Below are 367,658 nucleotides of genomic sequence, written 5' to 3' on the forward strand. Positions count from 1 at the left end.
TGCGTGGCGAACATGCCGGGGGCGGTGCCGAACACCTCGACGTATGCGTTGACCAACGCGACGTTGCCCTACGTGGTGGCGCTGGCCGACAAGGGCTGGGCGCGGGCGTGCCGGGAGGACGCCTCGCTCGCGCTGGGCCTGAACACCCGTGCGGGGCGGCTGACCAACGCCCCGGTCGGGCAGGCCGTCGGGATCGACGCGGTCGCGCTCGACGAGGTGCTGGCCGGCTGAGCGCCCGCGGGGGCGGGGTCGCGGTCGACCGGCGAGCCGAAGGTCACATACCGACGGTCTGTCGCCGCCGAGACTGTTGAACTACGTTCAACAGCATGCGTCAGCGTGCCGTCTCCGTCCTCGTGGGTCTCGTCGGACTCGCTCTCGGCAGCGCCGCCCTCGCCGTCCCGTCGTACGCCGAGCCGGCCGTCCGCCCGGCGCCGGCCCGGGTGACCGAGGTGGCGGGGCCGGGCGCCCCGGCCGTCAGGCCCGCGCGGGTGGTGAGCCGGCCGGTGGAGTTCGACGTCAGCAACGCGAACGAGACGTCGGCACTGTGCCTCTCGGACAACCAGGCGCACGTGCTGCGCGGCCGCCTGGTGGGTCCGCGACGAGCGGTGGCCGGGGCCGGCGCGAAGGTCAGCGTGAACGTGCTCGTGCACGACGCCGGCACCGGCGCGTGGTTCTGGAACCTCCGGCGGGTGCCGGGCGTGGACTACGCGACGAGGCTCGCGCGCCGCGGGGAGACCTCGCTGGTGCTGGACCGGCTGGGCTACGACCGCAGCCCACTGGCCGACGGCAACGCGACCTGCCTGGGAGCGCAGGCGACGATGCTGCACCAGGTCGTCCAGCACCTCTACTCGGGTGTCTACCGCTTCGCCGACCGGTCCCACGAGGACGACCAGCCCCCGCACGCCACCCACGTCGTGCTGCACGGGCACGGGACCGGCGCGACCCTCGCCCAGCTCGAGGCCGCGGAGTTCGACGACGTCGCCGGGCTGGTGCTGATGTCGGCCCCGACCGCGACCCCGACCGCGCTCGCCGTCCGCGAGGCCGCCGACCAGCTGGCGCGGTGCCTCGGCGGCGGCGGCTACTCCGAGCACGGCGCGAGCGCGGCGGACTTCCGTCGGCTGCTGTTCGCCTCGGCGACGGCGCGGGTGCGCTCGCTGGCGACCGCGAAGCGGAACCCGACCCCGTTCGGCGACGTCTCCAGCCTGCTGGCCGCGGTCGGCTCCGCGACGGTGACCGCCGGCCGCGTCGAGGTGCCCGTCCTGCTTCTCACCGGCGACCGCGACACCCGGGTCCGACCCCTGTCGCAGCGGGCCGCGGAGCGGCTGTTCGCGACGAGCGAGCGGGTCACCGCGCGCACGGTCGCGGGTGCGGGCAGCGCGCTGCCCCTCGAACGACGGGCTGGCCGGGTGCGCTCGACCGTGCTGCGCTGGCTGGGCGACGTGCGCCCGACGCTCTGAGACGGGCCCGAGCTGCCCGGCCGGCTGTGGTCAGCGGCGCGCGGCGTGCCACTCCTCGGCGAGGACGGCGTACCCGTAGCTGTCCAGCCACCGCCCGGAGCGGTGCAGGGCGTCGGCGACGGCATGGGTCTCCCGGCGCATGCCGAGGCGCTCCATGATCCGCCAGGACGCGGTGTTGTCCGCGAAGCACTCGGCGGTCACCCGCCGCAGCCCCAGGTCCTCGAAGCAGATCCGCAGCAGCTCGGCCGCCGCCTCGGTCGCGAGGCCGCGGCCGGCGTGGTCGGGGTGCAGCACCCAGCCCAGCTCCGCCTGGACGGCGAGCGCCTGCTCGCCGACCTCGGCCTGCGCCCAGGCGTCGGTGATCCGCAGCATCAGGTCGCCGACGACGACGCCGTCGAGCTCGAGGACCAGCAGGTGCTCGAGCCGTTCGTGACGCGCGAGCTCCGCGGCGTACGACGCCCGGTCGGGCACCCCGGCGGTGAGCCACTCGTGCGCCGACGGGTGGCGCCGTACCTCCCAGAGCGCCGCGGCGTCCCCGGGCACGGCGCGGCGCAGCACCAGGCGCTCGGTGCGACGCGGCCAGGCGACGGCCGCGAGGTCGACCGGCCGGCGGGCCGCGGCGGGCCGGTCAGCCACGGGAGCGGCGGCCCAGCAGCCCGCCGCCGAACAGCGCCCACAGCACCAGGAGGGGCTGGAAGAAGAGGCGCACGAGCCGCTTGGTGTCGGTGTCGAGCCCGAAGGCGTCGGTGCCCTCGACGTACTGGGCGACGTTGCCGGGGAAGATCACGACGTAGAACGCCGCGAGCAGGGCGCCGACCAGCCGGCGGTGCCGCGGCAGCGCCACGAACGCCGCGCCGAGACCGATCTCGACCACGCCGGAGCCGAGGACGGTGAGGTCCTCGTCGACCGGGAACCACCCGGGCACCTGCGCCTGGAACTCCTCGCGCTGGCTGGTCAGGTGCAGCACCCCCGCGCCCACCATGATCGAGCCGAGCGCGACACGGGCGACGGTGGAGGCGAGCGGCATGGGCCGAGACTAGCCAGGCCCTGGAACACTGAGCGGCGTGAGCGACACGGGACAGACGACGTTGCACGAGGTCGGCCGGATGGCGGAGCGCGCGGTGGAGGCCGCGACCAGCGTCGGGCGCGAGGTCCAGGCGCGGATCTACCGCGAGGGCGTCTTCGGCCGCCGGCCGGTCGTCCCGGTCGAGCCCGCTGCGCTCGAGGCCGCGGCGCAGCGGCGGATGAGCGCCGAGGCGTGGTCGTACGTCGCCGGCGGCGCCGGCCAGCAGCGGACCGTGCGGGCGAACACCGACGCGTTCGACCGCCACCGGATCGTGCCCCGGATGCTGGTCGACGTCGAGGAGCGCGACCAGTCCGTCGAGCTGTTCGGCCGCCGGCTGCCCTCGCCGTACCTCCTTGCCCCCATCGGCGTCCTCGAGATGGCCCACCGCGAGGCCGAGCACGCCGTCGCGCGGGCCGCGCGGTCCCTCGGCGTCCCGATGGTCCTCTCCACCCAGGCGTCGGTGCCGATGGAGGAGGTCGCCGCCGACCTCGGGGCGTCGCCGCGCTGGTACCAGCTCTACTGGTCCAAGGACGACGGCGTCGTCGACTCCTTCGTCCGGCGGGCCGAGGAGATCGGCAGCGACGCGCTCGTCGTCACCCTCGACACCCACGTGCTGGGCTGGCGCACGCGCGACCTGGACCTGGCCTACCTGCCGTTCGCGCGGGCCGAGGGCATCGCGCAGTACACCAGCGACCCGCACTTCCGCTCCCTCGCCGAGGCCCGCGCGGCGAACCCGCCCGCCGTCGAGGGCACGCAGCCGCGCCCCACGCCGGCGGCGGTGCGTGCGCTGCTGTCGATGACGCGGCACTACCCGGGCCGGTTCCTCGACAACCTGCGCTCGCCGGTGCCCCGGGCCGCGGTCGAGACCTTCCTCGACGTCTTCTCCCGCTCCTCGCTGACCTGGGAGGACATCTCCTACCTGCGCGAGCGGACCTCGCTGCCGATCGTCCTCAAGGGCATCCAGGACCCCCGCGACGCCCAGCTCGCCCTCGAGCACGGCGTCGACGGCATCGTGGTGTCCAACCACGGGGGCCGGCAGGTCGACGGCGCGATCGCCTCGCTCGACGCCCTCCCGCAGGTCGTCGACACCGTCGGCGGCCGGGTGCCGGTGCTCTTCGACAGCGGCGTGCGCAGCGGGGCCGACGCGTTCAAGGCGCTGGCGCTCGGCGCGCAGGCGGTGCTCGTGGGCCGGCCGTGGGTCTACGGGCTCGCGCTGGGCGGCGAGGCCGGGGTCCGGGCGGTGATGGAGCACCTGATGGCCGAGCTCGACCTCACGATGGCGCTCAGCGGCGTCACCGACGTCGCGGGCATCACCCGCGACCTGCTCGCCTGAGGGCGGGCCGGGGATGGGTGGTCGGCACACGGCCGGGCCGGCGCAGGGGCACGGGCACGGGCACGGAGGGCACGGGCCGCACGCGGAGGTCGACGTACGTCGCGGTGCGCGGGCCGTCCTGCTCGGTGCGCTGGCGGTGGCCGGCGTCCTCGCGCTGATCGGGCTCGCGATGCTGTGGCCGGACCGCGCGGAGGCCGACCGGCTGCGTGAGGAGGTGTCGTTCCAGGGGCCGGGGGTGTCCTTCGTCGACGCCACGCTCCGCTCGGTCGAGGACACGACCGCGTCGGTCACCCTCGAGAGCGGACCCGAGGAGGGCAGCCGGCGCAGCGTCGGCCTGCCGCCGGAGGTCGCCGGGCTCGACCTCGAGCCGGGCGACAGCCTGCGGCTGCAGGCGGCCGAGACGGCCGACGGCGGCTACGAGTACACCTACTTCGGCACCGACCGCGAGACGCCGCTGTGGCTGCTCGCCGGGCTGTTCGTGCTCGTCGTGCTGCTCGTCGCACGCTGGCGCGGCCTGCTGGCGCTGCTCGGCCTGGGGTTCGCCGGCCTGGTGCTGCTGGGCTTCGTGCTGCCGGCGCTGCTCACCGGGGAGCCCGGGCTCGCCGTCGGCCTGGTCGCCTCCACGCTGATCATGGTGGTGGTGCTGTACACGACCCACGGCTTCTCGCTGCGCACCAGCGCCGCGCTGGCCGGCACGCTGGTCGGGCTCGCGCTGACCGCCGGCCTGGGCCTGGTCGCCACCCGTGCCACCCGGCTGACCGGCTTCGGCAGCGAGGAGGCCGGGTTCCTCACGACGTACATCGGTGGCCTGGACCTGCAGGACGTCTTCACCTGCGCGCTGGTCGTCGCGGGCCTCGGCGTGCTCAACGACGTCACGATCACCCAGTCCTCCGCGGTCTGGGAGCTGCGCGGCGCGGCACCCGAGCTGGGCCGGCGGCGGCTGTTCCTCAGCGGCATGCGCATCGGGCGCGACCACATCGCCTCGACGATCTACACGATCGTCTTCGCCTACGCCGGCACCGCGCTCGTGCTGATGATGGTGCTCTCGCTCTACGGGCTGTCGATCGGCGAGCTGCTCGCCACCGAGGAGATCGCCCAGGAGGTGGTCCGGACGCTGGTCAGCAGCACCGGCCTGGTGCTCGCGGTCCCGGTCACCACCGCGATCGCCGTCTGGACCGTGCCGGGTCCGGTCCGGATGTCGTCGCGGTAGGGCAGGCTGACCGCGTGCACCACATCGGGATCGACCTCGCCTGGGGCGAGCGGCAGCCGACCGGTCTCGCCGTCCTCGACGAGGACGGTGCGCTGGTGCACGTCTCGGCGGTGCGCACCGACGACGAGATCGCCGAGCGGCTCGCGCCGTACGTCGACGGGCCGTGCCTGGTCGCGATCGACGCCCCGCTGGTGGTGCGCAACGAGACCGGCTCCCGCCCGGCCGAGAAGGCGCTGACCCGCGACTTCCGGCGCTTCGAGGCCGGCTGCCACCCCTCGAACCTCTCCAAGCCCGAGTTCCGCGACGGCCCCCGCGGCGCGCGGATCTGCAAGCGGCTGGGCCTGGACATGGACCCGCGCTCGGGTCGCGCGCGGCGCGCGATCGAGGTCTACCCGCACCCGGCGACCATCGTGCTCTTCGGGCTCGGCCGCACGCTGAAGTACAAGGACAAGCGCGGCCGCGACGTCGAGCTGCTCCGCGGCGAGCTGCTCACGCTGATGAAGCACGTCGAGTCGGTCGTGCGCACCGAGGAGACCTGGGCCGCGCTGCGCCACGCGGTCGAGACCGCGACCCGCAAGAGCGAGCTGCGCGTGGTGGAGGACCAGGTCGACGCGGTCGTGTGCGCCTACGTCGGGCTGTTCGCCGACCGCTTCCCCGACCGGACGACCGTCTACGGCGACCTCGCCGAGGGCTACATCGTCACCCCCGCCCTCCCCGACGGCAGCGCGTCGATCCGCGCGGCGATCCAGACCTACGCCGCGGAGCACGCCGACCTCTCGCTCGCCGGGGAGCAGGCCGTCGCACTGGTGACCTCGATCCTCGACGAGGCCGGCATCAACTACCTCTCGGTCACCGGTCGCACCAAGTCGGTCGCGTCCTTCGCCGAGAAGGCCGGCCGGGTCCGCGACGGGGAGCCGATGTACCCCGAGCCGCTCACCGACATCACCGACCAGCTCGGCGTCCGGGTGATCACCTATGTCCAGGACGACGTCGAGACGGTGGCCGGCCTGCTGGCCGACCAGGTCGTCGTCCACGACGACCGCGACATGGGCCAGCAGACGGCCGACGAGGGCCGGTGGGGGTACGCCTCGCGCCACCTGCTGGTCGCCCTCGACGCCGCGCGCGAGTCGCAGGCGGCGTACGCCGGGCTCCGCGGGCGGGTCGCGCAGGTCCAGGTGCGGACGGTGGTGCAGCACGCGTGGGCGGAGTTCGAGCACGACATCCGCTACAAGGGGTCGGTGCCGGCCGAGCACGCCTCGGAGTTCGACCGCCGCTTCACCCTCGCCGCGGGCCTGCTCGAGCTGGCCGACCGGGAGTTCTCCTCCATCCGCGAGCGGCTCCGCGCCGAGCCCGCCGCACCCACCCCCACCGTCGACGACGACCCGCGGCTGGACCCCCGCGAGCTCGCCGCGTTCCTCGCCGGTCAGTACGCCGACGCCGGCTGGTCGCGCACCGACCACTACGCCTGGATCTCCGGCCTCCTCCTCGAGCTCGGCATCACCTCGCTCGACGAGCTCGCCGACGTCCTCCGCCCGACCACGGCGCTCGGGCTCAACGAGCGGATGGACTACCGCTACCCGCCCGGCGCCGTCCGCCGGCTCGACGACGCGCTGCTCGCCGTCTTCGGCGAGCGGTACGTCGACCTGCACGGCAACGCCCACCGGGCGCCGCTGCTGCGGCAGCGGCTGGAGAAGCTGCGCGGCTGAGAGTCGCCGCCGGTCGCGGCCGGTCGGAGGCCGTGCGCCGGCCTCGGGGGCGACCTTGCCGGGGCAGTCCGGCGCTTAGCGGGGCAGATCTGCCCCGGTGAGCGAGGGAGTCACCGGTTCACCGGGGACCCCTGCAGGGCCGCCCCGCACCCCGGCCTACGACGACGGCGCCGCAGCCCGCAGCTTCTCGAGCAGCGGCAGCGCGGCGTCGGTGAGGAACTGCTCCTGCAGGGCGTCGCCGACCTGGACGAGGGCGATGTCGGTGAAGCCGGCCTCCCAGAACGCCGAGACCGACTCGACGATCTTGTCGAGGTCGGGGCCGCAGGGGATGGACTCCGCGACGTCCTCGGGGCGGACGAACTGCGTGGCGCCGGCGAAGCCGGCGGGGGTGGGGAGGTCGGAGTTGACCTTCCAGCCACCGGCGAACCAGCGGAACTGCTCGTGGGCCAGCGCCACCGCGGCGTCCTCGTCGGGGCCCCAGCAGATCGGGATCTGCCCGACCGCGCGGGCGCCGCCGGACCCGATCTTCGGCGCACCGTCGACGCTGTTCCAGCCCTCGATGAGGTCCTTGCGCGGCTCGGTGGCGACGAGGTGGTCGGCCAGCGGCGCCATCTGCTCGAGGCCGCGCTCGCCGGCGACGGCCACGCCGATCTGGACGGGCTCCTCGGGCAGGTCCCAGACCCGGGCGGACTCGACGTCGAAGTGCTGCCCGCGGTAGTCGACGAGCTCGCCGGTGTGCAGCGCGCGGATGATCTCGATGGCCTCGCGCAGCATTTCCTGCCGGGGGCCGATCGCCGGCCAGCCGGCGCCGACGACGTGCTCGTTGAGGTTCTCGCCGCTGCCCAGGCCGAGGGTGAAGCGGCCCTCGGCGAGGATCTGCAGCGTCGCGGCCTTCTGCGCGACGACGGCCGGGTGGTAGCGAAGCGTCGGGCAGGTCACGTACGTCATCAGGCCGACCCGCTCGGTGGCCTGGGCGACCGCACCGAGCGTGGTCCAGGCGTACGGCGCGTGGCCCTGCTCGGTCAGCCACGGGGAGTAGTGGTCGCTGGAGACCTCGAAGTCGAAGCCGGCGGTCTCGGCCGCCACGGCGTACTTCACCAGCTCCCGCGGTCCGCTCTGCTCGGTCATCAGGGTGTAGCCGAAGCGCGTCATGCCCCAGCGGTACCCAGCCGCGCCGACGAGCGACGCGGCGCGAGGGGATCAGTCGGGGGCGTCGTCGTCCTGCTGCTCCTCGACCTTCTTCTTGATCCGGCCCATCCCGGGCAGGTTGAGGACGAGCTCGCTGAGCTCCTGGGTCACCTCGAGCATCGAGTGCATGTCGGGTGCGACGCTGTCGAGGCGGTGCAGCAGCGGCATGACGTCCTCGTGCAGCGCCTTCTCCAGCGCCGGCAGCTTGTTCACCATGCCGACGACGGCGTCTACCTCCGCCGGCGTGGTCGTCTCGGCCAGGCGGGTCAGCACCGGCTCCAGCGCCTCGAGCGAGGGCTCGAGGCGCTCGGCGAGGTCGAGCATCCGCCCGACCGCGCCCTCCTCGACGCGGCGGAGCAGCACGTCGGCCCGTTCCCGCACGTCGTCGAGGCCGCCCATCGCGCGCTCGCCCTTGTCGGCGATCCGCTGCGCCTGGTCCACGACGTCCACCGCGCGCCCGCGCACCTCGTCGACGCCGCCGATCACCGTGTCGGCCCGGCCCCGGATCTCGTCGACCCCGTCGATGGACGCGCTCGCGCGGACCCGGATCTCGTCGACGCCCGCGACCAGCTCGTCGGCCCGCGCCCGGATGCCGTCGACGTCCTCGACGATCGACTCGACGCGCGCGACCAGCGCCTGCACGCGAGCGAGCAGCCCCCCGGCCTGCGCGAGCAGGTCCTCGGCCCCGCCGAGCAGGTTCGCCGCCCGCGGGGCGACGGCCATCGCCTGCTCGACGAGCCAGCGGACGTCGCGGGGACCGGGGACCGACGGGAGCCTCATGTGACGGCCGGTACCCCCAGCGGCGACGTACCGTCGGTAGGCATGACTCCCGCAGACCTGTTGAAGGACGCCTTCGGGCGCATCGTCGAGAGCGGTACGGCGGTCGTGGACGGCCTGACCGACGACCAGCTGACCCGCCGGCCGGCGCCGGACGCCAACCCGATCGCGTGGCTGGTCTGGCACCTGGCCCGCGTCCAGGACGACCACGTGGCCGACGTGGCCGGACAGGAGCAGGTGTGGACCGCCCAGGGGTTCGCGGAGCGGTTCGACCTGCCCTTCGACGACGGCGCCACCGGCTACGGGCAGGACGCCGAGGCCGTGGGCCGGGTCCGCGCGCCGGCGGACCTGCTGGCGGCGTACCTCCGCGCGGTGCACGAGCAGACGGTGGCGTTCCTCGACACGGTCGGCCCCGACGACCTCGACCGGGTCGTCGACGACAGCTGGGACCCGCCGGTCACCCTCGGCGCGCGCCTGGTCAGCGTGGTCGACGACGACACCAAGCACCTCGGCCAGGCGGCGTACGTCAGAGGGTTGCTGGGCGCGTGATCCGGTAGCGGACGAACGACGGCACCGCCAGGGCCGCGACGACGGTGCCGACGACGACCAGCACGCCACCGCCGGCGGCGGCCGCCGCGGTCCCGACGGCGGTCGCAGCGGCACCGTGCGCCACGTCGGCGACGCGCGGCCCGCCGGCCACCACGACGATGAAGACGCCCTGCAGCCGGCCGCGCACCGAGTCGTTCGCGGCGGCCTGCAGCATCGAGGTGCGGAACGCCGCGGAGGCCATGTCGGCGGCACCGCCCAGGACGAGCATCAGCAGCGCCACCACGAGCATCGGCTCCCGCCAGCGGTCGGCGAGCCCCACGGCCAGGCCGAACCCGGTCATCGCGCCGCCCCACACGACGATGCACCAGACGACCGCCCGGCCCTGCCGCTCGACCCGCGACACCCAGCCGCTCAGCACGCCGCCGACCACCGCGCCGGCGGGGATCGCGGCGAACAGCGCCGCGAAGACCAGCCCGCCCTCGTCGGGGCCGCCGAAGTCGAGGTGCGCGATCTCGGGGAACAGCGCCCGCGGCATGCCGAAGACCATCGCGACGATGTCGACGACGAAGGACATCAGCAGCACGGGGTGCCCGCGCAGGTAGGCCAGCCCCTCGACGACCGACCGCAGCCCGGGCGCGCCGGCGACGGCGTCGAGCACCGGCAGCGCCGGGAGCCGCACCACCGCTCCCAGCGTCGCCAGGAGCGTGAAGGTGTCGATCAGGTAGAGCCACTCGAAGCCGAGGACCGGGATGAGCGCGCCGGCGACCAGGGGCCCGGCGATCGCGCCGGCCTGGAAGACGGTCATGTTCAGCGAGTTCGCCGCCGGCAGCAGCTCGGCGGGCAGGAGCCGGGGCAGCAGCGCGCTGCGGGTGGGCTGGTTGACCGCGAAGAACGCCTGCTGCACCGAGAACAGCGACAGCAGCACCCACACGCCGACCCCGCCGGCCGCGGCCTGCAGCCAGAACAGGCCGCTGGTCACGATCAGTCCCACCGTGGTGACCACCAGGATCGTGCGGCGGTCGAAGACGTCGGCCAGCGCGCCGCCGTACAGGCCGAAGACGACGAGCGGCACCAGCCCGAAGAGCCCGGTCAGCCCGACGTACGCCGAGGAGCCGGTCTCCTGGTAGATCTGCGCCGGCACCGCCACGACGGTGAGCTGCGCGCCGATCACCGTGATGATGTTGGCGACCCACAGCCGACGGAAGTGCTCGTCGCGCAGGGGGCGGGTGTCGGCGAGGAGCCCCCGCAACCGTGCTGCCGTTGCCACGGGGCGGAAACCTACGCCCGGCCGCGGCGGCGCCCGGCGACGGGTGGGCCGCCGGGCTACCGTCGAGCACGTGCGACGACCCGTGCCGGAGAAGCCAGGGCCGGGCCAGGAGTCGGTGTGGGACTACCCGCGTCCGCCCCGGCTCGAGGCCACCACCGCCCGCCTCGAGGTGGTGCTCGGCGGGGTGACCGTCGCCTCGACCACCCGGGGGTGGCGGGTGCTGGAGACCAGCCACCCGCCGACGTACTACCTGCCGCGCGCGGACTTCGTGGCCGGGTCGCTGCGGGCGGCGGAGGGGTCGAGCACCTGCGAGTGGAAGGGCCGGGCGGCCTACCTCGACCTGCTCGGCGGTGGCCGCACCGCCCCCGGGGCGGCGTGGACCTACCCCGACCCGACCCCGGCGTTCCGCGACCTCGCCGACGCGCTGGCGGTGATGCCGTCCGCGGTCGACTCCTGCTGGGTCGACGGCGAGCGGGTGCTCCCCCAGCCGGGCGGGTTCTACGGCGGCTGGATCACCTCGGCCGTGGTCGGGCCGTTCAAGGGGGACCCGGGCACCTGGGGCTGGTGAGCCGCTGCCCCGGCGGGGCCGGGCGCGGGCTCAGCAGGTGGGGGACTCGCCGAGGCCGAGCAGCCGGTCGGCGAGCAGGTCGCACCACTGGCCCGACCCGGGGCCACCGTTGACCGGACCGTCGGACTCGCCGGGGTGCTTGACCCACAGCCGCCCGTCGAGGGCGCCGTCGAAGACCAGCTTCGGGGCCCGGCCCACCCGCGCCCAGGTCGGGTTGATGACGTCGCCGGCCACGGGGTCCGCGGCACCGTTGCGCGAGGTGTCGACGACCTGCTTGACCCCGGTGACGCCCAGCCCGGCCAGGTCGGCGCGGAGCTGGGCGCCGTACGCCAGCTCGTCGCGGAGGCTGCGGAAGTTCGACACGTTCGTGGCGATGCCGCGCGCCAGGGCCACCCCCGCCTGCTTGAGCAGCAGCGCGCGGCCGTCGTAGGGCCGCCAGTCGCTGTGCCCGGCGTCGAGGTAGACCCAGGCGCCGGCCGTGCTCAGCTTCTTGACCGCGAAGCGCAGCAGCGAGACGCGGTCCGCGACGTCCTCGCAGCCGGGGTCGCCGATGAACGGGATCGCGTCGGGCTCGAGCACCAGCAGCGGCTTGCTGCCCTTGACGCCGGCGGCGACCTGCTTGACCCAGACGCGGTACGCCGCCCCGTCGGCCGCGCCGCCGGCGGAGTGCTGGTCGCAGTCGCGGTCGGGGATGGAGTAGACGACGAGCACGGGGGTCTTGCGGGCCTCGGCGGCCATGCCGACGTACTCCTCGACGACCGCGCGGACGCGGTCGGTGGGGTAGTACTCGATGCCGAGCCACAGCGCCTGGGACTTCCCCGCGATCTTCGTGTAGCGCGAGCCCTGCCCGAAGACCGGCATCCGCCGGTCGACGAAGAGACCGCGCGTCTTGCGGGGGTCCTTCCTCGCGACCGCAGGGGCCGCCGCCGGCGCCTTGTCCGGTGCCTTGTCCGGTGCCTGGTGGACCGCGTCGCGGTCGGCGGGCTGCGAGCTCGCCGGGCTCGCCAGCCCGGTGAGGCCGACGAGCGGGGTCGCGCCGAGCGCGAGAGCGGCGAGGAGGGCAGCCGTTCGGGCGCGCAGGGACGGGCGGAGCATTGCCCCAGGGTAGGTGCGCAGGCCACCTCGCCGGGGCGGAACGGCCCAGCCGGTGGCGTCGGCCGCCGGGCCTACCATCGGCGCGTGACCTCACCGCTGCCCTCCTCGCCGACGCCGCTCGAGCTGCCCGACGCCGACTCCGCCGAGGCCTGGCTGGCCGCCCGCACCGAGGACGGGCTGGCCCGGGCACGCGCCCTGGTCGAGGAGCTGCGCGCCGACCCGCCCACCGACCCGGTGGCCGCGCTCGAGCAGTGGGACGCGGTGACCCGCCTCCTCTCGGGAGTCGCGGCCGCAGGCTCGCTGTTCGGCAACGTCCACCCGCTCGAGGCGGTCCGCGACACCGGCGACCGGGCCGAGCAGGAGGTCGCGAAGCTCGCCACGGAGCTCTCCCAGGACCGCGCGCTCCACGACGCCTTCGCCGCGCTGGACCCCTCCGGTCTCGACGAGCAGGCCGCCCGGCTGCTCACCAGGACGCTCGAGGACTTCCGTCGCGCCGGGGTCGACCGGGACGACGCGACCCGGGCCCGGATCGCCGAGCTCGACGACCGGCTGACCGAGCTCGACCAGGCCTTCTCGCGCGGCATCCGCGACGACGTCCGGTCGATCCGTGTCGCTCCGGAGCGCCTCGCCGGCCTGCCGCAGGACTGGCTGGACTCCCACGCCCCCGACGAGGACGGGCTGGTCACCGTCACCACCGACTACCCCGACGTGGTCCCGGTCCGGACGTTCTGCCACGACGCCGACGTGCGCCGCGACATCGCCGTCGAGTTCCTCCAGCGCGGCTGGCCGCAGAACGACGAGGTGCTGCGCGAGCTGTTCGCCCTGCGCCACGAGCGCGCGACGCTGGTGGGCTACGACTCCTGGCCGTCCTACGACGCGGCCGTGAAGATGATCGGCTCCGGCGCCGCGATCCCGGAGTTCATCGACCGGATCGCCGAGGCCGCGCGCGAGCCGGGGGAGCGCGACCTGGCCCTGGTGCTCGACCGGCTGCGCCGGGACCGGCCCGAGGCCGACGCGCTCACCGCCGTCGACTCCGCCTACTACGAGGAGCTGGTCCGCAAGGAGCAGCTCGAGGTCGACGCCCAGCTGGTGCGGACCTACTTCGAGTTCGCCAAGGTCCGCCAGGGCCTGCTCGACGTGACCGGCCGGCTCTTCGGCCTGCACTACGAGCCGGTCCCCGACGCGCCCGTCTGGGCGCCCGACGTCACGGCGTACGACGTCACCTCGGCCGTGGACGGCTCCGCCGTCGGGAGGATCTACCTCGACCTCCACCCGCGCGAGGGCAAGTACGGCCACGCCGCGCAGTTCACCCTCGTCGACGGCGTCGCCGGTGAGCAGCTGCCCGAGGGCGTCCTGGTCTGCAACTTCTCCCGCGGCCTGATGGAGCACGACCACGTCGTGACGCTGTTCCACGAGTTCGGCCACCTGGTGCACCACGTGCTCGGCGGCCACGGCCGGTGGGCGCGGTTCGCGGGCGTCGCCACCGAGTGGGACTTCGTCGAGGCGCCGAGCCAGATGCTCGAGGAGTGGGCGTGGGACGCCGAGGTCCTGCGCTCCTTCGCCACCGACGCGGCCGGCGAGCCGATCCCCGCCGACCTCGTCGAGCGGATGCGGAGGGCCGACGACTTCGGCAAGGGCACCTTCGCGCGGGTGCAGATGTTCTACGCCGCGATGTCCTACTGGTTCCACGCCGAGCGGCCCGACGACCTCACCGCCCGGATGGTGGAGCTGCAGGAGCAGTACTCGCCGCTGCGGTGGATCGAGGGGACCCACATGTTCGCCAGCTTCGGCCACCTCGGCGGCTACTCCTCGGCGTACTACACCTACATGTGGTCGCTCGTGATCGCCAAGGACCTCTTCAGCGCCTTCGACCCCGCGGACCTGTTCGACCCCGAGGTGGCCGGGCGCTACCGGGACCGCGTGCTGGCGCCGGGCGGCGCCAAGGACGCCGCGGACCTGGTCGAGGACTTCCTGGGGCGGCCCTACACCTTCGACGCGTACGCCGCCTGGCTGGCCCGGTAGCCGCCCGGTCTCAGATCCACCCCATCCGGCGGGCGATGGCGCAGGCGTCGTGCCGGTTGGCGGCGCCGAGCTTGATGACGGCGCTGGACAGGTAGTTGCGCACGGTCCCGGGGGAGAGCGAGGCGCGGGCGGCGATCTCGTCGACGGGCGCCCCGTCCGCGGCCAGCTCCAGCACGTCGGCCTCCCGCGGGGTCAGTGGGCTGTCCCCGGCGGCGATCGCCTCGGTGGCCAGGTCGGGGTCGACGTACCGGCCGCCCGCGTGGACGGTCCGCACCACCCGCGCCAGGGTCGCGGCGGAGGTGGTCTTGGGCAGGAACCCCCGCACGCCCGCCGCCAGCGCCCGCTTGAGGTGGCCGGGCCGGCCGTGGCTGGTGACGATCACGGTGGCGCACCCGGGGAGGTCTGCGGCGAGCCGCTCGGCCACGGCGATGCCGTCGAGGCCGGGCATCTGCAGGTCGAGCACCGCCACGTCGACGCCGGCCCGGACCGCGGCGGCGACGGCCTCGGGGCCCGAGGCGGCCTGCGCGACCACGTCGAGGTCGTCCTCGAGGTCGAGCATCTGGGCGAGCGCCTCGCGGATGAGGTTCTCGTCGTCGGCCAGCAGCACGCGGACCACCGGGCCCCCGCTCACGGCAGCACCATCCGCACCGTGAAGGAGTCGGCGTCCCGGACCGTCTCGAGCCCGGCGCCGAGGGTGGCCAGGCGCGACCGCACGCCGGCCAGGCCCGTGCCGGCGGCGCCGTCCCCGCCGCTCTCGGGCAGGGCGCCGTCGTTGCGCACGGTCAGGGCGCCCGCGGCGTACTGCACCTCGACGCAGGTGGCCCGGGAGTGCCGCAGCACGTTGGTGACGGCCTCGCGCACCACCCACGCCGCCGGCTCGTGCCACTCCTCGGGCAGCCCGTCGACGTCGGCGGTGGCGTCGATGCCGGCCGAGCGCAGCAGCGCGACGGCGCCGTCCAGCTCCTGGGCCAGGTCGACCGCCCGGTAGCCGCGCGCCAGCTCGCGGGCCTCCTTCAGACCCTCGTGGGCCAGCGAGCGGACCTCGAGCATCCGGTCGGCCGCGCGCTCGTCGCCGCGGCCCGCGAGCGTGGCGGCGAGCTCGGCCTGGACCGCGATCGTCGCCAGCCGTCGGCCCAGCACGTCGTGGACGTCGCGGGAGAACCGGAGCCGCTCCTCGGCGACCGCCAGCGCCGCCTCGGCGTCGCGCCCGCGGTCGAGCTCCAGGACGATGTCGAGCAGCCACAGCGAGAGCCGGGCGGTGGTCATGAAGAACGCCCCGACCAGCACGCCGTACGTCGCCGTCGCGGGGTCGCTCGACGGCAGCCAGGCGGCCACACCGATGCCGACGAGACCGGCGACCGCGACCCGGCGGTCGCGGTAGCCGCCCAGGCCCCAGGCCAGGGAGAACGCCGCGAGCAGCCCGAGGGCGTCCGGCAGGTCGGTCGGCAGCGCCCGCGCCCCGGCGGTCGCGAGGACGGCGAGGCCGACCAGGACGCCGGTGCTCCGGACGGGCAGCGGGCCGGTGTGCGGGTAGATCCGGATGGCGTCGCGCAGCGACCAGGCGGAGGCCACGGAGAGCGCGGCGCCGGCCGCGACGGTCGTGGCGTACGCCGCGGGGTGCTGGCGCGCCGCAGGCACGGCGCCGAGGAGGATCAGGAGGTTCATCCCGCCGGCGATGACGTAGAGCGACTGGCGGGTGTACAGGTCCACGCGCTGGACCTGGTCGCGGTCGGACCAGGCGCGACGCCACCACCGCTGCAGCACGGCCCCGACCCTAGTCGCGCCGTCAGGCGCGGGGCTCCCACCGCATCGAGCGGCGGGCGAGGTACCCGGCCAGCGCCGCCCACGCGACCAGCACCAGCAGCGGCTGCCCGGCGGCCGCCCAGCTGCCGGCGAAGTCGAGTGTCCGCTCGGTGCTGCCGGTCTCCATGCCGAACCAGCTCACCCGCACCAGGTCGGTCATCGCGGCGCCCGGCGTCAGGTCGGTGAACCGACGGACCTCGTCGGGGAAGCCGATCGCGACCTGGCCCAGCACGGCGAGCAGGATCACCGGCATGCTCGTGATCTGGGCGGCCTCGGCGTTGCTGGTCCAGGCGGCCGTCCACAGCGCGAACGCCGCGAACATCAGCAGCGTGACGACCACGGTCACGGCGTACAGCAGCGGGTTGAGCGGCGCGTTCTGGCCGAAGGCGATCGCGAGCGGCACCGCGACCACGGCGGTCGCCAGCGCTACCGCGAAGCCGGGCAGCGCCAGCGAGGTGATGATCTCCGCGTCGGTGCTCTCGCCGGTGCGCAGCCGCTTGAGCACCAGCTCGTCGCGGCGGGTGACCAGCTGGGAAAGCAGGTTGTAGAAGACCGGGAAGAGCGCCGCCATCATCAGCGCGGTCATGATCGCGGCCGCGCCGGCGCCGCCGGAGTCCTCCGACCCGCTGTCGCCGACCAGCAGCAGGCCGAGCGGGAGCAGCGGGAGGACGACGCCGTAGATGAGCGTGAGCCGGTTGCGCAGGACCAGGGTGGCGTTCGCGCGGGCCAGGCCCGCGGTGCGGGACAGCGAGAGCGTGGTCATCGGGCGGCTCCTCCGGTCGGGCGGGCGGGTTCGGGTGTGGGTGCGGGTGCGGGGGCCGGCTCCTCGCCGGAGGCGATGGCGAGGAAGACCGACTCGAGCGAGGCGCTGCGGGCCTCGAGGCCGGGCAGGCGCACGTCGCGGTCGGCCGCGGCGGTGAGCAGCGCGGTCAGCGTCGCCTGCAGGTCGCGGGACCCGATGGTCGTGGTGCCGTGGTCGGTGCCGACCCGGGCGACCGCGGGCAGACCGTGCAGGTCGGGGAGCCCGGCCGCGGTGCCCTCGAACCGGATCGTCGAGGGGTGGTCGGCGCCGAGCTGGGCGGGCGTGCCCTCGCGGACGATGCGCCCGGCGTGCATGATCGCCACCCGGTCGGCCAGCTCCTCGGCCTCCTCCAGGTGGTGGGTGGTCAGCAGCACCGAGCAGCCGCGGTCGCGCAGGCCCGCGACCAGCTCCCACACGCGGCGGCGGCTCTCCGGGTCCAGCCCGGTGGTGGGCTCGTCGAGCAGCACGACCTCCGGCTCGCCGAGCAGCGTGCACGCCAGGTCCAGGCGGCGCAGCTCGCCGCCGGAGAGGGCGCGGACCCGTACGTCGGCGCGGCCGGCCAGGTCGAGGTCGGCCAGCGCGTCGGCGACCGGCCGCGGGGCGGTCATCGTCGCCGCCCACATGCGCAGCGTCTCGGCCACGGTGAGGTCCGCCGGGAACCCACTGCTCTGCAGCAGCACGCCGGTCCGGCGCCGTACCTCCGCCCGGTCGGCCACCGGGTCCAGCCCGAGCACCCGGACCTCCCCGGCGCTCGGCGGCGCCAGCCCCTCGACCACCTCGAGCGCGGACGTCTTGCCGGCGCCGTTCGTGCCCAGGAGGGCGACGACGGTCCCGGCCTCGACCACCAGGTCGACGCCGCGGACGGCCTCGAACGCCGCGGGGCCCGTGCCGTAGGTCCGGTGGAGCCCCCGCACCTCGATGTGCGGACCGCTGGGGACGGCAGGAGCAGTGCTGGTCGTCATGCGTCCCACGCTCCCAGCGGATCAGGCCCTGCCCCAGTGCGCCGGCTCACCGGTCGGCCATGACATCTGTCAGGTCAGGCCCCGCGGGCGGTCCCGGCCCTCGGGCGGAACTCCTCAGGTGAAACCTGCGCTTCCCAGGGGAGGTTTCCCCCAAGAAGCGCAGGAATCCCCGGGGGGCCGGGGAATCCGACACCGCAGTCCTTGTCTGGACGGTCCTATCGACGTACTGTCGCGATAGATCGCGAACAGTTCGCGACACGTACTCGAAGGAGAGCGCCATGAAGCACCACCACCACCCCCAGCGCGGCGGCCCCGGACCCTGGGGCGCCTGGTCCGACCTGGGCGGCGGGCACCGCGGCGGCGGCCGTCGCGGCGGACCGCCGCCGTGGCTCGCCGGCCTCTTCGGCGGCCCGGGCGCCGGCGACGGCCGTCGCGGACCCCGCGCCCGCCGCGGCGACGTCCGTGCGGCCATCCTGGACGTGCTGGCCACGGCCGGCGAGACCGAGCAGCTCAACGGCTACCAGGTCATCCAGGCGATCACCGACCGCACGGAGGGCGCCTGGCGGCCCAGCCCCGGCTCGGTGTACCCGACCGTGCAGCAGCTCGAGGACGAGGGCCTGGTCGAGACCGACGCCGACCGCGGTCGCCGCGCGCTGCGCCTCACCGAGGCCGGCCGGGCGTACGTCGCCGAGCACCCCGAGGAGCTCGCCGCGGTCTGGTCGCCCTTCGAGGCGTCGACCCGCGAGGACGCCCGCGGCGGCGTCGACGTCCGTCCCGAGATCGGGCAGGTCATGAGCGCGGTCTGGCAGATCGTCACCACCGGCAGCGAGGGCCAGCGCCGCGCGGCCGTCGACGTCCTCGTCGACACCCGTCGCCGGCTGTACGGCATCCTCGCCGACGGCGACCCGGCCGAGGACCCGGCCGACGACCAGGCCGGGGACCGGCCGGACGACCGGCCCGCCACGGACGCATGAACGAGCACCTGCGCATCGGCGACGCCGAGCGCGACCGGGCGGCGGCCGACCTCGCAGAGCACTACGCCGAGGGCCGGCTGACCGCCGAGGAGCACGCGGAGCGCCTCGACCGGGTCTGGGCCGCCCGCACGCGGGCGGACCTGGGTCCCGTGTTCCGCGACCTGCCGGCCGCCCCTCCGGCCGCACCCCTCCGGTCCACCCGGTCCGTCCGGTCCGTGCCGGGCCGGGGGGCGGCCCGTCGGTCGGGGCCCTCGCCGGCGGTGCTCGCGGTCGCCGGGGGGCTGGTCGCGCTGACCGTGCTCACCCACCTGCCCCTGGTGCTGCTGGCGCTCGTGCTCTTCGTCGTGGTGCGCAGACACCGGCGAGGCGCGTGGTTACCCTCCGGTACGTGACGACACCCTCGTTCGACCTCGGCCCCGACCACCTCGAGCTGCGCGACTGGGTCCACTCCTTCGCCGCCGACGTCATCCGCCCGGCCGCGCCGGAGTGGGACGAGCGCGAGGAGTTCCCGTGGCCGGTGCTGGAGGAGGCCGCGAAGATCGGGCTCTACTCCCTCGACTTCTTCGCCACCCAGAGCTTCGACGAGAGCGGTCTCGGCATCCCGGTGACCATGGAGGAGCTCTTCTGGGGCGACGCCGGCATCGGCCTCGCCATCGTCGGCACCGCCCTCGCGGCCGCCGGCGTCAGCGCGAACGGCACGCCCGAGCAGGTCGGCGAGTGGGTCCCGGAGATGTTCGGCCAGCCCGGGGACCTGCGCCTCGGCGCGTTCTGCTCCTCCGAGCCCGACGCCGGCAGCGACGTGGGCGCGATGCGCACGCGTGCGACGTACGACGAGGCGACCGACGAGTGGGTCGTCAACGGGACCAAGACGTGGGCGACGAACGGCGGCCTGGCCGACGTGCACGTCGTCACCGCGGTCGTCGACCCCGACCTGCGCTCGCGCGGCCAGGCGTCGTTCGTCGTCCCGCCCGGCACCAAGGGCCTCAGCCAGGGGCAGAAGTTCCACAAGCACGGCATCCGCGCCTCCCACACCGCCGAGGTCGTGCTCGACCAGGTGCGCGTGCCGGGCCGCTGCCTGCTGGGCGGCAAGGAGAAGCTCGACGCCCGCCTGGCCCGCGCCCGGGAGGGCACCCGCGCCGGCGGCAACGCCAGCATGGCGACGTTCGAGCGGACCCGCCCCGCGGTCGGGGCCCAGGCCGTCGGCATCGCCCGGGCTGCCTACGAGGTGGCGCTGGACTACGCCGGGACCCGCGAGCAGTTCGGCCGGCCGATCATCGAGAACCAGGCCATCGCCTTCGCGCTGGCCGACATGAAGACCTCCATCGACGCCGCCCGGCTGCTGGTGTGGCGTGCCGCGTGGATGGCCAGCCAGGGCAAGACCTTCGAGGCGGCCGAGGGGTCGATGTCCAAGCTGGTCGCCGGCGAGACGGCCGTCAAGGTCACCGGCCAGGCCATGCAGATCCTCGGCGGCAACGGGTTCACCCGCGAGTACCCCGTGGAGCGGATGGCCCGCGACGCCAAGATCTACACGATCTTCGAGGGCACCTCGGAGATCCAGCGCCTCGTCATCGCCCGCGCGATCTCCGGGGCCCAGATCCGCTGACCCGGACCGGGCGGACGGGGCGTCAGCCCGCCTCGTCGAAGCGCAGGCCGAGCGCGTCGCGGACCTCGTCCAGGGTCAGCCCGGCCGCCTCGAGGAAGCGCCGGACCACCGTCTCCTCCACCGCGTCGTCCACCGGCACCCCGGGCTCGGTCGAGCGCTGCAGGAGGTCGCCGGCGACCGCGGTGAGGGCTTCGCGCTCGGTGCAGCCGATCCGCCGGTACGACGCCAGCAGCCGCTGCTCCGCCGGGCCGATCCATCCGAGCCCCTCCCGCCGCTCGTCGGCGGGGGCGGGGTCCTGCGGGTCGGTCATGCGGTCCTCCTGGATCAGCGGGGTGCGTGCGCGGGCGGACCCGCGCGCCGTCCCCCCGGAGGCACGCGGATCCGCGAGCGCCCAGTCTCGGCGCGGGTCGGGCCCGGCGAGGCGCCGTTTCCCGCGTGTGAGGTGTTCCCGGACGATCCCGAACAGCCTCCGGCCGGCCCGGACGCGACCTAGGGTGGCGCCGGACGCGCACTCGGCTCGGGAGGGGGCACGCGGACGTGGAGGTCGACGACGACAGGGCGACCCGGCCCGGTGAGCCCGGCGGGGGTGCCCGCTGGGACGGGCTGGCCGAGCAGCTGCAGGCGCTCCGGCGCGCGGCGGGCGAGCCCTCGTTCGCCGAGATCGCCCGACGTGTCGCCGAGCAGCGGCTCGCCGCGGGTGCCGACGAGCACGCCGCGCGGGTGGCCCGCACGACGGTGTACGACGCGTTCCGCACCGGCCGGGCCCGGGTGAACGTCCCGCTCGTCCGCGAGATCGTCCACGCGCTCGACGGCGACGCGGCGCTGGTCGACGGCTGGCTGCGGGCCCCCGCCCCCGCCCCGGTCCCCGCGCCCGTCCCCGCGCCCGCGCCGGCCGAGGCGACCGAGGCGACCGAGCCGGCCGACCCGGCCGCCCAGGCCACCGAGCCGGCCGAGCGGGTCCGCCCCGCCGGGGTGCTGCTGCTCATGACCGCCTGCGTGCTGGTCAACCTGCTGGGCCGGTCGTTCGTCGACCTGCTCGCGCTGCCGGTCTACCTCGACATGGTCGGCACCGCGGTCGCCGCGATCGCGCTCGGCCCCTGGCGCGGTGCGGCGGTCGGCCTCGCCTCGAACCTCGCGGGCACGCTCAGCAGCGGCGAGGAGTCGATCCCGTTCGCCCTCGTGAACATCGCCGGCGCGCTCGTCTGGGGGTACGGCGCCCGCCGGCTCGGACTCGGCCGCACCCTGCCGCGCTTCCTCGGCCTGAACGCCGCGGCCGCGCTGGTCTGCACCCTCGTCGCCGTCCCGATCCTCGTGCTGCTCTACGACGGCAGCACCGGCCACGGCGAGGACGCGGTGAGCGCCACGTTCCTCGCCGCGACCGACCGCCTCGTGGTCGCCGTCGGTGCCGGCAACGTCCTGGTGTCGCTGGGGGACAAGGTGATCAGCGGCTTCGTCGCGCTGGTGGCGATCTCCGCCCTGCCGCCGGCGGTCCGGGCCGGGGTCGACCTGCCGCTGGGCCCCACAGGAGCTCCTGGGGGGCCCCCGGCCCGGCGGGCCGCGTGAGGTCGCGATTCCACGGGCGCATCGCCGGCGTGGGCACCACCAGCGGGGTGCGGGTGGTGGTGGGCCACTGGCACGCGACCCCGCTGCGCGCGTTCTCCGACGCGATGGTGGAGACCGCCGCCGGGCACCGGCTGCTGCTGGCCCCGCACGCCGAGGCTGCCGAGTTCATCGCCGCGACGTACACCTTCGACGAGGTCCGCATCGAGCCGTTCGCCGTGACCGAGCACGCGGCGGAGGGCGGCAGCCGCTGGGAGGTGCGGTCCCCCTCGCTCGCCCTCGACCTCACCGTCGGCGGCCGCACCGCGCTCGGCCGGCTGCTGCGCCTGGTCCCGCCCCGGCTGGCGACCGCGCCGGCGTTCGGCGCGCTCACCGACCCCCTCGCCCGGGTCCTGCTGGACGGCGTGCGCACCCGCGGGTCGGCGGCCGGCACCCGGCGCGAGTGGTACGGCGCGACCGACCACCACGCCGTCACCGCGGCCACCGGCAGCCTGGAGGGCGCCGACCTGGGCTCGCTGGCGCCGGTGGAGCCGCCTCCGCGGTTCGGGTTCTCCTCGACCCCGCGTCGACCCTCGGTCACGAGTGTCGTGACCACCGTCCAGGAGTAGCCGGGACGGGCCGGGTCAGGCCCGCACCGCCGGCATGACCGTCTCGCAGACCAGCCGCAGCGACGCCCAGGACGGCTCCGCCGGGAGACCGCCGCAGGCGGGGTGGCAGGTGACCAGCCGGACCTCGCGGGAGCGGACCCGCTCGACCAGGTCCTCGGGCGTGACCACGAGGTACACCCCGGCCTCCTGCATCTCCTCGACGGAGCGCGAGGGGTCGAGCACGTGGGAGGCGGCGTCGCCGTGCCAGGACTGGTACGCCGCGGCGTCGGCCAGCAGGTGGTGGCCCCAGCGCTCCCAGAACTCCTCGGGCCGCTCGGCGCAGAACACGTTCGCCGGTCCGGGTGGCGCGGTCAGCACGACCCCCGGCTCGCGGCCCAGCTCGCGGCACGCCGCGACGTACTCCTCCCGGAGGGCGGGGTCGGAGTGCTGGGGCTGGAAGGAGAGCCCGAGCCGGGCCGCACGGCGGGCGGCGGCCGGGGTGCCGCCGCCGTACAGGAGGAAGGGGTGGGGGTCGCTGAAGGGCCGCGGCGTGACCCGTCCGGTGGCCCACGCGTCGAGCACCGCGGTGATCCGCTCCTCGACGTCGCGCCCGCGGGTGCGCCAGGAGCGGTCGAACAGGTCGTACTCGACCTCGCGGTAGCCCAGCCCGAAGGTGAGGCTGACCCGTCCCGCGGCCAGGTGGTCCAGGACCGCGATGTCCTCGGCCAGCCGCAGCGGGTCGTGCAGGTTGACCAGCAGCGCCGCCACGGTGATCGGCACCCGCGAGGTCACCGCCGCCATCGCCGAGGCGACCAGCAGCGGGGAGGGCAGGTAGCCGTCGTCGGAGGCGTGGTGCTCGGAGAGCATGATCGCGTCCTGCCCGTGGGCGTCGACGTACGCCGCCTGCTGCAGCGACCGGGCGTAGACCTCCTGCCGGGTGGCGGCGTCGCCGCCGGGGACGCGGAAGTCGTAGCGGGTGACGAACGAGACCATGGGCGACAGCGTGGCCTGCCGCCCCGGCCGCGTCGAGGGCCCGGCCGTCCCGGTCCGGACGTGCGACCGGGGCCGCCCACCTCGGTGGACGGCCCCGGTCGGGAGTCGGGTCAGGCGTTCTTGATCGCCGAGACGTCGAACTCGAGCTTGATCTTCTCGGAGACGAGGACGCCGCCGGTCTCGAGCGCGGCGTTCCAGGTCAGGCCCCAGTCCTTGCGGTTGATGGCGGTGCCGCCCTCGAAGCCCACGCGGAGGTTGCCGAACGGGTCCTGCGCGGAACCGGTCTCGTCGAAGGCGATGGTGACGGGCTTGGTGGTGCCCGCGATCGTCAGGTCGCCGGTGATGGCCCAGGTGTCGTCGTCGACCTTCTCGACCTTGGTCGAGCGGAAGGTGATCTCCGGGTTGGTGCCGGCGTCGAAGAAGTCGGCGGAGGTGAGGTGGCCGTCGCGGTCGGCGGAGCCGGTGTCGATGCTGGCGGTCTTGATGGTCAGCGAGACGTGGGAGGCCGACGGGTTCGCGGTGTCGATGTGCGCGGTGCCCTCGAACTCCTTGAAGGCGCCGCGGACGGTGGTGACCATCGCGTGGCGGGCGCTGAAGCCGATCCGGCTGTGCGAGGCGTCGATGGTGTAGTCGCCGGTGATGTCGGCGACGGCCGTGGTGGCGGCGTCGAAGACGGGCTCGGCGGCGGCGGGGGTCTCGGACTTGCGGCTGAAGATGCTCATGGGGTGCTCCAGGTGCGGGGTGGTGGTGGGGTGCTCGTGGAAGCATCCACGAGTTTCGTTCAAAGTTCAACCACTAGAACGGACCAGGGTCCGGTTTCATTCCCGTCGTCGGGAGGATGGTCTGGACCGACCCTCCGGAACGCACCACGGCCGCGCCCCTCGTGGGGCGCGGCCGTGGTGGCTGGCTGCTGCGGACCGGCTGCGGTCAGGCGGCGTGGTACGTCGCCGTGGTGCGGCCGAGGGCCACGCCCTCGTCGAGCCAGCGGGCCTCCATGTGCGTGCGGCCGCGGCTGTCGACGACGGGCACCCAGCACATCGTGGGTCGCGTGCGCGACCCCGTGGTCACCGTGGATTCCTGCATGGGACACCTCCTGTTCACCTTCTGTTCACCCAGCGTAGCCGATCCCCACCAGCGTGACCAGGAACCGCCCGGAACGGGCGCGACGCTCCACCTCGGGGTCGCTGCGGCGGCGTACGTGCCGAGCACGCTCCCGAGGGGATGCGGCGAGGCCTCCGCAGCCGTCCCCGGCCGCCGCCGCGGTGGTCTCCGGCGGGCGCGGTGACCCAGCGCACCGCGACGCGGAAGAGCGGCCCGGCGCGCCGAACCTCTACGGTGGGGAGGGTGAGCACCACCGAAGACGCCCCTGCCCCCACGACCACCTTCGCGGACCTGGGCCTCGACGACTCCGTGCTGCGCGCCCTCAAGGACGTCGGCTACGAGACGCCGTCGCCCATCCAGGCCGCCACCATCCCCCCGCTGCTCGAGGGCCGCGACGTCGTCGGCCTGGCGCAGACCGGCACCGGCAAGACCGCCGCCTTCGCGCTGCCGATCCTCAGCAAGCTGGACCTGAAGCAGAAGACGCCGCAGGCGCTGGTGCTCGCCCCCACCCGTGAGCTCGCGCTCCAGGTGTGCGAGGCCTTCGAGCGGTACGCCGCGCACCGCAAGGGCGTGCACGTGCTCCCCGTCTACGGCGGCCAGGCGTACGGCGTCCAGCTCTCCGCGCTCCGCCGCGGCGTCCACGTGGTCGTGGGCACCCCCGGCCGGATCATGGACCACCTCGACAAGGGCACCCTCGACCTGTCCGAGCTGCGCTTCCTGGTGCTCGACGAGGCCGACGAGATGCTCAACATGGGCTTCGCCGAGGACGTCGAGACGATCCTCGCGAGCACGCCCGAGGACAAGAACGTCGCGCTGTTCTCCGCGACGATGCCCGCGCAGATCCGCCGGCTCTCCAAGAGCTACCTGCGCGACCCGCAGGAGATCACCGTCAAGGCGAGCTCCACGACGGCCGCGAACATCACCCAGCGCTACCTGCTGGTCAGCTACCCGCAGAAGGTCGACGCCCTCACGCGCATCCTCGAGGTCGAGAACTTCGAGGGGATGATCGTCTTCGTCCGCACCAAGCACGAGACCGAGACGCTCGCCGAGAAGCTGCGCGCCCGGGGCTTCTCCGCCGCCGCGATCAACGGCGACGTCGCGCAGGCGGTCCGCGAGCGGACCGTCAACCAGCTGAAGTCGGGCAAGCTCGACATCCTCGTCGCCACCGACGTCGCGGCCCGCGGCCTCGACGTCGAGCGGATCAGCCACGTCGTCAACTACGACATCCCCACCGACACCGAGTCCTACGTCCACCGCATCGGCCGCACCGGCCGCGCGGGCCGGACCGGCGACGCGATCTCGTTCGTGACCCCGCGCGAGCGCTACCTGCTCAAGCACATCGAGAAGGCGACCCGGCAGCCGCTGACCCAGATGCCGCTGCCGAACGTCGACGACGTCAACGCCACCCGGCTCTCCCGCTTCGACGACGCGATCACCGAGGCGCTGGGCCAGACCGACCGGATCGAGAAGTTCCGCGACATCATCGGGCACTACGTCAAGGAGTACGACGTGCCCGAGGTCGACGTGGCCGCCGCGCTCGCCGTCGTGGCGCAGGGCGACACCCCGCTGCTGCTCGACCCCAAGGCCGAGGTGCGCCCGCCGCGCGTCGACGACCGTCCCGAGCGCAAGGACCGGGGCGACCGTCCCGACCGCGGCGAGCGCAAGCCGCGCGGGCGCACCGACGTCCCGATGGCGACGTACCGGATCAACGTCGGCAAGCGGCACAAGGTCGAGCCGCGCCAGATCGTCGGCGCGATCGCCAACGAGGGCGGCCTCCAGCGCGGGGACTTCGGGCACATCCAGATCCGCCCGGACTTCTCCCTCGTCGAGCTGCCGGCGGACCTGTCGCCGACCGTCTTCCAGAAGCTCGAGGAGACCAGGATCTCCGGCAAGCTCATCGAGCTCCAGCCCGACAACGGCCCGGCCCGCCCGGCCCGCAAGCCGCGCCACAAGGGCTGACCCCGGCCGGCTCGGGCCGGCTCCGGTCGCTAGAGGAGCGCCGCCACCATCGCGGCCCCGGCGACCATGCCGGACGCCGCGGCGACGAGCACGGAGGCCATCGGCATCGGCAGCGCGGCGACGTGCGCCATGTCGCCGGCGGCGTGCACGCGCGGCAGGCTGGTGCGGCCCATGACGTCGACCTCCACGCCGCCCGACGGCAGCGTGGCCAGCCCGAGCTGCTCGGCGAACGGCGCGGCCTGGGTGCTCACCGGCACCACGAAGACGCCGGCGTGCTCCTCGGTGGAGCCGTCGGCGAACGTGACGGTCGCACCGCCGGCGCTGCGGCAGAAGCCGACGACCGGCTCGCTCCGCACCTCGACGCCGTCGGGCAGGTCGGCCTCGAGGGGCGCGCCGTCGGCGAGCACGGTGAGGCGGGACGCCACCGGCGCCATGATCCGGGTCAGGTGACCGGCGGCCGGCCCGGCGCCGAGGACGGCGACCGACCGGCCGGCGTACTCGTGGCCGTGGCAGAACGGGCAGTGCGCCGCCTCCCGGCCCCAGAGGCCCGCGAGGCCCGGCTTGTCGGGGAGGGTGTCGCGCAGCCCGGTCGCCAGGACCAGGCCCCGGGCGCGCACGGTGCTGCCGTCGGCGAGGTCGACGGCGTACCCGCCCTCGTCCGGCGCGACGCGCTCGGCGCCGACGGCGCGCACGTCCACGGTGTCGTACGCCGCGAGCTCGGCGCGGGCCGCCGCGCGCAGCTCCGCCGGCGGGGTGCCGTCGTGGGTGAGGAAGTTGTGCATCGCGTCGGCCGTCTCGTTGCGGTAGCGGCCGCTGTCGAGCAGCAGCACCGAGCGGTGCACGCGGCCGAGGGTGAGCGCCGCCTGGAGGCCGGCGGGGCCGCCGCCGACGACGACCGCGTCGTACCGCGCTCCGGTGCTGCCGGCGGGGGATTCGGTTCGGGAGGGGGCTGCTGGGGTGGCTGCTGAGTTGTCCATGGTCAGCAGTCTGTGAGTTCATGTTGACATGAAGTCAAGCGAGCGCATCCAGCGGTGGTCGGTGGGCGACCTGGCGAGCCGGTTCGGGCTGGCGACGCACGTGCTGCGGCACTGGGAGGACGTCGGGCTGCTGTCGCCGGCCCGGGACGCCTCCGGGCGGCGCCGCTACGGCCAGGACGAGGTGGTGCGGGTGGCGGTGATCATCCGCAGCAAGGCAGCGGGGATGACCCTCGAGCAGATCGCGGTGATGCTCGACGCGGAGGCCGCGGACCGGCACGCGGTGCTCCAGGCGCACCTCGACGACCTCGACCGGCGGATGAAGGAGATGGAGCGGTCCCGGGAGATGACCGAGCACGCGCTGCGCTGCGGGGCGCACGACATCGCCACGTGCCCCCGCTTCAAGGCCGCCGTCACCGACCTGGTGGAGGGCAAGATCGACGCCTTCCCCACCGGTCAGCAGATCCACGCCTCGCTGGGCTGACCCCGCCCGGGCCGGGCGGGCTGTCGCCGACGGCTGGTAGAAGGGTCTGCATGCGTGCTCCCGCCCGTCTCGCGCCCGCCGCCGTCCTGCTGCTGACCGCGGCCCTGGCCGGCTGCTCGGGCGAGGACTCCGCGCCCGGCCCCGAGGAGGCGGCCGCCGAGCTCGCCCGGGGCCTCGCCGCCGGTGACCTCGACGGCGTCGCGCTCGCCGGCGCCACGGCCGCCGAGGCGCAGGAGTCCTACGACGCGGTGGTCGCCGGCGTCAGGTCCGAGGACCAGGCGCCCTCGGTCGAGGTCGGTGACGTGCGCGAGGCGGCCGAGGGGTCGGAGGAGGAGGCGGCGAGCGCCGCCACCGCGACCCTCACCTGGTCCTGGCCGGTCATGGACGGCGAGGAGTGGACCTACGAGTCCCAGGCGGAGCTGCGCCGTGCGGGCGAGGAGTGGCAGGTCGCCTGGGACCCCTCGGTGGTCGAGCCCGGCCTCACCGAGGGCGAGGTGCTCGACCGGACCACGCTCGCGCCCGACCGCGGGGAGATCACCGGCGCCGGCGGCACGGCCCTGGTGACCGACCGGCCCGTGGTGACCTTCGGGATCGACAAGCCGCGCGCCCCGCTGCGGCAGGCCGTCGCGGACGCCCGCGGGCTGGCGGCGCTGGTCGGCACCGACCCGGCGGCGTACGCCGCGCAGGTGCGCGAGGCCGGCGACGAGGCGTTCGTCGAGGCGATCACCTACCGCGACGACGAGGTCCCGCCGGCGGTCAGCCAGGGCATCGGTGCCCTCGACAGCGTCATCGCGATCCCGGGCCGGCGACCGCTCGCGCCGACCAAGGAGTTCGCCGCGCCCCTGCTCGGCACCGTCGGCGACGTCACCGCGGAGATGATCGAGGAGGACCCCTCCCTGCAGGCGGGTGACGAGGCCGGCCTCTCGGGCCTCCAGGCGCGCTACGACGACCAGCTTCAGGGCACCCCGGGCGTCCTGGTCGAGGCGGTGGGCGCCGACGGCGCGGAGCGCGAGCTGTTCCGGGTCGAGCCGACCCCGGGGGAGGAGCTGCCCACCACGCTGGACGTCGACCTGCAGCTCGCGGCCGAGCGGGTGCTGGCGCAGGTCGGCCCGGCGAGCGCGCTGGTGGCGGTGCGTCCGAGCGACGGCGCGGTGCTGGCGGCCGCGAACGGGCCGGGCAACGCGGGTCTCAACATCGCGACGTACGGCCAGCTGGCCCCGGGGTCGACGTTCAAGACGGTCTCCAGCCTGGCCCTGCTGCGCGCCGGGCTGCGTCCGGGGACGAGCGTGCCCTGCACGGCGACGCTCACCGTCGACGGGCGGCGGTTCACGAACTACTCCGACTACCCCGCCTCGGGGCTCGGCGACGTGCCGCTGCGCACCGCGGTGGCCAACAGCTGCAACACCGCCTTCATCTCCCAGCGCGACGAGCTCGAGCGGGGGTCCGGCACCGACGCGCTCGCCGAGGCGGCCGGCTCCCTCGGCCTCGGCGTCGACCACGACCTGGGGTTCCCGGCGTTCTTCGGCAGCCTCGAGCCCCCCGCCTCGGAGACCGCGGCCGCCGCCGACCTCATCGGCCAGGGCAAGGTGCTGGCCTCACCGATGGTCATGGCGACGGTGATGGCGAGCGTGCAGGAGGGCACGACCGTGGTGCCGCGGCTGCTCGAGCAGGTCGAGGTCTCGGTCCCCGAGGGCGTCGAGCCGCTGCGGCCGGCGGAGGCGCGGGCCCTGCGCTCGCTGCTCCGCTCGGTGGTCACCGACGGGAGCGGTGCCCAGCTCGCCGACGTCCCGGGGCCGCCGGTGCTGGCCAAGACCGGCACCGCGGAGTTCGAGCACGGCGGGCGGATCGACACCCACGCGTGGATGGTCGCGGCCCAGGGCGACCTGGCGGTCGCGGTCTTCGTGGAGCGCGGCGAGTCCGGCTCGAGCACGGCCGGCCCGCTGCTCGAGTCGTTCCTCAGGGCGGCCCGCCGGGCCGGGGGTTGAGACCGGGCCGACGGGCCGACGGCCCGACCCTGGCGTGGGGACGCCGGTGGGCCGGGCAAGGGAGAACCCCTCGCCGCATGGGGTCGGCAAGGGGTTCGTGCCGTCTTCTCGGTGCTCCCTCCGAAGTCGACATGCAAAGCATTCCACGCACGTCAAGGCCGTGTCAGCCATTTGGTCGAAGAGGTCGAGGTGACAGTCTCGGAGCCATGACCGGACCGAACCGTCTCCCCCTGATCACCGACCAGCAGCGCAACCTCCTCGTCGGCGGGCAGTGGCGCCCGGCCGAGGACGGCGCACGCTTCGAGGTCGTCGACCCGGCCGACGGCTCGGTCCTGACCGACGTCGCCGACGCCTCGGTCGCCGACGCCGCCGACGCCCTCGACGCCGCCGCGGAGGCCCAGGTGACCTGGGGCCGGACGCCGCCGCGCGAGCGCGGCGAGATCCTGCGCACGGCGTTCCAGCTCGTCGACGACCGCGCCGACGACTTCGCGCGGCTGATGAGCCTGGAGATGGGCAAGACGGTCGCCGAGGCGCGGGGCGAGGTCGGCTACGGCAACGAGTTCTTCCGCTGGTTCTCCGAGGAGGCGGTGCGCATCCACGGGCGCTACATGGCCAACCCCGCGGGCGGGAGCCGGTTGCTGACCCTGAAGAAGCCGGTCGGCCCCTGCCTGTTCGTCACGCCGTGGAACTTCCCGCTCGCCATGGGCACCCGCAAGATCGGGCCCGCCATCGCCGCGGGCTGCACGATGGTCGTCAAGCCCGCCGCCCAGACGCCGCTGACCATGCTGGCGCTGGCCGGGGTGCTCGCCGAGGCCGGGCTGCCCGACGGCGTGCTCAACGTTGTCACCTCCACCCGCGCCGCCGAGATCAGCGAGGCGCTGCAGGCCGACGACCGGCTGCGCAAGGTGTCCTTCACCGGGTCGACCGCGGTCGGGCGGATCATGGTGCGCCAGTCGGCCGATCGGCTCCAGCGGGTCAGCATGGAGCTCGGCGGCAACGCGCCGTTCCTCGTCTTCGCCGACGCCGACCTCGACGCCGCCGTCGACGGCGCGATGATCGCCAAGATGCGGAACATGGGCGAGGCCTGCACCGCCGCGAACCGGTTCCTCGTGCAGGCCGAGGTCGCCGAGGAGTTCGGTCGCCGGCTCGCCGAGCGGATGGGCGGGCTGACCCTCGGCCGCGGGCAGGACGAGGGCACCGACGTCGGGCCGCTGATCGACGAGAAGGCAGTGGAGTCGGTCAGCCAGCTGGTCACCGACGCCGTGCACGACGGCGCCCGGGTGGTCGTCGGCGGCGAGCGGCACGACGGGCCCGGCTACTTCTACCCGCCGACCGTGCTGCTCGACGTGCCCCAGGACTCCGCGATCAACGCCGAGGAGATCTTCGGCCCGGTCGCGCCGATCACGACCTTCGAGACCGAGGAGGAGGCGGTCGCGAAGGCGAACGACACCGAGTACGGCCTCGCCTCCTACGTCTACACCCGCGACCTGGCCCGCACGATCCGGCTGGCGGAGTCCCTGGAGTTCGGCATGGTCGGCGTCAACACCGGCCTCATCTCCAACCCCGCGGCGCCGTTCGGCGGGGTCAAGGCCAGCGGCTTCGGCCGCGAGGGCGGGTTCGAGGGCATCGAGGAGTACCTCGAGACGACGTACGTCGCGCTGCCGGCCGGCTGAGGGTCCCCCTCACGAGGCGGTCAGGTGGTGCAGCCAGCGGTCCCAGCCGCGGCCGAGCGGGTCGCGGCCGGGCACCGGCGGGCGGTCGCTGCGCCACCAGGCGAACACGTCGGCGCCCTCGCGCAGCCGCAGCCAGAGGGGTACGGCGAGCCGCGGGCGGCCGCCGCGGACCGCGTCGAGGGCCGTCCCGGCGAGCCGGCCCACCGCGTCGGCGTACCGCTCGGGGACCAGGTCGGCGCCGGCCACGGGTGCGCCCGGGAGCGCGACCTCGAGGTCCAGCAGCACGTGGTCGTCGCGGGCCTCGAGCCACCAGTGGTCGGCCGGGACCGGCAGCGCCGGGGAGGCGACCGAGCGCTGCACGCGCTCGACGAGCTCCTGCTCGGCCGGGCCGACCCGGCCGTCGACGAGCACCGTGCCGGCCCCGGCGACGAAGCGCCAGGTCGTGGTCCGGTCGCCGTACGCCGTCCGTGCGGCCTCCTGCACGTCGTGGGCGAGCCCGCCGCCGGCGTCGACCGCCACGGTGGTGCTGCCCGGGGCGACGGTCCAGGTGAGCGGCCCGAGCAGGGCGTCGCTCGTCCGGCGGAACGCCTCGACCGCGGAGCGGGCCCCGCCGGTCGCGAACGCCTCGTCGCCGACGAGCAGGTCCTCGGGGTGGTCGGCCTCGCGCAGCTCGAGCCGATAGGTGGACCAGCCCCCGTCGCCGCCCGCCTCGGCGACGCCCCGCGCGACCCGGACCACCTCGCCGACGCCGGCACCGGGCCGGACGGTCACCGCCACCTGCGCCCCGCGGTCGGCGGACGGGCCGGCCACCGACACCTCCGCCACCGCGGGGAGACGGCCGACGTCGGCCCGGACGCCCATCGCCCGGTCGACCTGCGTCCCGGCGCAGCCGGCGAGCGTGGCGAGAGCCGCGAGGACCAGGGGTGCCGGCAGCAGGGCAGCGGTCGCCACCAGCCGTCCCCCCCAGGTCGCCATGGCTCCCATGGTGGGCGGCGGCGCGGCGGGCGTCCGGCGATCGGCCGAACTCGTGCCGCCGGCAGCGGCCACGGCGACCGGGTGGGTTGAGCACGACCCCGGCGGGGAAGGAACGTGCGGCCGGCCCCCGCACGTTGGAGAACGATGGACACCCCCCGCAGCACCGACGCCCCCACCACCCCCACCGGTGCCGCGAGCGCGGCTCGGGCCGCGCGCCTCGCCCGTCCCGCACGGAGGCTGGTCAACCACCCGTGGCTGCTCGTCGTCGGGATCCTCGGGACCTGGGTGGGCTGCTCGTTGCTCTACGCCGCCCTGGAGGACAAGGGGCCGGTCGAGTCGCTGTGGTGGGGCGTCGTGACCGGGTCCACGGTCGGGTACGGCGACTCCTACCCCGCCAGCACCGCGGGCCGGGTCGTGGCCGTGGTGCTGATCGTGACCATGCTCGTCCTCGTGCCGATCGCGATCGGCCACGTGATCGCCGGCCTGGTGCACGACCGCAACCAGTTCACCCACCTCGAGCAGGTCGCCCTCGCCGAGACGATCGAGTCGCTCCACGACCGGGTCGAGCTGCTCCAGCACCTGGTGGTGGACAGCCTGGTCGACGTCCACGGCGAGGACTGGGTGCGCGAGCGGCTGGCCAGCCACCGCCACGACGACGCGAGCCCGGACGACGTGGACGACCGGATGCTGGCGGCGTTCCGGGACCAGGAGTCCTGAGCCGTACCCCCGACCGGGCACTCTTGACCCACAGGCCCGAGACGCAGCACGAGACGCAGCACGCGACACAGCCCCCCAGCACGCACGCACCGCACCCCTCGGAGGACCCAGCCCATGACCACCACCACCCGGCGGCGGATGCGCTCGACGAGCGTCGCCCTCGGCGTCACCGCGCTGATGGCGGCCGGCCTCACCGGCTGCTCGTCCTCGGCCGACTACGCCGCGGTCTGCGTCAACCCCGAGACCGAGGAGCGCGTCGACGACGACCAGTGCGACGACGACAGCGACTACAACGGCGTCGGCACCGGCTTCTTCTGGTACTACCTCGGCGCCAGCTCGCGCGTGCCGTCCGTCGGGGCGCCCGTCTCCGGCGGCACCTGGAACGGCTCCTCGCTCTCCGGCAAGGTCCAGCGCGGCGGCCTGCCCTCGACCGGCGGCTCGACGGTGAAGTCGACGACCAAGACCGGCGGCTTCGGCGGCAGCAGCCGCGGCTTCTCGGGCTGACCCCCCGCCCGACCGCCCGACCGCCCGACCGCAGCCACCCGCCCGACCGCAGCCACCCGCCCGACCCGCGCCGCGCCGTACCCCTCCCTGACCTGCGAAGGAACCCGATGTCCGACCTGCTCAACGCCCTCGGCCACGCCATCGTCTACGCGGTGCTCGCCGGCATCCTGCTGGTGGTCGCCTACTACGTGCTCGACCTGGTGACCCCCGGCCACCTCGGCAGCCACCTGCGCGGCATCGACGAGCGTGGCGAGGAGTCGGTGCACGCGGCGAGCCGCTCGGCCGGCGTCGTGACCGGCGCGTGGCTCGTCTCGAACGCGGCCGTGCTGTTCACCGCGATCTGGACCAACGGCGAGACCGACCTGGGGTGGGCACTGGCCTGGACGGTGTCCTTCGGGGCTCTGGGCATCGTGCTGAACGCGGTGATGTTTTTCGTCATCGAGGCGATCACCCCCGGCGACCTGCGGCGGATCGTGACCTCCGCGGGTCCGGTGCGGCCGCTGGCGTACGTCGCTGCGGCCGTCGCCCTCAGCACCGGCGCGATCGTCTGCGCGAGCATCGCCTGATGTGGCGCCACCGCGCTCGACCGCGGCCTGACTGGGAGCGGATCGTCACCGAGCAGGGGCTGATCTTCCCGACGACCGACAAGCCGGACGGCACGAAGGTGCCGTACTGGAACGAGGCCGCCTGGTACGAGCTGACGATGGACGAGGTCGAGCTGCTGGAGTCCTCGACCGAGGAGCTGTGGGCGATGTGCGTCGACGCGGCCGGGCACATGGCCGCGACGATGACCGACCAGCGGCTCGGACTCCCGCCCGGCACGCTCGCCCTGGTCCGGGAGTCCATCGCCCGGGAGGACCCGGCGGTCTACGCCCGCTTCGACCTCGCCTACGGCGCGGACGGCTCGGTCAAGATGCTCGAGGTCAACGGCGACACCCCCACCGGGCTCGTGGAGACCGGCGTCGCGCAGTGGCGCTGGATCGAGGACGTCATGACCGACATCGACCAGTGGAACAGCGTCCACGACCGGCTGGTCAACTGTTGGCGGCGGTTGCTGAACTTCGGCGCCCTCGGCGACGGCCGCGTGCACTTCCTCTACGACCTGGGGGAGGAGGGCTCCTACGACGGCGGCGAGATGGAGATGACGGTCACCTACCTGATGGACTGCGCCATCCAGGCCGGCGTCACCGCGCTCGCGCAGCCGATCGCCGAGGTGGGCTGGAACCCCGACGCGCGCGAGTTCCGCGACGTGCACGACCAGCCGATCCGCACCGCCTTCAAGCTCTACCCCTGGGAGGAGATGCTCGGCGAGGACTTCGGCCGGCTCGTCGTCGACCGGGCCGAGCGGCAGCCCGTGCGGTGGTTCGAGCCGCCGTGGAAGGTGCTGCTCTCGACCAAGGCGATCCTGCCGGTCCTGTGGGAGCGCAACCCGGGCCACCGGCTGCTGCTGCCGGCGTACTTCGACGAGCCCCGCGACCTCGAGGAGTGGGTCGCCAAGCCGCTGCACGGGCGCGAGGGCGACAACATCCGCATCCACCTCGCCGACGGGTACGAGACGCGGATGCCCGGCGTGTACGGCGAGGAGGGATTCGTCTACCAGGGCTACACCCAGCTGCCGGTCTACGAGGGCAACCACGTGGTGCTCGGCTCCTGGATCGTCGACGGCCAGGCGGCCGGGATGATCGTCCGCGAGTCCGACGGCCCCGTCACCGACTACTTCAGCCGGGTCGTCCCGCACGCCATCAGCGACGCGCTCTCCCCCGACGACGCCCAGGTCCAGGCCTGGATCCTCGACCGGGTGTCGGCCGACGCGCCGCGGCTGCCGCCGGCCTGAGGGCTGCCGGTTTCCCCGGTCCCCCGGGGATTCCGGCACTTCTCAGGGGATGCATCGGCCGAGGAGTGCTGGTTTCCCCGGTTCCCCGGGGATTCCGGCACGGCTCAGGCCGGCGCCCCCAGCGTGCCCGCGAGGCGGGTGCGCGAGCTGATGCCGAGCTTGCGGTAGACGTGGGAGAGGTGCCACTCCACCGCCTTGACGGTGACGACCAGCTGCTCGGCGATCTGGCGGTTGGTGAGGCCGTCGGCGGCCAGCCGGGCGACGCGTCGCTCGGAGGCGGTCAGCGCCGCGAGCGCCTCGGACTGCACCTGGCGGGGTGCCTCGCCCAGGCGGTCGAGCAGGCGGCGTACCCGCCCCTGGAGCGGCCACAGCTCCTGGCGGCCGGCGTACTCCTCGGCGCCGCGGAGCAGGGCCAGCGCCTCGACGGCGACGCCCGGGTCGTGGCTGAGCAGGAGCAGGCCGGCGAGGTCGGTGTCGACCTGGGCGGCGAGGCGGTCGGCGACGGTGCCGTCCAGCGCGGCGCGGGCGCGGCGCAGCAGCTCGGTGCGGTGCGCGCCGGAGTCGGCGGTCGCCACGGTGCGCAGCGCGACCGCGACGGCGTACGGCGACCCGGACGCCTCGGCCAGCGCCAGGTGCTCGCGCGCCAGGTCGGCACCCTCGCGGAACCGGCCGATCCGCACCAGGGCGAGGGCCGCACCGCTGCGCCAGGGGAGCTCCAGGACGTGCTCGGGGCGGGGCGTGGTGCCGGCGAGCACCGCGCCGGCTTCGGTGAACCGGTCCAGCGCCAGCTCGGCGTCGGCCAACGCGGAGGCCACCTCGCCGCGGGCGTGGAGGGCGTACGCCGCCACGTCGCCGAGGTCGCCGAGGTCGCCGAGGTCGGCCTCGAGCGGCTCGGCCGTGCGCTCGACGTACGCCCCGAGCCGGTCGCCGATCGTCATCGCGTCCGCGAGGTCGCCTCGTGCCAGGCGGCACTCCACGGCCGCCGCGGCCGCTCGGACGCCCTCGCGCACGGGCAGCCCGCCGCGGAGCCGGGTCAGCGCCGAGAGCGCCTCGACGACCCGGCCGGCCCGGACCGCCTCGGTGACCCGGTCGACGGCATCGGCGGGGTCGGCGGGCTCGGGCACGGCCGCAACCCTAGGAAGCCAGCCCGTCGGGCGTACCCGCTTCGCCGGAGATCGGGGGCGGTGGTCCAGCCAGGTGCCCGGTCCTGGCCGGCCCGGGATCCCGGCCGAGGAACGCCAGCAGCTGCGCGCCGTACGTCGCGTCGTCGGGCACCGCGCGGACGGGCCCGAACCGCACCCCCCGGTCGGCCGGGTCGACCACGACGCCCGCGACCGCCAGCAGCCCGCGGGCGAGGTCGTCGGGGAGGGCCCGGCCGCGACCGGTGGCGCGACCGACGTCCCAGGCGTGCACGGTGATCTCCAGCGCGGCGGCCGCGACCAGCACCGGTCCGGCGAGACCGGCGTCGCCCACGGCGACCGGACCGCGACCGTCCCCGGTGGCGCGGCCGTCGTCGCGGGCGGCGCGCGTCCAGGCGGCGAGCAGGGCGCACGCCTTCTCCCGCAGCGCGTCGACCCGGGTCAGCGCCGGGGGCGGCGGCTCTACCTCGACCACCCCGCTGGCCGCCTCGGTGAAGGCGTCGAGCGCGTCCTCCATGTGCCCCAGCAGGGCCCGCAGGGTCCAGGCGGTGCACGGCGTACGGCGGTCGAGGTCCGCCTCGGTGACGTCGGCCAGGGTGCCGCGGGCGTAGGCCAGGGACCGGTCGAGCAGCTCGACGGCGCCGTCGAGCGCGCGGCTCACGGGACCGGCTGGGTCTGGGGCCCGTCCTGGGGCCGGTGGTCGGCGGGCAGGCGGTCGGGCAGGCCGAAGGTGGTGAACAGGCGGGCGTCGAAGAACGCCGTCACGTGCCGCACCCGGTCCCCGTCCAGCTCGATGACCTGCAGCTGGAAGGGGGTGAAGTCGCCCTCGGGGGTGCGCATGTAGAGCCCGTACGCCGGCTGCCCGTTGGCCCAGGTCGCCAGCATCGGCATGTCGTGCTCGCCGCCGGGGCACTCGTTGCCGATCAGCCAGCCGATCGCGGTGGCGCCCTTGAACCAGCTGGTGAACGGCGGCATGTCCCAGGTCGCCTCGGCGGTCAGCATCGACACGATGGCGCCGACGTCCTTGCGCCAGAAGGCGTCGACGTACCGCTCGAGCAGCTGCTGCTGCGCGTCGCTGAGGTCCGGCTCGACGGTGTCCTCGGTCAGCCCGCGGTCCTTCATCTGCGCGTGCGCGCGCTGGAGGGCGGAGTTGACCGCGGCGACGGTGGTGTCGAGCGCCTCGGCGACCTCCGCGGCCGACCAGCGCAGCACGTCGCGCAGGATCAGCACCGCGCGCTGCTTGGCGGGCAGGTGCTGGAGCGCCGCGACGAACGCCAGCCGGATCGAGTCGCGCTCGGCGACGACGACCGCCGCGTCGGGCACGGGCTCGAGCCAGGCGATCTCGTGGTCGGTCTCCAGCGCCTCGCCGGCCATCTGGTCCGGCGTGCCCAGCCCGGCGGGCAGCGGGCGGCGGGGCCGGCCCTCGAGGTTGGTCAGGCACACGTTGGTGGCGATCCGGTAGAGCCAGGTGCGCACCGAGCTGCGGCCCTGGAAGTCCGCCGACGCCTTCCACGCGCGCAGGAAGGTCTCCTGGACGAGGTCCTCGGCCTCGTGCACCGAGCCGCTCATCCGGTAGCAGTGTGCCAGCAGCTCGCGCTGGTAGCGCTCGGTGAGCGTCGGGAAGTCGCTCAGCTCGGGGTCGGTCGTCGTCGCGGTCATGCCGTCTGCCTCCACCTCGGTCAGTCTGCTCTGCACCACCGACCCGCGTCGAGGGAGAAAGTCATCGGTTCCCGGGCGCGGCGCCGGCGACCAGCGCCAGCGCCCGGCGCGCGGCCGGCTCGGCGAGCGCCCGGTCGGCGGGGACCAGGCCGACGCGGGTACGCCGGTCCAGCAGGTCGGCGACGTCGTGCGCGCCCTCGTGGGTCACCCCGAAGACCAGCTCGGCCAGCGTCACCGCGACGCCCTCGGCCACCGGGGCCAGCAGCTCGTCCTCGGCCAGGCCGGTCACCTCGACGGCGTCCGCCAGGACCAGGGCGGCGTCGGTGCCGTAGCGCCGCACCAGCCGCTCTGGCTGCTCGAGCGCGGCCAGCCGGTCGCGCGGAGCGGCCCCGAGCAGTGGCAGGGCGCGGGTGCGGCACGGGCCGGCCGCGAGACCGGCGGCGGGTGGCGTGGCCAGGGCGGCGTCGACCGCGTCCTGCGCCATCCGGCGGTACGTCGTGAGCTTGCCGCCGACCACGGTCACCACCCCGGAGCGACCGACCAGGACGGCGTGCTTGCGCGAGAGGTCCGCGGTGGAGCCGCCGGCACCCGACTCCAGCAACGGGCGCAGCCCGGCGAAGGCGCCGACCACGTCGGAGCGGTGCAGCTGGCGGGCGAAGCAGGCGGAGACCACGTCGAGCAGGAAGCCGATCTCCGGCTCGGTCGCCTCGGGCACGTCCGGCACGGGCCCGTCGACCGGCTCGTCGGTGAGCCCGACGTACACCGTGCCGTCGGGCTGGGGCAGGACCAGCACGAACCGGTTGGTTCCCCCGGGCACCGGCGCGAAGACCGACACCTGCAGGCCGGGCAGCGCGTCGGCGCGGAGCACCAGGTGCGTGCCGCGGCTCGGGCGCAGGACGACGTCGTCGTCGAGCTCGCCGGCCCACACGCCCGCGGCGTTCACGACCGCCCGGGCGGTGACCGTGGTGGTGGCACCGGTCAGCTCGTCGCGCAGCCGCACCTCGGTGCCCGTGGCGCCCAGCACCCGGGCGCGGGTGCGCACGACCGCGCCGTGCGCCGCGGCGGTGCGGGCCACGGTCGTCACGAGCCGGGCGTCGTCGACCAGCTGCCCGTCCCAGCTCAGCATCCCCCCGCGCAGCCCCGCCGGGCGCAGCGGCGGCGCCAGCGCGAGCGTCTCGGTGGCCGAGAGCCGGCGCGGGCGGGGGAGGGTCTCGACGGCGGTGCGGGCGCCGCGGCGCAGGGCGTCGCCGGCGCGGAGGCCGACGGAGGTGAGCGCGGCCTGGGCCCGGGTGACGCTGCTGGTCAGCGGCACCACCACCGGCATCGGCCGGGTCAGGTGGGGCGCGGTCACCTCCATCAGGACGCCGCGCTCGACGGCGCTCTCGTGGGCGACGCCGACCTGGCCCTTCGCGAGGTAGCGCAGGCCGCCGTGGACCAGCTTCGAGCTCCACCGCGAGGTGCCGTACGCCAGGTCGTGGGCGTCGACGGCCAGCACGCTCAGGCCACGGGTGACCGCGTCGAGCGCGACGCCGGCGCCGGTGATGCCCAGCCCGACGACGACCAGGTCGACGTCGGTCGGCGCCCCGGCGAGGCCCGGCGTGATCCGCTCGGGGGACCTCACGGCTGCAGCGTCCGGGTGAGCACGGTGCGCATCTCCTGCTCGAGCGCCTCCTCGGAGACGGCGTCGTCGACCATGGTGTGCGCGGACATCACGAAGCCGTGGGCGGAGAGCACCAGCCCGCGGGCCATCGCGGCCGGGTCGCCGGCCCGCACGTCGCCGGAGGCCTGCGCCTCCCGGAGCGCCTGCTCGACGAGGTCGAGGATCAGCTGCTGGGAGCGCCCGCGGCGGTCGAGGAGGTAGGGCAGGACCAGCTCGGGGTCGAGCTCCACGATCCGCACGAACAGCTCGTTGCCGCGCAGGACCTTCACCGTGCGCACCAGCTTGTCCACGAGCCGCTCGACCACCGGCCGGCCCGGGGCGTCCTCGGCCTCGGCCGCGACGACCACCTCGGTCCACTCGCGGGTCATCAGGTCGGCGAGCAGCTGCCGCATGTCCGACCAGGTCCGGTAGATCGTCATCCGCGAGACGCCGGCCCGGCGCGCGACCTCGGTGAGCGTCGTACGCCGCCAGCCGAGGTCGAGGATGCAGGCCCGCGCCGCGTCGAGGTAGCCGTCTCGCGGGTCGTTGTGACGAAGTGACGTCATGTGTCACAGTGTAACGCATGACGCCTCCCCCGCTCCCGGTCGCGCTGACCGCCGCCGTCGGCGAGATGCACCCCAGCCGCTGGGGCGACCCGGCCCGCGCCGCCGCCCTGCCGGACTCGGCCCGCGGCCTGGTCGAGGCGGTCTTCGGCCTCGACGAGCGTCCGGCGGCCGCCGACGTGGTCGTGCCGCCGTCCGGGCTGGCCGCCGAGGTGCTCGACGCGCTGCGGGGTGCCGTCGGCGCCGACCACGTGCTGCTCGACGACGCGACCCGGCGGCTCCGCACGCGGGGGAAGTCGACCCCCGACCTGCTCCGGCAGCGGGCCGGCGACCTCGGCGACGCGCCCGACGTCGTCGTCCGGCCGGGCGACCACGAGCAGGTCGCGGCGGTCCTCGCGGTGGCCGTGGCGCACCACCTGGCGGTCGTGCCGTTCGGTGGCGGGACGTCGGTGACCGGCGGCCTGGCCGCGCGGCGGGAGGGGTACGCCGGGGTCGTGTCCCTCGACCTGGTCCGGATGAAGCGGCTGCTCGCCGTCGACCACACCTCGATGACCGCGACCCTCGAGCCCGGGCTGCGCGGCCCGGAGGCCGAGGCGCTCCTCGCGGCCGAGGGCCTGGTGCTCGGCCACTACCCGCAGTCCTTCGAGCACGCGACGATCGGCGGCTTCGCCGCGACCCGGTCCAGCGGGCAGTCCAGTGCCGGGTACGGCCGGTTCGACGCGCTCGTGGTGGGCCTCCGCGTCGCCACGCCCCGGGGCGAGCTGCGGCTCGGCAGTGCCCCCGCGAGCGCCGCAGGCCCGGACCTGCGCCAGCTGCTGCTGGGCTCGGAGGGCGCCTTCGGCGTCATCACCGAGGTGACCGTCCGGGTGCGCCGACTGCCGGCGGAGAAGGTGTACGAGGGCTGGCGGTGGACCTCCTTCGAGGAGGGCGCGACCGCGATGCGCACGCTGGCCCAGGCAGGGCTCCTGCCGACGGTGCTGCGGCTCTCCGACGAGCACGAGACCGCGATCAACCTCGCGCGTCCCGACCACATCGGCGGCCCCGACGCGGGCGGCTGCCTGATGGTCGTGGGCCACGAGGGGGAGCCGGCGCAGGTCGCGGCGCGCCGCGGCGCGGTCGCCGCCGTGCTGGCCGGCCTCGGCGGCACCCCGCTGGGCGAGGAGCCGGGCCGGGCCTGGGCGCACGGCCGCTTCGACGCGCCGTACCTGCGCGACTCGATGCTCGACGTCGGCGTCCTCGTCGAGACGCTGGAGACCGCGACGTTCTGGTCGAGGGTGCCCGAGCTGTACGACGCGGTCCGCGCCGCCCTGACCGGGGTGCTCGCCGGCGAGGACGGTGCGAGCCCGGTGCTCGTGCTGTGCCACATCAGCCACGTCTACGAGACCGGCTGCTCGCTCTACTTCACCGTCGCCGCCGCGGGCGGGGACCGGCCGCTGGAGCGGTGGCTGGCGGCCAAGGCCGCCGCCGGCCAGGCGATCACGGCCGTCGGGGCGACGATCACCCACCACCACGCGGTCGGCACCGACCACCGGGACCGGCTCCCCGCGGAGATCGGCGAGCTCGGCGTCTCGGTCCTCCGTGCGGTCAAGGCCGACCTCGACCCGACCGGGATCCTCAACCCCGGGGTGCTGGTCCCGTGACCCGCTCCTTCACGTTCCTGGTCAACCCCGCCTCGGGCGGCGGCGCCGCGCCGGAGGCGGTCGTGCCGGTCGCCCGGCTGCTGCGGGACGCGGGCGCGACGGTCGACGTGACGTACTCACCCGGCCCTCGCGCCGTCCCCGCCCTCGTCGCCGCGGCGGTGGCCCGCGGCGACGTGGTCGTCTCGGTCGGCGGCGACGGGATGCTCTCCTCGCTGGCCGGCGAGGTCTCGGCGGTGGGCGGGACCCTGGCGGTGCTGCCGGCCGGCCGCGGCAACGACTTCGCCCGGATGCTCGGCCTGCCCTCCTCGCCCGAGGAGCTGGCGTCGCTGCTGCTCACCGGCGAGCCGCGCCGCGTCGACCTGCTGTGCGCGTCGTCCCGCGGCGCGGCGCCGCGCGAGGTCGCCGGCTCGGTCTACTGCGGGGTCGACGCCCGCGCCGCCGAGCTCGTCGACGGTGCGCACCGGCTGCCGCGGAGGCTGCAGTACCCCTACGCCGCGGTCCGTGCCCTGCTCACCTACGCGCCCGCGCGCTACCGGCTGCGCGTCGACGAGGAGGAGCGCGAGGTCGAGGCCGCGACCGTCGTCGTCGCGAACTCCGCCTACTACGGCAAGGGCATGAAGATCGCCCCCGCCGCCACGGTCGCCGACGGCCTGGTCGACGTCGTGGTCATCGAGGCCGCCTCCAAGGCCGCGCTGGTCCGCGCGCTGCCGAAGGTGTACGACGGCGGGCACGTCGACCTCGACGAGGTCACCGTGCTGTCCGGGCGGCGGGTCGAGCTGCGGGCCGACCCCTCGCGGGCCGGCGGCCGGCCGGTCCCCGTCGGCGGCGACGGCGAGCCGCTCGGCGTGCTGCCCGGCCTCGCCGACGCCCCGCTCGTCGTCGAGGTGCGCCCCGGCGCGCTCGCCGTCCTCCGCTGACGTCCTCGGGCGGGCCTGCTTCTCAGGGAGAACCGGCGCTTCTCAGGGGATGTTTCCCCTGGGATGCGCCGGATTCCCCGGGGGGCCGGGGATTCCGACACCCGCCCGCGCCCCGACTCACCCCGCGAACGTCCACACGAGCAGCTCGGTGGGGACGGCGGCGGTGACGGGGTGCTCGGGCTCGTCGGTGAAGAGGAAGGCGTCGCCGGCGGCAAGCGGCTCGGCGAGCGAGCTGCGGACCAGGGCGCCGCTGACGACGTAGGTGTGCACCTGGGCCGCGGCGGGGAGGGTGAGCGTCTCGAGGGCGTCGAGGCGCGCGAGGTGGAGGGTGGCGCCGGCCTGCGGCGCGAGGACCTCGACCAGACCGCCGCCGGGCACGGCGGTGGCCGGCACCGGCAGGACGTCGTACGTCGGCTCGTCGTCGGCGCGGTCGGGGTCGGCGGCGAGCCAGACCTGGACGAAGTGGGCCCGGCCGTCCTCGGTCGCGTGCTCGGCGTGCTCGACGCCCGAGCCGGACCTCAGCACCGCCACCTCGCCGGGCGCCAGCACCGCGTCGTGGCCGTGGGAGTCGGTGTGGTGCAGCCGCCCGTCGACGACCCAGGTGACGATGTCGAGGCCGCTGTGGCGGTGGGTGTCGAAGCCCTTGCCCGCGCCGAGGTGGTGTTCGTCGTGGCACACCATCGGGCCGAAGCGCAGCCGCTGGGCGTCGTAGTGCTCGCCGAACGAGAACGCGTGGTGGGTCACCATCCCCGGCGCCCGGCTCAGGAAACGTGCGGAACTGCGGCGGATCTCGGTCGTCACGTCCATGATTGTGCCCGTGGCCGCCCACCCCTCCGACCCCGCCGCCCGCGGCCTGCCCCAGCTGCCGCCGGGGTTCCGCTTCGGGACCAGCACCGCGGCGTACCAGGTCGAGGGCGCGGCCGCCGAGGACGGCCGCGGGCCGTCGGTGTGGGACACCTTCAGCCACACGCCCGGCCGGACCAAGGACGGCCACACCGGCGACGTCGCCTGCGACCACTACCACCGGTTCCACGAGGACGTCGCGCTGATGAAGGACCTCGGGGTGGGCGGCTACCGGCTCTCGCTGTCGTGGTCGCGGATCCAGCCGACCGGCCGCGGCACGCCGAACGCCCGGGGCCTCGACTTCTACGACCGGCTGCTCGACACCCTGCTCGCGGCGGACGTGCAGCCGATGGTCACGCTGTTCCACTGGGACCTGCCGCAGGCGCTCGAGGACGACGGCGGCTGGCTCAACCGGGCGACGATCGACCGGTTCGCGGAGTACGCCGCGATCGCCGGCGAGCGGTTCGGCGACCGGGTGGAGCACTGGGTGCCCGTCAACGAGCCGAACGTCGTGATGATGATGGGCTACGGCATCGGCATGCACGCCCCGGGCCGGACCCTGATGTTCGACTCGCTGCCCGTCGCCCACCACCTGCTCCTCGCCCACGGCCGGGCCGCGATCGCGCTGCGCGACTCCGTGCCGGCCGGGGTCACCGCCAGCGTGGGCTGCGCCAACAACCACGCCCCCATGTGGCCGGCCTCCGACGACGCCGCCGACGTGGGCGCCACCAAGCTCTTCGACGCGATGTGGAACGGGCTGTTCATCGAGCCGATGCTGCTCGGGCGCTACCCCGTCGACATCGCGCCGCTGCTCGAGGACGTGGTCGAGGACGGCGACCTGGCCACGATCCGCCAGCCGCTCGACTTCTACGGGGTCAACTACTACAACCCGATGAAGATCGGCGCCGCGGCCGAGGACGCCGAGCTGCCCTTCGCGTTCCGCGAGCTGCTGGGGCACCCGACGACCGACTTCGGCTGGCCGGTCGTCCCGGACGCCCTGCGCGAGTGGCTGATCATGTTCCGCGCCCGCTTCCGCAACGCGCTGCCGCCGCTCTACATCACCGAGAACGGCGCGGCGTACAACATGGGCCCGGACGCCGACGGCGTCGTCGACGACCAGCCGCGGATCGACTACATCGACGCCCACCTGCGCGCGGTGGCCACGGCCGTCCAGCGCGGGGTCGACGTCCGCGGGTACTACTGCTGGTCGCTGCTGGACAACTTCGAGTGGTCCGAGGGCTACTCCCAGCGCTTCGGCCTGGTCCACGTCGACTACGAGACGCAGGCGCGCACGCCCAAGCGCTCCTACCAGTGGTACGCCGACGTCATCGCCGCCCAGACCCGCTCGATCGGCTGAGACCGCACCTGCCGGTCGAGCGGCACCGGGCGACCGGCGGGTGGAAGGCGTGGCCTGGTGCATCTTCTAGGCTGAGCGCCATGTCGACGACCGCTGCCCCGCCGGCCCCTCCGGTCAAGCGGCGGGTGGTGTTCGTGGTCGGATCCGGCCGCAGCGGGACGAGCACGATGTCCGGCACGCTGCAGACCCTCGGCATGCACGTGCCGCAGCCGGAGGTGCAGGCCGACGAGACCAACCCCAAGGGCTTCGGCGAGCCGCAGTGGGTGGTCGACTTCCACCACGAGCTGCTGCAGCGCTGCAACGTCGCGGTCTCCGACGCCCGGCCCGCCGCCTGGTTCGAGGCCGGCAAGCTCGCGACGTTCGAGCCGCTGCGCGGGCGGCTGCACGACTGGCTGGAGCAGCAGTTCGTCGAGGGCGGCCCGGAGGTCGTCGTCAAGGACCCGCGACTGGCGTGGTTCATGGGCCTGTGGCGCAGCGCCGCCCTGCGCTGCGACGCGACACCGGCCTACGTCACGATGCTCCGCCCGCCGACGGAGGTGGTCGGCAGCAAGCAGAAGTACTACGCCGGCGGCCGCACCTCGACCACCTCGGGCGAGGTCAGCCGGACGGCCGCGTGGGTGAACATGATGCTGCACACCGAGCGCTCGACGCGGGGGAGCGCCCGGGCCTTCGTGCGCTACCACGACATGCTCACCGACTGGACGATCCCGGTCTTCGGCCTCGGCCAGCTCTTCGACCTCGACGCGGTGAAGTCGGCCTCGGCCAACGACATCCGCAAGGTCCACCAGTTCATCGACCCGAACCTGCGCCGCGTGCAGCTGACCTGGGACGACGTGCGCGTCCCGGCCCGGCTGCGGGAGGTCGCCGAGGAGTCCTGGCAGCAGCTGGACCGCCTGGCCGACCCCGACGGCGACACCCCCGAGGTCCACGACCGGCTCGACGAGCTGCGCACGGCGTACGCCGAGCTCTACGAGGAGGCGGAGGCGTTCAGCGAGTCCACCGCCCTGGCCGCCAAGCGCGAGGGCCAGCGCCAGCAGCCGGCGCCCGACCAGCTCGCACCCGGCCGCCGCGGTGCCGAGCGGATCCCCCACGGCGTCCGCGCGATGGTGCCCGCCGGTGCCCGCCGCGGCCTGCGCAAGGCGCTCGGCAAGCAGCGATGAGCGCGCCGGACATCGCCTGCCTCGAGGGCGACGCGACGTACGACGTGCGCTGGGCGTGGCAGGACGGGCCGCTCGACCCCGGGCTGACCTGCGTGTTCCGCGTGAAGAACGAGGCCCGCAACCTGCCCTGGGTCCTCCCCCCGATGCTGCGGGCGGTCCAGCGGGTGGTCCTGGTCGACAACCAGTCCGACGACGGCACCCCGGAGGTCGCCCGGCGGGTGGCCGAGGAGTGCGGCGCCGGCGACCGGATCACCGTCACGACCTACCCCTTCCGAGTCAGCCGCGCCGGCACCGAGCACCTCGCGACGCCGCCGCACTCGGTGCACTCGCTGACGCACTTCTACAACTGGTCCTTCTCCCACGTCCGCACCGGCTACTCGATGAAGTGGGACGGCGACATGGTGCTGACCGGCGAGGGCGAGGCGCTGCTGGCCGACCTGTCCTGGCAGCTGCACGGCTCGGGCGCGGTGGTCGCCGTGCCGCGCCACCCGCTGAGCATCGAGAGCAAGTCGGTGGCCTGGATCGACCTGGGGTTCCGCTTCCTGGAGCCGTGGGTCTACCCGATGGGGGAGCAGTTCACCTTCGTCAAGGCCTTCGAGTGGGAGGTGCGGGAGTTCCCGGAGACCTCCGAGCGGATCGTGCTGCCCGAGGGCCTGTGCGTGGAGCTGAAGTGGCTGGACCAGGACGAGTTCGCGCACTGGAGCAGCGCCGAGGACTTCGACTCCTCCCGTGCGCCGCGCAAGCGCCGCGAGTGGGAGGTCTACTCCGCGCTGCGCGAGGGCCGCGGGCACGAGGTGCCGGGGCTGCACCGGATCGAGGCGCCGCCGGGCGTCCACGTCGTCGACCACGTGACCCGCACCTGGCTGCCGCAGGCGGAGCGGCCGCTGGTCCGTCGCCGCGGCCGGCTCGACGTCTGACCCGCGACCGTCACGTCCGCGGGCTCAGCCCACCAGCGCCCGCGCCAGCCGCAGCACGGCCTCGCGGAGCCGCTCGGGCGACGTCGCGACGTTCAGCCGGACGTGGCCGGGCAGGCCGGGGTGGTAGTCCTGACCCGGCGCCACCCGCACCCGCCCCCGCTCGAGCGCGACCGCCGCGGGGTCGTCGTGGCCGTAGGCGCGCAGGTCCAGCCACGCCAGGTACGTCGCCTCCAGGGGCCGCATCCGTGCCTCGGGCAGGTGCTCGGCCAGCAGCTCGGCGAGCAGGGTGCGCTGGCCGTCCAGCCGGTCGAGGAGGGCGTCGAGCCACGCGTCGCCCTGCTCGTACGCCGCCACGGCGGCCACCTCGCCGAGCGGTGACCAGGAGTCGTTCTGGGCGATCGGCACGCCGGCCAGCCGCGCGGCCGTCGCCGGGTCGTCGGCCACGACCTGGGCGCACCGCAGCCCCGCCGTGTTGAACGCCTTGGACGCCGCCACGACCGCGACCGCGTGCTCGCCGGTGCCCTCGAGGGCGAGGTAGGGCACGTGCTCGGCTCCGGGGAGCACCAGCGGGGCGTGGATCTCGTCGCTGACCACCCGGCCGCCGTGCCGCGCCACCACGTCGCGGATCCCCTCGAGCTCGGCGCGCGTGTAGACCTGCCCGCACGGGTTGTGCGGCTGGGTCAGCAGTAGGGTCGAGGCCCCGTCGGCGAACATCCGGTCCAGCCGGTCGAGGTCGATGGTCACCCGCTCCGCGTCCGGCTCGACCGGCAGGTCCCACCGCTCGCGGCCGCACACCGCCGGCAGGTCCAGCTGCGGCGCGTACGCCGGCAGCGGCAGCACCACCGGTCCCGGCCCGCTCAGCACGTCGACCGCCAGCCGCACGCCCGCCGTCACGTCGACCGTCGGCAGCACCTGCGCCGGGTCCACCCGCCAGCCGAACCGCCGCTCGGCGAACCCGGCGTACGCCCGGCCCAGCGCGCCGCCGCCCGGCTCGAACGACGGGTAGCCGGTCACCCCGAGCGAGACCGCCTCGGCCAGGGCGTCGGCCACCGCCGGCGCGAGCGCGTAGTCCATCTCCGCCACCCACGCGGGGAGCACGTCCTCGGGCACCTGGCCCCACTTGTGGACGAGCGCGCGGCGGGCCTCGGTGTCGCTCAGGTCACGTATCACCCGGTCATTGAACACGGGACGAGTCGAGTCCCTACGATTCCACCCATGCGCTCGCGTCGTGCCGCCCTGGCCGCCCCCGTCCTGCTGACCGCGTTCGCCACCGGGCTGGTCTCCGCGTGCGCCCCGGTCGAGGACGACGAGCCGGACGCCTCGAGCGACTCGAGCAGCGCCTCCGCCGACACCAGCGCCAGCGCCGACGCCGACCCGGCCGCCTGCGTCGAGGGCGCCCCGCTGGTCGAGGACGGCCGGCTCACCATCGGCACCGACTCCCCGGCGTACGAGCCGTGGTTCGTCGACGACGACCCCACCAACGGCAAGGGGTTCGAGTCCGCGGTCGCCTACGCGGTCGCCGAGGAGCTCGGCTTCTCCGAGGACGAGGTCTCCTGGGTGACCGTGCCCTTCAACTCCTCCTACGCGCCGGGCAAGAAGACCTTCGACCTCGACATCAACCAGGTCTCGATCACCCCCCAGCGGGCCGAGGTCGTCGACTTCTCCGAGGGCTACTACCAGGCCGCGCAGGCCGTGATCACCCTCGAGGACTCCCCGCTCGCCGGCCTCGAGAGCGTCGAGGAGCTCGCCGACCACAAGCTCGGCGCCCAGACCGGCACCACCTCGCTGACCGCGATCCGCGACGTCATCCAGCCGGCCAGCGACCCGCTGGTCTTCGAGGACACCAACGCCGCCAAGCAGGCGCTCAAGAACGGCCAGGTCGAGGCGATCCTCGCCGACCTGCCGACCGCGTTCTACATCTCCGCCGTCGAGATCGAGGGCAGCACGATCGTCGGGCAGTTCCAGCCCGAGACCGGTGAGCAGGAGGAGTTCGGGATGCTCTTCGAGAAGGGCAACCCGCTGCGCGACTGCGTCGACGCCGCGCTCGCGAGCCTCCGCGAGGACGGCACGCTGGCCGAGATCGAGCAGGAGTGGCTCTCCGACGTGGTGAGCGTGCCGACGCTTGACTGACACCCCCACGGCCACGTCCACCCCCACCGGCGGGGGCTGGACGCCCAGCGACCGCGAGCTCGAGCGGCGAGCCGTGCGCCGCCGCCTCCGGCTGCGCTCGCTGAGCGTCGCCACGGGACTCGTGGTCCTGGTGCTCGTCGCGCTCGGCGTCGCCCTCACCAGCTCCCCGGGGTGGCCGAACGTCCGGGAGCTGTTCTTCTCCTGGGAGCACGCCAAGGCCGTCTTCCCCGACGTGCTGGACGGGTTCTGGCTCAACGTCCGGCTGTTCCTGGTCTGCGAGGTCGTGATCCTCGCCCTCGGCCTGCTGGTGGCGCTCGCACGGGTCGCCCGCTCGCCGTACCTCGCCCCGCTCCGCGTCCTGGCCGTCGTCTACACCGACCTGCTCCGCGGCGTGCCCACGCTGCTGCTCGTGCTGATGCTCGGCTTCGGCATTCCGGCGCTCGGGCTCCAGGGCGTGCCGATCAGCGGCACCTTCTGGGCCGGCGTCGCGCTGGTCCTCTCCTACAGCGCCTACGTCGCCGAGGTCTTCCGCGCCGGCATCGACTCCATCCACCCCTCGCAGGTCGCCTCCGCCGAGGCGCTCGGGCTGAGCCGCCCGCAGGCGCTGCGGTACGTCGTCGTGCCCCAGGCCGTCCGCCGGGTCGTCCCGCCGCTGCTCAACGACTTCGTCTCGCTGCAGAAGGACACCGCGCTGGTCTCGGCCGTCGCGGTCTTCGACGCGGTCTTCGCCGCGCGCGACTACGCGGCGTACAACTTCAACTACACGCCGTACGTCGTCGTCGCGGCGTTCTTCGTCGTGCTGACCGTCCCGCTGGCTCGGCTCACCGACTGGCTGCAGCGGCGCTGGCTGGCGCGGGAGCGGGCGGGGCAGCTGTGAGCGCTCCCTCCTCCCCGGCGCTGCTCGAGGTCCGTGGCCTGCGCAAGACCTACGGCGAGCGGCTGGTCCTCGACTCGGTCGACCTCGACGTCCGCGCCCACGACGTGGTCTGCCTGATCGGCTCCTCGGGGTCGGGCAAGTCGACGCTGCTGCGCTGCCTGGACCTGCTCGAGGACGTCGACGACGGCACCATCACCCTGTCCGGGCAGGAGATCAGCGACCCGCTGGTCGACCCGCGCGAGGTCCGCAAGCGGGTCGGGATGGTCTTCCAGGCCTACAACCTCTTCCCGCACCTCTCGGTCCTCGACAACTGCACGCTCTCCCCGCGGCGGGTCCACGGCGTCTCGAAGGCCGACGCGGAGAGCCGGGCGCTGGCGCTGCTGGACCAGTTCGGCCTCGCCGAGCACGCACGCAAGCACCCCGACCGGCTCTCCGGCGGCCAGCAGCAGCGGGTCGCCCTGGTGCGGGCGCTGTGCACCGGCCCCGAGCTGCTCCTCCTCGACGAGATCACCGCCGCCCTGGACCCCGAGCTGGTCGGCGAGGTGCTGACCATCGTCCGCGACCTCGCCGTCGCCGGCACCACGATGGTGCTGGCCACCCACGAGATGGCCTTCGCCCGCGAGGTCGCCACCAAGGTGTGCTTCCTGCACCAGGGCCGGATCCTCGAGCAGGGACCGCCCGACCAGCTCTTCACCGCCCCGCGCGAGGAGCGGACCCGCCAGTTCCTCGCCCGCGTCCTCCCGGCCTGACCGCCTTCACCCCCGTCGACCGCCCGTCGACCGACTACCCGAAGTCCCGGCCCGGTGCCGTCCGACCAGCTCGGCGTGGCGCACCACCCACTTGTGGTCGTCCGTCGTCGTGGGCGCGCGCCGGCGAGACGACCCTCGCGACCGTGACAGTGGTTCTGTCATGATCCGGCCCATGAGTGAGACGAGCACGGGCATCGAGCTGGGCCGGGGGACCGGGCCGCTCCGGGGCGTCAAGGTCGTGGAGATCGCCGGGATCGGGCCCGGCCCGCACGCGTGCATGCTGCTGGCCGACCTCGGGGCCGACGTCATCCGCGTGGAGCGGCCGGGCGGCCAGGCGCTCGCCGGCGGCGCGCACAACCTGCTCAACCGCGGCCGCCCCAGCGTCGCGCTCGACCTGAAGAACCCCGAGGCCGTGCAGACCGTGCTCGAGCTGGTCCGCGGTGCCGACGTGCTCGTCGAGGGCATGCGCCCCGGCGTGATGGAGCGGCTCGGGCTGGGCCCGGAGGACTGTGCCGCGGTCAACGAGCGGCTGGTCTACGGCCGGATGACCGGCTGGGGCCAGGACGGGCCGCTGGCCCAGGCCGCCGGGCACGACATGAACTACATCGCGATCACCGGCACCCTCTTCGGCCTCGGCCAGGACAAGTCCAAGCCGCACTTCCCGAGCAACCTCGTCGGCGACTTCGGCGGTGGGTCGACGTACCTCGTGATCGGGATCCTCGCCGCGCTGCTCGAGGCGAAGGTCAGCGGGAAGGGCCAGACCGTCGACGCCGCCATCGTCGACGGCACCGCCAGCCTCAACGCGATGACCGCCGCGTTCATCGCCGGCGGCCAGTTCCGCGAGGAGCGGGCGGTCAACCTGCTCGACGGCGGCGCGCCGTTCTACGACGTCTACGAGACCTCCGACGGCCGGCACATGTCGGTGGGGTCCCTGGAGCCGCAGTTCTTCGCGCGGCTCGTCCAGTTGCTCGGCGTCGAGGACACCTGCCCCGGCCAGTTCGAGATGGACCGGTGGGAGGAGATGCGCGCGCTCTTCACCGAGACCTTCCGGGGTCGGACGCAGGCGGAGTGGGTCGAGGTGTTCGAGGGCACTGATGCCTGCGTGGCCGGCATCATCCCCATCAGCGAGGCGGCGGAGCACCCGCACATGAAGGCGCGCGGCGTCTTCGTGACCCGCGACGACCTGCTCCAGCCCGTCCCGGCCCCCCGCTTCAGCCGGACCGGGGCGACGCTGGGCACCCCGCCGTCGCGCGAGGCCGGCGAGCACACGCGCGCCGCGCTGACCGCGTGGGGCGTGCCGGACGTCGACGGGCTGATCGAGCGCGGAGTGGCGGTGCAGGTCTGACCAGGCCGTTCCTCTTCCTCGGGACCCGTGCGGAGGACGCCGCCGCGGACGGGGAGTACGACGCCGTCCTCCTCGCCACCGGCCTCGACGAGCGCGACGTACGCCGCGTGCGGCTCGAGCAGCAGCCGCTGGAGGAGGCCCTCGGCGGACCGGTCGACCTCGACGACTGGTCCGGCGTCGTGCTGGGCGGCGGACCGTTCAACGTCAGCGACCCGCCGGACCAGAAGTTGCCCGTCCAGCACCGCGTCGAAGCCGAGCTGCAGGACCTGTCCACGCGGGCGGTCGCGGCGGACCACCCGTTCCTGGGCTGCTGCTACGGCATCGGCACGCTGGGCGTGCTGCGCGGCGGCGTGGTCGACCGGACCTACGGCGAGCCGATCGGCGCCGTCGAGGTCACGCTGACCGATGCGGGCCGCACGGACCCGCTGACCGGCGGGCTGCCCGAGCGGTTCGCGGCGTACCTCGGCCACAAGGAGGCCGTCTCCCGCCTGCCCGACGGCGCCGTGCTGCTGGCCTCCTCGGCCACCTGCCCGGTGCAGGCGTTCCGGATCGGGCGCAACGTCTACGCCACGCAGTTCCACCCCGAGCTGGACGTCGAGGGGCTGTGCCTGCGCATCGACGTCTACGAGCACCACGGCTACTTCGAGCCCGGCGGGGCCGAGGCGCTCAAGGCGCTGGCCCGCGCGGCGAGCGTCACCGAGCCGTCCCGGCTGCTCGCCCGCTTCGTCGAGCGGTACGCACGGTGAGCGGCGTCACGCTCGACTCCTTGTTGAACATCCGTCAATAATGGGCGGGTGAGCACCCCCCAGCACGCACCCGAGCCCACCACCGAGCACGCTCCCGCGCCCGAGCACGTGGACGTCCTCGTGATCGGCGCCGGCCTCTCCGGCATCGGCGCGGCCTGCCGGCTGCGCGAGGAGCACCCCGGACGCAGCCTCGCGGTGCTCGAGATGCGCGAGGTGAGCGGCGGGACGTGGGACCTCTTCCGCTACCCCGGCATCCGGTCGGACTCCGACATGTTCACCTTCGGCTACCGGTGGCGGCCCTGGCCGAGCGACACCGCGCTCGCCGACGGCCAGCTGATCCTCGACTACCTGCGCACGGTCGCCGAGGAGCACGGCGTGGACCGGCTGATCCGCTACCGGCACAAGGTGCTGGGCGCCTCGTGGGACTCCGACACCTCGCGGTGGACCGTGCGCGTCTCCACGCCCGAGGGCGAGAAGGCGCTCACCACCGACCTGCTGTGGAGCTGCGCGGGCTACTACGACTACGAGTCCGGCCACTCCCCGGTCTTCCCCGGCCAGGACGACTTCGCCGGCCGCCTCGTCCACCCCCAGCAGTGGCCCGAGGACCTCGACACCACCGGCAAGAAGGTCGTCGTCATCGGCAGCGGCGCCACCGCGGTCACGCTGGTCCCCGCGCTCGCGGGCACCGCCGAGCACGTCACGATGCTGCAGCGCTCGCCCACCTACATCCTGTCCCGGCCCGGCCGCGACCCGTGGGCCAAGGCGCTGGCCAAGCTCCCGGCCAAGGTCAGCTACCCGATCGTGCGGTGGAAGAACATCCTGCTCGCCATCGGCACCTACAAGCTCGCCAAGAGCCGGCCGCGGGTGGTCAAGGGCGTCGTGCGCGCCGGCGTACGTCGCCAGCTGCCCGAGCACGTCGACGTCGACACCCACTTCAAGCCGTCGTACGACCCGTGGGACCAGCGGCTGTGCTTCGTGCCCGACGGCGACCTGTTCAAGGTGCTGCGCAGCGGCGACGCCTCGATCGTGACCGCGGCGATCGACACCTTCACCGAGAAGGGGATCCGGCTGACCGACGGCAGCGAGCTCGAGGCCGACGTGGTCGTCAGCGCCACCGGCCTGAGGCTGCTGCCCTTCGGCGGCATCCCGCTCGAGGTGGACGGCAAGCCGGTCGAGCTGTCGGAGACCATGTCGTACAAGGCGCTCATGCTCAGCGGCATCCCGAACTTCATCTACACGATCGGCTACACCAACGCCTCGTGGACGCTGAAGGCCGACCTGGTCGCCGACTACGTCTGCCGGATGCTGCGCCACCTCGACGCGACCGGCAAGCGGTCCTTCGTGGCCGACCGGGACCCCTCGGTCGACGAGCGGCCGTTCCTGGACTTCTCCTCCGGCTACGTCCAGCGGGCGCTCGACGGGCTGCCTCGCCAGGGCGACCGGGCGCCGTGGAAGCTCGACCAGAACTACCTGACCGACGTCCGCACCATCCACCGCGACGCCATCGACGACGGGGTGCTGACCTTCCGCTGAGCCGCCCGGGGGTTTCCGGGTCCGGCGCGGCGGTCACCGGTACGGCGTACCCGACCGCACGACCACAGGAGGTCAGACATGGGACTGGGCGACAAGCTGAGCAACAAGGCCGAGGAGCTCGGCGGCAAGGGCAAGGAGTCCGCCGGCGAGGCGACCGGGGACGACCAGCTCAAGGCGGAGGGCAAGGCCGACCAGTCGTCGGCCAACCTCAAGAACGCCGGCGAGAAGGTCAAGGACGCCGCGGGCGACGTCAAGGACGGCCTCACCAAGTAGCAGCATTCCCGCTCCGGCGGGAGAGACATGTCACCCCTCGACGATGGGGTGTTGTGCGGGTCGCATCCCTACAGTGGGGGTGCGGCCCGTTCCAGTTTCGCCCCGGAGCCGTTCTTGATGCGTCGAGCACCTCCCTGGTCACCAGGGCAGCAGCTCCGCGCCGTCCCATGGCGAGACACCCGCCATCGGACGGATCTGTCACACCTTCATGCCTTCGAACACCAGCACCACCCCCACCACCGGCTTCACCTCCCTCGGCGTCCCTGCCGACCTCGCCGCGGTCCTCGCGCAGCGCGGCATCCTCGAGCCCACGCCGATCCAGGCCAAGACGCTCCCGGACTCCCTCGCGGGCCGCGACGTCCTGGGCCGTGGCCGCACCGGCTCCGGCAAGACCTACGCCTTCCTCCTCCCGCTCGTCGCCCGCCTGGCCGCCTCCGGCCGCCCGGCCGCCGCACGCAAGCCCCGCGCGCTCGTCCTGGCCCCGACCCGTGAGCTGGTCGGGCAGATCGAGGAGGCGCTCAAGCCGCTCGCCGACGCCTTCGGCCTCACCACGCTGACGGTCTTCGGCGGCGTGGGCCAGAACCCGCAGGTCCGTGGCCTGCGCGCGGGCGTCGACATCCTGCTGGCCTGCCCCGGCCGCCTCGAGGACCTCATCGGCCAGGGCCACTGCGACCTCGGCTCGGTCGAGGTGACGGTGCTCGACGAGGCCGACCACATGGCCGACCTCGGCTTCCTGCCCTCGGTGCGCCGCCTGCTCGACGCGACCCCGGCACGCGGCCAGCGCCTGCTGTTCTCGGCCACGCTCGACAAGGCCATCGACGTCCTGGTCAAGCGCTTCCTGCACGAGCCGGTCGTCCACCAGGCCGACTCGGCCCAGTCACCGGTCAGCGCGATGGACCACCACGTCCTGCACCTCTCCCGCGAGCACCGCGTCCCGGTGCTGGTCGACCTGGCGAGCGCGCCCGGTCGCACGGTGGTCTTCACCCGCACCAAGCACGGCGCCAAGGCGCTGACCCGCCAGCTCAACAAGTCCGGCGTGCCGACCGTCGAGCTGCACGGCAACCTCAGCCAGAACGCCCGCACCCGCAACATGGAGGCCTTCCACTCCGGCAAGGCCAGCACGCTGGTCGCCACCGACATCGCGGCCCGCGGCATCCACGTCGACGACGTCGCGCTGGTCGTGCACGCCGACCCGCCGGCCGAGCACAAGGCCTACCTGCACCGCTCGGGCCGCACCGCCCGGGCCGGCGCCGCCGGCACCGTCGTCACCCTGATGACCGACGAGCAGGTGCGCGACGTCCGCGACCTGACCCGTGCGGCCGGCATCAAGCCGACCATCACCCGCCTCGCGGGCACCGACCACCCGGTCCTCACCCAGCTCGCCCCCGGCGAGCGGCAGGTCGTCCCCGGCGGCCTCGTCGTCGAGGCGCCCGTCGAGCAGGGCCGCGCCGGCGGCCAGGCCGGCGGCACCGGCGGCGGGCGCTCCGGCTCCGGCCGGCGCTCCTCGCGCGGTGGCCGCGGTCGCTCCGGCGGCCAGGGCGGCTCCGCCTCGGGCGGCTCGCGCGGCGGGTCCGGTGCGGGCAGCTCAGCCAAGGCCGGCGCGCCCTCCTCGGCCGGCGCCAAGGGCGGCTCCGGCGGCCGGGGGCGGCGTACCGGCGGTGCGGCGTCCGGCGGCTCGACCGGTGGCAGCCGGCACAGCGCGGCGTCGTTCAGCACCGGGCGCCGCTGACCTCGTGGCACGAGCCGGGCGGGGCAACGGGGCGTCCGTAAGGTCGTTGACGTGAGCCCCGTCCGAGCCTGGTTCCAGCGAGCGCTGTGGGACGTCGTCCCGCGCGACCACCGCCAGACCGCCGCCGCCCTGCGGCGGCGGCAGGTGGTGACGATGGCGGTCGTGGTGGTGGGCGCGGTCGTGCTCGGCCTCTCGCTGCGGATCGATCCCGGCAGCGGCTGGTTCTACGTCTCGACCGCGGCCCTCGCCGGCGTCTGGACGGTCGGCGCCTTCGCCTCCGGGCCGCTCCACCTCGGCCGCATCGCCTGGCGCGACGGGCTGACCCGGCCGGTCGTCACGCCGGTCCTGCTCGGCGCCGCGATCGTCGGGGTCTTCGTGCTCGGCGGCCTGGTGATCCGGGAGATCCCCTACCTCCAGGGACAGGTCAGCTCGGTCCTCGACTACGCCGACCAGGGCTCGCTACCGCTGCTCGTCCTGATCACCGCGGTCAACGGGATCGCCGAGGAGCTGTTCTTCCGCGGGGCGGCGTACGCCGCGATCCCGCGCCGGCCGGTGCTGTGGACGACCGTCGCGTACGTCGTCGCCACCGCCGCGACCGGCAACCCGATGCTCGCCTTCGCCGCCATCCTGCTCGGCGTGATCGTCGGGCTCGAGCGGCGTGCCTCCGGCGGCATCCTCGCCCCGATCCTCACCCACTGCACCTGGTCGCTCTCGATGCTGCTCGTCCTTCCGCCGGTCATCGGCTGAGGGCGGGGCGGCCGGCGGGCGACAGGTTCAGCGGCCAGCCGCTGAAGCTTCCAGCGGCGCGGCAGGGGCCTCAGCCCGCCGCGGACTCCCGGTCCTCGGCGAGCGCCGCCTCGACGGCCTCGGCGTAGGTGAGCGGCTCGCCGGGGACGAGGTCGCGGATCGAGTCGTCGGTGACGATGACCTCGTTGCCCATCGACTCGATCAGGTTCGCCGCGGTGGTGGCGTCCACGCCGGTGACCAGCTTGATCCAGTACTGCGACAGGATCGGGGTGCCCAGCGGCACGTGGATGATCGGCAGCCGCCGCCCGTGCATCACCGCGCCGGCCTGGGCCAGCATGTCGGCGTACGTCAGCTGGTCGGCGCCGCCGATCTCGAAGACCCGGTCGTGCGCCTCCGGCACGTCGACGACGCCGGCGAGGTAACGGACCACGTCCGCGATCGCGATCGGCTGGGTCCGGGTGCCGGCCCAGCGGGGGACGATCATCGCCGGCAGGTTCTTGACCAGCCGGCGCGTCATCTCCCACGAGATGCCGCCGGAGCCGACGACGATCGCGGCACGCAGCACGGTGACCGGCACGCCGGACTCGCCGAGCAGCCGCTCGACCTCGCGTCGCGAGCGCAGGTGGGCGGAGAGGTCCTCCTCGTCCGAGCCGAGCCCGCCGAGGTAGACGATCTGGTGCACGCCGCTCGCGGCGGCCGCCAGGCCGAAGCCCTTCGCCGCCGCGGCGTCCTTGCGCTCGAAGTCGTCGTCGTCGAGGGAGTGCACGAGGTAGACCGCGACGTCGACGTCCTCGAGCGCCTCGGCCAGCGAGCCGGGGTCGTGGACGTCGCCGAAGACCGCCTTGCCCGGGCCGTCGTAGGTGTCGGGATGGCGGGTCATCGCCTTGACCGTGTGCCCGCGCTCGACGAGCTCGGGGACGAGCCGGGCGCCGACGAAGCCGGTCGCGCCCGTGACCAGGACGGTGCTCATGGGACCACCCTAGGGACGCGGTCCTAGGACCCCCGGCCGGCGCGCGCCTCGATGCGGGCCCGGCGGTCGGAGTCCATCGCGGCCTCGTACGCCGCGACCAGGCTCGCGATCGACAGCGGCTTGAGCCGCTCCACGACCTGCTGGATCCGCTCGGGCGGTGCCCCGGCCTCCTTGTACGCCGGCCACACCATCGTCCGGAACAGCTCGTTGAGCTCCTGGGCGATCTGGCGCCCGTGCGCGGCGTACACCTGGGCCGCCGCGACGGCCGCCTCCGTCGGGAACCCGAGGTCGACCAGGCCCAGCCCCACCTGCAGCTGGGAGGCGGCCACCTCGAACCGGCCGCGCCGCGGCCGGCGGACGATGCCCAGCGCCTCGAGCGTGGCCAGCGCGTCGTCGTCCAGCGCCCGCCCGGCCCGCTTCTCCAGCTCCGCGCGCGACATCTCCACGGGGACGTCCGCCTGCCACGGCGCGAGCATCGCCCGGTGCAGGGCGATGTCCTCGGGGGCGGCGTCCTCGGGGATCCCGGCGAGGTACTTCTCGATCGCGGCCAGGGTGAACCCGTGGCCCTGCAGTTCGCGCACGAGCTCCAGCCGCGCCACGTGGTCGGGGGTGTAGTAGCCGCTGCGGCCGCGCCGGATCGGCGGCGGGACGAGCCCCTTGGTCGTGTAGAAGCGCACGTTGCGCACGCTCATCCCGACCCTGCTGGTGAGCTCGTCGAGCGTCAGCAGCTCCCGAGCGGCCTCCAGCCGCTCCTCCGTCTGCATCACGTGCGCTCCTCTCGTGAGCCAGACCACAACCAGCCCGCCCTTGACCGTGACACCGATGGTGTCACAATCGGGGGACCACCATCACAGACGCACCCAGACGCTAGGACGGTCATGGCAGAAGCATTCGTGTACGACCACATTCGTACGCCGCGCGGCAAGGGCAAGGCGGCCGGCTCGCTGCACGAGGTCAAGCCCGTCGACCTCGTGGTCGGCCTGCTGGACGAGATCAAGTCGCGCAACCCCTCCCTGGACCCCGAGCGCGTCGACGACGTCGTCCTCGGCGTGGTCTCGCCGGTCGGCGACCAGGGCGGCGACATCGCCAAGACGGCCGCGCTGGCCGCCGGCTACCCGGACACCGTCGCGGGTGTGCAGCTCAACCGCTTCTGCGCCTCGGGCCTCGAGGCCGTCAACCAGGCCGCGTCCCGCGTCCGCGGCGGGTTCGAGGACCTCATCCTCGCCGGCGGCGTGGAGTCGATGAGCCGCGTGCCGATGGGCTCCGACGGTGGCGCCTGGGCCTCCGACCCCGCCACCGCGCTGAAGACCGGCTTCGTGCCGCAGGGCATCGGCGCCGACCTGATCGCGACGATCGAGGGCTTCAGCCGCAACGACGTCGACGCGTACGCCGCGGAGTCCAACCACCGCGCCGCCAAGGCGTGGGCCAACGGCTACTTCTCCGACTCCGTCGTCCCCGTCCGCGACATCAACGGGATCACCGTCCTGGACCGCGACGAGCTGATCCGCCCCGACACGAGCGTCGAGAGCCTCTCGGGCCTCAAGCCGTCCTTCGCCCAGATCGGCGCCGACGCCGGCTTCGACGACGTGGCGCTGGAGAAGTACCACTGGGTGGAGAAGATCGACCACGTCCACCACGCCGGCAACTCCTCGGGCATCGTCGACGGTGCCGCGATCATGGCGATCGGCAGCGAGGAGGTCGGCCAGCAGCTCGGCCTGACCCCGCGCGCCCGCATCCTCGCGACCGCGGTCTCCGGCGCCGACCCGACGATCATGCTGACCGGCCCGGCCCCGGCCGCCCGCAAGGCGCTGGCCAAGGCCGGCCTCGAGGTCGGCGACATCGACCTGTTCGAGATCAACGAGGCGTTCGCCGCGGTGGCCATGCGCTTCATGCGCGACATGGGCATCACCGACGAGATCACCAACGTCAACGGTGGCGCGATCGCGATGGGCCACCCGCTGGGTGCGACCGGCGCGATGATCCTCGGCACGCTCGTCGACGAGCTCAAGCGCCGCGACCTGCGCCGCGGCCTCGCCACGCTCTGCGTCGGCGGCGGGATGGGCATCGCCACCATCGTCGAGGTCGTCTGACCGCGCGCTGCTCCTCCCGACACCGATCTCACCTGAACGAACAGGACTCCGAATGACCACCAGCACCACCGAGCAGACCGCTGTCCGCTACGAGCGCGACGCGGACGGGATCGTCACCCTGACCCTCGACGACCCGAACCAGTCGGCGAACACCATGAACGACCTCTACATCTCCTCGATGAAGGCCGCCGTCGAGCGCCTGCACGCCGAGGTGGCCGAGGACGAGCAGAGCGTCACCGGCGTCGTCGTGGCGAGCGCGAAGAAGACCTTCTTCGCCGGCGGCGACCTCAAGAGCATGGTCACCGCGACCCGCGAGCAAGCCGGCGACGTGTTCGCGATGGCCGAGGACGTCAAGTCCGCGCTGCGCCGCCTCGAGACCTTCCCCCGCCCGGTCGTGGCCGCCATCAACGGCGCCGCGCTCGGTGGTGGCCTCGAGATCTGCCTGGCCACCAACCACCGGATCGCCGTCGACGACTCCTCGGTCGTCGTGGGCCTCCCCGAGGTCAGCCTCGGCCTGCTCCCCGGCGGTGGCGGCGTGACCCGCATCGTGCGGATGTTCGGCCTCCAGGAGGGCCTGATGGGCTTCCTGCTCGAGGGCAAGCAGTTCAAGGCCGCCCAGGCCAAGGAGAAGGGCCTGGTCGATGAGCTGGTCGCGACCCGCGAGGAGCTCGTGCCGGCCGCGAAGGCGTGGATCAAGGCCAACCCCGAGGCGAGCAAGAACCCCTGGGACGCCCCCGGCTACAAGATGCCCGGCGGCAGCCCGAAGTCGCCGGCGCTGGCCGGCTTCCTCCCGGCGTTCCCGGCCCTGCTGCGCAAGCAGACCAAGGGCGCGGTGTACCCCGCCGCCCGCGCGATCCTCTCGGCCGCCGTCGAGGGCGCGCAGGTCGACTTCGACACCGCCTCGCGCATCGAGTCGCGCTACCTGACCCACCTGGTCACCAACCAGGGCTCGAAGAACATGATCCAGGCGTTCTTCTTCGACCTGCAGGCGATCAAGTCCGGCTCGCTGCGCCCGCAGGGCATCGAGCCGTGGAAGGCCACCAAGGTCGGCGTGCTCGGCGCCGGCATGATGGGCGCGGGCATCGCCTACGTGTGTGCCCGGGCCGGCATGGAGGTCGTGCTCAAGGACGTCTCCGACGAGAACGCCGCCAAGGGCAAGGCGTACTCGGAGAAGATCAACGCCAAGGCCGTCTCCCGCGGCAGGCTCAGCGAGGAGAAGTCCGCCGAGATGCTCGGCCGGATCACCGCCACCGGCGACCCCGCCGACCTGGCCGGCTGCGACCTGGTCATCGAGGCCGTCTTCGAGGACCCCTCGCTCAAGGCGAAGGTCTTCGCCGAGGTCGCGCCGTACGTCAACCCCGACGCGCTGCTGTGCTCGAACACCTCCACCCTGCCGATCACCGAGCTCGCCGAGGGCGTCGACCGCCCCGCCGACTTCATCGGCCTGCACTTCTTCTCGCCCGTCGACAAGATGCCGCTGGTCGAGATCATCAAGGGCAAGGAGACCTCCGACGTCGCCCTGGCCAAGGCCTACGACGTCGTGCAGCAGATCAAGAAGACCCCGATCGTCGTCAACGACAGCCGCGGCTTCTACACCTCGCGCGTCATCGGCTTCATGGTCAACGAGGGCATGGCGATGCTGTCCGAGGGCGTGCAGCCCTGGACCATCGAGCGCGCGACCACCCAGGCCGGCTACCCCGCGCCGGTGCTGCAGCTCTCCGACGAGCTCAACCTCGAGCTGATGGACAAGATCGCCAAGGCCACCCGAGCGGCCGCCGAGCGCGACGGCCAGGACCTGGCCGAGCACCCCGGCACCGCCGTCGTGACCCGCATGCTCGAGGCGGGCCGGGCCGGCCGCCTCCGCGGCAAGGGCTTCTACGAGTACGACGAGGCCGGCAAGCGCCAGTCGCTGTGGTCGGGCCTGGGCGAGCTGTTCCCGGTCGCCTCCGAGCAGCCGTCGATCCAGGACTGCAAGGACCGGATGCTCTTCGCCGAGGCGCTGGAGACCGCGAAGTGCTTCGAGGAGGGCGTCATCACCTCGGCGGCCGCCGCGAACATCGGGTCGATCATGGGCATCGGCTTCCCGCCGATGACCGGTGGCGCCGCGCAGTTCATGACCGGCTACGAGGCTCCGGCCGGGTCCGCGGCAGCCGGCGAGATCGGCCTCGCGGCGTTCGTCAAGCGCGCCGACGAGCTGGCCGAGACCTACGGCGACCGGTTCCGCCCCACGCAGTACCTGCGTGACCTCGCGGCCTCGGGCGGTTCGTTCCCCGCCTGATCGGCTGCTGCTCGGCCCGCTCGGCCCGTGGTGGTGCAGGGGTCCCCGGTGAACCGGGGACCCCTGCGCTTACCGGGGTAGATCTGCCCCGGCAAGCAAGGGACTGCCCCGGGAAGCACGCGCCCGACCGCCGCCGACCGCCCCCGAGCGGCCCGACCCGCCGCATCCCGCCGCGCGAACGGCCGGCGCGGGCGACAATGGGTCGGTGACCCTTCCCCCCGGCGGCCACCCGGTGCAGGTGCGCGACCTGCACGTGCGCTTCGGCGAGGTCGAGGCCGTGGCCGGGGTCGACCTAGTCGCGGAGGCGGGGCAGGCGACCGCCCTGCTGGGGCGCAACGGCGCCGGGAAGTCCACGACGATGCGCGTCCTGGCCGGCGTCGTGCCGCCGACCTCGGGGACGGTCACCGTCGCGGGGCACGACGTACGCCGGGACCCGCTGGCGGTCAAGCGCGCCGTCGGCTACTGCCCCGACGTGGGCGGGCTCGTCCCGCGGGCCACCCCCTGGGAGCACCTGCAGCTCGCGGCGCGCCTGCGGCGGCTGCCCCGGACCGACCCCGGCTGGGAGGACCAGGCCCGCGACCTGCTCGAGCGCTTCGAGCTCGGCGACGTGGCGCACCGGGTGACCGCGGGCTTCTCCCACGGGATGGGCCGGCGGCTGTCGGTGGTGCTCGCCGTCCTGCACCGGCCCGCGGTGCTGCTGCTCGACGAGCCGTTCGACGGGGTGGACCCGATCGGCGTCGAGGCCACGATGGACGCCATCGACGACGCCCGCGCCCGCGGTGCGTGCGTCCTGGTCTCCACCCACCTGCGCGAGCTCGCCGTGGAGGCCTGCAGCACGGTCACGGTGCTGCGCGGCGGCGCCCGGGTCGCCACGGCCGACGCCGCCGACATGACCGGCGAGGAGGGTGCCCGTGCCTACCGCGGCCTCCTGGACTGACACCACCCGCGCGCTCGCCGATGTCGGGCACCTGGTCCGCTTCCGCGCCGCGACGGTACGCCGCCGGGGCGCGGCCGCCTGGGTGACCACGGCGTTCGTCGGGCTGACGGCCGCGGCGGCCGTCGTGCCGGCGTACGCACCCGGCGCCGGCGGCCCCGGTCGCGCCTTCGAGGTGCTCCTGCTGCTGCCGACCGCGCTGGCGGGCTTCCTCGGCCTCGTGGTCGTCTCGGCGGTGGCGTCGGGTGGCGGGCGGGAGCTCCTCGACCGCGACCCGGCCGCCGTGCTGCCGGTGAGCCCGACCACCGACCACCTGGGCGCGCTGCTGCTGGCGCCGCTCAACATCGCCTGGCTGCTGCAGGGCTGGACCCTGCTCGGCACCACCGCCTACGCCCTCGGCCCGGCGGGCCTGGCCCCTGCCCAGGCGGTGGTCCTGGTGTGGCTGGCCGTGGCCACCGCGCTCGCCCAGGTCGTGGCCTGGACCTTCGAGGGGGTGCGCCGGACGCGGCACGGCATCGCGGTCGTGCGCGTGGTGACCGTCGTCCTGCTCGGCGCCGCGCTCGGGCTGCAGGCCGCCGGCGCGCTGGTGCCGCTGCTGGACCGGCTGCCGACGCGCCAGGTCGTCGTCGGGATGGTCGGCGGGGTGTCCTGGTCGTGGGCGGCGACCATCGCCGCGCTGCTCGTGGCCTTCGTCGTCGCGGTCGCCCTGGGCGCGGTGCCGGCCCACCTGGCGGCGCGGCGCACGCCCCGCGACGAGGTGGGCGTGGAGTCCGGTCGGTACGCCGCCCGCCGGCTGCCCCGCTCGGACCTGGCCGCCCTGGTCCGCACCGACCGCGGGTCGGTGTGGCGCGCGCTGCCGATGCGCCGGGGCATCGCGGTGCTGGCCGTCGGACCGGGCGCGGTGGCGCTGCTCGGCGACCTGCCCTGGTCGACGATGACCGTCCTGCCGGGGCTCGTCGCCTCCGGCGGCGCCCTGCTGTTCGGCGTCAACGCCTGGTGCCTGGAGGGCCGCGGGGGGCTGTGGCGCGAGAGCCTGCCGGTGGCCCCGGGGACGGTGTTCGCCGCCCGGGCGTGGGTGCTGGCGGAGTTCCTGCTCGTCGCGTCCGGGGTCACCGTGCTGCTCGCGGCCGTCCGGGCCGGCGTGCCGTCCCCGGCGGAGCTGACCGCGCTGGTGTGCACCGTCCTCGTGGTCACCGTGCAGGTGGTCGCGGCCGCGATGCGCTGGTCGGCCCGCCGCCCCTACGCCGTCGACCTGCGCTCCGCCCGCGCCACGCCGGCCCCGCCGCTGGCGATGGTCGGCTACTCCACGCGGCTCGCGGTCTCCACCACCCTCACCGGCCTCGTCTTCTCCGGCCTGGCCCGGGTGCCCGCCTGGGAGGTCTCCGCGCTGGTCGCGGTGCCGTTCGTGTGCTGGTCGCTGGTCCGGCTGCTGCGCGCGCGTGCCCTCTGGCTCGACGCCCCCGCCCGGGCCCGCGTCGTGATGACCGTCGCGGGGTGACCGGGAGGGGTGTCCAGCGACCACACGGTCGCTGAGGAGGGCAGCGACCGCGCCCTCACCCCGTGGTGGGGGTCGCGGAGGCCGAGCAGTCGGCCTGGGCGTCGGTGAGGGCGGCGACGGCGGGAGAGCCCCAGTCGCCGGTGAGGGTGCCGACCACGGCGTCGCGGACGGCGTCCTCGTCGAGGGCGTCGCGCAGGCACGCGGCGTACTCCCGCCAGTCGACCTTGCCCTTGGTGAAGGCGACCTGGGCGCGGGCGGACTCCTCGACGAAGTCCATGCACCCGAACATCGCGTCCACCCACTGCTCGGCCAGCGCCGGCTCGAGCGCGGGGGAGGTGGGGGCGACCGACCCGTCGACGAGGACGCCGGCGGCCTCGAGCTCCTCGACCGGTACCTCCGCGAGCAGCGCGTCGGCGAAGCACTCGCCGTCCGCGGTGTCGGTGGCGCTCGCGTGGTCGCCGGCGTACAGCGCGGCGAGGCCGTCGCGGACCTCCGCCGCGGCACCGGCCGGACCCGGCGCGGGCGCGCCGTCGGGGTCCTCGCTCCCGCCGGTGCACCCGGTGAGCGGGACGAGCAGGAGGGAGGCGGCGAGAGCTGTGCGCAGCACCCGGTGAGTCTCCCACTACTCGCTGGTTAGGGTGCGCGACATGGACTTCTCCCCGTCCCCTCGTGCCGCCGACCTGACCGAGCGCGTGCGCGCGTTCCTCGCCGAGGAGGTCGAGCCGGTCGAGCCGCGGTTCCACGCGGACCTGGCCGAGGCCCGCCGCACGGGCGACCCGTGGTCGCAGCCGCTCGCGCTGCTCGAGGAGCTCAAGGGGAAGGCCCGCGAGCGCGGCCTGTGGAACCTCTTCCTCCCGCACGAGCACGCCGGTGAGTACGCCGCGCGGTTCGGCACCGACGGCGGCGAGGGCCTGACGAACGTCGACTACGCCCCGATCGCCGAGCTGACCGGTCGCTCCGCGATCGCGCCGCTGGTCCTGAACTGCAACGCGCCGGACACCGGCAACATGGAGGTGCTGCTCCGCTACGGCAGCGAGGAGCAGAAGCGGGAGTGGCTCGAGCCGCTGCTCGACGGGCGGATCCGCTCGGCGTTCACGATGACCGAGCCGGGCGTCGCCTCCTCCGACGCCACCACCATGGAGGCCACCGCGGTCGTCGACGGCGACGAGGTCGTCATCAACGGCCGCAAGTGGTGGTCGACCGGCGTCGGCCACCCCGACTGCAGGATCTTCATCTTCATGGGGCTCACCGACCCCGACGCCGACCGGCACCGCCGGCACTCGATGGTGCTCGTGCCCCGCGACACCCCGGGCGTGAGGATCGAGCGGCTGCTCGACACCATGGGCATCCACGACGAGCCGCTCGGCCACGGCGAGGTGTCCTTCACCGACGTCCGCGTCCCGGTCTCGAACATCATCAGCGGCCCCGGCGAGGCGTTCGCGATCGCCCAGGGGCGGCTCGGCCCGGGCCGGGTGCACCACTGCATGCGGCTCATCGGCCTGGCCGAGATGGCGCTGGAGCTGGCGTGCCGGCGCGGCCTGGAGCGCACGGCGTTCGGCAAGCCGATCATCAACCTCGGCGGCAACCGCGAGCGGATCGCCGACGCCCGCATCGCCATCGACTCCGCCCGGCTGCTCGTCCTCAACGCCGCCTGGAAGCTCGACGTCGGCGGCCCGCTCAACGCGCTGTCCGAGGTCTCCCAGATCAAGGTCGCCGTGCCGAACATGGCCCAGCAGGTCATCGACATGGCCATGCAGCTCCACGGCGGCGGCGGCCTGTCCAGCGACTTCCCGCTGGCCGCGGCGTGGACCGCCGCCCGCGCGCTGCGCCTGGCCGACGGTCCCGACGAGGTGCACCGCGGGGTCGTCGCGCGCCTCGAGCTCGGCAAGTACGGCGCCAAGCGATGACCGGGTCGATGACCGGCCAGGGGCGGCGCGTCCTCGTCACCGGCGCGGCGTCCGGTCTCGGCAAGGCGCTCACCGAGGCGTTCCGCGCGCGCGGCGACGAGGTGCTGGCCACCGACCTCGCCGAGGGGGCGGACCTGCGCCTCGACGTCACCTCCGGCGACGACTGGGCGGCCGCGGTCGACCACGTCGGGCGCACCTGGGGCGGCCTGGACGTCCTGGTCAACAACGCCGGGGTCGCGGGCGGCGGTCGGCTCGACGTCGCCACGCTCGACGAGTGGCAGTGGATCACCGAGATCAACCTGTTCGGTGCGGTGCGCGGCACCCGGGCGTTCGTCCCGCTGCTCAAGCGGCAGGGCTCGGGGCGGATCGTGAACGTCGCCTCGCTGGCCGGCCTGGTGCACCCGGGCGGGATGGCGTCGTACAACGCGGTCAAGGCGGCCGTCGTCGCCCTCACCGAGACCACCGGCCACGAGCTCGCGTCGTACGGCGTGACCGCGCACGTGGTGTGCCCGTCGTACTTCCGCACCAACCTGATGACCTCGCTGCGCGGCCACGACACCGCGCTGGCGGCCGTGATGAGCAAGCTGGTCGAGGAGTCGCCGACCACCGCCGAGGAGGTCGCCGCGGCGGTCCTCGAGGGGATCGACCGGGGCGACGAGGTGATCCTCCCGGACCAGGCGGCCCGGGACGCCTACGCGCTCAAGGTCGGCGACCGCGCGACGTACGACGCCGTCATGCGCGCGCAGGCCGCCAAGCTCGACCGGATGGGCAACGAAGGAGCACCTGCATGAGCACCGAGGGCACGCGCGACGGCAACCCGGCCAAGCCGGTCCGCGAGGAGGACGCCTTCGACGCGGCCGCCGTGGCCGCCTGGCTCGACGAGCAGGGCGCGGGCGTGGGGACGATCGACGAGGTCCGCCAGTTCAGCGGCGGCGCGTCGAACCTGACCTACCTGCTCGTGGCCGGCGACCGCGAGCTGATCCTGCGCCGCCCGCCGTCGGGCCGGAAGGCCGCCGGGGCGCACGACATGGGCCGGGAGTACCGCATCCAGTCTGCGCTCGCGCCGGTCTTCCCCTACGTCGCCGGCATGGTCGGCCACTGCACCGACGAGGCGGTGATCGGCTCGGAGTTCTACGTGATGGAGAAGGTCCCGGGCCTGATCCTGCGCTCGGAGTTCCCGCGCGAGGTGAGCGCCGAGGAGGCCGACGCCCTGTGCGAGCGCGCCCTGGACGTGCTGGTCTCGCTGCACTCCGTCGACGTGGCCGCGGTGCCGGAGCTCGCCGCGCTCGGCCGCGGCGAGGGGTACGTCGGCCGGCAGGTGCGCGGCTGGGTCGGCCGGATGGCCGACGCCCGCACCGAGGACACCGGCGACTGGTCCGACGTGGTCACCTGGATCGAGCAGCACCAGCCCGCGGACGTCGCGCAGGTGCTGATCCACAACGACTTCCGCTTCGACAACCTGGTGCTCGACGACGACCGCGGTCGGCTGGAGGTCCGCGCGGTGCTCGACTGGGAGATGGCGACCGTCGGGGACCCGCTGATGGACCTCTCCTCGACGCTGGCCTACTGGGTGGAGGCGGCCGACGACGACCTGTTCCAGCTGTTCCGCCGGCAGCCCACGAACGCGCCGGGGATGTGGACCCGCGACCAGCTGGTCGAGCGCTACTGCGCACGCATGGGCTTCGAGATCAGCGCGGACCAGCGGCTGTTCTACGAGGTCTTCGGGCTGTTCCGGCTCGCGGTCATCGCCCAGCAGATCTGGTACCGCTACGTGCACCGGCAGACCACCAACGAGTCGCACGCGGTGCTCGGCCAGGTGGTGGCCTACCTCGAGGCGCGCTGCCGCCGGCTGCTCGCGGAGCACGGCTCCGGCGCTCCGGCCTGATGGGCCTCCTGCTGCTGGTCCGCCACGGCCAGGCGTCCTTCGGGGCCGACGACTACGACGTGCTCTCCGCGACCGGGCACGAGCAGGCGCGCCTGCTCGGCGCCCAGCTCGCCCGCCAGGGCGTCACGGCGGACGTCGTCGTCCGCGGCGACATGCGCCGGCACCGCGAGACCGCCGAGGGCGTGCTCGAGGGCGCCGGCTGGTCGACGCCGGTCGAGGTCGACCCCGGCTGGGACGAGTTCGACCACCTCGGCGTTGTCGCGGCCCACCCCGACCTGGCCTCGCCGAGCCTGGACCGGCGCGAGTTCCAGCGGGTCTTCGAGGAGGCGACCGCCCGGTGGACCTCCGGCGCCGACGACGCGGCGTACCCCGAGCCGTGGGCGGGCTTCCTCGGCCGCGTGCGCGGCTCGCTCGAGCGGGCCTGCGCCCAGGCCGGCCCCGGCGGCACGGTCGTCGTGGTCACCTCCGGCGGCCCGATCGCCGTGGCCGCCGCGTCGCTGACCGACCCCGACGGCGACGCCGTGACGACGGCCCGGCTGTGGGGCCGGTTCAACACGGTGGTGGTGAACTCCTCGTGCTCGCGCGTCGTGGTCGGCTCCACCGGCGCCCGGCTGCTGACCTTCAACGAGCACACCCACCTCGCGGGGGAGACCCTCACCTACCGGTAGCCGGGTCCGCTCCGCCGGTGGGTGGCAAGGAAGGCCGCGGAGCGTCAACATCCCAAGTCAACTTGGGATGTTGAAGGTTCCCTGCCATCGCAATGGCCGCGGAGCGGCTGGATCGGCCGCGGAGCACCCCGGTACGGCGCCCCACCCGTCACATGAGCTTCTTGAACACCCCGAGCGGCGCGTGCTTCATGACCACCGAGAGCGGGGCCCAGGGCAGGCGCGGCACGCAGGCGGAGTCGACCTCCTTCTCCACGGCCTCGACCATCGCGCGCACGCCGACGTCGGTGGGGACCATCATCTTGGTCCGCTGGGCGACCTTCTCGTTCATCTCCGAGGCGATGTAGCCGGGGTAGAGCACGGTGACCTTGACGGTCCGCCCGAGCGGCTTGCCGTGCAGCTCGTTGCGGATGCCCTCGGCGAGGTAGGCCGCGCCGATCTTGGTGGCGGCGTACGTCGTCATGGTCTTCGGCATGCCGCGCATCGCGGACATCGACGACACCATCACCAGGTGGCCGGCCTGCTGGTCGCGGAAGGCCTCCATGGCGGCCTCGGTCTGGGTGAGCGCGCCGACGAAGTTCGTCATCGCCGTCTCCTTGTTGGCCGCCTGCCCGCCCGTGCCGAGGGGCGCGCCCTTGCCGAGCCCGGCGTTGACGACGACGCGGTCCAGGGAGCCGAGGTCGCCTCGGAAGGCGCGGAAGGTCTCGAAGACCGCCTCGTCGTCGAGCACGTCGAGGGTGCGCGTCTCCACGCGCCGGTCGGGGTGGGCCGCGAGGATCTCGGCCCGCAGCTCGGTGAGCCGCTCCTCCCGGCGGGCGCAGAGGGCGAGGTCGTTGCCGCGCGCGGCGAACTGGCGGGCCATCTCCGCGCCCAGCCCGCTGGACGCGCCGGTGATGAGGATCGTCGTCATGGCGCGGAGTCTGCCCTGCGCGCGGAGGAGCGACGCAGGCGCCCGGGCCAGGTGCATACGTGGTATACATACCGAGTATTTAGGCCCGTTCGGCAGCGCGCCGACGCGGGTCGCCCACGACGCGGAGGTCGACGATGTCGGTGAAGCAGGCGCTGCTGGCGCTGCTCGAGCAGGGGCCGATGTACGGCTACCAGCTGCGCAGCGAGTTCGAGCAGCGGACCGGGGCGACCTGGCCGCTCAACGTTGGGCAGGTGTACACGACGCTCACCCGGCTCGAGCGCGACGGCCTGGTCGAGGGGGCCGGCGAGGACGGCGAGGGCCACGTGGTCTACCGGATCACCGGCGCGGGCCGCGAGGAGGTCGCCACCTGGTTCACCACGCCCGTGGCCCGGACCCAGCCCCCGCGCGACGAGCTCGCGATCAAGCTCGCGCTGGCCGTCACGGTCCCGGGCGTCGACGTCGGGACCGTGATCCAGCAGCAGCGCAGCGCCACGATGACCGCCCTGCAGGACTACACCCGGCTCAAGCGCAGCGGCCGCGCCGCCAACCCGGTCGAGCCGGCGGACCTCGCCTGGAGCCTGGTCCTCGACTCGCTGGTCTTCGACGCCGAGGCCGAGGTGCGCTGGCTCGACCACTGCGAGGCCCGGCTGCGACGAGCGGCCGTGGAACGACGCGACGCCGCGCCCGGCGCGCCGGCGGGCGACCGCGGTGCCGCCGCCGAGCAGGAGCGCACCCGGTGAGCGCCCTGACCGAGGTCGACCACGGCCGGTTCCGGCGCGCCGAGCAGCGCTGGCTGCGGCAGTCCGCCGAGCGGCTCCGCGCCGCCGCCACCCTGCGGCGCCGGGCCGCGCTGCGCTCCCGCGAGGCCGGGGAGTCCCGATGACCGCCGTCCTCCACCTCGAGCAGGTCACCCGGGTGCACGGCGAGGGCGACACCGCCGTGCACGCCCTGCGCAGCGTCTCCTTCTCCGCCCACGCCGGCGAGCTCGTCGCCGTGATGGGCCCCTCGGGGTCGGGGAAGTCCACGCTGCTCACGCTCGCCGGCGGCCTCGACCGCCCGACCTCCGGCACGGTGGCCGTCGAGGGCGTCGACCTCGGGTCGCTTCCCGCCCCCGAGCTGGCCCGGATGCGGCGTACGTCGCTCGGCTACGTCTTCCAGGACTTCAACCTCATCCCCGCCCTCACCGCCGCGGAGAACGTCGCCCTGCCCCGTGAGCTCGACGGCGAGCGGGCGCGCGCCGCCCGCCGGCACGCCCTGGCGGCGCTGGAGGAGGTCGGCATCCCCGACCTGGCCGACCGCTTTCCCGACGAGATGTCGGGCGGGCAGCAGCAGCGGGTCGCGATCGCCCGCGCGATCGTGGGCGACAGGCGGCTGGTCCTGGCCGACGAGCCCACCGGCGCCCTGGACACCGAGACCGGCGAGGAGATCCTGCGGCTGCTCCGTGCCCGGTGCGACGCGGGCGCCGCCGGGGTGCTGGTCACCCACGAGGCGCGGCACGCGGCGTGGGCGGACCGGGTCGTGTTCCTGCGCGACGGCGTGGTCATCGACGAGACCGGCTCCGCGCCGGTCGACGCGCTGCTGGACCAGGACGCAGCCCAGTGAGCCGGGCCTCCGGATGGCGGCCGGCGCTGCGGATCGCCTGGCGCGACGTGCGCCGCGCCCGGACGCGCACGGCTCTGGTGCTGGTGATGATCGCGCTGCCGGTGCTGGCCGTGACCGCCGCGGCCGTGGTCGTCGCGACCGAGGACGTCAGCGGGGCCGAGGCGCTGGAGCGCCGGATCGGGGCCGCCGACGCCCGGGTCGACATCGAGCGCGGTGCGCTGTCGGCCGCCCAGACCCCTGATCCCGACGACGCGATGAGCTGGTCCACCGGCGGCCCTGGTACGCCGACCCCGGGCATCACCGACCTCGAGCGGGCCCTGGGCCGCGACCTGACCGCGCTGGCTTGGCGCCGGGCGGCCGCGCTCATCACCACCGAGCGCGGTGTCCTCGACGCCGATGCCTCCCAGGTCGACCTCACCGACCCGCTCGCGGCCGGCCTGTTCCGGTTGGAGGACGGACGGCTCCCGCAGGCCGACGACGAGGTCGTCGCCAACCGGGCGCTGGCCCGGCGCGGCTTCGGCGTGGGTGCCGAGGTCGAGCTGCTCGACGGGGCACGGTTCGAGGTGGTCGGCGTCGGTGAGTCCACCTCGGAGCGCAGCAGGCCGCTGGTCGTCGGGAGTGGGGCTGCCCTGGTCGGCCGACGGGCCACCGGCACGTCCTGGCTCGTCGGCGGCGGCCCGGTCACCTGGTCCGACGTGCGAGCCCTCAACGACCTCGGCGCGCTCGTCGTCAGCCGCGCGGTCCTCGAGGACCCGCCGCCGGACTCCGAGGTCCCGGCTGACGTACGCCCCTCCGGCGGCACGGACGACGCCTGGCCGGCGATCGTGGCCCTGGTCGCCGTCATGGTCCTCATCGAGGTCGTCCTCCTGGCCGGACCTGCGTTCGCCGTCGGGGCGCGCCGCCAGTCGCGCACCCTGGCCCTGCTCGCCGCCAGCGGCGGCACCCCGCGGCAGGCGCGTCGGGTCGTGCTCGCCTCGGGCGTCGTGCTGGGCGGCCTCGGCGCGACCATCGGGGTGCTGCTCGGCCTGGGGGCGGGTGCTCTCGCGGCGCACGTCCTCGAGGACCACTCCACCACCTGGTTCGGTCCCTACGACGTGCCGTGGCTGCAGGTCGGCGGGGTCGCGGCGTTCGGGCTGCTCAGCGCCCTCCTCGCCGCCGTGGTGCCGGCCTGGCTGGCGTCGCGCCAGGACGTCGTCGCGGTGCTCGCCGGCCGGCGGGGCGACCGGGCGCCCACGTTCCGGTCGCCGCTCCTCGGCCTGGCCCTCCTCGGGGTCGGCGGCGCGGGGTCGGCGTACGGCGCGCTCCAGGGCTCGGGCGGGGAGCTGGCCATCGCGGCCTCGGCCATCCCCACCGTCCTGGGCATGGTCCTGCTCGTGCCGGTCGTGCTCGTCGCGCTCGCACGGGTCTCCCGCCGCCTGCCGCTCGCCCTGCGGTACGCCGTCCGCGACGCCGCCCGGCACCGCACCCGCACCGTCCCCGCCGTCGCGGCGGTCGCGGCGACGGTCGCGGGCGTGGTCGCCCTCGGGATCGCCAACGCCAGTGACCGCGCCCAGGACGAGGCGCTCTACAGCCCCCAGCTGGTGGACGGCGACGCGATCGTCCGCGGGCCGCTCACCACCGACGCCGACTGGCAGCGGGTCCAGGACCTGGTCGCGCCCGAGGTCGACGGCGAGGTGACGCCGGTCCGGGGGCTCCGCGAGGTGACGGAGCCGGACGTCTACCGCGAGGTACGCGTCCGGGTGCCGGGGAGGCGGGGCCTGCTGAGCTCCACCCGCAGCGCCGCCGGCAGCACGGTCCTGGTGGACGACCGCGTCCCCCGGGTGCTCGCCGAGCGCCTCGCGCCCGGCGAGAGCGACCGCGCGGACGCGGCCCTCTCCTCGGGACGGGTGGTGGTCCTCACCGACCGGCGGGTGGTGCCGGTCGACTCGGTCCGGCTGGCCGTCGTCGATCGTCCGACGTCGGGTGGGCGCTCCCGCGTCGTCGAGCGCGCCGAGCTGCCGGCGACGCTTGTCCGGGTGGGCGGCTTCGACACGCCGGCCCAGGCCGTCCTCCCCGAGGCGCTGGCCGCGGGGGCCGGCCTGCGCGTCGGCACGGTGTCGCTGGAGGTGCGGGGACCGGTCAGCGAGGAGGAGCAGCGCGACGTCGACGAGGTGGTCAGCGGCATCGACCCGGACCTCGACGTCTACGTCGAGCGGGGCTTCGCGACGGAGGACGACACGTGGATCCTCATGGTCGTGCTCGGGACCCTCGGTGGCGTCCTGATGCTCGGCGGCACGCTGACGGCCACCGCCCTCGCGCTCTCCGACGCCCGCCCCGACCTCGCCACCCTGGCCGCCGTGGGCGCGTCGCCCCGCACCCGCCGGTCGGTGGCGGCGGCGTACGCGCTCGTCGTCGGCCTCGTGGGCGCGGTGCTCGGCGCGCTGGTGGGCGCCGTGCCCGGGGTGGCGGCGTCCTTCCCGCTGACGAGCAGCACCTGGAGCGACGTCGACGCCACCGGCGCGGCGCTGCCCGACCACTTCCTCGCGGTCCCGTGGCCGCTCGTGGCCCTCGTCGTCGTGGGGCTGCCCCTGGTGACGGCCGGGCTGGTCGGGCTGACCAGCCGCGGCCGGCTCCCGCTGACGGTGCGGCTCGACTGACGGAAACAAACAGTCAGGCTTGACTGTTTGTGCGGACGAGGGCCATGCTGGCCGGGTGAGCACCCCGTCCGGCAGCACCCGCGTGCGCCAGGAGGAGCGGACCCGCGCGATGCGGGCCCGGCTGCTCGAGGCGACGGTGGAGTGCCTGGTCGAGCGCGGCTTCAGCGGTACGTCGACCACGCTGGTCAGCGAGCGGGCCGGGGTCAGCCGGGGCGCCCAGCTGCACCACTTCCCGACCAAGAACGCGCTCGTCGTGGCCGCGGTCGCCCACCTCTCGGAGGTGCGCCGCGACGAGCTGGCCGCGGCGGCCGAGGGGCTGCCGACCGGCCGGCGACGTACCCGCGCCGTGCTGCAAGTGCTGGGCGACCACTTCGCCTCGCCGCTGTTCGTCGCCGCCCTCGAGCTGTGGGTCGCGGCCCGCACCGACCCGGCGCTCCTGGAGGCCGTCGCCCCGCTCGAGCAGCGGATCGGCCGCGAGACCCACCGGATGACCGTCGAGCTGCTCGGTGCCGACGAGTCGCGACCGGGCGTGCGCGAGCTCATCCAGGCGACGCTCGACCTGGTGCGCGGCCTGGGCCTGGCCGACACGATCACCGACGACGCCCGCCGGCGCCGCCGGATCCTCGACCAGTGGGCCGACACGCTGGACGCCGCCCTGGCCCGAGGCACGACCACCCCCGGAGGGGACGCATGAGCCTGCTCGACGACCTGCTGGTGGACCTGCGCGCAGAGGGCGACCAGCTGCACGCCGTGGTCTCCGGGCTCGACGCCGAGGGTTGGGCCACGCCCACCCCGGCACCGGGCTGGACCGTGGCGACCCAGGTCGCGCACCTGGTGTGGACCGACGAGGTCGCGGTGCTCTCGGCACGGGCCGCGACCGGCGCCGCCCCCGCGTGGGACGAGCTCGTGCAGCGCGCCGGCGCGGACCCGGAGGGCTTCGTCGACGCGGGCGCCCACGAGATCGCGCGGCTCGCGCCGGCCGCGCTGCTCGCCCGCTGGGGCGGGGCCCGCGAGGCGCTGACCGCCGCCCTGCGCGACCTGCCCGCCGGGGCGAGGATGCCGTGGTTCGGCCCGCCGATGTCGGCGACCTCCATGGCCACCGCCCGGTTCATGGAGACCTGGGCGCACTCCCTCGACGTCCACGAGGCGCTCGGCCGCGACCTCGAGGTCACCGACCGGGTCCGCCACGTCGCCCACCTCGGGGTCCGCACCCGGGACTTCTCCTTCGCCACCCGCGGGCTCACGCCGCCGAGCGACGACGTCCGGGTGCAGCTGGTCGCCCCGAGCGGCGCCACCTGGACGTGGGGTGCCGAGGACGCGGCTCAGTCGGTCACCGGCTCCGCCGCCGACCTCGCCCGCCTGGTGACCCAGCGCGTCCACCGCGCCGACACCGACCTGGTCGCCGTCGGCCCCGACGCCGACCGCTGGCTGGACGTGGCCCAGTGCTTCGCCGGGCCCCCGGGAGAGGGGAGGCGGCCCCGTGGCTGACCCGACGACGGCACCGTTGCGGATCGGGAACTGCTCGGGCTTCTACGGCGACCGCCTCGCCGCGATGCGCGAGATGCTCGAGGGTGGCCGGGACCGGCACCGCCTCGACGTGCTCACCGGCGACTACCTCGCCGAGCTCACCATGCTCATCCTGGGCAAGGACACGATGAGGGACCCCTCGCTGGGCTACGCGCGGACCTTCGTCCGCCAGCTCGAGGACTGCCTCGGCCTGGCGCTCGAGAGCGGCGTCAAGGTGGTCAGCAACGCCGGCGGGCTCAACCCCGCCGGGCTGGCCGACCGGGTCCGCGAGATCGCCCGCGGGCTCGGCATCGACGTCGCGGTCGCCCACGTCGAGGGCGACGACCTCCGTCCGCGTGCCGCCGAGCTCGGCCTCGAGGGCGCGCTGACCGCCAACGCCTACCTCGGCGGCTTCGGCATCGCGGCCGCCCTCGCCGGCGGCGCCGACGTCGTGGTCACCGGCCGGGTCACCGACGCCAGCCTGGTCGTCGGCCCGGCCGCCGCGCACCACGGCTGGACCCCCGAGTCGTACGACGAGCTGGCCGGCGCCGTCGTCGCGGGCCACGTCCTGGAGTGCGGGACCCAGGCCACCGGCGGCAACTTCTCCGGCTTCCGCCAGCTCATCGGCAGCGGCCGGATGGACCCGACCAAGCCGCTGGGCTTCCCGCTCGCCGAGGTCGCGGCCGACGGGTCGAGCGTCATCACCAAGCACGCCGGCACCGGTGGCGCGGTCACCGTCGACACCGTCACGGCGCAGCTGGTCTACGAGATCCAGTCCACCCGCTACCTCGGCCCCGACGTCACCACCCTGCTCGACACCGTCCGCCTCGAGCAGGTCGGCGACGACCGGGTCGCGGTCACGGGGGTCCGCGGCGAGGCTCCGCCGGAGCAGCTCAAGGTCTGCGTCAACGAGCTCGGCGGCTACCGGAACGCCGCCGAGTTCGTGCTCACCGGGCTCGACATCGACGCCAAGGCCGACTGGCTGCGCGAGCAGCTGGCCCCCGCGCTCACCGCCGAGTCGGTGACCTGGACCCGCTCCGCGCTGCCGCCGGCCGACGCCGACACCGAGGAGGGCGCCTCCGCCCTGCTCCGCGTCACGGTGATGGACCCCGAGGCCGGTCCCGTCGCCAAGGCCTTCACCGGCCCCGCGGTCGAGCTCGCGCTCGCGTCGTACCCCGGCTTCACCATGACCGGCCCGCCCGCGCAGCCCACGCCGTACGGCGTCTACCGCGCGGCGTACGTCGACCGCTCGGCCGTGACCCACACGGTCGTCCACCCCGACGGCCGGCGCGAGGTGGTGCCCGACCCGCCGACGGCCCCCGCGGCCGCGCACGAGGAGGCGGCCGACGCCGGCCGCCGGCCCTCGCCGTACCCGGCGCCGACGGACTCGCTGACCCGCCGGGCACCGCTCGGCACCTTCGTCCACGCCCGCTCCGGCGACAAGGGGGGCGACGCCAACCTCGGGCTGTGGGTGGCCCGCACCGGTGACGCCGGGCTCGACGAGGCGCGCACCACGTGGCTCGCCAAGCTGATCACGCCGCGCAAGGTGCGCGAGCTGGTCCCCGAGGCCGCCGACCTCCCCGTGGAGGTCTACCTGCTGCCGAACCTCGGCGCCGTCAACGTCGTCATCACCGGCCTGCTCGGGCGGGGCGTCGCCGCGTCGACCCGGTTCGACCCGCAGGCCAAGGGGCTCGGCGAGTGGGTCCGCTCACGCGTCGTGCACGTCCAGGAGGGACTGCTGTGACCAACCGACCGAACGACCCGGGCGACGGGGACCACCGTCGCGCGCTCACCGAGCTCGGGGCGGAGTTCACCCGCCGCGAGATCGCCCCGCACCTCGCCGACTGGGAGGCCGCTCGCGAGATCCCCCGCGAGCTGCACCGCAGCGCCGCGCAGCAGGGGCTGCTCGGGATCAGCTTCCCCGAGGAGCAGGGCGGCGAGGGCGGCGACCTGCTCGACACCGTCGCCCTGCAGGAGGGGATGCTCTCGGCCGGCGCCTCCAGCGGCCTGCTCTCGGCGCTGTTCACCCACGGCATCGCGCTGCCGCACACCTCCGCGCACGGCTCGGCCGACCTCGTCGACCGCTACGTGCGCCCCACCCTGGCCGGCGAGAAGATCGGCTCGCTCGCGATCACCGAGCCCGGTGGCGGCTCGGACGTGGGCAACCTGCGCACCACGGCCGTGCGCGACGGCGAGCACTACGTCGTCAACGGGTCGAAGACGTTCATCACCAGCGGCACCCGCGCGGACTTCGTGACCACCGCGGTCCGCACCGGCGGCCCCGGCGCCGGGGGCGTCAGCCTGCTGGTCGTCGACACCGACACGCCCGGCTTCACCGTCGACCGCAAGCTGGAGAAGATGGGCTGGCACTGCTCCGACACCGCGGAGCTGTCCTACGTCGACGTCCGGGTGCCGGTGGGCAACCTCGTCGGCGAGGAGGACGCCGGCTTCTGGTACATCGCCGAGCAGTTCGTCGTCGAGCGGATGGCCCTCGCCGTGCACGCCTACGGGATCGCCGGCCGGTCGCTCGCGCTCGCCGCCGAGCACTGCCGGCAGCGCGAGACCTTCGGGGAGCCGCTGGTCAAGCGTCAGGTCGTGCGCCACAAGCTGGTCGAGATGCACCGCCGGGTCGAGGTGGCCCGGGCTTACACCCACGAGGTCGCCCGCCGCCACGTCGCCGGCGAGACGGTCATCGCCGAGGCCTGCCTGGCCAAGCAGACCGCGTGCGACGCCGCGACGTACGTCTGCCACGAGGCGGTGCAGCTTTTCGGCGGCACGGGCTACATGAACGGCACCGAGGTCGAGATGCACTACCGCGACGCCCGCCTGCTGCCGATCGGCGGCGGAGCCACCGAGGTGCTCACCGACCTCGCCGCCAAGCTGCTGGGCTACACCTCGTGACGGCCGGGACGGGCCCGAACCGGGAGGCGATGCTCGCCAAGGTCGCCGAGCTCGACGCCGAGCACGCCACGGCGGTCGCCGGCGGAGGGGAGCGGTACGTCGAGCGCCACCACGCCCGGGGGAAGCTGATGCCGCGCGAGCGGATCGAGCTGCTCGTCGACGAGGGCTCGGCGTTCCTCGAGCTCTCCCCGCTCGCCGGCTGGGGCTCGGACTTCACCGTCGGGGCGAGCGTGGTGACCGGGATCGGCGTCGTCGAGGGCGTCGAGTGCCTGATCACCGCCAACGACCCCTCGGTCAAGGGCGGAGCCTCGAACCCGTGGACGCTGAGGAAGATCTTCCGCGCCAACCAGGTCGCCGAGGAGAACGGTCTCCCGACGATCTCCCTGGTCGAGTCCGGGGGCGCGGACCTGCCCACGCAGAAGGAGATCTTCATCCCCGGCGGTCGCCTGTTCCGCGACCTGACCCGGGCGAGCGCCCGCAAGGAGCCGACGATCGCGCTGGTCTTCGGCAACTCGACCGCCGGCGGCGCCTACGTGCCCGGCATGTCCGACTACACGGTCATGGTCAAGGAGCAGGCCAAGGTCTTCCTCGGCGGCCCGCCGCTGGTGAAGATGGCCACCGGCGAGGAGGCCGACGACGAGTCGCTCGGCGGCGCCGAGATGCACGCCCGCACTTCCGGCCTCGCCGACTACCTCGCCGAGGACGAGCGCGACGCCATCCGCATCGGCCGGCGGATCGTCGCCCGGCTCAACTGGCGCAAGCCCGCTGCGCCGGTCGAGCAGCGAGCGCGGGCGTACGCCGAGCCGGACGCCGACCCCGACGGCCTGCTCGACCTGGTCCCGACCGACCTCAAGGAGCCGTTCGACCCCCGCGAGGTGGTCGCACGCGTCGTGGACGGCGCGAGCGCGGCCAACGGGGTCGCCTTCGACGAGTTCAAGCCGCTGTACGGCACGTCGCTGGTGACCGGCTGGGCGCGCATCCACGGCCGGCCGGTCGGCATCCTCGCGAACGCCCAGGGGGTGCTGTTCTCCGAGGAGGCGCAGAAGGCGACCCAGTTCGTCCAGCTCGCCAACCAGACCGACACCCCGCTGCTGTTCCTGCACAACACCACCGGCTACATGGTCGGCCAGGAGTACGAGCAGGGCGGGATCATCAAGCACGGCGCGATGATGATCAACGCGATCTCCAACTCCACCGTGCCACACCTGACCGTGGTGATGGGCGCGTCGTACGGCGCCGGCAACTACGGCATGAACGGCCGCGCCTTCGACCCGCGCTTCCTCTTCACCTGGCCCTCGGCGAAGTCCGCCGTCATGGGTCCCGCGCAGCTCGCCGGCGTGATGAGCATCGTGGCGCGGGCCGCGGCGGAGGCCAAGGGCCGCGACTTCGACGAGGCCGGCGACGCCGCGATGCGGCAGTTCGTCGAGGCCTCGATCGAGGAGCAGAGCCTGCCGTTCTTCCTCTCCGGGATGGTCTACGACGACGGGGTCATCGACCCCCGCGACACCCGCACCGTGCTCGGCATCTGCCTGTCCGTCATCGAGAACAAGCCGATCGTCGGCACCGACCGCTTCGGCGTCTTCAGGATGTGAGCCGGATGATCACCAGACTGCTCGTCGCCAACCGCGCCGAGATCGCCAGCCGCGTCTTCCGGACCTGCCGCGACCTGGGCATCGAGACCGTCGCGGTCCACTCCGACGCCGACGCGGACCTGCCCTACGTGCGCGAGGCCGACCTCGCCGTGCGCCTGCCCGGCAGCACCCCGGCGGAGACCTACCTGCGCGTCGACCTGGTCCTCGACGCGGCCCGCCGGGCCGGTGCCAACGCGGTCCACCCCGGCTACGGCTTCCTGTCCGAGAACGCCGCGTTCGCGCGCGCCGTGGTCGACGCCGGGCTGACCTGGGTCGGACCCGCTCCTGCGTCGATCGAGGCGATGGGCTCGAAGATCCGCGCCAAGGAGATCATGCGCGAGGCCGGCGTACCGGTCCTCGAGGCGCCCGAGCACCCGACCGAGGCCGACCTGCCGCTGCTGGTCAAGGCCTCGGCCGGCGGCGGTGGCCGCGGCATGCGCGTCGTGCGCACGCTGGACGACCTCGACGCGGAGGTGGCGCGGGCCCGGGCAGAGGCCGAGTCGGCGTTCGGCGACGGCACCGTCTTCGTCGAGCCGTACGTCGAGCGCGGCCGCCACGTCGAGGTCCAGCTGGTCGGGTCGGTCGTCTTCGGCGACCGCGACTGCTCGGTCCAGCGCCGGCACCAGAAGGTCGTCGAGGAGGCCCCCGCGCCCGGGCTGCGCGACGAGGTCCGCTCGGCCGTGCACGACGCGGCTCGGAAGGCGGCCGAGGCGATCGACTACCGCGGCGCCGGCACCGTCGAGTTCCTCTACGACCCGGCCACCGAGCGCTTCTGGTTCCTGGAGATGAACACCCGGCTCCAGGTCGAGCACCCCGTCACCGAGCTCGTCCACGGCGTCGACCTGGTCGCCCTGCAGCTGGCGTCCGCCGAGGGGGGCGGGGCGGCCGACCGACCGGGACCGCCGCAGGGGCACGCGATCGAGGTGCGCCTCTACGCCGAGGACCCGGCCGCGGACTACCAGCCGCAGAGCGGCGTGCTGACGACGTTTGAGGTCCCCCGGGTGCCGGGGATCCGCGTGGACGCCGGCTTCGGGTCGGGCTCGGAGGTCACCACGCACTACGACGCCATGCTCGCCAAGGTCGTCGCCCACGCGCCGAGCCGGGAGGAGGCCGCCCGCAAGCTGGCCGGCGTGCTCTCCCGGGCGCGCATCCACGGCGTGGTCACCAACCGGGACCTGCTCGTGGACGTCCTGCGCTCGCCGGAGTTCCTGGCCGGCGACCTCAGCACCGCGTTCCTCGGTGACCGGACGCCCGACCGGGGCGCCGCCGAGGACCCCGGCGCGGCCGTCGCCGCGGCCCTGGCCCTGGCCGAGCGGGCCGGTGCCGCGCGCACCGTCCAGCGCGGGATCCCGGTGGCCTGGCGCAACGTCGTCTCCCAGCCCCAGCGCACCGGGCTCGAGCACCGCGACGGCACCGTGACCACGGTCGAGTGGCTCGGCACCCGCGACGGGTACGTCGTCGACGGGCACGGCGTGGTCGCGGCCGGCTGCGAGCGGGTCACGCTCGAGCGGGACGGCGTGCGCACGACGTACGACGTCCTCGTCGGCGGGCCGCACGGCCGGGAGGTCGTCGACGTCGACTCCCCCCGCGGCCACGCCCGGCTCGCCCGGGTGCCGCGGTTCGTCGACCCGGCCGAGCAGGTGGCGAGCGGGAGCCTGCTCGCGCCCATGCCCGGCACGGTCGTGCGGGTCGCGGTCGAGCAGGGCCAGCAGGTCGAGGCCGGCCAGCCGGTGCTCGTCCTGGAGGCCATGAAGATGCAGCACACCGTGGCGGCGCCGACCGCCGGCACGGTCACCGAGCTCCCGGTCACCACCGGGCAGCAGGTCGCAGCCGGCGAGGTGCTCGCCGTCGTCGAGGAGGAGCAGTCATGAGCCATGCGTTCACCGAGTCCGAGGAGCGCCAGGAGCTGCGCAAGGCGGTCTTCGCGCTCGCCTCGAAGTACGGCCACGAGTACGTCGCCGAGAAGGCCCGCACCGGCGGCAAGGTCACCGAGCTGTGGCACGACATGGGCGCCCACGGCTTCCTCGGCGTCAACATCGCCGAGGAGCACGGTGGCGGCGGTGGCGGCATGGGCGACCTCTCGGCGGTGCTCGAGGAGGCTGCGGCGGCCGGCGCGCCGATGCTGATGATGGTCGTCTCCCAGGCGATCTGCGGCTCGGTCATCGGCCGGTTCGGCACCCCGGAGCAGAAGGCGCGCTGGCTGCCGGCGATCGCGTCCGGGGAGTACACGATGGCCTTCGCCATCACCGAGGCCGACGCCGGCTCGAACTCCCACAACATCACCACCACCGCCACCAAGGACGGCGACGGCTGGGTGCTCAAGGGCCAGAAGACGTGGATCTCGGGCGTCGACGAGGCGCAGGGGATCCTCGTGGTGAGCCGGGCGGCCGACGCACGGACGGGCAAGCTCAAGCCCTGCCTGTTCGTCGTCCCGACCGATGCGCCGGGCCTGGAGAAGCAGCCGCTCGAGATGACCTTCGACGCCCCGGAGAAGCAGTGGACGCTGTTCTTCGACGACGTCCGGCTCCCCGCCGACGCGCTCGTCGGCGACGAGGACGCCGGCCTGCTGCAGCTCTTCGCCGGGCTCAACCCCGAGCGGATCATGGGGGCGGCGTACTCGAACGGGATGTCGCGCTTCGCCCTCGCCAAGGCCGTCGAGTACGCCAAGACCCGGAAGGTGTGGAAGGACCAGCCCATCGGCGCCCACCAGGGCATCGCGCACCCGCTGGCCAAGGTCAAGATCGAGCTCGAGCAGTCCCGCCTGCTCCAGCAGAAGGCCGCGGCGCTCTACGACGCCGGCGACGACATGGGTGCCGGCGAGTACGCCAACATGGCCAAGTACGCCGCCGGCGAGGTCGCGTGCAACGCCACCGACATCGCCGTCCACACCCACGGCGGCTCCGGCCTGACCCGCGAGCTCGGCCTGGCCAACATGCTCGTCGCCGCCCGGCTCGGCCGGATCGCCCCCGTCAGCCGCGAGATGATCCTGAACTTCGTCGCGATGCACTCCCTGGGCCTGCCGAAGTCCTACTGACCCGGGGCCCGCGGCCGGTGTGAGCCGGCCGCGGGGCGGGTATGCCCCGGGCATGCCCACGTCGCCCGCGAGCCCGTTCACCACCGGGTCCGACGCCGCCGAGCAGGTGGCGGCCGACCCGTTCTGGTCGGTGGTCCGCCGCCGGCACCCCGACATCGACGTCGTCGTGCTCCCGGCCGAGGCCGCGGTCGGCCCGGCAGCGGTCGAGGTCGAGGCGCGGCCGGAGGTGGACCCCGCGTCCGAGGCCGCCCGGGTCGAGGCCCACGCGGTCGCGCTGTGGACCTCGCTCGTGGGCGGTGAGCCGACCGAGGTCCGCAGCCGCTGGACCTCCGGTCGGGCGCCCGCCACCTCCCGCGTCGAGACCACGCTCCGGCTCGACGACGCCGACCCGACCGGCGGCGTCGCGGCGGTGGGCCGCGGTGCGGAGTCGCTGGAGCAGGACGGCTGGCACGTGCTCGCACCGCCCGACGGGCTGCCGCGCGTGCTCGCCGGGCGAGGCGACGGACTCGCCCACGAGGAGCTGCAGCTGGTGCTCGCACCGGCCGAGTCGCGGCTCGTCCTCCGGCTCCGCTCGGCCGACGTCCGGCTCGCCCCGGCGCCCGGGGGGCCCGGGACGTCCGAGGGGGAGCAGGCATGAGCACCCTCGGCGCGGAGTACTCCGAGCTCTCGCTCGGCAGCACGAACTGGCGCGCGCTCGCCGACCTGATGACCTCGACGTCGCGCGACCTCGAGGGCCAGGGCACCGGGGCGCTGGCCCCCAGCGTCCAGGGCGCGGCGCAGGCCTTCCTCACCGCGTGGGCCGGGTACGCCGCGGAGAGCTCGGAGCTCGCCACCGGCTTCGCCGACGCGCTCGACGCCCGGATCGACGACTACGGCACCACCGACCAGGGCGCCGACAGCCGGTTCACCGACCTCGACGGACGACTGGGGCCGGCCCGGTGACCGTCACGATCGACGTCCCCCCGTCCCAGCCGGCCGAGGTCATCAAGCCCGAGGGCGACCCCGGCGGCGCGGACACGCTGGCCGAGGCCCTCCACACCGCCTCCGGCCGCTACGAGGAGTTCTCCGACGAGGCCGCCCGGATCCAGTGGATCGGAGGCTGGTTCGGCGACGCCGCCGACTCCTACCGCGAGGCCACCGCCGAGGCCGGCGACGAGCACGCGGCGATGGGGACGACCGTCGAGCGCGTCGGGCGGGCGGTGACGGCGTACGCCGACACGCTGCGCGACCTGCTGCGCACCTACGACGAGCAGGTCGAGCGCAAGCGCTCGCTCGACGACCGCCGCACCGCCCTCATCGCCGACATCGGCGCCACCACCGAGGCCACGCCGGAGGTGGTCGCGGCGCTGCGGGAGCGGGCGACCGAGCTGCGGATCGACTACTCCGAGCTGGTCACCGACCACGACGACCTCCAGCGACGCGTGCGGGAGGCCGAGGACCTCCTGCGACAGGCGTTCCAGGCCGGGACCTCGCTCGACGCGGCGCTGTCCGACGACGGCGGGATCCCGCAGTTCGCGCAGGACGCCATGGACCGGCCCGGTGCGCCCGGGACCGGCGCGACGCCGGAGGAGGTGCGCGACTGGTGGGAGGGGCTCAGCGAGGCCGAGCGCGAGGCGGTCGTCGCGTCGTACCCCGAGCTGGTCGGCGCCGCCGACGGCCTGCCCGCCGGTGCCCGCGACGACGCGAACCGGGTCGTGCTCGACGACGACCTTGCGACGCTGCGCGCCAAGGCCGAGGACGGAACGATCTCCGAGGCCGAGCAGCAGGTGCTCGACAACGCCGAGCAGGCCGAGCAGGCGCTCGAGGACGCCGACGCCTTCGAGGACCCGATCACCGGCGAGCGGCCCGGCGGCGTGCTCTACCTCTACGACCCGGGCGCCTTCGACGGCGACGGCCGGGTCGCGGTGGGCGTCGGCGACCTTGACACCGCCGACGACGTCGCGGTCTTCACGCCCGGCATCACCACGACGATGGCGGACACCACCGGCTACACCGGGCAGATGATGAACCTCTACGAGTCGACCCGCTACAACGGCGACGGGTCGAGCGTGGCGACGCTGTTCTGGCTCGGGTACGACGCGCCGGACGCCTTCTACGACCCCGCCACGCTGACCGAGGGGCGCGCCGAGGACGGCGGCCGGCGGCTGGCCGACATGGTCGACGGCCTCCGCGCCTCGCGCTCCGACGACCCGGCGCACCTCACCGCGATCGGCCACAGCTACGGCTCGACCGCCACGTCGTACGCCGCCGGCGACTTCGACCTCGCCGCCGACGACGTGGTGCTCGTCGGCAGCCCGGGCGCGGGCCCGGCCGACCACGCCGACGACTTCAGCGTGGGCGAGGACCACGTGTACGTCGGCCGCGACAGCCGCGACTTCGTGGCCGTGCTCGGCGACGAGGGGTGGATCGGCAAGGGCGGCCTCGGCCTCGGGACCGACCCGTCCTCCGACGACTTCGGCGCGACCCGGTTCGAGGCCGAGGACGTCGACCGCAGCTGGCACCGCAACACCGACGAGGCGCACGGCTCCTACCTCGCCCACGACTCCGAGTCGCTGTACAACATCGGACTGGTCGTCGACGGGCACGGTGGGGACGTGAACACCGCCGAGCACAGCTACGACCCCTGGTACGACGCCCCCCGCGACCCCGAGTGGGACCGCGACCCGAGCAGCGGCGTCGAGGGCGAGTCGCGGACGAGGGACCAGGGGTGAGGCGCGCGGTGCGCGCGAGACTGGTGACCCTGACCGTCCTGGCCCTCCTGGGAGTGACGATGACCGCGTGCGGCGACCCGAAGGTGTCATCCGAGAAGGGCGCGGAGGACACCGCGGCGTCCCGAGCGGCCGTCGAGGACGCCGCGCGCTCCCTGGCCGCCGTCGCCGCCGAGGTGGGGCTCGACCTCGCGCCGCTGGCCGGCTCCTGGTCGGTCTGCACCGTCGAGCCGCCGTCGATGGAGTACTCCGCCGGCGGGTCGGCGAAGCCCACCGGGTCGACCGCCGAGGCGATCGCCGCCCTGACCGACGCGCTGGAGGCCGAAGGCTGGACGGTCGAGAACGCCGGTACGACGCCGCGTCCCTACGGGGTGCTCACCCGCGACGACCTGCGGGCCACGATCGGGGAGTCCCGGCGCCACCCCGGCGAGGTCGATGCCGGGGTGGGCGGTCCGTGCGTCGACACGACCAAGGAGCAGGACGAGCTGCTCGGCGAGAAGTACGAGATCAGCTGAGCCGCGGAGCGGCACGGGGCCGGGAGGGGCTCAGGGCTGTCGCAGGTCGACGCCTGCCGCTCGGAGCTCGGCCACCCCGCGCTCCGGTGCCCCGGCGTCGGTCAGCACCGCGGTGACCGCCGTGAGCGGGACGACCTCGAACGGAGAGGCGGCGCCGATCTTCTCGCTGCTGCCCAGCACGTAGGTCTCCGCGGCTCGGGCGACCCAGGCGCGCTTCACCGCCGCCTCGTCGGCGTCGCCGGTCGTCAGGCCGGAGGTGGGGTGGATGCCGGTGACGCCGAGGAAGAAGGCGTCGACCCAGACCCGCCCGATGGCCTCGTGGGCAGCCGCGCCGGCGGCGACGACGGAGTGCTTGAAGAGGCGGCCGCCGACGATGACCACCTCGACGGTCGGGTGCTCCGCGAGCTCGACCGCGATGGTCGGGCTGTGGGTGACGACGGTGGCCCGCAGGTCGGGTGGGAGCAGGCGGGCCAGCTGGCGGGCGGTCGTGCCGCCGTCGACGGCGACGGTCTGCCCGGGGCGCACCAGCGCAGCGGCGAGCCGGGCGACCTCGGTCTTGGCGTCGGTGGCGATGGAGGTGCGGGCGGCGAAGTCGGCGACCGCGGGGGAGGCGGGGAGGGCACCCCCGTGCACGCGGTGCAGCAGGCCCTCGGCCGCGAGCTCGCGCAGGTCGCGACGGACGGTGTCCTCGGACAGGTCCCACGCGGCTGCCAGCTCCTTGGCGACCACCCGGCCCTCGGCGCGGAGGGTGGCGAGGATGCGGTCCTTGCGCTGGGCGGCGAGCACGGGAGGACTCTAGACCGTCCGCACGTAAATGCTTGTTCGTGCACGTTTCTGCACGCTATTGTCGGAGCATGACGAAGCCCCTGATGATCCTGATCGCCGGTCCCTACCGCTCCGGCACCGACGACGAGCCGGCGCGGCTCGCGGCGAACCTGCGCGCCCTCGAGGCCGCGGCCTGGCCGGTGTTCCGGTCCGGGCACGTGCCGATGATCGGCGAGTGGGTGGCGCTGCCGGTGCTGAGCAGCGCAGGGGCCGAGGGCCTGGGCGACCCCCTGGCCGAGCAGGTGATGTACCCCACCGCCGAGCGCCTGCTCCAGCACTGCGACGGCGTGCTGCGCCTGCCCGGCGCGTCCCGCGGGGCCGACCAGGACGTCGCCATCGCGCGCGAGCGCGGCCTCCCGGTCTGGCACTCCGTCGAGGAGATCCCGGGCTACGTCGCGGACGACGCGGCCTGACCCGCCCGCCGCGGGCTCAGAGGTCGGACTGGACCCCGGCGAGCAGCTGCCGGGCCATCACGATCCGCTGCACCTGGTTGGTGCCCTCGTAGATCTGGGTGATCTTCGCGTCTCGCATCATCCGCTCGAGCGGGTAGTCGCGGGTGTAGCCGTAGCCGCCGAGCACCTGCACGGCGTTCGTGGTGACCTCCATGGCCACGTCGGAGGCGAAGCACTTCGCGGCCGCGCCGAAGAAGGTGAGGTCGGCGTCGCCGCGCTCGGAGCGGCCGGCGGCGGCGTACGTCATCTGGCGCGCGGCCTCCACCTTCATGCCCATGTCGGCGAGCATGAACTGCAGGCCCTGGAAGTCCGCGATCGGCTGCCCGAACTGCCGGCGCTCGCGGGCGTAGGCCAGCGCGTGGTCCAGGGCGCCCTGGGCGACGCCGACGGCCTGGGCGGCGATCGTGACGCGGGTGTGGTCGAGGGTCCGCATCGCGGTCGCGAAGCCGGTGCCCTCGGCGCCGATGATCCGGTCGCCGGGGATGCGGACCTTGTCGAGGTAGACCTCGCGGGTCGGCGAGCCCTTGATGCCGAGCTTCTTCTCGGGGGCGCCGAAGGAGACGCCGGGGTCGGACCTCTCCACCACGAACGCCGAGATGCCCTTCGAGCGCTTCTCGGGGTCGGTCACGGCAAGGACGGTGTAGTACTCCGACTCGCCCGCGTTGGTGATCCAGCGCTTGACCCCGTCGAGGACCCAGTCCTCGCCGTCGCGGACCGCGCGGGTGCGCATCGAGACCGCGTCCGAGCCCGCCTCGGGCTCGGAGAGGCAGTAGGAGAAGCCGCCGTCGCCGCGCGCGAGCGCGCCGAGGTAGTGCTTCTTGAGCTCCTCGGAGCCGGCGATCTGCACCGGCAGCGAGCCGAGCTTGTTCACCGCCGGGATGAGCGAGGCGGACACGTCGGCGCGGGCGACCTCCTCGATCACGATCACCGTCGCGAGCGCGTCGGCGCCGGCGCCGCCGTACTCCTCCGGGACGTGCGGGGCGTGGAAGTCGGCCGCCAGCAGGGCGTCGGCCGCCTCGCGGGGGAAGCGGGCGTTCTCGTCGACGTCCGCGGCGTACGGCGCCACCTTGGCGTCGCAGATCGCGCGGACGGCCTCGCGGACCGCCCGGTGCTCCTCGGAGAGGTCGTAGAGGGGGAAGTCGGTGCTCATCGGTTCGTTCGTTCTCCGGGTGGGTCAGTAGGTGTAGAAGCCGCGGCCGCTCTTGCGGCCCAGGAGGCCGGCGTCGACCATCCGCTGGAGGAGCGGCGGGGCGGCGTACAGCGGCTCCTTGAACTCCTCGTAGAGCGACTCCGCGACGGCCTTGGTGGTGTCCAGGCCGATCAGGTCGGCGAGCGCGAGCGGGCCCTGGGGGTGGGCGGCGCCGAGCACCAGGCCCTGGTCGATGTCCTCGGCGGAGGCGAAGCCGGACTCGTACATCCGGATCGCGGAGAGGATGAACGGCACCAGCAGCGCGTTGACGACGAAGCCGGCGCGGTCCTGGCAGTCGATGGCCTGCTTGCCCAGGCGGTCCTGGACGAAGGTGCGGCTGCGCTCGGTGGTCTCCGGCGCGGTGAGCAGGCTCGGGACGAGCTCGACCAGCCTCAGCACCGGGACCGGGTTGAAGAAGTGGATGCCGAGCACGTGCTCGGGGCGCCGGGTCACGACGCCGAGCTTCATGATCGGGATCGAGGAGGTGTTGCTCGCCAGCACCGCGTCGGGGGCGGTGACGACCCGGTCGAGGGTGCGGAACAGGTCGACCTTGGCGGTCTCGTCCTCGACGATCGCCTCGACGACGAGGTCGCGGTCGGCCAGCGCGTCGAGCTCGGTGGCCGGTCGGACGCGGGCGAGCACGTCGTCAGCGGACCCCTCGGCGGCGGAGAGCTTGCCCTTGCTCTCGGCTCGGCGCAGCGACGCCTCGAGCCGCGACATCCCGCGGTCGACGGCCGCCCGGTCGGCGTCCACCACCACGACGTCCAGCCCGGCGCGTGCGCTGACCTCGGCGATGCCGGCTCCCATCAGGCCGAACCCGACCACTCCCACGCGATCCACGTCGTTGCTCCTCCCCGGCCGGCCCCACCGTGGGACCGGATACCGTCCACACGGTACTGCGTACCGTCTAGGCTGCGGCCGGCAGGTGCCGGTGCGGGTCGCCCGGTCCGGGAGAGGGAGGTGGCGCATGACGGAGCCGAGTGCGCGCGAGCGCATCGTCGACGCGGCGTTCGACCTCTTCGCCGAGCGCGGGTACGACGCGACGACCGTGGAGGACATCGCCGCGCGGGCGGGGGTCGGGCGGACGACGTTCTTCCGGCAGTTCCGCTCCAAGGAGCACGTGGTCTTCCCCGACCACGAGCAGCTGCTGACCGCGATCGAGGCGCGGCTGTCCACGGCGACGCCGCGCACGGCGGTCGTCGGCGTCTCCGAGGGGGCCGGGCTGGTGCTCCAGCACTATCTCGACGAGGGCGAGCGCGCCCGGCGGCGCTACCGGCTCACCCGGAGCGTGCCGGCGCTGCAGGAGCGGGAGCGGTCGGGCATCCGCCAGTACGAGCGGATCTTCACCCGCCACATCCACGCCTGGCTCGGCGGCTCGCCCACGAGCCTGCTGCGGGCCGAGCTGATCGCGAACGCGGTCGTCACCGCGCACAACCACGTGCTGCGCGCCTGGCTGCGCGAGCAGCTGTCCTCCACCAGCGAGGCGCGCCGGGCGTTCCGGGCCGCGATGGCCGAGGTCGAGTCGCACGTCGACCTCCCCGGCCGGGAGGGCGCCCCCGCCGAGGGCCGGCCCGCGGTGCTCGTGCTCCGCGACGCCGCCGAGCTCGACCGCCTGCTCCCGCAGATCCGCGACCTGCTCGGCTGAGGAGGCCGGGAAGCGTCAGGAAAGGCCGAGAACCTTCAACATCCCAAGTGAACCTGGGATGTTGAAGGTTCTCTGCCGTTGCAACAGCCGTGGAGCGTCGACATCCCAAGTGAACCTGGGATGTCGCACCGCCCGGGCCCCCGAAATTCGGCGGAGGAGGACGGGACTCGGGGTCAGCGCCAGCCGAGGGCGGGCGCGACGTGGGTGAGCAGCGCCTCGAGGACGTGGGCGTTGTAGTCCACGCCGAGCTGGTTGGGGACGGTCAGCAGGAGGGTGTCGGCGGCGGCGACGGCCTCGTCCTCGGCGAGCTCGCGGACGAGCTGGTCGGGCTCGGCGGCGTACGTCTTGCCGAACCGGGCGCGGATGCCCTCGAGCACGCCGACCTGGTCCTGGCTGCCGGACTCGCGGCCGAAGTAGGCGCGGTCGGTGTCGTCGACCAGCGGGAAGATGCTGCGGCTGACCGAGACGCGCGGCTCGCGCGGGTGCCCGGCGGCGGCCCAGGCGGCGCGGAAGCGCTCGATCTGCTCGGCCTGGAGCCGGTGGAACGGCACGCCGGTGTCCTCGGAGAGGAGCGTGGAGCTCATCAGGTTCATCCCCTGCTGGGCGGTCCACTCCGCGGTGGCACGGGTGCCGGCACCCCACCAGATGCGGTCGCGCAGGCCGGGGGAGTGCGGCTCGATGCGGAGCAGCCCCGGCGGGTTGGGGAACATCGGGCGCGGGCTCGGCTCGGCGAAGCCCTCGCCGTCGAGCACCTGCAGCAGCACCTCGGTGTGCCGGCGGGCCATGTCGCCGTGGTCCATGCCCTCGGGCGGCTCGTAGCCGAAGTAGCGGAACCCGTCGACGACCTGCTCCGGTGAACCGCGGCTGACGCCGAGCTGGAGCCTGCCGCCGGAGATCAGGTCCGCGGCGCCGGCGTCCTCGGCCATGTAGAGCGGGTTCTCGTAGCGCATGTCGATCACGCCGGTGCCGATCTCGATCCGGCTGGTGCGCGCGCCGACCGCGGCCAGCAGCGGGAACGGCGAGGCGAGCTGGCGGGCGAAGTGGTGCACCCGGAAGTACGCCCCGTCGACGCCGAGCTCCTCGGCGGCGACCGCGAGGTCGATCGACTGCAGCAGCGCGTCCGAGGCCGACCGCGTCTGTGACTGCGGCGACGGCGTCCAGTGGCCGAACGACAGGAACCCGATGTTCTTCATGACTGGTTGAACATTCACGAGTCCTCGGGTGTTCCGCCCTCGCGTCGCTCGTGCAGCCGCTGCTGCGCCGCGGGGAGGAACTCCAGGCAGGGCGCGTCCGACCCCGGGTGCTTCTCGCTGAGGTGGAACGTCCACCGGTCCATCGCGGCCATGAAGCCGTTGTCCGCCCCGGGCCGGTACGCCGACCACGCGCGTCCGTCGCGCACCGTGCACTCGGTGCACGCGATCTTGTAGACCAGCTGGTCGGCGGCGTCGACGTCGACGGTCACCTTCGCGAGCGGGCCGGCCTGGGCCGCCGCACGTCTGCCTCGAGCGGCTCGGCTCGCCGTCATGTCCTGCCCCTGCCTCGTGCGCCTGCGTCGGTCGCGACGAGGGTACGCCGGGCGCCGGTGGGCTGGGCCCGTGGAGGCGGGCGGGGCGTCCCCGGCTGGGGGGAAGTCGGAGACGCCCCGTTCGCGTCACCACCCGCCGGCCGCTGCTCCGGCGTTGGTGGACGGGACCAACGTAGGACGCCGGGGGGCCCCGACACGCCAGGACGGCTGGTACTAGGACCAAAGGACACCCCAGGGCCGCACCACCCGGACCCGCGGGCGGGGCCGCGCGCGTACCGTGACGCCAGCCACACCGGACCGCACGCTCGGAGAGACCATGCCCCGCACGCCCGCCACCACCGCCGCCACGTCGATCGCAGCCCTGGGCTCGCTGCTCGGCTCGCTGCTCGGCGCCTCGCTCGTCACGGCCGGCGGCGCGCAGGCCGCCAGGGCCGCGCTGGAGTACGTCGCGCTCGGCGACTCCTACAGCTCGGCGGCCGGGGTCCAGCCGGTCGACCCGACGGCGCCGGTGGCGTGCCAGCGCTCGACCCGCAACTACCCCCACGTGATCGCGCGGCGGACCGGTGCACAGCTCACCGACGTGACCTGCGGCGGCGCGGACACCACCGACTACCGCGAGGCGCAGCACCCCGGGGTGGCGCCGCAGCTCGACGCGCTCTCCGCCGGCACCGACCTGGTGACGATGACCATCGGCGGCAACGACAGCGGGGTCTTCGGCACGGCGATCGCGCAGTGCAGCCTCGCCGGCTTCCGCAGCGGCGGCGTCGGCAGCCCGTGCCGCGACGAGCACGGGTCGACCTACGAGGACACGGTCCGCACCTCGACGTACCCGGCCCTGGTCCGGGCGCTCACCGACGTCCGCGAGCGCGCGCCCCGGGCGCGGGTCGCCGCGCTGGGCTACCCCTGGATCCTCCCGGCCACCGGCGGCTGCTTCGCCAGCATGCCGGTCGCCGAGGGCGACGTGGCGTACCTCCGCAGCCTGCAGCACACCCTCAACGACGCCGTCCGGCGCGCGGCCGAGGCGACGGGCGCGACGTACGTCGACATGGAGCAGGTCTCCGAGGGCCACGACGCCTGCCAGCCGGCCGGCACCCGCTGGATCGAGCCGGTCTTCGGCGGCACCAACCCCGTCGTGGTGCACCCCAACGCCTACGGCGAGGCACGGATGGCGGCCCGGACGATCGACGTGCTCGGCCTGGCGACGGTCCCCGACCAGCCGGCGGGCCGCGGCGCGAAGGTGCTCAAGCGCTACGACGCCCTCGCCGCCCACCAGCACCTGCGGGCGGGCGTCGACCACCGGCTCCGCACGCGGGTCCGGGCCATCGTGCGGTACGCCGGCCTCGGGCTCGACTCCGACGCCCGCACCCGACTCGGGACCTTCCGCGACCAGGTGACCCGGGAGCGCCGGGCGGACCGGCTGACCCGGCCGCAGGCCGAGGCGCTCAAGCGCTTCAGCCGTAGGGCGGCGGAGCTGCTCGACCTCTGACCCCCGGCCGACCCCGGTCCTCCCGCGAGCGGAGCCGTCCGCGCCGGCGGCTACGGTGAGGGCGACGACCCGGGCGACGGAGGTGGGCATGGGGACGGACGCGGAGGACGCGGGTGCGGCCCTGCGGTTGTGCGGCGTGGTCGGCGCCCTCCTGACCGTCTTCGCGGTGCTGGGCGTCTACCTCACGGCGCCGGAGGAGGGCGGCGGCGCGGTGGCGTGGCTGGTCTCGCTGGCCGCCTTCGCGGTCGGCGCCCTGCTGCTCTTCGTCGCCGCGACCGGCTGGGCGGTCAGCCTGGGCGTGCGGGCGTCGCGTGAGCCCGTCCGGGACGGAGCGGTCCGTGCCGACTGAGCTGGGCACCGACGAGGTGCTGGCCATGCTGCAGGAGGTCGCCGCGCAGGTGATCACCCCGCGGTTCCAGCGCCTCTCCGAGGACGACATCAGCTCCAAGTCGCACCCCGGCGACCTGGTGACCGTGGCCGACCGCGAGGCGGAGGTGCTCATCACCGAGCGGCTGCTCGCGGCGTACCCGCGGGCGCTGGTGCTGGGCGAGGAGGCCGCCTCCGCGGACCCCGGCGTGCTGGACCGGTTCCGCGACGCCGACCACGCCTTCACCGTCGACCCGGTCGACGGCACCCGCAACTTCGTGAAGGGCTCGCCCGACCACGCCGTGATGGCCGCCGAGCTGCGCGGTGGTGAGGTCGTGCGCAGCTGGATCTGGCAGCCCCAGCACCGGGCGGCGTACGTCGCCGAGCGCGGCGCCGGCGCCTGGCGCAACGACGTGCGGGTGCACCGTCCGCCGGTCGGCGACGGACTGCTCGGCATCACCTCCCGGCGCGGCTGGATCGGTCGCGCGCTGGGCACGCTGCGAACCCTGGAGCTCTCGTGGCGCTGCTGCGGGGTGGACTACCCGGCGATCGTCGACGGCCGGGCCGACTACGCGCTCTACAAGAAGACCAAGCCGTGGGACCACGCGCCGGGCTCCCTGCTCGTGGCCGAGGCCGGCGGGCACGTCGGCACGTTCCGCGGGGAGCCGTACCGCCCGCAGGGGCCCGCCCCCTCGGGGCTGGTGGTCGCCGCCGACCGCGCGACGTACGACGTGGTGCGCGGCCTGGTGCCGACCCTTCCCGGGAGGTAGGTGCCGGGCGCACCCTGGAGGCAACCCGGGGGACCGATCCTGCGTCCTCCTGGTGACCAGCCCCCCGCCTGGAAGGAACCTCCCGTGCTCACCAAGCCCACCGCTGCGGTCGTGCCCACCGCGCTCGCCGCCCTCCTCCTCGCCACCGCCGGCCCGGCCGCCGCGGCGACCAGCACCTTCACCGACAAGGCCGACGACATCGGTCCCGGGGTCGACCTCCGCTCGGTGAAGGTCGTCAACGGCGAGCAGAACCTCCGGATCACCACCACCCACCGCGACCTGCGCCGCAGCCCGGCCACGGCGGCAGGTGGCACGGTGTTCATCGACACCGACCCCGACGACAAGGGCCCGGAGTACGCCCTCATCGGCGGCTACTTCGACGGCACCGACTACACGCTGCTCGAGGTCGAGGGGTGGCGCACCTCCTCCGACGACGTGGAGCGGGTGAGCTGCTCCTACCGCAGCCGGCTGGACTACCGCGCGGACACGGTGCGCTCGCGGTTCGCCCAGGACTGCTTCGACGACGACGGCGACACCGGCCCGGTGCGGGTCGAGGTCCGGGTCAGCGGCGCGAAGAAGGGCGGCGGCACCGCCGTCGACTGGCTCGGCACGCCGCGGACCTTCAGCGCGGCGGTCCAGCAGGGCTGAGCGGCGCCGCTCAGGCGGCGGGGGTCCCCGCCGCCTGAGCCGTGTCCGCCGGCTCCACCGCGTCCGCCGGCCCGGCCGGCGCGGTGCCCTGGCGCACCAGCAGCGCGACCAGCACGGCCACCGCGGAGATCACCCCGCCGTAGAGGAGCGCCGCGTGCACCCCCGCGGCGGTGGCGTCGACGACGGACGCGCCGCCCTCGACCTCGCTCACCGAGCGGCGGGTCATCACGGTCACGAACAGCGCGGTGCCGGCGGCTCCCGCCACCTGCTGGAGCGTCGAGACGGTCGCGCTGCCGTGGGAGTACAGGTGCTGGGGCAGCGAGCCGAGCGCGGAGGTCAGCAGCGGGGTGAACATCAGCGCCAGGCCGATGCTCATCACGACGTGCACCACGATGACCGTGCCCGCGCCGGTGCCGGTGTCGAACATCGACATGCCCCAGAGGCCCACCGACGTGACGGTGGCGCCCGGAGCGACGAGGGGCCGCGGGCCCACCCGGTCGAACGCGCGGCCGACGAACGGCGCCAGCAGGCCCATCACGAGGCCGCCCGGCAGCAGCACGAGGCCCGTCTCGAGGGTGCTCAGGCCGAGCACCGACTGCAGGTAGATCGGGAGCAGGATCAGGCTGCCGAAGAGCGCCATCATGCTGACCGCCACCAGCAGCACGGCGATGGTGAAGGTGCGGCTGGCGAACGTGCGCAGGTCCAGCAGCGCTCCCTCGCGCAGGGAGAGCTGGCGCGCTACGAACACGGCGAGCGCGAGCCCGCCGACCACGAGCGGCGCCCAGACGGGCACGGCGGTCTCGCCGGTCGCGGACTCGCCGATGCTGCTGAGGCCGTAGATCAGGCCGCCGAAGGCGAGGGCCGAGAGGACCACGGACAGCACGTCAAGCGGGACGGCTAGGGGCTCGGTGACGTTGCGGACCCACGCCGCGCCCAGCGCGAGGGAGAGCACGGCGATCGGCTGGACCAGCCAGAACATCCAGCGCCAGTCGAGCTGGTCGAGCACGACGCCGGAGATGGTGGGGCCGATGGCCGGGGCGACCGAGATGACGATCGAGATCGTGCCCATCATCCGACCGCGGCGCTCGGCCGGGACGATCGTGAGGATGGTGGTGATCAGCAGCGGCATCATCAGCGCGGTGCCGACGGCCTGCACGACGCGGGCCGCGACGAGGACCTCGAACGTCGGTGCGAGCGCGGCCAGCAGCGTGCCGGCGCCGAAGGAGCCCATGGCGGCGATGAACACCCGGCGCAGCGGGAAGCGGACCAGCAGGAAGCCGGTCACCGGGATGACCACCGCCATCGTGAGCAGGAACGCGGTCGTGAGCCACTGCGCGGTCGTCGCCGGCACGTCGAACTCGCGCATGAGCTCGGGCAGCGCCACGCTCATGATCGTCTCGTTGAGGATCACCACGAAGGCCGAGCCGACGAGGAGGGCGATCAGCCGCCCGGCGCGGTCGACGGTGGGTGGCGGGGTCGTGCTCGGCGCGGGCGCCGCGGTGCTGGTCACGGGGAGTGCTCCTGGGTGGTGTCGGGGCCGCCGGGCCGGGACGTCGGTGTCGGTGGCAGTGACTGCCAACGCGGCGGGGACCGTCAGCATTCCCTATCCTGGGTCCTGTGACCACGCTTCAGGAGCGACGCCGCCGGACGACCGAGCGCGAGATCAGCGACGCCGCGCTCCGGCTGTTCGAGCAGCACGGCGTGGACGGCACCACCGTCGACGACATCGCCCGCGAGGCGGGGGTCTCGGCCCGCACGGTGTTCCGGTACGCCGCGACGAAGGAGCGCGCTGCCCTCGTCCCGCACCGCGACCTCGAGGACCGGGCGGAGGAGCGGCTGGACTCCCTGGACCCCGCCTGGCCCCTCCTGCCGCAGCTCGAGGCGATGTGGCGCGACCTGCTCGCGGCCTTCGATGACGGCCGCAGCGACGCCGGCGCGCAGGTGCTGCGGCTGCGCCGGCTGATGTGCGCCGAGCCGTCGCTCCAGCTCGCCGCGATCGGGCTGGACGAGGAGCGCGCGGCCGTGCTGGCCGACCGGCTGGCCGGCCTCCTCGACGGCGACGCGCTGACCGCCCGGGTGCTGGTGGAGACCGCCGCCGCGGTCCTGCGCACCGCGCTGGACCGGTGGGCCCAGGACCACGAGGCGGGGCGGCCCACCGACCTGGTCGCGACGTACGACGAGGCCTGCCGGCGGCTGCGCGCGGTCGTCGCCTGAGTCGCCGCCGTCAGCCGCGCAGGCGGGTGAGCAGCGCCTCGAGGTCGCCCGGCGCGACGCCCAGCCCGTCGAGCACGTAGCCGCGCAGGTCGCCGTACGACGCGGCGACGGCGTCCCACGCGGTCCGGAGGTAGGCCTCGTCGGCGACCATGACCGCCTCGTAGACCTCGACCTTCTCGGGACCGAGGTGCTCGGCGATGATCGCGAGGTACTTGTCCCGGGTGGCGGTCGAGAAGGTGTTGGTGAGCAGGTAGTCCTCGAGCACGACCTCCTCGGGCACGCCGAGCAGGCCGAGGACGACCGCGGCGGCCCAGCCGGTGCGGTCCTTCCCGGCAGTGCAGTGGAAGAGCTGGGCGCCGTCGGTCGTCGCCAGCCGGGTCAGCAGCTCGCCGAAGGACGCGCGGGCGTCGGGGTGCTCCACGAACGCGCGGTAGACCGCCAGCATCGCGGCGAGCGACTGCTCCCGCGTCGCCAGCGCGGCCACCTCGTCCATCGGGATCCCGCCCACGGCGAGGTGGTGCCAGGTCGCCCCCGGGACGGGCACGTCGGGGTGCGCCTCGACCTCGTGGGCGGCCCGGAGGTCGTAGACCGCGGTGATGCCGAGGCCGCGCATGGAGTCGGCGTCGGCGTCGGTCAGCTGCAGCTCGTTGGAGCGGAACAGCACGCCGCGGCGCACCCGCCCACCGTCGGAGGTCGGGTGGCCGGGACCGGCGACGTCGCGGAAGTTGTCCGCCGACGCGAGCCGGACCAGCTCCTCGCCGACCTGGGGCTCGCTGGGGAGTTCGCTCACCCGCGCAGGATAGGGGCGGTCGGCGAACGGCGGACGGACAGCGCGCGACGCTCAGACGAGCGGCACGAACCGGTAGCGGCCGTGGCGCTCGACCCCCGGCTCCCGGTCGGGCCGGCGCTCCACCAGCAGCATCTCGCCCGCGACGGGCGCCACCATCCGGCCACCGGGGACGAGCTGGTCGACCAGCGCCTGGGGCAGGTGCCGGGCCTCGGCGGAGACCAGGACCCGGTCGTACGGCGCGCGCCCCGGGTCGCCGAGCACCTCGGGGTCGGCCGGGGAGATCGAGGCCCAGGGACGCCGCGTCCGCGCCAGGTTCGCCGAGCCGAAGGCGACCAGGTCGGGCACCACCTCGCGGCCGACGACGCTGCCGCCCGGCCCCGTGAGGTGCGCGAGCAGCGCGGTGGTCCACCCCGATCCGGTGCCGACGTCGAGGACGTGGTGGCCGGGGTGGACGTCGAGGAGCCGGAGCATCGCCTCGACGGTGCGGGGCTGGGAGCAGGTCTGCCCGTGACCGAGCGGCAGCGGCCCGTCGTACGACGCCCGCTCGCGCACGGCCTGCGGCAGGAAGTCCGACCGGGGCGTCGTGGCGAACGCCTCGGCCACCGGGTCGGGTGTGGGTGGCACACCCGCCCGGTGACCCGTCAGGCGCTGCCGAAGTCCACGAGGAGCACCGGCTGCTTGGACGGGACGACCGACCCGCCGGCCGGCTCCACGGTGATCCCGAAGCCGTTGGCGGTGGCCGGGTCGCCCTCGAGCGGCACGGTGTTGTCGGGGCCCTCGGGCATCAGCCCGGCCGAGACCATGACGTCGTCGTGCTGCAGCCAGGCCTGGTAGACCTTGCCGTCCGGGGCCGGCCCCATGTCGTGGGTGACGATGACCGCCTCGTTGAGCGAGGCCGACCGGTAGAGCACCGCCTCGGCGCCGTCGGGGAACTCGTGCTCGAAGGTCTGCACGTCGGGCGCGGCCTTGATCCGGTCGACGGCCGACGGCAGCGGGGCCTGGCTGGTGTCGTCCTCCCACGGCTGCTCGACGAGCACGCCGGTGCCGGCGCCGATCGCGACGACCGCGGCAGCAGCGGCCACCAGGCCGGTGAGGCGGCGGCGCCGGGGCCGGGCCGGGTCGGCCGGGACCGAGCCCGTGCTGGGTGCGGGGGCATGGGCCGGCACCAGCGGGGGCAACGGTCGTACGGTGGAGACCTGGGCGAGCACGCGGGCCCGCAGGTCGGCGGACGGCTCGAGCATGGTGGTCTCGGCGAGCAGCGCGGAGGCCTCGCGGAGGCTGTCCACCTCCTCGCGGCAGGTGTCGCACCCGGCGAGGTGCCGCTCGAACTGGGCACGCTCGATGTCGTCCAGGGCGTCGACGGCGTAGGCGCCGGACAGAGCGTGGATGTCGTCGCTCATGTCAGCTCCCCACTCCCATCGTGTCTCGTAGTCTGATCAGGCCGTCCCGGATGCGGGTCTTGGCCGTGCCCACCGGCAGCTCGAGCATGCTGGCCACCTCGGTGTGGGTGTACCCCCCGAAGTACGCCAGCTCAAGTGCCTCGCGCTGGACCGGGGTGAGGCTGCCGAGCGCGGTGCGCACCCGACGGGCCTCGAGGGAGGCGTGTGCGGCCTCCGCGGTGGCGTCGTGCGCCACCGGCTGGTTCTGGTGGTGGTAGTTCTGGTCGCGCCGGGTGGCGGCCTCGGCCGAGCGGACCCGGTCGACCGCCTTGCGGTGGACGATCGTCAGCAGCCAGGCGAGCGGGCTGCCCCGGTCGGCGTCGAACCTGCTGGCCGTCCGCCAGATCTCGAGGAACGCCTCCTGGGCGACCTCCTCGGCCTGCGCCGGGTCCCGCACCACGCGGACGGCGAGGCCGACCACGCGGGAGGAGGTGGCGTCGTACAGCTGCGCGAAGGCGTGCTGGTCCCCGCGACCCGCCGCCCGCAGCAGGTCGGCGAGGTCGGGCGCAGCGGGCGCCCCCTCGGAGGAGGGGTCGCCCGCTGCCACGGGCCTCAGGTGTTCCACCCGTCGATCCTGTCAGTCGTCCTGAAGCCGGTCCGGTCAGGCCTTGGGCATGAGGACCTGGTCGATGACGTACACGGTCGCGTTGGCGGTCGGGATGTTGCCGCAGAGCACGTTCGCGCCCTCGACGGTCATGCCCGAGGTGTCGCCCTCGACGGTGACCATGTCCTTGTTCAGCGTCTCCTGCTTGCCGACCACGGCGTCGGGGTCGAGCTGACCGGCGACGACGTGGTGGGACAGGATCGCGCCGAGGGTCTTCTGGTCCTTGAGGACCGCCTGGAGCTTCTTCTCCGGGATCGCGCCGAAGGCGTCGTTGGTGGGCGCGAAGACGGTGAGCGCCTCGGCGGAGTTCAGCGTGTCGGCGAGGCCGTCGACCGCGCCGACGGCGGTGACGAGGGTCTCGAGGAGCGGGTTGTTCGACGCGGCGGTCGCGACCGGGTCCTGGACCATGCCGTCGAAGGAGCCGGGGCCGTCGGTCGGGACGGCGGAGCAGGCGTCACCGAAGGTCTGGGCGGCGGCGCCCTCGGCGGCCGCGGTGGTCTCCTCCTCGGCGGGGGCGCTGCTCTCGCTCTCGGTGCTGCTCGACGACGAGGTCGAGTCCGAGGCGCTGTCGCTGCTGTCGTCCTCGCTGCTGCATGCGGCCAGGCCGAGGGAGAGCGAGATCGCGGCGGCCGCGACACCGGTACGGCGCAGGGTCTGGAGCTTCATGGTGGAGCCTTCCTGGAGGGTGCTGGTCCGGAGTGGACTGTCGGGGGTTGTTCGGTCCGGTCGCCGGACCGGATTGGTCCTCGGTCGAAGTGATCGGCGGCACACGGCCCGCCGGGCGCCCTGCTCCACGGGTCCAGTCCGCGCGGCCGGTCCGCTCCGAACCAGTGCCGTGACCAGACCGCTCGCCGCCCTCAGATCCGCCTTCGTCCCCGCCCTGTCCGGTGTGCTCGCCACGCTCGCGGGCGTGGGGGCCGGCCACCTGGTGGCCGCCCTCCTGGACCCGGCGGACTCGCCGGTGCTGGCGGTCGGGTCGCAAGTCATCGACCTGACGCCCACCCCGGTCAAGGAGTGGGCGGTCGCGGAGTTCGGGACCGCCGACAAGCCGATCCTCATCGGCTCGGTCCTGGTCGGCGTAGTGTTCCTCGCCGCCGCCGCCGGGCTGCTGGCCCGGCGGCGGTTCGCGTACGGCGCGGCCGCGCTGGTCGTGCTGGTGGCCATCCCCGCCGTCGTCGCCGCGACCCGGCCGACGGCCGGGGCCGCCGCGGTCGTGCCGAGCCTGGTCGCCGGCCTCGTCGGCGTCGCCGCGCTGTGGTGGCTGGTGCGGACGGCCCGGCCGGCCGCCGCCGGCTCGGTGCCGGAGGGCGAGCACGCTCGGCGCACCGGCGACGCCGGGCACGGGCCGTCGCGCCGCGGGCTGCTGGTCGCGGTGGGCGTGGTCGCCGGCGCCGCGGCCGTCATGGGCGGCGCGGGACGCTGGATCGCGTCGTACCGCTCCCGGGCCGTCGACATCGACCTCCCCGCCGCCGCGGACCCGCTGCGGGCGCTGCCGAAGGGGCTCGAGACGCGCTTCGACGGCATCACGCCGCTGCAGGTGCCGAACGCGGACTTCTACCGCGTGGACACCCGACTCGACGTGCCGATCGTCGACGTCGACGACTGGACGCTCACCATCGACGGCGACGTCGACCAGGAGGTCACCTTCACCTTCGACGACCTGCTCGCGATGGACCTGGTCGAGCGTGACATCACCCTGACCTGCGTCTCGACGAGCGTCGGCGGCAAGTTCGTCGGCGGCGCCCGCTGGCTCGGCGTGCCGCTCACCGACCTGCTCGACCGGGCCGGCGTCGGGTCGAGGGCGGACCAGATCTTCTCCACCGACGTCGACGGGATGACCATCTCCACGCCGCTCGCCGTGGCGACCGACGGCCGCGACTCGATGCTGGCGATCGGGATGAACGGCGAGCCGCTGCCGCGCGAGCACGGCTTCCCCGCGCGGATGGTCGTGCCGGGCCTGTACGGCTTCATCAGCGCCACCAAGTGGGTCACCCGGATGACGCTCACGACGTACGACGACCAGCAGGCGTACTGGACCGAGCGGGACTGGGCGACCGACGCCCCGATCAAGCCCTCCAGCCGGATCGACACGCCCAAGGCGCTCGCCCAGCTCGACCCCGGTGAGAACGTCATCGGCGGCGTCGCGTGGGCGCAGTACGACGGCGGCGTCGGCACCGTGCAGGTGCGCGTCGACGGCGGCGCCTGGCAGGACGCCGAGCTGGGCCCCGACCTCGGCACCGACTACTGGCGCCAGTGGTTCCACCGCTGGGACGCCGAGCCCGGCCAGCACCGGATCGCGACCCGGGTCGTCGACGGGCGTGGCGAGCCGCAGACCGCGGTCCGCGCCGAGCCGTTCCCGGCCGGCTCCAGCGGCATCCAGGAGCTCATCGTCACCGTCGGCTGACCCCCGGCTGACCCAAGGCCGCCTCGTGATGCCCAGCGCGCGCCCGGGCGCGCGCCGGGCATCACGAGGCGGGTCACGGGTCGGGCAGGATGCGTCCATGCCCGACGCCCAGCAGCCAGCCCAGCCCGACGAGCTGGTCCACTACGCGGTCGCCGACCAGGTCGCGACCATCACCCTCGACTCCCCGCACAACCGCAACGCGCTGTCCGCGCGGCTGGTGGCCGAGCTCGGCGACCGCCTCGAGCGGGCCGAGGCCGACCCGGCCGCGAAGGTGGTGCTGCTGCGCGCGGAGGGCTCGGTGTTCTGCTCCGGCGCCGACCTCTCCGAGGCCTCGGCGGCCGGCTCCGAGGACGCCCCGCGCGGGATCGTCCGCCTGCAGCGGCTCGTCGTGGGCTCGACGAAGCCGGTGGTGCTGCGGCTGCAGGGCGCGGTGCGCGCCGGCGGGATCGGGCTGGTGGCCGCCGCCGACGTCGTCGTCGCCGTCGAGGACGCCACCTTCGCGCTCACCGAGGTCAAGCTCGGGCTGGCTCCCGCCGTCATCTCGCTCACGGTGCTGCCGCGGCTGACGTCGCGCGCCGCGGCGTACACCTTCCTGACGGGGGAGACCTTCACCGGCGCCGAGGCCGAGCGGATGGGCCTGGTGACCCGGGCGGTGCCGGCCGACGCCCTCGACGCGGAGGTGGAGCGGGTCTGCGCCTCGCTCGCGACCGGTGCGGTGCAGGGCCTGCGGGAGAGCAAGGCGCTGCTGGCCGAGGACCTGCTCGAGCGGATCGACCGGCTCGGCGACGACGTGGCGGCGCGGAGCGCGCGGCTCTTCGGGTCCGAGGAGGCCCGCGAGGCGATGACGGCGTTCCTGTCGCGCAAGAAGTAGCCGGGAGACGACGAAACCCGTCCGGCGGTCCCCCACAGGCGCCGGACGGGTCTCGACGGGCGAGGACGCTCGGCGCCCCCCGGCGCCGCACGCGAGCCATCCCCCCGGTGGCCCGTGTCGTTCCTCGCTGCCAGGCAGGTCGCCCTGCCGATGACCAGAACGCTACGGGCGGACGGTCAACACGACGTCCACGGCCGAGTCAGGGTTCGGTAACAGTTCGTGGCATCAGGAGCCGGCCGCCAGCGCGGTGAGCGCCGCCGCCAGCGCCGGTGAGACGCCGAGCCGGTCCGCGTCCACCGACACCGCGTCGCACGCGCCGCGGTCCAGGCCGATCTCGTACGTCGCGCCGTCGCGGCCCGCGACGACGACGGCGTGCGCCGGAGCCATCGGGTCGGGCGTGCAGGCCCCGGGCGTGGGGTCGAAGGCGCCGAGGGCGAGCACCCGGACGCGCTCGGCGTCCGTGGCGCGCAGCGCGGTGCTCCGCGGGGCGGCGCCGGGGCCGTCCGCGGGGTCGTAGGTGCACAGCACGGCCGCCGCGGCCGCCGTGGCCGTCAGCCCGGTGGCCGGCCCGTCGGTCACCGGTCCGGCCGCCTCCGGGGCCGCAGCCGGGCAGGACGGGGTCGCGGTCGACCCGCTGGCGCCGTCCGGCGACTCCTGGGCCGCCAGGGCCGTCATCAGCTCGCGGTAGACCTGGCCGCCGGGGACGACCCGGGCGGACGGGGCCGGCCGGGTGTACGCCGCACAGGCCGACGTCTCGCCGTACACCTCGGCCACGGTGCCGTCCTCGAAGCCGACCTGCACCGCCAGCTTCGTGGCCGACGGGGTCGGCCGGCAGGGCTCGTCGGACCCGGCCGCGCGCTGCCAGCCGCGGACGAGCGTCGCGGCGCCGTCGGTGAGCACGGCGTCCGGCACGAGCGCCGAGCCGATAGGTCGCGGGTAGGAGCCGCCCACGACGCAGAACCGCGCCCAGGCCGCCTCGCCGAGCAGGAAGTCGGGGTGGTCGAGCTCCCCGTCGGCGCGCGTGCGGCACCCGGTCGACACCTCGACCACCGACCCCGTGGGCGCCTCGCCCACGGCCGCGACCGGCCGGGAGCCCTCCACCCAGCGCGGGGCGAGCGGGACCGCCACCGCCACCGTCGCGGCCACCGCGATCGCGCCGACGACGCGGGCCCGCCGGCCGCGCCGGGCCCTCCGGGTGGCCTCGGCGAGCAGGCCGGCCAGGTCGGGGGTGCGGGGCACGTCGCGACGCGGGCGGGCGGCGAGCGCCCGGTCGACCGCGTCGGCGGGGTCGGCGGGGTCGCGTGCGCCGCGCGGGGCGGGCCGGTGGCGTGGGAGCGCCGCGACCAGCCCGTCGCGCACCAGGGGCGCTGCCGCGTCGGCCGAGCCGTCGGTGAGGTGGGCACGCCGCCCGGCCCGCCGCAGCGCGTCGGCCACCAGCCGCTCGGCGCGGCCCGGGTCGTCCGGCTCGCCCACCAGCAGCCACGCCGCCCGCCACAGCGCGCGGCCGCGCTGGTCGACGTACGCCGCCAGGGCGCCGCTCGGCGGGGGTGTCGGCATGGGCCGCAGGATCCCACAGCGGCCCGCCCGGCGCGGGCCCCGTGTGACGTTCTGGTGAACCCGTCGGCGACCGTCCGCGGCCCCGGTTACGCTTGTCCACTTGCCGCTCCGGGTGCGACGACCGGTGGCGGAGCCCGCGTGGACGTCGCCACGAGTGGAGATCGAAAGCGTTGTCCGAACAGCAGCAGTCCCAGTCCGACGACCGGTCGGCGGATCGGTCCGTCGAGGAGCGCGAGGTCGCGGCCGAGCAGGAGTTCGTCGACCGCGTCTACCGCCAGCTGGCCGACTCGGCCGCGGCGGCGCGCCAGCTCGCCCGGGAGGGCCACCAGCGCGGCCGGCTCGGGCACGAGGGCGGGCTCGTCGAGCGCGACGCGATGGTCTTCCAGGCCGCGAAGCGGATCGCCCAGCTCGACGCCGCCCACGAGGGACTCGTCTTCGGCCGCCTCGACCTGACGCCCGAGCTCGACGCGGCACCGCGGTACGTCGGCCGCATCGGCCTGCGCGACGCCGACCGGGACTCCCTGCTCATCGACTGGCGCGCCCCGGCCGCCGCGGTGTTCTACCAGGCGACCGCGGCCGAGCCGCACCACGTGATCCGTCGCCGGGTGCTGCGCTGCGTCGGCCCCGAGGTCGTCGGCGTCGAGGACGAGCTGCTGGACGCCGAGGCGCTCGAGGAGTCCGGCCTGGACCTGCCGATCGTCGGCGAGGGCGCGCTGATGGCGCAGCTCTCCCGGGCCCGCGACCGGTCGATGCACTCGATCGTCGCGACCATCCAGGCCGAGCAGGACAAGGCGATCCGCGCGCCGGGCAAGGGCGTGGTCACCATCTCCGGCGGTCCCGGCACGGGCAAGACGGTCGTCGCGCTGCACCGCGCGGCGTACCTGCTCTACACCGACCGCCGCCGCTACGAGACCGGCGGCGTGCTGGTCGTCGGCCCCAGCGGGGTGTTCATGCGCTACATCGAGCGGGTGCTGCCGAGCCTCGGTGAGACCGCGGTGGCGCTGCGCTCCCTGGGCGAGGTCGTCGACGGGGTGCGGGCGACCCGGCACGACGAGCCGGCGGTCGCCGACGTCAAGGGCACCGAGCGGATGGCCGAGCTGCTGCGGCGCACGGCGCGGCAGCAGGCGCCGGGCAGCCCGACCCAGTTCCGGATCTTCTGGCGCGACGACACGATCGTGCTCGACCGCGGCCTGCTCGGCCGGCTGCGCCGCCAGCTCATGTCGCAGGGCCGCCGCAACAAGCAGCTGCCCCGGGTCGCCCCGACGCTCCTGGACGCGATGTGGCGGCAGGTGCGCGGCGAGCGCGGGCGCGACCGCGGCCGCGAGGCCTTCGACGAGGAGATGCTGTCCGACCAGCGGTTCGTGGACTTCGCGGTCGCCTGGTGGCCGCCGCTCGACGCCCGGACCGTCCTGGGCTGGCTGCGCGACCCCGAGCTCCTCGCCCGGGTCGGCGAGGGCGTCGTCACGGCCGAGGAGCAGCGGCTGCTGCTGAAGTCCTGGGCCGGGGCCACCGACCTCTCGGTCGCCGACGTCGCGCTGCTCGACGAGCTGCGCTACGCCCTGGGCGACGTGCCGGCCAAGCCCGAGGACGAGCGCGACGACCCGCTCGCGGTCATCGAGGGCGCGGTCGACCTGCAGGAGCTGACGACCGCCTCGGACCGGGAGTACGCCCCCTCCGGCCGGGCCTGGGCACCGCCCCAGCACCGGATCGAGGACGACGGCTTCGCCCACGTGCTCGTCGACGAGGCGCAGGACCTCACGCCGATGCAGTGGCGGATGGTCGGCCGGCGCGGCCGCACGGCGTCCTGGACCATCGTCGGCGACCCGGCCCAGTCCTCCTGGCCGGTCCGCGAGGAGGCCGAGGCGGCCCGCGCCGCGGCGCTCGAGGGCAAGCAGGTCCACGCCTTCCACCTCTCGACCAACTACCGGAACTCCTCGGAGATCTACGCCTACGCCGAGGCCTACGCCCGGCGCGTCGGGCTCGACGCCGACCTCCCGACCGCGGTGCGCTCGACCGGAGTGGAGCCGGTCGAGGTGACCGGCGTGACCGACCTCGAGGCCGCGACCCGCGCGGCGGTGGTCGACCTCGCCGGCCGGGTCGGCGGCACCGTCGGCATCGTGGTGCCGGTGGCGCGGCGCTCGGAGGTCAACTCCTGGCTCGCCTCGTGGTCGGAGCTGGCCGCGGACGCCCCGAGCGCCCGGGCGGCCGTCGACTCCTCGGTCACGCCCTCGGGCGAGGACCGCGTCGTCGTGCTGACCGGCCTGGACACCAAGGGACTGGAGTTCGACGGCATCGTCGTGGTCCGCCCCCAGGAGATCGAGGACGAGTCGCTGACCGGCCGGGCGACGCTGTACGTCGTGCTCACCCGCGCCACCCAGCTGCTGACCACCATCAGCTGACGTCCCTGCTGGTCGAGCAGACGAGCGCCGGCGGGCCGTGTCGACATCCGGTGACCATGGCTGAGTCCATGCGCCCCTCACCGGGTCTCGACACGCTCAGGCCGTCAGCCGGCCTTCGCTGCTCGACCAGCGGGTGGCGCGGCTTCGCCGCCCGGCCGGCGCGCTCACTAGAGTTCGCCCATGACCTCCACGCCGAACGCCCGGGACGCCATCGCCGCGCTCCAGGGGCACGAGGCGTGGGCGATCATCCGGCGCTCCACCCGGGCCGGTGACCGCGACAGCGTCGGGCTCGTCGGCGGCCGGCGCTCCGTGGTCGAGTCCCTGCTCGACGTACCGCTCGAGGAGGGCCCGCCGGCCGAGGGTCACATCGCCGACCGGCTGCTCGCGGTGCCGTTCCGCCAGGTCGCCGAGCGCGGCTTCGAGGCCCACGACGACGGGACGCCGCTGGTCGTGGTCGACGTCGAGACCGAGCTGGAGTTCTCCGTCGCCGAGGTGGTCGAGGCGATCGACGAGGCCGAGGTGGCCTTCGCCGACCGCGGCGGGTTCGAGACCGACGACGAGGAGTACGGGAAGCTCGTCGAGTCGATCATCCGCGACGAGATCGGCCAGGGCGAGGGCGCGAACCTGGTGATCGGCCGGCACTACCGCGCGAAGGTCGCCGACTGGGGCGCCGCCAAGGCGCTCGCGGTGTTCCGCCGGCTGCTCGAGCGCGAGCGCGGCGCCTACTGGACCTACGTCTTCTTCACCGGCGACCGCTACCTCATCGGCGCCAGCCCCGAGCGGCACGTCTCCATCCACGGCGGCGACGTCCGGATGAACCCGATCAGCGGCACCTTCCGCATCCCCCGCGAGCCCGACGCGGACGTCCGCGGTCGGCTCCTGGAGTTCCTGCGCGACGAGAAGGAGATCTACGAGCTCTTCATGGTCGTCGACGAGGAGCTGAAGATGATGTGCGACATCTGCAACCAGGGCGGCCAGGTGCTCGGGCCGTTCCTCAAGCCGATGAGCCGCCTCGTCCACACCGAGTACCTACTCGCCGGCCGCACCGACCGGGACCCGCGCGAGGTGCTGCGCGACACGATGTACGCCGCCACCGTCACCGGCAGCCCGGTGGAGAACGCCTGCCGGCTGATCAAGGCCTACGAGACCGAGGGGCGCGGCTACTACGGCGCCGCCCTCGCCGTGCTCGGCCGCGACGCGACCGGGGGACCGGTCGTGGACAGCCCAATCGTGATCCGCACCGCCGACGTCGACCTCGAGGGCAACCTCAAGGTGACGGCCGGCGCGACGCTCGTGCGCGACTCCGACGCGGCGTACGAGGTCGCCGAGACCCACGCCAAGGCCGGCGGCATCCTCAGCGCCTTCGGCCTGGTGGCGCCGGCGCCGACCCCCGACGTCAACGTCGCCGAGCTGGTCAACGACGAGGACGTGCTGCTCGCGCTCAACGCCCGCAACCGGCGGCTCTCGTCGTTCTGGCTGACCGACCAGGGCGGCTCGGCGCCGGACCCGCGGCTGGCCGGCCGCAGCGCGGTGATCCTCGACGGCGAGGACGACTTCGTGAACATGCTGCGCCACGTGCTCGGCGTGCTCGGCATGACCAGCGAGGTCGTGCGCCACGAGGAGTACGTCGCCGGGTGCCTCGACGGGTTCGACCTGGTGATCGTCGGGCCCGGCCCCGGCGACCCGCGCGACGACGACGACCCCAAGATGGCCAACCTGCGGGCCGCGGTCGCCGAGCTGCTCGAGGAGCGGCGCCCGTTCCTCGCGGTGTGCCTGGGCCACCAGGCGCTGTGCCACCAGCTCGGGATCCCGCTGGCCTACAAGGACATCGTCTTCCAGGGGACCCAGTCGCCGGTGCCGCTCGAGGGCCGGACCGAGCGGGTCGGGTTCTACAACACCTTCGTGGGGCGGGTCGGCGGGGACGACGCGCTCCCCGCGGGGGTCCGGGTCGACACCGACCCGGACTCGGGCGACGTGCACCACCTGGCCGGGCCGCACTACCGCGGCATCCAGTTCCACGCCGAGTCGATCCTGACCGAGCACGGCTACGACCTGCTGCACGACTACGTCGTGTCGCTGCTGCTGGATGAGCCGGGGAACCCCGCCGCCACGCGGTAGTCTCGGAGGTGCGAGCCCGGTGGAAGCTGCCCCCCAGTCCCATCGGGCTCGCCTCCACTCCTCGCAGCCGGCCCGCCGGACCCCGAGCGGGCCCGCCGCCCGGGACGTCGTCGTCGTCGACCACCACGACTCCTACACGTGGAGCCTGGTCCACCTCGTCGCCCGGGTGACCGGCTCCCTGCCGCTCGTCGTCCAGCACGACGAGGTCACCGCGGACGAGGTCCTCGCGCACGAGCACGTCGTGCTCTCGCCCGGTCCCGGCCGCCCCGACCGGCCGGCCGACTTCGCGGTCGGCCGCGAGGTGCTGGCCGCCGGCACCCGTCCGGTGCTGGGCGTCTGCCTGGGCATGCAGGGCCTGGTGACGACGTACGGCGGGCGGGTCGAGCGGGTGCGGCCGGCGCACGGGGTGGTGTCCCGGGTGACCCACGACGGCCGTGGCGTCCTCGCCGGGCTGCCGCAGGGCTTCGACGCGGTGCGCTACCACTCGCTTGCCGCCACCGTCGTCCCCGACTGCCTCGAGGTCACCGCCCGCTCCGAGGACGGGGCGGTCATGGGGGTGCGCCACCGGACGCTGCCGCTCGAGGGCGTGCAGTTCCACCCCGAGTCGGTGCTCTCCGAGCACGGGCTGCGGATCGTCGCGTCGTTCCTCGGGGCCGCCGGATGAGCGGCCCCCACGGTGGGCCGGCGGGCGGGCCGGGGGTGCTCGAGGCCTTCCGCGAGGTCGCCGGCACGCACCCGCGCTGCTTCTGGCTCGACGGTGCCGGCGCCCGCGGCTGGTCGGGCCGCCGGTCGGTGCTCGGCTGGCTGGAGCCCGACGACGTGTCGTTGTCGTACTCCGCCGCCACCCGCACCGTCACCCGCCACGCCGCCGGTCGGTCGGAGGTGGTGGCGAGCGGGAGCGCCGACGTCTTCGCGGCGCTGGAGGCCGAGCTCGCCGCGGGCGGGCCCGACGACCAGTGGTTCGGCTACCTCGGCTACGCCTGCCGGCCCGACCTGCCCGCCCGCCCCGCGGTGGGGCTGCCCGACGCGGTGTGGATGCGGCCCTCGCACGTCCGCGTGTGGACGCCTCCCGGGCCGGACGAGGCGCGAGGTCCCGCGTCCACGTGGGACGTCGCGCCGGCGCGCCGGCCGACCGCCCACGAATCGTCCCCACCCGCGGCGCCCCCGTGGTACGTCGCGGCGTTCGAGCGGGTGCAGGAGGCGCTGCACGCCGGGGACAGCTACGAGGTCAACCTGACCCACCGCGAGCAGGTGGCGAGCGACCTCGACCCGGTGACGGCGTACCTCCGGCTCCGCGCGCTCAACCCCGCGCCGTACGCCGGGTTCCTCCAGCACGACGTGCCCGGTGCGCGCGCCTGGCTGCTCTCCAGCAGCCCCGAGCGGTACGCCACGGTGACCACCGAGGGCACCCGCGGCGCTCGCGGAACGGGTGGGCGGACGCTCGAGACCCGGCCGATCAAGGGGACGACGCCGCGCGGGGCGACGCCGGCCGAGGACGCGGCGGCGGCGCTGCGGCTGCGCACCGAGCAGCGCTACCGCGCCGAGAACCTCATGGTCGTCGACCTGCTGCGCAACGACCTGGCGACGGTGTGCGAGCCGGGCACGGTCGAGGTGCCGGTGCTGATGGACGTCGAGTCCTACCCCAGCGTGCACCAGCTCGTCTCCACCGTCCGCGGCCGGCTGCGGCCGGAGGTGACCACCGTGGCCGCGCTGCGGGCGCTGTTCCCCGCCGGCTCGATGACCGGGGCGCCCAAGCGGCGCACCATGGAGGTCGTCGACGAGGTCGAGTCGAGCGCGCGGGGCGTGTACGCCGGTGCGTTCGGCTGGGTCGCCGCCGACGGGCGCGCCGACCTGGGGGTGGTGATCCGCAGCCTGGTCACCACGGGTCAGGGCCGGTGGGAGCTGGGTACCGGTGGCGGCATCACCGTCCACTCCGACGCGGCGTCGGAGCACGCCGAGGCAGGATGGAAGGCCGAGCGCCTGCTCGCCGTCTTCGCGACACCAGGAGGTAACACCGCGTGACTACCGTCGAGAGCATGGCCAAGCCGCACGTCATCGTGCTGTTCGGCGCGACAGGCGACCTGTCCCGCCGCAAGCTGCTGCCGGGTCTGCTGCACCTGTTCGAGGCGGGCCTGCTCACGGACACCCGCATCGTGGGGACGTCCCTGGAGGACGTCGACTCGACCCACTTCGAGACCTTCGCGCGCGACGCCTGCGAGGAGTTCGGCGAGGGCACCATCGACGACGCCCGCTGGGCGCCGTTCGGGAACCTGCTCAGCTACCTGCCGCAGTCCGCCGGCCCGCAGGCGCTGGCCGACGAGGTCGCGCGCGCCGAGGACACCCTGCCCGGGCCCGACGAGCGCAAGCGCCGGCTGCACTACCTCAGCGTGCCGCCCAAGGCGGCCCTCGACGTGGTGCACCAGCTGGACAAGGCGGGCCTGGTCGAGCGGTCGCGGATCGTCATGGAGAAGCCGTTCGGCACCGACCTGGAGTCGGCGGTCAACCTCAACGCCGAGCTGCACGAGGTCTTCGACGAGCACCAGATCTTCCGCATCGACCACTTCCTGGGCAAGGAGGCGGCGCAGAACATCCTCGCCTTCCGGTTCGCCAACGGCCTCTTCGAGCCGATCTGGAACCGCAACTTCATCGACCACGTGCAGATCGACGTCCCCGAGACGCTCGGCCTCGAGGGCCGCACCAAGTTCTACGAGTCGACCGGCGCCTACCGCGACATGGTCGTCACCCACCTGATGCAGGTGCTGGCGTTCATGGCGATGGAGCCGCCGACGTCGCTGGAGCCGGACCCGATCAGCGACGAGAAGAACAAGGTCTTCCGCTCGATGAAGCCGATCGACCCCCACGACGTGGTGCGCGGGCAGTACGCCGGCTACCGCGGCAAGGAGGAGGTCGCCGACGACTCCGACACCGAGACCTTCATCGCGCTCAAGGTCGAGATCGACAACTGGCGGTGGGCCGGCGTGCCGATCTACCTGCGCACCGGCAAGAAGATGGCCGAGAGCGCGCGGATCATCTCGATCGCGTTCAAGGAGCCGCCGCTGTCGATGTTCCCGGCCGGCTCGCAGGCGGGCATGCAGGGCCCCGACCACCTCACCTTCGACCTCGCCGACCAGTCGCGGATGTCGCTGTCGTTCTACGGCAAGAAGCCCGGTCCGGGCATGAAGCTGGAGAAGCTCTCGATGCAGTTCGCCACCCACGAGACGTCGTCCTCGACCGGCGTGCTGGCGGCGTACGAGCGGCTCATCCACGACGCGATGCGCGGCGACCACACGCTCTTCACGACCGCCGAGGGCATCGAGACGCTGTGGGAGAAGTCCTCGGCGCTGCTGGAGATGCCGCCGCCGGTGCGCACCTACCAGCCCGGCACGTGGGGCCCGAACGCGATCCACCAGCTCGTCGCGCCGCACGCGTGGCGGCTGCCGTTCGAGCGCACCTGGCGGATGCCGTCCCCGGACGGCGCCAACGCCTGAGGATCAGGCCCCCGACGTCGTACGCCGCCCGTCGTCCTCCCACTGCTCCTTGCCGAGGTCGACGGCGCGGCGGGCGTTGGCGAGCGAGGCCAGCACGATGGTGCCCAGCGCGCCCTCGCGGTCGAAGACGGTCGCGGTGCCGACCGCGATGCCGTCCTGCTCCAGCCGGTCGATGGCGTGCAGCCCGATCTCGGTGCCGGCGGGGCGGCGGACCAGGGTCAGGGTGATGTCGGTGTTGATGTGCTCCACGCCCCGCGTGCCCCAGTTGGTCACGAGGCTGGCGCCGTCGGCGATCGCGGCGACGGCCTGGAACGGCGTGGCCCGCTCACCGGCGACGACCGGGACCGCGCTGTTCCACGACGTCTTGCGCGAGGCGTTCTGGTGCGCCCGGAAGTCCTGGGACCAGCCGGCGTCGCTGTGCAGGAACGGCACGTGGGGCTCGGTCGTCGGCGGCGCGACGTCCTCCGGCGGGGGAGAGGGGTGCACGTCCGGCATCCACACCTCGCCCTCCGTGTCGGCCGTCGGCTTGAGGAACAGCCCGCTGGCACGGGCGACCGGCACGCCGTCCTGCAGCGCGACGACGTCGACGAGCGCGAGCCGCGGGCCGGCGCGCACGACGTCGGTGGCGAAGGTCAGCGGCTGCCGGGTGGCGGGGCGGAACAGGTCGACGGTGTAGCGCGCCGGCCGCAGGTCAGTGCGTCCCTCCTCCTCGACCCGCCGCTCCAGCGCGCGGGCCATCGCGCCGCTCACGGCCACGCCGTGCAGGTGGTCCTTGCCCCAGCTGCTGACCGCGAGGTCGGTGGCGAGGAGGCTCGCGCTACCGTCGTCGGTCGTGAAGAACGCCAGCTCCATGGCGGCATCCTGGCAGGCGGTCAGTCGGCCGCGCGCTCCGGAGCCCGCTCGGAGAGGCGCGCGAGGACGCCGCGGGTGGCGCGGACCAGGCGGGTGCGGTCGGCGGGGTCGAGCGCGATGGCGTTGACCGACTCGATCAGGCCGCGCGTCTGGACGAACCCGGTGACCGCGACGGCGTCGTCGGTGACCTGGGTGACGGTGCGCGCGGCGTCGGCGCTGGGCAGGTCGAGGTCCTGCACGTCACCGGCGACCTCGCCGATGGTGTCCCAGGCGTCCTCGAAGGACCCGTCGAACCACAGGTAGTTCAGGTCCAGCATCGGCCCGCCCTCGGCGACCGGCACGTAGGTGCAGCGCATCGCGCCGGGGTCCCCGGTCTCCTCGGTCACCTCCTCGCCGAGCAGCCGACCGACCTCGGCGGGGGTGAGGTCGTCGCACGGGTTCCACGAGGGCGGGTCGGCGGACGCGCCGGACGTCGCCGTGCTGCCGCCGTGGGGCGAGGCCGACGAGCCCGACGACTCCGCGGGCTCGTCGGAGGAGCACCCGGCGGCGACGAGCGCCAGGACCAGCAGGGGCAGCAGGGGCAGCAGGGGCCCGGCGACGGGTCGGCGGCTCATGCCCGGCTCCCGGTGGTCGAGGGCGCCGGGGACGCCGGGGCCTCGGCGGGCAGGGCCAGGACGAGCCGCGCCCCGCCGGCGGGCGACGTGGTGACCTCCAGCCGCCCGGCGTGGCGGTCGGCGACCTGGCGGACGATGGAGAGGCCGAGCCCGGACCCGGGCATGCCCCGGGACTCCTCGGCGCGCCAGAAGCGGTCGAACACGTGCGGTCGGTCCTCCTCGGAGATGCCGGGTCCCTCGTCGTCCACGGTGAGGACGCCGCCGGCGAGCCGGACGGTGACGGTGCCGCCGGGCGGGCTCCACTTGGCGGCGTTGTCGAGCAGGTTGGTGACGGCGCGCTCCAGCGCGGCCGCGTCGCCGACGAGCTCGAACGGCTCGGCCGCGACGTCGAAGACCAGGCCGGGTGCCCGGCGGCGTACCCGTGCCAGGGCCTGGTCGACGACCTCGGCGAGGTCGACCGGCGCGACCAGGTGGTCGGCGCGGTCGTCGCGGGACAGCTCGACCAGGTCGCCGACCAGCGTGCTGAGCTCCTCGATCTGGGCGCGGACGTCGTCGAGGAGCTCGGCCCGGGCCTCCTCGGGGAGGGTCATCGCCCCCGGGCCGTCGGCCTGGGTGAGCAGCTCGATGTTGGTGCGCAGCGAGGTGAGCGGGGTGCGCAGCTCGTGGCCGGCGTCGGCGACCAGCTGGCGCTGCCGGTCGCGGGACGCGGCGAGCGCGGTGAGCATCTCGTTGAACGCCGAGGCGAGGCGGGCGACCTCGTCGTCCTCCTTGCCCTCCACCTGGATGGGGGTCAGGTCCTCGGTGCGCGCGATGGCCTCCACCTCGGTGGTCAGCCGGCGCACCGGCCGCAGGCCGTTGGTCGCCACCGCCCACCCGGCCATCCCCGCCGCGACGACGCCGAGCAGGCCGAAGAGCAGCATCACCACGCCGAGGCGGGCCAGGACCTGCTGCTGGGGCTCGAGCGACTGGGCGACGACCAGCGCCTCGCCGTCGGTGTTCGCGGGGACCGTCGCCACGCGGTAGCGGGTGTCGCCGGCGACGATCGTGCGGATGTTCCACTTCCGCTCGCCGTGGGCGACCGCCAGCTCGGGCTCGCCGATGTAGAGGCGCGGCCCCTTGTCCTGGGTGAGCACCGACCCGTCGGGGTAGACGAACGCCACCCGGATGTCACCGGCGCCCAGCGCCCACGACGGGATCTCCAGCCTGGTGCTGAGGCTCGACAGCGCCTGGGTGCGGGCGGCGGCCTGCGCCCGGTCCAGCAGCGAGTTGTCCAGCGTGGACTGCATCTGCACGCGGACCGTCATGAAGGCGCCCAGCGCCACGAACGCCACGGACAACCCCACCGCGATCGTGGTCAGCAGCGTGACGCGGCCCGCCAGGGAGGGGTGGCGCAGGGCCCTCATGCTTCCTTCAGCACGTAGCCGACGCCGCGGACCGTGTGGATCAGGCGGGGCTCACCCTCGGCCTCGGTCTTGCGCCGCAGGTAGCCGACGTAGACCTCGAGGGAGTTCGCGGTGGTCGGGAAGTCGTAGCCCCAGACCTCCTCGAGGATGAACGAGCGCTCCAGGACGCGCCGCGGCCGCCGCAGGAACATCTCGAGCAGCGTGAACTCGGTCCGGGTCAGCTCGATGAGCCGTTCGCCGCGGCGGACCTCGCGGGTGGCGACGTCCATCGAGAGGTCTGCGAAGGACAGCACCTCGTCGGCGGCGTCGTCGGCCGGCACGACCCGGCGCAGGAGCGCGCGGAGGCGGGCGAGCAGCTCGGCGAGCGCGAACGGCTTGGTCAGGTAGTCGTCGGCCCCCGCGTCCAGCCCCTCGACGCGGTCCCCGACGGCGTCGCGGGCGGTGAGGACCAGGACGGGTACGTCGTTCCCGGCCGCGCGCAGCGCGCGGGTCGCCTCGATCCCGTCGAGCCGCGGCATCATCACGTCCATCACGACCACGTCCGGCGCCGCCCGGCCGATCGCGGCCAGCGCCTCGGCGCCGTCGGTGGCCAGGTGCACGTCGTACCCGTTGAACTCCAGCGACCGCCGCAGCGACTCCCGCACGGCCCGGTCGTCGTCGACGACGAGCACGCGGGGCTTGGCGGTCGGTGGCACCCCGCCATGGTGCCAGCAGGTCCTGAGCCGGCGCTGAGAGCCGGGCACCCGGGCGGGAACCCGGGCAGAGGACCGGAAGCCGGGACACGGGCGCGATCGCTCCCTAGGCTGCGGACGACCTTGGGGGGTCTCCATGCTGCATCGCGGTCTCGTGCTCGCGCTCGTCTCGTCCGTGCTCGCCGTGCTGGGGGTGACGGCGCCCGGGGCGGCGGCGCCCTCGGCGGAGCGGCGCGCGGCGCCGCGGGTCGAGCGGCACGCGGAGCCGGTGCTGCCCGACCGGTTCCAGGAGGAGGTCGTGCTCGGCGGGCTCGACGAGCCGACGGCGGTCGACTTCGGGCCGGACGGCGAGATCTTCGTGGCCTCCAAGAGCGGCGTCGTCCAGGTCTGGGCCACGCCGGAGGCGGAGCGGGTCGAGGTCGTCGACCTCAGCACCGAGACCCACAACCTCTACGACCGCGGGATGCTCGGCCTGGCCCTCGACCCCGGCTTCCCGGCGCGGCCGTACCTCTACCTGCTCCACGCCTACGACCACATCCTCGGCAGCGACCTGCCGACGCCGCAGTGGGGCGTCCCCGGCGTGCCGTACGACGAGTGCCCCGACCCCGAGGACGGCGGACCGGGCGCCGAGGACATGGGCTGCCTGGCCAGCGGCCGCCTCGTGCGGCTGGCCCTGGCCGAGGTGCCCGGCGGCTGGCGGGCGGCCGGCGAGCCGGAGGTCATGCTCGAGGACTGGTGCATGCAGTACCCCTCGCACGCCACCGGCTCGCTGCACGTCGGCCCCGACGGCGACCTGTGGGCCAGCGGCGGCGAGGGCGCGCACTACCTCGAGGTCGACCACGGCCAGCTCGGTGCGCCGTTCTGGCCCGGCGCCAACGCCTGTGACGACCCGGCGCGCGAGGGCGGCTCGCTGCGCGCCCAGGACGTCCGCGCCGGCGGCGACCCGACCGGCCTGTCCGGCACCGTCGTGCGCATCGACCTCGACACCGCCGAGGGCGTGCCCGGCAACCCGCTCGCCGGCCGGGACGGCGCGAACGAGCGTCGGATCGTGGCGTACGGCATGCGCAACCCGTTCCGGTTCGCGTTCCGCCCCGGCACCGGCGCCGACCCGGAGGTGTACGTCGGCGACGTCGGGCAGGGCGGCTGGGAGGAGATCGACCGGTTCCGCCCCAGCGGCCGGCAGCCGGAGAACTTCGGCTGGCCCTGCTACGAGGGCCCGGACCGCAACGCGGGCTTCGACCCGCTCGACCTGCCGCTGTGCGAGTCGCTGTACAAGGCGCGCACGGCGAGCGAGCCGTTCTTCGCCTACCCCCGGACCGGGGCGCTCGCGGGCGAGACCTGCCCGACCGGGTCGGCCTCGATCTCCGGGCTGCAGTTCGGCGCCAGCCGGTCCTACCCGGCGGCGTACCGCGGGGCGCTCTTCTTCTCCGACTACTCCCGCCAGTGCGTGTGGGTGATGGGCAAGAAGGCCGACGGGTCGCCCGACCCGCGAAGGGTGCGGCCGTTCCTCCAGGGCGCCGCCAGCCCCGTGGACCTGCTCACCGGCCCCGAGGGGGACCTGTACTACCTCAGCCTCGGCGTCGACGAGCAGGGCTACCCCTCGGCGGGCGCGGGCTCGCTGCGCCGGATCCGGTACGTCGCCGGCAACCGCGCACCGGTCGCGCGCCTGGTCCCCCGCACGCCGACCTGGGGCCCGACGCCGCTCGAGGCGGTCCTCGACGCCTCCGGCTCGTCCGACGCCGAGGGCGACGACCTGACCTACCGCTGGGACCTCGACGGCGACGGCGGGTTCGACGACGCCGAGGGGCCCGAGGTGCGGACGACCGTCACCGGCACCGACGACGTGACGGTGCGGGTCCGGGTGGCCGACGGCGGGGGTGGCGAGGACGAGGCGGCGCTGGTCCTGCACCCGGGCGACGCCGGCCCGCCGGTGGTCAGCATCGCCTCCCCGGCCCGGGACCTGCGCTGGTCGGTCGGCGAGGCGATCGACCTCTCCGCGACCGCGGTCGACCCCGACGGCACCGACACCACGGTCACCTGGTCGGTCGCGCTCGCCCACTGCCCGAACGACACCTGCCACACCCACCCGCTGCAGACCGCGGTGGCCGACGGCACGACCGTCCGGGGGCCCGACCACGAGCACCCGTCGTACCTCCTGGTGTCGGTCACCGCCACGGACGCCCGGGGCCTGAGCACCGCCGAGTCCTATCGGCTGGAGCCGCGGACGGTGCGGCTGCGGTTCCGGACCCGGCCGGGCGGACTGCCCCTGTCGGTGGCCGGCGTCAGGCACCGGCGAACCTGGACGGGCACCTTCATCGTCGGCTCCCGGATCACCCTCACCGCGCCGCGCAGGCAGCGGCGCGGCCGGACGGCGTACGCGTTCGCGCGGTGGTCCGACGGCGGGTCGCGGTCCCACACCCTGGTGGCGCCCGGTCGGACGCGCACCCTCACGGCCGTCTACCGCCGGCGGTGACCGAGGGGCGGGGTCAGCGGTAGCGGGCGGCCGCGGCCGCGGCGCGCGCGCCGTACCCGCCGCCGAACAGGCAGGCGTGCACGAGCAGCGGGAAGAGCTGGTGCAGCGCCAGCCGGTCCTCCCAGCCGTCCGCGAGCGGGGCGGCGTCGACGTACGCCTCGAGCGCCTTGGGCAGGTGCGGCAGCCCGAACAGCGACAGCATCGCCAGGTCGGTCTCGCGGTGGCCGCCGTGGGCGGCGGGGTCGACCAGGTGGACGCCGTCGCCGCCCCAGACGACGTTGCCGTTCCACAGGTCGCCGTGCAGCCGGGCCGGGCCCTCCTCGGGCACCAGGGCGGGCAGCCGGCCGACCACCGACTCGACGCTCGCGGCCTGCTCGGGGGTGACGGCGCCCCGGTCGCGGGCGAGCTTGAGGTAGGGCAGCACCCGGCGGACGGCGAAGAACTCCGCCCAGGTGGGGGCGGCCCGGTTCGGCAGGGGGAGGCGGGCGATGTAGCCGTCGCGGTGCTCGCCGTCCGGTCCCGCGCCGTACGCCGCGGCGCCGGCGGCGTGGGTGGCGGCCAGCGCCCGGCCGAGGTCCGCGGCCGCCTCGGCCGTCTGCTTGCCCGGCTCGACCCAGCGCACCACGAGGCACTCGGCGTCCACGGCCAGCACGTCCGGCACGCGGGCCCCGCCCTCGACCGCGCCCAGCCAGCGCAGTCCTCGGGCCTCGACCTCGAAGAAGTCGGCCGGCGCGTGCGCCAGCGTCTTCATCAGCGCGGTGGTGCCGTCGCTGAGCCGCAGCTTGGTGGCGGTGGCGGTGTCGCCGCCGGCCACCGGGGCCGTGGCCACCACGGCGGCGCCGAGGAGCTCCTCGGCGCGACGGGCGACCAGTGGCTGGCGGGCCATCTCAGCCCAGCGTCCGCTGGCGGGTCACGGGCGGTCCATCAGCCGCTGCAGGGCCGCGGTGATCGCGACCGACGTTCGCTCGACCATCTGCAGCACCTCCTCGAAGCCGTCCGGGCCACCGTAGTACGGGTCCGGCACCTCGGTGCCGGGGGCGACGGGGTCGAACTCGCCGAAGAGCATGACCCGCTCGCTGCGCCCGCCGACGTCGTCGAGGTTCGCGCCGTCCATCACCAGCACCAGGTCCAGCTCGTCGAGCCAGCTGCGCGCGAACTGCCGGGCGCGGTGCCGGGTCGCGTCGTACCCCGCGGCGGTGAGGGTCGCCGCGGCCCGGTCGTCCATCGGGTTGCCGACGTGCCAGTCGCCGGTGCCGGAGCTGCGGACCTGGACCAGGCCGGACAGCCCGGCGTCGTCGAGGCGCTGGACGAGCACGACGTCGGCCATCGGCGAGCGGCAGATGTTGCCCAGGCAGACCAGCGCGATCGCGTAGCGGCCGGGCAGGCGGGGCTGGGGCAGCAGGGTGTGGGCGTTGCTCATCGGCGGTCCTCCCCGACCAGGCGGTCGACGACCCACGTCATCAGGGTGATGACGATCGCACCGAGGACGGCCGGCCAGAACCCGTCGACCCGGAAGCCGAGGTCGAGCTGCTCGGCCAGCCAGCCGGTGAGCGCGAGCATCGCGGCATTGATGACCAGCAGGAACAGCCCGAGGGTGACGATGATGAACGGGATCGACAGCAGGGTGAGCACCGGCTTCACCACCGAGGTGACCACGCCGAGGATGAGCGCGACCAGCAGCAGGGACGCCCACTTGTGCTCGAGCTCGGCGGTGCCGCTCGAGGGGCCGGTGAACCGGACCCCGTCGACCAGCCAGGCCGCCGTCGCCAGCGCGACCGCGTTGGTCAGGAGCCAGGAGAGGAAGCGCACGCCGCCATCCTGGCAGCCGGGCCTGAGGCGGGGCTGAGCCCCTGCCGGGTCAGCGCTCGATGCCCAGCGCCTCGATGATCGCCACCTCGGCGTCGGCGAGGTGGCGGTCGAGGAAGGCCGAGGCGCCCGGGATGTCCCCCGCCTCGAGCAGGTCCAGCAGCGCCCGGTGGGAGTCGGCCTGGTCGTGGGCGTTGCGGCGGATGCGGTCGACCTGGGCGAGCGCCAGCTTCAGCTCGGTGACCAGGAGCTCGGCCATGTGCACCAGCCGCGGGGACCCGGTCAGGCCGACCAGCGAGACGTGGAAGGCGAGGTGCCGCTCGTTGAGGAGCTGGTAGGAGCCGCCGTCGGCGACGGCCGAGGTGTAGGCGACCAGCGTCGTGCGGACCAGGTCCCGGGCGGGCTGGCCGGCCTCCTCCCAACGGTGGACGCCGGCGCCCTCGAGGACCGCGCGGGCGCGGCACACGTCGCGCACCGAGTCCGGGTCGGGCGTGGTCACGCTGACGCCCCGGTGCGGCTCGCGGGTGGCCAGTCCCTCGGCCACCAGCAGGGTGAGCGCCTCCCGGACTGTCGGCCGCGAGACACCGAGCGAGGCCGCGAGGGCGACCTCCCGCAGGGCGGTGCCGCTCGCGAGCTCGCCGTCGAACACCGCCCGCCGCAGCTCCTCGGCCACGCGGTCGACGGTCGAGGAGTGGTCGAGGCTCAGCGTGCCGAACGGCTCGGACATGGGCTCCATCATCCACCACGCGCGCCGAGTTGTGCGGGGAGCCCGTCGTGCCCCACACTCCGCGTTGTCAGATTGTCTGACAATCGTCGGAGGATGAGGAACGGGAGGTGTGCTCGTGGAGCAGCTGCAGTGGGGCCGTCGGTACGTCGCGGTGGAGCCGTCGCACTTCCGCATCGAGTACGCCATCAACCCCTTCATGGACGTTGCCGACCAGCCCGACCCCGCGCTGGCGCTGGCCCAGTGGCAGGCGATGGTCGGCGCGATCGAGGGGCTCGGCGGCACGGTCGACGTGCTGACGCAGCGCCCGGACGCGCCGGACATGGTCTACGCGATGAACCTCGGCCTCGGCCTGGTCCGCCAGGACGGCTCGCGGCACGTGGTCATGTCGCACATGCGCTACGCCGAGCGCCGGATGGAGACGCTGTCGGCGCAGCCGTGGTTCGCCGGCACCGGCGCCACCACGTCGTACGTCGGCCGGGACGGCGTGGGTGCCCACCTCGAGGCGGGCGACGCGTTCGCCTTCCGCGGCGACCTGGTCGTCGGCCATGGCCCGCGCACCGAGGAGCTGGCGCTCAAGCACCTGGCCACCGAGCTCGGCGTGCGGGTGCGCGGCCTGCGGATCACCCACCCCGGGATGTACCACCTCGACCTGGCCTTCTGCCCCCTCGACGACCGCCGGGCGCTGGTCTGCCCGTCCGCGCTGGACGACGCCTCGGCGGCCGCGCTCCTCGAGCTCGTCCCCGAGCCGCTGGTGCTGACCGAGGAGGAGGCGCTCACGACGTTCTGCGCCAACTCGGTGGTCGTCGGCCGGACCGTCGTGATGCCGGCCTGCCCCGACCGCGTCCGCGCGCAGCTGGAGGAGTGGGGCTTCGAGGTCGTGCTCGTCGACGTCTCGGAGTTCCACAAGGGCGGCGGCTCGATCCGCTGCCTGACCAACCCGGTCGACATCGCCCTGGGTCGCGACCTCGCGGTCGTCCCGGGCGGCGAGGTGCTGCTGCCGGCCTGAGCGCGCGCGGTAGGCGTCAGCGACGGCGTCAGCGGCAGTCGTCGCTGGCGCAGGTCGTGGTGACCGTCGCCCCCTGCTCGGGCGCGGCGTGGCCGAACGAGAGCACGGTGAGGGCCGTGACGAGCAGGCCCAGGCCGAGGTTGCGGACGATCAGCACCCGAGAACCATAGGGACCGACCGGAGGCGGGACGCCCGTTCTCGGGTGCAGATGGTCCGATCGGGTGGTACGGCGTGTCCGGTCGTCGGGGTCCGGCTAACGTCCGGGGCGTGTTCCCCATCGGCGGCGTGGGCGTCATGCTCCTCGGCATCGTGCTCTCCGGAGCGGTCTGCATGCTGCTCCACCTCGCGCTGCGGGGCCGGCTCGGCGCGCTGACCTCGGGCTCGCTGGCGGCCTTCGTGTGGTCGCTGACCGTCATCGGGTTCATCACGCTGATCCCCGCGAACGGTGCGCCGGGGGTGGTCCCCGCCGAGGGCCGGCTCGACACCTGCTCGTGGGACATCGGCGGGCCCGCCCCGGACGGGTTCTGGATCTTCTCCGGCGGCCAGCGGCTGCTCAACACGGTCGTGTTCATCCCCTCCGGCGCCCTGCTCGTGCTCGCGGCCGCCCGCCGCACCCGCGGCGCGTTCCTCGCCGTGCCGATCGGGCTGGCCCTGCTCACGGCGTACTCCGTCGGCATCGAGGTCACCCAGCTCGTCCTCGCCCGCCTCGACCGCGCCTGCGACGTCACCGACGTCGTCGACAACGTCCTCGGCGCCGCCATCGGCGTCGGCATCGGGCTGCTCCTCGCGCTGATCCTGCGCCCCTGGCGCTCGCGCTAGCCGGCACCGCCTGTCCGGGCCCGCTCCTCCCGGCCGGGTCTCCTCCCGCCTCGATCGTTCAATCGCGCGGTTGCGGCGGCCTGGAAGCGCTCCCACCGGCTCCGGGCCCGCGCGAATCGTTCAATTGAACGATTCGTGCGGCGGCAGCAGCGTCGCCCGCCGGCCCCGGCCGACCCGGGCCCACCCCCGGCCGGCAGCGGCCTAGCCTGGGCGCGTGAGCACGCCGCAGCCCCGCCCGAACGTCGCCGACATCCCGCCGTACGTCGCCGGGCGGCCGCCGACGGTGCGGCCCGGGATGGTGTCCTACAAGCTCTCCAGCAACGAGAACCCCTACCCGCCGCTGCCCGGCGTCGTCGAGGCGGTCCAGGAGGCCGTGGGGACGATGAACCGCTACCCCGACATGGGGTCGGCGGCGCTCTACGCCAAGCTGGCGGAGACCTTCGACGTGCCTGCCGACCACCTGTCGGTGGCGACGGGGTCGGTGGGGCTGATCTACCAGCTGGTGCAGGCCTTCTGCGACGCCGGCGACGAGGTGGTCTTCGCCTGGCGCTCCTTCGAGGCCTACCCGATCGCGGTCACCGCGGCGGCGGCCACGGCGGTGCGGGTGCCGCTGCTGCCCGACGGTCGCCACGACCTCGACGCGATGGCCGCGGCGATCAGCGACCGGACCAGGGTCGTGCTGGTCTGCACGCCCAACAACCCGACCGGGCCGGCGGTGACCCAGGCCGAGCTGGACGCGTTCCTCGCCCGGGTGCCGGCGCACGTGCTGGTCGTCGTGGACGAGGCCTACGTGGAGTTCGTGCGCACCGACGACCCGGTCGACGGCGTCGCGACGTACCGCCGCCACGACAACGTCGTGCTGACCCGCACGTTCTCCAAGGCCTACGGGCTCGCCGGCTTCCGCGTGGGGTACGCCGTGGCGCCCGCGCCGGTCGCGGCGGCGCTGCGGGCGGTGTCGCTGCCCTTCGGGGTCTCCACCGTCGCGCAGGTCGCGGCGATCGCAAGCCTGGAGCGGCGCGCGGAGCTGCTCGAACGGGTCGACGCGCTCGTGGCCGAGCGGACCCGCGTGGTCGAGGGCCTGCGCGAGCGCGGGTGGGACGTGCCGGACGCCCAGGGCAACTTCGTCTGGTTCGGGCTCGGCGGGCGGACGGCCGACTTCGCGGTGGCGGCCGACGACCTCGGCATCGTGGTCCGGCCGTTCGCGGGCGAGGGCGCCCGGGTGTCGATCGGCGAGACCGAGGCCAACGACCGGCTGCTGCGGCTCGCGGAGTCCTTCGCCCGCTGACTCCGGCCGCGGTCGGCGCCGGGCTCCGTCAGACTTGGCGCCGTGACCGTCCTGCGCGACTACGCCGCCGCCGTCGCCCGGCCGGCGCTGCTCGAGGGCGGGGGCCCCGGGGGCGGCTACGTCGAGGTCGTCGGCCCGGACGGCTCGCTGCGCCCGGCCTGAAGGGGCTCGCCGAGGTCGCCGTCGGCCTGACCCCGGCCGACCTGCACCGCGTCGACCGCGACATCGCCCGGCTGCTGGCGAACGACGGCGTGACCTCGCCGCGCGCCGGCGGGCCCGGCAGGCCGGGCGGGTGGCGGCTCGACCCCGTGCCGCTCGTGCTCGACGCCGCGCAGTGGACCCCGCTGGAGGTCGGCCTGGCCCAGCGCGCGGAGCTGCTCAACGCCCTGCTGCAGGACCTGTACGGCGAGCAGCGGCTGCTCGCCGAGGGGGTGCTGCCCGCCGCGGCGGTGCTCGGCCACGCCGGCTTCGTGCGGCCGGTCGCCCGCCGCTCGGCCACCGACCCGCGCCCGCTCGTGCTGTGCGGCGTCGACCTCGGCCGCGACGCCGCCGGCGAGTGGCGGGTCCTCGGTGACCGGGCGCGGGCGCCGTCCGGGCTGGGGCACGCGATGGAGAACCGCCGGGTGGTCTCGAGGGTCGTGCCGGAGCTCTACCGCGAGGCCGGCCCGCACCGCGTCGAGCCCTACCTGTGGGCGCTCCGGTCCGCGCTCCTGCAGTCGGCCGACGCCGACCTCGCCGACCCGCGGGTGGTCGTGCTGTCGCCCGGCACCTGCTCGGGCTCGGCGTACGACCAGGCCTTCCTCGCCTCCGCGCTCGGCTTCCCGCTGGTCCGCGGCAGCGACCTCGTGGTCCGCGACGGCTGGGTGCACCTGCGCGCCAGCGGCCGGCTGGAGCGCGTCGACGTCGTGCTGCGCCGGGTCGACGCGGCGTGGAGCGACCCGCTTGAGCTGCGCGGCGACTCCCGGCTGGGGGTCGCCGGACTCACCGAGGCGGTACGCCGCGGGCGGGTCCGGGTCGTCAACGGGCTCGGTGCCGGCGTGCTCAAGAACCCCGCCCTGCTGCCCCACCTGCCCGCGGCCTGCCAGGCGCTGCTCGGCGAGCCGCTGCGGCTGGCCTCGGTGCCGACGTGGTGGTGCGGGGACCCCGACTCGCTCGAGCACGTGCTGGACCGGGTCGGGGAGCTGGGGGTGCGCACCCTCGACGGGCCGGCCGCGCCGATCCGCCAGGGGGCGGCCGGGCTGCGCCGGCGGATCCTCGCCGAGCCGCACCGGTACGTGGGCCAGGAGCGGCTGCCGCTCTCGCACGCCCCGGCGTACCGGCCCGGCGCCCGGCCCGGCGCCGTCGGCGCGACCACGCCGAGGCCGCTCACCCTGCGGACGTTCGTGCTCCGCTACGGCTCGGCCTACCGCCCGTTCGTCGGGGGCCTCGCGACCGTCCACGACGAGCACCCGTTCACCGGCGGCGGGGACGGCGGCGGGGGCGGCGGGGCGAGCAAGGACGTGTGGGTGCTCAAGGGGTCGCCCGAGGAGCCGGACCAGGGGCTCGCCGAGGTGCTGCCGATGACCAGCTCGCGGGCGCTGACGGTGACCGTGCAGCGGGTGCTGGAGGACATGCACTGGCTCGGGCGGTACGCCGAGCGGGCGGAGGCGATGCCGCGGCTGGTGCTCGCCGCGCACGCGCTGGCCGAGGACTTCCGCACCCGCCCGCGGTCGGCGGGCGGCGCGGTCCTGGCGGTGGTCATGGACGCCGTCCACCGGCTCGCCGGGAGCAGCGAGGGCGACCTCGACGCCGGCCCGCCCGGCTCGGTGGCGCAGGCGCTGGCCGGTCTCCGCGAGGCCGCGGCCGCCGTCCGCGACCAGCTCTCGCCCGACGTGTGGCGCACCCTCGGCGCGGCCGACCGGGCCGCTGCGGCGCTGGAGGGATCGACGCACAGCCACCAGGTCGCGGAGTCGGCCGGCCGGGCGCTCGACGCGCTAGAGGGCGCCGCCCACGGCCGAGGCCAGGACCGAGGTGCCGACCAGCGCCACGAGCCCCCAGGCGACCGCCCTGCCACCGTGCAGGCGGCGGGCGCCGGGGCGCGGCTCCGGCACGCCCGGCCTCGGCCCGGCCAGCAGCAGGTACGCCGTCACGCCGACCGGCGTGGCGAGGAACATCAGCCAGAACCAGGCCCACCGGGTGGCCCGCCACGGCTCGGGCGAGCCGATGAGCAGCAGGAGCGTGCCGAGCCCCGCCACGAGCGGCAGCAGCGCGGCCCACCCGGGCAGGCGGTAGCCCAGCACCGTGGCCTCCGTCGACGGGCGGTCGGCGCGGTGGACCTCGAGGTCGGGGTCGATCGCCCGCAGGCGGGTGGCGAGCTCGCCGGTGACGACACCGGTGACGTGCTCGCCGCGCTGCTGCGGCGCCTTGCGGCGCGGCCGGGCCTCGACCACGTCGGACGTCCGGTTCGCGAGGCCCTCGCGCCAGTGGACGGTGACCACGGCGAAGCCGCGTCCCTCCGGGCCGATCCCCTCGGTCATCGCCACCTCGTGCACGTCGCCGGTGGCCACGGCCTCCCGGAGCTCGCCGAGCGTGGACTGGCGCTCCCCGACCACGAACGCGGCGGCGAGGACGGCCACCCAGGCCAGCGCGACCAGCAGGCGCAGGCCCTGCGCGAGGGGGCTCGAGGGGCTCGGCACCCGCGGGACGGTACCCGCACCGTCCCCCAGCGGCCGGGAGGCTGCGATCATGGGACCCTGCCTCACGCGCCGGCCCTCGGCGCACGACACGCCACCGAACGGACGCACACCGTGAGCCACCCGCACCCCGAGCTCCAGAAGCCACCCCGGCTGCCCCAGGACGGCCTCCGCGTCGTCGGTCTCGGGGGGCTCGGCGAGATCGGCCGGAACATGACCGTCTTCGAGCACCGCGGGAAGCTGCTCGTCGTCGACTGCGGCGTGCTCTTCCCCGAGGAGCACCAGCCGGGCATCGACGTGATCCTGCCCGACTTCAGCTGGATCCGGGACCGCCTGGACTCGGTGGTCGGCATCGTGCTCACCCACGGCCACGAGGACCACATCGGCGGGGTGCCCTACCTCCTGCGCGAGCGCGCCGACATCCCCGTCATCGGGTCGCGGCTGACGCTGGCGCTGATCCGGGAGAAGCTCAAGGAGCACCGGATCGTCCCGGACCTGCGCGAGGTCGCCGAGGGCGACCGGTCGCCGTTCGGCCCGTTCGACCTGGAGTTCCTCGCCGTCAACCACTCGATCCCCGACGGGCTCGCGGTGGCGATCCGCACGAAGGCCGGCCTGGTGCTGCACACCGGCGACTTCAAGATGGACCAGTTCCCGCTGGACCGCCGGATCACCGACCTGCGCGGCTTCGCCCGGCTCGGCGAGGAGGGCGTGGACCTGTTCCTCACCGACTCCACCAACGCCGAGGTCCCCGGCTTCACCATGTCCGAGCGCGACCTCGCGCCGGCCATCGAGCAGGTCTTCCGCACCGCGCCGCGCCGGATCATCGTGTCCAGCTTCGCGAGCCACGTGCACCGCATCCAGCAGGTGCTCGACACCTCGCACGCGCACGGGCGCAAGGTCGCCTTCGTCGGCCGCTCCATGGTCCGCAACATGGGGATCGCCCAGGACCTCGGCTACCTCAAGGTGCCCCAGGGCCTGATCGTGCCGCTCGATCAGCTCGAGCGGCTGCCCGCGCACAAGGCGACGCTGATCTGCACCGGCTCGCAGGGCGAGCCGATGGCAGCGCTTGCCCGGATGGCGAACCGCGACCACAAGATCCGCGTCGGCGAGGGCGACACCATCCTGATGGCCAGCTCCGCCGTGCCGGGCAACGAGACCGCGATCTCGGGGCTGATCAACAACCTCAGCCGCTGGGGCGCGAACGTCGTGCACAAGGGCAACGCGAAGGTGCACGTGTCGGGCCACGCCAGCGCCGGTGAGCTCGTCTACTGCTACAACATCGTCAAGCCGCGCAACGTGATGCCGGTGCACGGCGAGTGGCGCCACCTCAAGGCCAACGCCTCCCTGGCGATCGACACCGGGGTCCCCGAGGACCACGTGGTGCTCGCCGAGGACGGTGTCGTCGTCGACCTGGTCAAGGGGCACGCGAAGGTCGTCGGCAAGGTCCGCGCGGGCAACGTGTACGTCGACGCGCAGACCGTCGGCGGGGCGACCGAGGCGACGCTGAAGGACCGCCGGACCCTCGCCGAGGAGGGCGTGGTGACGGTGCTGGTCATCGTCGACGCCGACACCGGCGGGCTGGCCGACCCGCCGGACTTCTCGGTCCGCGGCTTCGTCCACGAGCCGAAGGCCTTCGACCCGGCCGTCCAGGTGATCGAGAAGACGCTGGCCCGCGCGGCCGCCGAGGGCATCGGCGACCCCCAGCAGCTCGAGCAGCTGCTCAGCCGGGAGGTCGGCCGCTGGGCGCACCGCACCTTCCGCCGCAGCCCGCTGATCATCCCGCTGGTCATCGACGCCTGAGGCCGGGCCTGAGGCCGGGTCTGAGGCCGGGGCCCGGTCCCGGCCTCAGCGCCCGTCTCAGCCGCCGGTCGCGCTGAAGTGCTGGTAGTCCTTCAGCGACCGGTAGTCCCCGCCCCACGCCCAGCCGATCCGGGCGAAGGCGCGGACCACCGGGCCGTCGGGGGTGACCATCCCGGGCCGGACGTCGTCGCGGTCGAGGTAGGCCGAGGCCAGCTCGGGCAGCACCACCCGGCCCGCCGGCAGGTCGCGCAGGTAGGGGTTCTGGAACGGGTTCACGTCGACGGCCCGACCGTAGGCGTGCTCGGAGTACGACGTGCCGCCGGTGACCGGCCGGCACACGAACGCCCCGGTGCCGTTGCCGTCGCCGGTGGGCGGCGCGTCCAGCGCCGACCGCGGCGTGATCGTCAGCTGCTCGAGCGGGAAGCCGGCCCGCCACAGGTCGCCGAAGACCCCGGCCAGGTCGTCGGCGGCGTCCGCAGCGACCAGCAGCTCGCCGGTGTGCCGGTCGCCCTCGAATCCGCGGAAGGCGACCCGCAGCCAGGCCAGGTCCTCGGCCGCCACCGGGCAGGCCGGCTCCCAGGTCGAGCGGGCCAGCACGTCGGCCGGCGGCGGGTTGACCACCCGGGAGGCGTAGCCGTCGCCCGGCAGCGCCGGGACCGCGTCGGGCAGCGTGAACCGCCGCTCGCGCAGCACCCGCGGCGTGGGGCGCACCGCGCCGTACCCCGTCGCGGTCTCGGGCAGCACGCGCGTCCCCAGCCAGGGCGGCGGCACGGTGCCCGGCTCCGGGTCCGGCTCCGGGTCCGGGTCCGGCTCCGTCTCCTGCTCCGTCTCCTGCTCCGGCAGGGTGCTGCTCCGAGGGCCCGCCGACGGCGTGGGCGTCCGCTCGACGCGCGTCTCGTGCCGCGGGTCGGGCCGCGGTGCGGCGTCCGGGGACGTGCCGCAGCCGGCGGTGAGCGCCGCGGCGGCGAGCAGGCCGGCGAACGGGCCTGCGAACGGGCCGGCGGGACGCGGACGCAGCACGCGCCGACCGTACCCGCGGCGGCCGGGCGAGGAGTCGTTGAGGGTTCACCTAGGCTGGGTGCATGGCGCCCCAGGACAGCTCGGACAGCTCCTCCGCGAACGACGGCAAGCCGACGTACACCGAGAAGGGCAAGGCCTTCGACCGGGACATGTCCTACATCCCCGACCGGATCACCCAGGTCGTCGACGGCGCCCCGCGCACGCCCGAGCACGGACCCGTCGCGGGCTCGCTGTGGCCGGTGGAGCCCGGGCGGTACCGCCTCGTCGCCGCCAAGGCCTGCCCCTGGGCCAACCGCTCGATCATCGTGCGGCGGCTGCTGGGCCTGGAGGACGTCATCTCGCTCGGCCTGCCCGGGCCGACCCACGACAAGCGCAGCTGGACCTTCGACCTCGACCCCGGCGGCGTGGACCCCGTGCTCGGCATCGAGCGGCTGCAGGACGCCTACCTCGCGCGGTTCCCCGACTACGCCAAGGGGATCACGGTGCCCGCGGTGGTCGAGGTGGCGACCGGGCAGGTCGTCACGAACGACTTCCCGTGGATCACCCACGACCTCTACTTCGAGTGGCGGGACCACCACCGCCCCGGCGCCCCCGACCTCTGGCCGGACGACGTCCGCGAGGAGATGGAGGCCGTGATGAAGCGGATCTTCACCGAGGTCAACAACGGCGTCTACCGCTGCGGGTTCGCCGGCTCCCAGGAGGCGTACGACGACGCCTACGACCGGCTCTGGACGGCCATGGACTGGCTCGAGGAGCGCCTCGCGGACCGGCGCTTCCTCATGGGCGACACCGTCACCGAGGCCGACGTCCGGCTGTTCACGACGCTCGCCCGCTTCGACGCCGTCTACCACGGCCACTTCAAGTGCAACCGCAACAAGCTCACCGAGATGCCGGTCCTGTGGGCCTACGCGCGCGACCTGTTCCAGATGCCCGGCTTCGGCGAGACGATCGACTTCGACCAGATCAAGGCGCACTACTACGTCGTCCACACCGACATCAACCCCACCGGCGTCGTGCCGAAGGGGCCCGACCCGGCCGTCTGGCTGACCCCCCACGGCCGCGAGGCGCTCGGCGGGGAGCCGATCCGCCCCTGGTGACCCGGCGCCGGGGCTACTGACGCCGCAGCAGGGCGACGACCGGCCGGCCCTGCCGCCAGCGGAGGTGGCCGGCGAAGAGCGAGCGCTGCGGCACCAGGCCGGGGCGCCGCTCGAGGTCGTGGCGCGGCGGGCAGGCCCGGTCGGTGCGCCAGCAGGTCCAGCCGTGGAAGTAGACGAGGTTCCGGGCGCCCCGCCGCTCCAGCACGTCCAGGCCACCGGGCCCGCAGACCCCCTGCTGCGAGCGGCGCAGCAGCGGCGCGCGGCGGGAGTGCTCCCACCGCCAGAGCCGGGTGGTGCGGCGGTACGTCGTGCGGTAGCCGCAGTCGCCGAAGTAGCCCTCGGACGTGAACAGCACCAGGTGCCGGCCGCGCCGCACCAGCTCGGGGTTCTCCGTGACCCCGCGCCGCCGGACCAGCTCGTGGCTGCGCTGGCCGCGCATCACGCGCCCTCCGCCCACCGTCAGCTGCACCATCCGGATCGTCGAGGGCGCGGTCTGGGTCTTGTAGAGCAGGTAGCGCCTGCCGTCCCGGTCGCGGAAGCCGGACGGGTCGATGACGCCGCGGCGGGCGTGCACCCGCCGCACCTTCCGGACCGGGTCCTGCGCCCGCGGGGCCCGCGCCCGGGCGGGGCACACGAGCGGGCGGCGGCCCACCGGCCGGAACTCGCCCAGCAGGTCGCGCGCCCGCGCGACGCCGATGCAGCGGCCCTCGGGGCCGAGCCCGCGGACCGGGGCGGAGTAGTACAGCAGCCAGCGGCCGCCCGCCCGCACCACGTCGGCGGCCCAGATCCGCGGCGAGGAGGCCCAGCCCGGCAGCCGGGTGAGCGCCGGCCGGGCCGGGGTCCAGGGGCCCGTCGCGGAGGGGGCCGTGGCGCGCGGGGCGTACGGGCCGGTCGACACCGCGACGTACCCCCCGGCGTGCCGGACGACCGCCGGGTCGGCGAACCCGCGCTGCCCGCCCACCGGCTGCGCCTGGCCCGTGCCGCCGGCCGCAGGCGCGACACCCGCGGGCAGGCCGACGACCACGAGCGCTACCAGCAGGCCCGCCAGCAGCCCGACCAGCGCCCTCACCAGGGCGCGCGGCACCCACCCCACCAGCACCATGCGTCCCCGCCCCTCCGTAGCCCGGGAGAGGATCGCCCGCCGCCGCCGGGAGCGCAGGCGGCGTGACCGAACCGTGACCCGGCAGGATGGGACGCGTGGGACACGGGCACACGCACACGCACGCGACCGGCCGCGCCGAGGACCGGCGGCGGCTGCGGGTCGTGCTCGCGATCACCGCCACCGTGCTCGTCGTCGAGCTCGTCGGCGCCTGGGCGACCGGCTCGCTGGCGCTGCTCGCCGACGCCGGTCACATGGCCACCGACGCCGCGGCCGTCGTGCTCGCGCTCGGGGCGTCGTACGTCGCGGCGCGCGGCGGCGGCCCGCGCTCGACGTTCGGCCTCCACCGCGCGGAGATCCTCGCGGCGCTGCTCAACGCGCTGGTGCTGCTCGGCGTCTGCGCCTACCTGGCGTACGCCGGCGTGGCCCGGCTCCTCGACCCCGGCGGGACGCACCTGGAGGCCGGCCCGATGGTCGCCTTCGCCGCGGTCGGCCTGGTCGCGAACCTGCTCGCGGTGCTGGTCCTGCGCGGCTCGACCAGCGGCTCGCTCAACATGCGCGGCGCGACCAACGAGGTGCTCGCCGACACCGTCGGGTCGGTGCTGGCCCTGGTCGCCGGCCTCGTGGCCTGGACCACCGGCTTCGACCGGGCGGACCCGATCGCGTCGCTGGTGATCGCGGTGCTCATCGCGCCGCGGTCGTGGGTGCTGCTGCGCGACAGCGTCGCGGTGCTGCTGGAGCTGGCCCCGGCCGGCCTCGACCTCGACGACGTGCGCCACCACCTCGGTCACGTGCCGGGCGTGGTCGACGTCCACGACCTGCACGCCTGGACGATCACCAGCGGGATCCCGAGCCTGTCGGCGCACGTGACCGTGACCGACGAGGCGCTCGCGGAGCGCGGCGTGGGCGCCGTGCTCGACGACCTCTGCGCGTGCGTGGGCGAGCACTTCGAGGTGCGGCACGCGACGTTCCAGGTCGAGCCGGTCTCCCACGGCGCGCACGAGGACCTCGGCGAGGTGCACTGAGGTCCACTGGGGTCCGCGCGCCTCACCCGACCGGAGGCGTCTGGGACCCCCCTCGCCGGGTCAACGGGTGACCATGACCTTCACGCACGCCCACGCGCACCCGTCGGTCGGCCGGCTCGTCGAGGGCTACGACCCCGACGGCGAGGTCGCGCTCGGCGGGTACGCCGGCAGCCTCACGACGTACGGCATGGTGCTCGCCGGGATCGCCGCGGCGGGCTCGGCCTCGGGCCACCAGCTGGCCGAGCGGTACGACCTGGCCGACATCGCCCTCGGCGGCCTGGCGGTGCACAAGTTCACCCGCCTGCTGTCGAAGTCGTCGGTCGCGGCGCCGGTGCGGGCGCCGTTCACCTCCTTCGAGGGCGCAGCCGGCTCGGGCGAGCACCTCGAGAGCGCCCGGGAGGGCGGCGGGATCCGGAGCACGGTCGGCAAGCTGATCACCTGTCCGTTCTGCCTGGGCGTGTGGATCGGCACCGCCTACATCGCGGGGCTCAACCTCGCACCGCGGCCCACCCGCACCTGGGCCGCGCTCTTCGCCGTCACGGCCGTCTCCGACTCGCTCCAGCACGCCTACGCGCGGCTCCGCGGCGACTGAGCCGGGCGTCTTCCCCGTCGGGCGTCTGGCCCCCGCGACCGCGCCCGGGCCACGGCGGTCCGAGGACCCTCGGACCGGCGCTCAGGCGTCGGCGTCCTCCTCCGCGGCCGCCTTCAGCCGGGGCAGGGTGCCCTCGATGCCGCGCCGGTTCTTCTCCGGCATGCCGAGCCGCTTCATCGCCGCGCGCCCGAGCCGGTTGTAGTACGTGCCGTCCCAGGTCTCGGTGACGCGGGTGCCGGGCCGGCCGGCGAGGTCGACCGGCTCGAGCTCGTAGCGCCAGCGGTGCGAGCCGAGGTGCTTCCAGGCGATGAGCCGCCCCTCCTCGAACTCCACGACCTTGTTGCGGATGCGGTACGGCGCGCCCATCTTCATGCTCATCCCGAACGTCGCCCCCAGGCCCAGCCGCTCCGGCCCGGAGACCGAGCCCCGGACGGTGCCGGAGCCGTCGATCCGCGGGTGCTGGCGGGGGTCGGCGAGGATCGCGAACACGGTCTCGGGCGGTGCGGAGACGATCTCGGTGGCGGACACGCGCAGCTCGGGGTCGGTCATGGGCCGAACCTAGCCCCGGGACCCCAGGTTGGCGCCCGCCCGGCGGGCGCCGGTACGTTGTTCGCCACCACGCATGTGGTCCCGGTCACAAGGCGCACCACCCCCGCGTCGTACGGTCCGGGAACTCACCACCCGGCGACCGGACGACCCCGGAGGCCGGTGACCACGAAGGAGTGCGCCCGTGAGCCAGACGTCCGGATTCGGCCCCGACCTGGCGGAGGTGTTCGGCCCCTCGCAGCGCGACGGCGGGCCGGAGCTCGTCCAGCTGCTGACCCCCGAGGGTGAGCGCGTCCACCACCCCGAGTTCGACCTCGACTTCTCCGCCGACCAGCTGCGCGGGTTCTACCGCGACATGGTGCTGACCCGGCGGATCGACACCGAGGCCACGGCGCTCCAGCGCCACGGCGAGCTCGGGATCTGGGCCCAGCTGCTCGGCCAGGAGGCCGCGCAGATCGGCGCCGGTCGCGCGCTGCGCCCCCAGGACCACGTCTTCCCGACCTACCGCGAGCACGGCGTCGCGTGGTGCCGGGGCCTCGACCCGCTGCGCCTGCTCGGCCTCTTCCGCGGTGTCGACCAGGGCTCCTGGGACCCCGAGGAGTTCCACTTCGGGCTCTACACGATCGTGATCGGCGCCCAGACCCTGCACGCCACCGGCTACGCGATGGGGATGCAGCGCGACGGCGTCGTCGGCACCGGCGACCCCGACCGCGACGCCGCGGTCGTCGCGCACTTCGGCGACGGGGCCAGCAGCCAGGGCGACGTCAACGAGTCGTTCATCTTCGCCGCCTCGTACAACGCGCCGGTCGTCTTCTTCTGCCAGAACAACCAGTGGGCCATCTCCGAGCCGATCGAGCGGCAGACCCGGATCCCGCTCTACCAGCGGGCGCTCGGCTTCGGCTTCCCTGGCGTGCGGGTCGACGGCAACGACGTGCTCGCGACGTACGCCGTGACGCAGGCGGCGCTGCAGCGTGCCCGGGACGGGCAGGGCCCGACGCTGGTGGAGGCCTACACCTACCGGATGGGCGCCCACACCACGACCGACGACCCGACCCGCTACCGGCTCTCCGACGACGTCGAGCACTGGAAGCTCAAGGACCCGATCGCGCGCCTGGAGGTCTACCTCAAGCGCAACGGCCTGGCCGAGGGTGGCTTCTTCGAGGAGGTCAAGGACGAGGCCGACCAGCTCGGCGCCACGCTGCGCGAGGGCTGCCGGTCCATGCCGGACCCGGCCCCGCTGAGCATGTTCGACCACGTCTACGCCGAGCTCACCGAGGAGCTCGCCGTCCAGCGCGACGGCTTCGCGGCGTACCTCTCCCAGTTCGAGGAGGCCTGAGATGACCGGACACCCCACCCAGGCCGCGACCCAGAAGGTCACCCTGGCCAAGGCGCTCAACATGGGCCTGCGCGCCGCGATGGAGCACGACGACAAGGTCCTCGTGATGGGCGAGGACGTCGGCAAGCTCGGCGGCGTCTTCCGGATCACCGACGGCCTGCAGAAGGACTTCGGCGAGGACCGGGTCATCGACTCCCCGCTCGCGGAGTCCGGCATCGTCGGCACCGCCGTCGGCCTCGCGCTGCGCGGCTACCGGCCGGTGGTCGAGATCCAGTTCGACGGGTTCGTCTACCCCGCCTACGACCAGATCGTCTGCCAGGTCGCGAAGATGCACTTCCGCAGCCAGGGCCGCTCGCGGCTGCCGATGGTCATCCGGATCCCGTTCGGCGGCGGCATCGGCGCGGTCGAGCACCACAGCGAGTCGCCGGAGGCGCAGTTCGCCCACACGCCCGGCCTCAAGGTCGTGGCCTGCTCGAACCCCGTCGACGGCTACTGGATGCTGCAGCAGGCCATCGCCAGCGACGACCCGGTGGTCTTCCTCGAGCCCAAGCGGCAGTACCACGCCGACAAGGCCGAGCTCGACGTCCACGCGACCCCCGAGCCGCTGCACGCGTCCCGCGTCGTCCGGCGGGGGACCGACGTCACGGTGCTGGCGTACGGCCCGACGGTGAAGACCGCGCTCAAGGCGGCCGAGGCGGCCTCCAACGAGGGCCGGTCGCTCGAGGTCATCGACCTGCGCACGCTCTCGCCGCTGGACATGGCGCCGGTCCACGAGTCGGTGCGCCGCACCGGTCGCGCCGTCGTCTGCCACGAGGCGCACGTCAACCTCGGCATGGGTGCCGAGCTCGCCGCGCGCATCACCGAGGAGTGCTTCTACTCCCTCGAGGCGCCCGTGCTCCGGGTCGGCGGGTTCGACACGCCGTACCCGCCCTCCCGCATCGAGGAGGACTTCCTGCCCGACCTGGACCGCGTCCTCGACGCCGTCGACCGCTCGCTCGAGTTCTGAGAGGACGACCGTGCCCCACTACCTCCTCCCCGACGTCGGCGAGGGCCTCATCGAGGCCGAGATCGTGTCCTGGAAGGTCAAGGTCGGCGACGTCGTCGACATCAACGACGTCGTCGTCGAGATCGAGACCGCGAAGTCGCTGGTCGAGCTCCCCTCGCCGTACGCCGGCGCGGTCACCGCGCTGCTCGTGCCCGAGGGGGAGACGGTCGCCGTCGGCACGCCGATCATCGCGATCGGCGAGCCCGACGCCGCTGCGGCCTCCGCGGCTCCCGCGCCCGGTGAGCAGCCGGGGGCGTCGTACGCGACCCCCACGCCCGAGATGGAGATCGACCTGTCCAACCCCGCGGCCAGCGGGGGCGGGGAGGGCGAGAGCCTGGTCGGCCGCAACAAGGCCGACCGCGGCCCGCTGCGCCGCCCGCGCAAGGGGTCGGCCTCGCCGTCGACGGAGTCCGCGGCGGCGACCCAGATGCAGGTGCAGGGCGCCTTCGCCCCCGGGGGCGCCCAGTCCGACCCGGTCGTCGAGGCCGACGAGCCGGCCGTCCCGGCCACGCCCGCCCCGCCGCTGCCGGTCGACGAGCGCGTGCTCGCCAAGCCGCCGGTGCGCAAGCTGGCCAAGGACCTCGGGGTCGACCTGACGGCCTGCGCGGCGTCCGGCCCGGACGGCACCGTCACGCGCGAGGACGTCGTCGCCGCCTCGCAGGCCGGGTCGCCGTCGGCCGCGTCGGCTGCAGTCCCTGCACAGGTGCAGTCCCCGGCCCGCGTTCCCGGGGAGCGCGAGACCCGGGAGCCGATCAAGGGCGTGCGCAAGATGATGGGGGCCGCGATGGTGCAGTCGGCCTTCACGATCCCGCACGTGACCGAGTGGGTCACCGTCGACGTCACCCGCACCGTCGAGCTCGTCGAGCGGCTCAAGGGCCACCGCGAGCTGCGCGACGTGCGGGTCTCCCCGCTGCTCGTCGTGGCGCGCGCGGTGGTGCTCGCCATGCGGCGTACGCCGGAGGTCAACTCCTACTGGGACGACGCCGCGGGCGAGGTGGTGCTCAAGCACTACGTCAACCTCGGCATCGCCGCGGCCACCCCCCGCGGGCTGGTCGTCCCGAACGTCAAGGACGCCCAGGACCTCACCCTGCGCGAGCTGGCCGAGGCGCTCGGTGCCCTCACCGCCACCGCACGCGAGGGACGGACCCAGCCGGCGGAGATGAGCGGCGGGACGTTCACGATCACCAACGTCGGGGTCTTCGGCGTCGACGCGGGCACGCCGATCATCAACCCCGGCGAGTCGGCGATCCTCTGCGTCGGCGCGATCGGCAAGCGGCCGTGGGTCGACGAGGGGACCGGCGAGATCGTCGCCCGCGACGTCACGACGCTGGCGCTGTCGTTCGACCACCGCCACATCGACGGGGAGAAGGGCTCGCGGTTCCTCGCCGACGTCGCCTCGATCCTCGCCGACCCGGCCTCGGCGCTGCTCTTCTAGCCCTCCCACCAGTGCCTCGTGATGCCCGGCGCGCGCCCCGGCGCACGCTGGGCACCACGAGGCGGGTGGGACGGCTCGGACGGCCTGGGCCTGGGGAGGACCGAGTAGGACCGGCCCGGTCGGGGTAAGCGGACGAGGTGAGCGACGACGGGTACCCCGAGGTCGGGGAGCGGCTGGGTTCCTACAGCGTCGGTGCGCGGATCGGCACCGGCGGGATGGGCTGGGTCTTCGAGGCCCTCGACACCCGGCTGAACCGGCAGGTCGCGCTCAAGGTGATCGCCCCGCAGCTCGCCGGCGACGAGGGCTTCCGGGAGCGGTTCGTGCGCGAGGCGCAGGCGCAGGCCTCCCTGGACTCCCCGCACGTCGTCCACGTCTACGAGCACGGTGACGTCGACGGGCGGCTCTACCTCGTCACCCAGCACGTCCCCGACGGCGACCTCGCCGGCCAGCTGCGGGCCCACGGCGCGCCGCCGCGCGAGGCCGCGGTCGACATCGTCGCCCAGGTGGCGGCCGGGCTGGCCGACGTCCACGCGGCCGGGTTCGTCCACCGCGACGTCAAGCCGTCGAACGTCCTGCTGCGGCGACGCGAGTCCGGCGTCACGGCGTACCTCGGCGACTTCGGGATCGTCCGCGAGGCCGGCGCCGACCACACCGCGACCGCGGCGGGCACGGCCGGCACGCCCGGGTTCATGGCACCCGAGCTGCACAGCGGCGCCAAGGCCGGCCCGCGCACCGACGTCTACTCCCTCGGCTGCCTGCTCTGGACCACGCTGACCGGATCCCCGCCGTACGACGGCTCCTCGGAGTGGGAGGTCGTCACCGCCCACCGCGAGCGGCCGGTGCCGCAGCTGGCCGACGACGGCTCGCTGGCCGAGGGGATCAACGGCGTGCTCCGGCGGGCGATGGCGAAGGACCCGGCGGAGCGGTACACCGACGCCGCGCCGATGCGCGACGACCTCCGAGCGCTCCTGGCCCTGCCCGCGGAGGGGCACGTCGTGCCGGTCGAGGCCGTCGACCCGCCCGTCGCCGCGCCGCTCCCACCGCCGCGGAACGCCAGGCTCACGATCGCCGCGGTCGTGGTCGCGCTGCTCGTGCTCGCCGCGGCGGCCGTCGCGGTGTGGGCGCTCACCTGGGGCGACGACGACGACCCGGCCTCCTCGGCACCGTCGGCAGGAGCGGGAGCGGGGCCGGCGGACCCGGTGGGCCGTGGTGCCGTCGCCAGCATCGCCACCGCGCTCCTCGAGCAGGGCGAGGTGACCCCGGCGGTCGCGTCCTGCGCCGCCGAGACCTGGGTCGAGCAGGCCGGCGTGGACCGCCTGCGGGCCGAGGGCTACCTCGACGAGCAGCTCGCGTACGTCGACCGGCCGGCCGCCGAGGTCTCCGCCGACATGCGCTCGGCGATCGCCACCGCCGTCGCGGCCTGCGGCGGCACGACGGCGGACTGACCCCCGACGACGCTCAGGCGTAGCGCCGGGCGCGGTCGGCGGGGCTGCCCGGCCCCGCGTCCAGGAGCGCGGCCAGCTCGTGCTCGAGCGCGGCGCCGACCCGCCGGCAGAACGCCTCGGGCTCGTCGGCGGCGTCGGGTCGCTCGGCGACGATCCGGTCCACGATGCCCAGCCGGTGCAGGTCGAGGGCGCGGACCTGCTGCTTGCGCGCCATCTCGGGTGCGTGGTCGAGGTCGCGGTGGACGATCGCGGAGGCCCCCTCCGGCGGCAGCGGGGAGAGCCAGGCGTGCTGGGCGGCGACCACCCGGTCGGCGGGAAGCAGGGCGAGCGCGCCGCCGCCGTTCCCCTCGCCGAGCATCAGGCACAGGGTGGGGGCGTCGAGCGTGACGAGGTCGGCGAGGCTGCGCGCGATCTCGCCGGCGAGCCCGCCGTTCTCGGCGTCGGGGGAGAGGGCGGCGCCCTGGGTGTCGATGACCGTCACCAGCGGCAGGCCGAGCTCGGAGGCGAGCCGCATGCCGCGGCGCGCCTCGCGCAGCGCGCCCGGACCCATCGGGTGGTCGGCGGTCTGGCCGCGGCGGTCCTGGCCGAGGAACACGCACGGCGCCTGCCCGAACCGGACCAGCGCGATGAGCAGGCCAGGGTCCTGCTCGCCCTGGCCGGTGCCGTTGAGGGGCACGACCTCGGAGGCGGCGTACTTCAGCAGCCGGCGGACGCCGGGGCGGTCCGGCCGCCGGGAGCGGGTGACCGCGTCCCACGTCTCGACGTCGGGGACGGTGCCGGCCGCGGAGTCGTCGGCCGCGGAGTCGTCGGTTGGGGAGGGGACGGGCGTGATGCCGTGGCGCGGGGCGAGGATGACGCCCAGCGCTCGGTCGAGGATGCCGGCGATCTCCTCCGGCGCGACGACGGCGTCGATGATGCCGTGGGCGTAGAGGTTCTCGGAGGTCTGCACGCCCTCGGGGAACGATTTGCCGTAGAGCGCCTCGTAGACCCGCGGGCCGAGGAAGCCGACCAGCGCGCCGGGCTCGGCGACGGTCACGTGGCCGAGCGAGCCCCACGACGCCATGACGCCGCCGGTGGTGGGGTGGCGGAGGTAGACGAGGTACGGCAGGCCGGCCGCCTTGTGCGCGGCGACGGCCTGGCTGATCCGGATCATCTGCACGAACGCCGGTGTGCCCTCCTGCATCCGGGTCCCGCCGCTCACCGGTGCGGCCAGGAGCGGGAGGCGCTCGCGGGTGGCGCGCTCGATCGCCGCCACCAGCCGGTCGGCGCTGTCGCGGCCGATCGACCCCGCCAGGAATCGGAACTCCCCGACGACCACCGCGACCCGCCGGCCCTTCATCAGGCCCTCGCCGGTCAGCACGGACTCGTCGACGCCGCTCTTCTCCTCCGCCCGCCGCAGCTCCGCGGCGTACTCCTCCGAGACGCCGGCCCGCTCCGGGGCGGTGTCCCACGAGGTCCACGACCCCGCGTCGAGCACGAGGTCGATCAGTGCGGCTGCGTCAGGTCGGCCCATGGCCGTGCAACCTAACGGCCGGGCCGGTGTGGGCGAGACCGCGACCCGCTGGTCGAGCAGCGACCGCCGACCTGCTGCTGGTCGAGCAGCGACCGCGAGCGAGCGTCGTCGAGACCGGGTGAGGTGCGCAGGGCCTAGGGGTGGTCGTCGGGCCCGCGCTCCTGCTGGTCGAGCAGCGAGCGCGAGCGAGCGCCGTCGAGACCCAAGCCTGTTGGTCGAGCAGCGAGCGCGAGCGAGCGTCGTCGAGACCCGGCGAGGTACGCAGGGCCTGGGGGTGGTCGTCGGGCCGCCGCCGCTGGTCGAGCAGCGAGCCCTGGCGAGCGTCGTCGAGACCCCGTGAGGTGGGCAGGGTGCCGGGGTCGTCGCCGGGCCGCCGGGTGGGCTCGGCTCGCGGTCTCTTTTTCGAGTCGTGTGGTTGCGCGCCGCTGGGGTCGAGGTCCTGGGCGCGGCTGCGTGTCGCCTCACGGCTCGCGGGGGTCGACCGCTGTGGTTGCGGTGGACAAGGTGTGTCCGTTGGGTCGGCCTAGGTCCTGCGGTGGAAGGCGACCTTCCCGCCGGGCAGGTGCGTGGTCTCGTACGCCGGGTCGTGGATCCGGGCGTGGTGGCGCGGGCAGAGGTTGCGGGCGTTGGCCAGGTCGGTGGCGCCGCCGGTGGACCAGGGTTGGTCGTGGTGGGCGTGGCAGAGGTAGGCGGGCCAGTCGCAGGATTCTACGGTGCAGGTCGGTTGGGTCAGGTTGAGCGCCCGGCGCTGGGCGCCGGTGAACAGCCGCGTGGTGCGGCCGAGGTCGAGCAGCTCGGACCTCGACCCGAGGACGGCGGGAATCAAGCCTGCCTCGCAGGCGAGCCGTCGTGCGGTGGCTGCGGAAATGGTGGCGCCGTCGTCGAGGACACCGGGTGCGAGTCCACCCGTGAGCGAGGCGATGTCCATGGTGATGACGACGGTGGCGTTGAGCCCGCCGAGCTTCGGGACCGAGGCGGTGGGGAGGCGTTCGAGGAGCTCGCAGAACGCGCCGCCCATCCGTTCCGGTGACGGGCGGCGCTCCACCGGCTCGGCGGCAGAGGGGTCCTGGGTGGCGGCTTGGTGCTTCGGGGCGGCGAAGGCAAGGAGGGTCTTCTTCAGCATCGCGCCGTGCAGCTCGGGGATCTTGAACTTCCCGACCACCGACCCGCGTCCGTCGGGGCTCATCGTCAGCCACGCGGTCTCCCGGGTCAGGCGCTCCTCGGCTTCGAGGGCCTTGGCGTCGCGTGCCTCGCCGATCTCCGGGGCCACGACGGTGAGCACGTGCTTGGCCAGGATGCGCAGCGACTTGGGGTCACGGTGCCGTGCCTCGGCCAGGAGGTGCTGCTCCGCACGGAGCGGGATAGTCGGGTCGTCGAGGTCGGTGGGGAGCCGGTCGAGGCACTCGGTGATCACCCGAGCGTGGTCCACCGACACATCACCCTCGGCGAAAGCCGTTGCCGTCTGGCAGTGGCGGTCTAAGGACTCGGCCAGCCGCATCCGGTGCTTCGCAGCGGGACGGGTCTGATGGGTCTCGACCGCCCACCAGGCGGCGGTGTCGGTGGCACCGTCCCGCTCGCCGGCGTGACGGCGGTCGGCTTCCGCGACCAGGCGGAGCTCCAGGGCCTCGGCCTGCGCGCGCAACCGGGTCGCCTCGACCAGGGTGTCGGTGACGTCGTCGTCCGACATCGACCACAGGTGGACCTCGGCGGCCGAGCGCATCTGCTTGCGGGACTTCGCGACGGCGCGGCACACCACGTGTGCGCTGCGTCGGGAGTCCTTGGCCATGGGTCTACTCAAGCACCGACCACCGACAGTCCCGAGGTCGTTTCCCCAGGTCAGACCACATCGTGGACGACAAGTTCGGTGAGTTTCTCGCCGGCCGACTCGAGAGCCCCAGGCCCTGCGCACCTCACCGGGTCTCGACGACGCCTCGCCGGGGCTCGGCTGCTCGACCAGCAGACGCCTCGCCGGGGCTCGGCTGCTCGACCAGCAGTCGCCTCGCCAGGGCTCGGCTGCTCGACCAGCAGCCGCCTCGGGGGGCTCGGCTGCTCGTCCGAGCTGGACGGCGGGGTGTCACAGAGCGGCGAGGACGGCGGCCTCCTCGTCGCGGGTGAGGCCGGTGACGGGGGCGTCGGGGGTGGCGCGGAGCCAGGCGAGGGTGTCGCGGGCGGTGTCCTCGACCGGTCGGACCACCAGGCCGGCGTCGAGGGAGGGGCCGGCGTCGTGGGCGACGAGGCCGTCGTACTCGGGGCGCGGCAGCCAGAGCGGGAGCGACCGGGGGCCGGCCCACGGCTCGACGCCGTGGGCCTCGAGGGCGTCACGGGCGGTCCAGTGCAAGAGCGCGTCCCCGCCGTCGCTGCCGAGGGAGACGGCGGCGAGGAGGTCGCGGACCGGGGTCGCGGGCCCGACGCCGTCGAAGGTCCCGGTGGTGCGGCGATCCGCGAGCGTGACGAGCCAGGCGGCCAGGTCGCGCACGTCGACGACCTGCACCAGGTCGTCGGGGTCGCCGGGCGCCAGGACGGCGGGGTGGGTGTCGACCGCGGCGAACCGGGCCGGCCAGTAGGTGAAGCGCCCCGTCGGGTCTCCCGGCCCGACCACCAGGCCGGGACGGACCACGGTGGAGGACCGGGCGCCGGCGCGCACGATCGACTCGCACGCGACCTTCATCGGGCCGTAGGCCTCCATGTCGACCGACAGGTCGGCGTCCTCCCAGAGCGGCTCGCGCAGCGGCAGCGAGCCGGGCGTGCCGCCGGGCGTCGACTCGTCGGCGTACACGTTGATCGTCGAGACGAACACCCAGTGCGCCTGCGGTGTCGCGGCCACCGCCGCCCGCACCCACGAGGGGTGCCGCGCCACGTCCACCACCGCGTCGTACGTCGCCGCGTCGGCCAGCAGCGCCTCCGGCAGCGGCTGCGTCCGGTCGAGCTCGACGTGGTCGGCCCCGTCCGGCACGGGTCCGGACCTCCCGCGGCACGCGCACACCACCTCGTGGCCGCGGGCGAGCGCCTCCTCCGCCACCGCGCGCGAGAGGAACACCGAGCCGCCGAGCACCAGGAGCCGCATGACCCCACCGTGCCCGCCCGGACGGGGTGGGGACAGGGGTTCCGCCGAGGGCGAACGGTCCACCACGCGGTCGCCCCGGTTCAATGTCGAGTTTTTCGATCGACTATGCGTAGTATCCGGAGCGACCTGATCGGGACACCCGACTTTCGCCATCCGGAGGAACCCATGCCACTCCTGCCCGCACGCCGGCGCCTGCCGGCACTCCTCGCCACGGCCCTGGTGGGCCTCGTCGGAGCCACGGCCACGGCCTGCGGCGGCTCCGCGGGGGCCGACGGCGGCGGCGAGGTGACGACCATCCGCTACCAGTCCGGCGCCGGCTCGCTGGACCCGCTCGAGCTGGCCGACGCCCTCGGCTACCTCGACGGGCTGACCCTCGACAAGGTCGGCGACGTCCAGGGCGGTCCGGAGAGCCTCCAGGCGCTGGCGACCGGCCAGATCGACATCTCCGCCTCGGCGTTCTACGGCGCGACCGCGAAGCTCGTCGCGAGCGGCGTGCCGATCAAGGCCGTCGTGTCGACCTACGGCTCCAACGACGAGGTCAGCGCCTCGGTCGTCACGCTCGAGGACTCCGGTGTCCGCGAGGCCGAGGACCTGGTCGGCAGGAAGGTCGCGGTGAACACCCTCGGCGCCAACGCCGAGGCGGTGCTCGACACCTACCTGCAGTCCGAGGGGCTCAGCCAGGACCAGATCGACCAGGTGACGCTCGTGCCGCTGCCCGCGCTGAACTCCGAGGCGGCCCTGCGCGAGGGCCAGGTCGACGCGGCCTACATGAGCCGCGGCGCGCTCGACAACGCCAAGAAGAACGGCGGCATCAGGGTGCTCGCCGAGGACGTCGACTTCGTCGGTCCCTACAACGGAGGCGGGTTCCACCTCACCGAGCGCTTCATCCAGCAGAACCCCACCACCACCCGCACGCTCGTCGCCGGCGTCGCCCGCGCCAACGAGTACATCGCGACGCACTCGCGCGAGGAGGTGCTCGACGTGATCGGTGAGTACCAGACCAAGCACGGCCGGGAGGACTACCTCGAGCCGCTCCAGATCTGGCCCGGCACCAACGGCGTCGCCACCGAGGGCGGCGTCATCCGCGACCAGGACGTGACCATCTGGCTGGACTGGCTCGAGAGCGAGGGCGAGGTCGACACCGGCGACATCACGCCCGAGGACGTCTTCACCAACGAGTTCAACCCGTACGCCGACGGCGCCGGCACCGACCCCGGCACCGGAACCGGAACCGAGGAGGACCAGTGAGCAGCAGCATCGAGCTCCGCGACGTCAGCCAGGTCTTCGCCGTCCGCGGCGACGAGGACCGCCAGCTCCGCGACTTCGTCGCCCTCCAGGGCGTCGACCTGACCGTCGCCCCGGGGGAGCTGCTCGCCCTCGTCGGGCCCAGCGGCTGCGGCAAGTCCACCGTGCTCGACCTGGTGGCCGGGCTGACCCGCCCGACCTCGGGCCGGGTGCTGGTCGACGGCGAGGAGATCACCGGACCCGGCCTGGACCGGAGCGTGGTCTTCCAGCAGTACACCCTCCTCCCGTGGCGCACGGCCACCGCGAACGTCGAGCTCGCGCTCGAGGCGACCGGTCGCTACACCCGTGCCGAGCGGCGCGAGCGGGCCCGCGAGCACCTCGAGCTGGTGGGCCTGACCGAGTTCGCCCACCGCTACCCCCACGAGCTCTCCGGCGGCATGAAGCAGCGGGTCGCCATCGCCCGCAGCCTCTCCTACGAGCCCGGCGTGCTGCTCATGGACGAGCCGTTCGGCGCCCTCGACGCGCAGACCCGCGAGCGGCTCCAGGAGGAGCTGGTCGGCATCTGGGAGCGCACCGGCACCACGATCGTCTTCATCACCCACGACATCGAGGAGGCGGTCTTCCTCGGCCAGCGCGTCGCGGTGATGAGCAGCCGGCCCGGGCGGGTCAAGGAGGTCGTCGACATCGACCTCGACCGCTCGGCCGCCGTGGAGAGCGACATCCGGTCGACGCCGGAGTTCGCGGCGTACCGCCACCACGTCTGGGCCTCGCTGCGCCAGCAGCCCGCCCGCCGCCTCGAGGAGGTCGAGCGCGTTGCCTAGCGTCCTGGAGGAGCGGACCGAGGCCCGCCCGAACCCGCGCCAGGAGGAGGCGGCGAAGGTCCGCCACGTCTCCCGGCACCGCACCCGCGCGCTCAGCGCGCTCCGGGGCGCCGCCGGCATCCTCGTGCTCGCGGTCGTGTGGGAGCTCGCGCCGCGGTACGGCCTGGTGGACCGGTACTTCGTCCCGCCGCTGAGCGAGGTGCTCGACGTGTGGTGGGGGCTCGCGCGCTCCGGCGACCTGACCGAGCACCTGCGCGCCAGCCTGGTCCGCTCCGGCATCGGCTTCGGCCTCGCGGTCGCCACCGCGATCCCGCTCGGCGCGGCCATCGCGTGGTACTCCCCGGTCCGCCAGCTCTTCACCCCGGTGCTCGAGATCTTCCGCAACACCGCCGCGCTCGCGCTGCTGCCGGTCTTCGTCCTGGTGCTGGGCATCGGCGAGACCAGCAAGATCGCGATCGTCCTCTACGCCTGCTTCTTCCCGATCCTGCTCAGCACGATCAGCGGCGTCGCCAACGTCGACGCCCAGCTGCTGCGCTCGGCCCGGGTGCTCGGCCTGTCACCGGTGGCGACGTTCCGCAAGGTCGTCTTCCCGGCGGCCGTCCCGACGATCTTCACCGGCATCCGGATCTCCGGCGCCGCCGCGATCCTCGTCCTCATCGCCGCGGAGATGATCGGCGCCACCGCGGGCCTGGGCTACCTCATCAACTACAGCCAGTTCAACTTCCTCATCCCGCAGATGTACGCCGGCATCCTCACGACCTCCGTCGTCGGCCTGGCCGTCAACTACGCGCTGGTCGCCCTCGAGCGCCGGTTCTCCCGCTGGCGCGCCTGAACGCTGCACCGACCAACCACCCCCGCCACCACCGGAACGGAGCCTTCCATGCCCGAGAAGACCCAGCTCGTCCTCAACGCCTTCCTCATGACCGCCGGCCACCACGAGTCGGCCTGGCGCCTCCCGGAGAACGACACCTCGCGCGTCCGCGACGTGGCGTACTTCCAGGACCTGGCCCGCACCGCCGAGCGCGGCCTGCTGGACTCGGTGTTCTTCGCCGACCACCCCGGCCTCGGCCAGGTAGCCCGGCGCCCCGCCGAGCTCCCCGACCCGGTCCTGCTGCTCACCGCGATGGCCGCGGTCACCGAGCGGATCGGCCTGGTCGCCACCGCCTCGACGACCTTCTCCGAGCCCTACAACCTGGCCCGCGCCTTCGCCTCGCTCGACCTCCTCAGCGGTGGCCGCGCCGGCTGGAACGTCGTCACCACCGCCGCCGAGCAGGCCGCGGCCAACTTCGGCGACGGGCCGCTGCCCACGCCGGCCGAGCGGTACGCCCGCGCGCAGGAGTTCCTCGACGTCGTCCTGGGCCTGTGGGGCGGCTGGGACGACGACGCCCAGCTGGCCGACAAGGAGCGCGGCGTCTGGATCGACCCGGACCGGGTCCGCACGCTCGACCACGTCGGGGAGCACTTCCGCGTCAAGGGACCGCTCAACGTCGGGCGCAGCCCCCAGGGCCACCCGGTCGTGGTGCAGGCGGGCTCCTCGCCGGCCGGCATCGAGCTGGCCGGGAGGTACGCCGAGGCGGTGTTCACCGCCCAGCCGACCCTCGAGGAGGGCCGCGCGTTCTACGCCACCCTCAAGGCCGCCGCGGTCCGCGCCGGCCGCAACCCCGACCACGTCAAGGTGCTGCCCGGCGTCGTCCCGGTCATCGGCGGCACCGAGGCCGAGGCCCGCGACCTCGAGCGCCGCCTCGACGAGCTCGTCGTCCTCGACCACCCGCTCGAGCAGCTCGCGGAGATGACCGGCCTGCCGGTCGAGCGGCTCGAGCTGGACGCCCCGCTGCCGCAGGACATCCGCCCGGTCGAGGAGGTCCGCTCCATCAGCAGCCGCTACCGGCTGGTCGTCGACCTCGCCCGCCGCGAGGACCTCACCGTCCGCCAGCTGCTGCTGCGCCTCGGCGGCGGCCGCGGCCACCGGACCTTCACCGGCACCCCGGAGCAGGTCGCGGACACGATCGAGCAGTGGGCCGCGGCCGCCGCGGCCGACGGGTTCAACGTGATGCCGCCCGTGCTGCCCGCCGGTCTCGAGGCGTTCGTGGACCACGTCGTGCCGATCCTGCAGCGGCGCGGTCTCTTCCGCACCGAGTACGCCGGCAGCACGCTGCGCGAGCACTACGGGCTGCCGGTCCCCGCGACCGGTGCACCCGCCGCGGCCGCCGCGCTGACCGCCTGAGGGGCCTCCGGAACGGGCCTAGGACCGGGCTGGGGTCGTCTCGCCCAGCAGCCAGTCGTCGAAGAACGCCGACAGCTCCAGCCCGGCCTCCTGCTCGACCCACGCGACGTACTCCTCGCGGTCGGCGGCGCCGTCCTCCTGGGAGGCCGGCCAGCCGCGCACCATCGACCAGAACGCGTCCTCGCCGACCCGGCCGCGCAGCTCGTGCCACATGAGCGCGGGCCCGTAGTAGACCGTCGAGGCGCCGAACGCGTCGGGGTCGTAGGCGCCGGGCGGACCGGCGGACGCCCGCTCGCGGACCTCCGCGGCCGCGTAGGCGTCGAGCACCGCGTCGAGGTCCGTGCCGTCCTCCTCGGCCTGCCAGAGGACCTGGAGGTACATCACCATGCCCTCGTTCATCCACACGTCGCGCCAGTCCGTGGGGGTGACCTGGTCGCCGTACCACTGGTGCGCCAGCTCGTGCACGACCACGGCCGGCGACCTGGCGTACTCGGACGTGCCGATCGTCATCATGGTCTGGGTCTCCATGGCGCTCGCGGAGTCCACGACCACCGCGCCGAGCGTGTCGAACGGGTACGGCCCGAGCCGCTCCTCCAGCCAGCCGAGCTCTTCGGCGGTCGTGCGGGCCCCGCGCCCCAGGTCCGGCTGGTCGCGCGGCACCCACCACGTCACCGGCACCCCGCTGTCCGAGGTGGCCTCGGCGGTGACGTAGTCGCCGGTCGCGACGGTGACGAGGTACGACGCCGCCGGCTCCGCGAGGTGCCAGCGGGTGACCGTGTCCGGGCCGTCCTCCTCCCGGGAGACCAGCGCGCCGTTGGCGACGCCGACGAACGGCGTCGGCACCCGGACGGTGATGTCGTAGAGCGCCTTGTCGGAGGGGTGGTCGTTGACGGCGTACCAGGTGAGCGCGCCGTACGGCTCCTGCATCGTCCACGTCCACCCGTCCGCGGTCGTGGTCCAGCCGGTGGTGGCGACGTCCCGCCGCCGGGTCGGTGCCGGCACCGGCCGCGGGGTGCCGGCGTAGGTCACGACCAGCGCGTAGCGCCGGTCGGCGACGACGTCGTGGCGCACGACCAGGTCCTTGCCGCGGTGCCGGAACCGCGCCTCCTCGCCGTCGACCCGCACCGAGCCGACCTCGAGCTCGGGCGCCAGGTCGAGCCGGAGCCGGTCGTCGTTCCCGGTCGAGCGCAGCACGACCCGCTCGGTGCCCTCCAGCACCCGCGCCACGGGGTCCCAGGTGAGGGAGAGGTCGTAGTGGAGGGCGTCGACGCCCGGGTCGCCGACGTCGGGGTAGACCGAGTCCTCCCGGGGCTCGCTCAGCGCGACGTCGAGGGCCGCGCCCGTCGGCCTCCTCGGGACCGCCGTCGCCGATCCGGAGTCCGTCGCCGTGCTCGGCCCGGGCGACGGGGGGCCGTCCGCAGGGCCCCGGCCGTCGTCGTCGCTGCACCCGGCGAGGGGGAGGAGCGCGACGGCGAGCAGCGCCGGGAGCCGTCTCACCCGTCGCTCACCCGTCGCCGCGGAGCATGGGCCGCACCAGCTTGCGGCCGTGGTGGACCTGCGCCTTGACGGTGCCGGTGGGCAGGCCGAGCTGCGCCCCGATCTCGTCGTACGCCATCCCGTAGACGTCGCGCAGCAGCAGCGGCTCGACCATCTGCGGGTGGTCGCGCTCGAGGGACTCCAGCGCCTCGAGCAGGTCCAGGCGGGTGCCGGCGATGACCGAGGTGGTCCGCGGGTCGGGCTTCTCGGCGGGGGCGTGCTCGCTGGCGACGGCCTGGTTGCGCATCCGCCGGTACGTCGTGCGCGCGCTGTTGACGGCCACGACGTGCATCCACGTGGTGAACCGGCCCCGACCGCCCCACGACCCGATCTTGCCGGCGATGTTGAGCAGCGCCTCCTGGCAGGCGTCCTCGGCGTCGGAGGAGTGCGGCAGCACGCCGCGGCACACGTTGAGCGCCCGCGGACGGACCGCCGCCAACAGGTCCTCGAGCGCGCCGCGGTCGCCGTCCCGCGCGCGCCGGGCGAGCTCGTCGATCTCGTGCGGGGTCCGCGCGACCCCGCTGCCGGTGCCCGAGTCAGTGGCCATGCCGGGTTTCCTCCCTCGTCCCCTGCAACATAATGCCGACGTGTCCCACCCCACCCGTCTCGGCCGCTACGCGGTGCGTCGACGGATCGGTTCGGGCGGGTTCGCGACCGTGTGGCTGGCCTACGACGAGCAGCTCGACAGCCCGGTCGCGATCAAGGTCCTCGCCGACAACTGGACCGAGGACCACCACGTGCTGCAGCGGTTCGTCGAGGAGGGCCGCTACCTGCGGCGGGTCGAGTCGCCGCACGTCGTCCCGGTGTACGACGCCGGGGAGCTCGAGGACGGCCGGCCCTACCTGGTGATGGCCTACGCCGACCAGGGCACGCTCGCCGACCGGCTCGACGCGGAGCCCGGCGCCGAGGGCCTCACCGTGCCGCAGGCGGTGGAGGTGGTCCGGCAGGTCGGCGCGGGGCTGACCGCGCTGCACGCCCGGGGCATCCTCCACCGCGACGTGAAGCCGGCCAACGTGCTGTTCCGCACCGTCGACGGCGCCGTGCGCGTGATGCTCGGCGACCTCGGGCTCGGCAAGGCGCTCGACATGTCCTCCCGGTTGACCATGGTCGCGGGCACGCCGACGTTCGTGGCCCCCGAGCAGGCGCAGGCCGAGCCGCTCGACGCGCGCGCGGACCAGTACTCCCTCGCCGTGCTCACCTACCTCCTGCTCGCCGGCCGCGCGCCGTACACGCACGCGACGCTGACCGCGGCCGCCGCCCCGGGCCCGCCGCCTCCGCTGCCGACGCCGGACCGGCCGCTGCCGGAGGCGACCGACGCCGTGGTCCGCCGCGCCCTGGCCCGCGACCGCGAGGAGCGGTTCCCCGACGTCGCGTCCTTCGTGGCGGCGCTCGAGGAGTCCCTCGAGGGCTGGCGCGAGGGCCCGGGAAGCGCCGACGACGCGGCCGCCGCGACGCCCGCGCTGCCCCTGGACCCCGACCTCACCCAGGCCGGCGCGCGCCCGAGCCCGCCGCCCGCGGCGGTCGCGACCGCGCCGGTCCCCGGACCCGTGCCGGCACCCGACCCCGACCCCGACGTCGAGGCTGCGCCGAGGTCTCGACGGCGGTGGGCGGGGGCCGGGCTGGTGGGCGGGCTGGCACTCCTGCTGGGCGGGGCCGGCGGCTACCTCTGGCAGGCCGGCCGGACCGAGCAGGTGCGGCTCGTCGACGACCAGGGCAGCCTGGGCGTCGCGGTGCCGCGCGACTGGGAACGGGTGGTGGCGGCCGACGGCTGGACGCCGCCGAACGACGACGTGACGTACCCGGCCCTCTCCGTCGGCACCGTCGCGGACTGGAACGAGCCGACCACGAGCGGCGAGGGCGTCTTCCTCGGCCTGTTCCCCGGGACCGAGCTGCCGACGACGATGCCGCAGCACCCGGAGTGCGAGGAGGCCCAGGAGCCGGTCACCGAGACCATCGGCGACCCCTCGCGCACGGTCGTCCACACCGGCTGCCCCGACGGGATCACCGTCGAGCGGGTGGTCCAGGTCGCCGGGAACCGGTTGCTGTGGGTCCAGGTCCGCAGCGCGGACCGGGCCACGGCGAACGGCGTGCTCGACAGCGTGGACACCTACGGCATCTGACGCCCGGGCTCAGGAGGTGGTGGCCCCGCGAACGATGCGCTCGACGAGGTCGGCCATGCCGCGCCGGTCCCGCTCCCGCCCGACGAGGGCGATCGCGGCGTACGCCGTGTCCCCGTCGACGGAGAGGAACCGCTCCATCGCCACGCGGCGGTACCGGTCCAGCACGTACGTCGCGGTGAACCCCGCCTCGTCGCGCGACTCCACGACGAGGTCCTCGACGCTGGAGGCGCCGCCGAGGTCGTCGAGCCGCTGCTGCAGCGCGGAGGACCGGGTCTGGGTGCCGCCGATGAGCCGGACGCGCAGGAAGAAGGCGTTGTCGGTCGGCTGGTCCGGCGGGAACCACTTCCACTCGCCGAGCTGGGAGTCGCTGCGGGTCCACCTGACCGGGACCGGCAGGCGGAGCCCGTAGGGGGCGACCGCGATCTCCACCGGCCGCGTGCGCACCCCCGGCTCGAGCGCGGGGGTGTCCGGGTCCGCGACGACCTCGGCGGGCGGGTCCGCGGGGTAGGACGGCGAGACCGCCGGCACCGGCGCCGCGGTCGCCAGCGTGCGCGGCTCCTCGTCGAGCAGGCCGGCCAGCAGTGCCCCGCCGGCGAACCCCACGACGGCCAGCACCACCACGACGACGGCGACGACCACCGTCCCTGGCCGCCGCGTCGTCATGCCGCCCGAGGGTAGACGGGTTCGGGGCCGCGACTACGTTCTGCCCCATGACCAGCCTGCTCGTCCGCAACGCCCGACCGGTGCCGCTGCGACCCGTTGACGCCGCCCCCGGCGGACCCTCCGCCTCCGAGCCGGTCGACGTGCTCGTGGAGGGCGGCACGGTGACCGCGGTCGCCCCGCGCCTCGACCCGCCGGCCGGCGACGCGGTCGAGGAGGTCGACGCCGCCGGACGCTGGCTGCTCCCCGGGCTGTGGGACCAGCACGTGCACATGGGTCAGTGGACGCTCGCCTCCCAGCGGCTCGACCTCGGCGCGGCCCGCACGCCGGAGGACGTCACCCGCGCGGTCGCCGAACGCGTCGCCGAGCACCCCGACCAGCCCGTCATCGGCTGGGGCCACCGCTCCGGCGGCTGGGACCGCGAGGTCACCGTGTCCGAGCTCGATGCGGTCTCCGGGCAGACCCCGGTGGTGCTGATCAGCGGCGACGGGCACCACGCCTGGCTCAACACGACCGCGCTGCTGCACCTCGCCATGCCGGTGCGCGACTCGGTGGTCCGCGAGACCGAGTGGTTCGCGGCGTACCCGCGCCTGGTCAGCCTGGTCGGCAACGACGGGACCTCGCCCGAGGCCTACCGCCGCTCGCTCGAGACCGCGGCCGCGCTGGGCGTCGTCGGGATCGTCGACTTCGAGTTCGGGCGCGGGCCGATGGACTGGGTGGAGCGGTGGCACTCCGGCGCCGACCTGCTGCGGGTGCGCGCCGCGACGTACGCCGAGCACCTCGACGACGTCATCGCCCTCGGCCTGCGCACCGGCGAGGCGCTGCCCGGCTGCGGCCCGCTGCTCACGATGGGGTCGCTGAAGATCATCAGCGACGGCTCGCTGAACACCCGCACGGCGTGGTGCTGCGAGCCGTACGGCGACGCCCACCGCCTGGAGTACCCCGCCGGCCAGCCCAACCTCTCCGGCGACGAGCTGCGCGAGCACCTCGCCCGGGCCCACGCCGCCGGCCTCGAGGTCGCCACCCACGCCATCGGTGACGCGGCCGTCGCCGAGGCGCTCGCGTCGTACGCCGCCACGGGCGCGCGCGGCTCCGTCGAGCACGCCCAGATGGTCGGTCGCGACGACGTGCGCCGGATGGCCGAGCTGGGCATCCGGGCCAGCGTGCAGCCCGCGCACCTGCTCGACGACCGCGACCTGACCGAGAAGATCTGGGGCGACCGGTCGGCCCGCTGCTTCGCGTTCCGGTGGATGCTCGACGACGGCGTCGAGCTCGTGCTCGGCTCCGACGCGCCGGTCTCGCCGCTGGACCCGTGGCTCGCCGTCGCGGCCGCCGTCCACCGCAGCGCCGACGAGCGCGGCCCGTGGCACGGCGAGCAGGCGCTGTCGGTCCAGGAGGCCCTCGCCGCCTCCGTGGACGGCCAGCCCACCGTCGGCGTCGGCTCCCGCGGCGACCTCGTCCTCGTCGACGCCGACCCCCTCGCCGCCCACGCCTCCACGGCCGACGCCGGCGCCGCCCTCCGCGGCACCCACGTCGCCCTCACCGTCGTCGCCGGGGCGGTCGTCCACCGGGAGATGTGACAGGGAAGCGTCAGCATCCCAAGTCAACTTGGGATGCTGATGCTTCACGGCCTTTGCAATGGCCGTGAAGCGGCAACATCGGCCGCGGAGCGCGGGCTGTCGACCGGACCGGGTCAGTCCTCGTCGTCGGCGAGCTTCTCCAGCACCAGGCCGGCGACGGCCTCCTGCTCGACCTTGAGCGGGTGGAAGGCCAGCGCGGTGGCGGCGCTGGTGGTGCGGCCGTTGATCCAGGGGTCGTCCGAGCAGACGTCGTGGCCGTCGCTGGCGGCGTAGAGGTCGACGTACGGCACGTCGGCGCGCTCGGCGGCCTCCTCCTGGACGTCGGCGAGCAGCTCGTTCATGGCCGCCGCGAAGGGGTAGTCGCCGGTGGCGAGCGGCAGCAGGTCGGGGCAGGTGTCGTCGGACGGCACGATCTCGGGGTAGCCGACCACGACGACCTCCGCCTCCGGGGCGCGGTTCCGGACCCCCTCGACGACGGCGACGAGCCGGTCGCCGACGGTGCGGATGTTCGAGCGCAGCTCCGCGACGCCGTCGCGGCCGAGGGTGGTGCGGCACGGCGAGCCGTCGGGGTCCTGCTGGGCGGCCTGCACGCAGGAGCCGGTCAGGGTGCTGTAGATGCCGAAGTCGTTGCCGCCGATGCCGATCGTCACCAGGCTCGTGTCGGGCTGCAGCGCCTGGAGCTGCGGCGGCACGGCCCCGCCCTGGAGCACCCGCTGGGCCCCGACGAGCGCGGCGGTGTCGGCGCCGGTGCAGCTGACGTCGGTCAGCCGGGCACCGAGCGCCTCGGCCACCTGGGCGGGGTAGTTCTGCGCGGAGCGCAGGCACGACTGGTCGCCCGTCGGGCCCGCGAGCGGAGCGGCGGTGAAGGAGTCGCCGATCGCGACGTACGTCGGGAAGCGGCCCGGCTCGGGGGTGGCGAGGGGGCTCGGCCCGTCTGTGCGCGGGATCGTCGAGGACGGGCTGACCGGCGAGGTGTCCGGGTCCGCGTCGTCGTCGCTGCAGCCGACGAGGGAGGCGGCGAGCAGGGGTGCGGTGAGCAGGGCGGCCAGCGTGCGGCGGGCCGTCGTGGGGAGGGTCACGGGTTCTCCAGCTGTCGCGGGAAGGACGGGGGGCCGGTGCCCGGACCGAGCAGTGCGGGAACGGTGCGCTCCGACACCCTGCCGCACGCGCAGGGGCCCCCGGCGTGGCCGGGGACCCCTGGGCGAGGCGGGTGGAGCGAGTGGTGCCGGTGGTGCCGGTGGATCAGAGGTCGACCGGACGCAGCACGCGGTCGATCGCGTGGCCGACCTGCTTGTTGCCCTTGTTGATGTCGAGGACGACGACCCGCGGGTTGCGGTCGTCCTTGTCGGCGTCGAGGAGGGTGACCTTGCCCTTGATCACGTGGACCTTGATGGAGCCGCCCTGGGCGGTGGCGACCTTGGAGCCCTCGGCGGCCAGCACCTTGTCGGAGGTCAGCGTCTTGCCGGCGACCACGTGGTAGAGCAGCACGGTCTCGATCGTGTCGACGCCGAGCTTGGCGACCTGCTTGAGCGTCTTGGCCTCGGTCTTCGGGGCGAAGCCCTTGAGGTCCTTCACCAGCAGGCGGAAGGCCTTGTCGGTGGGGATGAAGGCGGTGGCGCGCTTGCCGCCCTGGGTGAGCAGGCGGACCGGGCTGCCGGGCTTGGCGTCGAGGACGGCGAGGACGGCGGCCTCGGTGAGGTCGAAGTCCTTCCCGTTCTTGTCGAGCTTGGTGCCGTCGGCGGCGAGGACCTCCGCGAGGCTGGTGGTGCCGGGCTTCGCGGCCTTGGCGGGGGCGTCGGCGGCCTGGGCCGGGGCGCCGGCGACGGCGGTCGAGGTGGCCAGTACGGCGACGGCTGCTGCGGCGATGCGGTGCTTCATGGTTCTCCCTCTCGATGGTGTGTCGTGCTCCCTTGCCGAGGGGGTTCGGTGTCTTGTGCGAGCCGGATTGGTGAAATCTGTACTAATGCTCGGGGTCCCTCGCCGACCCGCCCGCCGACGTGTCCGAGGCCGGCTGGTCCGAGGGCTCCGCGACCCCCAGGGCGAGCGTCAGCCTGAGGACGGTCGCCGGGTCCTCCAGCCGGTCGCCGTAGAGGTCGCGCAGCTGACCGAGGCGGTAGCGGACCGTCTGGGGGTGCACGAAGAGGTCGGCCGCGACGTCCTCGCGCCGGCCCTGGTGCAGCAGCCAGGAGCGCAGCGTCTCCGTGAGCTTCTCCGCGGTCGCCGGTCGCACGTCGGCGAGCGGTGCCAGGGCCTGCGCCCGGAGGTCGGCGAGCGCCTCGGGGTCAGCGGTGAGGACCAGCTCGGGCAGGTGTGCCTCGGTGTCGTCGCGCAGCCCGAGCGCGTGGGCGCGACGGGCACGCAGGTAGGAGGTGCGTGCCTCGGCCCACGGCCGGGCGGGTCCGGCGACCGCGCCGCGGCCCCGCAGCGTCCGCAGCAGGGCCCCCCGCGCGCGGCCGTGCGCGTCCGGGACGAGCAGGACGTCGACGTCCTCGGCCCCGGGCAGCTCGCCGGCGTCGATGGTCGCCGCCGGGACGCTGCCGAGCACCGGACGCACCTGCGAGCGGGGCACCAGCACGGCGGTGAGGGTGGTCGGGAGGTTCCAGTCGGCCTTGTCGGCGGCGTCGACCACGGCGTCCTCGGGCGAGCCGTCGAGCAGGGCGCGCGCCAGCCGCTCGAGCATGCGCGCGCGGACCCGGCCGGTCGTCGCCAGCTCGTCGGTGTGGCCGGCGACGCTGGCGGCGGACAGCTCGTCGATGTAGGCGAAGACGAGCTCCGCGAACGCCGCGAGGGTCTCCCCGTCCAGCCCGGCCGCGACCGCCCGGCTCGACATCTCGCGCCAGGACACCCGCGCGCCGATGCGGTACGCCGCGAGCAGGGCGTCGGTGGTCCGCTCGCTGCGCGCCTCGCCGCGCCCGAGCTGGTAGGCGCCCTCCATCGCGGGCGCGGGCGTCCGCAGGTCCACGCCGCGGCGACCGGCGGCCAGGGTGAGGAAGCCGCCGAGCGCGAGCTGGACCGCGTTGCGGATCGTCTCGCCCATCGGCCCGTCGAAGGCCGCCTCGTAGCTCGGCACCTCCTCGACGATGGTCTGCACGACGTGCTCGGCGACCGCCGGCAGCTCGGCGCGCATGGCCGCGACCGCCTCGGCCGGGAGGCGCAGGGCTGCGGCGGGCAGCTGGCGCGGCTCGCGTCGTACCATCGGATCCTCCTGTGCCGGCTGCCTCTGTGCGGGCCGCACCGATGGCTTTTTGTCACCTGCGAACAACAAGTCTCGCCCGGTTCACGTCCCGCGGACAGGACTTTACTCCGCTGATCTAGCACAGTAGGTGCATGACCACCGCTGCCGAACCGTTTGCCGCGCCCCGCGGCCGTTCGCTCCGGAGCGTCCTGCGCCGCGTCGCGGAGTCCGCGGTCACCCCGCTGGAGCTCGACGACGTGCTCGACGTCTTCCACCCCCTGCGCTCGGGCGCCGAGCTGCGCGGCCGGATCGTCCAGGTCCTGCCGGAGACGCCCGAGTCCGCCACGATCGTGCTCAAGCCGGGCCGCGACTGGACCGGCCACGTGCCGGGGCAGTACGTCCGCGTCGGCGTCGACGTCGAGGGCGTGCGCCTGTGGCGCACCTACTCCCTGACTCACGGCCCGCGGCCCGACGGCTGCATCAGCATCACCGTCAAGGCGATCCCGGGCGGCGTGGTGAGCAACCACCTCGTCCACTCCGCGCGCAAGGGGCAGATGCTCCAGCTGGCGCAGGCCGAGGGCGAGTTCGTGCTGCCCCAGCCGCTGCCGGCCAAGCTGCTGCTCGTCACCGGCGGGTCGGGCATCACGCCGGTCATCGGCATGCTGCGCAACCTGCACTCCAAGGCCGTCGCGCCCGAGACCGACATCGTGCTCGTGCACGTCAACGCCACGGAGTCGGCCGCGATCTTCCGGGCCGAGCTGCGCGCGCTCGACGCGTCGGGCCGGATCCGCCTCGTCGAGCGCTTCGACGACCAGCACGGCCTGCTCGACGTCGCCGTGCTCGCCGAGCTCGTGCCCGACCTCGACGAGCGGCTCAGCTACGCCTGCGGCCCCGCGGGGCTGCTCGACGCGCTCGAGGAGCACCACGCCGCCCGCGGCCTGGACCTCACCACCGAGCGGTTCCGCCCCGTGGTCCTCGCACCGGCCGACGGCGAGGGCGGCGGCACGGTCACGCTGACCGGCACCGCCGGCGCCGGGACGACCCTCGAGGTCGACGGCACCACCCCGATCCTCGACGCCGCCGAGCAGGCCGGCGTCCTCATGCCCAGCGGCTGCCGGATGGGCATCTGCATGGCTTGCGTGCTGCCCATGCGCGAGGGCGCCGTGCGCGACCTGCGCAACGGCGCGCTGACCGTCGCGGTCCCCGGTGAGACCGGGCCGCAGGGCGTCCCCGTCCAGACCTGCATCAGCACCGCCGCCGGTGCCTGCTCCATCGACCACTGACGACGAAGGAGACACCCGATGACGACCATCACCCGCAAGCCCGAGAGCCCCATCGCCCACCTCACTCCCGAGGACATCGAGCAGATCGGCGTCGAGCTCGACGCGATCCGCCAGGAGGTCATCGACAGCCGGGGCGAGAGCGACGCGGCGTACATCCGGGGCATCGTCGACGTCCAGCGCAAGCTCGAGCTCGGCTCCCGGGCCGTCCTGCTCGTCAGCGTGCTGCCCCCGGCCTGGATCGCCGGCACCATCGGCCTCTCGATCGCCAAGATCCTCGAGAACATGGAGATCGGCCACAACGTCATGCACGGCCAGTGGGACTGGATGCGCGACCCGAAGATCCACTCCACCACCTGGGAGTGGGACAACGCCTCCACCGCCGACGGCTGGAAGCACTCCCACAACGAGGTCCACCACACCTACACGAACATCGTGGGCAAGGACAACGACCTCGGCTACGGCATCATGCGGGTCGACGAGGACCAGCGCTGGTACCCGATGTACCTGGGCCAGCCGCTGTGGAACTTCATCAACGCCTGCTTCTTCGAGTACGGCATCGCCGCCTACGACCTCGAGCTGGGCAAGAACCTGTCGGTGCCGAAGGAGAAGCGCAGCGAGACGTTCAAGAAGAACGCCCGCAACACCCTGCGCAAGATCCGCAAGCAGGCCACCAAGGACTACGTCGTCAACCCCGGCCTCGCCATCCCGACCGGGTCCTTCCTGCCGACCCTGGCCGCGAACTTCACCGCCAACCTGGTCCGCAACCTCTGGTCGCACTCGGTGATCATGTGCGGCCACTTCCCCGAGGGCGTCGAGACCTTCGAGAAGGCCTCGATCCCCGAGAACGAGACCCGCGGCGAGTGGTATGTCCGCCAGATGCTCGGCTCGGCCAACATCTCCGGCTCGAAGTTCATGCACCTGATGACCGGCAACCTCTCGCACCAGATCGAGCACCACCTCTTCCCCGACCTGCCCTCGAACCGGTACGCCGAGGTCGCGCCGCGGGTCAAGGCGCTGTTCGAGAAGTACGACCTGAACTACCACGAGGCCTCCCTGCCCGCGCAGGTCGGCAGCGCCTGGCACAAGGTCGTCCGGCTCTCGCTGCCCAACGGGTGGCTGGCCACGACCAACCGCTCGAACGCCCCCCAGCAGCTCGCGCTGCTGTGGAAGATGACGACCGGCGACCGCAGGACCCGCCGCGCCGCCCAGGCCCGCCTCGACCAGCTGGCCCGCCGCCAGGGCGGCGAGCGGACCGAGGTCGCCGCCGCGGCCTGAGCCTGCGACGGCGCGTCAGGTCGCGCCGACGTACGGCAGCGCGGCGTACGCCGCGACGACGTCAGGGGCGTCGACGAGTGCCCGGACACCGCCCAGCAGGTCGGCCGCCCGGGGCCCGTCGGCGTCCCTGCTCGCGTCGGTGGGGCGGTCCGGGCCCGCCGCCAGGAGCCGGTCGATCTTCGCGACCACGTCCGCCTCGCCCAGGGGGAAGTGGGCCGTGTCCCCGATCGGGTCGGGCTGGGCGAGCGCGACGGTCCGTCCGTCGGCGAGCTCGACGACCACCTCGGTCACCCGCCGGCGGGGCAGGTGGGCGTCGAGGTCGGCGCGCACCTCGACCACCACCCGGTCGCTGAACGCCGCGGCGCGCTCGAACGCCGCCGTGCCGGGCTCCATCGTGCTCGGGTCGACGGCGTCGGCGGTGCAGGCCACGGCCACGACGAACGGCATCGAGAACATCGCGCCGAGCCGCGTGACCGGGTCGCGCTGGAGGAGCGGTCGGGCCAGGCCGTGGGTGGCGACGTGGACCGAGGCGACGTCGTCGCCCGACCAGCCGTCGGCGCGGCGCAGCGACTGCACGAGGTCGACCGCCGGGTGGGTGTAGGAGCAGGCGGCGTGCTGCTTGAGGTAGCCCTCGGCCACCAGCCACCGCTCGCCGAGGTCCTCGGCCAGCACCTCCGGGTCCAGCGTGCCGAGCAGGTCGAACGCCGCCGCGGCTCCGCCGCGGTTGACCGCCAGGCCGGCGCGGGCCAGCCGGGCGGCCAGCAGTCCGCCGACCGCGGCCTGCCCGAGCCACAGGTTGCGCGCGAAGTCGCCGGCGAGCACCGAGGTCCAGGGGGTGACGGTCATCAGGTCGGTGCTGACGTCGATCGCGGCGGCCAGCTGCTCGGCCGTGCAGCCGTGGACGACCGCGGCGGCGGCCGCCGCCCCGGTCACGCCCCAGTGGCCGTGCGTGTGCCATGCGGGGTCCCGGCGCAGGGCCCGGCCGAACCGCGCGGCGACCTCGTAGCCCACGGCGACGGCGGTCAGCAGCCGCTCCCCGGTGACCGGCGTGGGCGACTCGTGCGCGGCGGCCAGGGCGGCGGGCACCACGTGCGCGGCCGGGTGCCCGGCGGCGTGCTTGTTGCCCTCGTCGAGCTCCTGGGAGCAGGCGGCGGTGGCGAGCAGCCGCGCGGCGGTGTCGGGGTCCGTGCGCCGCTCGCAGCCGACGAGCGGGTGGGGTCCGGCCGGTGTCGGCCACACGTCCAGGAGGCGCCGGAGCTCGGGCGTCCGCATGCCGGCGACGGTGACCCCGAGGAGGTCGGTGAGCACCACCGGGAGGCGGTCGGCCACCGGTCGCACGTCCCCGTGCCGGTAGTCGTGCAACGTGCCGGCCAGGCGGTCGATCGCCGATCGCGTCTGTTCCGCCAGAAGGAACGCATCTGTCGTCATCACCCCGCGACGGTACGCCGGGCGCGGGGTTCCGGCAATGGGCGCTCGGGCTCGCGGCGGGCGGAAACTGGCGGGTGATCGTGAGTATTCGACCGGCAGAGTCTTCTGTTCCGGCGGGTGGTGTGGTTAGAGTGAGGCCCTGTCAGATGTTTCTGCAAGCGGAACGGATGGACGCGTGCCAGAGCCGATGCCCCTGGAGGGCCTGCGGGTCCTCGACGTCTCGACGATCCTGGCCGGCCCGCTGTGCTGCCAGATCCTGGGCGACTACGGCGCCGACGTCGTCAAGATCGAGCACCCCCGCCACGGCGACAACATGCGCGGTCACGGCCGCAGCAAGGACGGCGTCCCGCTGTGGTGGAAGGAGATCAGCCGCAACAAGCGGACGGTCGCCCTCGACCTCAAGCACCCCGACGGCGCCGCGGTCTTCCGCCGGCTCGCCGCGACCGCCGACGTCGTCGTCGAGAACTTCCGCCCGGGCACGCTCGAGCGCTGGGGGATCGGCCCCGACGTGCTCCAGGCCGACAACCCCGGGCTCGTGGTCGCCCGGCTGACCGGCTTCGGGCAGACCGGGCCGTACTCCTCGCGCGCCGGCTTCGGCACCCTCGCCGAGGCGATGAGCGGCTTCGCCGCCGCCACCGGTGAGCCGGACGGCCCGCCGACGCTGCCGGCGTTCGGCCTGGCCGACAGCATCTGCGGCATCGCCGCCTCCTCGGCCGTGCTCATGGCGCTGCGCCACCGCGACGCCACCGGCCGCGGGCAGGTCGTCGACCTCAGCATCCTCGAGCCGATCATGGCCGCCGTCGGCCCGGGGCCGACGGTCTACCAGCAGCTCGGCGAGGTGCCGCAGCGCCAGGGCAACCGGTCCACCAACAACGCCCCGCGCAACACCTACCGCACCGCCGACGACCGCTGGGTCGCGATCAGCACCAGCGCGCAGCGGATCGCCGAGCGGGTCATGGAGCTCGTGGGTCATCCCGAGGTCATCGACGAGCCGTGGTTCGCCACCGGCGCCGGTCGCGCCGAGCACGTCGACCTGCTCGACGAGATGGTGGGGGGCTGGATCGCCCAGCGCGACCGGGAGACGGTCCTCGACGCCTTCACCGAGGCCGGGGCCGCCATCGCGCCGGTCTACGACGCGCGCGACATCACCGAGGACCCCCACGTGCGGGAGACGGAGATGCTCGTCGAGGTCGACGACCCCGACCTCGGCCCGCTCCTGCAGCACAACGTGATGTGGCGGATGAGCGAGACGCCGGGCCGCATCCGGTTCACCGGCCGCGCGATCGGCGCCGACACCGACGAGGTGCTCGGCGAGGTCGGCCTGGACGCCGACGAGATCGCCACCCTGAAGAAGAAGGAGATCGTGCGATGACGGACGCCCTGCTCGGGGCCGTGCAGGCAGGCGTGGAGGTCGTCGACCTCGGTCGCCAGCTGCGCGTCGGCATGCCGCAGTCGCCCAACCACCCGGCGTTCTGGCACACCCTGCCGCGCCGCCACGGCGACATGGTGCGCTCCGACGGGAGCAGCGCCGCCAACGACATGATCACGACCGGCACCCACGTCGGCACCCACATCGACGCGCTCGCGCACGTGTCCTTCGACGGCAAGATGCACGGCGGCGTCGACGCCGTCGCGGCCGGCGTCGGGGGCAAGTACGAAGAGCTCGGCGTCCACACCATCGCCCCGATGGTCCGTCGCGGGGTGCTCCTCGACGTCGCCGGACACCTCGGTGTGGAGCACTGCGAGGGCGGCTACGAGATCACCGTGGCCGACCTGGAGGCCACCTCCGCCCGGCAGGGCGTCGAGGTCGGCGAGGGCGACGTGGTGCTGATCCGCAGCGGCTGGGGCTCACGCTTCGCCGAGGGTGCGCCGTACGTCGGCGGGCCCTCGGGCGTGCCCGGCGTCGGCGAGGCCGGTGCCCAGTGGCTCGCCGACCGGCGGGTGCACGCGGCGGGCGCCGACACCATCGCCTTCGAGCGGCTCGCCCCGGGTGGCGGGCACGCGCTGCTGCCGGCGCACCGGGTCCTCCTGGTCGAGGCGGGCATCTACATCGTCGAGGCGCTCGACCTCGAGGGTCTCGCCGCGACCGGCTGGGCGGAGTTCACCTTCGTCCTGGTGCCGCTCAACATCTACGGCGCCACCGGCTCGCCGGTGCGTCCGCTCGCGATCCGCTCGGCGGCGACGGCATGAGCGAGCGGACCCTCGCCCAGCAGCTCGGCGACTTCGCCGCGGCCACCGGCTACGACGACCTCCCGCAGGACGTCGTCGACAGCGTCCGCAAGCGCGTCCTCGACACGCTCGGCATCGCCGTGGCCGCCTCGACCCTGGAGACCAGCCGGGCCGCACGCTCCTGGGCCAGCTACCAGGGCGGCCGGCCGGTCGCGTCCGCGGTCGGCGTGCCGGAGCGGCTGCCCGCCGCGCTGGCGGCGTTCGTCAACGGGGTGCTCGCGCACTCCCTCGACTACGACGACACCCACCTGCCCTCGGTGCTGCACCCGAGCGCCACGGTCGTCCCGGCGGCCCTCGCGGCCGCCGAGCGGCACGGCGCCGACGGTCGGGAGCTGGTGCGCGCCACCGCGATCGGGCTGGAGGTCTGCGTCCGGCTGGGCATGGCGGGCTACGACGAGGCGGCCAAGAACTCCACCTTCTTCGAGCACGGCCAGCACGCCACCTCGATCTGCGGCGCGATGGGCGGGGCGGTCGCCGCGACCGTCCTGGCCGGCGGTGACGCCGACGCGGTCGTGGACGCGCTGGGCGTCGCGGCGTCGATGGCGTCGGGGATCATCGAGGCCAACCGCACCGGCGGCACCGTGAAGCGGATGCACTGCGGCTGGGCCGCCCACGCGGCGGTCTCGGCGGCCGAGCTGGTCGAGCACGGCTTCACCGGCCCGCCGACCGTCCTGGAGGGCCGCTTCGGCTTCTACCAGGCGTGGCTGCACGGGCAGTACGACGCCGCCGCGGTGACCGACGGCCTCGGCACCGACTGGGCGGTGCCGGGCATCTTCGTGAAGCCCTACCCGGCCAACCACTTCACCCACGCCGCGGTCGACGCGGCCGGCCGCCTCCGCGAGGCGGGGATCGGTCCCGACGACGTCGAGCGGCTCGTCCTCGGCGTGCCCGCGCCCAACCTGCGCACGATCGGGGAGCCGATCGACGTCAAGCGGGCCCCGGAGACCGGCTACATGGCGCAGTTCAGCGGGCCGTACGCCGTCGCGGTCGGCCTGCTCGGCGGCTCCGGCCTCGGGGCGGGCGTGGACGACTACACCGACGAGCTGGCCCGCGACCCGCAGCGCCGGGCGATCATGGCCAAGGTCGACGTGGTGCCGGACCAGCGCTGCACCGACATCTTCCCCCGGCAGTTCCCGGCGGTCCTCACCGCGCACCTGACCGACGGCCGCGAGGTCGTGCACGAGGTGCTGACGACCCGCGGCGGCCCCGAGCGGCCGCTGTCGTTCGAGGAGCTGACCGCGAAGTTCGACGCCAACGCGTCCCGGGTCCTGGAGGCGGCCGACGCGGCCGCCCTCGCGGAGGCCTGCCGGACGCTCGAGACCTGCACCGACCTGTCCGCCGTCCTCGCGCCCCTCACGCGCGTCGACGCCGGCGCCATGCGAGACAACGAGAAGGGTGACCGACCGTGAGCAACGCCAGCGAGACCTCGGGGTACGACCTCGTCATCAAGAACGCCCGGGTCGTCCGCCCCGGCCAGGAGCAGCCGGAGGACCTCGACGTCGCGGTCCGCGACGGCCGGTTCGCCGCGTTCGAGCCCTCCATCGACGCAGGTGGTGCCGAGGTCCTCGACGCCGGCGGGAAGCACCTCTTCCCGGGCGTCGTGGACGTGCACCAGCACTGGGGCATCTACAACGAGCTCGGCGAGGACGCCGACACCGAGAGCCGCGCGTCCGCGCAGGGCGGCGTGACCTCCGGGATCACCTACATCCGCACCGGCGCCTACTACATGAACCGCACCGGGCCCTACCGCGAGGTCTTCCCCGACATCCTGGCCGCGACCGACGGCCGGGCGTACGTCGACTACGCCTTCCACGTCGCCCCGATCCTCCAGGAGCACATCGAGGAGATCCCGATGATGATCGAGGAGCACGGCGTGCCGTCCTTCAAGATCTTCATGTTCTACGGCAGCCACGGGCTGCACGGGCGCTCCGCGGACCAGGGCTCGTTCCTGATGCTGCCCGAGGACGAGTCCTACGACCTCGCCCACTTCGAGTTCATCATGCGTGCGCTGCAGAAGGCCCGCGCGGACGAGCGCTTCGCCGAGGACCGCGACGCCATCTCCCTCTCGCTGCACTGCGAGACCGCCGAGATCATGCGCGCCTACACCAAGCTGGTCGAGCAGGAGGGCAAGCTCACCGGGCTCGAGGCGTACAGCGCCTCGCGTCCGCCGCACTCCGAGGGCCTGGCGATCACCATCGCCTCCTACCTCGCCCACGAGACCGAGCTGCCCACCATCAACCTGCTCCACCTCACCTCGCGCAAGGCGATCGAGGCGGCGATGATGATGCAGCAGACCTTCCCGCACATCGACTTCCGCCGCGAGGTCACCGTCGGCCACCTGGTCGCCAACTACAACACCGCCTCGCTCGGCGGCAAGGTGAACCCGCCGCTGCGTTCCCCCGAGGACGTCGACTCCCTGTGGGAGCACGTGCTCGCCGGCAACTTCTCGTGGGTCACCTCCGACCACGCGTGCTGCCGCGAGGAGACGAAGTTCGGGGAGCCCAAGGAGGACGTGTTCCTCGCGAAGTCCGGGTTCGGCGGCACCGAGTACCTCCTGCCCGCGCTGGTCACCGAGGGCCGTCGCCGCGGCCTGTCGTACACCCGCATCGCCGAGCTCGTCTCCCGCAACCCCGCGGAGCGCTTCGGCATGAAGGACAAGGGCGACCTGGCCGTCGGCAAGGACGCCGACTTCTGCCTGCTCGACGACGACGTCACCTACGAGGTGCACGCCGAGGACTCCCTCTCCACCCAGGAGTACACCCCCTTCGAGGGGTTCGAGCTGACCGCCAAGGTGACCGACACCTACCTCCGCGGCGAGGCCGTCCTGCGCGACGGCGACATCGTCGGCTCCCCGCGCGGGCAGTTCGTCCGCCGCTCCGGCCGCCGCTGACCCACTCTCCAGGCCCGGGCTCCCGGAGGGGGTCCGGGCCTGGTGCTGTCCGCACGCCGCCGCTCGAGCGGCGCACCTGCACTGCCGGTCGAGCAGCGAGCCCGCACTGCTGGTCGAGCAGCGAGCCCTGGCGAGCGTCGTCGAGACCCCGCGACCGGACCCGGCTCCGCGACCACCACCGCCGGGCCCCACACCTCGCCGGAGCAACCGGCCGGCGGGGGACAGGCCCGTCCAGGTGCCTCGAAGCAGGAGGTCGGCTCAGCCGGCCCGCTCGGCGCGGGCCAGCACCTCCCGCGCCTCCCGGGCGACGGCGGCGTCGATGAGCCGGCCCCGCGCGTCGGTGGTCACGCCGCCCTCGGCCGCGTCGAAGCGGGCGACGAGGTCGCGGGCGTCGGCGACCTTCTCGGGCGTGGGGGTGAGGACGTCGTGGACGACCGGGACCTGGGCGGGGTGCACGGCGGTGCGGGACCGGAAGCCCAGGTCGACGAGGGCACGGGTCGACTCGGCGAACGCGTCGAGGTCCCGGAAGTCGGTGGACGTCGGGGCGACGGGCGCCTCGAGGCCTGCCGCAGCGCTGTGCACGACGACCTGCGTGCGCAGGTGGGTGACCGCCGCGTCGGTGGCCGGACCGCGCGACATCCGCAGGTCGCCGAGCAGGTCGACCTCGCCGATCCCGAAGGCGGTGAGCCGCTCCTCGGCCGCGGACTCGGCGAGGGACAGCAGTCCCTCGGCGCTCTCGACGAGCCCGACCACGCGGACCGACCCCGGGACGAGCCCGCGCTCGGGCTCCAGGCGGGCCAGCAGTGCGGCGACCGTCCGGACCGCGGCCGGGGTGACGGTCGCGAGCAGGAGGCCGTCGAGACCCTGGCGGACCGCCGCGTCGAGGTCGTCCTCCAGCGCGGTCGGGCTGACCCGGACCCACGTCTCGCCCGAGCCCGCCGCGGACGCCCCCAGCCAGTCGCGTACGGCGCCGCGCGCGGCGGCCTTCTCGGACAGCGGCACCGCGTCCTCGAGGTCGAGCACGACCGCGTCGGCGGGACCGGCCGCGGCCTTGGGGAACAGGTCGGGCCGGTTGCCGGGGACGTACAGGAACGAGCGGGGGAGCATGGCGGGTCCTTCCGGGTGCCGGGCCGGCCCAGGACCGGCCGGCGCGGTGGCTAGCTAGGGGAGAGCCGGGCGGTGATGTCGCGGGCGGCCTGCACGACGAGACGGGTGTGCTCCTCGTCGGTCTCGGCGTAGCGGAAGACCGGGCCCGAGGAGCTGACCGAGCCGGCGACGTTCCCGGCGGAGTCGAAGAAGGGTGCCGCGATCGAGGCGGCCCCCGTCCCGCGCTCGTTGAGGGACACGGCGTACCCCTGCTCCCGGATCCGTGCGAGATCGGCCCGGTAGGCCTCGACGTCGAGGTCGGGCCGTGCCGCCTGCAGCTGGCCGACGGCCTCCCCGACGAACGACTCCGGCAGGTGGGCCAGGATCGCGCGGCTCGAGGCGCCGGAGTGCAGCGGGAACCGCGGGCCGATCTCCACGACCATCTTGATCTCCTGCGGGCTCTCGATCTGGTCGAGGTAGATCCGCTGGTTCCCGACCAGCACCGACAGCGTGGTCGTCTCGCGGGTCTGGTCGCGCAGCCGGCGCAGCACGGGCGAGGCGACCGAGCGGACGTCGAGCTGGCTCCAGGCGCGGGCGGCGAGGCCCGCGGCCGCAGGGCCCAGGACGTACGCCGAGCCGCCGGGGAGGGGCTGCACCAGGGAGCGCGACGCGAGCGACTGCAGGATGCGGTGGACCACGGCCTTGCTGAGCTCGAGGGAGCGGGCGATGCGGGAGACGCCCAGGGCGTCGTCGGAGCGGGCGAAGAGCAGCAGCACGTCCGCGACCCGGTCGGCCGCCTCCGTCCCGCCGGGTGTCTCCCGCGGAACGGATCCGCTGATCCCTGCGCCCATGCCACATCTCCGTTTCCAGGTTGTTTCGCCTAGCGGAACTGTATCGGTCGGCGTGCTTTGCCGTCGAGCCCCTAGAAATCACAATGAGATCCGTGCCATACTCGCCGAATCCCGCAACTTGCCCCATCCGTGGCGTCCCGGGCGCCTGGAGTCGCACCGCTCAGCGGAACGGCCAGAAAGCATCGGTCGTTCCTTCTGACGGAACACACCCACTGTGCCTTGGCACGAAAGGTTGGTCCAGCACGATGAAGAAGGTCTCACTCGCGGCGGTGCTCGCCGCAGGCACCGTGGCGCTCGCCGCCTGCGGATCCGGCTCCTCCGGCAGTGGCTCCGACGGCGACATCATGATCGGCTCGGTCCACCCGCTGACGGGCGCGCTGGCCGGCGTCGGCGCGCTGATGAACGACGGCGCGAAGCTCGCGGTCGAGGACGTCAACGCCGACGGCGGCATCGAGTCGCTCGACGGCCGGAAGCTCACGCTGGGCGAGGGCGACAGCAAGGGCGCCGCGGACACCGGCCAGAGCGAGGCGCAGCGGCTCATCAGCGACGGCGCGGTCGCGCTGGTCGGCACCTACCAGAGCGACGTCACCGCGAACGTGTCCGCCGTCGCGGAGCGCTCCCGGGTGCCGCTGGTGATCGACGTGGCCGTCGACGACTCGATCCTCGAGCAGGGCTACAAGAACACCTTCCGGATCCAGCCCGACGCCACGAGCATGGGCGCCGACGGTGCGGACGACCTGATCGCGCTGGCCGAGGCCAACGGCAAGCCGGTCAAGACCGTCTCCTACATCCACATCGAGGGTGCCTTCGGGCAGAGCGTCTTCGACGCCTTCAAGGAGCGGGCCGAGAGCCAGGGGGTGCAGGTCCTCAAGGAGGTCACCTACCCCGGCACGAACTTCACCGACGCGACCACCCAGGTCCGCGAGGCCGCCGCCGGCAACCCCGACGTCATCGTCGCGACCGGCTACTACCCCGACCAGCTCCTGGTCGCCCAGGCGGTCAAGGCGCTCGACCCCGACATCGACGCGCTGTACGGCGTCGCGAACGGCGCCTTCGACGACGGCTCCTTCCCGAACGACGCGGGTGCCGCGGGCGAGAACGTGCTCTCGGCCAACTACCACTACGGCGCCACGAACGACGAGGTCGCAGACATCCGCAAGCGCTTCGAGGCCGAGTTCGGCCGCCCGATGGAGACCGCCTCGGTGCTCTCCTACCAGGCCGTGATGGTCATCGCCCAGGCGCTGGAGGAGGCCGGGTCCGACGACCCGGAGGACGTCCGCGACGCGATCGCCGAGATCGAGGTCGAGGACCCGCTGCTCGCCTTCGACGGCCCGATCACCTTCGACGAGACCGGCCAGAACGAGAACGCGACGGTCATCGTGATGCAGACCAAGAAGGGCAAGGTCGAGCAGGTCTTCCCCGACGAGTTCACGACCTCCGAGCCGGTCTACCCGGCCAAGTGACCTCCGGGCCGGTGGCGGGGTGACCCGCCACCGGCCGGCAGGCGCGCGGCCCGCGGCCGCACCGCCGCAGCGACGTACCCCAGCCACGACTCCGCCACGAAACGGACGGCCATGACCGACACCACCACCTCCCCACCGGAGACCCAACCGGACGACGGGAAGACCCGCTCCGGTCGACCGAGCCTGCCGCTGCTGCCCCTGGGCATCGTCGGCGCGGTGGTGGTCGCGCTGCTCCTCGTCTACACCGTCGGGGGCAAGGACTCCGGACTGGTCACCCAGTCGATCGTCACCGGGCTGCTGCTCGGCGGCGTCTACGCCCTGGTCTCGGTGGGCCTCACCCTGATCTTCGGCGTGCTCGGCATCGTCAACTTCGCGCAGGGCGCGATGCTCACCTTGGCGATGTACCTCGTCTACCAGATGGTCGACGCGGGCGGCATCCCCGTGTACGTCGCGACGCTGCTCGCCATCCCGGTGATGTTCCTCTTCGGCGTCCTCGTCCAGGCCGCCCTGCTGAACAAGCTGACGATGGCCGACAACGAGGAAGGCCCGCTGCTGGTGACCCTCGGCCTGAGCCTGCTGATCGTCAACGTGCTGCTGATGATCTTCGGCGGTCGTCCGAAGCGGGTGCCGAGCTCGGTCGAGGGCTCCTTCGAGGTCCTCGACGCGATCGTGTCGTGGGAGCGGCTCATCGCCTTCGCGGGAGCGCTGCTGGTCGCCGGCGCGCTGACGCTGATCCTGCGCGGCACGTCGTTCGGCCTCTCGATCCGCGCGGTCTCGGCCAACACCCAGGGTGCGTCGCTGGTCGGCATCGACGTGCGCCGCATCTACGCGATGACCTTCGGCATCGGCTCGGCCTGCGTGGCCGTGGCCGGCGGCCTGATGGTGCCGTTCCTCAGCCTCACCCCGACCGTGGGCGAGCAGTTCACGATCCTCGCGTTCGTGATCGTCGTGCTCGGCGGCCTCGGCAGCGTCAAGGGAGCCGTGGTCGGCGGCCTGGTGATCGGGCTCGTCCAGACCGTCGGGGCGCTCTACCTGCCGGGGACGGGGTCGCTGATCCTCGTCTTCGCGGTCTTCGTCCTCGTCCTGTTCTTCCGTCCGCAAGGGATCTTCGGAGTGAAGCAATGACCGCCCTCACCACCGAGCGCGCACCCAGCGTGAGCTCGGACGACCCGCGGCTGAAGGACCGGTCGACCGCGCGCACCTACCTCGCGCTGGTCGTGCTCCTCGCCGTCGCCGCCGTCCTGCCGTTCGTGCTGGACGAGCAGACCGAGACCGTCGCCGTGCGCACGCTGATCTTCGCGATCATGGCCGTCGGCTGGAACCTGATGAGCGGCTACGGCGGCATGTTCAGCTTCGGCCACGCCGCGTTCTTCGGCATCGGCGCCTACACCGACGCCTATCTCCTGGTCGAGCACGGCATCTCGCCGTGGATCGCGATGGTGGTCGGCGCCTCGATCTCCGCCGCGGCCGGCACGCTGATCGCCTTCCTCTGCCTGCGCTACCGGCTGGCCGGCGCGTACTTCGCCCTGGCGACCTTCGCCTTCGCGCAGGTCTTCCTCCTCGTGGTGCAGAACCTCGACTTCCTGCGTCGCACCGAGGGCTTCAACGTCCCGCTGCTGACCGAGAACTCCTGGTGGATGCTGCAGTTCGAGCAGGGCAGCCACTTCTACTACTGGATCCCGCTGGCGATCCTCGGCGCCGGTCTGCTCGGGACGGTCGCGTACGTCAACTCCCGCTCGGGGCAGTACGTCCAGGCGGTCCGCGACGACGAGGTGGCCGCTGCCTCGCTCGGCATCAACGTGATGCGGGTGCGGCTCGTCGCGGTGGCGATCAGCTGCGCGTTCACCTCGCTCGCCGGGGCGTTCTACACGCAGTACTACTTCTTCGTGGGCCCGGAGCAGGCGTTCGGCTCGGCGGTCTCGGTCAACGCCATCGTGCCCGCGGTCATCGGCGGCATCGGCACGGTCTTCGGCCCGGTCGTCGGCGCGATGGTCGTCGGCCCGCTCTCGGAGTGGATCGCGACCGTGCTGCGCGAGCCCCCGCCGTTCCTGGAGTTCCTCCAGGGCGTCACGGGCCTCGACGTCGCCGTCTACGCCGCACTGCTCATCCTGATCGTGCTGTTCATGCCCAAGGGCATCTACGGCACCCTGCGTGATCGGTTCCGCTCATGAGCCTCCTCCAGGTCGAAGACCTCACCAAGTCCTTCGCCGGCCTGACCGCCGTCGACTCCGTCGACGTCACCGTCGCGGACCGCGAGTTCCTCGGGATCATCGGTCCCAACGGCGCCGGCAAGACCACGCTGTTCTCCCTGCTCGCCGGGCAGCTCCCGCCGACCCGCGGCCGGGTGGTCTTCGACGGGCGGGACATCACCGGCTGGTCGCCCGCGAAGGTCGCGGACGCCGGGCTCGTCCGTACCTTCCAGCTGATGCGGCCCTTCGAGTCGATGAGCGTGCTCGACAACGTCGCGATCGCCGCCCACCACCGGCACCGCTCGCGCAAGGCCGCCCGGCGGCACGCGCTCGAGGTGATCGACCGGGTCCAGCTCGACCGCTACGTGCACAGCCCGTCCGGCAGCCTGCCGACCGCCGGGCTCAAGCGGCTGGAGCTGGCCCGCGCGCTGGCCCTCGAGCCGCGCCTGCTGCTGCTCGACGAGGTGCTGGCCGGGCTGGTCCCCGCCGAGCGGGCGCCGATCATCGAGCTGCTGCGCGAGATCCACGCCGACGGCGTCACGGTCATGTTCGTCGAGCACATCATGGCGGCGGTCATGGCGCTGTCCGAGCGCCTGCTGGTCATGGCCGAGGGCCGCGAGCTCGCGCTCGGCGACCCCCAGCAGGTCATCGCCGACCCCCGCGTCATCGAGGCCTACCTCGGAGAGGACTACGCATGATCCTGGAGCTGCAGGACCTGCACGCCGGCTACCGGCGGCTGGAGATCCTCCACGGCCTGTCGATGCACGTGGACCGGGGCGAGATCGTCTCGCTGATCGGCGCGAACGGCGCCGGCAAGACCACCACCCTGCGGGCGATCCACGGGCTGGTCGCGACGACCGGCGGCCGGATCGTCTTCGACGGCCACGAGGTGCAGAAGATGCGGGCGCACCAGATCGTGCGCTCCGGCCTCGTCCACGTCTCCCAGGACCGGGCGCTCTTCGGCGACCTCCAGGTGGTCGAGAACCTCGAGATGGGCGCCTACACCCAGTCCCGGTCCACGGTCCGCTCGTCCCTCGACGAGGTCTACGAGCTCTTCCCGATCCTCGCCGAGCGGCGCACGCAGCGGGCCGACACCATGTCCGGCGGCCAGCAGCAGATGCTCGCGATCGGCCGCGCGATGATGGCGCGACCCACGTGCCTGACGCTCGACGAGCCCTCCGTCGGGCTCGCGCCCAACCTCGTGGCGCAGGTGCTCGAGGCGATCAAGCGGATCCGCGACACCGGCGTGACCGTGCTGATCGTGGAGCAGAACGCCTCCCAGGCGCTGGCCATCTCCGACCGCGCGTACGTCATCGAGAGCGGGTCGATCGTGCTCGAGGGGACCGGCTCGGAGCTGGCCGACGACCCTCGCGTGCGCGAGGCCTACCTGGGGGTCTGAGTGGCCGAGTTCCTGGTCCACATCGAGATCGTCTGGCCCCCCGACGCCCCGGTCGAGCAGCGCGAGGAGATCTTCGCGCGCGAGCTCGAGCAGGGGCAGCGGCTGGCGCACGCCGGCCAGCTGCGGCGCCTGTGGCGGGTGCCGGGCCGCTGGGCGAACTGGAGCCTGTACGACGTCGCCGACGCCACCGAGCTGCACGCGGCGCTGACGTCGCTGCCGCTCCACCCGTGGATGGACATCGAGGTGCACGCGCTCGCCGAGCACCCCAACGACCCCCGCGCGCTGGGCATCGAGCCCGCCGCGCCGCGCCCGGAGGAGGGCGCTCGCTGATGCGGATCCTGGCCATCACCCCCATCGTCATCGACGACGCCGAGCTCGCGCGTCGCCAGCAGCGCTACGACGAGCTCGCCCCCGAGGGCGTCACCGTCGTGCTCGAGCACCTCGGCGACGGGGCCGGCCTGCCGCGCGCCCTCGAGACCGCCGACGACGTCCGTGCCAGCGAGCTGGCGCTGCTGGAGCGGTACCGCGCCGTGGACCCGGACGGCTGGCACGGCTTCCTGCCCGACTGCGTGCTCGACCCGGTCAGCGGGCTGGACCACGACCTCCCGCGGCCGGTCTTCGGGATCGGTCACCTCGCCTCGGCGTTCGTCGCGGGCCAGGGCGCCAGCCTCGGTGCGGTGGCCCGCAACGAGGCGATCGCCACCGAGCTGGACCGCAAGCTCGCGGAGTACGACGTGGTGCCGGTCGGTCCGACCACCGTCCTGGACCTCTCGGTCGAGGACATCGCCGACGACGCGACGTGGGCGGCTGCGGTGACCGACCGCGCCGGCGACCTCGACTGCGACTTCGTGCTCAACGCCTGCTCGGCCGTCGACGTCGCCCCCCAGGAGCGAGCGCCGTACCTGCTCGACCCCACGCGGACCGCCCTCGCGATGCTCGGGCTCCGAGCCCAGGCGACGGGAGCGACCCGGTGAGCACCCCGACGAGCGCCCCGCAGGACGTCGAGACCGAGGGCCCGGACCTCGTCGTCGCCGGCGCCGGCGGCGGGCTCGTGGCCGCGCTCCGCGCCGCCCAGCTCGGGCTGTCGGTGCTGGTCGTCGAGCGCAACGAGCACTTCGCGAAGGCCAACAACACCGCGATGTCGACGGCGATGGTCCCCGGCGCCGGCTCTCGGTGGCAGCGCGAGGCCGGGGTGGAGGACTCCCCGGAGCGGTTCGTCGCGGACGTGCTCGCCAAGACCGGCGGCACGGCCGACGAGCGGCTCGCGCGGGCCCTGGCTGAGGTCAGCGGCCGCCTGGTCGAGTGGCTCGCCGACGAGGCCGGCCTGCCGCTCTCGCTGGTGACCGACTTCTCCTACCCCGGCCACTCGAGCCTCCGTTGCCACACGGTGCCCGGACGCTCCGGCGAGGCCATGCTCGGCGGCCTCGTGCGCGCGGTCCGCGAGCACGACCTGATCGACCTGCTGGTCCCCGCCCGGCTCGTCGACGTCGTCGTCGACCCCGAGGACGGCGGCGTCCGCGAGGTCGTCGTGGAGTCCCCCCACGGCCAGGAGCGGATCCCCACCCGCGCGGTGCTGCTCGCCACCAACGGCTACGCCGCGGACCGCGAGCTCGTCGCGCGGCACCTCCCGGAGATCGCGACGGCGACGTACCACGGCAGCGAGGGGTCGACCGGCGACGCGCTCCGCCTCGGCGAGCGCCTCGGCGCGGCCACGGCGTACCTCGACGCCTACCAGGGCCACGCCGCGCTCACCCCCGCCGCGACCCTCGCCGGCTGGGCGACGGTCATGCACGGCGGCGTGGTCGTCGACGTCGAGGGGCGCCGGTTCGGCGACGAGACGACCGGCTACTCCGAGTACGCCGCGCGGCTGGGCGCGCAGCCCGGTGCCCGCGGCTGGATCGTGCTCGACGAGCGGATCCACGAGGCCTGCCTGGTCTTCGACGACTACCGGGCGACCGTCGACGCCGGTGCCGTCCGGGAGGCGGCCGACGTCGAGGCGCTGGCCGCCGTGGTCGGCTGCGACGCGGGCGAGCTGGCGCGCACCCTCGACGCCGCCCGGGACAGCGCCGAGCGGCGCGCCGGGGACGCGTTCGGCCGGACCGCCTGGGAGGCGCCGCTGCAGGCGCCGTACCGCGCGGTGCCGGTGCAGCCGGCGCTCTTCCACAGCCAGGGCGGCCTCGTCGTCGACGAGCACGCCCGGGTCCTGACCGAGGCAGGTACGCCGGTGCCGGGGCTGTACGCCGCCGGGGGCGCCGCCGCGGGCATCTCCGGGCACGGCGCGGCCGGCTACCTCGCGGGCAACGGCCTGCTGCCGGCGCTCGGGCTCTCGCTGCTCGCCGCGGAGGACGTCGCCGCGTCCGCCTGAGGGCCGGCCTGCCGGCGTGCGGCCCGGGGGCTAGACGGCCGCCCGGGCCTCGTCGTCCGCCTCGGCGGTGGCGGCCGCGGCGGCCTGCACCGCGCGGTGCAGGCGGCGCTGCTGCGTGGTCATCAGCGTCACCGCGAGCACGGCCGCGCCGACGGTCACGGCGAACGCCGCCGCGGCGCCGTCGGCGTCGGCCAGCCGGCCGGCGAGGCTGGACCCGAGCGCGTAGCCGAGGCCGGTCGCGCTGGCCAGCGACGTCATCGCGGCACCGACGCGGGCGGGCGGCACGACCCGCTCGGCGAGGGAGAAGATCCCGATCATGTACGGCGCGACCGCGAAGCCGAGCGCCAGCACCGCGACGAAGGCGCCGGTCAGGGAGTCGACCAGCAGCAGCGGGAGCGACAGCACCAGCAGCGTGCAGGCGGCGACGAGCGAGCGGCGCTCGTGCCCGATCCGCTCCGGGACGTAGGCCGTCGCGATGCCGGCCACCGCGCTGCCCACGCCCAGCGTGGCGTGGATGAGGCCCGCGAGGCCGGGCTGGTCGGCGTCGTTCGCGAGCACCGTGGCACCGGTCTGGGTGGCGCCGAAGAGCATGCCGATCGAGACCTGGGCCAGTGCCAGGACGACGAAGACCGCCGTGACCAGGGGGCCGGTCGCGAGCGGGGTCCCGCCGCGGCGGGTGAGCCGAGCCGAGGGGTCCAGGGCGAAGGCGGTGCCGAAGACGGCCAGCAGCGCTGCGGCCACGAGGAGCGCGCCACCCGGCGAGACCAGGGCGACGGCGAGGCCGACCAGGGCCGGGCCGATGGCGAACGACGCCTCGTCGGCCGCGCCCTCGTAGGAGTACGCCGCGTCGACCAGGCGCCGCTGGAGCGGCCCGGTCCCGTGGGTGAGCGGGCGCCAGCGGACCCGCGCGAGCGGGCCCACCTGCGGCAGCACCAGGCCGGTCGCCGCGGCGGTGCCTACGACGAGCGCGTCGGCCGCACCGCCGTGGACGACGGCCACGAGCGAGGCCAGGCCGGCCGCGCCGAGCAGGGACTGCACCAGGACGACCGGCCGCTGGCCGGTGCGGTCGGCCAGCGCCCCGGCGACCGGTGCGCCGAGGGCGTTGGCCACCGCGAGCGCACCGGCGCTGAGGCCGCCGAGCCCGTAGCTGTCGGTGGCGGTGGAGACGAGCAGGAGCGTGCCGAGCTGGCTCATGGCGAGCGGCAGCCGGCCGAGGAACGCCACGACGACGTACGTGGGTCCGGCGAGGGCGAAGAGGCGTCGGTAGGACGCGAGGGGGGTCACGCTGGGAGGGCCTTTCGGGTGCGTCTGTACGACGCGCCGTACCCACCTCCGAGAACGCGTTGAACCCTCTGCGCCCCCGATCCTACGACTCGTCCGCGGTGCGGCCGGAATCCGTGGGCGGGGTCAGCCGGCGATGCGGTCGAGCTCGGCGAGGTCGTCGGGGGAGAGCCTCAGGTCGACGGCCGCGACGTTCGCCCGCAGGTGCTCGACCGAGGAGGTGCCGGGGATCAGCAGGATGTTCGGCGAGCGCTTCAGCAGCCAGGCGAGCGCGACGGCCATCGGCGTCGTGCCGAGGCGGCCGGCGACGGCGGAGAGGGCGTCGGACTGCAGCGGGCTGAAGCCGCCGAGGGGGAAGTACGGCACGTAGGCGATGCCCTGCTCGGCGAGGGCGTCGACCAGCGCGTCGTCCTCGCGGTGGGCGAGGTTGTACTGGTTCTGCACGCACACCACCGGCGTGATCCGCTGCGCCTCGGCGACCTGCGCGGCCGAGACGGTGCTCAGGCCGATGTGCCGCACCAGGCCCTCGTGCTGGAGCTCGGCCATCGCCTCGACGCGCCTCGCGATCGAGGCGTCCGGGGCGGCCGGGTCGTCCATGACCCGCAGGTTGACGACGTCCATGGCCTCGAGCCCGAGGTTCTCCAGGTTGTCCAGCACGCCCCGGCGCAGCTCGGCCGGCGACTGGGCCGGGAGCCAGGCGCCCCGGTCGTCGCGGCGCGCGCCGACCTTGGTGACGATGACCAGGTCCTCGGCGTAGGGGTGCAGGGCCTCCCGGATGAGCCGGTTGGTGACGTGCGGGCCGTAGAAGTCGCTGGTGTCGACGTGGTCGATCCCCAGGGCGCGCACCTCGCGGAGCACGGCCAGCGCCCGGTCGGGGTCGGCCGGCGGGCCGAGGACGCCCGGTCCGGCGAGCTGCATCGCGCCGTACCCCATCCGGGAGACGGTGAGGCCCTCGGCGAGGGTGAAGGTGCCGCCGAGGGCGGGCTGGGTCGTGGGCTCGGTGGTCGTGGGCTCGGTGCTCATGCCTCCACCGTGCGCCCCGGCCGGTCGGCGGAGAAGGCCCCGACGGTCCTGGGGGTCGCAGGGCCAGGGACGGGGGCGCCGCCGCGGCTACCGTGGACGCCGTGGAGGAGAACCGGCTCGGGGACTACCTGCGGGCCCGCCGCGAGCTGGTGACGCCGGAGACGGTGGGGCTCCCGCCCGGTGGCGTACGGCGCGTGGCCGGCCTGCGCCGCGAGGAGGTCGCGATGCTCGCGGGCATCAGCGCCGACTACTACCTCCGGCTCGAGCAGGGCCGGGACCGCAACCCGTCGGTGCAGGTGCTGGAGGCCCTGGCCGCGGTGCTGCAGCTCGACGCCGCGGCGACCGACCACCTGCTGCGCATCGCCGCGCCGCGCCCCCGCTCGCGGGCCCGCCGGCTGCGGCCCGAGGTGGCGCCGCCGGACGTCGTGCAGCTGCTCGACGTGATCGGCCTGCCGGCGTTCGTCGAGGGCCAGTGGCTCGACGTGCTCGCCGCGAACCCGCTGGCCACCGCGCTCAACCCGAGCCTGCGGGTGGGCGAGAACCGGATCCGCTCGCTGTTCCTCGACCCCTCCGAGCGCGCGCTGCACCCGGACTGGGAGGAGACCGCGCCGCGGCTCGTCGCGGGCTTCCGCGGCCGGGTCGCCGACATCGCGGACGACCCGCGGGTCGTGCAGCTGGTCGGCGAGCTGACGCTCGGCAGCGAGCTCTTCGCCCGGCAGTGGGCCCGCCACGACGTGCGCCAGGTCCGCGGCAAGGAGCTCCGGATCGACCACCCGCAGGTCGGCGAGATGACCCTGCGGATGTCCAAGCTCGCCGTCGAGGGCACCGACGGCCAGCTGCTCGTCGTCCACCACGCCGAGCCGGGCACCGCCAGCGCCGAGCGGTTGGCGCTGCTCTCCGCGCTCGTGGAGCCGTCCGGGGCCGCCGCAATCGTTCAATTGCGCGGTTCTGACGCTTCTACCGGCGGGTAACCGGTCGCAACCGTTCAATTGCTCGATTCCGGTGGCCCGCAGAGCACCACACCGCGGACCTCACCCCAGGTAGCGCACGTCCATCGGCGACTCGGCGACGTCGGGTGCCTCCATGCCGTCCTCGACGTCGAGGGCGTCGCCGGAGAGGTGCACGCGGTAGGCGCGGGCGTCGGGGCGCGAGGAGACCGCCTCGACCAGCTCGCCGTCGCGGAAGACGAGCGCGCAGCCGTCGTCGGCGGCGTACCCGTTCGGGAGCCGGCGGGTGCCGACGAGGTCGAGGTACGTCGGGCGGCGGTCGGCCTCGCCGTCGTAGTGCGGGCAGGCCGAACCGGGCAGGAGGCCGAGGCCGTCGGGCAGCGCGGCCAGCGGCCCGTAGGAGTCGGTCACCGATCCCTCGAACCAGCAGTTCATGCCGGCGCTGACCCCGGCCAGCACGACCCCGTCCTCGCCCGCCTCGCGCAGGACGTCGTCGAGGCCGTGGAGCCGCCACAGGGCGAGCAGGTTCGCGGTCGAGCCGCCGCCGACGTGGATGACGTCCTGGCCGAGCACGAAGGAGCGCAGGTCGCCGCCGGGGATCTCGTCGTAGCGGAACAGCGGCAGGACGCTGGTCTCCGCGCGCCCCTCGAACGCCGTGCGGAACTCCTCGGCGTAGGAGGCCGAGTCGCCGCTCGCGGTCGGGACGAAGCAGACGCGGGGCAGGCCGCCGGCGCCGCGGCGGCGGGTGGCCAGGGAGAGCAGGTGGTCGTCGAGGAGCGGGTTGTCCGGCTCCATCGCGAAGCCGCCACCGCCCATGGCCATGATCGTGGTCATGCGGCGAGCCTGCCAGGTGCGCCTCAGCCGCCGCCGACCTCCACCGCCACCTCCAGCTCCGAGGCGCCCGCCGGGAGGTCGAACGTCGCCGACGCGCCGCCGGAGGACACGGCGTACCCGCCCGCCCAGCCGCTGACCCTGACCCGCCCGTGCTCGTCGGTGCGCAGCGTCGTCGGCGGGAGCCACCACTCGCCGCGGACCAGCGAGCGCAGGGCGTCGTACGCCGGCTTCGGGCTGCCGTCGGCGCGGACCAGGCCGGCGGGGGCGCCGAGCCACGCGCCGCGGTCGGTGAGGCCCCAGTAGGTCACCGCCTCGACGGAGGGGTGCGACATCAGCGTCCGGTAGTGCCGGACCACCTCGTCGGCCTGCCGCTCCTCCCCTTCCGGCGTCGAGGGCCAGGAGTCGACCCGGTGGTCGTTGAGGTCCTCGACATCGGGCGGCATCAGCGCACCGGAGAGCAGCGTGGTCTCGGTCAGGTGCAGCGGCAGCCCGTGGCGCGCGAACCGCTCGAGCACCTCGAGGGTCCGCTCCTCGCCCCAGTAGCCCTGGTGCATGTGGCTCTGCAGGCCGATGGCGTCGACCTGCACGCCGGCGTCGAGGACCTCCTCGACGAGCCGGTCGTACGCCGGGGACATGTCGAAGTCGTTGAGCACCAGCGTGGCCGCGGGGTCGGCGGCGCGGGCCTCCTCGAACGCCAGCCGGACGGTCTCCACGCGGCCGAGCCGGCGGCACAGGCGGGTGATGCCGTTCTCGTGCTGCTCGTTGGCGAAGACCGGCATGATCACCGCCTCGTTGACCGCGTCCCAGGTCGACACCAGCCCCGCGAAGTCGGCGGCCTCGCGGCCCACGCGCGCCCGCACCGTCGCCTCGAGCCGGTCGTCGGGCAGCTCGCGGAGCCAGTCCGGTGCCAGCGTGTGCCAGACCAGCGGGTGGCCCTTGACCGCGACGTCGCGCTCGCGGAACCAGCGGGCCGCGGCCAGCAGCCGGGCGGTGTCCGGCCGGCCCGGCACCGGCTCGAAGCCGGCCCAGTAGAACGGCAGCGTGGCGGTGTCGAAGACGCCCAGCCAGAGGTCGACCAGGTCGGCGGCCGCCTCCGGGCCGGACCCGCCGAAGACGTCCCCGGTCTCCCCGTCCCCGGCTCCGGGCGCGCTGGTCCCGAGCCCGGCCCGGGCCGCTGCCAGCGCGACGAGGTCGAACCCGATGCCGCCGAGGGCGACCGCGTGCCGCCGCTGCTCGACGACCACGTCGGCGAGGTCGAGGAGCGAGCCGTCGGCGCGCCGGAGCGTCACCGTCGCGGTGCCGCGACGGTGCTCGAACGAGGAGTCCATGCGGCTGCACCGTAGTCGTGGAAAACGTTATCGACAACGATTGACAAAGCGGTAGACCGCCTGGCACGGTCCTGTGACCCACATCACCGAAGAGGTGGGGCGGACAAGAGGGGTTCAGATGTCGAGGAAGACTCGAGGCGCGGCGCTGGCCGTGCTCTGCGCAGGCGTGCTGACCGCCGCCAGCGCGTGCGGAGGCGGCGACGACTCGTCGTCCGGCGGTGACGCCAACACGATCACGTGGTGGCACAACTCGAACAACGAGCCCGGCAAGGGCTACTACGAGCAGGTGGCCAAGGACTTCGAGGAGGCCAACCCCGGCGTCGAGGTCGAGGTGACCGCCATGGCCCACCAGGACATGGTCGACAAGCTCGCCGCGGGCTTCCAGAGCGGCGACGTCCCGGACGTCTACATGGAGCGCGGCGGCGGCGAGCTCGCCGACCACGTCGAGGCCGGCCTGACCCGCGACCTGACCGAGGCCGCCGGCGAGGAGATCGGCAAGATCGCCGAGGGCACGCTCGCCGGCTGGCAGGTCGACGGCAAGACCTACGCGATCCCGTACTCCGTCGGCGTCGACGGGTTCTGGTACAACAAGGACCTCTTCGAGCAGGCCGGCATCGACGCGCCGCCGGAGACGATGGACGAGCTCCTCGACGTCGTCGACCAGCTCAAGGCCGCCGACATCACGCCGATCTCCGTGGGCGCCGGCGACAAGTGGCCGGCCGCGCACTACTGGTACTTCGGCGCGGTCCGCACCTGCTCGCAGGACGTGCTCAACTCCGCGATGGAGAGCATGGACTTCTCCGACCCCTGCTTCGTCGAGGCCGGCGAGGTCGTCGACCAGGTGATCGCCGCGGAGCCCTTCAACCCCGGCTTCCTCACCACCCCGGGCCAGGAGGGCGCGACCTCGGCGTCCGGCCTGCTCGCGACCGGCAAGGTGGCCATGGAGCTGCAGGGCCACTGGGAGCCCGGCGTCATGCAGGGCCTGACCGACGACGGCAAGGGCCTGGGCGAGCGGACCGGCTGGTTCCCCTTCCCCCAGGTCGAGGGCGGCGAGGGCGACCCCGCGGGCCAGCTCGGTGGCGGTGACGCCTGGGCCGTCGCGGAGACCGCGCCGGACGCGGCCGTCGACTTCGTCAAGCACCTCTTCTCCGACGAGGTCCAGCAGGGCTTCGCCGAGAACGACATGGGACTGCCGACCAACCCGGCGGCGATCGACTCGCTCTCCGACCCGGCGCTGGCCGACCTGATCCAGGTGCGCGACGACGCGGCGTACGTCCAGCTGTTCTTCGACACGCTGTTCGGCGCCTCGGTCGGCGGGGCGATGAACGACGCGATCGCGCTGCAGTTCGCCGGCGACGCCTCCCCGCAGGACGTCGTCGACGCCACCCAGCAGGCCGCCGACCAGGAGAAGTGAGTCGTCCGTGACCTCGACCGGTGCCGCAGTCGCGGCGACGCCCGCCGCAGCGCCTGCGGACCCGGACGACCCGGGCGCCCGGCACCCCTCGGTGCCGGGCGCCCGCCCGGGCAGCTCCCGGTGGCGGCAGCGGCTCGAGATCGCGCTGTTCGTCACCCCGGCGCTGGCGCTGATGGCGACGTTCGTCGTGTGGCCGGTGTTCTCGGCCGTCCGGATGTCGTTCTACCGCTGGAAGGGCTTCGGCCCGATGGACGACTTCGTCGGGCTGCGCAACTACGAGCGCGTGCTGACCGACGACGTCTTCAAGGACGCCGTCCTGCACAACCTGACCATCGTCGGGCTGTCGGTCGCGGTGCAGCTGCCCCTCGGGCTGCTGCTCGCGGTCCTGCTCAACCGCAGGATCCGGGGCCGCGGGCTGCTCCGCACCATCGTCTTCGTGCCCTACGTGCTGGCCGAGGTGATCGCCGGCGTCGTGTGGTTCCAGCTCCTCCAGCCGCGCAGCGGCCTGGTCGAGGAGATCCTGACCACCGTCGGCATCACCCCGCCCGACCAGGGCTTCCTCGGGACGCCCGGCCTCGCGCTGTGGACGGTCTTCGTCGTGCTCACCTGGAAGTACCTCGGGCTCGCGGTGCTGCTCTTCCTCGCCGGCCTCCAGGGCGTGCCCGACGAGCTCTACGAGGCCGCCCAGCTCGACGGCGCCGGCTGGTGGCAGGTGCAGGTGCGGGTGGCGCTGCCCCTGCTCGGACCGACCATCCGCACCTGGGCGTTCCTGTCCATGATCGGCTCGCTCCAGCTCTTCGACATGGTCTGGATCCTCACCGGCGGCGGCCCCGCCAACGCGACGACCACCATGGCCACCTACCTCGTCAGCCAGGGCACCCAGCGCGGCAACTACGGCATCGCCGGCGCCGCCTCGGTCGTGCTGTTCGTCGTGGCGTTCGTGATGGCGCTGCTCTACCAGGTGCTGGTGCTGCGCCGGGACACGGCGGAGCAGCGATGAGGAGCACGCGATGACGACCCTCCAGGAGATGCCTCCCGTGACCGACCGTCCCCCGACCGGCACGACGCCCCGCGGCTCGCGCCGGCGCGGCCGCTCCTTCGGCGGCGGCGGCCCGCTGGTCTACCTGCTGGCGCTGGCCGTGGTGGCGCTGACCGTGGGCCCGGTGCTGTACGGCGCGCTCGGCGGCTTCCGCAGCAACGAGCAGCTGATCCGCGACCCCGCCGGCCTGCCCGACCCATGGGTCACCGAGAACTACGAGGGCGTCGTCACCAACCCCGACTTCTGGGGCTACGCGCTCAACTCGACCGTCATCGCGCTGATCACGACCGTGGTCGCGGTGCTGGCGGGCGTGATGGCGGCGTACCCCCTGGCCCGCTACCAGTTCAAGCTGCGCGAGCCGCTGTTCATGGTCTTCGTGCTCGGCCTGCTCTTCCCGGTGGCCGTGGCGATCATCCCGCTGTTCATCCTGATCACCCGCGACCTCCAGCTGGGCAACACCTGGTGGGGCGTGGCGCTGCCGCAGGCGGCGTTCGCGCTGCCGACGACCGTGGTGATCCTGCGGCCCTTCCTGATGGCGCTGCCGCAGGAGCTGGAGGAGGCGGCGTTCATCGACGGGGCCACGCGGATCGGCGTCTTCCGCCACATCGCGCTGCCGTTGACCGCTCCCGGCCTGGTGACGGTCGGCGTGCTGGCCTTCGTGGGCTCCTGGAACGCCTACCTGCTGCCACTCCTGCTGCTGCAGGACGACATGCGTACGCTGCCCCTGGGTGTGGCCGACTACTCGACGCAGTACTCGGCCGACACCGCCGGCGTCCTGGCGTTCACCACGATCGCCATGATCCCCGCGCTGGTGCTGTTCCTGGCGATGCAGGGCCGGATCGTGAGCGGCCTGCAGGGCGCGGTGAAGGGATGAGGGACTCCGAGGTGGACCTGGACCAGCAGACCGGACCCGAGGTGCCCGACCCGGGCCGGGAGCCCGGCCGGGAGACCGGGTCGCCCGTCGGCCGGGTCACCATGCAGCAGGTGGCTGCGGAGGCCGGGGTCTCGGTCTCGACGGTCTCCAAGGTGCTCAACGGCCGGTACGGCGTCTCCCCGGCGACCTCCGAGCACGTCATGGGCGTGATCACCCGGCTCGGCTACGAGGCCAGCCTGGTCGCGCGGAGCCTGCGCAACCGGCGCACCAACGTCATCGGCGTGCTCGTCGCGGACTTCGAGCCGTTCAGCACCGAGGTGCTCAAGGGTGCCGCGGACGCGATCCGCGGCTCGGGCTTCGAGCTGGTCGCCTACTCAGCCGGCGGCCGGGTCGACGAGCACGTCGGCTGGGAGCGGCGCTACCTCTCCCGGGTCATGGGCACCCTGGTCGACGGCGCGGTGCTGGTCACCCCGACCGTCACCGACGTGCAGTACGACGGGCCGGTCGTCGCGGTGGACCCGCACACCGGGCGGTCGCGGCTGCCCACCGTCGCGGGCGACAACCTCCAGGGCGCACGGCTCGGCGTCGACCACCTGATCGGGCTGGGGCACACCCGCATCGGCATGGTCACCGGCCGGCCCGACCTGGTCTCGGCGCAGCTGCGCGAGCGCGGCTACCGCGAGGCGCACGCGGCCGCCGGGCTGACGGTCGACGAGGACCTGCTCGCCCCCGGCGCCTTCGAGGCCGAGCAGGCGCGGGTGGCCGCCCGGCAGCTGCTGGCCCTGCCCGAGCCGCCGACGGCGATCTTCGGCGCCAACGACCTCTCGGCGATCTCGGTCCTCGAGGTCGCCGCCGAGCGCGGGCTCGACGTCCCCGGCGACCTGTCGGTGATCGGCTTCGACAACGTCCCGGAGTCCGCCCTGGCGCACCCGGCGCTGACCACCGTCGAGCAGCCGATCCGCCGGATGGGCCACGACGCCGTCGTGCTCCTGCTCGCCCTGCTCGACGGCGACGCGGTCGCCGACACCCAGCTCACCCTCCCCACCACGCTCGTCCAGCGCCGCTCGACCGCCCCCCGGTCGTCGAGCGCGGCGCGGACCGGCCGACACGCGAACGGAGCGGTCTCGTGACCGACCCCTGGCAGGACACCTCCCTCCCCGTCGACACCCGCGTCGCGGACCTCGTCGCCCGGATGACCCTGGCCGAGAAGGTCGCCCAGCTCTCCGGCATCTGGGGGGTCGACCCCGACGTGGGCGACATGGCTCCGATGCTGCGCGACGCGCTCGCCGCCGGGCAGCGCTTCGAGGACCTCGTCCGCGACGGGCTGGGCCAGCTGACCCGGCCCTTCGGCACCGACCCGGTGGAGCCGGCCGCCGGCCTCCGCTCGCTGGCCGAGCGGCAGCGGCAGGTGGTCGCGGCGAACCGGTTCGGCATCCCGGCCCAGGTGCACGAGGAGTGCCTCACCGGGCTCGCCGCCTGGCAGGCCACGGTCTACCCCAACCCGCTGTGCTGGGCGGCCACCTTCGACCCCGCGCTCGTCGAGCGGATGGGTGCGCGGATCGGGACCACGCTGCGCGGGCTCGGCGTGCACCAGGGCCTCGCGCCCGTGCTCGACGTCGTCCGCGACCTGCGCTGGGGCCGGGTCGAGGAGACGATGGGCGAGGACCCGTACCTCGTCGGCTCCATCGGCAGCGCCTACGTCCGCGGCCTGGAGAGCACCGGCGTCGTGGCCACGCTCAAGCACTTCGCCGGCTACTCCGCCTCCCGCGCCGCGCGGAACCTCGCGCCGGTGCCGCTGGGGCCGCGCGAGCTGGCCGACGTGATCCTGCCGCCGTTCGAGATGGCGCTGCGCGCCGGCGCCCGCTCGGTGATGAACTCCTACACCGACACCGACGGCGTCCCCGCCGCCGCCGACCGGGCGCTGCTCACCACGCTGCTGCGCGAGACCTACGGCTTCACCGGCACCGTCGTCGCCGACTACTTCTCCATCGCCTTCCTGGAGTCCCTGCACCACGTCGCCGAGGACGTCGAGCAGGCCGCGCGGCTCGCGCTCGAGGCCGGCATCGACGTCGAGCTGCCCTCGACCAACGCGTACGGCGAGCCGCTGCTCGCCGCCGTCGCCGCCGGGCTGGTCGACGAGAAGCTCGTCGACCGCGCGCTGGTCCGGGTGCTGCGCCAGAAGTGCGAGGTCGGCCTGCTCGATCCCGGCTGGGCGCCGGTCGAGCCCGGTCCGGACGCGGTGGACCTCGACCCGCCGGAGGCGCGTGCGATCGCGCTGGAGGTCGCCCGCCGCTCCGTGGTCCTGCTCGCCGACGACGGCGGGGCGCTGCCGCTGGCGGCCGGCGCGCGGCTCGCGGTCGTCGGCCCCCGCGCCGACACCCCCGAGGCGATGCTCGGCTGCTACTCCTTCCCGATGCACGTGCTGGTCCACCACCCCGGCACCGAGCCGGGACTGGAGATCAGGACGGTCCGGGAGGCGCTCGCCGAGACCTTCGACGTCACCTCGGCCCTCGGCTGCCCGGTGCTCGGCGGGTCCGACGCCGACATCGCCGAGGCCGTGGCGGTCGCGACCGACGCGGACGTGTGCGTGGTCGTGCTCGGCGACCGGGCCGGGCTGTTCGGCAACGGCACCTCCGGCGAGGGCTGCGACGTCGCCGACCTGACGCTGCCCGGCCGGCAGGAGGAGCTGCTCGAGGCGCTGCTCGCCACCGGAACACCGGTCGTCGCGGTGCTCCTGGTCGGTCGCCCCTACGACCTCACCCGGCAGGTCGGCCGGCTCGCCGCGCTGGTGTGCGGGTTCTTCCCCGGCGAGGAGGGCGCGCAGGCCGTCGCCGACGTCCTCGCGGGCCGGGTCGCACCGACCGGCCGGCTCCCGGTCTCCTTCCCGGGCCCCGGCTCGACCCAGCCGGCGACGTACCTCTCCTCGGCGCTGGGGCAGCGCAGCGAGGTCAGCGTCGTCGACCCCACACCGCTGTTCCCCTTCGGCCACGGCCTGTCCTGGGCGGCGGCGACGTGGGAGGAGGCGTCCTCGGCGACCGGTGCGGAGTGGCCGACCGACGGGACCTGCGAGCTGGTGGTGCCGCTGGTCGGCGACGCCGAGCGGGCGACGACCGAGGTGGTGCAGGTCTACCTCCACGACCGGACGTCCTCGGTGGTGCGACCGGTCCAGCAGCTGGTCGCGGCCGCGCGGGTCGACCTGGCGGCGGGCGAGCGGGTGGAGGTGCGATTCGCGCTGCACGCCGACCTGACGTCGTTCACCGGCCGGGACCTGGTCCGGCTCGTCGAGCCGGGGGTGGTCGAGCTGCGCGTCGGTGCCTCCAGCGGGGACGTCCGCTCGGTGGTCGACCTCCGGCTGACCGGGTCGGTGCGCGAGGTCGGCGCCGACCGGGTGCTCGAGCCGACCGTCACCGTCGTCCGCGGCTGACCGGCCCGGGCGACCGACGGGGGAGCGGTGGAGACCGACTGGCCGCTGGAGCAGCTCGAGGCCTACCGCCCCGAGCTGCCCGAGCCGGCCGGCCTCGACGCGTTCTGGGCCGAGACGCTCGCCCCGCAGCTCGCCCGCGGTCCCCGCTCGAAGCTCCGGCCGGTCGACTCGGGGCTCGTCGCCGTCGAGTCGTGGGCCGTGGTGCTGCACGGGTACGACGACCACCCCGTGCACGCCTGGCTGCACCTGCCGGCGGCGCCGCTGCGGGACGGGCGCCCGCTGGCGGGCGTGGTGCAGCTCCAGGGCTACAACGGCGGCCGCGGGCTCGCCCACGAGCACGTGCTGTGGGCGCTCGCCGGCTACGCCCACCTCGTCGTCGACACCCGCGGCCAGGGCAGCGGCTGGAGCGTCGGGGCGACCGGGGACCCGGCGGGCTCGGGCGCCGCCCAGCCGGGGTTCCTGACGCGGGGGATCGAGGACCCGCGCACCTGCTACTACCGCCGGGCGTACGCCGACGCCGTGGCCGCCCTCGACGTGCTGCGGGCCCACCCCCTCGTCGACGCCGGCCGGGTCGCCGTGGCCGGTGCCAGCCAGGGCGGCGCCCTCGCCACGGCCGTGGCCGCACTCGCGCCGGACCGGGTGGCGGCGGCGCTCGTGGACGTGCCGTTCCTCGCCGACGTGCGCCGGGCCGTGGCCGTCGCGCAGACCGACCCCTACCTGGAGCTGGTGCGCTACCTCGCCGCCCACCGCGACCGCGTCGAGCAGTCCTTCGCGACCCTGGCCCACGTCGACGCCGCGGTGCTGGCCCGCCGGGCCACCGCGCCGGCCCTGCTCTCGGTGGCGCTGAGCGACCGCACCTGCCCGCCCTCGACCGTGTTCGCGGCGTACCGCTCCTGGGCCGGGCCGGCGGAGCTCGAGGTCTACCCGTTCAACGACCACGACGGCGGTGGGGCGTTCCACGTCCAGCGGCAGGTGGCGTGGCTGCGCTCGACGCTGGGGGCCAGACTGGGCTCGTGAGGCAGAGCAGATGAGGTTCACCGAGCACGAGCTGACCGCCGCGCTGACCGGGGCCGCCAAGACGGTCTTCGCCGCTCAGGACAAGGACGTGCGGCGCGGCCGGCGCGACGTCGACGAGGCGTGGAAGGCGCTGACCACCGTGCAGCGGTTCCACCTGCTCGACGCGCTCGGTGAACAGGTGCTGCCGGTGCTCGTGGCCCTGCCCGACGTCACCGTCGAACCGGGCACCCGCCCGACGTACAGCGACGCCGAGGTCACCCGGGTCGTCGAGGAGAAGGTCGGTGACTCCGTCGGTCGCGTCCGCCGCGCCCTCGTGGTCAAGGGCCGGGTCGCCCTGGTGCAGGCGGCGCTCGCTGCGCTGCCGCCACGCCAGGACCCCGACGCGCTCGTCGTCCCCGACCACCTGTGACCGGTCCGGGACCCGCCCGACGGGGCGGGTCCCGGAGCCGCTCAGGACCTGCCGGCCGGGTGCGCCTCGCTGCGCGCGGCAACCACGCACACGACGGCGGCGAGGAGCAGCAGCGCGACGTTCGTGACGAGCGCGGCGGCGAAGGCGTCCTCGGGGGTGGCGCCGCCGGCCAGCTGGTGGCTGAAGACCACGCCCAGGATGGCCGGGCCGAGGGCGCCGCCGTACTGGCGCAGCACCGTGTTGGTCGCGGCGGCCATGCCGGCCATCCGCATCGGCACGGAGTTGATCGCGGCGGTCGTCACCGCGGTCATCATCGTGGTGTTGCCGAGGCCGAAGACGGCCAGGCGCCAGCCGAGGTCCCACACGCCGGTCCCGGCGGTGATGGAGGTCAGCGACCAGAGGCCGATGGCGCTCGCGACCAGGCCGAGGGACAGGACGTGCATCGCCTTGAGCCGCTGCATGAGCCTGGCCGCCAGCGGCCCGACCGCGACGCCGAGCCCGGTGGCGAAGAGCAGCCGCAGGGCGATGTCGAGCGCCCCGAGTCCCTGGACGAAGCCGAGGAACAGGCTCAGCAGGAACATGCCGCCGACGATCGAGAACATCGCGATGACGCCTGCGAAGCCCGACGCGGAGAACGACGGCGACCGGAAGATCCCCAGGTCCATGAGGGGTGCGTCGGTGCGCCTCTCGATGAGCAGGAACGCCACGAGCGCGGCGGCGCCGACGACCAGCCCGAGGAGGGCCTGCCAGGAGGTCCAGCCCTTCTCGCCGCCCTCGATGATGCCGAAGATGGAGAAGGCGATCGCGACGGTGGCGGTCAGCTGTCCCGACCAGTCCAGGCGACGGCCCTCGACGGTCGCCGACTCCGGCAGCAGCCGCAGGGCGACGAGGGCCGCGACGACGGCGAGCGCGGTGGACGGGGCGTAGATCCAGTGCCACGCCCCCACCTCGAGCACGGTGCCGGAGAAGATCGGGCCGAGCGCGAGGCCGGCCATCAGGCCCATCGACCAGAACCCGATGAACTTGCCGCGGGCGCGGAAGTCCGGCACCGCCTGGGCGATGAGCGCCAGCGTGGTGGGGATGAGCAGGCCGGCCCCGAGCCCGGCGACGGCCTGGCCGGTCCACAGGACGGTCAGCGCGTGGTCGTCGAGGAGGGCGGAGCCCAGCCCGGCGGTCAGCCCGCCCAGGACCGTGAGGCACATGCCGGCCAGGTACACCCGGCGTCGCCCGTGGATGTCGCCGAAGACGCCGGCCGAGAGCACCGCGGCCGCCATCGGGATGACGTAGGCGTCGGAGACCCACTGCAGGCCGGAGGTGGAGGCGCCGGTGTCGGTGCCGATGGTGGTGAGCGAGACGCTGACGGCCGTGATCGGCACGTAGGTCACGAAGATGCCGAGGATCGCCAGTGCGATGGTGGCCCTGGCGTGGTCCGGGTGTCCCGCAGGCGCGGGTGCGCGCCGGCCGGCGGCGGTGGTGGTGGGTGACGACATCGGTGGAGAGAGCCCTTCGGTTTGGTTGAGGGCTAGAGTAGTCGCAGCGTTGAACTAATTTCTCAGTGTCGGATCGCTTCCCAGGGGGAGGACGCCGTGGCCAGTGAGCACCGGGACCGTGTCGACTCGATCCTGGACTTCGTCCGGGACGCCGGCGGCGACGTGGCGGCCAAGGAGGTGCACATCCGGCTGCGTCGGCTGGCGCACCACCTCGACACCGAGGCGCGCCGGCGGCTGGCGCCGCAGGGCATGGAGTTCTGGGAGCTGCCGCTCCTCTCCAGCCTGGTGCGCTCCGAGGGCCCGCTCAGCGTCGGCGTCCTCCAGGACCTTGCCCAGGTGACCCCGGGCGCGATCACGCACCGGATCGCCAAGCTGGAGGAGAACGGCGTCGTCCGCCGTGCCTTCGACACCCGCGATCGGCGCCAGGTCAACGTCGAGCTCACCGATGCGGGCCGCGCCCGCTTCCAGCAGCTGGTCGAGGCGGTGGGCGCGGTCGAGCGCGAGCTCTTCGCCGACGTCGACCCGGACCTGATGACGCGCCTGGCCCGGGACCTGCGGCTGTTCATGCTCGCCACCGAGGGGCCCGACCCCGCGCCCGCCCGGCGCGGGGAGGGCTAGCCGCCGGCCGCCGACCTCACGCGTGCGGGTCGCCCGGCGGGTGCTCGCCGAGGCAGAACAGGTTGCCCTCCGGGTCCGCCAGGGTCGTCCACCGGACCCACGGGACCTCGTCGAGGACGTCCCACCGGTGCTCGGCCCCGGCAGCCACCAGCCGCTCCACCTCCGCCTCGCGGCTGCCCCAGGGGACCGTGAGGTCGAGGTGGAGGGTGCTGCCGGACTCGTCGGTGCGCTGCATGAACATCATCCCGAAGCCGCCGGCCGTCGGCGGCAGGATCACCAGCCCGGGCATCGGGGACGTCGACGGTGCGCCGAGCGCCGTGGACCAGAAGGCGGCGAGGCCCTCGGGGTCGTGGGCGGCGACGTTGACGGCGCCGAGGCTGACGGTTGCTGCGGGTGCGTCCTGCGGTGTGGTCTCCATGTCCGCACGCTAGGCGCCACCACCGACGACCGACAGGGGCTCGGGAGCCTCCGCCTACCCGAGCGCGGCGGTGACGAGCGCCTGCGCCTCCTCCTGGACGAGCGCGAGGTGCTCGGGGCCGCGGAACGACTCGGCGTACACCTTGTAGACGTCCTCGGTGCCCGACGGCCGGGCCGCGAACCACGCCGACTCCGTGGTCACCTTCAGCCCGCCGATCGCGGAGCCGTTGCCGGGCGCCTCGGTGAGGGTCGCGGTGATCGGCTCGCCGGCGAGCTCGGTGGCCGTGACGTCGTCCGCGGACAGCCTCGACAGGGCCGCCTTCTGCTCGCGCGTGGCCGGGGCGTCGATGCGGGCGTACGCCGGCTCGCCGTGCGCGGCCACCAGGTCGGCGTAGTGCTCGGAGGGCGAGCGGCCGGTGCGCGCGACGATCTCGGAGGCGAGCAGGGCGAGGATGACGCCGTCCTTGTCGGTGGTCCAGGCGCTGCCGTCCATCCGCAGGAACGACGCGCCGGCCGACTCCTCGCCGCCGAAGCCGAACGACCCGTCGACGAGCCCCGGCACGAACCACTTGAACCCGACCGGCACCTCCACCATCGGCCGGCCGAGCGAGGCCGCGACCCGGTCGATCATCGAGGAGGAGACGAGCGTCTTGCCGATCCGCGCGCCCGCGGGCCAGTCCGGCCGGGCGCCGCCGAAGAGGTGGCCGATGGCGACGGCGAGGAAGTGGTTGGGGTTCATCAGCCCGGCGTCGGGCGTGACGATCCCGTGCCGGTCGGCGTCGGCGTCGTTGCCGGTCGCCACGTCGTAGTCCGCGCGCCGCTCGATCAGCGAGGCCATCGCGTGGGGGGAGGAGCAGTCCATCCGGATCTTGCCGTCCCAGTCCAGCGTCATGAACCGCCAGGTCGGGTCCACGAGCGGGTTCACGACGGTCAGGTCGAGGCCGTGCCGGTCGGCGATCTCGCCCCAGTACGCCACGGACGCGCCGCCCAGCGGGTCCGCGCCGATCCGCACCCCGGCCTGGCGGATCGCCGCGACGTCCACCACGGAGGGCAGGTCGTCGACGTAGGTGCCGAGGAAGTCGTAGGAGCCGGCGGCGGCGCGGGCGCGCGCGAACGGCACGCGTCGTACGTCGCCCAGGCCGCCGGCGATCAGCTCGTTGGCGCGGGCGGCGATCGCGGTCGTCGCGTCGCTGCCCGCCGGGCCGCCGTGGGGCGGGTTGTACTTGAATCCGCCGTCGGTGGGCGGGTTGTGCGAGGGGGTGACGACGATGCCGTCGGCGAGCCCGGCGCCGGTGGTGCGACCGCCGTTGGCGCGCAGGATCGCGTGGGAGACCGCGGGCGTGGGGGTGTAGCCGTCGCGGGAGTCGACCAGCACGGTCACGTCGTTGGCGACCAGCACCTCGAGCGCCGAGGCCCAGGCCGGCTCCGACAGCGCGTGGGTGTCCCGGCCGAGGAACAGCGGGCCGTCGTACCCCTGCTCGCGCCGGTGGTCGCAGATCGCCTGGGTGGTCGCGACGATGTGGGTCTCGTTGAACGACGTCGACAGCGACGTGCCGCGGTGCCCGCTGGTGCCGAAGGCGACCTGCTGGGCGACGTCCTCGGGATCGGGCACGCCGGTGTAGTAGGCGGTGACGAGGTGCGCCACGTCGACGAGGTCCCGGGGTTCCGCGGGCTGTCCCGCGCGCTGGTCGGCCACGTGGTGATCATTGCCCACCCGGGCGGCCCGGCAACCGGCCGGTCGTCGTGGACGGCCCCGGAAACAGGTCACGACCGCCGGAGTTCCTCGCACGTGGGGGGACGACGAGGGGGCACCAGCGGCCGTGACGAGGACAATCTAGCGGTACGGCGCGCGGTCGGCCACCACCGGGCCGGTGCTTCGCTGCTCCCTAGGATCGGGCCCCATGACCGTGACCTGCACCGTCGAGGACGGCATCGCCCAGGTCCGCCTGGCGCGGCCGGAGAAGCTCAACGCGCTGACCCTGCCGATCCTGGCCGAGCTGGCCGCCACCGCGCGCCGCCTGCGCCGCGACCGCGGCCTGCGCGCGGTGGTGCTCGCCGGGGAGGGCGACGCGTTCTGCGCGGGACTGGACTTCGCGGACGTGCTGCGGAAGCCGGCGGCCATCGTCCCGGCGTTCCTCCCCGTGCCGTGGCGCGGCACCAACACCTTCCAGGAGGCCTGCTGGGCGTGGCGGCGCCTGCCGGTCCCGGTCGTCGCCGCCGTGCACGGCCACTGCCTGGGCGGCGGGCTGCAGATCGCCCTGGCCGCCGACGTCCGGGTGGCCTCGCCGGACTCGCGCTGGTCGGTGCTCGAGGGCAAGTGGGGGATCGTCCCCGACATGACCGGCATCCGGTCGCTGACCGAGCTGGTCGGTCCCGACCGCGCCAAGCTGCTGACGATGACCGCCGACGTCGTGACCGGCGAGGAGGCCCGCGACCTCGGGCTGGTCACCGAGCTGGCGCCCGACCCGGTCGAGGCGGCCACCGCGCTGGCCCGCCGGCTCGCGACCCGCTCGCCGGACCAGCTGGCGGCGGCCAAGCGGCTGGTCGAGGGGGCGACCACCCGCAGCGCACGCCGCACCTTCGCCCGCGAGCGGCTCGAGCAGGCCCAGCTGCTCCTCCTCGCCAACACCGCCAAGGCCCGCAAGGCGGCGTTCGGCGGCGCGGCGGCGACGTTCGGCCCCCGCACGCGTCGCTGACGGCCTACCCTCGGCCACCGTGGCGTCCGGCAGGTTCAGGTTCCAGCGCTCGTCGGCGCTGGCCGGCGTCGCGCTGCTGACCTGGGCGCTCGGCCCGCTGGTGCTCGTCGCGGCACTCGGCGCGCTGGCATCCGGGCGCGTCCGGGCGTGGCTGCGCCCGACGTGGCGCGTGGTCGCCGGCTGGGCGGCCGCCGTGCTGGTCCTCGTCGGCGTGGTGGTCGTCGTGCCCGACGGCTGGTTCCCCGTGCCGCCCGGACCCGGCGCACTGGTGACCCCCGGCTACACCGGCCGGCCGTTCACGCCCCAGCCCCTCGAGCTCGACGTCCCGCAGAACCCCTTCCTCGCCCCCAACGGCGTCAGCTCGATGCACCACGACGCGTGGGCCACCGACGCCACCGTCCACCCCGGCCCGCTCGGGGAGTCACCGCGCGTCGACACCGCGTGGTACGGCCTCGAGGAGTGCGCCACGCTCGCCTTCGACCGTCACGAGCGGCTCGTCGCGCTCTGCGGCGACCTCCAGGGGCCGCGCCTGCACGTGATCGACCCCGACTCGCTGCGGCCGCTGGTCACCAAGGACCTCCCCGACCGGCCCGACGTCGAGGGCACGCGGCCGTGGGAGAACCTCTGCGCCGGCGCCTACTTCTACCTCGACGCCGACGACCGCGCCGTCGTCGCCACCACGGACCGCCGCGTCCTGGTCGTCGCCACCTCCGACGCCGACGGCGACCCCGACCTGACCACGGACGCGACGTACGACCTCTCCGCGGCGGTCCCGGCCGACGACTGCCTGGTCGCGGTGCTGCCCGACTGGGCCGGCCGGATCTGGTTCGTCACCCAGGACGGACGCACCGGCTTCGTCGAGCCCGGCTCCGGTGACGTCAGCGCGATCGAGCTCGGCGAGGAGGTCGCGAACTCCTTCGCCACCGACACCGACGGCGCGGTGTACGTCGTCACGACCCACGCGCTGCACCGGCTCGAGGTGTCGCCGGCGGGCCGTCCGCGGGTGCGGTGGCGTGCGCCGTACGACCGCGGCTCGACGCAGAAGCCCGGCCAGGTCTCCCAGGGCAGCGGCACCACGCCGACCCTGCTGTCCGGGGGCGTCGTCGCGATCACCGACAACGCGAGCCCCCGCATGCACGTGCAGCTCTACGACACCCGCGACGGGTCGCTCGTCTGCCAGGAGTCGGTCTTCGGCGACGACGCGAGCGCCACCGACAACTCGCTGGTCTCCGTCGGCAGCGGGGTGGTGGTGGAGAACAACCACGGCTACTCCGGTCCGTGGCGCACCATGCTCGGCCGCACCACCCCGGGCGGCTTCGCCCGCGTCGACCTGGTCACTGGCAAGGACGGCGAGCGCACCTGCGAGACGGTGTGGACCTCCGAGGTCAGCGCGCCGACCTCGGTCGCGAAGCTGTCGCTGGCCACCGGGCTGCTCTACGCCTACGAGAAGCAGAAGAGCTGGTGGGGCGCGAACGCCTGGTACCTCGTCGCGATCGACGTCCGGACCGGCCGCACGGCCTACCGCGTCCGCACCGGGCTGGGCACCCTGATGAACAACCACTACTCGGCCGTCACCCTCGGCCCCGACGGCGCGGCGTACGTCGCCACGCTGGCCGGCATGGTGCGCGTCCGCGACCGCGCGGACTAGTCGCGCCCCGGCTCCGGCTGCCCCGGCTGCCCCGGCTGCCCCGGCTGCTCCGGCTGCTCCGGCCGCTCCGCCTCCTGGTCGCGCTTGCGGCGGCGGTTGACCTCGCCGCGGGCGAGCAGGAAGGCCAGCGCGACGGGCCAGACGTAGCCGAGCACGTCGACCACCCGCTCCACCCACCCCGGCAGGTCGGGCAGGTCGGGCAGGGGGATGCTCGGCAGGTCCGGCCGGGGGACGTCGGGCCAGGGGATGCTCGGGAGGTCGGGCAGGTCCGGCCAGGGGATGCTCGGCAGCGGCAGGTCGACGTCGGGCAGGAAGCGGGACAGCAGGCTCAGCAGGAGCGGCACGGCGATCACCGCGATCGCGACGCCGGCGCGGGTGGCGGCGTACCGGTTGGGGTGGGCGAGCAGCCGCTCCTCGTGGTGCGCTGCGGGGGAGCCCGCCTCGGGCACCAGGTCCGTGCCGCCGACGCCGGTGATCGCGCCGACCTGGTCGGCGTGCAGGCTGGCGCGGCGCGGGGCGCCGAGGGCGCTGAACCGGACCTTCACCGCGCCGAGGGCCGGGTCGTCGTCGGCCTGCAGCTCGGGGGCGTCCTCGAGGGTGCGCTTCTCGGCGACGAGCGCGCCGTCGACGTACCACCGCAGGTGCCGGCGGACCGACCCCTCCGCCTCCACCCGGTGGTGGCGGCCGTCGACCGTGCGCTCCCAGACCTGCATGCCCCCGACGCTAGGCGGGCCGCGACCCGCGCACATCGGACCCCGGTCGGGTGCCCCCAGACCTTGGTCTAGGGATCAGGGGTAGGCGACGCCGGTGACGTCCTCGCTGATCTCCCACAGGCGCCGCTGGGCGACCTCGTCGTGGGAGAGCCGGTTGCTGGCGACGACGCGGGGCGGACCCGACATCTCCTGCAGCCCGCCCGGGCCGCAGTACGTCGCGCCGGGCAGGTCCGCGGTCGCCGCCATCAGCGTCGGCTCCGCGCCGGCCGCGGCGGACTGGGAGACCGCGCGGACCGCGGCGTCGAGGATCGAGGCGACGCCGCCGGCGGAGCGGCCGTACTGGCCGTTGGCCGCCAGGTGCGTGCCCGCGAAGCCCGGGTGCGCGGCCAGCGCCTTCACCGGCAGCTCCGCGCGGCGCAGCCGGCGGTCGAGCTCGTAGGTGAAGAGCAGGTTGGCCAGCTTGGTCTGCCCGTACGTCGGCCAGCGGGAGTACCGGCCCTGCTGGACCCGCGGGTCGCCCAGCGGAGCGCTCCGGGCGTAGCGGTGGAACTGCGAGCTGACCGCGACGACGCGGCCGTCCCTGCTCGCCACCAGCTGGGGCAGCAGCAGGCCGGTCAGCAGGAACGGGCCGAAGTGGTTGGTCGCCATCTGCAGCTCGAGTCCGTCGCCGGTCCGGGAGTACGGCGTGCCCATCACGCCGGCGTTGTTGACCACCAGGTCGATCGCGCCGAGACCCGCGGCCTCGGCCGCCCCGCGGCGTACTGACCCCAGGTCGGCGAGGTCGACCACGAGCTTCACGAGCTCGGCGTGCGGGACCTCCCCGTGGATCGCCTGCTCGGTCGCGTCGAGCTTGGCCTGGGTCCGGCCGGCGAGGACGACCCGCGCGCCGCGGCGGGCGAGCTCGAGCGCGGTGTGGTGGCCGAGGCCCCCGACGCTCGTGCCGGTGACCAGCACCGTCCGCCCGGCCTGGTCGGGGATGTCGGCGAGGGTCCAGGTGTCGGTGCCCGGCGCGGTCACGGGGTGGTCGCCATCCGTGCGAGGACCTGCTCGCCGAGCGCCCGGTCGCCCTCGACGACCACCGCCTCGGCGGCCGCCGGGCGACGACCGCCGACGAGCAGCAGGAACGTCTCCCGGTCGGTCCGCAGCGTCACGGTCGGCTCGGCGGGGACCGTGTCGAGCCGGCGGCCGCGGCCCTGCTCGTCGACGCCGAAGGCCTGCGGTGCGCTGCCTTCGACGTCCATGAGGAGCGTCGTGCCGGCGGGCGCGCCGACCCGCTTGGCCAGCACGAACCCCATGCTCTCCAGCAGGTAGTCGGCGGTGTGCTGCGCTGCCGGGCTGTCCATGCCGCCGGGTCGGTCGACCGCACGGCGCACGTCCTGCTCGTGCATCCACACGTCCAGCGGGCGGTTGCGCAGCAGCGTCTCCCAGCTCCACGGCACCCCGGCGAAGACCCGCTCCGGCTTGGCGGCGGCGTCGGTCGGCGGGTCGGCCAGCAGTGCGGTGTGGCGGGCGGTGGCCGCCTCGCGGATCTCCATGATCAGCTCGTCGGGCGAGGCGGTACGCCGGTTGGCCGGGCCGATCTCGGTGTAGAGGCCCATCATCCCGGTCACGTGCGCCGGCTCGCCGACCTCGGCGTGCTCCTCGACGCCCGTCGCCAGCACCTTCTCCAGGTGCGCGACGTGCGCCACGACCGCCCGGACGTCCCACCCGGCGAGGTCGGTCGGCCGCGACCAGTCCTCCTCGGGCAGCTTCTCCAGCAGCCCGGTGAAGTCGTCGACCGCACGCCACCAGACCTCGACGTACCCCGCCAGCCGTTCCTGATCGCTCACGCTGCGGAGCCTACTGATCCCCCGCGCGCGCCGCCGGTCGAGCAGCGGGCCGTCACCTGCTGGTCGAGCAACGAGCGCGAGCGAGCGTCGTCGAGACCCGGTGAGGTGCGCAGGGCCTCGGGGTGCGGCCGCTGGTCGAGCAGCGAGCGCGAGCGAGCGTCGTCGAGACCCGCTGAGGTGCTCAGGGCGTCGGGGGGTCGTCTGGCCGGCCCGTGCTGGTCGAGCAGCGAGCGCGAGCGAGCGTCGTCGAGACCCGGCGAGGTGCGCAGGGCGTCAGGTGGTCGTCGGGCCGGCGGGTGGTGCCAGGGCAGGTTTTTTCGAGTCGTGTGGTTGCGGGCCGCTGGGGTCGAGGTCCTGGGCGCGGCTGCTTGTCGGCTCACGGTCGGCGGGGGTCGACCGCTGTGGTCGCGGTGGCGGAGGGAGTCGCTCGGGTCGGCCTATGTCCTGCGGTGGAAGGCGACCTTTCCTCCGGGCAGGTGGCTGGTGTCGTAGGCGGGGTCGTGGATGCGGGCGTGGTGCCTGGGGCAGAGGTTGCGGGCGTTGGCCAGGTCGGTGGCGCCGCCGGCGGACCAGGGGTGGTCGTGGTGGGCGTGGCAGAGGTGGGCGGGCCAGTCGCAGCCTTCTGCCGTGCAGGTCGGCTGGGTCAAGTTCAGCGCTCGGCGTTGGGCGCCGGTGAAGAGGCGGCTGGTGCGCCCCAGGTCCAGGAGCTCTGACTTGCTGCCGAGGACGGCGGGGATCAGGCCTGCTTCGCAGGCGAGCCTGCGTGCGGTGGCTGCGGAGATGGTGCTGCCGTCGTCGAGGACACCGGGCGCGAGGCCACCCATCAACGAGGCGATGTCCATCGTGACGACGACTGAGGCGTTGAGGCCGCCGAGCTTCGGCACGGAAGCGGTGGGGAGGCGTTCGAGGAGCTCGCAGAACGCGTCACCCATCCGATCCGGCCACGGCCGCCGCTCCACGGGCTCGGATCCGCCTGGTTCCTGGGTGGCCGCTTGGTGCTTCGGGGCGGCGAACGCGAGGAGCGTCTTCTTCAGCATGGCGCCGTGGAGCTCGGGGATCTTGAACTTCCCGACCACCGACCCGCGCCCGTCGGGGCTCATGGTCAGCCACGCGGTCTCGCGGGCGAGCCGCTCCTCGGCTTCCAGGGCCTTCGCGTCGCGTGCTTCGCCGATCTCGGGTGCGACGACGATGAGGACGTGCTTGGCCAGGACCCCGCAGGGCCTTGGGGTCACGGTGCCGTGCCTCGGCCAGGAGGTGCTGCTCGGCACGGAGGGGGATGGTCGGGTCGTCGAGGTCGGCGGGGAGCTTGTCGAGGCACTCGGTGATGACGCGTGCGTGGTCGACGGACACCTCGCCCTCGGCGAAAGCCGTGGCCGTCTGGCAGTGGCGGTCGAGGGACTCGGCCAGCCGCATGCGGTGCTTCGCAGCGGGACGGGTCTGGTGGGTCTCGACCGCCCACCAGGCGGCGGTGTCGGTGGCACCGTCCCGTCCGCCGGCGTGCCGGCGGTCGGCCTCGGCGGCGAGGCGGAGCTCGAGCGCCTCGACCCGGGCGCGGAGGCGCGCTGCCTCGAGGAGTGTGGCGGTGACGTCGTCGTCGGACATCGACCACACCTGCGACTCGTGGGCTCGGTCGAGGCGGGTGTGGGACTTCGCGACGGCGCGTGACACCACGTGTGCGCTGCGTCGGGAGTCCTTGGCCATGGGTCTACTCAAGCACCGACCACCGACAGTCCCGAGGTCGTTTCCCCAGGTCAGGCCACATCGTGGACCACGAGTTCAGGAACTTCTCGGCGACCCCAGAGGCTCGAGGCCCTGCGCACCTCGCCGGGTCTCGACGACGCCTCGCCAGGGCTCGGCTGCTCGACCAGCGGCAGTCGGGGGACCGCCGCGACCACCAGCCCTACCTCCCGTAGCTGCCCCCGCCGCAACCACCCATGACCAGGAAGCCTGAGGCGCGCACCCGAGGTCCTGCGCACCTCACCGGGTCTCGACGACGCCTCGCCAGGGCTCGGCTGCTCGACCAGCGGGAGTCGGGAGACCGCCGCGACCACCCGCCGTACCCTCCGTAGCTGCCCCCACCGCAACCACCGATGACCCGGAAGCCGGAGGCGATTGCCCGAGGCCCGAGCCCTGCGCCTCACCGGGTCTCGACGACGCCTCGCCGGGGCTCGGCTGCTCGACCAGCGGACGCGGTCAGTCGCCGAAGCGGACGGCGAGGACGGCGACGTCGTCGGAGGCGGTGTCGGCGCCGAGGTCGGAGAGGACGTGGTCGAGGAAGGCTGGGACCGGCTCGGGGGCGTGCCGGGCGGCGGAGGCGGCGAGCCGGTCGAGGCCGAGGCGGAGGTCCTCGCCGCGGCGCTCGACGAGGCCGTCGGTGTAGAGCAGTAGCAGCGAGCCGGGTGCGACGTAGGAGCGGTGGTCGCCCCGGGGCGCGGACGGGGAGACACCGAGCATCAGCTCGGGCAGCGGGCCCTGCAGCCAGCGGGTCGTGCCGTCCGGTTCCACGACCAGCGGCGGCGGGTGGCCGGCGTTGGTCCAGCGCACGAGCCGGCGGCCGTCGGTGTCCTGCTCGATGCGGGCGTAGACGAGGGTCGCCATCGCGTCGACGTGGAGGTCGCGGACGGCGAGGTCGAGGCGCGTGACGTTCGCGGAGGGGGCGTCGTCGACGGCCCAGGCGATGGCGCGGAGCATCGTGCGCAGCTGGCCCATGACGGCCGCGGCGGCGATGTCGTGCCCGACGACGTCGCCGATCATCAGGGTGGTGTTGCCGTCGGGCATCACCACCGCGTCGTACCAGTCGCCGCCCACCTGCTGCCGCTGCGCCGCCGGCCGGTACCGCGCGGCCAGCTCGAGGTCGTCGGGCTCCGGCAGCCGCGGCAGCATCGCGCTCTGCAGCGTCACCAGCGCCTCGGTGCGCTCCTGGTGCAGCCGACCGCGGACGACGCCCTGCGCGGCGTACGCCGACATCGCGCGGTACGTCGCCAGGTCGCCGTCGCTGAACTCCCGCGTCCGCGCCCAGACCAGCACGAGCGTGCCGATCTGCTGCCGGCGCACGACCAGCGGCAGGAACATCCGCGCCTCGCCCACCTGCGCGTCGGTGGCCAGGTGTGGCCAGCGCGCGTTCTGCTCCGCTACCGAGGTGAAGGAGACCGGTTCGCCCAGCCGGAGCGCGAGACCGACCGGGTTGGTGTCGTCGGTCGGCAGCGCGGCGTGCCGCGTGGCCGACTCCCAGGTCGACCCGCCGGTCGGCTCGACGTACTGCAGGAGCTCCACGGCGGCGTCGCCCGGGTCGGACACGGTGAGCGGCAGGTCGGCGGTGACCGGGCGCGAGGAGCGGTGCAGCCAGAGGCCGGCGCGCAGGCAGTCGAGCTCGTCGAGGGAGACCCGCTCGACGGCGGCGGCGACCTCCGCGAGCGTCTGGGTCCGCGAGAGGCCCTCGCTGAGCGCGAGCAGCACGCGGCTGCGGTGCGCCAGCTCCTGCGCCTCGCGCTGCCCCTCGATCGCCAGGTCCCGCAGCCGCCGCTGGGTCAGCTCGGCCGAGCAGGCCGCGGCGAGGTCGGCGAGGCTGTCGAGCTCGTCCTGCTGCCACAGGTGCGGCTGGTCGTCGATCGCGCACAGCGAGCCCACCACCGCGCCGGTGTGGTCGGTGATCGGCCACCCGGCGTACGCCACGACGCCCAGGTCGGGGATGGCGAGGTTGTCGCGCACCCGGTCGTCGAGCCGGGCGTCGGCGACGACGAGCGGGGCGGCGTCGGCGACGACGTACTGGCAGAAGGAGTGGGACAGCGGCGTCTCGCGCGTGGACTGGTACGGCGCCGGCAGCCCGACCGCTCCGGGGAACACCTGGCGGTCGGCCTCGACCAACGAGACCAGCGCGACGGGGACCCGCAGCGCGCGCCGCACCATCCGGGCGTACCGGTCGAAGGACGTGTCGACGTCCGCCGAGCGCGTCGTGGTCATCCGGCCCCTCCCGCCGTCGTGCCGCGGGAGAGCCCGCCGCCGGCGAGCCTAGCCACCGTGGGCGAGGATGGACCCATGCGCGTGCGTGCCCCGGAGCTGGTCGGTCGCGGCTGGCTCAACACCGACGGCCCGGTCCGCCTCGCGGACCTACGTGGCCGGTTCGTCCTGCTCGACTTCTGGACCTTCTGCTGCATCAACTGCCTGCACGTCCTCGACGAGCTCAAGCCGGTGGAGGAGAAGCACGCCGACGAGCTGGTCGTCATCGGCGTGCACTCGCCGAAGTTCGTCCACGAGGCCGACCCCGACGCCCTGCGCGCCGCCGTGGAGCGCTACTCGGTCACCCACCCGGTCCTCGACGACCCCGAGCTGGTCACCTGGCAGGCCTACACCGCCCGCGCCTGGCCGACCCTCGTGCTCGTCGACCCCGAGGGGTACGTCGTGGGGCAGTACGCCGGCGAGGGCCACGCCCACGCGATCGAGGCGCTGCTGGGCCAGCTGGTCGAGGAGCACCGGGCGAAGGGCACGCTCCAGCCTGGTGACTCGCCGTACGTCGCGCCGGTCGTGGAGCCCACCGACCTCCGCTTCCCGGCCTCGGCCGTGCCGCTGCCCGACGGGCGGGTGCTCGTCGCGGACGCCGGCCACGACGAGGTCGTCGAGCTGGACGCCGGGGGTGCGGTGCTGCGCCGGACCGGCGGCTTCCGCGAGCCCAACGGCCTCTGCCTGCTGCCGGCGGACGTCGCCGCCGAGGTGGGGTACGACGCGGTCGTCGCCGACACCGTCGGCCACCGCCTCCACGGCCTGGCGCTCGCGGACGGCTCCACCCGCGTGCTCGCCGGCGACGGCCGGCAGTGGATGGCCGGCGACGGCACCGACCGGCTCTCCAGCCCCTGGGACGTCGCCTGGTGGCGCGACCGGGTCTGGGTCGCGATGGCCGGCATCCACCAGCTGTGGACCTTCGACCCCCGCACGGGTGCCGTCGAGGTCGCTGCGGGGACCGCCAACGAGGGGCTGCTCGACGGCCCGCTCGCCGAGGCGTGGTTCGCCCAGACCTCCCGGCTCGCGCCGGCCGGCGACCGGCTCTGGATCGCCGACAGCGAGACCTCCTCGGTCCGCTGGGTGCAGGAGGCGGCCGACGGCGCGCTCGAGGTCCGCACCGCGGTCGGCACCGGCCTCTTCGACTTCGGCTTCCGCGACGGACCGGCCGACCAGGCGCTGCTGCAGCACCCGCTCGGGGTGACGGTCCTGCCGGACGGCTCGGTCGCGGTCTGCGACACCTACAACGGGGCGGTCCGCCGGATCGCCGTCACCGACGACGGGCCGGGCGAGGTCACGACGCTCGCCGGCGGCCTGGCCGAGCCCTCCGCGGCGTACGTCGACGGCGCCGAGCTGGTCGTCGTGGAGTCCGGGGCGCACCGCCTCACCCGGGTGCCGCTGGGCTCGGCCGGCACCCGCACGGACGGCTTCGCGCACTCCACCCAGCGGCCGGTCACCGAGGTGACGGCGACCCTGGAGCTGGTGGTGGCGTTCACCCCGCCCCCGGGGCAGAAGGTCGACGACCGCTTCGGCCCGCCGTCGCAGCTGCTCGTCGAGGCGACGCCGCCCCAGCTGATCCGCGAGGGCGGGGGACGCGGCACGGACCTGGCCCGCACGATCGTCCTCGACCCGCACGTCGGCGACGGCGTGCTCCACGTCGCGGCGCGCGCGGCCTCCTGCGACGAGGCCGGCGGCGAGGGCGCCGCGTGCCACATGCACCAGCAGGACTGGGGCGTCCCGGTGCGGATCGCCGGGGGCGCCGAGCCGCGGCTGGTGCTGCCGCTGGGCGGCGTGGAGGGCTGACCCCGGTCAGCCGCCGGTGGCGAGCCGCAGCGCGATCGCGAGCATCGTCAGCCCGATGAGCACGTCGAGCACCTGCCAGGCCCGCGCGCTGGCGAGGAACCGGGCGAGCAGCCGCGCGCCGTACCCCAGCCCCGAGAACCACAGCACGCTCGCCAGGCAGGCGCCGACCGCGAACCACCAGCGACCGGGGTCGCCGTGGGTGGCGGCGACCGATCCGAGCAGCAGCACCGTGTCGAGGTAGACGTGGGGGTTGAGCCAGGTCAGCGCGAGCGCCCGCAGCGCCGCCGACCGGCGCGTGAGCCGCGCCCCGCCCGAGGCGGCCAGCGCGTCCGGGTGCCGCGCGCGGAGCAGTGACGAGACGCCGTACCAGCACAGGAACGCGACGCCGAGCCACCGCACCACGTCGATCGCCCACGGCGCCCGCTCGACGACCGTGCCGATGCCTGCCACGCCGGCGAGGATCAGCACCAGGTCGGAGACTGCGCAGATCGCGACGACCAGGCCCACGTGGTCGCGGGCCAGGCCCTGCCGCAGCACGTAGGCGTTCTGGGCGCCGATGGCGACGATGAGGGCGAGTCCGGTCGCGGACCCGGCGGCGAGGTCTCCGATGAGCACACGGCGACGCTAGACGGGGCTTGGGCTGCAGACCAGCGAAGGTTCCTGCACTACCTGTAGCGGTTCTTATGACCGTCCTGGTTGGGTGGGGCACGTGCACCTCGACCCGGCCTGGCTCTCGGCGCTGGCGGCGATCGCCGATCACGGCACCTTCGACGCCGCCGCGCGGCACCTCCACCTCACGCCGAGCGCGGTCAGCCAGCGGATCCGGGCGCTGGAGTCCGAGGTCGGCCAGGTCGTCGTGCGGCGTACGGTGCCCGCGGAGCCGACCCCGGCCGGCGAGGCGCTGCTCCGCCTGGCCCGCCAGACCACCCTGCTGCACGAGGAGACCGTCCGCGCGCTGGGCGGGGACGACGTCGGGGTGGCGCAGCTGCCGGTCGCCGTCAACGCCGACTCCCTGGCGACCTGGTTCCGTGAGGTGCTCGGCGCGGTCGCCGACCGCGGGGACGCCGCCCTGCGCCTGCACGTGCTCGACCAGGCCTGGTCCGCCGACCTGCTGCGCGCCGGCACGGTGCTCGCCGCCGTCACGAGCGACCCGGTCGCCGTCCAGGGCTGCTCGGTGGAGCCGCTCGGCACCCTGCGGTACGCCGCGGCGGCCGCGCCGGCGCTGGCAGAGCGGTACCGCCGGGGCCGCGGCACGGACTGGGCCCGGATCCCGGCCGTGGTCTTCGACGACAAGGACGCGCTGCAGCACGAGCTGCTCGCCGCACGGGGCCTGGGCCTGCCGCCGGTGGTGCACCGGGTGCCGACCTCGGCGGACTTCCTCGAGGCGGTCCGGCTCGGGCTCGGCTGGGGCGCCCTGCCCGAGCCGCAGCTGCGGCCCGACGTCGAGGCGGGGCGGCTCGTGCTGCTCGACCGCCGCCACCACCTCGACGTGCCGCTGCACTGGCAGCGCTGGCGGCTGCGCTCGGCGCTCCTCGACGCGCTGTCCGACGACGTGCGCGTCGCGGCGCGCCGCACCCTCAGGTGATCGGCACGACGCCAGGCTGCTCGCCCCGCCCGGTGCCGGCGCGGGAGAGGACCTCGACCCGGCCGCCGACGTGCAGCCGCACCAGCACGAGGCGCAGGTCCTCGTCGTGGACGACGGCCAGGATCGTCCGGCGCGACTCCCACACGGGGCCGTCGACGGCGCCGACCTGGTGCCGCCCGGTGAACACCGTCACCGGCGAGCCGGTGCGGGCGTCGCGCACGACGAGCCGGCCGTGGAAGCCGTACTCCTCCTAGGGGGACTCGGGGGTGTCGGTGTAGGTCAGCGCGTACCGGCCGCTGGGGGAGACACCGTCGAAGCGGTAGCCGCTCCGGGTCCACGCGGACCAGTCGTCGCTCCGCAGCGGGATCGCCTTGAGGCCGCGGCGGCCGGAGTCGTCGCGCCACGCCACCCCGCTGCGCACGTCGAGGCCGTCGAGGCGCCCGAGCCGCCGCTCGGTCCGCACCGTGGGCTCCGAGCCCGGCCGCCACTCGGCGAGCCGCGGCGGCGCCCCGCCGCCGTACCGGTTGACGGTCACCCACACCCGGCCCTCAGCCCAGTCGAGCACCTCGGCCCCCTGGGTCGCGAAGCGGTCCACCTCGGTGCCGTCGACCCGGGCGACGACCACGTGGGAGGAGTCGTCGCCGTCGCTGGCGTACGCCAGCCGCCCGCCACCGGGGCTGACGAGGAAGTCGAGGTCCAGCTCGCCCCCGGGCGCGTCGGGCTCGCGGACGATGGTCGACCAGCTCCCGTCCCGCCGGATCCGGATGATGCGCGTGTTGTTGAGGCCGTACGCCGCGGCGACCCAGCCGCCGTCCGCCCGCTGGATGCCGACCAGCGGCACCCGCAGCCGCGGCTCGAGGGCGACCGTGCGCCCGTCGCTGTGGATCGCCTGCCGGCGCGGGTCGAACCAGTCGCCGCGCGGCGCCGGGCCGCGGGGCGCCCCGGCGAGGTCGATGGTCACGCGCTCGGGCGCGGGCGGCGGAGGTGTCGCCTCCGTGGCGCCGGACGTGCCCGGAGCGAGGGGGAGGGTGAGGGAGAGGGCGCCGACGAGGGCTGCCGAGACCAGGCTTCGCACACCGGTACGACGCGCGGCCGGCCCGGTTGGTTCGAACCGGCGACGACGAGCGCGACGACGACCGCGACGACGACGCCCCCGGACTCCTCGCGGGGTCCGGGGGCGTCGTGCGGCGTCGTGCGGCGTGCGTGCCTCAGGCGGGGATCAGAACGCCGACTCGTCGAGGTCCATGAGCGAGAGGTCGGTCGCCTCGGCGATCGCCCTCTCCGCGCTGACCCGCGGGAGGTTGGTGGCCGCGAAGAACTGCGCCGCGGCGACCTTGCCCTCGTAGAAGGCCTGGTCCTTGCCCGGCTCGCCGCCGAGCTTCTCCAGCGCGACCTCGGCCTGGCGCAGCAGCAGCCAGGCGCAGACGACGTCGCCGAGCGCCATCAGCAGGCGCGTGGTGTTGAGGCCGACCTTGTAGATGTTGCGGAGCTCGTCCTGGGCCGACATCAGGTCGTTGATCAGGTGGCCGACCATCGCGTTGGCGTCGTCGAGCGCCGTGGCGAGCAGCTGGCGCTCGTTCTTGAGCCGCCCGTTGCCGGCCTCGCTCTCGATGAACTTCGAGATCTCGCCGGCGATGTGGCCGAGGGCGCGGCCCTGGTCCTTGACGATCTTGCGGAAGAAGAAGTCCTGGCCCTGGATCGCGGTGGTGCCCTCGTAGAGGGTGTCGATCTTGGCGTCGCGGACGTACTGCTCGATCGGGTACTCCTGCAGGAAGCCGGAGCCGCCGAAGGTCTGCAGCGACTCGGTGCCGAGCAGCACCCAGGAGCGCTCCGAGCCGTAGCCCTTGACGATCGGGAGCAGCAGGTCGTTGACCGCCTCGGCGAGCTTGGTCTCGTCGCTGTCCATCGTGCCGTCGTGCTGGGCGAGCTGGACCTTGTCCTGCCAGCTGGCGGTGTAGAGGACCAGCGAGCGCATCGCCTCGGCGAAGGACTTCTGGACCATCAGCGAGCGGCGCACGTCGGGGTGGTGGGTGATGGTGACGCGCGGGGCCGTCTTGTCCGAGGCCTGGGTCAGGTCGGCGCCCTGGACGCGGGACTTGGCGTAGTCCAGCGCGTTGAGGTAGCCGGTCGACAGCGTCGCGATCGCCTTGGTGCCGACGAGCATGCGGGCGTTCTCGATGACCTGGAACATCTGCGCGATGCCGTCGTGGACCTCGCCGAGCAGGTAGCCGCGGGCCGGCTCGCCGCCACCGACGGAAGAGTCACCGAACGTTACCTCGCAGGTGTTGGAGACCTTGATGCCCATCTTGTGCTCGACGTTGGTGACGTAGACGCCGTTGCGCTCGCCGGTCAGCTCGCCGGTCTCGACGTCGAAGTGGTGCTTGGGCACGAGGAAGAGCGAGAGGCCCTTGGTGCCCGGGCCGCCCGCGCCCTCGACGCCCACGGGGCGCGCGAGGGTGAGGTGCATGATGTTCTCGCTCATGTCGTGCTCACCGGACGTGATGAAGCGCTTGACGCCCTCGATGTTCCAGGTGCCGTCCTCGTTCGGGGTGGCCTTGGTGCGGCCGGCGCCCACGTCGGAGCCCGCATCGGGCTCGGTGAGCACCATCGTGGCGCCCCACTGACGGTCGATCATGTGGCCGGCGATCAGCTTGTCGCGGTCGTTGCCGTTGCGGTGCACGATGTCGGCGAACGACGGGCCGGCGGCGTACATCCACACGGGCGCGTTGGCGCCGAGGACCATCTCGCCGATCGCCCAGACCAGGCTCGAGGGGGCGGGGGTGCCGCCGAGGTCCTCGCTGATCTGCAGGCGCCAGTACTCGGAGTCCATCCAGGCCTGGTAGCTCTTCTGGAACGACTCGGGCACCGGCGCGGTGTGCGTGGCCGGGTCGAAGACCGGCGGGTTGCGGTCGCTGTCCTCGAAGGAGGCCGCCAGGTCCTCGCGAGCGAGCCGGTCGACCTCGGCGAGGATCGAGCGCGCCGTCTCGGAGTCCACCTCGGCGAACGGCCCGGTGCCGAGGACCTCGTCGCGGCCCAGCACCTCGAAGAGGTTGAACTCGATGTCGCGGAGGTTGCTCTTGTAGTGGCTCACTGCTCCACCTTCGTCTCGTGATGTGTCCGTGGGTGTGCCAGCACAGGTCTACTACTGGTCAGTAACTTCAATGGTAGGCGCGGCGTCCGGGCGGTGCAAGCGGCCGTGACCGACCCGGCCCCGGACGCGCCGCAGAGGGGTCCACGACACGCCGATCCGACGTGTGTCTCGGTTAAGTCGACTGAAACACCCGAATAACGTGTTACGGTCTGCCAAGTCTTGTCCGCTCGGTGGAGGTGCAACCACCGAGAGCACACCTGGAGAACCCATGCGCAAGCTCATCGTCCTGGGGGTCGTCGGCCTCCTCGCCCAGCTCATCGACGGATCGTTGGGCATGGCGTACGGCGTCACGTCGTCCACGCTCCTGCTCGCCGCCGGCATCGCCCCGGCCGCCGCGTCGGCAGCGGTCCACTTCTCCGAGATCGGCACCTCGCTGGTGTCCGGGTTCTCCCACCACAAGCTCGGCAACGTGGACTGGCGGACCGTCTCGATCCTCGCGGTCCCCGGCTTCGTCGGCGCGTTCGCCGGAGCGACGTTCCTCTCGAACCTCGACGGCGACTCCGCCAAGCCCTGGGTCGCCGCGATCCTGCTCGGCCTCGGCATCTACGTCATCTGGCGCTTCCTCGTCCTCGGCGGCCGTCGTCCCACCTTCAAGTCCCGGCCCTCGGCGCGGATGCTCGCGCCGATGGGCCTCGTCGGCGGCGCGCTCGACGCGGTCGGCGGCGGCGGCTGGGGCCCGGTCGGCACCACGACGCTGCTGTCCTCGGGTCGCCTCGAGCCCCGCAAGGTGGTCGGCTCGATCGACACCTCCGAGTTCGTCGTCGCGGTCGGCGGCTCGCTCGGCTTCATCCTCGCCCTCGGCTCGCAGGGCATCGAGTGGGCCTACGCCGGCGCGCTGCTGGCCGGCGGCGTCGTCGCCGCCCCGATCGCCGCCTGGCTGGTCAAGAAGCTCGCCGCCCGCGTCCTCGGCGTCGCGGCCGGCGGCCTGATCGTGCTCACCAACTCCAAGACCATCACCGAGTCGCTGGGGGCCTCCGACGTCGTCGTCGGCCTGGTCGCCGCGGTCATCTTCGTCGCCTGGGTCACCGGCATCGCCTGGGCGGTCCAGCAGGAGCGCCGGGCGCGTGCCCTCGAGGCCTCCCGGTCCGCCGAGGCGGACCTCGCGCCGGTCGTCTGACCCTCGCCCGCCCTCTCGTCCGACCCCTCGGCCGGCCGCCGGACCCCCGTCCGGCGGCCGCCGCGCGGGAGGAGTCGAGTGTGTGGATCGACTTCTCTGCCAGACTGACCCCATGCGCGTCTCCGCCAAGTCCGACTACGCCCTGCGTGCGCTGATCGAGATGGCCTCGCGCGCTGACGGCAAGGCGGTGAGCGCCGAGGAGCTCGGCCGGCTGCAGGAGATCCCGCACGGCTTCCTGCAGGCCATCCTGGCCGACCTCCGCCGGGCGGGGGTCGTCATCTCCCAGCGCGGCCAGTCCGGTGGCTGGCGGATGGGTCGCCCGGCCACCGACGTGTCCGTGGCCGACGTGATCCGCGCGGTCGACGGCCCGCTGGTCTCTGTCTACGGCCTGCGTCCCGAGGCGGTCACCTACAACGAGTCGGCCGAGGTGCTCCAGCACGTGTGGATCGCCGCGCGGCGCTCGCTGCGCGACGTCTTCGAGCAGACCTCGATCCAGGCGCTCGCCGACGGCAAGCTCCCCAAGGCGGTCACCTCACGCACCGCGGACGAGGACGCCTGGCAGCCGCACTGAGCCGCCTGGTCTGCCCGACCGGCTGGTCCCGGCCGCGTGCGGCGGGGCCGGGAGCAGGTCGGCGAGGTCGCCGCGCACGTCGTGCCCGGAGGCGGCCAGCGCGCCGATCCAGGTGAGCGCCAGCCCGGTCAGCCGGGCGTGCTCCTCCTCCCGGTGGCCCGGGTCCGTCGCGGCCACCGGCTCCTCGTCGGCCCCGTCGGCCCCGTCGGCCCACGCGGCCGGCACCCGCAGCGCCAGGTCGTCGAGGCCAGCCACCTCCCCGAAGGTGCGCCACACGGCCAGCCGGGCGCGCTCGCGCGGGCCCGGCGGCACGACGAGCACGTGGATCCGCGCGGGGTCGCCGACGGCGGGCGCCCAGCGGTCGAGCACGTCGACCAGGTCGGTCCCGGGGTCGCCCGCGGTGCAGCCGGCGTCCGGTGCGGACGCGGTGAGCACCACGTGCGGGCGGAAGCCGGCGAGCTGGTCCAGCATCAGGTCGACCTGCGGCGGGCGGAGCCCGGCGAGCAGCCGCTCGGAGACGAGCACCGCCCGCGTGCGGCGGCGGTCCCGCTGGGCGTCGCGGCACAGCCCGGCCCAGGCGCCCTCCACCTCGCGCCGGCGGAACCCCCAGGCGCGGTGGTCGCGGCCGAGCTCCACCGCGGCGCGGAAGGCGGCGTCCGGCGTCCCGACGCGGCGTACTCCCCGGGTGGTGAGGACGTCGTGCTGGGCGTCGAGGGCCTCGTGCAGCAGGTCGGTCCCGAGCCGGGACGGCCCGAGGTGGAGGAAGGCGTCGCGGCGGCGCATGCCGCCACGGTGACCGGCGCGGCCGTCCTCCGGCCGGCCGTGCCGTGAACGTCGGGCGAAGCGTCCGTGACGAGGCACTAGAACGTGTTCTCGTCCGGCCCTACGATGCCCGGGTGATCACCTCCGACGCCGTTGTCTGGAACGCCCCGGACGACCCGCACCCCGCCCGCGCCGCCTCCCAGCGCTCCTACTCCGCGGTCGCGAAGGGGGACCTCGCGGAGTGGCTGACGGTGTACGCCGAGGACGCGGTCCTCGAGGACCCGGTCGGGCCGTCGATGTTCGACCCCGAGGGCCGCGGCCACCACGGCCACGCCGGCATCTCGGCGTTCTGGGAGAAGGCGATCGCGCCGATCGACACCTTCGAGTTCACCATCGAGCAGTCGATGGCGAACGGCCGCACCTGCGCCAACGTCGGCCGGATCCGCACGTCCTTCGCCGACGGCAGCCACACCACCACCGAGCTGGTCATGGTCTACGTCGTCGACGACGACGGCCGGGTCGCCTCGATGAAGGCCTACTGGGAGCCGGAGCGGACGATGGCGAGCTTCACCCCGGCCCCCTGAGCCCCGGGCCGCCGGTCAGCAGGTAGGGGTCGGCCGGCCGGACCGTCAGACCGTGGTGTGCCGGGCGACCCACTCGACGAGCGGGCGCAGGGCGCGCCAGTCGTCGCGCACGACGTCGAGCAGGTCGGGGGTGTGGACCACCGGCTCGAAGCCGATGACGCGTCCGAGGCTCAGCGAGCGGTGGCGGAGCAGGTCGATGCGCGGGTGGTCGGCGTCGTACCCGCGGGGGGAGGTCTTGAGGCGGTCGCCGCCGCGCTCCCAGCCGGCGGCCTCGAGCTCGGCGATCATCGCCTCGAGCTCCGGACCGAGCTGGTCGTGGTCGACGGCCCCGCGGAACGCCGCCAGCCGACCGGCGCTGGCCTCGTAGAACCCGCCGCCGGTGCGGACCCCGCGCGGCGAGACCTCGACGTACCACCCGGTCGACTCCGCGGCCCGCACGAAGGCGCCCTGGTGGGTCTTGTACGGCGTCCTGTCCTTCGCGAACCGCACGTCGCGGTACGGGCGGAAGACCTTCGCCGTGCCGAACTCCGGCTCGAGCGCCGCGCACAGCGCCTCCATCGGCGCCCGCACCTGGGTGCGGTAGGTGTCCTGGTGCTTCTCCCAGAACGACCGGGTGTTGTCGACCTCGAGGTCGTCGTAGAAGTCCAGGGCGGCGACGGGGATGCCCGCGAACGACGGAGTCTCGGTCACCGGTCCACCCTAGGCACCGCCGAGGGCGCCGGACGGGCGGGGTGAGGCAGCGGCGCACCGCTGCCACGCCGCTGCCCCACGAGGGATCAACGCGGCAGCGGGGAGGAGGTGACGGTCGCTCACCCGACGGGCGCGCTGACCTGCTCGTCGCCAGACTCGCCCAGCGCGGTGACCGCGATGTGCGACCCGCCGCACCGGGGCGGGGCGAGGAACGCGGGCGAGCCGGTGGTCTCGTACGCCGTCGACACCCCGTCCTCGGGGCTCCACCGGACCAGCCGGGCGGGGTCGCCGTCACGGACCGGGTCCTGGACGAACCACGCCGCGTCGCCGCAGGGCACGAGCGTGCCCGACGTGCCGGGCCCGAGGTCGACGAGCTCGCCGTCGGCCGTGCGGGCGGCGAAGCGGGCGGCCTCGACGCGGTTCTCCTTCGGCACGACCGACCAGACCTCGGCGGTGCCGTCGCCGTCGGGGAGGACGAGTCCGTCCCAGCCGTGGCACTCCTCGACGTCCTGGAACGGCGTGAGGTCCTCGCCACCGCCCGCGGGGGCGAGCCCGAGGGTGCGGCAGGAGGGGCGGGAGTCGTCGAAGGTCATCAGTGCGGTGCCGGCCGCCGTCACCCGGGCCCCGTTGAACCCGTGCCGCTCGGGGGCACACCAGCCGAGGGTGGACGCGCGGGTGCCGAGGTCGACCTCCGCCAGGCAGTAGGAGCCGGTGTCGGTCACGGAGGCGTGCGCGAGCCGACCGGCGCCCAGGGCCCAGGTCCCGCCGGTGGTCGTCGGGACGTCGCTGCCCCCGTCCACGGTCCACGTCTCGCCGGTCGCCAGCTCGGTGACCTCGGCCCGCGCGGGCCGGGTCTCCTGCCGGTCGGCGACCACGACGACGGCCCAGTCGTCGTCGAGCAGGGCGTCGCTGACGCGTTCCCGCCCGGTGGCCTCGGTGGTGGTCGTGCCGTCGGGGCCCTCCAGGGTCGCGGTGTCGCCGGCCTCGGTGACGGTCAGCGTCCAGCGTCCGTTGGTGGTCACCGTGTCCTGGACCCGGCCGGGGAGCGGCTGCCAGTCGAGCGCTGCGGGCGCGGGGCCCGGGCTCCCGGTGGGGCTGCCGGTCGGGCTGCCAGACGGGCTCGAGGTGGGGCTCGTGCCGGTGCCGGGCCCGGCGTCCTCGCCGGAGCAGCCGGCGAGCAGGAGGCAGCCGGCGAGGCCGGCCACGACGGCGTGCCGCACGGCGCTCACACCCCGATGTTGTGCTGGAAGTGGTCCTTGTTGGCGCGGTAGCTCTTGTACGCGTTGCGCCACTGGACCCGCCCGACGTACGGCTCCGAGGGGTCGAAGCGCTGCTGGTTCCACGGCTCGAAGTAGCTGATCGCCGTCGGCCTGCTGCCGCGCTTGCTGTAGCCGCGACCGACCTGGAAGTGACCGGAGGCGTCGTCGTCGAGATAGGGGAAGTACTTCCGGTGCAGGATCGGGTGCAGCACGACGGGGGCGCGGTAGTCGGCGAGGTGGCGCATCTGCAGCAGGATCCACTTGTTGAAGCTGTAGTCGGCGATGTCGAGCACGACGTACGGCCCGGCGTGCGCCTTGCGGTCCCAGCCGGTGTTGTCGTTGACGACGCGGACCATGTCCCAGATCGACGTGCCGGCGGTGGTCGTGCGCAGCTCGTCGGCCCAGTGCGCCTGGCCCCGGTCCTTGTCCTTCCAGCCCCACGCGATCATCTGCATCGCGCCCGGGCCGCACCAGTAGGTGCGGACCTGCTCGGCGACCTGCTCGGTGTCGAGGACGACCCGGCGCTCGGGGTAGTCCTTCTGCCGCTTCCGCGCGGCCGGTGCGGCGGCGGTGGCACGGGCGGCGGTGGTGCCGGTGGCCGCGGTGGCGCGGGCCTCGGGGTGGGCGGCGAGGAAGCCGTCCGGCAGCGGGACGCCCTCGATCTCGTGCCGGAGCAGCCAGACCTTGGCGACGGACCGGGCGGCCATGGTCAGCTCCTCCCGCTCGCGGCGGGCGCGCTCGGCCGGGCTCAGGCGCGCGGTCCGGGCCAGGGCGCCGGCCGCGTCGAGGTCCCCGGTCGTCTCGACCGGGCGGGTGCGGGCGGTGGTCGTCGCGGCCCGGGCGGCCGTGGCGACCCGTGCCTCGACCTCGCTCTCGCTCGCGGTCGTCCAGCCGGCGCCGAGGCAGTAGCGCTGGCCCTCGAGGTCGGCGCAGCGCACGAGGTCGGCCGCCACGGCGTCGGGCGCACGCCGCGCGGTGGTGGCAGGCACCCGGCCGACGGCGCGGCCGGCCGCGACCACGCGGTCGACCTCGGCCGCGAGCTGCCGGGTGAGCCGGCCGGTGCCGGCGGTGGCGGACGTGGCGAGCGGCGTCGTCGCGCCGGGCGTGCGGTCGCCCGAGGGGGTCAGGGCGCCGTCCGGCTCGTCGTCCCCGCGGGGGACGAACGGTGCGGCGGCGAGCAGGAGGACGAGGGCCGCGAGGGCGGCCTTGCGGGGGCGGGACATGGGGGCTCCGTCATCACGGCGGGGAAGGACCGGACGTCCCACTGTCCCCAGGCGCCTCTGGTCTAGTCAAGTTCCTCATCAGTCACACCTGTCCCACGTGCTCGCGGGCGTGGCTGTCGGCGCCACCCGGATCGTTCAATTGCGCGATCGCGGTGCCGTGGAAGCGCTTCCTCGGGGCTCAAGGCCGCAACAACCCCGCAATTGAACGCTCCGTGCGGCAGGAGAGTGAGCGGGCGCAGGAGGCGCGGGTCGAGAGAGTGTCGCGCTCGTGGACGCGAGCCGGCGCGGGTCGGCAAGGCCGGGGGAAGGACTGGAGCGGATGACGAGACTCGAACTCGCGACATCGACGTCGGGTGGAGCGTCGCGCTCGTGGGCGCGAGTCGGCAAGGCCGGGGGGGGGGAAGGGCTGGAGCGGATGACGGGACTCGAGCTCGCGACATCGACGTCGGGTGGAGCGTCGCGCTCGTGGGCGCGAGCCGACAAGGCCGGGGGAAGGGCTGGAGCGGATGACGAGACTCGAGCTCGCGACATCGACGTCGGGTGGAGCGTCGCGCTCGTGGACGCGAGCCGGCGCGGGTCGGCAAGGCCGGGGGAAGGACTGGAGCGGATGACGAGACTCGAACTCGCGACATCGACCTTGGGAAGGTCGCGCTCTACCAACTGAGCTACATCCGCACGTCGGGCGGACCCGACTGCGTGGAGTCTAGGGGATCACTCGCCGCCGGGTGAGACGACCCGGCCGATCGAGGGGAAGCGGGGCTCGATGCTGTCCCCGGACGAGGTGCCGGTGAGCCGCCGCTGCACCCAGGGGATCAGGTGGCCGCGGGTCCAGGCGGCGTCCGCGCGCAGCCGCTCGCGCCGGCTGGCCCGGGCCAGGGGCGGCAGCGGGAGCGGGGCGAGGTCGTGCGGCACGCCGAGGGCGTCGAGCACCATGATCGCGGTGACCTGGTGGCCGGCGGGCCCGAGGTGCATCCGGTCGATCGCCCAGAGGCGTGGATCGCTGGCGGCCACGTCGTACGGCAGGCGCTGGGCGACGCGCCAGGAGTCGGCGATCGTGGCGCCGTGCCGGTCGGCGATGGACCGGACGTGCTCGTTGTAGAGCGCGAACCGGCCGCGGATCGGGGCGTAGATCCCGCCGCTGCCGGGATCGAAGGCGGTGAACATGACGACGCGGGCGCCGGAGGCGGCGAGCCGGGCGATCGCGGCGTCGTACTCGGTGGCCAGGGCGTCGAGGTCGACCTTGGGCCGCACGATGTCGTTGGCGCCGGCGTAGACGGTGACCAGGTCCGGCTGCAGCGCGAGCGCGGGCTCCAGCTGCTCCTGGAGGATGCCGGTCAGCTTCCGGCCGCGGATGGCGAGGTTGGCGTAGCCGAAGTCCGGGTCCCGCTCGGCCAGCACCTCCGCGACGCGGTCGGCCCAGCCCCGCAGGCCGTTGGGACGGGTGGGGTCGGGGTCACCGACCCCTTCGGTGAAGGAGTCGCCGATCGCGACGTACCGCTGGAAGCCCATGGGCCTCATTCTCCGCGCCGGCCCGTGCCGACCGGCGGCGGGGGCGGGCGGGTGCCCGGTAGGTTGAGCGCCGTGCTGCTCTCCGACCGCGACATCCTCGCGGAGCTCGACGCCGGCCGTGTCGCGCTCGACCCGTGGGACCCCGCGATGCTCCAGCCCTCGTCGGTCGACGTGCGGCTCGACCGCTTCTTCCGCGTCTTCGAGAACCACAAGTACCCCCACATCGACCCGGCCGCCGACCAGTCGGACCTCACGCGGATGGTCGAGCCGGACGGCGACGAGCCGTTCATCCTGCACCCGGGGGAGTTCGTGCTCGGGTCGACCTACGAGGTCGTGACGCTGCCCGACGACATCGCCGCGCGGGTGGAGGGCAAGTCCAGCCTCGGTCGCCTGGGCCTGCTCACCCACGCGACCGCCGGTTTCGTCGACCCCGGGTTCTCCGGTCACGTGACGCTGGAGCTCGCGAACGTCGCCACCCTGCCGATCAAGCTGTACCCCGGGATGAAGATCGGGCAGTTCTGCTTCTTCCGGCTCTCCTCGCCCTCCGAGCACCCCTACGGCTCGGCGAAGTACGGGTCGCGCTACCAGGGCCAGCGCGGCCCCACCCCGTCACGGTCGTTCCAGTCGTTCCACCGCACCGAGATCTGAGGGTCCGCGGCCACCCCTTCCGATGTTAGGCTGACCTAACTTAGGTCTGCCTCGCTCCGAACGGACACCCGATGACCACGCTCAGCTCGCCCGCCCTGCCGCTCCTGCTCGAGCAGGTGGAGGTCGCCTCGGTGCAGCGGCTCTCGCCGAGCTTCGTGCGCGTCGAGCTCGGCTCCCCGGCGCTGGCGGAGTTCGGCGTCGACCAGCCGCTCTACGACCAGCGCATCAAGCTCATCTTCCCGCCGGCCGGCGGCGCGCTGGACTCCTTCGTGGGGGCCGACGAGGGGTGGATGCAGCAGTGGTACGCCCGCCCCGCCGAGGAGCGCGGGCACATGCGCACCTACACCGTCCGCGACGTCCGCGGCGAGGGCGCCGACACGCGGATCGTGGTGGACATGGTCCTGCACGAGGCCGACGGGCACGCCGGCCCGGGCTCGTCCTGGGCCGCCCGTGCGGCGGTCGGGGACCGGATCGCGCTGATGTGCCCGCGCCGGGGGATGCCGTTCGGCGGCATCGAGTTCGTGCCGGGCTCGGCGAGCCGGGTCGTGGTCGTCGGCGACGAGACCGCGGTGCCGGCGGCGTGCGCGATCCTCTCGATGCTCCCGAACGACGCGCAGGGCGCGGCGTTCCTGGAGGTGCCGACGGCGGGCGACGTGCAGACCGTGCAGCACCCCGAGGGGGTCACGGTCACCTGGCTGCCGCGCGACGGCGCCGAGCTCGGCTCGCTGCTCGGCCCGGCGGTGCTCGAGCACCTCGGTGCGCCGACCGCGGTCGAGGAGGTCGCCGACGACGAGGTCGACCCCGACCTGTGGGAGACCCCGATGTACTCCTCCTCCGGGGAGATCGAGGGGCCGGTGGAGGTCGCCGCCACCGACGGGGTCTACGCCTGGATCGCCGGGGAGTCCAAGGTGGTCACCACGCTGCGCCGGGCGCTGGTCAACGAGCTCGGCATGGACCGCCGGCAGGTGTCGTTCATGGGGTACTGGCGCCGCGGCGTCGCCATGAGGTCCTGACCGCGGCGCGCCTCACCGGCCTGTCCGCCAGCCCCGTCACGCGGGCGACGGCACCGCGGCGGGCGCCAGCACGACGTCGCCGCTGACCGTCCGGGCGCGCAGCTCCACGTGGTCCTGGCCGGGCCTGGGCGCCCCCGTGCTGGGGAGGTCCGAGCGGATCGCGCCGGACACCGTGCTGACGTCGGTCCACACGGGCGTGCCCGGCCGCACGCCGACCAGGACGTGGCCGGAGGCGCCCTTGACCGTCACCCGGCCCCGCAGGGCCGCGCCGATGCGCAGGTCGCCGCTGCCCGTCGCGAGCGTGACGTCCGTGCGGGCCTCGCCCACCGCCAGGTCCCCGGACCCGGTCTTCACCGCGACCGGTCCGTCGTTGCTGCCGACGCTCACCCCGCCCGATCCCGTCGACACCGCGGCCGAGGAGGCGGCGTGCCCGAGGCGTACGTCGCCCGAGCCGCTCTTGACCCGCAGCTCCCCCCGCGCCTCCTCGACCTCGACCCGGCCCGAGCCGGTCTCGACCGTGGCCGGGCCCGCGAGCTCCTCGACGCGCACGTCGCCGGAGCCGGTGCGCAGCTGTGCCGGACCGGCCCGTCCGTCGAGCACGACGTCCGCGCTCCCGGTGCGCACGACGACCCGGCTGTCCGGAGGCACCTCGACCTCCACCAGCAGCGACCGCTCCCCGCCGAGGAACCCGGCGCGGCGCCGCGGGCCGACGACCGTCACCCGGTCGTCGGCCAGCTCGACGACGGCCTGGTCGGCGTCGTGCCCGGTGACCCGGACGGAGGAGTGGCCGGCGCCCGTGGCGGTCACGTGCACCCGGCCCTCGCCGAGCTCGACGTAGAGGTCGACCGGCTCGGGGGTGGTGTGGTCGCGCTCGACGACCTGGTGGTGGGGCATGAGGGCTCCTGGGGTGGGGTGGGTGGGGGTGGTGGCTAGAGCCAGCCGTTCATCCGGCGGCTCCCGCGACCGCCGCGGCGGCCCAGCGGGTCGCCGCCGCCGAGGAAGGGGATGCTGGACAGGTCGATGTCGACGCTGATCGCGCCCTCCCGGGTGGCTCCGCGCACGACGCCGACCAGCCAGGTGTTGAGCGACTGGCCGGACCGGGCGGCGAGCTCCTCGGCCCGGGTCTTGACCGACTCGGGCAGGCGCAGGGTGATCCGAGCGACCGAGTCGTCCTCCGGGTCGGCGTCCGTCTCGGGCGCTCCCGGGCCGGCCGACACCCCTAGCGCCCCGGGTGCGCCCGGGGCGGCCGGCGCCAGTGCCGGGGCCGGCGGCGTGCTGTCGACGACGAAGTCGAGGTCCCGGCCGCTCAGGCGCACGTCGACGCTGCCGGCCGGCATCTCCGCGGTGATCTCCGCGGCGGCCTGCGAGACGGCCTCCATCAGCGCCAGTCGGGCGGCCGGGTCGAGCGCGAACGTCAACCGCTCCGCGGCCTGGCGTGCCTCGGGGCCGGCCGCCTCGGCGGCGGCCAGCAGGTCGCGGCGCAACGACTCGACGTACGGCGTGATGTCCATGCGCACCACCGTGACATCACGGTGACGTCACGTCAAGCACCGTGTGACGTCGAGCATGGTGCCGTTTGGTGCGGCCGCTGAGCGGGCATCGGCCCAGACGGCCGTGCCCACCGGCACCCGGGCGGCGGCCGGCACTCGAACCGTCGTCATGAAAGGCCGTCCATGGCCAGCTGGGCACCGACCGTCCTCGCGAGCGACACGCTGATCGACGCGCGAGCCGTCGACTACCTGATCGTCGCTCTCTACTTCGCCGTCGTGCTCGGGATCGGGGTGATGGCCCGGCGGCAGGTCTCGGACTCGGTGGACTTCTTCCTGTCCGGGCGCTCGCTCCCGGCCTGGGTCACCGGCCTGGCGTTCATCGCGGCCAACCTCGGCGCCGTGGAAATCATGGGCATGTCGGCCTCCGGCGCGGAGTTCGGCCTGCCGACCGTCCACTACTTCTGGGTCGGCGCGATCCCGGCGATGCTGTTCCTCGGCGTCGTGATGATGCCGTTCTACTACGGCTCGAAGGTCCGCTCGGTCCCGGAGTTCATGTACCGGCGGTTCGGCACCGGCGCGCACCTGGTCAACTCCTTCTCCTTCGCGATCGCCCAGCTGCTGATCGCCGGCATCAACCTCTACCTGCTCGGCACGATCATCCAGGCGCTGCTCGGCTGGCCGCTGCTCGTCGCGCTGCTGGTCGCCGCGGTCGTCGTGCTGTCCTACATCACCCTCGGCGGCCTCAGCGCCGCGATCTACAACGAGGTGCTGCAGTTCTTCGTGATCGTCGCGGCGCTGCTGCCGCTGACCCTGATCGGCCTCGACCGCGTCGGCGGCTGGGGCGGCCTGAAGGACAGGATCACCGACGCCGCGGCGGACAACCCCGAGAGCGCGACGGCGGCCCAGCAGCTGAACTCCTGGCCCGGCAACGCCCTCTCCGGCTTCGACTCCGACCTGCTCTCGGTCGTCGGCATCGTCTTCGGCCTCGGCTTCGTGCTGTCCTTCGGCTACTGGACCACGAACTTCGTCGAGGTCCAGCGCGCGATGGCCACCGACTCGATCTCCTCGGCGCGCAAGACGCCGATCATCGGCGCCTTCCCGAAGATGTTCGTCCCCTTCATCACGATCCTGCCCGGCATGATCGCCGCGGTGCTGGTCTCGGAGATCGCCGACACCAAGGCCGGCGAGGAGGTCGCGGGCGGCACCGGCGGCACGGTCACCTACAACGACTCGCTGCTCTACCTGATGCGCGACCTGCTGCCCAACGGCCTGCTCGGCGTCGCCATCGCCGGCCTCCTGGCGGCGTTCATGGCCGGCATGGCCGCCAACATCTCCGCGTTCAACACCGTCTTCAGCTACGACCTGTGGCAGCGGTACGTCGTCAAGGACCGCGACGACGACTACTACCTGAAGATCGGCCGGCTCGCGACGGTCGGCGCGACCGTGATCGCGGTCGGCACGGCGTACCTCGCCACGAACTTCTCGAACATCATGGACTACCTCCAGACCCTGTTCGGGTTCTTCAACGCCCCGCTCTTCGCGACCTTCATCCTGGGCATGTTCTGGAAGCGGATGACCGCCACCGCGGGCTGGGTCGGCCTGGTCTCGGGCACGCTCTCGGCCGTCGCGGTCGCCTTCCTCAGCGAGGACGCGTTCGGCTCGCTCAGCACCGGCGTCATCCCGGTCGGCGGCCAGGGCGCGGCCTTCCTGGCGGCCGGCGCGGCGTTCGTCGTCGACATCGTGCTGAGCATCGTGGTGTCGCTGGTGACCAAGCCGAAGCCGGTCGAGGAGCTCCGCGGCCTGGTCTACTCCGAGACCCCGCGCGAGGACCTCGTCGACGCCGACGAGGCGTCCTACCCGTGGTACCGCCGCACCCTGCCCCTGGCCGGCGTCGCCCTCGCCATGGTCGTCGTCCTCAACGTCATCTTCTGACCGGCTCCCAAGGAGTTCTCGTGCCCACTGCACCCGTCCCCGCGGCTCCCCGGAGCCGGCACCGCGCCGGCGCCCTGGACATCCGCAACATCATCGGCGGCCTGCTGGGGGCCTACGGCGTGATCCTCACGCTCGTGGGCCTCTTCGGGGACGCCGAGACCGAGAAGACCGGCGGCACCAACGCCAACCTCTGGTCCGGCCTGGTGATGCTGGGCGTCGGCCTGCTCTTCATCGGCTGGGCGTCCTTGCGCCCGACCTACGTGCCCGACGGCGGCGCCGAGGCGGACACCGACGACGCCTGACCCGGCCTGGGTCAGTGCTGCTGCTGGGTGATGTCCAGCCCGCGCGGCGCCGTCAGCCACACCACGGCCGCCATGGCGAGCATCAGCAGCCCACCCACCAGGCAGGTGTCGACCAGGGCGTCGGTGAACGCCACGGCGGCCTGCTCGGCCAGCCCGGGGAAGCCGGTGGCGGCGGCGGTGTCCGCGGCGGCCCCCAACGAGTCCGCCGCGGCGGTCGCGGCGTCGGCGCGCAGGCCGTCGGCGACGAGGTCGTCGACCCGCAGGTGGTCGCGGTAGACGACCGAGGCCACGCTGCCGAGGACCGCGACGCCGAGGACGCTGCCCACGTCGTACGCCGTCTCCTCGATCGCCGCCGCGCTGCCCGCCCGGTCCGCGGGCGTGCCGGCCATGATCATCGCCGACCCGATCGCCAGGGAGCCGGCGCCGGCGCCGACGAGCGCCATCGCGGCGGCGACCGTCCCGTAGCCCAGGGTGCCGGGCGCCAGCGGGACCAGGAGCGCGCCGAGGCCGGCGACCGCCAGGCCCGAGGCGAGGACGGTGCGCGCGCCGAGCACCCGCGCGAGCGGTGAGGCCAGCAGGGACGCCACCAGCCCGCCGGCGGCGAGCGGCAGCAGGCGCACCCCCGCCTCGAGCGGCGAGTGCCCCTCGACCAGCTGCAGCCACTGGGCCAGCAGGAGCAGGATCGCCGCCATCGCGAACATGGCGCTGAGCGCGGCCACCACGCCGGCGGTGAACGGACGCCGCCGGAAGAGGCGGACGTCGAGCAGCGGGTCGGGCCGGTGCAGGCATCGGCGGACGAACGCGACGAGCACGACCAGGGCCGCGACCAGCACGGTCCAGCCCAGCGGGTCGGTGAGCGACTCCTCCTCGGCGAAGTGCTTGACCGCCCACACCAGGCCCACCATCCCGGTGACCGACATGGCGACGCCGGGGACGTCCCAGCGCGACGCGTGCGGCGCGCGGGCCTCGGGCAGGATCGTCGCGCCGGCCACGACGGCGACGAGCATGAGCGGCACGTTGACGAGGAACGCCGAGTGCCAGCTGAAGTGCTCGAGCAGCAGTCCGCCGGCGATCGGGCCGATGGCCGCGCCCAGCGAGGAGACCGCCGCCCACACGCCCAGGGCCGTCGCCCGCTCGGCGGGGTCGGTGAAGACCGACCGGAGCAGCGACAGCGTCGTCGGCATGATCATCGCGCCGCCGGCGCCGAGCAGGCAGCGGGCCGCGACGACCTCCCAGGGGGAGTCGGTGAGCACGACGAGCGCCGAGGCGGCGCCGAAGACGGCGAACCCGAGCAGCAGCAGGCGCTTGCGCCCCCAGCGGTCGGCCAGCGCCGACATGGGGATGAGCAGCCCGGCGAGGACGAGGGAGTAGCTGTCCACGATCCACAGCTGCTCGGTCGCCGAGGGACGGATGTCGGCCGCGAGCTCGGGCAGGGCGACGTTGAGGATGGTCAGGTCCATCGTCACCACGAGCAGGCTGGCGGAGAGAACGGCCAGCGAGGCCCCGCGGCGGGCGGGCGACACCTCGACGGTGCCCCCGTCGGTGTCGGTGGCGGTGCTCATGCCTCGCCCCCCTCGACGGTGCTGAGGGCGGCGATGACCGCCGCCAGCGACGCCAGGTCGAGCGGCTCGTCGTGGAACGACGCGTGCATGGCCGCCCCGTCGAGGTAGACCGCGAGCGCGACGGCCGCCGGCGGCGACACGTGGTCGCGCAGGACGGCGGTGAACCCGTCGTACCAGTGGCGCACGAGGCGGTGGAGCTCGGCGTCCCGCAGCGCGGCGGCCCACAGGGCGTTGTCGGCGCGGAGGCGCTCCTCGTCGGCGATGTAGCGGTGGAGCAGTGCAGCCAGGGTGTCCGGGCCGCTGTCCGGCGCGGCGAGGGCCTCCCGGATCTCGACCAGGCCGGCCTCGTTGGCCGCCGCGATCTGCTCGAGCGCGGCCGTGCGCAGGTCGGCCAGGGTGGCGAAGTACTGCGTCGTGGAGCCCAGGGGCACCCCGGCGCGGGCGGCGACCCGGCGGTGGGTCAGCTCGGCGCCGTCGCCCTCGAGCAGCAGCTCGACGGCCGCCTCGACGATGGCGCGGCGGCGCCCCACGGGGTCGCGCTTGCGGGCGGGGGAGGTCATCGGGTCCTCTCGTTCTGTACGGACGTACATGTACGAGCGTACAGGACTGTGGGGCCGGCCCAGGACGCCGACGGGGTCGTGTGCCCCTCGCCGCGCCGGAGCGCGTCCTGGGGCACACGACCCCGTCGGTCGTGCGGTGCTGCCTCGGTCAGAGGTCGAAGAGCGACCCGCCCTCGGCGATCTCCACGTCGGTCCGCGGCTGGTTGGCCGCGCCGCTCGAGGTCGGCTTCGGCTTCTCCTCGGCGGGCTCCTCGTCCTCGGCGTCGGCGGCCTCCGCCTCGGCGTCGGCGGCCTCCGCCTCGGCGTCGGCCTGCTCGGCCGCCGGCTCCTCGGACTCGGAGCGGGCCTCCTCCTGGGCCTCGACCTCGGCCTCGACCTCCGCCTCGACCTCCGCCTCGACCTCTGCCTTGGGGGTGGCCTCCGCGGCCGGCTCCGGCGTCGGGTCGTCGCTGGCGGCGGCCGTCGCGGCCGCGGTCAGCTGCTCCCCGCTGGGGGCGTCGACCGGGGTGGCCGGCTCGGCCGGCGTCTCGGTCGGCGTCTCGGTCGGCGTCTCGGTCGGCTCCTGCGCAGCGGGCTGCTCCGCCGGGGCGGCGCGCTCCGGCTTCCTCTCCGGCTGGGCGACGGCCGCGGGGGCGGCGATGTCGAAGAGCGAGCCGCCCTCCGGGATCGACGCCGACGGCGCGGCAGCCGCCTTCGGCGACTCCACCTCCGGGGCGGCGGTCTCGGTCTCGACGACCTCCTCGGCTGAGGTGTCCGCGGACTCCGGGCTGTGCGAGGACTCGACGACCTCGTCCTCGGTGGCCGCCGGGGCGACCTCCTCGGGCTGGGACGCCGCAGGCTGCTCGGCCTGGGGCTCCGGGGCGGCCGGTGCCTCGATGTCGAAGAGCGATCCGCCCGAGGACAGGTCGGTCTCGTTCATCTCCGGCGCGGGGGCCTTCGACGGGGCCTTCGGCTGCTCCGCCTTGGGCTCCTCGGCCTTGGGCTCCTCGGCCTTGGGCTCCTCGGCCTTGGGCTCCTCGGCCCTGGGCTCCTCGGCCTTCGGTGCGGCCGGAGCCGGAGCGTCGGCGGAGATGTCGAACAGCGAGCCGCCGGAGCCGAGGTCGGTCTCGTTCATCTCCGGCGCCGGCTCGGACGCGGCCACGGACGTGGCCTCGGGCTCGGGCTGGGGCTCGGGCTCGCTCGCCGGCTCCGCCTTCGCCTCGGTCGGCTCGTCGCCGCCGAGGTCGAAGAGCGAGCCGCCGAGGGCCGGCTCGGCCTTCGACTCGGGCTTCGGCTCGGTCTTCGCCGGCTCGGTCTTCTGCTCGGCCTTGGCAGGCTCGGCCGGCGCCTCCGCGGCGTCGTCGCCACCGAGGTCGAACAGCGAGGACCCGCCGCCCTGGCCGGCGGAGGAGGCGGCCTTCGCCTCCTGCGCCGGGGTGGACTCGGTCGAGGCGCTCGTGGCCTGGTCGCCGGACGCGGCGTCCGGTGCCGGGGTGTCGAACAGCGAGGAGCCGCCCGATGCCTTGGCCAGCGGCCCGGCGTCCGCGGTGTCGGTCACGACGTCGTCGGAGGCCTGCGTGTCGTCGCCGGCCTCGGGCTCGGCCTTGACCTCCTCGGAGGGCGCGGCCTTCGCCGCCGGGGCGCCGCCGCCGGGCTTGACCTTCGTGGCCACCTCGCCCTTGACCGAGGCGAGCAGCATCTGCGCGACGTCGAGGACCTCGACCTCCTCGCGGGCCTCGCCCTTGGACTGCTGGGCGGTGAGGCCGTCGGAGAGCATGACGCGGCAGAACGGGCAGCCGACCGCGATCTGGTCGGCGCCGGTGCCGACGGCCTCCTTGGTGCGGTTGAGGTTGATCCGCTCGCCGGTGTTCTCCTCCATCCACATGCGGGCACCGCCGGCGCCGCAGCAGAAGGACCGCTCGGAGTTGCGCTCCATCTCGACGTACTCCGCGCCCGGGAGGACCTGGAGCAGCTCGCGCGGCGGGGAGTAGACGCCGTTGTGGCGACCGATGTAGCAGGGGTCGTGGTAGGTGATCGAGCGCTTGTGGGCGCCCTCGCCGTCGGTGACCGGGGTCAGCTTGCCCTCGCGGACCAGGCGGTTCAGCAGCTGGGTGTGGTGGACCACCTCCAGCTCGATGCCGAACTCCTTGTACTCGTTCTTCAGCGTGTTGAAGCAGTGCGCACAGGTCGTGACGGCCTTCTTGACCTTGTACTCCTGGAAGGTCTCCACGTTCTGCTGGGCCAGGCCCTGGAAGACGAACTCGTTGCCGGCGCGTCGGGCCGGGTCGCCCGAGCAGGTCTCGCCGTTGCCGAGCACGCCGAAGGAGACGCCGGCCATGTCGAGCAGCTCGGCCACGGCGCGGGTGGTCTTCTTCTGGCGGTCCTCGTAGGCGCCGGCGCAGCCGACCCAGAACAGCCAGTCGACCTCCTCGAGGGACTCGATGTCCTCGCCGACGACCTTGACGTCGAAGTCGAGGCCCTTGGCCCAGTCCAGCCGCGCGTTGGGCGACATGTTCCAGGGGTTGCCCTTGTTCTCCAGGCCCTTGAACAGCCCGTTGAGCTCGGCGGGGAAGTTCGACTCGACCAGCACCTGGTAGCGGCGCATGTCGATGATGTGGTCGACGTGCTCGATGTCGACAGGGCACTGCTGGACGCATGCGCCGCAGCTCGTGCAGTTCCACAGCACCTCGGAGTCGATGACCGCGGCGCCGCTGTCGGGCATGTAGAACCAGTCGTCGCCGGTGTCGCCGACGAGCGGGCGCTCCACCTCGCGGGCGAGCTTCTCGTCCGTCTCCAGCAGCGCGGTCGCGGCCTCGCTGCCCTCGCCGCCGGCGTGGACGTACGGCGCCTTCTGGTAGGTGTGGTCGCGCAGCGCGGTGATCAGCAGCTTCGGCGACAGCGGCTTCTCGGTGTTCCAGGCAGGGCACTGCGACTGGCAGCGACCGCACTCGGTGCACGTGGTGAAGTCGAGGATGTTCTTCCAGCTGAAGTCCTCGATGGTGCCGACGCCGAGCGAGGCGTCCTCGTCGAGGTCGTCGATGTCGTCGAGGCTGACCCGCTCGCCCTTGTTGGTGAGCGGCTTGACCGCCCCGAGCGCGGTGCGCCCGGAGGCCTCGCGCTTGAAGAAGATGTTGAAGAAGACGGTGAAGCGGTGCCACGCGACACCCATGTCGAGGTTCAGCGAGATCGTGATCATCCAGGCGAAGGAGATGAGGATCTTCAGCATCGCGACGAGGTAGATGAGGTTCTCCACCGTGCCGACCGAGAGGCCGGAGAAGGCCTGCCCGAGCCAGGCGGTGAAGGGGAAGTGCAGCAGCGAGGCGTGCTCGGAGCCCTCGTGGTCGAGCAGGGCGTACTCCAGCCCGCGCAGGACCATGATGCAGAGGCCGACGCCGAGGATGACGCTCTCGACGAAGTAGCCCTGCCACATCGTGGAGCCCCAGAACCGGCCCTTGACGCCGCGGGTGCGCTCCTTGGGACGGGTGGCGCGGTACACGATGAACGCGATGATCGCCGCGAGCATCACGACCGTGAAGAGCTCGGAGACCCACTCGTAGAGGAAGAACTCACCGATCAGCGGCAGCGTGAAGTGGGAGTCGAAGAGCTGCCCGAACGCCGTCAGCAGCGTGAAGAACAGCAGGCCGAAGCCCACGAAGATGAACCAGTGGGCGATGCCCACCAGCTTCCACTGGAGCATCCGGGTGTGGCCCAGGGTCTCCTTGACCACGACCCAGGCGCGGCGCCCGGGCTGGTCGGTGCGGTTCATCGCGGGCTGGCCGACGCGGATGACGCGGAGCATGTTCCTGATCGCTCTCGCGAACAGGGCGATGCCCACCGCCGCGATGGCGAGTGACACGACGATGGCGAAGATCTGCATGCTGCTCCTCGTAGTGGTGCCCGCCCGCAGAGCGCGGACGCGTCCGCGAGCCTAGGTGCCGCGCTCCGGCCCGTCATGGCTCGGCAGCGTGACAATCATCCTACGGACCAGTAACTTACGCGCCAGTCGAGCCCGGGACGCGGGTGCGTCCCACCGGCTCATCCCAGGCGCCGGACCCCGGTCACCTCGCCCGCGCGGGAGAACGCCACCCGCACGACCACCTTCGGGTCGCCCGGGGCCTTGGCGCAGAAGCGGTACGACGCGCCGAGCCGCTGGTAGGGCTGGCCGACCGCCCGCATCACCGCGGTGGTGGTCATCCCCGGCCGGACCAGGCCGCGGACCTTCGACCACTGCCGGCGCAGCCCGGGGTTGCGGCAGGAGTCGGGACGCACGCCGTACGCCCGCTCCCAGGTCTGCAGGTAGGCCTCCGCGCCGCGGGCCATGTCGTCGACGATGTCCGCGCCGTCCTTGCCGGCCACCTGGCGCAGGTCCTCGACCCAGTCGGGGTAGAGGCCGTACTGCGCGACGCCGTCGACGTTGATGTCGAAGACCCGCTGGCCGGCGCGCTGCCGGTCGACCCGGACCCCGCCGAGGCCCCGGAACGGGTAGGTGACCTTGTTCCGGACGTCGGCGCCGCGCGGGTTGCCCTGCGCGCCGAGCCCGTTGATGTCGGCGCCGAACCCGAGGCCGAAGTAGTAGCGCTCGTCGGCCCAGCCGACGTGGCGGCGCCACTTCTCGACGAACCCCGTCGAGTCGCCGGCGTACGGCGCGACGAACCCGCCGGCGCGGTAGATCCGCGGGTAGGTGTCGGGGGTGGACCAGGAGTGGCTGGAGAGCACGCCGGGGTAGCGCATCGCCTCGATCTGGTCCATCGACTGGCGGCGGGCCTTGACGCTCATGTGGTCGGGGTCGAAGAGGATCCTGCGCTTCGCCAGCTCCTCGATGGTGTGTTCACCGAGCGTGCTGAGGCCGCGGTTGTTGCAGTGGTCGGGGCTGGGGTAGAGCGGCAGCGGGACGGTCGGGAGCCCGAGCGAGGCGATCGCGCCGAACAGCGCGTCCTGCACGCCGGCGGTGATGTCGGGGACGGCGACCTGGTTGTTGTCGTGGGACTCCCCGTCCGCGGGCTCGCAGTGCCGCATGTCCCAGAAGGTGCCGGTCTCGAGGAAGTTCGCGACGTTGACGACCGGGCCGATCGCGCCGGCGTCGCCCGCGACCCCGGAGAGCGCGTTGTCGAACTTGTTGACCAGCTCCATCTGCCGCACGCCCATCCGGTGGACCTCGGCGATCTGCCGGTCGATGTCGGCGGCGTCGCAGGCCGGGACGCCCAGCTTCATCGTGCAGCCGAACGGCACCGAGGTCTCGATGCCCATGACCACCGCCATCTTGCCGGCGTTGATCACCCGGCGCGCCTGCCACGGGTCCTTGACGATCCGGTAGAAGCCCTTGCCGGGGCCGCCGGCCTGGGCGTCGATGTAGTCCTGCATCGCGTACATGTCCTCGGCCTGCAGCCGCACCGAGTCCATGTCGTCGCAGGAGTTGCGCTTGAGGGGGTAGAGCTGGCAGAGCTGGTTGTTCTCGACGAGCAGGTTGACGAAGAGCCGCTGACCGCCGCGCCAGGCGCGCTCGAGCCACCGGTAGTAGGTGCCCTCGTGGGTGAGGGAGTTCGGCGCCGGCCAGTCCTCGAACGTCGGCCAGCCCACGGGGTCGTGGCTGGGCGTGCCGCTGAGCACCGACTCCAGCACGCCGCCGTACCCGCCGGTGACGGTGTGGTCCTCGCAGTCCACCAGCGCGTACGGCGCGCCGTACTCGTGCCAGGGGCGACCGCAGTGCGCCTCGCCGCCGAGGAACTCGAACGCCATGCCGTGGGTGTGCGCGTCGGCGTACCCGCGGACCTCCTGGAACGGCGTGACGCCGGCGTGCGGACCGCCGGAGACGTCGATCTGGGACTCGGGGTACGCCGCGCAGCCCGTCGTGCGGGTGAGGGCGAACGTCGACGCCGCCCCGATCCGCAGCGGGCCGCGGTCGTTGGTGAAGGTGAACCGACCGCCCCGCTCGCGCGCGGTCCACACCGTCGCCGGGGACGGCTCGGCGACCCGCTCGCCGCCGGCGGCGAGGAAGCCGCGGTCGGCGGTGTGGAGCAGGTAGCTGCCGAGGTCGGTGGGCTTGAAGAAGACCGGGCGCCCGGCCAGGCGGTAGCAGCCGTTGGCCATCGCCCAGCGGTCCTGGGGCCGGGCCCGGCGCGGCTGCGCTACAGCGGCCTCCCGCAACCGCGGGTCGGGCAGGGCCCGCTCGGCCTCGACGTACGCGGCGGCGGCGCGGGCCTCGGCGGCGGTCGTCGGGTCGCTGGTGTCCTCGGCGCCCACCGAGCGCGAGATGGAGTTCTTCGAGGCGTCCATGGCGACCTTGGTCGCGGTCGCGTCGGCGAACTGCTGCTCCAGCGAGCCACCGCGCAGGCCGGCCGCGCCGGGGAGCGCGAGGGCCGCGGCGAGCACGCCGCCGGCGGCCGCGCCGGTGACGGCGAGCCGTCCCGCGGTGCTCCACCGGCGGCGCCGGCCCTCGGGACGGTCGGACGGCGTGCGGCGTGCGGGCATGCGGGCTCCCCCGGGTAGCGCAGCGTTCCGCCCCGGAACGGACGGGGCAGGACGTGGAACCTAGTCAGGTTCCGTTGCCGGGGTCAACGGTCCACCGGCATCGGGGCTACGGCGTCCGAGCCCGCCGACGGCGGCAAGGATCAGCAGGGTCCCCACGACGCCGCCGACGCCCACCCGCTCGTCGAGGAACACCGCCGCCACCAGGGCGGCGGTGACCGGTTCCAGGAGGGTCGCCACGACCGCCGCGCTGCCGTCGGCCGTGCGCAGGCCCGCGTAGAGCAGGCCGTAGGCCAGAGCCATGGTCATCAGCCCCAGGTAGACCAGCGTGGTCACGACCACCGGGTCCGAGGTGAGCACCGGTTCGCCCCGGACGGCGTCGGCGAGGAGGAACGGCGCCAGCGCGAGGGCACCGACGCTCGTGGTCGCGGTGGTGAGCGTGAGCGGTCCGGTGGCGCGGGCCAGCGGCTCGCCCAGCGCGGTCGCGAGCGCGTACGCCGCCCCCGAGGCGACGGCCAGCGCGACACCGAGCCCGGGGTGGGGGCCGGTCGTGCCGCCGCCGTGGCCGGCGAAGACGCTGACCAGCACCAACCCGGTCAGGGCCGCGGCCAGGACCAGCAGGCGCTCGCCGGTGGGCCTGCGGCCGTGCCGGACGGCGTCGGCGACGGTGAGCAGCACCGGGGCCAGCCCGAGGCTCACCACCGTCGCCACCGTGACGCCGACCGCGACGACCGCGCCGAAGTAGAGCGCTTGGTAGGCCGCGGTCCCGCACCCCACGAGCAGGACCCGACGCGGACGCTCCCGCAGCAGTCGGGCCAGGGACCCGCCCGCCCGCAGGGCGACCACGGCCAGCAGGAGGACGGCGGCCGCGAGGCCCATCCGCCAGGCGCTGATGGTCAGCACCGACATCGGGACGTGGTCGCGGACGACCTGCACGCCGAGCCCGCCGGTGCCCCACAGGACGCCGGCCAGCGAGATCTGCAGCAGGCCCAGCCGCGGGTCGTGCCGGCCGGCCGCTGCGCTCACGCGACGCCCCCGAGCCGGCGGGTCAGCTGCGCCGCGGTGCGCCGTACCTCCTCGGCGAGGGCGGCGGCGTCGACCACAGCCCCGGCCGGGCCCTCGGACGGGGTCTCGGACGGGTAGGTGACCGCGACCCCCGCCATCGGGTGCCCGTTGTGGTCGACGACCGCGGAGGCGACGCTGGCCAGCCCGGGGGTGACCTCGCCGTCCTCCGTGGCCCACCCGCGCTGGCGGGTCTCGGCAAGCATCACCCGCAGCGCGCTGAGGGTGCGCGGCCCCTGCCCGTGCCGGTCGACGAAGGCGTCCGGGGAGGGGTAGAGCGCCCGGACCTGGGCGGCCGGGAGCCGGGCCAGCAGCGCTCGACCGCTCGCGGTGAGCGAGGCCGGCAGCCGTACCCCGACGTCGGTGACGAGCGGGGGGCGGCCGGGGGCGCGCTCCTCGAGGACGTAGAGGACGTCACGGCCGTGCAGGACGGCGAGGTGCGCGCTCTGCCCTACCCGGTCGACGAGGGCGGCGAGCGGCCGCCGGGCGATCCGCTGGAGCGGCTCCTGCCGGGAGTAGCCGCTGCCGACCTCGAAGGCGGCCACGCCGAGGCCGTACCGGTGCTCCTCGGCGAGGTGGACGACGAAGCCCTCGGCGATCATCGCGTTGAGCAGGTGGTACGCCGTGCTGCGCGGCAGGTCGCAGGCGCGCACGATGCGCTCGAGCGGCGCCGGGTCGGGCTGGCTGGCCAGGAAGCGCAGCACCCGCAACGCACGCGTCGCCGCCGGCACCTGACCCATGGCCGGAGAGCCTAGGGGTGGTGCCGACGGCGCTCGCGCGGCGTCGCGGGTGTCAGGCCGGGTGTCGGGCCGGGTGTCGGGCCGGGTGTCGGGTCAGACGTCGCGGCGGTGGGCGCCGGTCTCGCCGGTGCTGCCGTCGGTGGGGAGCCCGCTGGTCGTGCCGGGCGTGGTGCCGGTGGTGGACCCGGGGGTGCCGGGGGTCTGCGGGCCGGCGGTGGTCGGCGGCTCGGGGGTGTAGTCGGAGGAGCGGTGGTCCACGTCGGGGTCGAGCCGGTCGGCCTCGCGCAGGACGTCCTCCTGGCGGGCCTGCTCGTGGGCGAGCCCGGTGTTGGCGTGCTGGGCGCGCAGCTCGGCCTTTTCCGCCTCGGCGCGCGCCAGCTCGGCGCGGGCCTCGGCCTCGCGGGCCTCCACCTCGGCGTGCGAGACACCGGTCGAGTGGGTCACGGCCTGGTGCCGCAGCTGCTGCGCCTCGACCCGCTGGTGGGCCTCGCGCTGCTTCTTCTTCTTGCGCATCAGCGCCGCGAGCAGTGCTGCCAGCAGCAGCACCACGACCACGGCCACGATGATCCAGATCCACTTGTCGTCCATGCGGGACCCGGTACCCCCTGCGCGGGCCGTCACGCCCGCCGGGCCGGAGGGTCAGACCAGCTCGGTCTCCTCGCGGACCGGGACCAGCGGCGCCGCGACCAGCGGGAACAGGGCGGCGAGCCCGAACGCCGCGGCGTACCCCCACGTCGCGACCAGGACGCCGGCCACGGGCGGGACGGCGGAGGCGGCGAGGTACTGCGCGGTGTTCTGCACCCCCAGCGCGCGACCGCTCCAGGCGGGGCCGGAGCGCTCCGCGACGGCGGTGAAGGCCAGGCCGTTGTCGGCGACGGTGATCACCGTGGCCAGCACGACCAGCGGGACGGCGACCGCGGAGTCCGTCCCGGCGGCGACGCCGAGCAGCCCCATGGAGACGCCGGCGGCGACCGCGACCCAGCGCAGGGGGCGCATCCGGGCGCCCACGACGTCGGAGAGCCAACCCGCCGCGATCCGGCCGAGCGCGCCGACGACCTGCGCGCCGGCGACCAGCGACCCGGCGGCGGCGGCCGACCAGCCGCGGTCCTGGACCAGCCAGACCAGCGCGAAGGTCCACACGAGGAACTGGGGGACGACGAGGAGCACCGAGACGCCGTGGATCCGGGCCAGGTAGGAGTCCGCCCGGTAGGGGTTCGGCGCCGGCTCGGCGCGCGAGTCGGGCCGCGGCGGGTCGACGACGACCGCGGCGACCAGGGCGGCGGCCAGCGCGGCGGCGATCGTCGGGACCCACAGGGCGGCGCCGACACCGTGCCGCTCGGCGACGACGGCGATCGAGATCGCGGCGACGCCGACGCCCGCCGGCTGGGCCATCTGCCGCACGCCCATCGCCAGGCCGCGCCGCTCGGGCGGAAACCACCCGACCACGACGCGGCCGCTCGCGGACCCGGTGCTGGCCGCGGCGGCGCCGGCGAGCAGCAGGGTGAGCGCCAGCGGCACGGTGCCGCCGACGAACGTCGCGACCGCTCCGACCGCGGCGGTCGCGCCCAGCCCGGTCAGCAGGACGAACCGCTCGCCACGCCGGTCGACCACGAGGCCCCACAGCACCAGCGCCAGCATCACGCCGACCGTCGGCGCCGCGGCCACCACGCCCGCCTCGGCCAGGCTGAGCCCGACGCGGTCGTGGAGCGCCGGGATGAGGAACGCCGGTCCGTGGATCATCACCGCGGCCGCGCCCTGGGCGAGCGTGCTCGCGCCCAGCATCGCCCAGCGACGGGTGCCGCTGATGGCCGAGGTGTCCGACGTGGTGCCCGGTGCTGCGCTCACCGGGCCAGTCAACGCCCGGCCGGGCGCCGTACCCGCCCGGTCCCGTCCTGTGGCCCTGTGAGAAATCAGCCAGGCCGCGGCCGGGACCCGGGAGCGGACAGAGGAAGGGGACGCCCGGAGGCGTCCCCTTCCTGGTCGTGCGGGGTGGAGCTGGTGGAGCGGGCCGCTACTTCTTCACACCCGACGGCTTGATCTCGAGCCGGGCGTTGCCCAGGTTGACCGTGGCGCCGGTGCCGTCGAGCAGCGTCAGCCGCACGGCCGTCACCCTGATGCCGAGCCGGGTCTTGTCGACGACGTTGGCCTCGAGGCGGACCAGGCCCGGGATCTCGAGCGCCTGGCCCGGGTCCGGGATCGCCTGTGCCTCGCCGTTGAGGACGATCTCGCCGATCGTGGTGCCCGAGGCGTTGCGCTTGACCCGCCCGTCACGGAAGCGGGTCACGTTGGCACGGGCCTTGATCGCGTTGATCGTGAGCGGGCCGAGCTTGATGCCGGCGATCGTCGACTCCTCGAAGCCGGTCGCCAGCTCGTTGGTCTGGCGGCCCATCTGGCGGTTGCGGACCGCGCCGACGACGATCTGGTCGGCCAGGTCGAGCCCGGCGACGGACTTCTCCTTGACCTTGCCCTCGGTGCCCTGGCACGGCATGTAGGACAGCGGGAGCGGGCCGGACTTGATGTTCTGGTCCAGGGCGTCGACCTGGGTGCCGTGCGCCTGGCCGCGGAAGCGACCGACCTTGACGCCGCGGTTGATCCGGGCGGCGGAGTGCGCGATCCGGACGACGGTGTCGGTCGGCTCGAGGACGACCTTGATCGCGTTGCCCGCGGCGTAGGCGCCGGACGCGTTCGCGTAGCCGTGGTGGTCGCCGAGGGAGATCGTGGCGAGGCCCGGGATCCGGATCGGCGTGTTGGGGGTCGGGATCGGGAAGGTGTCGCCACCGGCCCGGATGCTTCCGATCGTCGTCTCGACCGACTTGTGGAAGCCGGACCCGTCGTGCCAGACGGTCGCCTTGGAGGTGACGCCGCGGAGCGTCAGGGCGCCGCCGAGGCTGATCCGGGCGACGTCGTGCTGGGAGACGACGGTCGTGCGGCTCCTCGACTTGTTCGTGAAGGTGTTGACGCGCGTGCGCACGCCGTCGACCTGCCCGAGCCCCGGCAGGGTGACCCCGGCGACGTCGTTGCGCCGGGCGATGCCGGCCTTGTTGGTGCAGCCGATCACCTGGTACGCCGTGGTGCCGGACGTGGCGGGGATCGAGCCGCCCTGGACGCGGGTGCCGTAGCCCGCCGCCTTCATGGCGAACTCGGTCCGCACCTTCGCGGCGGGTGCGCGATCGACGGGGGCTGCCTGGGACGTGCTGGGGAGGACGAGGATCGCCGAGGCGACCGCGAGGGCGGTGGTCGCCCCGAGGGGGAGGTACCGACGCATGTGAGCTCCTGGGTTGGTGGGACGCACCCCCCGTGCGCCTCACGATGTGCTGCTGGCCTGGGTGGAGTCCCCTGAGGAGCCGTGGGCGAAACCTCGGGGGACCGTGCTGTCCTGGCAGGCGCCGGGGCCCTGGGTGCGGACCTGGTGCGTGCGGAGGATCGGTGTACCAACGCGGCGACGCCGGAATGGTCACGCCGGACGATCCCACCCGCCTGAGGTCTCGGATCCGAGACGCGTGGGCGGCCGGGCCCCTGGTGACGCTCCGCGCGGCGTCCGACGATGGCGGCATGTCCAGACAGGTGAGCGGTGCGGTGGTCGTCGGTGTCGGGCCGGTGAGCCCCCGCGACGTGGTGCGGGTCGCCCGCGGAGGCGCGCGGGTCGAGCTCGCCGAGGAGGCGCTCGCGGCGCTCGACCGCGCCCGCCGGGTGGTCGAGGAGCTCGCGGTGGGGCCGGTGGCGACGTACGGCGTGTCGACGGGGTTCGGTGCGCTGGCGACCCGGCACATCCCGACCGAGCAGCGGGCGCAGCTGCAGCGCTCGCTGGTGCGCTCCCACGCCGCCGGGTCGGGCCCGGAGGTCGAGCGGGAGGTGACCCGGGCGCTGATGCTGCTGCGGCTCTCCACCCTCGCCACCGGCCGCACCGGCGTCCGGCCGGGGACCGCGCGGCTGCTGGCCGACCTGCTCAGCCACGGCATCACCCCGGTGGTCCACGAGCACGGCTCGCTCGGGTGCTCCGGCGACCTCGCCCCGCTGTCCCACTGCGCGCTCGCCCTCATGGGCGAGGGGACGGTGCGGGACGCGGCGGGGGAGCTGCGCCCGGCTGCGGACGCGCTCGCCGACGCCGGCCTGGAGCCGGTCGAGCTGGCGGCCAAGGAGGGCCTCGCGCTGATCAACGGCACCGACGGCATGCTCGGCATGCTCGTGCTGGCCGTCGAGGACCTGCGGATGCTGCTGCGCACCGCCGACGTCGCCGCGGCCATGTCGGTCGAGGGACAGCTCGGCACCGACCGGGTCTTCGCCGCGGACCTGCAGGCCCTGCGGCCGCACCCGGGCCAGGCCGCCTCGGCGGCGAACCTGGTGGGCCTGCTCGCCGGGTCCGCGATCGTCGCCTCCCACCGTGGCCCGGACTGCAACCGGGTGCAGGACGCCTACTCCCTGCGCTGCTCGCCGCAGGTCCACGGCGCGGCGCGGGACACCGTCGAGCACGCCGCCCTCGTCGCCGGGCGCGAGCTGGCCTCGGCCATCGACAACCCGGTCGTCGTCATCGACGGCGGGCCGGGTCGGGTGGAGTCGAACGGCAACTTCCACGGCGCACCGGTGGGCTACGTGCTCGACTTCCTCGCGATCGTCGCCGCCGACGTCGCCTCGATCAGCGAGCGGCGCACCGACCGGTTCCTCGACAAGGCCCGCAACCACGGGCTGCCCCCGTTCCTCGCCCACGACGCGGGGGTCGACAGCGGCCACATGATCGCGCAGTACACCCAGGCCGCGATCGTCTCCGAGCTCAAGCGGCTCGCCGTCCCGGCCTCGGTCGACTCCATCCCGAGCTCGGCGATGCAGGAGGACCACGTCTCGATGGGCTGGTCGGCCGCGCGGAAGCTGCGCCGGGCCGTCGACGGGCTGACCCGCGTCGTGGCCATCGAGGTCCTCACCGCCGCCCGGGCCCTGGACCTGCGTGCCCCGCTGACCCCGTCGCCGGCCACCGGCGCCGTCGTGCGGCTGCTGCGCGACGCCGGGGTCGAGGGCCCCGGGCCGGACCGCCACCTCGCCCCCGAGATCGAGACCGCCGTCGGCCTGGTCGCCTCGGGAGCCGTCGTCGAGGCCGTCGAGACAGTGGTCGGAGAGCTGGCATGAGGGAGATCAACGCGCCGCGAGGCACGGCGCTGAGCGCACGGTCCTGGCAGACCGAGGCGCCGCTGCGGATGCTGATGAACAACCTCGACCCCGACGTGGCCGAGCGGCCCGAGGACCTCGTGGTCTACGGCGGCACCGGCCGGGCGGCGCGGTCGTGGGCGGCGTACGACGCCATCTGCACGGCCCTGCGCGACCTGGCCGACGACGAGACCCTGCTGGTGCAGTCGGGCAAGCCGGTCGGGGTCATGCGCACCCACACCTGGGCCCCGCGGGTGCTCATCGCCAACTCCAACCTCGTCGGCGACTGGGCGACCTGGGAGGAGTTCCGGCGGCTGGAGGACCTCGGGCTGACGATGTACGGCCAGATGACGGCCGGCTCGTGGATCTACATCGGCACCCAGGGGATCCTCCAGGGCACGTTCGAGACCTTCGCGGCGGTGGGCGAGAAGCTCGCCACCGGGGCGGTCACCGGCCGCGGCGGCTCGCTGGCCGGCACGATCACCGTGACGGCCGGCCTCGGCGGGATGGGCGGCGCGCAGCCGCTCGCGGTCACCATGAACGACGGCGTCGTGATCTGCGTGGAGTGCGACCCCGCGCGGATCCAGCGGCGGATCGACCACCGCTACCTCGACGCCCGGGCCGACTCCCTCGAGCACGCCCTCGAGCTGGCCGTCGCCGCGCGCGACGAGCGCCGGGCGCTCTCGATCGGCGTGCTCGGCAACGCCGCCGAGGTGCTGCCGCGGCTGGTGGAGATGGGGGCGCCGGTCGACGTGGTCACCGACCAGACCTCGGCGCACGACCCGCTGGCCTACCTGCCGGTCGGCACCGCCTTCGAGGACTGGGCGCGGGAGCGGACCGCCGACCCGGCCGGCTTCACCGAGCGGGCGCGCGCGTCGATGGCGGCGCACGTGCGGGCGATGGTCGAGCTGCAGGACCGCGGCGCGGAGGTCTTCGACTACGGGAACTCCATCCGCGACGAGGCGCGCAAGGGCGGCTACGACCGGGCGTTCGACTTCCCGGGCTTCGTGCCGGCCTACATCCGGCCGCTCTTCTGCGAGGGCAAGGGACCCTTCCGCTGGGCCGCGCTCTCGGGCGACCCGGCCGACATCGCCGCGACCGACCGGGCGGTGCTCGAGCTCTTCCCCGAGGACGAGAAGCTGCGCCGCTGGATCACGCTGGCCCAGGAGCGGGTCGAGCACCAGGGGCTGCCGGCGCGGATCTGCTGGCTGGGGTACGGCGAGCGGCACCGCGCGGGGCTGCGCTTCAACGAGATGGTGGCCAGCGGGGAGCTCTCGGCGCCGGTCGTCATCGGGCGCGACCACCTCGACTGCGGGTCGGTCGCCTCGCCGTACCGCGAGACCGAGGGGATGCTCGACGGCTCCGACGCCATCGCCGACTGGGCGCTGCTCAACGCCCTGGTCAACACCGCCTCGGGCGCCACCTGGGTCTCCATCCACCACGGCGGCGGGGTCGGCATCGGCCGCTCGATCCACGCGGGCCAGGTGTGCGTGGCGGACGGCACGGCGCTGGCGGCGGAGAAGATCGAGCGGGTGCTGACCAACGACCCGGCGATGGGCGTGGTGCGGCACGTGGACGCGGGCTACGAGCGGGCCGACGAGGTGGCGCGCGAGCGCGGCGTACGGGTGCCGGTGCCGTTCAGGTCGCGGCAGGCCTGAGCGCCGTACGCCGCACGAGCGGCGCGACGGGGGAGAACAGCAGGGCGTCGGGCAGGACCAGGAGCACCTCGCGGCGCCCGCTGAGGCCCACGAGGCCGTCCCGCACGGCGGAGCGCAGCTCGATCCGGCCCTCCCAGACCTGGTAGAGCGTCGAGAGCGAGGAGTCCACCCAGACGTCGACCTCGTGCCCGGGATCGGTGAAGCACAGCGACACGTCGTGGGGCGAGATCACGAACCAGAACCGGCGCCGCCGCCCGTCGGAGAGGCGCACGTGCAGCACGACCCGCCGCCCGCCGAACGGCGCGGCGTCGATCCCGCCGCGGATCCACCACATCAGCACCGTCGGGTCCAGCTCGTCGGAGCGCGGCTCGCCGAACGCCCACCGGGCGCCCCACTCGGCGAGGCCGAAGATGATCGGGTGCAGCTCCTGGCAGGCCGGGGTGGGGCGGTACTCCTCGCCGTCGTGGACGAGCAGCCCGTGCCGCTCCAGCAGGTCGAGCCGCTTGGAGAGGATCGCCCGGGACATCGTCGGCAGGCCGCGTGCCAGCTCGTTGAACCGGTTCGCGCCGAGCAGGAGGTCCCGGACGATGAGCAGGGTCCAGCGGTCGCCGAGGATCTCCAGCGACCGGGTGATCGGGCAGTACTGCCCGTACCGGGACATCCCTCCATGGTGGACCCGGGGGTTCAGTTTGTGAACTAGCCGCGACCACCCGATCGGCGCACCGTCGAGGGATGACCCAGACACTCAGCACACCCCCCGACGCGACCAGCACCCCGACCGTGACCGACGAGCAGGTGGTCGCCCTGGCCGCCGAGGTCGGCGCCGTCGCCGCCGAGCACGACGCCCGCCACGACCGCGACGCGACCTTCGTGACCGAGGCGTACGACGCCGCGCACGCCAACGGCTACCTGCGCCTGGCCGTGCCGGCCGACCTCGGCGGCGGCGGCGCGACCCTCCGCCAGCTCGTGCTGGCCCAGGAGGAGCTCGGCCGCTGGTCGGGAGCCACCGCGCTGTCCTCGACCATGCACCTCTACCTGACCCTCGTGCAGCGGTGGCGCCGCCGGCGCGGTGCGCCCGGTGCCGAGGCGGTGCTCCGCGCGGTGGCCGACGGGCTCGTCATGGCCACCAGCGGGGGCTCGGACTGGGTGAGCCCCACGACGGTGGCCACGCCGGTCGAGGGCGGCTACCGGCTCGACGGTCGCAAGACGTTCTGCAGCCAGGCGCCGGTCGCCGGCGTCGTCTCCACCAGCGCGGTGGTCGGCGGGCCCGGCCCGGGGGCGGAGGTGATCCACGCGGGCGTGCCCCTCTCGGCGGAGGGGGTGTCGATCGTGGAGACCTGGGACACCCTCGGCATGCGCGGGACCGCCAGCCACGACCTCGTGCTCGACGGCGTGTTCCTGCCGGCCGCCAAGGTGCTCGGGACCCGGCCGTACGGCGTGCTCGCGGGTCCGCTGCTCGTGGCCGCGATCCACTTCGCGCCGCTCGCGGGCGCGGCGTACCTCGGCGTCGGCCGGGGCGCCTGCGACGAGGCGGCCCGGCTGCTCCGCACCCGGCCCGACCCGGCCGCGGGGGCGGTCCGCGCGGTGGGCGAGATGCGGGCGCGGCTGCGGGTGGCGCACTGGGCGCTGCTCGGCGCGGTGGCGGAGACCGGCGACGACCTGGCCGCCGACGCGGAGACGCTCACGACGCTGATGACCGCCAAGCGCGAGGCGGTGCTTGCCGCCCGCGCGGTCGTCGACCAGGCGATGGAGGTGGCGGGCGGGGCGGCGTTCTTCAAGCGGTCGCCGCTCGAGCGGGCCTACCGCGACGCCCGGGGCGGCCCGTTCCACCCGCTGACCCCGGAGGCCACCCTCGACCTCGTCGGCCGGCGGACGCTCGCCGAGGGGTGAGCCCGGGCCCGGCGGGGCACCGTGTCGCCCGTGAGCGCACCAGACGTCGACCAGTGGGGCATCCAGCAGGACTGGGTGGACGCCGACGACCAGCCGCAGCGGTCCGGCGACGAGACCGTCGCCCGGCTCCGCGAGGTGATCGGCGAGCCGCCGGCCGACCTGGAGGACCGCGCGCCGGTGGTGACCCGGCCGGGCCGGTCGACGGGGCTGCGCTCGACGGTGTCGTGCGAGGACGGCTCGACCCGCGAGCTCGACGACGTGGTGCCCGACGACTTCCCGCTCGGCTACCACCGGCTCGCCGACGGGCGCCGCCTGATCGTCTCCCCGGGCCGCTGCCACGTGCCGCAGGAGCAGGCGTGGGGCTGGACCGTGCAGCTGTACGCCGCGCGGTCGCGCCGCAGCTGGGGGATCGGCGACCTGCGCGACCTGCGCACGCTGCGCGAGTGGACCGAGCAGCTCGGCGGCGGGTTCCTGCTGGTCAACCCGTTGCACGCCGTGGCGCCCACGGTGCCGCAGGAGACCAGCCCCTACCTGCCCGCGACCCGCCGGTTCCGCAACCCGGTCTACCTCGCCGTCGAGGACGTGCCGGGCGTCGAGGACGCCGACCTCGAGCGGCACGACGCCGAGCTGGCGACCCTGCGCGGCGCCGACCTGGTCGAGCGGGACGGGGCATGGACGCTCAAGCGGTCGGTGCTGCGGTCCGCCTTCGACCGGGCCGCCGCGGACCCCGGGCTGAGCGCCGACCTCGCCGCCTGGCGCGAGGCCGCCGGGCAGGCCGTCGAGGGCTGGGCGACCTGGTGCGCGCTGGCCGAGGAGCACGGCCCCGACCGGCTCGCGTGGCCCGAGGCCGTCCGCCGGCAGGACGCCGGCGGGGTGCCGGCGTTCGTGGCCGACCACGCCGACGACATCTCCTTCCACGTGTGGCTGCAGTGGCAGCTCGACCGGCAGCTGCGGGCCGCCACCGGCTCGACGACCGTGCTGCAGGACCTCCCGATCGGCGTGTCCGGCAGCGGCGCGGACGCCTGGGCCTGGGACGACGTGCTCGCCGCCGACGTCACCGTGGGTGCGCCGCCGGACAAGCTGAACTCCATCGGGCAGGACTGGGGCTCCCCGCCGCTCGTCCCGTGGCGGCTCCGCGAGGCCGACTACGAGCCGTTCGTGGAGTCGATCCGCGGCACCATCGCCGGCGCGGGCGGCCTGCGCATCGACCACGTCATGGGGCTCTTCCGGCTGTGGTGGATCCCCGGCGGCTCGGGCCCGCAGGAGGGCGCCTACGTGCGCTACCCCGCCGACGACCTGCTCGACATCGTCGCGCTGGAGTCCCACCGGGCCGGTGCGGTCGTCGTCGGCGAGGACCTCGGGACCGTCGAGCCGGGGGTGCGCGAGGCGCTGGCCGAGCGGGGGATCCTCTCCTACCGGGTGCTGTGGTTCGAGGACGAGACGCCCGACGAGTGGCCCGTGGCCGCGCTCGCCGCCGTGACGACCCACGACCTCCCGACCGTGGCGGGGCTGTGGACCGGGTCGGACGCCGAGGACCAGCTGGCGTCGACCGACATGGCCGAGGCGGACGTCCGCTCCGGGCGCGAGGAGCTGCTCGAGCGGCTGCGTCGCGACGGGCTGGCGCCGGACGCGCCGGTCGAGGACGCCGTCACCGAGGCCTACCGGCAGCTCGGCTCGGCCCCCTCGCTGCTGCTCTCGGTGGCGCTCGAGGACGCGGTCGCCGAGGAGCGTCGCCCGAACGTCCCCGGGACCACCGAGCGCGACAACTGGCGGCTCCCGCTCGGCGTACCCCTCGAGGAGCTGCCGGACCACCCCGGCACCGCGCGGCTGCTGGCGGCGCTGCGCGGGCCGTCTGCCGCAGACGCCTCCGCGGGCGGGAGGTCCGTGGGAGGGTGAGGCGGTGACGACGCAGCCGGCGCGCCAGCGCACCATCCTCCGCGACATCTCCTCCCGCGCCTGGGAGCACCCCGCCGACCGCGGGGCGCTGGTGGCGCTGCGCAAGCTCAAGGGGTTCGACGCGGTGCTGAAGGCGGTGTCGGGCCTGTTCAACGAGCGGGCCGTGCGGCTGGTCTTCCTCGGCTCGGCGGTGCGGGCGGACGAGCACCAGTTCCCCACGCTGCACCGGCTGCTCGGCGAGGTCGCCGAGACCCTCGACGCGCCCGACCTCCCCCACCTGCCCGAGCTGTACGTCGCGGCGAACCCGGTCCCGGGGGCGCAGACGCTCGGCATCAACGAGCCGTTCATCGTGCTGACCTCGGGCCTGGTCGACCTGCTCGACGACGAGGAGCTGCGCTTCGTCGTCGGCCACGAGCTCGGCCACGCGATCAGCGGCCACGCGGTCTACCAGACGCTGCTGCAGCGGCTGATCCGGCTCTCGGGCGTGACGGCGTTCATCCCGATCGGCGGGCTGGGCGTGCGGGCGATCGTGGCCGCGCTGCACGAGTGGTCGCGCAAGTCCGAGCTCTCCGCCGACCGGGCCGGGCTGCTCGCCACCCAGGACCCGGCCACGGCGTTCCGCGTGCACATGAAGCTGGCCAGCGGCGGGCGGCTCGAGGACCTCGACACCACGGCGTTCCTCGCCCAGGGCCGGGAGTACCTCGAGGCCGGCGACCTGCGCGACTCGGTCCTCAAGCTGCTGCTCATCGAGAACCAGACGCACCCCTTCGCGGTCGTCCGGGCCGCCGAGCTGCGGCGCTGGGTGGACTCGGGGGAGTACACCCGCATTCTCTCCGGCGACCGGCCCAGCCGCTCCGCCGACGACGACGCCACCGTGTCCGAGGCCGCCCGCGAGGCCGCGCGCAGCTACTCAGAGACGTTCGCGCAGAGCCAGGACGCCGTCGGCCGCCTCGCCCACGACCTCGCCGGCTTCCTCGGCAGCGCCAAGGGCTGGCTCGACGAGACCTTCCGCCGCCGGGGCGCGTGACCGCTCCCGACCTCACCGCGCTCTTCGACCGGCTGCCCGAGGGGTGGTCGGAGGTGACCTACGCCGGGCGCCGGTACGGCGTCACCCGCACCACCCGCGTCGGCGGGCGCCAGCAGAGCGTCTACGCCGAGGAGCTCGGCGGCACCCACGTCGTCAGCGCCAACCTGTACGCCACCTCCGCCGGCCCGCTCCTCAAGCCGTGCGAGATGCCGGCCGATGTGGTGCTGGAGTTCTTGGAGGGGTGGGTGTGACGCGCAGAATCCCAGGTTAACTTGGGATCTTCACGCTTCCCTGCTGTTGCAATGGCCGGGAAGCATCAACATCCCAAGTGAACTTGGGATGTTGAACACCGCCTCAGCCCAGCGCCAGGACCGCCTCGTGGATGGCGAGGGTGCGGCGGGCGGAGTCGACGTGGAGGTTCTCGACCATCCGGCCGTGGTAGGTGACGACACCCGCCCCGCCCCCCGCGGCCGACCGGGCGTCCTCCCAGGCCTGGACGAGGCCGCGGGCGTCCTCGACGGCCTGCTCGGAAGGGGCGAAGGCGGTGTTGGCGCCCTCGACCTGGCCGGGGTGGATGAGGGTCTTGCCGTCGAAGCCCATCTCGCGGCCCTGGCGGCACTCGGCGAGGAACCCGTCGGTGTCCTTCACGTCGTTGTAGACGCCGTCGAGGACCGCGATGCCGGCGGCGCGGGCCGCGAGCAGGGCCGTGTGCAGCGACGGCAGGATCGGGGCGCGGCCGGGGACGTGCTCGGCGTACAGCTCCTTGACGAGGTCGTTGGTGCCGATCACGAACGCCGTGAGCCGCTCGCTGGCGCGGGCGATGGCGAGCGCGTCGAGGACGGCGACGGGGGTCTCGATCATCGCCCAGAGCTTGGTGTGGTCGGGCGCGCCGGCCTTCTCCAGCGCGGCGACGAGCTGGTGGACCTCCTCGGCGCTGCCGACCTTGGGCACGACGACCGCGTCGGGGCCGGCCTGGGCGATCGCGGCGAGGTCGGCGTCGTGCCACTGGGTGCCGATGCCGTTGGCGCGGATGGTGACGGTACGGCGGCCGTACTCGCCGCTCGCGGCCGCGGCGCAGGCCGACTCGCGGGCGGCGTCCTTGGCGTCGGGCGCGACGGCGTCCTCGAGGTCGAGGATGAGCGCGTCGCAGGCGATCGACTTGGCCTTCTCCAGCGCCCGCTCGTTGGAGCTGGGCATGTAGAGGACGCTGCGCAGGGGCGTGAAGGTGGACTCGCTCATCTCAGGCCTCGCTCGGGTCGGTGTCGATCGCGTCGTACTGCTTCTTCAGCTCCGGGTCGACGGCCGCCAGCTGCTCGGCGAGCTCGACCATCACCAGGCACTGCTTGAGGGAGGCGTCGTCCTCCATCTTCCCGTCGAGCATCACCGCGCCGGTGCCGTCACCCATGGCGGCGACGACGCGGCGGGCGTGCGCGACGTCCTCGACGCTGGGGCTGAAGACCTTGTTGGCGATCGCGATCTGCTTGGGGTGCAGGCTCCAGGTGCCGACGCAGCCGAGCAGGAAGGCGTTGCGGAACTGGTCCTCGCACGCAGTCGTGTCGGAGATGTCGCCGAACGGCCCGTAGTAGGGGTAGATGCCGTGCATCGCGCAGGCGTCGACCATCCGGGCGATCGTGTAGTGCCAGAGGTCCTGCTGGTACGTCGCCCGGCCGGCCTCGAGGTTGGCCACGCCGTCGATGCGCGGCGGGTCCTCGCGGACCAGGTAGCCGGGGTGGCCGCCGCCGACGCGGGTGGTCTTCATCCGGCGGTCCGCGGCGAGGTCGGCCGGACCGAGCGAGAGGCCCTGCATCCGCGGGCTGGCGCCGCAGATCTCCTCGACGTTCGCCACGCCGCGCGCGGTCTCGAGGATCGCGTGGACCAGGATCGGCTCGTCCAGGCCGGCCTTGGCCTCCAGCTGGGCGAGCAGCCGGTCGACGTAGTGGATGTCCTCGGCGCCCTGCACCTTCGGGACCATGATCACGTCGAGCTTGTCGCCGATCGCCGGCACGAGCGTGGTGAGGTCGTCGAGCGCCCACGGGCTGTCCAGGGCGTTGATCCGCGTCCAGAGCTGGGTCGGCCCGCTCCGCCCACCGAGATCGGCCGTCTCCTGCGCGATCCGCACGAGGCCCTCGCGGGCGGCCTCCTTGTTGTCGGCCTTGATCGCGTCCTCGAGGTTCCCGAGCAGCACGTCGACCTTGCCGACCATGTCGGGGACCTTGGCGGCCATCTTCGGGTTGCTGGGGTCGAAGAAGTGGATCGCCCGGCTCGGGCGGGCCGGGATCTCCCGCAGCGGCGTCGGCGCACCGACGGCGAGGGGCCGGAAGAAGTCCTTGGGGCTGCGGCTCGCGGCGGTCATGGGGCGGAAGTTAGCAGCGTGCGGTTACCCGCGGGTATGACGGATCTGACAGTGTGCGTCAGCCCGCGACCGGCACCGGTCCCGGAACCGGCGCTCCCCGCTCCAGGGTGCGTACGTCGCGCGAGAGCAGCGAGCCGAGCGAGGTCACCGCGATGACCACCGCGACCACGACGAGCCACGCGTCGAGCCCGACGACCGCGGCGACCGGTCCGGTCAGCGCGAGCCCGACCGGGCGCGCCACGAACGACCCGACCAGGTCGAAGGAGTAGACCCGGGCCAGCTTGTCGGTCGGCACGTTCTCCTGGATGGCGAGGTTCCAGAAGACGTCGAAGACCTGCAGGCCGAACCCGTGCAGGAACGCGCCGAGCAGCACGACCTCCAGCCGGTCCGAGAGCGCCATCGCCAGCGGGAACGCGGCGGTGAGGCTCAGCAGGGGCACCCCGACCAGCATCGTGCGACGGGGGCGCCACCACAGGCAGACCAGGCCGCCGGCCACGAAGCCGGCCATGAGGGTGCCGAGCGCGACGCCCCACGCCGTACGGCCGAAGTCGTCGCCGACCACGATCGGGCCGAGCACGCTCTGCGCGCCGCCGTAGAAGAGGTGGTAGAGCAGCGCCTGGCCGATCAGCAGCCAGAGCCAGGAGTGGCGGACCACCTCGCGCCAGCCGTCGCCCAGGTCGGCGAGCATCGAGGTCGTGCTGCCCCCGCGACCGCCCTCGACCCGCAGCCGGCCGTAGCAGAGCGCGGCGAGGGCGAAGGTCAGCGCGTCGAGCCCGATCGCCCAGCCCGCGCCGACGGCGGCGACGAGGACGCCACCGAGGGTGTAGCCGACCATCGCGGCCGAGGTCTGCACCAGCGGCCGGAGCGCGACCGCCGAGGCGAGGTCCTCGGCCGGCACGGTGAGGCGGGTCATCGCCTGCGAGGAGGGCTGGCTCAGCGCGGCCAGGCAGCCGTTGAGCACCCCGGCGGCGCCGATGAGCGGGATGGTCGCCCAGCCCTGCAGCAGCGCGAGGGCCAGCACCACCTGGGTGAGGGCGCACGCGGCCGCGGACCCCTCCATCAGCAGCCGGCGCGAGACCCGGTCGCCGAGGACGCCGCCCAGCAGCGCGGTCACCACCTCCGCCAGCGCGAAGGCGGCCACGACCAGCCCGAGGTCGGTGGCCGAGCCGCCGAGGTCCAGCACGGCGAACGCCAGCGCCACCGGCGTGACGGCGTTCCCCAGCCCGCTCGTCGCGGACCCGGTCACCAGCAGCCGGAAGTCGCGGTGGCGCAGGGCGGCGGCTCCGGCGGGCACCGGGGGAGGATATGCGCCCGGCCGCCGGCGTCGCGCGGGGTTTCCGGCGGGGTCGGTCGCGGGGCTCGGGTCGGGTGGCTGGGCGGAAGATCCAGCGGCCAGCCGCTGAACCTGTCGCTGGGCCGACGAAGTTTCAGCGGCCCACCGGGAGTTTCATCGGCCAGCCGATGAAACGTCCGCCGATCAGCCCCGCCGCCGCTGCCACCACCGCCGCTTCGGCTCGGGGCGGGAGGCGGCGAGGGCGGCGCGCTGGGCGGCGAGGCGGGCGGCCCGGCGCTCGCGCCACGCCTCGACGGTGGGCTCGACGTCGCGCGGCATGGTGATCAGCGGCGGGCCGGGGTGGAGGGAGTACCGGGCGCGGACGACCCGCTCGTTGAAGTCCTCGACCTCGCGACGGACGTCGCCCTCGAACGCGATGGCGTCGAGCCGGTCGTCGAGCTCGGCGTCCTCCTTGCGCAGCGCCAGGCTGGGCGGCAGGACGGCGATCTGCTCGCGCTCGACGAGGCGCTTGATCCACCAGTCGGGGTCGTGCTCGGTGCCGAGGTCCTTGATCGGCTTGCCCTTGCCGGGCAGGTCGTCGAAGTCGCCCTTGGCCATCGCGACCCGGATCTGCTGGTCGACCCAGGAGGCCTGGTTGGCGATCCGGGCGTGGGCGGCGGAGTGGCCGCTGCGCTTGCGGCGCTCCGCCTCGTCCTCGACGCGGGAGCGCTCGGTGGGTCGGGCGTCCTCGGGGCGCTCGGTGGGCTCGCTCACCCCTCCGATCGTACGACGCCGCGCGCGCCGCACCAGGGCCTCCGGCCCGGCCCCTGGCCGGCTGCTAGGACGTGCTGGTGACCGGCCGCTCGGTCGCGGCGGCGGGCATCCGGAGCAGCACCAGGGCGGCCAGCACGGCGGCGACCGCGCAGATCGACCAGACGGCGAGGTAGCCGCTCAGCGGTGCCTGCCCCTCGTCGGGCCCGTCGAGGGAGCCGGTGGAGGCCAGCGCGATCGCGAAGACCGAGGAGGCGAGCGCCCCGCCGACGGTCTTGGTCGCGTTGGTCATGCCGGTCGCGAAGCCGGTCCGCCCGGGCGGGGCCGCGGCCGCGGCGGCCGCCGGCAGCGCGGCCACGAGCGCGCCCGAGCCGAGGCCGACCACCGCCATGTTGACCAGGGCCTGGGCGGTGGTGTCGTGCAGCGGCAGCCAGAGCCCGTAGCCGACGCCGACCAGCAGCGCGGAGCAGACGAGCGCGTTGCGCGCGCCGAGCAGGCGCGAGGTCAGCGGGAGCGTGAACGCGCCGACCGCCATGAAGACGACGTAGACCCCGATCAGGGTGGAGACGAACGACGCGCTGGCGCCGAGGCCGTAGCCGGCGGCCGCCGGGTCGGTGCGGGCGAACGTCGAGAGCGGGATCTGCGCGCCGAGCACCGACATCCCGAAGAGGAAGGCGGTCAGCTGCACCGGCCACTGCCCGGGCGTGCGGAGCAGGCGGACGTCGATGATCGGGTCGGGGCGGGCGTCCTCGTGCCGCACGAAGGGGACGAACGTCGCCAGGCCCGCCAGCACCAGCGGCCACGCCAGGACGCTGGTGGGGCCGTCGAGGCGGACGACGACCAGGCCGGCCATCACCAGGCCGAGCGCCGCGGTGACCAGGCCCAGCCCGCCCCAGTCGAAGCGGCCCCAGGCGAACCCGTCGGTCGACTCGCCCGGCACGTCCTCCACCCCGAACCAGACCACGACCAGGCACAGGGTCACCGCGACCGCCGGCAGGGCGAGGAGGACGGTCATCGAGGTCGCCTCGACGAGCGCGCCGGAGGTCAGCGCGCCGATGATGACCGCCAGCTCGAGCGCGCCGACGAGCACGGCGGCGGCGCGGCGGGTCAGCAGCGCCTGGCGGCCGGTGCCGGCGGTGCGCCGGTGGATGATCGCCACCTCTAGCGGCAGCCACACGACGTACGCGCCCTGCAGCGCCCACCCGACGAGGAACGTCGTGAAGCCCGGGGCCAGGGCGAGGACCCAGGAGCCGAGGGCGGTGACGGCGGTGGAGACGAGCAGGACCTTCTTGTGGCCCACCAGGTCGCCGAGCCGGGCGAGCGGCGGCACGACGAGCGCGGAGACGATCAGCTGGGCCGCCTCGAACCAGTTGACGTCGGCGTCCTGGATCCCGAGGTGGTCGGCGATGTCGGTGAAGATCGGGGTGTAGTAGCCCTGCAGGATCCCGCTGGCCAGCTCGACGCAGACGAGGAAGCCGACGATCGCGGCCAGGCCGCGCACCCTCGGGTCGGAGGTGAGCCGGGTCGGGGCGCTGGTCATCGGGGCAGCCTCTCGACCAGGCGGCGGTACCACCGCACGCCGTCCAGGAACGCGTCGACGCCGAGGTGCTCGTCGTAGGAGTGGATGGACTCGCGCTGGGCCTTGGTCATCCGGAACGGCGCGAAGCGGTAGACCCGGTCGCAGATGCGGGTGAAGAAGCGGGAGTCGGTGGCCGCCATCATCACGTACGGCGCGGGGACGGCGTCGGGGAACAGCTCGCCGATCGTGGTCTCGATGAGCGCGAACGCCTCGTCGCGCGGGGAGACCGGGCTCGGCTCGTTCTGCTCCACGACGTCGATGTGGACCTCGTCGTCGGCCACGACCTTGCGGACGTGCTCGAGCACTCCGGCGACGGAGTCGCCGACCATGATCCGGATGTTGACGCCGGCCTTCGCGGTCGCGGCGACGACGTTGAGCGCCGGGCTGCCCGAGAGCGTGGTCACCGCGAACGTCGTGCGGGTCATCGCCGCCGGCTCGGGCCCCGCCGCGACGAGCGCCCGGGTCAGCACCGGGCCGAGGCGGCCGGCGTTGGCCATCAGCGCGCGCAGCGGCAGCGGTGCGTGCGGCGCCATCCGGCGGAACAGCTCGATGGTCGGCTCCGGCGTGCTGGCCGGCATCGGGGACCGGTCGATGCGCGTGATCGCGCGCGCGATCCGGGCGGTGGGTCCCATCCGGGCGGGGGTGGAGGCGTGGCCGCCGCGGCCCTCGACGCGCAGCTCCAGGGAGGTGACGCCCTTCTCGGTGACCCCGACGACGCCGATCGGCGCCGCCACGCCGGGGAAGGCCTCGCTCGCGACCGCACCGCCCTCGTCGAGCACGAACCAGGGTCGTACGCCGCGGCGCACCAGCTCCTCGACGGCGAGGGTGGCGGCCTCCCCGGAGACCTCCTCGTTGCAGCCGAAGGAGAGCCAGACGTCCTGGGCGGGGACGAAGCCGTCCTCGAGCAGCGTCTCGACCGCCTCGCAGATCGCGGCGACGCAGCCCTTGTCGTCGAGGGTGCCGCGGCCCCAGATGCTGCCGTCGACGACGTCGCCGGAGAACGGCGGGTGCTGCCAGGTGCCCTCGACCGGGACGACGTCGAGGTGCGCCATCAGCACGACGGGCCGCTCGCTGCTCGCGCCGGGCCAGCGGAACAGCAGCGCGTGGGTCGGGATGCGGGTCAGCTCGAGGCGCTGGTGCAGGAGCGGGAACTGCCGCTCGAGCTCGACCAGCAGCCGGTCGAAGGCGTCGGTGTCGACCTGGGACCAGTCCCGGTGGCTCACCGTCGGGATCCGGACCAGTGCCTGCAGCTTCGCCACGGCGCGTGCGTGCTGGCCCACGTCCCCGCCCGCTGTGTCCCTCGCTGTCACCGGCCGGACGCTACTCCTCCGCGTGAGTCTCGGATGCGAGATCGGAGGACCCGGCCGGCGCTTGTCCGTCGCGGCCGGGGCCGGTGGGATGGGCGGGTGCCCGACTCACCAGCGCCCGCGGTGGACCACCTCGTCGACCGGCTTGCGCGGTCGCCGCGCGGGCGAGCCCGGCGCGCCGGCGTCCGGCACCCGGTGGCCGACGGTGATCGCGCCGACCGGGTCGAACTGCGGCGGGATGCCGAAGGCCTCCTTCAGGGCCGGGCAGGCGTCCGGCGGCACGCCGAAGAAGCAGGCGCCGAGGCCCTCGTCGACCGCGGTCTGCAGGATGAGCAGGCTCGCCATGGCGGTGTCCATGTGCCAGAACGGCACCGGCCAGCGCGACTCCTCCTGGTCGGTCCAGCCCTTGTCCGGCTCGGCGTAGCGGCCCAGGTAGGCGGCCTTGCTGCTGCACGGCACGACCAGGACCGGCGCGGTCATCATCCCGGCCAGCCAGGTGTCGGGCGCGGCGACCGCTTCCGGGCCGGCGGTCGCCTCCCAGTAGCGGCGGACGTCCGCGGGCGTGTCGAGCACCAGGAACCCCCAGCCCTGGCTGAACCCGGCGCTCGGCGCCCGGGTGGCGTTGTCGACCAGGCGGGTCACCACGGCCGGGTCGACCGGCCGCTCGTCGTACCTGCGGATCATGCGGCGGCGGCGGACGACGTCCTGGAACTCCATGGCGGGAAGTATGAGGTGCGGCGTGGTCGATGACCTCGAGCGGATGTGGGCCGACCTGCGGCCGGTGGGCCGGTCGGCGGCCTCGGGCGGGTACCTCCGCCAGCCCTGGACGACCGCCGAGGCCGAGCTGCGGGCCTGGTTCGTCGAGCAGGCCGCAGCGCGCGGCCTGGTGATGGAGACCGACGGGGTCGGCAACACCGTCGCGTGGTGGGGCCCGGACCTGCCCGGCGAGCGGGTGGTGACCGGTTCCCACCTGGACTCGGTGCTCGACGGCGGTGCGTACGACGGCCCGCTCGGTGTGGTCTCGGCGCTGGCGGCGGTCGACCTGCTCCGCGAGCGCGGGGTCGTCCCGCAGCGGCCGCTGGGCGTCGGTGTCCTCGTCGAGGAGGAGGGCTCGCGCTTCGGCCTGGCCTGCCTGGGCTCGCGCCTGGCCACGGGCGCGGTCGCCTGGGCCGACGTCGAGGGGCTGGTCGACCGCGACGGGGTCCGGCTGGGCGACCTGGTGCCCGGGGCCGCCGAGGACGGGCCCTCGCGCCTGCTGGCCGGCGTCGGCACGTTCGTCGAGCTCCACGTCGAGCAGGGCCGTGCCCTCGTCGACCTCGGGGCAGCGGTCGGCGTCGCGAGCGGCATCTGGCCCCACGGCCGGTGGCGCCTGGACGTCACCGGCACCGCCGACCACGCCGGCACGACCCGGATGGAGGACCGCGCGGACCCGATGCTCACCTACGCCGCGACCGCCCTCGCCGCCCACGAGCAGGCGCGGTTGGCCGCGCCGGACGCCCGCGCCACGTTCGGCCGGGTCGAGGTCGCGCCGAACGGCACCAACGCGATCCCCTCCCGGGTGACCGCCTGGCTCGACGCCCGGTGTGCCTCGGAGGAGGCGCTGGCCGCGCTGGTCGCGGGCGTCTCCGAGCACGCGGCGTCGCGGGCGGAGCGGGACGGCACCACGGTGACCGTGACCCCGGAGTCGGTGTCCGGCGCGGTGACCTTCGAGCCCTCGGTGGTCGCGCCGGTCGCCGGGGCGCGGCGGTGGCCGGTGCTGGCGACGCAGGCCGGCCACGACGCCGGCGTGCTCGCCGCGGCCGGCGTGCGCAGCGCGATGCTCTTCGTGCGCAATCCGACCGGCGTCTCCCACTCGCCGGCCGAGCACGCCGAGACGGCCGACTGCCTGGCCGGCGTCGAGGCGCTGGCCGACGTGCTGGCCCCGCTCGTGACGGGTCCGGCGACCGGTCGGGGAACAGGGGCGGTCCGGTGACGGCGTACCTCCTCGAGCGGGCCTGGGTCGACGGGACCGTCCGCGACGACGTGCTGGTCGAGGTGGTCGACGGGCGGTTCGCGACCGTCGCGCCCGACGCCCCGGGGGCCGACGCGGAGCGGGTCCCCGGCCTGGCGCTGCCCGGCCTGGCGAACTGCCACAGCCACGCCTTCCACCGGGCGCTGCGCGGGCGCACGCAGCGGGGGAGCGGCACCTTCTGGACCTGGCGCGAGCAGATGTACGACGTGGCCGCGCGGCTCACGCCGGAGACCTACCACCGGCTCGCGCGGGCGGTGTTCCGGGAGATGCTCGCCGGCGGGGTGACGACCGTGGGCGAGTTCCACTACCTGCACCACCGCCCCGACGGGACGCCGTACGACGACCCGAACGCGATGGGCCACGCGCTGGCCGCCGCGGCCGAGGAGACGGGCATCCGGCTGGTGCTGCTGGACACCTGCTACCTCAGCTCGGGATTCGGGGCGCCGGTGACCGGCGCCCAGGTGCGCTGCTCCGACGGGTCGGCGGCCGCGTGGGCGCAGCGGGTGGCGGCGCTGAGCGGGGTGCGCGTCGGGGCGGCGGTGCACTCGGTGCGGGCCGTGCCCCGCGCGGAGCTGGCCGCCTTCCGCGGGCTGGCGCCGCTGCACGTCCACCTCTCCGAGCAGCCGGCGGAGAACGACGACTGCCGCGCGGCGTACGGCGTGACCCCGACGCGGCTGCTCCACGACGAGGGCCTGCTCGGCCCCGGCACGACGGTCGTCCACGCCACCCACCTGACCGACGAGGACGTCGCGCTGCTCGGCGACACGGGCACCACCGCGTGCTTCTGCCCCACCACCGAGCGCGACCTCGGCGACGGCATCGGCCCCGGGCGCCGCCTGCACGAGGCCGGCGCGCGGCTGGGCCTGGGCTCGGACAGCCACGCGGTGGTCGACCTGTTCGAGGAGATGCGCGCCCTCGAGCTCGACGAGCGGCTCGCGAGCCGCACCCGCGGGCACTGGCCGGCCGCCGACCTGCTCGCCGCCGCCACCCGGCACGACAGCCTCGGGGTCGACGACGCCGGCGCCCTCTCCGTCGGTCACCGGGCCGACCTCGTCGTCCTCGACACCGGCACCGTCCGGACCGCCGGCACCGGCGCCGACGAGCACACGGCCGTCTTCGCCGCGGGCGCCGAGGACGTCGTCGCCACGATGGTCGACGGGCGCTGGGTGGCCCGCCGCGAGGACCGGCCGGCCATCGGCCGGGAGCTCGCCGCCGCGGTCGAGGAGGTGCTCGCGTGACGAGCACGGTCATCACCGGCATCGGCGAGCTGGTCACCAACGACCCCGCGCACCAGGAGGCCGGCGGGCTGCTCGGCACGCTCGAGCGGGCCGCCGTGGTGGTCGAGGGCAGCCGGGTGGCCTGGGTCGGCCCGGCCGCGGAGGCGCCGGCGGCCGACGCGCAGGTCGACGTGGGCGGACGGGCGGTGCTCCCCGGGTTCGTCGACAGCCACAGCCACCTGGTCTTCGGCGGGGACCGGGCCGGTGAGTTCGCGGCCCGGATGGCCGGCACGCCGTACGCCGCCGGCGGGATCCGGACCACCGTCGCCGCCACCCGCGCCGCCACCGACGAGCAGCTGCTCTCCGGCGCCCGGCGCCTGGTCGAGGAGATGCTCCGGCAGGGGACCACGACCGTCGAGGTCAAGAGCGGCTACGGGCTGACCGTCCGCGACGAGGCCCGCAGCCTGGCGGTCGCCCGGCTGCTGACCGAGGAGGCGACGTACCTCGGGGCGCACGTCGTCCCCGACGGCACCACGCCCGAGGAGTACGTCGCGCTGGTGACCGGCCCGATGCTCGCCGCCGCGGTCGAGCACGCCCGGTGGATCGACGTGTTCTGCGAGCGGGGCGCCTTCGACGCCGACCAGGCCCGCACCGTGCTGCGGGCCGGCGCGGCGGCGGGGCTGCGCGGGCGGCTGCACGCCAACCAGCTCGGGCCCGGCCCGGGGGTCCGGCTGGCCGCCGAGCTCGGCCTCGTGGCCGTGGACCACTGCACCCACCTCGACGACGCCGACGTCGCCGCGCTGCGCGACAGCGGCACGGTGGCGACGCTGCTGCCGGGCGTGGAGTTCTCGACCCGGCAGCCCTACCCCGACGCGCGCCGGCTCCTCGACGCCGGCGTCACGGTCGCCCTCGCGAGCGACTGCAACCCGGGGTCGTCGTTCACCAGCTCGATGCCGTTCTGCGTCGCGCTGGCCGTCCGGGAGATGGGGATGACGCCGGCCGAGGCCGTCCGCGCGGCGACCGCCGGGGGCGCCCGCGCGCTGGACCGGGACGACGTCGGCGTGCTCGTCCCCGGCCGCCGGGCCGACCTCGTGGTGCTCGACGCGCCCTCCCACGTGCACCTCGCCTACCGCCCCGGCGTCCCGCTCGTCGCGGGCGTCTGGCAGCGCGGCAGGCCGGTGCTCGGCGCCGTCTGAGGTGGTCGCGGCGGGGGCCTGAGGTGGTCGGGCCGGCGCGGGGTACGTCGCACGCCCGATGTGGGCGCCTACCTCAGCGGCGCAGCCTCGGAGGCACGAACCGAGACGAGGAGCCACCGTGATGTACACCCCGTTCGCCTACGAGGCCGAGCTGCAGCACCGCCGCGACCAGATCCGTGAGGAGGTCGCCGCCGCACGCCGGCGCAGGCACCCGCGGGTGCGCTTCCCGCAGCTCCCGGCGGGGACCCTGCTCCCGGGCCCCGGGCACTGGTCGACCGCTTGACCGCGCGACCGTCCGTGGAGCGCGCCAGGATGGGGCCCGTGACCACCTCCCGGACCCTCGTCGGCCGCGACGCCGAGCTCGCGGAGACAGCCGTGGCGCTCGGCGTCCTGGCGTCCCCGGCGCAGGACCCGGGCCCCACGCCGGCCGGTCGCGTCGTGCTGCTGTCCGGGGACGCCGGCGTCGGCAAGACCCGCCTGCTCACCGCGCTGCGCGACCTCGCCGTCGACCGCGGGTGGCGGGTGCTGGCCGGCCACTGCCTCGACCTGGGCGACAGCGCGCTGCCGTACCTGCCGTTCTCGGAGGTGCTCGGCCGGCTCGCCGCCGACCGGCCCGAGCTCGTGGAGCGGGTGACCGCCGAGCAGCCGGTGCTCCTGCGGCTCCAGCCGGGGCGCCGGGTGCTGGGCGCCGGCGCGGGACGCGCGGAGGGTGCCGACCGGGACGAGACGTCCGCGCTGGCGCGGGGGGACCTCTTCGAGGCGGTCCACGCGCTGCTCGGCGCGGCTGCCGAGGAGGCACCGGTCCTGCTCGTCGTCGAGGACGCCCACTGGGCCGACCGGTCGACCCGCGACCTGCTCAGCTTCCTGTTCGGCCGGCCCTTCGGCGGGCGCGTCGCCATCGTCGCCTCGTACCGCTCCGACGACCTGCACCGCCGCCACCCGCTGCGCCGCCAGGTGGCGGAGTGGAGCCGGCTGCAGGGGGTGGACCGGGTCGCGCTGGGTCCGCTGCCCGACGCCGCGGTCCGGGAGCTGGTCGCGCAGCTCGCGCCGGACGGGCTCGACGAGCGCGCCCTCGGGGCGATCGTCGACCGCGCCGAGGGCAACGCCTTCTTCGTCGAGGAGCTCACCAGCGCGGCGAGCGGCTCGGGGGACTGGGTCCCCGCCGACCTCGCCGACCTGCTCCTCGTGCGGCTCGACCGGCTCGGCGACGCCGCCCGCCGGCTCGTGCGCACGGCCAGCGCCGCCGGGCGCAAGGTCTCCCACGAGGCCCTGGAGGCCGCCTCGGGACTGGATCCGGTGGCGGTCGACGAGGGCCTGCGCGAGGCCGTGGAGATGAACGTCCTGGTCGCCGACGACGACACCTACTCCTTCCGGCACGCGCTGCTCGGCGAGGCGGTCTACGACGACCTGCTGCCGGGCGAGCGGGTGCGGCTGCACGGGCAGTACGCCGAGGCGCTGCGCGAGGGCCGCGCCCGCGGCACGGCCGCCGAGCTGGCCCGGCACGCCCGGCTCGCCCTCGACCTCGACACCGCGCTCGTCGCGAGCGTCCGCGCCGGCCGGGAGGCCACGGCGGTCGGTGGCCCCGGGGAGGCGGCCCACCACTACCAGCAGGCCCTGGAGCTGCTCGCCGACCCGCGGCGCGGCGCCAGCGCGGACGTCGACCTGTCCCAGCTCGTCGTCAGCGCCGCCGACGCCCTCACTCAGAGCGGCGAGCCCGAGCGCGCGGCGGCGCTGCTGCGCGAGCAGCTCGACCGGCTGCCCGCGGACGCCTCGCCGCTGTGGCGGCCACGCCTGCTGACGGCGTACGCCGGGGTGCTGCTGATCATCGAGACCGACCTCGACCCCGCGGCGGTCGCGGCGGAGGCGGTCGCGCTCACGCCGCCGGGGGAGACCCCGTTGCGGGCGCGGGTGCTCGCCAACCAGGCGGGCGTCCTCGGCTCCCTCGGACGCTGGGACGAGGCAGAGCCGGTCGGGCTGGACGCCCTCGCCCTGGCCGAGCGGCTCGACCTGCCCGAGCTGGCCTCCGACGCGATCACGACCCTGTCCGCGCTGAAGAAGAGCGGCCCCAAGGAGGGCCTGCGCGCGGCGCTGGTCGACGCGGTCGACCGCGCCGAGCGGACCGGCGCCGTCCACGCCGAGCTGCGCGGCCGGTTCTTCCTCGGCCGGTCCTACCAGGACTGGGGGGAGCTCGACACCGCCGCCGAGTGGTTCCGCGGCGCGATGGACCGGGCCACCGCGGTCGGGCTGCCGTGGGCGCCGTACGGCTTCGAGTCGCGGTGGCAGCTCGCGCTCGTCGACCTCGTCCGGGGCCGGTGGGACTCCGTGCTGGAGCTGACCGCGGTCGCCGACGGGTCGGCGCCGCCGGTGCCCCGCGCGATGCTGCGGACCGTGCGGCTCCTGGTGCTGCAGGGGCGCGGCGAGGAGGTCGGCGCGCAGGTCCGGGAGCTGCGCCGGTTCTGGGAGCGCGAGGGCGGCGTCGCGATCCACGCCGCGGAGCTCGAGCTGGTCTGCGCCGGCCGCGCGGGCGACCCGCGGGCGGTGCTGGCGGCGTACGCCGACGCGGTGGAGGTCCTGGGCCGCATCTGGCACCCGTGGTTCACGGCGCGCATCCGGCTGGCCGCCACGGCGTTGCGCGAGCTCGCCCCCGCCCTGCCCCGGCTGGCCACGGCCGACCGGGCGGTGTGGGTGGGCGAGGTCGAGCGGCTGCACGCCGACGGGCGCGCGGTGCTGGACCGGGCCGACCCGTCGGTGCACTGGGGGCCGGAGGGCCGGGCCTGGGCCGCCCGCCTGGAGGCCGAGGCGCTCCGTGCCCGCTGGCTGCTCGGGACCGGTGCCCCGGAGCAGGACGCCCTGGTGGGCGCGTGGCGCGCCACGGTGGCGGCGTTCGAGGAGCACGGGCACGCGCACGAGCTGGCGCGCAGCCGGGCGGCGCTGGCCGGCGTGCTGCGCGCGGTCGGCGACCCGGCCGGCGCGCGGGAGGAGGCGGACGCCGCCCGGGCCGCCGCCCGCCGGCTCGGGGCGCAGCCCCTCCTCGACGAGCTGCGGGCGCTGGGCGGGACCGCCGCGCGGGCCGACGAGGCCCCGGACGCCCTGACCGCGCGGGAGGCCGAGATCCTGGCGCTCGTCGCCCAGGGCCGCTCCAACGGGGAGATCGGGCGGCAGCTGTTCATCAGCACCAAGACGGTCTCCGTGCACGTCTCCCGGATCCTCGCCAAGCTCGGCGCCGCCGGCCGGACCGAGGCCGCGGCGATCGCCCGGCGCCGCGGCCTCGTCGACTGACGCGGCACCTGCCGCGGCCGTCGTGTGCTCCCCGGCGGGGCGGGGTATCGGACGGGCGACCCGGACCCCGAACCACGTTGTGGAGGCCGTCATGACCAGCACCCCCGAAGAGCCCCTGTCCGACGACGACATGACCACCGTCCCCGCCGGGGACCCCACGATGGGCCTCGCCGAGTCTGGTGACTCCGACGGGAGCGACGGCGACGCCACCGACAGCACCGACGGCGACGCGGGTGACGCCGACGGCACCGACGGCGGCGACTCCGACGGCACCGACGGCGGCGACTCCGACGGCACCGACGGCGGCGACTCCGACGGCACCGACGGTGACGCCTCGGACGGCGACGCGACCGACACCACCGACGGCGACGCGGGTGACTCCGACGGCACCGACGCCTGAGCGTTGACCGACCTCGCCCCGACGCCGGACCGCAACCCGGCGCTCGACCTGCTCAGCGGTGACGCCCGGACCTTCCTGGAGAAGGTCTGGGCGTCCCGCGTGCACCTGCACCGCACCGCCCCCGCGGACCTCGTCGGGCTGCTGTCGCTCGACGACGCCGACCACCTGCTGACCTCGACCGCGATCCGCACGCCGTCGGTGCGGCTGGCCCAGGACGGGTCCGTGCTCGCGGAGTCGACGTACACCCGCTCGGCCACCCTCGCCGGGAAGCCCCTCACCGGCCTGGTCGACGGCCGCAAGGCGCTCGAGGCCTTCGCCGGCGGCGCCACCGTCGTCCTCCAGGGACTGCACCGCTACCACCCGCCGCTGACCCGGCTGGTCGCCCAGCTCGAGCTGGAGCTGGGCCACCCGTGCCAGGCCAACGCGTACCTCACGCCGCCCGGCTCGCAGGGCTTCGCGGTCCACTCCGACTCCCACGACGTGTTCGTCTTCCAGACCGCCGGCACCAAGCAGTGGGAGGTCCACGGCGAGGACGGGCCGGAGGAGGTCCTGCTGGAGCCCGGCCTGTCGATGTACCTCCCGACCGGCACGCCCCACGCCGCGCGTGCCCAGGACACCGTCTCGCTGCACGTCACCATCGGCATCAACCAGCTCACCTGGCGCGGCCTCGTCGAGCGCGCGGTGCGCCCGCTGCTCGCCGAGGTCCCCGACGACCACCTGCCCGCCGGCTACCTCGACGACCGGGCGCCCCTGGCCACCGGCCTCGCGGACCGGCTCGAGGCGCTGGCCGCCCGGGTTCGTGAGGTCGACGCCGGGGCCGCGGCGGCGCAGGAGGTACGGCGCTTCCTCACCACCCGCCCACCGCGGGTGCCCGGCGGGCTGCACGACGTGCTCGCGCTCGACTCCCTCACCGACGACACCCTGCTGCGGCGACGGGCGGGCCACCCCTGCGTGCTGCTGCCCGCCGACGGCGGGCGGCTCGAGGTGCTGCTCGGCGACCGGGTGCTCGAGGTGCCCGCCCGGCTCGCGCCGGCCCTCGAGGGGGTCCGCGCCCGCGCGGAGCTGCGGCCGGCCGACCTGGCCGACCACCTCGACCCGCAGTCGCGGCTGGTGCTCTGCCGCCGCCTCGTCCGGGAAGGGCTGCTCGAGGTCCTCCGGTGACGACCGCGCCGTTCCGCTGCTCCGCGGCCAGCACCGGCCGCGGCGAGGAGCCAGCCGGCACGGCCTCCACCGTCCGCGCCTTCCTGCTCCTCGAGCACGCCGGGCCGTGGGGCGTCGACGCGCTGCGCGACGCCCGGCTGCCCGACGGGCTCGGCGCGCGGATCGCCGCGGCAGCGGCCGCGGCCCGCGTGCGACCACTGCTCGTCCGGCGCCCCGCGCTCACCCGCGACGCCGGCTCCGGACTGCGGGTCTTCGCCGCGTCCTGCCTGCCGCAGGGCACCCGCCTGGAGGCGGGGACGCTGGCCGACCCCCACGAGGTGCTCGACCTCGACCTCGCCTCGCTCCGCGGGGGCGGCAGCAGCGGCCTCGACCCGCACGACGGCACCCTCCTCGCGGTCTGCACGCACGGTCGCCACGACGCCTGCTGCGCCGAGCTCGGCCGGCCGGTCGCGGCCGCGCTCGCGGCCGCCCACCCCGAGGAGACCTGGGAGGTCTCCCACATCGGCGGCGACCGGTACGCCGGGAACCTGCTGCTCCTGCCCGACGGGCTCTACTACGGCCGGCTCGACCCCGCCGCCGCCCTCGCCGTGGCCGCCGCGTCCACCCGGGGGCACCTCGAGCTGGACCACCTGCGCGGGCGCACGGCGTACCCCATGCCGGTCCAGGCCGCCGAGGTCGCGCTGCGTCGCCACCTCGGCGAGACGCGGCGCGACGCCGTGCGCTGGGTGGACCGATCCGTCGGGGGCTCGGCGACGAACCGGGTGACGAACGCAGTGTTCGAGGTCGCCGGCGGGGTCTGGTCGGTCCGGGTCCGCACCGTCGAGGGACCGCCGGCTCGGCTCACCTGCCGTGCGACGCGCGAGAACCCCACGCCCCGGCACGAGGTCGAGGCGGTGACCCCGGAGGACGCCGGATGACCAGCCCGACCGCCGACGTGCCGCTGCAGGTCCTCGCCGGCCCGCGCACGCACGGCGTCGTGGAGTACGCCGCACAGCTGGCCGCGGCGCTCGGCGCCCGCACCCTGGTCGGCGACGCCGACGTCCTGGACGGGCCGGTGCCGGACGGCCCCGTGCACGTGCACTTCACCGAGCGGCTCCTCGGCCCGACGGCGGCGACGTCGGTGCGCCGGGTGGTCGGCCTGTGCCACCGCGCGCCGACGACCGTCACGCTGCACGACGTGCCCCAGCCGTGGGCCTCGGAGGAGCGGGTGTGCGCCTACGCCGAGGTCGTCCACGCCGCGGCCGGGTGGGCGGTGAGCAGCCACCACGAGGCCGACCTGCTCCGGCGCGCGCTCGCCCGGGTCGGCGCCGACCACGACCTGCCGCCCGGCACGGTCGTCCACCTGCCCGTCGTCGGACACCCTGTCGTCGGACTCCCCGTTGTCGGACACGGCGAGCGGCCCGCCGCCCGTCCGGGACCCGAGGGGCCGGCGACCCTGGCCGCCCTGGGCTTCGTCTACCCCGACAAGGGCCACCGCGAGCTGCTGCAGGCCGCCACCGAGCTGCGCGCCCGGGGTCGCGAGGTGGACGTCGTCTGCCTCGGCTCCCCGGTCCCAGGGCACGAGGACCTGCTCGACGAGCTGCACCGCCGCGCCCGCGCCGGGGGCGTCGGCCTCACCGTGACCGGGTGGCTGCCCGACGACGAGCTGGCCGTCGCGATGGCGCGGGTGGGGGTGCCGGTCAGCGGCCACCGGCACCTGTCGGCCTCGGCCTCGGTCAACCGGTGGCTCGCCGTCGGCCGTCGGCCGCTGCTCCTCGACGGGCCCTACGCCCGCGAGATGGACGCGCTGCGGCCCGGGGCGCACGTGCTCCACGACGACGCCGGCCTGGTCCCCGCCCTCGAGCGCGCGCTCGACGACCCGGCCTCGACCTGGCTGCCCGACGGGGTGGTGCCGGCCCCCGACCTGGCGGCGGCCGCCCGGCAGTACGCCGCGTGGTGGGCCTCGGTCCACCGCACCGTCGCCGACCCCGTCCAGCCGGTCTTCGTGCCGTTCCCGTGAGCCTGCGCCGACCACCCGCCGGCAACGCGGTCCCCGGCAACCGCTGGGACCTCGCCCCCGCGCGCTCCGGCCCGCCGCCGACCGTCACGGTGGTCGTCACCCACTACGAGCAGCCGCGCGAGCTGGCCCGCACCCTCCACGCGCTCAACCGGCAGACCCACCCGGCCGACCGGCTCGAGGTGGTCGTCGCCGACGACGGGTCCGGCACCGCACCCGAGGTCCCGGACGGGGTGCGGCTGGTCCGCCAGGCCGACGAGGGGTTCCGGGCCGCCGCCGCACGCAACCTCGGCGCCGCGGCCGGCACCGGCGAGGTGCTCGTCTTCCTCGACGCCGACACCACCCCCGAGCCGGGGTACGTCGCGGCGCTGGCGCGGCTGCCGCACCGGCTCCCCGAGGCGCTGGTCGTCGGGCGCCGCCGGCACGCCGACCTCGCGGACGTCCCGGTCGACGCCCCGGTGGAGGTCGCCGGGCCGGCCCACGAGCTGCCCGCGCCGGCCTGGCTGGCCGACGGGTACGTGCGGACCCGGGACCTGCGCGACGCCGACGACACCTCCTACCGCTACGTCCTCTCCGCCGTCGCCGCCTGCAGCCGCTGGCTGCACGAGGAGGTCGGCGGCTTCGACGAGACGTTCCGCGCCTACGGCGGCGAGGACTGGGAGTGGGCCGCCCGCGCGTGGCGGCACGGCGCGCTGCTGGCGCACGTGCCGGCCGCGGTCGCCTGGCACGACGGGCCCGACTTCGCCGACCGCCCGCCCCGGCCCGACGACCGCGACCGGGCGCTCGCGGAGACCCTGGCCGTGGCGCGGCGGGTGAGCGCGCCCGGGGCGGCGCCCCGCGGGCTGCTCGTCGGCCCGGCCGACCCGGTGGTCACCGTGGCCGACGACCTGGACCCGACCGGCCTGGTCGTCGCCCTGGACAGCCTGCTCGCCGCGCTGCCGAGCGCCCGCGTGCACCTCGCCCCCGCGGCAGCCGCGCTCGTGGCGGGCGACCCGCGGACCACCGCGGACCCGGTCGACCCGGTCGCCGCCGACCACGCCTGGCACCTCCACCTCGACGCCGCGGCCCGCGGTCCGGCCGAGGCCTGGCGGGCGGTGGTGGCCCGGCTCGCGGGCCCGGAGCCCCCGGGCACGCTGCGGCTGACCGGCCCCGACGGCACGCCCCTGCTCACGGCGCACGCGCTGCGCGGCATACGGCGTCGGCGGCGGTGGGGGCGCACCGACCTCGCCGCCGACGCCGCCGAGCCGGCCGCGGCGCTCGGGCTCGCGCCGGTGCCGCCGACCACCTCGCTCGAGGCGCACCTCGGCGGATGGGGCTAGACCGCCGGGCTGCGGCGGAGCGCACGTGACCTGGTTCACAGCAGGGTGTTGACGCGTGTCAAGAACACGTTCTAGTTTCGGCGCATGTCAGCCCCCACCACCGCCGTCATTGGCGCCGGCATCAGCGGCCTCACCGCCACCAAGATGCTCGGCGACTACGGCGTGCCCGTCACGACCTTCGAGAGCTCCGACCGGGTGGGGGGCAACTGGGCCTTCGGCAACCCCAACGGGCACAGCAGCGCCTACCGGTCGCTCCACATCGACACCTCGAAGTACCAGCTGTCCTTCAAGGACTTCCCGATGCCGGAGCACTACCCCGACTTCCCGCACCACACCGACATCAAGGACTACCTCGACAGCTACGCCGACGCGTTCGGCGTGCGTGAGCGCATCGAGTTCCAGAACGGCGTCGTCCACGCCGAGCGGCTGCCCGGTGGCGGCTGGGAGCTGCAGACGCAGCGTGGGGAGACCCGGCGCTTCGACCTGCTCGTGGTCGCCAACGGCCACCACTGGGACCCCCGCACCGCTCAGTTCCCCGGCGAGTTCACCGGGGAGTCCATCCACTCCCACCACTACGTGGACCCCTGGACGCCGCTGCACCTGATGGACAAGCGGATCCTCGTCGTCGGCCTGGGCAACAGTGCCGCCGACATCACCGTCGAGCTCTCCCAGCGGGTCCTGCGCAACGAGGTCACGCTCTCCACCCGCAGCAGCGCCTGGATCGTGCCGAAGCTGATGTACGGCAAGCCCGCCGACATGAACTACAAGACCTACCCGCAGCTGCCGCTGTCCTGGCAGCGGAAGGTCGCCCAGTGGGGCCAGCGGTTCACCGGCTCGGACCCGACGAACTACGGGCTGCCCTCGCCCAACCACAAGTTCTTCGAGGCCCACCCGACCCAGTCCACCGAGCTGCCGCTGCGGCTGAAGTCCGGCGACGTGACCGCGAAGGGCAACGTCGCCCGCCTCGAGGGCGGCACGGTCCACTTCGAGGACGGCACGTCGGGGGAGTTCGACGTCATCGTCTACGCCACCGGCTACAACCTGACCTTCCCGTTCTTCGATCCCGACTTCATCAGCGCGCCGGAGAACCGGATCGACCTCTACAAGCGGATCATCAAGCCGGGCCTCGACGACCTGCTCTTCGCGGGCTTCGCGCAGGCGACGCCCACGCTCTTCCCGTTCGTCGAGAGCCAGGCGCGGCTGATCGCGGCGTACGCCGTGGGGGAGTACGCGCCGCCGTCGGTCGCCGAGATGCAGGAGGTGATCCGCGCCGACGACGCGCTCTACATGGGGCACATGCTCGACCGGCCGCGGCACACCCACCAGCTCGACTACTTCGTCTACGAGCACCAGATGCGGACCAAGGAGCTCCCGGCCGGACGCGAGCGCGCCCGCCGCCTCGGCACGCCTGTGCTCGCCGGACGGGCCGCCCAGGGCACCCCGGGGACCGCGCCGACCGGGACGCTCGCGGAGCCGGCCGTCCCGTGAGCCCCGCCGCCACCCGGGGGGACCAGCGCCGGGCCGCCCTCCTGGAGGCGCTGGACCACCACCTGCGCGACGCCGGCCGCGACGCCCGGCTCGAGGACATCAACGTCGCGGACCTCTCGCGGCGGGCCGGGGTCACCCGGTCGGCGTTCTACTTCTACTTCGAGAACAAGGCCGCCGCCGTCGCCGCCCTGATGGACGAGATGGAGGACGACGCCTGGGACGCCGCCGGCCTGCTCGGCGGGGAGGGCGTCATGCGCGACCGGGTCGCGGCTGCGATCCGCACCGTCATCGAGGGCTGGCGGCGGCGCACCCACGTCCACCTCGCGATGCTGGAGGCCCGCGCCACCAGCGCCGCCGTCCGGGAGCGGTGGGAGTCGCGGACTGCGTCGTTCGTCGAGGTCGTCGCCGCCCTCGTCGAGTCCGAGCGGGCCGCCGGGCTCGCGCCCGCGGGTCCGTCGGCCACCGCCGTCGCCACCGCCCTGCTCGACCTCAACGACCGCACGCTCGAGCGCCTCGTCCGCGCGCCCGACGACGCCGACTGGGACCCCCACGTCGACGCCGTCGTGCACCTGTGGACCAGCGCCATCTACGGGAGGACCACCCCCTCATGACCAGCCAGGCCAGCCAGCCCACCCAGCAGACCGGCCAGCAGGCCCACGAGCCGCGCACCGTGCGGCACGACGTCGCCTTCACCTCCGCGGGCGCCGAGCTCTCGGGGTGGCACTTCCCGGCCGCCGCCGGACCCGGTGCGGAGCTTGCCGGCCCGGCCGGGCGGCCCGTGGTCGTCATGGCGCACGGCCTGGCCGGCACCAAGGACTCCGGGCTCGAGCCGTACGCCGCCGGCCTGGCCGCCGCGGGCCTCGACGTGCTGGCCTTCGACTACCGCGGCTTCGGCACCTCCGGCGGCACCCCGCGGCAGACCGTCTCGATGGTCGGCCAGCTCGAGGACTACCGCGCGGCCATGACCGCTGCGAAGAGGCTCGACGGCGTGGACCCCGAGCGGATCGTGCTCTGGGGGGTCTCGCTGGCAGGCGGCCACGTGCTCGCCGCCGGCGCCGGCCGCGACGACGTCGCGGCCGTCGTGGCGCTCACCCCGCTGGTCGACGGCCTCGCGGCCGGCCGGCTCGCCCTGGCCCACCACAAGCCCTCGGCGATGCTCCGCTCGACCGTCGAGGGCGTCCGCAGCCGGGTCGCCGGGCCGCGGATGATGCCGGTGGTCGCCCGCCCGGGCGAGCTCGGCGCGCTGACGCTGGACGGGTGCTACGAGGACTACCTCGCGATCGCCGGTCCGAGCTGGCGCAACGAGGTCGACGCGACCGTCGGGCTCGAGCTCGGCGGGCACCGACCGGGCAGGCACGCCAAGGACGTCAGCTGCCCGCTCCTCGTGCAGATCGCCGACTTCGACCGCAGCGCGCCGCCGCACGCGGCGCTGAAGGCGGCCTTCGAGGGCCGGGCGGAGGTCCGCCACTACCCCTGCGACCACTTCGACGTCTACGCCGGCAAGCAGTGGTTCGAGGCGGCGCTCGCGCACCAGGTGGCCTTCCTGCGCCGGCACCTCGCGCCGGCCGCCTGACCGGCGGGCCGGGCGACCGTTTCGCGCCGGTCGGGTCGAGGTGCGACCATCGCACCTCGTGATCGACGCATGACCCGGACCGAACGGATCCGCACCACCCTCCGCGGCCTGCGGGTGGACACGACCCCGCTGCGGGACTCCCGCGACTTCCGGCTGCTCTTCTGGGCCGGCACGGTCTTCTACTTCGGCGGCATGGTCAGCTACGTCGCGGTGCCGTACCAGGTCTACTCGCTGACCGGCTCCAACTTCGCGGTCGGCGCGATCGGCTTGGCCGAGCTGGTCCCGCTGGTGGTCTTCGGCCTGTACGGCGGGGCGCTGGCCGACCACGTGGACCGGCGCAAGCTGCTCATCTGGACCGGCGTCGCGCAGGCCTTCTTCACGGCCGTGCTGGCCGCGAACGCGTTCCGCGACGAGCCCGACGTCTGGGTCGTCTACGTGGTGGCGGTCTTCCTGGTCTCCTCCTCGGCGCTGCAGCGGCCCTCGCGCGAGGCCCTCCTGCCGCGCACCGTGCGGCACGACCAGATCATGGCCGCGAACGCCCTGGGCAGCCTCGGCATCCAGGCCGGCGTGCTGGTGGGCCCCGCCATCGGCGGCGTGCTGATCGCCTCGGTCGGGCTGGGCTGGTGCTTCGTCCTCGACGTCACCGGCCTGGTGGTCGCCACGCTGCTCTACGTCCGGATGGGGTCCTACCCTCACCGGGCCGAGACCACCCCGCCGAGCCTGGCCGGCATCGGGCAGGGCATCCGCTACGCGATGTCGCGCCGCGACCTGCTCGGCACCTACCTCGTCGACATCGCCGCGATGCTGCTGGCCCTGCCCGTCGTGCTGTTCCCGGCGCTGGTCGAGGAGGTCTTCGAGAACCCCGAGCTGCTCGGCGCGCTCTACATCGCCCAGACGCTCGGCGCGATGGTCGCCACCGCGACGAGCGGGTGGACCAGCCGCGTCCACCACCACGGCCGAGCGATCGTCCTGGCCGCCGCGGCGTACGGCGCGTGCGTGGCCGTCGCCGGCGTGATGCCGTCGTTCTGGCTGGTGCTGCTCTTCCTCGGCCTGTCCGGCACCGCCGACATGATCTCGGGCATCTTCCGGGCCACCGTCTGGAGCCAGACGATCCCCGAGACGATGCGCGGCCGGCTGGCCGGCATCGAGATGCTGTCCTACTCCCTCGGCCCGCTCGGCGGCCAGGTCCGGGCCGGCGTGACCGCCGACCTGTGGTCGGTACGCGGCGCGATCACCAGCGGCGGCGTCGCCTGCCTGGCCGGGGTGGGCCTCACCGCCGCCTGGCTCCGCGACTTCTGGTCCTACGACGACCGCACCGACGAGCACGCCGTGGCCGAGCGCGCGGTGCGGACCGCGGCCGGCGAGGCCTGAGCCGGCACCACAGCCAGCACCAAGCACCGGCTCAGGGGACCGCAGCCAGCAGCGCGCCCGGCTCGACGCTCCCCGCGGCCCGCTCGAGCACGTCGCACAGGTCGGCGTAGTCCTCCAGCGCGACCGTGGCGCTCAGCGTGAGCCCGCAGCGACCGAGCAGCCAGGACCACTGCTCGGTCACCAGGTCCGCGCCCACGCCGCGGTGGCCGAAGCGGGCGTAGGCGACGTCGCGGCCCCCGAGGTCGATCACCTCCTCGTCCTCCAGGGCGAACGAGTCCAGGAGGGTGCCGAGGTCGGCGAGCGCGGCGGCCCGCCAACCGGCCAGGTCGCCGTCGAGCCGGGCGGGCACCTCGGTGCGGCGCAGGACCACCTCGGGCGGCACGCCGGAGCCGGGCGGGGGGCCGCCGCGCGCGGCGAGCAGGACGTCGGGGGCCGGGTCGGGGTGGTGCTGCCAGCCGTTGGGGACGGTGAGGAGGGCGGTGGTCGTCATGCGGCCACGCTGCCCGGCGCCGGCCCCGCGGCGTGCCCCTCGACGACCGGGCTGGGGAGCCCCGGGCGCGGACGCTCCCTGTGGAGGGGAGGTGGGCTACCGGTCGAACGCCGCGCGGACGTCGGCCTCGCTCAGCCCGTAGTCCTCGATGGCGTAGCGGTGGGACGGCTTCGCGGCCCCCTGCTTGGACTCCCGGTCGATCTCCTCCATCGCGCCCTGCGCGTCGGGAGTCCAGTCGAGCCCGAAGCGCTCGTAGACCGACCGCGCGGTGCCGAGCGGGTCGGCGAGCAGGTCGGCGAAGGCGACGTCGACGAACTGGGCCTGGTCGTAGCGCCCGCGGGCGTCGTGGAAGGAGTGGTAGGCGCGCGACCACAGGTCGAGCTGGGTGCGGCCGATCGTCTCGCCGACGTACGTCGTGGAGTGCCCGGCCGTGGTCTCGGCCGAGAGCGAGCACGAGGAGGCGATGCACACGACCGGGTCGCGGTGGGTGTAGACGACCAGCGCGTCGGGGTAGACCGCCATCAGCGCGTCGAGCGCGGTCATGTGCGAGGGGTTCTTGAGCACCCACCGCTTGTCGGGGTCGTTGAGGCCAACGAGCTGGAGGTTCTGCCGGTGCCGGGCGTAGGCGTCGGTCCAGTCCTGCTCGGCGAGCCAGGCGGAGTACCGCGGGACGTTCGCGAGCGACTCGTAGGAGCTGGACTTCCCGGTCTGGCGCAGGAGGCGCCAGCACTCCTCGACGGTGGTGGCGTCCATGTAGTGGATGCCCATGTACTCCGGGCTCTCCACGTGATGGGCGGAGAACGCCTGCTGCATCGCGCCGAAGATCGGGTCGGAGTCCCACGTCTCCCGCGGCGGGCGGGGCTGGGGGTACTGCGTCAGCCACATCTCCAGGCCCTGCGCCCGGGGGTCGGCGTGGAGCAGACGGTGCAGGGCGGTGGTGCCGGTGCGCGGCAGGCCCATGACGAAGACCGGACGCTCGATCGGCACCTCCGCGTGCTCGGGCCGGGCGGTGAACTGCGCCTGGGTGAGCAGCCGCCCGACGAGCGCGCTCTTGACCTCCGAGCGTTGGAAGTAGTTGCCGCGGGGCGTGAGACCGGCCTCGGGGGAGGCGAGGTCCTCGACCAGGACGCGCAGGCCCTCCTCGTGGGCGGTGCCGCCGAGGTCGTCGAGGCCGGTGGTGCGCACGGCCGCCGCGAGGATGTCCTCGTAGGTGCCGACGTCGGTGCGCTCGCGGGTCATCACGTTGAGGCCCTCGGTGGCGCCGCTCATCGGTGGAACTCCCCGCAGTCGACGTTGAGCACCTGGCCGGTGACCGCCGAGCACAGGTCGGTGGCGAGGACGAGCGCCGCGCGGGCGACCTCGGCGGGACTCGCGAGCCGCTTGAGGTCGGTCGGCGCGGCCTTCTCGGCGTACACCTCGTCGTGGGTGCGGCCCGACTCCGAGGCGAGCCAGTCGAAGTAGCCCTTGTTGACGTCCTCGTAGATGTAGGACGGCGCCACGCTGTTGACCCGGATCCCGCGGGGACCCAGCTCGGTGGCCAGCGAGGACGACAGGTGCTCGAGCGCGCCCTTGGACAGCTTGTAGCCGGCGAACTCCTCCTGGGACTGGTAGAGCACGCAGGAGTTGACCATCAGCACCGAGCCGTGGGTCGCCGCCAGGGCGTCGGCGAACAGCGCCGACAGCCGCAGCGGTGCGAAGACGTTGGTCTCGTTGGCGGCGCGGAGGCCGTCGAGGTCGAGGCTCGTGAGCGGGTCCATGGGTGGGATGCCGAACGCGTTGTTGATCAGGCAGTCGACCCGGCCGAACTCCTCCAGGGCCCGCTCGACCAGCGCGACGCGCGAGGGCTCGTCGGTGATGTCGGTGGGTACGACGAGCGCCCGGCGACCCAGCGAGCGGACGGTCTCGGCCATCTTCTCCAGGCGTCGCTCGGTGCGGCTGACCAGGACGAGGTCGGCGCCCATCCGGGCGGCCTCCTCGCCGAAGGCCCGGCCCAGGCCCGGGCCGACGCCCGAGAGCACGAGCACCTTGCCCTCCAGGAGCGGGAGCGGCCGGTAGCGGGCCTCGACGTCGGCGTCGGTCTCGACGTGGGCGGTGGCGGTCTGCGGGCTCAACTGATCATCCTTCGGGCCACGGAGCGGGTCCGGGCGGCGATCCGCGCGGCGTACTCCTCGGGGGTCACGGGAGCGGGGTGCGGGAGGTGGTCGCGCACGGAGTCGAACGGCACGACCTCGACGGTGGGGCCGTCCTCGGGGCCGAGGTCGCGCTTGAGGCGCTGCCAGCGCAGCATCATCGCGCCGGTGCGGTGCCCGGTGGTCTCGAGCCAGTTGGCGATGCCCGGGTCCCGCTCGGAGACGACGAACCGCATCCTCCCGTCGGGGTCGGTGACGGCCTGGGCCTTGGTCAGCGAGGTCTGGTGGGTCTCGTAGTCGGTGGAGACGTACCAGTCCGAGCCGATCTGCACCGCCTGGTAGGCGCAGTCGGTGCACTCGGGCACGGTGATGACCAGGGCCTGGTCCTCGTCGAGCTCGTAGTGGCCGATCGAGGACCGCTGCGAGGCGAGCCCGCCGGGGGTCGACCGCGGCGCGGTCAGGGTGTTGACCGGCTCCTCGTACTGGAAGAAGTGGGGGAAGGCGAACCACGTCTGGATCGAGCTGGTCAGCGCCCGGGCGGCGACCTCGTACTTCTTGGCGAGCGTGGCCTGCGACAGCGGCTTCGCCGGCCGGCCCAGGGTGTCGGGCCGCTCGATCCAGAGCACGCCGCGCTCCTCGGTGTCCCAGTCGTTGAAGACCTCGCGGACGATGAGCGTCTTGGCGCCGGGCTCGGCGGTGTAGGTGAACTCGAAGGTGCCGTCCTCGGCGATGTCTAGCTCGCGGTCGTCGAAGGCGAGCATCGACGTCGCCGCGCTGGTGGCGGTGTAGGCCCCTCCCATCACCTGGAAGGACAGGTCGGCGCTCGTGCCGCGGCGGCCGCGCACGACGTACTCGACCCCCTCGCGCAGGTAGGCGTTGAAGTAGATCGCGTCGGGGTTGTCCAGGCCCTGCCGGGAGAACTGGTGGGTCGGGTTGACGAAGAGCGGACGCTCGAGGTCGTAGTCGAAGGCCGTCTGCATCGCCATCCGGATCCGCCCGGCGAGGTAGTCGTAGCCCTCGAGCCGGTCCTGCTCGGTGCGGATGAACGGCGCGTTCGCGATCAGCTCCTCGGCCTCGGCGATGGCGTCCTGCAGCGGCTTGGTCAGGCCCAGGGAGCCGCTCACGGGTTCACCTTCGCGATGACGCTCTCGCCGAACCGCTCCAGCGCGGCGACCTTCTTCTCCAGCGGCTCGGTGTCGGGGCCGACGATGTAGGGCACGCGGAACCCGACGATGCAGTCGGTGACGCCCTTGTCCTCGAGGCGCTTGATGCCGTCGGGGGTGTAGGCGTCGTAGGAGATGACGTGGACCTCGAAGTCGTCGCGGGTGTCGCCCTCCTCCTGGCGGATCTCGGTGAGCCGGGCGAGCAGCCGGTCCAGCTCCTCGCCGTCGCCGCCGGCGTGCATCCAACCGTCGCCCTTGCGCACCGCCCGCCGCAGCGCGGCGTCGGCGTGCCCGCCGACCAGCAGCGGCACCCGCTCGGTCGGGACCGGGCTCTGCTTGAGCGGGGCGACGTCGTAGAACTGGCCGCTGTAGGAGAAGTAGCCCCCGCTGGTGAGCCCGCGGACGATGTCGAGGCACTCGTCCATCCGCTTGCCGCGGCGCTCCCACGGCACCCCCATCGCCATGAAGTCCTCCGGCCACGGCGAGAGCCCGACGCCCAGCCCGAGCCGGTTGCCTGAGAGGTAGGCCAGGGAGGAGGCCTGCTTGGCGACCAGCACCGGCGGCCGCACCGGCAGCTTGAGGACGAAGGGGGTCAGGCGCAGCGTGGTGGTCTGCGCGAAGACGTGGGCGCAGAGCACCATCGTCTCGATGAAGTCCTTGTCCTCCAGGAACTCGCGGTCGCCGGTGTCGGTGTAGGGGTAGGTGGAGTCGGACTCCTCGGGGTAGACCAGGCTGTCGGCCACGGTCATGCTCGTGTAGCCGGCCGCCTCCGCCGCCTGCGCGAGGGGCGCGTAGTACTCCACCCGGGTCATGGCCTCGGCGTAGGTGAATCGCATGTCGCGAACAGTAGAACGTGTTCCATTTCTGTGCCAGGGTCGTCCCGTGGACCTGGACGAGCTCGTCGACCGCACCGAGATCGCCGCGGTGCTGACCCGCTACACCCGAGCGATCGACACCGGCGACTTCGACCGGCTCGACACGGTCTTCACCCCCGACGCGCGGATCGACTACACCGAGTCCGGGGGGATCGCCGACGGGTACGACGCGGTCAAGCCCTGGCTGGCCGAGGTGCTGCCGGCGTTCTTCCCCCGGCGGATGCACACCCTCGGCCAGGTCGACGTCGACCTGGCCGGCGACGAGGCCGAGGTGGCGGCGTACTTCCACAACCCGATGCCGGTGACCGGCGAGGACGGCACCGAGCGGGTCGTGGAGTTCGGCGGGATCTACCACCACTCGATGGTCCGCACGCCCGAGGGCTGGCGCAGCCGACGACTGCACGAGCAGATCGTCTGGAAGCGCGCCTAGGCTCCCCTGCCATGGGCCTCCCCGACGAGAAGCCGGCCGGCCTGGACTCCCCGCTCGTCCCGAAGGTGCTCAAGCGGGTCGCGCAGGTCCAGGTCGCGGCCTTCCGCGCGACCAACGGCCGCGTCGGCAGCAGGTGGCGCGTCGGCGCCGGCTGGCGCAGGCCCGTGCCGACGCTGCTGCTCGACCACGTGGGGCGGAGGTCCGGCAGTCGGTTCACCACCCCGCTGCTCTACCTCGAGGACGGGCCGGACCTGGTGGTCGTCGCCTCCCAGGGCGGACTGCCCAAGCACCCCCAGTGGTACCGCAACCTGCTGGCCCAGCCCGACACCGTGGTCGCCCTGCGGGGGGAGCGGGTACGTCGCGTGCGGGCCCGGGTCGCCGACCCCGACGAGCGGGCCGCGCTCTGGCCGCGGCTGGTCGAGCTGTACGCCGACTTCGACCGCTACCAGCGCTGGACCGACCGCGAGATCCCCGTCGTGGTGCTCGAGCCGCGCTGAGCCCGGCACGGCGCAGCTCGAGCACCTCGGCGCAGCATGGCGCACCGGGGCCGCCCCGTGGTCGCGCGGTTGGCCGATCAGGTGCCGTCCCCGACAATGTCCCCGTGGCCCCCGACGAGCTGAGCGACGAGCGCCCCGAGCGCGCCGACCGACCCGTGCTGACCGGCCTGCTCGCGCTGGTGGGCGTGGGACTGGTGGTCGGCCTGGTGCTCGGCGGCGTGGCGCTCGGCGCGGTCAGCGTGCTCGGGCTCGGCGGCGACAGCAGCGAAGGGGGCGGCTCCTCGGACGGGCAGTCGTTCTACCTGCCCAAGCCGGAGCCGACCGAGGAGCCCAGCGACCCGTTGGTCACCCTGGCCCCCGGTCAGGAGGGCAGCGCGGACGACGAGCCGTCGGCGGAGGAGACCTCCGAGGAGCCGGAGGAGGGCGAGATCACCCTGTCCTCGGGCCAGACCAGCGTGACCCCCATGCAGCAGATCGACCTCACCGGGGTCTACCCCGGCGGCGAGGGCGCGATCCTGCAGGTGCAGCGGATGGCCGGCGGGGCGTGGGTGGACTTCCCGGTGACGGTGTCGGTGAGCAACGAGACGTTCACGACCTACATCCAGACCGGCCAGCTCGGCGAGAACGAGTTCCGCGTCGTCGACACCAGCAGCGGGCTGGAGTCCAACCCCGTGAAGGTCACGATCGGCTGACCCCTCGGGCCGGCAGGGTCGGTCCCGGCCGCGCCGCGCGGTCGGCCTCGCGCACCCACCAGCCGACCCAGGCGGTGCCGACCAGGCCGAGGACGCCCACGGCGATCGACGCCGCGGCGAGCGGCGCGACGGCCGCGACGCCGGCCACCAGCAGCGGGCCGCCGGTGTTGCCCAGGTCGCCGCACAGCCGCCAGCCGCCGAGGAACTGGGAGCGTCCGACCGCCGGCGCGGCGTCCGCGCCGAGCGTCATCACGATGCCCGAGCCGAGCCCGTTGCCGACCGCGATGAGCGCGACGACCGCGGTCACCGCGGCGACCGAGTGCGCCAGCGGCAGCAGCAGCGCCGCGACCGCCACGCTCAGCACGACCGGCACCGCCACGACGGTCCGGCCGCGGGTGTCCATCAGCCAGCCGCCGGGGTAGAAGAACGCGATGTCCACGGCGGCGGCGACGCCGAAGATCACCGAGGTGGTCGAGGCCGGGATGCCGACGTGGTCCGCCCACAGCGGGAGCAGGCCGTTGCGGACCGACCGGGAGGCGCCGATCACGACCACGGCGGTGCCGAGGGTCAGCAGGGTCCGGCGGTGCGCCCGCAGCACCGCCCACACGCCGAGGTGACCGCCGGCCGCCTGCTGCTGGTCCCGCCCGGCGGCGCCGAGGTCGGGCATGAGCAGCGCCATCAGGCCGGCGACCACCGAGAGCCCGGCGGCGAGCACGAAGGTGGCGCGCAGGTCGGCGAGGTGGATGAGCACGGCGCCGAGCAGCGGCCCGACCAGCAGGCCCACCCGGTGCGCCCCGCCGAGCGCCGCCAGCGCGCGAGCGCGGTGGGCGAGCGGGACGGCGTCGATCATGAACCCCTGCCGGGCGAGCAGGAACGCCGTCCAGGTCATCCCGCTCAGCGTCACCGCGATCCCCAGGACGAGCACCGAGGAGCTCAGTGCGGCGGCCACCATGACGACCGCGTCGACCATGCCGGCCGCCACCAGCGTCCGGCGCTCCCCGATCCGGGCCACCAGCGCCCCGGCCGGCAGGGAGGCCAGCAGCATGCCGACGCCGAGGAGGGCGACGACGGTCGCGGCGGTGCTGACGTCGGCGCCGAGCTCGCGGGCCCGCAGGGCCAGCACCGGCATGACCGCGCCGTGGCCGGTCGCGTTGACGACCGTCGGGCCGTACGCCGCGACCGCGACGTCACGCAGCCGGAAGCCGCTCCCGCCGGTGCTCGGCGCGCGCCCGCTCGACCTCCGCCTCGCCAGCAGCCTCGCCATCCGCCCGATCCTGCACGACCCGCGGTCGCCGCTGGCCGGCGACCACCCCACCGAGCACGAGCAGCACGCCGAGCGCCTGGACCGGGCCGAACGCCTCGCCGGCGACCAGCACGCCGAGGCCGGTGCCGACCACCGGGTTGAGCAGCCCGACGATCGCCACCGCGCCCGCCGGCATCCGGGCGACCCCGCGGAACCAGCAGACGTAGGCCAGCACGGTCCCGGCCCCGCCGAGCCACAGGTAGCCCGCGAGTGCCGGGAGGTCGACCGCGGGCGGCGGTCCCTCGACGAGCAGGGCCACCGGCAGCAGCGCGAGCCCGCCGACGACCAGCTGCCAGGAGACCAGGGTCAGCATGTCGACCGGCGCCGGCCAGCGCTTGACCAGCACCAGGCCGACGGCGGAGGCCACCACCGACGCCGCCGCCGCGGCGAGGCCGACCGGGTCGACGCCGCCGGGGTTCTGCAGCACCAGCAGCCCGACGCCGGCCAGCCCGACCAGGGCCGCCACCACCCGCGCCCCGGACGCCCGCTCGCCGAGCGCGACGTAGGCGATGCCCAGGACGGCGAGGGGGAGCGTCGCCTGGAGGGTCGCCGCCAGCCCGCCGGGCAGCGAGTACGCCGCGAGGAAGAGCAGGGGGAAGAACAGCCCGATGTTGCACAGCCCGAGCACGACCGACCGCCACCACCAGACGCCGGTGGGCAGCCGCCGGCGCCACGCCAGGAGGAGCAGGCCGGCGGGGAGGGCGCGGGCCAGGGCGGCGAAGAGCGGGCGGTCGGGCGGGAGCAGCTCCTCGGTCGTGAGGTACGTCGTCCCCCAGACGACCGGCGCGACCGCGGTGAGGGCGACGGTGCGCCACGAGATAGTTTCCACGGAAGACAAAGTATCTTCCGAGTCAGATATATTCCAAGCCGTGGAGGACCCGGACTTCGTCGGCACGGTCATCGCCCAGTGGCGGGCCGAGCGGCCCGACCTGGACGTCGCGCCCCTGGGGGTCGTCGCCCGGCTGCACCGGCTCGCGGGCCGGCTGACCGAGGAGCTGGTCGCCGTCTACGCGCGGCACGGGCTGGGGGAGGGCGAGTTCGACGTCCTCGCCGCGCTGCGGCGCGCCGGCGCGCCGTACGAGCTGGCGCCGGGGGTGCTCGCCGCCTCGACGATGGTCAGCTCGGGCGCGGTCACCAAGCGGGTCGACCGCTGCGAGCAGCAGGGCTGGGTCACCCGGCGGGTCGACCGCCAGGACGGCAGGGGACGGGTCGTCGCGCTGACCGACGCCGGCCGCGCGCTCATCGACCGGGCCTTCACCGAGCACGTCGCCAACGAGCACCGGCTGCTCGCGGGCTTCAGTGCCGAGGAGCGCGCGCAGCTCGCCGGGCTGCTGGAGCAGTGGGGCCGGGCGCTGGAGTCCGGCGACTAGTCTGCGAGGCATGACCGAGACCGCGCAGACCTCTTCCGGCCCCCGCATCGTCGTCGGCAACGACGGCTCCGAGCCCGCGCTGCACGCGCTGGAGTGGGCGCTGGACCACGCCCGCGCGGTGGGCGGCTCGATCACGCTGCTGCGCGCCTGGACGATGTCCACCGCACCGCGCCCGAAGACGCAGACCTTCGGGTACGTGCCGCCGCGCGCCGACTTCGAGGCCGCCGTGCTCGACGACCTCCGCGGCGACGTCGCGGACGTGCTCGCCGCCCGGGGCGAGGGCGTGGAGATCTCCTACGAGGCCTACTGCGGCCCCGCGGGGAACTCCCTGCTCGAGGCCTCGCAGCACGCCGACCTGGTCGTCGTCTCCGCCCGCGGCCGCGGTGGGTTCCGCGGCCTGACCCTCGGCTCGACGACCGACCAGCTGGTCCGGCACGCGGCCTGCCCGGTCGTCGTCGTCCGCGGCGCCCGGACCAACGAGACCGAGCGCACCCGCACCCTCGACGTGGCGCTGCAGCCCTCCGAGTGAGGGCCCCCCGGCGGCGGTGCCGCTGCCGGGGGCGCCCGTCAGGACCGGCCCGTCAGGACGGGACGTAGTCGAACGTGTCGGGGTTCGGGCCGGTGCGGCCGTCCTCCCCGCGGTCGAGCGCGCTGATCTCCGCGACCTCGTCGACGGTGAGCGAGAAGTCGAAGATGTCGAAGTTCTCCCGGATCCGCTGCTCGGTCACCGACTTCGGGAAGATGATGTCGCCGCGCTCGATGTGCCAGCGCAGGGTCACCTGCGCGGGCGTCTTGCCGTACGTCGCCGCGATCCGGCCGATGACCTCGTCGTCGAGGACCGCGCCCTGCGCGATCGGCGACCACGCCTCGACCTCGACGCCGTGGCGGATCGAGGCGGCGCGCGCCTCCTCGTTGCAGAAGTAGGGGTGCACCTCGATCTGGTTGACCGCCGGCACGACGCCGGTCTCCTCGACGATCCGGTCGAGGTGGGCCGGCTGGAAGTTCGAGACGCCGACGGCCCGGGCGCGGCCCTGCTCGACGAACTCGGCCAGCGTGCGCCAGGTCGAGACGTAGTCGCCGTCGTACAGCGTCGGCAGCGGCCAGTGGATGAGGAAGAGGTCGATCGTGTCGAGGCCGAGCTTGTCCAGCGTCTCGTCGAAGGCCCGGCGGGCGTCGTCGGGGCGGTGGAAGCCGTTGTTGAGCTTGCTGGTGATCCACAGCTCGTCGCGGGCGATGCCGGCGGCCTTGATCGCCTCGCCGACACCCGCCTCGTTCTGGTACATCTGCGCGGTGTCGATGTGCCGGTAGCCGATCTCCAGCGCCGTGCCCACCGCGGCCGCCGTCTCCTCCGGCGGCACCTGGTACACGCCGAAGCCGAGCTGCGGGATCGTCGTCTGGTTGTTCAGGGTGATGGTCGGAACGGTCATGTGGATCGACAAGACCAGGCGGGTCCAAATCCTTCCGGCCTGGGCCGGGAAGCGAGAATGCTCACGTGAGCACTCCCGAGCCCGTCCCCTACACCTCCTACGACACCCGCCTGGCGTCGTACGCCGTGATCACCGACGACGAGGGCCGGATCCTGCTCGCGCTGTGGAACGAGGCCTCCGACGGCGGCCGGTGGACGCTCCCCGGCGGCGGTGTCGAGCTCGACGAGACCGTCGAGGAGGGTGCGGTGCGCGAGGTCCGCGAGGAGACCGGGTACGACGTCGAGCTCGACCGGCTGCTCACCGTCGACACCTACGTCATCCCCGCCACCCGCCGCCACGTCGACACCGACCGCCCGATGAAGGCCGTCCGCGTGCTCTTCTCCGCCCGGGTCGTCGGCGGCGAGCTCACCCCCGAGGTCGACGGCACCACCGACGAGGCCCGCTGGTTCACCCCCGACGAGGCCGCCCGCCTGCCGCACGTCTCCCTCGTCGACCTGGCGCTGCGCCTGGTCGGCTGACCGGGGCCGCGGCTTGCTGCTTGCAACGCGCTGTCCGGACGTCTGCCGCGCCGTTCCACCGGCGCGGTAGTCGTCCCGACGGCGCGGTAGACACTCCGACGGCGCGGTGGACGCCCCAACAGCGCGCCAGATCACTGGACAGCGCGTTGCACGTCGCCGCTAGCGTGGCCCGATGAGGCGCTGGGGTGCGGGTCTGGTCGGGGCGGTGCTCCTGCTGACCGGGTGCACCGGCGAGGCGTCGCAGCCGCGGGAGGCGGCCGAGCCGGGGTCGTCCCCGGTGACGGCGCCCGACCCGGACGAGGACCGGCGGCCGGAGCAGGAGCGGCGGCTCGTGGTGGTCGGCCACGCGACCGAGCCGCAGCTGCGCCTGTCGAGGGGTACGGCGGCGCGGCTGGCCGCCGGCGAGGTGACCCGGTGGCGCGGCCGGCGGGTGGTGACGACCGGTCGCGTCGAGCAGCGCCTGCGGGCGGTCGAGGGCGACCCGGGCACGCTGGCGGTCGTGCCGCTCGCGGACGTCCGGCCGACGGTGGTCGCGGCGTTGGTGGCCGGCCGCGACCCGGTCCGCGACGACCCGCGGGCGGTCGGCCTGACCGTGGTGGGCGACGTGATGCTGGTCCGCGGGGTCCCTGACCCCTGGGGAGCGCTCGCCCCGACCGCGCGCCGCCTGCGGAGCGCCGACGTCACCGTCGGCAACCTCGAGAGCACGCTGAGCCTCGCCGGGGCACCGACCCAGGGCGGCGACTCGTTCGGCGCGACGCCGGCCCTGCTGCGGCCGCTGCGCCGGGCCGGCTTCGACGTCCTCTCGCTGGCCAACAACCACGCCGGCGACCACGGCACCGGGGCCCTGCTCGACACGGTCCGCACGTTGCGCCGCAGCCCGGTCGGGGTGTTCGGGGCGGGGCCGGACCGGGCGGCGGCCAGCCGGCCGGCGTACCGGCGCGTGGGCGACGTGCGGCTCGCCTTCGTCGGGTTCAACGCGATCGGGGAGACCCCGCAGGCGACGCCCACGAGTCCCGGTGCGCTGGGCGTGCGGATGCCGCCGCGGACGGGTCCGCTGGTGGAGGCCGACGTCCGCCACGTCGAGCGCACGGTCGCGCGGGCGCAGGAGCGGGCCGACGTGGTCGTGGTCCTGCCGCACTGGGGCACGCAGTACACCCACGAGCCCGTGCCCGTGCAGCGCACGGTCGCCCGGCGCCTCGTCGCCGCCGGCGCGGACCTGGTGGTGGGCGGGCACCCGCACTGGGTGCAGGGCGTGGACGCGGTGGCGGGGGTGCCGGTCGTGCACTCGCTGGGCAACTTCGTCTTCGACATGGACTTCCCCGACGAGGAGGTCCGCGAGGGCGTCGTGCTCGAGGCGACGCTGTGGGGTGCGGAGCTCGAGGCGCTGCGGCTGGTGCCGTACGCGATGGCGACCACGGACTTCGCGCCCCGGTTCGTCACCGGCGACCGCGCGGCGGGGATCCTCGACGACGTCTGGTCGACGAGCACCGGCCCCTTCGCGCGCTGACCGGCGTCAGCGCAGCCAGGCCAGGACGGTCCGCGCCGTCCGCCGCAGCTGGTCGCGGGACACGACCGCGGGCACGTCGTCGGCCGAGTGGTACGCCGCGTACGACGTGCTCCCCAGCCGTGCCCCCGGGAGCCCGGCCCGCACGAAGGACCAGTGGTCGCTCGACCGCTGCTCCAGGTCGCTGACCGTCGGGACGCCGGCCCGCCCGGCCGCCGCGAGCAGCTGGCGCTGGACCTGGTCGCCGGCGCCCGCGCTCCCCACCGGGAGCACCGACCCCACGCCGACCCGGTCGAGGGAGACCATGCCGTTCAGGCTGCCCCGCTCCGCGGTCGTCAGCCCGGCGACGTACGCCCGGGAGCCGTAGTGGTGGTCGTCGTCGCCGGGCCCGCGCGGCTCCTCGGACCCGAACGCGACCAGCACCACCGGCAGCCGCGTCCGCCGCTCCGCCAGCGCCTCGGCGACGGCCAGCAGGACGCCGACGCCCGAGGCGTTGTCCTCCGCGCCGGGCGCCTGCGGCACGGTGTCGAGGTGGGCGCCGACCAGCAGCCAGGGTCGGCCGGGGCGGACGTCGCCGCGGGTCGCGACCACGTTCGTCGACCGGCCGCCGCGGACCGGCACGCCCCAGGAGACGCCCGCGGGCGTCGGGAACGCCTGGCGCTCCACCGACCAGCCGAGGGACGTCAAGCGGGTGCCGACCCACCGGGCCGCGCGGCGGTACGCCGGCGACGTGCCCGGCCGTGGGCCCACCGTGCCCGCCAGGTGCTCGACCGCCGCCACCGCGGTCGCGAGGCGCACGTCGTCGGGGGAGACCCGGCGCACGGCCGGGGGACCCGCGCCGGGCGTTGCTGGGTCGGCCGTGGCGGGTGTGGGCGCGGCCGTGGGCGCGGCCGTGGTCGTGGTCGTGCTGGTCGTGCTGGTCGGTGCGGGCGACGATGAGGGAGCGCCGGACGGGTCCGCCGACGGGTCGTCGGCGCCGCTGCAGGCCGGCAGCAGGCACAGCGCCAGCCCGAGCGAGGCGATCAGGGGCCGGCGCATCCCCCGATGGTGCCCTACGCGGGCGTCGGCTGCGGCTCGAGCGCGAGGTCGACCAGCAGCGAGGCGTGGGCGACGGCGGAGTCGACGACGGGGAGCGGTGCCTGCTCCGGGCTGACGAGCAGGCCGATCTCGGTGCAGGCCAGCACCACCGCGTCGGCCCCGCGGGCGCGCAGGCCCGCCATCACCTCGACGTACGCCGCCCGGGACTCGTCGCGGAGGACGCCCTGGGTCAGCTCGTCGAAGACGACCCGGTCGACCATCGCCCGCTCGTCCTCCTCGGGGACGACCACGGCGATGCCCTGCGTGGCGAGCCGGTCGGCGTAGAAGGTCTCCTCCATCACCCAGCGGGTGCCGAGCAGGCCGAGCGTCGTCCACCCCTCCCGCCGCGCGACGGCCGCGACGGCGTCGGCGATGTGGATCGCCGGGACGGAGACGGCGGACTCCATGGCGGGGAAGTTCTTGTGCATGAGGTTGGTGCACAGCCCGACGAGGTCGGCGCCGCCGGCCTCGCAGCGGCGCGCGGCGTCGGCGAGCAGCGCCGCGGAGCCGGCCCAGTCGCCCCGGACCTGGCAGTCGCGGACCTCCGCGAAGTCCAGCGACTGCAGCGAGATGCGGGCGGAGGCGTGGCCGCCGAGGCGCACGGCGACCTCCTCGTTGATCAGCCGGTAGTAGGTGGCGGTCGAGTGCCAGGACATGCCGCCGACGAGTCCGATGGTCTGCATGCGTCCCAGCGTGGGGGCCCGGAGGACCCAAGGGAATCCCCGCTCTCCTAGGAACGGGCATAAGTTCTCCCTATGGCCCTCGACCCCCGCCGCCTCCTGCTCCTGCGCGACGTCGCCCGGGCCGGCTCGATCAGCGCGGCCGCCCGCGAGCTGGGCTGGACCCAGCCCGCGGTGAGCCAGCACCTCGCCCGGCTCGAGCGCGAGGCCGGGGGTCCGCTGCTGCTGCGCGGCCCGGCGGGGGTGACCCCGACCGAGGCGGGTCGGGCGCTGCTGCGCCGCGCCGACGTGGTGGCCGCCGAGCTGCACGCGGCCGACGAGGAGCTCGCGGCGCTGCACCAGCTGCGCGCCGGGCGCGTGCGCCTGGTCGCCTTCCCCTCGGCCGCCGCGACGCTCGTCCCCGACGCGGTGGGCGCCCTGGCCGCCGCGCACCCCGAGATCGAGGTCGGGCTGGAGGAGGCCGAGCCGCCCGAGGCGCTGGCCGCCGTCGTCGCCGGCGACGCCGACCTCGCCCTCGTCTTCGGGTACGACGGCCCGCCGACCGGCCTCGGGACGCTGGCCTGGCGGCCGCTGCTCGACGAGCCGGTGCGCCTGGTCGTCCCGCCCGGCCACCCCGGACCGGGCCGCCGGGGGCTGGCGACCCTCGCCGCGGCGGACTGGATCGGCGGCTGCGTGCGCTGCCGGACCCACCTGGTCGACTGCTGCGAGGCCGCCGGCTTCACCCCCACCATCCGGCACACCACCGACGACTACGTGGTGGTGCAGAACCTCGTCGCCCGCGGGCTCGGCGTCACCGTGCTCCCGGAGTCCGCGCTCGCGGCGTACCGCCACCCCGGGGTGCAGGTCCTCGACCTCCCCGTGCTCGGCCGGCGCCACGTCGGGCTCGCGCACCGCCCGGGCGCCGAGGCCGTCCCGGCGACCGCGGCGCTGGTCGCCCGGCTCGTCGCCGTCGGGAACAACCCGGCCGGTTCCTCCGTTGTGCCCAGTGAGCAAAGTTGAGTTGGACGGGCTCAAGTCGTCTGTCAGACTCGGACCCGGACCTGCGGCGCCCGTGCGCCGGTCCCCCCGACACCCAGCAGTACACCCGAGCAAGTGGAGGTTGCATCCCATGGCACGTGCGGTCGGCATCGACCTCGGCACGACGAACAGCGTCGTGTCGGTCCTGGAGGGCGGCGAGCCCACCGTCATCGCGAACGCGGAAGGCGCCCGGACCACCCCGTCGGTCGTCGCGTTCGCCAAGTCCGGCGAGGTCCTCGTCGGTGAGGTCGCCAAGCGGCAGGCCGTCACCAACGTCGACCGGACGATCCGGTCGGTCAAGCGCCACATGGGCACCGACTGGAAGCAGAAGATCGACGACAAGGACTTCACCCCGCAGCAGATCAGCGCGTTCGTGCTGCAGAAGCTGAAGCGGGACGCGGAGGCCTACCTCGGCGAGACGGTCACCGACGCGGTCATCACGGTCCCGGCGTACTTCTCCGACTCCCAGCGCCAGGCCACCAAGGAGGCCGGCGAGATCGCGGGCCTCAACGTCCAGCGGATCGTCAACGAGCCCACTGCGGCCGCGCTGGCCTACGGCCTGGACAAGGGCGACGACCAGCTGATCCTCGTCTTCGACCTCGGTGGCGGCACGTTCGACGTCTCGCTGCTGGAGATCGGTGAGGGCGTCGTCGAGGTCAAGGCGACCTCCGGCGACAACCACCTCGGCGGTGACGACTGGGACTCCCGCGTCGTCGACTGGATGGTCACCAAGTTCAAGAACGCCAACGGCGTGGACCTGGCCGCCGACAAGATCGCCAAGCAGCGCCTGCAGGAGGCCGCGGAGAAGGCGAAGATCGAGCTGTCCTCCTCCTCGGAGACCACGATCCACCTGCCCTACATCACCCACGGCGAGTCCGGCCCGCTGCACTTCGAGGAGCGGCTGACCCGCAGCGAGTTCCAGAAGCTCACCGCCGACCTGCTCGAGCGCACCAAGGCGCCCTTCCAGCAGGTGCTCAAGGACGGTGGCGTCAAGGTCAGCGAGATCGACCACGTGGTCCTCGTCGGCGGCTCGACCCGCATGCCGGCCGTGACCGACGTCGTCAAGGAGCTGCTCGGCGGCAAGGAGCCCAACAAGGGCGTCAACCCCGACGAGGTCGTGGCGCTCGGCGCCGCGCTCCAGGCCGGTGTCCTCAAGGGCGAGGTCAAGGACGTCCTGCTGCTCGACGTCACCCCGCTCTCCCTCGGCATCGAGACCAAGGGCGGCGTGATGACCACGCTGATCGAGCGCAACACCACCATCCCGACCAAGCGCTCGGAGATCTTCACGACCGCCGACGACAACCAGCCGTCGGTCGAGATCAAGGTGGCCCAGGGCGAGCGCCAGATGTGGTCGCAGAACCAGCCGCTCGGCAACTTCGAGCTGACCGGCCTGCCGCCGGCCCCGCGCGGCGTGCCGAAGATCGAGGTCACCTTCGACATCGACGCCAACGGCATCGTCCACGTCACCGCCAAGGACCAGGCCTCCGGCAAGGAGCAGTCGATGACGATCTCCGGCGGCTCCGCGCTGAGCAAGGACGACATCGACCGGATGGTCCGCGAGGCCGAGCAGTACGCCGAGGAGGACGCCAAGCGTCGTGCCGCGGTGGACGCCCGCAACCAGGCCGACCAGCTCGTCTACACGACCGAGAAGTTCTTGGCCGACAACGGCGAGAAGATCCCGGACGAGGTCAAGACCGAGGTCCAGGCCGACACCGACGCCCTCAAGGCGATCCTGGAGAACACCGAGGCCTCGGCCGAGGAGATCCAGGCCGGCGTCACCAAGCTCGGCGAGTCCAGCCAGAAGATGGGTGCGGCGATGTACGCCGCGGCCGAGGCCGACGCCTCCGCCGCCGGTGGCACCGCCGGCGCGACCGGTGACGCCGACGACGACATCGTCGACGCCGAGGTCGTCGACGAGGGCACCGAGGGCGAGACCAAGTGAGCGGCGCCCACGAGCCGGCACAGCCCGAGGACGCTCGATCGGAGGACGTGGGCGGCCCGCCGATGACCGACGACCCGGTCGACCCGGTCACCGGCGACGCCGCGGGCCACGTGGACGAGGCAGGGGTCGCCGAGACCCCCGCCGCGCCCGGCCCGGACCTGTCGCCCGAGGACGTCCAGGGCGGGCCCGCCGACGCGGCGGGCGCGCCCGCGTCCGACCCGGCGCAGGACGAGCTCACCGTCACCCGGATGGACCTCGCCGAGCGGACGGCCGACCTGCAGCGCCTGCAGGCCGAGTTCGTCAACTACAAGCGCCGCGTCGAGCGGGACCGCGAGCTGATCCGGGAGAACGCGACGTACGCCGCGCTCACCCCGATCATCGAGGTGCTCGACACCATCGACCGGGCGCGCGAGCACGCTGAGCTCGAGGGCGGGTTCAAGACCGTCGCCGAGCAGCTCGAGCGGACGGTCGAGAAGCTGGGGCTGGCCAAGTTCGGCACCCCCGGCGACGCGTTCGACCCGAGCCTGCACGAGGCGCTCAGCCACGTCGGCGAGGACCCGGACGTCGAGGTGACCACCTGCAAGGTGATCGCCAAGGCCGGCTACCGGATCGGAGACCGGGTCGTCCGCGCGGCCCAGGTCCTGGTCGCCGACCCGGCCCAGTAGGACCAGCACAGATGAGGGAGGGAGGTGCGCGTGAGCACCGATGACGGCTTCCGGGCCGACTGGGCCCAGAAGGACTTCTACGCCGAGCTCGGCGTGAAGAAGGACGCCACGGCCGAGGAGGTCAAGAAGGCCTACCGCAGGCTCGCGCGCGCCAACCACCCCGACTCCAACCCCGGTGACACCGCCAAGCACGAGAAGTTCAAGGCGGTGGCCGAGGCGTACGACGTCGTCGGCGACCCCGAGAAGCGCAAGAAGTACGACGAGATGCGCTCGCTCTACGGCTCCGGCGGCTTCCGTGGCGGCTTCGGCGGGGGCGGCTTCGGTGGTGGTGGCGCGGGCGGCCCGGGCGGCATCAACCTCGAGGACCTGCTGCGCGAGCGGGCCGGGGGCGGCGGCGGGTTCGGCGACATGTTCGGCGACCTGTTCGGCGCCGGCCGCCGCACCCAGCAGACCCGGCGCCCGCAGAAGGGCGCCGACATCGAGACCACGGCGACGATCGGCTTCACCGAGGCGATCGAGGGCGTGACCGTGTCCCTGCGGCTGTCCTCCGACGCGCCGTGCCCGACCTGCTCCGGCACCGGCGGCAAGCCCGGCACCAAGCCCAAGGTCTGCCCCGAGTGCGAGGGCGCCGGGTACGTCGTCGGCTCGGCCGGCGGTGCGTTCAGCATCAACGAGACCTGCCCGCGCTGCGGCGGGCGCCAGCTGGTGTACGACGAGGCGTGCCCGACCTGCCACGGCAGCGGACGCGGCACTTCGGCGCGCACCATCCAGGCGCGCATCCCGGCGGGGGTCAAGGACGGCCAGCGGATCCGGCTGCGCGGCAAGGGTGCGGCCGGCGAGGCCGGCGGCCCGGCCGGCGACCTGTACGTCGACGTCAAGGTCTCCCCGCACCGCATCTTCGGCCGCAAGGACGCCAACCTCACCCTCGACGTGCCGGTCTCCTTCGACGAGGCCGCGCTGGGGGCCGAGGTGAAGATCCCGACCCTCACCGGTGCCCCGGTCACCCTCCGGCTGCCCCCGGGCACGCCGAACGGCCGCACCTTCCGCGTCCGCGGCAAGGGGGCGCCCAAGCCGGACGGCACGACGGGCGACCTGCTCGCGACCGTCGAGGTGCAGGTGCCGGCGGTGCTCGACGCGAAGGCGCGCGAGGCGGTCGAGGCCTACCGCGAGGCGATGGCCGGCAAGCCGCTGCGGGCCGGGCTGTTCGAGGGGGCCTGAGATGGCTGCGTCGACACCCCCGCCGTTCGTGCCGGGTCCCGATGCAGCCGTCTACGTCATCAGCGTCGCCGCCGAGCTGACCGGTCTGCACCCGCAGACCCTGCGCACCTACGAGCGGCTCGGCCTGATCACGCCGGGCCGCACCGGTGGCGGCGGGCGGCGCTACTCCCACCGCGACATCGAGCGGCTGCGCGAGATCGCCGAGCTCACCTCCGCCGGGATCGGCATCGAGGGGGTGCGGCGGATCATGGAGCTGCAGAACCAGGTCCTCGCGCTGCGCTCGCGCACCGAGGAGCTGCACGCCGAGCTCGACGCCACCCGCGACGCGCTGCGCCAGGCGCTGACCGCGCGGCGTACCGACGCCCCGGCCAACAAGCTGCCGGTGCTCCGCTCGCCGGACCCCTCCGCCGCCGTCGTCGTCTGGCGCCGCGGCCGCTGACCAGGGGCCGGACGCGCCTCAGCAGGCGCGCAGGCTGATCGTGAACACCGACCCGCCGTAGGGGCCGGGCGCGTACGACGCGCGGCCGCTCTGCGCCTCGGCGAGCGTGCGCACCACGTGCAGTCCCAGGCCGGTGCCGGTCGCGACCGTCCCGTGGGCCCGGGCGAACTCCCGGAACAGCGAGGCGCGGAACTCCTCGGGCACCCCGTCGCCGGCGTCGACCACGTCGATGGAGACCAGGTCGCCGTCCGGCCGGACGTGCACGGTGTACGGCGCGGCGCCGTACTTGTGGGCGTTGCCGAGCAGGTTGGTGAGCATCTGCTCCAACCGCAGCGGGTCGGCGCGCACCGGGCGGGTCGTCGACGCGGACGGTGACGTCGTAGCGGTCCGCGACGACCGACTCGACGACTGAGCGCGGGTCGACGGTCTGCAGGTCGATGCGGAGGGTGCCGCGCTGGATCTGCGCGGCGGTCAGCAGGTCGGCGGTGATGCTGTCGAGCATCCGGGCCTGCCGGGCGACCGAGCCCATCAGCCGGTCGCGCTGCTCGGTGTCGAGCTCCGGCCCGCCCATGGTCTCGGCGATCCCGCAGATCACCGCGACCGGCCCGCGGATCTCGTGCGCGGTCGTGGCGATCGCCCGGCGCAGGAGGCCGACGTCCTCGGCGGTGGAGTCGAGGTAGACCAGCACCGACCAGCCGGTGCGGCGCAGCGTCGCGCGGACGGCCCCGCCGGGCAGGACGACCTCGAAGGACGCGTCGTTCTCGAGCCGGTGGAACGCCACCAGCCCGGCCAGCTCCGGCGCGGCCAGCGAGAGCGGCGTGCCGGGCGTGCAGCGCTCCACGAGCAGCCGCTGGGCGACGGTGTTGGCGTAGACGACGCGGAAGAGCGGCTCGTCGGCCAGCTCGAGCACGCCGTACGGCGCCATGCCGAGCGCCTCCCAGGACGAGACGTGCGGTCCGACCGGCGGGTGCGCCGGCTCGCTGGTGTCCGGCGCGTGCACGGTCGGCCGGCGCCGGGCGTCCGCGCGCGTCAGGGTGTCGCCCCCGTCGCGCGCGGGTGGTCCGTCTGGGGTCATCTGGTCCGGTTCCTCCGGGGCGAGCGGCGGCGGCTCCGGGACCACCGACAGGGATCGCGGCGCCCGCACCAGCCCTCCGGCCACCACGTCGCGGACGTAGTCGAGGATCGAGGTGAGCGAGGCGCCCTTCTGCACGTAGCCGTCCGCGCCGGCCGCCATGGCCCGCGCCGACATCTGGGTGGCGCCGAAGCCGGAGAGCACCACGATCGCGGCCCGCGGCGCGAGCCGGCGGATGGTCGGCAGCGCCTCGAGCCCGTCCATGACCGGCATGGAGAGGTCGAGGAGCACGACGTCGGGGCGTCCCTCGCGGACCGCCTCGATGCCGGCGAGGCCGTCCCCGGCCTCGGCGACGACGTCGAACCCGCCGCGGACCAGCGCGAGCCGCAGCAGCTCGCGCAGGTCGGCGGTGTCGTCGATGACCACCACGCGCGGGGCGTCGGGGGCGGGTACGGCGCTCATGGGGTCGGCCTTCCGTGGACGGGCTCGGCAGGGGTGACGGCGGCGGGCGCGCTGCGGGTCATGCCGACGTCGAAGTGCTCGCTGCCCAGCAGCCCGGTGATGATCCGGCTGGCGGAGTCGATGGAGGTGTCGAGCGCGGCGTGGGCCTTGGCCGGGTCGTCGAGGTCGAGCGCCATCTTCGCCACGACCATGCCCTGCAGGACCGTGTCGTTGAGCTCGAGCGCCTGCTGCTCGCGGCGGCGGAGGTCCTCGAAGAGCTGGGCCCCCTGCATCAGGCTCGCGTAGGTCCGGCGCAGCGACCAGTACCAGACACCGACCAGTGCGCCGACGACGTCGGAGATCGCCAGCGGCCAGCCCCAGGCGGTGCGCATGGCGTACCCCGCGGCGAGGTCGACGCCGAGCTCGGGCATCAGCATGTGCACCGAGTGCGCGCCGTGGTGCACGGCGCAGGAGAGGAAGATCGCGGCCGTCGCGGCACCCAGCGGGTTGGACCGCAGCTGGTGGCTGCGCCACAGCGGCACGACGATCGCGACGCTGATCAGCAGGTAGGCGAGCATGATCACCGCGTTGCAGACCAGGCCGACGACCCAGGACTCGATCATGCGGGCACCCCCGCCAGGGACGTGAGCGCCAGGACCAGCGCCGAGCCGACCAGGAAGCGGCGGGCGGCCGGGTGCCAGTCCCGCCAGCCGGGGACGCGGGTGCCCGCGGCCAGGGGAGCGGCGGCCAGCAGCCGCCCGCAGGCGAGGACCACGACGACCTCCCAGCCGGCGGCGAGCAGGTCCCAGGTCCCCACCGGCTCGGTGCCGCCGGCGAGCGGCCCGAGGTCGGGCAGGCCGACCGTGCGCGAGACCGCCCAGACCAGGACGAGGGCGGCGTTCCCGACCGCTGCCGCGCGGAGCAGCGCGGGGCCGGTGCCGGCCGGCGCGAGCGCCGCCCAGCCGAGCTGGCCGAGCGCGCAGAGCAGGAAGAAGCCGCCGAGCGCCGGCTGGTCGCCCAGGTGGGCCGCGCCCACGGCCGCGTGCACCCCGGCGGCCGCGGTGCCGGCCACGAGTGCGAGCGGGAGGGTGAGGCAGGCGGCGGACGACGGGCCGGGCCGGTCGCCGGTGTCGGCGAGGGTGTCGGCGCGGGCGTCGGCGGGAAAGAACGGCGTGCCGGTGGGCACGCCGCTGGGCGCTCCGGCCAGCAGCCGGACCCGGACCTCGTGCACCCGCCGCTCGTGCTCGTCGCGCGGCGCCGCCGGCGGCGGGCTGAGCCGCGGCGCGAGGCGCGGGGCGAGCCGGTCGAGCGCGGCCGGGAGCACCAGCGCCAGCATCCCGGCGGTGCCGCCGAGCACGATGAGCCAGTGCACGCCGTGCGCGAGCAGGCCCGCCCCGCTCGCGGCCGTGAAGGCCGTCATGTGTTTCCTCCCCCGCCCCGGCCAGGCCGGGGCTCCCGGAGGGACGCTAGGACGCGCGTCCCGCCCCGGTCGCGTGGTTGGGGTGGAAATGGCCCGATCGGGTCAGGGGGCCCGCGACCGGGGGTGGCGGGTCAGGGGTCGGTGCAGGGGTACTCCTGCCCTGGCGCCCGAGGGTGCGCCCCGGTAGGCAGGGGCGAGGGGCTGCAGCCGCCGCACGGCTCCGACCTGCAGGAACATCGTGAAGTTGAGTGGAACAGACTCAACTCCTGGTGCGTTGCACGAAGTACGACCACCCTGGACCACCCTGGTCCACCACGTCACAGGAGACATGCATGAGCCAGTTCGGCGCTGAGAAGTTCACGACCCGCAGCCGCGAGGCCATCGAGGCCGCGCAGCTCTCCGCCACCACGGCCGGCAACAGCCACACCGAGCCGGTCCACCTGCTGGTGGCCCTGCTCCTCCAGGAGAACGGCACCGCCGCCAACCTGGTCGCCAAGGCCGGCGTCGACGTCGCCTCCCTGGTCCGCACGGCCGCGGCCGAGCGGGACCGCCTGCCGAAGGCCTCCGGGGCGACCGTCCAGCAGCCCAGCGCCTCGCCGGCGCTGACCCGCGTGCTCGCCGGCGCGCTCGACCTCGCGTCGTCGATGAAGGACGAGTACGTCGCCAGCGAGCACCTGCTGATCTCGCTGGCCACCGTCGAGAGCAGCGCGCGCACCGTGCTGACCGACGCCGGGCTGACCTCCGACGGGCTGCGCGAGTCGCTGACCGCCGTCCGCGGCAACCGCCGGGTCACCAGCGAGGACGCCGAGTCGACCTACGAGGCGCTCGAGAAGTACTCCGTCGACCTCACCCGGGCCGCCGAGGAGGGCCGGCTCGACCCGGTCATCGGCCGCGACTCCGAGATCCGCCGCGTCGTGCAGGTGCTCTCGCGACGCACCAAGAACAACCCGGTCCTCATCGGCGAGCCCGGTGTCGGCAAGACCGCCGTCGTCGAAGGCCTCGCCCAGCGCGTCGTCGCCGGCGACGTGCCGGACTCCCTCAAGGGCCGGCGGGTGCTGAGCCTGGACCTGGCGGCGATGGTCGCCGGCGCGAAGTACCGCGGCGAGTTCGAGGAGCGCCTCAAGGCCGTCCTCGAGGAGATCAGTGACGCCGGCGGCCAGGTCATCACATTCATCGACGAGCTGCACACCGTCGTCGGCGCGGGCGCCGGCGGCGACTCGGCGATGGACGCCGGCAACATGCTCAAGCCGATGCTCGCCCGCGGCGAGCTGCACATGATCGGCGCGACGACGCTCGACGAGTACCGCGAGCGGATCGAGAAGGACCCCGCCCTCGAGCGCCGCTTCCAGCAGGTGTTCGTGGGGGAGCCCAGCGTCGAGGACACCGTGCAGATCCTGCGCGGCATCCAGGAGAAGTACGAGGCGCACCACGGCGTGCGGATCACCGACGCCGCGCTCGTCGCCGCCGCGACCCTCAGCGACCGCTACATCACCGGGCGCCAGCTGCCCGACAAGGCCATCGACCTCGTCGACGAGGCCGCGAGCCGGCTGCGGATGGAGATCGAGTCCTCCCCTGAGGAGATCGACGAGCTCCGCCGCCGCCTGGACCGGCTGAAGATGGAGGAGTTCGCGCTCGCCAAGGAGTCCGACGAGGCCTCCCTCGAGCGCCTCGAGCGGCTGCGCGCCGACCGCGCCGACCGCGAGGAGGAGCTGCGCGCGCTGGAGGCGCGGTGGGAGGCGGAGAAGCAGTCCCTCGAGGGCGAGGGCGAGCTGCGCCGCCAGCTCGACCAGCTGCGGATCGAGGCCGAGAAGCTGCTCCGCGACGGCGACCTCGCCGGTGCCAGCGAGATCCAGTACGGCCGGATCCCCGAGCTGGAGAAGCAGATCGAGGCGGCCGCGTCGGCCGAGAAGAGCGCTCTCGAGCCGCTGGTCGGCGAGGAGGTCGGCGCCGAGCAGATCGCGGAGGTCGTGGAGGCCTGGACCGGCATCCCGACCGGGCGGATGCTCGAGGGCGAGACCGCCAAGCTGCTGCGGATGGAGGAGGTCATCGGCGAGCGGCTGATCGGCCAGCGCGAGGCGGTGACCGCGGTGAGCGACGCCGTACGCCGCTCGCGGGCCGGCATCGCCGACCCGAACCGCCCGACCGGGTCGTTCCTCTTCCTCGGCCCCACCGGCACCGGCAAGACCGAGCTGGCCAAGGCGCTGGCCGACTTCCTCTTCGACGACGAGCGGGCGATCGTCCGCATCGACATGAGCGAGTACTCCGAGAAGCACGCGGTCTCGCGCCTGGTCGGTGCGCCTCCCGGCTACGTCGGCTACGACGAGGGCGGCCAGCTGACCGAGGCGGTGCGTCGCCGGCCGTACTCCGTGGTGCTCCTCGACGAGGTCGAGAAGGCCCACCCGGAGGTCTTCGACATCCTCCTGCAGGTGCTCGACGACGGCCGACTCACCGACGGGCAGGGCCGCACCGTCGACTTCCGCAACACGCTGCTGATCCTCACCAGCAACCTGGGCTCGACCTACCTGGTCGACCCCACGCTGGACCCTGAGAAGAAGCGCGAGTCGGTGATGGCGGTGGTCCGCTCCTCGTTCAAGCCCGAGTTCCTCAACCGGCTCGACGAGATCGTCACCTTCGACGCCCTCTCGCTGGCCGACCTCACCCGGATCGTCGACATCCAGCTCGGGCTGCTCGGGCAGCGGCTGGCGGTGCGGCGGATCTCGATCGAGGTCTCCGAGGCCGCGAAGGCGTGGCTGGCCGAGAAGGGCTGGGACCCGGCGTACGGCGCCCGCCCGCTGCGCCGGCTCATCCAGTCGGCGATCGGCGACCCGCTCGCGAAGCTGTTGATCAGCGGCGAGGTCGTCGACGGCGGCGCGGTCTCGGTCGACGTCGGCGGCGAGGGGCTGGAGCTCCGCGCGCACTGACCCGGTTGAATGAGGGCATGAGCGACACACCTGCCCGTCCGCGCCAGGCCACGCTGTCGGCCTGGATGATCATGGGCGGCTCGGTGTTCGTCGTGCTCTCGGTCTTCGAGCGGGTCTCGGGGCTCACCAGTCTCGAGACCCGCGAGTCCGTCGAGGACTTCCTGGCCGTCCCGCCGGGCGACGGCCTGGGCCTGGACACCTCCGAGGTCCTCGACCTGCTCCGGGTGCTCGCCATGACGGCCGGGGCCTGCGCGGCCGCGGCGGCCGTGCTCGGGTACTTCGTGCTGCAGCGCTCGCGCGGGGCCCGGCTCGCGCTGTCGGTCCTCGCGCTGCCGCTCTTCCTCACCGGCATGGCGGCCGGCGGCTTCGTGTCCTCCATCGTGGCGGCCGCGGTCGTCGTGCTCTGGATGCAGCCGACCCGCTCCTGGTTCGACGGGACCCAGCCTCCCGAGCGGCCGGAGCGGCCGGGCCAGCAGGCCCGCCAGGAGGGGTCCGGCCGCTCGGGCGCGTCGGGCGCGGGCTGGCCCCCGCCGATGCCCGAGCCGCCCCGCGAGCCCGCGCAGCAGGCTCCCGGGACGACGCCCGGCCCGGGTGGCACCTCGGGCAGCGGGTCCGCTGAGCCCCGCGCCTGGCAGGGCTTCGGCACGGCTCCCGGGGGACCGCAGCAGCAGACCGCTCCCCAGCGGCCGCACGAGCCGCAGCACCCCGCGCGGCTGGGCTACGCCCCGCCCCCGCACGACACCCGGCCGGCGAACCTCGTCTGGGCGTGCGCGCTCACCTGGGCCGGGAGCGGTCTCGCGGCGGTCGGGATGGGCATGGCGGTGCTGGTCATGCTCGCGGCGCCGGACCTCGTCCTGGACCAGCTGAGCCGCAGCCCCGAGCTCAGCGAGAGCGACCTGTCGCGCTCGGCGGTCCGGGACTCCGTCGTCGTCACCGGCGTGGTGGTGGTCCTCTGGTCGCTCGCCGCCGCGGTCGTGGCGGCGTTCGCCTGGCGCGGCGCCCGCTGGGCGCGCACCGCCCTGCTGGTCTCCGCGGCGCTGGCGGCGGCGCTGTGCCTGCTCAGCGTGGTGCTCGGCAGCCCCGTGGCGGTCCTGCCGTTCGGGGTCTGCGTGGCGGCGATCGTGCTGCTCGGCCGACCCGACGTCCGGGCGTTCTTCGCCGCGCGCTGACCCGCGTCCGGGGCCACGCCGTCTGGGAGAGTGGCCCCATGAGCGACTCCCCCTACGGTCCGCCCCCGCCGAGCGAGAACCCCTACGGCCAGCAGCCGCCGCACGACCCCTCCGCCCAGCAGCCGCCCGCCGACCCGTACGGCCAGCAGGCGCCCGGCGCCGGCCCGTACGGCGGCCAGCCGGGCCAGCCCTACGGCGGCCAGCCGTACGGCGGTCAGCCGTACGGCGGACAGCCCTACGGCGGCCCGGGGCACGGCACCGCGCCGCGGGACCCCGACAAGCGCCCCTCGACCGTGACCGCGGCGGCGATCACCACGCTGGTCTGCGCCGGCCTGGGCGCGCTGCTGTTCGGCATCGCCACCATCGCGCTCATCGTCGCCCGCGAGTCCTTCTCCGAGGACATCCGCCGCGAGATCGAGGGCGACCCCGCCTTCGACGGCACCGACGTGCCCAGCGCCGACCAGCTGGCCACCCTCTTCGTGGTCATCCTGGCGGCGCTGCTGGTCTGGTGCCTGGTCGCCTGCGCGCTGGCCGTGCTCACCCTGCGCCGCTCGAACGTCGCCCGGGTGCTGCTGGTGATCAGCGCCGTCCTGAGCGCGCTGCTGAGCCTGGTCGGGATCTTCTCGCTGGTCTCCGCGGTCCCGCTCATCGCATCCGTCGCGGTCGTCGTCCTGCTCTTCACCGGCGGCGCCGGCGACTGGTTCGCCCGCCGCGGTGGCCCGCAGCAGGAGCTGCCGACGGGCACCACCCAGCCCTGGGGCTGAGCCCTCGCCGGGTCAGCCGGCCGAGGGAGCGGAGAGGTCGGCCTCGCGCAGCCGCGCGAGGCCGTCCTCGATGACGGCGGTCTCCTTGCAGAAGGCCCACCGCACCAGGTGCCGACCCGCCTCGACGTCGTCGTGGAAGGCGACGGCCGGGATCGCCACCACCCCGGCCCGCTCGGGCAGCGCGAGGCAGAACTCCCGCCCGTCGGCCCAGCCGTACGCCGCCACGTCGGCGATCGCGAAGTAGGTGCCCTCCGGCACCCGGACGTCCATCCCCACCTCGGCCAGTCCCGCGCAGAGCAGGTCCCGGCGCGAGCGCAGGTCGCGGGCCAGCTCGCGCGGCCACTCCGGCTCCTCGTCGAGCGCCCGCGCCACCGCCGGCTGCAGCGGCGAGCCGGAGGTGAAGGTCAACCACTGCTTGGCGCCGAGCAGCGCGCCGACCAGCTCGCGCGGGCCGGTCGCCCAGCCGACCTTCCACCCGGTGAAGGAGTAGGACTTGCCGGCGCTGGAGAGGGTCAGCGTCCGCTCCCGCATGCCCGGGAGGGTCGCGAGCGGCACGTGCTCGTGACCGAAGGTCAGGTGCTCGTAGACCTCGTCGGTCACCACGACCAGGTCGTGCTCGATCGCCACGGCCGCCACCTCGGCCAGCTCCTCGCGGGTCAGCACGGTGCCGGTCGGGTTGTGCGGGGAGTTGAGCAGGATCAGCTTCGTCCGCGGGCCGACGGCGGCGCGCAGCTCGTCGGCGTCCAGCCGGAAGTCCGGCGCGCGCAGCGTCACCGGCCGGCGCACCCCGCCGGCCACCTGGATCATCGCGGTGTAGGAGTCGTAGTACGGCTCCAGCACGACCACCTCGTCCCCGGGGTCCACCAGGCCGAGCAGCGCGGCGGCGATCCCCTCGGTCGCGCCGGTCGTCACCACCACCTCGGAGTCGGGGTCCAGCTCGAGGCCGTAGTGCCGGTGCTGGTGGCGGGCGACGGCCTGCCGCAGCGCCGGCACACCGGGCCCGGGGGCGTACTGGTTGTGGCCGCCGCGCAGCGCGGCGACCGCCTCCTCGACGACCGCCGGCGGCCCGTCGGCGTCGGGGAAGCCCTGGCCGAGGTTCACCGAGCCGGTCCGCAGCGCGAGCGCCGACATCTCGGTGAAGATCGTCGGCGGGATGCCGTGGAGGCGGGCGGCCGTCCGGGGAGCGAGCACGTCGGCCAGGGTACGCAGGCGGCCCGGCTGGCGCCGTACGTGAGAATGGCGCCCGTGACCACCACCGACGACTCGCTCGCCGCCGACATCGACGCCTGCTGCCGCCTGACCGGGACGTTCACGCTCCGCTCGGGCCAGGTCGCGCCGGAGTACTTCGACAAGTACCTCTTCGAGGCCGACCCGATCCTCCTCCAGCGCGTCGCCCGCGAGATGGTCCAGCTGCTGCCGCACGACACCGAGCTGGTGGGCGGCCTCGAGCTCGGCGGCGTGCCGCTCGCGACGTCGGTCAGCGGCATGACCGGGACCCCGGCGCTGTTCGTGCGCAAGAAGGCCAAGGAGTACGGCACCTGCAAGCTCGCCGAGGGACCCGACGTCTCCGGCCGGCGGGTCACCCTGGTCGAGGACGTCATCACCACCGGCGGCGCCGTCCGGGACGCCACGGTCGCCCTGCGCGAGGCCGGCGCGGTCGTGGAGGTCGTCGTCTGCGCGATCGACCGGAGCCCCGAGGGCGAGCAGCCCCTGGCCGACCTCGGCCTCGAGGTCCGTGCGGTGCTGACCAAGGCCGACCTCGACGCCGCGCGCGCCTCCGCATGAGCGCCGCCGCCGTGGTCCTCGCCGCGGCCACGGAGACCGAGGAGCTGGGCGGCGTCGCGGGCTGGGCCGTCGACCTGATGGAGCGGCTCGGCGCCCCCGGCGCGGGGTTGGCCATCGCCCTGGAGAACCTCTTCCCCCCGCTGCCGAGCGAGGTGATCCTCCCGCTGGCCGGGTTCACCGCCAGCCAGGGCACCTTCACGCTCGCGGAGGCGATCGGCTGGACGACGGCGGGCTCGGTCCTCGGCGCGGTGGTGCTCTACCTGGTCGGCGTGCTGATCGGCCGGCAGCGGATGTACTGGGTCTGGGAGCGGCTGCCGCTGGTGAAGGTCACGGACCTGGAGAAGACCGAGCAGTGGTTCGCCCGGCACGGGCGCAAGGCGGTGTTCTTCGGCCGGATGATCCCGATCTTCCGCAGCCTGATCTCGGTGCCCGCCGGCCTGGAGCGGATGCCGTTCGGGCAGTTCCTGCTGCTCACGCTGGCGGGATCGGCGATCTGGAACGTCACCTTCGTGCTGGCCGGCTACTGGCTCGGCGAGCAGTGGCACCGGGTCGAGCAGTACGTCGGCGTCTTCCAGTGGGTCGTCATCGCCGCGGTCGTGCTCGGCGCCTGCTGGTGGCTGGTGCTGCGCGTCCGCGCCATCCGGCACGAGCGCCGGACCGCCTGAGGCCGGCCGGCCGCCCGGTCCCGCCGGCCCCGGCGGACCGGCGGGTCAGACGCTGTCGCGGTGGGGCGGGACCGAGGCGCCGGTGATGTCGCGGTCGGGGCGGCCGTCGTGGTCGTTGTCGTCCGCCAGCGGGCTGTCGGTGCGGCGGTGGCGCCACCACTCGTAGGCCAGCGGGACCGCGGTGAAGGCCAGGATCACCAGGAAGATCAGGTCGATGTTGCTCTCCAGCCAGGGCACGGTGTGGCCCAGGAAGTACCCCAGGCTGGTGACCACGACGACCCACGAGACGCCGCCGACCAGGCTCCAGGTGTAGAAGCGCCGCCGCGGCATCCCGGTGATGCCGGCGACCACGGTGATGTAGGTCCGCACGAAGGCCACGAAGCGGCCGATCACCAGCGCCTTGTTGCCGTGGCGGTCGAAGAACGCCTCGGTCTGGTCGAAGTACTTCTGCTTGAGCACCCGGCCGTCGCGCTCGCGCAGCCGAGGCCCGATCCGCCGGCCGATCTCGTAGCCGGTCACGTTGCCCAGCCAGGCCGCCAGGACCATCAGCGACATCGCGATGGCCAGCTCGACGAGCCGGGAGCCGGGGAAGAGGTCGATCTGCCCCGTGGCGATGAAGATGCCGAGCGCGAAGAGGAGGCTGTCGCCGGGGAGGAACGGGAAGAACAGCCCGCATTCGACGAAGACGATCAGGAGGCTGAGCCAGAAGAGCTCGGCACCGAACTGCTGGAGGAGCCACTGCGGGTCCAGGAAGTCGAGGCCGAGCATCATCGGCGAGGGGAAGCCCAGGCTTCCCGCGAGCGCGCTCACCTCCACAGCCTACCGGCCGCCTTCCGCGACGGGGGCGGCGCCCGCCTAGGGTCGCGGCCATGCAGGACGACCGCCGCGCGCCGTACGACCCGATGCCGCACGGCCCGGCCGAGGTGGGTGTCGGCCCCTGGGAGGGGCCGTGGCCGACGGGGGAGCAGTACGACGCCGCGCTGCTCGCCGAGGGGGACCGCCGCAACGTCGTGGACCGCTACCGCTACTGGACGCTCGAGGCGATCGTGGCCGACCTGGACACCCGCCGCCACGACTTCCACGTGGCGATCGAGAACTGGCAGCACGACTTCAACATCGGCGCGATCGTGCGCTCGGCGAACGCCTTCCTCGCCGCGGAGGTCCACATCGTCGGCAACCGCCGCTGGAACCGGCGCGGCGCGATGGTCACCGACCGCTACCAGCACGTGCGGCACCACCCCACCGTCACCGACCTCGCGGCGTACCTCGGCGAGCGGCCGGGCGGGGCGGTCCCGCTGCTGGGCATCGACAACCTCCCCGGTTCGGCGCACCTGGAGACGATGGAGGTGCCGCGACGCGTGTGCTTCCTCTTCGGGCAGGAGGGCCCCGGGCTGAGCGAGGCGGCGCGCGAGGCCTGCGACGGGACCTTCTCCATCGCGCAGTTCGGCTCGACCCGCTCGATCAACGCCAGCGCGGCGGCCGCGATCGCCATGCACGCCTGGGTCCGCGCGCACGCCGACCTCTCCGGCGACGCCGCCTGGCGCGGCTGAGCGCGCGAGGGGCTCGACGGCTGTCGGTGGCCGGGTCCACGATGGCCGGCATGGTCGACGTCGTCTGCTTCCACCACGCGCTCGGGCTGACCCGGGGCGTCCGCGCCTTCGCGGACCGTCTCCGGGAGGCGGGACACACCGTGCACACCCCGGACCTGTTCGAGGGCCGGCTCTTCGACACCGTCGAGGAGGGTGTCGCGCACGCGCAGGGCCTCGGCTTCTCCACGGTGCTCGAGCGGGGTCGCGAGGCGGTGGCCGGCCTCCCCGAGGCGCTGGTCACCGCGGGGTTCTCCCTCGGTGTGCTGCCGGCGCAGCTGGTCGCGCAGACCCGTCCCGGCGTGCGCGGGGCGGTGCTGATGGAGTCCTTCGTGCCGCCGTCGGAGTTCGGCTCGTGGCCGGAGGGGGTGCCGGTCCAGGTGCACGGCATGACCGACGACCCGTTCTTCGCCGGGGACGGCGACCTCGCGGCGGCCCGGGACTTCGGCGCCGAGGGGGTCACCGAGGTCGAGCTGTTCACCTACCCCGGTGACGTGCACCTGTTCGCCGACAGCAGCCTCGCGACGTACGACGAGGCGGCGGCGGGGCTGCTGGTCGACCGGGTGCTGGGGTTCCTCGAGCGGGTCGGCTGACTCACCCGGCGAGGAGCCGCGTCGCCGTCGCGACCGCCGCCGCCGCGTCGGGCGCCGTCGGGCCGACGTCGGCGGGCAGGTCCCAGGGGTCGACCAGCACGAGCGGCACGCCGGTGCGCCGCGCGAGCGCGATCTCGCTGAGCGTGCCCCAGCTGCACCCGACCGCCACGACCGCGTCGGCGGCCCGCAGGAGCAGCCCGTTGCGCAGCTCGCCCAGGCCGGTCGGCAGCAGGAAGGCGTGCTCGGGGGACCCGTCGGCACGATCGGTCCCCGGCAGCAGGCCGATCGCCGTTCCGCCGGCCTCCCGGGCACCGGCCGCGGCGGCCCGCATCACGCCGCCCAGCCCGCCGGTCAGCACGGTCGCGCCTGCCTCGGCCAGCAGCCGGCCGACCTCGGTCGCGGCGGACAGCTGCTCGGCGGTCGCGGTGTCGGCCGGGCCGACCACGGCGACGTACCGGCCGGTCAGGGCTGCCGGCACCCCGCTCAGCGCCCCTGGAGGACGTCGCGCACGACGCGGCGGTGGACCAGCTCGGTCACGGTCTCCCGGGCCGGCAGGTCGGCGAGGAGGTACGCCGCGCCGACGATCCCGTCGGGGTCGAGGCGGACGTCCTGCTCGACCCGGCAGGCGGTCGCGTCCTCGGCGGTGACCGTGGTCGTGAGGGTGACCCGCCCCGGGGAGCGCAGGTCGGCGACGAGGACCAGTCGGTGCGTGCCCGACCCGGGGTCGTCCTCGACCTCCCAGACCCGCCAGAAGCCGACCGTGTCGCCGCGCACGAGCAGCGGCCGGTCCGGCACCGACCAGCGGCGCCCGGCCCCGCCGGCCAGCCGGTCGATGAGCCCGCGGACGACGAGCGGGCCGGCGTCGACGTACCACCGGGAGCCCGCGAGGCCGCACGCCACGACCGCCCACGCGTGGTCCGCGGGCACCGGGAGGGTGCTCGCGCGGCGGGTCCGACGGAGCGAGGTGCGACGGAGCATGCCCCGCAGGTAGCCACTAGGGTGCGAGCAGAATCCTGGCCCCGCGCCCGCACGTGCCCGCCCGAGTCCCAGTCCGTCCCCTGGAGGAGCCCGCAGTGCCCATCGTGACCCCCGAGAAGTACGCCGAGATGCTCGACGCGGCCAAGCAGAACGCCTACGCGTTCCCGGCCATCAACGTGTCGTCCTCGCAGACGCTGAACGCCGCCCTCAAGGGCTTCGCCGACGCCGGTTCCGACGGCATCATCCAGGTCTCCACCGGCGGTGCGGAGTACCTCTCCGGCCCCTCGGTCAAGGACATGGTGAGCGGCTCGGTCGCCTTCGCGCAGTACGCCGCGGAGGTCGCCAGGAACTACCCGGTCAACATCGCGCTGCACACCGACCACTGCCCGCAGGACAAGCTCGACGGCTTCGTCCGGCCGCTGCTCGACCTCTCCCGCGAGCGGGTCGAGCGCGGCGAGGCGCCGCTGTTCCAGTCGCACATGTGGGACGGCTCCGCGGTGCCGCTGGAGGAGAACCTCTCCATCGCCTCCGAGCTGCTCGAGAAGTGCATCGCGGCGAAGATCATCCTCGAGATCGAGGTCGGCGTCGTCGGCGGCGAGGAGGACGGCGTCGCCCACGAGATCAACGACAAGCTCTACTCCACCCCGGCCGACGCGATCGCCACCGCCAAGGCGCTGGGCTACGGCGAGCGCGGCTACTACATGACCGCCCTGACCTTCGGCAACGTGCACGGCGTCTACAAGCCGGGCAACGTCAAGCTCCGCCCGGAGGTGCTCAAGGAGGCCCAGGAGGCGGTCGTCTCCGAGTTCGGCCTCGAGGCCGGCGCGAAGCCGTTCCACCTGGTCTTCCACGGCGGCTCCGGCTCCTCGGCCGAGGAGATCGCCGCGGCCGTCGACTACGGCGTGGTCAAGATGAACGTCGACACCGACACCCAGTACGCCTTCACCCGCCCCGTGGCGGCGCACATGTTCAGCAACTACGACGGCGTCCTCAAGGTCGACGGCGAGGTCGGCAACAAGAAGGCCTACGACCCGCGTGCTTGGGGCAAGGCCGCCGAGGCCGGCATGGCCGCCCGCGTCGTCGAGGCCTGCGAGCACCTCCGCTCCGCGGGCAAGTCGCTCGGCTGACCGCCACTTCCTGCACGCCGCACGGCGCCGGTCTCCCCTCGGGGGCCGGCGTCGTGCTGCTTCGTCAAGGTGTGCAGGCGAATGGTCGTCCGCGGCGGCTCGGCTGCATCCCTTGATGAACAGCCGGCCGCCGGCCGCTCGGAGGTCAGTCCGCAGCAGCGGCAGGCACGGCCGCCGCGGCCGCGCCGCCACCGAAGCCGGCGTGGCGGGGCCGCTCGAAGAACAGCACGGCGAGCAGGCCCAGGACCAGGACGGCGGGTGGCAGGAGCAGCGAGGCGCCCATGGCGTCGCTGAAGGACTGCGCCACCTGGGCGGGGAGCTCGCCGACGCCGGACGCGCCGGCCTCGCCGCCGCCGTACGAGGGGAGCCCCTCGGCCGCGAGCCGGGCGTCCATGAGGACGGCGATCGCGGCGGAGCCGAGCACGGCGCCGACCTGGCGCGTGGCGTTGTAGACCCCGGAGCCGGCGCCGGCCTGCTGCACCGGGAGGTTGCGGGTGGCCGTGGCGGAGTTGGGCGCCCACACGAACGCGTTGCCGATCCCGAGCAGGACCATCGGCGGCACGATCCAGAAGATCGACCCGTCGGGCTGCAGGGCGAGGGCCAGCCAGACCAGGGAGACGATGATCGCGCTGAACCCGAAGCCGGTCAGCAGCCGCGGGTGGACCCGGTCGGTCAGCCCGCCGACCGGCCGGGCGAGGACGATGGTCATGACCGCCATCGGCACGAGCAGCAGCGCGGCGCGCGTCGGGCTGAGGCCGCGGACGACCTGGGCCCACAGCATGATCGGGATCGCCATCGCGGTGATCGCGAAGCCCATCGCGCTGATCGCGACGTTGGCCAGCGAGAAGTTTCGGTCGCGGAACAGGCCGAGCGGGACCAGCGGCTCGGCGCGGTTGCGCGCCTGCCACCCGACGAAGAGCGCGAGCACCACGACCCCGCCGACGATCATCGACCACACCAGGGCGCTCCACTCGAGCTCGTGGCCCTCCTGGACGCCGAAGACGAGCAGGAACATGCCGGCACCGCTGAGCACGACGCCGAGCCAGTCGAAGCGGTGGCTGTTGGTCTGCAGGACCGGCACGAGCCGCAGCGCCAGCACGAACCCGACGATGCCGACCGGCACGTTGATGAAGAAGATCCACTCCCACCCGAGGGCGTCGACCAGCACGCCGCCGAGGATCGGTCCGACCAGTGTGGCCACGCCGGCGGTGGCGCCCCACAGGGCCATCGCCTTGCCGCGCCGCTGCGCGGGGAAGATGCGGGTGATGATCGCCATCGTCTGCGGCGTGATCATCGCCGCGCCCAGGCCCTGCACCACGCGGGCGGCGACCAGGCCCTCGATCGACCCGGTCAGGCCGCACCACAGCGAGGCGAGGGTGAACACGGTCAGCCCGGCCAGGTACATCCGCCGGGGCCCGAACCGGTCGCCCAGCCGACCGGTGATCAGCACCGGCACGGCGTAGGCGAGCAGGTAGGCGCTGGTCACCCAGACCACGGCGTTCACGTCGGCGTCGAGGTCCTCGATGATCGCCGGCGTCGCCACCGACACGATGGTGGAGTCGACGAGGATCATGAAGAAGCCCAGGCAGAGGGCGAGGAGCGCCGGCCACGGGTCCTTCCCGGAGGCGGTCGGGGGCGAGGACGCGGCGGCGGTCGAGGTCACGGGGGAAGTGAACACGTCGCCGTGGACAATGCTTCCCATGACCACTCCGATCGGACGCGACCTGATGGCGGGCCCCCCGCCCACCCACCTCCCGGTGGACCCCGCGAGCGACGCCCTCGGCGGGGGCGAGGCGCCGACCGAGGTGGTACGCCGCTTCCCGGCGTCGCCGGTCGCCTGGGCCGCGCTGGCCGAGGAGGCCGTCGCGGCGGACGCCGACCCGGTGACCGTCTACGCCTACGCGCGGGTCGGCTACCACCGCAGCCTCGACATGCTGCGGCGCAACGGGTGGAAGGGCCACGGGCCGGTGCCGTGGGAGCACGAGCCCAACCGCGGCTTCCTCACCTGCCTCGCGCTCCTCGCGAAGGCCGCCCGGGCGATCGGTGAGACCGACGAGTGGGAGCGGTGCCGCGACTTCCTGCGCGACTCCTCCCCGACCGCCTACCGCGAGCTGCTCGGCGACGCCTGAGCCCGGCTCGCGGCCCGGGTCGCCGCCGGGGCCGACGCCCGGGCCAGCCTGACCAGTGCGGCGGCCGGTCCCTCCGGCCGCCGCTCGGGCAGCCAGACCGCCCGCAGCGACCGGCCGAGGTCGAGGTCGGCGACCGGCACGTCGACCAGCTGGCCGGTCGCGAGCTCGGCGGCCACCGCCAGCTCGCTGAGCACGGCGGGCGCACCGCCCTCGGCAGCGGCCGCCTTGACCGCCGCGGTGCTGGCCAGCTCCAGCCGCTGCTCCCCGAGGGCGTGGCCGGCCAGGTCGAGCGCCCGCACGAGCGTCTCCCGCGTCCCCGACCCCGCCTCCCGCAGCACCAGGTCCGAGGCCACGAGCTCCGCGGCCGACACCTGGGTACGCCGCCGGGCCCACGGGTGGGTCGGCCCGACCACCACGAGCAATCGGTCCCGCGCCACCGTCGTGGAGGCGACCGTCCGCGGCACGGTCGGTGACTCCACGAACCCGACCGGCACCCGGCCGGAGACCACCCGCTCGAGCACGTGGTGGGAGTTGCCGACGTCGAGGCTGACGTGCAGGTCCGGGTGCTCGCGGCGGAACCGGGCCAGCCAGCGGGGCGCGAGGTGCTCGGCCACCGTCAGGCTGCTCGCGACCGTCAGGTGGGCCTTGCGCTGGGCCGCCAGGGAACGGGCCCCCAGCACGACCCGCTCCACGCCCGCCAGCGCCTCCCGGGCCCAGGCCACGACGACCTCGCCCTCGGTGGTGAGCCGGGACCCCGCGGTGGTGCGGACGACGAGCGCCAGGTCGAGCTGGCGCTCGAGCTTCCCGAGGAGCCGGCTCGCGTTCGGCTGCGCCATCCCGACCTGTCGGGCGGCGGCACCGACCGAGCCGGTCTCGGCCACGCGGACCAGCAGGTCGAGCCCGGCGAGGTCGACCGGAGTGCTCATGCCCTGACGATATGAGTGCTGCCCTGCTCATATCAAGACCGCATGGGTGGAGGCCCGATCGACGGCTACCGCGCGAGGCTCACGGGCCGGAGGCTGGGGAGGTGCACCCGACCCTCCCCGCCCCGGCGGCCCGCCTGCCCGGGCTGGCGCTCGCCGGCACCGCCGGCGCCGCCGCCCTGGCGGTGCACGCGCTGGTCCCGCCCCTCGGTGCGACGCTCGTCGCCGTGGTGCTGGGCTTCGCCGCGGCCGCGTCGGGCCGGCTGCCCGCCGCGGTCCGCCCAGGGCTCGCCGCGGCGGCCCGCGGCGTGCTGCGCGTCGGGGTGGCGCTCCTCGGCCTGCAGCTGGTGCTCGGCGAGGTGCTGGCGCTGGGCTGGCCGGTCCTGGCGGTCGTCCTCGGGGTCGTCGTGCTGGGGATCTCGGCGACCCTGCTGGTCGCCCGCCTGCTCGGCGTGCCTCCCGAGCAGGGCCTCCTCGTCGCCTGCGGGTTCTCCATCTGCGGGGCCGCGGCCGTCGCCGCGCTCGACGGCGTGCGCCGCAGCCGGGCCGAGGACGTCGCCCGGGTGGTCGCGCTCGTCGTGGTCTGCGGCAGCGCCGCCATGCTCGCCGTGCCGCTCGTCGGAGCCGCGCTGGGCCTGTCCGCGGAGGGCACCGGTGCCTGGGCGGGCGCCTCGGTGCACGAGGTCGGGCAGGTGGTCGTCGCCGGCGGGCTCGCCGGGGGTGCGGCGCTCCAGGTCGCGGTCGCGGTCAAGCTCGGCCGGGTCCTGCTGCTGGCGCCGGTGCTGGCGGTCGTCGCCCTGCGCACCCGGCGCGAGCCGCACCCCGACCACGCCGACCACCACCCCGACCACCCCGGCCACGCCGAGCACCACCCCGTGCACCGCCCGCCGCTCGTGCCGGCGTTCGTGCTCGCCTTCGTGGGCCTGGTGCTCCTGCGCGCGCTCGTGCCGCTGCCCGCGGTGGTGCTCGGCGCGGCCGGGCAGGTGCAGGCGGCGGCACTGGCCACCGCCATGTTCGCGCTCGGCTGCTCGCTCGACCCGGCCGCCCTGCGGCGCACCGGCCGGCCGCTCGTCGTCCTCGCCCTGGCCGCGAGCGGGTGCGTCGCGCTGCTCGGCCTGCCCGCCGCGTTCCTCGTCGGCTAGCCGAGCCGCCCGCGGCTCAGCGTGGCGCGGTGAGGAGGTGGCGGATGCGGTCCGGGCCCAGCGCGAGGAACAGCGTCGGCAGGCGGGGCCCGCGCTCGGCGTCGACGAGGAGCTCGTAGAGCAGCCGGAAGAAGGCCTTCTGGTCCGCCTTGACCTCGTCGGTCGGCGCGTCGTCCAGGGCGAGGCCCCGGGCGAGCTTCGGGACGCCGTAGACCAGCGCGGTAGTGCCGTCGACGTCCAGCTCGGCGGGGAGCCGGTCGAGCAGCTCGGCCAGCCAGCGCTGCTCCTCCTCGGAGAGCCGGGCGAGCCGCTCGGCGTCCGGCTCGTCGCGGACGGTGGTGCGGTCCTCGGCGGGCACGAACTCCGCGGTCCACGTCATCGCGCGGTCCAGCCGCGGCTGGAGGTCCTCGACCGAGTCGTGGGCGTGCCCGGCGCGGGCGACGATCCCGCTGACCAGCTCGGCGCTGCCGGCGGTGACGTCGGCGACCGAGGACAGCAGGCGGAAGGGCACGACGACGCGCGGGGTGGGCAGCGTGCCGGCGGCCGCGGTCGCGGAGGCGCGCTCGAAGGCCAGCACCTGCGCGTCGCGCTTGGCGGGGTCGGCGGCCTTGCGGCCGAGGGAGTCCCACTCGTCGTACAGGCGCACGACCTCGGCGCCGAAGTCGATGTTGAAGGCCTGCTTGGGCTGGCGACGGGCGTAGAGCCAACGCAGGATCGGGGCCTCGAGCACCTTGAGGGCGTCGGCGGCGGTCGGCACGCCGCCCGCCGAGGACGACATCTTCTGCATGCCGGCGAAGCCGACGAAGGCGTAGGCGACGTAGGAGGGGGCGCGGAAGTCGAAGACGCGCTTCACCAGCTCCTTGCCGACTGTGTAGGACGACCCCGGCGTGGAGTGGTCGAGGCCGCCGGGCTCGAAGTCGACGCCCTCGACCGACCAGCGCATCGGCCAGTCCACCTTCCAGACGAGCTTGCCCTCGTGCTGGGTCGCCACGTTCGTCACGCCGGTGAACCCGCAGGACGCGCACGTGTAGGAGAGGTCGGTGGTCTCGTCGTCGTACGCCGTCACGGCGACGGTGTCGCGGCCGCACTCGCGGCAGTAGGGCTTGTAGGGGAAGCGCGCCAGGGAGCCGCTGCCCGCGGTCTCGTCCTCCTCGGCGACGGAGTCGGCCAGCGCCTCGGCCTCCTGGTCGTTCTCCGCGACCGGCTCGGCCTTCTTGGTGCGGTGCTTGGCGAGCACCTCCTCGATGGTGTCGCGGTGGCGGATCGCGTGCAGCACCTGCTCGGTGTAGGCCCCGGCGCGGTAGCGCTCGGTCTGCGAGACCTCCTCCATCTCCACGCCCATCTCGGCGAGGGCGGTGCGCAGCGGCGCCTTGAAGTGCTCGGCCCACGACTCGTGGCACTCCCAGGGGTCCGGCACGGCCGAGAGGGGGCGGCCGATGTGCTCGGCCCACGAGGCCGGCACGCCCGCGGGGACCTTGCGGAAGCGATCGAAGTCGTCCCAGCTGTGCAGGTGGCGCACCGGGATGCCGCGACGGCGGATCTCCTCGGCGACCAGGTGCGGGGTGAGGAACTCGCGGAGGTTGCCCAGGTGGATCGGGCCCGACGGGCTGGCGCCCGAGGCGCACGTGATCAGGCGGTCGCCACCGCCGGCGTGCCGGACGGTGTCGTCGGCCGCGCGGGTGACCCAGTCGACGGGCTCCCCGGAGCCGTTCTCGGGCCGGTTGCCGCCTCGCGCCACTGGTTGCTCCTGCTGCTCGTCTCGGGGTCGGACGAGGGGCAACGCTACCGCCGGAGGAGAAGGGCGCCGGAACCGTCCCCTGCGGCGGTCCCGACGCCCTCCCGGGAACGTCGACCGGCTCCCACGTCCCCCGACGGGGGGCCGGGTCGCCCGCCGCCTCCCCCGAGTCCGGCGGGCCGACCTCGTGGTCGACGTGGGGACAAGCATGCCCGGCGACCCCAGGGCATCCTGGCCAGAGCCTGTCGCTGGCCGGAAGTTGCCACTAGCCTGCGACCGTGCCCAGCCCCCGGTCGTCGAGCCTCCTGAGCGTCCTCGGCCTCGGCGACGACGACGACCACTTCTACGACCGGGTCCGCGCGCAGTCCGGGCGGGAGCTGGTATCCGTCGCCGCGGCGGTGATGCGCGAGCCCGAGGAGCTGGTCCGCGACCTGCAGCCGCTGGTCGAGCACGGCATCGTCCGGATCGAGGACGGCCGGGTCTTCGTCGCCAGTCCGGCCGAGGCGATCGTGCAGGTGCTGACCGAGACCGCCGCGACGGCCGCCCGCGCCCACTCCCGCCTCTCCGACCTCGCGGCGGCGGTGCCGCTGCTCGCCGGCCGGGGGGCCGGGGCCGACCCGGGCGAGGTCGAGGAGGTCCGGCCCATCGACGGCGAGGTCAGCAGCGGCGGCCAGGCGGGCGGCCTGCTCCGGTCGCTGATCGAGCGCAGCCGCGGCGACATCCGGTGGCTGCGCCCCGACCAGTTCCGCCAGGCCGACGAGGGCGAGATGATCGACCTCGTGGGGCGGGTGGTCGCCCAGGGACGGCGGTCGCGCGCGATCTACCCCGTCCGCGCCCTCACCGACGCCCGGGAGGTGCTTGCCCGGCGCGCGGCGGCCGGGGAGGACGTACGTGTGCTCCCGCACCTGCCGACCCGGATGTGCATCATCGGCTCGACCCACGCGATGGTGCCGGAGCCGCTGGGCTTCGCCGACCAGCCCCGGACGCTCGTCCGCGAGGCCGGGCTGGTCGAGGCGCTCACGTTGTGGTTCGAGTCGATGTGGGAGCGCGCGCTGCCGGTGCCGGGCCTGGAGCGCGGGGACGCCCGCCCCGACGTCCGCCGCTTCCTGCTCCAGCAGCTGGCCGAGGGCGCCCAGGACGAGCAGATCGCCCGCCGCCTGGGCGTCAGCCTGCGGACCGTGCGCCGCCGTGTCGCGGACCTGCTCGGCGAGCTCGGCGCCGACACCCGGTTCCAGGCCGGCGCCGAGGCGGTACGCCGCGGCTGGCTGTAGCCGGGCGGGGGACGGCTAGGGGAGCACCAGCGAGTAGGCGCCCGGCTCGAGCCGCCACGTGCGGCGCCGCTCGGGGCCGTACACCTCGCCGTCGGCCGAGCAGTAGAACTGCTCGCCGTCGATGGTGACCTGCTTGGCGCGCAGGTAGACCACGTCGTCGCGCCGGTGGTGCGTGCCGCGCATGAGGGAGGCGAGGTAGCCGACCCGGCCCAGCGACCCGACGGAGCGGGCGACCATCACGTCCATCAGGCCGTCGCGGGCGTCGGCCTCGGGCGTGAGCTCGGTGCCCCCGCCGACGTTCGAGCCGTTGCCGACGGCGACCATGAGGACCGGCTGGTCGTAGTCGACGACCACCTCGCCGTCCACCTCGACCCGCAGCCGGATGAAAGGCGGCTTGACCGCCGCGAGCAGGGCGCCGATCGGGTAGCCGAGCTTGCCGAGGTTGACCTTGCCGACGCCGATCCCGTGCAGCCGGTCCTTCCAGCGGTCCGCGCGGCGGCTGGCCTGCGCCCCGGCGCCGGCGTGGACGCTGTTGACGACGATCTCGCCGACCTCGTCGAGGATCAGGTCCATCCGCCGCGGCCGGCCGTGCAGGACGACCTTGGCGGCCTCCTCGACGTCCAGCGGGATGTCGTTGCCACGGGCGAAGTCGTTGCCGGTGCCCAGCGGCAGCAGCCCGAGGACCGCGTCCTGGAGCTCGCGGCGCCGGTGCAGCGCCGCGACGACGGCGTGCATGCTGCCGTCGCCGCCGGCCACGACGATGCGCCGGGAGCCCGCGCGGTGCAGCACCCCGTCGAGCTCACCGGGGTCGGAGGTGGCGCAGACCTCGACCGACGTGCGCTCGCGCAGGACGGCCAGCGCCCGCTCGAGCTGCTGCTCGTCCGCGGTGCCGGCGTCGCTGTTGGTGATCACGAGGAGGGGATCCATCGCCGCGACCCTAGCGCCGACACCCTCGCCGCGTCCCCGGACGCGGTCACCGGTCCCGACCCGGCTGCGAACTTGCTAGCGTGTCGTCGCAAGAGCCCCGGCCCAGCCCTTGCTGACCGGGGCCTTTTCCATTGTGGTTCGACGTGTGAGCCACTGCTTGTGAGGAGTCACCTATGCCCGCGATCGTCGTGCTCGGAGCCCAGTGGGGAGACGAGGGCAAGGGCAAGGCCACCGACCAGCTGGCCACCACCGACCCCATCGACTACGTCGTCCGCACCAGCGGTGGTCACAACGCCGGTCACACCATCGTGATCGACGGCGAGAAGTACGCCACCCACCTGCTGCCCAGCGGCATCCTGACCCCCGGCGCGACCTCGGTCATCGCCAACGGCGTGGTCGTCTCGCCCGAGGCGCTGTTCCGCGAGCTCGACGGGCTGCTCGAGCGGGGCGTGGAGATCGGCGGCCTGGTCGTGAGCGCGAACGCCCACGTCATCGCCTCCTACCACTCCACGATCGACAAGGTCACCGAGCGCTTCCTCGGCAAGAACCAGATCGGCACGACCGGGCGCGGCATCGGCCCGGCGTACTCCGACAAGGTCAACCGGTACGGCGTGCGGATCGCGGACCTGTTCGACGAGAAGATCCTGCGGCAGAAGGTCGAGGCGGCCCTCGACGTCCGCAACCACCTGCTCACCAAGATCTACAACCGCCGGGCCATCGAGGTCGACGCGGTCGTCGAGGAGCTGACGGCGTACGTCGACCGGCTGCGGCCGATGGTCGCCGACACCTCGCTGCTGCTCAACCAGGCGCTCGACCGGGGCGAGACGGTCCTCTTCGAGGGCGCCCAGGCCACGATGCTCGACGTCGACCACGGCACCTATCCGTTCGTGACGTCCTCGAACCCCGTCGCCGGCGGCGTCTGCGTGGGCGCCGGTGTCGGCCCCACCCGCATCGACCGGGTCATCGGCGTGATCAAGGCCTACACGACCCGCGTGGGGTCCGGGCCGTTCCCGACCGAGCTGTTCGACGAGGACGGCCAGCAGCTCCAGCGCCTCGGCGGCGAGATCGGCGTCTCGACCGGCCGCACCCGCCGCTGCGGCTGGTACGACTCGGTCGTCGCCCGCTACGCCTCGCGCGTCAACGGCCTCACCGACCTGTTCCTCACCAAGCTCGACATCCTCGGCGCCTGGGACCGGATCCCGGTCTGCGTGGCCTACGAGGTCGACGGCGTGCGGCACGACGAGATGCCGATGACGCAGACCGAGTTCCACCACGCCACGCCGGTCTACGAGTACTTCGACGGCTGGGGCTCCGACATCTCCGGCTGCCGCACCTTCGAGGACCTGCCGGTCAACGCCCAGCGCTACGTGCGGGCGCTCGAGGCGCTGTCGGGCACGAAGATCTGGGGCGTCGGGGTGGGCCCGGGCCGCGAGCAGACGGTCGTCGTCAACCCGTGAGGGCGCTCGTCGTCGGCACCGGCGGCCGCGAGCACGCGCTCGCGCTCGCGCTGTCCCGCGACCCCGCGGTCACCGAGGTCCACGCGGCGCCGGGCAACCCGGGCATCGGCGCGGTCGCCGCGCTGCACGAGGTCGACCCCGCCGACCCGGCGGCCGTCGCCGCCCTGGCGACCCGCCTCGAGGTGGACCTGGTCGTCGTCGGCCCCGAGGCGCCGCTGGTCGCGGGCGTCGCGGACGCGGTGACCGACGCCGGGATCGCCTGCTTCGGGCCGTCCCGCGCGGCGGCCCGGCTGGAGGGCTCCAAGGCGTTCGCCAAGGAGGTCATGGCCGCGGCCGGCGTGCCCACCGCGCGGTCGTGGGTGTGCTCGACCCCGGCGGAGGTCGGCGAGGCGATCGACCTGGCCGGCGCGCCGTACGTCGTCAAGGACGACGCGCTCGCCGCAGGCAAGGGCGTCGTGGTGACCACCGACCGCGACGAGGCCCTCGCGCACGCCGCGACCTGCGGCACGGTCGTGGTGGAGGAGTTCCTCGACGGCCCGGAGGTCTCGCTCTTCGCGATCTGCGACGGCACGAGCACCCACCCCCTGCAGCCGGCCCAGGACTTCAAGCGCATCCACGACGGCGGCCGCGGCCCCAACACCGGCGGCATGGGCTCCTACTCCCCGCTGCCGTGGGCGCCGCCGGACCTCGCCGAGGTCGTCGTCGCCACCGTCGTCCAGCCCACCCTCGACGAGATGGCGCGCCGCGGCACGCCGTTCCGCGGCTGCCTCTACGTCGGCCTCGCGCTGACCGCCGCCGGCCCGCGGGTCATCGAGTTCAACGTCCGCTTCGGCGACCCCGACGTGCAGCCGGTGCTCGCGCTGCTCGACTCCTCGCTCGGCGAGCTGCTGCTCGCCGCCGCGGAGGGCCGGCTCGGCGACGTCGACGCGCCGCGCTTCCGCGACGAGGCCGCGGTCAGCGTCGTCCTCGCCTCCGCCGGCTACCCCGAGTCCTCCTCGAAGGGCGACCCCGTCACCGGCGTCGAGGCCGCCGACGCGCGGGCCGACGTCGACGTCGTCCACGCCGGCACGGCGCTCGGCCCCGACGGGCTGGTCACCGCCGGCGGACGCGTCCTCGCGGTCCGTGCCACCGGCGCCGACGTGGCCGCCGCCCGCGCCGCGGCGTACGCCGCCGCCGAGGAGATCTCCTTCCCCGGCATGCAGCGCCGCTCCGACATCGCCGCCGAGCCGCTCGGCGTCGTCGAGGGCGCCTCCGTCACCGGCTGAGTCGGGACCCGACTTCGGCGTGGGAGAATCCGCCGCGTGACCGTCCCGAACGTCCTGGCCACGCGGTACGCCGCCCCCGACCTCGCCGGCATCTGGTCGCCGGAGCACAAGGTGGTCCTCGAGCGGCAGCTGTGGATCGCCGTCCTCAAGGCCCAGCGCGACCTCGGGATCGAGGTGCCCGACGGGGTGGTCGAGGCCTACGAGGCGGTCGTCGACCGGGTGGACCTCGCCTCGATCGCCGCGCGGGAGCGGGTCACGCGGCACGACGTGAAGGCGCGCATCGAGGAGTTCTGCGCGCTGGCCGGCCACGAGCACGTGCACAAGGGGATGACCTCCCGCGACCTGACCGAGAACGTCGAGCAGCTCCAGGTCCGCCAGTCCCTGGCCCTCGTGCGCGACCGCGCGGTCGCGGCGCTCGCCCGGCTCGGGCGGCTCGCCTCGGAGCACCAGCTGACCGTGATGGCCGGCCGCAGCCACAACGTGGCGGCCCAGGCGACCACCCTGGGCAAGCGGTTCGCCACGGTGGCCGACGAGATGCTGGTGGCGCTGGAGCGGGTCGAGGACCTGCTGGGCCGCTACCCGCTGCGGGGCATCAAGGGCCCGATGGGCACCGCCCAGGACATGCTCGACCTGCTCGACGGCGACGAGGCGCGGCTGGCCGAGCTCGAGCAGCGCGTCGCGGCCCACCTCGGCTTCGACCGGGTGCTGACCAGCGTCGGCCAGGTCTACCCGCGGTCGCTGGACTTCGACGTCCTCTCCGCCCTCGTCCAGCTCGTGGCCGGCCCCTCCAACCTCGCGACCACCGTCCGCTTGATGGCCGGCAACGAGCTGGTCACCGAGGGCTTCAAGGAGGGCCAGGTCGGCTCCTCGGCGATGCCGCACAAGATGAACAGCCGCTCCTGCGAGCGGGTCAACGGCCTGGCGGTCGTCACCCGCGGCTACCTGTCGATGATCGGCGAGCTCGCCGGCGACCAGTGGAACGAGGGCGACGTCTCGGACTCGGTGGTGCGCCGGGTCGCGCTGCCGGACGCGTTCTTCGCCGTGGACGGCCTCTTCCAGACCTTCCTCACCGTGCTCGACGAGTTCGGTGCCTTCCCGGCCGTCGTGCAGCGCGAGCTCGACCGGTACCTGCCGTTCCTCGCCACCACGAAGGTCCTCATGGCCGCGGTCCGCAACGGCGTCGGCCGCGAGGTCGGTCACGAGGCGATCAAGGAGGCCGCGGTCGGCACCGCCCTCGACATGCGCCGCGGTCAGGCCGAGAACGACGTGTTCGCCCGCCTCGCCGCCGACCCCCGCCTCGGGCTGTCGGCCGACCAGCTGGCCTCGCTGGTCGCCGAGCCGATCACCTTCACCGGCGCCGCGGTCGCCCAGGTCCAGGAGGTCGTGCGCCGCGTCGCGGCCGTGACCGAGCGGCACCCCGACGCCGCGGCGTACGCCCCCGGCGAGATCCTCTAGACCGGTCGCCCGGGGCGGGTCGGCGGGCGTGCTGGACATCCCGCCAGAGGCGGGACCGGCCTCCTGCAACGATCCCGCCCGCGCCGGACATGAGCCAGGCATGAGCGAGGGCCGCGAGGACACCTTCCGGCGGCTGTACGCCGCCCACTTCGACGCGGTCCTCGGCTTCGCGCTGCGCCGGGTCGAGCGACCCGAGGACGCCGCCGACGTCACCGCGGACACCTTCCTCGTCGCCTGGCGACGGCTGGCGCACGTGCCGCCCGAGCCGGAGACCCGGCCCTGGTTGTACGGCGTGGCCCGCCGCGTCCTGGCGAACCACCGGCGCGGCGACGGGCGACGCAGCGCGTTGGGCGACCGGCTCCGCCGCGAGCTGGCGTCGGTGGTCCCCGACGGCAGCGACGCCGTCGTCCACCGCGCCGACGTCACCGCGGCGATGCGCCGGCTGAGCGCGCGCGACCAGGAGGTGCTCGAGCTCCACCTGTGGGAGGGGCTCGAGCCCCGTGAGATCGCCGACGTCCTCGGGGTCACGACGGTCGTCGTCCGGCCCCGGCTCTCCCGGGCCCGGGGCCGCCTGCGGGCGCTGCTGCCCGAGGACACCGGCAACGATCCGCCGCCCGCCGGACATCTCCCCAGCACACCCCAGCTCACCCGGAAGGAGCCGTAGATGAGCAGCGACGACGACCACGCCGGCGCCCCCCTCACCGACGCCGCGGTCGCGCGGCTGCCGCTCGCGGCCGGGCGGGCCGAGCTCCTGGAGGAGATCATGCGCACCGCCGTCACCGACCGACCGACCGCACCGGCTCCGAGCACCCCACCGCGCCGCACGAGGTGGCTGGTGCCGGTCGCCGCGGCGGCCGCCGTCGCGACCGTCGCCGCCGGCACCCTCTGGTGGACCGGAGGGGACGGCGCCGCGCCCCGACCCGCCGCCCCCGCGGGCAGCCCGTCGGCCGCGGCCGAGGCGCCCTTCCGGGCGGTGCTCGACGCCCCCGGCTGGACGGCGACCTACGTCTACGAGGGCGAGGGCGGCGACGGCGACGGCGACGGCGAGGTGGCCTACGAGAAGGGCTCCGCCTCCGTCGAGGTCAGCTGGCGCCCGGCCGCGGCGTACCAGACCTATCTCGAGGACCGCCGCCACATCGTCGACCCGCCCGCCGACGGGGAGCCGGTCGAGGTGCTCGGGCTGACCGGCCAGCTGTGGCCCTACAGCCCGGACGACCACACCGTGATCCGCCCGGTGGAGCGCGGTCACACCCTCGAGGTGCGCGGCAGCGGGATGGACCGGGACGCCTTCGAGGCGCTCCTCGGCCGGCTCCGGCTGGTCGGAAGGGCGGACTTCGAGGCCGCGCTGCCCGCGGAGTTCGTGACGTCCGGCGAGCGGGAGGCGGCGATCGAGGAGATCCTCGACGGCATCGCGGCGGCGAGCGGCCAGGAGCGGACGTTCGGGGAGGAGACGCCGCCGATCACCTCGGACCAGGCCGACCCCTACCAGCTCGGCGCCGAGGTCACCGGCCAGGTCGCCTGCGCCTGGCTGCGCGAGCTCCGGGACGCGAGGCGGGTGGGCGACGACGGGCGTGCCCAGGTCGCCGTCGACGTCCTCGGGAGCGCCCGGTCGTGGCCGGTCCTGTTCGAGATGGCCACGTCGGGGGAGTATCCCGAGTACGTCTGGGACTACACCGACGACGCCGCACGAGGCCAGGTGCCGGAGGGCTTCGAGGGCGGCCTCGGCTGCTGACACCAGCGACACCGCAGGTACACGTCAGGAACACACAGAGGCCCGGACACCGAGCGGTGTCCGGGCCCCTGCTGTCGTTCCGCGCGTCGGGCGTCAGCCCTCGATCGCGGCCGGCTGCGCCTCGGGGGAGGTGGAGCCGATCTCGATCTTGCGCGGCTTGGCCTTCTCCGCGACCGGCACGACCAGCCGCAGCACGCCGGCGTCGTAGGACGCCTCGATGCGGTCGAGGTCGAGGTTGTCGCCGAGGACCAGCTGGCGGCTGAACGAGCCGCGGGTGCGCTCGCTGGCCAGCATCTGCCAGTCGCCGTTGCCGGCCACGCGCTCGGCGCGGACGGTCAGGACGTTGCGCTCGACGTCGAGGTCGATGCTGTCGCGGGCGACGCCCGGCAGGTCGAACTCGATGACGAACCGGTCACCCTCGCGCCAGGCGTCCATCGGCATGACCGCCGGGCGGTTGGTGGTCCCCAGCAGCTGCTGGGTGAGGCGGTCGAAGTCGCGGAACGGGTCGGTGGTGCGCAGCAACATGGGGTCTCCTCCTCAGGATCTGTGTCGTCGGCGGGCCCGGACCGGGTGGTGCGGGCTCGTCGTACCTGTATCAACAGTTACAGGTTTCTTATATTCCACGTTCACGGCAGAATCAACCCCGTGGCAGGTGGGCGGCGGCAGACGCACGAGCGGGGGGTCTTCGCGATCTCGGTGGCGGCGGAGATGGTCTCGATGCAGGTCCAGAACTTGCGCGTCTACGAGCGGCGCGGGCTCCTCGACCCCGACCGGACCCCCGGCGGCACCCGCCTCTACAGCCGCGCCGACATCGACCGGCTGCACCGCATCCGCGACCTGCTCGCCGACGGCCTCAACCTCGCGGGCATCGCACGGGTGCTGGCGCTGGAGGAGGAGGTACGCCGCCTCCGCGCGGCGAACGCCCGGCTGCGGGCCGGGCCGCAGGAACAACGCGGCCCGCGCGGGGGTTGAGCCGGCCGTGACCACCGGGACCTGGGTGCTGCTCGGCGCTGTGCTGCTCGCCCTGGCCGTCGGCGGCTGGCGAGCGGTGGTCGACGGACGGTTCGCGCGAGGGAGGGCGAGGATGCAGGAGTCGGGCACGGCGGAGCCGACCGCCTGGTCGCGCGTCGCGGCGGCGGTGCCGGACGCGGCGCCGGGGGAGCGGGCCACCCTGGTGCAGTTCTCGACCGCGTTCTGCGCCCCGTGCCGGGCCACCCGGCGCACGCTGGCCGAGGTCGCCGAGCTGGTGCCGGGGGTGGTCCACGTCGAGGTCGACGCCGAGCACCACCTCGCGCTCGTGCGGGACCTCGACGTGCTGCGCACCCCCACCACGCTGGTCCTCGACCGGTCCGGCCGGGAGGTCAGTCGCGCCGCCGGTGCCCCGCGCAAGGAGCAGGTCCTCGGCGCGCTCGCCGCGGCCGACTGAGCACCGCTCGTCCGGTCAGCCGGCTCCCGGCGGCTCGATGGGCCGGCCCCAGGTGACGGTCTCGAGCACCTCCGCGGGCGCGACCGACCGCAGGTCGCCGTCCGGCCTGGCGCCCAGAGCGCCGTTGACGGTCGAGAACGCCAGGCGCGCCGCGACGTACACCGTCGCCGCCACGACCTGGGCGTCGTCGAGCCCCGCCTCGCGGAGCCGGTCAACGTCGGCCTGCGTCGTCGCGGACGGGTCGCGGGCCACCAGCCGGGCCCAGGCGGCCAGCGCGCGCTCCCGGTCGTCGAGCCCGGCGTCGCTGCCGGTCAGCACCGCGACCGGGAGGGACGGGTCGCCGGCCTCGGCGGCGAGCCTGCCGCCCCAGGCGATCGAGCAGTAGGCGTCGCCGATCGTGCTGGCGAGCGCGGTGACCAGCACGCCGCGGTCACGGACCGACAGCCCGGCCGCCTCGGCCGAGGAGGTGGCCAGCGCGGCGTACGCGTCGAAGACCCGCGGCTGGTGCGCCCACACGCGGGTGAGGTTCATGACGAAGCCGTGGCTGGTGCGGTCGGCCTCGAGCATCGCGTCGACGGCGGGGCCGGCCGGGGGGTCGGGGAGGAAGGTCTCGGAGGCCATGACCCATTCGACCTCACTCGTGCCGGCGTGACCAGACCGCGGCGGCGAGCGCCAGGGACAGCACCGCCAGCGAGGCGAGCAGGGCCGCCCGGAGCGCGCCCTCGCCGCCGAACGGGCCCATCGCGATGCCGTACGTCGTCATCAGCAGCGCCGCGCCCAGCGAGGACCCGATCCGCTGGCCGGTCTGCAGCGCCGCGCCGGCGGCGCCGCCCATCCGGGGCGGCACCTCGGCGAGGGTGAGGGTGAAGTTCGGCGAGATGACGCCGCCGCCGCCGAGGCCCGCGAGCAGCAGGCACGGGACCAGCGCCATCCAGATCCGCCCGTCGTCGAAGCCGGGCGCGAGCCATGCGGTGAGCGCGGTGCCGGTCATCATCGTGACGAGCGCGACGACGGTCAGCGTGCGCCCGGCCCGCGACACCAGCCGGCCCGCGAGGGGTGCGGTGACCGCGGCGCCGGCGGCGAACGGCGTGGTCAGCGCGCCGGCCGCCAGCGGCGAGAGGCCGAGCTCGCCCTGCAGGTGGACCGAGAGCACCAGGAAGATGCCGGTGAACCCCGTGAAGTAGAGGGTGCCGATCGCCATCCCGGTGCTGTAGCCGGGCAGCGTGCGCAGCAGGCCGACGTCGAGCAGCGGCGGCCGGCCCTGGCGTCGCAGCCGGGCCTCCCACCGCACGAAGGCCCAGCCGAACGCCGGGGCGCCGGCGAGCAGCACCAGCGGCAGCAGGGCGCCGCTCTCCAGGCTCACGAGCGGGAAGAGCACGCACAGCACCGCACCGCCGAGCAGCAGTGCGCCCGGCACGTCGATCCACGTGCCGCTGTCGTCCCGACGGTCGGGGCCCGGGACGATCACGGCGATCGCGACCAGGGCGGCCAGCCCGATGGGGACGTTGACCAGGAAGAGCCAGCGCCAGCCCTCCTCCTCGCCGGCCAGCGCGATGATCGCGCCGCCCAGCACCGGCCCCAGGGCCGAGGAGAGGGAGACGGTGAAGCCGAAGGCGCCGAACGCGCGGCCGCGCTCGGGACCCCGGAAGAGCTGTTGGATCAGGCCGGAGTTCTGCGGGGTGAGCAGCCCGGCGGTCGCGCCCTGCGCGAGCCGAGCGGCGATCACGGTCGCGGTGTTCGGCGCCAGGCCGACCGCGGCGCTGGAGAGGATGAAGCCGGTCAGGCCGATCAGCATCAGCCGGCGGCGGCCGTAGGCGTCGCCCAGCCGGCCGCCGGCGACCAGCGTGAGCCCGAAGGCCAGCGCGTAGCCGGACACGACCCACTGGATCGTGCCGGCGGAGGTGCCCAGCCCCTCCTGCATGGAGGGGATGGCGACGTTCACGATCGTCACGTCGAGCAGCGACATGAAGCCGACGACGAGGGTGACGCCGAGGATCCTCCAGCGCCGCGGGTCGGGGGTGTAGTCGTCGTCGAGACGCTCCTCCGGCCGCTGGTCGGCGCTGGTCCCCTCCTCGCTCACCGGGACCCGTTGCCCCGTCGGTGCCGGGCCTACTCAGCGCGGGTGGCGCCGAGTTCGCCGCGTGGTCCGGTCGCGCGGTCCGGTCGCGCGGTCCGGTCGCGCGGTTTGGTGGCGCGGTGCTCGTGGCCGGACCATGCGGGCATGACCGCGCCCGTGACCGTCTCCATCACCCGCACGCTCGACCCCGGGCACGACGCGGAGATGCTGAGCTGGCTGCAGGCGGGCACCGCGCTGGCCCAGCAGTTCCCCGGCTTCCTCGGCGCCGGCTGGGTGCGGCCGGAGACCGGCTCGAGCACCTGGCACATGCTCTACCGGTTCGCCGACGGCGCCGCGCTGCAGGCGTGGGAGCACTCCCCGCAGCGGCAGTGGTGGCGCTCCTCGGCCGCCGGCCTCGGCGTGGTCGACTCGCGCGTGGAGCGCCGTACCGGCATCGAGGGGTGGTTCGACGACCCGACCACCCGCGACGTCGAGGACCTGCGCGCGGTGCCGGCCGCGCCGCCGCGCTGGAAGCAGGCCTCGGTGATCTTCCTGGTGTTCTACCCGCTCAGCGTGCTGGTCAACTGGCTGGCCGCCCCGGTCCTGGGCGGGGTCTGGCTCCCGCTTCGCGTGCTCGCCGTCGTCCTCGTGATGACGCCGGTGATGACGTACGTCGCCCTCCCGTGGATGACCCGCCGGATGGAGTGGTGGCTCCACGGGCGACCCGCCCCCTGGCGCCGGGCGGCCCGCACGGCCGGCTGATCGGCCGGCTGGGCGGGGGGCGGGGCGGGTCAGGCTCGCGCCGTGCCGCCCCAGTTGGCCAGCTTGACGGCGACGGCGTGCAGGTCGGCGCGCCAGACGTCCTCCGGGCCGGGCGGGAGGATCTCGTCCCACTCCGCGGCGTGGGAGCCCAGCACGCCGGTGAGGCCGGCCGTGCGTGCGAAGAACCACTGGTGCAGGTGCGAGCCGCCGTCGCCCCAGCGGTCCACGTGCACGCGCCCGATGTTCTCCAGGGCGCCGACGATGCGCACCAGGCGGTTGGTGATCCGGCCCAGCTCGGAGGCGAGGTCGTCGTCGAGGTCGCCGAGGTCCAGGTGCTCGCGGGCGTGCAGCAGGAGCACCAGCGGCAGCCCCGACGGCGCGCCGCGGTGGGTGAGCACCCAGTGCTCGTCCTCCCACACCACCCGGGCGGGGTCGAAGCCCGCGCACGACGAGCAGGGCCGGGCAGGGTCCTCGCCCTCGCGCAGCGGGTCGGGGGAGGGTGGTCGCAGGGCCCGCGGTGCGACCCGGCCCTCGCGCACCTCCCAGGGGAAGCTGTCCCACTCGCCCGAGGGCGGCATCGGCAGCCGCGCGTCGGCGGCGTGCTCCAGGACGCGGGCGTGGACGGCGGCGGCGGACTCTGCCATGGACCCACTGTGCCACCGCACTAGCCTGGGCACGTGGCAGACGTCGAGATCCCCGCAGCCCCGACCATCGAGGGCGCGACGCACCTCCACTCCGGCAAGGTGCGCGACCTCTACGAGCTGACCGAGGGCCCGTACGCCGGCGCGCTGCTCATGGTCGCGAGCGACCGCATCTCGGCCTACGACTTCATCCTCGACGCGACGATCCCCGACAAGGGCGAGATCCTCACCCGGATGTCGCTGTGGTGGTTCGACCGGCTCGCCGACATCGTGCCGCACCACGTGATCTCCACCGACGTGCCCGCGCAGGTCCGTGGCCGCGCGGTGGTGTGCGAGAAGCTCTCGATGTTCCCGGTCGAGTGCGTCGCGCGGGGCTACCTCACCGGCTCCGGCCTGGCCGACTACCGCGCGACCGGCGCGGTCTGCGGCAACCCCCTGCCCGACGGTCTCGAGGACGGCTCGCGGCTGCCCGAGCCGATCTTCACCCCGGCGACGAAGGCGGCGTTCGGCGACCACGACGAGAACGTCGACCTCGAGGCGGTCGCGGCCGTCGTCGGCCCCGGCGGCGCCGCCCGGCTGCGGGACCTGACGCTGGAGGTCTACGCCCGCGCCGAGGCCGTCGCGCGGGAGCAGGGGATCATCCTGGCCGACACCAAGCTGGAGTTCGGCGACCGGCCCGACGGCACCACGGTGCTCGGCGACGAGGTGCTGACCCCGGACTCCTCGCGGTTCTGGCCGCTCGCGGAGTGGCAGCCGGGCCGGACCCAGCCGTCGTACGACAAGCAGGTGGTCCGCAACTGGCTGACCTCCCCGGAGTCCGGCTGGGACAAGGCGTCCGGCGAGGCGCCGCCGCCGCTCCCGCCCGAGGTCGTCGAGCGGACCCGTGCCCGCTACGTCGAGGCCTACGAGCGGCTCACCGGCGAGACCTGGTGACTCCGGTGGCGCTGCCGTGAGCGGCTCGGTCCACTTCCCGGTGCCGCCGGAGGTGGTGATCGACTACCTCGCCGACCCGGCCAACCGGGCGGAGTGGCAGTCGAGCCTGGCGCGGGTCGAGGACGTGGTCGGGGAGGTCGGGGTCGGCCAGACCTGGACCGACGTCACGCTCCCGGGGCTCCGCCCGCGGATGCGCACCACCGAACTGGTGCGGCCGCTGCGCTGGTCCGAGACCGGCACCTGGCGCGGCTTCGAGGCCGACCTGACCCTGGAGCTGGCGCCGGCCCCGGGCAGCGGCTGCGTCGTCTCGGTGTCGATGCGGCTGCGCGGGCGAGGGCTCGCGGGCCCGCTCGCGCGGGCGCTGCAGCTGGTCTCCCCGGGCGCCGTCCGGTCCGACCTGCGCCGCGCCGCGCGCATCCTCGGCGCGCGGCACCGGCCGGGCTCGGATCCTTCGTGACCAGTGAGTAGGTTGGGCCCGTCCGGACCGTCGTGATGGAGGCCACAAGTGTCGTCGTACAACCTCTCGTCCCTGCTCGAGACCAGCGCCCAGCAGTACCCCGACCGGGACGCGGTCGTCCTCGGTGAGACCCGGCTGACCTATGCCGCCGTCGACTCGTTCGCCAACATGGTGGCCAACCTGCTGGTCTCCCGCGGGATCCGCCCCGGCGACAAGGTCGCGCTGAGCTGCCCCAACCTGCCGTACTTCTCGGTCGTCTACTACGGCATCCTCAAGGCCGGCGCGACCGTGGTCCCGCTCAACGTGCTGCTCAAGGGGCGCGAGGTCGCCTACCACCTCGAGGACTCCGACGCGAAGGCCTACTTCTGCTTCGAGGGCACCCCCGACCTGCCCATGGCCAAGGAGGGGTACGCCGGCTTCGGCGAGGCCGCGGGCTGCGAGCACTTCTTCGTGATCACCGCCGACCTCGCCGCGGCCAGCCCGATCGAGGGCACCGAGACGATGGCGCAGGCGATGGGCGGCCAGCCCGGCGAGTTCACCTCGGTGGAGACCGACGAGGACGACACCGCGGTCATCCTCTACACCTCCGGCACGACCGGCCAGCCCAAGGGCGCGGAGCTGCGGCACCGCAACATGCGCGACAACGCGCTGCTCGGGGAGCAGCTGTTCGGCGCCGACGCGAGCAAGCCCGACACCTACCTGTGCGTGCTGCCGCTGTTCCACTCCTTCGGCCAGACCGTCATCCAGAACGGCGCGTTCGCCTACGGCGGCACCGTCGTGATGCTGCCGCGCTTCGAGGCGCAGGCCGCGCTCGGGCTGATGCTCAAGGAGAAGGTCACCTTCTTCGCCGGCGTCCCGACGATGTACTGGGGCCTGCTCGGCGCGCTCGAGGAGGGCGTCGACGTCGGCTCCATCGCCGAGAACCTGCGCGTCGCGGCCGCCGGCGGCTCCGCGCTGCCGGTCGAGGTGCACAAGGACTTCGAGAAGCGCTTCGGCGTCACCATCCTCGAGGGCTACGGCCTCTCGGAGACCTCACCGGTGGCGTCGTTCTCCCCGCACGGCCAGCCGCCGCGCGTCGGCTCGATCGGCGTGCCGGTGCCCGGCGTGGAGATGACGCTGCTCAAGCCCGAGTCGTGGGAGGAGATCGACGAGCCGGGCCCCGACGCGGTCGGCGAGATCGCGATCAAGGGCCACAACATCATGAAGGGCTACCACGGCCGGCCCGAGGCGACCGACGAGGCGATCCACGACGGGTGGTTCCGCTCCGGCGACCTCGCGCGCAAGGACGAGGACGGCTGGTACTACATCGTCGACCGGTCCAAGGACATGATCATCCGCGGCGGCTTCAACGTGTACCCGCGCGAGATCGAGGAGGTCCTGATGACCCACGAGGCGGTCTCGCTCGCCGCGGTCATCGGTGTGCCGCACGAGAGCCACGGCGAGGAGATCAAGGCGTTCGTCATCCTGAACGAGGGCGCGTCGGTCACCCCCGAGGAGCTCGTGGCGTGGTCCAAGGAGCAGCTCGCGGCGTACAAGTACCCCCGCCTCGTCGAGGTCGTCGACGCCCTGCCGATGACCGCGACCGGCAAGATCCTCAAGCGCGAGCTGGCGTGAGGTCCGCCCGGTGAGGGTGCTGCTCTACCTGCTCGCGGCGTTCCTCGTCGTCTCCGGGGCGCTGTGGTGGGTCGCCGGGTCGGGCGTCTTCGGACCGATCCTCGCCGGCCTCGGCGTCGCGCTGGTGATCGTGGTCGTCCAGAACACCCGGCGCGGCTAGCCGGGCTGCCCGCCCAGCCCCGCGTCCCGCGCCAGCGCCACCATCTCGGCGCGGGACCGGGCGTGCAGCTTGCCCAGCACGTCGCTGACCCGGTTGCGGACGGTCTTGTCGGACAGGAACAGCCGGCGCGCGATCGTGGTGTTGTCGAGCCCCTGCGCGATCAGCTCGAGGACCTCGTGCTCGCGGGGGGTCAGCTGGGGGAACGCCGAGACCGTCGGCCGCGCGCCGGAGAAGTACGCCAGCACCCGGCCGGCGATGCCCGAGCCGAAGACGGCCTCGCCGCGGGCGGCGCCCACGACCGCCCGCTCGATGTCGTCGACCTCGGCCTCCTTGAGCAGGTAGCCCCGGGCCCCGGCCCGCAGCGCCGCGAAGACCGAGTCGTCGTCGGAGTCCATGGTCAGCACGACCACCGCGACGTCGGGGTGCTCGACCCGGATCCGCGCGGTCGCCTCCAGCCCGCCGACGCCGGGCATCCGCAGGTCCATCAGCACCACGTCCGGCGCGTGCTCGCCGGCCAGCGCGACCGCCTCCTCGCCGTCGGCGGCCTGGGCGACCACCTCGATGCCCGGCAGGTCGTCGAGGACGGTCACCATCCCGGCCCGGAAGACGGGGTGGTCGTCGACGACCAGCACCCGCACGGCGGAGGACGGACGGGACGGGTCGGTGCTCACGGGACCTCCAGGGGCAGGGTGGCGCGGACCGTGGTGCCGCCGCCGGGCGTCGGGCCGACCTCGAGCCGGCCGCCCACCTCGGCCGCCCGCTCGCGCATGCTGACGGTGCCGACCCCGGCTCGCGGACGGGCCGGGAGCCCGACGCCGTCGTCGACGACCTCGACGACGAGGTCCCGGCCGCGGACCGCGGCCCGTAGCCGCACCGTGCCGGCGACCGCGTGCCGCAGCGCGTTGCTGAACGCCTCGGACGCGATCGCGTACGCCGCCACCTCGACCGCGGCGTGCGGCGCACCGAGGTCGCCGACCTCGGCGGTGCAGCGCGGCACGTCCTCGTGGCCGACCACGAGGTCGCGCAGCGCCCCGGCCAGGCCGCGCTGGTCGAGCACCGGCGGGCGCAGGCCGTGGACGAGGGCGCGGAGCTCGGTGACGGTGCCGCGCAGACCGTCGCCCAGCTGGGTCACGCGCTCGGCGAGCGCCGGCTGGTCGTCGCGGGCCAGCCGCTTGGCCAGGGACTCCAGCTGCAGGGCGGTGCCGGCGAGGTTCGGGGCGACCCCGTCGTGCAGGTCGGCGCGCAGCCGTCGGCGCTCCTCCTCGCGCGCGGCCACGATCCGGCCCCGGGAGCGGGCCACGTCGGCGACCAGCCCGGCGGCGTACGCCAGGGTGCCGGCGCGGGCCGCGACCTCCTCGACCGCGGCCTCCTGCTCGGGGGACCAGCGCTCGCCCGCGGTGCGCAGCCCGACGTGGAGCTCGCCGACCCGGGCGCCGAGGGCGGTGCACGGGACGACGCGGCTGCCGTGGAGCGGGGTGCCCGAGGCGACCGACACCTCATCGCTGGTGAAGGCCACCGACGGCAGCCGCAGCGCGTCGCGCAGCCCGTCGACCAGCCCCTGCAGCGCGTCGACCGGCTGGGAGGCGGCGGCGACGTGGCGCCCGACGCGCGACACCACGGCGTACGGGTTGTGCCGGTGCCCGAAGAGCCGGCGGTCCACCAGCTCCTGCACCCGTTCCCGGCCGGCCGCTGCGGCGAGGGCGGAGAGGGCGACGAGCGCGACGCTCCAGGTCGAGTCGGGAGCGACCGCCTGCACGCCGTACACGAGGAGCACGTACACCGCGACGACGGCGCCGGTGAGCAGGCCGAAGACAAGCGTGCGGTTGAGCGTCAGCTCGACGTCGAAGAGCCGGTGGCGCAGCATCGCGACGCCGATCGCCACCGGGAGGGCGGAGAGCCCCACGACGCCGTTCCACGCGTCGAGCGAGCCGAAGGGGATCAGCACGGCCACCACGAGGAGCAGCCCGCCGAGGAACAGCCACTGCAGCTGGGTGCGTTCGACGTCGCGGGCGCGGCGGATCCGAACGGCGAGAGAGACGACCGCCAGCGGGATGCCGACGAGGAACAGCAGCGAGGCGCCGGTCTGGGTGACGTGGCGCAGCCAGGTGGCCCGCTCGATCCCGAGCGGGTTCATCAGGCCGGGGACGATGTCGGCGTCGATCGGGGACAGCATCCGCGCCACCGTCGTGACCGTCGCGACCACCGCCACGCCCAGCACGACCGGGCGCCAACGCGGGCTCGGCGGGCGGCCGTCGGGGAAGACGTGGGGAAGCAGCGGGAGGGTGAAGAAGTACGGCGCGAAACCCCAGATCGCCACCCAGGCGGCGAACCCGCCGAGCACCCCGACGCCCGCGACGTGCCCGGCGTAGACCGCCAGCACCTGGTAGGGGCCGATCAGTGCCGGCACCAGCAGCAGCCAGCCGACCGGGTTGCGCGGGCGGGCCCGCACGACGAGCGCGCCGACGACCGGCCAGACCGTGCCCAGGGCGAGGTCGCCGGCGGCTCCGGCCCGGGTGCCGTCGTCCCACCAGGCCTGCAGGGGGCGGACCAGCGCGCAGGAGGTGACCGCGACCACCGCCAGGACGGCGGCGAGGGCGCGGAGCGCGCGGTCCGGGACGGTCACGGCGCTCATGCTGCCCGAACTGGCGTCCCCGGATCAGGAGGTCGGTGTCCCTCGTGCCCGGGACACAGGGAGGGCCACCGTCGTCCTCACCAGCCGGTCGACCGCGACCGGCCCCACCGTCCCGGAGGACACGATGACCACCACCGCCCCTCTCCCTGGCACCGCCGACCGTGCCACCACCTCGACCCGCGGCCGCTGGCCGCTGGCCGCCACCGCGGCCGGCACTCTCGGCTTCGTCGCCACCCTGGTCCTCGACGGGCGCAACGACGTCCCCACCGAGGTCCGCTTCACCGACGGCTTCTTCGACACCCTCGACCCGATGGTCTACCGGCTCTCGCTGGTGCTCGGGTACGCAGCCGTCGCCATGCTCCTGCTGCTCGCGGCCCAGTGGAGGCGACGCGTCGAGCCGCGGGTGCCTGCCTCGACGGCCGCTTCGCTCGTCACGCTGGGACTGGTCTCGTCCGCGGCCGGCCTGACCTACGGCTACGGCTGGAAGGGCGCGCTCGGGCTCTACCTGCCCGACGGCACCGAGGGCGGCTCGTTCGACCAGGCCGGCCTGACGACGTACTTCATGCTCAACGACTTCGGCTCCTGGATCGGCTGGCTCGGCGTCGTCGTCGCGGCTGCCGGGATCGCCTGGATGGGCCTGCGTGAGCGGACCGTCTCCCGCTGGATCGGCGTCGTCAGCCTGCTGCCGGTCCTGCAGACCACCGCGATGGTCCTCGGGCTCGGCGTCCCCGGCGTGCCGGCCCTGCTCGCCCCGATCTACCTGGTCGTGCTCGGGCTCGGACTGACGTTCGGGCGCAGCGTCATCAACCGTTGAGGCACGATGCTGGTCCGGCCCGGCTCCTCAGGGGAAACCGGCACTTCTCAGGGGTTGCAACGCCCGAGAAGTGCCGGTTTCCCCGGGGGGCCGGGGAATCCGGCGCCCCCGCCGCACCGCGTCGGCCACCCGCGGCTCAGGCGAACGGGTTCGGCCGCCCACCGGGCATCTCGCCCAGCAGCTCGCGGGCGTGGGCGGCCACCTTGTGCTCGACGAGCACCTCGTAGCGGGTGGCGACCACCTGGGTGACCGAGGAGAAGTCGCGGCGCCCGCGGGTCGCGGCGTACCCGGCCAGCGCCCAGATCAGCCCGAACAGCGCACCGAAGAGCACGGTCGAGAGCAGGATCGCCAGCAGGCCCTCCTCGGTGAAGATGCTGAAGAGCAGGCCGATGAACAGGCCGAACCAGGCGCCGGACAGCAGGCCGCCGAGGGCGACCTTGCCGGTGGTGAGGCGTCCGGTGATCCGCTCGAGGCGCTTGAGGTCGGTCCCGACGATCATGCACTGCTCGACCGGGAACTTCCGGTCGGCCAGGAAGTCGACGGCCTTCTGGGCGCCGGCGTAGTCGTCGTAGACGGCCAGGGACTGCGGGAACTCCAGCCCGAGCGGGGACCGCCCGGCGCCCGAGCCGCCCATGGGCGTTCCAGTGGGGATGCTCATGTCCTCCACTGTGCCCGCCGCACCTAGACTGGAGACATGCCTCGAGTCGTCGTCGACGTCATGCCCAAGCCCGAGATCCTCGACCCGCAGGGCAAGGCGGTCCTCGGAGCGCTGCCCCGGCTGGGCTTCGCCGGGGTCGCCGACGTCCGTCAGGGCAAGCGGTTCGAGCTCGAGATCGAGGGGGACGTCACCGAGGCGGTGCTCGCCGACGTGACCCGGATGGCCGAGACCCTGCTGTCCAACCCGGTCATCGAGAACTTCGCGGTGCGGGTGGAGCAGGACGCATGAAGGTCGGCGTCGTCACCTTCCCGGGCTCCCTCGACGACGTCGACGCCCAGCGCGCCGTCCGCCTCGGTGGTCACGAGGCCGTGGCGCTGTGGCACGGCGACCACGACCTGCAGGGGGTCGACGCGGTCATCCTGCCGGGCGGCTTCTCCTACGGCGACTACCTGCGCTGCGGCGCCATCTCCCGCTTCTCCCCGGTCATGACCGAGGTGGTCGAGGCCGCCGGTCGCGGCATGCCGGTGCTGGGCATCTGCAACGGCTTCCAGGTGCTGTGCGAGTCCCACCTGCTGCCCGGTGCGCTGATCCGCAACCAGCGGCAGAAGTTCCTCTGCCTCGACCAGCGCCTGCGCATCGAGGACACCGGCACGCCCTGGACCGCGGCGTACACCGAGGGCCAGGAGGTGGTCATCGCGCTCAAGAACGGCGAGGGCTCCTTCGTCGCCGACACCGAGACGCTCGACCGCCTCGAGGGCGAGGGCCAGGTCGTGGCCCGCTACCTCGGCGAGAACCCGAACGGCTCCCTGCGCGACATCGCCGGGATCCGCAACGAGCGCGGCAACGTCGTCGGCCTGATGCCCCACCCCGAGCACTCCGTGGAGGAGCTGTGCGGGACCGGCACCGACGGACTGGGCTTCTTCTCCCTCGCCACGCTGGCCGCGGAGGTCTTCGCGTGATCGGCTCGCCGAACCGCCTCTTCCGCACCGTCGCCACCGCCGAGGCGGTCACCTGGGCCGGCCTGCTGGCCGGCATGTTCCTCAAGTACGTCACCGAGACCACCGAGCTCGGCGTCCGGGTCTTCGGGATGCTGCACGGCGTCGTGTTCGTCGCCTACTGCGTGACCACCGTCGTGGTGGCCGTCGACCAGCGCTGGTCCGTGGGCCGGCTCGTCGGGGGCCTGGCCTCCTCGGTGCCGCCGTTCCTGACGCTGTGGTTCGAGCGGTACGCCGCCCGCCACGGCATGCTCGCCGACTCCTGGCGGCTGCGCTCGGCCGGGACGACCCCGGCCGGCGTCGAGCGGCCCGTCGCCTGGGTGCTGCGCAACCCGGCTCGCGGCCTGGTCGCTGCCGTCGTCGCGGTCCTCGCCCTCACCGGCCTCGCGCTGCTCGTCGGCCCGCCCGCCAGCGGCTGACCCGAGGCAGCGGCCGGTGGGAGATGAAATGTCGGCCGACCAGCCTCAGCGCACGCCGGAGCGCAGCGCCGCCCAGGACTCGGGGTTGACGACGCCGGAGACGGTGAGGTCGACCTTCTTCTGCCAGGCGCGGACGGCGGCGTCGGTACGGGCGTCGAAGACGCCGGTCACGACCACCTTGGCCTGGGGGCTGGCCGCGTTGAGCGCGCGCTGCACGCGGCGTACGTCGGCGCCGGCCGAGCCGCGCTTGAGGACCGGCGTGCTGCCGGCGGCGTGGAGAGACATCCAGTTGGCCTTGGTGAACCGGTCCTTGGCGGCGAACCCGTGGCCGGTCTGCCAGGAGCGGATGCTCGCGAGCGTGCGCGCGTTCAGGCTGCCGTCGACGGCGCCGGCGTACCCGCCCTTCTCCTTGAGCAGGCACTGAAGTGCCTTGACCTGGCCGGGGTCCGAGGCCTTCTGGCTGCCCGTGGCCGGACGCAGCGCGGCGTAGGTCGGGTAGGAGACCCGCACACCGCCGCAGTGCTTCTCGGCCGGCGCGACCGAGCCGCGGCCGAGCTCGAGGAAGTTGCTGTCGATGTTGATCCGGACCCCGCCCCAGGTCTCGTCGTGGCCGCCGCGGTACTGCTTCACGCGGCCGCCCGGCCGCCAACCGTCGTCGCGGACGTACGAGGTGGAGGTGTTGGCGACGCCGTCCCACCGGGCGATCCAGATGGCGTCGGGCATCGTGTAGGCGCCCGGCCGGTTCACCCGGGCGTCGTCGAGCGCCTTGATGCCCGAGCCGGCGCTGGAGTAGACGCCGGAGACCCAGCCGAGCTCGTGGAGCCGGTCGGTCCACGCGGAGAGGAACGCCAGGGCGGACTCGCGGCAGTGGGTGTTGGCGTTGTCGTAGCCCTCGAGGTCGTACCAGAGCGTGCTGCCCTTGGCCATGCCCAGCGCGGTGGCCGCGGCCACCGAGGAGTCCGCCTCGGCGCTGCCCTGCTGGCGCGCCTGGAAGTAGCGGCCGTTGTCGCCGGGCTTGGCGCTGATCTTCACGTCGTCGTCGTAGCGCGGGAACCGCGGCTGGCAGGACGCCTGCGGGCCGAGCGTGATCGGCAGCAGGCGCCAGCCCTTGGCCAGCTGCTTGGTCACCCAGGCCGGGGTGAGGTTCGGCTGGGAGCGGCAGGCACGGGAGTCGCCGGCGATGTAGATGCCGACCGCCAGGAACGGCGAGTGCTTGAGCCAGCGGTTCATCTTCCACTGCTCGGGGGCCAGGCACTGGTCGAAGCCGTAGCCGGTGAAGTCACCGGGCGTCACGACGTTCGCCTTCCTCGCCGCGACCTGTCCCGCGACCTGCCCCGAGGACTGGTCCGTGCGCTGGGTGGCGGCGGAGGGCTCCTCGGCTCGGGCGGTCGGCGCTCCGAGGAGGACGGCGCCCGCGAGGGCGGCGGAGAGGACGGCAGAGGTACGGCGGCGCATGGTGGCAGGCTCCAAGGTCGGGGAAGGCGCCTCACCATAACCACAGCAGTCACACCCGTCACAGGCGTTCGAAGGAACTACACGGGTGTACTTCGGGCCCGCCGGTCGCCACCCGGAGGAGGCGCCCGACGGGCCCGCGAGGTCCCGCGAGGTCTGCGGTCTCAGGCGCGTGCGCGCCGCACCAGCGCCAGCGCGGCCCCCGCCGCCAGCAGGCCGAACCCGGCGGCGGTGAGGAACGCCGTGTCGGCGCCGGGCAGCACCTCGCCGGGCACCGCGCCGGCGGCGTACACCGACGCGACGACCGCGAACCCGACCGCGCCGCCCAGCTGCTGGCTGGTCTGCAGCAGCCCCGAGGCGGCGCCCGCGTGCTCCGGCGCGACTCCGCCGAGGACGGTCGAGGTGACCGGCATGAAGACCAGCCCGGCGCTCAGCCCGTTGAGCACCAGCGGCCCCAGCAGGGACGCGGCGTAGGAGTCGCCGGCCGAGACGGTGCTGAGCCAGGCGAAGGAGCCGGCCAGCCCCAGGGTGCCGAGGACCATCATCGGGCGCGCGCCGAGGCGGACGAGCAGTCGCGGGCTGACCCGGGACATCGCGAAGATCGACAGGCTCAGGGGCAGGAACGCCACGCCGGTCATCACCGGGCTGTAGCCCAGCTCGCCCTCGACCAGCTGCGGGACGAGGAAGAACAGCGCCAGCTGGGCGCCGAAGACCGGCATCATCACGCCGAGGGCCCCGACGCGTCGCCGCTCGCGGAGCAGCTCGAGCCGCAGGATCGGGTGCGCGACGCGCTGCTCGGTGAGCACGAGCGCCACCAGCGCCCCGACGCCCGCGACGAGGCCGCCGATCGTGCGGCCCGACGTCCAGCCGTGCTCGGGGGCGCCGATGAGCGACCACACGACCGCGACGGCGCCCGTGGTGGCGAGGACGGCGCCGAGCACGTCGAAGCGGCCGGGGCGGCGTGCGGTCTCGTCGAGGTAGCGGCGGGTGAGGGCGAGCACGGCGAGGCCGATCGGGATGTTGATGAAGAGCGTCCAGCGCCAGGAGCCCACGTCGGTGAGGAAGCCGCCGAGCAGGAGCCCGACCGACATCCCGCCGGAGGTGACCGCGCCGAAGAGCGCGAGGGCGCGGTTGCGCGCCGCCTCGTCGGGGGCGCTCGTGGTCAGCAGGGCCAGGACGCTGGGGGCCGCCAGCGCGGCTCCGACGCCCTGGAGCGCGCGGGCGCCGACGAGCACGGCGGGGTCGGTGGCGAGCCCGCCGAGGAGCGAGGCGGCGGTGAAGACGGCGAGCCCGGACTCGAACATCCGGCGGCGGCCCAGGACGTCCCCGAGCCGGCCGCCGAGCAGCAGGAGCCCGCCGAAGGCGAGGGTGTAGGCGTTGAGCACCCACGACAGCGACGCCGGGCCGAAGGCGAGGTCGTCGCCGATGTGCGGCAGGGCGACGTTCACGACGGTGGTGTCGAGGATGAGCATCAGCTGGGCGGTGAGCACCAGCGCGATGGCCGCGGCGGCGCGGCCCGCGTTCTCGGGCAGGTCGACGGGCAGGCCGACGCGCTGGTCGACGGGCTGGTCGACGGGCTGGTCGACGGGCTGGTCGACGGGCTGGTCGACGGGCTGGTCGACGGGCTGGTCGACGGGCTGGGTGGTGGAGGTGGTGGTGGACGACATGGAGGAGGTCCTGTTCTGGCCCGGAGGACCGAGGTACCGTTGATCCGGAGGATGACTCCGCTTCCTTCCACGACAATACGGAGACCGTCTCCGTTTAGCAAGCCCCCGCCAGGAGGACCCGTGCGCGCCGACGCGAAGCGCAACTACGACCGGATCGTCGAGGTCGCGCGCGAGGTGTTCCGCGAGCAGGGGTACGACGCCTCGCTCGACCACGTGGCCAAGCGCGCCGGCGTCGGGCCGGGCACCCTCTACCGGCACTTCCCGAGCCGGGACGCCCTCGTGGACGCGGTCATGCAGAGCTGGGTCGCCACCGTCGAGGAGGCCGTGGGCCGCGCGCTGGCGGTCCGCGGCGACGACCGCGCCCTGCTGCTGACCTGGTTCGAGGAGTACGTCGCGCTGATCAGCGTCCACAAGGGCGGGCCGGCCAAGCTCACCGGCGCGATGGGCGACGAGCGGTCCCCGATCCGCACCAAGTGCGAGGTCCTGCGCTCGGCGGTCGACCGGGTGCTCGAGGAGCTCCGCGCCGCCGGTGCGCTGCGTGAGGACGTCACCGCCCTGCAGGTCGCGCGCCTGGTCGGCGGGGTCGCGACCGTCGCCGACCAGGGCGGGCTCGAGCCCGCCGAGGTGCGTCCCATGCTCGAGGTGCTGGCCGACGGTCTCCTCCGCTGAGCCCGCGGACGGCGGCCCGCCCCGGCGCCGGTAGATTGGCCGCCGTGCTGGACACCGTGGCCGCTGCTGCCGAGGACCCCGCCCGCGACCAGCCCTGGGCCGATCTCGGTCTCAAGGCCGACGAGTACGACCGGATCCGCGAGATCCTCGGTCGCCGTCCGACGAGCTCGGAGCTGGCGATGTACTCGGTCATGTGGAGCGAGCACTGCTCCTACAAGTCCTCCAAGGTCCACCTCAAGCAGTTCTCCGAGCTGCCGCAGGAGACCCCGCTGGGCAAGACCCTCGCCGGCATCGGCGAGAACGCCGGCGTCATCGACATCGGCCAGGGCTACGCGGTGACGTTCAAGGTCGAGAGCCACAACCACCCGTCGTACGTCGAGCCCTACCAGGGCGCGGCGACCGGCGTCGGCGGCATCGTCCGCGACATCCTCGCCATGGGCGCCCGTCCGGTCGCGGTGATGGACCCGCTCCGGTTCGGTCCGCTGGACGCCGACGACACCCAGCGGGTCCTGCCCGGGATCGTCGCTGGGGTCGGCGGCTACGGCAACTGCCTGGGCCTGCCCAACATCGGCGGGGAGGCGGTCTTCGACCCCACCTACCTCGGCAACCCGCTGGTCAACGCGCTCTGCGTCGGCGTGCTCCGCCACGAGGACCTGCACCTGGCCAAGGCGAGCGGCGTCGGCAACAAGGTCGTGCTGTACGGCGCGCGGACCGGCGGCGACGGCATCGGCGGCGTGAGCGTGCTCGCGAGCGAGACCTTCACGGAGTCCGAGGACGGGGGCTCCGGCCCGGCGAAGCGGCCGGCCGTCCAGGTGGGCGACCCGTTCATGGAGAAGCTCCTCATCGAGTGCACGCTCGAGATCTTCGCCGCCGGCCTCGTCGCCGGCATCCAGGACCTCGGCGGCGCCGGGCTGTCCTGCGCGACCTCCGAGCTGGCCTCCGCGGGCGACGGCGGCATGCACGTCGACCTCGACCTCGTGCCGCTGCGCGACTCCACGCTCTCGCCGGAGGAGATCCTCATGAGCGAGTCGCAGGAGCGGATGATGGCGGTCGTCGAGCCGGACGACGTCGAGGCGTTCCTCGCGATCTGCGCGAAGTGGGAGGTTGACGCCACCGTCATCGGCGAGGTCACCGACACCGGTCGCCTCCACGTCGACTGGCACGGCCAGCGCGTCGTCGACGTGCCGCCGCGCTCGGTCGCGCACGAGGGCCCGACCTACCAGCGTCCCCTCGCCCGCCCCTCGTGGCAGGACGGGCTCCAGGCCGACCGCGCCGAGGACCTCCCGCGCCCGGCGACCGGCCAGGAGCTCCGCGAGACGCTGCTGCGCCTGGTCGCCAGCCCGAACCTCTGCGACAAGTCGTGGATCACCGACCAGTACGACCGCTACGTCCGCGGCAACACCGTGCTCGCCCAGCCCTCCGACAGCGGCATGGTGCGCGTCGACGAGGAGAGCAACCTCGGCGTCGCCGTCTCGACCGACTGCAACGGACGCTTCGCCAAGCTGGACCCGTACGCCGGCGCGCAGCTCGCGCTGGCCGAGTCCTACCGCAACGTGGCGACCGGCGGCGCCGTGCCGCTCGCGATCTCCGACTGCCTCAACTTCGGCTCGCCGGAGGACCCGGCGGTCATGTGGCAGTTCGCCGAGGCCTGCCGCGGGCTCAAGGACGGGTGTGCCGAGCTCGGCATCCCGGTCACCGGCGGCAACGTCAGCCTCTACAACCAGACCGGCGAGACGGCGATCCTGCCGACCCCCGTCGTGGCGGTGCTCGGTGTCGTCGAGGACGTCACCCGGCGCACCCCGTCGGCGTGGTCGGCGCGGGGCGAGAGCGTCTTCCTGCTCGGCGAGACCCGCGAGGAGCTCTCCGGCTCGGAGTGGGCGAACGTCGTGCACGGCCACCTCGGCGGGCTCCCGCCGCGGGTCGACCTCGCTGCCGAGAAGGCGCTCGCGGCCCTGCTGCACGAGGGCGTCGGGCTGCTCACCAGCGCGCACGACGTCGCCGACGGCGGGCTCGCGCAGACCCTCGCCGAGGCCGCGATGCGGAACATGGTCGGTGCCCGCGTGACGGTCCCCGGCGACGCGTTCGTCGGGCTGTTCGCCGAGTCGGCCGCCCGCGTCGTGGTCACCGTGCCGGCCGGCGACGCCGACCGCCTGCGCGACCTCGCCGCGCGCCACGGCGTGCCGCTCACCGAGCTGGGGACCACCGGCGGCGACGCGCTCGTCGTCGAGGCTGCCGGCGAGGGCGCCTTCGAGGTGCCGCTGCTGGAGCTGCGGTCGGCCTGGATGGCGACGCTGCCCGCCGCGCTGGCCTGATCGCCGGTCCGGCGACGTGCCCGACGACCTGGTGGTCACCGGGCGGTGGACCGTCCCGGACGCCGAGCTCTCGGAGCGGTTCTCCCGCTCGTCGGGCCCCGGTGGGCAGGGCGTCAACACCGCCGACAGCCGGGTCGAGCTGTCCTACGACGTCGCCGGGTCGCCGTCGCTCCCCGAGCACCTGCGCGAGCGGGTGCTCGCACGGCTGGCGGGGCGCCTCGTCGGCGGCGTGCTGACGATCGCCGCGAGCGAGCACCGCACCCAGCTGGCCAATCGGAGGGCGGCGCGGGAACGAATGGCCTCCGTGCTCCGTGACGCCTGCGCCCCGCCCCCGCCGACCCGGCGCCCCACCCGCCCCACCCGCGGCTCGAAGGAGCGGCGGATCGTCGAGAAGAAGCGGCGCGGGGAGACCAAGCGCGGCCGGCAGGGGCGCTTCGAGTGAGGCCGGTGCGGGTCGGTCGACGGCTGCTGCTCTCGGGCTTGGGTATCGGCACCCTGGCCGCCTGTGGCGGCGAGCCACCGAGGAAGGACGGACCCGTGACCGGAGCACCGACGAGGCGACGCATCGCCTACGGCGACGACGCCTCGCAGGTGGGCGAGCTGCACCTGCCCGCGGGCGACCCGCGCGGGGTGGTGGTCGTGGTGCACGGCGGCTTCTGGCGCGCCCAGTACGACTTCTCCCTCGGCACCCCGCTGGCCGACGACCTGGCCGCACGCGGCTGGGCGGCCTGGAACATCGAGTACCGCCGGGTCGGCCCGGGGACCGGCGGGGGCGGGGGAGCACCCGAGACCTTCGACGACGTGGCCGCCGCGATCGACGTGCTGGGCGACGCCGACCTGGGGCTGGACCTGACGACGGTCGTGGCCGTCGGGCACTCCGCGGGCGGCCACCTCGCCGCGTGGGCCGCCTCGCGGACCCGCGACCCGCGGTGGGCCGGTGGCGTCGAGCTCACCGGCGTGGTCTCCCAGGCCGGCGTGCTCGACCTGCGCCGGGCGGTCCGGGAGGGGGTCGGCCAGACGGCGGTGCCCGACCTGCTCGGCATCCCGGCCGACCCCGACGCGGTGGAGGCGGCGTACGACCCTCAGCAGCAGCTGCCCCTCGACGTGCCGGTGTGGTGCGTGCACGGCCGCGACGACGACGTCGTCCCCGTCAACCAGTCCGAGGAGTACGTCGCCGCCGCGACCGCCGCCGGTGCGCGGGCCGAGCTGGTGGCCGTCGACGGCGACCACTTCGTCGTCATCGACCCCGAGGGCCCGGCCTGGGCCGAGGTCGTCGGGGTCCTGGACGGGCTGGGCTGAGCGCGGGGCCCGGCGCCCGCCCGTCCAGGTCGTGCGCGGACGGTGCTCAGCGGGTGGCGGTCACCGTCCCGGCCCCGTGCCCGTGGTCGTGCGCGAGCGGGGTGGTGGCGTTGCGCCGGTCGTGGCCGGTGGCCCGGCCGTTGACCGACTTCGTGCTGAACGCGTAGGTGCCGACCAGCGAGGCGATCGCCTTGGTGTTGATCCGCACCGCCTTCATGCTGACGTTCGACAGGTCGTCGCACGCCTGGTGGTAGCACTCGTCGTACGCGACGCCGGCCTTGCCGCCGAACAGCCGCGCCTCGGCCTTGGTCTTGATGCCCTCGGCGCCGGTGAACAGGCCGCCCGCGGGGATGCCCTCGGCGATGAACGGGCCGTAGTCGCTGCGGCCGTCGAAGGCGGTCGGCCGGGTGGCCAGGTCACGGCTGCGGAAGAACGTCCGGAAGGCCCGCTCGATCTGCGCCGACCCCTTCGGGGCCTCCGCGGCGTCGTCGCCGGCCGGGAAGGCGGAGTTGTCGCCGTCGTAGACGAACAGGGCGTAGTTCGGGGAGCCCACCATGTCGAAGTTGAGGTAGAGGGCGATGTCGCGCAGCGCGCGCGGGTTCTCCGTGGCGAGCTCGCTGACGTAGTGCTCCGCGCCGAGGAGGCCCGACTCCTCCGCGCCCCACCAGGCGAACCGCACCTGGTTCCGAGGGGCCTTGATCTTCTGGGCCAGCTTCTCGGCGACGTGGAGCAGCGCGGCGCTGCCGGTGCCGTTGTCGTTGATGCCGTTGCCCTCGACGACGCTGTCGAGGTGGGCGCCGGCCATCACGACGTTCCCCTGGCGGCCGCGCTGGGTCTCGGCGGTGACGTTCCAGGTGGTGCGGGTCTCGGACTCGGTGGAGGTGGAGACCCGGACGGTGTCGCCCTCGAGGTCGCGGCCGAGCGCGAAGGTGGTGGTGACGGCCGGCACGGTGCCGACCGGGCCGCCCAGGGTGCCGATGAAGGGTCCGCTGCGGTCCTCGCCGTTGCCCTGGTTCATCAGCACGACGGCGCTGGCGCCGGCGTCCTGGGCGTTGACGACCTTGACGGAGAAGTCGCAGGTGCCACGGCGGACCAGCGCGATGTTCCCGGCGGTGAAGCCGGCGAAGTCGGCGGCCTCGCAGCCGCTGGTGGAGTTCTCGATGTCGTCCAGGGCGAGGTCGACGCCCTCGACGGTCCCGGTCACGTCACCCGACCCGGAGTACTCCAGGATGTCGAAGTCGGTGCCCTCCACGAACGTCGCCGGCTCCGGGGCGGTGCGCTGCAGCACCGGCGGGGCGGTGACCTCGAAGTAGGAGAAGTCGAAGGACTGGACCTGCGGGTGGTAGCCGGCCTTCCGCAGCTGGTTGACGACGTAGTTCTTCGACGCGCGGTAGCCGGGGGTGCCCGACGCGCGGCTGCCGTGCTTGTCGCCGATCCGCTCGAGGGCGACGAGGTGCTTGCGCACGCCGGGCCCGTCCACGGACTTCACCAGCGCGGCCACCCGGTCCTCGGGGGAGGCCTTCGGGGCGGTCTTCGCGGCGGTCTGGCGGGCGGACTGCTGGGCCGGCGCGTCGGGGGACGCGGTGGCGGTGGAGCCGGGCAGGGTGGCGGCCGCGAGCACGGCCGCGCCGGCGAGGCCGGCCAGGGGGCCCGCCACACGGCGGGTGGTGCGGTTTCTGCTCACAGGGGATCTCCCGAGAGACGGGCGCGCCGGCGGCGCGCGAGGCGGTCAACCTAGGACTGCGCCGCGTGGGTCCACAAGGGTTCCGGCGCCGACTTTGCCGACCCGCGCCTAGCCTGGGCGGATGCTGCTGCGGTGGAGGCTGGGCGTCGTCGTGGGCGGCGGGGCCGGCGTCGGGCACGAGGTGTGCCTGCGGCTGGCCCGCTCCGGCTCCGGCGTGCTGGTGGTGGATCCCGACGCCGCCTCCGCGGAGGCGACGGCCGCCGCTGTCCGGCAGCGCCGGGTGTCGGGGTGGTCGCTGCAGGCGGACCCGTCGGTCGGCGGGACCGACGCCGCGCTGGTCGCCGGTCGTGCGCGCGACCTCGGCGGGGCCGACCTGCTCGTCACCACCGGCCTGGGCGCCCGGGCGGCGCTCGCCCTGGGGCGGGACCTGCTGGCCGACCCGGTGCTGGTCCCCGGTCCGCGCGACCTCGACGTGGACCGCACCGCCGCGGCGGTGCTGGGGCTGCTGCGTGACGCCGAGCCGGGCGCGGTCGTCCTGCTCTAGGCGGACGCCACCGAGGTCGCCACGCGGGTCTCCGGGCCGGGGCCGGGCTGGCAGTGCGGGCACCACCAGGTACGCCGGTTGGCGGGGTCGTTGGGGAGCTCGGGGACCACCTCGACGGTCGTGCCGCACCGCAGGCACGGCCGCCCGGCCCGGCCTGAGACCCAGTGCGACTCGCCCTTGCGGCCGATGCCGGTGGTGACCTGGTAGGCGCCCTCGACGGTCGCGGAGTGCCGCAGCGCCTTGGCGCCCAGGCCGACCAGCCGCTCGACGTCGACCTCGCCCACCGGGGTCCACGGGCTGCGGCCGAGGAGGAAGGCCAGCTCGTTGGCCCACAGGTTGCCCCACCCGGCGACCTTGCGCTGGTCGAGCAGCGCCGAGACGAGCGGCACGGCGGGCTCGGCGGCCAGGCGGCGTACCGCCTCCTCGGCGTCCCAGTCCTCGCGCAGCGGGTCGGGGCCGAGGTGGCCCACCAGCTCGTGCTCGCGGGAGGTCTCGACGAGCTCCATCTCGTGCAGCCTCAGGCCGTACGCCGTGTGGCCGGCGTTGGTGGCGAGCACGATCCGCACGTCGGGCATCAGCCGTCGGGGGAGCTGCTTGCCCGGGCCGGTGACCGACCAGGAGCCGTCCATCAGCAGGTGGGTGTGCAGGGTGGCCCCGCCGCTGAACCGGGTCAGCAGGTGCTTGCCGTGCGTCGCGTGCTCGAGGACGACGCGGCCGGCCAGGTCGCGCGTCGCGAGCCGCGGGACGCGCAGGTCGCTGCGGGTGACCGTGCGCCCCTTCAGCGGGCGGTCCAGCCGCCGCGCGAGCTTGAAGACGCTGTCCCCCTCCGGCACGGACCCATCCTCCCCGGCCCGGGCAAGCCCGTCGGCTGCGGAAACTATCCTCGGTCCGTGCCCGCACGCCTGCGCCCCGCCGACCCCGCCGACGTCTCCGCCGCCCTCGGGCGGGTCCGTGCCGACGCCGCCGGGAAGGGCGAGAAGGGCGACCTGCGGCTGCTCGTCAAGCACTACCTCGCGCTGCTGGAGACCCGCGCGCCCGGCCACTCCGTCGAGGTGCGCGTGCCGCCGTACGCCGCGGTCCAGGTCGTGCCGGGGGTGCGGCACACCCGCGGCACCCCGCCGGCGGTCGTCGAGACCGATGCCGCGACGATCATCGCGCTGGCGACCGGGCAGCTGACCTGGCACGAGGCCGAGGCGGCCGGCCGGGTCCGGGCGAGCGGGGAGCGGGCCGACCTGTCGCCGTACCTGCCGCTGCACCGGACCGTGCCTTGACCTAGCGTGGGCGGCATGACGAACCGCCCTTCCTCCGACGAGCTCCGCGCCAAGGTCACCGAGGTCCTGCCCGGGCTGAGGACCGACCTCGAGGACCTCGTCCGGATCGAGTCCGTGAGCGCCGACCCGGCCCGTGCGGGCGAGGTGCAGCGCAGCGCCGAGGCGGTCGCCGAGCTGTTCCGCGCCGAGGGGTTCCCGACCGTCGACATCGTCACCGCCGAGGGCGGCGCCCCCGCGGTGATCGCCCACAAGCCCGGGCCGGAGGGCGCGCCGACGGTGCTGCTCTACGCCCACCACGACGTCCAGCCGGAGAACGACCACGCCGACTGGGACTCCCCGCCGTTCGAGCCGACCGAGCGCGACGGCCGGCTCTACGCACGCGGCGCGGCGGACGACAAGGCCGGCATCGCCGCCCACCTGGGTGCGCTGCGCGTCTTCGGCGACGACCTGCCGGTGAGCGTCACGATGTTCATCGAGGGCGAGGAGGAGGTCGGCTCGGAGTCGCTGCCGGCGCTCCTGCGCGAGCACCAGGAGCGGCTGCGCTCCGACGTCATCGTCATCGCCGACTCCGGCAACTGGGACATCGGCGAGCCCGCGCTCACCACCAGCCTCCGCGGCCTGGTGCGCGCCGACGTCGAGGTCCGCACGCTCACCCACGCGGTGCACTCCGGCATGTGGGGCGGGCTCGTGCCCGACTCGCTCATCGCGCTCTCCCGCGTCATCGCCAGCCTCCACGACGACGCGGGCGACGTCGCGATCGCCGGCCTGCACAGCGGCCCGGCGGCCGACGTGGAGTACCCCGAGGAGCGGCTGCGCGCCGAGTCCGGCGCCGTCGCGGGCGTGCAGTGGATCGGCACCGGCTCGGTCGTCGAGCGCCTCTGGACCAAGCCCGCCCTGTCCATCACCGGCCTGGACGCGCCCAAGGTGGAGGGCGCCAGCAACACGCTGGTCCCCGCGGCCCGCGCCAAGATCAGCCTCCGGATCGCTCCCGGCGACACGACCGAGAACGCCGTCGCCCGCCTCCGCGAGCACCTCGAGGCGAACGTCCCGTGGGGCGCGGAGCTGAACGTGACGATCGTCGACACCGGCGAGGCCACCCAGATCGACGCCACCGGCCCGGCGTACGACGCGGCGCGCGAGGCGTTCACCGAGGCCTGGGACGGCACGGCGCCGGTCGACATGGGCGTCGGCGGCTCGATCCCCTTCATCGCCGAGTTCCTCGAGGCGTTCCCGCGGGCGAGCGTCCTGGTCACCGGCGTGGAGGACCCCGACACCCGCGCGCACGGCGCCAACGAGGGCCTCCACCTCGCCGAGTTCGAGCGGGTCGTGCTCGCGGAGACGCTGCTCCTGGCCCGGTTGGGCACCCTGGAGGTGTGATCGCCGACACCCGCGCCGTCCTCGCCGAGCACCGGCGGGCGCGGGTGGAGGCCCTCACCGATCGCCTGGTCGCGACGATCGAGGCGGCCAACCCCGGCTACCGCACGTCCGGCCTGGTCCCGCACGAGGACCTGCGGCGGTCCTGCCGCGACAACGTCGACCGGGTGCTGGAGCTGCTCGGCGAGCCCGGGGCCGACCCCGCACGCGACCCCGCCGAGGACCCGGCGTACGACGCGGCGCGGGTGACCGGGCGCCGGCGCAGCGAGCAGGGCCTGCCCCTCGACGACGTGCTGCGGTCCTTCCGGCTCGGCGGCCGGCTGATCTGGGAGGACCTCGTCGAGCACGTCGGCGAGGCGCTGCCGGGGGCGGAGGTGCGGGACGTCGGCACCCGCCTGTGGGAGGTGGTCGACCAGACCTCGGCGCAGGTCGCCGCGGCGTACCACGCCACCGAGCGCGCCGCGGTCCGCGCCGACGAGCAGCTGCGCGCCGAGCTGTGGGAGGGGCTGCTCCACGGGCGGGCCCAGGACCCCCGCTTCGCCCACGAGGCAGCGCGCATCCTCGACCTGCCGGTGGGCGACGACCTGCTCGTCGTGACCGGCACCGGGCCGGACACCGACCGGCTGCTCGCCGCGCTGGCGCCGCTCCGCTCCTGCTGGGTACGCCGCACGGGCGGCGTGGTCGGGCTGGTGCTGGTCGGTGCGGGTGGCGCGGCGCAGGTGCACGACGTGCTCCGCGGTGTCGGCGGCGCGCTGGGTGCCTCCGTCGTGGTCCGCGGGCTGGCGCGCGTCGCCACCGGCTTCCGGCAGGCCTCGATCGCGCTGCGGACCCTCGACGGCGGCGCCGGGCTCGCGACGTTCGACGAGCGGCTGCCCGAGGCGCTGCTGCTCACCGCCCCGGAGGTGGCCGGCCGGCTGGTCGCGGTCTGGCTCGGCCCGCTCCTGGCCCTCGCGCCCGGCGAGGCGGACCCGCTGCTGGAGACCCTGGAGGCGTGGGTCGCGACGGGCGGCTCGGCCACCCACACCGCGACCCGGGTGCACTGCCACCGGAACACCGTCCTCAACCGGCTCCGCCGCGTCTCCGCGCTGACCGGCCGCGACCTCGTCGACGTCGTGCCGCCGGTCGAGCTGGCGCTCGCGCTCCGCGCCCACCGGGCGGGGCTCGCCCAGTAGCCGCCGAGGCCGGGTGTGCGGAGTGCACAGACCCATCCGGAGGATCGTGGGCGACGAAGGCATGGTGTGGCGGCGGTCACCCGTGCCACAGTTCGACAGGCGAGCCGCAGTTGTAAAGTCTCGCGACCTCTCGGGAAGGACCACGCATGACCGCGCTCGAGCACGACCCCCAGGCCGGGAACGGCGGACCACGAGCCGAGCTCGGGCGCCGCGGCTTCCTCGGCTGGGTGATGGCCGGCACGACGCTGGTGGTGGCCGCCGACCTCGGCCTGGCGCGCACGCCCGCCGGCGCGGCGATCCCGTCGCCCCCGCAGGTGCCCGAGCTCTACGACCTCGAGGACCTCCAGACCGACGCGGCGCTCCCGACGGCCAACCTGGTCACGGTGACGATCAACCAGGACGGCACCGCGTCCTTCGCGCTCCCGCGGATGGAGGTCGGCCAGGGCATCGTCACCTCGACGGCGATGATCCTCGCCGACGAGCTCGACCTGCCCGTGGAGAAGGTCCGGGTGACCCTCGCCCCGGCCCGCCCCGAGCTGCTGTTCAACCAGCTCACCGGCGGCTCCAACACGACGTTCTCCACCTTCACGCCGATCCGGGTGGCCGCCGCCGTCGCCCGCCGCCGGCTGCTCGACGCGGCGGCGGTCCAGCTCGGCACCACCGTCGACCGGCTCACCACGACCGGCGGCGTGGTCAGCGACGCCCTGGGCAACACGGTGACGTACGGCGACCTCGCGACGTCCGCGGCCAGCCAGGTCGTCGAGGCGGTCGAGGTGCTGCTGAAGTCGAAGGCCGACTACCAGGTCATCGGCACGCCGCGGAACCGCACCGATGCCCGCGACGCGGTCACCGGACGGAAGAAGTTCACCACCGACCTCGACGTCCCCGGTGCGCTGCCGACGATGGTCTGCCGCCCGCCGGAGCACCAGGGCTCGCCGCGGCGCGTCCGCAACGCCGCGCAGGTGCGCCGGATGCCCGGCGTCACCCACGTGGCGATGGTCGACACCGGCGTCGCGGTCCGGGCGCGGACGTTCGGCCAGTGCATCGACGGCGTGCGCGCCCTGGAGGTCGACTGGAACCCCGGCACGGTCAGCGGCGAGTCCGACCAGACGATCCTGGCCAAGCTCAAGGCCCAGGAGCTGCCGATGGTCGTGCCGGAGGTGCCGCTGCTGGCCGAGCAGGTGGACACCCGCTTCGAGTTCATGTTCCGGTCCAGCGCGGCCCTCGAGCCGTACGCCGCGATCGCCGACGTCCGCAAGGACCGCGCCGAGGTCTGGGCCGGCCTCAAGGCGCCGATCGTCGCCCAGGGGAACATCGCCGCGGCCACCGGCCTGCGGCCCGACCAGGTGAAGGTCAACGTCGTCACCGGCGGCGGGTCCTTCGGCCACAAGCTCTTCGGCGACCACGCGATCGAGGCCGCGAAGGTGTCGAAGGCGATGGGGGTGCCGGTCAAGCTGATGTGGCACCGCGTCGACGAGCCCCGGCAGGGCCGGCTGCACCCGATGGCGACGTCGCGCGTCCGGGCGACCGTGCTCGCCGGCCAGGTGCTCAGCTTTGAGCAGCGGCACACCAGCGTCACGACCGACTTCAGCCACGGCCTCGGCGAGATGATCACCTCGCTGGCCGACGAGCTGCCCACGGGGCTCGGCGGGCTGGGCTTCGCGGAGACGATCTTCAGCCTGACCCAGGAGCTCCCGTACAACTTCGGCGTCGTCACCCAGCTGCTCAACGAGCCGCTGGAGTTCGAGGACAAGTTCTCCACCGGCTCGATGCGCAACATCTACTCCCCGGACGTCTGCGTCGCCGCCGAGCTGACCATCGACCAGCTGGCGCAGCGGGCCGGCAAGGACCCGGTGCAGTTCCGGCTGGACCACGTGAAGAACAAGCGGGTCCGGGCGGTGCTGGAGAAGGTCAAGCAGGAGGGGCGCTGGGGGCGCAGGATGCCGGCGGGCACGGCCCAGGGCGTCGCGCTGCACAAGGAGTACAAGGGCGCCACCGCCGTCCTCGTCGAGATCGACTGCCGCCCGCGGACCGTCGACCGCGACCTCGGCAAGGAGACCTACACCGGCCCGCGCGTCACCAAGGCGGTCATCGCCGTCGACTGCGGCCTGGTCATCAACCCGCGCGGTGTCGAGGCCCAGATGCAGGGCGGGTTCATGGACGGCCTGGCCATGACGCTCAGCGCGAGCAACCACCTGCGCGACGGACGCTTCCTCGAGGGCAGCTGGGACAACTACTTCTACACGCGGCAGTGGAACGTCCCGCCCGAGGGCGTCGAGGTCCACATCGTCGAGTCCGGCTCCGACACCCCCGGCGGCGTGGGCGAGGCCGCGGTCGGCTCGTCGGCGGCCGCCGTCGCCTGCGCGTACGCCCGGGCGACCGGCACCCTGCCGACCCGCTTCCCGATCAACCACGGGCAGGTGCGGTTCAAGCCGAAGTCCTACGTCCCCTCGATGCCGCCCTCGCCGACCAACGGCCTCAAGAAGACCTACTGAGGAGCTCGCCGTGCCCAAGCAGACCTTCATCCTGAACGGCAAGCCCGTCACCGTGGACGTCCACGACGACGTCCGAGTCCTGTGGGTGCTCCGCGACCTCCTCGGCGTCACCGGCCCGAAGTACGGCTGCGGCATCAACGTGTGCAAGGCGTGCACCAGCCACATCAACGGCAAGGCGTTCAACCCGTGCTCGGTCCGGGTCGGCGACCTGGGGAGGACCGACAAGGTCACCACCATCGAGGGCCTCCCCGCCACCGTGGGGGCCAAGGGCCGGGACCTGCACCCGATGCAGGAGGCGTGGCTCGAGCTGGACGTCGCGCAGTGCGGCTACTGCCAGCCCGGCCAGATCATGGCGGCCGTCGCGCTGGTCAAGAAGGTGCGCCGCGAGGGCCGGGAGATCTCGGAGAAGGACCTCGACTCGATCCGCAACATCTGCCGGTGCGGCACCTACGTCCGCATCCGCGAGGCGATCGAGAAGGGCGCCCGCGCGATGCGCTGAGCTCAGGCCGCGGGGAGCCGCACGCGGAACGTGCTGCCCCGGCCGAGCTCGGACTCGACCTCGATCCGGCCGCCGTGCCGCTCGACGATCCGGGCGACGATCGCCAGGCCGAGCCCCGTGCCGGGCTGCGCGACCGCGACCGGGTTGGTCGAGCGGAAGAACTCGGTGAACAGCCGCTCCTGGTCCTCCGCGCTGATCCCGAAGCCCTCGTCGCGGCACTCGACGACCACCTCGTCGCCGTCCCGGGCCAGGGCGACGGTGACCGAGCGACCGGGCTCGGTGTACTTCACGGCATTGCTGACCAGGTTCGACAGGACACGGTCGAGCTCGTCGGGGTCGCCGCTGGCCAGGACGGGGTACGGCGGCGCGTCGATGCGCACCTCGAGGTCGCGCTGCCGCGCGGCGACCGCGGTGAGGTCGACCGCGTCCGCGGCGACGGTGCGCAGGTCGACCGGGCGCGGGATGACCGGGTTCGCGGGGTCGCCGACCTTGGAGAGCAGCAGCAGGTCGTCGATCACCCGGACCATCCGGCGGGCGCCGCGGTCCATCGCCGAGAGCGCCTGCTCGACGCCCTGGGCGAGCCCCTCGCCCTCGAGCATCTCCAGGTAGCCGACGATCGACGTCAGCGGGTTCTTCAGCTCGTGGGCGACGGTGGCGATCAGCTGGCCCTTGTACTGGTCGAGCGCCTGGAGCTCCTGGACCAGCCGGTGCTCGCGCTCGAAGGCGCGGAGGTTCAGGATCGCGGTGCCGAGGTCGCGGCCGATGTCGAGGGCCGCGTCGGCCTCGGTGTCGGACCACCACGCACCGCCGTGCGGCCGGGTGAGCACCAGGTTGCCGAGGCACTCGGGACCGACGCCGAGGGGCACGAAGAGGATCGAGCCGACGTCGATGCTGTCGAGCAGGTCGACCACCTGCTCGCGCTCGTCCTCGCTCAGGCCGTCCTCCAGCCGGCCGCGCGCCACCACGACCGTGCGCTGGGCGGCCCAGGCGAGCCGGGCCGAGCGCTCGGCGATCTCGACGATGCCGGCGGACAGCTCCACCTCGGTCCCGTCGAGGGCGTGGACCGTGCCGCTGCCGAGGCCGTCCTCGTCGAAGGTCTGGATCCACATCCCCAGGGCGCGGAACCCCTCGACGAGGGCCTCGCTGGACTCGTCGAGGATGCGGGCCAGCGAGCGCTGCCGCGACGCGCGGCGGACCACCTTGCGGGCCGTCTCGGCGAGCCGGACCTGCTCGGCGAGCTCCTCGCGCTCCAGCTCGCGCAGCACCGCGCGCGAGGCCTGCGCGGCGTACCGCTCCAGGAGCCGGCGGCGGGTCGGGCCGGGGCGGCGACCGTCGTCGGGGACGTCGATGGAGACCAGGCCGCGCATGGCGCCGTCGTCGTCGAGCAGGGGGGCGGTGAGCATGTCGAGCGGGTGCCAGGCCTCGGCGTCGTCGGACACCTCGATCTGCGGCACCCACGCCCAGGTCTCGACGTCGGAGCGGAGCCGCTCGTGGGGGACGAACTTCAGCAGGCCCCAGTCGTCGGCGACCTCGAGCTCGGTGGTCAGCAGGTGCAGGGGGGTACGACGGCCGGTGAGCTCCCCGCGGGCCTGCGGGCTGCCGGCGACCGCCACCATCTCCAGGTGCTCGTCGCGCACGAGCCCGATCGCGGCCACGCCGAACCCGGCGACCGCCGTGATGCCCTCCGCGATCAGCTGCAGCGACTCCTGGGCCTCCGGCGACAACCCCGAGGGACCCGGCCGGGTGGCGGCGGTCGCGGGGTTCGTCATCGGGCTCCAGTCGAGGGGAGGGGGCGGCGCGGAGCTGGCGGGTGGGGCGCAGTGAGCACCGCCACGATACGCAGCCCCGGTGGCATGCGTCCGCCGATCGGTCGGGACCGGCCGGGAATCGGGCGGTGCCGCGCCGCGCCGCTACGATCGGGCCGTGCCCTACCTCAGCAGCACTGGCAGCTCGCGCAGGGGCGGAGACGGCCGGCTGACGACCGCGCTGGACCCGCAGGAGGCCGGACCGCAGGACGCCTGCGGCGTCTTCGGGGTCTGGGCCCCGGGCGAGGACGTCGCGAAGCTGACGTACTTCGGTCTCTACGCGCTCCAGCACCGCGGCCAGGAGTCCGCCGGGATCGCGGTCAGCAACGGCCGCCAGATCCTGGTCTACAAGGACATGGGCCTGGTTTCGCAGGTCTTCGACGAGACCACGCTGGACTCCCTCAAGGGCCACGTCGCGATCGGCCACTCGCGCTACTCCACGACCGGCGCGAGCACGTGGGAGAACGCGCAGCCGACGTTCCGCCCGACGGCCGACGGCTCGATCGCGCTGGGCCACAACGGCAACCTGATCAACACCCACGAGCTGCGCGGCATGGTCGACGACCTGCCCGGGCCCGACGACGAGCTGGAGCTGCACACGCGCCCGGCCGGCGAGGTCACCAACGACACCAGCCTGGTGACCGCCCTGCTCGCCCACCACCCCGACAGCACCCTCGAGCAGCGCGCCCTGGAGGTGCTGCCCACGCTGCGCGGCGCCTTCTGCTTCGTGTGGATGAACGAGAACACGCTGTACGCCGCGCGCGACCCGCAGGGCATCCGCCCGCTCGTCCTGGGCCGCCTCGACCGCGGCTGGGTGGTCGCCTCGGAGGACGCCGCGCTGGCGACCATCGGCGCCAGCGTGGTGCGCGAGGTCGAGCCCGGCGAGATGCTCGTCATCGACGACCAGGGCCTGCGCTCGCACCGGTTCGCCGAGCCCGAGCGCAAGGGCTGCGTCTTCGAGTACGTCTACCTCGCCCGCCCCGACGCCACCATCAGCGGCCGCAACGTCCACGAGGCGCGCGTCGAGATGGGTCGGCGCCTGGCCCGGGAGTTCCCGGTCGAGGCCGACCTGGTCATGCCGGTGCCCGAGTCGGGCACGCCCGCGGCGTCCGGCTACGCCCAGGAGAGCGGCATCCCCTTCGGCCAGGGCTTCGTCAAGAACGCCTACGTCGGGCGCACGTTCATCCAGCCCAGCCAGACGCTGCGCCAGCTCGGCATCCGGCTCAAGCTCAACGCGCTGGAGCACATGATCCGCGGCAAGCGCATCGTCGTGGTCGACGACTCGATCGTCCGCGGCAACACCCAGCGCGCGCAGGTGCGGATGCTCCGCGAGGCCGGCGCGCTCGAGGTGCACGTGCGGATCTCCAGCCCGCCGGTGAAGTGGCCGTGCTTCTACGGCATCGACTTCGCCACCCGCGCCGAGCTGATCGCCAACGGCCTCGAGGTCGACGAGATCGCCGCGAGCGTGGGTGCCGACAGCCTCGGCTACATCTCCCTCGAGGGCATGGTCGAGGCCACCGGCCAGCCGGCGCAGGCGCTGTGCCAGGCGTGCTTCACCGGCGAGTACCCCGTCGAGCTGCCCGACGAGTCGCTGCTCGGGAAGCACCTGCTCGAGGCCACCTTGAAGTCCCCCACCATGGGCAAGGCGCTGCCCGTGCTCAACAACCCCTGAGGATCAGCCCGGTGACCGACGCCCAGCCCCCCGTCCCGCAGCGGAAGAACGCCTACGCCGAGGCCGGCGTCGACATCGAGGCGGCCGACACCGCCATCGAGCTGATGAAGGGCTGGGTCGCCAAGGCCACCCGGCCCGAGGTCATCGGCGGGCTCGGCGGGTTCGCGGGCCTCTTCGACGCCTCCGCGCTGACCCGCTACACCCGGCCGCTGCTCGCCACGTCGACCGACGGCGTCGGCACCAAGGTCGCGATCGCCCAGGCGATGGACGTGCACGACACCATCGGCTTCGACCTGGTCGGCATGGTCGTCGACGACCTCGTCGTGTGCGGCGCCGAGCCGCTGTTCATGACCGACTACATCGCCACCGGCCGGGTCGTCCCGGAGCGGATCGCCGCGATCGTCAAGGGCATCGCCGAGGCGTGCCAGGTGGCCGGCTGCGCGCTCGTGGGCGGCGAGACCGCCGAGCACCCCGGCCTGCTCGCCCCGGACGAGTACGACGTCGCGGGCGCCACCACGGGGGTCGTGGAGGCCGACCGGCTACTGGGCCCGGGGCGGGTCCGCCCCGGTGACGTGGTGCTGGCCATGGCGGCCAGCGGCCTGCACTCCAACGGCTACTCCCTGGTCCGCCACGTCCTGCTCGGCTCGCCGGAGGACGGCGGCGCCGGCTGGTCGCTGGACCGCAACGTGCCCGAGCTCGGCCGGTCCCTCGGCGAGGAGCTGCTCACCCCGACCCGGATCTACGCCAAGGCCTGCCTCGAGCTGGCCGACCGCACCGGCGTGCACGCGATGTCGCACGTCACCGGCGGTGGCCTGGCCGCGAACCTCGAGCGGGTGTTGCCGGTGGAGCTGACCGCCACGATCGACCGCGGGACGTGGACCCCGCAGCCGGTCTTCGACCTGGTCCGCCGGGTCGGCGACGTGCCGCAGGCGGACCTGGAGGCCACGCTCAACTGCGGGGTCGGCATGGTCGCCCTGCTGCCCGCCGCGGACGTGGACGAGGCCGTGCGGGTGCTCGCCGGGCACGGCGTCCGTGCCTGGGTCGCCGGGGAGGTCCGGGAGGCCGGAACGGCCGGCCACACCGCGTCACAGGCCGGTGGCAGCGTGCACCTGACCGGCCAGCACCCCGGCTGGTAGCCACCGGGGCGCGCCCCGACGGCGACGCGCGCAGCGACTTCCTACCCGGACGTGCGGGAACAACCACGCAACAGGTAGCGTTGGCGCCACGGAGAATTTCTGAGGACAGCCCGGGTGCCACTGTGCCCCGGCCAAGTTGCGAGGGGGCTGACCCTATGGGGCGCGGCCGAGCGAAGGCTAAGCAGACGAAGGTCGCCCGCGACCTGAAGTACCGGACTCACGAGACGGACTTCGGGAAGCTGGCGCAGGAGCTGCACGGCGGGGAGACCGACCACCAGGAGGCCGAGGTGGATCCGGAGATCCTCGAGAAGTGGGCCGACGTCGTCGAGCCCCGGCGCGACTGACCACTGACCCGGCCGGCCGGCCCCTGTCCCAGGGGCCGGACGACCGGGTCGATGCGTGACGAGGCTGTTCCGGGCGGGTCAGCGACCCAGCCAGATGCCTCGCAGTCGGCCGACGTCGCGCATGCGGCGCTCGGCGAGCCGGTCCGCGGCGACCGCGGGGGAGACCCCCTCCGCGGCCGCCGTCTCCAGGACGGCGCGGGTGGTGTCGTAGATGCGTGCCGCGCGCTGCTCGGCACGGTCGAAGGAGAAGCCCTCGAGCTCGTCGGCGACCTGGACCAGGCCGCCGGCGTTCACGCAGTAGTCGGGCGCGTAGACGATGCCGCGGTCCAGCAGCGCCTTGTCCACCCCCGGGTGGGCGAGCTGGTTGTTCGCGGCGCCGCACACGACCCGGGCCGAGAGCACGTCGACGACGTCGTCGGTGAGCGCGCGGCCCAGCGCGCACGGCGCGTAGACGTCGAGCGGCTCGGCGAGCAGCTCGGCCGTCGACCCCACGGCACGCACCGGAGCGGGCCCGGTCCCGGCTGCGTGCTCGGCGAGCACCCGCTCGACCGCGGGCGCGTGGACGTCGGTGACGACGACGCGCGCGCCGTCGGAGACCAGGTGGCGCACGAGGTGGCGCCCGACCTTGCCGACCCCGGCCACCCCGACGGTGCGGCCCTCCAGTGAGGTGCTGCCCCAGGCGTGCTCCGCCGCGGCGCGCATGCCCTGGAACACGCCGTACGCCGTGAGCACCGAGCTGTCGCCCGCGCCGCCGTGGGCGAGCGTCCGCCCGGTGACGAAGGAGCACTCCCGCGCGACGTGGTCCATGTCCTCGCTGTAGGTGCCGACGTCGCAGGCGGTGTAGTAGCGCCCGGCCAGGGACTGGACGAACCGGCCGTAGGCGCGCAGCAGGGCCTCGGACTTCGTGGTGGCGGGGTCGCCGATGATCACGGCCTTGCCGCCACCGAGGTCGAGCCCGGCCAGCGCGGCCTTGTAGGACATGCCGCGGGAGAGGTCGAGCACGTCGGCGATCGCGTCGTCGGTCGAGGCGTAGGGGTGGAAGCGGGTGCCGCCCAGCGCCGGGCCGAGGGCGGTGGAGTGGATCGCGACGATCGCGCGGAGACCGGTGGCCGGGTCGTTGCAGAAGACGACCTGCTCGTGCTCGGCGCCGAGCTCGAAGACATCGACGGCGGCGCTGCGTGGAGGGGTGGTCCCGGCGGTGCGGGGGGTCGCTGACATGGGTGTGCCTGCTCTCTGCTCGGCCGCGGGGGTGGTGCGGCGACGGGTGTGCTGACCCGCAGGGGTGGCGCGGGTCACACCCAGCCTAGGGCCCCTCAGTCGAGCAGCCGCACCAGGGCGTACGCCGCCGCGAACGTCGCGACGAAGACGACGAGGGCGAGCAGCGCCGTCGCACTGCCGGACCTGCGGCGGTTCGCGGCGGCGGCCGCGGGCCCGGCCGGACCGGCCGTGGTGTGCAGCACGGTCGCGTCGCCGGCCAGCGACCGCCGCAGCCGGGCGACGAACGTCGCCGCGTCGGCGGGCCGCCGCTCCGGGGCGGGGTCGAGCGCGGCGAGCAGCACCGCGTCGGCGGCGGGCGGCAGGTCGGCGAGGGCGGACGGCGCGACCGGGAGCCCGGCGTGGGCCAGCGAGCTGACCGAGCCGGTCCGGGCCAGCTCGCCGGTGAGCATCTGGTAGGCGACGGCCGCGAGCGCGTGGACGTCGGCGCGGCGGTCGACCCCGGTGCCCAGGGCCTGCTCGGGCGCCATGTACGCCGGCGTGCCCACCACCTGGGTCAGCCCGCTGGCGTGCAGCATCGCCTTGGCCACGCCGAGGTCGGCCACGAGGAGCCGGTCGCCGGCGCTGCCGCCGCTGCGCAGCAGCAGGTTCTGCGGCTTGACGTCGCGGTGCACGACGCCGAGGTCGTGGAGCACGCCCAGCCCGTCGGCGGCCTGCTCGACCAGGTCGAGGACCCGGCCGGGCGGCAGCGGGCGGCCCGGCTCGAGCAGGGTGGCCAGGGAGCCGAGGTCGGCGTACGTCATCACGAAGTACGGCGTCCCGTCGGCCTCGCCGATGTCGTGGACGCGGACCACGTGGTCGCTGTCGGCGCGCCGGAGGATCCGCGCCTCCTCGAGGAACCGCTCGCGGACGTCGAGCCGCTGCGCCCAGTTCTCGGCCAGCGCCTTCACCGCGACGTCGGAGTCCAGCTCGGCGTCGTGGTAGAGCCAGACCGTCGCGAAGCCGCCGACGCCCAGCCGCTCGACGCGCCGGAGTCGGCCGAGGCGCTCGGGCAGGGGCATGCGTCGTATCGTCCCAGACCGTGAGCCACGACCCCGGCACCGAGCCCACCCCCGACGAGCTCGACGCCCTGGCCCTGCGGGCCGCCGCGGGTGACCGCGAGGCGCTCGAGGACCTGCTGGCCGCGGTCCAGCCGCGGGTGCGGCGGATCTGCGGGCGCATGCTGCTCTTCCCCGAGGACGCCGAGGAGGCGGCGCAGGACGCGCTGCTGCTCGTCGCGACGAGGATCGGGTCCTTCGGCGGGCGCAGCCGGTTCACCACCTGGCTGCACGTCGTGGCGTCGAACAGCGCCCGCTCGACGTACCGGACGCTGCGCCGCCGCGCGGCCGAACGGCTCACCGACGAGCTCCCCGTGGCCGCGGACCCGCGCACCACGAGCGTCATCGCGGGCAGCCGGCTGGACCTGCTCGACGCCCTGGAGGTCGTGGGAGCCGAGCACCCCGAGCTGGTGGAGCCGCTGGTGCTGCGCGACGTCCAGGAGCTGGACTACGCCGAGATCGCCCGGGTGCTCGACGTCCCGCTGGGCACGGTGAAGTCACGGATCCACAGCGCCCGCAACGCGGTGCGACCGCTGCTGCGCGTCACCGACTGACCGGCGCGCGCATCACGACCACGTCGCCGTGGGTGCCGTAGCCGGCGAGCCGGCCGCCGGCCCGGGTGCCGTCGAAGGTCACCGCCAGCCACCCGCCGCCCGCGGCGTCGGCCAGCGGCACGAGCGTGGGCCACGGGATGTTCGAGGGGTACGGCGCGTCGAGGCGGCCGGTGCGGCGCAGCGCCAGGTCGTGCACCGGCCACGTGCGCTGGTCCTTGTCGCTGGCCAGCACCCGCCACCGGCCGTCGAGGCGGAGCAGCGTCGTGCCCTCGCACTCGCGCGGCGCGGGGTCGGCGGCCAGCAGGCGCAGCCCGTCGAGGTCGGGGCCGCCGGCGAGGGCGGGGTGGAACTCGAAGTACCGCCGCGCCGACACGAAGCCGACGAGCCAGCCGTCGTCGGTGCGGACCAGGTGCGGGTCCCACACCGCCACGGAGCGCAGGCCGTCGGTCGGCAGCGGCAGCTCGCGGGTGTCGAGCACGTGCGTGCCCCGCAGGAGGTCGGTCGTCGTCTCCGCGAGCGTGACGCGGGTGCGCCGGCGGCGGTCGAAGTCGCCCCACGTGCTCGTGGCGACCAGCCACCGGTCCCCGTCGCGGACCAGGTGCGTGGCGTGGTCGCCCAGCACCCCGGGCCGGTCCGGGCGGCGGAAGAAGAGGTCGGCCGCGTGCTCGAGGTCGAGCGTCACCGGGTCCAGGGTCCACACCGAGGTGTGCGCGGTGTCGAAGAACCCGGGGCCGGCCGAGGTGGCGGTGAGGTGCACCAGCCCGCCCGGGCGGTACGCCGCGCCGTCGGCCGTCGTGACCACGCGCAGGTCGCGCAGCCCGAGCTGGCCGAAGGAGCCGAACGTGCCGCCGGCGGCCTCGAGGGTGGCCACCCGCCGCTCGTCGCGGGTGTCGACCCGCCCGGCGAGGTCGACGCGGCAGCGCGCGACCCAGCTGCGGGCCTCCCGGGCCAGCAGCGTCACGTGCGTGCCGGTCAGCGCCAGCCCGAGGCGCTCGACGGGCGCGCCCGCGCGGCCGTGCCGCCGCGACCGGTGCCGGGTCGTCCGGCCCGCGGCGGTGACCTCCAGCCGCGCCGTGCCGTCGTAGGACGCGACCACCCGCAGCCCGTCGCCGGCCAGGGTGAGCGGGCCGGCGTCCGGGCCGACGTCAGGGCCCTCGACGGCGACGTACGGCGCGACCGGCCCGCCGGGTGCGCCCGAGGTCGACGCGAAGGGCCGGACCAGCTCGACGGGTCGCCGCCGGGCGACGACCTCGAACCGCGGCAGCACCGGGGGGAGGACCGGCTGCGGTCCCGGCGCACCCACTAGGTGCCGACCGCGTCCCGCAGGGCGCCCACCGCCGCGGTGATCTCGCGGTCGAGGTCCGCGAGCAGCCCGTCCATGCCGGCCGCGCTGCCCTGCTCGGCGTGGTCCTCCATCCGCTGGGCCACCTCGGCGACCCGGGTCAGGCCCAGGTTCAGCGCGCTGCCCTTGACCAGGTGGGTGGAGGTGAACGTGCGGTTGGCGTCCCCGCACCGGACGGCGTCGTGGATCGCGGCGACCTGCTCGTCGATCCGGCCCAGGAACGAGGTGGCCGTGCGGACGAAGAAGCTCACGCCGTCCTTCTTCAGCTCGTCGAGCATCCGGACCCGGGCGGGGTCCAGCACGGCGCCGGTCGGGCGCGACCGGCCCGCGTGGTCGTCGAGCGCCCCGTCGGCCGGCCGGTCCGGCGCCGCCTGCGGGCCGGTCCAGCGCCGGAGCACGGCGTCGAGCTCACCGGGGTCGACCGGCTTGGTGAGGAAGTCGTCCATGCCGGCGGCCAGGCACCGCTCGCGCTCGCCCTCGAGGGCCGAGGCGGTCATCGCGATGACCGGCAGGCGCCGGCCGGCCGGCTCGGTGCGACGGATGGTGCGGGTGGCCTCGAAGCCGTCCATCTGCGGCATCCGGCAGTCCATCAGCACCGCGGCGTACCCGTGCTCGCCGCGCAGGCGCTCGACGGCCTCGATCCCGTCCGAGGCGACGTCCGCGGCGTACCCCCGGCTCTCCAGGATGCCGGTGGCGACGAGCTGGTTGACCGGGTTGTCCTCCACGACCAGCACCCGGACGCCGAGCTCGTCGGCCGGCCCCGCGGCCGGCCGGTCGACGGTGCCCGGACCGGGACCGACCACGGAGGCGATCACCTCGCGCAGGTCGTCGTGGCGCACCGGCTTGGCCAGCGTCGCGTCGAAGCCGGCCGCCCGGGCGTCCCCGCCCCCGACGGCCTGGTCGGAGGAGAGCAGGAGGAGCCGGGGCTCGGCGACGTGCGCGTCGGCGCGGAGCCGCCGCGCGAGCTCGAGGCCGTCCTCCTCGGGCATCAGCAGGTCCAGCACCGCCACGTCGTACGGGCGGCCGCTGCGGGTCGCCTCGCGCAGGGTCAGCGCGGCCTCGGTCCCGGAGGCGACCGCGACCGCGTCGACGCCCCAGGAGGCCAGCTGCTCGACCAGCACCGCGCGGTTCGTCGCGTTGTCGTCGACGACGAGCACGCGCCGGCCGGCGAGCGGAGCCGGTTCGGACCCGGCCGGCGCGGCGTGGCGGGGAGCGTCGGCGCGGTCCAGGCGCGCGGTGAACGCGAAGGCGCTGCCCCGGCCGGGCTCGCTCTCCACGGAGATCTCCCCGCCCAGGGCGTGGACCAGCTGCCGGGAGATCGCCAGGCCGAGCCCGGTGCCGCCGTGCCGACGCGTGGTGGAGGGGTCGGCCTGGGTGAAGGCGTCGAAGAGCCGGGCACGCCCGCGGGGGTCGATGCCGACGCCCGTGTCGCGCACGGTCACCCGCACCACCGCCTCGACCGGGGTCTCCTCGACCAGCTCGGCGCTGATGACCACCTCGCCCCGGTCGGTGAACTTCACGGCGTTCGAGGCCAGGTTGGCGACCACCTGGCCCAGCCGCACGGCGTCGCCGCGCAGCACCCGGGGGACGTCGGCGGCACAGGCGACGACCAGCTCCAGGCCCTTCTCGTGGGCCGGTCCGGCCAGCACGCCCGCGGTCTGGTCGAGCACGCCGCGCAGGTCGAAGTCCGCGGTCTCCAGCTCCAGCTTGCCGGCCTCGATCTTCGACAGGTCGAGGATGTCGTTGATGATCGCCATCAGCGTCAGGCCGGCGTCGCGCAGCCCGTCGACGAGACGCTGCTGCTGGTCGTCGAGCGCAGTGCGCCGCAGCAGGTCGGTCAGGCCGATCACGCCGTTCATCGGCGTGCGGATCTCGTGGCTCATCGTGGCCAGGAACTCCGACTTCAGCCGCGAGGCCTCCATCGCCTGGTCGCGGGCCTCGGCCAGCTCGGTGGCGTGCCGCTCGCGCTCGGCGACGAGCCCGAGCTGGATCGCGACCTGCCGCAGCAGCTGGTAGGAGGTCTCCTCCGGGGGCGCCTCGTCGGCCACGAGGGAGACCAGGCAGAGCACCTCCTCGGCCTCGAGGACCGGCAGCACCACCAGGCTGTGCGTGCCGGCGAGGCCCGGCGCCGGGGCGGTCGTGATCTCCCGGGTGCGTCGCGCGCGCTCGACCAGGGCGAGGTCGGCCGCGACCGCGCCGTCGAAGGTCGCGAGGGGCACGAGCCGGCCGGCGGCGGGCACGTGCACCGCGAGCGGCTGCCAGCCGCTGCCGTGCGCCGGGAGCGCCCGCGCGGCGATCTCGAGGGCCTCGCGCAGGGTGGTGGCCCGGTTGGCGGCGAGGGCGACCTCCTGCAGCAGCCGCAGCCGCTGGCCGGCCTCGGCGGCCTCGGCGTCGGCCACCTTGAGGGCGGTCACGTCCTGGACGGTGCCCCGCAGCGCGCGGCCGCCGGTCGACAGGCCACGGCCCCGGCCCAGCGCGCGGATCCAGCGGACCTGCCCGTCGGGCCGCACCAGGCGCGCGTCGACCTCGAAGCTCTCGCCGCCCGCCACGACCGAGGCCAGTGCGGACGCCACCGCCTCCCGGTCGTCGGGGTGGAGGGAGTCGAGGAACGAGTCGAGGGTCGGGGTCCACTGCAGCGGGTCGCGGCCCGTGATCCGGAACATCTCGGTGGACCACTCCGCCACGTCGGCGGCCGGGTCCCAGCTCCAGCTGCCCAGGCGGGCGATCTCCTGGGCGTCGGCGAGCGAGCGCTCCCGCGCCCGCAGCTGCTCCAGCAGCCCCTGCCGCCCGGCGTACGGCGTGACCCGCACCAGCCAGCGCCACTGCTCACCGGCCTCGTCGGGCAGGCGCACCGACGTCACGAGGGCGGGGACCCGGGTCCCGTCGGCGCGCACGAGCACGGCCTCGACGTTGTCGCCGGCGTGCTCGTCGGTGCCCTTGTGGGGGTGCTCCGCCTCGCCCGGCCCGCCCGGCCCGCCCGGGCGCACGGTGAACAGGTCGCGCACCGGCGCGCCGAGCAGCTCGTGCGGCGCCCGGCCGACGGCCGTCGCGACGGCGTCGTTGACGTAGGTGATGGTGCCGCCGGCGTCGAGGAAGCACAGGCCGTCGGTCGTCGTCTCGGCCACCCACCGGAACACGTGCTCCGGTGGTCCACCCGCCTGCGCCACGCACCCACCTCCGACGGACCATCATGTCGCCCCGGCCCCCACCTGCGCAGCGGAGGTTCCGAATCCGCCGGTGGGACCCGGGCCGCTGTGGACCGCCCGGTGACCTACTCCGAGGGCTGGGGCGCGTCGGGGACCTTGCAGTCGACCTTGGGGTTGACGCCGACGTAGTTGAGCGGGCCGGCGACGACGGTGAGGACGGTGTCGCCGACCGTGCTGCAGCTGGCGTCCCGGTCGTCGCCGAAGTAGCCGCGCTGCCAGGCGGCGGCCGCGCCGATCACCAGCCACACCACCACCAGCAGTCCGATGAGTCCGCGCACGGGGGTCTCCTTCCCAGGAGGGTCAGGGGTCGTGCCCCCGGTACCCGCCGTCCGCGACCGTCCTCACCGGACCGGGGTGCAGTAGGTTCCGGCGCATGCCCGGTCTCCCCACGATCGTCGTCGTCGACGACGCCCCCGAGGTGCGGCTGCTGGTCAAGACCCGGCTGCGGCTGTCCGGTCGGCTCGAGGTCGTGGGCGAGGGGGCGGACGGGTACGACGCAGTGGAGCTCGCCCGCGCGCACCGCCCGGCGCTGATGCTGCTCGACGTCTCCATGCCCGGTCGCGACGGGCTCGGCGCGCTGCCGCTCGTGCTGGACGCCTCCCCGACCACGCGGGTGGTGATGTTCAGCGGCTTCGACCAGGCCGGCCTGGCCGAGCACACCCGGCGGCTGGGCGCGACCGACTTCGTGGAGAAGTCCGTGCCGCTGGAGGAGCTCGTGGACCGGCTGGTGGACGTCGCCGCGCCCGGGCCCCCGTCCGAGCCGGCCCCCGCCGCGGTGGAGGACGGTCCGCCGCCCGAGCTCGACCCGGTGCTCGCCGAGCACCTCGAGCGGTTCCGCGAGATCTTCGACGACGCCGCGATCGGGATGGCGACGATGACCCTGGACGGTCGGGTCGTGCGGGTCAACCGCCACTTCGTCCAGGTGCTGGGGGAGGACGCCGACGCACTCGTCGGCACGCCGTACCCCGACCTCGCCCACGACCACAAACGGGTCCTCGAGGCCCTGCAGCTGCTGCGCGAGAGCGGTGGCGCGGTCCAGATCGAGCACGGGCTCGCCGACGACCCGGGCCGTCGCCTCCACGCCACGATCTCCGCGGTCCTCGACGCCCAGGACCGCCCGCTCTACTTCCTGCTGCAGGCCCAGGACGTCACCGAGCAGCGGCTGGCCGAGGCGGAGCTGCACGAGACCGAGCAGCGCTTCCGGCTCCTGGTCGAGGCCGTGCAGGACTACGCGATCTTCATGCTCGACCCCGAGGGCCACGTGGCCAGCTGGAACGCCGGCGCCCAGCGCAGCAAGGGCTACTCCGCCGACGACATCGTCGGACGGCACTTCCGGGTCTTCTACCCGCCGGACAAGCAGGCCGAGCGGCATCCCGAGCACGAGCTGGCCATCGCCCGGCGCGAGGGCCGCTACGAGGAGGAGGGCTGGCGGCTGCGCAAGGACGGCAGCCGGTTCTGGGCGCACGTGACGATCTCGGCCGTCCACGACGCCGACGGCGACCTGGTGGGCTTCGCCAAGGTCACCCGCGACTCCACCGAGCGCCGGCGCATCCTCGAGCTGCAGCAGCAGGCCAACGAGCGGCTGCGGCGCTCCGCCGCCGACCAGGCGGAGTTCCTCGCGGTCACCGCCCACGAGCTGCGCTCGCCCGTCGGCGTCCTCGCGGCGACGGCGGAGACGCTGGCCCGCCACCACGCGGACCTGACCGACGGCGAGCGCCAGGACTTCGCCGAGGGCATGCGGCGCACCGCCGACCAGCTGCGCCGGCTGCTCGACGACCTGCTCACCGCCTCGCGCGCCGACGCCCGCAGCCTCGGTCTCACCCTCGCGCCGGTGCCCCTCGACGAGCCGCTGCGCTCGGTCGCGACCGCCGCTCGCGGCAGCCGGCCGGGCGGCGACGTCCTGCTCGACCTCGACCCGGGTCTCGTCGTCGTCGCCGACGCCGGGCGCCTGGTGCAGATGGTCGACAACCTCGTCGTCAACGCGCTGACCCACGGGCGGCCCCCGGTCGTGGTCAGTGCCCGCGCCGACGGCGACAGCGTCGTGATCGCGGTCCGCGACTCCGGCGCGGGCGTGCCCGCCGAGTCCCGGGACCGCCTCTTCGAGCGGTTCGGCACCACCACCGGCGGCACCGGGCTGGGGCTCTACATCGTGCGCGCGCTGGCCGAGGCGCACGGCGGCTCCGCGACGTACTCGGTGGAGGACCAGAGCTTCGTGCTGCGTCTCCCGCGCGAGCGCCGCGACTGAGCGCCTGAGCGGCCGGGCGGCCGTATGACCGGGCTCGGGCGGGGTACTCCCCGGTTCCGAGACAGGAGCGACGATGACCGACGCCCATCCCCCAGCCGCCGGCGGTCCCGGCCGGCCCTCCATCCCCCGCCCCGCCGAGGAGCAGGTGGTCTTCCGCGCGGACACCGAGCACGGTGACGTGGTCGGCGCCTCGCGACGGCGCACCCTGGACGTGCCCGCGACCCTGGCCGGTGCGCTCGCCGCGCTGGGCACCCTGGTGCTGCTGTCGGCGCTGGTCGGCACGATCGGCACCATCGGCTTCCAGCGCGGCGTCGACGGCTCCGACCTGTCGATCGGCGGTCTCGTCGCCGGTCTCGTCGTCCTGTTCCTCGCGTGCCTCGTCGGCGGCTGGGTCGCCGCCCGCGTGGCGCGCGCCCGCGGCCCGCTCCACGGCCTGCTCGCCGCCCTGTGGCTCGTCGTGCTGGCCGCCCTGCTGGCCGGCCTGGCGGCCCTCGCCGGCGACGACGCCGACGTCCGCGAGCGCGTGGGCCTGCCCGACTGGTTCAGCTCCGACGCCCTCGGCACGGCCGCGATCGTCACCGGGGTCCTCGCGCTGCTGTGCATGCTGCTCGGCGGCTGGCTCGGCGGACGGCTGGGTGAAAGCCACCGGCACAGCTCGGAGGTCGAGGTCGTCAGGACGCGTCGCAAGGTGCGCACGCACCAAGGCGGCATCACCGCGGAGGAGCACCGATGAGCCACCAGCCCGGCCACGAGCCCGACCCGCTCGATCCCACGACCCCCGTCGACCTCCCGGGGACGAGCGGGGCGGTCGAGCCCGACGACGCCTCGGTGGTGCGCCACGAGGAGCGCTCGGTCGTCGGCACCGAGCAGCACGAGTCCGGCCGCGTCCACGTGCGCAAGCACGTCGAGACCTACCCTGTCGAGGAGACGGTGAGCCGCAGCGTCGAGCACGCCGACACCTCCGAGCGCGTCCCGGCCCTCAAGGGTGACAGCGGGGAGGTCGAGACGCTCGAGGACGGTGCGGTCTCGATCCCGGTCTTCGAGGAGGTGCTCGTCGTGACCAAGAAGCTGGTCGTGCGCGAGCGGGTGATCGTGCGCAAGCACACCGTCGTCGACGAGCACACGCTCCAGACCGAGCTGCGCCGCGAGCACGTCGAGGTCGAGGGCGACGAGGGGATCGAGGTCGAGGACCGCCGGAGCGCCCCTCCGCCCGGCTAGACCGCCGCCGCCCGGCACCCGGCCGACGGCCACCCGGACCGCGCACCAGCGCGGTGCGGGTGGCCGTTTGCCGTGCCGGGGGCCGGGAGGCGCCGCTCACACCTTGCCCGGTTCTCCGGCGAGGGCGGGCCGGGGCGGCCTAGCCTGCGCCGCATGGCCCTGGTGCGTTGCAGCTGCCTGGCCCAGGTCGTCCCGGCCGCCGGCGGCGGGCACGACCTGAGGGTCCGGGTCCTCGATCCCGCGTGCGGGTACGTCGTGCACCGGCTCGGTGCCGAGCTCGCCGAGCCGGAGGTGCCGAGCCGCTGACACCCGGGCGGGCACGCCCACGACGCCGGGGCGCCCACGACGCGGACGGCCGCCCGCACCCGGGGGGTGCGGGCGGCCGTCGATGGACCGGGGGAGCGTCAGACGCGGCGGTCGTCCACGTCGCCCTCGACCTCGATGTGCTCCTTGCGGACGTCCTCGGTGACCGTCTGCTCGTCGACGACGGTCTCGGTGCCGAGGCGCACCCGCTCGACCGGCTCAGCGGTCTTGTCCACGACCGCGCGCTCCTCGTGCAGGACGACCTCGTGCTCCTCCTCGGAGATGGCCGGCCCGTCGAGGGCCTCGTCGACGTTGCCGCCGGTGACCGGCTCGGTCTCCACGACCGCACGCTCCTTGGTCACCGGGACGGTGCGCGTCTCGGTCTCGGTGGTGACGTACTTGCGCAGCCGTGCGCGGCCCGCCTCCTGGCTGGTGGTGCCCACCTCGAGGCGCTCCTCGGACCGCGTCATGGCGTCGTCGGTGTTCGGTCCCGAGGTGTCGTGGCCGGCGGGCGCCGTGCCCGCCGTGCCGGTGGTGCCGGTGCCGGTGGTGCCGGTGCCGGACGTGCCGGAGACACCGAGGACGCCGTCGTTGCGGGTCGTCGCACTGTCGTCGTACGTCGTGCCGGCGTCGCCGTACGTGCCGGCCACGCCCGAGGTGCCGCTCCCGAGGCCGTAGTGGGCGTAGAGCCGCTCCTCCTCGGACTGGTCGAGGTGGCCGGCGTCGAGGTCGACGTTCGGCGCGTCCTTGATCTTGTCCTTGGTGTACGGCAGCCGCAGGTCGCTGCCGGAGAGCTCGGCGTCCTGGACCGGTACGAAGGTCTCCTTCATGCCGAACAGGCCGGTGTTGACGGTCACGAACTCCGGGCGACCGGTCTGGTCGTCGAGGAAGAGCTGACCGACCTTGCCGATCTTCTCGCCGTCGGAGCCGTAGGCGGTCGAACCGATGACGTCGCGCGCCTGGGTCTCAGTGATCATGGGGGAGTGCTTCCTTCCGATCGGGATGGTTGCTGACCCCTCCCTTCCCCGTCGTCTCTCGGCCGCATTCGGCTCGGCTGGGCAAAGTCGACAAGACCATCCCGGAGGGTGAGCCCCGTCACGACGGTGGTCGGTGGAGGGTCACAGCTCGCGCCAGCCGGCGCCCGCCTCGTCGTGCCCGTGCGCGGCCATCAGCGAGAGGCCGCCGTCCACCACGTAGCTGCTGCCCGTGACGTAGGCGGCACGCGGCGAGGCCAGGAACGCGATCACCGAAGCGACCTCGTTGACGTGCCCCGGTCGCCCGAGCGGGTTGCCGGGGCGCTCCTGGTGGTAGGCCTCCTCGGTGTCCATGCCGGTCATCTCGGTGGAGATCTCGCCGGGGGCGACGGAGTTGACCGTGATGCCGTGCTCGCCGAGCTCGAGCGCGAGCACCTCGGTCAGGGCGCCGAGCCCGGCCTTGGCGGCGCAGTACGCCGCGGCACCGAGCCGCGGGACGTGCTCGTGCACGCTGGTCACGTTGACGATGCGCCCCGGGTGGCCGGCGTCGACGATGTGCCTCGCCGCGGCGCGGCAGGTCAGGAACGGGCCGTCGAGGTCGGTGGCCAGCACGTGGCGCCAGGTGTCGAGGTCCGTGTCGAGCACCCGGCTGCTGTGGCCGGTACCGGCGACGTTGACGAGCACGCCGAGCCCGCCGAGCTGCTCGACGAGCCGGTCGACGACGGCGCCCGCACCGGGATCGGAGGCGTCGAAGGGCTCGACGAAGGCGCGCTGGCCGCGCTGCTCGATCGCTCGCGCGGTCTCCCGGGCGCCCTCCACGTCCTCGTGGCTGGTCAGCCCGACGTCGTACCCCTCGGTGGCGAGGAGCTCTGCGGTGGCGCGGCCGATGCCGGAGTCGGCGCCGGTCACGATGGCGAGACGGGGGTAGTTGGTCATGCGGCGTCGGTACCCACCGACCGCAGCGCGTTCCGCGTCCTCTGTCCACCTCGCGGGGTGGTGGCGGCCGTCGTGTCCCCGGTCTAGCGTCTCGGGCATGAGGCGTCCGCACGAGAACGTCGCGACCGTGCTCGTCGACCCGACGGTCCTGCGCGAGCTCGAGCTGGACCTGATGGCGCTCGACCTGTGGGTCTGGCCGGTGGCGACCGCGCCGATCGCGGCGGACGGACCGCGGATGGCCTTCCAGGTCCGGCGCCGGCTGGTCGAGGCCCGGCGCGGCGCCTGGGACTGCGCGCAGGAGTGGACGCCGGTGTGGGTCTCCTTCGGCACGAGCTGGTACGTCGCCGACGACCCGCTCCCGTGGGCTGCGCACGCGGCGTTGTGGGAGGCGCTGGGCCGCCACGCTGACCGGGTCCGGCACGCGGGCCGGCTCGGCGGCGTCCCCCGGCTGCCGGTGCGGCGCGAGCTCGGCGCCGAGCGGGACTCGGCTTGAGCGGCTCGCCGCACTGCGGACAACGGGTGCGCACGGGCCCACACACTCCTACGCTGCGGTCCGTGGACGGTAGGAGCCTCTCGTTCGAGACCCAGGGCGACGTGCTGCGCGTCGCCGGCTCCGTCGACGAGGACATCGTCGCGGTGCTCCAGGAGCGGCTCGCCGACTTCGTCGCCGGCCACCGGGGCCAGGTCGTGTGGGTCGACGTCGACGACGTCGACTTCCTGCCCAGCGCCGGGATCGGCGCGCTGGTCGCCGCGCAGGGCGCGGCGCTCCGGGCCGGCGGGCTGCTGACCCTGGTGGCGGCCGACGGCACGCTGCCGGCGCGGGTCTTCGCGCTCATGGGGATCGAGCACGACGCCACGGTCGCGCGCGGGACGGCCGGCTGAGACCCCCGTCAGGAGCGCCGCCGTGGGTGGGTGGCCGCCCGATTTGGCACTTCACCGGGAAGCCGTCTAATGTTTTCTCTGTCGCCAGGGAGCGGCGGGGAGCAAGGCCGGTCTGGTCGGGCTTCCGGCCCCGGGTTGACCACAGCATGGTCCTGGTGGTTCGGGGGCTGCACCGGTTTGTTGGTGTGGGTCTTGGGTGTCTAGGGTGTGCGAGCCCCGGAGGGCAGTGAGGGATCGCTGTCCGCGGTGTGCGTGTGATTCTTGAGAACTCAACAGTGTGTCATAGTCGACGAATTAGTTTGTTATGCCCCGTCGACTGATCTTCCTCTTTTGTGGGGTTGGTTGGTTGATGGTTTCTTTGACAATGATTCTGGCTGGGCCCCTTTGGGGGTCCAAAGATGTCAGTTTCTCCTGTCAGGGGCATCTCTTTTTCCGCCGTCGGGCTTTGTGTCTGGTGGTGGTGTTGTTTTTCAACGGAGAGTTTGATCCTGGC

The 367,658-nt window shown here is 74.5% G+C and carries 346 protein-coding genes, 1 tRNA gene and 6 pseudogenes; 205 read left to right on the forward strand and 148 right to left on the reverse strand.

What is annotated here, in order from left to right; genetic code table 11:
* Together AB0N29_RS13745 and AB0N29_RS13750 are read left to right on the forward strand one after the other, a co-directional pair.
* A pseudogene (locus tag AB0N29_RS13745) lies at positions 1-231 on the forward strand (alanine dehydrogenase); the annotation flags it as partial.
* Between the two features lie 95 nt (positions 232-326).
* Positions 327-1,457 carry a hypothetical protein gene (locus tag AB0N29_RS13750; RefSeq protein WP_364867496.1) on the forward strand — a complete coding sequence of 377 codons (1,131 nt, stop codon included), beginning with the start codon at positions 327-329 and terminating at the stop codon, positions 1,455-1,457.
* 30 nt (positions 1,458-1,487) lie between these two features.
* Here AB0N29_RS13750 and AB0N29_RS13755 read toward each other — a convergent pair whose 3' ends face one another.
* Both AB0N29_RS13755 and AB0N29_RS13760 read right to left on the reverse strand, forming a co-directional pair.
* Entirely contained in the window at positions 1,488-2,093 is a 606-nt protein-coding gene (locus AB0N29_RS13755; protein WP_364867498.1) for a GNAT family protein, read from the reverse strand.
* Positions 2,086-2,484 (reverse strand): hypothetical protein, encoded by a 399-nt coding sequence (locus AB0N29_RS13760; protein ID WP_302268774.1) that lies wholly within the window; start codon positions 2,482-2,484, stop codon positions 2,086-2,088. The genes AB0N29_RS13755 and AB0N29_RS13760 overlap by 8 nt, the downstream gene beginning before the upstream one ends.
* Before the next feature lie 37 nt (positions 2,485-2,521).
* On the opposite strand from AB0N29_RS13760, the gene AB0N29_RS13765 reads away from it, so the two are divergent.
* The 3 genes from AB0N29_RS13765 to AB0N29_RS13775 are packed head-to-tail and all read left to right on the forward strand — an operon-like array spanning position 2,522 to position 6,772.
* Positions 2,522-3,856 carry a lactate 2-monooxygenase gene (locus AB0N29_RS13765; protein ID WP_302268772.1) on the forward strand — a complete coding sequence of 445 codons (1,335 nt, stop codon included), beginning with the start codon at positions 2,522-2,524 and terminating at the stop codon, positions 3,854-3,856.
* A 13-nt stretch (positions 3,857-3,869) separates the two neighbouring features.
* Positions 3,870-5,066 (forward strand): YibE/F family protein, encoded by a 1,197-nt coding sequence (locus AB0N29_RS13770; RefSeq protein ID WP_364867501.1) that lies wholly within the window; start codon positions 3,870-3,872, stop codon positions 5,064-5,066.
* A 14-nt stretch (positions 5,067-5,080) separates the two neighbouring features.
* Positions 5,081-6,772 carry a DUF429 domain-containing protein gene (locus tag AB0N29_RS13775; RefSeq protein ID WP_302268770.1) on the forward strand — a complete coding sequence of 564 codons (1,692 nt, stop codon included), beginning with the start codon at positions 5,081-5,083 and terminating at the stop codon, positions 6,770-6,772.
* Between the two features lie 156 nt (positions 6,773-6,928).
* Here AB0N29_RS13775 and AB0N29_RS13780 read toward each other — a convergent pair whose 3' ends face one another.
* Complete coding sequence (locus AB0N29_RS13780; RefSeq protein WP_302268769.1) at positions 6,929-7,924, reverse strand: LLM class F420-dependent oxidoreductase; 996 nt, start codon at positions 7,922-7,924, stop codon at positions 6,929-6,931.
* A 48-nt stretch (positions 7,925-7,972) separates the two neighbouring features.
* Positions 7,973-8,740 (reverse strand): hypothetical protein, encoded by a 768-nt coding sequence (locus AB0N29_RS13785; RefSeq protein WP_364867504.1) that lies wholly within the window; start codon positions 8,738-8,740, stop codon positions 7,973-7,975.
* A gap of 42 nt (positions 8,741-8,782) precedes the next feature.
* Between AB0N29_RS13785 and AB0N29_RS13790 the strand changes: the two genes are divergently transcribed.
* A complete protein-coding gene (locus tag AB0N29_RS13790; protein ID WP_364867507.1) occupies positions 8,783-9,286 on the forward strand; it encodes a DUF664 domain-containing protein in 504 nt (167 codons plus the stop codon).
* On the opposite strand, the gene AB0N29_RS13795 is transcribed toward AB0N29_RS13790, so the two are convergent.
* The gene (locus AB0N29_RS13795) at positions 9,264-10,553 is read right to left on the reverse strand and encodes an MFS transporter (protein ID WP_364867509.1); all 1,290 of its coding nucleotides are present in this window, start codon (positions 10,551-10,553) and stop codon (positions 9,264-9,266) included. The two genes, AB0N29_RS13790 and AB0N29_RS13795, sit on opposite strands and share 23 nt — an antisense overlap.
* Before the next feature lie 70 nt (positions 10,554-10,623).
* Here AB0N29_RS13795 and AB0N29_RS13800 point away from each other — a divergent pair, with 70 nt between their 5' ends.
* Complete coding sequence (locus tag AB0N29_RS13800) at positions 10,624-11,121, forward strand: DUF427 domain-containing protein (protein WP_302268765.1); 498 nt, start codon at positions 10,624-10,626, stop codon at positions 11,119-11,121.
* Positions 11,122-11,151: 30 nt separating this feature from the next.
* Here the strand turns inward: AB0N29_RS13800 and AB0N29_RS13805 are convergent, their stop codons facing one another.
* A complete protein-coding gene (locus tag AB0N29_RS13805; RefSeq protein ID WP_364867512.1) occupies positions 11,152-12,216 on the reverse strand; it encodes a glycoside hydrolase family 6 protein in 1,065 nt (354 codons plus the stop codon).
* Between the two features lie 84 nt (positions 12,217-12,300).
* Between AB0N29_RS13805 and AB0N29_RS13810 the strand changes: the two genes are divergently transcribed.
* A complete protein-coding gene (locus AB0N29_RS13810) occupies positions 12,301-14,238 on the forward strand; it encodes a M3 family metallopeptidase (RefSeq protein ID WP_302268763.1) in 1,938 nt (645 codons plus the stop codon).
* A 10-nt stretch (positions 14,239-14,248) separates the two neighbouring features.
* Here AB0N29_RS13810 and AB0N29_RS13815 read toward each other — a convergent pair whose 3' ends face one another.
* Genes AB0N29_RS13815 through AB0N29_RS13830 form a run of 4 tightly spaced genes read right to left on the reverse strand, consistent with a single transcriptional unit; the run spans position 14,249 to position 17,805 of the window.
* Positions 14,249-14,854, reverse strand: coding sequence for a response regulator transcription factor (locus AB0N29_RS13815; protein WP_302271744.1), 606 nt, complete (start codon positions 14,852-14,854; stop codon positions 14,249-14,251).
* Positions 14,855-14,865: 11 nt separating this feature from the next.
* Positions 14,866-16,002 (reverse strand): histidine kinase, encoded by a 1,137-nt coding sequence (locus AB0N29_RS13820; protein WP_302268761.1) that lies wholly within the window; start codon positions 16,000-16,002, stop codon positions 14,866-14,868.
* A gap of 22 nt (positions 16,003-16,024) precedes the next feature.
* Positions 16,025-16,804 (reverse strand): ABC transporter permease, encoded by a 780-nt coding sequence (locus AB0N29_RS13825; protein WP_364867516.1) that lies wholly within the window; start codon positions 16,802-16,804, stop codon positions 16,025-16,027.
* Positions 16,801-17,805, reverse strand: a complete 1,005-nt coding sequence (locus tag AB0N29_RS13830) for an ABC transporter ATP-binding protein (RefSeq protein ID WP_364867519.1) — start codon at positions 17,803-17,805, stop codon at positions 16,801-16,803. Before AB0N29_RS13830 ends, AB0N29_RS13825 begins: the two co-directional genes overlap by 4 nt.
* Before the next feature lie 278 nt (positions 17,806-18,083).
* On the opposite strand from AB0N29_RS13830, the gene AB0N29_RS13835 reads away from it, so the two are divergent.
* From AB0N29_RS13835 to AB0N29_RS13845, 3 genes are read left to right on the forward strand one after another with little or no spacing between them, the layout of a single operon-like run.
* Positions 18,084-18,779: a PadR family transcriptional regulator gene (locus AB0N29_RS13835; protein WP_364867521.1), complete on the forward strand. Its 696-nt coding sequence runs from the start codon at positions 18,084-18,086 to the stop codon at positions 18,777-18,779.
* Entirely contained in the window at positions 18,776-19,171 is a 396-nt protein-coding gene (locus AB0N29_RS13840) for a DUF1707 domain-containing protein (RefSeq protein ID WP_364867523.1), read from the forward strand. Before AB0N29_RS13835 ends, AB0N29_RS13840 begins: the two co-directional genes overlap by 4 nt.
* Entirely contained in the window at positions 19,168-20,382 is a 1,215-nt protein-coding gene (locus tag AB0N29_RS13845; RefSeq protein ID WP_364867525.1) for an acyl-CoA dehydrogenase family protein, read from the forward strand. The genes AB0N29_RS13840 and AB0N29_RS13845 overlap by 4 nt, the downstream gene beginning before the upstream one ends.
* A gap of 22 nt (positions 20,383-20,404) precedes the next feature.
* On the opposite strand, the gene AB0N29_RS13850 is transcribed toward AB0N29_RS13845, so the two are convergent.
* Positions 20,405-20,692 (reverse strand): hypothetical protein, encoded by a 288-nt coding sequence (locus AB0N29_RS13850; RefSeq protein ID WP_302268714.1) that lies wholly within the window; start codon positions 20,690-20,692, stop codon positions 20,405-20,407.
* A gap of 227 nt (positions 20,693-20,919) precedes the next feature.
* On the opposite strand from AB0N29_RS13850, the gene AB0N29_RS13855 reads away from it, so the two are divergent.
* Both AB0N29_RS13855 and AB0N29_RS13860 read left to right on the forward strand, forming a co-directional pair.
* On the forward strand, positions 20,920-21,945 hold the full coding sequence (locus AB0N29_RS13855) for a hypothetical protein (protein WP_364867528.1): 1,026 nt from the start codon (positions 20,920-20,922) through the stop codon (positions 21,943-21,945).
* Positions 21,942-22,550: a hypothetical protein gene (locus AB0N29_RS13860; RefSeq protein ID WP_302268712.1), complete on the forward strand. Its 609-nt coding sequence runs from the start codon at positions 21,942-21,944 to the stop codon at positions 22,548-22,550. Before AB0N29_RS13855 ends, AB0N29_RS13860 begins: the two co-directional genes overlap by 4 nt.
* Before the next feature lie 15 nt (positions 22,551-22,565).
* Here AB0N29_RS13860 and AB0N29_RS13865 read toward each other — a convergent pair whose 3' ends face one another.
* The 3 genes from AB0N29_RS13865 to AB0N29_RS13875 all read right to left on the reverse strand — a co-directional run bounded on the left by AB0N29_RS13865 (position 22,566) and on the right by AB0N29_RS13875 (position 24,605).
* Positions 22,566-23,522 (reverse strand): LLM class flavin-dependent oxidoreductase, encoded by a 957-nt coding sequence (locus tag AB0N29_RS13865; RefSeq protein WP_364867530.1) that lies wholly within the window; start codon positions 23,520-23,522, stop codon positions 22,566-22,568.
* A gap of 110 nt (positions 23,523-23,632) precedes the next feature.
* On the reverse strand, positions 23,633-24,244 hold the full coding sequence (locus AB0N29_RS13870) for a YceI family protein (RefSeq protein ID WP_364867532.1): 612 nt from the start codon (positions 24,242-24,244) through the stop codon (positions 23,633-23,635).
* A gap of 205 nt (positions 24,245-24,449) precedes the next feature.
* The gene (locus AB0N29_RS13875; RefSeq protein WP_302268709.1) at positions 24,450-24,605 is read right to left on the reverse strand and encodes a hypothetical protein; all 156 of its coding nucleotides are present in this window, start codon (positions 24,603-24,605) and stop codon (positions 24,450-24,452) included.
* Positions 24,606-24,866: 261 nt separating this feature from the next.
* On the opposite strand from AB0N29_RS13875, the gene AB0N29_RS13880 reads away from it, so the two are divergent.
* Positions 24,867-26,582, forward strand: coding sequence for a DEAD/DEAH box helicase (locus AB0N29_RS13880; protein WP_302268708.1), 1,716 nt, complete (start codon positions 24,867-24,869; stop codon positions 26,580-26,582).
* Between the two features lie 29 nt (positions 26,583-26,611).
* On the opposite strand, the gene AB0N29_RS13885 is transcribed toward AB0N29_RS13880, so the two are convergent.
* Complete coding sequence (locus tag AB0N29_RS13885) at positions 26,612-27,559, reverse strand: NAD(P)/FAD-dependent oxidoreductase (RefSeq protein ID WP_364867535.1); 948 nt, start codon at positions 27,557-27,559, stop codon at positions 26,612-26,614.
* Positions 27,560-27,587: 28 nt separating this feature from the next.
* Between AB0N29_RS13885 and AB0N29_RS13890 the strand changes: the two genes are divergently transcribed.
* From AB0N29_RS13890 to AB0N29_RS13900, 3 genes are all read left to right on the forward strand, one after another.
* Complete coding sequence (locus tag AB0N29_RS13890; protein ID WP_302268706.1) at positions 27,588-28,040, forward strand: MerR family transcriptional regulator; 453 nt, start codon at positions 27,588-27,590, stop codon at positions 28,038-28,040.
* A 50-nt stretch (positions 28,041-28,090) separates the two neighbouring features.
* Positions 28,091-30,025: a penicillin-binding transpeptidase domain-containing protein gene (locus AB0N29_RS13895; protein ID WP_364867538.1), complete on the forward strand. Its 1,935-nt coding sequence runs from the start codon at positions 28,091-28,093 to the stop codon at positions 30,023-30,025.
* A gap of 206 nt (positions 30,026-30,231) precedes the next feature.
* Positions 30,232-31,698, forward strand: a complete 1,467-nt coding sequence (locus tag AB0N29_RS13900) for an NAD-dependent succinate-semialdehyde dehydrogenase (protein ID WP_364867541.1) — start codon at positions 30,232-30,234, stop codon at positions 31,696-31,698.
* Positions 31,699-31,707: 9 nt separating this feature from the next.
* Here the strand turns inward: AB0N29_RS13900 and AB0N29_RS13905 are convergent, their stop codons facing one another.
* Positions 31,708-32,673 carry a hypothetical protein gene (locus AB0N29_RS13905; RefSeq protein ID WP_364867543.1) on the reverse strand — a complete coding sequence of 322 codons (966 nt, stop codon included), beginning with the start codon at positions 32,671-32,673 and terminating at the stop codon, positions 31,708-31,710.
* A 144-nt stretch (positions 32,674-32,817) separates the two neighbouring features.
* Here AB0N29_RS13905 and AB0N29_RS13910 point away from each other — a divergent pair, with 144 nt between their 5' ends.
* The 4 genes from AB0N29_RS13910 (at position 32,818) to AB0N29_RS13925 (ending at position 35,728) form a co-directional block, all read left to right on the forward strand.
* Positions 32,818-33,390 carry a potassium channel family protein gene (locus tag AB0N29_RS13910; protein WP_302268704.1) on the forward strand — a complete coding sequence of 191 codons (573 nt, stop codon included), beginning with the start codon at positions 32,818-32,820 and terminating at the stop codon, positions 33,388-33,390.
* A 114-nt stretch (positions 33,391-33,504) separates the two neighbouring features.
* Positions 33,505-33,894: a hypothetical protein gene (locus AB0N29_RS13915; protein WP_302268703.1), complete on the forward strand. Its 390-nt coding sequence runs from the start codon at positions 33,505-33,507 to the stop codon at positions 33,892-33,894.
* A gap of 107 nt (positions 33,895-34,001) precedes the next feature.
* Positions 34,002-34,460, forward strand: a complete 459-nt coding sequence (locus AB0N29_RS13920; protein ID WP_302268702.1) for a DUF350 domain-containing protein — start codon at positions 34,002-34,004, stop codon at positions 34,458-34,460.
* Positions 34,460-35,728 (forward strand): glutathionylspermidine synthase family protein, encoded by a 1,269-nt coding sequence (locus tag AB0N29_RS13925; protein WP_302268701.1) that lies wholly within the window; start codon positions 34,460-34,462, stop codon positions 35,726-35,728. The genes AB0N29_RS13920 and AB0N29_RS13925 overlap by 1 nt, the downstream gene beginning before the upstream one ends.
* Positions 35,729-35,832: 104 nt before the next feature.
* Here the strand turns inward: AB0N29_RS13925 and AB0N29_RS13930 are convergent, their stop codons facing one another.
* From AB0N29_RS13930 to AB0N29_RS13950, 5 genes are all read right to left on the reverse strand, one after another.
* Positions 35,833-36,852 (reverse strand): LuxR C-terminal-related transcriptional regulator, encoded by a 1,020-nt coding sequence (locus AB0N29_RS13930; RefSeq protein WP_364867547.1) that lies wholly within the window; start codon positions 36,850-36,852, stop codon positions 35,833-35,835.
* Positions 36,853-36,862: 10 nt separating this feature from the next.
* On the reverse strand, positions 36,863-37,528 hold the full coding sequence (locus AB0N29_RS13935) for a TIGR03086 family metal-binding protein (RefSeq protein WP_364867549.1): 666 nt from the start codon (positions 37,526-37,528) through the stop codon (positions 36,863-36,865).
* On the reverse strand, positions 37,525-38,526 hold the full coding sequence (locus tag AB0N29_RS13940; RefSeq protein ID WP_302268698.1) for a sigma-70 family RNA polymerase sigma factor: 1,002 nt from the start codon (positions 38,524-38,526) through the stop codon (positions 37,525-37,527). The genes AB0N29_RS13935 and AB0N29_RS13940 overlap by 4 nt, the downstream gene beginning before the upstream one ends.
* Before the next feature lie 61 nt (positions 38,527-38,587).
* Positions 38,588-40,147 (reverse strand): glycerol-3-phosphate dehydrogenase/oxidase, encoded by a 1,560-nt coding sequence (locus tag AB0N29_RS13945; protein ID WP_364867552.1) that lies wholly within the window; start codon positions 40,145-40,147, stop codon positions 38,588-38,590.
* Complete coding sequence (locus AB0N29_RS13950; RefSeq protein WP_364867555.1) at positions 40,144-40,731, reverse strand: helix-turn-helix domain-containing protein; 588 nt, start codon at positions 40,729-40,731, stop codon at positions 40,144-40,146. The genes AB0N29_RS13945 and AB0N29_RS13950 overlap by 4 nt, the downstream gene beginning before the upstream one ends.
* 17 nt (positions 40,732-40,748) lie before the next feature.
* Here AB0N29_RS13950 and AB0N29_RS13955 point away from each other — a divergent pair, with 17 nt between their 5' ends.
* Together AB0N29_RS13955 and AB0N29_RS13960 are read left to right on the forward strand one after the other, a co-directional pair.
* Complete coding sequence (locus AB0N29_RS13955) at positions 40,749-42,368, forward strand: FAD-binding oxidoreductase (RefSeq protein WP_364867558.1); 1,620 nt, start codon at positions 40,749-40,751, stop codon at positions 42,366-42,368.
* Positions 42,365-43,285 carry a diacylglycerol kinase family protein gene (locus AB0N29_RS13960; RefSeq protein ID WP_364867560.1) on the forward strand — a complete coding sequence of 307 codons (921 nt, stop codon included), beginning with the start codon at positions 42,365-42,367 and terminating at the stop codon, positions 43,283-43,285. Before AB0N29_RS13955 ends, AB0N29_RS13960 begins: the two co-directional genes overlap by 4 nt.
* A 117-nt stretch (positions 43,286-43,402) precedes the next feature.
* Here AB0N29_RS13960 and AB0N29_RS13965 read toward each other — a convergent pair whose 3' ends face one another.
* Complete coding sequence (locus AB0N29_RS13965; RefSeq protein ID WP_302268693.1) at positions 43,403-44,086, reverse strand: pirin family protein; 684 nt, start codon at positions 44,084-44,086, stop codon at positions 43,403-43,405.
* A 16-nt stretch (positions 44,087-44,102) separates the two neighbouring features.
* Between AB0N29_RS13965 and AB0N29_RS13970 the strand changes: the two genes are divergently transcribed.
* From AB0N29_RS13970 to AB0N29_RS13980, 3 genes are all read left to right on the forward strand, one after another.
* Positions 44,103-45,485: a GH1 family beta-glucosidase gene (locus AB0N29_RS13970; RefSeq protein WP_364867563.1), complete on the forward strand. Its 1,383-nt coding sequence runs from the start codon at positions 44,103-44,105 to the stop codon at positions 45,483-45,485.
* A gap of 80 nt (positions 45,486-45,565) precedes the next feature.
* The gene (locus tag AB0N29_RS13975; protein ID WP_364867565.1) at positions 45,566-46,645 is read left to right on the forward strand and encodes a sulfotransferase family protein; all 1,080 of its coding nucleotides are present in this window, start codon (positions 45,566-45,568) and stop codon (positions 46,643-46,645) included.
* Positions 46,642-47,562 carry a hypothetical protein gene (locus AB0N29_RS13980; protein ID WP_364867567.1) on the forward strand — a complete coding sequence of 307 codons (921 nt, stop codon included), beginning with the start codon at positions 46,642-46,644 and terminating at the stop codon, positions 47,560-47,562. The genes AB0N29_RS13975 and AB0N29_RS13980 overlap by 4 nt, the downstream gene beginning before the upstream one ends.
* 24 nt (positions 47,563-47,586) lie before the next feature.
* On the opposite strand, the gene AB0N29_RS13985 is transcribed toward AB0N29_RS13980, so the two are convergent.
* On the reverse strand, positions 47,587-48,732 hold the full coding sequence (locus AB0N29_RS13985) for an aminotransferase class I/II-fold pyridoxal phosphate-dependent enzyme (RefSeq protein ID WP_364867569.1): 1,146 nt from the start codon (positions 48,730-48,732) through the stop codon (positions 47,587-47,589).
* Positions 48,733-48,777: 45 nt separating this feature from the next.
* Here AB0N29_RS13985 and AB0N29_RS13990 point away from each other — a divergent pair, with 45 nt between their 5' ends.
* From AB0N29_RS13990 to AB0N29_RS14030, 9 genes are all read left to right on the forward strand, one after another.
* On the forward strand, positions 48,778-49,692 hold the full coding sequence (locus tag AB0N29_RS13990; protein ID WP_364867571.1) for an ABC transporter substrate-binding protein: 915 nt from the start codon (positions 48,778-48,780) through the stop codon (positions 49,690-49,692).
* Positions 49,685-50,569, forward strand: coding sequence for an amino acid ABC transporter permease (locus AB0N29_RS13995; RefSeq protein WP_364867574.1), 885 nt, complete (start codon positions 49,685-49,687; stop codon positions 50,567-50,569). The genes AB0N29_RS13990 and AB0N29_RS13995 overlap by 8 nt, the downstream gene beginning before the upstream one ends.
* On the forward strand, positions 50,566-51,318 hold the full coding sequence (locus AB0N29_RS14000) for an amino acid ABC transporter ATP-binding protein (RefSeq protein ID WP_302268686.1): 753 nt from the start codon (positions 50,566-50,568) through the stop codon (positions 51,316-51,318). The genes AB0N29_RS13995 and AB0N29_RS14000 overlap by 4 nt, the downstream gene beginning before the upstream one ends.
* Positions 51,319-51,490: 172 nt before the next feature.
* Positions 51,491-52,663: a CaiB/BaiF CoA-transferase family protein gene (locus tag AB0N29_RS14005; protein ID WP_364867576.1), complete on the forward strand. Its 1,173-nt coding sequence runs from the start codon at positions 51,491-51,493 to the stop codon at positions 52,661-52,663.
* Positions 52,606-53,409 (forward strand): glutamine amidotransferase, encoded by an 804-nt coding sequence (locus tag AB0N29_RS14010; RefSeq protein ID WP_364867578.1) that lies wholly within the window; start codon positions 52,606-52,608, stop codon positions 53,407-53,409. Before AB0N29_RS14005 ends, AB0N29_RS14010 begins: the two co-directional genes overlap by 58 nt.
* 48 nt (positions 53,410-53,457) lie before the next feature.
* A complete protein-coding gene (locus AB0N29_RS14015; protein WP_364867580.1) occupies positions 53,458-54,942 on the forward strand; it encodes an NAD(P)/FAD-dependent oxidoreductase in 1,485 nt (494 codons plus the stop codon).
* A gap of 78 nt (positions 54,943-55,020) precedes the next feature.
* A complete protein-coding gene (locus AB0N29_RS14020) occupies positions 55,021-55,215 on the forward strand; it encodes a CsbD family protein (RefSeq protein WP_302268681.1) in 195 nt (64 codons plus the stop codon).
* Between the two features lie 208 nt (positions 55,216-55,423).
* Positions 55,424-56,944 carry a DEAD/DEAH box helicase gene (locus AB0N29_RS14025; protein WP_364867583.1) on the forward strand — a complete coding sequence of 507 codons (1,521 nt, stop codon included), beginning with the start codon at positions 55,424-55,426 and terminating at the stop codon, positions 56,942-56,944.
* Positions 56,945-56,995: 51 nt separating this feature from the next.
* The gene (locus AB0N29_RS14030; RefSeq protein WP_302268678.1) at positions 56,996-57,691 is read left to right on the forward strand and encodes a CPBP family intramembrane glutamic endopeptidase; all 696 of its coding nucleotides are present in this window, start codon (positions 56,996-56,998) and stop codon (positions 57,689-57,691) included.
* 70 nt (positions 57,692-57,761) lie between these two features.
* On the opposite strand, the gene AB0N29_RS14035 is transcribed toward AB0N29_RS14030, so the two are convergent.
* On the reverse strand, positions 57,762-58,661 hold the full coding sequence (locus AB0N29_RS14035; RefSeq protein WP_364867586.1) for an NAD(P)H-binding protein: 900 nt from the start codon (positions 58,659-58,661) through the stop codon (positions 57,762-57,764).
* 23 nt (positions 58,662-58,684) lie between these two features.
* Positions 58,685-59,425, reverse strand: coding sequence for a MerR family transcriptional regulator (locus tag AB0N29_RS14040; RefSeq protein ID WP_364868046.1), 741 nt, complete (start codon positions 59,423-59,425; stop codon positions 58,685-58,687).
* Positions 59,426-59,539: 114 nt separating this feature from the next.
* Between AB0N29_RS14040 and AB0N29_RS14045 the strand changes: the two genes are divergently transcribed.
* The 4 genes from AB0N29_RS14045 to AB0N29_RS14060 all read left to right on the forward strand — a co-directional run bounded on the left by AB0N29_RS14045 (position 59,540) and on the right by AB0N29_RS14060 (position 65,461).
* Positions 59,540-60,751, forward strand: coding sequence for an acetyl-CoA C-acetyltransferase (locus AB0N29_RS14045; protein ID WP_364867588.1), 1,212 nt, complete (start codon positions 59,540-59,542; stop codon positions 60,749-60,751).
* A 52-nt stretch (positions 60,752-60,803) separates the two neighbouring features.
* Positions 60,804-63,029 (forward strand): 3-hydroxyacyl-CoA dehydrogenase NAD-binding domain-containing protein, encoded by a 2,226-nt coding sequence (locus AB0N29_RS14050; RefSeq protein WP_364867590.1) that lies wholly within the window; start codon positions 60,804-60,806, stop codon positions 63,027-63,029.
* Between the two features lie 205 nt (positions 63,030-63,234).
* Entirely contained in the window at positions 63,235-63,966 is a 732-nt protein-coding gene (locus tag AB0N29_RS14055; RefSeq protein WP_364867592.1) for an ABC transporter ATP-binding protein, read from the forward strand.
* A complete protein-coding gene (locus AB0N29_RS14060) occupies positions 63,941-65,461 on the forward strand; it encodes a hypothetical protein (RefSeq protein ID WP_364867594.1) in 1,521 nt (506 codons plus the stop codon). The genes AB0N29_RS14055 and AB0N29_RS14060 overlap by 26 nt, the downstream gene beginning before the upstream one ends.
* A gap of 55 nt (positions 65,462-65,516) precedes the next feature.
* On the opposite strand, the gene AB0N29_RS14065 is transcribed toward AB0N29_RS14060, so the two are convergent.
* The gene (locus tag AB0N29_RS14065; protein WP_302268671.1) at positions 65,517-66,068 is read right to left on the reverse strand and encodes a hypothetical protein; all 552 of its coding nucleotides are present in this window, start codon (positions 66,066-66,068) and stop codon (positions 65,517-65,519) included.
* A gap of 40 nt (positions 66,069-66,108) precedes the next feature.
* On the opposite strand from AB0N29_RS14065, the gene AB0N29_RS14070 reads away from it, so the two are divergent.
* The 4 genes from AB0N29_RS14070 to AB0N29_RS14085 are packed head-to-tail and all read left to right on the forward strand — an operon-like array spanning position 66,109 to position 69,921.
* On the forward strand, positions 66,109-67,368 hold the full coding sequence (locus AB0N29_RS14070) for an acyl-CoA dehydrogenase family protein (protein ID WP_364867597.1): 1,260 nt from the start codon (positions 66,109-66,111) through the stop codon (positions 67,366-67,368).
* A complete protein-coding gene (locus tag AB0N29_RS14075) occupies positions 67,365-68,159 on the forward strand; it encodes an SDR family NAD(P)-dependent oxidoreductase (protein ID WP_364867599.1) in 795 nt (264 codons plus the stop codon). Before AB0N29_RS14070 ends, AB0N29_RS14075 begins: the two co-directional genes overlap by 4 nt.
* The gene (locus AB0N29_RS14080; protein ID WP_364867601.1) at positions 68,156-69,253 is read left to right on the forward strand and encodes a phosphotransferase family protein; all 1,098 of its coding nucleotides are present in this window, start codon (positions 68,156-68,158) and stop codon (positions 69,251-69,253) included. The genes AB0N29_RS14075 and AB0N29_RS14080 overlap by 4 nt, the downstream gene beginning before the upstream one ends.
* Entirely contained in the window at positions 69,253-69,921 is a 669-nt protein-coding gene (locus AB0N29_RS14085) for a histidine phosphatase family protein (protein WP_364867603.1), read from the forward strand. The genes AB0N29_RS14080 and AB0N29_RS14085 overlap by 1 nt, the downstream gene beginning before the upstream one ends.
* A gap of 148 nt (positions 69,922-70,069) precedes the next feature.
* Here the strand turns inward: AB0N29_RS14085 and AB0N29_RS14090 are convergent, their stop codons facing one another.
* Positions 70,070-70,828, reverse strand: a complete 759-nt coding sequence (locus AB0N29_RS14090; RefSeq protein WP_364867605.1) for an SDR family oxidoreductase — start codon at positions 70,826-70,828, stop codon at positions 70,070-70,072.
* A 134-nt stretch (positions 70,829-70,962) separates the two neighbouring features.
* On the opposite strand from AB0N29_RS14090, the gene AB0N29_RS14095 reads away from it, so the two are divergent.
* The 15 genes from AB0N29_RS14095 to AB0N29_RS14165 are packed head-to-tail and all read left to right on the forward strand — an operon-like array spanning position 70,963 to position 87,361.
* Positions 70,963-71,568, forward strand: coding sequence for a PadR family transcriptional regulator (locus tag AB0N29_RS14095; protein ID WP_302268665.1), 606 nt, complete (start codon positions 70,963-70,965; stop codon positions 71,566-71,568).
* On the forward strand, positions 71,565-71,711 hold the full coding sequence (locus AB0N29_RS14100; RefSeq protein WP_302268664.1) for a hypothetical protein: 147 nt from the start codon (positions 71,565-71,567) through the stop codon (positions 71,709-71,711). The genes AB0N29_RS14095 and AB0N29_RS14100 overlap by 4 nt, the downstream gene beginning before the upstream one ends.
* A complete protein-coding gene (locus AB0N29_RS14105) occupies positions 71,708-72,430 on the forward strand; it encodes an ABC transporter ATP-binding protein (protein ID WP_364867608.1) in 723 nt (240 codons plus the stop codon). Before AB0N29_RS14100 ends, AB0N29_RS14105 begins: the two co-directional genes overlap by 4 nt.
* Positions 72,427-75,066, forward strand: coding sequence for an ABC transporter permease (locus AB0N29_RS14110; RefSeq protein WP_364867610.1), 2,640 nt, complete (start codon positions 72,427-72,429; stop codon positions 75,064-75,066). The genes AB0N29_RS14105 and AB0N29_RS14110 overlap by 4 nt, the downstream gene beginning before the upstream one ends.
* A 55-nt stretch (positions 75,067-75,121) precedes the next feature.
* Positions 75,122-75,760 (forward strand): TetR/AcrR family transcriptional regulator, encoded by a 639-nt coding sequence (locus tag AB0N29_RS14115; RefSeq protein WP_302268660.1) that lies wholly within the window; start codon positions 75,122-75,124, stop codon positions 75,758-75,760.
* Positions 75,757-76,554, forward strand: a complete 798-nt coding sequence (locus AB0N29_RS14120) for a TIGR03084 family metal-binding protein (protein ID WP_302268659.1) — start codon at positions 75,757-75,759, stop codon at positions 76,552-76,554. The genes AB0N29_RS14115 and AB0N29_RS14120 overlap by 4 nt, the downstream gene beginning before the upstream one ends.
* A complete protein-coding gene (locus AB0N29_RS14125; RefSeq protein ID WP_364867613.1) occupies positions 76,547-78,316 on the forward strand; it encodes an acyclic terpene utilization AtuA family protein in 1,770 nt (589 codons plus the stop codon). The genes AB0N29_RS14120 and AB0N29_RS14125 overlap by 8 nt, the downstream gene beginning before the upstream one ends.
* Complete coding sequence (locus AB0N29_RS14130; protein ID WP_364867615.1) at positions 78,313-79,473, forward strand: acyl-CoA dehydrogenase family protein; 1,161 nt, start codon at positions 78,313-78,315, stop codon at positions 79,471-79,473. Before AB0N29_RS14125 ends, AB0N29_RS14130 begins: the two co-directional genes overlap by 4 nt.
* Positions 79,474-79,502: 29 nt before the next feature.
* The gene (locus AB0N29_RS14135) at positions 79,503-81,065 is read left to right on the forward strand and encodes an acyl-CoA carboxylase subunit beta (RefSeq protein WP_364868048.1); all 1,563 of its coding nucleotides are present in this window, start codon (positions 79,503-79,505) and stop codon (positions 81,063-81,065) included.
* Positions 81,066-81,070: 5 nt separating this feature from the next.
* On the forward strand, positions 81,071-82,975 hold the full coding sequence (locus AB0N29_RS14140; RefSeq protein ID WP_364867618.1) for a biotin carboxylase N-terminal domain-containing protein: 1,905 nt from the start codon (positions 81,071-81,073) through the stop codon (positions 82,973-82,975).
* Positions 82,972-84,138 (forward strand): acyl-CoA dehydrogenase, encoded by a 1,167-nt coding sequence (locus AB0N29_RS14145; RefSeq protein WP_302268655.1) that lies wholly within the window; start codon positions 82,972-82,974, stop codon positions 84,136-84,138. Before AB0N29_RS14140 ends, AB0N29_RS14145 begins: the two co-directional genes overlap by 4 nt.
* 52 nt (positions 84,139-84,190) lie before the next feature.
* The gene (locus tag AB0N29_RS14150; RefSeq protein ID WP_364867619.1) at positions 84,191-84,775 is read left to right on the forward strand and encodes a hypothetical protein; all 585 of its coding nucleotides are present in this window, start codon (positions 84,191-84,193) and stop codon (positions 84,773-84,775) included.
* Positions 84,772-85,080, forward strand: coding sequence for a hypothetical protein (locus AB0N29_RS14155; RefSeq protein WP_302268653.1), 309 nt, complete (start codon positions 84,772-84,774; stop codon positions 85,078-85,080). The genes AB0N29_RS14150 and AB0N29_RS14155 overlap by 4 nt, the downstream gene beginning before the upstream one ends.
* Entirely contained in the window at positions 85,077-86,849 is a 1,773-nt protein-coding gene (locus AB0N29_RS14160; protein ID WP_364867622.1) for an alpha/beta hydrolase, read from the forward strand. The genes AB0N29_RS14155 and AB0N29_RS14160 overlap by 4 nt, the downstream gene beginning before the upstream one ends.
* Positions 86,846-87,361: a hypothetical protein gene (locus tag AB0N29_RS14165; protein WP_302268650.1), complete on the forward strand. Its 516-nt coding sequence runs from the start codon at positions 86,846-86,848 to the stop codon at positions 87,359-87,361. Before AB0N29_RS14160 ends, AB0N29_RS14165 begins: the two co-directional genes overlap by 4 nt.
* Before the next feature lie 30 nt (positions 87,362-87,391).
* Here the strand turns inward: AB0N29_RS14165 and AB0N29_RS14170 are convergent, their stop codons facing one another.
* A complete protein-coding gene (locus AB0N29_RS14170) occupies positions 87,392-88,147 on the reverse strand; it encodes a DeoR/GlpR family DNA-binding transcription regulator (protein WP_302268649.1) in 756 nt (251 codons plus the stop codon).
* 68 nt (positions 88,148-88,215) lie between these two features.
* Here AB0N29_RS14170 and AB0N29_RS14175 point away from each other — a divergent pair, with 68 nt between their 5' ends.
* Positions 88,216-88,599 (forward strand): DUF4406 domain-containing protein, encoded by a 384-nt coding sequence (locus AB0N29_RS14175; protein ID WP_364867625.1) that lies wholly within the window; start codon positions 88,216-88,218, stop codon positions 88,597-88,599.
* Positions 88,600-88,615: 16 nt separating this feature from the next.
* On the opposite strand, the gene AB0N29_RS14180 is transcribed toward AB0N29_RS14175, so the two are convergent.
* Positions 88,616-89,788: an acyl-CoA dehydrogenase family protein gene (locus tag AB0N29_RS14180; protein WP_364867627.1), complete on the reverse strand. Its 1,173-nt coding sequence runs from the start codon at positions 89,786-89,788 to the stop codon at positions 88,616-88,618.
* A gap of 24 nt (positions 89,789-89,812) precedes the next feature.
* Complete coding sequence (locus AB0N29_RS14185) at positions 89,813-90,667, reverse strand: 3-hydroxybutyryl-CoA dehydrogenase (protein WP_302268646.1); 855 nt, start codon at positions 90,665-90,667, stop codon at positions 89,813-89,815.
* Positions 90,668-90,794: 127 nt separating this feature from the next.
* On the opposite strand from AB0N29_RS14185, the gene AB0N29_RS14190 reads away from it, so the two are divergent.
* Positions 90,795-91,472, forward strand: a complete 678-nt coding sequence (locus AB0N29_RS14190; RefSeq protein WP_302268645.1) for a TetR/AcrR family transcriptional regulator — start codon at positions 90,795-90,797, stop codon at positions 91,470-91,472.
* 173 nt (positions 91,473-91,645) lie between these two features.
* Here AB0N29_RS14190 and AB0N29_RS14195 read toward each other — a convergent pair whose 3' ends face one another.
* Both AB0N29_RS14195 and AB0N29_RS14200 read right to left on the reverse strand, forming a co-directional pair.
* Positions 91,646-92,665 (reverse strand): LLM class flavin-dependent oxidoreductase, encoded by a 1,020-nt coding sequence (locus tag AB0N29_RS14195; protein WP_302268644.1) that lies wholly within the window; start codon positions 92,663-92,665, stop codon positions 91,646-91,648.
* A 14-nt stretch (positions 92,666-92,679) separates the two neighbouring features.
* Positions 92,680-92,997: a hypothetical protein gene (locus AB0N29_RS14200; protein WP_364867632.1), complete on the reverse strand. Its 318-nt coding sequence runs from the start codon at positions 92,995-92,997 to the stop codon at positions 92,680-92,682.
* A gap of 316 nt (positions 92,998-93,313) precedes the next feature.
* Between AB0N29_RS14200 and AB0N29_RS14205 the strand changes: the two genes are divergently transcribed.
* The 4 genes from AB0N29_RS14205 to AB0N29_RS14220 all read left to right on the forward strand — a co-directional run bounded on the left by AB0N29_RS14205 (position 93,314) and on the right by AB0N29_RS14220 (position 96,267).
* On the forward strand, positions 93,314-94,483 hold the full coding sequence (locus tag AB0N29_RS14205; RefSeq protein ID WP_364867634.1) for an SGNH/GDSL hydrolase family protein: 1,170 nt from the start codon (positions 93,314-93,316) through the stop codon (positions 94,481-94,483).
* A gap of 88 nt (positions 94,484-94,571) precedes the next feature.
* Positions 94,572-94,832 (forward strand): hypothetical protein, encoded by a 261-nt coding sequence (locus AB0N29_RS14210; RefSeq protein ID WP_364867636.1) that lies wholly within the window; start codon positions 94,572-94,574, stop codon positions 94,830-94,832.
* Positions 94,822-95,619: an inositol monophosphatase gene (locus AB0N29_RS14215; protein WP_364867638.1), complete on the forward strand. Its 798-nt coding sequence runs from the start codon at positions 94,822-94,824 to the stop codon at positions 95,617-95,619. The genes AB0N29_RS14210 and AB0N29_RS14215 overlap by 11 nt, the downstream gene beginning before the upstream one ends.
* Before the next feature lie 84 nt (positions 95,620-95,703).
* Complete coding sequence (locus AB0N29_RS14220) at positions 95,704-96,267, forward strand: hypothetical protein (RefSeq protein WP_302268638.1); 564 nt, start codon at positions 95,704-95,706, stop codon at positions 96,265-96,267.
* 10 nt (positions 96,268-96,277) lie between these two features.
* Here the strand turns inward: AB0N29_RS14220 and AB0N29_RS14225 are convergent, their stop codons facing one another.
* A complete protein-coding gene (locus AB0N29_RS14225) occupies positions 96,278-97,777 on the reverse strand; it encodes an MDR family MFS transporter (RefSeq protein ID WP_364867641.1) in 1,500 nt (499 codons plus the stop codon).
* 107 nt (positions 97,778-97,884) lie between these two features.
* Between AB0N29_RS14225 and AB0N29_RS14230 the strand changes: the two genes are divergently transcribed.
* On the forward strand, positions 97,885-98,481 hold the full coding sequence (locus AB0N29_RS14230) for a helix-turn-helix domain-containing protein (protein WP_364867643.1): 597 nt from the start codon (positions 97,885-97,887) through the stop codon (positions 98,479-98,481).
* A 10-nt stretch (positions 98,482-98,491) separates the two neighbouring features.
* On the opposite strand, the gene AB0N29_RS14235 is transcribed toward AB0N29_RS14230, so the two are convergent.
* The 5 genes from AB0N29_RS14235 to AB0N29_RS14255 are packed head-to-tail and all read right to left on the reverse strand — an operon-like array spanning position 98,492 to position 101,980.
* On the reverse strand, positions 98,492-99,271 hold the full coding sequence (locus tag AB0N29_RS14235; RefSeq protein WP_302268634.1) for a tyrosine-protein phosphatase: 780 nt from the start codon (positions 99,269-99,271) through the stop codon (positions 98,492-98,494).
* Positions 99,272-99,322: 51 nt separating this feature from the next.
* The gene (locus AB0N29_RS14240; protein WP_364867646.1) at positions 99,323-99,895 is read right to left on the reverse strand and encodes a protein-L-isoaspartate O-methyltransferase; all 573 of its coding nucleotides are present in this window, start codon (positions 99,893-99,895) and stop codon (positions 99,323-99,325) included.
* Positions 99,896-99,912: 17 nt separating this feature from the next.
* Positions 99,913-100,671, reverse strand: a complete 759-nt coding sequence (locus AB0N29_RS14245; RefSeq protein ID WP_302268632.1) for an anti-sigma factor — start codon at positions 100,669-100,671, stop codon at positions 99,913-99,915.
* Position 100,672: 1 nt separating this feature from the next.
* Positions 100,673-101,275 carry an ECF RNA polymerase sigma factor SigK gene (gene sigK / locus AB0N29_RS14250; RefSeq protein ID WP_302268631.1) on the reverse strand — a complete coding sequence of 201 codons (603 nt, stop codon included), beginning with the start codon at positions 101,273-101,275 and terminating at the stop codon, positions 100,673-100,675.
* 36 nt (positions 101,276-101,311) lie between these two features.
* Positions 101,312-101,980: a fasciclin domain-containing protein gene (locus AB0N29_RS14255; RefSeq protein WP_302268630.1), complete on the reverse strand. Its 669-nt coding sequence runs from the start codon at positions 101,978-101,980 to the stop codon at positions 101,312-101,314.
* A gap of 169 nt (positions 101,981-102,149) precedes the next feature.
* On the opposite strand from AB0N29_RS14255, the gene AB0N29_RS14260 reads away from it, so the two are divergent.
* Both AB0N29_RS14260 and AB0N29_RS14265 read left to right on the forward strand, forming a co-directional pair.
* Complete coding sequence (locus AB0N29_RS14260) at positions 102,150-103,718, forward strand: molybdopterin-dependent oxidoreductase (RefSeq protein WP_364867650.1); 1,569 nt, start codon at positions 102,150-102,152, stop codon at positions 103,716-103,718.
* Positions 103,719-103,815: 97 nt separating this feature from the next.
* Complete coding sequence (locus AB0N29_RS14265) at positions 103,816-104,589, forward strand: enoyl-CoA hydratase family protein (RefSeq protein ID WP_364867652.1); 774 nt, start codon at positions 103,816-103,818, stop codon at positions 104,587-104,589.
* A gap of 225 nt (positions 104,590-104,814) precedes the next feature.
* Here the strand turns inward: AB0N29_RS14265 and AB0N29_RS14270 are convergent, their stop codons facing one another.
* Positions 104,815-106,146 (reverse strand): hypothetical protein, encoded by a 1,332-nt coding sequence (locus tag AB0N29_RS14270; protein WP_364867654.1) that lies wholly within the window; start codon positions 106,144-106,146, stop codon positions 104,815-104,817.
* A gap of 170 nt (positions 106,147-106,316) precedes the next feature.
* On the opposite strand from AB0N29_RS14270, the gene AB0N29_RS14275 reads away from it, so the two are divergent.
* The 5 genes from AB0N29_RS14275 to zwf all read left to right on the forward strand — a co-directional run bounded on the left by AB0N29_RS14275 (position 106,317) and on the right by zwf (position 114,151).
* Positions 106,317-108,545, forward strand: coding sequence for a UvrD-helicase domain-containing protein (locus AB0N29_RS14275; protein WP_302268624.1), 2,229 nt, complete (start codon positions 106,317-106,319; stop codon positions 108,543-108,545).
* 180 nt (positions 108,546-108,725) lie between these two features.
* Positions 108,726-110,663, forward strand: coding sequence for an anthranilate synthase family protein (locus AB0N29_RS14280; protein ID WP_364867658.1), 1,938 nt, complete (start codon positions 108,726-108,728; stop codon positions 110,661-110,663).
* A gap of 19 nt (positions 110,664-110,682) precedes the next feature.
* Complete coding sequence (locus AB0N29_RS14285) at positions 110,683-111,327, forward strand: aminodeoxychorismate/anthranilate synthase component II (protein WP_364867661.1); 645 nt, start codon at positions 110,683-110,685, stop codon at positions 111,325-111,327.
* On the forward strand, positions 111,324-112,685 hold the full coding sequence (locus AB0N29_RS14290; RefSeq protein WP_364867664.1) for an anthranilate synthase component I family protein: 1,362 nt from the start codon (positions 111,324-111,326) through the stop codon (positions 112,683-112,685). Before AB0N29_RS14285 ends, AB0N29_RS14290 begins: the two co-directional genes overlap by 4 nt.
* Before the next feature lie 14 nt (positions 112,686-112,699).
* Positions 112,700-114,151 carry a glucose-6-phosphate dehydrogenase gene (zwf, locus tag AB0N29_RS14295; RefSeq protein WP_302268619.1) on the forward strand — a complete coding sequence of 484 codons (1,452 nt, stop codon included), beginning with the start codon at positions 112,700-112,702 and terminating at the stop codon, positions 114,149-114,151.
* A 3-nt stretch (positions 114,152-114,154) separates the two neighbouring features.
* Here zwf and AB0N29_RS14300 read toward each other — a convergent pair whose 3' ends face one another.
* The 4 genes from AB0N29_RS14300 to AB0N29_RS14315 are packed head-to-tail and all read right to left on the reverse strand — an operon-like array spanning position 114,155 to position 117,715.
* A complete protein-coding gene (locus tag AB0N29_RS14300; RefSeq protein WP_364867668.1) occupies positions 114,155-115,003 on the reverse strand; it encodes a thioesterase family protein in 849 nt (282 codons plus the stop codon).
* A 20-nt stretch (positions 115,004-115,023) separates the two neighbouring features.
* Positions 115,024-115,617 (reverse strand): DUF3558 family protein, encoded by a 594-nt coding sequence (locus AB0N29_RS14305; protein WP_364867670.1) that lies wholly within the window; start codon positions 115,615-115,617, stop codon positions 115,024-115,026.
* Complete coding sequence (locus tag AB0N29_RS14310; RefSeq protein ID WP_364867672.1) at positions 115,614-117,020, reverse strand: HAMP domain-containing sensor histidine kinase; 1,407 nt, start codon at positions 117,018-117,020, stop codon at positions 115,614-115,616. The genes AB0N29_RS14305 and AB0N29_RS14310 overlap by 4 nt, the downstream gene beginning before the upstream one ends.
* Complete coding sequence (locus tag AB0N29_RS14315; protein WP_302268611.1) at positions 117,017-117,715, reverse strand: response regulator transcription factor; 699 nt, start codon at positions 117,713-117,715, stop codon at positions 117,017-117,019. The genes AB0N29_RS14310 and AB0N29_RS14315 overlap by 4 nt, the downstream gene beginning before the upstream one ends.
* A gap of 133 nt (positions 117,716-117,848) precedes the next feature.
* Between AB0N29_RS14315 and AB0N29_RS14320 the strand changes: the two genes are divergently transcribed.
* Positions 117,849-120,185, forward strand: coding sequence for a PQQ-dependent sugar dehydrogenase (locus tag AB0N29_RS14320; protein WP_364867675.1), 2,337 nt, complete (start codon positions 117,849-117,851; stop codon positions 120,183-120,185).
* A 13-nt stretch (positions 120,186-120,198) separates the two neighbouring features.
* Here AB0N29_RS14320 and AB0N29_RS14325 read toward each other — a convergent pair whose 3' ends face one another.
* The 4 genes from AB0N29_RS14325 to AB0N29_RS14340 are packed head-to-tail and all read right to left on the reverse strand — an operon-like array spanning position 120,199 to position 122,718.
* Positions 120,199-121,071, reverse strand: coding sequence for a fructosamine kinase family protein (locus AB0N29_RS14325; RefSeq protein WP_364867677.1), 873 nt, complete (start codon positions 121,069-121,071; stop codon positions 120,199-120,201).
* A 24-nt stretch (positions 121,072-121,095) separates the two neighbouring features.
* Positions 121,096-121,605 (reverse strand): low molecular weight protein-tyrosine-phosphatase, encoded by a 510-nt coding sequence (locus tag AB0N29_RS14330; protein ID WP_364867679.1) that lies wholly within the window; start codon positions 121,603-121,605, stop codon positions 121,096-121,098.
* Positions 121,602-121,994, reverse strand: coding sequence for a phage holin family protein (locus tag AB0N29_RS14335; protein WP_302268607.1), 393 nt, complete (start codon positions 121,992-121,994; stop codon positions 121,602-121,604). Before AB0N29_RS14335 ends, AB0N29_RS14330 begins: the two co-directional genes overlap by 4 nt.
* Positions 121,995-122,043: 49 nt before the next feature.
* Positions 122,044-122,718, reverse strand: coding sequence for a GntR family transcriptional regulator (locus AB0N29_RS14340; RefSeq protein ID WP_364867682.1), 675 nt, complete (start codon positions 122,716-122,718; stop codon positions 122,044-122,046).
* A 115-nt stretch (positions 122,719-122,833) separates the two neighbouring features.
* Between AB0N29_RS14340 and AB0N29_RS14345 the strand changes: the two genes are divergently transcribed.
* Positions 122,834-123,724 carry an arginine deiminase-related protein gene (locus tag AB0N29_RS14345; protein ID WP_364867684.1) on the forward strand — a complete coding sequence of 297 codons (891 nt, stop codon included), beginning with the start codon at positions 122,834-122,836 and terminating at the stop codon, positions 123,722-123,724.
* Positions 123,725-123,752: 28 nt separating this feature from the next.
* On the opposite strand, the gene AB0N29_RS14350 is transcribed toward AB0N29_RS14345, so the two are convergent.
* The gene (locus tag AB0N29_RS14350) at positions 123,753-123,881 is read right to left on the reverse strand and encodes a hypothetical protein (protein WP_302268603.1); all 129 of its coding nucleotides are present in this window, start codon (positions 123,879-123,881) and stop codon (positions 123,753-123,755) included.
* Between the two features lie 110 nt (positions 123,882-123,991).
* Between AB0N29_RS14350 and AB0N29_RS14355 the strand changes: the two genes are divergently transcribed.
* From AB0N29_RS14355 to AB0N29_RS14370, 4 genes and pseudogenes are all read left to right on the forward strand, one after another.
* On the forward strand, positions 123,992-124,543 hold the full coding sequence (locus AB0N29_RS14355; RefSeq protein ID WP_364867686.1) for a VanZ family protein: 552 nt from the start codon (positions 123,992-123,994) through the stop codon (positions 124,541-124,543).
* Between the two features lie 214 nt (positions 124,544-124,757).
* Complete coding sequence (hisC, locus tag AB0N29_RS14360; RefSeq protein WP_364867688.1) at positions 124,758-125,828, forward strand: histidinol-phosphate transaminase; 1,071 nt, start codon at positions 124,758-124,760, stop codon at positions 125,826-125,828.
* A gap of 317 nt (positions 125,829-126,145) precedes the next feature.
* Positions 126,146-127,762 (forward strand): annotated as a pseudogene (locus AB0N29_RS14365) (circularly permuted type 2 ATP-grasp protein); the annotation flags it as partial.
* An 852-nt stretch (positions 127,763-128,614) separates the two neighbouring features.
* On the forward strand, positions 128,615-130,300 hold the full coding sequence (locus AB0N29_RS14370; protein WP_302271735.1) for a ribonuclease J: 1,686 nt from the start codon (positions 128,615-128,617) through the stop codon (positions 130,298-130,300).
* A gap of 57 nt (positions 130,301-130,357) precedes the next feature.
* Here the strand turns inward: AB0N29_RS14370 and AB0N29_RS14375 are convergent, their stop codons facing one another.
* Complete coding sequence (locus tag AB0N29_RS14375) at positions 130,358-131,320, reverse strand: M15 family metallopeptidase (protein WP_364867690.1); 963 nt, start codon at positions 131,318-131,320, stop codon at positions 130,358-130,360.
* A gap of 62 nt (positions 131,321-131,382) precedes the next feature.
* On the opposite strand from AB0N29_RS14375, the gene AB0N29_RS14380 reads away from it, so the two are divergent.
* On the forward strand, positions 131,383-132,417 hold the full coding sequence (locus tag AB0N29_RS14380) for a glutathione S-transferase C-terminal domain-containing protein (protein WP_364867692.1): 1,035 nt from the start codon (positions 131,383-131,385) through the stop codon (positions 132,415-132,417).
* 13 nt (positions 132,418-132,430) lie between these two features.
* Here the strand turns inward: AB0N29_RS14380 and AB0N29_RS14385 are convergent, their stop codons facing one another.
* Positions 132,431-133,519 (reverse strand): family 43 glycosylhydrolase, encoded by a 1,089-nt coding sequence (locus tag AB0N29_RS14385; protein ID WP_364867694.1) that lies wholly within the window; start codon positions 133,517-133,519, stop codon positions 132,431-132,433.
* A gap of 95 nt (positions 133,520-133,614) precedes the next feature.
* Between AB0N29_RS14385 and AB0N29_RS14390 the strand changes: the two genes are divergently transcribed.
* On the forward strand, positions 133,615-134,541 hold the full coding sequence (locus AB0N29_RS14390; RefSeq protein WP_364867696.1) for a cation diffusion facilitator family transporter: 927 nt from the start codon (positions 133,615-133,617) through the stop codon (positions 134,539-134,541).
* Between the two features lie 73 nt (positions 134,542-134,614).
* The gene (locus tag AB0N29_RS14395; protein ID WP_364867698.1) at positions 134,615-135,133 is read left to right on the forward strand and encodes a DUF1360 domain-containing protein; all 519 of its coding nucleotides are present in this window, start codon (positions 134,615-134,617) and stop codon (positions 135,131-135,133) included.
* Positions 135,134-135,214: 81 nt separating this feature from the next.
* Here the strand turns inward: AB0N29_RS14395 and AB0N29_RS14400 are convergent, their stop codons facing one another.
* Positions 135,215-135,682: an SRPBCC family protein gene (locus tag AB0N29_RS14400; protein WP_302268592.1), complete on the reverse strand. Its 468-nt coding sequence runs from the start codon at positions 135,680-135,682 to the stop codon at positions 135,215-135,217.
* 211 nt (positions 135,683-135,893) lie between these two features.
* Between AB0N29_RS14400 and pdhA the strand changes: the two genes are divergently transcribed.
* The 4 genes from pdhA (at position 135,894) to AB0N29_RS14420 (ending at position 140,940) form a co-directional block, all read left to right on the forward strand.
* Complete coding sequence (pdhA, locus tag AB0N29_RS14405) at positions 135,894-137,015, forward strand: pyruvate dehydrogenase (acetyl-transferring) E1 component subunit alpha (RefSeq protein WP_302271733.1); 1,122 nt, start codon at positions 135,894-135,896, stop codon at positions 137,013-137,015.
* Between the two features lies 1 nt (position 137,016).
* Positions 137,017-138,021 (forward strand): alpha-ketoacid dehydrogenase subunit beta, encoded by a 1,005-nt coding sequence (locus AB0N29_RS14410; RefSeq protein WP_364867700.1) that lies wholly within the window; start codon positions 137,017-137,019, stop codon positions 138,019-138,021.
* 10 nt (positions 138,022-138,031) lie between these two features.
* Complete coding sequence (locus AB0N29_RS14415; protein WP_364867702.1) at positions 138,032-139,495, forward strand: dihydrolipoamide acetyltransferase family protein; 1,464 nt, start codon at positions 138,032-138,034, stop codon at positions 139,493-139,495.
* A 137-nt stretch (positions 139,496-139,632) separates the two neighbouring features.
* Positions 139,633-140,940 (forward strand): serine/threonine-protein kinase, encoded by a 1,308-nt coding sequence (locus tag AB0N29_RS14420; RefSeq protein WP_364867704.1) that lies wholly within the window; start codon positions 139,633-139,635, stop codon positions 140,938-140,940.
* A gap of 13 nt (positions 140,941-140,953) precedes the next feature.
* Here AB0N29_RS14420 and AB0N29_RS14425 read toward each other — a convergent pair whose 3' ends face one another.
* The 3 genes from AB0N29_RS14425 to AB0N29_RS14435 form a co-directional block, all read right to left on the reverse strand.
* Positions 140,954-142,453: a carboxyl transferase domain-containing protein gene (locus tag AB0N29_RS14425; RefSeq protein WP_364867706.1), complete on the reverse strand. Its 1,500-nt coding sequence runs from the start codon at positions 142,451-142,453 to the stop codon at positions 140,954-140,956.
* Positions 142,454-142,976: 523 nt separating this feature from the next.
* Positions 142,977-144,239 carry a DUF222 domain-containing protein gene (locus tag AB0N29_RS14430; RefSeq protein ID WP_364867709.1) on the reverse strand — a complete coding sequence of 421 codons (1,263 nt, stop codon included), beginning with the start codon at positions 144,237-144,239 and terminating at the stop codon, positions 142,977-142,979.
* A gap of 288 nt (positions 144,240-144,527) precedes the next feature.
* A complete protein-coding gene (locus AB0N29_RS14435) occupies positions 144,528-145,517 on the reverse strand; it encodes an NAD-dependent epimerase/dehydratase family protein (protein ID WP_364867711.1) in 990 nt (329 codons plus the stop codon).
* 165 nt (positions 145,518-145,682) lie between these two features.
* On the opposite strand from AB0N29_RS14435, the gene AB0N29_RS14440 reads away from it, so the two are divergent.
* The 4 genes from AB0N29_RS14440 to AB0N29_RS14455 are packed head-to-tail and all read left to right on the forward strand — an operon-like array spanning position 145,683 to position 149,807.
* Positions 145,683-146,765, forward strand: a complete 1,083-nt coding sequence (locus AB0N29_RS14440) for an ABC transporter substrate-binding protein (protein ID WP_364867713.1) — start codon at positions 145,683-145,685, stop codon at positions 146,763-146,765.
* Positions 146,762-147,583: an ABC transporter ATP-binding protein gene (locus AB0N29_RS14445; RefSeq protein WP_364867715.1), complete on the forward strand. Its 822-nt coding sequence runs from the start codon at positions 146,762-146,764 to the stop codon at positions 147,581-147,583. Before AB0N29_RS14440 ends, AB0N29_RS14445 begins: the two co-directional genes overlap by 4 nt.
* Positions 147,576-148,415: an ABC transporter permease gene (locus tag AB0N29_RS14450; RefSeq protein WP_364867717.1), complete on the forward strand. Its 840-nt coding sequence runs from the start codon at positions 147,576-147,578 to the stop codon at positions 148,413-148,415. Before AB0N29_RS14445 ends, AB0N29_RS14450 begins: the two co-directional genes overlap by 8 nt.
* Before the next feature lie 48 nt (positions 148,416-148,463).
* Positions 148,464-149,807 (forward strand): LLM class flavin-dependent oxidoreductase, encoded by a 1,344-nt coding sequence (locus AB0N29_RS14455; RefSeq protein ID WP_364867719.1) that lies wholly within the window; start codon positions 148,464-148,466, stop codon positions 149,805-149,807.
* 18 nt (positions 149,808-149,825) lie between these two features.
* On the opposite strand, the gene AB0N29_RS14460 is transcribed toward AB0N29_RS14455, so the two are convergent.
* Both AB0N29_RS14460 and AB0N29_RS14465 read right to left on the reverse strand, forming a co-directional pair.
* Positions 149,826-151,304, reverse strand: a complete 1,479-nt coding sequence (locus tag AB0N29_RS14460; RefSeq protein ID WP_364867721.1) for a M1 family metallopeptidase — start codon at positions 151,302-151,304, stop codon at positions 149,826-149,828.
* Positions 151,305-151,311: 7 nt separating this feature from the next.
* Positions 151,312-151,890: a sigma-70 family RNA polymerase sigma factor gene (locus AB0N29_RS14465; protein ID WP_364867723.1), complete on the reverse strand. Its 579-nt coding sequence runs from the start codon at positions 151,888-151,890 to the stop codon at positions 151,312-151,314.
* A 40-nt stretch (positions 151,891-151,930) separates the two neighbouring features.
* Here AB0N29_RS14465 and AB0N29_RS14470 point away from each other — a divergent pair, with 40 nt between their 5' ends.
* Positions 151,931-153,463 (forward strand): serine/threonine-protein kinase, encoded by a 1,533-nt coding sequence (locus AB0N29_RS14470; protein ID WP_364867725.1) that lies wholly within the window; start codon positions 151,931-151,933, stop codon positions 153,461-153,463.
* Positions 153,464-153,472: 9 nt separating this feature from the next.
* On the opposite strand, the gene AB0N29_RS14475 is transcribed toward AB0N29_RS14470, so the two are convergent.
* Positions 153,473-154,126: a hypothetical protein gene (locus tag AB0N29_RS14475; protein ID WP_364867727.1), complete on the reverse strand. Its 654-nt coding sequence runs from the start codon at positions 154,124-154,126 to the stop codon at positions 153,473-153,475.
* 47 nt (positions 154,127-154,173) lie between these two features.
* Between AB0N29_RS14475 and AB0N29_RS14480 the strand changes: the two genes are divergently transcribed.
* Positions 154,174-155,703 carry an amidohydrolase family protein gene (locus AB0N29_RS14480; RefSeq protein ID WP_364867729.1) on the forward strand — a complete coding sequence of 510 codons (1,530 nt, stop codon included), beginning with the start codon at positions 154,174-154,176 and terminating at the stop codon, positions 155,701-155,703.
* 113 nt (positions 155,704-155,816) lie between these two features.
* Here the strand turns inward: AB0N29_RS14480 and AB0N29_RS14485 are convergent, their stop codons facing one another.
* The 3 genes from AB0N29_RS14485 to AB0N29_RS14495 all read right to left on the reverse strand — a co-directional run bounded on the left by AB0N29_RS14485 (position 155,817) and on the right by AB0N29_RS14495 (position 158,899).
* A complete protein-coding gene (locus AB0N29_RS14485) occupies positions 155,817-156,782 on the reverse strand; it encodes an SGNH/GDSL hydrolase family protein (protein ID WP_364867731.1) in 966 nt (321 codons plus the stop codon).
* Between the two features lie 163 nt (positions 156,783-156,945).
* A complete protein-coding gene (locus tag AB0N29_RS14490; RefSeq protein WP_364867734.1) occupies positions 156,946-157,581 on the reverse strand; it encodes a fasciclin domain-containing protein in 636 nt (211 codons plus the stop codon).
* 82 nt (positions 157,582-157,663) lie between these two features.
* Positions 157,664-158,899: a helix-turn-helix domain-containing protein gene (locus tag AB0N29_RS14495; RefSeq protein WP_364867736.1), complete on the reverse strand. Its 1,236-nt coding sequence runs from the start codon at positions 158,897-158,899 to the stop codon at positions 157,664-157,666.
* Positions 158,900-159,030: 131 nt separating this feature from the next.
* Here AB0N29_RS14495 and AB0N29_RS14500 point away from each other — a divergent pair, with 131 nt between their 5' ends.
* The gene (locus AB0N29_RS14500; protein ID WP_364867738.1) at positions 159,031-160,161 is read left to right on the forward strand and encodes a ferredoxin reductase; all 1,131 of its coding nucleotides are present in this window, start codon (positions 159,031-159,033) and stop codon (positions 160,159-160,161) included.
* Between the two features lie 18 nt (positions 160,162-160,179).
* Positions 160,180-161,436 carry an acyl-CoA desaturase gene (locus tag AB0N29_RS14505; protein WP_364867740.1) on the forward strand — a complete coding sequence of 419 codons (1,257 nt, stop codon included), beginning with the start codon at positions 160,180-160,182 and terminating at the stop codon, positions 161,434-161,436.
* 15 nt (positions 161,437-161,451) lie between these two features.
* Here the strand turns inward: AB0N29_RS14505 and AB0N29_RS14510 are convergent, their stop codons facing one another.
* Entirely contained in the window at positions 161,452-162,864 is a 1,413-nt protein-coding gene (locus tag AB0N29_RS14510; RefSeq protein WP_364868052.1) for an MmgE/PrpD family protein, read from the reverse strand.
* 187 nt (positions 162,865-163,051) lie between these two features.
* On the opposite strand from AB0N29_RS14510, the gene AB0N29_RS14515 reads away from it, so the two are divergent.
* From AB0N29_RS14515 to AB0N29_RS14530, 4 genes are read left to right on the forward strand one after another with little or no spacing between them, the layout of a single operon-like run.
* The gene (locus AB0N29_RS14515; RefSeq protein WP_302271732.1) at positions 163,052-164,236 is read left to right on the forward strand and encodes a CoA transferase; all 1,185 of its coding nucleotides are present in this window, start codon (positions 163,052-163,054) and stop codon (positions 164,234-164,236) included.
* Complete coding sequence (locus tag AB0N29_RS14520) at positions 164,233-165,054, forward strand: cyclase family protein (RefSeq protein ID WP_302268563.1); 822 nt, start codon at positions 164,233-164,235, stop codon at positions 165,052-165,054. The genes AB0N29_RS14515 and AB0N29_RS14520 overlap by 4 nt, the downstream gene beginning before the upstream one ends.
* Entirely contained in the window at positions 165,051-166,502 is a 1,452-nt protein-coding gene (locus tag AB0N29_RS14525) for an MmgE/PrpD family protein (RefSeq protein WP_364867743.1), read from the forward strand. Before AB0N29_RS14520 ends, AB0N29_RS14525 begins: the two co-directional genes overlap by 4 nt.
* Entirely contained in the window at positions 166,499-167,983 is a 1,485-nt protein-coding gene (locus AB0N29_RS14530; RefSeq protein WP_300952453.1) for a dihydroorotase family protein, read from the forward strand. Before AB0N29_RS14525 ends, AB0N29_RS14530 begins: the two co-directional genes overlap by 4 nt.
* Positions 167,984-168,241: 258 nt before the next feature.
* Here the strand turns inward: AB0N29_RS14530 and AB0N29_RS14535 are convergent, their stop codons facing one another.
* Together AB0N29_RS14535 and AB0N29_RS14540 are read right to left on the reverse strand one after the other, a co-directional pair.
* Positions 168,242-169,090, reverse strand: coding sequence for a CoA ester lyase (locus tag AB0N29_RS14535; RefSeq protein WP_364867745.1), 849 nt, complete (start codon positions 169,088-169,090; stop codon positions 168,242-168,244).
* A 50-nt stretch (positions 169,091-169,140) separates the two neighbouring features.
* Positions 169,141-169,920 carry an IclR family transcriptional regulator gene (locus AB0N29_RS14540; RefSeq protein ID WP_300952455.1) on the reverse strand — a complete coding sequence of 260 codons (780 nt, stop codon included), beginning with the start codon at positions 169,918-169,920 and terminating at the stop codon, positions 169,141-169,143.
* Between the two features lie 245 nt (positions 169,921-170,165).
* Here AB0N29_RS14540 and AB0N29_RS14545 point away from each other — a divergent pair, with 245 nt between their 5' ends.
* The 8 genes from AB0N29_RS14545 (at position 170,166) to AB0N29_RS14580 (ending at position 177,336) form a co-directional block, all read left to right on the forward strand.
* Entirely contained in the window at positions 170,166-171,383 is a 1,218-nt protein-coding gene (locus tag AB0N29_RS14545) for an ABC transporter substrate-binding protein (protein WP_364867748.1), read from the forward strand.
* Between the two features lie 111 nt (positions 171,384-171,494).
* Positions 171,495-172,508, forward strand: coding sequence for a branched-chain amino acid ABC transporter permease (locus AB0N29_RS14550; protein WP_300952457.1), 1,014 nt, complete (start codon positions 171,495-171,497; stop codon positions 172,506-172,508).
* Positions 172,505-173,554, forward strand: coding sequence for a branched-chain amino acid ABC transporter permease (locus AB0N29_RS14555; RefSeq protein ID WP_300952458.1), 1,050 nt, complete (start codon positions 172,505-172,507; stop codon positions 173,552-173,554). The genes AB0N29_RS14550 and AB0N29_RS14555 overlap by 4 nt, the downstream gene beginning before the upstream one ends.
* Positions 173,551-174,270: an ABC transporter ATP-binding protein gene (locus AB0N29_RS14560; protein ID WP_300952459.1), complete on the forward strand. Its 720-nt coding sequence runs from the start codon at positions 173,551-173,553 to the stop codon at positions 174,268-174,270. The genes AB0N29_RS14555 and AB0N29_RS14560 overlap by 4 nt, the downstream gene beginning before the upstream one ends.
* On the forward strand, positions 174,270-174,971 hold the full coding sequence (locus AB0N29_RS14565; RefSeq protein ID WP_364868055.1) for an ABC transporter ATP-binding protein: 702 nt from the start codon (positions 174,270-174,272) through the stop codon (positions 174,969-174,971). Before AB0N29_RS14560 ends, AB0N29_RS14565 begins: the two co-directional genes overlap by 1 nt.
* A complete protein-coding gene (locus AB0N29_RS14570; protein WP_364867751.1) occupies positions 174,972-175,301 on the forward strand; it encodes a muconolactone Delta-isomerase family protein in 330 nt (109 codons plus the stop codon).
* Positions 175,301-175,945 carry a hypothetical protein gene (locus AB0N29_RS14575; protein ID WP_364867753.1) on the forward strand — a complete coding sequence of 215 codons (645 nt, stop codon included), beginning with the start codon at positions 175,301-175,303 and terminating at the stop codon, positions 175,943-175,945. Before AB0N29_RS14570 ends, AB0N29_RS14575 begins: the two co-directional genes overlap by 1 nt.
* A complete protein-coding gene (locus tag AB0N29_RS14580) occupies positions 175,942-177,336 on the forward strand; it encodes an FAD-binding protein (protein WP_364867755.1) in 1,395 nt (464 codons plus the stop codon). Before AB0N29_RS14575 ends, AB0N29_RS14580 begins: the two co-directional genes overlap by 4 nt.
* 30 nt (positions 177,337-177,366) lie before the next feature.
* Here the strand turns inward: AB0N29_RS14580 and AB0N29_RS14585 are convergent, their stop codons facing one another.
* Complete coding sequence (locus AB0N29_RS14585) at positions 177,367-178,620, reverse strand: MFS transporter (protein WP_364867757.1); 1,254 nt, start codon at positions 178,618-178,620, stop codon at positions 177,367-177,369.
* A gap of 123 nt (positions 178,621-178,743) precedes the next feature.
* Positions 178,744-179,640, reverse strand: a complete 897-nt coding sequence (locus AB0N29_RS14590) for an aldo/keto reductase family oxidoreductase (protein ID WP_364867759.1) — start codon at positions 179,638-179,640, stop codon at positions 178,744-178,746.
* Positions 179,641-179,741: 101 nt separating this feature from the next.
* Between AB0N29_RS14590 and AB0N29_RS14595 the strand changes: the two genes are divergently transcribed.
* Positions 179,742-180,611 (forward strand): helix-turn-helix transcriptional regulator, encoded by an 870-nt coding sequence (locus tag AB0N29_RS14595; protein ID WP_364867761.1) that lies wholly within the window; start codon positions 179,742-179,744, stop codon positions 180,609-180,611.
* A gap of 60 nt (positions 180,612-180,671) precedes the next feature.
* Here AB0N29_RS14595 and AB0N29_RS14600 read toward each other — a convergent pair whose 3' ends face one another.
* Positions 180,672-181,421, reverse strand: a complete 750-nt coding sequence (locus AB0N29_RS14600; protein ID WP_364867763.1) for a peptidase E — start codon at positions 181,419-181,421, stop codon at positions 180,672-180,674.
* Positions 181,422-181,444: 23 nt separating this feature from the next.
* Positions 181,445-182,749, reverse strand: a complete 1,305-nt coding sequence (locus AB0N29_RS14605; RefSeq protein ID WP_364867765.1) for an endo-1,4-beta-xylanase — start codon at positions 182,747-182,749, stop codon at positions 181,445-181,447.
* A gap of 118 nt (positions 182,750-182,867) precedes the next feature.
* Here AB0N29_RS14605 and AB0N29_RS14610 point away from each other — a divergent pair, with 118 nt between their 5' ends.
* The 7 genes from AB0N29_RS14610 to AB0N29_RS14640 are packed head-to-tail and all read left to right on the forward strand — an operon-like array spanning position 182,868 to position 190,926.
* The gene (locus AB0N29_RS14610) at positions 182,868-184,163 is read left to right on the forward strand and encodes an extracellular solute-binding protein (RefSeq protein WP_302268547.1); all 1,296 of its coding nucleotides are present in this window, start codon (positions 182,868-182,870) and stop codon (positions 184,161-184,163) included.
* Positions 184,164-184,170: 7 nt separating this feature from the next.
* The gene (locus AB0N29_RS14615) at positions 184,171-185,163 is read left to right on the forward strand and encodes a sugar ABC transporter permease (protein ID WP_364867768.1); all 993 of its coding nucleotides are present in this window, start codon (positions 184,171-184,173) and stop codon (positions 185,161-185,163) included.
* Between the two features lie 10 nt (positions 185,164-185,173).
* Positions 185,174-186,076: a carbohydrate ABC transporter permease gene (locus AB0N29_RS14620; RefSeq protein WP_364867770.1), complete on the forward strand. Its 903-nt coding sequence runs from the start codon at positions 185,174-185,176 to the stop codon at positions 186,074-186,076.
* Positions 186,073-187,206 (forward strand): LacI family DNA-binding transcriptional regulator, encoded by a 1,134-nt coding sequence (locus tag AB0N29_RS14625; RefSeq protein ID WP_364867772.1) that lies wholly within the window; start codon positions 186,073-186,075, stop codon positions 187,204-187,206. Before AB0N29_RS14620 ends, AB0N29_RS14625 begins: the two co-directional genes overlap by 4 nt.
* A complete protein-coding gene (locus tag AB0N29_RS14630) occupies positions 187,203-189,500 on the forward strand; it encodes a glycoside hydrolase family 3 N-terminal domain-containing protein (RefSeq protein ID WP_364867774.1) in 2,298 nt (765 codons plus the stop codon). The genes AB0N29_RS14625 and AB0N29_RS14630 overlap by 4 nt, the downstream gene beginning before the upstream one ends.
* A gap of 27 nt (positions 189,501-189,527) precedes the next feature.
* Positions 189,528-190,517 carry an acetylxylan esterase gene (locus AB0N29_RS14635; RefSeq protein ID WP_364867776.1) on the forward strand — a complete coding sequence of 330 codons (990 nt, stop codon included), beginning with the start codon at positions 189,528-189,530 and terminating at the stop codon, positions 190,515-190,517.
* A gap of 10 nt (positions 190,518-190,527) precedes the next feature.
* Positions 190,528-190,926 (forward strand): hypothetical protein, encoded by a 399-nt coding sequence (locus AB0N29_RS14640; RefSeq protein WP_364867778.1) that lies wholly within the window; start codon positions 190,528-190,530, stop codon positions 190,924-190,926.
* A gap of 41 nt (positions 190,927-190,967) precedes the next feature.
* On the opposite strand, the gene AB0N29_RS14645 is transcribed toward AB0N29_RS14640, so the two are convergent.
* Complete coding sequence (locus tag AB0N29_RS14645; protein WP_364867779.1) at positions 190,968-192,416, reverse strand: MFS transporter; 1,449 nt, start codon at positions 192,414-192,416, stop codon at positions 190,968-190,970.
* Positions 192,417-192,512: 96 nt separating this feature from the next.
* Between AB0N29_RS14645 and AB0N29_RS14650 the strand changes: the two genes are divergently transcribed.
* Entirely contained in the window at positions 192,513-193,034 is a 522-nt protein-coding gene (locus tag AB0N29_RS14650; RefSeq protein WP_364867781.1) for a MarR family transcriptional regulator, read from the forward strand.
* A 16-nt stretch (positions 193,035-193,050) separates the two neighbouring features.
* Here AB0N29_RS14650 and AB0N29_RS14655 read toward each other — a convergent pair whose 3' ends face one another.
* Positions 193,051-193,452 carry a VOC family protein gene (locus tag AB0N29_RS14655; protein ID WP_364867783.1) on the reverse strand — a complete coding sequence of 134 codons (402 nt, stop codon included), beginning with the start codon at positions 193,450-193,452 and terminating at the stop codon, positions 193,051-193,053.
* Between the two features lie 54 nt (positions 193,453-193,506).
* A complete protein-coding gene (gene pgm / locus AB0N29_RS14660; RefSeq protein WP_364867785.1) occupies positions 193,507-195,147 on the reverse strand; it encodes a phosphoglucomutase (alpha-D-glucose-1,6-bisphosphate-dependent) in 1,641 nt (546 codons plus the stop codon).
* Between the two features lie 205 nt (positions 195,148-195,352).
* On the opposite strand from pgm, the gene AB0N29_RS14665 reads away from it, so the two are divergent.
* Together AB0N29_RS14665 and AB0N29_RS14670 are read left to right on the forward strand one after the other, a co-directional pair.
* Entirely contained in the window at positions 195,353-196,147 is a 795-nt protein-coding gene (locus tag AB0N29_RS14665; protein ID WP_364867787.1) for a crotonase/enoyl-CoA hydratase family protein, read from the forward strand.
* A gap of 19 nt (positions 196,148-196,166) precedes the next feature.
* On the forward strand, positions 196,167-197,795 hold the full coding sequence (locus AB0N29_RS14670; protein ID WP_364867789.1) for a hypothetical protein: 1,629 nt from the start codon (positions 196,167-196,169) through the stop codon (positions 197,793-197,795).
* Here AB0N29_RS14670 and AB0N29_RS14675 read toward each other — a convergent pair.
* The 6 genes and pseudogenes from AB0N29_RS14675 to AB0N29_RS14700 all read right to left on the reverse strand — a co-directional run bounded on the left by AB0N29_RS14675 (position 197,792) and on the right by AB0N29_RS14700 (position 204,297).
* Entirely contained in the window at positions 197,792-198,508 is a 717-nt protein-coding gene (locus AB0N29_RS14675) for a hypothetical protein (RefSeq protein ID WP_364867791.1), read from the reverse strand. The genes AB0N29_RS14670 and AB0N29_RS14675 overlap by 4 nt on opposite strands.
* 75 nt (positions 198,509-198,583) lie before the next feature.
* Positions 198,584-199,525: an oxidoreductase gene (locus tag AB0N29_RS14680; protein WP_364867793.1), complete on the reverse strand. Its 942-nt coding sequence runs from the start codon at positions 199,523-199,525 to the stop codon at positions 198,584-198,586.
* Positions 199,522-200,337, reverse strand: coding sequence for a maleylpyruvate isomerase family mycothiol-dependent enzyme (locus tag AB0N29_RS14685; protein ID WP_364867795.1), 816 nt, complete (start codon positions 200,335-200,337; stop codon positions 199,522-199,524). Before AB0N29_RS14685 ends, AB0N29_RS14680 begins: the two co-directional genes overlap by 4 nt.
* Positions 200,338-200,774: 437 nt before the next feature.
* On the reverse strand, positions 200,775-201,569 hold the full coding sequence (locus tag AB0N29_RS14690; protein ID WP_364867797.1) for a DUF222 domain-containing protein: 795 nt from the start codon (positions 201,567-201,569) through the stop codon (positions 200,775-200,777).
* A gap of 34 nt (positions 201,570-201,603) precedes the next feature.
* A pseudogene (locus AB0N29_RS14695) lies at positions 201,604-202,038 on the reverse strand (DUF222 domain-containing protein); the annotation flags it as partial.
* Positions 202,039-202,530: 492 nt separating this feature from the next.
* Positions 202,531-204,297, reverse strand: a complete 1,767-nt coding sequence (locus AB0N29_RS14700; protein ID WP_364867799.1) for a SpoIIE family protein phosphatase — start codon at positions 204,295-204,297, stop codon at positions 202,531-202,533.
* Between the two features lie 75 nt (positions 204,298-204,372).
* On the opposite strand from AB0N29_RS14700, the gene AB0N29_RS14705 reads away from it, so the two are divergent.
* A complete protein-coding gene (locus AB0N29_RS14705; protein WP_364867801.1) occupies positions 204,373-206,133 on the forward strand; it encodes a thioredoxin-like domain-containing protein in 1,761 nt (586 codons plus the stop codon).
* 6 nt (positions 206,134-206,139) lie between these two features.
* On the opposite strand, the gene AB0N29_RS14710 is transcribed toward AB0N29_RS14705, so the two are convergent.
* Positions 206,140-206,748 (reverse strand): LysE/ArgO family amino acid transporter, encoded by a 609-nt coding sequence (locus AB0N29_RS14710; protein WP_364867803.1) that lies wholly within the window; start codon positions 206,746-206,748, stop codon positions 206,140-206,142.
* A 94-nt stretch (positions 206,749-206,842) separates the two neighbouring features.
* Between AB0N29_RS14710 and AB0N29_RS14715 the strand changes: the two genes are divergently transcribed.
* Positions 206,843-207,718, forward strand: a complete 876-nt coding sequence (locus tag AB0N29_RS14715) for a LysR family transcriptional regulator ArgP (RefSeq protein ID WP_302268525.1) — start codon at positions 206,843-206,845, stop codon at positions 207,716-207,718.
* On the opposite strand, the gene AB0N29_RS14720 is transcribed toward AB0N29_RS14715, so the two are convergent.
* The 3 genes from AB0N29_RS14720 to AB0N29_RS14730 form a co-directional block, all read right to left on the reverse strand.
* The gene (locus AB0N29_RS14720) at positions 207,711-207,938 is read right to left on the reverse strand and encodes a hypothetical protein (RefSeq protein WP_364867806.1); all 228 of its coding nucleotides are present in this window, start codon (positions 207,936-207,938) and stop codon (positions 207,711-207,713) included. The genes AB0N29_RS14715 and AB0N29_RS14720 overlap by 8 nt on opposite strands.
* 30 nt (positions 207,939-207,968) lie before the next feature.
* On the reverse strand, positions 207,969-208,793 hold the full coding sequence (locus AB0N29_RS14725) for a hypothetical protein (protein WP_364867808.1): 825 nt from the start codon (positions 208,791-208,793) through the stop codon (positions 207,969-207,971).
* Positions 208,794-208,937: 144 nt separating this feature from the next.
* On the reverse strand, positions 208,938-210,809 hold the full coding sequence (locus AB0N29_RS14730; RefSeq protein WP_364867810.1) for an acyl-CoA dehydrogenase: 1,872 nt from the start codon (positions 210,807-210,809) through the stop codon (positions 208,938-208,940).
* A gap of 268 nt (positions 210,810-211,077) precedes the next feature.
* On the opposite strand from AB0N29_RS14730, the gene AB0N29_RS14735 reads away from it, so the two are divergent.
* Both AB0N29_RS14735 and AB0N29_RS14740 read left to right on the forward strand, forming a co-directional pair.
* Positions 211,078-211,986 (forward strand): sulfite exporter TauE/SafE family protein, encoded by a 909-nt coding sequence (locus AB0N29_RS14735; RefSeq protein WP_302268522.1) that lies wholly within the window; start codon positions 211,078-211,080, stop codon positions 211,984-211,986.
* Between the two features lie 112 nt (positions 211,987-212,098).
* Complete coding sequence (locus AB0N29_RS14740; RefSeq protein WP_300959746.1) at positions 212,099-212,557, forward strand: Rrf2 family transcriptional regulator; 459 nt, start codon at positions 212,099-212,101, stop codon at positions 212,555-212,557.
* Here AB0N29_RS14740 and AB0N29_RS14745 read toward each other — a convergent pair.
* The gene (locus AB0N29_RS14745) at positions 212,519-213,340 is read right to left on the reverse strand and encodes a hypothetical protein (protein WP_364867813.1); all 822 of its coding nucleotides are present in this window, start codon (positions 213,338-213,340) and stop codon (positions 212,519-212,521) included. The two genes, AB0N29_RS14740 and AB0N29_RS14745, sit on opposite strands and share 39 nt — an antisense overlap.
* A gap of 113 nt (positions 213,341-213,453) precedes the next feature.
* Between AB0N29_RS14745 and AB0N29_RS14750 the strand changes: the two genes are divergently transcribed.
* Entirely contained in the window at positions 213,454-213,903 is a 450-nt protein-coding gene (locus tag AB0N29_RS14750) for a nuclear transport factor 2 family protein (protein WP_364867815.1), read from the forward strand.
* A 45-nt stretch (positions 213,904-213,948) separates the two neighbouring features.
* Here the strand turns inward: AB0N29_RS14750 and AB0N29_RS14755 are convergent, their stop codons facing one another.
* The 5 genes from AB0N29_RS14755 to AB0N29_RS14775 all read right to left on the reverse strand — a co-directional run bounded on the left by AB0N29_RS14755 (position 213,949) and on the right by AB0N29_RS14775 (position 218,584).
* On the reverse strand, positions 213,949-214,593 hold the full coding sequence (locus AB0N29_RS14755; protein ID WP_364867817.1) for a DUF2461 domain-containing protein: 645 nt from the start codon (positions 214,591-214,593) through the stop codon (positions 213,949-213,951).
* Positions 214,594-214,712: 119 nt separating this feature from the next.
* On the reverse strand, positions 214,713-215,822 hold the full coding sequence (locus AB0N29_RS14760) for a hypothetical protein (protein ID WP_364867819.1): 1,110 nt from the start codon (positions 215,820-215,822) through the stop codon (positions 214,713-214,715).
* Positions 215,819-217,075: a hypothetical protein gene (locus AB0N29_RS14765; protein ID WP_364867821.1), complete on the reverse strand. Its 1,257-nt coding sequence runs from the start codon at positions 217,073-217,075 to the stop codon at positions 215,819-215,821. Before AB0N29_RS14765 ends, AB0N29_RS14760 begins: the two co-directional genes overlap by 4 nt.
* A gap of 599 nt (positions 217,076-217,674) precedes the next feature.
* Positions 217,675-217,750 (reverse strand) — tRNA-Gly (locus tag AB0N29_RS14770).
* Between the two features lie 36 nt (positions 217,751-217,786).
* Complete coding sequence (locus AB0N29_RS14775; protein WP_364867823.1) at positions 217,787-218,584, reverse strand: SGNH/GDSL hydrolase family protein; 798 nt, start codon at positions 218,582-218,584, stop codon at positions 217,787-217,789.
* Between the two features lie 72 nt (positions 218,585-218,656).
* On the opposite strand from AB0N29_RS14775, the gene dcd reads away from it, so the two are divergent.
* Together dcd and AB0N29_RS14785 are read left to right on the forward strand one after the other, a co-directional pair.
* Complete coding sequence (gene dcd, locus AB0N29_RS14780; RefSeq protein WP_302268515.1) at positions 218,657-219,232, forward strand: dCTP deaminase; 576 nt, start codon at positions 218,657-218,659, stop codon at positions 219,230-219,232.
* A gap of 71 nt (positions 219,233-219,303) precedes the next feature.
* The gene (locus AB0N29_RS14785; protein WP_302268514.1) at positions 219,304-220,245 is read left to right on the forward strand and encodes a siderophore-interacting protein; all 942 of its coding nucleotides are present in this window, start codon (positions 219,304-219,306) and stop codon (positions 220,243-220,245) included.
* 36 nt (positions 220,246-220,281) lie between these two features.
* Here AB0N29_RS14785 and AB0N29_RS14790 read toward each other — a convergent pair whose 3' ends face one another.
* Positions 220,282-221,139: a DUF4097 family beta strand repeat-containing protein gene (locus AB0N29_RS14790; protein ID WP_364867826.1), complete on the reverse strand. Its 858-nt coding sequence runs from the start codon at positions 221,137-221,139 to the stop codon at positions 220,282-220,284.
* Positions 221,140-221,174: 35 nt separating this feature from the next.
* Complete coding sequence (locus tag AB0N29_RS14795; protein WP_364867828.1) at positions 221,175-221,756, reverse strand: pilus assembly protein HicB; 582 nt, start codon at positions 221,754-221,756, stop codon at positions 221,175-221,177.
* Positions 221,757-221,918: 162 nt separating this feature from the next.
* Between AB0N29_RS14795 and AB0N29_RS14800 the strand changes: the two genes are divergently transcribed.
* Positions 221,919-223,667 (forward strand): sodium:solute symporter family protein, encoded by a 1,749-nt coding sequence (locus tag AB0N29_RS14800; protein WP_364867830.1) that lies wholly within the window; start codon positions 221,919-221,921, stop codon positions 223,665-223,667.
* A gap of 20 nt (positions 223,668-223,687) precedes the next feature.
* The gene (locus tag AB0N29_RS14805; protein WP_302268510.1) at positions 223,688-223,969 is read left to right on the forward strand and encodes a hypothetical protein; all 282 of its coding nucleotides are present in this window, start codon (positions 223,688-223,690) and stop codon (positions 223,967-223,969) included.
* A gap of 11 nt (positions 223,970-223,980) precedes the next feature.
* Here the strand turns inward: AB0N29_RS14805 and AB0N29_RS14810 are convergent, their stop codons facing one another.
* The 9 genes from AB0N29_RS14810 to AB0N29_RS14850 all read right to left on the reverse strand — a co-directional run bounded on the left by AB0N29_RS14810 (position 223,981) and on the right by AB0N29_RS14850 (position 237,602).
* Positions 223,981-225,531 carry an MFS transporter gene (locus tag AB0N29_RS14810; RefSeq protein ID WP_364867833.1) on the reverse strand — a complete coding sequence of 517 codons (1,551 nt, stop codon included), beginning with the start codon at positions 225,529-225,531 and terminating at the stop codon, positions 223,981-223,983.
* Complete coding sequence (locus AB0N29_RS14815; RefSeq protein ID WP_364867835.1) at positions 225,528-226,091, reverse strand: hypothetical protein; 564 nt, start codon at positions 226,089-226,091, stop codon at positions 225,528-225,530. The genes AB0N29_RS14810 and AB0N29_RS14815 overlap by 4 nt, the downstream gene beginning before the upstream one ends.
* Positions 226,092-226,239: 148 nt before the next feature.
* Positions 226,240-229,947, reverse strand: coding sequence for a heterodisulfide reductase-related iron-sulfur binding cluster (locus AB0N29_RS14820; RefSeq protein ID WP_364867837.1), 3,708 nt, complete (start codon positions 229,945-229,947; stop codon positions 226,240-226,242).
* Positions 229,948-230,105: 158 nt separating this feature from the next.
* Positions 230,106-232,538 carry a hypothetical protein gene (locus tag AB0N29_RS14825; protein ID WP_364867838.1) on the reverse strand — a complete coding sequence of 811 codons (2,433 nt, stop codon included), beginning with the start codon at positions 232,536-232,538 and terminating at the stop codon, positions 230,106-230,108.
* 60 nt (positions 232,539-232,598) lie between these two features.
* Complete coding sequence (locus AB0N29_RS14830) at positions 232,599-233,561, reverse strand: DMT family transporter (RefSeq protein ID WP_364867840.1); 963 nt, start codon at positions 233,559-233,561, stop codon at positions 232,599-232,601.
* Complete coding sequence (locus AB0N29_RS14835) at positions 233,558-234,337, reverse strand: IclR family transcriptional regulator (RefSeq protein WP_364867842.1); 780 nt, start codon at positions 234,335-234,337, stop codon at positions 233,558-233,560. Before AB0N29_RS14835 ends, AB0N29_RS14830 begins: the two co-directional genes overlap by 4 nt.
* Before the next feature lie 93 nt (positions 234,338-234,430).
* Positions 234,431-234,925 (reverse strand): hypothetical protein, encoded by a 495-nt coding sequence (locus AB0N29_RS14840; protein ID WP_364867844.1) that lies wholly within the window; start codon positions 234,923-234,925, stop codon positions 234,431-234,433.
* A gap of 51 nt (positions 234,926-234,976) precedes the next feature.
* Entirely contained in the window at positions 234,977-236,182 is a 1,206-nt protein-coding gene (locus AB0N29_RS14845; protein WP_364867846.1) for an MFS transporter, read from the reverse strand.
* Positions 236,183-236,348: 166 nt separating this feature from the next.
* Positions 236,349-237,602 carry a choice-of-anchor P family protein gene (locus AB0N29_RS14850; RefSeq protein ID WP_364867848.1) on the reverse strand — a complete coding sequence of 418 codons (1,254 nt, stop codon included), beginning with the start codon at positions 237,600-237,602 and terminating at the stop codon, positions 236,349-236,351.
* Positions 237,603-237,889: 287 nt separating this feature from the next.
* Between AB0N29_RS14850 and hutH the strand changes: the two genes are divergently transcribed.
* Positions 237,890-239,455, forward strand: coding sequence for a histidine ammonia-lyase (gene hutH / locus AB0N29_RS14855; RefSeq protein WP_364867850.1), 1,566 nt, complete (start codon positions 237,890-237,892; stop codon positions 239,453-239,455).
* A complete protein-coding gene (gene hutU / locus AB0N29_RS14860) occupies positions 239,452-241,131 on the forward strand; it encodes a urocanate hydratase (RefSeq protein WP_364867852.1) in 1,680 nt (559 codons plus the stop codon). The genes hutH and hutU overlap by 4 nt, the downstream gene beginning before the upstream one ends.
* Here the strand turns inward: hutU and AB0N29_RS14865 are convergent.
* Positions 241,112-241,792 (reverse strand): helix-turn-helix domain-containing protein, encoded by a 681-nt coding sequence (locus AB0N29_RS14865; protein WP_302268496.1) that lies wholly within the window; start codon positions 241,790-241,792, stop codon positions 241,112-241,114. The genes hutU and AB0N29_RS14865 overlap by 20 nt on opposite strands.
* 71 nt (positions 241,793-241,863) lie before the next feature.
* Here AB0N29_RS14865 and AB0N29_RS14870 point away from each other — a divergent pair, with 71 nt between their 5' ends.
* The 4 genes from AB0N29_RS14870 to AB0N29_RS14885 are packed head-to-tail and all read left to right on the forward strand — an operon-like array spanning position 241,864 to position 246,195.
* Positions 241,864-243,021 (forward strand): acyl-CoA dehydrogenase family protein, encoded by a 1,158-nt coding sequence (locus tag AB0N29_RS14870; RefSeq protein ID WP_364867855.1) that lies wholly within the window; start codon positions 241,864-241,866, stop codon positions 243,019-243,021.
* 30 nt (positions 243,022-243,051) lie between these two features.
* Positions 243,052-244,917 carry a 4-alpha-glucanotransferase gene (gene malQ / locus AB0N29_RS14875; protein ID WP_364867857.1) on the forward strand — a complete coding sequence of 622 codons (1,866 nt, stop codon included), beginning with the start codon at positions 243,052-243,054 and terminating at the stop codon, positions 244,915-244,917.
* Positions 244,918-244,921: 4 nt separating this feature from the next.
* On the forward strand, positions 244,922-245,944 hold the full coding sequence (locus tag AB0N29_RS14880) for a M48 family metallopeptidase (RefSeq protein ID WP_364867858.1): 1,023 nt from the start codon (positions 244,922-244,924) through the stop codon (positions 245,942-245,944).
* The gene (locus AB0N29_RS14885; protein WP_364867860.1) at positions 245,941-246,195 is read left to right on the forward strand and encodes a peptide methionine sulfoxide reductase; all 255 of its coding nucleotides are present in this window, start codon (positions 245,941-245,943) and stop codon (positions 246,193-246,195) included. Before AB0N29_RS14880 ends, AB0N29_RS14885 begins: the two co-directional genes overlap by 4 nt.
* A 103-nt stretch (positions 246,196-246,298) precedes the next feature.
* Here the strand turns inward: AB0N29_RS14885 and AB0N29_RS14890 are convergent, their stop codons facing one another.
* The 7 genes from AB0N29_RS14890 to AB0N29_RS14920 form a co-directional block, all read right to left on the reverse strand.
* A complete protein-coding gene (locus tag AB0N29_RS14890; RefSeq protein WP_364867862.1) occupies positions 246,299-247,183 on the reverse strand; it encodes a CoA ester lyase in 885 nt (294 codons plus the stop codon).
* 1 nt (position 247,184) lies between these two features.
* The gene (locus tag AB0N29_RS14895; RefSeq protein ID WP_364867864.1) at positions 247,185-248,297 is read right to left on the reverse strand and encodes a CoA ester lyase; all 1,113 of its coding nucleotides are present in this window, start codon (positions 248,295-248,297) and stop codon (positions 247,185-247,187) included.
* A gap of 58 nt (positions 248,298-248,355) precedes the next feature.
* Entirely contained in the window at positions 248,356-249,591 is a 1,236-nt protein-coding gene (locus tag AB0N29_RS14900) for an MFS transporter (RefSeq protein ID WP_364867866.1), read from the reverse strand.
* 183 nt (positions 249,592-249,774) lie between these two features.
* Positions 249,775-250,344 carry a DUF1992 domain-containing protein gene (locus AB0N29_RS14905; RefSeq protein ID WP_302268486.1) on the reverse strand — a complete coding sequence of 190 codons (570 nt, stop codon included), beginning with the start codon at positions 250,342-250,344 and terminating at the stop codon, positions 249,775-249,777.
* 64 nt (positions 250,345-250,408) lie between these two features.
* Entirely contained in the window at positions 250,409-251,881 is a 1,473-nt protein-coding gene (locus AB0N29_RS14910; RefSeq protein WP_364867868.1) for an MFS transporter, read from the reverse strand.
* Positions 251,878-253,230 (reverse strand): M20/M25/M40 family metallo-hydrolase, encoded by a 1,353-nt coding sequence (locus tag AB0N29_RS14915; RefSeq protein ID WP_364867870.1) that lies wholly within the window; start codon positions 253,228-253,230, stop codon positions 251,878-251,880. The genes AB0N29_RS14910 and AB0N29_RS14915 overlap by 4 nt, the downstream gene beginning before the upstream one ends.
* A 105-nt stretch (positions 253,231-253,335) precedes the next feature.
* The gene (locus AB0N29_RS14920) at positions 253,336-253,944 is read right to left on the reverse strand and encodes a nitroreductase family protein (protein WP_302268481.1); all 609 of its coding nucleotides are present in this window, start codon (positions 253,942-253,944) and stop codon (positions 253,336-253,338) included.
* Positions 253,945-253,966: 22 nt separating this feature from the next.
* Between AB0N29_RS14920 and AB0N29_RS14925 the strand changes: the two genes are divergently transcribed.
* The 14 genes from AB0N29_RS14925 (at position 253,967) to AB0N29_RS14990 (ending at position 270,238) form a co-directional block, all read left to right on the forward strand.
* Positions 253,967-255,199: an allantoate amidohydrolase gene (locus AB0N29_RS14925; RefSeq protein WP_364867873.1), complete on the forward strand. Its 1,233-nt coding sequence runs from the start codon at positions 253,967-253,969 to the stop codon at positions 255,197-255,199.
* Positions 255,196-256,476 carry a formimidoylglutamate deiminase gene (locus AB0N29_RS14930; protein ID WP_364867875.1) on the forward strand — a complete coding sequence of 427 codons (1,281 nt, stop codon included), beginning with the start codon at positions 255,196-255,198 and terminating at the stop codon, positions 256,474-256,476. The genes AB0N29_RS14925 and AB0N29_RS14930 overlap by 4 nt, the downstream gene beginning before the upstream one ends.
* Positions 256,473-257,651, forward strand: a complete 1,179-nt coding sequence (gene hutI, locus AB0N29_RS14935) for an imidazolonepropionase (protein ID WP_364867877.1) — start codon at positions 256,473-256,475, stop codon at positions 257,649-257,651. The genes AB0N29_RS14930 and hutI overlap by 4 nt, the downstream gene beginning before the upstream one ends.
* A gap of 121 nt (positions 257,652-257,772) precedes the next feature.
* The gene (locus AB0N29_RS14940; protein WP_364867879.1) at positions 257,773-257,934 is read left to right on the forward strand and encodes a hypothetical protein; all 162 of its coding nucleotides are present in this window, start codon (positions 257,773-257,775) and stop codon (positions 257,932-257,934) included.
* A 38-nt stretch (positions 257,935-257,972) separates the two neighbouring features.
* Positions 257,973-260,930, forward strand: a complete 2,958-nt coding sequence (locus tag AB0N29_RS14945; protein ID WP_364867881.1) for an AAA family ATPase — start codon at positions 257,973-257,975, stop codon at positions 260,928-260,930.
* A 91-nt stretch (positions 260,931-261,021) separates the two neighbouring features.
* Positions 261,022-261,330 carry a hypothetical protein gene (locus AB0N29_RS14950; RefSeq protein WP_364867883.1) on the forward strand — a complete coding sequence of 103 codons (309 nt, stop codon included), beginning with the start codon at positions 261,022-261,024 and terminating at the stop codon, positions 261,328-261,330.
* A 3-nt stretch (positions 261,331-261,333) separates the two neighbouring features.
* Positions 261,334-262,491 carry a cupin domain-containing protein gene (locus AB0N29_RS14955; protein ID WP_302268474.1) on the forward strand — a complete coding sequence of 386 codons (1,158 nt, stop codon included), beginning with the start codon at positions 261,334-261,336 and terminating at the stop codon, positions 262,489-262,491.
* Positions 262,488-263,408, forward strand: a complete 921-nt coding sequence (locus AB0N29_RS14960) for a sucrase ferredoxin (protein ID WP_364867885.1) — start codon at positions 262,488-262,490, stop codon at positions 263,406-263,408. Before AB0N29_RS14955 ends, AB0N29_RS14960 begins: the two co-directional genes overlap by 4 nt.
* A complete protein-coding gene (locus tag AB0N29_RS14965; RefSeq protein WP_364867887.1) occupies positions 263,405-264,490 on the forward strand; it encodes a hypothetical protein in 1,086 nt (361 codons plus the stop codon). Before AB0N29_RS14960 ends, AB0N29_RS14965 begins: the two co-directional genes overlap by 4 nt.
* Positions 264,487-265,806 carry a glycosyltransferase gene (locus tag AB0N29_RS14970; protein ID WP_364867889.1) on the forward strand — a complete coding sequence of 440 codons (1,320 nt, stop codon included), beginning with the start codon at positions 264,487-264,489 and terminating at the stop codon, positions 265,804-265,806. Before AB0N29_RS14965 ends, AB0N29_RS14970 begins: the two co-directional genes overlap by 4 nt.
* Before the next feature lie 84 nt (positions 265,807-265,890).
* The gene (locus AB0N29_RS14975) at positions 265,891-267,294 is read left to right on the forward strand and encodes an NAD(P)-binding domain-containing protein (RefSeq protein WP_302268469.1); all 1,404 of its coding nucleotides are present in this window, start codon (positions 265,891-265,893) and stop codon (positions 267,292-267,294) included.
* Positions 267,291-267,905 carry a TetR/AcrR family transcriptional regulator gene (locus tag AB0N29_RS14980; RefSeq protein WP_364867891.1) on the forward strand — a complete coding sequence of 205 codons (615 nt, stop codon included), beginning with the start codon at positions 267,291-267,293 and terminating at the stop codon, positions 267,903-267,905. The genes AB0N29_RS14975 and AB0N29_RS14980 overlap by 4 nt, the downstream gene beginning before the upstream one ends.
* Positions 267,902-268,867, forward strand: a complete 966-nt coding sequence (locus tag AB0N29_RS14985; protein WP_364867893.1) for an alpha/beta hydrolase — start codon at positions 267,902-267,904, stop codon at positions 268,865-268,867. Before AB0N29_RS14980 ends, AB0N29_RS14985 begins: the two co-directional genes overlap by 4 nt.
* Positions 268,868-268,936: 69 nt before the next feature.
* Positions 268,937-270,238 (forward strand): MFS transporter, encoded by a 1,302-nt coding sequence (locus AB0N29_RS14990; RefSeq protein ID WP_302268466.1) that lies wholly within the window; start codon positions 268,937-268,939, stop codon positions 270,236-270,238.
* 31 nt (positions 270,239-270,269) lie between these two features.
* Here the strand turns inward: AB0N29_RS14990 and AB0N29_RS14995 are convergent, their stop codons facing one another.
* The 5 genes from AB0N29_RS14995 to AB0N29_RS15015 all read right to left on the reverse strand — a co-directional run bounded on the left by AB0N29_RS14995 (position 270,270) and on the right by AB0N29_RS15015 (position 274,856).
* Positions 270,270-270,728 carry a hypothetical protein gene (locus tag AB0N29_RS14995; RefSeq protein WP_364867896.1) on the reverse strand — a complete coding sequence of 153 codons (459 nt, stop codon included), beginning with the start codon at positions 270,726-270,728 and terminating at the stop codon, positions 270,270-270,272.
* A 96-nt stretch (positions 270,729-270,824) separates the two neighbouring features.
* Entirely contained in the window at positions 270,825-271,997 is a 1,173-nt protein-coding gene (locus AB0N29_RS15000) for a sulfotransferase (RefSeq protein ID WP_364867898.1), read from the reverse strand.
* Positions 271,994-272,839, reverse strand: a complete 846-nt coding sequence (locus AB0N29_RS15005) for an SDR family oxidoreductase (RefSeq protein WP_302268463.1) — start codon at positions 272,837-272,839, stop codon at positions 271,994-271,996. Before AB0N29_RS15005 ends, AB0N29_RS15000 begins: the two co-directional genes overlap by 4 nt.
* Positions 272,836-273,981, reverse strand: a complete 1,146-nt coding sequence (locus AB0N29_RS15010) for a hypothetical protein (RefSeq protein ID WP_364867901.1) — start codon at positions 273,979-273,981, stop codon at positions 272,836-272,838. The genes AB0N29_RS15005 and AB0N29_RS15010 overlap by 4 nt, the downstream gene beginning before the upstream one ends.
* Complete coding sequence (locus AB0N29_RS15015; RefSeq protein WP_302268461.1) at positions 273,978-274,856, reverse strand: TIGR03619 family F420-dependent LLM class oxidoreductase; 879 nt, start codon at positions 274,854-274,856, stop codon at positions 273,978-273,980. Before AB0N29_RS15015 ends, AB0N29_RS15010 begins: the two co-directional genes overlap by 4 nt.
* Before the next feature lie 46 nt (positions 274,857-274,902).
* Between AB0N29_RS15015 and AB0N29_RS15020 the strand changes: the two genes are divergently transcribed.
* From AB0N29_RS15020 to AB0N29_RS15030, 3 genes are all read left to right on the forward strand, one after another.
* Entirely contained in the window at positions 274,903-275,325 is a 423-nt protein-coding gene (locus AB0N29_RS15020; RefSeq protein ID WP_364867903.1) for a nuclear transport factor 2 family protein, read from the forward strand.
* Positions 275,326-275,336: 11 nt separating this feature from the next.
* Positions 275,337-275,822, forward strand: a complete 486-nt coding sequence (locus AB0N29_RS15025) for a nitroreductase/quinone reductase family protein (protein ID WP_364867905.1) — start codon at positions 275,337-275,339, stop codon at positions 275,820-275,822.
* Between the two features lie 104 nt (positions 275,823-275,926).
* On the forward strand, positions 275,927-276,514 hold the full coding sequence (locus tag AB0N29_RS15030) for a hypothetical protein (RefSeq protein ID WP_302268458.1): 588 nt from the start codon (positions 275,927-275,929) through the stop codon (positions 276,512-276,514).
* Here the strand turns inward: AB0N29_RS15030 and AB0N29_RS15035 are convergent.
* Positions 276,501-277,778 (reverse strand): MFS transporter, encoded by a 1,278-nt coding sequence (locus tag AB0N29_RS15035; protein WP_364867908.1) that lies wholly within the window; start codon positions 277,776-277,778, stop codon positions 276,501-276,503. The two genes, AB0N29_RS15030 and AB0N29_RS15035, sit on opposite strands and share 14 nt — an antisense overlap.
* Positions 277,702-278,646 carry an EamA family transporter gene (locus AB0N29_RS15040; protein WP_364867910.1) on the reverse strand — a complete coding sequence of 315 codons (945 nt, stop codon included), beginning with the start codon at positions 278,644-278,646 and terminating at the stop codon, positions 277,702-277,704. Before AB0N29_RS15040 ends, AB0N29_RS15035 begins: the two co-directional genes overlap by 77 nt.
* A gap of 40 nt (positions 278,647-278,686) precedes the next feature.
* Between AB0N29_RS15040 and AB0N29_RS15045 the strand changes: the two genes are divergently transcribed.
* On the forward strand, positions 278,687-279,187 hold the full coding sequence (locus tag AB0N29_RS15045; RefSeq protein ID WP_364867912.1) for a MarR family transcriptional regulator: 501 nt from the start codon (positions 278,687-278,689) through the stop codon (positions 279,185-279,187).
* 10 nt (positions 279,188-279,197) lie between these two features.
* The gene (locus AB0N29_RS15050) at positions 279,198-279,716 is read left to right on the forward strand and encodes a universal stress protein (protein ID WP_302268454.1); all 519 of its coding nucleotides are present in this window, start codon (positions 279,198-279,200) and stop codon (positions 279,714-279,716) included.
* A gap of 52 nt (positions 279,717-279,768) precedes the next feature.
* On the opposite strand, the gene AB0N29_RS15055 is transcribed toward AB0N29_RS15050, so the two are convergent.
* The gene (locus AB0N29_RS15055) at positions 279,769-280,614 is read right to left on the reverse strand and encodes an aldo/keto reductase (protein WP_302268453.1); all 846 of its coding nucleotides are present in this window, start codon (positions 280,612-280,614) and stop codon (positions 279,769-279,771) included.
* Between the two features lie 65 nt (positions 280,615-280,679).
* Between AB0N29_RS15055 and AB0N29_RS15060 the strand changes: the two genes are divergently transcribed.
* The gene (locus AB0N29_RS15060) at positions 280,680-281,132 is read left to right on the forward strand and encodes an NUDIX domain-containing protein (protein ID WP_302268452.1); all 453 of its coding nucleotides are present in this window, start codon (positions 280,680-280,682) and stop codon (positions 281,130-281,132) included.
* Positions 281,133-281,304: 172 nt separating this feature from the next.
* The gene (locus tag AB0N29_RS15065; RefSeq protein WP_364867916.1) at positions 281,305-282,639 is read left to right on the forward strand and encodes a CapA family protein; all 1,335 of its coding nucleotides are present in this window, start codon (positions 281,305-281,307) and stop codon (positions 282,637-282,639) included.
* 6 nt (positions 282,640-282,645) lie between these two features.
* Here AB0N29_RS15065 and AB0N29_RS15070 read toward each other — a convergent pair whose 3' ends face one another.
* Positions 282,646-283,674 carry a M28 family peptidase gene (locus tag AB0N29_RS15070; RefSeq protein WP_364867918.1) on the reverse strand — a complete coding sequence of 343 codons (1,029 nt, stop codon included), beginning with the start codon at positions 283,672-283,674 and terminating at the stop codon, positions 282,646-282,648.
* Positions 283,675-283,688: 14 nt separating this feature from the next.
* Complete coding sequence (locus tag AB0N29_RS15075; protein ID WP_364867920.1) at positions 283,689-284,396, reverse strand: amino acid racemase; 708 nt, start codon at positions 284,394-284,396, stop codon at positions 283,689-283,691.
* A gap of 72 nt (positions 284,397-284,468) precedes the next feature.
* Between AB0N29_RS15075 and AB0N29_RS15080 the strand changes: the two genes are divergently transcribed.
* The 5 genes from AB0N29_RS15080 to AB0N29_RS15100 all read left to right on the forward strand — a co-directional run bounded on the left by AB0N29_RS15080 (position 284,469) and on the right by AB0N29_RS15100 (position 289,674).
* Entirely contained in the window at positions 284,469-285,392 is a 924-nt protein-coding gene (locus AB0N29_RS15080) for a LysR family transcriptional regulator (protein WP_302268448.1), read from the forward strand.
* 109 nt (positions 285,393-285,501) lie between these two features.
* Positions 285,502-287,352, forward strand: a complete 1,851-nt coding sequence (dnaK, locus tag AB0N29_RS15085) for a molecular chaperone DnaK (protein WP_302268447.1) — start codon at positions 285,502-285,504, stop codon at positions 287,350-287,352.
* Complete coding sequence (gene grpE / locus AB0N29_RS15090) at positions 287,349-288,017, forward strand: nucleotide exchange factor GrpE (RefSeq protein WP_302268446.1); 669 nt, start codon at positions 287,349-287,351, stop codon at positions 288,015-288,017. Before dnaK ends, grpE begins: the two co-directional genes overlap by 4 nt.
* A 30-nt stretch (positions 288,018-288,047) precedes the next feature.
* Complete coding sequence (gene dnaJ / locus AB0N29_RS15095) at positions 288,048-289,235, forward strand: molecular chaperone DnaJ (RefSeq protein ID WP_364867924.1); 1,188 nt, start codon at positions 288,048-288,050, stop codon at positions 289,233-289,235.
* 1 nt (position 289,236) lies between these two features.
* Entirely contained in the window at positions 289,237-289,674 is a 438-nt protein-coding gene (locus AB0N29_RS15100) for a MerR family transcriptional regulator (protein WP_302268444.1), read from the forward strand.
* Positions 289,675-289,692: 18 nt separating this feature from the next.
* On the opposite strand, the gene AB0N29_RS15105 is transcribed toward AB0N29_RS15100, so the two are convergent.
* Both AB0N29_RS15105 and AB0N29_RS15110 read right to left on the reverse strand, forming a co-directional pair.
* Complete coding sequence (locus AB0N29_RS15105) at positions 289,693-290,022, reverse strand: ATP-binding protein (protein WP_364867926.1); 330 nt, start codon at positions 290,020-290,022, stop codon at positions 289,693-289,695.
* A 112-nt stretch (positions 290,023-290,134) separates the two neighbouring features.
* Positions 290,135-290,455 (reverse strand): annotated as a pseudogene (locus AB0N29_RS15110) (histidine kinase dimerization/phospho-acceptor domain-containing protein); the annotation flags it as partial.
* Here AB0N29_RS15110 and AB0N29_RS15115 point away from each other — a divergent pair.
* Complete coding sequence (locus AB0N29_RS15115; RefSeq protein ID WP_364867928.1) at positions 290,373-290,546, forward strand: hypothetical protein; 174 nt, start codon at positions 290,373-290,375, stop codon at positions 290,544-290,546. The pseudogene AB0N29_RS15110 and the gene AB0N29_RS15115 overlap by 83 nt on opposite strands.
* A 308-nt stretch (positions 290,547-290,854) precedes the next feature.
* On the opposite strand, the pseudogene AB0N29_RS15120 reads toward AB0N29_RS15115, so the two are convergent.
* The 3 genes and pseudogenes from AB0N29_RS15120 to AB0N29_RS15130 all read right to left on the reverse strand — a co-directional run.
* Positions 290,855-291,208: pseudogene (locus AB0N29_RS15120) on the reverse strand (response regulator transcription factor); the annotation flags it as partial.
* Positions 291,205-291,810, reverse strand: a complete 606-nt coding sequence (locus AB0N29_RS15125; protein ID WP_302268442.1) for a hypothetical protein — start codon at positions 291,808-291,810, stop codon at positions 291,205-291,207. The pseudogene AB0N29_RS15120 and the gene AB0N29_RS15125, both read right to left, overlap by 4 nt.
* Positions 291,807-292,607 carry a hypothetical protein gene (locus AB0N29_RS15130; RefSeq protein ID WP_302268441.1) on the reverse strand — a complete coding sequence of 267 codons (801 nt, stop codon included), beginning with the start codon at positions 292,605-292,607 and terminating at the stop codon, positions 291,807-291,809. The genes AB0N29_RS15125 and AB0N29_RS15130 overlap by 4 nt, the downstream gene beginning before the upstream one ends.
* Positions 292,608-292,939: 332 nt before the next feature.
* Between AB0N29_RS15130 and clpB the strand changes: the two genes are divergently transcribed.
* From clpB to AB0N29_RS15145, 3 genes are read left to right on the forward strand one after another with little or no spacing between them, the layout of a single operon-like run.
* A complete protein-coding gene (gene clpB / locus AB0N29_RS15135; protein ID WP_364867931.1) occupies positions 292,940-295,528 on the forward strand; it encodes an ATP-dependent chaperone ClpB in 2,589 nt (862 codons plus the stop codon).
* Positions 295,529-295,545: 17 nt separating this feature from the next.
* The gene (locus AB0N29_RS15140) at positions 295,546-296,697 is read left to right on the forward strand and encodes a hypothetical protein (RefSeq protein ID WP_364867933.1); all 1,152 of its coding nucleotides are present in this window, start codon (positions 295,546-295,548) and stop codon (positions 296,695-296,697) included.
* A gap of 38 nt (positions 296,698-296,735) precedes the next feature.
* Positions 296,736-297,461: a hypothetical protein gene (locus tag AB0N29_RS15145; protein ID WP_364867935.1), complete on the forward strand. Its 726-nt coding sequence runs from the start codon at positions 296,736-296,738 to the stop codon at positions 297,459-297,461.
* Positions 297,462-297,473: 12 nt separating this feature from the next.
* Here AB0N29_RS15145 and AB0N29_RS15150 read toward each other — a convergent pair whose 3' ends face one another.
* Positions 297,474-298,652 carry a pyridoxal phosphate-dependent aminotransferase gene (locus tag AB0N29_RS15150; protein WP_302268437.1) on the reverse strand — a complete coding sequence of 393 codons (1,179 nt, stop codon included), beginning with the start codon at positions 298,650-298,652 and terminating at the stop codon, positions 297,474-297,476.
* 54 nt (positions 298,653-298,706) lie between these two features.
* Here AB0N29_RS15150 and pyrE point away from each other — a divergent pair, with 54 nt between their 5' ends.
* The gene (pyrE, locus tag AB0N29_RS15155; RefSeq protein WP_302268436.1) at positions 298,707-299,246 is read left to right on the forward strand and encodes an orotate phosphoribosyltransferase; all 540 of its coding nucleotides are present in this window, start codon (positions 298,707-298,709) and stop codon (positions 299,244-299,246) included.
* Positions 299,243-299,911, forward strand: a complete 669-nt coding sequence (locus AB0N29_RS15160) for a DedA family protein (protein ID WP_364867938.1) — start codon at positions 299,243-299,245, stop codon at positions 299,909-299,911. Before pyrE ends, AB0N29_RS15160 begins: the two co-directional genes overlap by 4 nt.
* A 45-nt stretch (positions 299,912-299,956) precedes the next feature.
* On the opposite strand, the gene AB0N29_RS15165 is transcribed toward AB0N29_RS15160, so the two are convergent.
* Positions 299,957-300,721, reverse strand: a complete 765-nt coding sequence (locus tag AB0N29_RS15165) for a VTT domain-containing protein (RefSeq protein WP_364867940.1) — start codon at positions 300,719-300,721, stop codon at positions 299,957-299,959.
* A 59-nt stretch (positions 300,722-300,780) separates the two neighbouring features.
* On the opposite strand from AB0N29_RS15165, the gene AB0N29_RS15170 reads away from it, so the two are divergent.
* Both AB0N29_RS15170 and AB0N29_RS15175 read left to right on the forward strand, forming a co-directional pair.
* The gene (locus AB0N29_RS15170) at positions 300,781-301,461 is read left to right on the forward strand and encodes a TrmH family RNA methyltransferase (protein WP_364867942.1); all 681 of its coding nucleotides are present in this window, start codon (positions 300,781-300,783) and stop codon (positions 301,459-301,461) included.
* A gap of 50 nt (positions 301,462-301,511) precedes the next feature.
* Positions 301,512-302,090, forward strand: coding sequence for a dienelactone hydrolase family protein (locus tag AB0N29_RS15175; RefSeq protein WP_364867944.1), 579 nt, complete (start codon positions 301,512-301,514; stop codon positions 302,088-302,090).
* A gap of 1 nt (position 302,091) precedes the next feature.
* On the opposite strand, the gene AB0N29_RS15180 is transcribed toward AB0N29_RS15175, so the two are convergent.
* The gene (locus tag AB0N29_RS15180) at positions 302,092-302,568 is read right to left on the reverse strand and encodes a TIGR00725 family protein (protein ID WP_364867946.1); all 477 of its coding nucleotides are present in this window, start codon (positions 302,566-302,568) and stop codon (positions 302,092-302,094) included.
* 5 nt (positions 302,569-302,573) lie between these two features.
* Positions 302,574-303,068, reverse strand: a complete 495-nt coding sequence (locus AB0N29_RS15185; protein ID WP_364867948.1) for a DUF2867 domain-containing protein — start codon at positions 303,066-303,068, stop codon at positions 302,574-302,576.
* Between the two features lie 95 nt (positions 303,069-303,163).
* Between AB0N29_RS15185 and fbaA the strand changes: the two genes are divergently transcribed.
* Positions 303,164-304,195 (forward strand): class II fructose-bisphosphate aldolase, encoded by a 1,032-nt coding sequence (gene fbaA / locus AB0N29_RS15190; protein WP_302268429.1) that lies wholly within the window; start codon positions 303,164-303,166, stop codon positions 304,193-304,195.
* Positions 304,196-304,340: 145 nt separating this feature from the next.
* On the opposite strand, the gene AB0N29_RS15195 is transcribed toward fbaA, so the two are convergent.
* Positions 304,341-305,858, reverse strand: coding sequence for a DHA2 family efflux MFS transporter permease subunit (locus AB0N29_RS15195; RefSeq protein WP_364867951.1), 1,518 nt, complete (start codon positions 305,856-305,858; stop codon positions 304,341-304,343).
* Between the two features lie 37 nt (positions 305,859-305,895).
* On the opposite strand from AB0N29_RS15195, the gene AB0N29_RS15200 reads away from it, so the two are divergent.
* Positions 305,896-306,324, forward strand: a complete 429-nt coding sequence (locus AB0N29_RS15200; protein ID WP_302268427.1) for a DUF3151 domain-containing protein — start codon at positions 305,896-305,898, stop codon at positions 306,322-306,324.
* Here AB0N29_RS15200 and AB0N29_RS15205 read toward each other — a convergent pair.
* Positions 306,297-307,250, reverse strand: a complete 954-nt coding sequence (locus AB0N29_RS15205) for a LysR substrate-binding domain-containing protein (protein ID WP_364867953.1) — start codon at positions 307,248-307,250, stop codon at positions 306,297-306,299. The two genes, AB0N29_RS15200 and AB0N29_RS15205, sit on opposite strands and share 28 nt — an antisense overlap.
* 101 nt (positions 307,251-307,351) lie before the next feature.
* On the opposite strand from AB0N29_RS15205, the gene AB0N29_RS15210 reads away from it, so the two are divergent.
* Complete coding sequence (locus tag AB0N29_RS15210) at positions 307,352-308,389, forward strand: putative sulfate exporter family transporter (protein ID WP_364867955.1); 1,038 nt, start codon at positions 307,352-307,354, stop codon at positions 308,387-308,389.
* Positions 308,390-308,405: 16 nt separating this feature from the next.
* Here the strand turns inward: AB0N29_RS15210 and lysS are convergent, their stop codons facing one another.
* Complete coding sequence (lysS, locus tag AB0N29_RS15215) at positions 308,406-310,127, reverse strand: lysine--tRNA ligase (protein WP_364867957.1); 1,722 nt, start codon at positions 310,125-310,127, stop codon at positions 308,406-308,408.
* Between the two features lie 275 nt (positions 310,128-310,402).
* Here lysS and AB0N29_RS15220 point away from each other — a divergent pair, with 275 nt between their 5' ends.
* Positions 310,403-311,395, forward strand: a complete 993-nt coding sequence (locus tag AB0N29_RS15220; protein WP_302268422.1) for a helix-turn-helix transcriptional regulator — start codon at positions 310,403-310,405, stop codon at positions 311,393-311,395.
* 15 nt (positions 311,396-311,410) lie between these two features.
* On the opposite strand, the gene AB0N29_RS15225 is transcribed toward AB0N29_RS15220, so the two are convergent.
* Positions 311,411-312,322: a YegS/Rv2252/BmrU family lipid kinase gene (locus AB0N29_RS15225; RefSeq protein ID WP_364867960.1), complete on the reverse strand. Its 912-nt coding sequence runs from the start codon at positions 312,320-312,322 to the stop codon at positions 311,411-311,413.
* A 173-nt stretch (positions 312,323-312,495) separates the two neighbouring features.
* Here AB0N29_RS15225 and AB0N29_RS15230 point away from each other — a divergent pair, with 173 nt between their 5' ends.
* The 5 genes from AB0N29_RS15230 (at position 312,496) to AB0N29_RS15250 (ending at position 318,231) form a co-directional block, all read left to right on the forward strand.
* Positions 312,496-313,779, forward strand: coding sequence for an adenylosuccinate synthase (locus AB0N29_RS15230; protein ID WP_364867962.1), 1,284 nt, complete (start codon positions 312,496-312,498; stop codon positions 313,777-313,779).
* Positions 313,776-315,044 (forward strand): phosphoribosylamine--glycine ligase, encoded by a 1,269-nt coding sequence (gene purD, locus AB0N29_RS15235; protein WP_364867964.1) that lies wholly within the window; start codon positions 313,776-313,778, stop codon positions 315,042-315,044. The genes AB0N29_RS15230 and purD overlap by 4 nt, the downstream gene beginning before the upstream one ends.
* Before the next feature lie 36 nt (positions 315,045-315,080).
* Positions 315,081-316,499, forward strand: coding sequence for an adenylosuccinate lyase (gene purB / locus AB0N29_RS15240; RefSeq protein WP_364867966.1), 1,419 nt, complete (start codon positions 315,081-315,083; stop codon positions 316,497-316,499).
* A 100-nt stretch (positions 316,500-316,599) separates the two neighbouring features.
* The gene (locus AB0N29_RS15245; protein WP_364867968.1) at positions 316,600-317,163 is read left to right on the forward strand and encodes a sigma-70 family RNA polymerase sigma factor; all 564 of its coding nucleotides are present in this window, start codon (positions 316,600-316,602) and stop codon (positions 317,161-317,163) included.
* Entirely contained in the window at positions 317,164-318,231 is a 1,068-nt protein-coding gene (locus tag AB0N29_RS15250; RefSeq protein WP_364867970.1) for a hypothetical protein, read from the forward strand.
* Between the two features lie 93 nt (positions 318,232-318,324).
* Here the strand turns inward: AB0N29_RS15250 and AB0N29_RS15255 are convergent, their stop codons facing one another.
* The gene (locus tag AB0N29_RS15255) at positions 318,325-318,756 is read right to left on the reverse strand and encodes an HSP20 family small heat-shock protein (RefSeq protein ID WP_302268412.1); all 432 of its coding nucleotides are present in this window, start codon (positions 318,754-318,756) and stop codon (positions 318,325-318,327) included.
* 120 nt (positions 318,757-318,876) lie between these two features.
* Between AB0N29_RS15255 and AB0N29_RS15260 the strand changes: the two genes are divergently transcribed.
* Positions 318,877-319,203: a MerR family transcriptional regulator gene (locus tag AB0N29_RS15260; protein ID WP_364867972.1), complete on the forward strand. Its 327-nt coding sequence runs from the start codon at positions 318,877-318,879 to the stop codon at positions 319,201-319,203.
* Positions 319,204-319,210: 7 nt separating this feature from the next.
* Positions 319,211-319,657, forward strand: a complete 447-nt coding sequence (locus AB0N29_RS15265) for a thioredoxin family protein (protein ID WP_302268410.1) — start codon at positions 319,211-319,213, stop codon at positions 319,655-319,657.
* 15 nt (positions 319,658-319,672) lie between these two features.
* Here AB0N29_RS15265 and AB0N29_RS15270 read toward each other — a convergent pair whose 3' ends face one another.
* Together AB0N29_RS15270 and AB0N29_RS15275 are read right to left on the reverse strand one after the other, a co-directional pair.
* Complete coding sequence (locus tag AB0N29_RS15270) at positions 319,673-320,278, reverse strand: hypothetical protein (protein WP_302268409.1); 606 nt, start codon at positions 320,276-320,278, stop codon at positions 319,673-319,675.
* A 13-nt stretch (positions 320,279-320,291) separates the two neighbouring features.
* Positions 320,292-321,737, reverse strand: a complete 1,446-nt coding sequence (locus AB0N29_RS15275) for an MFS transporter (RefSeq protein ID WP_364867975.1) — start codon at positions 321,735-321,737, stop codon at positions 320,292-320,294.
* Between the two features lie 141 nt (positions 321,738-321,878).
* Between AB0N29_RS15275 and AB0N29_RS15280 the strand changes: the two genes are divergently transcribed.
* Complete coding sequence (locus AB0N29_RS15280; protein WP_364867977.1) at positions 321,879-322,475, forward strand: antibiotic biosynthesis monooxygenase; 597 nt, start codon at positions 321,879-321,881, stop codon at positions 322,473-322,475.
* A 29-nt stretch (positions 322,476-322,504) separates the two neighbouring features.
* On the opposite strand, the gene AB0N29_RS15285 is transcribed toward AB0N29_RS15280, so the two are convergent.
* Positions 322,505-323,119 (reverse strand): hypothetical protein, encoded by a 615-nt coding sequence (locus AB0N29_RS15285; protein ID WP_364867979.1) that lies wholly within the window; start codon positions 323,117-323,119, stop codon positions 322,505-322,507.
* A gap of 33 nt (positions 323,120-323,152) precedes the next feature.
* Between AB0N29_RS15285 and AB0N29_RS15290 the strand changes: the two genes are divergently transcribed.
* From AB0N29_RS15290 to AB0N29_RS15305, 4 genes are read left to right on the forward strand one after another with little or no spacing between them, the layout of a single operon-like run.
* Positions 323,153-324,049, forward strand: a complete 897-nt coding sequence (locus AB0N29_RS15290; RefSeq protein WP_364867981.1) for a phosphoribosylaminoimidazolesuccinocarboxamide synthase — start codon at positions 323,153-323,155, stop codon at positions 324,047-324,049.
* 16 nt (positions 324,050-324,065) lie between these two features.
* A complete protein-coding gene (locus tag AB0N29_RS15295; protein WP_302268404.1) occupies positions 324,066-324,506 on the forward strand; it encodes an SRPBCC family protein in 441 nt (146 codons plus the stop codon).
* 48 nt (positions 324,507-324,554) lie between these two features.
* On the forward strand, positions 324,555-326,120 hold the full coding sequence (locus tag AB0N29_RS15300; RefSeq protein ID WP_302268403.1) for a long-chain fatty acid--CoA ligase: 1,566 nt from the start codon (positions 324,555-324,557) through the stop codon (positions 326,118-326,120).
* 10 nt (positions 326,121-326,130) lie between these two features.
* Positions 326,131-326,280 (forward strand): hypothetical protein, encoded by a 150-nt coding sequence (locus AB0N29_RS15305; RefSeq protein WP_302268401.1) that lies wholly within the window; start codon positions 326,131-326,133, stop codon positions 326,278-326,280.
* On the opposite strand, the gene AB0N29_RS15310 is transcribed toward AB0N29_RS15305, so the two are convergent.
* Together AB0N29_RS15310 and AB0N29_RS15315 are read right to left on the reverse strand one after the other, a co-directional pair.
* The gene (locus AB0N29_RS15310; RefSeq protein ID WP_364867984.1) at positions 326,277-326,951 is read right to left on the reverse strand and encodes a response regulator transcription factor; all 675 of its coding nucleotides are present in this window, start codon (positions 326,949-326,951) and stop codon (positions 326,277-326,279) included. The genes AB0N29_RS15305 and AB0N29_RS15310 overlap by 4 nt on opposite strands.
* A complete protein-coding gene (locus AB0N29_RS15315; protein WP_364867986.1) occupies positions 326,948-328,903 on the reverse strand; it encodes a histidine kinase in 1,956 nt (651 codons plus the stop codon). Before AB0N29_RS15315 ends, AB0N29_RS15310 begins: the two co-directional genes overlap by 4 nt.
* Positions 328,904-329,036: 133 nt before the next feature.
* Here AB0N29_RS15315 and AB0N29_RS15320 point away from each other — a divergent pair, with 133 nt between their 5' ends.
* Positions 329,037-329,726, forward strand: a complete 690-nt coding sequence (locus tag AB0N29_RS15320) for a hypothetical protein (RefSeq protein WP_364867988.1) — start codon at positions 329,037-329,039, stop codon at positions 329,724-329,726.
* A 136-nt stretch (positions 329,727-329,862) separates the two neighbouring features.
* Here AB0N29_RS15320 and AB0N29_RS15325 read toward each other — a convergent pair whose 3' ends face one another.
* Complete coding sequence (locus AB0N29_RS15325) at positions 329,863-330,384, reverse strand: general stress protein (protein ID WP_364867990.1); 522 nt, start codon at positions 330,382-330,384, stop codon at positions 329,863-329,865.
* Between the two features lie 36 nt (positions 330,385-330,420).
* Here AB0N29_RS15325 and purS point away from each other — a divergent pair, with 36 nt between their 5' ends.
* Genes purS through AB0N29_RS15340 form a run of 3 tightly spaced genes read left to right on the forward strand, consistent with a single transcriptional unit; the run spans position 330,421 to position 331,798 of the window.
* The gene (gene purS / locus AB0N29_RS15330) at positions 330,421-330,672 is read left to right on the forward strand and encodes a phosphoribosylformylglycinamidine synthase subunit PurS (RefSeq protein WP_302268395.1); all 252 of its coding nucleotides are present in this window, start codon (positions 330,421-330,423) and stop codon (positions 330,670-330,672) included.
* Positions 330,669-331,343 carry a phosphoribosylformylglycinamidine synthase subunit PurQ gene (gene purQ, locus AB0N29_RS15335; RefSeq protein WP_302268394.1) on the forward strand — a complete coding sequence of 225 codons (675 nt, stop codon included), beginning with the start codon at positions 330,669-330,671 and terminating at the stop codon, positions 331,341-331,343. The genes purS and purQ overlap by 4 nt, the downstream gene beginning before the upstream one ends.
* On the forward strand, positions 331,340-331,798 hold the full coding sequence (locus tag AB0N29_RS15340) for a DUF3817 domain-containing protein (RefSeq protein WP_302268393.1): 459 nt from the start codon (positions 331,340-331,342) through the stop codon (positions 331,796-331,798). Before purQ ends, AB0N29_RS15340 begins: the two co-directional genes overlap by 4 nt.
* Positions 331,799-331,843: 45 nt before the next feature.
* Here AB0N29_RS15340 and AB0N29_RS15345 read toward each other — a convergent pair whose 3' ends face one another.
* Both AB0N29_RS15345 and AB0N29_RS15350 read right to left on the reverse strand, forming a co-directional pair.
* On the reverse strand, positions 331,844-333,253 hold the full coding sequence (locus AB0N29_RS15345; protein WP_364867993.1) for a glycoside hydrolase domain-containing protein: 1,410 nt from the start codon (positions 333,251-333,253) through the stop codon (positions 331,844-331,846).
* 161 nt (positions 333,254-333,414) lie between these two features.
* Complete coding sequence (locus tag AB0N29_RS15350; RefSeq protein ID WP_364867995.1) at positions 333,415-334,917, reverse strand: MFS transporter; 1,503 nt, start codon at positions 334,915-334,917, stop codon at positions 333,415-333,417.
* Positions 334,918-335,037: 120 nt separating this feature from the next.
* Here AB0N29_RS15350 and AB0N29_RS15355 point away from each other — a divergent pair, with 120 nt between their 5' ends.
* The 4 genes from AB0N29_RS15355 (at position 335,038) to AB0N29_RS15370 (ending at position 339,197) form a co-directional block, all read left to right on the forward strand.
* Positions 335,038-335,586: a TetR/AcrR family transcriptional regulator gene (locus AB0N29_RS15355; protein WP_364867996.1), complete on the forward strand. Its 549-nt coding sequence runs from the start codon at positions 335,038-335,040 to the stop codon at positions 335,584-335,586.
* A 44-nt stretch (positions 335,587-335,630) separates the two neighbouring features.
* The gene (purL, locus tag AB0N29_RS15360; RefSeq protein WP_364867998.1) at positions 335,631-337,898 is read left to right on the forward strand and encodes a phosphoribosylformylglycinamidine synthase subunit PurL; all 2,268 of its coding nucleotides are present in this window, start codon (positions 335,631-335,633) and stop codon (positions 337,896-337,898) included.
* A 16-nt stretch (positions 337,899-337,914) separates the two neighbouring features.
* The gene (gene arfB / locus AB0N29_RS15365) at positions 337,915-338,340 is read left to right on the forward strand and encodes an alternative ribosome rescue aminoacyl-tRNA hydrolase ArfB (RefSeq protein WP_364868000.1); all 426 of its coding nucleotides are present in this window, start codon (positions 337,915-337,917) and stop codon (positions 338,338-338,340) included.
* Between the two features lie 95 nt (positions 338,341-338,435).
* Entirely contained in the window at positions 338,436-339,197 is a 762-nt protein-coding gene (locus AB0N29_RS15370) for an alpha/beta hydrolase (protein ID WP_364868002.1), read from the forward strand.
* A gap of 46 nt (positions 339,198-339,243) precedes the next feature.
* On the opposite strand, the gene AB0N29_RS15375 is transcribed toward AB0N29_RS15370, so the two are convergent.
* Complete coding sequence (locus tag AB0N29_RS15375) at positions 339,244-340,881, reverse strand: M20/M25/M40 family metallo-hydrolase (protein WP_364868004.1); 1,638 nt, start codon at positions 340,879-340,881, stop codon at positions 339,244-339,246.
* A 121-nt stretch (positions 340,882-341,002) separates the two neighbouring features.
* On the opposite strand from AB0N29_RS15375, the gene AB0N29_RS15380 reads away from it, so the two are divergent.
* Positions 341,003-341,425 carry an SDR family NAD(P)-dependent oxidoreductase gene (locus AB0N29_RS15380; protein ID WP_364868006.1) on the forward strand — a complete coding sequence of 141 codons (423 nt, stop codon included), beginning with the start codon at positions 341,003-341,005 and terminating at the stop codon, positions 341,423-341,425.
* On the opposite strand, the gene AB0N29_RS15385 is transcribed toward AB0N29_RS15380, so the two are convergent.
* Positions 341,422-342,258, reverse strand: a complete 837-nt coding sequence (locus tag AB0N29_RS15385) for a DNA-formamidopyrimidine glycosylase family protein (protein WP_364868008.1) — start codon at positions 342,256-342,258, stop codon at positions 341,422-341,424. The genes AB0N29_RS15380 and AB0N29_RS15385 overlap by 4 nt on opposite strands.
* Before the next feature lie 57 nt (positions 342,259-342,315).
* Here AB0N29_RS15385 and AB0N29_RS15390 point away from each other — a divergent pair, with 57 nt between their 5' ends.
* The 5 genes from AB0N29_RS15390 (at position 342,316) to AB0N29_RS15410 (ending at position 348,236) form a co-directional block, all read left to right on the forward strand.
* Positions 342,316-342,696 (forward strand): sterol carrier family protein, encoded by a 381-nt coding sequence (locus AB0N29_RS15390; protein WP_302268382.1) that lies wholly within the window; start codon positions 342,316-342,318, stop codon positions 342,694-342,696.
* A 15-nt stretch (positions 342,697-342,711) separates the two neighbouring features.
* Positions 342,712-344,073 (forward strand): dipeptidase, encoded by a 1,362-nt coding sequence (locus tag AB0N29_RS15395; RefSeq protein ID WP_364868011.1) that lies wholly within the window; start codon positions 342,712-342,714, stop codon positions 344,071-344,073.
* Positions 344,070-345,242: a helix-turn-helix domain-containing protein gene (locus tag AB0N29_RS15400; protein WP_364868013.1), complete on the forward strand. Its 1,173-nt coding sequence runs from the start codon at positions 344,070-344,072 to the stop codon at positions 345,240-345,242. The genes AB0N29_RS15395 and AB0N29_RS15400 overlap by 4 nt, the downstream gene beginning before the upstream one ends.
* Positions 345,243-345,388: 146 nt before the next feature.
* Positions 345,389-347,737 (forward strand): molybdopterin cofactor-binding domain-containing protein, encoded by a 2,349-nt coding sequence (locus tag AB0N29_RS15405; RefSeq protein WP_364868015.1) that lies wholly within the window; start codon positions 345,389-345,391, stop codon positions 347,735-347,737.
* A 10-nt stretch (positions 347,738-347,747) separates the two neighbouring features.
* A complete protein-coding gene (locus AB0N29_RS15410) occupies positions 347,748-348,236 on the forward strand; it encodes a (2Fe-2S)-binding protein (RefSeq protein WP_302268378.1) in 489 nt (162 codons plus the stop codon).
* A gap of 2 nt (positions 348,237-348,238) precedes the next feature.
* Here the strand turns inward: AB0N29_RS15410 and AB0N29_RS15415 are convergent, their stop codons facing one another.
* The gene (locus AB0N29_RS15415) at positions 348,239-350,005 is read right to left on the reverse strand and encodes a GAF domain-containing sensor histidine kinase (protein ID WP_364868018.1); all 1,767 of its coding nucleotides are present in this window, start codon (positions 350,003-350,005) and stop codon (positions 348,239-348,241) included.
* 154 nt (positions 350,006-350,159) lie between these two features.
* Here AB0N29_RS15415 and purF point away from each other — a divergent pair, with 154 nt between their 5' ends.
* From purF to AB0N29_RS15430, 3 genes are all read left to right on the forward strand, one after another.
* Positions 350,160-351,713: an amidophosphoribosyltransferase gene (purF, locus tag AB0N29_RS15420; protein WP_364868020.1), complete on the forward strand. Its 1,554-nt coding sequence runs from the start codon at positions 350,160-350,162 to the stop codon at positions 351,711-351,713.
* Positions 351,714-351,724: 11 nt separating this feature from the next.
* Positions 351,725-352,849 (forward strand): phosphoribosylformylglycinamidine cyclo-ligase, encoded by a 1,125-nt coding sequence (purM, locus tag AB0N29_RS15425; RefSeq protein WP_364868022.1) that lies wholly within the window; start codon positions 351,725-351,727, stop codon positions 352,847-352,849.
* A 155-nt stretch (positions 352,850-353,004) separates the two neighbouring features.
* The gene (locus AB0N29_RS15430) at positions 353,005-353,193 is read left to right on the forward strand and encodes a DUF3073 domain-containing protein (RefSeq protein ID WP_302268373.1); all 189 of its coding nucleotides are present in this window, start codon (positions 353,005-353,007) and stop codon (positions 353,191-353,193) included.
* Positions 353,194-353,271: 78 nt separating this feature from the next.
* Here AB0N29_RS15430 and AB0N29_RS15435 read toward each other — a convergent pair whose 3' ends face one another.
* Both AB0N29_RS15435 and AB0N29_RS15440 read right to left on the reverse strand, forming a co-directional pair.
* Positions 353,272-354,411: a Glu/Leu/Phe/Val dehydrogenase dimerization domain-containing protein gene (locus AB0N29_RS15435; protein WP_364868025.1), complete on the reverse strand. Its 1,140-nt coding sequence runs from the start codon at positions 354,409-354,411 to the stop codon at positions 353,272-353,274.
* Between the two features lie 95 nt (positions 354,412-354,506).
* A complete protein-coding gene (locus AB0N29_RS15440; protein ID WP_364868027.1) occupies positions 354,507-355,469 on the reverse strand; it encodes a serine/threonine-protein kinase in 963 nt (320 codons plus the stop codon).
* Between the two features lie 20 nt (positions 355,470-355,489).
* On the opposite strand from AB0N29_RS15440, the gene AB0N29_RS15445 reads away from it, so the two are divergent.
* Positions 355,490-356,059, forward strand: a complete 570-nt coding sequence (locus AB0N29_RS15445; RefSeq protein ID WP_364868029.1) for an RNA polymerase sigma factor — start codon at positions 355,490-355,492, stop codon at positions 356,057-356,059.
* On the opposite strand, the gene AB0N29_RS15450 is transcribed toward AB0N29_RS15445, so the two are convergent.
* From AB0N29_RS15450 to AB0N29_RS15460, 3 genes are all read right to left on the reverse strand, one after another.
* Positions 356,049-357,326 (reverse strand): hypothetical protein, encoded by a 1,278-nt coding sequence (locus AB0N29_RS15450; RefSeq protein WP_364868031.1) that lies wholly within the window; start codon positions 357,324-357,326, stop codon positions 356,049-356,051. The two genes, AB0N29_RS15445 and AB0N29_RS15450, sit on opposite strands and share 11 nt — an antisense overlap.
* Before the next feature lie 35 nt (positions 357,327-357,361).
* Entirely contained in the window at positions 357,362-360,568 is a 3,207-nt protein-coding gene (locus tag AB0N29_RS15455; RefSeq protein WP_364868033.1) for a response regulator, read from the reverse strand.
* Positions 360,569-360,672: 104 nt separating this feature from the next.
* Complete coding sequence (locus AB0N29_RS15460) at positions 360,673-360,885, reverse strand: hypothetical protein (RefSeq protein ID WP_302268367.1); 213 nt, start codon at positions 360,883-360,885, stop codon at positions 360,673-360,675.
* A gap of 95 nt (positions 360,886-360,980) precedes the next feature.
* On the opposite strand from AB0N29_RS15460, the gene AB0N29_RS15465 reads away from it, so the two are divergent.
* From AB0N29_RS15465 to AB0N29_RS15480, 4 genes and pseudogenes are all read left to right on the forward strand, one after another.
* Positions 360,981-362,852: a PAS domain S-box protein gene (locus tag AB0N29_RS15465; protein WP_302268366.1), complete on the forward strand. Its 1,872-nt coding sequence runs from the start codon at positions 360,981-360,983 to the stop codon at positions 362,850-362,852.
* A 73-nt stretch (positions 362,853-362,925) separates the two neighbouring features.
* Positions 362,926-363,585 (forward strand): YrzE family protein, encoded by a 660-nt coding sequence (locus AB0N29_RS15470; protein WP_364868036.1) that lies wholly within the window; start codon positions 362,926-362,928, stop codon positions 363,583-363,585.
* Between the two features lie 83 nt (positions 363,586-363,668).
* Positions 363,669-364,070: pseudogene (locus tag AB0N29_RS15475) on the forward strand (DUF2382 domain-containing protein); the annotation flags it as partial.
* 153 nt (positions 364,071-364,223) lie between these two features.
* Complete coding sequence (locus AB0N29_RS15480; protein WP_302268364.1) at positions 364,224-364,376, forward strand: hypothetical protein; 153 nt, start codon at positions 364,224-364,226, stop codon at positions 364,374-364,376.
* A gap of 98 nt (positions 364,377-364,474) precedes the next feature.
* On the opposite strand, the gene AB0N29_RS15485 is transcribed toward AB0N29_RS15480, so the two are convergent.
* Together AB0N29_RS15485 and AB0N29_RS15490 are read right to left on the reverse strand one after the other, a co-directional pair.
* Entirely contained in the window at positions 364,475-365,350 is an 876-nt protein-coding gene (locus AB0N29_RS15485) for a PRC and DUF2382 domain-containing protein (RefSeq protein ID WP_364868039.1), read from the reverse strand.
* 141 nt (positions 365,351-365,491) lie between these two features.
* A complete protein-coding gene (locus tag AB0N29_RS15490; protein WP_302268362.1) occupies positions 365,492-366,283 on the reverse strand; it encodes an SDR family oxidoreductase in 792 nt (263 codons plus the stop codon).
* A 97-nt stretch (positions 366,284-366,380) separates the two neighbouring features.
* Here AB0N29_RS15490 and AB0N29_RS15495 point away from each other — a divergent pair, with 97 nt between their 5' ends.
* Both AB0N29_RS15495 and AB0N29_RS15500 read left to right on the forward strand, forming a co-directional pair.
* Positions 366,381-366,776, forward strand: a complete 396-nt coding sequence (locus AB0N29_RS15495) for a hypothetical protein (RefSeq protein WP_302268360.1) — start codon at positions 366,381-366,383, stop codon at positions 366,774-366,776.
* A 62-nt stretch (positions 366,777-366,838) separates the two neighbouring features.
* Positions 366,839-367,165 carry an STAS domain-containing protein gene (locus tag AB0N29_RS15500; RefSeq protein WP_364868042.1) on the forward strand — a complete coding sequence of 109 codons (327 nt, stop codon included), beginning with the start codon at positions 366,839-366,841 and terminating at the stop codon, positions 367,163-367,165.
* A gap of 280 nt (positions 367,166-367,445) precedes the next feature.
* Here the strand turns inward: AB0N29_RS15500 and AB0N29_RS15505 are convergent.
* A partial coding sequence (locus AB0N29_RS15505) for a hypothetical protein (RefSeq protein ID WP_364868044.1) occupies positions 367,446-367,658 on the reverse strand: 213 nt, incomplete at its 5' end.

The organism is Nocardioides sp. NPDC092400 (genome assembly GCF_040684155.1).
Classification (GTDB): Bacteria; Actinomycetota; Actinomycetes; order Propionibacteriales; family Nocardioidaceae; genus Nocardioides.

Excerpts from the sequence above, each read along its gene's own strand:
- AB0N29_RS13750 (WP_364867496.1), top strand. The coding sequence starts at position 327 with ATGCGTCAGCGTGCCGTCTCCGTCCTCGTGGGTCTCGTCGGACTCGCT.
- AB0N29_RS13760 (WP_302268774.1), bottom strand. The coding sequence starts at position 2,484 with ATGCCGCTCGCCTCCACCGTCGCCCGTGTCGCGCTCGGCTCGATCATG.
- AB0N29_RS13770 (WP_364867501.1), top strand. The coding sequence starts at position 3,870 with ATGGGTGGTCGGCACACGGCCGGGCCGGCGCAGGGGCACGGGCACGGG.
- AB0N29_RS13780 (WP_302268769.1), bottom strand. The coding sequence starts at position 7,924 with ATGACGCGCTTCGGCTACACCCTGATGACCGAGCAGAGCGGACCGCGG.
- AB0N29_RS13785 (WP_364867504.1), bottom strand. The coding sequence starts at position 8,740 with ATGAGGCTCCCGTCGGTCCCCGGTCCCCGCGACGTCCGCTGGCTCGTC.
- AB0N29_RS13790 (WP_364867507.1), top strand. The coding sequence starts at position 8,783 with ATGACTCCCGCAGACCTGTTGAAGGACGCCTTCGGGCGCATCGTCGAG.
- AB0N29_RS13805 (WP_364867512.1), bottom strand. The coding sequence starts at position 12,216 with ATGCTCCGCCCGTCCCTGCGCGCCCGAACGGCTGCCCTCCTCGCCGCT.
- AB0N29_RS13825 (WP_364867516.1), bottom strand. The coding sequence starts at position 16,804 with ATGACCACGCTCTCGCTGTCCCGCACCGCGGGCCTGGCCCGCGCGAAC.
- AB0N29_RS13830 (WP_364867519.1), bottom strand. The coding sequence starts at position 17,805 with ATGACGACCAGCACTGCTCCTGCCGTCCCCAGCGGTCCGCACATCGAG.
- AB0N29_RS13835 (WP_364867521.1), top strand. The coding sequence starts at position 18,084 with ATGAAGCACCACCACCACCCCCAGCGCGGCGGCCCCGGACCCTGGGGC.
- AB0N29_RS13840 (WP_364867523.1), top strand. The coding sequence starts at position 18,776 with ATGAACGAGCACCTGCGCATCGGCGACGCCGAGCGCGACCGGGCGGCG.
- AB0N29_RS13850 (WP_302268714.1), bottom strand. The coding sequence starts at position 20,692 with ATGACCGACCCGCAGGACCCCGCCCCCGCCGACGAGCGGCGGGAGGGG.
- AB0N29_RS13865 (WP_364867530.1), bottom strand. The coding sequence starts at position 23,522 with ATGGTCTCGTTCGTCACCCGCTACGACTTCCGCGTCCCCGGCGGCGAC.
- AB0N29_RS13870 (WP_364867532.1), bottom strand. The coding sequence starts at position 24,244 with ATGAGCATCTTCAGCCGCAAGTCCGAGACCCCCGCCGCCGCCGAGCCC.
- AB0N29_RS13875 (WP_302268709.1), bottom strand. The coding sequence starts at position 24,605 with ATGCAGGAATCCACGGTGACCACGGGGTCGCGCACGCGACCCACGATG.
- AB0N29_RS13885 (WP_364867535.1), bottom strand. The coding sequence starts at position 27,559 with ATGGACAACTCAGCAGCCACCCCAGCAGCCCCCTCCCGAACCGAATCC.
- AB0N29_RS13890 (WP_302268706.1), top strand. The coding sequence starts at position 27,588 with ATGAAGTCAAGCGAGCGCATCCAGCGGTGGTCGGTGGGCGACCTGGCG.
- AB0N29_RS13895 (WP_364867538.1), top strand. The coding sequence starts at position 28,091 with ATGCGTGCTCCCGCCCGTCTCGCGCCCGCCGCCGTCCTGCTGCTGACC.
- AB0N29_RS13900 (WP_364867541.1), top strand. The coding sequence starts at position 30,232 with ATGACCGGACCGAACCGTCTCCCCCTGATCACCGACCAGCAGCGCAAC.
- AB0N29_RS13905 (WP_364867543.1), bottom strand. The coding sequence starts at position 32,673 with ATGGCGACCTGGGGGGGACGGCTGGTGGCGACCGCTGCCCTGCTGCCG.
- AB0N29_RS13910 (WP_302268704.1), top strand. The coding sequence starts at position 32,818 with ATGGACACCCCCCGCAGCACCGACGCCCCCACCACCCCCACCGGTGCC.
- AB0N29_RS13915 (WP_302268703.1), top strand. The coding sequence starts at position 33,505 with ATGACCACCACCACCCGGCGGCGGATGCGCTCGACGAGCGTCGCCCTC.
- AB0N29_RS13920 (WP_302268702.1), top strand. The coding sequence starts at position 34,002 with ATGTCCGACCTGCTCAACGCCCTCGGCCACGCCATCGTCTACGCGGTG.
- AB0N29_RS13925 (WP_302268701.1), top strand. The coding sequence starts at position 34,460 with ATGTGGCGCCACCGCGCTCGACCGCGGCCTGACTGGGAGCGGATCGTC.
- AB0N29_RS13940 (WP_302268698.1), bottom strand. The coding sequence starts at position 38,526 with ATGACCGCGACGACGACCGACCCCGAGCTGAGCGACTTCCCGACGCTC.
- AB0N29_RS13950 (WP_364867555.1), bottom strand. The coding sequence starts at position 40,731 with ATGACGTCACTTCGTCACAACGACCCGCGAGACGGCTACCTCGACGCG.
- AB0N29_RS13955 (WP_364867558.1), top strand. The coding sequence starts at position 40,749 with ATGACGCCTCCCCCGCTCCCGGTCGCGCTGACCGCCGCCGTCGGCGAG.
- AB0N29_RS13975 (WP_364867565.1), top strand. The coding sequence starts at position 45,566 with ATGTCGACGACCGCTGCCCCGCCGGCCCCTCCGGTCAAGCGGCGGGTG.
- AB0N29_RS13980 (WP_364867567.1), top strand. The coding sequence starts at position 46,642 with ATGAGCGCGCCGGACATCGCCTGCCTCGAGGGCGACGCGACGTACGAC.
- AB0N29_RS13990 (WP_364867571.1), top strand. The coding sequence starts at position 48,778 with ATGCGCTCGCGTCGTGCCGCCCTGGCCGCCCCCGTCCTGCTGACCGCG.
- AB0N29_RS14005 (WP_364867576.1), top strand. The coding sequence starts at position 51,491 with ATGAGTGAGACGAGCACGGGCATCGAGCTGGGCCGGGGGACCGGGCCG.
- AB0N29_RS14020 (WP_302268681.1), top strand. The coding sequence starts at position 55,021 with ATGGGACTGGGCGACAAGCTGAGCAACAAGGCCGAGGAGCTCGGCGGC.
- AB0N29_RS14025 (WP_364867583.1), top strand. The coding sequence starts at position 55,424 with ATGCCTTCGAACACCAGCACCACCCCCACCACCGGCTTCACCTCCCTC.
- AB0N29_RS14035 (WP_364867586.1), bottom strand. The coding sequence starts at position 58,661 with ATGAGCACCGTCCTGGTCACGGGCGCGACCGGCTTCGTCGGCGCCCGG.
- AB0N29_RS14040 (WP_364868046.1), bottom strand. The coding sequence starts at position 59,425 with ATGCAGACGGAGGAGCGGCTGGAGGCCGCTCGGGAGCTGCTGACGCTC.
- AB0N29_RS14045 (WP_364867588.1), top strand. The coding sequence starts at position 59,540 with ATGGCAGAAGCATTCGTGTACGACCACATTCGTACGCCGCGCGGCAAG.
- AB0N29_RS14050 (WP_364867590.1), top strand. The coding sequence starts at position 60,804 with ATGACCACCAGCACCACCGAGCAGACCGCTGTCCGCTACGAGCGCGAC.
- AB0N29_RS14070 (WP_364867597.1), top strand. The coding sequence starts at position 66,109 with ATGGACTTCTCCCCGTCCCCTCGTGCCGCCGACCTGACCGAGCGCGTG.
- AB0N29_RS14075 (WP_364867599.1), top strand. The coding sequence starts at position 67,365 with ATGACCGGGTCGATGACCGGCCAGGGGCGGCGCGTCCTCGTCACCGGC.
- AB0N29_RS14080 (WP_364867601.1), top strand. The coding sequence starts at position 68,156 with ATGAGCACCGAGGGCACGCGCGACGGCAACCCGGCCAAGCCGGTCCGC.
- AB0N29_RS14085 (WP_364867603.1), top strand. The coding sequence starts at position 69,253 with ATGGGCCTCCTGCTGCTGGTCCGCCACGGCCAGGCGTCCTTCGGGGCC.
- AB0N29_RS14090 (WP_364867605.1), bottom strand. The coding sequence starts at position 70,828 with ATGACGACGATCCTCATCACCGGCGCGTCCAGCGGGCTGGGCGCGGAG.
- AB0N29_RS14095 (WP_302268665.1), top strand. The coding sequence starts at position 70,963 with ATGTCGGTGAAGCAGGCGCTGCTGGCGCTGCTCGAGCAGGGGCCGATG.
- AB0N29_RS14105 (WP_364867608.1), top strand. The coding sequence starts at position 71,708 with ATGACCGCCGTCCTCCACCTCGAGCAGGTCACCCGGGTGCACGGCGAG.
- AB0N29_RS14120 (WP_302268659.1), top strand. The coding sequence starts at position 75,757 with ATGAGCCTGCTCGACGACCTGCTGGTGGACCTGCGCGCAGAGGGCGAC.
- AB0N29_RS14135 (WP_364868048.1), top strand. The coding sequence starts at position 79,503 with ATGCTCGCCAAGGTCGCCGAGCTCGACGCCGAGCACGCCACGGCGGTC.
- AB0N29_RS14140 (WP_364867618.1), top strand. The coding sequence starts at position 81,071 with ATGATCACCAGACTGCTCGTCGCCAACCGCGCCGAGATCGCCAGCCGC.
- AB0N29_RS14145 (WP_302268655.1), top strand. The coding sequence starts at position 82,972 with ATGAGCCATGCGTTCACCGAGTCCGAGGAGCGCCAGGAGCTGCGCAAG.
- AB0N29_RS14150 (WP_364867619.1), top strand. The coding sequence starts at position 84,191 with ATGCCCACGTCGCCCGCGAGCCCGTTCACCACCGGGTCCGACGCCGCC.
- AB0N29_RS14155 (WP_302268653.1), top strand. The coding sequence starts at position 84,772 with ATGAGCACCCTCGGCGCGGAGTACTCCGAGCTCTCGCTCGGCAGCACG.
- AB0N29_RS14175 (WP_364867625.1), top strand. The coding sequence starts at position 88,216 with ATGACGAAGCCCCTGATGATCCTGATCGCCGGTCCCTACCGCTCCGGC.
- AB0N29_RS14180 (WP_364867627.1), bottom strand. The coding sequence starts at position 89,788 with ATGAGCACCGACTTCCCCCTCTACGACCTCTCCGAGGAGCACCGGGCG.
- AB0N29_RS14190 (WP_302268645.1), top strand. The coding sequence starts at position 90,795 with ATGACGGAGCCGAGTGCGCGCGAGCGCATCGTCGACGCGGCGTTCGAC.
- AB0N29_RS14195 (WP_302268644.1), bottom strand. The coding sequence starts at position 92,665 with ATGAAGAACATCGGGTTCCTGTCGTTCGGCCACTGGACGCCGTCGCCG.
- AB0N29_RS14200 (WP_364867632.1), bottom strand. The coding sequence starts at position 92,997 with ATGACGGCGAGCCGAGCCGCTCGAGGCAGACGTGCGGCGGCCCAGGCC.
- AB0N29_RS14205 (WP_364867634.1), top strand. The coding sequence starts at position 93,314 with ATGCCCCGCACGCCCGCCACCACCGCCGCCACGTCGATCGCAGCCCTG.
- AB0N29_RS14210 (WP_364867636.1), top strand. The coding sequence starts at position 94,572 with ATGGGGACGGACGCGGAGGACGCGGGTGCGGCCCTGCGGTTGTGCGGC.
- AB0N29_RS14245 (WP_302268632.1), bottom strand. The coding sequence starts at position 100,671 with ATGAGCGACGACATCCACGCTCTGTCCGGCGCCTACGCCGTCGACGCC.
- AB0N29_RS14255 (WP_302268630.1), bottom strand. The coding sequence starts at position 101,980 with ATGAAGCTCCAGACCCTGCGCCGTACCGGTGTCGCGGCCGCCGCGATC.
- AB0N29_RS14265 (WP_364867652.1), top strand. The coding sequence starts at position 103,816 with ATGCCCGACGCCCAGCAGCCAGCCCAGCCCGACGAGCTGGTCCACTAC.
- AB0N29_RS14270 (WP_364867654.1), bottom strand. The coding sequence starts at position 106,146 with ATGCCGACACCCCCGCCGAGCGGCGCCCTGGCGGCGTACGTCGACCAG.
- AB0N29_RS14280 (WP_364867658.1), top strand. The coding sequence starts at position 108,726 with ATGACCTCCACGCCGAACGCCCGGGACGCCATCGCCGCGCTCCAGGGG.
- AB0N29_RS14290 (WP_364867664.1), top strand. The coding sequence starts at position 111,324 with ATGAGCGGCCCCCACGGTGGGCCGGCGGGCGGGCCGGGGGTGCTCGAG.
- zwf (WP_302268619.1), top strand. The coding sequence starts at position 112,700 with ATGGCCAAGCCGCACGTCATCGTGCTGTTCGGCGCGACAGGCGACCTG.
- AB0N29_RS14300 (WP_364867668.1), bottom strand. The coding sequence starts at position 115,003 with ATGGAGCTGGCGTTCTTCACGACCGACGACGGTAGCGCGAGCCTCCTC.
- AB0N29_RS14305 (WP_364867670.1), bottom strand. The coding sequence starts at position 115,617 with ATGAGCCGCCGACCCGTCGCCGGGCCCCTGCTGCCCCTGCTGCCCCTG.
- AB0N29_RS14310 (WP_364867672.1), bottom strand. The coding sequence starts at position 117,020 with ATGAGGGCCCTGCGCCACCCCTCCCTGGCGGGCCGCGTCACGCTGCTG.
- AB0N29_RS14320 (WP_364867675.1), top strand. The coding sequence starts at position 117,849 with ATGCTGCATCGCGGTCTCGTGCTCGCGCTCGTCTCGTCCGTGCTCGCC.
- AB0N29_RS14325 (WP_364867677.1), bottom strand. The coding sequence starts at position 121,071 with ATGGCCCGCCAGCCACTGGTCGCCCGTCGCGCCGAGGAGCTCCTCGGC.
- AB0N29_RS14330 (WP_364867679.1), bottom strand. The coding sequence starts at position 121,605 with ATGAGCAACGCCCACACCCTGCTGCCCCAGCCCCGCCTGCCCGGCCGC.
- AB0N29_RS14340 (WP_364867682.1), bottom strand. The coding sequence starts at position 122,718 with ATGTCCGAGCCGTTCGGCACGCTGAGCCTCGACCACTCCTCGACCGTC.
- AB0N29_RS14380 (WP_364867692.1), top strand. The coding sequence starts at position 131,383 with ATGGCGCCCCAGGACAGCTCGGACAGCTCCTCCGCGAACGACGGCAAG.
- AB0N29_RS14385 (WP_364867694.1), bottom strand. The coding sequence starts at position 133,519 with ATGGTGCTGGTGGGGTGGGTGCCGCGCGCCCTGGTGAGGGCGCTGGTC.
- AB0N29_RS14395 (WP_364867698.1), top strand. The coding sequence starts at position 134,615 with ATGACCTTCACGCACGCCCACGCGCACCCGTCGGTCGGCCGGCTCGTC.
- AB0N29_RS14400 (WP_302268592.1), bottom strand. The coding sequence starts at position 135,682 with ATGACCGACCCCGAGCTGCGCGTGTCCGCCACCGAGATCGTCTCCGCA.
- AB0N29_RS14410 (WP_364867700.1), top strand. The coding sequence starts at position 137,017 with ATGACCGGACACCCCACCCAGGCCGCGACCCAGAAGGTCACCCTGGCC.
- AB0N29_RS14425 (WP_364867706.1), bottom strand. The coding sequence starts at position 142,453 with ATGGGCCGACCTGACGCAGCCGCACTGATCGACCTCGTGCTCGACGCG.
- AB0N29_RS14430 (WP_364867709.1), bottom strand. The coding sequence starts at position 144,239 with ATGGCCAAGGACTCCCGACGCAGCGCACACGTGGTGTGCCGCGCCGTC.
- AB0N29_RS14435 (WP_364867711.1), bottom strand. The coding sequence starts at position 145,517 with ATGCGGCTCCTGGTGCTCGGCGGCTCGGTGTTCCTCTCGCGCGCGGTG.
- AB0N29_RS14440 (WP_364867713.1), top strand. The coding sequence starts at position 145,683 with ATGCCACTCCTGCCCGCACGCCGGCGCCTGCCGGCACTCCTCGCCACG.
- AB0N29_RS14455 (WP_364867719.1), top strand. The coding sequence starts at position 148,464 with ATGCCCGAGAAGACCCAGCTCGTCCTCAACGCCTTCCTCATGACCGCC.
- AB0N29_RS14465 (WP_364867723.1), bottom strand. The coding sequence starts at position 151,890 with ATGGCCACTGACTCGGGCACCGGCAGCGGGGTCGCGCGGACCCCGCAC.
- AB0N29_RS14475 (WP_364867727.1), bottom strand. The coding sequence starts at position 154,126 with ATGACGACGCGGCGGCCAGGGACGGTGGTCGTCGCCGTCGTCGTGGTG.
- AB0N29_RS14480 (WP_364867729.1), top strand. The coding sequence starts at position 154,174 with ATGACCAGCCTGCTCGTCCGCAACGCCCGACCGGTGCCGCTGCGACCC.
- AB0N29_RS14490 (WP_364867734.1), bottom strand. The coding sequence starts at position 157,581 with ATGAAGCACCGCATCGCCGCAGCAGCCGTCGCCGTACTGGCCACCTCG.
- AB0N29_RS14495 (WP_364867736.1), bottom strand. The coding sequence starts at position 158,899 with ATGGTACGACGCGAGCCGCGCCAGCTGCCCGCCGCAGCCCTGCGCCTC.
- AB0N29_RS14500 (WP_364867738.1), top strand. The coding sequence starts at position 159,031 with ATGACCACCGCTGCCGAACCGTTTGCCGCGCCCCGCGGCCGTTCGCTC.
- AB0N29_RS14505 (WP_364867740.1), top strand. The coding sequence starts at position 160,180 with ATGACGACCATCACCCGCAAGCCCGAGAGCCCCATCGCCCACCTCACT.
- AB0N29_RS14510 (WP_364868052.1), bottom strand. The coding sequence starts at position 162,864 with ATGACGACAGATGCGTTCCTTCTGGCGGAACAGACGCGATCGGCGATC.
- AB0N29_RS14515 (WP_302271732.1), top strand. The coding sequence starts at position 163,052 with ATGCCCCTGGAGGGCCTGCGGGTCCTCGACGTCTCGACGATCCTGGCC.
- AB0N29_RS14520 (WP_302268563.1), top strand. The coding sequence starts at position 164,233 with ATGACGGACGCCCTGCTCGGGGCCGTGCAGGCAGGCGTGGAGGTCGTC.
- AB0N29_RS14525 (WP_364867743.1), top strand. The coding sequence starts at position 165,051 with ATGAGCGAGCGGACCCTCGCCCAGCAGCTCGGCGACTTCGCCGCGGCC.
- AB0N29_RS14535 (WP_364867745.1), bottom strand. The coding sequence starts at position 169,090 with ATGCTCCCCCGCTCGTTCCTGTACGTCCCCGGCAACCGGCCCGACCTG.
- AB0N29_RS14540 (WP_300952455.1), bottom strand. The coding sequence starts at position 169,920 with ATGGGCGCAGGGATCAGCGGATCCGTTCCGCGGGAGACACCCGGCGGG.
- AB0N29_RS14545 (WP_364867748.1), top strand. The coding sequence starts at position 170,166 with ATGAAGAAGGTCTCACTCGCGGCGGTGCTCGCCGCAGGCACCGTGGCG.
- AB0N29_RS14550 (WP_300952457.1), top strand. The coding sequence starts at position 171,495 with ATGACCGACACCACCACCTCCCCACCGGAGACCCAACCGGACGACGGG.
- AB0N29_RS14555 (WP_300952458.1), top strand. The coding sequence starts at position 172,505 with ATGACCGCCCTCACCACCGAGCGCGCACCCAGCGTGAGCTCGGACGAC.
- AB0N29_RS14560 (WP_300952459.1), top strand. The coding sequence starts at position 173,551 with ATGAGCCTCCTCCAGGTCGAAGACCTCACCAAGTCCTTCGCCGGCCTG.
- AB0N29_RS14575 (WP_364867753.1), top strand. The coding sequence starts at position 175,301 with ATGCGGATCCTGGCCATCACCCCCATCGTCATCGACGACGCCGAGCTC.
- AB0N29_RS14590 (WP_364867759.1), bottom strand. The coding sequence starts at position 179,640 with ATGAGCACCGAGCCCACGACCACCGAGCCCACGACCCAGCCCGCCCTC.
- AB0N29_RS14600 (WP_364867763.1), bottom strand. The coding sequence starts at position 181,421 with ATGACCACGATCATGGCCATGGGCGGTGGCGGCTTCGCGATGGAGCCG.
- AB0N29_RS14605 (WP_364867765.1), bottom strand. The coding sequence starts at position 182,749 with ATGGACTCCTCGTTCGAGCACCGTCGCGGCACCGCGACGGTGACGCTC.
- AB0N29_RS14610 (WP_302268547.1), top strand. The coding sequence starts at position 182,868 with ATGTCGAGGAAGACTCGAGGCGCGGCGCTGGCCGTGCTCTGCGCAGGC.
- AB0N29_RS14620 (WP_364867770.1), top strand. The coding sequence starts at position 185,174 with ATGACGACCCTCCAGGAGATGCCTCCCGTGACCGACCGTCCCCCGACC.
- AB0N29_RS14625 (WP_364867772.1), top strand. The coding sequence starts at position 186,073 with ATGAGGGACTCCGAGGTGGACCTGGACCAGCAGACCGGACCCGAGGTG.
- AB0N29_RS14640 (WP_364867778.1), top strand. The coding sequence starts at position 190,528 with ATGAGGTTCACCGAGCACGAGCTGACCGCCGCGCTGACCGGGGCCGCC.
- AB0N29_RS14645 (WP_364867779.1), bottom strand. The coding sequence starts at position 192,416 with ATGTCGTCACCCACCACCACCGCCGCCGGCCGGCGCGCACCCGCGCCT.
- AB0N29_RS14655 (WP_364867783.1), bottom strand. The coding sequence starts at position 193,452 with ATGGAGACCACACCGCAGGACGCACCCGCAGCAACCGTCAGCCTCGGC.
- AB0N29_RS14665 (WP_364867787.1), top strand. The coding sequence starts at position 195,353 with ATGACCGTGACCTGCACCGTCGAGGACGGCATCGCCCAGGTCCGCCTG.
- AB0N29_RS14675 (WP_364867791.1), bottom strand. The coding sequence starts at position 198,508 with ATGCAGGTCTGGGAGCGCACGGTCGACGGCCGCCACCACCGGGTGGAG.
- AB0N29_RS14700 (WP_364867799.1), bottom strand. The coding sequence starts at position 204,297 with ATGACCACGACGCGCTCGGCGGACGTCGACACGTCCTTCGACCGGTAC.
- AB0N29_RS14705 (WP_364867801.1), top strand. The coding sequence starts at position 204,373 with ATGCGCGTGCGTGCCCCGGAGCTGGTCGGTCGCGGCTGGCTCAACACC.
- AB0N29_RS14735 (WP_302268522.1), top strand. The coding sequence starts at position 211,078 with ATGCGCAAGCTCATCGTCCTGGGGGTCGTCGGCCTCCTCGCCCAGCTC.
- AB0N29_RS14740 (WP_300959746.1), top strand. The coding sequence starts at position 212,099 with ATGCGCGTCTCCGCCAAGTCCGACTACGCCCTGCGTGCGCTGATCGAG.
- AB0N29_RS14745 (WP_364867813.1), bottom strand. The coding sequence starts at position 213,340 with ATGCGCCGCCGCGACGCCTTCCTCCACCTCGGGCCGTCCCGGCTCGGG.
- AB0N29_RS14765 (WP_364867821.1), bottom strand. The coding sequence starts at position 217,075 with ATGTCCCGCCCCCGCAAGGCCGCCCTCGCGGCCCTCGTCCTCCTGCTC.
- AB0N29_RS14775 (WP_364867823.1), bottom strand. The coding sequence starts at position 218,584 with ATGGGCTTCCAGCGGTACGTCGCGATCGGCGACTCCTTCACCGAAGGG.
- AB0N29_RS14785 (WP_302268514.1), top strand. The coding sequence starts at position 219,304 with ATGACCACGCTCAGCTCGCCCGCCCTGCCGCTCCTGCTCGAGCAGGTG.
- AB0N29_RS14790 (WP_364867826.1), bottom strand. The coding sequence starts at position 221,139 with ATGCCCCACCACCAGGTCGTCGAGCGCGACCACACCACCCCCGAGCCG.
- AB0N29_RS14795 (WP_364867828.1), bottom strand. The coding sequence starts at position 221,756 with ATGGACATCACGCCGTACGTCGAGTCGTTGCGCCGCGACCTGCTGGCC.
- AB0N29_RS14800 (WP_364867830.1), top strand. The coding sequence starts at position 221,919 with ATGGCCAGCTGGGCACCGACCGTCCTCGCGAGCGACACGCTGATCGAC.
- AB0N29_RS14810 (WP_364867833.1), bottom strand. The coding sequence starts at position 225,531 with ATGAGCACCGCCACCGACACCGACGGGGGCACCGTCGAGGTGTCGCCC.
- AB0N29_RS14815 (WP_364867835.1), bottom strand. The coding sequence starts at position 226,091 with ATGACCTCCCCCGCCCGCAAGCGCGACCCCGTGGGGCGCCGCCGCGCC.
- AB0N29_RS14820 (WP_364867837.1), bottom strand. The coding sequence starts at position 229,947 with ATGCAGATCTTCGCCATCGTCGTGTCACTCGCCATCGCGGCGGTGGGC.
- AB0N29_RS14825 (WP_364867838.1), bottom strand. The coding sequence starts at position 232,538 with ATGCCCGCACGCCGCACGCCGTCCGACCGTCCCGAGGGCCGGCGCCGC.
- AB0N29_RS14835 (WP_364867842.1), bottom strand. The coding sequence starts at position 234,337 with ATGGGTCAGGTGCCGGCGGCGACGCGTGCGTTGCGGGTGCTGCGCTTC.
- AB0N29_RS14840 (WP_364867844.1), bottom strand. The coding sequence starts at position 234,925 with ATGGACGACAAGTGGATCTGGATCATCGTGGCCGTGGTCGTGGTGCTG.
- AB0N29_RS14850 (WP_364867848.1), bottom strand. The coding sequence starts at position 237,602 with ATGCGTCGGTACCTCCCCCTCGGGGCGACCACCGCCCTCGCGGTCGCC.
- hutH (WP_364867850.1), top strand. The coding sequence starts at position 237,890 with ATGTCCAGACAGGTGAGCGGTGCGGTGGTCGTCGGTGTCGGGCCGGTG.
- hutU (WP_364867852.1), top strand. The coding sequence starts at position 239,452 with ATGAGGGAGATCAACGCGCCGCGAGGCACGGCGCTGAGCGCACGGTCC.
- AB0N29_RS14865 (WP_302268496.1), bottom strand. The coding sequence starts at position 241,792 with ATGTCCCGGTACGGGCAGTACTGCCCGATCACCCGGTCGCTGGAGATC.
- AB0N29_RS14870 (WP_364867855.1), top strand. The coding sequence starts at position 241,864 with ATGACCCAGACACTCAGCACACCCCCCGACGCGACCAGCACCCCGACC.
- AB0N29_RS14890 (WP_364867862.1), bottom strand. The coding sequence starts at position 247,183 with ATGAGCGAGTCCACCTTCACGCCCCTGCGCAGCGTCCTCTACATGCCC.
- AB0N29_RS14895 (WP_364867864.1), bottom strand. The coding sequence starts at position 248,297 with ATGACCGCCGCGAGCCGCAGCCCCAAGGACTTCTTCCGGCCCCTCGCC.
- AB0N29_RS14910 (WP_364867868.1), bottom strand. The coding sequence starts at position 251,881 with ATGACCAGCGCCCCGACCCGGCTCACCTCCGACCCGAGGGTGCGCGGC.
- AB0N29_RS14920 (WP_302268481.1), bottom strand. The coding sequence starts at position 253,944 with ATGGAGTTCCAGGACGTCGTCCGCCGCCGCCGCATGATCCGCAGGTAC.
- AB0N29_RS14940 (WP_364867879.1), top strand. The coding sequence starts at position 257,773 with ATGTACACCCCGTTCGCCTACGAGGCCGAGCTGCAGCACCGCCGCGAC.
- AB0N29_RS14950 (WP_364867883.1), top strand. The coding sequence starts at position 261,022 with ATGACCAGCACCCCCGAAGAGCCCCTGTCCGACGACGACATGACCACC.
- AB0N29_RS14965 (WP_364867887.1), top strand. The coding sequence starts at position 263,405 with ATGACCAGCCCGACCGCCGACGTGCCGCTGCAGGTCCTCGCCGGCCCG.
- AB0N29_RS14975 (WP_302268469.1), top strand. The coding sequence starts at position 265,891 with ATGTCAGCCCCCACCACCGCCGTCATTGGCGCCGGCATCAGCGGCCTC.
- AB0N29_RS14985 (WP_364867893.1), top strand. The coding sequence starts at position 267,902 with ATGACCAGCCAGGCCAGCCAGCCCACCCAGCAGACCGGCCAGCAGGCC.
- AB0N29_RS14990 (WP_302268466.1), top strand. The coding sequence starts at position 268,937 with ATGACCCGGACCGAACGGATCCGCACCACCCTCCGCGGCCTGCGGGTG.
- AB0N29_RS14995 (WP_364867896.1), bottom strand. The coding sequence starts at position 270,728 with ATGACGACCACCGCCCTCCTCACCGTCCCCAACGGCTGGCAGCACCAC.
- AB0N29_RS15000 (WP_364867898.1), bottom strand. The coding sequence starts at position 271,997 with ATGAGCGGCGCCACCGAGGGCCTCAACGTGATGACCCGCGAGCGCACC.
- AB0N29_RS15015 (WP_302268461.1), bottom strand. The coding sequence starts at position 274,856 with ATGCGATTCACCTACGCCGAGGCCATGACCCGGGTGGAGTACTACGCG.
- AB0N29_RS15025 (WP_364867905.1), top strand. The coding sequence starts at position 275,337 with ATGGGCCTCCCCGACGAGAAGCCGGCCGGCCTGGACTCCCCGCTCGTC.
- AB0N29_RS15035 (WP_364867908.1), bottom strand. The coding sequence starts at position 277,778 with ATGGCGAGGCTGCTGGCGAGGCGGAGGTCGAGCGGGCGCGCGCCGAGC.
- AB0N29_RS15050 (WP_302268454.1), top strand. The coding sequence starts at position 279,198 with ATGACCGAGACCGCGCAGACCTCTTCCGGCCCCCGCATCGTCGTCGGC.
- AB0N29_RS15055 (WP_302268453.1), bottom strand. The coding sequence starts at position 280,614 with ATGACCGTTCCGACCATCACCCTGAACAACCAGACGACGATCCCGCAG.
- AB0N29_RS15065 (WP_364867916.1), top strand. The coding sequence starts at position 281,305 with ATGAGGCGCTGGGGTGCGGGTCTGGTCGGGGCGGTGCTCCTGCTGACC.
- AB0N29_RS15070 (WP_364867918.1), bottom strand. The coding sequence starts at position 283,674 with ATGCGCCGGCCCCTGATCGCCTCGCTCGGGCTGGCGCTGTGCCTGCTG.
- AB0N29_RS15075 (WP_364867920.1), bottom strand. The coding sequence starts at position 284,396 with ATGCAGACCATCGGACTCGTCGGCGGCATGTCCTGGCACTCGACCGCC.
- AB0N29_RS15080 (WP_302268448.1), top strand. The coding sequence starts at position 284,469 with ATGGCCCTCGACCCCCGCCGCCTCCTGCTCCTGCGCGACGTCGCCCGG.
- dnaK (WP_302268447.1), top strand. The coding sequence starts at position 285,502 with ATGGCACGTGCGGTCGGCATCGACCTCGGCACGACGAACAGCGTCGTG.
- AB0N29_RS15100 (WP_302268444.1), top strand. The coding sequence starts at position 289,237 with ATGGCTGCGTCGACACCCCCGCCGTTCGTGCCGGGTCCCGATGCAGCC.
- AB0N29_RS15125 (WP_302268442.1), bottom strand. The coding sequence starts at position 291,810 with ATGATCGAGTCCTGGGTCGTCGGCCTGGTCTGCAACGCGGTGATCATG.
- AB0N29_RS15130 (WP_302268441.1), bottom strand. The coding sequence starts at position 292,607 with ATGACGGCCTTCACGGCCGCGAGCGGGGCGGGCCTGCTCGCGCACGGC.
- clpB (WP_364867931.1), top strand. The coding sequence starts at position 292,940 with ATGAGCCAGTTCGGCGCTGAGAAGTTCACGACCCGCAGCCGCGAGGCC.
- AB0N29_RS15140 (WP_364867933.1), top strand. The coding sequence starts at position 295,546 with ATGAGCGACACACCTGCCCGTCCGCGCCAGGCCACGCTGTCGGCCTGG.
- AB0N29_RS15145 (WP_364867935.1), top strand. The coding sequence starts at position 296,736 with ATGAGCGACTCCCCCTACGGTCCGCCCCCGCCGAGCGAGAACCCCTAC.
- AB0N29_RS15160 (WP_364867938.1), top strand. The coding sequence starts at position 299,243 with ATGAGCGCCGCCGCCGTGGTCCTCGCCGCGGCCACGGAGACCGAGGAG.
- AB0N29_RS15170 (WP_364867942.1), top strand. The coding sequence starts at position 300,781 with ATGCAGGACGACCGCCGCGCGCCGTACGACCCGATGCCGCACGGCCCG.
- AB0N29_RS15175 (WP_364867944.1), top strand. The coding sequence starts at position 301,512 with ATGGTCGACGTCGTCTGCTTCCACCACGCGCTCGGGCTGACCCGGGGC.
- AB0N29_RS15185 (WP_364867948.1), bottom strand. The coding sequence starts at position 303,068 with ATGCTCCGTCGCACCTCGCTCCGTCGGACCCGCCGCGCGAGCACCCTC.
- AB0N29_RS15200 (WP_302268427.1), top strand. The coding sequence starts at position 305,896 with ATGACCACTCCGATCGGACGCGACCTGATGGCGGGCCCCCCGCCCACC.
- AB0N29_RS15205 (WP_364867953.1), bottom strand. The coding sequence starts at position 307,250 with ATGAGCACTCCGGTCGACCTCGCCGGGCTCGACCTGCTGGTCCGCGTG.
- AB0N29_RS15225 (WP_364867960.1), bottom strand. The coding sequence starts at position 312,322 with ATGGATCCCCTCCTCGTGATCACCAACAGCGACGCCGGCACCGCGGAC.
- AB0N29_RS15230 (WP_364867962.1), top strand. The coding sequence starts at position 312,496 with ATGCCCGCGATCGTCGTGCTCGGAGCCCAGTGGGGAGACGAGGGCAAG.
- AB0N29_RS15245 (WP_364867968.1), top strand. The coding sequence starts at position 316,600 with ATGAGCGAGGGCCGCGAGGACACCTTCCGGCGGCTGTACGCCGCCCAC.
- AB0N29_RS15250 (WP_364867970.1), top strand. The coding sequence starts at position 317,164 with ATGAGCAGCGACGACGACCACGCCGGCGCCCCCCTCACCGACGCCGCG.
- AB0N29_RS15255 (WP_302268412.1), bottom strand. The coding sequence starts at position 318,756 with ATGTTGCTGCGCACCACCGACCCGTTCCGCGACTTCGACCGCCTCACC.
- AB0N29_RS15270 (WP_302268409.1), bottom strand. The coding sequence starts at position 320,278 with ATGGCCTCCGAGACCTTCCTCCCCGACCCCCCGGCCGGCCCCGCCGTC.
- AB0N29_RS15280 (WP_364867977.1), top strand. The coding sequence starts at position 321,879 with ATGACCGCGCCCGTGACCGTCTCCATCACCCGCACGCTCGACCCCGGG.
- AB0N29_RS15285 (WP_364867979.1), bottom strand. The coding sequence starts at position 323,119 with ATGGCAGAGTCCGCCGCCGCCGTCCACGCCCGCGTCCTGGAGCACGCC.
- AB0N29_RS15320 (WP_364867988.1), top strand. The coding sequence starts at position 329,037 with ATGACCACCACCGCCCCTCTCCCTGGCACCGCCGACCGTGCCACCACC.
- AB0N29_RS15325 (WP_364867990.1), bottom strand. The coding sequence starts at position 330,384 with ATGAGCATCCCCACTGGAACGCCCATGGGCGGCTCGGGCGCCGGGCGG.
- purS (WP_302268395.1), top strand. The coding sequence starts at position 330,421 with ATGCCTCGAGTCGTCGTCGACGTCATGCCCAAGCCCGAGATCCTCGAC.
- purQ (WP_302268394.1), top strand. The coding sequence starts at position 330,669 with ATGAAGGTCGGCGTCGTCACCTTCCCGGGCTCCCTCGACGACGTCGAC.
- AB0N29_RS15345 (WP_364867993.1), bottom strand. The coding sequence starts at position 333,253 with ATGCGCCGCCGTACCTCTGCCGTCCTCTCCGCCGCCCTCGCGGGCGCC.
- AB0N29_RS15350 (WP_364867995.1), bottom strand. The coding sequence starts at position 334,917 with ATGTCGTCCACCACCACCTCCACCACCCAGCCCGTCGACCAGCCCGTC.
- AB0N29_RS15380 (WP_364868006.1), top strand. The coding sequence starts at position 341,003 with ATGCTGCTGCGGTGGAGGCTGGGCGTCGTCGTGGGCGGCGGGGCCGGC.
- AB0N29_RS15395 (WP_364868011.1), top strand. The coding sequence starts at position 342,712 with ATGACGAACCGCCCTTCCTCCGACGAGCTCCGCGCCAAGGTCACCGAG.
- AB0N29_RS15405 (WP_364868015.1), top strand. The coding sequence starts at position 345,389 with ATGACCGCGCTCGAGCACGACCCCCAGGCCGGGAACGGCGGACCACGA.
- AB0N29_RS15415 (WP_364868018.1), bottom strand. The coding sequence starts at position 350,005 with ATGACGAACCCCGCGACCGCCGCCACCCGGCCGGGTCCCTCGGGGTTG.
- AB0N29_RS15430 (WP_302268373.1), top strand. The coding sequence starts at position 353,005 with ATGGGGCGCGGCCGAGCGAAGGCTAAGCAGACGAAGGTCGCCCGCGAC.
- AB0N29_RS15435 (WP_364868025.1), bottom strand. The coding sequence starts at position 354,411 with ATGTCAGCGACCCCCCGCACCGCCGGGACCACCCCTCCACGCAGCGCC.
- AB0N29_RS15440 (WP_364868027.1), bottom strand. The coding sequence starts at position 355,469 with ATGCCCCTGCCCGAGCGCCTCGGCCGACTCCGGCGCGTCGAGCGGCTG.
- AB0N29_RS15465 (WP_302268366.1), top strand. The coding sequence starts at position 360,981 with ATGCCCGGTCTCCCCACGATCGTCGTCGTCGACGACGCCCCCGAGGTG.
- AB0N29_RS15470 (WP_364868036.1), top strand. The coding sequence starts at position 362,926 with ATGACCGACGCCCATCCCCCAGCCGCCGGCGGTCCCGGCCGGCCCTCC.
- AB0N29_RS15480 (WP_302268364.1), top strand. The coding sequence starts at position 364,224 with ATGGCCCTGGTGCGTTGCAGCTGCCTGGCCCAGGTCGTCCCGGCCGCC.
- AB0N29_RS15485 (WP_364868039.1), bottom strand. The coding sequence starts at position 365,350 with ATGATCACTGAGACCCAGGCGCGCGACGTCATCGGTTCGACCGCCTAC.
- AB0N29_RS15490 (WP_302268362.1), bottom strand. The coding sequence starts at position 366,283 with ATGACCAACTACCCCCGTCTCGCCATCGTGACCGGCGCCGACTCCGGC.
- AB0N29_RS15495 (WP_302268360.1), top strand. The coding sequence starts at position 366,381 with ATGAGGCGTCCGCACGAGAACGTCGCGACCGTGCTCGTCGACCCGACG.